Here is a 461,373-nt window from a genome sequence, read left to right as displayed (position 1 = left end):
CCTGCCCCGCTTCGACGTCCTGCTCGACCGGCTCGACCTCGACGCCCGGCTGGCCCGCGCCGATCTGGTGATCACCGCCGAGGGCGCACTCGACCACCAGACCGTACGCGGCAAGATCCCGGCCGAAGTGGCCCGCCGCGCCCACGCGTCCGGAGTGCCGGTCCTGGTTCTGGCCGGCACCATCGGGCAGGGCGCGCACGAGGTGCGGGCCGTGGGGGTCGACGCGTACAGCTCGATCCTGCCCGCGCCGGTGGCACTGCCCGAAGCCCTCGACCGCGGCGGCGAGTTCCTCGCCGACGCGACGGAACGCGCCCTGCGGATGGTCCTGCTGGGCACCCGCCTCGCGCCCGTCGCGGCCTGAATCAGCCGCGGTCGGGGACGCAGCGGCCGTCCTCCGTGCGGTAGTTCCACCGCGCGCCGTCGGTCACCAGCTCCCGCACGGCCCGCACGAACCGGTCCACATGCTCGTCCGGCGTCCCGGCCCCGAAGCTGACCCGGATCGCGTTGAGCGACCGCTCGCCCGGCTCGGCCTCCGGGGCGCCGCACTCCCCCGGGTCCTGCGGGTCGCTGCCCAGCAGCGTCCGTACCAGCGGGTGGGCGCAGAAGAGCCCGTCCCGTACGCCGATGCCGTACTCCGCGGAGAGCGCGGCGGCGAAGTGCGAGCTGTTCCACCCCTCGACCACGAACGAGAGCACCCCGACCCGCGGCGCGTCGTCACCGAACAGCGAGAGCACCTTCACCTCGGGCACCCCGGCCAGCCCCTCCCGCACCCGGGCCACGAGCCGCTGCTCGCGCGCCACCAGCGCGTCGAACCCGGCGTCGGTCAGCGCCTTGCAGGCCGAGGCGATGGCGTACACCCCGATGACATTGGGCGAACCGGCCTCATGACGGGCCGCCGTGGTGTGCCAGTCGACCTCCACCCCGCCATCGGCCCGGCGCGCCACCTTACGGCTGGCGCCGCCCCCGGCGAGATACGGCTCCGCGTCCTGGAGCCAGTCGGCCCGCCCCGCGAGCACCCCGGAACCGAACGGCGCGTACAGCTTGTGCCCGGAGAAGGCCACCCAGTCGACCTCCAGCTCGGCGATGTCCACGGGGTGGTGCGGCGCGAGCTGAGCGGCGTCCAGCACGATACGGGCACCCCCCGCGTGCGCGGCGGCGGCCAACTCCCGTACGGGCCACAGCTCGCCGGTCACATTGGACGCACCGGTCACACAGACCAGCGCCGGCCCCGCGGTCCCCCGCCCGGCGAGTGCCCGCTCCAGCGTGGCGACGGCCTCGCCCGGCGTCCTGGGAGCGTTCAGATACGTCACCTGCGCGTCCCGCCACGGCAGCAGGGACGCGTGATGCTCGGTCTCGAACACGAACACCTCGCACTCCGCGGGGAGCACGGCCGCCAGCAGATTGAGCGAGTCGGTGGTCGAGCGGGTGAAGACGACCTGGTCATCGGGGCGGCAGCCGAGGAACTCCGCGACCGTGCGGCGGCTGTTCTCGAACAGATCCGTGGAGAGCTGCGAGAGATAACCGGCGCCCCGGTGGACACTGCCGTAGTACGGAGCGTACGCGGCGACGTCGTCCCACACCCGCTGAAGGGCGGGAGCACTGGCGGCGTAGTCGAGCGCGGCGTAGGTGACCTCGCCACCGGTGACGAGCGGGACGCTCACCTCACGCCCGAGCACCGGCAGCGGGGCGGCGCAGGCGGGGTCGTCGGAGAGGGTCGTGGTGACGGCGTTCGGGCGTGCGGACATGGCGATATCTCCCGGCGGGACAAGTCGGAACGGCTTCAAGTCCCCGCGGTGCGCGGCTGCGCCGCGATGCTGGCGGGGGTGTGCCTCGACGCACGGGTCACCGTGCGGAGGTGTTGAAGAGGGGGCGCGATCGCCCTAACGCATTCGCTTGCTCACGAGACTGCTCCCTTGAGGACCAGGACCCCAAAGGTGGCAGGGGTCCGCGCTTGCCGCAGACCTCGCTGCCTACGGCCTGGTCTTCACCCGGGGCACCCCGCCACGGACGGAGGGTTGCCGGACAGCGAGCCGGGGCCTTAATCGCTGTCGCTCATGACCTTGCCGGAGATTATGCCATAGGGGTGGCGGGGGGGTGGGGGTGGGTGCGGTCGCCGGGTCGCGGTCTCGCTGTCGTGGGCCGGGGCCCGGGAACGGCGACAACCCGCACCCCGACCACCGGCCCCAGCCGAAACGCACCCGTACCCACACCCAGCAACCCGCACCCGGAAACCGGCAGCCGCCGAAACGCACCCTTACGCGCCCCGGACCACGCCCCCCGCCAGGGAGGCGCGGCGCTACGAATGCGACGACGCGATCCAGCGGGCGAGAGCCCGCCCCGCCTCGCCCGAGTCGATCGACTCCGCCGCCCTCTCCATCCCCGCCGACAGCTGCGCCTCCAGCGACTCCCCCGTCGGATCCAGCGCCACCAGCGCCGCCGCCGAGTTCAGCAGCACCGCGTCCCGCACCGGCCCCGTCTCCCCCGCCAGCAGCCGCCGCGCGACATCCGCGTTGTACGACGCGTCCGCGCCGCGCAGCGCCTCCACGGGCACCACGTCCAGGCCCACGTCCCGCGGGTCGAACGTCTCCTCGGACACCTTGCCGTCGCGGACGACCCATACCCGCGACGTCGCGGTGGTCGTCAGCTCGTCGAGGCCGTCGTCGCCGCGGAAGACCAGCGCGGAGGAGCCGCGCTCGGCCAGTACGCCCGCGACGATCGGTGCCATCCGGGCGTCGGCGACGCCCGTCGCCTGCGCGCGTACCTTCGCCGGGTTGGTGAGCGGGCCCAGGAAGTTGAAGGTGGTACGGATGCCCAACTCGCCTCGCGCGGCGGCCACATGGCGCAGCGCGGGGTGGAACTTCACGGCGAAGCAGAAGGTGATGCCCGCTTCCTCGGCGACCTCGGCGACCCGCTGGGGGGTCAGTTCCAGGTTGACGCCGAGCTTCTCCAGTACGTCGGAGGCTCCGCTCGCCGAGGACGCGGCGCGGTTGCCGTGCTTGACGACCTTCGCGCCGGTGCCGGCGACCACGATCGACGACATGGTCGAGATATTGACGGTCTTGGCGCCGTCGCCGCCGGTGCCGACGATGTCGACGGTCCTGCCGGGCACCTCGATCAGGTTGGCGTGCGCGTACATCGCGCGGACGAGCCCGCTGATCTCCGCGACCGTCTCCCCCTTGGCCCGCAGCGCGACGACGAAGCCGGCGATCTGGGCGTCGGTGGCCTCGCCGCGCATGATCCGGTCCATCGCCCAGGCGGTGGCGTCCGCGCTCTGGTCGGCGCCGCTCAGCAGCGCGTCCAGTACGCGGGGCCAGGTGCGGGCCGCCGTGGTGTCGCCTCCGACGGGGGTCACAGCGCTCATGCTCGCTCCTGGGTGTCCGGTTCCACTGCGTGGGCCTTGTGTGCGGCCTGTGGTCAGCCTATCGGCGCGTACCGGCGCGCAGGGCGGATGCCCGTACTCCGGAACAGGACGTACGCCGAGGGCCCCGGCCGGTTCCCTCGCGGGAGACCGGGCCGGGGCCCTCGGTGGTGGCGACCTGGTGAGGCCGGGTGGGATCAGTGGTGGCCGTGGCCGCTGGTGATCTCCTTGTATTCCTCGGCGGTGGGCTTGGGAATCTGGTTGCCCTCGCCGTAGTAGCCCTTGCTGAGCTTCGTCCGGAGCTTCTCGCCGGGGCTCACCTTGCGCTCCACGCCGTTCTCGTCGACCGTGGGGCCGATCTCGGCCGGCGTGTACTGCTCGTGCGCGGTGAGCTTGTGCAGGTCTCCCTGCTCCAGCGGGGTGTGGACCTCGATGAACTCACCGTGCGGCAGCCGCTTGATGACACCGGACTCGCGTCCGTGCAGCACCTTCTCGGCGTCGCGCCGCTGGAGACCCAGGCAGATCCGCTTGGTGACGATGAAGGCGATGACCGGTCCGGCGAAGAAGGCGATCCGGACGAACCAGGTGATCGCGTTGATCGACAGATGGAAGTGCGTCGCCCACAGGTCGTTACCGCCACCCACCAGCAGGATGAAGTACCAGGTCAGCCACGCCACACCGAAGGCCGTACGGGTCGGTGCGTTGCGCGGGCGGTCCAGGATGTGGTGCTCGCGGTTGTCACGGGTGACCCAGGACTCGATGAACGGATAGACCGCGATCGCGACCAGTACCAGCGGGAAGATCACCAGCGGGATGAAGACACCCAGGGCGAGGGTGTGTCCGGCGAAGTTGATCTCCCAGCCGGGCATCACACGGATGAGTCCCTCGGAGAAGCCCATGTACCAGTCGGGCTGGGCGCCGGTGGAGACCTGGTCGGGGCGGTACGGGCCGAGGGCCCAGATCGGGTTGATCGTGGCGATCGCGGAGACGATCGCGATCACACCGAAGACCAGGAAGAAGAAGCCTCCGGCCTTCGCCATGTAGACCGGCAGCAGCGGCATGCCCACGACGTTCTTGTTCGTACGGCCGGGGCCCGCGAACTGCGTGTGCTTGTGGTAGAAGACCAGGATCAGGTGGGCCACCACGAGGCCGAGCATGATGCCGGGCAGCAACAGGATGTGGACCGAGTAGAACCGGGCCACGAAGTCGCCGCCGGGGAACTCCCCGCCGAACAGGAACATCGACAGATACGTTCCGACGACCGGCACCGACAGGACCGCGCCCTGCATGAACCGGACACCGGTACCGGAGAGCAGGTCGTCCGGGAGCGAGTAACCGGTGAACCCGGTGAACATGCCCAGGACGAACAGCAGGAAGCCGAACAGCCAGTTGACCTCGCGCGGCTTGCGGAACGCGCCCGTGAAGAAGACGCGCATCATGTGGACCAGCATGGCCGCGAGGAAGATCAGCGCGGCCCAGTGGTGGATCTGCCGGATCAGCAGACCGCCGCGGACGTCGAAGCTGATGTCCATCGTGGAGGCGAACGCCTCCGACATCAGCACGCCCTGGAGCGGGACGTAGCTGCCGTGGTACTCCACCTCGTTCATCGACGGGTGGAAGAACAGCGTCAGGTACACACCCGTGAGGATGATGATGATGAAGCTGTAGAGGCAGATCTCACCGAGCATGAAGGACCAGTGGTCCGGGAAGATCTTCCGCATGTTGGCCTTGGCCAGGCCGTAGATGCCCAGCCGGCCGTCCGCCCAGTCGGCGACCCGCTCACCGGCGGGCGCCTTGCGGTTCTTGTCGTCTGCGGTACTCATCCGCGCTCCCAGAAGGCAGGGCCGACGGGCTCGTCGAAGTCGCCGAGCGCTTCGAGGTTGCCCTCGGCGTTCACACCGATACGCAGCTGCGGAAGGGCGTGACCGGCCGGGCCGAAGATGACGCGGGCGCCGTCGGAGAGGTCAAAGGTGGACTGGTGGCACGGGCACAGCACGTGGTGCGTCTGCTGCTCGTACAGGCTGATCGGGCAGCCGACATGGGTACAGATCTTCGAGTACGCCACGATCCCCTGGTGGGACCATTCGAGCTCGCGCTTGTCCTTGATCTCGTCCGGCTGGATCCGGACGATCATCAGGGCCGCCTTGGCGATCTGCTTCTGGAAGTCCTCGCTGTGCTCGTCGAGGCCCTCGGGCATGGCGAAGGTCAGCGAACCCACGACGATGTCCTCGGGGCGCAGCGGCTCATTCGTGTTCATGTTGATGAGCTCTTTGCCCTTGCGCCACAGCGTGGAGCGGAGCTTCTTCTCGGGCAGCGGGCCCAGGTCGCGCAGGAGCACCACGCCGGAGAGCGGCACCAGCGCCAGCGCGCCGAACATCGTGTTGCGGATCAGCTTGCGCCGGCCGAAGCCGGACTCCGCCGCACCCGCCGCGAAGTCCTCCAGGACCTTCGCCTTGACCTCGGGCGTCGCCTCGATCGGGTGACGGTCGTCGGCGATCTCCACGTCCGACATCAGCGTGCGGGCCCAGTGGACCGCGCCGGCGCCGATGCAGAAGAGCGCGATGCCCAGGGTCAGGCCCAGCGAGAAGTTCAGGATGCTGACGTGGCCGAACGGGAAGATGTAGACGATCTTGTTGACCGGGAACGCCACGTACGAGGCGATGAAGGCCACCGTCGCGATCATCGACAGCAGGAACAGGAAGGCGATCGCGCGCTCGGACCGCTTGGCCGCCCGCTCGTCGATGTCCTGCACCCGCGGCCGGTGGGCCGGCAGTCCCGGGTCGGCGAACGGGTCGTCCGTACGCTCCACCGCGGTGCCCGCGGCCCCCTGCTCACTCGGCAGGTTCTCTGAAATCTCTTCTTGGCTACTCATGACTTCTTGGCCTTAGCGGTGTGGGCCGCGACCCAGACGGCAACTGCGATCAAAGCACCCAGACCGAAGATCCAGGCGAAAAGCCCTTCGCTGACGGGGCCGAGGCCGCCCAGACTCAGACCGCCGGGACTCGCGGACTCCTCCCCGTTCACCGCCTTGATGTAGGCGATGACGTCCTTCTTCTCCTGCTCCGGCATCGTGGAGTCGGGGAAGGACGGCATGTTCTGCGGGCCGGTCTGCATGGCCTCGTAGATGTGCTTCGGGTCCACACCCTCAAGCGACGGCGCGGTCTTGCCGTGTGTCAGCGCCCCACCCTCACCGGTGAAGTTGTGGCACTGGGTGCAGTTGGTACGGAACAGCTCGCCACCGTTGGCGATGTCCGCACCTGCGGGGCTGTACTGCTTCGCGCCCGGGATGATCGGGCCGGCGCCGAGGGACGCGACATACGCGGCGAGCTGGTCGATCTCCTTCTGCGAGTAGATGACCTTCTTCTTCGGCACCTGCGCGCCGGGCGCCATGGCCGGCATACGGCCGGTGCCGACCTGGAAGTCCACGGCGGCGGAGCCGACGCCGACCAGGCTGGGGCCGTCAGAGGTTCCCTGACCGCCGGTTCCGTGGCAGCTGGCGCAGCCGACGGAGTAGAGCTTCTTGCCCTCCTCGATGGCGAGGGACTGGGCGGTTTCGTCAGCCTGCGCCTTGCCCGCGGGCGCGAACGCGGTGTACAGCCCCCCGGTGGCCGCCAGCGCGAGGAGTAGGACGACGACCGCCGCCAGCGGATGGCGTCGTCGTGCGGAGAGCTTTTTCACGGATTACCCCGGTGTCAGGATCTTCAGCGTCGGTGCTTCTGGACTGTGTGCGCTCGGGCGCGGAGCCCGGCTACTTGATCAAGTAGATCGTGGCGAAAAGGCCGATCCAGACGACATCGACGAAGTGCCAGTAATAGGACACGACGATGGCGGCGGTTGCCTGCTCGTGGGTGAATCTCTTGGCCGCGTACGTCCTGCCCAGGACGAACAGGAACGCGATCAGACCCCCCGTCACGTGCAGACCATGGAAGCCGGTGGTCAGATAGAACACCGAGCCGTACGGGTCCGAGGACAGCGAGATGCCGTCCTTCTTGACCAGCTCGGTGTACTCGAAGACCTGACCGCCGATGAAGATCGCACCCATCACGAAGGTCACCACGAACCACGTACGGAGCTTCTTCACGTCGCCCCGCTCGGCGGCGAAGACGCCGAGCTGGCAGGTGAGCGAGGAGAGCACCAGGATCGTGGTGTTGGCAGCCGAGAACGGGACGTTCAAGGCATGGGCCATTTCGCTCCAGTACTCCGCTCCCATCACCGATCGCAGGGTGAAGTACATCGCGAAGAGGGCCGCGAAGAACATCAGCTCGGAACTCAACCAAATGATGGTTCCGACGCTGGTGAGGTTCGGCCGATTGACCGACGGGTGCGCGTGCCCGGTTTCTACTGTCGTTGCTGTCGCCACGACCGACATTATGTCGGTCGCTTATCCCGCGCTGACCCCGGGGGGTGCCGTTCGGTGTGTCCATGCGATGTGCCCAGCTCGAACGGCCCGGCGAAGGGGCGTCATTACCCGTGCTGACATGGTGTCCGACGGAGTAGCATCCGCGGCATCGGTTCATGGCAATGACGCCCTGAAGCCCTCGCAGACACTGATGTCACGGAGGAACAATGCAGCCGACCGCCACGGTGCTGGTCTACAGCGACGACGCGAACACCCGCGAGCAGGTCCGGCTGGCAGCGGGACGCCGGCCGGCCTCCGACGTACCGCCGGTCGAGTTCCTGGAGTGCGCCACCCTGCCCGCGGTGCTCAAGCATCTGGACCGGGGCGGCATCGATGTCTGTGTGCTGGACGGAGAGACGGTCCCCGCGGGCGGCATGGGGGTCTGCCGGCAGATCAAGGACGAGATCTTCGACTGCCCGCCCGTGCTGCTGCTGATCGGCCGCCCGCAGGACGCCTGGCTGGCCACCTGGAGCCGCGCGGACGCCGCGGTGACCCTCCCGGTCGAACCGGTCGGCTTCGCGGAGGCTCTGGCCGCCCTGCTGCGCGCCAGGCTCTCCGTGGACGCCTAGGGTCTTTCGTTTGGATCAGGCCGGCTCAGGGAGCGGGGCCTGGTGGAGGGGGTCCCTCCCGTGCCGTTCAGGCTACGGGGGAGGATCGCAAGCCGGAGGGAGCCATGGCGGAGCCCTGGTGACCGACGACAACGCGGCGAGGCGCGGCCCGCCGCGGCAGCGGCTGATGTCACCGCGGGCACGCGAGCCCGGCATGATCCAAACGAGAGGCCCTAGGTCCTGCTCGGCCGGGCACACGGGCCCGGACAGAGGGCGAGGGCCGCGGGCGCCCGTACTCGGACGTCCACGGCCCTCCTCGGACCACGCGGTTCGGCTCCCGTTCCCGGGGCTCAGACGACGGGACGGAGCCTCGCCTTGTCGGCGGGGCTGCTGCCCTCCCTCGTCCCGGCCTGGAGGACGCTGCCCTCGCGCCAGTCCTCCCAGTCCACGTTCCAGTCCCCGTAGCCGTTGCCGAAGTCCTCCATGTAGTCCCCGGCGCTGTTGATGACCTGGACGATGTCGCCCTCCTGGACGGTCTCGAAGAACCAGGCGGCGTTGCCGGTGGACATGCCCACGCAGCCGTGGCTGACGTTCGCCACGCCCTGCGAGCCCACGGACCACGGCGCGGCGTGGACGTACTCCCCGCTCCAGGTGACGCGGGTGGCCCAGTAGACGGGCAGGTCGTAGCCCTCGCCACCGCCGATGCCGACGCTGGTGCCGCGCATCCGGACGAAGTACTCCTGGCCCAGGACGACCTTGATGCCGTTACGCGTCGAGAAGCCGGGCTTCCCGGTGGTCACCGGGATGCTGTTGATCTCTTCCCCGTTGACATAGACCGTCATGTAGTGCGCGCTGGCGTCGACGATGGCCTCGACCCGGTCGCCGGTCTTCATCTTGATCGGCTTGACCGCGCCGCCGTACAGCTTGTTGCTGATCTTCACACCTTCGAGCGTGCTCGACGCGGTGACGGTCCCGTTGGCGGGCCAGTAGTCCTTGGGGCGGTAGTGCAGCTCGGTCTCGTCCACCCAGTGCCAGGCGCCGCCCTCGGCGGCGGGCTGGGAGCGGACCTTGAGGGAGCGCTCGATGACGTCCCTGGCCTTCTTGGAGGTGACCGGCTCGCTGAGCGTGGCGGTGATGGGCTGGCCGACCCCGTACTCGCCGGAATCCGGTCCGAACTCGACCGTGAGCTTCTTCTTGGCGGGGCGGGTGTCGAAGGTGAGGGTCCGCAGACCGGGGGCGCCCTTCTTGCTCTCCGTGGACACCTTGACGGTGTAGCGGCTGCCGGCGGCCAGGGGCGCCGTGGAGTGCCAGCGTGTGCCGTCGGCGGCGAGCTCGCCTGCCAGGTAGTGGCCCGTCTTGTCGACGGCGGTGACGTCGGTGATCTTGCCGTCGGCCCCCGTCGAGGTGACTTCGAGGGGCTTGTCCGGGTCGGCCTTGGTCTTGCCTGCGGACATGCTGAAGGAGACCTTGCCCGTGGCGTCGGCCGGCTTCGCGGAGAGCGGGTGCTTCTCGTCACCGCTGCCGCACGCGGTCGCGCTCGCCCAGAGGGACACGACCAGCAGGGTGCAGCTCAGCACGGTGCGCAAGCGTGGCTTGTGGTTCATGATCACAAGATAGGAACGGCCGCGGCTTTTCCGCACGGCGAGAGAGGCAAACGGGGGGCCCGAGCACTCCGAATGGGAATGCTCGGGCCCCTGGTTCACTCAGCGTGCTACTGGTTCTGGTTCTCGCCCCGGTAGAACTCGAAGACCCAGCCCCAGAGACCGACCAGGATCAGGGGCAGCGAGAAGTACAGCAGCCACCAGCCGATCGCCACACCCAGGAAGGCCAGCGCGCCACCGATGGCGAGCGAGAACGGCTGCCAGCTGTGCGGGGCGAAGAACCCCACCTCGCCGGCCTCGTCCGCGACGTCGGCTTCCTTGTTGTCCTGGGCCAGGGCGTCCATCCGGCGAGCCGTGAAGGCCAGATAGAAGCCGATCATGACGCTCAGGCCGAAGGCGAGGAACAGCGCCGTCGTACCGACCGGCTCCTTCGACCAGACGCCGTAGACGACGGCGGTGGCCAGGATGAAGACGCTCAGCCAGATGAACAGCCTGCCTTGGATCTTCACTTGCCGACCTCCTTGCCGCCCACGAGGGCGGTGTCCTGCTGGCCGTCGAGCTCAAGGTGCTCCAGCGCGGCGATCTCGGGGTGGTGCAGATCGAACGCCGGCGATTCGGAACGGATCCGCGGAAGCGTGACGAAGTTATGCCGCGGCGGCGGGCAGGAAGTCGCCCATTCGAGTGAACGGCCGTAGCCCCACGGGTCGTCGACCTCGATCTTCTTGCCGTACTTGGCCGTCTTCCAGACGTTGTAGAAGAACGGCAGGACGGAGAGACCGAGGACGAACGAGCTGATCGTGGAGATGGTGTTCAGCGCGGTGAAACCGTCGGCGGCGAGATAGTCCGCGTAACGGCGCGGCATGCCCTCGGCGCCCAGCCAGTGCTGCACGAGGAAGGTGCCGTGGAAGCCGATGAACAGCGTCCAGAAGGTGATCTTCCCGAGCCGCTCGTCCAGCATCTTGCCCGTGAACTTCGGCCACCAGAAGTGGAATCCGGCGAACATCGCGAACACCACCGTGCCGAACACCACGTAGTGGAAGTGCGCCACCACGAAGTAGGAGTCGGACACGTGGAAGTCCATCGGCGGGGACGCCAGGATCACACCGGTCAGACCACCGAACACGAAGGTGATCAGGAATCCGATGGTCCACAGCATCGGCGTCTCGAAGGACAGTGAGCCCTTCCACATCGTGCCGATCCAGTTGAAGAACTTCACACCGGTGGGCACCGCGATCAGGAAGGTCATGAACGAGAAGAACGGCAACAACACACCGCCGGTCACGTACATATGGTGCGCCCACACCGTCACCGACAGGCCCGCGATCGCGATCGTCGCCGCCACCAGACCGATGTAACCGAACATCGGCTTGCGCGAGAAGACCGGAATCACTTCGGAGACGATGCCGAAGAACGGCAAGGCGATGATGTACACCTCTGGATGCCCGAAGAACCAGAACAGGTGCTGCCAGAGCAACGCTCCGCCGTTGGCGGAGTCGAAGATATGCGCACCGAACTTGCGGTCCGCCTCCAGCGCGAAGAGCGCGGCGGCCAGCACCGGGAAGGCCAGCAGGACCAGCACACCGGTCAGCAGCACGTTCCAGGTGAAGATCGGCATCCGGAACATCGTCATGCCAGGAGCGCGCATGCAGATGATCGTGGTGATGAAGTTGACCGAGCCGAGGATCGTACCGAAGCCGGAGAAGGCCAGACCCATGATCCACAGGTCCGCGCCGATACCCGGCGAACGCACCGCGTCCGACAGCGGCGAGTACGCGAACCAGCCGAAGTCCGCGGCACCCTGGGGGGTGATGAAACCGCTGACGGCGATGATCGAGCCGAAGAGGTAGAGCCAGTACGCGAACATGTTCAGCCGCGGGAACGCCACATCGGGCGCGCCGATCTGCAACGGCATGATCCAGTTCGCGAATCCGGCGAACAGCGGCGTCGCGAACATCAGCAGCATGATCGTGCCGTGCATCGTGAACGCCTGGTTGAACTGCTCGTTCGACATGATCTGCGTACCGGGACGGGCCAGTTCGGCGCGCATGAAGAGCGCCATCAGACCGCCGATGCAGAAGAACGCGAACGACGTGACCAGGTACATCGTGCCGATCGTCTTGTGATCTGTGGTGGTCAGCCACTTCACGACGACATTGCCCGGCTGCTTGCGCCGTACGGGCAGCTCGTTCTCATACGAGTCATCCGCTGCCGCGGCGGCACCCTGGGGTTCGTTGAGGATGCTCACAGTTGGTTCGTCTCCGCATTCCTGGCCGGATCCGTCTGCGCGATGCCCGACGGGATGTAGCCGTTCTGACCCTTCTTGGCCAGCTCTTCCAGGTGCTTCTGGTAGCGCTCCGGAGAGACCACCTTGACGTTGAAGAGCATCCGCGAGTGGTCGACGCCGCAGAGCTCGGCGCACTTGCCCATGAAGGTGCCCTCCCGGTTCGGGGTCACCTCGAAGGCGTTGGTGTGACCCGGGATGACGTCCTGCTTCATCAGGAACGGCACCACCCAGAAGTCGTGGATGACATCACGCGATGTCAGGATGAACCGGACCTTCTCGCCCTTGGGCAGCCACAGGGTCGGCCCCGGGTTGCCGTTCTGGGGATTGCGCTGGCCCGGGACACCGGCGTCGTAGACGCCCTCGGCACCCTTGGGGAACTGATCCGTGAACCGGCTCGGGATGGCGTCGAGCTCCGGGGGGAGCTCGTTGCCCGTGGAGGCGTCGCCGTCCACGTTCTCGATGTAGTTGAAGCCCCAGCTCCACTGGTAGCCGACCACGTTCACCGTGTGGGTCGGCTTCTCGGAGAGCGAGAGGAGCTTCGACTCGTCCCGGGCGGTGAAGTAGAACAGCACCGAGACGATGATGAGCGGGACCACGGTGTACAGCGCCTCGATGGGCATGTTGTACCGGGTCTGCGGAGGGACTTCCACCTTGGTGCGGCTGCGCCGGTGGAAGATGATGCTCCACAGGATCAGACCCCATACCAGGATGCCCGTGACGAGCGCTGCCGCCCACGAGCCCTGCCAGAGGGAGAGGATCCGGGGAGCCTCCTCCGTCACTGGGGTGGGCATTCCAAGGCGGGGGAAGTCCTTGTATGTGCAACCGGTGGCGGTCGCGAGGATCAGGCCCGCAGTCAGCACCTGCGGCAGCTTCCGCCGCATCGGGCGCCGCGACGAGCGGTCGGAGCCGTTGGGACTCACGTAGCGCCTTCCCGAGAGTCTCGCCCGCGCGGCCGGCTGCGGCCGTCTCCTGGTCGGTCGCCGACCCTGACGCGGGCAGGGGTTTGGATGTTTATGCGGACCAAACCCTACTGGACGCGATTTGGGGCCGTGCGGGGAGGGTGCCCAACGCGCCGCCCGACTCCCCGAAGGGGTGGGATCACTGGCCACGGGACCCTGGAAGCACCGCTTCCGGGGCGCTTCTGACGGCCCCTCCGGATGCACGGAACCGGCACGTCCGCGTACGCGGAACCGGCACGTCCGGGCACGCGGAAGCGGCACGTCCGCGTACGCGGAAGCAGCACGTCCGGGTACCCGCGTTAGCGTGGGGCGTGGCCTACTTCGACGTCGCTTCCTCCGCCCCGCTGCACCCCGTCGCCCGCCAGGCTCTCCAGGCTTCCCTGGACGAGGGCTGGGCCGACCCCGCCCGGCTCTACCGCGAGGGCCGGCGGGCCGCACTCCTGCTGGACGCGGCGCGCGAGGCCGCCGCCGAGGCCGTCGGCTGCCGCCCCGACGAACTGGTTTTCACTCCTTCGGGGACGTATGCGGTGCATTCCGGAATGTCGGGTGCGCTCGCGGGGCGCCGGCGTATCGGGCGGCACGCGGTGGTGTCCGCGGTGGAGCACTCCTCGGTGCTCCACGCGGCGGCGGCCCATGAGACGGCGACCGGCGGCCCGGTGACCGAGGTGCCGGTGGACCGGCTCGGCGCGGTGTCACCGGACGCGTACGCCGGGGCGCTGCGCGAGGACACGGCGCTGGCCTGCCTCCAGTCGGCCAACCACGAGGTGGGTACGGAGCAGCCGGTGGCGGCCGTCGCCGAGGCGTGCCGCAGCCGGGGCGTACCGCTGCTGGTGGACGCGGCGCAGTCGCTGGGCTGGGGCCCGGTGGAGGGCGCGTGGTCGCTGCTGACGGGGAGCGCGCACAAGTGGGGCGGCCCGCCGGGTGTCGGGCTGCTCGCCGTGCGCAAGGGTGTCCGGTTCGCTCCGCAAGGCCCGGCCGACGAGCGGGAGTCGGGGCGCGCTCCGGGGTTCCAGAACATTCCGGCCATCGTGGCCGCGGTGGCCTCCCTGCGGGCGGTACGCGCGGAGGCGGCGGACGAGGCGGTGCGGCTGCGCGCGCTGGTGGACCGGATCAGGGCGCGGGTGCCCGAGCTGGTGCCCGATGTGGAGGTGGTGGGCGATCCGGACCGCCGGCTCCCCCATCTCGTCACCTTCTCCTGTCTCTATGTCGACGGAGAGGCGCTGCTGCACGAGCTGGACCGGGCGGAGTTCTCCGTCTCCTCCGGATCGTCCTGTACGAGCAGCACACTCACCCCGAGCCATGTGCTGCGGGCGATGGGCGTGCTGTCGGAGGGGAATGTCCGGATCTCACTGCCTCTCGGGACTCCGGAGGCGGACGTGGACCGGTTCCTGGAGGTGCTGCCCTCGGTGGTGTCCGGTGTGCGCGAGCGGCTGGGCGCGCCGGGCTCCGCCGCCGGGTCCGCGGGCTCGGCGCCGTCGCTCGTGGTGGACGCGCTCGGCAAGCGGTGTCCGGTCCCGGTGATCGAGCTGGCGAAGGTGTTCGGCGGCGTACCGGTGGGCGGGACGGTGACGGTGCTCTCGGACGACGAGGCGGCGCGGCTGGACATCCCGGCGTGGTGCGAGATGCGCGGCCAGGAGTACGTGGGCGAGCGGCCGGCGGACCACGGTGTCGCCTATGTGGTCCGCCGGCTGTCGTAGCGCTCGGGCCGTACGTCAGGCCGCCAGGTGCGCCTGGACCTCGGCGGCGGCGTCATGGCCGTACGCCTTGGTGAAGCGCTCCATGAAGTGCGTCCGGCGCAGGGTGTACTCCTGGGTGCCGACGGTCTCGATGACGAGGGTCGCGAGCATGCAGCCGATCTGGGCCGCGCGCTCCAGGCCGACGCCCCAGGAGAGGCCCGAGAGGAACCCGGCGCGGAAGGCGTCGCCGACGCCCGTCGGGTCGGCCTTGGTCTCCTCCTCGGGGCAGCCGACGATGATCGGCTCCTCGCCCACGCGGTCGATACGGACGCCGTTCTTGCCCAGCGTCGTGACGCGGTGGCCGACGCGGGAGAGGATCTCGGCGTCGGACCAGCCGGTCTTGGACTCGATGAGCCCCTTCTCGTACTCGTTCGAGAAGAGGTACGTGGCGCCGTCGAGCAGGGTGCGGATCTCGTCCGAGCCCATGCGCGCGATCTGCTGCGAGAAGTCCGCGGCGAACGGGATCCCGCGCGTACGGCACTCCTCGGTGTGGCGGAGCATGCCCTCGGGGTCGTCCGCGCCGATCAGCACCAGGTCCAGGCCGCCGACGCGGTCGGCGACCTTCTTCAGCTCGATCAGCCGGGCCTCGCTCATCGCGCCCGTGTAGAAGGAGCCGATCTGGTTGTGGTCGGCGTCCGTCGTGCAGACGAAACGGGCCGTGTGGAGGACCTCGGAGATACGGACCGACGCGGTGTCGACCCCGTGGCGGTCCAGCCAGGCGCGGTACTCGTCGAAGTCCGATCCGGCCGCGCCGACCAGGATGGGAGCGGTGCCCAGCTGGCCCATGCCGAAGCAGATGTTCGCTCCGACACCACCCCTGCGCACATCGAGGTTGTCGACCAGGAAGGAGAGGGAGACCGTGTGGAGCTGCTCGGCGACCAGCTGGTCGGCGAAGCGGCCTGGGAAGGTCATCAGATGGTCGGTGGCGATGGAGCCGGTGACTGCGATTCGCACGGCGTGAACGCTCCTGATGAGGAGAACGGTTGACAGTTCACGCTATCGGGTCGGCGGCGGCCTTCCTAAGCTCATGAAATACCCGATAGTGGGGCTTTCTTCGCGAACCGGGCGGTCATACGGTGCGGTTGAGCCGAACCGGGCGGCCGGTTCCGGGCACCCGGTCGGCGTACTCCGTGGAACCGCGCGCTCCCCCGCTCCGTCCCACCGGCGGCAGGGAACGACCCGGGAACGATCCAGAGCCGAAGGAGCGCAGCGGTGACCAGTACGAAGCGGCCCCAGGAGAGCACAGCAGGCGGCGGCGACGCCGAACGCCCACGCCGGCGGCGTTCCCCGCTCGCCGTCACCACGGTGGCGGCGGCGGTACTGATCGCCGGGGGCGGTGGCGCGTACGTCGCCACGAGCGCCTCCGGCGACGGTACGGCGGGGAGCGGCGGGCCGCCGCCGCTGGCCCTCGACAACGCGGCGAACGCGTCCGGTCCTGGATCCGGACCCCGGACCGGCGCCTCCGATCCCCCCGGCATCGCGCCGGGCGAGCCGGATCCGAGCGGGGTCACCTACCGCGCGAAGGGCTCGCTGCCCGACGGCCCCGCGACGGCCCATGTCCACCGCACGAGCGGAGAGGTCGCGTCGGCGGATGTGGCCCGGCTGGCGGAGGCGCTGGGCGTGCCAGGCACGCCGCGCGCGGACGGGACGGTCTGGAAGGTCGGTACGGAGAAGGACGGTTCGGGTCCGCTGCTCCGTGTCGCCAAGCAGGCGCCGGGCACCTGGACGTTCGACCGGTACGGCCCTTCGGGCAGTGACAACTGTCTCAAGGGAAAGAGCTGCCCGAGCACAGGCGGCGGCCCCGGGGACGCGGCCGGGGGTGACGCCGTGAGCGAGGCGGCGGCGAAGCGGGCGGCGGCTCCGGTGCTGAAGGCGCTGGGCCAGGAGAAGGCCGCGCTGGACGCCCGCCAGCTGATGGGCGCGATCCGGGTGGTGAACGCGGACCCGGTGGTCGGCGGGCTGCCCACCTATGGCTGGTCCACCGGGATCCAGGTGGGCGCCGACGGGCAAGTGACGGGCGGCACCGGCCGGTTGAAGGCACCCGAGCAGAGCGACGCGTATCCGGTCATCAGCGCGGACGAGGCGCTGAAGGAGCTGAACGCGTCGGGCGACACCACCGGCCGTGGCCGCATCGGCGGCTGCGCGACCCCGGCGCCGCTGGAGGGCGGGACGTCGCCGGAGGGCGGGAAGCCCTCGGCTCCGTGCACGCCGGGGAACGCCCCCGAGGCGGAGCCGATGGTGGTCGAGAAGGCGGTCTTCGGGCTGGCGATGCTGTCCGTGGACGGGCGCGGGGCTCTCGTACCGTCCTGGCTGTTCGAGGTGGTACCGGGCGGGGACGCCATGCCGTACACGGTCACGCAGACCGCGGTCGCTCCGGAGTTCCTGACGAAGCCGGGGACGAAGCCCGGGACGAAGCCGGCGCCCGAGCGGCCGGAGGCACGGCCGGGCGAGAAGTCGCCGGGCAAGCAGGTCACCTCGTACAGCACCGAGGGGCGGTCGCTGGTGCTGCACTTCTGGGGCGGTGTGTGCGGTACGTACACGGCGTCGGCGGACGAGAGCGGTACGGCGGTGAAGGTGAGGCTGACCGAGTCGAGCCCGGAGCCGGGGACGGCCTGTGTGGCGATGGCCAAGGCCCAGACGGCGAAGGTGACGCTGGACAAGCCGCTGGGCGACCGGCGGGTGGTGGAGTCGACGACGGGCGACCCGCTGCCGTTGAAGTCCTGAGACGCGGTCCCGGGACGAGACCCCGGCACCCGACACCTGCGACACCCGAGACCTGCGACACCTGCGACATCTGACACGCGCGAACGAGAGGCGGCGGCCCCGGTGGATTCCGGGGGCGCCGCCTCTCGTTCGCGTGCTGTCCCAGCGGTCCAGCTGGTCCGAGCGGTCCAGCTGGTCCCAGCGGTCTAGCTGAAGGAGTCCCCGCAGGCGCAAGAGCCCGTCGCGTTCGGGTTGTCGATCGTGAAGCCCTGCTTCTCGATGGTGTCGACGAAGTCGATGGAGGCGCCGCCCAGGTACGGGGCGCTCATCCGGTCGGTGACGACCTTGACGCCGTCGAAGTCCTTGACGACATCGCCGTCGAGCGAGCGCTCGTCGAAGAACAGCTGGTAGCGGAGGCCGGAGCAGCCACCGGGCTGTACGGCGACGCGCAGTGCGAGGTCGTCCCGGCCTTCCTGGTCCAGCAGGGCCTTGACCTTGCCCGCGGCGGCGTCGGACAGGAGGATGCCGTCGCTCACGGTGGTGGTCTCGTCCGATACGGACATCTGCTTCTCTCCCGGGTTGTACGGACTGCTTGCCGACAGTGCAACCGGCTCGGCCGCGGATTCATTCCGGGCCCTGGCGCGTGTCGTTTCCCTTCTTCATGCTCGCACACCGGCCCGCGATGCGGCAGCGGGCGTTCCCCGGGGGCTGCGTCACGACCGCGACGGGGCTCCGACGGGGCACCGGCGGAGTTCCGTCAGAGTTCCGGCAGGGCTCCACCCGGGGAATGCGTCACATCGACACTATCGCCATCGTCAAAGTGACGTGAACCGGTTATGATAGATAGCGTCAATTAGACGAAAAGGCTCGTCTGCAGAGAAGAAAGGGTGCGTGACGTGACCACCGCCCAACCCCGTCAGGATCTCGCCGTCCAGCCGACGCCCCTCGCCCTGCTGCTGCTCGGCCGCGAGGCCGACCCGCGCAGCGAGCGAGGCGTGGAGTGTCCGGGCGACCTGCCCTCCCCGTCCGACCCGGACCTGGTGGAGCGCGCCCGCGCGGCGAAGGAGAAGCTCGGGGACAAGGTCTTCGTCCTCGGCCACCACTACCAGCGTGACGAGGTCATCCAGTTCGCGGATGTCACCGGCGACTCCTTCAAGCTGGCCAGGGACGCGGCGGCGCGGCCCGACGCCGAGTACATCGTCTTCTGCGGCGTGCACTTCATGGCGGAGTCCGCGGACATCCTGACCGGCGACGACCAGAAGGTCGTCCTGCCCGACCTGGCCGCGGGCTGCTCGATGGCCGACATGGCCACCGCCGAGCAGGTCGCGGAGTGCTGGGACGTACTGACCGAGGCCGGCATAGCCGAGCGGGTCGTCCCCGTCTCGTACATGAACTCCTCGGCCGACATCAAGGCCTTCACCGGCAAGCACGGCGGCACGATCTGTACATCCTCCAACGCCGAGCGCGCCCTGAACTGGGCGTTCGAGCAGGGCGACAAGGTGCTCTTCCTGCCCGACCAGCACCTGGGGCGCAACACCGCGGTGCGGGATCTGGGGATGTCGCTGGAGGACTGCGTCCTGTACAACCCGCACAAGCCGAACGGCGGCCTCACGGAACAGGAGCTGCGCGACGCGAAGATGATCCTGTGGCGCGGCCACTGCTCGGTGCACGGACGCTTCTCGCTGGACTCCGTCCGCGACGTACGGGAGCGGATCCCGGGCGTGAACGTGCTGGTGCACCCGGAGTGCAAGCACGAGGTCGTGGCGGCGGCGGACTACGTCGGCTCGACGGAGTACATCATCAAGGCGCTGGAGGCGGCCCCGGCCGGCTCGAAGTGGGCGATCGGCACGGAGCTGAACCTCGTACAGCGGCTGGCGAACCGTTTCGCCGCCGAGGACAAGGAGATCGTGTTCCTCGATCGCACGGTCTGCTTCTGCTCGACGATGAACCGGATCGATCTGCCGCACCTGGTGTGGACGCTGGAGTCACTGGCCGAGGGCAACGAGGTCAACCGCATCCAGGTCGACAAGGAGACGGCGGACTTCGCGCAGCTGGCGCTGGAACGGATGCTGGCACTGCCGTAGCCGCGCGGGGGCCGGGCCCCCGCGCAGGGGCCCGCTCCCGCGCCGGTACCGGCCGGTGCCGCCGAGGAGCGGTACCGGCCGGTCGGGGCGGTGGTGCGTCTGCCGGCCGCCCGACGGCCCGGCCTTACTTCAGATGCCGGCCGAAGAACCGGTTCCCGTCCTCCGCCTCGAACCACGGAGTGCCGGTGTGCCCGCCCAGATTGGCGTGCAGCGTCTTTTCCTTGGTGCCGAAGGCGTCGAACAGGTCCAGGGCCCGCTGCCGGGGGTTCCCTTCGTCGTCCCACTGCAGCAGGAACAGCAGCGGAATGGTGACCTGCCGGGCCTCCTCGCGTTGGGCGCGGGGCACGAAACCCCCGGCGAAGAGACCGGCGGCCGCGATGCGCGGCTCGGCCACCGCCAGCCGGATGCCGACGGCGGTCCACCCCGAGTACCCGACCGGGCCGCCGATCTCGGGCAGTGCGAGGAGGGCGTCCAGGGTGGTCCGCCATTCCGGGACCGCCCCTTCGACCAGCGGGCCGACGAGGGACTCGAAGATCTCATCGACCGGCTCACCGGCCCGCATCGCCCGGCGGAGGTCGGCGCGGGTCTGCTCGTCGGCGGGGGAACGGGGCCGGTCACCGCACCCGGCGGCGTCGATGGTCGCCACCGCGTAGCCGTACGCCGCGGATCGCCGGGCTCGGGCCACCAGCCGGGACTCCCCCTTGGGCAGGCCGTTGTTGTGGGCCATCAGGATCAGCGGGGCCGGTTCTGATCCGGGCGTCCACAGGGTGCCGGGGATCTCGCCGAGGATGAACTCGCGCTCGAGGACGCCGTCGTCGAGGCGCTGTTCGGAAGTGAATCGCATGGTCGTGCCTTTCGGGAGTGCTCAGAGCGGCGCTCCCGGACGACCTATCGCCCGGCCGTGACCCCGCAGGGGAGCACCCATGTCGATACAGCGTTCACGGGTACCACCTCCTCGTTCTCTCGCACGGCCTCCGGGAACGTAGCAGCGGCCACCGCGGTCCGCCAACGGGTTTTCACGGAGGCTCCGAGGCCGGACGCCGCCTCACCGCATAGGTCACGGTCCTGGGCGTTCCCGGCCGGACCGGTGTGACTGACGGTCTTGTCCCGGACGGGCATGGAGGCCGCCGCTCCCGGAGTCAGGTCGGGCGAAGTAGTCCTCCGCATCTTCCTGGTCGCCGGTCATCAGGCTGGAGAGGGCCTGGGACTCGTTCTTCCCGAGGAAATAGGCCCCGGTGTGGTGCAGATAGAAGAAACGCCCGGTCTCGTCCAGCAAAACGATCCCGTTCTCGGACGTTTCCCAGCCGACGGGGAAGAGCCGCTGCCCGAGATTTCCCGCGAGTGCGACGATCAACTCCGCGTCCCCGTCGTAACCGAATGTGGGGTCTGCCCGGAACTTCCTCTCGGGTGCCAAGGGAACGGGGAACTCCAGCCCGACGAAGGCCGAGACGAATCGGAAGACCTCTTCCCACGGTTGCAGCGGGAAGCCCTGCCCATGGGAGTTGCGGACGCGGATGGCGATGAGACGCCCGGCCTCGTCCACGTTCTCGCGCCCCGGGTACCAGCCGTTGGCCCGCAGCCACTCGTCCAGCTTCGCCTCAGGGAGCGGTGATTTCATCGTCGTCCCTCTCTGGCGGAAACAGTGCTCAACTGTGCACGTCGTTCCCCAGAGCTTCCACAGCGGGGTCGCACCTCCGGCAGGGCGGTAGAGACGAACCGTGCCCGTCGGGCGTGGTCCCCGCCAGGCTCGGGGGCGTCCCGCTCGATTGCGGGGCGTCCCCCATGTCGTCTACCGTCTCCTATGTTCGTCAGCCGCCCAGGCGTTTCGAGCACGGCCGTCGCGCCGTGTTCCGCCCGAGGGGCGGTTCCCGGAGCCGTGGTGCGTTCTTCTGTGCCGTTCCGCTCCAGCAATCCCCTTGTGTTCCCGGTCGATTCACCGTCTCCTCCGCACCGGAACGAAGAGGTTGCCGCCCCATGCCCCTTTCACACCGCCGCTCCCGCTCCCGGCTCACCGTCGCGCTCGTACTGCTCTGTTTCGTCGGTCCGTTGTCGACGGACATGTATCTGCCGGCCTTTCCCCTGATGACCGCGGAGCTGGGGACCGACGCGTCCGGGGTGCAGGTGACGCTGACCTCGTTCCTGGGCGGGATGACGGCCGGTCATCTCGTGTTCGGGCCGCTCTCCGACCGGTACGGGCGACGGGGGCCGCTGCTCGCGGGGGCGGCCGTGTGTGCCGTGGCCACCGCGTTGTGCGCGGTCGCGCCGGGGCTCGGCTGGCTGGTCGTGCTGCGCTTCGTGGCCGGGTTCAGCGGGGCCGCGGGGGTCGTGATCGGGCGGGCGGTCGTCACGGATGTCGCCCAAGGGGCCGCGGCGGCGCGGCTGTTCGGGATTTTGATGACCCTGTCCGGGACGGCGCCGGTGCTCGCGCCGCTCGCGGGCGGCGCCGTGCTCGGGGCGGCCGGCTGGCGGGGCGTGTTCTGGCTGCTCGCCGGGGTCGCGCTGCTGGTCACGGCGGCCGTGGTGGTCGCCGTACCGGAAAGCCTGCCGCCGTCGCGGCGGCGGACGGGCAGCGGCGGGGAGCTGTTCCGTACGGCACGGGAGGTCGCGGGCGACCGCCCGTACGCCGGCTACAGCCTCGCGTACGCCTTCGCCTTCGGGACGCTGTTCTGCTACGTCGCCGGGTCGCCGTTCCTGCTCCAGAACGTACTGGGGCTGGGCGTCGGCGTCTCGTCCGTGACGTTCGCGGGCGGCGCCGTGTGCACCGCGCTGGCCGGGGCGGTGAGCGCGCGGTCGGCGGGCCGGATCGGCCCGGAGCGGCTGTTGCGTACGGGGGTGCGCACCGTGCTCGCCGGCACCGTGTCGCTGCTCGCCGCCGCCGTGGCGGGCGGACTGACGGTGGCCGGCTGTCTGGTCTCGATGGCGGTGGTGTGCGGCGGCCTGGGCCTGGTCCTCACGAACGCGACGTCCTTGGCGCTCGCCCGGGTCCCGGCCGCGGCGGGCACGGGCTCGGCGCTGCTCGGTACGGCGCAGAGCGCGCTGGGGGCGGTGGTGGCGCCGCTGGCGGGGCTCGGCGGAGCGGACACGGCGGTGCCGCTGTTCACGGTGATGACGGCGTGCGGCGTGGGGGCGGTGACGGCGGCGGGATGGGCGGGGCGGGCGGGAGCGCGGGTCCCGGCCGCCGGGTAGCCACCGACGAGCCATCGGCCGCATCCGCACCTGCACCCGCACACAGCGATGCCCCGGGGCGGCCCGATCCTCGCGGCCACCCCGGGGCATCCCCCGGTCAGTCCCTCAGTACCTCAGTACCTCAGTACGTCGGAAGTACCTCCGTGCGTCGGAACTCAGACGTTCGCCGGTTCCGGTTCGCGCTGCGACTCCGGCGCCGGGGTGTCGTTCCGCTTGGCGTGCCGCTTCGCCGCCTTCTTCTTCGCCCGGCGTTCCTTCCGCAGCTCCACCATCGCGTACAGCGTCGGCACGAGCAGCAGCGTCAGCAGCGTCGACGACAGCAGGCCGCCGATCACCACGACCGCCAGCGGCTGCCCGATGAAGCCGCCCTCGCCGGTGACGCCCAGTGCCATCGGGAGCAGCGCGAAGATCGTCGCCAGCGCCGTCATCAGGATCGGGCGGAGCCGGTGACGGCCACCCTCGATGATGGCCTCCACCACGCCCAGACCCTGCGACCGGTACTGGTTGATCAGGTCGATCAGCACGATCGCGTTGGTCACCACGATGCCGATCAGCATCAGCATGCCGATCATCGCCGGGACGCCCATCGCCGTACCGGTCAGGACCAGCAGGCCGATCGCGCCGGTGGCCGCGAAGGGGACGGAAACCAGCAGGATCAGCGGCTGGATCAGCGAGCGGAAGGTCGCGACCAGGACCATGAAGACGATCGCGATGGCCGCCAGCATGGCGAGAGCCAGCTGTCCGAAGGCGTCGTCCTGGTCCTGCGAGACACCGCCGATGGTCGCGGTCGCGCCCGCCGGCAGATCCAGGGCGTCGATCTCCGACTGGAGCGAGACGCTGACCGCGCCGGTGTTGTCACCGATCGGCCGTGCCGTGATCGTCGCGGCCCGCGAGCCGTCGATGCGGGTCATCGAGACCGGGCCGGGGACCAGCTTCACGTCCGCGATCTGACCGAGCTTCACCGGGCCCAGGGGCAGGTTCTTCAGCTCGGAGATCGTCTTGGCCGGCTTGGCCGACGTGACGACGACATCGCGCTCGGTGTCGTCCAGGACCGCCTTGCCCGAGGTGGTGCCGCGTACCGCCTGGGAGACCGCGAGACCGAGCGTGGTGTCGTTGAACCCGGCCGCGGCGGCCTTGGAGTTGGCCTTGACCGAGATGCGCGGGACGGACTGCGAGAGGTCGCTCTGTACGTCGGTGACGTCGTCGAGCTTCGCTACGGCGGCCTGGACCTGGTCCGCGGCCTTGCGGAGGGTGTCCGCCTCGGACGCCTTGACGACGACGCTCAGGTCCTGGCTGCCGAAGCCGCCGCCCGCGCCGATCGTCGTCTCGCCGATGCCGTCGACCCCGGCCAGCTCCTTCTCGATGCGGTCCTGCGTCTTCTCGTAGGTCGCGGAGTCCTTCAGGGTCACCTGGTACGACGCCTGGTTGGCGCCCGTACCGCCGCCGAAGGCCGCCATGAAGCCGGAGGAGCCGACGGTGACCTGGTAGTCCTTGATCTCCTCGATGCCGGAGAGGACCTTCTCGACCTTCTTCGCGGAGGCGTCGGCCGACTCCAGGCTGGTGCCCGGGGCCAGCTCCTGCTTGATGGAGAGGACTTCCTGGTCGCCCTGGTCGAAGAAGTTGGTCTTGAGCAGCGGCGCCATGCCGAACGTACCGAGCAGGACGACGATCGCGATGACCACGCTGGTGATGCGGCGGCGGGTCGCGAAGCGCAGCACCGGTACGTACAGCCGCTGGAGCCTGCTGCGGTCCTCCTTCTCCTCGGCCAGGCGGCGGGCCTCCTCGGGGCTGACCCCGACGGCGGCCTTCGGCGCGCGCAGGAACCAGTACGAGAGCACCGGGACGACGGTCAGCGAGACGAGCAGGGACGCGAGCAGCGCCGCCGTCACCGTCAGCGAGAACGAGCCGAACAGCTCGCCGACCATGCCGCCGGTCAGACCGATCGGCAGGAACACCGCGACGGTGGTGAGCGTGGAGGCGGTGACCGCTCCCGCGACCTCCTTGACCGCGGTGAGGATGGCGCCCTCGCGCTCCTCGCCGTAGGCCAGGTGCCGCTTGATGTTCTCCAGGACGACGATCGAGTCGTCGACCACGCGGCCGATCGCGATGGTCAGCGCGCCGAGGGTGAGCACGTTGAGCGACAGGTCGCGCGTCCACAGCACGATCAGCGCCAGGACGATGGAGAGCGGGATGGAGACGGCGGTGACGATGGTGGAGCGGAGCGAGGCCAGGAAGACCAGGATCACGATCACGGCGAAGACGAGACCGAGCGCGCCCTCGGTGGTCAGTCCGGAGATCGACTTGGAGACGGCCGGGCCCTGGTCGCTGACGACGGTGAGGGTGGAGCCGGAGCCGAGGTCCTTGCGGAGGTCGGGCAGCTTGTCCTTGACGGCGTCCGAGACGGCGACGGCGCTGCCGTCCTTGTCCATGGTGGCCGAGACGGCGAGGCTGGGCTTGCCGTCCGTCCGGGTCAGCGAGGTCGCGGCGGCCGGCTTCTGCTCGACGGTGGCGATGTCACCGAGGCGTACCGGGGAGGGAGCGTCGGCGGAACCGCCCGCGCCGCCCGCGGCAGCCTGGGGCAGTACCCGCAGGTCCTCGATCTGCTTCAGCGAGGTGAACCCGCCGCCGACCTGGACCGTACGGCTCTTGCCGTCCTCGGAGAACGCACCGGCGGGGAAGGTGGCACCGCCGGCCTTCAGCGCCTCGGAGAGCGCCATGGTGTTGAGGCCCGCGGCGGCGAGCTTCTTGTCGTCGGGGGTGACGGCGACCTGGAGGTCGCGCACACCGTCGACGGTGACCTGCGCGACGCCGGAGATGTCCTCCAGGGCGGGGACGACCGTACGGTCCAGCTGATCGGCGAGCGCCTGCTGGTCCTTGTCGGAGGTGACGGCGAGGACGACGGTCGGGAGGTCGTCCGTCGAGCCGGCCACGACCTGCGGGTCGACGTCGGCGGGGAGCTGGGAGCGCACGCGGTTGACGGCCTGCTGGACGTCCGCGACGAGCTGCTTGGTGCCCGCGTCCCCGAAGTCGAAGCTGGCCATGACGACGGCGCTGCCCTCGCTGGCCGTGGAGGTGATGCCGCTGATGCCGTCGACCGTCTTGATGGAGTTCTCGAGCGGTTCGACGACCTGCTTCTCGACCACATCGGGGGAGGCACCCTGGTACGGGGCGATCACCGACACCATGGGGAGTTCGATGGAGGGCAGGAGCTGCTGCTTGAGCTGCGGTATCGCGATGGCTCCGAAGACGATCGCGATGATCGACATCAGCCCTATCAGGGCCCGTTGCGCGAGGCTGAATCTTGACAGCCAGGACATTGGGTGTCTCTCTTCTGTGGTGTGCGCGGCAGGTGGACACGGCGGCTCGGCCACGGAGGGGCGCTGCGGCGCCTCCGCGGATGGGCACGACGGCCCCTCTATACGATCGGCCATCGGCGGGGGCCGATGTGTAGACCGCAGGTCGAGTTCCTTATCCGGCCTGTACCGCGCTTGGAGTACACGCGAGAGGTGTGCTACTCCACCCTTGGGCGTACCAGGCCCGATTCGTAGGCGATTACCACCAATTGGGCCCTGTCACGAGCCCCTAGTTTGGCCATCGCGCGGTTCACATGGGTCTTGACCGTCAGCGGACTGACCTGAAGACGCTCCGCGATCTCGTCATTGGAGTGGCCGCCCGCGACCAGCACCAGCACCTCGCGCTCGCGCACCGTGAGCGCGTCCAGCCGCTCAGGACTGACCGCCGGGTCCGCGCTCTCGCCCGAACCCGCGCCCTGCGCGAGGAAGGTGGCGATCAGGCCCTTCGTCGCGACGGGCGAGAGCAGCGCCTCGCCCGCCGCCGCGATCCGGATGGCGTTGAGCAGTTCCTCCGGCTCCGCGCCCTTGCCGAGGAAGCCGGAGGCCCCGGCGCGCAGCGACTGCACCACGTACTCGTCGACCTCGAAGGTGGTCAGCATGACGACGTGCACCGCGGCCAGGTCCGGCTCCGCGCTGATCATGCGGGTCGCGGCGAGACCGTCCGTGCCGGGCATCCTGATGTCCATCAGGACGACATCGGGCCGGGTGGAGCGGGCGAAGGCCACGGCCTGCGCGCCGTCGGCGGCCTCCGCGACGACCTCCATGTCCGGCTCGGAGTCCACCAGGACCCGGAACGCGCTGCGCAGCAGCGTCTGGTCGTCGGCCAGCAGGACCCGGATCGTCATACGTTCTCCCCCGTGCGGTTCATGACCGGCAGTATCGCCTGGGTGCGGAAGCCGCCGCCGTAGCGGGGCCCCGCGGTGAGGGCGCCGCCGAGTGCGTTGACGCGCTCGCGCATGCCGATGAGACCGTGGCCGCCGCCGTCCGCGGGCTCGCCCGTGCCCCGCCCGTCGTCCAGCACGGTGATCTCGATGGTGGCGCCCACGCGCACGACGCTGACCTCGGCCTTCGCCGCCTGCCCGGCGTGCTTGCGCACGTTGGTCAGGGCCTCCTGGATGATCCGGTACGCGGCGAGGTCGACGGCGGCGGGGAGGGGGCTTTCCGGGGCGCCCGCGCCGTTCGCCGCGAACTCCACGGGCAGGCCCGCGTTGCGGAAGGTGTCGAGGAGCCCGTCGATGTGGGCGAGGCCGGGGGCCGGTTCCGTGGGGGCCGCCGGGTCGCCGGACTGGCGCAGCAGCCCGACGGTGGCGCGCAGTTCGTTGAGCGCGGAGCGGCTGGCCTGCCGTACGTGGGCGAGGGCTTCCTTGGCCTGGTCGGGACGCTTGTCCATGACGTGCGAGGCGACGCCGGCCTGCACATTGACCAGGGCGATGTGGTGGGCGACGACATCGTGCAGATCGCGGGCGATGCGCAGCCGCTCCTCGGCGACCCGGCGGCGCGCCTCTTCCTCGCGGGTGCGTTCGGCGCGTTCCGCGCGTTCGCGCATGGCGTCGATGAAGCCACGGCGGCTGCGTACGGCGTCTCCCGCGGCGCTCGCCATACCGGTCCAGGCGAATATCGACAGATTCTGCTGGGCGTACCAGGGGTCGGGACTCAGCAGCATCGCGACGGCGGTGAGCACGGCCATGGTCACGAGGCCGACGCGCCAGGTGGTGGGCCGGTCGGTGTGGGCGCCGACGGTGTAGAGCGCGATGACGGCGCTGAACACGACGGGGGCGGGCTGATGGCCCGCGAGGATGTCGACGAGGGTCAGCCCGCCGGTGCACAGCAGTACGGGCATGGGCGCGCGGCGCCGGAAGACGAGCGCTCCCGCGCCGAGCACCATGAGCAGGACGGTGAGCGGCTCCGGGGTGCGGGTACCGAAGGTGGGGCCGCCGGGGCCGGCGTGCTTCTCGGCGAACGATCCGAGCACCATGCCGGCGAGGACGGCCGCGGCCAGCACGCCGTCGGACGCGAGCGGATGCGCGCGCACCCAGCACCGCGCACGGACGAGCGGGGTTCCGAGGGAGGTCACGTCGGGCATCCGGAAGGGGTCACGCTGCAACGGTACGGGGTACGGGCGGCGGTACTCACGCGCGTGGGCGCCGCACCCCGGACGCGGGCCGCACGGCGGGCCCGCCCCGGCGCGTGCCCGGCGCCGTACGACAGGCCGCCCCGGCGCGTGCCACCGCGCCGCCCCACGGACGTGCCCCGCGCCGCCGGACAGCCGTGCCCCCGCGGCCCCGGACACACGCGTGCCCCGCGCCGCCGGACGGAGCCGGGGACACGGGGCACGCAGAGTGCTGGAGTGCGGGAGAAGCCGGTCAGGCCGAGGGGATCAGGCCGTCGTCGTTCAGCATCTCGCGGACCTCTTCCAGGGTCGCGCCAGGAGCGGGAAGGATCAGTTCGGACGGCTCCAGGGAGTCGACGGGCAGCGGCTCGCCGAGTTCGCGCACCTTGTCCAGGAGGGCGTGGAACGTACGGCGGAAGCCGTCCTCGTCGCCGTTCCTGATCTCGGCCAGCAGCTCGTCGTCCAGCGTGTCGAGTTCGGTGAAGTGGCTGTCCGCCAGCTTCACCTGGCCCTCCCCCATGATCCGTACGATCATGACGAATCCCTACTGCTTGTCGAATTTGTTCGAGGTCGGCGGGGCGTCCTGGGTGCCGCCCTCGATCGCCTGCTTCGGGGCCGAGCCGCCCGCGAGCTCCGCCTTCATGCGCTGGAGCTCCAGCTCGACGTCCGTACCGCCGGAGATGCGGTCCAGCTCGGCGGCGATGTCGTCCTTCGCCATCCCGGACTGGTCGTCCAGGGCGCCGGAGGCCAACAGCTCGTCGATCGCGCCGGCCCGCGCCTGCAGCTGCGCGGTCTTGTCCTCCGCGCGCTGGATCGCCATGCCGACGTCACCCATCTCCTCGGAGATGCCCGAGAAGGCCTCTCCGATCCGGGTCTGCGCCTGTGCCGCGGTGTAGGTGGCCTTGATGGTCTCCTTCTTCGTACGGAAGGCGTCGACCTTGGCCTGGAGGCGCTGCGCGGCGAGCGTGAGCTTCTCCTCCTCGCCTTGCAGCGTCTGGTGCTGCGTCTCCAGGTCGGTGACCTGCTGCTGGAGCGAGGCACGGCGGGAGAGCGCCTCACGCGCCAGGTCCTCCCGGCCGAGCGCCAGCGCCTTGCGGCCCTGGTCCTCCAGCTTCGACGACTGGCCTTGCAACTGGTTCAGCTGCAACTCCAGCCGCTTGCGCGACGTCGCCACATCGGCGACCCCGCGGCGTACCTTCTGCAGCAGTTCCAGCTGCTTCTGGTACGAGTAGTCGAGGGTCTCGCGCGGATCCTCGGCCCGGTCAAGGGCCTTGTTGGCTTTCGCGCGGAAGATCATCCCCATACGCTTCATGACACCGCTCATGGGCTTCGCGCGCCCCCTTCTGACGGACTACAGCTCCAGCACTCCAACAGAACCCACAGTACGGGCCCTGCCTCTATTACCGCACTGTTCGAGCGCGGATGCGCTCCTCCCCAAGGACGACTGCTCCGCGCCCCAGTCAGGCGCAGGGAGTAGACGGAAGTCGGGGACAGGGGAGACAAAGTCCCCCTCTGTCCACATACAGACGCTCGCTGTTGCGGGATCGTTCCCCACGGGGGTGGGGTCCAACCACGACACCCCGTACCCTTGGGTTTTGTGTTCCGAAGCCGTTCCAAGGAAGAGAAGGCCCCCGCCACCCAGGTGACACCGGGCCTCTCCACGCAGCCCCGCGACCCGCAGGCCCCCAAGGGCCGCCCGACTCCCAAGCGCAGTGAGGCGCAGACGCAGCGACGTCGCGCCTCCACGACGCCGACCGACCGCAAGACGGCCATGAAGCGCCAGCGCGAGGCACGCCGCGCGGATCTGGCGAAGCAGCGCGAGGCGCTGGCGAGTGGTGACGAGCGCTATCTGCCCGCCCGTGACAAGGGGCCGGTACGCCGCTTCGTCCGCGACTTCGTCGACTCACGCTTCTGCATGGCCGAGTTCTTCCTGCCGCTCGCGGTGGTGATCCTCGTCCTGAGCATGGTCAGGGTCGGCGCCCTCCAGAACATCGCGCTGCTGCTCTGGCTCGGCGTGATCGTGCTGATCGTCATCGACTCGATCGGGCTCTGGTTCCGGCTCAAGAAGCAGCTCGACGAGCGCTTCCCGGACACCCCGAAGCGTGGCGCGGTGGCCTACGGCCTGATGCGTACGCTCCAGATGCGCCGACTGCGGCTGCCGAAGCCGCAGGTCAAGCGCGGAGAGCGGCCCTGAGCACGGACGTCTCCGGCTGCGCGGAAAGATCGGCCGAGCGGTCGGCCGGCCACGGCGCGCTGCGCCATGTCATCCGGCGGGAACTCGTCGCGCGCCAGCTCGACGAGCAGATCGCCGGCCGCTTCCCGGTGGGGCAGCGGCTGCGCGTGCTGGACGTCGGCATGGGACAGGGCACCCAGGCCCTGCGCCTGGCGCGCGCCGGACACACGGTCACCGGGCTGGAGTCGGACGCCGCGCACCTCACCACGGCGCGCGCGGCGCTGGCCGAGGAGCCCGCGGGCATACGTGAGCGGGTCAGGCTGATCGAGGGCGACGGCCTGGAGACCGGGGTGCACTTCCTGCCCGGCAGCTTCGACGTGGTCCTCTGCCATGGCGTGCTGATGTACACCGACGAGCGGGACGCGCTGCTCGCGGGGCTGGCCAGAATGCTGGCGCCGGGCGGTCTGCTGTCGCTGCTCGTACGCAACGGGGACACCCTGGCCCTGCGGCCCGGCCTGGCCGGGGACTGGGCGGGAGCACTGGACTCCTTCGACACGGACACCTACGTCAACCGGCTGGGGCTGCTCGTACGCGCGGACCGGCTGGAAGCGCTCACCGCCACGCTGGCGGGGATCGCCGCGCCGCTGCACGCCTGGTACGGCGTACGCGTCTTCACGGACGGCGCGGCCGGGGACACGGAGCCGTCCGCCGGGGAGGAACTCGAACGGCTGCTGGCCCTGGAGGACCGGGCGGGGCGCACCGAGCCGTACCGCAGGGTCGCCGGGCTGCTGCACCTGTGCGGCGTGCGCGGCTGAGAGAGACGGAAACGGGATATGACCGGGCTGTGGAGTCGGTCAGGTGACGGGCCCCCGGACGCGTCCTCACGGTCGTGAGCAGCATAGAGAGCGGCGGCGGAGCCGGCGCACCCAAGACGGCCCGGCTCTCCGCCGGGGAGACCTGGCGGGCCCTGTACCGGCACTTCCGGCCGCATCGCCGGATCGTCGCCCTCGGCGCGTTCCTGGCGCTGATCGGCGCGGCGAGCGGGCTGGCCCAGCCGCTCGCCGCGAAGGCCCTGGTCGAACGGCTCGGTGAGGACGGTTCGGTCACCGGCATTCTGCTGGTGCTCACGGGGCTGGTGGTGTTCGGTACGGCGATCGAGGCGCTCGCCTCGTATCTCCTGGAGCGGACCGCGGAGTCCGTCGTCCTCGCGGCCCGCCGCACCCTGATCGGACGGCTGCTGCGGCTGCGGCTGCCCGAGGTGGAGCGGACCCAGCCGGGCGATCTGATGTCCCGGGTCACCTCCGACACCACTCTGCTGCGCGCGGTGACGACCCAGTCGATCGTCTCGGCGGGCACCGGCGGGCTCGCATTCGTGGCGACCATCGCGCTGATGGGCGTGATGGACATGGTGCTGCTCGGTGTGACGCTGGGGGTGATCGTGGTGATCGGCTGCGCCGTGGCGCTGGTCATGCCCAGGATCTCGCGGGCCACGCGGCGCTCGCAGGAGGCGGTCGGCCACATATCCACCGTGCTGGAGCGGGCCTTCGGCGCGTTCCGTACGGTCAAGGCGTCGGGCGCGGAGGAGCGCGAGGCCGCCGTGGTGGAGGCGGCGGCCCAGGAGGCGTGGCGGCACGGCGTGCGGGCCGCGAAGTGGCAGTCGCTGGCGGGGACCTCGGTCGGACTGGCCGTACAGGTGTCGTTCCTGGCGGTGCTGGGGATCGGCGGGGCGCGGGTGGCCTCGGGGGCCATCTCCATCTCGACGCTGATCGCGTTCCTGCTGTTCCTCTTCTATCTGATGGACCCGGTGTCGAAGCTGGTGCAGGCGGTGACGCAGTACCAGGTGGGGTCGGCGGCCGTCGCCAGGATCGCGGAGGCGGAGCGGCTGGAGACGGAGGTCCTGGAACCGGCGGCCGTCGGGACGGGGACGGCCGGGAAGCCCGGCGCACGTCCGGCCACCGTGGCCTTCGAGGACGTCACCTTCCGCTACCGCGAGGAGCTTCCGTACGTCCATCACGGCGTCTCCTTCGAGATCCCCGGCCCCGGGATGACGGCCTTCGTCGGCCCCTCGGGCGCCGGCAAGACGACCGTCTTCGGACTGATCGAACGGTTCTACGAGGCCACCGGCGGCCGGGTCCTGGTCGACGGCAGGGACGTACGCGACTGGGCGCTCCCCGAACTGCGCGCCACGATCGGCTATGTCGAGCAGGACGCGCCGGTGCTGGCCGGGACGCTGCGCGAGAATCTGGTCTTCGCCGCCCCCGACGCCACCGACGAACGGATCCGGGAGGTGCTCGTACGGGCCAGGCTGAACGAGCTCGTGGAGCGGCTGCCGGACGGCCTGGAGACGCTCGTCGGCCACCGCGGCTCCAAGCTGTCGGGCGGCGAGCGCCAGCGCGTGGCGATCGCGCGGGCGCTGCTGCGCGGCCCCCGGCTGCTGCTCCTGGACGAGGCGACGTCCCAGCTGGACGCGGTCAACGAGCTGGCGCTGCGGGACGCGGTGGCGGAGGCGGCCCGGGAGGTGACGGTGCTGGTGGTGGCGCACCGGCTGTCGACGGTGACGCTCGCGGACCGGATCGTGGTGATGGACGCGGGCAAGGTGCGGGCGGTGGGCACGCACGACGAGCTGGTGGCGAACGATCCGCTGTACGGGGAGCTGGCCGCCACCCAGTTCCTGGCGGCGGCGCGCTGACCCCGTGTCACCGCGAGCCCGCGACGGCCCCGGCGGCCGCGGTGGCGCCTGATCGGTGGTGACCTCTGACCAGCCGGGTTCCAGATCTGCCGGGTCCCAGATCGGCCGGGCCCCTGATCAGCCGGGGTCCTGATCAGCCGGGCCCCTGATCAGCCGGGGTCCTGATCGGCCGGGCCCCTGATCGGCGGTGTACCGCAGGCCACACCGATAGGACAAACGGGATACTCCGGGCATGGATGCTTCCCTTCGCCGCCGTCGCGCCCGCCGGCCGCTGCTGCCTCTGACCGCCGCGCTCAGTGCGGCGGCGCTGGCCGGCGGCTGTGCCGGCGCCGCCACCCCGGGCTCGCGCATGTCGAACCCCGACACCACGACCCAGGCGGCGGCCATGCGGCGCGCCGGCAACGATCTGCAGACCGCCTACGAGACGGCGATCAGGAATGTGCTGCCCTCGGTCGTCCAGATCCAGGCCGGCGACAATCTGGGGTCGGGCGTCGCCTACGACGGACAGGGCCACATCGTCACCAACGCCCATGTCGTCGGCAAACAGCGGGCCTTCTCGGTCACCGTGGCCAACAGCGAGCGGCTCCTGCGGGCCCGGCTCGTCTCCAGCTTCCCCCAGCAGGATCTGGCCGTCATCAAGCTCGACAAGGTCCCGGCCGGGCTGAAGGCCGCCAAGTTCGGTGACAGCTCAACGGTCGCGGTCGGGCAGATCGTGCTGGCCATGGGGTCGCCGCTGGGGCTGTCGGGCAGCGTCACCCAGGGCATCGTCTCGGCGGTCGGACGGACCGTCAGCGAGGGCTCGTCGGGCGGCGGTACGGGCGCCACCATCGCCAACATGGTGCAGACGTCGGCCGCCATCAACCCGGGCAACAGCGGGGGCGCGCTGGTCAATCTGAACAGCGAGGTGATCGGCATCCCGACGCTGGCCGCGACCGATCAGCAGCTGGGCAACAGCGCCGCGCCCGGCATCGGCTTCGCGATCCCGGCGTCGATGGTGAAGACCGTCGCCGACCAGATCATCAAGAACGGCCGGGTCATCGACTCGGGCCGGGCGGCCCTGGGCATCAGCGGCCGTACCGTACTCGGCTCCGACTTCCAGCCGGTCGGCGTCGCGGTCGTCACGGCCCCGAGGGGCGGCGCCGCGGCCAAGGCGGGGATCGAGCCCGGGGACATCATCACCAAGATCGACGGCACTCCGGTCACGACGATCACCTCGCTGTCCGAGGAACTCGCCTCGGACAAGCCGGGACAGAAGATCAAGGTGACCTACACGCGCGGCGGTGCGGCGAAGACCGCGGAGGTGACGCTCGGCGAGATGTAGACGCCCGGCGAGATGCGGCGGCGAGATGCGGCGGACAGGCGCCGGGACACAGCGAGGGGCGCCCGCGGAGCGGTCCGCGGGCGCCCGGACGCGTACGGTCAGCTCCCGTCGGCCCGCAGGCTCATCGGACCGTAGATCTTGGCACCGTCCTCGAACAGCGTGACCTGGTCCGCGCCCCCGTCGAGGAGCTCCTTCCACGCCTCGCCGACCCACGACTCGGCATCCCCCTGCGTCGTGAACTCCTCCGGCTCCACAGCCGGCGGGACCTCCGTCCCGTCGGCCTTCTCGAACCGCCACGTCCACGCCATGTGCGCCTCCCGGGTCCCGCGGAACTGATCGATTTCCTGCCCGCAGCGTAGCCGGGCGCGCACCGTGAGCGGTGACACGGGAGGATCAACCCCGTGGAACTGACTCTGCTCGGCACCGGAGCCCCCGCGGGACTCCCCCGCCCCCACTGCACCTGCGCCGCCTGCGCGACCGCCCGCGGCGAGCGCGCCCGCGCCGCGACCGCCCTGCTGGTGGACGGCGTCCTGCTGCTCGACCTCACCCCGGGGGCCGCGCTCGCCGCGGCCCGCGCCGGGCACTCTCTCGCGGGCATACGGCAGGTCCTGCTCAGCCATCCGCACGACGGTCCCGCGGTGGAACTGCCCGCCGGACTGCCGACGGCGGGCCGGGTGGCGGACGGCCGGGTGCTGACGCTGCTCGGCGGACACCGGGTACGGGCGGTGCCGATGGACGCGCCGGGTACGGGGTACGAGGTGACGGCGTCCGGCGGCGAGCGGCTGCTGTACCTGCCGCCCGGCGGGGCGCCCGCGGGCCTGTCGCCCGAGAACGGCCGGGCCGTGGCCCCGTACGACATGGTCGCCGCCGACGTGGTGGGGCGGCCCGACGCGGTGGCGCGGCTGCGGGCGGCCGGCGCCATCGGGCCCGACACCGATGTCGTCGCCGTCCACCTCGACCACAATGTGCCGCCCGGCGCGGAACTGGACCGGCGGCTGGCGGCGGCGGGCGCGCGGGCCGTGCCCGACGGGACGACGCTGACGGTCGGCGCGTACCACCCCGTGCCCGAGGTGCCACGGCGCACGCTGGTGACGGGCGGGGCGCGCTCGGGCAAGTCCTGGGAGGCGGAGCGGCGGCTCGCGGCGTTCCCCGGGGTGCTGTACGTGGCGACCGGCGGCCGGCGCGACGGCGACCCGGAGTGGGACGCCCGCGTCCGCGCGCACCGTGACCGCCGGCCGGGGTCCTGGCGCACGGAGGAGACCTGCGACCTCGTACCGCTGCTCGCGGCGGAGGGGCCGCCGCTGCTCATCGACTGCCTGTCGCTCTGGCTGACGGACGCGATGGACCGGGTGAACGCGTGGGACGACGCGGCGTGGGCGGCGGGTGGCGAGAAGGCGCTGCGGGAGCGGACGGCGGCGCTGGTGGCGGCGGTACGGGGGACGCGGCGCACGGTGGTGGCGGTGACGAACGAGGTGGGGGCGGGGGTGGTGCCGGCGACGGTGTCGGGGAGGCGGTTCCGGGACGAGCTGGGGAGGCTGAACGCGGGGGTGGCGGGGGAGTGTGAGCATGTGCTGCTGGTGGTGGCGGGCCAGGCGGTGACGCTGCGCTGAGCGGGTGCGGGGTGCGGGTGCGCGGGGTGCGGGGTGCGGGTGCGCGGGGTGCCGTCGTCGCCGGGGTGCGGCCCTGGGGCCCCGGCCAATCGTCGTCCCGGCGGGGGTGAGTGGGCCGGATGCGGTTCGCTTGCCGAGACCCCGGCACCCGCCACCGCCGCGAACCCGCACAGGAAACCGGCCCGAGCCGAAGACCACCCCGCCGCACCGGCTACTGTCGCCGGATGAGCTCGCTTAATCTCGATGACTTCTCCGATCTGATCGAGCGTCCCGACAGCGGTACGCGGCGGGACGCCGAGGAACGGCGTGAGCGGCTGGCCGTGCCGAGCGGGGCGCTGGGGCGCCTGGACGAGCTCGGTGAGTGGCTCTCCGCCGCGCAGGGATCCGTACCGGTCAAGGCCGTCCGGCAGCCCCGCGTCGTGCTGTTCGCGGGTGATCACGGCGTCGCCGCGCTCGACGTCTCGGGGCGGCCCGCCGGCAGCGCGGGGTCGCTGGTGCGCGCGGTGCTGGAGGGCGGGAGCCCCGTCGCCGTGCTGGCCCGGCTGGCCGAGGTGCCGGTGCGGATCGTGGACGCCGGGCTCGACTGCGATCCGGCGCTGCTGCCCGACGAGGTCGTACGGCACCGGGTGCGGCGGGGCAGCGGGCGGATCGACATCGAGGACGCGCTGACCGTCGAGGAGGCCGAGCGTGCCGTGCGGCTCGGCATGGCGATCGCGGACGAGGAGGCGGACTCGGGCACCGATCTGGTGGTCCTGGGCGATCTGAGCGTCGGTGGCACCACGCCCGCGGCCACCCTGATCGCCGCGCTGTGCGGTACAGACGCGTCCGTGGTGACCGGGCGCGGCGGCGCCGGGATCGATGATCTGGCGTGGATGCGCAAGTGCGCGGCGGTGCGGGACGCGCTGCGCCGGGCGCGGCCGGTGCTGGGGGATCAGCTGGAGCTGCTGGCGACGGTGGGTGGCGCGGATCTGGCGGCGATGACCGGGTTCCTGTTGCAGAGCGCCGTGCGGCGGATGCCGGTGATCCTGGACGGTGTGGTCTCGGCGGCCTGCGCGCTGGTCGGCCAGCGGGCGGCGTTCCGCGCTCCCGACTGGTGGCTCGCGGGGCAGTTGAGCGGGGAGCCCGCGCAGGCGAAGGCGCTGGACAGGATGGCGCTCAACCCGCTGCTGGACCAGGGCGTCACGGTGGGGGAGGGAACCGGGGCGCTGCTGGCGCTCCCGCTCGTCCGGGCCGCGGCCGCTCTCGCGGCGGAGCTGCCGGAGCGGGCCGGGGCGGAGCCGGTGGAGGACGCCGCGGAGTACGTCACCGAGTGAGGCGATGGTGCGGTCGCCACCACGGGCGGCCGTATCAGTCTGCATGAAGCACGATGCCCCATATGATCGTGTTTTATGGGAGAAGTCCGCATGGCCGTCCATCCATTGGGCCGGGCTGCCGGGGCGAGCCGGGCCACCGAACGTTCGCGGCGCGGCGCGGCGTTCGCGGTCTGGTATCTGCGCGCCGTCACCTTCGTCAACTTCCTGAGCGCCGTATGGGTCTCGCTCGGACAGGATCTGCGTCGGCACAACGTCGACGACTACTTCACCCCGTACCTGCTCACCGCGGGCTTCGCGTCCGGTGTCTTCACGCTCTTCCTCGCGATCACCATGCGCCGCCGCAAGCGCGCCGCCTGGATTCTCAATGTCGTTCTCGCCGGGTCCTTCCTGCTGCTGTTCTCGTTCGTGATGGTCTTTCCGGAGATCAGGCGCTATCCGCAGAACTGGATCTCGCTGGGGCTGACCGGTGTCTTCGTCTGCGCGCTGCTGCTGGGGCGGCGGGAGTTCTACGCGAAGGGCGACCGCTCCAACCCTCGGCTGGCGGCGGTCGTGGCGGCCGGCGGGCTGCTGGCCGCCTCGCTGCTGGCCGCGCTGCTCGTCACCGTCACCAACACCGCCGCGGGGACCTCGTCGTTCACGGAGCGCTGGCGGTACGGCACGGCCCGGCTCGTCTCACTGATGGCCGACGACTCGCGGTTCCCGGGGATCGTCACGCCCGGCTGGGTCAATGTCACGATCAACGTCCTGTCCACGCTGCTGCTGCTCGCCGTGCTGTACGCGGCCTTCCGCTCGCGCCGTGCCGTCGACCCGATCACCGAGGACGACGAGGCGGGGCTGCGGGTGCTGCTCGACAGGTACGGGGAGCGCGACTCGCTCGGCTACTTCGCGCTGCGCCGCGAGAAGAGCGTGATGTGGTCCCCGACCCGCAAGGCCGCGATCACGTACCGCGTGGTGGGCGGGGTGTCGCTGGCCTCCGGCGATCCGATCGGTGATCCGGAGGCATGGCCGGGCGCGATCGAACCGTGGCTGGCCGAGGCGCGGGAGCACGGCTGGCTGCCCGCCGTGATGGGCGCGAGCGAGGAGGCCGGGACGATCTACGCCCGGCACGGTCTGGACGCGCTGGAGCTGGGCGACGAGGCGCTGGTCGAGACCGCCGACTTCACCCTGGAGGGGCGGGCGATGCGGACCGTGCGCCAGGCGTACAACCGGGTCGCGCGGGCCGGCTACCGCGTCACGGTCAGGCGCCACGAGGACATCCCGGCCGACGAGATGGCCGGGCTGCTGCGCCGTGCGGACGACTGGCGCGACGGCGCGACCGAGCGCGGTTTCTCGATGGCGCTCGGACGGCTGGGCGACCCGGGCGACGGCCGGTGCGTGATGCTCGAATGCCATGACGGGAAGGGCGAGCTGAGGGCGGTGCTGAGCTTTGTGCCCTGGGGGCCCAAGGGGCTCTCGCTCGATCTGATGCGCCGTGACCGGGACAGCGAGAACGGCCTGATGGAGTTCATGGTCATCGAACTCCTCCGGCGCGCGGGGGAGATCGGGATCACGCAGGTCTCGCTGAACTTCGCGATGTTCCGGTCGGTGTTCGAGCGGGGCGCGAAGCTGGGCGCGGGTCCCGTGCTCCGGGTGTGGCGCTCGCTGCTCAGCTTCTTCTCGCGCTGGTGGCAGATCGAGTCGCTGTACCGCGCCAACGCCAAGTACCGGCCGATCTGGGAGCCGCGCTTCATGCTCTTCGAGAAGAGCGCGGATCTGCTGCGCATCGGGATCGCGGCGGGCCGCGCCGAGGGCTTCCTGGAGGCGCCGGGTCTGCCGGTGTGGCTGCACCGCAGGAGGCTGGGGACGCGTCGCTGAGCGTGCCGCCAACGTCCCGCCGGATGTCGCTCCCGCCTGTCTGTTTCCGGGCGGACGACGCTCCTCCGGACGTACTCGTCTAGTCTCGCGCGATGACCTCCATGGACGGCGAAGGCGCGGACGCCGCGCGCGCCCCGGTGGCCGACGGCATACGGTTCGCCTTCGGCACCCTCACCGTGCTCCCGGTCCGGCTGACGCGCTGGGACCGCGGCGCCGCGCGCAGCGGAATGCTGACCGCGCCGGCCGCCGGGCTGGTCGTGGGCACGACCGCGGCGGGCGCCGGCGCGCTGCTGCTCCTCGGGGGCGCGCCGGCGCCGCTCGCGGCGGTGGCGGCGGTGGCCGTACCCGCCGTCCTCACCCGCGCGCTCCATCTCGACGGTCTCGCCGACACCGCGGACGGCCTCGGCAGCGGCAAACCGGCCGAGGACGCGCTGCGGATCATGAAGCGGTCGGACATCGGCCCGTTCGGGGTGGTCACGCTGGTGCTGGTGCTGCTCGGGCAGGTCGCGGCGGTGGCCGGTCTGTACGCGGGGAGCGCGGCGCGCGGCGCGGTGGCGGTGGTCGTCGCCGGGGTGACGGCGCGGCTCGCGCTCACCCTGGCCTGCCGTACGGGGGTGCCGCCTGCCCGGCCGGACGGTCTGGGCGCGGCGGTCGCGGGGGTGGTGCCCGTACGGTCGGCCGCGGTCGCCGCGCTGCTGGTCACGGCGGTCTGCGGGGCGGCGGGCGCGCTGCTCGGTCCCGCCGACGCCGTGCGGCACGCGCTGGCGGCCGTGGCCGGGCTGGTCGCCGCGCAGCTGCTGCTGCGGCACTGCGTACGGCGCTTCGGCGGGGTCACCGGCGATGTCTTCGGCGCCCTGGCGGAGACGGCCGCGACCGTCGCGCTGGTCGTGCTGACGCTGGGCTGGTGATACCCGCTGTCCGGGGCACACTCCGGCGGGCCGCAAAGGTGGGAAAGCCGCCCACAGCCGAAGGAACCGCCGCCCCCGTCGGCGGCGGATATCACTGAGCGTAGGCTCGTTGCCGCCGCGCAGAGCGCCCGCTTACGATGCGGCGGGCTCGGTCGGCCCACCCCTCGACCGCCAACGAACCTAACGAAAGCGAGATTTCACCACCGTGACTGCTCTCACTCTCAGCACTTCCGGGGCGGCGACGCTGCGCGCCGACGCGATTGTCGTCGGCGTGGCGAAGGGCGCCAAAGGGCCGGTTGTGGCGCCGGGCGCCGAGGCCGTGGACAAGGCGTTCGACGGAAAGCTCGCCTCCGTCCTGGAGACCCTCGGCGCCTCGGGTGCCGAGGGTGAGGTGACCAAGCTGCCCGTGCTGTCGGGCCTGAAGGCACCGGTCGTCCTCGCGGTCGGGCTCGGCCCGGTCCCGAAGAAGGACGCGACGTACGGCGCCGAGCCGCTGCGCCGTGCCGCCGGGGTCGCCGCGCGCGCTCTGTCCGGCGTGAAGAAGGCCGCGTTCGCGCTGCCCGTCGAGGCGTCCGAGGACGTCGAGGCGATCGCCGAGGGCGCGCTGCTCGGCGCGTACGCCTTCACCGCCTACCAGGGCGGCGAGAAGAACGCCAAGAAGGGCGACGGCCCGAAGCAGCCGCTCGGCGAGGTGGCGCTGCTGGGCGCCAAGCCGCGCGACAAGGCGCACAAGGCCGCCGCCGAGCGCGCGATCGCGCTGACCGAGGAGGTCAACCGCGCCCGCGATCTGGTGAACACCCCGCCGAACGACCTCACCCCGGAGTCCTTCGCCGCCGTGGCCACCGCCGCCGGCAAGGAGAACGGCATCAAGGTGCAGGTCCTCGACGAGAAGGCGCTCGCCAAGGGCGGCTACGGCGGCATCCTCGGGGTCGGCCAGGGCTCGGCCAACCCGCCGCGGCTGGTGAAGCTCGCCTACACGCACCCCGACGCGGAGAAGACCCTCGCCCTCGTCGGCAAGGGCATCACCTACGACTCGGGCGGCATCTCGCTGAAGCCGGCCGGTCACAACGAGACGATGAAGTGCGACATGAGCGGCGCCGCCGCGGTGTTCGCCGCCGTCGTCGCCGCCGCCCGGCTCGGTCTCGCCGTCAACGTCACCGGCTGGCTCGCCCTCGCGGAGAACATGCCGTCCGGCACCGCCACCCGCCCGGGTGATGTGCTGCGCATGTACAGCGGCAAGACCGTCGAGGTGCTCAACACCGACGCCGAGGGCCGGCTCGTCCTGGCGGACGCGCTGACCCGGGCCTCCGAGGAGAACCCGGACGCGATCGTCGACGTGGCGACCCTGACCGGCGCGATGGTGCTGGCGCTGGGCAACCGCACGTTCGGCATCATGGCGAACGACGAGGCGTTCCGTACCTCGATCCACGAGATCGCGGAGGAGGCCGGCGAGGCGTCCTGGCCGATGCCGCTCCCCGCCGACCTGCGCAAGGGCATGGACTCCCCCACCGCCGACATCGCGAACATGGGCGAGCGGATGGGCGGCGGCCTGGTCGCCGGGCTCTTCCTGAAGGAGTTCGTCGGCGAGGGCATCACCTGGGCCCACCTGGACATCGCGGGCCCGGCCTTCCACGAGGGGGCGCCGTACGGTTACACGCCGAAGGGCGGTACGGGCGCCTCGATCCGTACGCTCGTGAAGCTGGCGGAGCGCACCGCCGCGGGCGACCTGGGCTGACCGCGGTCCGCGCGGCGGCCGGCGGACGGGCTCCGGCCGGCCGCGGGACCGGGGCTCCGGAGGTGGGCGAGGGCGGGAGAAGTATGTGGCCCGTCTCACCTCCGGGGCCCCGCGTCCCGTCTTGCTTCGACAAGTGCGAAGATGGGTTCTCGGCAGGACAGGGCCCCCACCACAGGGCCGAAGACATAGCGGCCGAAGACCAGCCGCCGCCCGGTCACCGGACCGCGCCCGGCGCACATGCATGGAGGACGTGACGTGGCGAACGACGCCAGCACCGTTTTCGACCTAGTGATCCTCGGCGGCGGTAGCGGCGGTTACGCCGCGGCGCTGCGCGGAGCGCAGCTGGGCCTGGACGTCGCACTGATCGAGAAGAACAAGCTGGGCGGCACCTGCCTGCACAACGGCTGCATCCCCACGAAGGCCCTGCTGCACGCCGGCGAGATCGCCGACCAGGCACGCGAGAGCGCGCAGTTCGGTATCAAGACCACCTTCGACGGTGTCGACATCGCGGGTGTCCACAAGTACAAGGACGAGGTCATCTCGGGCCTGTACAAGGGCCTCCAGGGTCTGGTCGCCTCCCGCAAGGTGACCTACATCGAGGGCGCGGGCCGGCTCTCCTCCCCCACCTCCGTCGATGTGAACGGGCAGCGCGTCCAGGGCCGTCACGTCCTCCTCGCGACCGGTTCCGTACCGAAGTCGCTGCCGGGTCTGGTGATCGACGGCGACCGTGTCATCTCCTCGGACCACGCGCTGACCCTGGACCGGGTCCCGCAGTCCGCGATCATCCTGGGCGGCGGTGTCATCGGCGTCGAGTTCGCCTCCGCGTGGAAGTCGTTCGGCACGGACGTCACGGTCGTCGAGGGCCTCAAGCACCTCGTCCCGGCCGAGGACGAGAACAGCTCCAAGCTGCTGGAGCGCGCCTTCCGCAAGCGCGGCATCAAGTTCAACCTCGGTACGTTCTTCGAGAAGGCCGAGTACACCCCGGACGGTGTCCGCGTGACGCTGGCCGACGGCAAGACCTTCGAGGCGGAGATACTGCTCGTCGCGATCGGTCGCGGTCCGGTCTCCGAGGGTCTCGGGTACGAGGAGCAGGGCGTCGCGACCGACCGCGGCTATGTCGTCGTCGACGAGTACATGCGCACGAACGTGGAGACCGTCTCGGCGGTCGGTGACCTCGTCCCGACCCTCCAGCTCGCGCATGTCGGCTTCGCCGAGGGCATCCTGGTGGCCGAGCGGCTGGCCGGTCTGAAGACCGTTCCGATCGACTACGACGGCGTGCCGCGGGTGACGTACTGCCACCCCGAGGTCGCCTCCGTCGGTATCACCGAGGCCAAGGCCAAGGAGATCTACGGCGCGGACAAGGTCGTCGCCCTCAAGTACAACCTCGCGGGCAACGGAAAGAGCAAGATCCTCAAGACCGCGGGCGAGATCAAGCTCGTCCAGGTCAAGGACGGCGCCGTGGTCGGCGTCCACATGGTCGGTGACCGTATGGGCGAGCAGGTCGGCGAAGCTCAGCTGATCTACAACTGGGAGGCTCTGCCGGCCGAGGTCGCGCAACTCATCCACGCGCACCCGACCCAGAACGAGGCTCTCGGCGAGGCCCACCTGGCCCTGGCCGGCAAGCCCCTCCACTCCCACGACTGATGCTTCAGTCCGGGCGCGACGACCACTACCGCACTTCCCCTCGCTCGGCGCTCCGCGCGAGCTGGGGAGACCCCATCGTTAGGAGCAACTGAAACCATGGCGGTTTCCGTAACCCTGCCGGCGCTCGGCGAGAGCGTCACCGAGGGCACTGTCACCCGCTGGCTGAAGGCCGAGGGTGAGCGCGTCGAGGCCGACGAGCCTTTGCTCGAGGTCTCCACCGACAAGGTCGACACCGAGATCCCCGCCCCGGTGGCCGGTGTGCTGGCCTCCATCAAGGTGGCCGAGGACGAGACCGTGGAGGTCGGCGCCGAGCTGGCCATCATCGACGACGGAACGGGCGGCGTCGAGGCGGCCCAGCCGACGGAGGCCGCTCCGGCGCCCGCCGCCGAGCCCGCTCCGGCCCCCGCCGCCCCGGCCCCGGTGGCCGAGGCTCCCGCGGCTCCGGCCGCACAGCCCGAGCCCGCCGCCGCTCCGGCCGGTGGCGCCTCCGGCACCGACGTCACGCTGCCCGCGCTGGGCGAGTCGGTCACCGAGGGCACCGTCACCCGCTGGCTGAAGGAGGTCGGCGAGGAGGTCGCGGAGGACGAGCCGCTGCTCGAGGTCTCCACCGACAAGGTCGACACCGAGATCCCCGCCCCGGTCGCCGGTGTGCTGCTGGAGATCGTGGTCGGCGAGGACGAGACCGCCGAGGTCGGCGCCAAGCTCGCCGTCATCGGTGCTCCGGGGGCGGCCCCGGCCGCCGCTCCGGCTCCGGCCGCTCCGGCGCCCGCGCCGGTCCAGGAGGCTCCGGCCCCCGCCCCGGCACCCGCCGCCGCTCCGGCTCCGGCTCCGGCCGCTGCCCCGGCTCCGGCGCCCGCGCCGGTCCAGGCCGCGCCCGCGGCTCCGGCTCCGGCCGCTCCGGCTCCGGCACCCGCGGCTCCGGCCCCGGTCACCCCGGCGCCCGCCGCGACCACCGGCGACGACGGCGCGTACGTCACCCCGCTGGTGCGCAAGCTCGCCGCCGAGAACAGCGTCGACCTGGGCGCGGTCAAGGGCACCGGTGTCGGTGGCCGTATCCGCAAGCAGGACGTCATCGCCGCCGCGGAGGCCGCCAAGGCCGCCGCCAAGGCCGCCGCACAGGCCCCCGCCCCGGCAGCCGCTCCCGCCGCGTCGAAGGCGCCCACGCTGGAGGCGTCCCCGCTGCGCGGTCAGACCGTCAAGATGACCCGCATGCGCAAGGTCATCGGCGACAACATGCTGAAGGCGCTCCAGACGCAGGCCCAGCTGACCTCCGTGGTCGAGGTGGACATCACCAAGCTGATGCGGCTGCGCGCCCAGGCCAAGGAGTCTTTCGCCGCCCGTGAGGGCGTCAAGCTCTCCCCGATGCCGTTCTTCGTCAAGGCGGCGGCCCAGGCGCTGAAGGCCCACCCGGTCATCAACGCCCGGATCAACGAGGGCGAAGGCACGATCACGTACTTCGACTCGGAGAACATCGGCATCGCCGTGGACTCCGAGAAGGGTCTGATGACCCCGGTCATCAAGGGTGCGGGCGATCTGAACATCGCCGGTATCTCCAAGAAGACCGCGGAGCTGGCGGCGGCGGTCCGGGCGAGCAAGATCACCCCGGACGACCTGGCCGGCGCGACCTTCACCATCAGCAACACCGGTTCGCGCGGTGCGCTGTTCGACACGATCATCGTGCCGCCGAACCAGGTCGCCATCCTGGGCATCGGTGCCACCGTCCGGCGTCCCGTGGTCATCAACCACCCGGACCTCGGCGAGACGATCGCGGTGCGCGACATGACGTACGTCGCGCTCTCCTACGACCACCGGCTGGTGGACGGCGCCGACGCCGCCCGCTACCTGACGGCGGTCAAGGCGATTCTGGAGGCCGGCGAGTTCGAGGTCGAGCTCGGTCTCTAGACCCGAGGCGAACAAGCCAAAAACACATACGGCAACGGCGCCCCCGCCCGGATCTATCTCCGGGCGGGGGCGCCGCCGTATGGTGCACGCCGCCGTATCGTTCATCCATCGACCGCTGTCCCCAGGAGCGCTTCATGACCCCGCCCGTCATCCACTCGCTGCGCGAACAGATCCGCGAGCACATCGTGGAGGGGATCGTCAGCGGCCGCTGGAAGCCGGGTGAGCGGATCGTGGAGCGGCGCATCGCGACCGAACTGCAGGTCAGCCAGACGCCCGTACGCGAGGCGCTGCGCGAGCTGGAGAGTCTGCGGCTGATCGAGTCGGCGCCCAACAAGGGCGTACGGGTGCGGAACCTGACCGCGGCCGATCTGGAGGAGAGCTACCCGGTACGGGCGGGCCTGGAGCAGATCGCCGCGGAGCTGGCCGCCGAGCGTCTCGCGCGGGACTGCTCGGCCCTGGAGCCGCACGTACTGGCGCTGTACGAGGCGGACCGAAGAGCGGACGGGACCGGCCAGGTGCGGCACACCGTGGGCTTCCACCGGGAGCTGGTGCGCGCCGCCGGTAACAGTGTGTTGCTGCACACCTGGGAAGGGCTCGGCATCGAGGTCTTCACCGCGCTGTCGATCCGCTGGCTGGGAACGGTGCAGAAGTCGTACGCCGAGGAGCACGAGGAGCTGGTCGAGGCGTTCCGCAGAAGGGATCCCGGCATTGGCGCACTGGTGAAGGACCATGTGCTCGGATGTGCACCGCGCGCCTGAATCACCCCTTCTGTCATGACTCACTCTCCGTCACTCGGTGCCCCCTTCTATGGCACGGAATGCCAATTCCTCCAGATCGAGAAGTTTTGCCTTTCAACCCTTTGATCGATCATCGATCAGCGACTTACAGTCTTAGACGGACTGCACCCAGTCCTCCGCCCTGTCCTGCCAGACAAGGCTCTTTCTCCACCCCCCTCCTGTCCGGAAGGCGGCGACCATGCCCGACCCCGTAGGCAAGCTTCCGAGCGAGCTCGACCAGCTCCCGGACCGTGATGCCGAGGAGACCGCCGAGTGGGCGGCCTCGCTCGACGCCGTGACCGAGCACGCCGGCCCGCACCGCGCCGCCTATCTGATGCGGCGCACCCTCCACCACGCGGGAACGGCCGGGGTCCCGGTGCCCGCGCTGCTGGAGACCGACTATGTGAACACCATCCCCACCGCCTCCGAGCCCGCCTTCGACGGCGACGAGGCGATGGAGTCCCGGATCACGGCCTGGAACCGCTGGAACGCGGCCGCCATGGTCACCCGCGGCGCCCGGTACGGCGTCGGCGGCCACATCGCCACCTTCGCGTCCGCGGCCTGGCTCTACGAGACCGGCTTCAACCACTTCTTCCGCGGCAAGGAGGGGGACGGATCCGGCGACCAGCTCTACATCCAGGGTCACGCCTCCCCCGGCATATACGCCCGCGCCTTCCTCGACGGCCGGCTGACCGAGTCGGACCTCGACCACTTCCGCCAGGAGGCGGGCGGCAAGGGCCTGCCCTCGTACCCGCATCCGCGCCGGCTGCCCTGGCTGTGGGAGTTCCCCACCGTCTCGATGGGGCTCGGCCCGCTCTCCGCGATCTACCAGGCGCGCTTCAACCGCTATCTGACCAACCGCGGTATCAAGGACACCTCCGCCTCGCACGTCTGGGCGTTCCTCGGCGACGGCGAGATGGACGAGCCCGAGTCGACGGCGGCCCTGGCGCTCGCGTCCCGTGAGCAGCTGGACAATCTGACCTTCGTCATCAACTGCAACCTCCAGCGGCTCGACGGTCCCGTCCGCGCGAACTTCAAGATCGTGCAGGAGCTGGAGGCCCAGTTCCGCGGCGCCGGCTGGAATGTCATCAAGTCGCTGTGGGGCTCGGCCTGGGACGAGCTGTTCGCCCTGGACACGACGGGCGCGCTGGTACGCCGGCTGCGCCAGGTGCCCGACGCGCAGTTCCAGACCTACGCGACCCGCGACGTGGCGTACATCCGCGAGCACTTCTTCGGCGTGGACCCGGCGCTCATCGAGCTGTCGAAGCTGGTGTCCGACGCGAAGATCGCCGAGTGTTTCTACACCTCGCGCGGCGGCCACGAGGCCCGCAAGGTGTACGCGGCCTACCGCGCGGCCCTGGCGCACAAGGGCGCCCCGACCGTGATCCTGGCGCAGACGGTGAAGGGCTACACGCTCGGCTCCGGCTTCGAGTCGCGCAACGCCAACCACCAGATGAAGAAGCTCTCGGGCGACCAGTTCCGCGCCATGCGCGATCTGCTGGAGCTGCCCATCCCGGACGCGAAGCTGGACGACAGCCTCGTACCGTACGGCCACCCCGGCGCCGACTCCCCCGAGGTGCGCTACCTCCAGGAGCGCCGCGCGGAGCTGGGCGGCCCCGCCCCGGCCCGCCGGGTGCACGCCGTGGCCCTTCCCGAGCCGTCCGAGAAGCCGTTCCAGGCGGTCTACAAGGGTTCGGGCAAGCAGTCGGTGGCGACCACCATGGCGTTCGTCCGGCTGATGAAGGACCTGATGCGGGACAAGGAGACCGGCAGGCGCTGGGTCCCGATCGTCCCGGACGAGGCCCGCACCTTCGGTATGGAGGCGCTGTTCCCGTCGGCCGGCATCTACTCGCCGCTCGGCCAGACGTACGACCCGGTCGACCGCGACCAGATCATGTACTACAAGGAAGCCAAGGACGGCCAGATCCTCAACGAGGGGATCACCGAGGCCGGTTCGATGGCGGACTTCATCGCCGCGGCGACGTCGTACGCGACGCACGGCGAGACGATGATCCCCTTCTACATCTTCTACTCGATGTTCGGCTGGCAGCGCACGGGCGACCAGATGTGGCAGCTCGCCGACCAGCTGGGCAAGGGCTTCATCGTCGGCGCCACCGCGGGCCGTACGACCCTGACGGGCGAGGGGCTCCAGCACGCCGACGGCCACTCCCATCTGATCGCGTCCACCAACCCGGCCGCGCTCAACTACGACCCGGCGTTCGCGTACGAGATCGCCGTGATCGTCAAGGAGGGCCTGCGGCGGATGTACGGCCCCGAGGCCGAGGACGTCTTCTACTACCTGACGGTCTACAACGAGCCGATGCCGCAGCCCGCGATGCCGGAAGGCGTCGAGGAGGGCATCGTCAAGGGCCTGTACCGCTTCAAGGAGGGCACCCCGGCCGCGGCCGACGCCCCCCGTACCCAGCTGCTGGCGTCCGGTACGGCGATCCACTGGGCCCTGGAGGCACAGGAACTGCTCGCCGACGACTGGGGCGTCACCGCCGATGTCTGGTCCGCCACGTCCTGGGGCGAGCTGCGCCGGGACGCGATGGAGGCCGACGAGGCGCTGCTGCACGGCGAGGAGCGGGTGCCGTATGTGACGCGCGCGCTGGCCGGCGCGCCGGGTCCGGTCCTCGCGGTCAGCGACTGGATGCGTCAGGTCCCCGACCAGATCAGCCAGTGGGTCGAGCAGGACTACACCTCGCTCGGTACGGACGGCTTCGGGCTCTCCGACACCCGGGAGGCGGCCCGCCGTCACTTCGGCGTGGACGCCCGGTCGATCGTGGTGGCGGCGCTGGCGCAGCTGGCCCGCCGGGGCGAGGTCAAGCCGGAGCGGGTCGTGGAGGCCCGCGAGCGCTACGGCCTCTGAGTCCTACGGGCCTCTCAGCGCTACGGCCTTTGAGTCCTACGGCCTCTGAACGCTGCGGCCTTTGAACGCTGCGGCAGCCGAGGCCGGGCCTGATGTCCGGTCCTGCCCCGGGAACCCCCGTCACGCTGTGGCGGGGGTTCCCTGCATCATGGATCCATGCGTGCTGCTCGGCTGATCAAGATGGTGCTCCTGCTCCAGTCCAGGCCCTCCATGACCGCGGGCGAACTGGCCCGGGAGCTCGAAGTGTCCGAGCGGACCATCACCCGGGACGCCCAGGCGCTCTCCGAGGCCGGGGTCCCGGTCTACGCGGACCGGGGCAGGAGCGGCGGCTACCGGCTGGTCGGCGGCTACCGCACCCGGCTGACCGGGCTGGCGCGCGGCGAGGCCGAGGCGCTGTTCCTCTCCGGAGTGCCGGGCGCGCTGCGGGAGATGGGCCTCGACGATGTCTCGTCGGCGGCCCGGCTGAAGGTGTCCGCGGCGCTGCTGCCGTCGCTGCGGGACGCCCCGGACTCGGCGGCGCAGCGCTTCCATCTGGACGCGCCGGGCTGGTACCAGGAGCCGGAGACGCCCGAGCTGCTGCCGGTCCTCGCCGAGGCGGTCTGGGGCGACCGGCTGGTCGCGGCGCGCTATCTGCGCCGGGACACCGAGGTGGAGCGGGAGCTCGCCCCGTACGGTCTCGTACTCAAGGCCGGTGTCTGGTACGTCTGCGCCTGTTCCCAGGGGTCTTTCCGTGTCTACCGAGTGGACCGGTTCATCTCGGCGGAGATCTCGCAGGAACGTTTTTCCAGGGATGAGACCTTCGATCTGCCCGGGTTCTGGGAGGAGCGCGCCGCGGAGTTCGCGCGCTCGCTGCTGCGTACGGAGGTCCTGATCCGGCTCTCGGCGGACGGCGCCCTGCGGCTGCCGTACACCGTCGACCGCGAGGCCGCGCGCGAGGCGCTCGCCATGGCGGACCCGCCGGACGACCGCGGCCTGATCACGCTCACGCTGCCGGTGGAGTCGGAGGACGTCGCGTACTCCCAGCTGCTCACGCTCGGCCCCGACGTGGAGGTCCTGAGCCCGGCCACCCTGCGCGACCGCTTCGCCGAGGCCGCGCGGCGGATGCGGACGCTCTACGGATGACCGGGGCGCCCCTCCGCGGCGACGGACCCGAACACCCGGCAACGAAACGGCTCACAATCCGTGGCTCGGCATGCGCCGCCCTCCCGTAAGCACGATGCTGGACCCGTGATGGACGAGACGGAGTTCTGGGAGATCGTCGACAGCACCCGCGAGATCGCCGAGGGCGACCCCGAGGAGCAGGCCGATCAGCTGGTCGAGCGGCTGCTACAGCTCGACCCCGACTCCGTACTGGACTTCTCGCGCCACTTCGAGTCGCGTTACAACCGCGCGTACCGCTGGGACCTGTGGGGCGCCGCCGCCGTACTGCTCGGCGGCGTCAGCGACGACGCCTTCGACTTCTTCCGCTGCTGGCTCATCGGCCAGGGCCGCGAGATCTTCGAGGGCGCGCTGCACGATCCGGACGCGCTCGCCGAACTGCTGGACGACTTCGACCCGGACATCGACGGGGACGGCGAGGAGCTGGGGTACGCGGCGGACGAGGCGTACGAACAGCTGACCGGAGTGGTGGCACCCGCCCTGGGCATCGCCTCGCAGCCCGCCGAGCCGGAGGGCACGCCGCTGGACTTCGAGGACGAGGCGGCACTCGCCGACCGCTTCCCCCGGCTCTCGGAGCGCTTCGGCGGCGCGTAGCCGCGCGCCGCTCCCCTCGCGCTCAGTCCGTCAGCGAGATCCCCATCAGCACATCGTCCACGTACACGCCGTCGAGACAGAACTCCCCGGGCAGCACCCCCTCGACGGCATAGCCCTCCTTCTCGTACAGCGTGCGGGCCGGCGCGTTGTGACCCAGCACGCGCAGCGTGAGCCGCCGTGCGCCCTGGTTGCGCGCGTGCAGCGCCGCCGCGCGCAACAGCGCGCGGGCCACCCCGCGCCCGCGCGCCCACTCGTGGACCGCGAGCCCCTGGATCTGCCGTACATGCGCGTTGCTGGCGAGCGGCGTGGGCCGCACCACCCGGATGTAGCCGGCGATCCGCTCGTCGTCGACCTCGGCGACCAGGAACTCCTCGGGCCGGTGCCGCGCGTCGAAGAACGGACCGTACGGCGGCTCCGGCCGCGGCGACACCGCGTGCAGCGACGACCAGGTCGCCCGGTCGAGCTCGCCCAGGCTGCCATCGTCGGAGGGGACTGCGGGACGTATCTGTGCGTCAGACATGGCGCAACTGTGCCATGGGGCGTTCCACGGGCAGGATGGGCCCATGAGGATCGCGATCACCGGTTCCACCGGGCTCATCGGTACGGCACTCGTACGCTCCCTTCGCGCCGACGGCCACGAGGTGGTCCGCCTGGTACGGCACCCCGCCCGGACGGCCGACGAGGTCGAGTGGGACCCACTGCGGCAGCGTCTCGACGGCCACCGCCTCAACGGCTGCGAGGCCGTGGTCCATCTCGCCGGAGCCGGCATCGGTGACCGCCGCTGGACCGAGGCGTACAAGAAGGAACTCCGCGACAGCCGAATCCTCGGCACCGCCACGATCGCGGAGGTCGTCGCCACCCTGGACCAGCCGCCACGGGTGCTGGTGTGCGGGTCCGCCATCGGCTTCTACGGCGAGACCGGAGACCGGAAGGTGGACGAGAGCGCGCCTCCGGGCGACGGGTTCCTCCCCTCGCTCTGCGTCGAGTGGGAGGAGGCGGCCCTGGCGGCGGAAGAGGCGGGCGTACGCACGGTGTTCGCGCGCACGGGCCTCGTCGTCGCGCGCGGGGGCGGGTCCTGGGGCCGGCTCTTCCCGCTGTTCCGCGCGGGCCTGGGCGGACGGCTCGGCTCGGGGCGCCAGTACTGGAGCTTCGTCGCGCTCCACGACGAGGTGGCCGCGCTGCGGCACCTGATCGACACGGAAACCCTGGAGGGCCCGGTGAACCTCACCGCACCGGAACCGGCCACGAACCGCGAGATCACGGCGGCGATGGGGCGAGTCCTGAACCGCCCGACACCGTTCCCGGTCCCGGCGGTGGCGCTGCGGGTGGCACTGGGCGAGCTGTCGGCGGAGGTCCTGGGGAGCCAACGGGTGGTGCCGACGCGGCTGCTGGAGTCGGGCTTCAGGTTCGCGTTCCCGACGATTGAGGAGGCGATTCGTGTGGCGTAGGGATGCGCTGTCCGGCGGGGGGACGGTTTCCGCGGGTGAGTTTCGGCTCGGGCCGGTTTTCGTGTGCGGGTTGTCGCCGGGGTGCGCGGTACGCCTCCGGCGGGCCGTGGGTACGGGTGCGTTTCGGCTCGGGCCGGTGGTTCGGTGCGGGTTGTGGCCGGGGTGCGCTCCGGGCCTCGCGCCCGGGACTGCATGCTGTGCTTTTCCGGGGGACACCCCCGGACCCCCGTACGGCGCGCAGCTGCCCAGACGATGGTTCGGGCGTTCGCGCGCCACACATCACGCTCTACATCCCGGACACGACCCCTGCGCGCCCCCCTTCACCGCCCGTCACGGACTGGCGCGTCCGTGCGCCGGGGCCGCCGAGTCGCACTCGACCCCACACCCCCCACCAGGTCGGCGGGTTGTGGGGGACCACCGGCGGGAGGGGGTCGGGGGCGTAGGAGGTGCGTGTTCGGACACTAAAGCGTGATTTGTGGCGCACGGACGCCCGAACCATCGTCAGGGCAGGGTCGCGCCGTAAATCATGCCGTCCGGACATGTACCTCCGGAGGCCCCGGCCCCCGGCCCACGACAACGCAACCGCAACCGCACCCCCCGCCGGAGGCGCACCGCACCGCCGACCGCCCCCCATGCATCGGTGACCCCCACCGCGCGCGGACGCCACCGCCCCCCTCCCCTCCCTACTCTCGTCCCAACCGCGCCGACCTCGGGGAGGGGCACGTGCTCAGCACCGCACTCAGCACCGCGCACCACGCAGACGTCGTCATCATCGGAGCCGGTCTCGCCGGCCTCGCCGCGGCTCATCATCTGACCAGTGCCGGGGTGAGAGTCAGCGTCCTGGAGGCCGCCCCCCATGTCGGCGGTCGTATGGCCACCGACCGGGTCGACGGCTTCCGGCTCGACCGGGGTGGGCGGCTGCTCACCACCTCGTATCCGGAGCTGCTCCGCACACCGGGTCTGGAGGGCGCCGCCCTGCGGATGTTCTCGCCGGGTGTGGTCGTGCACAGCGACGGACGGAACTATCGGACCGGTGCCGTAGGGAGCGCGCGGAGCGCACTGACAGTGGCACGCGCCCTGGCGAGCGCCCCCCGCCCACCGCTCGGCGGCGCGGTCGACCAGGCCCGGCTGGGCGCGGCCCTGGCGCGCCTCGCGGCGACGCCGACCACCCGGCTGCTGGCCCGTCCCGAACGCACCGCGCTGGAGGCCCTGTCGGTCCGGGGTCTGCCCGTACGTACCGTCAACGCCTTCGTCCGCCCGCTGCTGTCCGCGCTGCTCTGTGATCCGGAGCTGACCACGTCGAGCCGGTGCGCGGACCTCGCGCTGCGCGCGTTCGCCCGGGGCCGGCTGTGTGTCACCGCGGGCGGCGCCTCCGTACTGCCCGACCTGCTGGCACGGACGCTCCCGGAGGGGACGGTCCGTACGGATGTGTGTGTCACGGACGCGTCGATCTCCGGCGTCACCACCAAGGAGCACGGTGAGATCACCTGCCGCTCGCTCGTGGTGGCGACCGGCGCGCGGGCCGCGGCCGAGCTGCTGCCGGGGCTGCGGGTGCCGGACTTCCACGCGGTGACGGTGCTTCACCACACCGCTCCGGCCGCCCCGTTGGCGGATCCGGCGCTGCTGCTGGACGCGGACCGGAGCGGACCGGTGGCGCATACGGCGGTGATGAGCGCGGTCGACCCCTCGCGCGCACCGGAGGGCCGGGTGCTGATCTCGTCATCGGTGCTGGGGCCTCCTCCCCCGGCCGCGGTTCTCGACCGTACGGTCCGCGCGCAGCTCGCGCGGCTCTACGGGACGCCGACCGACGACTGGGAGCTGCTGGCCGTCCACCACGACCCGGAGGCGGTGCCCGCGATGCCCCCGCCGCACGATCTGCGGCGCCCGGTCCGGCTGTTGTCGGGGCTGTACGTGTGCGGGGATCACCGGGACACGAACACGGTCCAGGGCGCGCTGTTCTCGGGCCGGCGCGCCGCCCACGCGGTCCTGCGCGACCTGGGCGTGCGCCCGGCGTACGGACCGGCGCGGCTGCCGGCGGTGGCGTAGCCGGCCCGGCGCGCACCCGTGCACCGCGCACGCGTGCCCCGCGCACCGCGAAGGCTCCGGTCCCGTCCGGGCGCCGACTCACCTCGGACGGGACCGGCTCAACTCCCGTCGGGCGCTGCCCTGTTCAGCCCAGCGCCGCGACGCGGTCGCGGTAGTTCCGTACGGCCGCCGCGTCCCGGTACGGCTCCAGCCGCCGTTCGAAGTCCCGTACGTACTCCACGGCGCGCGCCGAGCGCATCTCGGTGGCCGCCTGCGCCGCCTCCGCGCCCAGCAGGCACGCCTGGTCGAGTTCGCCAAGGCCCAGACGGCCGCAGGCGAGCACGACGCGGCAGAAGAGACGGCTGCGCGCGAACGCCGGGGAGCGCAGCTGGAGCGAGCGTTCGGCGTGCTGCACGGCGGCGCGGTACTGCTGGAGATCGCGGTGGCAGTGCCCGAACTCGTCGGCGAGCTGCGCCTCGTCGAAGAACCGGGCCCAGTGCGGTACGTCGTCGCCGGGGCGTGCCGCCTCCAGGGCGCGTTCCGCCCGTACGAGCGAGGCCGTACAGGCCCGTACCTCGTTGAGGACGCCGTGTCCCCGGGCCTCGGCGGAGTGCAGGAGCGCCTGTACGACCGGGGGTGCGGAGGCGCCGATGCCCTGCTGGGCGACGCGGGCGAGCTGGACGGCTTCCCGGCCGTGGCCGAGGTAGACCGCCTGGCGGCTCATGGTGGTCAGGACGTACGAACCGTACGCGCGGTCGCCCGCCGCCTGGGAGAGCCGCAGGGCCTGGACGAAGTAGCGCTGGGCGAGGCCGTGGGCGGCGATGTCGTACGAGGTCCAGCCCGCCAGCCGGGTCAGATCGGCCGCGGCGGCGAAGAGTCTGCGCCCGGTGGTCTCCCCGTACAGGCCGCGCAGCATCGGCTCGGCCTCGTGCTCCAGATAGCGGACGAGCGCCTGCCGGGCGTGGCCGCCGCCGTAGGCGTGGTCGAGGGTGCGGAAGAGGTCGCCGACCGAGCGCAGGGCCTCGACGTCCCCCGCGGTGACCCGCTGGCCGGCCGCGCGTTCGGTGCGCTGCCGGGGGACGGCCGGGGACGCGGGCCTTCCCTGGACGGGCACGCGGGTGCCGTTCTGCGGGACGGCGGGCGGGTGGGCCACCCGCTCGTCGGGGCGCCCGATCAGCCAGTCGCGGCTGGGGACGACCAGCCCGGCCGGGGTGAACGCGATCTTGCGCAGTTCGCTGTGGCTGCCGGAGTCCTTGCGCCAGAGTCCGCCGACGATGTCGACGGCTTCCTCGGGGGTGGACGCGAATTCGAGGCCCGCGTAGACGGGCGCGCAGGCGTCCAGGCCGAGATCCTGGGCGGAGAGCCGGCGGCCGAGGCGGCGGGTGAAGACCTCGGCGATCAGTGCGGGGGTGGTGCCGCGTGGTTGCTGTCCGCGCAGCCAGCGCGTCACCGACGTCTTGTCGTACCGCAGATCGAGGCCGTGCTCCAGACCAAGCTGATCCACCCGGCGGGCGAGACCTGCGTGGGAGAAACCGGCTTCTGAGATGAGCGCGGCGAGCTGGCGGTTGGGGATGCGCTGCGGAGGTCGTTCCGACATCAGCTGTACGGTCTCCTGCCTTCCGGGCCCGGGGAGCAGCCCTCATGGAACGGCGCGAATTTAGTAGCAGTGACCGGTTTCACCGGCAGGTTCGCCCTATATTCATCCGTTCGTGTGAGGATCGATGGCGTTGCTGACCAGTGGGCGGCGGCGGGGTGGCAGGGGCCGCGCGGGCGACCCGGGTGGAAGCCCGGCGGAGGCCGGGTGGAAGCCGGGCGGAGGCCAGGCGGAGGCCAGGCGGAGGCCAGGCGGAGGCCAGGCGGATACCGGGGAGAAGGTGCCCGGAAGCACCTGCCCGGCTCACCGCCGAGGGCCCGCCGTACAGTGGCGAGGGCGCGATACGTGCACGGTGAAGGTTCTGAAGGAGGCACTGCCGTGAGTGAGCTGCGGTACATCCGCCTGGGATTCGGCGCGGAATCCGTCGAGTACCAGGAGGCATGGCAGGAGCAGCGCCGGGTACACGCGGCCCGCTTCGCGGACGAGATCCCCGACACCTGTCTGCTGCTCGAGCACCCGCCGGTCTATACGGCCGGACGGCGTACGGCGGACAGCGAACGCCCGCTGGACGGCACCCCCGTCGTCGATGTGGACCGCGGCGGGAGGATCACCTGGCACGGCCCCGGCCAGCTGGTGGGCTACCCGATCCTGAAGCTGCCGCGCCCGGTGGACGTCGTGGCGCATGTCCGCCGGCTCGAGGAGGCGCTGATCCGTACGGCCGCCGAGTTCGGCCTGGAGACGTCCCGGGTCGAGGGCCGCAGCGGGGTGTGGGTGCTCGGGGATCCGCTGGCGGAGCGGCCGGCCGTGGGCGGGCTCTCGCTGGACTTCGATCCCCGGGTGGCGGACGAGGAGTTCGACCCGCGGCTGAACGGCCCGGAGTACGCGCCGTCCAACGCGGGCCAGCGCCGGGAGGACCGCAAGCTGGCGGCGATCGGTATCCGGGTCGCCAAGGGCGTGACCATGCACGGCTTCTCGTTCAATGTGAACCCGGACAACACCTGGTTCGACCGGATCGTGCCGTGCGGGATCCGGGACGCGGGCGTCACCTCGCTGGCGTACGAACTGGGCCGGGACATCACGGTGGAGGAGGTCGTCCCGGTGGTGGAGAGGCATCTGCGGGAGGTCCTGGACCACGCGGAGCCGAAGCCGCGCGAGATCGAGCGGATCGAGCGGGAGAGCGAGCGCGCGAGCGCCTAGGTTCCGAGGCGCGCGAGCGCCTGGGTTCGGAGGCGCGCGAGCGCCTGGGTCCCCGAGGCGCGCGAGCGCCTGGGTTCCGATCCCTTCCCCGGGCCGATCGGGGGAATGTGTCCCTCTGGCCACGGGTTGGCCAGACGTAATGCCGCACAAATATCGGGCGTAACCTGGTGTTCGCCGAAGAATCGAATGCCGCGCCAGCAGAGAGAGGTGCCGGACGTGTCCGCTGTCGCACCCGACGGACGCAAGATGCTGCGCCTGGAGGTCCGGAACAGCCAGACCCCCATCGAGCGCAAGCCCGAGTGGATCAAGACCCGGGCGAAAATGGGTCCCGAGTACAAGCAGCTGCAGAACCTCGTGAAGAGCGAGGGGCTGCACACGGTCTGCCAGGAGGCGGGCTGTCCGAACATCTTCGAGTGCTGGGAGGACCGCGAGGCGACCTTCCTCATCGGCGGTGACCAGTGCACCCGGCGTTGTGACTTCTGCCAGATCGACACGGGCAAGCCCGAGGCGCTGGACCGGGACGAGCCGCGCCGTGTGGGTGAGTCCGTCGTCACGATGGACCTGAACTACGCCACGATCACCGGCGTCGCGCGCGACGACCTGGAGGACGGCGGCGCCTGGCTGTACGCCGAGACCGTGCGCCAGATCCACGCGCAGACGGCGGGCCGCGAGAGCGGCGCCACCAAGGTCGAGCTGCTCGTGCCGGACTTCAACGCCGTACCGGAGCAGCTGGCCGAGGTCTTCTCCTCCCGGCCCGAGGTGCTCGCGCACAACGTCGAGACGGTGCCGCGGATCTTCAAGCGGATCCGCCCCGGATTCCGGTACGAGCGCTCCCTCGAAGTGATCACGCGTGCCCGTGAGGCGGGCCTGATCACCAAGTCCAATCTGATCCTGGGGATGGGCGAGGAGCGCGCCGAGGTCAGTGAGGCGCTGCGGCAGCTGCACGAGGCGGGCTGCGAGCTGATCACGATCACGCAGTATCTGCGTCCGTCCGTACGACACCATCCGGTCGAACGCTGGGTGAAGCCGCACGAGTTCGTGGAACTGAAGGACGAGGCCGAGGAGATCGGCTTCTCGGGTGTGATGTCGGGGCCGCTGGTGCGGTCGTCGTACCGCGCGGGCCGGCTGTACCAGCAGGCGATGGAGCGGCGCGGCGCGACGGTCACCACCCAGGCCGTATAAGGGCTCCGGGCCTCCGCCGGGGAGGCGCGGTGGCTGTGTGAATCCGAGCACAAGCGGCTACCCAGCGGTATATGCGAAGCGTCGCGCGGTCCGTACTCCCCCGCAGGTCATGGGGTGTACGGGCCGCGTCGGTGTGTCCGGGGGCGGTTCGAGGGGCGCGTCAGGGTTTCATTCGCGTTTGACCGGTCGGTCACGCACTGGTAACACCAGTGAGTGACCCTGAATGCACGTTCCGCGTACAGGTGTCCGCGTCTTCGCCTCTACGTTCACGTTCACCTTCACCGCTCCTGAAGGGACCGCCGCCATGCAGGTCGCGCCGGTACGACCCGTCTCCGAAGTGGTGGCGGCAGCCACCCCACGCACCCGCATGGTGCTGCCCTCCGTCTCCACCGCGCTGCGCGCCGTGGAGTCCCTGCTCCTGAGCGGCGGCCAGCGCACGGCCCGCCGCAACGCCTGGACGGCCGTGCTGGAGGACCGCCGCAGGGCCAAGGACCGGGTCGAGGCGGAGCACGTACTGGAGGCGGTGTCGGAGGCCACTTCCCACGCCACGTAAACTTCTGGGCATGGCGAGGAAGGAAAACGCAGACACTGCTGCGAACCCGGGGCGACTGAAGCAGATCGCCCTTACCTACAAGATGACCCGGCGGGCCGACTCGAAGGTCGGTCTTGTCGTCGCTGGTGTGGGAATCGTCACCTTCGGTGTCTTCCTCGCGGTCGGCTTCTTGATCAACCACCCCATCTACCTGGGCATCCTGGGCTTCATCCTGGCGTTCCTCGCGATGGCGATCATCTTCGGCCGCCGCGCCGAACGAGCCGCCTTCGGGCAGATGGAGGGCCAGCCCGGAGCGGCGGCGGCCGTCCTGGAGAACGTCGGACGCGGCTGGACCACGACGCCCGCGGTGGCGATGAACCGCAACCAGGACGTCGTCCACCGTGCCGTCGGCAAGGCGGGCATCGTGCTGGTGGGCGAGGGCAACCCGAACCGGGTGAAGGGGCTGCTGGCGGCCGAGAAGAAGCGGATGGCGCGCATCGTGGTGGACGTGCCGGTGCACGACATCATCGTCGGTGACGGCGAGGGCCAGGTGCCGCTGAAGAAGGTCCGTACGACGATGCTGAAGCTGCCCCGGGTGCTGGCGGGCCCGCAGGTGACGGCGGCCAACGACCGGCTGCGGGCGATGGGCGACCTGATGAGCAATATGCCGCTGCCGAAGGGTCCGATGCCGAAGGGCATGCGGATGCCGAAGGGCGGCGGAAAGCCGCGCTGATCTCCGCGGGCACGAGGGTCGGCAGACGTTCATCGGCAGACATTCAAGAGGGCGGTCCGGAACGCGAGTTCCGGGCCGCCCTCTCTCTTTTTGCTCTTTTTGTCGCTCTCTCTTTTTGTCGCTGTCCCCGGAGGCCTACATCGGAGGGCTACATCCGGGTGTCCCCGAGGGGCTACATCCGCACCTGCACGGCGCGGGCGAGGCGGTCGTGGAGCCCCCGCGCGTCGCGGTCCCAGATCAGCGCGGGGATGGCCAGGCAGAGCAGCACGCTGCGCACGAGCGCACGGCCGAACCCGATCCGCTCGCCGCTCTCGGTGATGACCCGCAGGCCGAACAGGCGCTTGCCGGGCGTGAAGCCGACCGTACCGAGGGTGAGCACGCTGAGTACGAGAAGGACGCCGAGGGCCCAGTTGCCCGATGCCTGCCAGTCACCCCGGGCGAGCAGCCCGTATGCGATCAGCATGCAGAGCGCCCAGTCGGTGAAGAGGGCGCCGAAGCGCCGGCCGAGCGGGGCGATGGAGCCCGGTCCGTGCTCCGGCAGACCGAGCCGCTCGCCCCGGTAGCCGAAGTCGACACCCATCTCCTCGGCTGCCGCGCGCGGTCCGGAAAGCCACGATCCGATTGCTTGCCTGTTGTCCACCCGTCCACGGTACTGCGACCTGTTTTCGGCCCCGGGAACGGGGGGTACGCGGGTGTCGACGGAGTCGCCGTACGCCCCGGCGCGCACCCGGGCTGGTTAACTTCGGCGAAACAAATGGGTCATGCTGGAGAAATCCCGGAAACCTATGGTCGGGTCCAGCGTGTGCCACCGCACTGGCCGCACGACCGATAACCCCCGCCCCTCCCCGGGTCGGGAGGAGGAGGAGCTGGATGTTCCAGAACGCCGACGAGGCCAAGAAGTTCATCGCGGACGAGGACGTCAAGTTCGTCGACGTCCGTTTCTGCGACCTTCCTGGCGTGATGCAGCACTTCACGATCCCGGCGAAGGCGTTCGACCCGGCCGAGGAGCTGGCCTTCGACGGCTCGTCGATCCGCGGCTTCCAGGCCATCCACGAGTCGGACATGGCACTGCGCGCGGACCTGTCGACGGCCCGTCTCGACCCCTTCCGCCGCGACAAGACGCTGAACATCAACTTCTTCATCCACGACCCGATCACGGGCGAGCAGTACAGCCGCGACCCGCGCAACATCGCCAAGAAGGCCGAGGCGTACCTCGCCTCCACCGGCGTCGCGGACACCGCGTACTTCGGCCCCGAGGCCGAGTTCTACGTCTTCGACAGCGTGCGTTTCAACACCACCGCGAACGAGGGCTTCTACCACATCGACTCCGAGGCCGGCGCCTGGAACACCGGTGCGATCGAGGACAACCGCGGCTACAAGGTCCGCTACAAGGGCGGCTACTTCCCGGCCCCGCCGGTCGACCACTTCGCCGACCTGCGCGCCGAGATCTCCCTGGAGCTGGAGGCGTCCGGCCTCCAGGTCGAGCGCCAGCACCACGAGGTCGGCACGGCCGGCCAGGCGGAGATCAACTACAAGTTCAACACGCTGCTCGCCGCGGCCGACGACCTGATGCTCTTCAAGTACATCGTGAAGAACGTCGCCTGGCGCAACGGCAAGACCGCGACCTTCATGCCCAAGCCGATCTTCGGTGACAACGGCTCCGGCATGCACGTCCACCAGTCCCTGTGGCAGGGCGGCACCCCGCTCTTCTACGACGAGCAGGGCTACGCGGGCCTCTCGGACACCGCCCGCTACTACATCGGCGGCATCCTCAAGCACGCCCCGTCGCTGCTGGCCTTCACGAACCCGACGGTGAACTCGTACCACCGCCTGGTCCCCGGCTTCGAGGCCCCGGTCAACCTGGTCTACTCGCAGCGCAACCGCTCGGCGGCCATGCGTATCCCGATCACGGGCTCGAACCCGAAGGCCAAGCGCGTCGAATTCCGCGCCCCGGACCCGTCCTCGAACCCGTACCTCGCCTTCTCGGCCCTCCTCCTCGCGGGCCTGGACGGCATCAAGAACAAGATCGAGCCGGCCGAGCCGATCGACAAGGACCTCTACGAGCTCGCCCCCGAGGAGCACGCGGGCGTCCCCCAGGTCCCGACGTCCCTCCCCGCGGTCCTGGAGGCCCTGGAGGCGGACAACGAGTACCTCCAGGCGGGCGGCGTCTTCACGTCGGACCTGATCGAGACGTGGATCGACTACAAGCGCACGAAGGAAATCGCCCCGATCCAGCTGCGCCCGCACCCGCACGAGTTCGAGCTGTACTTCGACATCTAGGAGGCGGGGTCGGGCGACTGGGCTGAAGCCTGGAAAACGGGCTGTGACCTGCGGGAACTCTTCTCAGCAACCCTCACTGTCACGGCTTGCTCTCCACCCCTTTGCGCACCGAGTGCGCACCGCCGGACCGATTCTCCGACCTGATGTCAGATCACCGCGAGGGCCGCTACCCCATTGCTGGGGCAGCGGCCCTCGCCGGTTGTCCGGGCTCCGAGTACGGCGGCAGCCTTCTTGATCTCCTAGTAGTGGACCAGGTCGGTGGACTGCGGGGATCTCCCTCGGGGGCGGCCGCTGGCCTGGCCTTTTGCTGTTGGCTAGCGGTGAGGTGAGACGGTTGTGATTGAGAGTCCTGCGGACTGGCCCGCGGCTGGCGGAGAGTAGCGCTAGCCCGCGGAAGTCGCCTGTCTGGGCTAGATGAGATGCAGTATTAGGAAGCTGAGGGGTGCTGTTTGATCAGGGCTCGCGACAGGATGCCAGCCACCTCCGCGGCGCCCGTGTCCAGCGCGGCCAGGCTGATGGACTCATCCGGCTCGGTTTGCAACGCGAATGAGCGGGTGTAGGCGCCGAGATCGGCACGAGTACGTGACTGATGTGGGTTAAATCTGTCGACTTGGGTCATTCTGGGGTCGGATATGCCGATCGCCACGACGAGGCGCTCGTTTTGGATCAGATCCAGTGCGCCATTGAATCTCAGCAGGGAGGTGACTTGCTCGGGCAGCGCGTCGTGATCGAGGATCGACCCCATATTGTCTCGGGGGAGCGTCGCCCGCAGGGAGACTTGGCCAGACTTATGCAAGCGAACCTCCACCAGTTCCCCATGCCGAGGAGTATCAAAGGTACGAGGTCGACCAACGGAGATGCCAACGATTGCGTGCTCTCGAGAACTCGAAGACGTCAGGGCGACGTTGTTCTTGACTGCCCCGGTCCGGCGGATCCGGTCCGCCAGCGAGGTGCCAAACTCCTCCAGTTCCCTTGCCGAGTAGCCCGGGAACCCCACCGGAAGAACATGTAGTTCCAGCAGAGGAAGACTGACACCACCGTCGACGCCAGCCTGGTCGAGGCTCCAACGCAGAGAAACGGGCTGCGCCAAGGGGGCAAAGGACAGCGGGGACCGGTCTGACTCCGCTTCCTTGATCTTGCCCACGACTTTGGTCATTAGCTCGGCGGTGTTGCGGAACGAGTCGCGGAACCCGCCGGTGGCGTAAGCCTCCACGGTTCGGGCGAAATCCTGTTGGGCGTCCTCGAAGGTGACGCCCAACTTCCGATAGACCCAGCGCGGCTTGCCCGCCATCTTGGCCGCGACCCACTCATCGTGTGTTGCTGATTGCCCTGTCTCGGGAAAAACGTGACCGTAGGACGGTCCCAGCAGGAAGAGGCAAACGTCCGCGGAGTCGAGAGCGGCCAGACACGTCTGCCTGCTGGGTGTGGTCTGCGCGGAGAAGTCCTCGAAAAGGACGGGGGTGTGTCCGGCCGCGCGAATGAGGCCAGGCAGCGCGTCGCGCTCCTCTTCCAGTCCCTTGCGGACGCTGCTGATGAAAATTCTCACGCTACGGTATCTCCATTGCTGAAGGGTTCGTTGAAGCGAACCGGACGGCCAATGAGTGCCTGCTACCTGCTATAGGGGGTCGCTTCATGGCTGGAGTCTCAGAAGAGGCGATACGTGCCTACTGGAAGGAGCACCGGGAGCAGCTAAGGCAGTGTGAGACCCAACGCTCGACACTGAGCAGCCTTCTTCTCGTTATCACGGCTGCCTTGAGTGCTCTCATTGTCCAGCAGAAGTTCTCGACGTACGTCATGCCTCTGTGTCTTTTCGTGGCAATGACTGGAGGATACGGGGCGGTGGCGGTCTCTAAGTACTTCGAACGGGCGTCCTATCACCTTTCTCAGGCGCGAGCCTTGACCAAGGATTTGGTGGAGCTGGGTGTACTGGGCTCCGACGAAGGACTGATACGTGCGAGAGCTGATCACTACCGTCAATTTCCGCGGCTGCATCGCCTTCGTCTTCATCGCCTGTGGGTGATTCTTCACCTCGCCATCGCCCTATACGGAGTTTGCCTCTTCAGCATATGTGTGGCCGTTGCCTGATGTCCGGTATCCGTGCGCTTCGCCGGTGCGGCTTCGAGTGACGTTTCGGTTCACCAAGGGCAACCGCCGCCCCTATCTCCAGCCGTCGAGGGAGACTTCCGGACCACAAACGAGGTAGCGGTGGAGGGCGCTTGAAGTGGTGTCCACGAACTGTTCGGGCACGGCATCGACGTCGACCCAGCGGACCTGGGCGTGCTTTCGTGGCTCGCGGTTCTCTGGCTCGCCGGTCCACTCATGGGCGGCGAAGACGACGGTGAGGAAGCCGTTGGGGGCTTCCACGCCCCAGGCTCCGTGGATGATGTGGGCGACCTTCAAGGTTTCCGGCTTCACCGTCAGGCCCGTCTCTTCGTACAGCTCGCGGACCGCCGTCTCCGTGATCGGTTCGCCGGGCTCGCTCTTGCCGACGGGGAGGTCCCACATGCCCTGGGCGAACTTGGCGTTCTCGCTGCGTTGGAGCAGGACGACGCGGTTGGTGGCTTTGTCGTGGACGATGACGGCGGCCACCAGCAGGGTCATCGATTCGAGCGCAGGCTTGAGGGCCTTCGGCTGGTCGTCGGTTGTCGGCTGAACCACGGTCATCCCTTCGTCGGGCGGGTTGTCGGGCATGTTAGGCGAGGGCTTCGCGGGCGCGGCGGGCGAGATCGGCGGCGCCGGGTACCTTGCGCCGCTGGTAGACCGCGAGGGTGGAGCGGATCGACGTGATCGCCTTGCGGGTGCGGTCGGAGGTCATGCCCTCCATGAGGGTCAATGCCTGGGACCAGGCCGCTACGGCCTCGTCGGCGCGGGCCTGGGCGGCGAGGCTGTCGCCGAGGTCGGCGTGGGTGAGAGCGTGGACGCGCTTGTACTTCTTGGGGTCCCAGCGGGTGAGGGCGTCACGGTGCTGCTGTTCGGTGCCGACGTGGTCGGCAAGGTCGGTCAGCGTGCGGGCGGTGTGGCTGGCCACGGTGCCGGCGGCGGGGCCGCTGACGCGGGAGTAGCTGGGCTGAGGGTCGTCCTCCCGCAGGAGAGCGTCTTCGGCCGCGAGGAGGGCACGCGCGGCCAGATGGTTCTCGTTGATGGCGGCGTAAGCGCGGGCGTGGGTGATATGGAGTAGCGCTTCAGTCTGGCCGTCGATGTGGCCGACGCCTTGGGCGAGGGCGGCTTCGGCGAGGTCGACGCAGTGGTGGGGTTGTTTGAGGCTCAGTGCCTGGTGGGCGAGGGCGCGCATCATCCAGGCGGCATGGCCGTGAGGGTCGGCTTCGCAGGCGAGCTGGTAGCCGACCTGGTAGTAGCGCTGGGCAGCGCCTTCGTGGCCAAGATCGTGGTGTTTCCAGCCTGCAAGGTAGGCGAGTTCGGCTACGGCGCCGAAGGCTGCTCGGCGTAAGGCTTCGCTGGGGAAGCGTCCGCGCAGCGTGGGTGCGGCGGTGTCGGCGAGGTACGCGGTGACTGTCGTCAGGCCGTGGCCGCCGCCGAGGCGTTCGTCGGCGGCGCTGAAGGCCGCGGTGATCTGGCGTACGACGTCCATGTCATCCGCCCCGACCACGGACGTGCCGGTGCGGGCGCGGAGCATGCGGGCGGTGGCTTCGTGGTCGTGGGCGAGAGGCATGGCGACGCCGGCGGTGGTGAAGGCCGCGATGGCGAGGAAGCGGCGGCGCTCGACGTCGGCGCGGCCGAGGTCGGTGACGGCGAGGACCGGATCGGGTTCCGCCTGCTGTTCGGCCTCGTCGGAACGGAGGCCGATCTCGGTCTGGGTGATCGCGCGTCCGGCTCGGCGGGACAGCGCTTCGGCGAGGTACTGGCCTGCCCGGCCCGAAGGGGTACGGGTGCCATTCGCCCAGTGCGAGATGGCCGACTTGTTGGTCTGGAGGATCTCGCCGTTCTCGGCGGCGATACGTCGCACATCTCTGGCGAGAGCCTCGTAGGTGCAGTCGGCCGTGTCGATTGCATCACGCAAGCGGGAGTTGGGTTCTCGCTGCGCCGCCACGATCGCCTCCACTCCGCAGCTGTAAACCGCGTATACCGCTTCAACTGCCCTCCACCGTACCCACTGAGCGTGACCACCGGTTCACTTATCAGCAGCCGCCCGGAACGGCGCGACCGTGATCCAGGCTCCCCTTGGTCCGGGCGGCACCTCGAAGTTCCGTACGCCCAAACCTGCTTCGGGCATTCCTGTGCTCGAATCCGGCCGAACAGAGACGGAGACACGGTGACCACCATCGACACCACGGCCATCACGGTCGAGCTGCCCAAGGCGTTCGATCCGCGCTGGAGCCGCCTGCCCGGCATCCAGGTCAACGGTCGGCGCATCACCATCGAACCGGCCGAGTACTTCTTCCGCTTCGAGTCGAACACCTGGCTCGTCGCCGACTGGGAGCTGGTCAAGTCCCAGCTCCTCAACGTGGACGAGACTACCGAGAGCGCGGTCGAGCAGCTCGCGCTCGACTTCATCAAGAACCACGGCGAGTCCACCTCGGACGCCGCTCGCGTGCTGACCACCGCGTACGAGGTGTACGCGTTCCTGTTCCGCGACGAGCACCTCGCCAGCCTCGGAGTTCCGCAGATCACCGCCGACCACCTGCGGATGCTCCGTGAGGCGGCCACGCTCATGGCGCTCAACAAAGTCGAGCTGGATGGGCATATCTCCAACGTCGGCCCGTGCTGGTTCTTCCCCGCCGCCACCTCTGTCGTCTTCGACCTGGACGACGAGAAGGGCGGGACGCTCGACGAGGTCTACCACGGCGGCTGGTTCAACGAGCATCGCCGCATCGAGTCGGTCCGGGCCCACGCCGCGCTCGGCGGGCGGCTCGTGCACGGTTGCCAGTCCGTGCCGGACCAGTCCGGCGGCGTCGTCGCGCCCTACGGTGCCTCGATGGCGAACTTCCGTGACGACCTCACCGCGTTCAAGGCGGGCTGGATCGAGCAGGTCTACGCCCACCGTGTGACCCCTGCCGCGTAACTCGCCTCCCGACCAGGCTCCGGGGCGAGCCGGTATCTCTCGCCCGCCCCGGACGCCTCCAACCGACCGGAGCCCCCATGAGCTCGAATCCCAGCGCCGAACTCCTCGACAACCTGCTCCCCGTGGCTGGCCAGTCCACCGCCGTACGGGAGGAGGTGCGCGTGTGGTCCATGTCCGGAGTCGAGCGTGTGACGTTCCCCGACGGCACCACGGCCATCTTCAAGTACGCCAAGAGGCCGTTCGACAGCGAGGACCAGGCCCTCCGCCTGGCCCACACCCTCGGCGTTCCCGTCCCCCAGGTCCACGCCTCCGCCGTTCTGGACGGCTGGCTCGGCTTGCTCATGGAGGACCTTGGGCCGTCTGTCCGCGAGGCCGATGACCTGGACGGTGTCGCCACGGCTGTGGTCCTGCACGGCACCCGTACGGCTCCTCCCTTGCCCGTCCTCGACCAGGAGCGGCTACGCATGCTGCCGGCCCGTACGCTGGAGCATCTCGAACGGCTGCGCAAGGCCGACCGGTGGCAGGACGCCGACGACATCGAGGACGCGCTCGACCGGATCGCCCAGGCCGCCGAGGCCCGCTCGGCCGGAGCGACGCTGGCACCGTTCGGCTGGGTGCACTCCGAGTTCCACCCCACCAGCCTCCACATCGGTGAGCACGGCTGGAGGCTGCTGGACTTCGCCCGCGCCTTCACTGGTCCCGGCCTGCTCGACCTCGCCAGCTGGCACGGCACCATCGAGCCTCCGCACCCCATGCGCCTGCGCGTCTTCCTGGAGCAGTACGTCACCGCCGGCGGCACCCCCGACGCCCTCGCCCCGCGCGGCGGGCTCACCGCCGAGAGCTGGGCCCTGGGCTGGCATCGCATGTGGGCCGTCGAGTGGTTCGTGGAGCAGTCCATCCGCTGGATCAACGATCCGGCCACCGATCCCGCCTACCTCAGGACCGTCCGCCGCCACCTCACCGACGTACTCCGCCTCCTGGAGATCTGACGTGATCGCCCAGGCTTCCCCGTGGCACGCCCATGCCTTCCAACGCACCGCCGCCCAACTCGCCGAACCTCTCGCCGTACCCGCCCGGATGGAGTGGACCACGAGACCCGGCCAAGGTCCCGGCGCCGACGTTCTCGGGCCCGATCTGCACGGCAAGCGACTCCTGGAACTCGGCTGCGGCCCCGGCCACAACGCCGCCCACCTCGCCACCCGCCACGACGTCCACGTCACCGGCGTCGACCTGGTCGGCCTGCAGGTCCGCCGCGCCCGTTCCCACTACGGACGGCTGAACAATCTCACCTTTGTGGCCGGCCACGCCCTGCACTACCTGCACGCCTCCGACGAGCAGTTCGACGCGGTCTACTCCGTCTTCGGCGCCGTAGGGCTCGTCGCCCCCGAGCTGCTGCTGGCGGCCATCGCCCAGCGCCTCACGCCCGGCAGGGTGCTCGCCTTCTCCGTCCCCCACCCGCAGCGTGGCGGCCGGAGCCCCTCCGGCGACGATCGACCCCGCCGCGACCACGTCACTCTTCCCGACCGCACCTGGCTCCCCATCACCCGCTGGGAGTTCTCCTCCAGCCGGTGGGAGAAACACCTCGACCATGCGGGTTTCCAGCTCACCTCGGCCCAGGAGTTCCACGACTCCCGCATGGGTCACTGGCCCACCACCCTGCTGATCCGCGCTCGCAAGCTCTGACGGCCATTCGCCCCGGCTTCCCCTGGAGGAACCGATGCGCCCGCCTTACCTGCTCCTTGATGTCGACGGCGTCCTCATCCCCTTCCCCGACGCGGACGGCTCGACGCCAGCCACCCACGCCCGCCACGACGTCGTCCCCACCGGCCGGTGCACCGACAACCCGGTCACCGTCTGGCTCGACCCCGCCCACGGCCCCATGCTCATGGACGTGATCAGTACGGGGCTGATCACGCCGGTCTGGTGCACCAGTTGGCGGCAGAACGCCACCACCCTGATCGGGCCCCTCCTCGGCCTCCCGCCCCTGCCGTACATCGACCTCCCGCGCCCCCAAATCACCACCAGCCACACCAACGGCTATCTGTGGAAACGCGACCACGTCGACGCCTGGCTGGACGACGCCCCAGCTGTGTGGATCGACGACGACTTCACCAGCCGCGACCACGCCTGGGCAGCAGAGCGCACCACCCGTGGCGCGGCGACCCTCCTGATCCAACCTGACCCCCGAGTCGGGCTCCAGGCTGAACACGTGGCCGAGGCCCGAGCGTGGGCGGGGCGGCTGCTCGCCGTGCGGACTGGTGCGACCGCTGCTCCGGGCGGAACCGAAGCAGCCTGACGCGAATCCGTGGCAGAAGAATCGATGCCCTCACCACGACTCATGGCGAGGGCATCTGATGGGATCAGCGGTGCCGACCGTGTTCTTCGGGCCGCCGTCTCCGGGCAGGGGATGGGGGGCCCTCTACGTGTGCGGCGCGCCGCCGCGGGCGGTGAAGGTGAGGGAAGGGCCTCGCCCGCGCCCTGACCCCCGGGCGGAATTCTCAGTATCCTCCTACCGGCCGCTCTGACCGGCTGCCGGGTTCATGACCGTCGAGGGGGACGCGTGATCGACCTGTCCGACATGATCCGTACGCTGCGCCAGGAGTTGAACGCCGCTATCACGGATGGCGAGGGCGATGCTGTTCGATTCGAGCTCGGGCAGGTGGAGATCGAGACGACCGTCGCCGTGGAGCGTGAGGCGGGGGCGGGCGGCAAGGTGCGGTTCTGGGTTGTCACGGCGGACGCCGAGGGCAGGCTCGCCGGCTCCCGGACGCAGCGGGTCACGCTCACCCTGCATCCCAAGGTCGTCGGGGACGATGGTGTGCGCACCACCGCTCTGATATCCGGCGCCGCGCTTCCCGGTGAGCGTTGACGGGCGGCTTGACGGGCGGCGTCGGGCTTCGGATTGAGCGGGTCGCCCAGATCATCGTCGAGGCGCCGGAGGCCGGGGCCAGTGGGGAGACGAGCGGGCCGTCCCGTGGATCGGGCTATCTCGTGGCGGCGGCGACGGTCCTGACCGCGGCGCATGTCGTCAGCCGTGGGGCGCGGGTGCGGGTGTGGTTTCTTTCCGACGAGCCCGGGGGACGCGAGTTCACGGCGACCGTGACCTGGCGGCACGACGGCATCGACGTCGCCGTTCTCACCCTCGTGACGCCCGACCGGGCGCGGATCGAGGTGGCGCCCACGCCGCTGGGCCGGGTCGGCGAACACGACCGGTCGCTGCCGTGCAGCGCGGTCGGCTTCCCGCTGTACAAGTTCCGCGACGACGCGGCCGCCATGTACCGCGAGGCCGCGCACCTGCACGACGCGACCTGCGCGCCGCTGTCCAACAGCCGGGGCGGGACCCTGGAGCTGACCGTTCCCACCCCGCCGGCCGGCCTCGGCCCCGCGCAGTCGCCCTGGGAGGGCATGTCCGGCGCCGCCGTGTTCAGCGGCGCCCGCATCGTCGGCGTCATCGGGAAGCACCATCACCGGGAGGGGACGGGCCGGCTGGACGCCGGGCACGTCGGCCGGTGGGCCGGTCTGCTCACCCGTGGCGAAGGCGGGGACAGGAGCGGCGACGAGGACGGTGAGGCCCTCCTCCGCCGTCTGGAGTCGCTGCTCCGCCAGGGCCTGCGCCCCGCCGACCTGCCGGACATGGTGCTGCGGGCCGCCGGTTCCCCGCGGCTCCCGCGGGGTGTCCGTCACCACGCCCAGATGGTCGCTCGCGGTGCCTACGGCAAGAAGTATCTGACGAAGGAGCATCTGCGCTTCGTGCGGCCTCGGGACGGGCGGCATCCGACCGATCCGTCCCGGCTGTGGGCCCGGTTGTCGGGGAGTCACCCGGAGGCCGTGCGTGGCGTCATGCTCGTCGGCGCGGCGGGTACCGGCAAGAGCCGTACTTGCTTCGAGGTGGCGGATCTGGCCGAACAAGCGGGCTGGCACGTGCTCCATGTCACCGCGCGCGCCGGGGTCTCGGCCGAGGACCTGGTCGACGTGGTGCGCGGTGTGCCCGGCGAGAACGTGCTGTTCGTCTTCGACTACTTCGACACCTACGCCGAGCTGAACCTGACGCACCTCGCCGCCGAGTTGGAGGATCTCGACGTGTCGGGGGCTCCGGGCACGCGCGTCGCGTGCGTCGCCTCCGTCCGTCCGGGCGCGCTCCCCGCCGTCGGGCGGCAGAATCCGGACTGGCGACGCGTCTTCTCCCGGCCGGAGGAGATGTGCCAGGACGCGGATCACCAACAGGCCGTCGCGGAACTGATCCTGGACCGTGTCGCGCGCGACGCGGTGGGCCGGTTCGGCAGGCCGAGCGTGGCGGCGTTGTGCGGGCGGCGGAGTGTGCCGGCCGTGGTGCTCATGCGGGGCCAGGAGATCGAGTCCGCCGTGCGCGCGGGCGCGACCCTGCGGCATCTTCAGAGCCGTGCCGGGCGTGACGAGTACGCACCGCTGACGCTGTGGACGCGGCAGCGCACGGGGGAGGATCTCGCCACCCTCTCCGGCGCGGCCGAGGTGACGCGGCTCGCTTCCGCCGTGGCGGCGGCGGCCTGCCCGCAGGACCGGCGGGCCGTGAAGAAGGCCGTCCAGTACCTCCTGGACCACCACGACGGGCCCGACCCCGGCACGGGTGCCGAGGGAGTGGTCGAGGGGTTGTTCGACCGGGGATGGCTGGTTCCATCCGGAGGCCAGACCGGTGAGCCCGGTGAGTCCGGTGAGTTCGGTAAGTCCGGTGAGATCGGTAAGTCCGGTGAGATCGACGAGACCGCCGAGATCAACGTCATGCACGATGTCGTCGCGGACGAGTACCTGTACCAAGTCTGCTTCCAGGAAGGCTGGTTCCGGGCCGACACGGTCAAGGAACTGCTCTCCGCGTTCCTCGTCAGCACGCGCACCCTGCGACTGGCCGCGGGCCATGTCCGCCGATGGGTGACCGACCTCGACGAGCGGCGGCGGGCGAAGCTCCAGCCGGTCTGTGACGGCTGGCTCCACGCGCACGCCGCCGCCCTCGGCGAGCGGCTGACCGCCACGGCGGAGCTGGCGGAGGGCGGCGCCACCCTCCTGACCCTGCTGACCGGTGCGCCGTGGCAGTCCGGTGCCGTCGCCGAGTGGGACCGGCTGATCGCGCCGTGGCTGCGCGTCGCCGAAGCCGAGGCGCCCGCCCTCGTACGACACCTGTTCGCCGCCGCGCTCCGCAACACCGCCGACGCCGTTCCCGAGCCGTTGGCCGCCGCGGTGGTGACGTGGCTGCGGCGCAACCGCGACGCGCCCGACGCCCACTCCGTCGTCGAGTCCCTGGCCCAGGCGGGCGGTCTGCCGGACCCGTGGCGCGCCGACGCCGTGGCCGAGGCGGTCGAGTGGCTCGCCACCCACGGCGTCGCGCCACGCCGCCGGCCCGCCTTCGCCGCCCTGCTCGGCCGGCGGGACCTCACCCCGGACGTGCGGGAGCGCGTCCTGGACCTGGGCATGGCCGGCGTCCGTCAGTACGTCCCCGCCGCGTCCGCGGCCCACGTCCTGCGGACGCTCCTCAGCCGGCCCGATCTCGACGACGACCGGCTCCACCAGGTCATCCGCCTGGCCCACCGGTGGCTCGTCGCCCACCCGCGTGAGCCGGAGGCGTCGTTCGTCCTGCGGTCGCTGCTCACCCGGACGGACCTGGACGCGCACTGGCTCGCGCGCACGGTCGAACGGGCGCTGGCCTGGATCGGTGCCCAGGGTGCGGACCCGGTCGCCAGTTATGTCCTCCGCAGGGTTCTCACCCACCCGGGCCTTACGGCGGGCGTCGCCGCTCGGGCCGCCGACCGCGCCCTGCGGTGGCTCCAGGACAACGTCACACGGAGCGAGGCGTCCTTCGTGCTGCCTCAACTGCTGTCGTTGCGCGGCCCGGAAAGGGGCCCGGAACCCACCTGGACGGCCGGCGCGGTGGACTACGCCCTCCGGTGGCTGGACCATGACGACCACGGCACGTCCGAGCAGGCCGTCTATGTACTCCGGTCGCTGCTCGACCAGGTCTCGCTGCCGCCCGAGACGGCCGAGTCCGTCAGCGAGTGGGCCCTCGCCTGGCTCGGTGTCCACGGCGAGAGCGAGGACGCCCGCTCCGTGCTGCCGGGGCTGCTCGGTCTGCCCAGCACGGCGCCGCACTCGCACGAACTCCTCGCCGGCGCCTTCGCCCTCGACTGGCTGGAGGACTACCACACCACCCCGGAGGCCTCGTTCGTCCTGCGCCCGCTGCTCGACCATCCCATGGTCCGCGGGGAGCGGGTCGAGGACGTCGCCCGGTACGCCCTGGCCTGGCTCGACCGCCACGCCACGGCCGGCAGCCCGTCCCTCGCGGTGAGCGATACGGCACCCGACGCGGTGTCGTTCGTGCTCAAGTCCCTGCTCACCAAGAGGGACCTCTCGGCGGAGGGGATCAGGACGGCCACGGACATCGCCCTGGCCTGGCTCGGCCCCCGCCACACCGACGAGGGGGCGCGGTTCGTCCTCGGCGCGGTCCTCCCGCACGCGGGCGAGCCCGGGGACGACCGGGCCGTGACCTTCGCCATGGAGTGGCTGGCCCAGGACCACGGCACCGCCGTCCCGGCGGCGTACGTCCTCGGTCCGCTGCTCACCCGCGGGGATCCGGACCCGGAACGGGCGGGCCGCGCCGTCGACCACGCGGCGCGGTGGCTGAGGACGCACCACGCCGCCAGGGAGGCTGATCTGGTCGTGTGGCCCCTGCTCGCGCGGCCCGGCCTCGACGCCGGCCAGAGTCGTCTGGCCGCCGAGGTCGCCCTGCGGCTGGTGGCGGTCCGCCCCGGGGAACTCACCAAGCGCCGCCTCCTGTGGCTCTGCCAACTGGGCCCGTTGCCCGGCGGGAGCGGCGCCGCCATCGCCGACCACGTACTCGACCGGATGGAGGACGGGAGTACGGGATCCACCCTGCTGCCGTCCGCCCTGCGGCGGCACGACATCCGCCCCGACCAGGTCGAACGGCTGGCGGACCATGCGCTGGAGTTGTGCGAGGTCAACCCCACCTCGGCCCGGCGGGGCGTCGTTCTGCGCGCCCTGCTGGGACGGACCGACCTGGACGCCGGCCGGGCCGGACAGGCCGCCGCGCGTACGCGGGCGTGGCTGGCGGTCCGCGGCGGCTCGGTCTTCGCCGGCCGGCTCCTGGAACCGCTCCTCGCACGCCCCGACTCCGACGCACGCCCAGACTCCGACGCGGAAGGCGACGCTCCCGGCCCCGAGGAAGGCGACTCTCCCGGCCCCACCGCGGTCTCGCTCGCACTCGGCTGGCTCGACGCCAACGCCACGCACGACTACGCCGGGGACGTCCTGCTGGCCGCGCTGAACCGTCCCGCTCTGACGCCCGGCCAGGCGGAGGCGTTCGCGACGCACGCCCGCACCTGGATCGCCGCGGCCGATCCGGCCGACGACCGCGTCTCCCGGCTTTCGCCGCCACCGCCGTACTGACGGTGCGTCAGACGGCCCCTGTGTGTCAGACGACGACCTGGTTGGCGTGCATCTTGGCGATGTCGTCGGCGTCGTAGCCGAGTTCGGTGAGGACTTCGTCGGTGTGTTCGCCGAGCAGCGGCGCCGCGGTGATCGTCGGGGCGAACGTGGAGAATTTGATCGGGCTGCCGACCGTGAGGTACGTGCCGCGCTCGGGCTGGTCGACCTCGACGATCGTGCCGCTGCGGCGCAGCGCCGGGTCGTAGGCGACCTCCTTCATGCTGAGCACCGGTGCGCAGGGGATGCCGAACGTGCGGAGGATGTCGACCGCCTCGTACTTGGTCTTGTCGGCCAGCCATTTCTCGATATCGGCGAAGATGTCGAAGAGGTGCGGCTGGCGGGCCTCGGCGGTCTTGTAGGCCGGGTCGTCGATCCACTCGGGCCGGCCGAGCGCCTGGCAGGTCTGCTCCCAGTCCTGTTCCTGGATGGTGAAGTAGATATAGGCGTTGGGGTCGGTCTTCCAGCCCTTGCACTTGAGCACCCAGCCGGGCTGGCCGCCGCCGCCCGCGTTGCCGCCGCGCGGCACCACGTCGGTGAACGTGCCGTTCGGGTACTGCGGGTACTCCTCGAGGTATCCGACCTTCTCGAGGCGCTGCTGGTCGCGCAGCTTGACCCGGCACAGGTTGAGTACGGCGTCCTGCATCGACACCGACACCTTCTGTCCCGTTCCGGTCCTCTCGCGGGCGATCAGCGCGGTGAGGATGCCGATCAGCAGGTGCATCCCGGTGTTGCTGTCGCCGAGGGCCGCGGCGCTGACCGTCGGCGGGCCGTCCCAGAATCCGGTGGTGGAGGCGGCGCCGCCGGCGGCCTGTGCCACGTTCTCGTAGACCTTGATGTCGGACCACGGCGAGTCGTCGTTGAAGCCCTTGACGGAGCCGTAGATCAGGCGTGGGTTCAGCTCCTGGATGTGTTCCCAGGGCAGGCCCATGCGGTCCATGGCGCCGGGTGCGAAGTTCTCGACCAGGACGTCGGCCTCGCCGATCAGTTTCTCCATGACCTCCTTGCCTTCCGGGGTCTTGGTGTTGATCGCGAGGGAGCGCTTGTTGCTGTTGAGCATGGTGAAGTACAGCGCGTCGGCGTCGGGGATGTCGCGCAGTTGGTGACGGGTGACGTCACCGCCGTTGACGCGCTCGACCTTCAGCAGGTCGGCCCCGAACCAGGCGAGCATCTGGGAGCACGCCGGGCCTGCCTGGACGCCGGAGAAGTCGATCACCTTGATCCCGCTGAGCGGCAGGTCGGTGGTCTGCGGCTGGTCAGTCATGGTGGGTCCCCTTCCGGGTGCTGGGCGGTACGAGCGGGCCGCCGCCGGGCGCGCTCACTTCTTCTTCGCCGGGGCGTCGGGGGCCGGGGCCGTGACGCCCTGCGGGTTGAGGTTGGTGAGGTGGCCGCTCTCGGTACCGGCGGTGGGGTCGATCACGCAGTCGATGAGGGCGGGACCGCCGGAGGCCAGCGCCTCGGTGAGGGCGGTGGTGAGCTCGGCGGGCGTGGTCGCGTGGTAGCCCTTGCCGCCGAACGCCTCGATCAGGCGGTCGTGGTGGGCGTGGAGCATCAGGGTGGTCGGGGACGGGTCGGCGGAGGCGGCGTTGGTCCCGTCGCCGCGGTAGACGCCGCCGTTGTTGAGGATGACGACGACCACGGGCAGCTGGTAGCGGCAGATCGTCTCCAGCTCCATGCCGTCGAAGCCGAAGGCGCTGTCGCCTTCGACCGCCACGACGGGGTCGCCGCTTTCGACGGCGGCGGCGATCGCGTATCCCATGCCGACCCCCATGACGCCCCAGGTACCGCTGTCCAGCCGGTGGCGCGGCTGCTGCATGTCGATCACGTTGCGGGCGAAGTCGAGCGCGTTCGCCCCTTCGTTGACGACGTAGGCACGGGGGTGCTCGTGCAGGACGTCGCGTATCGCCCGCAGTGCGCCGTAGAACTGCATCGGGTGCGGGTCGGCGTCGAGGTGGTCCGCCATCTTGGCGGCGTTGTGCGCGGAGCGCTCGCCGAGTTCTTGGCGCCACCGCGCGGCGACCTGGATCCGGCCGGGCTTGGCGCGCTCGACGAGTGCCTCCATCACCGATCCGATGTCTCCGACCAGCGGGGCGGCGATGGGCTGGTTGCTGTCCAGCTCGGTGGGTTCGATGTCGACCTGGATGAACTTCGCGTCGGGGTTCCAGTGCGGTGGTTCGCCGTGCGCCAGGAGCCAGTTCAGCCGCGCGCCGACGAGCATCACGACGTCGGCCCGGCGCAGCGCGAGCGAGCGGGCGGCGGCGGCCGACTGCGGGTGGTCGTCGGGCAGCAGGCCCTTGGCCATCGACATGGGCAGGAACGGCAGGCCGGTGGTCTCGATGAACTCCCTGATCCGCTGGTCCGCCCGCGCGTAGGCGGCGCCCTTGCCGAGTACCGCCAGCGGCCGTTCGGCGGCGGCCAGCAGCTCGATCGCCTGGTCCACCGCCTCGGGGGCGGGCAGTTGGCGTGGCGCCGGGTCGACGACGCGCCACAGCGTGGCCGCGCCCGTCGCGGCGTCCACGACGTCGCCGAGCACCGCGGCGGGGATGTCGAGATACACGCCGCCGGGGCGGCCGGAGACCGCGGTACGGATCGCCCGCGCGACGCCGCGGCCGATGTCCTCGACCCGGTCCACCCGGTAGGCGGCCTTGGCGAACGGCTTGGCCGCGGCCAGCTGGTCGAGTTCCTCGTAGTCGCCCTGCTTGAGGTCGACGATGTGCCGCTCGCTGGACCCGGAGATCTGGACCATCGGGAAGCAGTTCGTGGTGGCGTCCGCGAGGGCCACCAGCCCGTTGAGGAAGCCGGGGGCGGATACCGTCAGGGCGATGCCCGGCCGTTTGGTGAGGAAGCCGGCCGCCGCGGCGGCGTGGCCCGCGTCGCTCTCGTGCCGGAAGCCGATGTAGCGGATGCCCGATGCCTGCGCGACCCGGGCCAGGTCGGTGACGGGGATGCCGACCACTCCGTAGATGACCTGTACGTCGTTGAGCTTGAGCGCGTCGACGACCAGGTGGAATCCGTCGGTGAGGGGCTGGGCGTCGGCGGTCGCCGTGCCGCCGGGTGCGGAAACGGTTGCCATGATCCGATGTCCTCCCAATGTCGGAATTACTCCTTTTAGCCCTATCCTTCCACTGTTGGCGTAATGTCGCCCGGTCTTCCGCGGAGCCGTCCCGAAGGCGGTCCAGCGCCGACGCGGGTGGGCTCCGGGGCGGGCCCGGCGTGGGCCCGGCGTGGGCCCGGGAGTGGCGGAGGCACCAGTGGCCTGGTGCGTGGAGGTGGTGGTGGCCGTGTCCGAACCGACCACGGCGTCCGTGTCCGGCGCCGGACCGTACCGGCCCCCGGAGCTCACCGATCTGGCCGACCTGCTGGACGAGCAGCTGCGGGAGCGGCCCGGGGCCCCGGCCCTGGTCGTCGGCGAGGACCGGGTACCGCTGACGTACCGGGCCCTGGACGGCCTGATCGAGCGGGTGGCCGACCGGCTGGGCGCCGAGGGGCTGCGACGCGGGGACGCGGTCGCCCTGACGGGCGCCAACACCGTGGAGTTCGTCGTCGCGCTGTTCGCCGCCGCGCGGGCCGGGCTGGTCGTCGCGCCGCTCGATCCCGCGCTGCCCGAGCCCCAGATGTCCGCACGGCTGCGGGCGCTGGGGGCGCGGGCCGTCGTGGTCGGCGCTCCCGCGCTGGAAGCCGTGCCGGCCGCGTGGGGGGCGGTGCCGGGCTGGATCCTGCGGATCGGCACCCCGCGCGCCGGGCGCGTGAACGTCACCCTGGATACGAGGGGGCACGCCCTGGAAAGCGGGGGCCGCACCCCGGATGCCGGGAGCCGCGCGCCGCACAGCGCGTCATCGCACAGCAGCGCGCCGTCGCACAACGTGCCGTCACACAGCAGCACGCCGTCGCACAGCGAGCCGTCACACAGCGGCACGCCGTCGCACAGCGAGCCGGGCGCGGCATCACACAGCGTGCCGGGCGCGGCACCGGGCCTCGCCGCGGAGGACGCCCTGGTGCTCTTCACCGCCGGCACCACCGACCGGGCCAAGATGGTGCCGCTGACCCACGCCAATGTCGCGGCGTCGGTGCGGGGCATCTGCGCCGGCTACGAGCTGGGGCCCGCGGACGCGACGGTCGCCGTGATGCCCCTCTTCCACGGTCATGGGCTGCTCGCGGCGCTGCTGGCACCGCTGGCGGCCGGCGGGTGCGTGCTCCTCCCGGCGCAGGGACGGTTCTCGGCGCACACCTTCTGGGACGACGTGCGGGCGGCGGGCGCCACCTGGTTCACCGCCGTCCCGACCATCCACGAGATCCTCCTGGAGCGGGCGCCGCGCGAGTACCCCGGGCCGCGGGTGGCGCCGCTGCGCTTCGTCCGCAGTTGCAGCGCGCCGCTCGGCGCCGCGACCGGCCGGGCACTGGAGCGCACGCTCGGGGTGCCGGTCCTGTCCGCGTACGGGATGACCGAGTCCACGCACCAGGCGACCAGCCAGCGGCTGCCGGGCCGCGGGGCGCCGAGCAGCGGGTCCGGCGCGCCGGTAAGCGGGTCGGTCGGCCGGACCACCGGGGTGGACCTGAGGATCGTCGGCCCGGACGGGAAGGACCGTCCGCCCGGCGCGGTGGGGGAAGTGTGGGTACGCGGCCCCACGGTCACCCGCGGCTACCTCGGCGATCCGGCGGAGACGGCGCGCGGCTTCACCGACGGGTGGTTCCACACCGGCGACCTCGGCTCCCTGGACAGGGACGGTGAACTCGTTCTCACGGGCCGGATCAAAGACCTCATCAACCGCGGCGGCGAGAAGATCTCCCCCGAGCATGTCGAGGACGTGCTGAGCGGCGGCCCCGGCGTAGCCGAGGCGGCGGTCTACCCGGTGCCGGACGCCACGTACGGACAGCGCGTCGGCGCGGCCGTGGTCACCCGCGACGGCGCCGCCCCCGACGCCGATCGGATCCTGGCGTACTGCCGGGCCCGGCTGGCGCCGTACGAGGTGCCGGACCGGCTGGAGATCACCCGCGCGCTGCCGCACACCGTCAAGGGCGCGCTGGACCGTAAGGCGGTGGCGGAGCGGTACGCGCACTGAGCGCCTGTACGACGAGGTGAGCGGGCCGCCGGATCTGCCGCGCGAGCGGGCGCCCGTGGCCTTGCCCGCCCGCGACGTCGTCACTCCCGGAGCAGGGAACGGGCGGCCTCGTTGAGCGTTCGCCATCACACCGAACCCCGACACTCCCGTGCACATCATGCCAACTCATGGTGAATCGGTGGACACTCTTCTCACCGGTTGGCGGCCGAACCAGTTGTCGCGGCTCGCCCCAAACCCGCTTGAACTCACTTCGGTTCGTCGTGAAAGCACATCAGTCAGTCATGCTCGGCTCGTGCGGTCCCCGGCTTCGCGAGCATGGCACGCCCCCCAGAGAAAGACCGTCATGCGCTCATTTTCCAAGGTGACCGGGTTCTTCGTCGGCCTGGCACTCGCGGTGACCTGGCTGTCCGGCTGCGACGCGCCGCCGACCGAACAGGCGGCGTCCGGCGCTTTGTCGGCCGCGCGGGCGGCCAGAGGCGCGGATCTCCAGGACCCGCCGGAGGTGGTGAGCCACCATGGGGTGCTGCGGACCACCGTCGTGGTGGAGCGGCGCAAGGTGTGGGTGGGCGACCGCCGGCTGTGGGCGCTGACCTACAACGGCCGCTATATGCCGCCCACACTCCGCGCCCGGCCCGGCGACCGCATCGAACTCGCCATGGTGAACCGCGTCGAGGCGAAGTCGCAGGGTGTCGGGGCGGACACCAACCTGCATGTGCACGGGCTCCATGTCTCGCCGCGTCAGCCCGCCGACGACATCTTCATCTCCATCAAGCCCGGTACGACCTACCACTACGCGTACCGGCTGCCGCGGGACCTCACGCCGGGCACGTACTGGTACCACTCGCACATCGACATGTTCTCGGCCGGGCAGGTCGCGGGCGGCGAGTCGGGCGTCATCGTCATCGACGGGCTGCGGAAGTACCTGCCACCGTCCCTGCGCGATGTCACCGAGCATGTGATCGCCCTGAAGGACAATCAGATCCAGGGCGACGAGATCAAGATCAATCCACTGTCCATCCAGGCGAAGACCAACCGCACGGTCAACGGCCAGCAGAATCCGGTGATCCGCATCCGGCCGGGCGAGACCCAGCTGTGGCGGCTCGCCAATATCGGCGCCAACATCTACTACAAGCTGCACCTCAAGGGCTTCACCTTCCATGTGATCGCCCAGGACGGCTATCCCGTCCACAAGATCTACTCCACGAAGACGCTGATCGTCTCGGCCGCCGACCGGTACGACGTGCTGGTACAGGCCGACCGGGCGGGCACCGCCCAGTTGGAGACGCTGCCGTTCGACACCGGACCGGCCGGCAACACGTTCCCCCAGGTGAACCTGGCGACGGTCGTCACCGGCGGCGCACCCGTGGCCCGGACCGCCGTCCCGTCCCTCTTCGGACCCTTCGTCGACCTCACCGGCGCCAGGATCGCGGACCGCAAGACGATGGTGTACACGGAGCAGGCCAGCCCCGAGAAGTACTTCATCAACGGAAAGTACTTCGACCCGAACCGCGTCGACTTCGTCTCCCGGCTCAACACCGTCGAGGAGTGGACGGTTCGCAACGACACGGAGGAGGACCACTCCTTCCACCTCCACACCAACCATTTCCAGGTGATGTCCCTGAACGGGAAGCCCGCGGACCCCGCCAACGCCTGGCACGAGACGGTGAACATCCTCCGCAAGCAGAAGCTCGTCCTGCGGGTGCGCTTCACGAACTTCACCGGGCGGACCGTGCTGCACTGCCACATCCTCAACCACGAGGACATGGGCATGATGTCCGTGCTGAACATCGTCGACGGACACACGGGGCACGGGAAGGGCGCCGGACACTGACCGCGGCCACGTCGTCGGTGACCGCACCGCGACACCCGGCGCGCCGGCCCCTCCGATCCGCCGCGATGGCGGATCGGAGGGGCCGTTCCCTGCCCCGGACTCTCCCCCTTAGCCCCCCCTCAGTCCCCCTCAGTCCCCCTTAGTCCTCGATCACCAGCCCCTTCGCCGCGAGAAGCGGCTCCAGACCGCACATGTCGACGACCGTCCTGCCCGCCCGGTACGCGGCGATGTATCCCGCCTCGGCGTCGACCCGCCGCTGTGACGCGGCGGCCGCCTCGGCGACATCCTCGCGGCGGACGACGACCACCCCGTCGGCGTCGCCCCGCACCACATCACCGGGGCGGACGAGTACGCCGCCGATGGTGACCGGCTCGCACATCGGCCCGACGGTCTCCTTGACCGTGCCCTTGATGGACACACCGCGGGAGAAGACCGGGAATCCGAGGGCGCGCAGATCCTCGGTGTCCCGGACACCCGTGTCGGTGACCAGTCCGCCGAGGCCCTTGGCCCGGCAGGCGTTGGCGAGTACGTCCCCGAAGGAGCCCGCCTCCTCGTAGGCGCCCGCGGACACGACCACGACGTCCCCCGGGCGGGCGTAGGCGATGGCGGTCTGGAGCATCAGGTTGTCGCGTGGTGCGCACTGGACGGTGAAGGCGGGGCCGCACAGGGACATGCGGTGGTCGACCGGCTTGATGACCGAGTCCAGCGCTCCGAGCCGGCCCTGTGCCTCGTGGATGGTCGCCGAGGAGAAGATGCCCAGTCGCTCGACCGCGGCGGGTTCCGGCCGCTCGAACGTGGTGCTGACGCGGATCATGATGACCTTTCGGGTGACTTCAGACGTACGTGACGGAGGACAGTTCGGCGCAGGCCGCCGCGATGCGTTCGCACGCGTCGGTGAGGACGTCCGTGGAGGTGGCGAACGAGATGCGGAAGTAGCCGGGGGCGCCGTACGCGGCTCCGTGGATCACCGCCACCTGCCGGCTGTCGAGCAGGTGGCGGGCGAAGTCCTCGTCGTTCCGTATCCGGTCCCCGCCGGGTGTGAACCGCCCGATGGCGTCCTGGCAGTTCACCAGGAGGTAGAAGCCGCCGTCCGGGACGGTGCAGCTGAGCCGGGGAACATCGTCGAGGAACGTCACGGTCGCGTCGCGGCGCGCGCGGTAGACACGCACGGTTTCCCGGACGAAGTCCCGCGGTCCGGTGAGGGCGGCGACAGCGGCGGCCTGGCTCACGGAGGAGGGGCAGGAGGAGGTCTGGGACTGAAGCGTGTTGATCGCGGTCACCAGGTCCGCCGGGCCCACTCCGTACCCGATGCGCCATCCGGTCATCGCGTACGTCTTGGAGACGCCGTTGGTGAGGAACACCCGGTCGGCCAGGCGGGGTTCGACGGCCGCCAGGGACGGGGCGTCCTCCGCGCGGTACCAGATCTCGTCGTAGATCTCGTCGGTGAGGACGCGCACATGGGGGTGCGCCAGCAGCACCTGGGCGAGCGCGCGCAGTTCGCCGACGGTGTAGGCGGATCCGGTCGGGTTGCCCGGGGTGTTCAGGACGACCCAGCGCGTCCGCGCGGTGAGCGCGGCCCCCAGCCGCTCCGGGGTCAGCTTGAAGCCGTCCGTCTCGGGACAGTCGACGATGACGGGGGTGCCGTCGTTGGCGCGGACCATGTCGGGATAGGACACCCAGTACGGGGCGGGGACGATGACCTCGTCCCCTTCGTCCAGAGTGGCCATCAGGGCGAGGAAGATGACCTGCTTGGCGCCGCCGCCGACCGTGATCTGCGCGTCGGTGCACTCCAGCCCGTGGCGATCGCGGAGTTTCCCGGCGATCGCGGCACGCAGCTCCGGGGTGCCGTTCACGGGGGTGTACTTGGTCTCCCCCGCCTCGATGGCCCGGATCGCCGCGGCCTTGACGTGATCCGGGGTGTCGAAGTCGGGCTCGCCGACCGTCAGGTCGAGGATGGTGAGCCCCTGGCTCTTGAGTGTGCGCACGCGCTGCGCCGCCGCCGTGCTGGGCGAGGGGTTGATACGGCGCACGCGGGCCGCGGTGGTGCTGGGGAGGCTGGTCATCGTCTCAGCCCTCCCGGCGTTCGAAGTTCAGTCCGCCGGGGACCTGGAAGGTGGGCAGGATCTCGACGTGGCCGATGTTGACGTGCCGGGGCGAGTCGACGGCGAACTCGATGGCGTCCGCGATGTCCTCGGGCTTGAGGGACTCGTAGCCGTCGTAGAACTGCCGCTGGGCCTCCTCCATGTCGCCGAGCAGCCGGCCGAAGATCTCCGTCTCCACGCGCCCCGGGCAGATCTCGGTGACACGGATCCTGCGGCCGTAGCCGTCGACCCGCAGCTGGCGGGAGAGCGTGTGCACGGCGGACTTGGTGGCGTGGTAGATGGTGTTGCCGCCGAAGTTGTAGACGCCGGCGATGGAGCTGATGTTGACGATGTGGCCGAGGTCGCGCTCGGCCATGCCGGGCATGAGCAGGCGCACCAGGTGCAGGACCGCCTGGATGTTGACGGCGATCTGCTCGTCGACGGCGAACTCGTCGGCGGTCAGGATGTTGCCGGTGCGCGAGACTCCCGCGTTGTTGACGAGGACGTCGATCTCCAGGCCGTCCAGCAGGGATGTGAGCGCCTCGGTGTCGGTGATGTCGACGGCGTGCGGTATGCAGCCGGTGGCGAGGGCGAGGGCGTCGAGCCGTTCGACGTTGCGGGCCAGGGCATGGACCTCCAGGCCGCGCTTGGCGAGTCGCTCGACGACCACGGCCCCGATGCCGGTCGACGCTCCGGTGACGAGGGCCGTCCTGTAGTCGGAGATGGGCATGCTGATGTGCTCCTTGATGGGGGTGTGCGGGTGCGGATGTCCGTCAGGCGCTGTCTGCCGTCAGGCGCCATCCGGATGTTGGATGTCGGGCGGCGTCCGGATGTCAGGCGTTGTCCGGATGTCAGGCGTCGCGCAGGGGGAGGTGGGCACGGTCCCGCACCCGGGACACGGCGATGAGCGTGCCGAGGGCGGTGACGACGGCGTAGAAGGCCGGCATGTTGACGTTGTCCGTGCGGTCGATGAGGTAGGTCATCAGCAGGGGCGCCGTGCCGCCGAAGAGCGCGGAGGAGACGTTGTAGCCCAGGCCGTACGCGGAATAGCGCACCCGGGTGGGGAAGAGCTCGACGAGCAGGATGTGGATGACGCCGGTGTGCCCGGCGAACACGACGGCCATGACACAGGCGCCGAGGACGGCGAGCGCCACGTTGCCGGTGCCGATCAGGAGGTAACTGGGAACGCCGACGACGGCCATGGCGATCGCGGCGCCGGCGATGACCTTCTTGCGTCCGACCCGGTCGGAGAGGCGGCCCATGTACGGGATGGCGATACAGATCGCGACCAGGCTGGAGGCGGTGACGAGGAGCCCCTGTACCTTGCCGAAGTCCAGCTCGCTGCTCATGAAGGTGGGCATGTAGCCGAACAGGACGTAGTACCCGGAGCCGTTCATCAGGGGGATGAACAGGGCCAGCAGCATGGCGCGGCGGTGCTCGGCGGAGGTGAACGCTTCCTTGAGGGGGTTCTTGGACAGGCCGCCCTCTTCCTTCAGGCGTGTGAAGTTCGGTGTGTCACTGATGCGCTTGCGGATGTAGATGCCCGCGACGCCGAGCGGGACGGCGAGCAGGAACGGTATGCGCCAGCCCCAGGACTCCATGCGTTCGGCGCCGAGTCCGCTGGTCAGGGCGGCGGCGACCAGTGTGCCGGTGAGCAGGGAGAGGAACGACGCGATCTGCGCGTAGCTGGTGTAGAGGCCCCGCTTGCCCTCCGGGGCGTGCTCGGCGAGGAAGCTCATGGCGCCCGCGGCCTCACCGCCGACGGAGAAGCCCTGCGCGACGCGCAGCAGGATCAGCAGGACGGGCGCCGCGATGCCGATGCTCGCGTAGGTGGGCAGGACACCGATGGCCGCGGTGGCGACGCTGATGAGCAGGATGACGAAGACGAGCATCCGCTGACGTCCGATGCGGTCGCCGAGGTGGCCGCAGATGACGCCGCCGAGGGGGCGGAAGAAGAAGGACACGGCATAGCCGAGGAAGACGAGCTGGATGGCGTTTTCCGAGCCGGGGAAGAAGACGGCGGCGAGTGTTCCGGCCATGAAGCCGAAGATGCCGTTGTCGTAGAGCTCGGCGAAGATCCCGACGCACCCGGCGAGGGTGACCTTTCGGGCTGTCCTGGGGTCGACGGTGCTGGGTACCGAGTGGGCGGGGTCGGGTACCGGTTGAGCGGCCACGGTGCTCATGGCTCTCCTGTCTGGCGAGCAGGCTGGGGATGAGGGATCGTTCGGCTCCGTGCGGGCGGGCGAAGGGGGCTGCTGAGCGAGCTCGGGGAACTTGGTACTCAGAACTCAGCTGCCGACGGGAGCGCGAATGCGCAGGGTGGCGAAGGCCGTGCGGACCCGGGTTCTCAGGGCGTCGATGGCGGTGCGTCGCGCGCGGTGCGCGAGGACCGCCTCGTTGAGGGTGCGGTGGCGGAAGCGGATGGTCTGCCCGGGGCGTACCTGCCCCAGGTCGGACAGACCGGTGGCGGTGACGACGGCGAGGACGGGGTAGCCGGCCGTGACACCGCGGCCCCGGTGCAGCACGAGGAGTTCGTCCCCCGCCGGTACTTCGACGGCGCCGATGGGCACGCCGCGGGAGAGCACCTCGCCCTGGGTGACGCGGCGGGGCACCTCGCCCCGCAGCCGCAGGCCGATGTGATTGCTGCGCGGACTGACGGTGAAGGGGGCGTCGAACAGCCGGGCCCCCGTGGCCCCGAACTCGGCCCGGTCGGGGCCGTCGGTGACGTCGATGGTCCACGTGGTGGGGAACGGGGGGACGGGAGCGTGCAGACGGAACAGCGGGATCCGCGAGAACGGGTGGTCGAGGGGCGGGCAGACAGTGCGCAGTACGAGTTCGTCGCCGTTTCGCAGGGCGGGGCCGAAGCCCAGAATGGTGTCGGGTGCGCAGCTGCCCTGAAGGTAGTCCGCTTCGAACGAACCGAGTACGGCGAGATAGACGCGCAGCCCCCGCCGGATGCCGGTGATACGGATGGTCTCTCCGGCGCGTACGGGAACCGGTTCCCACTGCGGGCGGACCCCTCCTCCGACGGTCACGTCGGCGGGGGCGCCGGTCACGGCGACGAGGATGTCGCTGGAGGGAACGCACGCGAAGTCGAGAGCGGTGATCTCCAGCAGCGGGGCGCGCTCGTCGTTGTCGCACAGGACGTTGGCGACGCGCGCCGAGTGCTGGTCGGCGGCTCCGTTGGCGGGCAGACCGTAACGGGAGCGGCCGACGCGGCCGAGATCCTGCACGGTGACGATGCCCGCGGTCCTGATCGTGAGGGTGTCAGCCATGACATGCCGCCAGGGGCGTATCGGCGTGGCCGTCCCACTCGTCGGGCGTGATGGGGACGAAGCGGAAGGTGTCGCCGGGCCGGTAGGCGGTGATCGGGTCGTGGTGCGGGTCGAGGACGCGCACGGGGGTCCGGCCGAGGAGCGGCCAGCCGCCGGGCGAGGGCATGGGACAGATCACCGCCTGCCGTCCGGCGACGGCGACCGAGCCGGGATCGACACGGACGCGGGGCGACGCGAGCCGCGGCACCGGCGCCGGGAAGGGCGGCCCGTCCATCATCGGTGCGCCCGCGGGCGCACCGAGGCAGCGCACGGTGAGATCGGACCCGGAGTGAAGGGCGACGACCTCGCTCTCGGCCAGGCCGAGCTGGGCGGCCACCTCCGGCAGATCGGGCCCGTACTCGCCGCCGTAGACGACGGGGACGACGAAGCGCCGGGGCGGCGCCGTCCTCGCGGGGTGCGGCCCGAGGCGGGCCGCTTCGTGCGACAGGACCCGCCTGACGGTGTCGTGGTCGGTGTCGGCGCAGTCGAACTCCACGAGCAGGGCGTCGTAGGTGGGCACCACCTCGCGGACGCCGGTGAGCCGGACGGCGTCGAGGGCGTCGGCCAGGGCGTGGACGAGCCGCCAGCTGTCCTCGGCCTCCAGGCCCACGGCCTTGGCGACCAGGGCGGAGTCGCCGCAGTCCGTGATCGTCACTCCGCCCGCTTCGCTCGCCCCGTCTGCTTCTGCCTCGCTCGCTGGGCTCACTTGGCTTGCTCCGGTCACTTGGCCTGCCTGGCCTGCTCGGCTGTTCATGTCAGACGCCCTTACGGCTCAGCACAGCGTCGAGTGAGGTGATCGTGACTCCGGCGGCGAGGAGTCCTTCACGGACGCGGCCGGCCAGCGCGATGGCTCCGGGGCTGTCTCCGTGCAGCAGCACGGTGTCGCAGGTGACCGGGACGTCCGTGCCGTCGACGCTGCGGATGACGCCTTCGGTGACCATCCGGAGCGTCCGCCGGGAGACCTCGTCCAGGTCGTGGATCACGGCTCCCGGCTCGGAGCGGGGGACGAGCGTCCCGTCGGCGCGGTACGCGCGGTCGGCGATGCCGACGATGCCCACGCGCAGTCCGCGGGCGCGGGCGGCGTCGGCCAGCTCGCCGTCCTGCGCGAGGACGATCAGGGACGCGTCCAGGGAGGCGACGGCTTCCACGACGGCACGGGCGTAGTCGGGCCGGACGGCGACCAGATTGCCCAGACGCCCGTGCGGGGCGACATGGCGCACCCGGGTGCCGTGCGCGACGGCGAACGCCTGGAGGGCACCGATCTGGTACAGCACGTCCGTACGGACCTCCTCGGGCGTGAGGTCCATCGCGCGGCGGCCGAAGCCGACCAGGTCGGGAAAGCTCGGATGGGCCCCCACGGCCACCCGCTTCTCCACGCAGCGCCGGACGGTGGCGTCCATGATGCGCGGATCACCGGCATGGAACCCGCAGGCCACATTGGCGGACGTCAGCGTCTCCAGAAGGGCTTCGTCGTCGCCCATCGTGTAGGCGCCGAATCCCTCACCGAGATCGGCGACGAGATCAACCATGGGAGTCATGACGTCCTCCGGGAGGGAATGCGGGGAAGGGGAGACACCTGAAGAAAAAAATGATCACGTGAAGCGGAAAGTGATCATGTTGTCGTGATAGGGGGATGCCATCACGTCGTCGTGATATCCCGAAAAGGGTCCGCGTTTCCCGGACGTAAAAAGTGATCGCGAGCGGGCGGAATCCCTCGGCACCGACTCACTTCGACTCGGTCGGGCGGTTCCGGGTGGATGTTCCGCACAACTTAATCCGCTGCTCGCGTGACCGCCAATATGCATTCGATCTGGCGTTATCACAAACGGTTATGACCCACCTCACAGCCGGGCCCCGCCAGGGCTGTGCATCGGAGTCGCCCCTCCCTACGATGAGGCTCCGCTCCCCAGGGAAGGCCGCGCATGGACACCAGGCGTCTGTACTCGTTCATCAAGATCATCGACGCGGGGAGCATCACGCGGGCGGCCGACATCCTGCACATCGCACAGCCCGCGCTCAGCCAGCAACTGTCGGCGCTGGAGGCGCAGTTCGGGCAGCAACTGCTGATCCGCAGCAAACGTGGGGTCGCCCCGACGGAGGCGGGCCGGGCACTGTACCGGCACGCCCAGTTGATCCTCCGCCAGGTGGACCTCGCGCACGCCGCCGTCGGGGTCTCCGGCCGGGCCCCCGCCGGCAGCGTGTCGGTGGGGCTCGCGCCGTACAGCCTGGGCGCGGCGCTCGCGTTGCCGCTGCTCAAGAGCGTGCGCGAGCGCTACCCGGACATCCTGCTGCACATCAACGAGAACTTCGGCGGCGTGATCAGCGAAGCGATCATGACGGGCCGGATGGACATGGCGTTCATCTACGGGGCCGGGCCGCTGCGGGGTGTGCAGTTCGAGCCCGTACGTACGGAGGACCTGTTCCTGATCGGCGCACCCGGCGACACGGCCCCGTCGGGCCAGGGCGAGGTCAACCTGGCGGAACTCACGAGCGTGCCCCTGCTGCTCCCCAGCCGTATCCATACGATCCGGCAGGTCGTGGACGCCGCCTTCCATCAGGCGTCGCTCCAGCTGAACGTGGTGGGCGAGGTCGAATCCGCGCTGACGCTCGTCAACGCCGTGGACGCGGGCCTCGGCGCCACGGTCCTGCCCTGGTCGGCGGCGCGCGCCATCCTCGATGTCCGCTCCCTGTCCGTGCGCCGCATCGTGGATCCCGTCATCCAGGTCAAGCTGTCACTGGTCACCTCGGACAATCAGCCGCTCTCGGAACCCGCCCTGGCGGTGCACGATCTGTTCCTCGAACTGATCACCACCTTCGACGGGTCCCCCGGGGAAAACCGGGACCCCGGCGAGAATCCGGCCCCCGGCGGGAGCCTCGGCGGGAATCCGGGCCTCGGCGGGAATCCGCCCTCCGGCAGCAATCCGGCCCCCGGCGGGAATCCTGCCCCCGGCGGGAATAAGAATCGCCAATAGCGTCAGACGAATCCGCTATTTGTTTCCGGTGACCACCCCGGCTAGCTTTCTCGGAACCAGTCGCCGGTGGACAACGCTCGGTTCGTCACTGGAGACCTCGTCAGTGGAGGCATGGATGAAAAAGCGTGTCCTGACCACCCGTGAAATCCTGCCCGGCCGCGGCCTGGAGCGCTTGTCCGAGGCGGCGGACGTGGTGGCCTGGCCCGGGGCCGGGAAGCCGGGACCCGGGGACCTCGCCGCGCTCGCCTCCGGGGCGAGTGGCGTTCTGGCGCTGGGGAACGACCCGGTGGACGGTGCGCTGATGGACGCGGCGGGTCCCTCGCTGCGTGTCATCGCGCTGGCGAGCATGGGGTTCGACAACGTCGACCGGGCCGCCGCCGCCGAGCGCGGCATCGTCGTCACCCACACCCCCCGCGTGCTCGCGGAGACGACCGCCGACCTCACCTTCGCCCTGATCCTGGCCGCCCGCCGTCGGCTCGGCGCCGCCGGAGCGAGCCTCGCGAACGGCTCCTGGGAGCTGTTCCGGATGCACGACTATCTCGGCCTGGACGTTCACGCGGCCACCCTCGGCCTGATCGGCTACGGACAGATCGGCCGCGCCGTGGCCCGCCGGGCCCACGGGTTCGGTATGCGCGTGCTCCACCACGACCCCTACGCCCCCGATGACGACCTGTCGGCCTCGGTGGGGCTGGCCACGCTGCTGGCCGAGTCCGACATCGTGTCGCTGCACGTGCCGCTCACCGAGGAGACGCGGCACCTGATCTCGGCCCGCGAACTGGCCGCGATGAAGCCCACGGCCACACTCGTCAGCACCTCGCGCGGCGGTGTCGTCGACGAGGAGGCCCTGCTCCACGCCGTCCGGGAGGGACGGTTGCACTCCGCCGGGCTCGATGTCTTCGAACGCGAGCCGATGGGAACGGAGTTGTCGCCGCTCGTGACGGAGCCGCATGTCGTCGCGCTGCCCCACATCGGGTCGGCCACCGAGGCCACGCGGGCCACCATGGTCGACACGGCGGTCGACAACATCCTCGACGTACTCGCCGGACGCCCCGCCCGGACCCCTCTCCCCGGCGGCCCGGCGGTGCCGGGCACCACCGCCGACACCCCCACCAGCACCCACACCAGCTCCCCCACTCCCACTCCCACTCCCACCGGCACAACGGGCACCGCCGGAGCGCGCTCATGAGTCATCCGCTGTTCGACATCACCGGCAGGACAGCCCTGGTCACCGGCTCCAGCAGGGGCATCGGCAAGGCGCTGGCCAAGGGCCTGCTGGAGGCCGGCTGTACGGTCGTCCTCAACGGACGGAACACCACGGCCCTCCAAGCGACCGCCACGGAACTCGCGGCCTCCTTCGGGGACCGCGTACGGACCGCCGCCTTCGACGTGACGGACTCGGCGGCCGTCGCCGCCGCCGTCGCTCACATCGAGGAGGAGTGCGGCCCGATCGACATCCTGGTGAACAACACCGGGGTCCAGCAGCGCGCCTCCATCCTGGAGTTCACCGACGACGACTGGCACCGTCTCCTCGACACCAACCTCACCAGCGCCTTCCTGGTGGGACGCGAGGTCGCGCGGCGGATGGCGCCCCGACGCCACGGCAAGATCATCAACATCTGCTCGCTCCAGAGCGAAGTGGTCCGGCCCGGTATCGCCGCCTACTCCGCCACCAAGGGCGGCCTGAAGATGCTCACCAAGGGAATGTGCGCCGACCTGGGCCCGCTGGGCATCCAGGTCAACGGCATCGGCCCCGGCTACTTCGCCACCGAACTGACCTCGGCTCTGGTGGCCGACGAGGAGTTCAGCGCCTGGGTCCGCGCACGTACACCGGCGGGCCGCTGGGGCGCCGTCGAAGACCTCGTGGGCGCCCTCGTCTTTCTGTCCTCCCCCGCATCCGACTTCGTCAACGGGCAGGTGCTCTACGTCGACGGCGGCATGCTCTCCGTCCTGTAACGGACGCCGCTACGGAAGGAACTCCACCATGCGAGCCTGCGTCGTCCACGCGGCAGGAGACCTCCGGGTCGAAGACCGCTCCCCCGCCCCGCCCGGCCCCGGCCAGGCGACCGTCGCCGTCGCCCTCGGCGGAATCTGCGGATCGGATCTGCACTACTACCGCCACGGCAGGGTGGGCGACTTCACCGTCCGGGAGCCGATGGTGCTCGGACATGAGGTCGTCGGCCACGTCGCCGCCCTGGGGTCCGACGGCGCGGGGCCCGCCGTCGGAACCCCGGTGGCCGTCCACCCCGCCACACCGTGCGGCGACTGCCCCGAGTGCGCGGCGGACCGCCGCAACATCTGCGCCGGCACCCGCTACCTCGGCAGCGCCGCCCGTACGCCCCACGTCCAGGGCGGCTTCGCCCAGCGCGTCACCGTCCCCGCGGCACAGCTCCGCCCGTTGCCGCCGGAACTCGCTCTGCGCCGTGCCGTCCTGGCCGAACCCCTCTCGGTGGCCCTGCACGCCGTGCACCGGGCCGGTGACGTGACGGGCACACGCGTCCTGGTCACCGGGGCGGGCCCGATCGGCTGCCTGGTCACCGCCGTTCTGCGCCACATGGGCGCGGCCGAGGTCGTCGTGAGCGACCTCCTCGACACCCCCCTGCGCATCGCCGCCGCGTCCGGAGCCACCGCGACGCTACGGGTGGGCGATCCCGACGACGGCGCCTGGGCGGACCCGTTCGACATCGCCGTCGAGGCGTCCGGAGCGCCCGCGGGTCTGCGCGCCTGCGTCGAACGGGTGCGCCGCGGGGGCACCGTCGTACTCCTCGGCCTGCTGCCCCCCGGCGAGGTGCCCCTGCTGGGCAACATCGCCGTCACCCGCGAACTGGAGCTCCGGGGCGCCTTCCGCTTCGGCGCCGAGTTCGACGAGGCGATCGGTCTGCTGGCCCGGGGCCTGCCCGTCGACGCGGTCGTGACGCACACCTTTCCGCTCACCGAGGCCCGCGCCGCCTTCGACCTCGCCCACGACCGGGCCGTCGCCTCCAAGGTCCTCCTGGATCTGACCGGCACCTGACGAAGGGGCTCGGGGCCGCTGACCCGGCCGTTCTTGAGGCGCCCCCGGGTCAGAGGCCGGGCCGGGAGCCGGCGCGCATGCGGTGCTCCGCCGCCTCCCTTTCCCGCCGCGGGGAGAACGGGTCGCGGCGGGCGGCGACGGCCCGGCGGGTGTCCTCCGCCGTCAGGTCGCCGTTGATCGCCGCGGCGGCGCGTACACCCGCGGCGGCGGCACCCACGACCTGCTCCATCAGATCCGTGGCGTTGCCCGCCACCCACACCCCGGGCACGGCCGTCGCGCCGACCGGGTCGGAGGCGATGTACGAACCGATCACCTCGCCGGCCCTCTCCTGCGGGACAGGGGTCAGGCCCAGGCCCGCGAGGAGGTCCACGCGGGCGGTGAAGCGCGGTGCGACCACCAGGGCCCGGGTGGGGATCGTCCGTCCGCCGGCCAGAGTGACGCCGGTGAGCCGGTCGTCCGTCACCTCCAGGCCGGTCACCTCGCCGTCCACCATCGCGATGTCGCGGGCGGCGAGCTGCTCGTACTCCTCCTCGTCCGGCTCGGGCCCGGTGTGCAGGAACAACGTCACCTCACCGCTCCACTGCCGCCACATCAGTGCCTGGTGGGCGGCGAACGGACCGGTGGCGAGGATGCCGACCGGCTGGTCGCGTACCTCCCAGCCGTGGCAGTACGGGCAGTGCAGCACCTCGCGTCCCCACCGTTCGGCCACGCCCGGCACCGGCGGCAGTTCGTCGACCAGGCCGGTGGTCACCAGCAGCCGCCGCGCCAGGACGGCCGTCCCGTCCGCCAGCGCGACACGGAAGCCGCCGGTCTCCAGGCGCTCGGCCGCCACGGCGTCACCCGTGATGATCTCGCCGCCGTAACCGGTCACCTCCGCGCGGCCCGCGGCCAGCAGCTCCGAAGGGGGCGTGCCGTCACGCGTCAGGAAGTTGTGGACATGGGACGCCGGGGCGTTGCGCGGCCGACCCCCGTCGATCACCAGTACCGACCGCCGCGCCCGCGCCAGGGCCAGCGCCCCGCTCAGCCCGGCGGCTCCCCCGCCCACGACCACGACGTCATGGCGGCGCTCCCCGGCCCGGGGGGTGACGATGTCGTTATGCCTTGTCTGATGACTCATGCGCACTATTGCCTCCGTTCACTGGAGAGCGTCCGCCCACACCGCACCGTTTGACAAACCGCCTTGCCGATTCAGCAAAGAGGGACGGGGTCCCTGTGCCGGAGGTGTGTCCGGACGGAGGCGAGTGTCCGTTGTCAGTGCGCGCTGGCACCATGACCCCATGAAGACCTACAACTGGCGTCCTTTCCTTGAGCGGTGGAGTGCGGACTGGCTCGACTCACCCGGCGCGCGGGGGCGTGGGGACGTGGCCGAGACGGTCCTCCGGGACCGGTGGCTGGGGTTCCCGGCCGCCGGGGAGGACCGGATCGGCGAGCTGGAGGAGCGGTTGGGGGTGACGCTGCCGCCCACCTATCGCTCGTTCCTGGCGACCACCGACGGGTGGCAGGCCGCGGGGACGGCTGTCGGCCGGGTGGGCGCGGCGGAGGGCGTGCACTGGTACGGGGATCCGGACGGCCTTCAGGCGCTCCACGAGGGCGCGTTGGACGAACACGCCTCCGAGGAGGAGGTGCTGAGGGCCGGTATGTGGGGCAGGGCGCTGCGGTTGTCCGCCGCCCCGGACGGGGTCGAGGTCCTGCTGGACCCCGGCGATCCGGATGCCAACGGGGAGTGGGCCGCGTATCTCCACCGGGGCGGGGCGGGCGGCGAACGGCCCGAGCGTCACGGGTCGTTCATGGAACTCATGCAGGCCCTGTTCCGGGAGTTCCACCGCGCGCACGCGGACACGCCGGGGTTCGCGAACGAGACGACGCGCGAGCTCGACGCCGATGTCGAGGAGGCCCGGCTGGCGTGCCGGGACGGCGAGGACATCGACGGCGCGCTCGAACTGCTCACCGAGGCGGACGAGTGCGGCCGGCCCCGTGCCCGTGGGCTGCGGGTCCAGCTGGAGGCGATGCTGAACGGCGGGGGCGGGGGCGGGGCCAGGCTCGGGGGCGGGGGCGGGTTCGGGGTCGGCGCATCGCCGGCTTCCTGTGGCGTCGGGCGGCTGGACGATCCGTTGTACGCGCGCGAGCTTCTGCCGCTGGCCGCGCTGGAGCATCTGCGGACGGGCCGAGCGGGCCTGGCGGACGGGGCGGACCGGACGGATCAGGCGGGCCGGGCGGGACATGACGAGGCGGAATTCCTCCGGTCCTCCGACGGGCCGGATCACGACGGGGACGACCGGAAGCAGGCGCTGGCCCTGCTGCGGGAGATCGATGAGCGTACGTTCCGGTACGAGGCTCCCGGATCCTTCGGCGACGCGGTCGCCTCGGCGCGCGAACAGGCGCGGTGGGGCGATACGGACGGCGCGTGGCGCACGGTGGCGGCGGCCGTGACCGGCTGGGAGCCGTACGGCGAGGACCACATAGCTCCCGTCGGACTGCTCGCCGATCCGCTCCTCGGGCCGGTGATCACCCCGGAGCGCGGACGGTACCTCCTGGAGACTCCCCGTGGCGGTGCCGGTGGCGGCCGGGGCACGGCGGGCGGCGGCGGAGAGCGGGAGGCCGCCCGGGTGAGGGCGGACGGGCTCGGCTGGCTCGCCGAGGACACCGGGCCTTCGGCACCGGACGCCTACCGCTTCGTCCTCGTCCATGGTGTCGCGCCACAGGAGCTGGCCGAACGGATCGGGCGGGGGCCGCTGCTGGCGCCGTGCGACGCGTCGGAGGCAGGACAGGCGATACGCATCGGTTCGTGCGGCGACGGAGCCGGAGGCGGGGGCGCGAGCGGGGACGCGAGCGGAAATGGGGACGGGGGTGAAGGCCGGGGAACGGACGCGGGGCGCTGGAGCTTCGCCTTCGAGAGCGGGCGGAACGGTGTGGAACCGCCGACGAGTGAGGCGCTGTCGCGGGGCACGGAGTCGGTGACGGTGTGGTGCGAGCGCGGTGGCCGGTCCGCGGCGTTCCCCGGCATCTTCCACTTCTCCTACGCGGAGGACGGCGAGCGCGTGTACGGATTCACCGTGCGCGACGGCGAGATCGAGGAGTGGGGGGCGGTTCCCGACGCGCTCGACCCCGGGCATCTCTTCCCGGACGCGGGGCCCGGCTGGGACGAGGGCGCGCCCGACGACTCGGACGACTCCTCGAACCGTGGTGCTGAGGGCAGTTGGGCCCTGGATCCCGATGACGAGTACGAGAGTCTCGACGCCATCGCGGAGGTGTTCGGCGTCTCCCTGCCGCGCTTCGCGATCCGCCACGGACGGCTGCACGCGGTCGCGCCGTCATGACCTCGATCAGTACGGCAGTCGTCGGTGCCACGGTCATCGACACGGAGCGGCTGACGCTGCTGCCGCTCCGTGTCGCGTACGCCGAGGAGATGGCCGCCGTGCTCGCCGACCCGGCGCTGTACGCCCATACCGGCGGAACTCCGCCGACGGCCGAGGAGTTGCGCACGCGTTACGCCCGTCAGGCGGCGGGTTCACCCGACCCGGAGGTCGTCTGGGGCACCTGGATGATCGGCATCCGGGAGGAGGCACAGGAGGAAGGTCAGCGCTCGGCGGAGTCGTGCGCGGGCTCGTCGGCCGGTCATGGGCCGACCGGTCATGTGCTGGCCGGTTATGTGCTGGCCGGTTATGTACAGGCCACCATCGGCCCGGACGGTGACGGTCGTACCGCCGAGCTCGCGTGGGTCGTGGGGACGGCCTGGCAAGGGCGCGGTATCGCCACCGAAGCGGCGCGAGGGCTCGTACGGTGGCTGAAGGGGCAGGGCGTCCGAAGCCTTGTCGCCCATATCCATCCGGACCATGGAGCATCTGCCGCCGTCGCCAAGGCTGTTGGGCTGGCGCCGACCGGTGAACGGCACGACGGCGAGGTGCGGTGGTCGGGGCTTTGCGCTGACCACTGACCGCTGACGACCGACGATGCCCCGCCCGGCTGCTCCCCAGAGGCGGGGAGTGAAGCCGGGCGGGGCACAACGCCGGACTCGGACGGACTCCGATTCGGGTGGGGGTTCGGACGCGCACCCGCCCCCGGACCCGCCCCCGAACCCGAATCCGAATCCGGGCAGGCTCTAGTCGATCAGGGCTCGCACCATGCGGCAGGTGGTGTCCGACGGCGGGTGGATCCCGATCCGGGCCGCCGTCCTCCGTATCCTGCCGTTGTTCGCGTTCGCCGGGTGGTACACGCCCGAGTCGAGCAGGGCGATGGCGAGGCGCATGGCCTTGAGCCGGCGGTTATGGGTCTCGTACCACTCACGGGGCTGACCCGCGGGCAGTGGCTTGCGCTTGAGGGCTGGCTGACTCTCGAAGGGTTTCGTCGGCATGGTGGCAACGGCCATCGGCGACCTCCCGGCGCGGTGGTTGTTCCCTCACGAACTACCTCCATTTTACCGCCCCCCACTGACAATCGCCCCTGGCCAGAGGCTATTTGAGCGGGGAATCGGCCGGTCGGTCCGCACCGGCCCGCCGGGGCCGAAGCGGAGCCTCGAAGACACGCCCTAGACGTTCAGCTGCCGCTCCGCCTCCGCCAGGATCTCCGTCAGCCGGACCCCGAACCGTACGTCGCAGGCGTGCGGCCGGCCCGTACGGACCGACTCCAGCAGTGCGTCGGCCGCCGCCCCGAACGAGGTGACCGGGTCGCCCCACTTCTCCGGCAGCGTCGCCGTACCGTGCCGGCCCCGGAACTCGATCCCCGTACCCGCGCCCGCCTTCGGCGCGCTCAGGCTCACCGCCACCGAGCTGGCCGCCCCGGATACATGCCGCAGCACCAGGTGGGTGAGGTCCGGCTCGGTGCGTACCGCCGTCACCTCGGTCACCTCGCCGAGCACCGGGAGCAGCACGGACAGCGCGTGCGGCCCGACGTCCCAGAGGCCGCCCTTCTCGCGGCGCCAGGGGGAGGCGGCGTACGGGCTGGTCTCGCCCGACGAGTAGAGGGCGCCGAGCCAGTACGCGTGGGCGGTGAACCAGCCGCCCTTCGCGCTCTGCTCGCCGAGCCAGCCCACCGTGCCCGCCGCGAAGCGCAGCGTGCAGAAGACGACGGACGCGACCCCGGTGGCCGCCACCGCGTCCGCCACCTCGCGGGCGCCCGCCGCGGTCGTCGCGACCGGTTTGTCCAGGAGGAGATGGCAGCCCGCCGCGGCGGCGCGTGCCGCGAGCGGTGCCTGGATGTCGGGCGGCAGGGCGAACGCGACGGCGTCGCTCTCGGCGAAGAGCGCGTCGAGGCCGACCTCGCCCGAGTGGGCCGTGGTGTCGTGGGCGGCGGCGAGAGCCGCGGCGGCCTCGGGGCGCCGCCCCCAGACGCCGCTGAGTTCGAGTCCGGGATGGGCGGCGAGCGCGGGGGCGTGGGTGCGCTCCGCCCAGGGGCCGGTGCCGAGGAGTCCGATGCGTAGCTTGCTCATGACGGCCAGTGTGCCGTGTCGGCACGCCCGAGCCGGCGCCGATTTCCGTCGAAGGCGGGTCACCGGTTCCGTCCCGGCCGGTCGTCGCGGGCGGTGTCGAAAATTGGTGGCCGGGCGGGCAGGGGCCGGTGTTACGTTGCACAGGCCGGCCGCGGGCCTCCGGTGCGACTTCCGGGACATGCCTCTGAAGCAGTGATTTCGCTGTTCGCGCCTCCATTCCCCGGCCGGCATCCATCCCGGGGGGACAACCATGGCGGAGACCTTCGCCGATCTGATCGCGGCCGAGGACGTACTGCTCTTCGTGAACGCGGCCGTCACGGCGACCGGACAGCGTGAGTTCCGTTCCGACGCCCGCACGCAACGGCTCTCGCTCGGTTTTCTGCACGAGTACGTACGCGTCAACTACCGTCCGGTGTACGCCGCCGCGCTCGCGCTCGACATCAACGACCACAACGCCGCCCTGATCATCGAGCAGCTGCTGCGGACACCGGGCGAGGCGAGCCCGGAGGAGAAGCGCGCGGAGGGGCGGCTGATCGCCGCGCGGCTGACGCGGCTGCCGCCGCAGCGCGTGTACCGGCTGTTCCGCGGCCTGCGGGCCGCCGGGGTCGGCAACCGCCGTACGCGCGCGATCCTGCGTGACTGGCTGGCGGCCCGGCCGGATCTGGGACACGACGCGGTGAAGTACCGGGGCGCTCTCACCTCGGTGGCGCGCCACTTCCATCTGCCGCTCGGCCGGCTGCCGCTCGGCCGTCCGGCACTCGGAAGCCCGGCGGCGCACGGACGCCCGGCACACGGAAGCCCGGTACGCGGCCGTCGGGCACCCGGGCGTCGTTCGGACGAGATCGGTGACTTCCTCTTCTCGCCCGGCCGCCGCGACCGGTACGACCACCCTCTCCTCGACGCGTACCGCCGCGCCCACTTCGAGCAGGGCGCGCTCTACGAGCTGCCGTTCACCGTGGCCGAGGGGTTCGCGGTGAAGCACGGCATCGCCCGCGACGCGTTCCTGGAGCGGATCCGGCACCGGATGACCCGGCTGGAGCGGCTGCGGACGGAGCGCGCCGCGAAGGCCGTACGCCGGACCGATCTGACCGTCATGCCACTGACCCGGCTCGCGCTCTACGTCCTGTCACTGACGCGGGACGAGCGGGCGGCCCGCCGGGCCGAGCTGACGCGCGCGCTGCGTACGGCGGCGCTGCGCGTGGCCGGGCCGCACCGCCATACCTGGGGGCGCGTCGCCGCCGTACTGGACGACAGTTACTCCTCGTCCGGCTCGGGCGAGAAGCGACGCCGTCCGCTCGGGACCGCTCTGGCCTGCCACTTTCTGCTGGAGGCGCTGTCTGCGCCGGGGGCGTACGCCGCGTTCTGGACCTCGGGAGGCACCGATCCGCTTCTGGTGCGCCCCTACGGACCGACGCCGCTCGGCACCCGGATCATCGACGCGCTCGACCATGCGCCCGACCGGCTCGTCATCGTCTCGGACGGCTGGGACAACGCCCCTCCGGGGCTGGCGGGCGAGGTGCTGCGGGTCTGGCGTACCCGGCTCGACCCGGAGGGGAGGACGAGTGTGGTTCATCTGAACCCTGTATACGACGCGGACGGATTTGACGTACGCCGACTGGCCGCGAGCGTCCCGACGGCGGGGATACGGGACGCCGAGGATCTGCCGGCGCTGGTGGAGATCGCGCAGTTCGCGGAGGGCCGTACCGGACTGGCCGAGCTGCGGGCGTATCTGGACGGGCGCGTACGGCGGTTCGTGGACGACGATCTGTTCTGCCGCTTCCCCGGCGAGACGAGTGAGACGGTCGCTACGGGCGCGACGGGCGCGACGGGCGAGATGGACGCGACGGGCACGGCGGGCACGACGGACGAGATGGACGAGACCGCGCCGGAGGGGCGATCACGATGACCCGGCTCGATCTCACCGGCCTGACCACGCGCCCCGCCCAGGTCTGGGGCGGCATCCGTCTCGTACCCCTGGTGCGCGAGGAGCCGATGCCCGGTCTGCGGCTGCACCCCGAGATCTACGGTGCCTTCGGCGAGGTCCAAGTGGATCCGCGCACCCGTTATGTCTCGTACATCCCGCACGGATTCGTCGCCGACTGGTCGGGCGACGGCGGCCGGGAAGCCGCGTACGGCACCCAGCTCGACACCCGGGACGGCGACACCCGGGACGGCGACACCCGGAACCCGGCGGCCGGGGGGAACGGCGGCGCCAAGGAAGACTTCCGCCCCGAGACCGTGCCCGTACACCGTCACCACCGGATGGTGAAGCGCGCGAAGGCCCGGAAGAGCGGCGCCGGGAAGAGCGCCACCGCCACCCGCTGCCGGTTCCTCCCGCTCCATCTGGCGATGGAGGGCTATCTCTCGCTGCACTTCGGCGGGCCGTCCATCGCCTGGGACGAGTGGTCCCGGCAAGCGATACGGCAGGGGCTGTCGCCGCGCGCCGAGGACGCCTATCTCGGCCTGACCGTCCGGGGGCTCGCGGACGCGCTGCGCGTCTTCGAGATCCATCCCGGGCAGTGCGGGGTGATGGTGTACACGGCGGATTCGCTCGCCGCCGCCTTCGTCGTGCCGCACCCCGAGGACTATCGCCTGCTGCACCCGACCCTCTTGCAGGACATGTACGGGGAACTGGTGCACCAGTACGCGTTCTTCGGCGGCCCGGTGCCGGAGTTCGAGGCACGCGTCCGTGACGGCCGGTGGCTGGAGACGCTCGCCGATCTGCGGGCGGCGGCGCGGGCGCAGGAGCGGGCGTGGAGCGAGGCGCACGAGACGCTGCTCGCCCGTGAACTCCTCACCACCTCCTACTCCTTCGAGCGGGTGTACCGGATGGGCGCGTACGAACTGCACCGCTTCCTGCCGCCGTTCCACCGGCCCGGCGCCGGGCAGCCGGAGACGGAGCAGCACATCGGTGAACTCATCAGCGACCACAAGGGCCGTACGGCGTATCTCAAGACGTTCCGGCTGTCGGACGCGCAGATCAGACGCGGGCATCTGCTGAGCCGGCTGGCGGCCCACGACTGGCGACTGGACCGTACCGCCGAGGCGCTGGGCACCACCTCCGCCGAACTGGTGCGCAGGATGCACGCCGCCGGATTCGGCGCGCTGCTGAAACAGCGGACATGAAACACAGGAAACCTGAGTAACGCGTGGTTCACAGAAGGGCAACAGCCGGGAAATCACGGATTGCGAAGCTTCGGGGCATACCTGCTGCACCCGCAAAGGATGAGGCCCGTGACCTTCAAGGCTGAGTACATCTGGATCGACGGCACCGAGCCGACCGCCAAGCTGCGCTCGAAGACGAAGATCCTCAACGATGGCGCGGAGCTGCCCGTCTGGGGCTTCGACGGGTCGAGCACCAACCAGGCCGAGGGTCACGCCTCCGACCGGGTGCTCAAGCCGGTCTTCTCCTGCCCCGACCCGATCCGGGGCGGCGACGACGTCCTCGTCATGTGCGAGGTCCTGAACATCGACATGACGCCGCACGAGTCCAACACGCGTGCGGCGCTGACCGAGGTCGCGGAGCGGTTCGCGGGCCAGGAGCCGATCTTCGGCATCGAGCAGGAGTACACCTTCTTCAAGGGCGCCCGTCCGCTGGGCTTCCCCGAGGGCGGCTTCCCCGCAGCTCAGGGCGGCTACTACTGCGGCGTCGGCTCGGACGAGATCTTCGGCCGTGACATCGTCGAGGCGCACCTCGACAACTGCCTCAAGGCGGGTCTGGGCATCTCCGGCATCAACGCCGAGGTCATGCCGGGACAGTGGGAGTTCCAGGTCGGCCCGCTGGCGCCGCTGGAGGTGGCGGACCAGCTGTGGATCGCCCGCTGGCTGCTCTACCGCACCGCCGAGGACTTCGACGTGTCCGCGACGCTCGACCCGAAGCCGGTGAAGGGCGACTGGAACGGCGCGGGCGCGCACACCAACTTCTCGACCAAGGCGATGCGCGAGGGGTACGACGCGATCATCACCGCGTGCGAGTCGCTCGGCGAGGGCTCGAAGCCGCTCGACCACGTCAAGAACTACGGCGCGGGCATCGACGACCGGCTGACCGGTCTGCACGAGACCGCCCCGTGGAACGAGTACAGCTACGGCGTCTCCGACCGCGGCGCCTCGGTCCGTATCCCGTGGCAGGTCGAGCAGGAGGGCAAGGGGTACATCGAGGACCGCCGCCCGAACGCCAACGTCGACCCGTACGTGGTGACGCGGCTGATCGTCGACACCTGCTGCTCCGCGCTGGAGAAGGCCGGCCAGGTCTGACCCGTCGGCCCGCCCGTACGCAGCTCACCGCACTCCGCGAGGGGGCGGCCGCCACCCGGCGGTCGCCCCCTCGTCGCGTCCGCCCGGCCACGGCGCACGGTGCCGTCCGTCACGCGCACGGTGTCGACCGTCACGCGCCCGCTGTCACGCGCGCCTGCGCGCCGCGTCGCCCGCGCCCGCTGTTCGTGTCGCCCACGCCCGCTGCCACGCGCCCGCGGCCCGCCACTGTGTCGGCTGTCACGGGCCCGCGCCGTATCGACAGCCGAAAGGGACCTGCTGCGCCCGTCCGCTTTCTGCTTCAATGGGGGCATGGCCAGCTTCCAGCACCCCGCGACAGGTCGCTCCGACCTTGAGCCGTTCTGGCCGTCCCGGCAGCATCACGACTTCGACCGGGTGTGTTGCCGCGCGAGGAACGCGTCGGCCCTCTAAAGCCTTCTTTCCGGCCTTCGGCTGCCGCGCATGACGTACATCCCGTCCGTCCTGTCGATTCGACGAATCCTCCGCGCGAAAGAGCTGACCTCCCATGGCGAATCCCCGCCCCCTCTCCTCCGCGTCCGCGTCGGCGACCGCCACCGCGACCGCGGCCGCACTGAACCAGAAGCAGGCCGCGCCGGGCCGGCACCGGCTCCGAGCCGTCGACCGCGACGAGACCGCGCCGGTCGCCCGGCCCGCTCTCCCGACGCACCCGGCCCTCCCGGCGGGCGTCACGGCCGGACAGGTCGTGGACTTCCTGCCGCCCGGCGCGACCTGGCTGCCCGCGCCGCAGCACACCCTGCCCTCGCTGCCGGGACAGCCACCGATGGTCGGCTATCTCGTCCTCGTACCGGCCGATCAGCACGCGGCGGTGCTGGCGGCGGCCTCGGCGCCCTACCTCGCCGCCACGGAGACCGGAGCCGTAGTCGGCGCCGGCGGCCCCGGCGCGGGCACCGACGGCGACGGGCCCGGGTCCCGGCCCGTCGGCGGCGGCCCCGTATCGATCGACAGCGTCCGGCGGACCGCCGTCGTGGACGGCGAGCCGATGGACCTCACCTATCTCGAATTCGAGCTGCTCGCGCATCTGGTGGCCCACCCCCACCGGGTGCACACCCGCGACCAGTTGGTGACCACGGTCTGGGGCTACGGGCACGTGGGCGACGGACGCACCGTCGACGTCCATGTGGCGCGGCTGCGCCGCAAGCTGGGGGCGGCCCACCGCCACAGCATCCAGACGGTACGGCGCGTCGGGTACAAGTACACGCCCTGACACGGGCCGGGCGGGTCACGCGGGGGAACCCTGGCCGGGTGGCCGGCAGGGCTCCCCCGCGATCCCGTCAGGTACGAGCCGTACCGGCCGTACGAGCCGTACGGGCGCGGACGCGGGCCCGCAGGGCGAGCAAGGCGTCCAGGACGAGGAAGGCCAGCAGGCTGATGCCCAGCAGCGGCAGGAACCAGCCGATCAGCGCCACGGCCGCCGCGAGCGGCAGCAGCGCGGTCACGGGCACCTTGCGCCAGGCACCGCGCGGTATCGCCCTGCCCGCGCTCAGCTTCCGCTCCTTGGTGGGTCTGCGCAGCCACCACATCCGGTAGCCCCAGCAGATGAGGAGGATCAGCGAGAGGGCGAGCGCCGCGAGGGCCAGCTGGTTGGTGACCCCGAGGAAGAGGCCCATATGGGCGTCGATGCCGAAGCGGGTGAGCTGGGCGAGCAACGGATAGTCGGCGAAGCGCAGTTCGTCCATGAGGACGCCGGTGGCGGGGTCGATGGCGACCGAGTCGAGCCGCACGGGGAACTGGGTGTCGGTCTGCGCGACCACATAGCCGGTGCCCTCCGTCGGCAGGGTCACCGAGACCGGTCCGTCGAGCCCGGCCTGACGGGCGGCGACGACCACCAGATCGATACCGATGTCGCCGCCGGCCATGCCCTCCATGCCGGGCATGTTCTCCATCCCCGGCATGGACTCGTGCCCCTCGTGGCCGCCGCCGCCCGCGCCGCCGGTGCCCTCCGCGAGCGCGGCGGAGACGACGGGAGTGCCACCGCCCAGCTGGTCCTTGACCGAGCCGATGTTCTCGCCCGCGTACGTCGACCAGGTCAGCCCGGTGGCGGAGAGCAGCACCAGCCCGGTCGCGGCCCACAGTCCGAGGGAACCGTGCAGGGAGAGCGTTCTGCGCCGGCCGGTGGCCCCGCGCTCGGGGGTGAGCAGCGCGCGCTTCGAGGTGCGTGTGCGGGCGAGCCAGAGCAGCACGCCGCCGAGGGCCACCACCCACAGCCAGCTGGCGGCGAGTTCGCTGTAGACGCGTCCCGGCTCGCCGAGCAGCAGATGGCGGTGCAGCTCGGATATCCAGGTGCGCAGCGGGAGAGCGCCCGAACTGCCGTAGCTGGTCAGCTCTCCCCGTACCTCCGCGGTGTACGGATCGACGAAGACGGCGAGGGACTTGCTCTCCTCGGCGTCGGGCGTGCTCATCAGGACGCGGGTGGTCGCGCCGTCCTCGGACGGCAGGCGTACGGAGGTGACCGTGCCGTCGGGGCGGGCGGCGCGGGCGGCGTCGAGCTGTTCGGAGAGCGGGAGGGTGCGGTCGCCGACCGGGACCCGCAGCTCGTGCCGGTAGACGACCTTCTCCGCCTGGTAGGAGAGCGCGTAGAGGAAGCCGGTGGTGGCGGCGATCAGCAGCAGGGGGGCGATGAGCAGGCCCGCGTAGAAGTGGAGCCGCAGCACGAGGGGGCGCAGGGCGCTCCAGACGGAGGAGGTGCCGCCGCTGGTACCGATGCCGGTGCTGGTACCGGTGCTGGTACCAGCACCGGTGCCGCCGCTGGTGTCCGTGCTTGTCGCGGTCTCCGGCGCTTCACCGGCGGGGGTGGTCGGTCTGTCGTCGGTCTCGGGCCCCTGTACGGGGTCGTCAATGGCCATGACTGTCCTAGGTGTTGGCGTGGGCAGGGGGAAGCGGACCCCGGGCCCGCCCTGCCTGCCCGCCTAAGGTCGGACAGTGATGACGAGGGCCGTCGCCGGGGCCGTGGCGCGAGAGCCACGGGGCGCGGGCGGGCCTCGTCGCGACAGGGTGTGCGCGAGAACGACGCCCCGGAAGCGGTGCGCCGCGGGAGCGTCGGCGGCGGGTCGTACCGCCCCCGATCGCCGGGGCGCGGCGGGCGGCCGGGCCGCGGTCAGCAGCAGCCGGAGCGGGGAGAAGCCCAGGGCGCCGAGGGCGGTCGCGAGCCGGAAGAGCGCGGCCTCGCCCCGGGCCAGCCAGAGCGCGCAGACGGCCGCGGCGAGGAGATGGGCGACGAGCATTCCCACCGGACCGTCCAGGCCGAAGGGGACGACGGTGTCGAGAGGGAGGACGCCGGTTCCGGAGTCCTCCCCCATGGTCGCGCCCGTTCCCGTTCCCGCGCCCGCGCCGACGCCCATACCCATGCCGCTGCCTGTGCCGGTGCCCATGCCCGTACCGGTGGTGCCGCCGGTGCCATGAGGGGTGTGACCCGGTGACCCGGACCCGTACCCGTACCCGCCGAACGGCAGTGCTCCGGCGAAGATCAGATGCAGTCCGCCCTGGACGGTGAGCAGCCCGGCCCCGATCGAGCGGAACCCGCGCCGCCGGCCGCCCGCGAGCCAGGCCACGCCCGCGGTCACCCCGAACGCCGTCCACAGCGCGCCGAGCGGGATCTCATGCCCGGATGTGAACGAATGCCCCACCGCCGCCAGAGTCACGCATACCGCGGCGAACGCGGCGGCCCTCAGGGCGCGTATCGGTGATCCGGCGTCTGTCATGGTGCGCACATGCTGCCATCCTCACGGGTGCGTACGGCAGGTCCAGGGGCTCCACGATTCTTCTGGCAGCGAATTCGGCTGGCCCGTGAGCGGGCGCGCGGGCACAGTCGGTGCCATGAGACTCCTGATCCTGGGTGGTACGGAATTCGTCGGCCGCGCGGTCACGGAGGCGGCGCTCGCCCGTGGTTGGCGGGTGACCGTCTTCCACCGCGGCCATCACGAGGCGCCCGCCGGTGTGACCACCCTGCGCGGCGATCGCACCGCGCCCGGCGGTCTCGCGGCCCTCTCCGACGGAGCCGACACCTGGGACGCGGTCGTCGACACCTGGTCCGCCGCGCCGTCGGCGGTGCTCTCCTCGGCCCGGCTGCTGGCGGACCGCGTCGGACGGTACGCGTACGTCTCCAGCCGGTCCGTGTACGCGAGCCCCTCCCCGGCCGGACTCCCTGAGGACGGCCCCCTGGTGGAGGGCGCCTCCGCGGCGGCCGGGCGGACCGCGTACCCGCAGGACAAGCGGGGCGGCGAGCTGGCCGCCGAGGCGGTCTTCGGCGACCGCGCCCTGCTGGTCCGTGCCGGGCTGATCCTCGGGCCCGGCGAGAACATCGGCCGGCTCCCGTGGTGGCTGGGGCGGATCGCCCGCGGCGGCCCCGTGCTCGCGCCGGGGCCGCGCGACAACCCCTTGCAGTACATCGACGCGCGTGACCTCGCCGAATGGACCCTGGACGCCGTACGGGACGGCCTGGGCGGCCCGTTCAACCTGGTGAGCCCCGCCGGGCACGCGAGCATGGGCGAGCTGCTCGACGCCTGTGTGCGCGCCACCGGATCCGACGCCGAACTGCGCTGGACGGACCCCGGGACGATCCTCGCGGCGGGGATCGAGCCCTGGACCGACCTGCCGGTCTGGATCCCGCCGGGCGAGATGCACGACACCATGCACGGCAGTGACGTCTCCAAGGCCCTTGCCACGGGCCTGCGCTGCCGCCCGGTGGCCGAGACGGTCGCGGACACCTGGTCCTGGCTCGGCTCGATCGGCGGCCGGGCCCCCCAGCGCCCGGACCGCCCGCCGGTCGGGCTGGCACCGGAGCTGGAGGCCACGGTTCTCTCCCCACAGGGCGGCAGCTAGGCCGTGCGGGGAGAGGCCCGCCCGGCCCGCGACACCCCGCGGGCGGGCGGCGCTACTGTCCCGGCACGCCCTGGACCGCCCCCGGCCGCCCTTCCGTCGCCGCGGTCAGCGCGCGCCGCAGCTCGGCTATCCCGTGGTGCCACGCGCCGTCCTCGCCGTCCGCCCTGACCCAGCGATCGCGCACCTCGGACCCGGCCACGCTCACCCGGTCCAGGGCCAGGAGCGCCAGCGCTCTCAGCTCCTCGGGAAGCCGGGGCAACGGCTCCTCGGGGCCGTACACCGACTCCGTGGACGGCCCGCCGGGGCACTGCGCCGCGACCAGCGCCGCCGCGGCGACGGCCGCCGCCCCCACATCGCCGTCCAGCGGACCGCCCGCGCCATCGCCGCCGTCCCCACTGTCCCCACTGTCCGACGGACCCCCTGCTCCGTCCTCCTCACCCGTACCGATCGCGCGCAGCAGCGCCGCCCGCACGATCTCCGTCCGCTGCTCGACGGTCACTTCGTCCAGGTCGGCCGAGAAGTCCACCGCTGCGTCGTTGTCAAAATGGCCGGTGTCCCACGTGCCCATGGTCTGCCCCCTGGCTGTTCAATTTCGGTCGTTCCACCGCGGTCGTTCCACATCGGTCGATCCACATTCCGCACACCCCGTCGCACCGATCGTGCCAGGTGCCACTGACAATGCCGCAATGCCCGCGCGGGCCGGCCGGGGGTGTATCCAGCACCACCCCGGACAGGGGGCCGACCGGCTGCCGCCACCGGACCGCGCCGGTCAGACTGATGCCAGGTCCGGGGGTCGGGCCGCCGGAGGGCCGTCGGGCCGTCCGGGCCGCGAAGGGGAGAAGAACGCCATGGACAGCACGACGAAGAGGCCGGGCCCGCTGGTGTCGGCCGGGCGGGGACTGATGCTGTCGGTCGTCTCGCTCGCCGGATCGATCATCCTCTTCGTGCTGACGGTGCTCTCCCTCGCCTTCATCCTGCTGGGCTTCGGGGTCTTCACCACCCCCTGGGTACTGACGCTGGTGAGGGCGCATGCCAATCAGCGCCGGCTGCTGGCCGCGCGGTGGTCGGGCGTACGGGTCCCCGTCCCGTACCGGTCCTTCCCGGCGGATGCGCGCACCGGCGTCACCGGCCGGGTGGAGCGCTGCTCGCTGATGCTGAAGGACCCGGCCACCTGGCGCGATCTCCAGTGGCTGCTGGTCGACATGACGGCGGGCTTCTTCACCGCCCTGCTGTCCTGCGCCCTGCTCCTCTACGCGGTGGAGGGGTTCGTACTCGCGGCGGGCCTGTGGCGGGTGTTCGAGAACGACCGGTACTGGTACGCGTTCGTCCCGGTCAGCAGCCAGACGACCGGTCTCGCCGCGGCGGCCCTCGGCGCGGTCCTGTTCGGACTCGGGCTGCGCTACAACGCGGACCTGCTGCGCGGCCACTTCCTGCTGGCCAAGACGCTCCTCGCGCCCACCACGGACCAGGAGATGGCGCTGCGGATCGAGCGGCTCACCGAGTCCCGGCACGACGCGGTGGACACCTCCGCCGCCGAACTCCGCCGTATCGAGCGCGATCTGCACGACGGCGCGCAGGCCAGGCTGGTCGCCGTGGGCATGGATCTGGGCACCGTCGAGGCGCTCATCGAGAAGGACCCGGCCAGGGCGAAGGCGCTGATCGGCAAGGCCCGGCAGTCCTCCGCCGAGGCGCTCACCGAACTGCGCGATCTCGTACGGGGCATCCATCCGCCCGTACTGGCCGAGCGCGGTCTCGGGGACGCCGTGAAGGCGCTGGCGCTGCGGCTGCCGGTGGAGACCGAGGTGCGGGTGGAGCTGACGGGCCGGGTCCCCGCCCCGGTCGAGTCGGCCGCGTACTTCGCGGTGAGCGAGGCACTGACCAATGTGATCAAGCACGCGGGCGCCGACCGGGTATGGGTCGATGTCTCGCACATCAGGGGGATGCTGAAGATAGCCGTCACGGACAACGGCGGCGGGGGCGCGGTGATCGGAACCGGCTCGGGGCTGAGCGGGCTCGAACGCCGACTCGGTACATTCGACGGCGTCCTGGCCGTCAGCAGCCCAGCGGGCGGTCCCACCATGGTCACCATGGAGATCCCTTGCGAGTTGTCCTAGCCGAAGATCTCTTCCTGCTGCGCGACGGTCTGGTGCGGATGCTGGAGGCATTCGGCTTCGAGATCCTGGCGGCGGTGGAGAGCGGGCCCGAACTGACCCGGGCCCTGGCGGAGTTGGAGCCGGATGTCGCCGTGGTCGACGTCCGGCTTCCGCCGTCCCACACGGACGAGGGCCTTCAGTGCGCGCTCGCGGCGCGGCGCGCCAGGCCCGGCCTGCCGGTCCTCGTACTGTCCCAGCACGTCGAGCAGTTGTACGCGCGCGAGCTGCTGGCGGACGGCAACGGCGGCATCGGCTATCTGCTGAAGGACCGGGTCTTCGACGCGGACCAGTTCATCGACGCGGTACGCCGGGTCGCGGCGGGGGGTACGGCGATGGATCCTCAGGTGATCTCGCAGCTGCTCTCCCGGCGGGCGCAGGACAAACCGATCGGCGGGCTGACTCCGCGCGAGCGCGAGGTGATGGAGCTGGTGGCGCAGGGGCGGTCGAACGCCGCCATCGCCGCCCAACTCGTCGTCACGGAGCGGGCGGTGGCCAAGCACACCTCGAACATCTTCGCCAAGCTGGATCTGCCGGTGTCGGACGACGACAACCGCCGGGTACTGGCGGTTCTCGCCTATCTGGACCACGGCAGGTGATTGGAGGGCATCCGCCCGGTTTGGCGCTGGAGATTTCTATGAATTCCCCCGGCGGCTGAACACCCCTCGATCGAGGTCCGTATGGAACGGAGCGCTTCGATTCTCCCCTGCCGCGCTTTCCCGTAACCGGCGACGAAGCTTGAGGAGTTCCATGCCACGCACATCGAGAAAACGCTCCACACTGGCGAACCGGGCGATCGTCGCCTCGGCCGCCTTGCTCCTGGGCGGGGGTGGGCTGGTAGCGGTCAATGTCTACGCATCCGCGGGTGAGGGCGATTCCCACCGGTCCGCCCCACGGACCCAGAACGCCGGACAGTGGATGTCGACCATCGACTGCCCGGATGTGGCGACCCAGGATCAGCTGACGAATGTGCCGGATGCGGCGCGTCCCGAGGTCGACCGGAATCTTGCCCTCATCGACAGCCAGATCACCGAGGCGTACAAACGGTTCGCCGATGAGAAGGCCCAGATCCAGCGCGATCCGGGATTCGCCGACAATGCCATTCTCAATCCGCTGAAGGACAAGCGGGCGGCCACCCTTGAGCGGATCGCCCTCTCGATCGGCAGGGTGGCGGAGCGGCCGCAGGGACTGGAGGGTCTCGCGCCCTGCACCCTGCGCGCTCAGGACGGCCAGGGCCAGAACGGTGGTCAGCAAGGTCAGAACGGCGGTCAGCAGGGCCAGAACGGCGGCCAGGGCGACGGCCAGAACGGTGGCCAGGACCAAGGGCAGGACGGTGGCCAGAACGGCGGGCAGGACGGCGGCCAGGGCGACGGGCAGAACGGTGGCCAGGACGGCGGCCAGGACGGCGGTCAGAACGGTGGCGGCCAGGCCGGCAACGGCCCCGAGGCCTCCGACTTCGTCGACATCACCACCGTCCAGCCGAATGTCAAAAAGGCCAGAACCGCGCGCGGCGGCTCGAAGGGCACCTTCAGCACCAATTGCGGGGTCAACGAGGCCGGAAAGTTCAATTCGGACAATGTCATCGTCGCCCCAGGTGTGAGCAATGGCGCGCACCACATGCACGACTATGTCGGCAACCAGGCCAATGACGCGTTCGCGACCGACGACTCTCTCGCGGCCGGTGAGACCAGCTGCCGTAATCAGGGCGACAAGTCCACCTATTACTGGCCGGTGCTGCGTCTTCAGAATGGTCAGGACGAAGCCGACGCCAATGCGGACGGCGGCGGCAAGGAAGGAAATGTCGGCGAGATCCAGACGCCTTCCCAGGTGACCCTGACCTTCGCCGGCAGCCCGAAGTCCAAGGTCACCGCCATGCCGCGGTTCCTGCGGATCATCACCGGTGACGCCAAGGCGTTCACCAATGGTGACGCCAACGCGAATGCCTCATGGAGCTGCACCGGATTCGAGGACCGCCAGCTCAAGGACAAATACCCGATCTGCCCCGAGGGCAGCCAGGTGGTCCGCAGCTTCACGTTCCAGAGCTGCTGGGACGGCCAGAACGCCGACAGCGCCAACCACCGCACCCATGTGGCGTTCGCCGATCAGAACGGCCGCTGCCAGAACGGCTTCAAGGCGATCCCGCAGCTCAAGCAGCGTGTGGTGTACGACGTACCGCCGGGGCCCGGCTTCGCCGTGGACTCCTTCCCGGAGCAGCTGCACAAGCCCGTCACCGACCACGGCGACTTCATCAACGTCTTCGACGACAACCTGATGAAGAAGGTCGTGAACTGCATCAACGGCGGACGCAAGTGCAGGTGAGCCCACGGCCTACGGGCCGCTGACCCAGACCCGGGGGCCCCGGCTCCGTCCCTGTCCGGGGCCCCCGCCTTCCGCCTTCCGTACCGTTCCCGTCCCCCCTCATATCCGCGCTGCGCGGTCAGCCCGTGTGGTGACCGGAGTGCCCCTCGTCTCCCCCACCACCACCACTTCCCCCCGAGTGGTGCGACGAGCCGGCCTCCACGGTCCCGCCGAGCCGGCCGCGCAGCGCCGTCACGACCTTGTCGTCACCGACCGCGACCCACTTCCTGCCGACGAGATACGAACCGCCGTAGTCCTTGGCCTCGTTGATCCACTCGCGCAGACCGCGGTCGGTGGCGAAGGTGACCAGCACGTACTTCCCGTCGTCCGTCGTGCAGTTGCCCTGCCGCAACTCGTCGGCGTCGGTCTGGATGTTCGGCTCGCACTCCGCCTTGGAGGCGATCTGTTCGAGGCTCCCCGTCACCGTCTCCGGTGTCGTGGGAGCCTTCTTGCCGTTGCCGCCGTTGCCGCCATTGCCGTCGCCGCCGCAGCCCGCCGTCAGCGCCAGGGCCAGGGCCGCGAGCACCACCAGGGATCGTTCTGTACGCATGCGGCCATCGTCTCCCGGGACCCGGTCGCCGCGCGGCGGAACGGCCGGATTCCGGGGTGACCATCGGACCAATCGCTCGTTCTGCTCAACGTGCCCCCAGACAGCGCCGTCACCGCCTCGACCGCCACCTCCGCAGCCGTTTCCGCGGAGACGTCCGTACCCGGCGCGGCTCCCCTCGCCGCCCTCGGTGTCGAGCAGGCCGAGGCGGCACTCGTCGAGCACTACACCCGTCTCGTACGCCTCGCGTATCTCGTGCTGCCGCCGTCGCTCGGCCGCAACCGGCGCGTACTGACCGCGCACGCGCTCGTACAGCGCTCGCTGCCGCGCGGGCGCACGGCGGCGCGGTCCGCGATCCCGGCGCAGAGCCGCGCCGCCGGAACCGATGGCGGAACCGGCGCCGGAACCGGCGGCGGAACCAACGGGGGAACCGACGGCGGGACCGCGACCGGGGCGGGACGGAACCCCGGGTACGCGTACGTACGCGAGCGCGTGCTGCGCCAGGCGCTCGACGCCGGGCGGCCGTTGCGCCGGCTCGCCCGGCCCCGGCTCGCCCAACTGCCTCCGCCGCTGCCGCGCGTCTGGGGGCTGCGGCTGTTCCCGCGCTCGGGCGGCGCCGATGAACTCGCCCTGGACCAGCGGCTCTCCGGCCTGTCGGGACCGGCTCGCGCGGCGTTCGCGCTGCGCGGTCTGGAGCTGCTGACCGACAAGGAGGTGCGCCGGCTGCTCCACGCGGCCGGGGCCGTGGACACGGAGACCGCGCTCGCCGAGGCGGCGGACGCCGCGGAACGGCGGATCGGTACGGCGGATCCCGTCGAGCTGTTGCGCTCCCCCGAGTTCGATCCCTGCTCGCTCCAGGCCAGGCCCACCGATCTGATGCGCCGCCGCCAGTACGGCAGGGCCGCGCTCGCCGCCGCCGCGGCCCTGCTGGTCTGCGGGACGCTCCTCGGGCTGCCGGGCGGCTGGGGCCCGGACGACGACGCGGACGCCCCGTACGGCCACAACGCCGCGGTCGCGGCGGCCCTCGACCCGGCCAGGGTGCGGCGGATCGCGCCCGCCGCCTGGCAGACCTCCGCCCGAACCGACTTCTCCGTCTGGCCCGCGCGCGGGCCGCTGGCCGAGGACCACGCGCTGCTGCGCCGGGCCCTGACGGCCTGGGCCGCGCCCGGCGCGTCCGTGCACATCTCGGCGACGCCCGCCACGCCTTCGGGGCCGCCGATGGGATCGCCGCAGCTGCTGTACGCGGGGACGGTCGACGCGGCGCGGGTCGTCCTCTTCCACGACGGCCTGCGGGTGGTCCGGTACGCGGAGCCCGCCACCGGCGGCGAGGAGGTGGCCGCCCTCGACTTCGCGCGGGTCGACGGCGCGGGCACCGCCGTCGCGGGGGCGCTGGTCGTCGGCCGCTCGGACGGCGATGTGCGCTATCTGACCGCGCCATGGGTACGGAGTGCGTCGGTCCGCGATCTGCTCGACCCGGCGAAGCCCGCGCGGCCCCTGCGGCGTGACGCGGACGGCGTGACCGCTCCGCTGGCGAGTCCGGCGATGGCCCAGGACTGCCGCTCCTGGGACACGCTGTCCGTCCGCGACGGCAGCGACGGCGACGACAGCAGCGACAGCAGCGACAGCGAGAACGGCGCCACGGAACGGCTGCTCACCGATCTCGGCGAACTGACGCCCGCCCGGCTGACATCGGGGCCGCCGTCGGCCCCCGGCGACGTGACGTCCCCGGCCGACCGCGCCGCCTGGGCCAGGACCGCCTGTCTGCTGCCCGCGATGCGGTCCCACGGCGTACGGTCCGTGAACTCCTGGCCGTACGCGCGGCAGCCACTGCCGGAGTCCAACGGCACCGCGACCTGGCTCTGCACCCGCGCGGACACCTGGCGGGGCACGGGGAGCCGGGTGCTCGCGCAGTTCCAGGCGCCGGCCCGGACCGCGGCGCCCGGGGCCGTCGCCGCGCGCGCGGAGGACACACCGGCCTGCGGGGCACGGGAGTCACGGGTGCTGGCGGGCGTGCTGTGGAAGTCGCGGGGCGGCACGTGGTACGTACTGGCCGCCGGGAGCGGGCGGTTGGGCTCGGTCCAGGTGTCGGGCGGGGTACGGGGCAGCGCACCCGGGAGTCTGCTGGCGGTACGGGCGCGCGAGGGCGTACAGGCGGAGCTGTACGGCGAGACTCCCGACGGGACACGGGTGGACGCCCTGCGCTGACGGCCCCACGGGCGGCGGCCCCGGACGCGCCCCCTCGGGCACGGGCAGGGCCCCACGGACCCGGCTCCGGACGCGATCCCGTGGCACCGCGGCCCGCGCCCCCGGCGAACCTCAGGGCAGCAGCAGCCAGTCCGCTCCCAGCGCCGCCACCAGACCGGCGCCCAGCAGCCAGGTGCCCAGCCGCGTACGGCCGTGCCGGCTCAGTTCGATCACCACACCGCACAGGATCATCGCGAGCCCGTACACCCCGACCACCAGGACCGAGGTCCGTTCCGCGAGCCGCACCGCGAGCAGCGCGGCGAGACCGACCAGCAGCACCGACGCCAACGCGATCCGTACCGCGCGCGCCTGACGCGGCGTCAGTCCGCCGTCGTAGGGCTCCGGTACCGGCGTGTCCATGGCCTCGTCCTGGTCAGATGCGCTCATGGTCCGGAGCGTAACGGACACCCGCCGGGGCCTGCCCGTTAGGCTGTTCGTATGACGACCGGGGTGCGCCGCAGGATGGGCGTGGAAGAGCGGAAGCAGCAGCTGATCGGCGTAGCGCTGGAACTGTTCAGCCGCCGCTCCCCCGAGGACGTCTCGATCGACGAGATCGCGGCGGCGGCCGGCATCTCCCGTCCGCTCGTCTACCACTACTTCCCCGGCAAGCAGAGCCTGTACGAGGCCGCCGTGCGCCGGGCCGCCGACGATCTGGCGACCCGGTTCCTGGAACCGCGCGAAGGGCCCCTCGGCGCGCGGCTGCTGCGCGTCATGGGGCGCTTCTTCGACTTCGTCGACGAGCACGGCGCCGGTTTCTTCGCCCTGATGCGCAGCGGCCCCGCGGTGGGTTCCTCGACGGCCAACGCGATGATCGACGAGGTGCGGCAGGCCGCGTACGAACAGATCCTGGCCCATCTCGGGGTCGCGGACCCGCCCGCGCGGCTGGAGCTGGTCGTACGGTCCTGGGTGTCGCTGGCCGAGACGACGGCGCTGATCTGGCTGGACGGGCGGCGCGTGCCGCGCGGTGAGCTGGAGTTGCAGCTGGTGCACGACTTCGCCGCGCTGGCCGCCGTGAGCGCCGCGTACGACGAGGAGATGGCGACGATCCTGCTGCGGATCATCGCCGAAGAACCGGCCGACGGCGCGTTCGGCGATCTGCTCGGCCGGCTCACCACGCTGGGCACGGGCCTGCCGGCCCAGCGGGCGCGGGCGTGACCCGCCGTCCTCCCCAGGCGTGACCCGCCTGCCGGTTCAGGCGTAGACCACCTTCACCTCGGTGAAGCCGAGGGAACGCAGCAGGCCCTGGAGCATGCCGGTGGTGTTCTTCTCGGCGCGTACGGTGAGTTCGCTCTCCTTGGCCGCGTCCCCGATATGGCGGGCGGCGAGCTTGTTCACGGCGTGTTCGTCGGCCGGGTTGTCGGAGAAGAGGTCCCCGAGCCGGTCGAGCAGCCCCCGTTCCTTGGAGACGGCGTACGAGCGCTCCGGATCGAGCGCGGGCTCGCCGAGCCGGGCGTGGGGCAGCCGGATCGTGGCGGCGGTGCGCTCCTCGTTGACCTGGACGCTCTGCTCGCCGATGCCGCTGAAGTCGACATAGGAGGAGACGGTGCCCGCGCCCACGTAGAGGGTGCGGGTGCCGCGGATCGCGTCCGGCAGGAACTTGGCGTCCTTCTCCAGGTCGACGACGACCTGGAAGTTGCCGGAGGCCGCCTCGTACCGGTCCAGGTCCTGGATGGATTCGAGCAGGGTCGGTCCCGTGCGGTCGTTGGTCTCCTCGCCGAAGAGATCACCGAACCCGGGCAGCAGATCGAGCCGGCTGCCCGCGAAGAGCAGCGCGGCGACGACGACGAGTGCGAGCGGCAGTCTGCCCCACCGGGACAGCCGTGTACGGCTCCGAGGCTTCTCCGGGTGCGCTTCGGTGGACGTCATACCTAACGGATTGCCCGTACGGCCACGTTCACACCGGCGGGCTGACACACCGGCTGGCTGCCACACCGTCGGGCTCGCACACCGGCGGGCCCACGCCGTCATCCGGGTGCCCCCCGCGAACCGGTGCTCCCGGCCGCGTGCTCCGGCGGACAGCCCGGAGCACGCGGCCGAGGCCGTCACACGCCGCTCACGCTCCCTGTGCCGCGAAGACCGCCACGGTCCGCGCGGGCACGGTGAACGTCCCCGACCCCCGCTCGTAACGGGCCTCCTTGACCGTGCGGTCCGCTCCCCCGGCCTGGATCCGGTGCAGCGCGTACGGCCGCCCCGCCAGCTCCGTCACCCGCTGGTCCTGTGCCGTCGGGGTCGCGTTGAAGACCACGACGAGATCACCGAGCCGCATGGTGATCACCCCCGGGGTCTCGTCCGGCCCGGACAGCGGGAAGGTCAGCGCGGAGCGGACCGCGTCCGTGGACGTGAGGCTGAACTCCGGCTCCGTGGCGCGGATCCGCAGCAGATCCCGGTACGCGGCCGAGGCGCCGTCGATCTCCGCGCAGCCGGGCGTGAGCGCCGGAGCCGTCAGCAGGGGCTTGGCATACGGCCACTTGTCCTCGTTGTCGGCGGCGGGCGGCAGCCCCCGGCCGAAGCCGTTGCCGTCGCGGCAGTCCCAGTGGATCGCGTTGAACCAGTCACCGCTGTCGTACGAATTGCGGTCCAGCGACTTGGAGCGCAGCAGCTCCGTGCCCGCCTGGGAGAGTGCCGGGCCCTGGGAGAGCGTGGCGGTCGCCATCGCGAGGACCTGTGCCCTCGCCCGGCCGGCGGCCGTGACCGACGGCGGCAGCTTGAAGGCGAGCGTGTCGTAGAGGGATTCGTTGTCGTGGGCGTCCGCGTAGGCCAGCGCGTCGCCGGGGACGGCCGCGTAGCCGGCCGGCGCGCCGTTGTAGTCGACCTCGGAGCCGCGGACCGTACGGCCCGAGGTGTCGGTGAACGTGTAGTCGGCGAGGCTGCCGGTCAGCCCCACCTTGATCAGGTCCTGGTAGTGCAGCAGCCGCGCCTTCTGCTCGGCGGGGGTGCCGTTGGCCGGGGAGGAGTTGGGGTCGGTGTGGAGACCGGAGGCGAAGCCCTGGACGCCCGGGTCCTCGTCGAAGGGGCTGCCGCCGCGCACCGCGTCCCGGGCCCGGTCGGAGAAGGTCGCGATCCCGGTCCCGGCCATGTTCTTCTGGGTGGCCTGGACGAAGCGGGCGTCGTCGGCGATCTCGCCGAAGTTCCATCCCTCGCCGTAGAGGATGATCTTCTTGCCGTCGACTCCGTCCTTCGCCGGGGTCAGCGCGTCCAGCGCCTTCCGTACGGCGAGGATGTTGGCCTTCGGGTGGTGGCCCATCAGGTCGAAGCGGAAGCCGTCGACCTTGTACTCCCGGGCCCAGGTGACGATCGAGTCCACGACGAGCTTGCCCATCATGGCGTTCTCGGGCGCCGTGTTGGCGCAGCAGGTGGAGGTGGCGACGGAGCCGTCCGGCAGCAGCCGCTGGTAGTAGCCGGGCACGATCTTGTCGAGGACGGACTTGTCGGCCTGTCCGCTCGCGACGGTGTGGTTGTAGACGACGTCCATGACCGTGCGCAGCCCGGTGCCGTTCAGCGACTGCACCATCCGCCGGAACTCGACGGTACGGCGGGTCCCTTCCGGGTCCGAGGCGTACGAGCCCTCCGGCACGGTGTAGTGCAGCGGGTCGTAGCCCCAGTTGTACGCGTCCTTCGCGGCGGTCCGCGCCACGCACGCCTGCTGTTCCGGCGAGTCGGGCGCGTACACCTTCAGGTCACAGCCGGGCGTGGCCTGGTCGGAGGCGCGCTCCGGGATCGTGCCGATGTCGAAGGCCGGAAGCAGGTGGACGTACGACGTGCCGGAGTCCGCCAGCCGCGCCAGCCGCTTCATCCCGTCGGAGTCGCGGTCGGTGAAGGCCAGATACCGGCCCGGGTGGTCCGAGGTGCGGTCCGCGACCGAGAAGTCGCGGATGTGCAGCTCCTGGATCTGCGCGTCGCGCAGCGGGACGGCGGCGGGCTTCTTCAGCGTGGACCAGCCCTCGGGGGCCAGCTTCGGATCGGCCAGATCCACCACGAGGCTGCGCGCCGAGTCCGTGGTGAGCGCGGTCGAGTAGGGATCGGTCACCTTGTTGACGACGACCTTCTGGACGCTCGGCGCCCAGACCGTCACGGCGTACCGGTACGGTCTGCCCGCCCAGCTCCGCTCGCCCTTCACCGACCAGACGCCGGACGCGGCGTCGCGACTCATCGGGACCGTACGGCCGTCGAGTTCGAGGGCGACACGCTGCGCGGTCGGTGCCCAGAGGGAGAGGACGGGCCGCCCGCCGGTGAAGACCGGGCCGAGCGACGCCTTGACCGCCCGGTCGCCGTACAGGTCGTCGAGGATGCCCTGCGTCTGTACGCCGGTGGCCGCGAGCAGCGCGCCGTTGGCGGCCCGCTGGGTGGCGATCAGCTGTCCGGAGAGCGACTCGCGGACCCTGTCCCGGTCGCGTACGTCCACGGTGAAGGCCGGATAGTCCTTGAGGTGCGGGTACGCGGCCTTCTGGGCGTCGGTGAGGGAGGCCGGCGAGAGCCGCAGCCACCGGCCCTCGTCGGACAGCGCGCCGTCCTCGACGGTGATGCCGCCGTCGCGCGCGTACACCAGCTGCTGGCTGGTCGCGGCGGTCGCCTTCACCTTCCAGACGACGGTGTCGGTGTCGATCCACTGGGCCTCGGCCTTGGTGAGGTCGGGGTCCGGGCCCGAACCGGCCTGCGGCAGCAGGTACGCCGGCTGCCCGGCGAGCAGCCACACCTCGTTGCCGTGGGTCGCGAGGTCCAGGGACTGGTCGGTGGGGAGGTCCTTCTCGTCGCCCTTGTGGAGGATGTAGCTGAGCGAGGTGGCACCGGCCGCGAGCGGGACCTCGAAGGTCACGCCGTACGCGTCCTCCCGCACCGGCCGGAGCGGCTTCGACCAGTCGGTGGGCGAGGCCGCGCCCGTCCAGGTGTGCAGCCCCCAGCCGTCGTAGTCGCCGTCCGCGCGCCGGTAGTGGACGGTCGCCTTCGTGGTGTCCTGCGGCGGGTAGGCGCCGTCGGGGGCCTGCTCGGACTGGCCGTCCGCGCCCTGGGTGATCCATACCTGGCCGGTGCGCGCCAGCTCGACGGTCCGCTGCGGCCCGTCGTCCGGGGCGCCGTTCTTCTCCACGGTGTACGGGATGCTCGACGCGCCCTCGGGGACCTTGATCCAGGCGAAGGCGCCATAGGCGTCGCGGCCGGTGAACGCGGCGGTGGTGGAGCCGGACGTCAGCCGCCAGCCCTCGTAGTCGCCGTCGGGCCGCTGGTAGTGGACGACCGCGTAGTCCCGCTCGACCGCGCTCGGCTTCTCCGGCGCGGGCGTCTGTCCGGCCGTCGAGGCGGCGGTGGCGCTCGCGGTACGCCCCGTGCTGTCGACGACAACGGCCTTGTAGCGCAGGGGCGTTCCGGCGGCCGCGGCCACGTGGTCGGTGACCCGGTAGGGGGCGTGGTCCGCGGTGCCGAGGGTCCGCCACGCGCCGTTGCCGGTCTGGGCGGCGAAGACGACCCGGTTGAGCTGTCCGCCGGTGACCTCCGCGGTCAGTTCGACGGTGCCGGTGGCGCCGGGCGACGGGGCCTTGAGGGTGATCGCGGGCTTGGCCGCGGGGGCGGGCAGCGGCTTCGCCGCCCTCAGGACGAGCGAGGAGAGCGCGGGTACGGTCACCTTGAGGGTGGAGCCGTCCCCGGCGCGTACCGTACCGGCGCCCGAACCGCCGTACAGCGTACGGAAGTCGGTGCCCGTGGCCGAGCCGACGGGGATCTCGACGGTCCTGGCCTGCTCGGCGTTGTTCACGGCGACGACGTACTCGGTACGCGCCTTCGCGTCCGGACGAGCACCCGGACGAGCACCCGGACGGGCTTCAGTACGGGCATCGGTACCCGCATCGGTACGGGAGAAGGCGTAGACCGAGTCCTTCGCGTACCGCTCCGTCTGGACACCGTCCCGCAGCGCGGGGTGGGCCTTGGTGAGCTTCGAGAGCGCGGCGATCGACCGGTACAACGGGTGCGCCGGGTCGTAGGCGTCCGCGGCGTGGGTACGGTCCGTGCCCAGCTGGTCGTCGTCCAGATAGTCGGCGGTCTTCGAGGCGAAGAGCGTCTGGCGGGCGTCCTTGTCGCCGCCCGCGCCCGTGAAGCCCTGCTCGTCGCCGTAGTAGATCACCGGGTTGCCCCGGGACAGGAACATCAGCTCGTTGGCGAGCCGGGCCCGTCCGACCAGTTCGGCGTCCCCGGCCTCCGGGTTGTCCTGGGCGAGGAAGGTGCCGATCCTGCCCATGTCGTGGTTGCCGAGGAAGGTCACCTGCTCATAGGCGTTGGCCTTGTCGGTGGTGTAGCGGTAGTCGTCGGCGAAGACCTTCGCGAGCCGCTCGGCCGGCGCGCCCTGTGAGGCGTAGGCGCGCGCCGCGTCCTGGAAGGGGAAGTCGAGTGTGGCGTCCAGCCGCCCACGGGTCACATACGGCGAGGTGACCGCGGTGTCCGACGAGTAGACCTCGCCGAACATGAAGAAGTCGTCCCGGCCGCGCTGGGCCGCGTACGCGTCGAGCGCCGTCGCCCACTGGGTCCAGAAGTCCAGGTCGACGTGTTTGACGGTGTCGATGCGGAAGCCGTCGATGTCGAAGTCGCGGACCCACTTCTGGTAGATCTTCTCCATCCCCGAGACGACCTCGGGACGCTCGGTCCACAGATCGTCCAGCCCGGAGAAGTCGCCGTACTCACCGCTCTCGCCCGCGAAGGTCGAGTCGCCGCGGTTGTGGTACATCATCGGGTCGTTGAGCCAGGCCGGGACCTTCTTCTCGCCCGTACGCACGACGGGCGTGTACGGGAAGGAGTCCGCGTCGGCCTTCGCGATGTCCTTCGCCGCGCCGGTCCCGCGGTCGTCGAAGGGGCGGCCGTCCCGGTCGAGGTACGGATAGGCCCCCTTGGGCCGGTAGCCGTACTCCTTCTCCGCGTAGTCGACGGTGTCGGCGGTGTGGTTGGTGATGACGTCGAAGAAGACCTTCATGCCCTTGTCATGGGCCTTGGCGATCAGCTTCGTCAGCTCGGCGTTGGTGCCGAAGTGCGGGTCGACCTGCGTGAAGTCCGTGATCCAGTAGCCGTGGTAGCCGGCCGAGGCGTCCTTGCCCTCCCCCTGCACGGGCTTGTTCTTGAAGATCGGCGCGAGCCAGATCGCGGTGGTGCCGAGCCCCTTGATGTAGTCGAGCCGATCGGTCAGGCCCTTGAGGTCGCCGCCCTGGTAGAAGCCCTTGTCGGTGGGGTCGTATCCGGTGGACGTCCGCGAACCGGTCAGCCCGCCGCGGTCGTTGGCCGCGTCGCCGTTGGCGAACCGGTCGGGCAGGACGAAGTAGAACTGCTCACGGGTCAGATCGTGGCGCGCGGGCTCGGCGGCGAGCCGGGCGTCCGACGGCGGGGCGGGCGGCGCGGAGGCGGCGGGCCGCCCGGCCGCCGACGCGGCGGCGGGCAGGGCGGGCACCAGCGCCGCGCACAGGGCGGCGGCGAGGACGGCGGTGGCCGTTCTTCGCAGAGGCGGGCGTTTCACGGGGGATCTCCTCGGATGTGCGGGATCAAGGGATCGGGGGGTGGCTCAAGGGATCGGCAGGATCAAGGCAGCGACATGGGCAGGGCATTGGGCCGGGTCAGGGCATCGGGTGGGTCAGGGGATCGGGTGGGTCAGGGGATCGGGGAGTGACCGGGGTACGGGAAGGGGCCGTCCGGCGACGGAGGCGGGGAGGCGGTCGCCGGACGGCCGTTTCCTGTGCGTCGGCGGCGGTGTCAGCCGCTCAGCGCGGGGGCCCAGGACGGGCCCCGGGACCGGTGGTCAGCAGCCGCGGGCACCGGTGTGCAGCGCGACGGCGGTGTTCGAGCCGAGCGTCGCGGTGAACTGTCCCGATCCGTTCACCGTCACCGTCCTGCCGTTCTGCACATCGCAGTACGTACCGCCCGGCAGCGAGGTCTGGAAGGTACGGGTGAGCGCGGAGCCCTCGTGGTTGATGGCCACATAGCCCGCGGAGCCCCGGCCGAAGGCGATCTGGTCGCCGCCGTTGTCCCACCAGTTGGTGACGGCCTGGCCGCGTGTGGTGTTGCGGAAGGCGACCATCGAGGAGATCTCGCGCCAGGCGTGCTGGCACTTCCAGCCATTGCTGTAGCAGGCGTTGACCGTGCCGCCGTTGGGCGGTCCCGCGTCCTTGTCGCTCCACTCGTATCCGGAGTGCACATCGGGCGAGCCGTACGGCCAGGCCAGCATGAAGACATTGGCGAGCGTGTAGTTCGCGCCGTCCTTGTAGCTGAGGGTGTCGCCGCCGCGCTCGGTGTCGTGGTTGTCGACGAAGACGGCGGACCTGCCCGACTCCATGTAGCCCCAGCCCTCGCCGTAGTTCTTCAGATAGGCGAGGTTCTCGTTGGTGAAGACCCGCTTCAGGTCGCGGGCGTACCGGAACTCCTGGACGTCGCCGTTGCCGAGGTACTCGGTCGGCGAGACGGCCTCGCCCGCGCCGTAGATGACCTCCTGCTTCCAGTAGGCGCCCGGATTGCTCAGCCTGCTCTTGATGTTGGCGAGGTCACCGGCCGGCATGTGCTTGGCGCCGTCGATCCGGAAGCCGTCGACGCCGAGCGAGAGCAGGTCGTTGAGGTACGCCGCGATCCGGCCGCGTACGTACTCCTCGCCGGTGTCCAGATCGGCGAGCCCGACCAGTTCGCAGTTCTGTACGTTGCCGCGGTCGCCGTAGTTGTTGATCTGCGACCGGCAGTCGTCCATGTCGGCGCCCGAGTAGATGCCGGGGTAGTTGTACTTGGTGTACGAGGAGCCGCCGGTGCCGGTGCCGTCACCGGCCGACATGTGGTTGATGACGGAGTCGGCGACGACCTTGACGCCCGCCGCGTGGCAGGTGTTCACCATGTTCGAGAAGGCGGCACGGTCACCGAGCCGCCCGGCGATCTTGTAGCTGACGGGCTGGTACGAGGTCCACCACTGGCCGCCCTGGATGTGCTCCTGGGGCGGCGAGACCTGTACATAGCCGTAGCCGGCCGGGCCGAGGGTGTCCGTGCACGCCTTGGCTATGGAGTCGAAGCGCCACTCGAACAGTACGGCGGTGACGTCCTTGCCGCCGGGCGGCGCCGCCTGGGCGGTCCCGGCGGGGACCGTCAGCGCGGCTGCGGCGCCCGCCACGAGGGCGAGCGTGGCGGCCAGAGTTCTGCGAGCCATTCGGTTCCTCCAACAACACTGGTGGGGGGAGGTGCGGGTGACGGTGGTGCGCGTGGTGCGGGTGGTGCGGCTCTCGGTGACACCTGTGGTGCGTGTGGTGCGGGTGGTGCGGCTCTGGGTGTCACCTGTGGTGCGTGCGGTGCGGGTGGTGCGGCTCTGGGTGACACCTGTGGTGCGGCTCCGTGCACGTGCGGTGGTGCGGTGGCGCGGTGGTGCGGAAAAGGTCAGTGGTGCCCTGGTACGCGCGCTCCCGCGGTGGAGCCGCGTACCACCAGCTCGGGCTGGAACACGTACTCGGTGCGCTGCACGGGGCTGCCCGCCATCTCCTCCAGCAGCGCGGCGACGGCCGCCGCCGCCATCGCCCGTACCGGCTGTCTGACCGTGGTCAGCGGCGGGTCGGTGAAGGCGATCAGCTGCGAGTCGTCGTACCCCACGACCGAGACGTCGTACGGCACTCCGAGCCCGCGCTCCCTGGCCGCCCGCACCACCCCGAGCGCCATCAGATCGCTGCCGCAGACGATGCCGGTGCAGCCCAGGCCGAGCAGCGCGCCAGCCGCGACCTGCCCGCCCTCGACGCCGAACAGCGTGGAGCACACCAGTTCCTCGGCCTCGCTCCAGGCCAGGCCCAGCAGCCCGACGGACGCGTCGAGGAAGCCCTCGCGCTTGCGCCGGGACGGTACGTACCGCTGCGGTCCTGTCGCGAGCCCGATCCTGCGGTGTCCCAGCTCGGCGAGGTGGCCGACGGCCATCCGGACGGCCGCGTGGTCGTCCGCCGAGACGAAGGGCGCGCTGACCCGTTCGTTGTAGCCGTTGATCAGTACGTACGGCACACCGCGCGCGGCGAGCGCGGCGTAGCGCGCCGGGTCGGCCGAGGTGTCGGCGTGCAGTCCGGAGAGGAAGACGATGCCGCCGACGCCCCGCTCCACGAGCTGCTCGACCAGCTCGTCCTCGGTGGCGCCGCCGGGCAGCTGGGTGCAGAGCACCGGGGTGTGCCCGTGCCCGGCCAGGACCTGCTCGACGGCCTGGGCGAAGGCCGGGAAGACCGGGTTGGTGAGTTCGGGGGTCACCAGCCCGATCAGCCCGGCGCCGCGCTGCTTCGGGCCGCGCGCGGAGCGCTCCTCGTGCCGGGAGCGCTCGTCCCGCTCGTGCCCGAGGGTGTCGAGCGCCGCGAGCACGCGCTGACGCGTCGTCGCCGCGACGCCCGGCCTGCCGTTCAGGACCCGGCTGACGGTCGCCTCGCTCACCGACGCCCGGCCCGCTATGTCGGCGAGCCGCGGCGTACCGGCGGTGAGGCGTCCGTCGCCACCCGGCGGCAGGAGGTCGTTCACACTGTCCACCACACCGTGGTGTCGGCGGGCAGTTCGGCCTCTGCGCCGTCCACGGCCACCGGGCCGCTGGCCACCAGCACCCGGCCCTGCGCGGGGATCCGTACCGCCGTGTCCGTGGTGTTGACCGTGCAGACGAAGCCGGGCCTGGTGAAGGCCAGCACGCCTTCGGGCGCGTCCAGCCACTCCACCGAGTCGCCCGCGCCCAGCCCCGGGTGCTCCTTGCGGGCGGCCAGCGCCGCCCGGTACAGCTCCAGGGTGGAGCCGGGGTCGCCGGTCTGCGCCTCGACGCTGAGCGCGCCCCAGCCGTCCGGCTGCGGCAGCCAGCTGTCCCCGCCGCCGAAGCCGTACGAACTGCCCTCGCGTGTCCAGGGGATGGGCACGCGGCAGCCGTCGCGGAAGCCGTCCTGGCCGTCCGCGCGGAAGTACGACGGGTCCTGCCGGGCCTCGTCGGGCAGGTCGGTGACATCGGGGAGCCCGAGTTCCTCGCCCTGGTAGACATAGGCGGAGCCGGGCAGGGCCAGCATCAGCAGGGTCGCCGCGCGCGCCCGGCGCAGTCCGAGCGTACGGTCGCCGGCCTCGCGGGTCTGGGTGGCGCCGCCGGGCGGGCTCGCGAAGCGGGTGGCGTGCCGGGTGACGTCGTGGTTGGAGAGCACCCAGGTGGCGGGGGCGCCGACGGGGCGCATCGCGGCGAGCGAGACGTCGATGACCTCGCGCAGTTCGGCGCCCACCCATGAGGTGCTCAGGTACTGGAAGTTGAACGCCTGGTGCAGTTCGTCGGGGCGTACGTAGTTCGCGGTGCGCTCGACGGTCGGGGTCCATGCCTCGGCGACGGCGATCCGCTCGCCGGGGTACTCGTCGAGGATCCTGCGCCACTGCCGGTAGATCTCGTGCACGCCGTCCTGGTCGAAGAACGGTGTGCCGCCGTCGGCGCTGCCGAGCAGCCTGAGCTGGCCGGTGTCGCCGATGTCGGGCAGGCCCGCCGCCTTCACCAGACCGTGGGCGACGTCGACGCGGAAGCCGTCGACGCCCATGTCCAGCCAGAAGCGCAGGATCGAGCGGAACTCGTCGGCGACGGCGGGGTGGTCCCAGTTGAAGTCGGGCTGTTCGGGGGCGAAGAGATGCAGGTACCAGTCGCCGGGGGTGCCGTCCGGGTCGGTGGTCCTGGTCCAGGCGGGGCCGCCGAAGATGGACTCCCAGTCGTTGGGCGGGAGTTCGCCGTCCGCGCCCTTTCCGGGACGGAAGTGGTAGCGCTCGCGCAGCGCGGAGCCGGGGCCCTCGCGCAGGGCGCGCTTGAACCACTCGTGCGCGTCGGAGGAGTGGTTGGGGACGAGGTCGACGATGACGCGCAGATCCAGCTCGTGGGCGTCACGGATCAGCGCGTCGGCGTCCAGCAGGGTGCCGAACATCGGGTCGATGGCCCGGTAGTCGGCGACGTCGTAGCCCGCGTCGGCCTGCGGGGACGCGTAGAAGGGGCTGAGCCAGACGGCGTCGACGCCCAGGTCCCTGAGGTACGGCAGGCGGCGGCGTACTCCGTCGAGATCGCCCATTCCGTCGCCGTTGCCGTCGGCGAAACTGCGTGGATAGACCTGGTAGATCACCGCGTCCCGCCACCAGCCGTGGGGGTGGCCCGGGGCGTCGTCGGACGTGCCGGTCAGAGGGGCAGCGAGGTGCTGGGTCATGTCGTCCCTGTGGTGTCTGGGGGTGGGGAGCGGCGCGTGGCCCGGTAGGTCCCGCGCGCCGCCGTCGTCGTACGGACTCGGTGGTAAGGGCAAGGCCGCTCAGCCCTTGACGGCGCCGGCTGACATGCCGGTGACGAGATGGCGCTGTGCGAAGAGGAAGACCAGCGCGGCGGGGATGGCGATGAGGACGGACGCGGCGGTCATCGGGCCCCACTGGGCGCCGTACTGGTTGACGAACTTCTGGAGGCCGCCCGCGAGCGTGAGGTTCTCGTCGCCGACCATGAAGGCGGAGGCGTAGGCCACTTCGCCCCAGGCGGTGATGAACGAGTAGAACGCGGTGACCGCGAGCCCCGGCTTGGCGAGCGGCAGGATCAGCCGGTAGAAGGTGCCGAACGGGGTCAGCCCGTCCACCATGCCGGACTCGTCGATCTCCCGGGGGATGGTGTCGAAGAACCCCTTCATCATCCAGGCGCAGAAGGGGACGGCGATGGTGAGATACGTGATCACCAGGCCGGCGGACTGATTGAGCAGCCCGAGGCCCGCCATGATGTTGTAGATCGGCACGATCAGGACGGCGACCGGGAACATCTGGGTGACCAGCAGTGTCCACATCAGTCCGCGCTTGCCGGGGAAGCGGAAGCGGCTGACGGCGTAGCCGGTGGTGGCGGCGACGAACACCCCGAGCAGGGTGGTGAGTCCGGCGATGAGCAGCGAGTTGCCGAACCAGGTGAGGAACGGGGTGTCCCGCAGCAGGTTGGTGTAGTTCTCGAACGTCGTCTCTTTGAAGAAGTCCGTGGTCGTGGCGTAGCTCGCGGGCTTGAGCGAGGTCAGGAAGACCCACAGCACCGGGAAGACGGCGATCACGGACGCGACGATCAGGGTCGCGTGCAGCGCGACCGAGGCCAGCGGGGAACGGTGGCCGCGGCGCGGGACGCCGGCGGTCCGTTCAGCGGCGGGGGCGGTCCGCTCAGGGGCGGGGGCGGCGGTGGTGGTCACCACGTATCTCCCTGCTTACGGAGGACGCGCCGGTAGACGGCGGCGAAGAGCATCAGGAGGACGAGGATCAGGACGCCCCAGGTGGAGGACTGCGCGAAGTCGCGGGGGCTGATCTCGAAGGAGAACTTGTACGCCTGCGTGACCAGGATCTGGGTGGCCTCACCGGGTCCGCCGCGGGTCAGCAGGAAGATCACCGGGAACATGTTGAAGGTCCAGATGGTGGAGAGCAGGATCACGGTCGTACTGACCGAGCGCAGCCCCGGCAGCGTGATGTGGCGGAACCGCTGCCAGGCGTTGGCCCCGTCCATCTCGGCCGCCTCGTACATCTCCCCCGGGATGGACTGGAGTCCGCCGAGGAGCGCGACCATCATGAAGGGCACGCCGAGCCAGATGTTCACGGCGATGACCGAGAACTTCGCCCAGGTCGGGTCGTTGAGCCAGGGCACGGCGTCGATGCCGCCGCCCGCGAGCAGCTTGTTGAGGAAGCCACGGTCCTCGTTGTAGAGGAAGCGCCAGGCGAAGACCGAGACGAAGCCGGGGACGGCCCAGGGCAGGATCAGCAGCATCCGGTAGAAGGAGCGGCCCGCGATCCGGCGGTTGAGGATGTTGGCGAGGCCGAGGCCGAGCGCGAAGGTGACGCTGACGCAGGAGACCGTCCACACCAGGGTCCAGCCGAGGGTGCCCAGGAACTGATCGCCCGTCAGCGCGTCGGCGTAGTTGTCGAGGCCGACGAACTCGTAGGTGGCGGGTAGGTGGTTGACGCCGATGCTGCGCTCGACGTTGCGCTCGTTGGCGTCGGTGAGCGACAGATAGATACCCCGGACCAGCGGATATCCGATGATCACGCCGATCACGGCCACCACCGGGGCGACCATGGCCCAGGCGTACCAGTGAGTGGAGACACCGCGCCGGAGTCTTGTCGAGACCCCGGCCGCTCCGCCGGGTGCCTTGCCAGTGCCGCGGCCGCGGCCGCGAGCGAGGTCATCGCCCGCGGCCGACGCCACCGACTGGCTGGTGTGGACAGCCATCAGCCGGCCCGCCTTCCTTCCCGTTACCCGTTACTTCCAGCCCTTGAGCAGCTTGCGGTAGGCGTCGCCGGTGTCCTTGGCGCCCTTGGCGGGGGCGCTCTGGCCGGTGAGGACCTTGGTGTACTCGGTCACCAGCGGCGCGAAGAGGCTGCCGGTCTCCGGGATCCAGGGGCGCTCGACGGCCTTGTCCACGACGGGCTTGAAGAAGCCGACGATCTCGTTGTCCGCGACGCCCGGCCGCGCGTAGACGGACGTACGGGTCGGGAGCAGGCTCAGTTCCTCGGCGACCTTGGTCTGGCTCTCGGCGGAGGTCATGTACTCGGTGAACGCGTAGGAGGCGTCCAGGTTCTTGGAGCCCGCGTAGACGGCGAGGTTGTGGCCGCCCTGCGGCGAGCCCTGCGCGACGGAGCCGGCCGGTACGGGGGCGATGCCCAGGTTGGCCTTGTCCTTGAACTGCGCGCCGCCGTAGGTGTCGGCGACGGCCCAGGGACCGTTGATGATCATCGCGACATCGCCGTCCTTGAAGGCCGACTGCATGTTCTCCCAGCCGTCGGTGGCGTCGGTCTTGGCGGCGCCGGAGTCGACCAGGTCCTTGACGACGGTCATGGCCTTGACGCCGGCCGGGTTGTCGACGGTGACGGTCTTGCTCTTGGCGTCGACCATGTCGCCGCCCTCGCCGTAGAGGAAGGAGAGGAACCAGTAGGCGTCGTCGCCGCGCAGATAGAGGCCGGTCTTACCGGTCTTGTCCTTGATCGTCTTCGATACGGTCTTCAACTCGTCGACGGTCTTGGGGACTTCGACGCCGGCGTCCTTGAAGATCTTCTTGTTGTAGAAGATGCCCATGGAGTCGATGACCTGCGGCGCGGCATAGGTCTTGCCGTCGTACTGCGTGGAGGCGGCGGCCTGTGCGAGGAAGTCCTTCTCGTCCTTCAGCGCCGGGGTGCCGTCCAGCGGGGCGAGATAGCCGAGATCGGCGAACTCGGGGGTCCAGGCGACCTCGGAGCGGATCACGTCGGGCGCCCCGGAGCCGGACTGCGCGGCGTTCTTGAACTTGTTCTGGGCATCGCCGAAGGGCACGTTGACATATCTGACGTCGACCTTGGGGTGCTTCTTCTCGAAGCCCTCGGCGAGCTGCTTGAAGACCTTGTCCTCGCTGCCCACGGTCGAGGTGTCCCACCAGGTGACCGTTCCCGAGAGCTCGCCGCCCGAGCTCTTGCCGCTGCCTGCATCGCTGTCGCTGCCGCAGGCGGTCGCCGCGAGGGCCAGGGTCGCGGCCAGGGCGGTGGCCGTTATGCCACGTCGCATCCGAACTCCTTCAACTGCCGTACCGCTCCGTCGCGGCGCCGGGTCGGACGTGAACGTAACAGCCTTGCAAGATGGCCGAAAGACCTTGCGGAATATTTCTGCAAGGACGATTGATCGTTACCGGCACGTGTCCTGTCGATTGCAGGCCAACCTCTTGACGGGAACCCACATGTGCTGGCAGGGGTGGACTCCGCAGGTCAGTGCCGGTCCCGGCCGGATCACGCTCCTTCCCCGACAGCGCGGCGGGACGTCTTCGCAAGATCTTGCAAGGGCTTGCCGCGACCGCCCGCCCCCGGGCACGGTGGGCAATCCGACATACGCCCGGTACAGTCCACTGACATGACCGCACGGCTTGCCGATATCGCAACTCAGGCGGGGGTCAGCGAAGCGACGGTCAGCCGCGTACTGAACGGCAAACCCGGGGTTGCCGCGACCACCCGCGAGTCCGTACTCGCCGCGCTCGACGTCCTCGGTTACGAACGTCCCGTACGGCTGCGCCGGCGCAGCGCCGGGCTGGTCGGACTGATCACCCCCGAGCTGGAGAACCCGATCTTCCCGGCCCTGGCGCAGGTCATCGGCCAGGCGCTGACCAGGCAGGGCTACACGCCGGTGCTGGCGACCCAGACCCCCGGCGGCTCCACCGAGGACGAGCTGACGGAGATGCTCGTCGAACGGGACGTCTCCGGCATCATCTTCGTCTCAGGGCTGCACGCCGACACCTCCGCCGACATGCGGCGCTACGAGAAGCTGCGCGCCCAGGGCGTGCCGTTCGTCCTCGTGGACGGCTTCTCGCCGAAGGTCCAGGCGCCCTTCATCTCGCCCGACGACCGGGCGGCCATGCGGCTCGCGGTCACCCATCTCGTCTCGCTCGGCCACCAGCGGATCGGGCTCGCCGTCGGCCCCCGGCGCTTCGTGCCGGTCCTCCGCAAGATCGAGGGTTTCCGCGCCACGGTCCAGGAGTTGCTGGGGCTCTCCTCCGAAGAGGCGGACGAACTGATCCAGCAGTCGCTGTTCACTCTGGAGGGCGGCCAGGCGGCGGCCTCCGCGCTGATCGAACGCGGCTGTACGGCGGTGGTGTGCGCGAGCGACATGATGGCCCTCGGCGCGATCAGGGCGGCGCGGCGGCTCGGTCTCGACGTACCCCGGGACCTGTCGGTCGTGGGTTTCGACGACTCGCCCCTCATAGCCTTCACGGATCCGCCGCTGACGACGATCCGCAAGCCGGTGCCCTCGATGGGCCAGGCGGCGGTCCGTACGCTCCTGGAGGAGATCGGCGGTACGCCCGCCCCGCACAGCGAATTCGTCTTCATGCCGGAGCTGGTGGTACGCGGTTCAACCGCCTCCGGTCCGGCCCCCGGACCTCAGGGAATATCAGGGCCGCGGAGTCGTACTCGAGATGTGCCGGGGAGTCGTCCTTGAGGTGTAGCGAATGCGGCCCGAACCCGTCCGGGGGATGATCGGTCGGGAACGGGAATCTGGCAGACTCTCTCGCTATGGGTGAATCGACCGTGAAGACACAGGAAGGCCTGCGCGGCCGTACGGCGAACCCGTCACCCATCCCTGAAGAGGAGGCGGTCGCGGGCGCGAGCGGCGAGGCGACGGCGGCCACGGACACGGCAGGGGACCGCACCTGGCTCCAGCGCCTCAGAGCACCGCGTCGTCCGCGCATCTGGTTCGAAATCCTGCTGATCGCGGTGAGTTACTGGACGTACTCCCTGATCCGCAACGCGGTCCCGGAGCAGAAGGCCAAGGCCCTGCGGAACGCGGACTGGATCTGGGAGACGGAGAAGTCCCTCGGCATCGCGGTCGAGCAGACCGTCAACCACGCGATGAATTCGGTGACGTGGCTGATCGTCGCCATGAACTACTACTACGCGACGCTGCACTTCATCGTCACGATCGGGGTGCTCGTCTGGCTCTTCCGGCGCCATCCGGGCCGCTACGCCGCCGCCCGGCTGGTGCTGTTCGCCACCACGGCCGTCGCGCTGCTCGGTTACTACCTGTATCCGCTGGCGCCGCCGCGGCTGATGAACGGGCAGCACTTCATCGACACGGTGCTGCGCCACGAGACCTGGGGCTCGATGGCCTCCGGCGACCTCAAGCACATGTCGAACCAGTACGCGGCGATGCCGTCGATGCATATCGGCTGGTCGCTGTGGTGCGGGCTGACCATCTTCGCGCTCGCCTCGGCGCCCTGGGCGAAGATCCTCGGGCTGCTCTATCCGACGCTCACGCTGCTGGTGATCGTCGCCACCGCGAACCACTTCTGGCTGGACGCGGTGGGCGGCATGCTCTGCCTGGCGTTCGGCATCGCCGTCTCGTACGCCTGGTACGGCTCGCCGCCGTACCGGCTGCCCCGCCATGTCGGCGACGACCGGCCACCACGGCGACAGCGCCGCCGCCCCCGTACCGCCTGAAGCGGTACGGGCCCGGAAGAGCCCACGGGCCCACGGGCTCAGGTGGCCGCCCCGTAGAACAGCTCCTCCACCACCGCCCGCGCCCTGCGCGTCGTACGGCGGTAGTCGTCCAGCATGTCGCCCACGTGCCCCGGTCCGTACCCCAGATAGCGGCCCATCGCGCCCAGCTCCCGCCCGTCCGACGGGAACGTGTCGCCCGGCCTGCCCCTGACCAGCATCACGCCGTTGCGGACCCGGGTCGCGAGCACCCACGCCTCGTCCAGGATCCGCGCGTCCTCCACCGGGAGCAGGTCCGCCGCGCAGGCCGCCGCCAGGGCCTCCCGGGTACGGGTGGTGCGCAGACCGGGCTCCACCCAGCCGTGCCGCATCTGGAGCAGCTGGACCGTCCATTCGACATCGGAGAGCCCGCCCCTGCCCAGCTTGGTGTGGAGCGTCGGATCGGCGCCGCGCGGCAGCCGTTCCGTCTCCATCCGCGCCTTGAGCTTGCGGATCTCCCGTACGGCGTCCTCGCCCAGGCCCTCCGCCGGATACCGCAGCGGATCGATCAGTTCGATGAACCGGCGGCCCAGATCGGCGTCCCCCGCCATCGGCTCCGCGCGCAGCAGCGCCTGGCTCTCCCAGACCAGCGCCCAGCGCCGGTAGTACGCCGCGTAGGAGGCGAGCGTACGGACCATCGGGCCGCTCTTGCCCTCCGGCCGCAGATCCGCGTCGATCAGCAGCGGCGGGTCGGAGGTGGGGACTTGGAGCAGCCGCCGCATCTCGCCGACCACCTCGTTCGCGGCGCGCGCCGCGTCGTGCTCGCTGACGCCCTCGCGCGGCTCATGGACGAAGAGCACATCCGCGTCGGAGCCATAACTCAGCTCGTGGCCGCCGAACCGTCCCATGCCGATGACCGCGAAGCGGGTGGGCAGGGTGTCGCCCCACCGCTCGCGTACGACGGCGCGCAGGGCGCCCGCGAGGGTCGCCGCGTTCAGATCGGTGACCGCGTTGCCGACCCGGTCGACCAGCGCCCCCGGGTCCTCCTCGGCGGGGCTCTCCTCCGTGCCGTACGAGCCGATGATGTCCGCCGCGGTCGTACGGAACAGCTCACGCCTGCGCATCCCCCGGGCCGTCGCGACCGCGCCCTCCGCCGTCTCCGCGCGCCCGACCGCCGCCAGGACCTCCTGCTCCAGCGGTTCACGGCCGCGCGGGGCGAGCCCGTGGGGGTCGCCGAGGATGGCCACCGCCTCGGGCGCGCGGAGCAGCAGATCGGGCGCGAGCCGGCCGGCCGAGAGCACCCGCGCGAGATTCTCCGCCGCGGCCCCCTCGTCGCGCAGCAGCCGCAGATACCAGGGGGTCTTGCCGAGCGCGTCCGACACCTTGCGGAAGCCGAGCAGCCCGGCGTCGGGGTCGGCGGAGTCCGCGAACCAGCCGAGCAGCACCGGCAGCAGCGTCCGCTGGATCGCCGCCTTGCGGCTCACCCCGGACGACAGCGCCTCCAGATGCCGCAGCGCGGCGGCCGGGTCGGCGTAACCGAGCGCTTCGAGCCGCTGCCGGGCCGCCCGCGGACTGAGCCGGATCTCGCCGGGCGCGAGCTGGGCGACCGCGTCGAGCAGCGGCCGGTAGAACAGCTTCTCGTGCAGCCGCCGTACGACCGAGGCGTGCCGCCGCCAGGTCCGGTTCAGCTCGGCGACGGGATCGCCGCGCAGTCCGAGCGAGCGGCCGAGGCGGCGCAGATCCGCCTCGTCCTCGGGCACCAGATGGGTACGGCGCAGCCGGTAGAGCTGGATGCGGTGCTCCATGGCGCGCAGGAAGCGGTACGCCTCGTCCAGCTGCGCCGCGTCCGCCCGGCCCACATAGCCGCCCGCCGCCAGCGCGGCCAGCGCTTCGAGGGTCGAGCCGCTGTGCAGCGAGGAGTCGCTGCGGCCGTGGACCAGTTGGAGGAGCTGTACGGCGAACTCGACGTCCCGCAGCCCGCCGGGACCGAGCTTCAGCTCCCGCTCCACCTGGCCCGGCGGGATGTTGTCGACGACCCGGCGGCGCATCTTCTGCACGTCGGAGACGAAGTGTTCGCGCTCGGCCGCCTGCCACACCAGCGGGGAGACCGCCTCGATGTACTGGGCGCCGAGCATCGGGTCGCCCGCCACGGGACGGGCCTTCAGCAGCGCCTGGAACTCCCAGGTCTTGGCCCAGCGCTGGTAGTACGCGAGATGGCTGCTCAGCGTCCGTACAAGCGGCCCGTTGCGGCCTTCGGGGCGCAGATTCGCGTCGACCGGCCAGATGGAGCCCTCGACGGTCGACTCGGAGCAGATCCGCATCAGATGGGACGCCAGCCGGGTCGCCGCCTGGATGGCCTTGCCCTCGTCGATGCCCTCGGCGGCGCCGCCCACCCCGTCGGCCGGCTCGCCGACGAAGATCACGTCCACGTCCGAGACGTAGTTCAGCTCATGGCCGCCGCACTTGCCCATCGCGATCACCGCGAGCCGGCACAGCGCGGCGTCCTCGGGCGCGGACGCCTTGGCGATCGCGAGGGCGGCGCGCAGGGTCGCGGTCGCCAGATCGGCCAGTTCGGCGGCGGTCTGGGCGAAGTCCGCCGTCCCGCAGACGTCCCTGGCGGCTATGGCCAGCAGACAGCGGCGGTAGGCGACCCGCAGCGAGACCGGGTCGGTGGCCTCGGCGAGTCCGCGCTCGAACTCCTCGACGCCGGGGTGCAGATCGGCCAGTTCGTAGGTGACCAGCACGTGCCAGTCCCCGGGGTGTCTGACCAGATGGTCCCCGAGCGCCTCCGAGGAGCCGAGCACCCCGAGCAGCCGGTCCCGCAGCGGCTTCGCCGTCACCACGGTGTCCAGCAGCACCCGCAGTTCCTCGGGCCGCTGCGCCTCCGCCAGCCTGACGAGCCCGCGCAGCGCGAGATCGGGGTCCGCGGTGGCGCCGAGCGCGTCGAGGAGCATCGGATCGGACCGTACGAGTGACATCACGGGGGCGTCCAGCAGCCGTTCGGCCGCGGAGGGATCGGTGAAGCCGTGCCGCAGCAGGCGGGTGAAAGTACTGCTCCTGCGTCCCGGCAGCGCCATGTTCGCCGTCTCCTGTCCACGACCCCGTCCGACCAAAGCTCAGGAACGAGCCTAGACCCAGGTCGCGGCGGAGGACCGATGAGTCCCGCCCGCGCCGCCGGTCCCTTGTACAGCTGTCGTACGACACCGCGCGAGAGGACCGCACCATGGCGCTCAAGGAGCCCCGCACCGAGCTGGACACCCGTTACGGCGAGCCGGAGGCAGCCGCCACCGCCTGGACGGAGGCCGAGGGCCTGCTCGCCGAGGCCGAGCTGTTCTGGCTGTCGACCGTACGGCCCGACGGCCGTCCGCATGTCACCCCGCTGCTGGCCGTCTGGGCGGACGGCGCGCTGCACTTCTGCACCGGCGCGGCCGAGCGGAAGGCCATGAACCTGGCCCGGAACCCGGAGGTGGTGCTCACGACCGGTGTGAACGCCCTCCACGGCGGCTGTGACCTGGTGGTCGAGGGCACGGCGGTCCGGGTGACCGACACGTCCCGGCTGACGGTGCTCGCCGCGCTGTGGGAGGCGAAGTACGGCGCGGAGTGGCACTTCGACGTTCAGGACGGCGGGTTCACGGGCGGCCAGGGCAATGTGGCCCTGGTCTTCGAGGTCGCGCCCCGCACAGCCTTCGGCTTCGGGAAGGCCCCGTACAGCCAGACGCGCTGGCGGTTCTGACCGCCGCGGGGCCGGGGACGGGTCCGGGCCGGCGGTACGACAACCCCGCCGGCCCGGACCGGATCACGCCTGAGGCACTACCGCACCACGTACTACAGCACCGGCAGATTCTTCTTCAGCTCGAAGGCCGTCACCTCGGAGCGGTACTCCTCCCACTCCTGCTTCTTGTTGCGCAGAAAGAAGTCGAAGACATGCTCGCCGAGCGTCTCCGCGACCAGTTCGCTGCGCTCCATCAGGGAGATCGCCTCGCCCAGGTTCTGCGGCAGCGGCTCGATGCCCATCGCGCGGCGCTCCGCGTCCGAGAGGGCCCATACGTCGTCGTCGGCGCCCGCCGGGAGTTCGTAGCCCTCCTCGATGCCCTTGAGGCCCGCGGCGAGCAGCACCGCGTACGTCAGATAGGGGTTGGCTCCCGAGTCGATGGAGCGGACCTCGACCCGTGCCGAGCCGGTCTTGCCCGGCTTGTACATCGGGACGCGGATCAGCGCGGAGCGGTTGTTGTGGCCCCAGCAGATGTACGAGGGGGCCTCGCCGCCCGAGCCCGCGGTGCGGCTGGAGCCGCCCCAGATGCGCTTGTACGAGTTGACCCACTGGTTGGTGACGGCCGAGATCTCCGCCGCGTGCTTCAGCAGCCCTGCGATGAAGGAGCGGCCGACCTTGGAGAGCTGGTACTCGGCGCCCGACTCGTAGAAGGCGTTGCGGTCTCCCTCGAAGAGGGAGAGATGGGTGTGCATGCCCGAGCCCGGGTATTCGGAGAACGGCTTCGGCATGAAGGTCGCCTGCACGCCCTGCTCCAGCGCGACCTGCTTCATGACCAGGCGGAACGTCATGATGTTGTCGGCGGTGGAGAGCGCGTCCGCGTACCGCAGATCGATCTCCTGCTGGCCGGGGGCGCCCTCGTGGTGGCTGAACTCCACCGAGATGCCCATGGATTCGAGCATCGTGATCGCCTGGCGCCGGAAGTCCATGCCGACGTTCTGCGGGGTGTGGTCGAAGTAGCCGGAGCTGTCGGCGGGCGTCGGGCGCGTGCCGTCGACCGGCTTGTCCTTCAGCAGGAAGAACTCGATCTCGGGGTGGGTGTAGAAGGTGAAGCCCAGATCCGAGGTCCTGGCGAGGATCCGCTTGAGCACATAGCGCGGGTCCGCGAAGGACGGCGAACCGTCGGGCATCAGGATGTCGCAGAACATCCGGGCCGTGCCGGGGGCCTCCGCGCGCCAGGGCAGTATCTGGAACGTGCCCGGGTCGGGCTTGGCGATCATGTCGGATTCGTATACGCGGGCGAAGCCCTCGATCGCCGATCCGTCGAAGCCCATGCCCTCGTCGAAAGCCTGCTCCAGCTCGGCGGGCGCGACGGCGACCGACTTCAGGAAGCCGAGCACGTCGGTGAACCACAGGCGTACGAAGCGGATGTCGCGCTCTTCGAGCGTACGGAGCACGAATTCCTGCTGCTTGTCCATATTAGCCGTCCTACCCATCCTTGCTGGTCAGGCCACCTGCTCCCATGCCGCGGGGCACGCCGGGGCACCCGAGCATCCCACCACACGATTTCCGGCGCGTTGCGAACCCCCGTCCAACACATCGCGTCGTGCGTGTGTACGGGCTTGCCGCCCATAGTGCCTGTTCGTCCGATGCCCATGAAACAGGCGTCCGCAATCCATTGTGCGGGAGATCGGTGCGGAAGATCGACTTTGGCGCCTGTCAGCCACCGCTGTGCCGGGCGGGGGTGTCCGACCAGCCCAGGGGGTACGGCTCCGTGTCCTCGCCCGGGACCGCCGCCTCCCCGCCCGCCGCGGTGAACGCGGCGAGCCCGCCGACCAGGGCCGTGCGCTGCTCGGGGGTCAGCCGCTCGACGATCGCCGAGATCTCGCGGTGGCGTACGGCGGTGACCCGGTCGACGAGCGTGCGGCCCTCGGGGGTCAGCCGCAGCATCGTCTCGCGGCGGTTGCACGGATTGCTCTGCCGGGTCGCCAGGCCCGCGACGATCAGCCGGTCGAGCATCCGCATGGCCGTCGACGGATTCACCCCGAGCCGTTCGGCGATATCGACCAGTTTGGCGTCGCCGTGGGCGGCGAGGACAGCGAGCAGCCGGTACTGCGGCAGGGTGACCGGTTCCGCGACGGCCGCCAGGGACCGCGCCGACACCTTCACCAGGAGCCGGGAGGCGGTCAGCACGGCGTGCGTCACCGCGTCCACATCGGCCCGGCCCCCGGGGTCCCGCGCGGGCGGCTCCGGGCGGGGGCGGGGTTGTCGACGCGGCTGCGGGTCCTCGGCCATGCCTCTTTGTACCCTGGCGGCGCCCGGTTCGTACCGTCTGGGGTCCCGGGGGAGAACCGGAACCGGCTCCTCACTGCTGCCGGCGGGGGTGTACGCACTACGATCTGCGCCCATGGGGGGATCGCGGGCGGGCCACATACGCGTCACGCGTCCCACGGCGCTGCTGAGTGCCGTGGCGACGCTGCTCGCCGCGCTCTTCATCTGTCTGGGTCCTGAGCCGGACGGGACCGGGGTCCACCACCCGGACGCTCCGGCGGCGGTGGCGGACGGCACCGCGTACGGCCCGGCCACCGGGACCACGGTCCGCGACCGGGCCGAGGCCGAGGCCCGTTACACCTGCCCGTACGACAAGGGTGACTGCGGGCTCTTCCCGCGTCAGAGCCCGGCCGTGCTCACCGTCCCGCCGCCGGCCACCCCGCTCGCCGGCGATGTCCAGCCCTCGCACCTCGAACCGCCGTACCCCACCGGCCGGGTGCCCCGCTCCGGAGCGCTCGCCCGCGCCCCGGACCTCCACGTCCTTCAAGTACTGCGGACGTAGGGCCTGTCGTCCGGATCTCACCGGTCCGGCCCCCGCACCGGGTTCCGCATGTCCCGAACCACGTTCCGTGCTCACGCAGTTGTCCACGTTCCGTTCCGCAGTCATCAGTCATCGCAGAAGGACACACATCATGGCTTCCAAGTCCCAGTCCGCCGAGCGCAAGGCCCGAATAGAGGAGATGCGCCGCGCCGAGCGGGCCCGCGAGCGGCGCAGCCGCATCATCACGATCACGGCGAGCGCCGTCGTGGTGGTCTCCCTCATCGCCGGCGGCGCCTACCTCCTCAACAAGGAGTCGGACAAGAAGGAGCAGGAGCAGGCGGCGGCCAAGGCGCCCGTGAAGGACGAGAAGTCCTGGGACGCCAAGAAGCTCGGCCGTAACCATGTCGCCGAGGCGGTCACGTACCCGATGACCCCGCCCGTGGGCGGTGACCACAACCAGATCTGGGTGAACTGCGACGGGGACGTCTACAAGGAGCCGGTCCCGGACGTGAACGCGGTGCACTCGCTGGAGCACGGCGCGGTCTGGGTCACCTACAACGACAAGGCCGCCGACGCCGATGTGAAGGCGCTGAGCGAGAAGGTGGAGAACACCCCCTACACGCTGATGAGCCCGGTGAAGAACCAGGCGGGCGCCCTCATGCTGAGCGCGTGGGGCAAGCAGGTCACGGTGGACAGCGCCACGGACCCGCGCGTGGACCAGTTCTTCACGAAGTACGTGCAGGGCACGCAGACCCCTGAGCCGGGCGCCGCCTGCACGGGCGGAATGGGCGCGCAGTGACGGCGGAGAGCGCGCCCGACCCGACGGTCACAGCCGACGGTACGGCCCGTCCGGCGCGCAAGGTGACCCGCACACAGTGGGCGGCGATCACCGCCGTCGTCCTGGCGCTGGTCTTCGCCGGAACGGCGGCGGTGGCCTCGGCCGGGCGCGACGGCGGCTCCGCCGCGCCCCGTACCCCGGCCACGGACTCGGCGGACGCGGGCTTCGCCCGGGACATGGCGGTCCACCACCAGCAGGCGGTGGAGATGTCGTTCATCGTGCGGGACAGCACGGACGACGAGGAGGTGCGCCGGCTGGCGTACGACATCGCCAACACCCAGGCGAACCAGCGCGGGATGCTGCTGGGCTGGCTGGACATGTGGGGGCTGCCGAAGGTCGAGTCGGGCCGTGAGCCGATGGCCTGGATGTCCATGGACACGACCATGGACCACGGTGACGGCGGCATGGACATGGGCGCGATGGATCACGGTGCGGCGGGCCATCAGGCGCACGACGGCTCGCTGATGCCGGGCATGGCCACGAAGACGGAGCTGGACCGGCTCCGCGAGGCCCGTGGCAAGGCCGCCGAGATCCTCTATCTCCAGCTGATGACCGACCACCACAAGGGCGGGGTCGCGATGGCCCAGGGCTGCGTACAGCTGTGCGAGCCCGGTACGGAGAAGGACCTCGCCGAGGGGATGGTCGCGGCGCAGCAGTCCGAGATGAAGCTGATGGCGGACCTGCTCGCGGCGCGCGGCGCGAAGCCGCGCACCGGCGGCTGACGCGCGGGGCCGCCGGTTCCCCGGGACCCGGCGGCCCCGGCTCAGTCGCACGGCCTCCTGCGGGCCGCGGCGGTCTCTTGCGGGGCGCGGCGGTCGCGGCGGTTTCTCATGGGCCGCGCGGCGGTCGCGGCGGCTTCTTGCGGTCGCGCCACTCGAACGGGTGCACGATGATGGTTCTGGCTCGGGGTGGACGGCACTCAGGAGGGACGGAACCCATGACGACCGCCAAAGACATCATGCACCCCGGGGCCCAGTGGATCCCGGCCCACGAGACCCTGGACCGCGCCGCCCAGCTGATGCGTGAGCTGGATGTGGGCGCGCTCCCCATCGCCGACGCCGAGGACCGGCTGACCGGCATTCTCACCGACCGCGACATCGTCGTCGGATGTGTGGCGATGGGCCATGACCCGGCGCGGACGACGGCCGGTGAGATGGCGCACGGCACCCCCCGCTGGATCGACGCGGACGCGGACGTGGACGAGGTGCTGTACGAGATGCAGAGCAACCAGATACGCCGGCTGCCGGTGATCGAGGACAAGCGTCTCGTCGGGATGATCAGCGAGGCCGACCTGGCCCAGCACCTCACCGACGGACAGCTCGCCTCCTGGATGGAGCAGGTCTACGCGCACGGCTGAGCCCCGGCTCGCGCGCCTCCCCCACCACACGCGCCACACGGGCCGTGCGCGCCTCCTCCGCCGAGTGGGCTGCCCCACACGCGCACCCCAGGACATCGCGTCAGTCAGACGATTACACTGGGTCCCGTGCCTCAACTACGCCTCGCTCTGAATCAGATCGACTCGACCGTCGGCGATCTCGCCGCGAACGCCGAGGCGATCGTGCACTGGACCCGGCACGCCGCCGAACAGGGAGCGCACGTCATCGCGTTCCCCGAGATGGCGCTGACCGGCTACCCCGTCGAGGATCTCGCCCTGCGGTCGTCCTTCGTCGAGGCGTCCCGGGCCGCCGTGCGCGCGCTCGCGGTACGGCTCGACGAGGAGGGCTTCGGCGAGCTGCCCGTCGTCGTCGGCTATCTGGACCGCTCCGAGTCGGCCCAGCCGCGCTTCGGCCAGCCGGCGGGCGCCCCGCGCAACGCCGCCGCCGTACTGCACCGCGGCGCGGTCGTCCTCGACTTCGCCAAGCACCATCTGCCCAACTACGGCGTCTTCGACGAGTTCCGGTATTTCGTGCCGGGCGACACCATGCCCGTCATCCGGGTCCATGGCGTCGACATCGCGCTCGCGATCTGCGAGGACCTCTGGCAGGACGGCGGCCGGGTCCCGGCGGCCCGGTCCGCCGAGGCGGGGCTGCTGCTCTCGGTCAACGCCTCGCCGTACGAGCGCGAGAAGGACGACAGCCGTCTCGACCTGGTGCGCAAGCGCGCCCAGGAGGCCGGCTGCACCACCGCGTATCTGGCGATGATCGGCGGCCAGGACGAGCTGGTCTTCGACGGTGACTCGATCGTCGTGGACAAGAACGGCGACGTCGTGGCGCGCGCACCGCAGTTCGCCGAGGGCTGTGTGGTCCTGGACCTCGATCTGCCGGCCGCCTCGCCGGACGCGCCCACCGGGGTCGTGGACGACGGGCTGCGGATCGACCGGGTCATCCTCTCCGAGGACCCGGTGCCGGCCTACGAGCCCGAGCTGACCGGCGGCTACGCCGAGCGCCTGGACGACGACGAGGAGGTGTACTCGGCGCTGGTGGTGGGCCTGCGCGCGTACGCCGCCAAGAACGGCTTCCGGTCCGTGCTGATCGGGCTCTCCGGCGGTATCGACTCCGCGCTCGTCGCCGCCATCGCCTGTGACGCGGTCGGCGCGCGGAACGTGTACGGCGTCTCCATGCCGTCGAAGTACTCGTCCGGCCACTCCAGGGACGACGCGGCCGAGCTGGCCCGCCGTACCGGGCTCAACTTCCGTACGCAGCCGATCGAGCCGATGTTCGACGCGTACATGGGCGAGCTGGGGCTGACCGGGCTCGCGGAGGAGAACCTCCAGTCGAGGCTGCGCGGCACGATGCTGATGGCCCTCTCCAACCAGGAGGGCCACATCGTTCTCGCACCGGGCAACAAGTCCGAGCTGGCCGTGGGCTATTCGACGCTCTACGGCGACTCCGTCGGCGCGTACGGACCGATCAAGGACGTCTACAAGACCTCCGTCTTCCGGCTCGCCCGCTGGCGCAACCGCGCCGCCGAGGAGCGCGGCCAGACCCCGCCGATCCCGGAGACCTCGATCTCCAAGCCGCCGAGCGCCGAACTGCGCCCCGGCCAGGTCGACACGGACTCACTGCCCGACTACGACGTACTGGACCGGATCCTGGAGCTGTACGTCGACCGCGACCAGGGCGTGGACGCGATCATCGAGGCCGGTTTCGACGCGGAACTGGTCGCCAGGACGCTGCGGATGGTGGACACGGCGGAGTACAAGCGGCGCCAGTACCCGCCGGGCACCAAGATCTCGGCGAAGGGCTTCGGCAAGGACCGGCGGCTGCCGATCACGAACCGCTGGCGCGAGCACAGGCCGTAGCGGACAGACACGGGCGCCGGGGGCGGCGGGACCCGGGGCGCCCCGGACTTCGGGGCCCGCGGGAACCCGGGGCGCACCGGACGCAAGGCGGCAAGCACCGGGGCGCCCCGGACTCGGGAGCCGCGGGGGCTCAGCCCACCCGTTCCGTCGTCGCCCCGGTCCTCGTCGTGGCCGAGGCGACGACCCGCGACGCCTCCGGCACCCGGCCGCCCCTGTCGCCCCGGTCCAGCAGTCCGGCCGTCACCGCGATCGCCAGGCCGACGACCGCGAGCACCGCGCCGACCAGGGTCGGGGACAGCCAGCCCCAGCCCGCCGCGATCGCCGCGCCGCCGAGCCAGGCGCCGCCCGCGTTGGCCAGGTTGAAGGCCGAGTGGTTCGAGGCGGAGGCGATCGTGGGGGCGTGCCTGGCCTTCTGCATGACGAGCATCTGGAGCGGGGTGGTGGTCAGGAACCCGACCGCGCCCAGCACGACGACCGTCACCAGCGCCGCCCACTGGATGTGCGCCGTGAAGCGGAAGGCGAGCAGTACGACGGCGAGCGTGCCGAGCGAGATGTAGAGGGTGGGCCGCAGCGCCCGGTCGGTCAGCGGCCCGGCCGCCAGCGCGCCCAGCGTCATGCCGATGCCGAAGAGCGCGAGGACCAGCGTGACGGACGACTCGCCGAATCCCATCACCTCGGTCGTGATCGAGGCCAGGTACGAGTAGACGGCGAAGACCCCGGCGAAGCCGAAGACGGCGGTCGCGAGGCCGAGCAGCACCTGGCGGTCGCCGAGGGCCCGTATCTCGCGGCCCACGCTCTGGTGCGCCTCGACCGGCATGTGCGGGACGAGCCGGGCGAGCGCCGCGAGCGCGATCAGCCCGATCACGGTCACCACCAGGAAGGTGGCGCGCCAGCCGAGGTTCTGGCCGAGCAGGGTGGCCGCGGGCACGCCGACGATATTGGCGACGGTCAGGCCCAGGAACATGGTCGCGACGGCCCGCGCCTGCCGGCCCTCCCGCACCAGCCGGGCGGCGACGACCGCGCCGACGCCGAAGAACGCGCCGTGCGGCAGCCCGGCGAGGAAGCGGCCCGTCAGCAGCCAGCCGAAGCCGGGGGCGAGCGCGGAGCCGAGGTTGCCGATGACGAAGAGCCCCATGAGCAGGAGCAGCATCCGCTTGCGCGGGATACGGGAGCCGAGGGCGGTGAGCAGTGGGGCGCCGACGACGACACCGATCGCGTAGGCCGAGACCAGATATCCGGCGGTCGGCACGGACGTACCCAGGTCATCCGCGACATTGGGCAGCAGGCCCATCATCACGAACTCTGTCGTCCCGATGCCGAAAGCGCTGACGGCCAGGGCGAACAGGGCGAGGGGCATCAAGAGACCTTCCGTGGTGAGCTTCAGGGGTTCAGGGGTTAAGTACCCCCACGGAACAAAGTCTCTCAGGGTTTCTATTCCGGCGGATGAACTCCGGATTGCGCCCAGCGCTCCGTCCGGCGAGGCTCCGGCCGACGCGGCCTCGCGCTCAGGCTCAGCGCAGTTTCACCCGCGCCGCGATCGGCAGATGGTCGCTGTCCGTCTCGGGAAGGGTCCAGGACGAGGTCGGCTCGACGCCCTTCACCATGATCTGGTCGATCCGCGCCATCGGGAACGACGCCGGCCAGCTGAAGCCGTACCCATGCCCGGCCGCGCCCTGGGTCGAGCGCATCTGGGCGGTCACGGCGTTGAGCGACCGGTCGTTCATCGTGCCGTTCAGATCGCCGAGCAGGATCACCCGGCTCAGCGACTCGTGGGCGATGGCCTCGCCCAGCGCGTCGGCGCTCTTGTCGCGCTGGTTGGCGGTGAAGCCCGCGTTCAGCTTGACGCGCACGGAGGGGAGATGCGCCACATAGACGGCGACCCGGCCCTCGGGTGTGCTGACGGTGGCGCGCATGGCCCGGACCCAGCCCAGCCTGATGTCGACGGGCTCGGCCCCGGTCATCGGGTGCTTGCTCCACAGCCCGACCGTGCCCTGCACCGAGTGGTACTTGTACGTCCCGGCCAGCGCCTTGACATAGGTCTGCACGGCGCTGGCCTTCAGCTCCTCCAGCGCCACGACATCGGCTCCGGACTCCACCAGCTTGCGCGCGGTGCCCTCGGGGTCGGGGTTGTCCGCGTTGACGTTGTGGGTGGCGACCATGAGGTCACCGCCACCGCCCGACTTGTCGGTGAGGAGCCCGCCGAAGAGGTTGACCCACACCACGGCGGGCAGCAGCACGGCGATCAGCGCGGTGGCGGAGCGCCGTACCAGCGCCAGCAGGAGGATCAGGGGAACGAACACCCCGAACCAGGGCAGGAAGGTCTCGATGAGACTGCCCAGGTTGCCGATCTTGTTGGGCATCTGCGCATGGAAGATCATCAGCAGCGCGACCACCACGGCGAGCAGCGCGAGCACGATCCCCCGCCGCCAGATACCCGGATCGTCCCGCCATCGATTCAGCAGAGTTCTGACGCGGGAGCCGGTGCGAGGGTCCTCCTCCCCGCCGTCCGTCACCGAATGCGCCGTGTACTCCTGCGTCATATGCGCTGCCCTCACTGCCTTGCTGTGCACGCCCGCCCCCGACCCTAGGCGATGTACGGGCACTTTCTCCGCCGTCCGTGGACAGCCGTTCTGGCACGGAGACGAAAAGTACGCGTCCGGGAGTTCCGATCAAGGACGAAAGCAGGGCGGGTGTGACAGATCCCGCATCGCCGGGCCGGGCCTTTTCCGGTGCGCGTCGGCGTCGGTCCCCGGCGCGCACCGGCGTCAGTCGGGCGGGCGCAGCCCCTGGAGCACGGCGCTGATGATCCGGTCGGGGAGGTCCTCCTCCAGGGGTGCGCCGGGCCGGTGCAGGGTGCGCATGAGCATGGGGCCGATCAGCAGTTCGTGCATCAGCTCCACGCTCAGATCGTCCCGTAGCTCACCGGAGGCGACTCCGCGACGGATCAGGCCGGTCGTCATCTCGCGCCGGGGGCCGATGACCGTCCTGTGGTACTCCGCCCAGAGTTTGGGCTGGCTCTTCATCTCGACGACGACGTTGTGCAGCATGGCCGAGGACCGCTGGGCGAGCCCGCGCCGGCGCATCGCCTCCAGCACGACCCTGAGATCGTCGAGCGCCGAGGTGCCGGGCAGTTCGGGTTCCGGCGGCTCGATCTCCCGCAGGACGTCGAGGAAGAGCTCCTCCTTGCCGTGCCAGCGCCGGTAGATGGTCGCCTTGCCGACGCCCGCGGTACGGGCGATACGTTCGACGGAGAGCGCGCCGAGCGGCACACCGTCCTCCAGCAGGGCCACGACGGCCTCCAGGATCGCCCGCTCGACCGCCTCACTGCGTGGCCTGCCGCGCCGGTGTTCCTTCTCGTGACCCTGCTCCCGCACCTGTCTCCGCCTCTCGCCGCCCTCGGCCGCCGCGTACGGCGTGTACGCCGTGTACGCCGCGCTTCCGCCGCGCCAATTCTCGTACACGGCGTCTCACCCCACGGCGTCTCGTCCCCCCGGCGTCTCGTCCCCCGGCGTACACGACGTACACGACATACACGGCGTACACCGCGTCGCCGTCAGCCGCGGGCGGCGGTCACGGGTTCGGACGCCTCCTCGCTCCCCGCGAGCTTCCGCGGCTCCGGCCGGCCCGGCAGGAAGAGCGCGACCACCACGGCGCCGATCAGCGCGACGGCCGCCGAGCCGAGGGCGGTGACATGCATGGCGTCGAGGAACGCGTCGTAGGCCGAGCTGATCAGCGGCCGGCCCGCGGGGCCCATCTTCTCCGCGACGCCGAGGGTGGCCTCGATCGACTCCCCCGCCGCGTCCCGCGCGGCGGCCGGGACCGCGCCGAGGTGTCCCTCGATCCCGCCCCGGTAGGTCGCGGAGAGCACCGAGCCCAGTACGGCGATCCCGAGGGCGCCGCCGACCTGGCGGAAGGTGTTGTTGATGGCCGAGCCGGAACCGGCCTTCTCCCGGGGCAGCGCCTGCATGACCGCGACGGTCACCGGCGGCATGATGTGCGCCATTCCGGTGCCCTGGATGAAGAAGACGAGGCACAGCACCCAGACCGGGGTGTCCGTGCCGAAGAGGGCGAACGCGGCGAGTCCCGCCGCGACGAGCAGCATGCCGGCCGTGCAGACCGCGCGGGCCCCGAACCGGTCCACCACCAGCCGGGCCCGCGGCGCGAAGATCATCTGCGCCGCGGCGAGCGGCAGGATCAGCAGCCCGGACTGGAGCGCGCTGTAGCCGCGCACGCTCTGGAGGTAGAAGGCCGAGAAGAAGGTCACGCCCATCAGCGCGAAGAAGACCAGCGCGATGGCGGCGACGGCGGCGGCGAAGGCCGGCTTCCTGAAGTACGAGATGTCGATGGACGGGTGGCTGCTGCGCTTCTCGTGCCAGACGAAGAGCGCCAGCACGGCCACGCCGCCGAGAAGCGGGGCGAGCACGCTCGCACCGGTGAAGTCGGCCAGCTCGCCGCCGCGGATGATGCCGTACACCAGCAGGACGAGTCCGACGATGGAGAGGACGACGCCCAGCGGGTCGACCCGGCCGGGCCTGGGGTCCTTGGAGTCCGGGACCAGCAGCACCATCGCGACCAGCGCGACGACGGCCACCGGGACGTTGACCAGGAAGATGGATCCCCACCAGAAGTGTTCGAGCAGCAGACCGCCGGTGATCGGGCCGATCGCGATGCCGAGGCCCACGCTGCCCGCCCATATGCCGATGGCCTTGGGCTGCTCGTCGCGCTCGAAGACATTCATCAGCACGGCGAGGGTGGCGGGCATCACGAAGGCGGCGCCGAAGCCCATCAGGGCGCGGTAGCCGATGAGTTCGGCGGGCGATCCGGACAGGGCGGCGAGCGCCGAGCCGAGGCCGAAGACGGCGATGCCGAAGAGGAGCACCTTCTTGCGGCCGATGCGGTCACCGAGCAGCCCGGAGGTGAAGAGCAGTCCGGCGAAGACGAGCGTGTAGGAGTTGATCGCCCACTCCAGCTCGCTCTGGGTGGCGCCGATGCCGGTGGGCTCGGGGGCGGCGATCGTCTTGACCGCCACGTTCAGGATCGAGTTGTCCAGCACGACGATGAGCAGGCTGAACATCAGAACGCCGAGGATGGCCCAGCGGCGGCGGTGGACCGCCTCCGGGACACGGGACTCGGGTATGCGGGGTGCGGCGGCGCCGCCGGACGGTGTGGACATGACGCACACCCTAGACCACTTTCGATACGGGACCGTCTCGTATTGGAAAGTCTTTACGCAGGGCCCATGGGGCCCCGCACGCCCCCCACTTCCCGGCCCCTACTTCCCGTGACCGGTGCCGGGATGCCACCATGGAACCGGTCCGGGGACACCGTCAGGGTGCCTCGAGATGACGAAAGGGCCTTTGGCCATGACTGTTCAGACCGAGGCTGCGCGGACGTCACCCGCGGGACGCCCCGAAGCCGACCCCAAGGCGCTGTACGGCGGCACGAGTTCCCGGCGTATCACCGTCCATGCCATCACCGCCGCCAAGGAGCGCGGCGAGAAGTGGCCCATGCTCACCGCCTATGACGCGATGACGGCCTCCGTGTTCGACGAGGCCGGCATCCCGGTCATGCTCGTCGGCGACTCGATGGGGAACTGCCATCTGGGGTACGAGACGACCGTACCCGTCACGCTGGACGAGATGACGATGCTCGCCGCGGCCGTCGTACGGGGCACGAAGCGCGCCCTGATCGTCGGCGACCTGCCGTTCGGCTCGTACCAGGAAGGGCCGGTCCAGGCCCTGCGCAGCGCCACACGGCTGGTGAAGGACGCGGGGGTGGGCGCGGTCAAGCTGGAGGGCGGCGAGCGCTCACACACCCAGATCGAGCTGCTGGTACAGGCCGGCATCCCGGTGATGGGACACATCGGACTCACCCCGCAGTCCGTCAACACCCTCGGCTACCGGGTGCAGGGCCGCGGCGAGGAGGCCGCGCAGCAGCTGCTCCGCGACGCCAAGGCGGTGCAGGACGCGGGGGCGTTCGCGGTCGTGCTCGAACTGGTCCCCGCCGAGCTGGCCGCCGAGGTGACCCGCATCCTGCACATCCCGACCATCGGGATCGGCGCCGGGCCCGAGACGGACGCGCAGGTGCTCGTCCACACCGACATGGTCGGGCTCACCGGAGGGAAGGTGCCGCGCTTCACGAAGCAGTACGCGAATCTCCGGCAGACGCTCGGGGACGCGGCGCGGGAGTTTGCGGAAGAGGTCATCGGAGGAACGTTCCCTCAGGAGGAGCACACGTTCCACTAGGTCCTGTCCCGTCCCGTCTTCGCTCGGCTCGGCTCGGCACTGCTCGGCACTGCTCGGCTCCGCACGGCGGGGCCGCGGCGGTGCCGAGGTGGGGACGAGGTGGGGACGAGACGGGGACGAGCCCCGGGAGGCACGGCCCGGAAGGCGGGTCCCACCGCCCAGAAGCCACTGCCCGCACGGACGACAGCCCGCCGATCTTCCCCCGTCGGCGGGCTGTCGGCTGTCCGCGCGGCGCGACGACGGCCCGACAGCCTCCCGACGGCGGCCTGTCGGCGGCTTGTCGGTGGATTGTCGGTGGCGGCTGGTCCACTGGTGTCATGACTCGAATCGACAAGAACCCCAACGGCAGCCGCACGGGCAACGCCGTCGAGGTACGGGGGCTGGTCAAGCACTACGGCGGACCACAGGGCACCCGGGCTCTCGACGGAGTGGACCTCGATGTGCGCGAGGGCACCGTCCTCGGTGTGCTCGGGCCCAACGGCGCCGGCAAGACAACGCTCGTCCGTATTCTCTCCACGCTCGTCCAGCCGGACGCCGGGACCGCGAGGGTCGCCGGGTACGACGTACTGCGCCAGCCGCGCCAGCTGCGCCGCACCATCGGTCTCACCGGCCAGTACGCCTCGGTCGACGAGAAGCTCTCCGGCTGGGAGAACCTCTACATGATCGGCCGGCTGCTCGATCTGTCCCGCAAGGACGCCCGCCGCCGCGCCGACGAGCTGCTGGAACGCTTCTCCCTCACCGAGGCGGCGAAGCGGGCCGCGATGCAGTACTCCGGCGGTATGCGCCGCCGGCTCGACCTGGCGGCCTCGATGATCGGCCGGCCGTCCGTGCTCTATCTGGACGAGCCGACCACCGGGCTCGACCCCCGTACCCGCAACGAGGTCTGGGACGAGGTGCAGCGGATGGTCGCGGAGGGGTCCACCGTCCTGCTCACCACCCAGTACATGGAAGAGGCCGAGCAGCTGGCCAGCGAGCTGACGGTCATCGACCGCGGCCGGGTCATCGCCAACGGCAAGGTGGACGAACTGAAGGCGAAGGTCGGCGGCCGTACGCTCCAGATCCGGCCCGCGGACCCGGCGCAGCTCCCCGCGATGGCACGGGCGATCGCCGAGACCGGGCTCGACGGCCTGGCCGGCACGCAGGCCGTCCCGGACGAGGGCCTGCTGTACGTACCGATCCTGAGCGATGAGCAACTGACCGCGGTCGTCGGCCTGCTGGGCGAGCGCGGCTTCGGTATCGCCCATATCGGCACCCATCTCCCGAGCCTGGACGAAGTGTTCCTGGCCATCACCGGCCAGAAGACGGCCTCCGTGTCCGACACCACACCCGAGGAGGTCGCGGCATGAGCACGACCACACTGCCCACGTCCGCGCCCGAGAAGGCACCCGCGCCGTCGCCCGTCGCCGTCCCCGACGAGGGCCGGATCGGACTGCGCGCCAATCTGCGGCACATCGGCGCGCTGGTGCGCCGCAACGCCCTCCAGATCAAGCAGGACCCGGAGTCGATGTTCGACGTCCTGCTGATGCCGATCATCTTCACGCTGCTGTTCGTGTACGTCTTCGGCGGCTCCGTGGGCGCGAGCCTCGGTGGCAGCCGCGAGGAGTATGTGAACTATGTGATCCCCGGCCTGATGGCGATGATGGGCATGAACATCGCGATGGCCGTCGGCACGGGCGTGAACGACGACTTCCGCAAGGGGGTCATGGACCGGTTCCGTACGATGCCGATCGCCCGGTCCTCGGTGCTGATCGCCAAGATCGTCGTCGAGATCGGCCGGATGCTGGTCGCCACCGCGATCCTGCTCGGCATGGGCTTCCTGCTCGGCATGGAGATCAGGACGTCGGTGCTCGAACTGTTCGGAGCGGTCGGTCTGTCCCTGGTGTTCGGCGCCTCGCTAATGTGGATCTTCATACTGCTGGGGCTCACGATGAAGACGGCGCAGGCCGTCCAGGGCGTGGCCATGCTCGTTCTGATGCCCTTGCAGTTCGGCTCGTCGATCTTCGCCCCGCCGTCCACGATGCCGGGCTGGCTCCAGGCGTTCACCGACTACAACCCGCTGTCCAATCTCGCGGACGCGGCGCGGAGCCTGATCAACGGCGGTCCTGTCGCGGACTCGGCGTGGATGACGCTGGGGTGGGCGGCGGCGATCACGCTGGTGACGGCACCGCTCGCGGTGGCCAAGTTCCGGAAGAAGTCCTGACGTCAGGGCCCCGACGGGCCCAGGACCGGACGGATCCCGGAGGACGAGTCCCCGACGACGGGCCCCGGACGACAGATCCCGTACGACGAACCCCCGACGACGGGAAGCGGACGACCGGCCCCGACGACGGGCCGCGGACGACGGGCCCCCGACGACGGGTTCAGCATCCGGCGAGGGTGGTGGCCTCCTCCAGAGTGAGGCCGCCACCCTCGGCGCGTGCCTCCTCGAACGCGGCCTCACCGAGCACACCCATCACTGTCTCGCGCGCGCCCTTCCTGGTGTACCGCTCCGAGAACGCGGGGTGGTGCCCGGCGGGCGACAGCGCCTCGTACGCGCCGATCAGCCGGGCCGCGTCCCGGCCGCGCTCCCGGTCGCCCGCTTCGGCGGCCAGACCGCCCAGCGCCCAGGCGACCGTCACCAGATGGACCGCGGCCATCTCGGGGGCGATCATCAGCGACAGCGGGGTCAGCGCCGCCTCCACGGCCGCGCGGGCCGCCTCCAGCGCCGTGGCGTAGCGGCCGTCCGCGCAGTCCAGCCAGGCGAAGACGCCCTGGACGAACCCCTCGAAGGTGGCCAGCGTCTCGGAGCGGAACACGTCGAGCAGATGGTTGAGTTCTTCCCGCGCCTCGTCGCCGCGTCCGGTACGGCCCAGCCAGAGCGCGAGAAAGAGCCGGGCCGCGGGCTGCGCCTCGTGCCAGGTGTCGCGCCCCTCGGCCAGCACCTCGCGGAGGATGCGCTCGCCCTCCTCGCCCTGGCCGGTCTCGAACATGGTCGCCGCCAGCCGGGACCGCAACAGCGCGGCCTGACTCTGCGCGCCGAGCCTTTCGGCGTGGCCGATGGCGGCCCGGTAGTCGTCGGCGGCGAGGCGGTATTCCCCGGCCCTCTCCCTGGCCTCGCCCCGCGCGGACAGCGCCTCGGCGATGCCCCAGGCGTCGCCGAGCCGCTGAAAGATCTCCAGGCTGCGGTTGGTGTCCCGGGTCGCGTCCCCGGCCCGGTCGCCGCGGTTCGAGAAGATATTGGCCCGTATGTGCAGCGCGCTGGCCAGCTCCCAGTCGTATCCCAGCCCCTCGCAGGCCCGTACGGTCTCGTCCACGACCCGTCTCAGCCCCCGTGGATCCCCGCTGAGCATGTACGCGAAGACCCACAGCGAGCCGGGGAACCGGCAGGTCTGCGGAAGCCCCGGCCGGTAGGCGTCGGCGACCTTGCGCAGCCACGCGAGCCGTTCGGGCGTGGCCCAGTTCTCCGCGTCGTGATTCATGCTGACGATCCCGATCAGCCGCACCTGGCGCCTGGCCTCCTTGAGCAGTTCGGGGGCCATGGGCGGTGGTGCGTCCGTGCACCGCTCCGGGAGGGCGGGAGCCGGCTCCACGGGCGGGGCGAACGGGTCGGGTCCGAGAGCCGAGGCGGCCTCCGCCCAGTGACGGGCGTCGGCGCGCAGATCGAGCATCTGCCAGAGCCAGCCGAGGGAGAGGACGAGACAGAGCGCCTCCTGTTCGTCGCGGGCGGCGACGGCGCGGCGCAGCGCGGTACGCAGATTCTCGTACTCCAGCTGGAAGAGGGCGATCGCGGCGTGCTGGCCGGGGCCGCGCAGTACGGGGTCGGTGGTACGGGCCAGCTCCCGGTGGTACACGAGATGGCGGCGCTCGGCGGCGGCCCGGTCACCGGCCTGGTCGAGCCGCTCGGCGGTGTACTCGGCGACCGTTTCCAGCAGCCGGTAGCGCATGTCGCCGTCGGGCCCGGGGGCGGCGACGACGAGGGACTTGTCGATGAGGGAGCCGAGGAGGCGGGCGACGTCCTGGGAGGCGACGACGTGGGTGACCCCCGGGTCGGCCGGGGCTTCAGGGACGGCTGGGGCTTCAGGGGCGGCTGGGGCTTCAGGGGCGGCTGGGGCATCCGGGACGGCGGCCGGGGCTTCAGGGGCGCCGGGGGCGGCCGGGGCTCCAGAGGCGCCGGGGGTGGCCGGGGCTCCTGAGGTGCCGGGGGTGGCCGATGCGGCCATGCCGTCCTGTGCGGCCGTACCGGCCGTACCGGCCGAGTCGTCCAGGTCGTCCGGGTGGTCCGCGCAGACCGCCTCGGCGGCCGTCAGTCCGCAGCCGCCCGCGAAGACCGACAGCCGGCGCAGTACCGCGCGTTCGGACGCGTCGAGCAGGTCCCAGGACCAGTCGACGACCGCGCGCAGCGTCTGCTGGCGCGGCAGAACCGTCCGGCTCCCGCTGGTCAGCAGCCGGAAACGGTCATCGAGCCGGTCCGCGATCTGACGCGGAGTCAGCATCCGCAACCGCGCCGCCGCCAGCTCGATCGCCAGCGGCAGACCATCAAGACGACGACAGATCTCCGCCACCGCCGCCGGATCCCCCGCCCCGTCGAACCCCGGCCACACCGCACGCGCACGCTCCGCGAACAAACGATGCGCCGGATCCGGCGGCAACGGCTCCACCGGCCGCACCGACTCCCCCGGCACCCCCAACGGCTCACGACTGGTCGCCAGGATCGTCAGCCCGGGGCAGCGGGCGAGCAGCTCCTCGGCGAGGGCGGCGGCGGCGCCGATCACATGCTCGCAGTTGTCGAGGATCAGCAGCATGCGCCGGCGCGCGCAGTGCTCGGCCAGCCGTACGAGCGGCTCACCGGCGTGCCGGTCGGCGGCCCGCAGCTCCTCGGCCCCGGCGCCCCGCAGTACGGTCTCCCGCGCGCCGAGCGCGGTCAGTACGGCCTCGGGCACGGTGTCCGGGTCGTTCACGGGCGCCAGTTCCGCGAGCCATACGCCGTCGGGCCACCCCCCGGCCATCAGCTCCGCGGCCTCCTGCGAGAGCCGGGTCTTGCCCGCCCCGCCGGGGCCGAGCAGGGTGACGAGCCTGGCGCGGTCCAGATCACCGCGGAGGGCTTCGATGTCGCCCTCGCGCCCCACGAAGCTGGTCAGCCGTGCCCGGAGGTTGCCGGGCGGCGCGGCGGGGCGCGGGGCCCGGTCCGGCGGGCGGACGGGGCCGGGGGACGTGGCGGCCGTACGGTCGGACCGCCCGCCGCCCCCGGCCCGCTCCCGCTCATTGGCCCCGGCGGACGCGCCGGTCCCGCCGGGCCCACCGGTCCCGCCAGGCCCACCGGACGCGCCGGACCCGCCGGTGCCCCGGAGCAGTTCCTCGTGCAGGGCGCGCAGTTCCGGGCCCGGGTCGGCGCCCAGGCGGGCCGCCAGCGCGCGGCGCACCCTGTCGTACGCGGCCAGGGCCTCGGCCGGGCGTGCCGCGTCGCGCAGGGCGCGGATACGCAGCGCCTGGAGGGGCTCGTCGAGCGGGAACTCACCGCAGAGCGCGGCCAGTTCGGGCAGCGTCTCCTCCGCGCGGCCGAGGGCGAGCGCGGCCGTGAGCCGCGCCCTGCGGGCCTCCAGTCGGCGGGTCTCCCAGCGGGCGGCCTCGCTCGTACGGTCGGGGAGGTCGGCCAGCGCGGGACCGCGCCAGAGCGCCAGCGCCTCGTCGAGAAGGCCCGCCGCCTTGGTCGCGTCACCGTCCGCCAGGGCCCGCGCACCCTCGGTGGCGAGCCGGCCGAAGCGGTGGAGATCCACGTCCTCCTCGTCGGCGCACAGCTGGTAGCCGCCCTCCACCGAGAAGACGGCGGCGGGGCCGAGCGCCCGCCGCAACCGTCCGACCAGCGCCTGGAGCGCGCCCACCGCGTCGGCGGGCGGATCGCCGCCCCAGACCTCGATGACGAGCTGGGCGACCGGGACCGTACGGCCGGGCCGCAGGGCGAGCACCGTCAGCAGCGCACGCAGCCGCGCACCGCCGAGGGCGACGGGGGTGCCGTCGTCGTGCAGTGCCCGTGTGGTGCCGAGGAGCCGGTAGCGCATCCGCCCATTGTCCGCGAAGGCCGTCGGGAAGGCCGCCCCGGCCTATTCGGTCGTGAGTCCGACCAGCACACCGGTCGCCGAGCGCCGATGGTCGTCGCGACGGGTCGCCGGCGGCCGGGCGAGCGTGCGGTCCTGCCAGGTCGAGGTGTCCCGTGCGGGCGCGGGCAGCATCAGCGGCGGCAAGGAGACCTCGTCGCCGACAGAGACTCGTCGCCGACGGAGAAACGCTCTCCGCGGCGCTCCCACCGCAGCACTCCCTCTGCCGACTGTCGTACATGATCTTCCACAGTGCCATGCGCTCAGCCTTCCCGGAACCGGGATCCGTTGGCGAGACGTTATCGGGGTCCCGGACGTTCCCGTTCTGTCGGCTGTACGGTCGGGCGACCCCGACCACCGTCCCGCGCTGCTTACGGTAGGGCGGTCCGACCGCCGTCCCACGCCCCCGAGGAGACCCACCCATGACCACCGCCTCCTCCCGCCGCGGCGACCGGCGGATCTCTCCCGTCTTCCTGGGGATCGCCGCTGTCACGGCGGTCGCGGGCTGGGCCGTGTGGACGGATTTCGCGGCGAACATCCGGATCGCCGTCTTCCTGTTCGTCACCGGCGCCTGGATCGTCTCGCTCTGTCTGCACGAGTACGCGCACGCCCGTACAGCGCTGCACAGCGGGGACATCTCGGTCGGGGCGAAGGGCTATCTGACGCTCAACCCGCTCAAGTACACGCACGCGCTGCTGTCCGTCGTGCTGCCGGTGGTCTTCGTGATCCTGGGCGGTATCGGTCTGCCGGGCGGCGCGGTCTTCATCGAGCGTCAGCGCATCCAGGGGCGCTGGCGGCACAGCCTGATCTCCGCGGCCGGGCCGCTGACGAACGTCCTGTTCGCCATCGTCTGCACCGCGCCCTTCTGGCTGGACGCCCTGTCCGGTGTCCCGACGGGCTTCCGCTACGCCCTCGGCTTCCTCGCCCTGCTCCAGGTCACCGCGGCGATCCTCAACTTCCTGCCGGTCCCGGGCCTGGACGGGTACGGGGTGGTCGAGCCCTGGCTGTCCTATAAGTTCCGCCGCCAGGTGGAGCCGATCGCCCCGTACGGACTGCTCGCCGTCTTCGTCCTGCTCTTCTTCATCCCGCAGGTGAACGCGGCCTTCTTCGACCTGATCCACGCGATCCTGCGCGGGCTGGGGGTCTCGGAGCTGGACAGTTACTGCGGCCGTGATCTCTTCAGCTTCTGGAACACGAGGAACGAATACATCTGCGGCCCGACCGGCCAGTAGCGACCACCACGGCCGACCGGACAGGGTCCGCGGCGTGTCCCCCGGCGTCGGCAACGGGTCCGCGGCGTATCTCCCCGGCGTTGGCAACGGGTCCGCGGCGTATCTCCCGGCGTCGGCGCCTCATGACCGACCACCGCCGGCGGCCAGCACGGCCGCGAGGCCCTCTCGCAGATCCCTGACGAAATACCCGGGAACCTCCAGCGACGGGAAATGGCCCCCGGTTTCGGGCGACCGCCATCGGACGATCCGTCGGTACCGCTCCTGGGCCCAGGAGCGCGGGCACTTCTCGATGTCGCGGGGATACACACTGATCGCTGACGGGACGTCGACCCGTAGTCCGGGGTCGAGCGAGTTGTGGCTTTCGTAGTAGATGCGGGCCGCCGATGCGCCGGTCCGCGTCAGCCAGTACAGGGTGACGTCGTCGAGAAGGCTGTCTCTGGAGATCGTCTCGAACGGGCTGTCCTCGGTATCCGTCCACTCGGCGAACTTGTCGAGGATCCAGGCGAGAAGCCCGACTGGTGAGTCGACGAGCGAGTACCCGATGGTCTGCGGCCGGGTCGCCTGCTGCTTCGCGTACGCCGCGCGGAGACGCCAGAAGTCGCGGGTTTCCTCGGTCCATTCGCGCTCGGCCGCCGTCAGCCCGTCCGTTGTCAATCCGGGCGGTGCCTGCGCGGTCGTCGTGTGGATGCCGAGCACGTGCTCCGGGAACCTGCCGCCGAGGATGGTGGTGATCACACCTCCCCAGTCGCCGCCGTGGGCCACGAACTCGCCATAGCCGAGCCTTGCCATCAGCTCCACCCACGCGGCCGCGATCTTTTCGATTCCCCACCCTGTGGTGGCCGGCTTGTCGCTGTAACCAAAACCCGGCAGCGACGGGAGGACGACATGGAACGCCGGTGCGTCCGCGTTTTCCGGATCCGCCAGTTCGTCTATCACATGGGTGAACTCGGCGATGCTGCCCGGCCAGCCGTGCGTCACGATCAGCGGGGTGGCGTCCGCGCGGGTGGACCGGCGGTGCAGGAAATGGATTCCCAGACCGTCAATGGTCGTACGGAACTGGCCGATCTGGTTGAGGCGCGTTTCGAACGTCCGCCAGTTGTACCCGGTGCGCCAGTAGTTCACGACGTCCACGAGGTCGGCGAGAGGAACGCCCTGACCCCATCGGCGTGGGCCGGGCGCGGCGCGATGAACCGTCTCAGCTTCCGGCAGCCGTGCCGCGGCCAGTCGCGCGCGCAGGTCGTCGAGGTCGGTGTCGGACGCGTGGGCTTCGAATGCGTGCACGTCGCTGGTTCGACGCTTCACGAGACACCTCCGCCGGGGTGAGCCGACGTGATGACAACGCCACGATCGATGGCGGTCGCGGCGTCGGTGACGCACCAGTGCGTGGACATGAGACCTCCTGGCCATCGGGGGAACCGGCCTGGACTCGCCGGAACCGGCTAAGACGGTTCTAGCAGGCCGCGATGGCGGCGTGCAACCAGCTAAGGTGGTTCCATGAGCGCTCGGTTCCCCGACTTCCGCCTCGGCAAGGTGCTGGCGACCAGCTTCACGGGGACCCTGTCGGAGCGATGCGGCGACGCCGTGGAGCGCATCCCCACGCCGAACCGGCTCGTCGACTGGCTGGCGGTGAGCGGCCTCGCCGTGGAGTCCTGCACCCCCGCCCAGCTCGAACGCGCCCGGGAGCTGAGGGAATCAATTCACGCCGCCGCGACAGCCGCCGCACGCCGAGACCCTCTCCCCGCGTCCGCTGTCCAGGTCATCAACGACCGCAGCGCTCAAGGCCGGGCCGCGGCTGTCCTGACGCCCGAGGGCACTCGGCGATGGCGACTCGGCTCGGCTTCCTCCGTGGAGGATGCCCTGGGCGTGATCGCCGCCGACGCGATCAGCATCATCGCGGGCGAACGCGACGGAAAACTGGCCCTGTGCGCGTCGCCGACCTGCCAAGCGGCCTTCTTCGACACCAGCCAGAGCCGCACCCGCAAATGGTGCGACATGAACACGTGCGGGAATCGCCAGAAGAAGGCGCGCTTCCATGCCCACAAGCACGAAAACCCCGGATCAGCACCGTAGCCGCTGCTCTCGGTGCACCTGTCGCTTTCGGGGCAACGCCAACGGCACCACAAGAGCCGTCCATGGCTTTCGATCAACGTGCTCGGTCAGTACGACTGGACGAGCGCGTCGATCCAGTGGTCGCCCGGGGGCGGGACGAAGTAGTAGCCACCACCGGTGGTCAGCAGATACTTGGCCATGGCCTCACCCTCCAGCCGCTTCTGCACGGCCTCGAACCCCCTGGCCAGATCGCGCTGGAAACACGAGAAGACCAGCCCGGTATCGCCGTCACCCCGGTCGTAGCTGTAGCTGCGCCGTACGAGCGGCGGCGGCTCACGGCGGTCGGGCGCGGCCAGCCGTACGTGTGAGTCGAGCGGGGTGAGCCGGCCCTTGGGATCGGCCGCGAAGTTCGGCTCCTCGTCCGTGGGCGCCCCGTCGAGCCATCGCCCGTCGCGGCGGCGCCCGATGATCCGCTCCTGCTCGGGTACGGAGTCCTTGTCCCACAGATCGGTCGCGAACCGGATGATCCGTACGACCTGATAACTCCCGCCCACGGCCCAGTCCGGCTCGCCCTGACCTGCCTGTACGAGGGCGCGATCGGCGGTCTCCCGGTCGCCCGACGGATTCCCGAACCCCTCGGTGAAGTGGAAGGGATTACGGGCCAGCCCCCGGCCGCCCTCTTCCCGGTTCTCGGCCCGGAACCCCTCGATCCGCCACCGCTCCCGCCACCCCGGAACGGCGGGCAGCAGCCGCTCGACCGCCGCCCGCACATCGGCGACCCGGTCCCCCGCGACTTGCACGAGCACATCACCGTGCGACCGCGCCGGATCCAGCAGGTCGCCGGGGAAGGGCGGCATGCCGACGAGCTGACGAGGCCGCGTCCCACCGGCCTCGAACGCACCGGCCCCCAGCCCCACCCCCACGGCGAGACCGGCCCCTTCCAGAGCGCGCACACCGCTCACCAACTCCCGCAGGACGGCCGGTGACTCACCCCCACGCACTCCACGATCGAGCGCGACCATCGCCACCCGCCCCTCCGGCCGCACCCCCCTCAACTGCACGGGCATCCGCTCCCCCGGGCCCCCGCCCCGGCTCACGCCACCGCCATCACCACTCTCGGCCCCGGCCCGCACGCCATAGACGGCGGCACCCCCGACCGCGAGCCCGGCCGCCGAGGAAGCGAGCAGCAAAGATCTCCGTCTGACCACGCGTGTTTCCCCCTGAACTGGATTTCCCACACCGAACAACGGACCGGCCACGCGGCACCGAACCCCACACCGCCCCCGCCGAGATGGCCCTCAAGACCGGCCGCCCCGCACTCTACGATCCACCGCGCCCCAGGGCCGGCCGCATCCCGCTCCTGTGAGCAGGGCGTCGACCTCGTCGTGATCAAGGAACTCCTCGGCCACGCCCACATCGGCGTCACCGCCACCGTCTACGCCCACGTCCGACTCAGACTCCAGCGAGACGCCATCGACGCCCTCGGCACCGCGCTCGTCGCCCGGGAGACCACCGAGACGGCACGCTCCGACGGCGACGAACCGCCACCCTGCGCCTCACTCGTCCGCTGACGTTGCCGTCAACTACTGCCGTCACCTCATGCAGAAGCCCCGCCAGGACGCACCCGGCGGGGCTTCGCCATCACGAACGGCTTCAGCAAATGAAGCCTTCAGAAGTGGGTGGAGGCATAGCCTGCCAGTGATCAGTCCAGGCTCTCGGCAAGCGCAATCCAGCCTGCCACTTCCCTCTCCCAATGGGAAGGATCAACAGCCTCAAGGAAGCCTGCCGCCGACCATCGATCCCACAGCCCTTCGGACGCAAGTAGATCTTGCGAAATCCGTACGCCCAAACGCCTCTCGATATACAGCAGCGCACCAAGGCACCACGGCTGGTTTCCCCGATTTTTCAGCTCGCTCAGACTGTGCTCCAGATAACGCTTCAAGGCATACGCATCAGAGGGTTGACAGAACCGAGCCAGCGCGAATGCAACGCCTTTTTCCGTGTGCCTGGCGCCCCCCTCATCGATAAGCCTGTGCAGCTCATCTCGAAATTCAGATCTCTGCGCAAACCCGATTAGCCAACACGCCGTAAGAGCCTCCCGCCAGTCGCCGCCCAGGAGCTGCTCTAGCTCGCTCGCCGACGCCCGCCGACCGTCGTCCATCAAGGCTGCGCCAAACTCAAGGGCCTGCTCACGGCCAACCCTCATGAAGCTCCCGGAGAGGAGTTTCTTATACCTGTTCCCAGGCAAGCAATAGCGCGCAAACAGATCACCCGCACTGGTTCCAGACACTCAAACCCCTCTCCCGGACCCGGCTACTTCGATTCTGTCACCTAAACGGCCCCCATTCACAGCTCACCTGGCAGCCTGTGACGCGACCCTCAATGAGGACTTCCAGCTCTTCGAGTCCTCGCTGTCCGGCAACTCTCATGCGGCTTGGATCGATTGCACTACGCGGAATCCTGAGAACCAGAGCCCCCGAACTACCGAACTCCTCTGAAAATTCTCGCGCTGTCTCCAGGTCAGGTGACCAAGATGTGAAAACACTCTCCGTGTTGTCACCCGAGTGCGCAACAGGATCGCTGTGGCCGCCGCGAGGTTCCGCAATACCTGCCCTCGCTTCCGCGAGCTTGTAGTGATTGTTGGTAATCCCTCGGTAGAGGTATTCACCACTGGAGTCGCCGAGTTCAGCGGCCCGAGCAAACACATCGTCGACCGACGAGTTGCAGTTGTGAACGAGTACCGGTGTGACCCCCGCCAGCGCATAGTACGTGTGGAGGTCGTCGACCGTGAGGTTGTAGACCGTCATCGACTTCGTGCGGTGGCTGATCGCCGTGATCTGGGCCCAGGTGCCGGAGCTGGTGCGGAGCCACTGGCCCGGCTGGAGGTCGCCAGCGTCGGTCCATTCCTTCACGTCGGGGAGCCAGAAAGGGTGGCCGTCGGTGGCGGTGATCTTGGCGGGTTTGCCGTCCTCGGTGGTGGCGACGACGGTGATGTCCGTCAGGGACTTGTCGCCGGACCCCTGGATCAGGGTGGTGACCTCGCGCGGACCGCTCTCGCCGGTTTCGGGGTCCGTCGCGAGGACCTTGTCGCCGACCCGTACGTCCTTGATGGGTTTACGGGTGCCGTCCGCCATCAGGACCGGGGTGTCGCCGGTGAAGCTGTTCTTGCAGCCGACGCGGCCCGCGAGCTTGCCGCCGCTGCCCGCCCCGCCGAGCATTCCGGTCAGGCAGCCCAGTGCCGCCGACGAGCCGACCTGGCCCCAGTTGACCTTGCGGCCCGAGAGGCGCTGGGTGAGCCAGTCCAGGCCACCGTCGAACAGGGCACCGCCCGCGCAGCCGATCAGAAGAGGATTGTTGCCCGAGGGATCGGTGTACGTCGTGGGCGAACTCAGCGCGTACTGGTAGAGGTTGGCCCCGCCCGCGAACCCGATCGGGTCCTGGGAGATGAAGCGGCCGGTCTCCGGGTCGTAGTAGCGGTTGCGGTAGTAGAGCAGGCCCGTGCCGTCGCTCTCCCGGCCGGTGAAGGTGTACGGGTTCGAGGACGCGGCGCCGGACGCCGTGGGCTGACCGTACGGGTCGTACGTGTAGCGGGTGGCGATCGTGCCGTCCTGGTCGGCGAGGCCGACGACCGTGCCGAGGGCGTCGGTCAGGTAGACCTGGGTCCGGCCGCTCTCCGTGCGGGTGAGGAATTCGTCCAGTCCTGAGGTGGCCACCGTGGCCGTGGTCTCGCCCGAACCGGACTGTTCCGCCAGGGGGTTGGAGCCGTCCGTGAGGAATTTGCTGGTCGTGCCGCCCAGCGTCCTCGCGCCGCGCGTGCCCAGCGGGTCGTAGGCGAAGGTGCTGCTCCGGCCGCCCGTCTCGGTCAGGCCGGTGAGTTCGCCCCGGGCGTTCCAGTCGTACGTCCGCTTGCCGTCGGACGTCAGCTGCCCCTCGGCGTCGTACGTGAACGAGCGGCCGTTGAACGTCGTGAGCCGGTTGTCCTTGCCGAAGACCGCGCCCGTCTCGGCCGCCGGGAGGGCGATGCTCGCGAGGGTGCCGGCCAGGCCGGTCTGGAGGCCTCGTTCGTCGCGGGTGTAGGTGAGGTCTCCGACGGTGGCGCCAGCGCGGGTGTAGGAGATGCCCGTGATGGTGCCGGTCTTGTCGTAGCCGGTGGTGCGGGTGAAACCGCCGGGCAGCGCGGCCGTCTTCTCGCGGCCGACCGCGTCCAGTCCGAAGGTGACGGCCTGGCCGCCGGTGGTCACCGAGGTGAGGATGCCGGAGGTGTCGTAACCGTAGGCCGTGGTCGTCCCGGCCGCCGTCATCTCCTTGCGGCGGTCCGCGCCGTCGTAGTCGTAGCCGACGGTGCCGGTCGGGCCGGTGACGGTCTTGGTCCGGTCGTAGGCGTCGTACGTGAAGGACTGCGTGCCGGACACCGTGTCGGTGACGGTCTTGGGCAGGTCGACACCGTCGTAGGCGTACGTGGTGGCCGACTGCGCCTGGCCCGCCGCGTCCACGCCGTACCTGGCGTTCTTGGCCCGGCCCAGCAGGTCGTACTCCGCGGTGGCGATCTGGCCCGCGCGGCTGGTGACCTTGGTCAGCTGCCCCGCCGGGTCGTAGCCGAAGAGCGCCCGCGCCCCGAGCGGGTCGGTGGCCGACGTGGGACGGTCGGCGTTGTCGTACACCCAGGTGGTGGCGTTGTTCCTGGCGTCGGTCAGGGTGGTGAGGTTGCCGTTGTCGTCGTAGTCGAGGGCGGTGGTGTGGCCGAGCGGATCGGTGACCTTCCGCGCCTGGTTGAGCGCGTCGTAGGTGAGGGTCGTCCGCGCGCCGGACGCGTCCGTCGTGACCACCGGCCGGCCCGCGGCGTCCAGGAACTGGCGGCCCGTGCCGCCCTCGGCGTCCTTGACCTCCGTCAATTCGCCGTACTGGTAGGTGTATTCGGTGACGGCGCCGGAGGCATCGGTGACCGTCTTCAGCTGTCCGTCGGGGGTGTGGGTGACGGCGGTGGGCCGGCCCTCGGGGTCGGTCACCGTCCGGAGATCACCGGCGGAGTCGTAGTCGAGGGTGGTCGTCCTGCCCAGCGGGTCGGTGAGGGTGGTGGGCTGGTCGTAGGGGCCGTCGTACACCGCCGTGCCGGAGGTACGGGCCTGGGGTGTGCCCGCCAGTTCCTTCGCCGAGGTCACATGGCCGTTGGCGTCGTAGGCGAGTTCGGTGCGGCGGCCGTACGGGTCGGTGACCGCGTCGATCCGGTGGTAGGAGCCGCGTTCGTACACCGTCTTGCGGGCCAGCGTGCTGCCGTGCGCCCGGGTGTCCGACACGCCGTAGCCGTCCGCGTCGAACTCGACCCGCCGCACAGCGCCGCCGGGCTGCGTCACGGTCGCCGAAGTGATCTTGCCCGCGCCGGTCTGGGTGTACTCGAAGGCGTATTTCGCGCCCTCGGTGAGCGTCTGTTCCTTGACCCGGCCGGCCGCGTCGAAGGTGTTGGACATGTACGTGATGCCACGGGCGTCGACGGCGGTCCTGATCCGGTTCGTGGTGCCGTCGTACGTATAACGGCTGACCTTGCCCGCGGGGTCGGTCACCGTGTCCAGGCGTCCCGCGGTGTCGTAGGTGTACGCCGTGGTGCGGCCCGCGTTGTCCTTCGTCCCCGTGACACGGTGCTGGGCGTCGTACGCCAGCGAGATCCACCGGCCGCCGGGCGCGCTGATCCGGGTGATGTCGCCGCGCTTGCCGTCGAGCCGTGTGATCTTCACGGCGTTGCCGTGCCGGTCCCGGATCTCCTTCAGCGGCGCGTACTGCGGGAACACCCATACCGAGCCGTCGCGGAAGGTCAGGTCCCAGCCGCCGTCGTACCCCTTCCACACCAGCTTCGATCCGCGGAACCCCGAGGGGCTGTCGAGCGGTTCGAAGACGGCGTTGGTCCAGTCGGTGCCCGCCGACGTGCGCGTGAAGTGGGTCTTGCTGCCGCCCGGCAGATACAGATCCACTTCCTGCCACTGCTTCTTGGAGTGCAGGAAGGCGTTGTACGACAGGTCACGGCCGATGCCGAAGGCCCGCTTCTCCGGATCGCCCTGCCAGTAGGTACGGGTGATCTCGGCGGAGCCGAGGGCGCCGCCGACCGCCAGATCCGTACGGGAGTCGGTGAGCATTCCGGTGGTCAGCTCGACCGGGTCACCGGACAGCCAGTCGATGACGTCCTGGAGCCAGCCCATGTCCCAGGGCAGGATGTCGCCGGTGTTGAACATCGCGCCGTGGAAGGCCCAGACGCGGGTCTTCGCGTCCGGCACCACCTGCTTCCCGTCCGCCGACACCTGGCCGCGGCCGTAGACGTACCAGCCCTTCTTCTTCGGGTCGTAGTCCATGAACTCGACGCGGGTGCCAGGGGCTTCACGCGTGTAGTTCGGGTAGACGATCTGCGCGCCCTCGGGGAAGACATACGTACCGCCGGGCTGCACGGTGAAGAAGACCGGCACGACGCCGTTCTCGGGCAGCGGGAACGGTGGACGGTCGATCGGGATCGCCGTGATCCCCAGTTCGGTGACCGGGCGGCCCTTCTCGTCCCGTACCACCGAGCCCTTGGGGATGCGTACCTCAAGGCCCGGGATCTTCGGGGTCCTCAGTACGACGTCGGTCTTCGCGGGGGCCGCGAAGCGCACGGTGTTCTTCGTGTCCAGCGGCGTCATCCACACCGGGAAGCCGAGGTCGACCGAGGTGTCCGCCTCGGGACGGATCCGGATGTCGAACCTGCCGTACTGCCGCTGCTTCGTGTTGGCGCTCGCGCCGTCCACCACCAGGGTGGTCGCTTCCGGGCTGATCCCGGCCAGCAGGAACCTGCCCTCCGCGTCGGTCCGCCCTGTCTTCGCGCCCACGGAGACGGTGACCCCGGCCAGCGGCTTGCCGTCGAGCCTGAGCACATGCCCGGTCAGCGCCGTGGTCTTGGGCGGGGCGCGCAGTGTGGGCGGGGCCTTGGGGGCGTCGCCGCGGCGGGTGAGCCAGTCGTGGCCGGAGAGATTCCCCTTGTCCGGCTGCCAGGCGTCCGCGCCGGCCGGGGTGACACCGGCGGCCGGCGGCTTCGGAGTCGTCGGCTCATCAGCCCCGGCCGCCTTGTCGGCCCCGGCCACCTTGTCAGCCGCCGTGGCCGCCGTGGCCGCTCGGAGGGTGGCCGCGGCGGTCAGTCCGAGGTTCCATGTACCGGTCTTGAGCGAGTTGGGGTCGACCGACACCGTGTACGTGCCGTTGGCCGGGAGCGCCGGCAGGGCGTAGCTCACCGTCGTCGCGCTCATGTTCCGGCCGTCGACCAGCCACTTCCCGTCCGGACCATGGACCGACAGCGACCAGGCACCCGGCGGTGTGTCCAGACCGAGCGTGAGCTTCTGCCCCGCGGTACCGGTGAAGGTGTAGTGGGCGTTCTGGCCCGCCGTGGCGATCGCGACGGACTTCTTCGTGCCGGTGGTGGCCAGGGCGCCGCCGGTCACGTTGGGGACCAGTGTGGCCGTGGTCTTTCCGGTGGCCGAGCCGTTGGGACGTACGAACACCCGGTGGCCGCCGACCGCCAGGGGGGCCCGCAGATCGGCGTCCAGGGTCGCCTTGCTCAGCGAACCGACGTTGTCCTCCACACCACCAGGGGTCCGGTGGATGAGCGCGGACGTCTCGGTGAGCGTCGTGCCGCTGAAGACGACCGCGGCGCCGTAGCCCGTCACCGCGTTGACGCCGAATTCGAGTTGCGCGCCCGGCCGGGTGATCTCACCCGTGAGCGTCGGTGCGGTGGTCGAGAGTGTGCCGGCCTTGACCGGCTTGGACAGCCACAGGGTCATGGCTCCGGTCGTGGCCTTGGCCGGCTCGAACACCAGCTGGTACGCGGCTCCCGAGGTGAGGCCGGTCAGATAGAAGGTGTCGGACGCCTTGCTCGCGACGCGTCCGACGAGCGTGCCCGCACCGCCGTCGGGTCCGATGAGTCTGATCTCGGTGGATTCCGCGATGGTGTTCGCGGTGACGGCGAGCCCCAGGGCAGCGGTGTCCGGGGCCGTGAACGTGGCCCGTACCCGCTGGCCCGCGCGGGCGACCGTCGTCGGCTGCTGGGCTCCGTCGGCGGTGAGCGTGGCGCGCGCGACGGCGGAGAGGGTCAGTGAAGTCGCCCCCACGGCGCCCTTGTTCGGGTCGAGGACCACCTGGTACGTACCCGCTTCGGTCAACACGGGCAGCGGGATCGTCGTGGCCGCGCCCGCGGTGACGTTCACCCCGTCGATGACCTTCGCGCCGGACGGCGCGGTCACCGTCACATCGAGGTACTGCGGGAAGGTGTTGGCGGTGAAGCCGAGCGAGAGATCCGCGCCCGCTTGCGCCTGGAAGGACGATTCGGCGTTCTGCCCCGGCCGGGTGATGTTCACCGCCGACGCACTGGCGGTGGTGGTGAGCGCCGCGAGGGCGAGCGGGCGCGACAGGGTCAGTGTCATCTTGCCGGTGCCGAGCGGGCTGCCCGGTTTCACGACGACGGTGTACGTGCCCGATGTGGTGAGCGTGGCGCTGTCCCACTGGCCCGCGTCGGCGTCCGGGACGAGGAAGTAGTCGAGCAGGGCGCCGTCCGGCTGGTGGATCTCGACCCGGGTGGAGTTGCCGAAACCGGTCGCCGACCCACCGAGCGACACTCGCTGGCCGGCTTGCGCGGAGAACTGGGCGCGGCCCTGCTGCCCCTGCCGGATCAGCGATACGTCAAGGGCGGGGCCGGTCGCGGTGAGCGTGCCCGCGTCGGCGTAGTGCGAGCCGGTGACCTTGACGGTGCCCAGCGCGGCGGCGTCCGGGTCGAGCTGAAGCGTGTACGTGCCGGACTGGGTCAGGGCGTCCACGTCGAGGCCGCCGATCCGCGTCCCCGTGACGTACACCTTGTCGATCTCGGCCCCGTCGGGGCCGTACAGTCGTGCGTAGGTCGACTTGGCCAGGCCGGTCGCGTCGATACCAAGGCTGAGCGAGTCGCCCAACAGGGCCGGGAACGTGAGCAGATGGTCCTGTCCGGGCCGGGTGAACTGCGCGTCGGCCGCCGGTCCCGCGAGGTCGAGCACCGAGATCCGGGGGTTGGACACGGTCACCTTGACCGAGCCGATATTGCCCGTGCCGGGGTCGACGATCACCGAGTACTGGCCGCTCACCGGTACGTCCGTCATCTCCCAGTCGCCGGCCGTGCCGGTGTACGCGGCGGACTCCAGGCGCTTTCCCTGCGGGTCGAGCAGCCGGACGGTGACGGTCTGGTTGAAGGTCGACTCGGTGAAACCGATGCTGATGTCGTCGCCCGCATCGGCGTCGAAAACCACCTGCGCCTGGTTGCCCGGGGTGGTCACGGAGACCGTCGGCGGGGTCTCGTCCGTCACGGACGTCTCCACCGAGGTCTCGATCTCACCTCCGCCGTCACCGGCGACCAGCCGGAAAGCGGCGGCGGAGGTGGTCCGGCCGTCCGGGGTGGCCACCTCGACCGGTCCGGTGGCGGCGCCGGCCGGCACCAGCACCTTCAGGGCCGTGTCGGTCCGCTCGACGATCTCGGCCACGACTCCGCCGCCGAATCTCACCACGTTGTCGGCGGTGGCGGCGGCGAACCCGGACCCCGAGAGCACCACTGAGGTGCCCGCGTAGCCGGACGTCGGGTCCACCTTCGTGACCGAAGGCGCGGGCGCGGCGAGCGTGAACGATTCCGGCGACTGGGCCGTGGCGCCGCCCGTCGTCACCGACACCTTCCCGGTGACGGCCGCCGCGGGGACCTTGACCTTCAGCCGCGTCGCGGACGCGGACACGACCTCGGCCGCCCGCCCGCCGAACGAGACCGCGTTCGAGCCCGGCGTCGTGGAGAAGCCCGTTCCCGAAAGGGTGACGGTCGCCCCGACGGCGGCCCGGGTCGGCACCAGCGACAGAACCGACAGATCGGCGGACGCGAACCGGTCGATGCCCAGTCGGTTGCCGGCCTCGTCGTAGCGGTAGCGGGCCGTCTCGCCCGCCGGGTCCGTGATGCCGACGAGGCGGCCGGCCGCGTCGTACGCGTAGACGGCGTCGCTGACCGCCGGAGCGGCCTCGGCGGCGGCTGCCGCGCGGGTCTGCTCCGGGCCCGCCGGCCCGGCCGCGGACTCGGCCGCCCGCTTCGCCCCGGAAAGCGGTGCCGGAGGTGGTGCTGAAGGTGGTGCCGAAGACGGTGCTGATGACGGCGCTGATGACGGCGCGCCGGACGTGGGCGCGGGCGGCGGTGCCGCCTCGGCCGACACCAGGCCGGCCGACAGCGCCAGCACCAGCGCCCCGACGGTCAGCGACCGCCAGCGCGTGGACAGATGGACCCCGAAACGCTCGCCGTGCAGACGCACGTGCCCTCCCCAGAGCAACAAAAAGAGGCCATGGACGGCCCAAGATGCCCACACTCCCCATGCGGACGGTCACAACGTACACACATACGATCACCGTCGCACCACAAAATCAGCAAGTTCATGCCAACTCTGTGAAGACGACATCCAGCGGTCAGAAGGCGACATCCGGCAGGTCAGAGGTCCGGCGGGAAGGCGGCCGGGCGGCGGCGGGACGTTCCCGGGGCATGGGGGACACTGGAACGCGAACGACGACAGCACAAGACGCCCCCGACAGGAGCCGACCCGCATGCCCCGCCTCGCTCTGTACGCCCTCGCCATCTGCGCCCTCACCGTCGCCGCGGCCGTGGTCTCCTTCATCCAGGGGAACTGGCTCGGCATCGTGTGGGTGCTGCTGGCCGGGCTGTCGTCCAACATGGCCTGGTACTACGTGCGCAAGGCGAAGGCAGAACGCGCGGCCCGTACGGCGACGGCCACGGGCTGACGGCCCGGCCCGCGCCCGCACGGGCCGCGTGTCTCGTCTTACTTCTCTGTAGCGTCTCCTACACGTACATCTGCACGCGCTATACGTCCGTCACGCGCAGGCCCGCGTGTGCCTTGTAACGGCGGTTCGCCGAGACCAGGTTGGCCACCAGCGACTCCACCTGGTGGGCATTGCGCAGCCGGCCCGCGAACACCCCACGCATGCCCGGGATACGGGCCGCCAGCGCCTGGACGAGATCGGTGTCCGCGCGTACCTCGCCCAGCACCATCACATCCGTCTCGATCCGCTCGACCGCCGGGTCCTGGAGCAGCACCGCGGAGAGATGGTGGAAGGCGGCGGTCACCCGGGAGTCCGGCAGCAGGGCGGCGGCCTGCTCGGCGGCGCTGCCCTCCTCCGGCTTCAGCGCGTACGCGCCCCGCTTGTCGAAGCCGAGCGGGTTGACGCAGTCGACGACGAGCTTGCCCGTCAGCTCCTCCTTGAGGGACTCCAGGGTCTTGGCGTGTCCCTCCCACGGCACGGCGATGATGACCACGTCGCTGCGGCGCGCGCACTCCGCGTTGGCCAGGCCCTCGACGCCGTTGCCCAGTTCGGCCGCCGCCGTCTCGGCCCGCTCGGCGACCCGGGATCCGATGATCACTTTCTGTCCGGCCCTCGCCAGCCGGTACGCGAGCCCGCGCCCCTGATCGCCGGTGCCGCCGAGTACCCCGACGACAAGACCGGAGACGTCCGGGAGGTCCCAGGGGTCCTTGGCGGGGGGCTTGGGGGTGCTGCCACTGTCCGTTGAAGTCATGGTCACGACCCTACTCGCCGGTACTGGCGCACGTTCGGGTGAGCCGATTCCCGACCTCCCGCGCCGCGCGGCCGGCTGCGGCAGGATGCGGGCCCATGGATGCCGTACGCGTCGCACTGCTGCGTGAAGTACTCGCAGGAACGGAATGGCCGTCCGCGACCCGCCGGTTCGCGGGGGCGCTGCGTGCCTCTGTCGTGTCGCAGGGCGGCGGTCTGCTGCTCGTCGGGACGGAGGAGTACGAGCCGTGGCATCTCACCGCGCATCTCGTGGACGAGGCGGCATGGTCGGGACAGCCCGAGCTGACGCCGACGCTCGTACGGCACCGGGTGCGGTCCGGGGACCCGGCGCATCTGGCCGTCGGCCTGGGCCGCCTCGAAGCGGCCGGCCGGGGCGAGACGCTGCTCGTCGTGGCACCGGAGCGGCCGGGTGCCGGACTGCTGGAGCGGGTGCACGGCGCCCGTCGGGCCGGGGCGACGGTGCTGTCGCTGGACGGCGGGGACGCGGAGGTGCGCGGACTGGCGCATGACGCCCTGTCGGTGAACGCGGCGGAGGCGGCGCACGGCGTGGACCTGGACACCGTGCAGCATCTGGTGAGCGCGGCGGCCGGGGAGAACAGCCTGCCGGGGCCGCGCGGGCGGCGGCGGTTCCGGGACCGGCTGTCCCGGCTGGCCGACCAGCTGACGGCGCCACCGCCCGCCCGCTGGTAAGCCCGCCCGCTGGTAAGCCGGCGCGCCGGTAAGCCCGCGCGTTGGCAGGCCCGCTCGCCGGTGGGCCCGCTCCCCGGCCCCCGCGCTCGCCGGTGGGCCTACCCACCAGTGGCCCTGCTCCCCGGCCCCGCCCGCCTGCGGGCCCGTGCGCCCGCAGGCCCGTGCGCCCGCAGGCCCGTGCGCCCCTGCCCGTGCGCCCCGGCCCGTGCGCCCCGGCAATTCATTTGCCCAATTCACACATCCGCGCCAATCATGGCCTCTCGTGACCAAGAAGCTCGGCGCGATACTCCCCGATCTCTCCCCTCTGCGTTCCTCACGGGAATTCCGGCTGCTCTGGGTGCAGGGGCTGGTGACGAACTTCGGCAGCTTCATGGCGATGATCGCGCTGCCGCTCCAGATCAAGGACCTCACCGAATCACCGCTGGCCGTCGGCGCGATGGGCGCGGTGGAGCTGGTGCCCCTGGTGATCTTCGGGCTGTACGGCGGGGCCCTCGCCGACGCCGTCGACCGGCGCAAGGTCATCCTGCTCACCGAGGCGGGGCTCGGCGTGCTCGCCGCCGTCCTGCTGGTGAACTCGCTGCTTCCCCAGCCGCTGCTGTGGCCGCTGTACGTGGTGGCGGCCGGGGTGTCCGCGCTGGCGGGTCTGCAACGGCCCGCGCTGGACTCGCTGATGGCGCGGATCGTCCCGCACGCCCAGCTGACCGCTGCCGCCGCCCTCAACGCCGTGCGCTGGCAGCTCGGCGCGATCGCGGGGCCCTCGCTGGCCGGTCTGGTCGTCGCGTACGCCGGTCACGGCACGGCCTACGGGGTCACGATCCTGGGCTTCGCCGTCTCCGTACTGCTCTGTCTGCGGCTCTCGCCCGCGCCCGCCGCGCACGACGCGCAGGCGCCGTCCCTGCGGGGCATCGTGGAGGGGGCCCGCTACGCGTGGAGCAGACCGGTGTTGCTGGGGACGTACGCGATCGACATGGCCGCGATGTTCTTCGCCTTCCCGAACACGATCTTCCCGTTCCTCGCCGACGATCTGGACGCGGAGTGGGCGCTCGGTCTGATGTACGCGGCGGGGTCGGTCGGCTCGGTGGCGCTCAGTCTGACCAGCGGCTGGACCTCACGGGTGCGCAGACACGGCCTCTTCGTGGTGTTCGGCGCGGCGGGCTGGGGGCTGGCGATCACCGCCGCGGGATGGTTCTCGAACATCTGGGTGGTGCTGGTCTGTCTGGGGCTCGCGGGCGCGGGCGACATGCTCAGCGGTCTGGGCCGCTCGACCATCTGGAACCAGACGATCCCGGAGGAGCTGCGCGGCCGGCTCGCGGGCATCGAGGTGCTCTCGTACAGCGTCGGACCGCAGCTCGGACAGATCCGGGCGGGCGTGATGGCGGGCTGGACGGGCACCCGCCCCGCCATCTGGAGCGGCGGACTCGCCTGCGTGGCCTCGGTGGGGCTGCTCGCGGCGGTGCTGCCGAGGCTGGTGACGTACGACGCGGAGACGGACGAGGACGCGCTGCGCCGCCGCGCCCAGAAGGAAGCGGCGACGGCGCCGACGGCCTGAGCCCGTACCTCGAACCTCGAACCTCGTACCCCGTCCCTCGAACCCCGTCCCTCGTATCCCGTACCTATGCCGTATCCCGCATCCCGTACCCCTTGTCGCGTCAGGCGGGCGGGTTCGTGTCCTCCCCGGCCCCGGCGTCGCCCTTGGACGCGTCGTGCCAGCGCGGATCCGTCTCCCACTCCAGATTGCGCTCCCGGGCCGTCTGCATCGCGTGCTCCGCCTCCTGGCGGCTCGCGTACGGCCCGAAGCGGTCCTTGGCGGGGCATTCGGGCCCTTCCTCGACCTTCTGGTGCTTCAGGCAGTAGTACCACTCGCCGAGCTTGCCGACCGTGCGCTTCTTGAACAGGGCCATCTTCGGCTCCTTCCTCTGACGCCATGCTGCCCCACCGGCGCTCGTTAGACTCGCCGGCATGTCTGGCCAGTCACTGCTCGTACCAGGCGAGCTCTCTCCCGTCCGTTCCGTTCCCGGAAACATCCGGCGCCCCGAGTACGTCGGGAAACCCGCCCCCACCCCGTACACCGGGCCGGAAGTGCAGACCGCCGAAACCATCGAACTGATGCGGATCGCGGGCCGCGTCGCCGCGCAGGCGATGGAGGAGGCCGCGAAGCACATCGCACCCGGCGTCACCACGGACGAGCTGGACCGGGTCGCGCACGAGTTCATGTGCGACCACGGCGCCTATCCGTCCACGCTCGGCTACCGAGGCTTCCCCAAGTCGCTCTGTACGTCCGTCAACGAGGTCATCTGCCACGGAATCCCGGATTCCACGGTGCTCCGCGACGGCGACATCGTGAACCTGGACGTGACCGCGTACCTCAACGGGGTGCACGGCGACAACAACGCCACCTACTTCTGCGGGGACGTCGACGAGGAGTCGACGCTCCTGGTCGAGCGGACCCGCGAGGCGCTGAACCGTGCCATCAAGGCCGTACGCCCCGGCCGGCAGATCAATGTGATCGGGCGGGTCATCGAGTCGTACGCCAAGCGGTTCGGCTACGGCGTGGTCAGGGACTTCACGGGGCACGGCATCAATTCGTCCTTCCACTCCGGGCTGATCGTCCCGCACTACGACAGCCCGCACGCCACCACCGTCATCCAGCGGGGCATGACCTTCACCATCGAGCCGATGCTCACGCTCGGTACGTACGAGCACGACATGTGGGACGACGGCTGGACCGTCGTGACCAAGGACCGCAAGCGGACCGCGCAGTTCGAGCACACGCTGGTGGTGACGGAGACGGGGGCCGAGATTCTCACCCTTCCCTGAGACCCCGGGGCGTCCGAGGTCCCCGGGGCATCGGGGATTCATGAAGGCTTTGAGGTTGCCGGCCCGGGTGAGCGGGGTAGCGTTTTTACCGACAGGACGTCGGGAACCAGTTGACTTAGGTAAGCCTAAGTAAGAGTATCTGGTCATGGCGGCCACCCGTGCCGCCGGCGCCGGCACCCGCCTGCTCCCGTCCCCCTCGGTCCCCGGAGGCCCGCCTTGGACGCAACCGCCACCGCCACCCCGTTCTCCACGCTCATCCGTGTCGCCTCGCACGCGCAGCACACGGAGGCGGAGACCTCGTCGTTCATGAGCGATCTGCTGGGTGGCCGGCTCGGGGTGGACGCGTACGCGCGCTACACCGAGCAGCTGTGGTTCGTGTACCGCGCGCTGGAGGGCGCCTCGGAGACGCTGCGGGAGGACCCGGTCGCCGGGCCCTTCATCCAGCGCGAGCTGGAGCGCACGCCCGAGCTGGAGCGCGATCTGGCGCATCTGCGCGGGGCGGACTGGCGTACGGGCCTGGAGCCGCTGCCCGCGACCGCCGCGTACGCCGCGCGGGTCGAGGAGTGCGCGCGCACCTGGCCCGGCGGCTTCGTGGCGCACCACTACACCCGCTATCTCGGGGACCTCTCCGGCGGCCAGATCATCCGCGACAAGGCGGAGAAGACCTGGGGCTTCGCCCGCAAGGGAGACGGCGTCCGCTTCTACGTCTTCGAGGGGATCGCCAACCCGGCCGCGTTCAAGCGGAGTTACCGCGAGCTGCTCGACCAGGTGGCGGCGGACGATCTGGAGAAGCAGCGGATCATCGACGAGTGCAAGCGCGCGTTCGACTTCAACGGCGCGGTGTTCCGGGAGCTGGGCGCGCAGTTCCCGCTGAGCGCGTGAGCAGCTGAGCGAGCGCGAGGCGGGGCGGGGCGGGGCGGGGGCAGGGCGGGGCAGCGGGCCGATACGGCGTCAGTGGGCGGTGAGCAGACGCACCCGGCCGCCGATCTCGATCGATCCGTCGGGGCCGGGGGCCGTGATCAACTGCGACCCCCGGCCCTGAGTGATGTTCAGCGCGCGCCCCAGCTCCGCCGTGAGCAGCAGCGCCGCCGCGCCGGTCGCCTCGTCCTCGGCTATGCCGTCGTCGCGGCGCGGGAAGGCGCGGGCCCTGACCCGGCCCGCGGCCTCGTCCTCCCAGGCCCAGGCGTAGAGCCAGCCGTCGCCAGGCGGCGGGGCGGGCAGCGCGTCGACCTCGGCGGCCGAGGCGTACTGCCGGAGCGTACGCGGCGGGGCCCATTCGGGGCGGGCCGTGATCCAGGTGAACTCGCCGTCCTGGCGCACCCATACCTCGCCCGCGGGCGGGTTCACGGTCTCCAGGTCGAGCAGCCAGGCCGCGCCGACGAGCGGATGCCCGGCGAAGGGCAGCCGCAGTCCCGGCGTATAGATGTCGACCACACCGCGCTCGGGGTCGTCGACGAACACGGTCTCGCTGTAGCCGAGCCGGGCCGCGATGGCCTGCCGGGCCGCCCGGTCGGGGTGGTGACGCCCCTCCCGGACGACACCGAGCGTATTGCCGTGCCGGCCGTCGGCTCCGCAGAAGACGCTGAGTACGTCGATGAGCACGTCGATGTCAGTCACGCAGGCATTTAAGCACCGCCGTTGAGCGGCGCGGATTCCACCGTCACGGCGGGACGGCGGGGCACTACGAGGTGCCCCGCCGTCCCGCCGTGCCGTGGGGCGTGGTTACGCGGTCTCCTCCTGGCCGGTACGGCGCCGCTTGGCCGCGAGGACGACGGCCGCGCCGGCGGCGGCGATCGCACCGGCCGCGCCCATCAGTGCGCCGGCCGGGACCTCGGCGCCGGTGGAGGCGAGGGCCCCGCCCCCCGCGCCGCCGACGGTGCCGCCCACGCTGCCGCCGCCCGCCGTGCCGGAACCGCCCGTGGCGCCCGCGGTGCCCGTGCCGCCCGTGGTACCCGTGGTACCCGTGGTGCCCGGGAGGTCGGCGTCCTCGTCGAGCGCGACCGCGAGGGTCAGCCTGTCCAGCTCCGTGCCCGCCTGGTACATCCCGCCGAAGGCCCGCGTACCGTCGGCGGTGAGGGTCGCGGGTACGGCGTTCAGCGTGACGACGCCGTCCTTGGCGACCGGACCGGCGGCCGGGACGTCCAGCGTGGCGAAGGTCAGGTCCCGGTACGTGGAGACCTTGCCCGTCTCGCGGTCCTTGGTGCTCACATCGGCGACGAGCGTGCCCTTGCCGTCCTTCACCACGACCTGGAGACCGCTCAGCCGGAGGTCGAGAACGTACGCGCCCGCCTCCTTGTGGCCGAGGAAGCGGACCGTGCCGCCGAAGGACGCCGAGAGGGTCCGGGCGGACGCGTCGAAGTCGCCGGTGCCCTTGGGGAAGCGGTAGGCCGCCGCGCCCGACTTCGTCGCACCGTCGCCGAGTTCGACCGTGCCCTGGGCGATGGGGCCGACGACGTACGAGCGGAAGGACTCCTTGACGCCCCAGTCGAGAGTGCCGTCCACGATCGCGCCGTTCTCGGCCGCCGGAGGCGCCTCGGAGACGGTGGTGGACGGAGTGGTGGACGGGGTGGACGGGGTGGTGGTGGTCGTCGGCTTCGAGGGAGTCGGCTTCGACGGGGTCGGCTCCGGCTCGGACTCGGTGGGCGACGGCGACGGCGAGGGCGGCGGAGAGGACGTGCCGCCGCCCGTCTCGTAACCGACGGCGAGCGTGGCCTTGTCCAGCGCCGTGCCCTCCGCGTACATCCCGTTGAACGCCTTCGCGCCGTCGGCGGTCAGCGTGGCCGGGATGTCCTTGAAGACCATCCTGGTACCGGTGGTCTCCGGACGGATGCCGGTCAGATCGATCGAGGCCAGCTCGATGTCCTGCTGGGTCGCGCCGTTGAGGGTGACGTCCGCCTCGATGGCGCCATCCGTCCCGGCCGTGACCAGCTTGACGTCCGCGACCTTGATCTCGAAGCCGTGCGCCGTGGAGGAGAACAGCACGCTGCCGTCGAAGTCCGTGGCCACGTTGTGCGTGGCGGGGTCGTACGAGCCGGTGCCGTTGGTGAAGGTGAAGGGGCCGTTGCCGGTGGCCTGGGTGGCGCCGTCGGCGGGGGTGATCGTGCCCGCGGCGATGCCGGTCACGTACCTGCGGAACGACTCCTTGAGGCCCCAGTCCAGGGTGCCGTCCTTCAGAACCAGCTTCGGGGCGGCGCCGGGCGCGGCGAGCGGTCCCGCGGGCGCGCCCGCCGGGGCGCCGGACGCGAGCGCCGGGAGAGTGAAGGCGGTGGCGCCGAGGGCTGCCGCCGTCGCGATGGCGGCGGCGAGTGCGAGGGGGCCTATGGGGCGGCGGGTTGGTGCCATGGGTGGGTGTTCTCCTTGCCGGTGAGATGTGGAAGCGCGGATTCCGCGCGAAGGGATGGGGGGTGCGTGCGGCGTATCGACGCCGGGTCATGGCGTGCGGGGGCCGAGTTATGGCATGCGTGCGCCGAGTTACGGCGTGTCGGGGCCGAGCCGCGGCAGGTGCGGGCCGAGTTGAGGCAGGTGCGGGATGGGCTAGGGCAGGGTGCGGGATGGGCTAGGCAGGGTGCGGGCCGGGCTAGGGCAACTGCGGGCCGGGTTATGGCGTGTTGGTGCCACGGCGTTTGCGGACGGCGACGACCGTGAAGCCCGCCAGTCCCGCGACGACGAGCGCACCCGCGCCGATGGCCACGTACGTCCCCGAACCGGTGGACGACGAGGACGCGGAGGACGACGCGTCGTCCGGGGCCGTCCCCGTGGAGGCGGAGGCGGAGGCCGTGTCCTTCGGCGCGGCTGAGGGCGAGGCGTCGCTGCCCAGGTCGGGCAGCGCGGGCAACCGGGCCTTCTTGTCGACGGCGACGGCGAGCGAGACGGGGTCCATCGCCGTCCCGGCCGTGTAGAGGGAGCCGAAGGTCTCGGCGCCCGGTGACGTGAGCGTCGCGGGGACCTCGGTGAGCGAGGCGAGACCGTCCTTGGGCGTGAAGTCCTTGGCCGCGAAGGTGACGAGCGGCACGGCCTCACGGGGCGGGCTGCCCTCGGCCGCGTCGGTGACATCCGCCGAGAGCGTGCCCTTGCCGTCCTTCACCCGTACGACGATCTTGCTGAGCGTCAGATCCAGCTCGGTCCCGGTGAAGCGGACGCTGCCCGCGAAGGCGGCGTCGAGCGTGCCCTTTCCGGCGTCGTACGTCCCCTTGCCCCGTGGGAAGCGGAACAGCGCGCCGCCGTCCTGGGCGCCGCCGTTCAGCGTCCATTTCCCCTGGGCGATGGGGCCGGTGACGTACTCGCGGTAGGTGCGGCGCACGCCCCAGTCGACGGCCGCGTCCACGATCGTGTCCGTGGACTTCTGGCCGTCACCGGGCCCGGTCGCGGACGGCGTCGGGGACTTCTTCGCCGCGCCGGCCGCCTTCACATCCACGGACAGGCTGACCGGATCGAGCGCCGTACCGGCGGTGTAGTACCCGGCGAAGGCGGTGGCGCCCTGTGCCGTGAGCGTCGCCGGGACGCGGGTGAGGACGACGGGGCTGCCGCCGCCCTTCATCCCGATCCCGGAGAGATCGAGTGTGGCGAGCGGGACCTGCGAGGCGGAGGTGACCTTGCCGCTCCCCTTCGACTTGCTGGTCATGTCCGCGTGGAGCGTGCCGTTGCCGCCGGAGATCCGCACGGTGGGACGGCTGATCGTGAGATCGAGTTCATGGGTGCCGTCGGCCTTCAGATGACCGACGAACCGGACGCCGCCGGAGAAACCAGCTCTCAAGGCGCCGGTGTCCGGGTCGTACGAGCCGGTGGCCGAGTGGAACCGGAACTGGCTGCCGACGGTGGCCACGCCCCCGTTGAGAGCCCAACTCCCTTGCGCGATGGGTCCGGTGACATAGCCGAGGAAGGACGACTTGATTCCCCAGTCGAGCCGGCCGCCCTGCACCGTACGGTCGGCCGCCTGCGCGCCGGCGGCCGGCAGCAGGGCCACCGGCAGTGCCATGAGCAGCGCGACGACGAACGCGCGCACGGGTCTGAAGGACAGCATGCGAAGTCACTCCCACGTCTGACGAACAGGGATGCAGGACCCGGATACAGCACCACCCCGGGCCTAGCAAGCAAGGTAAGGCTAACCTAAGCTATCTCAAGCCTCTGTCGGAACCCCTTCCCCGCGGGAGCCCCGACGGAACGGCTCGACCCGACAACCCGACAACCCGATTCGGCGACTCGACGACTCGACGACTCGACGACTCGACGACTCGACAGAACGACAGGATGGTGCGCTCGGTGCGCAGATCACGCCTCACGGGCGCCCTTCTCTCCGCCATTGCCCTTGCCCTGGTCGCCACCGGCTGCGGCGGCGACAGTACGAAGGCGGCCGACGCGAAGCGGAACCCGTCGCCCACGGCCGCCGCCGACCGGGTGGAACCGCTGACCGGCCCGCCCGCGCCCCGGCTGCCCGTCACCGTCAACTCCGCCGACGGCAGGAAGGTCACGGTCGCCTCGGCCGACCGGATCGTGCCGCTGACCGGTTCGCTGAGCGAGATCGTCTTCACGCTCGGCCTCGGCGAGCGGGTCGTCGCCCGCGATATCACCGCCACCTTCGAACAGGCCGCGAACCTGCCGGTGGTGACCAGGGCGCACGATGTCTCGGCGGAGGGCGTGCTGTCGCTCAGGCCGACGCTCGTCCTCGCCGACACCACCACGGGCCCCGCCGAGGCCATCGGCCAGATCCGGGACGCGGGCATTCCACTGGTCGTCGTCGACCCGGCGAAGAGCCTCGCCGATGTCGGGACCCGGATCGACGCGGTGGCCGGCGCGCTGGGCGTGCCGACGGCGGGCGCCGAGCTGAGGAAACGTACGGAGGACCGGATCGACGCCGTACGCGAGGAGATCCCGGCGGGCGGGCAGGACGGCGGGAAGCCGCGCGTGGCCTTCCTCTATCTGCGCGGCTCCGCCTCCGTCTATCTGCTCGGCGGCCGTGATTCCGGGGCGAGTTCACTGCTGGAGGCGGCCGGCGCGGTCGACGCGGGCAAGGAGTCGGGGCTGACCAAGGACTTCACCGCGATCACGAGCGAGGCACTGGCGAAGGCCGCGCCCGACGCCATCCTCGTCATGACCAAGGGGCTCGACTCGGTGGGCGGGATGGACGGCCTGGTGACGATCCCCGGGGTCGCCGAGACACCGGCGGGAATGGACCGCAGGGTCGTCGCGGTCGACGACGGGGTGCTGCTGAACTACGGCCCGCGTACGGACGAGGTACTGCGGTCGATCATCACGCAGCTGTACGCGAACGGGAAGTGACGCGATGTCGGCGTTCACCGCGCACGAGCCGGCGCCCGCGGAAGAGGATCCGGGCGATCCCCCGTCCGGCGCCGGGACCCCCGCGCAGGGGCGACCGCGACCGCGACTGCGACGGCGACTGCGACGGCGACTGCCCGGGAGCACCACCGTGCTGACCGCCGGGCTGCTCGGCGCGCTCGTCGTCCTCTGTCTGCTCTCCGCCGGGATCGGCGCGTACCACATCCCTCTCGGGGACGTCCTCGCCTCCGTACAGCACAGGGCCGGGCTCGGCGGCGCGGCACTCGACCGGGTCGGCGAGAGCGTCCTGTGGAACGTACGGCTGCCCCGCGTCGTCCTCGCGCTCCTCGTCGGCGCCTCGCTCGGCTGCGCGGGGGCGCTGATGCAGGGCGTGTTCGGCAATCCGCTGGCGGAGCCCGGTGTCATCGGCATCTCGTCGGGCGCCGCGGTCGGCGCGGTCGCCTCGATCGCGCTGGGGCTGGGTTTCCTCGGCAACTGGACGGTGACGGTCTGCGCGTTCGTGGCCGGGCTCGCGACGGTGCTGCTGGTGTACGCGCTGTCCCGCTCGGGCGGCCGTACGGAAGTGGTCACGCTCATCCTCACCGGCATCGCGGTGAACGCGTTCGCCGGGGCGCTGATCGGGCTCTTCATCTTCTTCGCGGACAACGCGCAGATCACCCAGATCACCTTCTGGCAGCTCGGTTCGCTGGCCCAGGCGACCTGGCCCAAGGTGCTCGCGGTGCTGCCGTGCGCGCTGGCCGGTCTGGCCCTGGCGCCCTTCTACGCACGGCGGCTGGACCTCCTCGCGCTCGGTGAGCGGCCGGCCCGTCATCTGGGGGTGGACGTGGAACGGCTCCGTATGGTGCTGGTGCTGGTCGTCGCGCTGCTCACGGCGGCGGCGGTCGCGGTGGCCGGGATCATCACGTTCGTGGGTCTGCTGGTGCCGCATCTGCTGCGGATGGTGAACGGCCCCGGCCACCGCTTCCTGGTCCCGGGCAGCGCGCTCGGCGGCGCGCTGGTCCTCCTCGCGGGCGACCTGGCGGCCCGTACGGTCGCGGCCCCGGCGGAACTCCCGCTGGGCGTGCTGACCGCGCTCTTCGGCAGCCCGTTCTTCTTCTTGCTGCTGCGCAGGACTCGTCGCAAGCAAGGCGGTTGGGCATGAGCATCCGGAGTCTGTTCGCCGCGCGCGGGCGCGCGCTCCCCGCGCCCGCCGCCCCCGGCACCCCCCTCGCCGAGGTCCGCGGCCTCCATGTCCGGCTCGGACAGCGCGAGGTGCTCCGGGGGGTCGGTCTCGACGCCCGCGCCGGTGAGGTGCTCGCGCTCGTCGGGCCCAACGGGGCCGGGAAGTCGACCCTGCTCGCCGCGCTCGCCGCGGATCTGCGGCCCGACCGCGGTGAGGTACGGATCGCCGGGCGCCCCGCGCACGACTGGTCCGCGTCCGAACTGGCCCTGCGCCGCGCCGTACTCCCCCAGGCCGCCACCCTCTCCTTCCCCTTCCCGGTGGCGGAGGTCGTACGGATGGGCCGGGCGCCCTGGGCCGGCACGGCGCTGGAGGACGAGGACGCGGCCGCCGTCGCCGGGGCGATGGCGGCCACCGAGACCACCGAGTTCGCGCCGCGCCCCTTCTCCGCGCTCTCCGGCGGCGAGCGGGCCCGGGTCGCGCTCGCCCGCGTCCTCGCCCAGCGCGCCCCGCTGCTCCTGCTCGACGAGCCCACCGCCGCGCTCGATCTGCGCCATCAGGAACTGGTCCTGCGGGTCTGCCGGGAGCGCGCGGCGGCGGGCGACGCCGTCGTGGTCGTCCTGCACGATCTGGGGCTCGCCGCCGCCCACGCGGACCGTACGGCCGTACTGCACGACGGGGCCGTCGCCGCCGTGGGGCCGCCCGCCGGTGTCTTCCGCGACGAGTTGCTGAGCCACGTCTACCGCCAGCCCGTCGAGGTCTTCCCGCATCCCCGCACCGGCGTTCCGCTGGTGGTCCCGAAGCGCGCGCGTGACCGGAAGGCGACCTGAAGCCGACCGAGCGTCCGCCGGAAGCCCGCTTCTTGACCCGTGCTTGACCCGGCCTTGGGACGCTCCGGGGACCGCCGTGACCTGCCCGTATCCAGAGCCGGGAGGGAGAGGTGAGTGAGAGGTGAATCACTGCACGACCGGTCACGGCACAGGTAAGCCTCAGCTAAGTTAGGGCCGCCTCACCCCCGCCCGATCCCAGCCCTCGTGGAGCCCGCATGCGACCTGTCCGTCTCTCCGTCGTCACCGCCGCCGCGGCGGTGGCCGCCCTGACCGCCGTGACGGGCTGCGCCGAGAAGAGCGACGCCGCGAAGTCCGGTGACGACGCCGTCCAGGTCACCGCGGCGGACGACTCCTGCGAGGTGTCCAGGAAGGAGTTCCCGGCCGGCCATGTGGAGCTGGCCGTCGAGAACAAGGGCTCCAAGGTCACCGAGGTCTATCTGCTCTTCCCGGACGACCGGATCGTCACCGAGCGCGAGAACATCGGCCCCGGCACGAAGGCCAGGATCACCGCCGAGGTGAAGGCCGGTGCGTACGAGATCGCGTGCAAGCCCGGTATGAAGGGCGACGGCATCCGCCAGAAGGTCACGGTCACCGGCGGCACTGCCGCCGCCGAGCGCAGCCCGGAGATGGACGCCGCGGTCGCCGCGTACCGCACGTACGTCCAGACGCAGGCCGACGAGACGCTGCCGAAGGTCAAGGTCTTCACCGACGCCGTGCGCGCCGGTGATCTCGAAGCCGCGAAGAAGGCGTACGCGCCCTCGCGCATCGGCTGGGAGCGCACCGAGCCGGTCGCCGAGTCCTTCGGTGACATCGACCCGAAGGTCGACGTACGCGCGGACGGCCTGGAGACCGGCCAGAAGTGGACCGGCTGGCACCGGCTGGAGAAGGAACTCTGGCAGGACAAGAAGCTCGGCCCGGACGCCACGGCGCTCGCGGACGCTCTCGACAAGGACCTCGCCGACTGGCAGCGGCGCGTCGGCAGGGCCGAGATCACCCCGACCTCGATGGCCAACGGCGCCAAGGAACTCCTCGACGAGGTCGCCGCGGGCAAGGTCACCGGCGAGGAGGAGCGCTACAGCCACACCGACCTGGTCGACTTCAAGGCCAACGTCGAGGGCGCGTTCCACGCGTACGAACTGCTCAAGCCGGTCGCCTCGAAGAACGACCCGGCGCTGGTGACGGAGCTGGACAAGCGGTTCGCCGCGCTCGACAAGCTGCTCGACACGTACCGCGACGGCCCGGACTCGTACACCTTCACCTCGTACGAGAAGGTCGGCAAGGCGGAGCGCAAGGAGCTCTCGGACGGCGTGAACGCGCTGGCCGAGCCGCTCTCCAAGCTCGCCGCCGCCGTCGTCAAGTAGGCCCGCGCCATGCCCTCCGACGACAGCACACCGGACGGACCGCGCGACGCGGAGACGCCGCCCCCGCCGTCCCGCCGTGCCCTGCTCGGCTGGGGCGGTGCCGGGCTCGCGCTCGGCGCCGCCGCGGCCGGTGGCGCCATGGCGGCCGTACGGGACGGTGACACCGCCGCGCCCGCCGCCGAGTCCGGCGCGGCCGTCCCCTTCCACGGCCGCCACCAGGCCGGGATCGCCACCGACGTCCAGGACCGGCTGCACTTCGCCGCGTTCGACGTGACGACCGGGGACCGCGCGGAACTGGTCCAGCTGCTCAAGGACTGGACCCGCGCCGCCGCGCGGATGACGGCGGGACACGCGGTCGGCGAGGGCGCGTACGGCGGTCTCCCCGAGGCCCCGCCCGACGACACCGGCGAGGCGCTCGGCCTCAAGCCGTCCCGGCTCACGCTCACCGTCGGCTTCGGTCCCGGTCTCTTCGCCAAGGACCGGTTCGGGCTGGCGGAGCGGCGCCCGGCCGCGCTGGTCGAGCTGCCCAGGTTCCCCGGTGACAATCTCGATCCGGCGCGCGGCGGCGGCGATCTCTGTGTCCAGGCCTGCGCGGACGATCCGCAGGTCGCCGTGCACGCGATCCGCAATCTGGCCAGGATCGGCTTCGGGAAGGTCGCGGTGCGCTGGTCGCAGCTCGGCTTCGGCAAGACGTCGTCGACCACGCCCGGCGCCCAGACCCCCCGTAACCTCTTCGGCTTCAAGGACGGCACCAGCAATATCGCGGGCACGGACACCGCCGCGCTGGACCGGCATGTCTGGGTGCCGGACGCGGACGGCCACGGTTGGCTGGCGGGCGGCTCGTATCTGGTGGCCCGCCGGATCTCGATGCGGATCGAGACCTGGGACCGTACCTCCCTCCAGGAGCAGGAGGACGTCTTCGGCCGGGACAAGGGCGAGGGCGCGGCGGTCGGCAAGGCCCGCGAGCACGACAAGCCCAACCTGAAGGCGATGCTGCCGACCTCGCATGTGCGGCTGGCGCATCCGGACTCCCACCACGGGGCGCGGATGCTGCGCCGCGGCTACTCCTTCACGGACGGTACGGACGGCCTCGGCCGGCTCGACGCGGGGCTGTTCTTCCTGGCGTACCAGCGCGACGTACGGGACGCGTTCATCCCCGTACAGCGCTCCCTGGCGCGCTCCGACGCGCTCAACGAATACATCCAGCACGTGGGTTCAGCGGTCTTCGCGATCCCGCCGGGCGTCCGGGACACGGACGACTGGTGGGGCCGGGCCCTGTTCTCCTGACATCGGGAAGGGAGTTCCGGCGTGTTCGGAAACTATCTGATCGGTCTGCGCGAGGGCCTTGAGGCCAGTCTCGTGGTCTGCATCCTCGTCGCGTATCTGGTCAAGACGGAGCGGCGCGACGCGCTGCGCCCCGTCTGGCTCGGGATCGGGGTCGCCGTCGTCATCGCGCTCGCTTTCGGCTTCGGGCTCGAATTCGGCTCGCAGGAGCTGACGTTCGAGGCGCAGGAGGCGCTGGGCGGTTCGCTGTCGGTCCTCGCGGTGGCGCTGGTGACCTGGATGGTCTTCTGGATGCGGCGTACGGCACGGCATCTGAGGACGGAACTGCACGGCCGGCTGGACGCGGCGCTCCGGATGGGTACGGGCGCGCTGGTCGCGACGGCGTTCCTGGCCGTGGGCCGGGAGGGCCTGGAGACGGCGCTGTTCGTCTGGGCGTCCGTACGCGCCTCTTCGGACGGCAGCCACGCGCCGCTGATCGGCGTGCTGCTCGGTATCGCCAGCGCGGTGGTGCTCGGCTGGCTCTTCTACCGGGGCGCGCTGCGCATCAATCTGGCCACGTTCTTCACCTGGACCGGCGGGATGCTGGTGATCGTCGCGGCCGGTGTGCTCGCGTACAGCGTCCATGACCTCCAGGAGGCGCGCTTCCTGGGCGGCCTGTCCAGCAAGGCGTTCGACATCAGTACGACGATCCCGCCGGACAGCTGGTACGGCACGCTGCTCAAGGGCGTCTTCAACTTCCAGCCGGACCCGACGGTCCTTCAGGTCACCGTCTGGTGCCTGTATCTGGTCCCGACGCTCGCGCTGTTCCTGGCGCCGGTAGGGTTGGGGCCGGTCAGTCGGGGTCAAGGAGCAGAGGCGGCCGATGAGCAGGCGGGGAAGGCCGATTCGGGCAGCGGCGGGGCTCGCGACGGCGATGGTGCTGTCGCTGACGGCGAGCGGATGCGTGACGGTGCACGGGGAGCTGGCGGTACTGCCGTCGGCGGACCGGAATGAGGCCGCGCGCGCACTGAAGGATTTCACCGACGCGTACAACGCGGCGGACAAGGCGTACGATCCGGCGCTCGACGCGGCCCGGGTGACCGGCGCGCTGGGCGCGATCAACCAGGCCGGTCTCAAGGCGCGCAGCATCACGAACCCGGACGGCAACCCGGCGCATCAGCCGCTGGAGCTGACCGACGCGCGGTTCACGATCCCCAAGAAGGCGGGCTGGCCGCGCTGGTTCGTCGCGGACACCGACAGCAACCGCGACGCGGACGACAGCGGCCCGCAGGACACGCGCTGGGTGCTGGTCTTCGTACGCAACGGGCCCGACGACCGGTGGAAGGTGCCGTATCTGACGATCCTGGCCGCCGACGAGGTCCCGGAGTTCGCGACCGACAAGGACGGCTGGGGCGAACCGGTGGCCCCGGACAGCGAGGCGCTGGCGGTGGCACCGGGGAAGCTGAGCGAGGCGTACGCCTCGTATCTGCGTGACGGTACGGCGAAGACCTTCGCGGACGGGCCGCACACGGACGGCTGGCGGGAGACGCGCGAGAAGAACGCGCGGCTGCCCGGCCTGGTCACGCAGTACGTCGACCAGCCGCTCGACAAGGGCGACTTCGCCCCGCTGGGGCTGACGACGAAGGACGGCGGCGCTCTGGTCTTCTTCGCCACGCGGTATTTCGAGCGGCAGACGGGCGCGAAGGGTGTCACGCCCGGGGCGAACGCGGACGTGAGGGCGCTGATGACGGGCCAGATACGGAACACGCTCACGAAGGAGTGGGTCTCCAGCCAGGTGGCGCTGGTCCCGCGCGCCGGGACGGACACGCCGACGGTGGAGGTGGCGAGCCGCCTTCAGGGGGTCACGGCGGCGAAGGGGTCGTAGGAACCTGTAAGGGGTCGCAGGAACCTGTAAGCGTAGGACCTTAAGGGGTCGTAAGGGGCGGTCACGCGGGCAGGGCGACGAGAGGGCCGGGCCGCCTCGTGCCGTCGGCCGGTCAGCCGGTCAGGCCGTAAGCCGGTCAGGCCGTGAGCCGCCCAGCGGTCCTCGACTGGTCAGCGGTCCGGTCCGGCGGTCCTCGGCCGGTCACCTGTCAGCGGCCAACGGCGGCTGTTAACGGCTACCAGCGGCCCGCGGTCGCAACGGCTACCAGCGACCCAGCCGTCGTAACGGCTGTCAGCGGCCCAGCGGCCAGGCCACCGCGTGCGGGTCCAGCTCACCGTTCTCGCCCGCGTACCGGGCACAGGCGTCGGTCAGGGTCTCCAGCAGCGTCAGCGGATCCGGCAGCGGGTGCTCGGGGCCGCGCAGCCACCGCACCGACAGCTCGCCGGGCAACTGGGCCGGGGGTACGAGCACATAGCTGCCCCGGCAGTGCCAGCGCAGCCCCGGGTGCTCGTCCATCGTCTCGGGGTGGCAGTCCAGCTCGCAGGGCCACCACTCGTCCTCGTCCTCGGGGGTGCCCCGGGTCGCGGTGAAGAAGAGCATCCGGTCGCCGCCGGAGTCCGCCACCGGCCCGACGTCGATGCCCTGTTCGAGCAGCCGCTCCAGCGCCCGGCTGCCCGCTTCGAGCGGTACGTCGAGAACGTCGTGGATCATGCCGGTCGCGGTGATGAAGTTGGCCTCGGGCTGGTTGCGCGCCCATCGCTCGATCTGCGCGCGATCGGTCGTGGACTGGGTCTGCCAGGCGAAGGACAGGGGGTGTCTGGCCGGGGTGGGACAGCCGATCCGTTCACAGGAACATCGGTAGCCGACGGGGTGGGCGGCGGGCGAGACGGGCATACCGGCAGCCGCGACAGCGAGCAGCAGCGCCTCCCGGCCGGCCACGTCCCCGTCGAACGCGGAGCCGCCGGCGCTCTTCTTGGGGCGCCTGCGCAGCCACTGGGGAATCCTGCTCTCCGTGCCGCGGTAGCGGCCGAAATCGTCGCCCATCGATCCCCTCACACCTCATGCTCGTCCCTGCGGACTCTCCCCATGGTCCCACCATCCTGCTCCCCGGGTGGCCGCGAGCCCTCACCGGGGTCTGGGGAGTGGTCCGCCACCGCGGAGTGAATCGCGGCCTATGCGGCGATATATGGCCCCGTACGGGGGCTCCGGGACCGGTGGTTTTCACCACACCCGCCCCGGATGCATCGACGCGCCCCCGCGCGCCCCCCGGCGCCCGGACGGTCCGGGACGCCCGGACAGCGTCCCGGGGACCCCCGGCGGCGCCCTGGCACTCAGTGCCGTTCGGACGGCCTCGGGGCCAGCCCGTACAGCGCGTACTCGACGATCGTGTCGGCGTACGCGTGCGTCAGCGGAAGCGTGCGCAGCAGCCAGCGATGGGCGACGGGACCGACCAGCAGCTCCAGGGCGATACGGGGATCGAGGTCCTGCCGCGCCTCCCCGGCCTCCTGGGCGGCTCGCAGCCGCCTCACATAGAGCTGGAGCTGCGGTTCGAGCATCGTCTTCGCGAATTCGACGCCCAGTTCGGCGTTGATGATCCCCTCGGCGGCGAGCGCGCGGGAGGGCACCTCGTACTTCGGGTCGTTCATCTCGTCGACCGTGGCGCGCAGGACCAGCTTGAGATCGGCCTCCAGGTCGCCCGTGTCGGGGATCTCGTGGATCCCCTCCCCGCCGTCCGCCTCGCGTGCCGCCTGTTCGGTGAGGTCGAGGAAAGCTTCCAGCAGCACGGCGCCCTTGGAGGGCCACCAGCGGTAGATCGTCTGCTTGCCGACTCCGGCGCGGGCCGCGATGCCCTCGATCGTCGTCCTGCCGTAGCCGACCTCGCCCACCAGGGCGAGGGCCGCGTCATAGATCGCCCGGCGTGAACGCTCACTGCGCCGGGTGGAGTCGGGTGCACCGCTGTCAGTCATGGCATCAATCTACAACCGGGGAGGCGATACGTATCGTCTCGCATACGGTCGCGTACGTCGTGCGCGGAACCACCCGAACGGTTGACAGCGCGCGGGCCCCGGGAAGCGGACCATGGCTTCACGCACACCACGCTTCCCCCTACACGCACAACGCACACACACCACATGTGCCCCGCAGCCTCGCAGTCCCGCAAGCCCCGCAGCCTCGCAGTCCCCGCACCAACGCAGCAACGCAGCTCGTGAGGAGCCCCCCTTGCCTCGTGACGCCTCGCCCCGCCGCTATCTCATGTGCCCGCCGCACCACTTCGCGGTGACGTACTCGATCAATCCCTGGATGAACCCGGCGAAGCCGGTGGACCTGCCGCTGGCCCTGGCCCAGTGGGAGGACCTCCGCGACCGCTACACGGCGCTCGGCCACACCGTCGCGCTGCTGGACCCCGACCCCGACCTGCCGGACATGGTCTTCGCCGCGAACGGCGCCACGGTCATCGACGGCCGCGTCCTCGGCGCCCGCTTCGCCCACCCGGAGCGGCACCACGAGGCGGAGGCGCACCTGAACTGGTTCCGCGCCCACGGCTACGCCGACATCCGCGAGCCGGTGCACATCAACGAGGGCGAGGGCGACTTCGCCGTCACCGCCACATATCTGCTGGCCGGACGCGGCTTCCGGTCCAGCCCGCTCTCGCACGACGAGGCACAGGAGTTCTTCGGCCGGCCGGTGATCGGCCTCGATCTGGTCGACCCGCGCTACTACCACCTGGACACGGCCCTCTGCGTACTGGACGACGCGGCCGACGAGATCATGTACTACCCCGACGCCTTCTCCCCCGGCAGCCGTGCCGTACTCGCCCGCCTCTTCCCCGACGCCCTCATCGCCGAAGAACCGGACGCGGCGGCACTCGGACTGAACGCGGTGAGCGACGGCCGCCACGTACTGCTCCCCCAGAGCGCCGCCGGCCTCTTCGCCCCGCTGCGCGACCGGGGGTTCGAGCCGCTGGGCATCGACCTCGGGGAACTGCTCAAGGGCGGCGGCAGCGTGAAGTGCTGCACACAGGAGCTACGGGCCTGACGTCGACGAGACGAAGTGCGCACGCAGACCCGGTCGCCGCCGCGACCGGGCGCGCGCTCCTGCCGCGGACGGATCACGGCACTGCCGGGCGCATTACACCTGGTGTTCCGGCGCGCGGAGCAATCGTCAATCCTTTCGCACGGCAGCGCCGCCAGTCGAACCCCCACCTCGGGGTTGAGCCGCGCCGAGTGCGGTTGGGGGGCTGCGTCTTTCGGCTCGCGCCGCGGGTCTTGGCCGAACGGAAGAAGCGGCCCGTCGACATCCAGGAACAGCAACGGGCGTTTCACCTGATCGGTCATGCTGCACTGACCTCCTCGCGCTCGATCTCGATGAGGACGCCCCGCTCCGAGCGGTCCCCGGCACACACGCGGGTGACCAAGTGTGGCGCGTGGACCGCCTCGGGGAACTTCGCGCTGTAGAGCCTGCCGAACATCTTGACAGCCGCCTCGGCGTGGCCGCGGTGGTGACCTGCCGGGGCTGGTGATAGCCGTTACGGACCACCGCGCGGCGCGAGGAACTCGCACATCCAACGAGATCAGACTCGAATCACTCCCCGAAGTAGTGCGGGAATATATGAGCGACCTGCGTGCGTGATCGGACCATGGAGGCCACCCAGGGCGGCCGACACAGTGCCCCGTCGAATAGACTTTGGGGATCCCCGGCGCCGAGGAACATTACTGCCATGACCCATCCATGGATTGACCTGGTAAGAAATTCAGATCCGCTCACCGCCCTCTATTCAACAGTTCCCCCTCTCAGCTCCGTCAGGCTGCGGTCGATCCACCTCAATTGGCGTGGCCCCACCCTGACACTTCGGATCGACCTCCCCTCCTTTCCGGATAACGCACCGGCCGACTGGGCGGAGTCAGGAAACGACACGTTCCAGTGTCACCTTCAGTTCTTGGCGGTCGATCATTTCAAAATGTGCGCATGGGCACCTCCCGCTGTTGTCGGTATCTCCACTTCGCCAGCCGATGACCACAGGATCTCCGTTACCGCCACGGGAGAAAGGACGACATTTTCTTTCGACAGCAGCGACTCGATCCTCGTCGGCCATATGAGCGCCTTCGCTGCTGGTGAAAACGGGCAGGACACCGGCCCGCGTCACTTCCTGGGGCGAGTCGACTCACGACGTTTCAGGTCCCTTCCCGATACTTACGAGAAGACCTTCTATGAGCACCTCTGACTGGCCGTCCTTCCTGGACAATCCACAGGACATCCGCAACCTGTACGACCAGGAACCGGATCTCAACTCATGCGACCTGTTCTCTTTCCTTATGGATGAGCGCGGGACCAGTATCACCTTGGGATTCGAGACCTCTTACATGCCGCAACACAGGCACCACGAAGAGGAGCCCCCGCGAGCCAATTCCTTCGAGTTCTACCTCACGTTCCGCGATGTGCGGCAGGTGAACATCAAGGGATGGAACGGCCCCGCCGGCAAGGACATTACATTCACGCACGACCTCAATGGCGCCATCCTGGCGACAATCGAATCGAGAGAAACCTCTGTAGCCTTTCAGGCCACATCACTTTCACTCACCACATCACGCGTGAGCCTTACATCAAGAAACGACTAGGGACAGGGGCCCATGGCCACGGCCACACATGACAGCGGCAGTCCACGGTGGGCGGAAACCCTTGAAGCATGCGGCCTGACCGTCCTCGGCAACGAAGTTCCCGCAACGGCCCCATCAGTCCTCGCCGCCATCCACGCGGTAGCAGGAATCAACGTCGAGCCGGCCGTTTCGGTACGGGCGAGGGGGGAATTGGATCGTCAATGGTATGCACTGATCTCCGGATCACTTCGGACTCCAAGCAATGACGAATTTTTCATCCTGCCGCCCGTAAAGGGAGGCAGCAAAATCGGATGGGTCCGCGTCAAGAATTCCGGGGGAACCGATCTTCCCTCCCGCATCGCCGACGCGACGGGCTCGCCGGAATTCCTGACGCTCTCCGCGGACGGCCGTAATTTGTTCGCGATTTCGGTCGAAGATGACGAGTACTGGATTGTCGTCCACACATTCGAGTGACGTGCGAGCCAGCGGACAGATGCCACAGCAAGTAGTCCAGTCGCAGATCGCGATCCGGCGGCCCGCGCCTCCCCCTGCGGCGCCAACCGGCTGAAACGCCGGCGCCCTCAGACCTCCGGAAGGGAAGGATCGGGCGTCCAGGGAGATGGCGCGGCGATGGCCCACCGTTCGTGGTCGCGCCAGGCACCGTCGATGTAGAGATAGGCGGGCGACAGGCCCTCGTAGCGAAAGCCCAGGCGCTGAGCCAAGGCCAAAGACGCCTTGTTCTCCGGCTGGATGTTCGCCTCCAGCCGGTGGAGCCGCAGGTCGTTGAAGGCGTGGTGCAGGGCGGCGGTGAGACCTTCTGTCATGTAACCCCGCCCCGCGGACGGGGCGAAGGCCGCGTAGCCGAGGGACGCGCCCTGGTAACGGCCTCGGATGATCGAGTTGATGTTGACCATGCCGGCGGCCGCACCGGTCTCCTGAACGCGGATCACGAAGCCCCGGTTGGTGCCGTCCTCGAAGCGGCGCATCCAGCTCTGGAACTCCTCCGCGGTCGCGGGCAGTTGCATCCACGGCCCGTGGAGTTCGGCGCTGGCCCTCACGAGCGAGCAGAACTCGTCCTGGTCGGCGAGGGTGAGCGGGCACAGTTCGACCCGTGACGGCGTAGTGGACATGGCCCCATGTTAGGACCGCTTCCGGACAGACAAGTGGTCAAGGGCTGGGTGTGGTCCAGGCTCCACGGCCCGGCCTTCGACCACTGAGCGGACCGCCGGCGGGACGTGGTTCCCCGCGCCAGCCCTACCTGGCCCGGTAGGCCCGGAGAAACGTCCGCACTCCCTCGACGATGAGCGGCGGGACGCGGGCGTCCTCCACCGCGTTCGCCGAACCGAACCTGTTGAGCGCGACCCCGAAGGTCAGCGCGATGAACTGGTCGGCCGCGAGCCGGGCGTCGGGGACGTCGAGCAGCCCGGCCGCGGCGAAGGCGGCGAAGCGCTCGGCAAGTGCCTCGTCGGGGGTGTCGGCCATGGAGTTCTCGCCCCGGTGGCCGGCTTCCGCCCGGACCAGTCGTTGCAGCGTCGCGTACTCCGCCGAGCCGAGCATGTCGGTCGCGATGCGCATCGAGAACGTGACCAGGACGTCCTCGAGGTCGGCGGCTTCGATCGGGTGGGTGAGGGTGTCGTCGAGAATGCCCCGGATCGTGGTGATCAGTGACTGGCCGACGGCGTCGACGACTGCTTGCAGCAGCGTCTGCTTGTCGCCGTAGTAGTCGTAGACCGTCCGCTTGGACACCTCGGCCCGTGCGGCGACCGCGTCGACGCTGGTCCGGTCGAAGCCGTCGGCGAGGAACAGTTCCCGGGCCGCGGAGAGGATGGCGGCCCGCTTCCGCGTGGACCCCTCGCGCAGCGTCTTCGTGGTCGGCATGGCCGTATCCTAACCCGACTTTACTGCACGGTGTAGTGTAATTTCTGTTGAGGAGCGGCCGTCCCGGGTTCACCCGCCGGACGGCCTCGGACCTGTCCACCACACCACGTGCACACCGAGCCCCGCGTGAATGACCACTGGGTCCGCGCCGGGCCCGGCAGGGCGGCAGCGTCAGGAGAGCCGCCGACCCCTTGCTCACCCGGCGACGAAGTGGCCACGTAACAAAGGACGTTCATGACTACAACCCTGTCTCCCCCGGTCCGCGTCGGGAAAGCCGCTGTCGGGGCGCTCGGCATGCTGGCAGCCGCCACCGGGGCACTGGAGTCGGTGGTGACACCGACACTCCCGCTGCTGCAACGCGAGTTATCGATGAGCCCTGCCCAAGGGGCGTTACTCAGCATCACGATGCTCATCACCGGTGCTCTCATCACGCCCATCGCGGGCAGCCTCGGTGACCGCTACGGCGGGAAACGGGTCATGCTCCGGCTGATGGCGGTGGTCTCGGCCGGTGGTCTGGTGTCCTCGCTGGCACCGAACCTGCCGGTGCTGCTGCTCGGTCAGGTACTGGAGGGCGCGATGGTGGGCGCGATGCCGCTCTCGTTCATCCTGGTACGCAAGCACCTCCCGGCGGGGCAGTCCCAGGTGGCCATCGGGACGGTCAGCGGGTTGTTCGTGGGCGGCGGCATGCTGGGAACACTGATGGCCGGGCCCCTCGCGGAAGGGCTGTCCCGGCACTGGATGTTCGCGATACCGACGCTCGCGGTCGTCGTGGCGACCCTGTGCGTCCACAGGCTGATGCCGAACGATCCGCCGGCCCGGTCGGACGCCAGGATCGACTGGCCCGGTCTGGTTCTCCTGAGCGGCGTTCTGCTGACGCTCATGCTCGGGCTCTCGATGGCGCCCGAGTTCGGCGGCCGGCCACTCACGCTCGGCGCCCTCGTCGTGCTCCTGGCCCTCCTCGTGACCGGCTGGGTCTTCGTCGAACGCCGGTCCCCCTGGCCGATGGTCGATCTGCGCCTGGTGGCGAAGCCCGCGATATGGAGCTCCTATGTGGTCACATTCGCCGTCTGCGTAGGCACCTCGGTGTCGATGTATCTCGTTCCGCAGCTGTTCGCGGTGTCCGCCGACGGGTACGGGTTCGGGGCCGATGCCACCGACATCGGGCGGTACCTGTTGCCCGGCGCCGTCACGGCGGCGATCAGCGGGCCGCTCGGCGGGGCAGCGGCGCGGCGTTTCGGCTCACGTGCCGTGGTCACTGCCGGAATCGGCGTCATGACGGCCACGTTGGTCTCCCTGGCGTTCCTGCACAGCGAGGTCTGGCACCTGATGGCCGGCAAGGCACTGATCGCCCTGGCCAGTGGTGTCTGCATCACGGCGATGGTCGTCAAGACCGCCACCTCCGTCGATCACGACAGCACCGGCACCGCCACCAGCCTGGTGCTGGTGACCCGCGTGATCGGCTTCGCCGCGGGCGCGCAGATCAGCGGTGCCTTCCTCACCGCCGGGACCCTCCCCGGGATGGACGTCCCGGCCGAATCGGCCTTCGTCACCGGCTTCGTCATCGCCGGCGTCGTCACGGCGCTGTCCCTGCTTGTCGTCCGCACCATGGGCAAAGGAGTCAAGGCATGACCCGTACCGGTCAGTTGACGGACATCCGTACCGCGCCGAGGCGCGAGGTCCTGATATCGGGGGCCGGCATCGCGGGTCCCGCCCTCGCGTTCTGGCTGAACCGCTACGGATACGCGGTCACGGTGGTGGAGAAGGCGGACACACCACGGAGCGGCGGATACCCCATCGACGTGCGCGGCACCGCACTGGAGGTCGTCCGGAGGATGGGGATCCTGCCACAGCTGCGGGACGCGCACATCGACTCGCGTCGGTTCACCTTCCTCGACGGGGACGGTGGCGAGGTCGCCTCGGTCAACCCGCATACCGTCGGCGGCAGTGCCGAGGGACGGGACCTCGATGTGCGGGACCTCGAAGTGCGGCGAGGGGATCTGACCGACGCTCTGTACACAGCGGTACGTGACGACGTGGAGTTCCTGTTCAACGACTCCATCGAGACCCTCGACCAGTCCGACCAGTCCGGCCGGTCCAGCCAGTCCAGCCGGTCCAGCCGGTCCGGCCGGTCCAGCCGGTCCAGCCGGTCCGGCCACGGGGTCGACGTCACCTTCCGCGGAGGCGGCAGGCGTACGTTCGACATGGTGTTCGGTGCGGACGGTCTGCACTCACGGACCCGGCAGTCCCTGTTCGGCCCCGAGGAGCAGTTCCACCGGTACCTCGGGTACTGCTTCGCCGTGTTCACCATGCCCAACACCTTCGCCCTCTCCCACGAGATCATGATGTGGAACACCCCGGGCAGAGCCGCCGCTCTCTACGCCGTAGGGGACGACGACGAAGTGCACGCCTTCCTGAACTTCGCCCGGCCCGCACCACCATCCGGCGCGTTCCGCGATCCAGAAGCCCAACGGGACCTGGTCGCCGCGGTCTTCGCCGACGCGGGATGGGAAGTCCCCAACATGATCGCCGCCATGCGCGACGCGGATGATCTGTTCATCGACGTCGTCAGCCAGATCCGCATGCCTCGCTGGTCCCGCGGCAGGGTCGCGCTGGTGGGCGACGCCGCGTACGCACCCTCGTTCCTCACCGGTCAGGGCACCAGCCTCGCGCTCGTCGGCGCGTACATGCTCGCCGGTTCCCTGGCCGGCCGGGACGCCGCCGAGGGCTTCGCCGCCTACGAACACCACACCCGTGAGTTCGTGACCGTGAACCAGGAGCAGATCGGCGAGGGCGATGCCGCGCTCTTCCCCACCACCGCTCGGGCCCTGGAGCGGCGCAACGACATGCTGCGCACACTCGGCACCATGCCCCCCGCGGAGGGACGGCCGGCCCACTCGGCCCTCACCCTGCCCGAGTTCACGCCCCCGAGGTAGCTCCGGGCACGCGGTCCCCCCGGCGGTCTCGACGCGGTCGGCCGGCCGGCCTCCGCGCGGGCCCGGCAGGCGGCACGCGGCCGGGGAAAAGCAGACGCACATGGGACGCCGACGGGGATGGGACGCCGACGGGCGGCGTACGCCGACGTGGTGTCGGGGTACGCCGCCCTGCGGGGGGGAAGGGGGACGAGGTACGGGTCGCGGCCCCTCGGAGGAGCCGCTGACCAGCCCATCGCCCGCTACTTCGGTTCGCGGTTGAACAGCGACGTGGACCAGAAGTAGCCGAGCACGACCAGCCCCAGGCACCAGGCCACGGCCAGCCACCCGTTGTGGCCGATCTCGCTGCCCTGCAACAGCCCGCGCAGCGTCTCGATGGCCGGGGTGAACGGCTGGTACTCGGCGATCGGCCGGAACCAGCCCGGCATCGCGTCGAGCGGTACGAAGGCGCTGGAGAGGAGCGGCAGGATCACCAGCGGCAGGGCGTTGTTGCTGGCCGCCTCGACGTTCGGGCTGGAGAGGCCCATCCCGACCGCGATCCAGGTGAGCGCCAGGGCGAACAGCACGAGCAGGCCGAACGCCGCGAGCCACTCCAGGGCCGTGGCGTCGGTGGAACGGAAGCCGATGGCCACCGCGACGGCACCGACGAGGGCCACGCTGGCCACCGCTTGCAGCACGCTGCCGACGACATGCCCGATGAGCGCGGACCCGCGGTGGATCGCCATCGTGCGGAAGCGGGCCATGATGCCCTCGGTCATGTCATTGGAGACGGACACCGCGGTCCCGATCGTCGTGCTCCCGATCGTCATCAGCAGGAGGCCCGGGACGAGGTACGCGAGGTACGCGGAGCGGTCGGCTCCAGCGCCGATGCCCGCGCTCATCGCGTCGCCGAAGATATAGACGAAGAGCAGCAGCAGCATGATCGGCGTCAGTAGCAGGTTCAGCGTCAGCGACGGGTAGCGCCGCGCGTGCAGGAGGTTGCGGCGCAGCATCGTGGACGAGTCGCGCACGGCGAGGGAGAGGGCGCTCATCGGACGTTCTCCTTGGGCTGGTTGGGGATAGTGGCCGGGCCGGTGAGGGCGAAGAACACATCGTCGAGGTCGGGCGTGTGCACGGTCAGCTCGTCGGCCTCGATGCCGGCCGCGTCCAGCCCGTCGAGGATGGAGCGCAGCTCGCGCTGGCTGCCGTCGCTGGGGATCCGCAGCGTCAGCGCCTCGTCGTCCCGGGTGATCTCGCGCAGGGTGGCGGCGGCGCTCCGGTACGTGGACGGGTCGGAGAAGCGGAGTCGTATGTGTCCGCCGGGGATGAGCCGTTTCAGCTGGTCGGCGGTGCCTTCGGCGGCGATCTTGCCGTTGTTGAGGACGGCGATGCGGTCGGCGAGTTCGTCGGCCTCGTCCAGGTACTGGGTGGTGAGGAAGACGGTGACGCCGTCGGAGACCAGTTCGCGGATGATCTGCCACATGGTGTGGCGGGAGCGGGGGTCGAGGCCGGTGGTCGGTTCGTCGAGGAAGAGGATCCGCGGGTTGCCGACGAGGGTCATGGCGATGTCGAGGCGGCGCTTCATGCCGCCGGAGTAGCTCTGGGCGGGCTTCTTGGCGGCGTCGACGAGGTCGAACCGCTCCAGGAGTTCGGCGGCGACCCGGCGCCCCTCGCGCTTGGAGAGGTGGTGCAGGTCGGCCATGAGGAGCATGTTCTCCTCGCCGGTGATCAGCCCGTCGACGGCGGAGAACTGTCCGGTGACGCCGATCGCGGCGCGCACTCCGTCCGGTGAGGTGGCGAGGTCGTGCCCCGCGACCTGGGCCTGTCCGCCGTCGGCGGCGATGAGTGTGGACAGGATCTTCACGGCGGTGGTCTTGCCGGCGCCGTTGGGGCCGAGCAGCGCGAACACGGACCCGGCCGGGATGCGCAGATCGAGGCCGTCGAGAACGGTCTTGTCACCGTACGACTTGCGCAGACCGACGGCGGAGACGGCGGCCGGTGACGGGTGACCGTCACCCTGATGAGGCATGGACATGGACATGACAGAAGAAGGCATGGAGCCCTCCCATTCGAGAGCGTGGTGAGCGATGAAGTGGACGTGCCCGTCAGGAGATCGGGGGGTGCGGAGACGGGGCGGATCAGGGCCGGGCGCGGCGGATGTCGATGTTGCCCCAGTTGGTCCGGGCGCGGATCTTGACGGTGTCCTCGGTCTGCTCCGGGGCCTCGGACGCGGCGAGCGCGTTGCGTACCTGCCCACGGTTGGAGCTGACGTCGAGCCAGGCGGCGGTGCCCTCGCGGACACCGATTTCGATGGAGCCGTTCGAGGTCTCCAACTGGACGGTGCCACGGGCGACTTCGGCGACGCGGAGGACGCCGTTGGTGGTGGTGCCGGTGACCGACGCCTCGGCGCGTGCGATGTCGATGGCGCCGTTGGCGCCCTTCACCCGCAGCTCGCCGGTCACGGCGCCGATGGTCGTGGTGCCGTGCGAGTTCTTCAGGACGGCGGGGCCGTCGACGAGGCCGACGCGCACATTGCCGGTGTTGCTGGTGATCTCGGCCATGCCCTCGACCCGGTCGACGGTGGTTGAGCCGTGCGACGCCTTCAGGTGCAGCGGGCCCGTCGAGTCGAGTCGGACGTCACCCGCCGAAGTCGTCACACGGACTTCGCCGAGCCGGCCCTCACCGAGCACCCTGGCCCCGGCGCCGGTCACGTCGATGTGCGAGCCCGCAGGCAGTTCCACCGTCACGTCGACGGTGCCACCGCGCCCGAGCAGATTGGCCTTGGGCGTGGTGACGGTCAGGATGCCGCTCGCGTAGGAGACCTCGGTCTGGTCGGCCGTCCGTACGTCCAGGTCCTTCTTCGCGTCGCGGGGCCGCACCTCGACGACGGTGTCGAGGCGGTCGCCCGCGGTGAACTGGAGGGAACCGGAGTACACGTAGGCGGTGACCGAAATCGGTTCGGGAGTGTCGAAAGAAGGCATGGCTGTCCCGTTCTGTTGGGTCTTCGAGGCGTCCCCGCTGGTGGGACGTGGTGTGGGATGAAGTCGTGCGGGCGGGGGCGCGCGGCTAGCGCACCCAGCCCGTGATGCTCTGTCCGACGGTCTGGGTCTTCTCCGTCGTACGCGGCCGGGTGCCGCCGTCGACCGCGGCCGATACGGTGCGCACCAGCCACGCGTTGACCGACAGGCCCTCGCGGCTCGCCGCCTCCTCGGCGCGCGCCTTGAGGTGGGCCGGCAGACGCAGATTGACGCGGGCGGTGCCGCCCTCGTCGATGTCCGCCGGAGCCGGGGCGACGAGGTGTTCGACGGTCGCGGCCGGTTCCGTGGAAGCACCGCCGTACGTGGGCGGCGGTGTCACCACGAAGCTGGGGTCGAGCCCGCGCAGCCGTACGTCGACCGAGCCGGGGGCGATGTCACGGGTGACCTCGTCCATCGCGGCGGAGAGCACACTGAGCATGGTCAGCCGGGTCGCCGACTCCAGGGGAGCGGTGAGCCTCTCGGCCAGCTCGCGTGCTTCGTCGCCGCCGGCTTCGGCGGCCACCGCGAGTTCGCGGCGGAGGGTCTCGACATACGGGGTGAGGTCCATGACGCCATCATGGCACCACTATGGCTCCACACGCAAGCCATGAGGTGACACCACCCGGTCACCAACCGACCGAACAGCCCTGACCTGCGCAAACACGCTGGCGCCTGCCTGGGCGGCTGTGGCGCCACGCGCAGTCGTGCACCTGTGGGTTCATGGAGTGGCACCACATGGCACCAGATAGCACCAAGCCGCGCCATCCAGCGCCATCCGGCACCGCGTGGCGCCGTGTGGCGCCATGCGAGGGCACACGGGGGGTGGCCTGCCCCCGCCTCGCGGTCCGCCACTGGGCCGAGCCCACCTCGGGCGGGAGAGATTCCGGATCGGGCTTGACCCTCACGTCGCGTGAGGCTGGAGCGTGGGGCGCATGAGCGACTACTACAACGCGTTCGAGACCAGTCCCGTGCCCGCTCCCGGCCCGGACGCGGTTCCGCCGGAGCCGTTCCGTGGCATCTATGGAATGCCCGCGTTCGCGACGATCCCCACGAGCGATGTGGCGGCGTCGGTGGACTTCTGGCTGCGCGGGCTCGGGTTCATCGAACTGTTCAGCATCCCCGGCGGGGTTGTGCATCTGCGCCGGTGGGCGTTCCAGGACGTACTCCTCGTCCCGGCGGCCAGCGTTCCGGAGCAGGCACCAGCGATGAGCCTCAGCTTCGCGTGCGTGCTCGGCCAGGTCGACTCCCTTGTCGAGGCGTGTCGTGCGCTGCGCCCGGACTCGGTCGATGGCCCACGGGACACCCCCTGGAACACCCGCGACGTGGAGGTGATCACCCCCGAGAACGCACGGATCGTCTTCACCGCGGCGAAGCCCTTCGATCCGGCCAGTCAGGAGGCACGGAACCTCGCGGCCATCGGGATCACCCCACCGGGCGCCGGACGCGGCGACAATGAGGAGCATGCCTGACGCCGCCGACGCCACTGACACCGCCGACGCCACTGACGTCGGCGACGCCACTGACACCGCCGGCCTGACCGTCGGTCAGGTCTCGGCGCGTCTGGGCGTGACGGTCCGCGCGCTGCACCACTGGGACGAGATCGGTCTGGCGCGACCGTCGCTGCGCACGGCTGCCGGATACCGGCTCTACACCGCCGGTGATCTGGAACGCCTGCACCGCGTCATCGTCTACCGCGAGACCGGTCTCGGCCTGGACAGGATCCGGACCGTCCTGGACGACTCGACCGCGGACGTGCCCGGCGCGTTGCGCGCGCAGCGCGCCCAGGTCGCTGAACGGATCGGCCGTCTCCGGCAGATCAGCGCCGGACTGGACCGGATGATCGACGCCCACGAGCGCGGCCTGCTGCTGACCGTCGAGCAGCAGGCCGCGATCTTCGGCCCCCAGTGGAACCCGGACGGGCCCGCCCAGGCCCGTCAACGCTACGGAGACACGACGCAATGGCGGCAGTACGCGGAACGCGCGGCCTCTCGCGGTCCGGAGGAGTGGCAGACCATCGCCGACGCCAACGCCGGACTCGACCGCGCCCTCGCGGACGCGATGGACGCCGGGGTCACCCCTGGCAGCCCGGAAGCGAATCAACTCGTCGAGCGGCACCGCGAAGTGTTCGCCTCGTACTTCCCCCTCACCAGGCAGATGCAGGTCTGTCTCGGCCGCATGTACGAGGCCGATCCGGCGTTCGCCGCCCACTACGACGGCATCCGCGCCGGCCTCGCCACATGGTTCCGTCACATCGTCGACGCCGCCGCACGCGCCCACGGCATCGACCCCGACACCGCGACCTGGCGGTAGAGCACGGGTCCGGAAGCCCGCGCTGTGGGGGCGCCCGACGCTCTCTCAAGCCCGCGGCCGGGAGATGCGATCGACCGCACGCCATGGATCGTCGCACCAGCTCGGCAAGGCAGTCGCTCACCGGCCGTCACCTGCCAGCCGGCGAGGGCAGGCCAGTTCAGGAACCGAACGGTTCGGGGAGCACGTCACCAGCGCCAGGGACAGGAACGAGGGACGTTCGAGATAGACGCCCAAGGACACGTCCCCACCCCACCCGAGTCGTTCGACGGCGGAGTCGACGAGCATGCTCACGTGTGGGGTCTCCCGGACCGCGTCGGAGTCGAAGCGGGGCGCGTACTCGGCCAGTCGGTCGCCGAGCCAGGCCGCCGCTTCCTTGGGCTCATCCCAAGTGCCCAGGACGGAAGACCCGGACTTCATCAGCCAGTGCGCCGTCTCAATAGGCGGCAGATTGGATCGCGGGAACTCGGCCACGACCTCTCGGTATCGCTCCTGTAGCCGCAACCGTTCCCCGTCGCCCGATGCCGCTGCCGACGGCGGCGGCTCGGGATGCGGCGGCCTCCGCAGACCTTCCTCGTCGAAACGTTGTTTCGGGCCGGTCCACAGGTAGCCATGGTGGTGCAACGGTCGTTCCGTTCCGTTCGGCTCGGATGAGGGTGAAGGACCCACCGGTCCCGGTGCTCGGAGGGAGCCGGGACCGGCAGGGGCGAGGCCGTGAGGCCTCAGGCCGGGACACCGAATCGCGCGGGGTCGATACCGGCCGTGCTCAACTCCTCCGTCGAGAACCGCAGCGGCTCCACGCCCGGTCGCTTACTGTCGCCCAGCGCCCAAGCGTCCTCGCCGATCCGGGCGAGGGTTACGCATGACTCCCCGTCCGGGTGTGTGTTTCCGCCGCACGCCTTGGCGAACGTGGCTCCGTCGATGTCGAGCGCGTACAGGTCGGTTCCATTCAGCATCGATACGCCTTCCTGGTCAGGGGAAATACCGGTGGTTGAATCCATCATCGCGCCTGACCAGGCATATATGGAACGCTAGTCGCGTTGATGCATAAATCTGGCTGCCGCCTCTTCCAAGTAGGCGGAAGCATCGCCACCCGTTAGCGCGTGCGACCAAAATAGATCGAACAGATTCAGATGCTGGGTTATATCTCTCGGATCGCGCAGCACCACTTCACCGGAGAACAATTCGACAGTCACCAAGCGGTCGTCATAGACAACGAAGATGTTCATCGGGGTGCCCGGAACCTGGGCCGCTTCGGGAATGATCCCAATCTCCACGTTGGGCTTCCCGTTGACCTCGGCCATATGCGCGCACTGGGCCGCCATGGTCTCAGCACGTGCACGCCGCCACCTGACAGCCTGTTCGGTCATCAGAAACCAGAAGGATCGTGATGCGTCGTCCAGGATGGCCTGACGATCCATGCGCGCCTGTACCGCTCGCGCGATATCCCTCCTCGGATCACCGACGACGGTCGGCGACAGTGTCTCTGTCGCATACTCACGGACATGCAGCAAGCCCGTGGGAACAGCCGGCAGGAAATGCCGTATCACACGGGCCGAGCACTCAAGGGCTTCGAGTTCCGCCTGCTTGTGGTAGAGACCGACACGCGCGTGCGCACGCCAGGACACGTAGTCGACGTTTGCCCGACGGGCCAGACCAAGAATCTCTTCGCCGACTTCATCAGGCACGGCCAGCGACTTGAGGATACGTTCGACATCCAGAACAGTCGGTAGCGCTCTGCCTGTTTCAATGCGGCTGATCTTCGTTTGGCTCATATTGCAACGAAGCGCCAACCGCTCGCCACTCAGGCCGGAAGCACGTCGAAGGCCCCGAAGGGCCTCCGCCAGATCTCTGCGCTCGCGTGCTTGTTTTTCAGGTTCTATGGGCACTGAACGGTACTGCACTTTCCAGGGCGAGATCCCGCCACGCGAGATACGTGTCAATATCCGGGTCCTGGATCAGTTCCCGATTGATCTGCGTCCCGTCGGGGCGATAGTTGAGATGAACCACGACCGCCTCGTCGAACAACCAGAAGTCCTGCTCAGGCAATCCGGGGTTCGGTTGGTCCGTCACATCGACTATGTGGTAATTCTCCCCGGCTGCCACATTCCCCGGGATGCACCACTCAAACAGGTAGCGGCTGTAGGGCGTGAGCGGTCGGCGGACGATCTTGGCGCGGGTCATCGTCCGTCCGGCCGCCGCATGATCCCGGATGGTCCGGTGCCACGGCGCGTTGAAGCCGTCCGGCTTCGGGGCTCCGGCCAGGAAATCGCGGACTGTGGCGTCCTCCGCAGGCATGGTGTACGTCTGGTGGACCTCCAGACGGAACGCGGAGCGCTTGAAGTCGCGGAAGTGCGCCTGCCATTCGTCGCCGTCCAGCAGCAGGGGGCTAGAGCCATCCACGGGCACGGGCTGCCTCCTTGAGGATGTCCTCGGGCATCAACACAATCGACTCGCCATCCGGAGTCGGGTGAGCCACGTCGTAGCCCTGGACAGCCAGCATGCCGGGTTCTGGTGTGGCGTACACGGTCGGGCAGTCGCCGTTCCCGCACTTGTCATCGTCATCGCCGCCCTTACTGCACGGCCCTCCCGCAATCACCCTCAGTTCATCCACTGAGACCTCCTCCGGTCTATGTGCTCAGAAAGTTACGGACAGTCGCACCCGCGCCACAAGGCGGGCGCGCTCTCAAGTCACGAAGTCGCATAGAACCGCGTCAGCGGCCCTTCAGGCGGGTTCGGTGGAGCTGGGCGAGAGCGAGCAGTTGGCGTTTCTCGTACGGCGTGGCGGGGCGGAGCGAGATGTGGTGGACCTGCCAGCGGAGGCCGGTAGGGCGCGTCAGGAGGACCATCGGGCCGACAAAGCCGCTGATCTCCGCCGGCATGTCGTAGTGACGGTCGAACACCGCCATGCCGATACGGAGTTCGCCCGGCTCCGGCCGCGACACAGGCCGCGGTCGCGGTCGCGGTCGCGGTCGCGGTCGCGGTCGCATGAGAGTGCTCACTTCCAGTCCCCCGAGCGGCGGGGCGGGTGATTGCGGAGTTCGTCGTTCCAGTCCCGCACCATCGGGCCATTGCCGACGGCCCGCGCCTCCTCACGCTGGCGGCAGAGCGCCGCGCACACGTCGCACCCGGTCGCGGGCGCCGGCTCAAGTGCCGGTACCGACACGGTCATCGCTCGTCCTCCCCTGGACGGGGTGCCGAGTCGGGGCACGACGGGTGACCGCAGACACACGGCGGCCACTTGAGCGCGTCACCGGGAGCGACGTCCGCGCCCTCGGCGCCGGGGTCGTACGCGTAGGTCGGTACGACGAGCGAACCGTCCACCCCGTACGCGGCGATCATCAGCGACAGACGCCTGCGCGCCTCACTTCGCCTCATCGGCCAGCCTCCGCAGTCCGCGCTCCACGCGCCGTGCCAACTCCGTTGTCGGCTCGGCGAATTCCCCTGGCAGCCAATCGGGGATCAGCGTGATCACCTCGTAGTCCTCGGTGGCCGAGGCCGGTGCTTCCCTCTCTGCCATTGGTGCGCCCCTCCGTCGTCGTGGCATTACTGTGTGTGTTCAAGATTCGGCATGCGTGGCTTCGCCGAACAGGGTTGAACGCACGTCAACGGGCCTGGGGTGAAGGAGGAAGAGGTATGGCGGACGAACTGAGAGAGCCGGTGGGACCGGTCAGCGGAGCTGCCTACTTCGGCAACGAGGTGCGGGAGTGGCGGCTGGCCAGAGGACTGAGCCAGCGGGAGGTGGGCGCTCCGGCGCGGTACGCGCAGCAGTACGTGGCGAAGGTGGAGGCCGGTGACCGGATGGCGAGCCCGGAGTTCGCCGCGGGCTGCGATCAAGTCTTCGGCACGCCACGGACGTTCGCCCGGCTACGGGATCGGTGTGCCGAGAAGGGTGGGTATCCGGACTGGTTCGAGCCGTACGTCTTGCTCGAACGGCAGGCGTCCGCGACCCTGAACTTCAGCAACGGGCTGGTCGCGGGTCTGTTGCAGACCGAGGCGTACGCTCAGGCAGTCTTCAGGAAGGCGAATCCGACCGACACTCCGGAAGATACCGCTGCCAGGGTGGGGCGAAGGCTGAAGCGCCGTCAGGTACTGGACCGCGAGAAGCCTCCTCTGGTCTGGGTCGTCCTGGATGAGTCCTGCCTACGGCGCATGGTCGGCAGTCCGACGGTGATGGCCGACCAGATGGCACACCTGATCACGGAAGGGGAGTCCCCTCGCTTCACCCTTCAAGTGCTCCCGTTCAGTTCAGGAGCCATGTCCTGGCATCTGGGCTTTACGCTGCTGAAGTTCACTGAGGACGAGCCCGACATGCTCTACCAGGAAACGCTGGGGGCGGGCCATGTGACCGACTCCCGGAAGACCGTGACAGATGCGAGCGTGCTCTACGATCGATTGCGCGCCGACGCGCTCTCTCCGGAGACGTCGGTCGACATGTTGCGCAAGGTGAAGGAGGACTGGACCCGATGAGCAGAATTGACCTCTCCGGCGCACGGTGGGAGAAATCCAGCTACAGCAGCGGCCTGGGAGGCGAGTGCGTCGAGTTCAGCCGGTCATTCCTCCCGGTCATCGGCGCGCAGTGGGAGAAGTCCAGCCACAGCAGCGGCCAGGAAGGCGAGTGCGTCGAGTTCGCCCGCAACCTCGCCCCCTCCGGCATCGTCCCCGTACGCGACAGCAAGTCCCCCGCCGGCCCCGTGCTCCTGCTCTCCCCCGCCGCCTGGAGCGACTTCGTCGTCTTCGCCGCCAGCGACAACTAGCCTTCGGGCGGCGGCCAGGTGTCGCCCCAGGCCACATCCCTCGCCGCGCGGTACAGCGCGCCGTGGCGCTTGGTGACCGTGTCGCGGCGCAGTCCGTCGTCCCTCGTGCACAGATCCAGAAGCACCTGGCCCTTGCGGATCTGCGGCTTCCGCGTCACCCGGGCTCCCGCCGGATGCGCGTCGGACCGTACCGCCGCCACATAGCTGAACTTCTCGTCCTCGTACGGCAGCGAGCCGCCCTTGACCTGGCGGTGCAGGGAGGACCGGCTGACCCGGGCCGCGAAGTGGCACCAGTCCGTGCCCCGTTCGATCGGGCAGGCGCCGTCGTGCGGGCAGGGGGCGGCGATACGGTAGCCCGCCGCGATGAGCTGATCGCGCGCCTCGATGATCCGCAGATAGCCGTCGGGCGTACCGGGCTCCACGATCACCACGGCCTGGCCGGTCCGCGCGGCCTCGGTCACGAGTGCGGTGCGGTCGCGTTCGGTGAGTTCCTTCAGTACGTACGAGACCGTCACGAGATCGCTCTCCGGGAGCTTCAGCGCCGCGTCGATCCTGGTCTGTCGCCAGTCCGCCGCGCGGAGCGCGGGCGCTCCCGAGGCGGCGGCCAGTTCGCGGCCGAGGGCGAGTGCGGGCTCCGCCCAGTCGAGGACCGTGGTGGTACGGGGCTCCGCCCACGTCGCGTCCGCCGCCCAGACCGCCGCTCCCGTACCGCCGCCCACGTCGACATGGCTGCCGGGTGCCCAGCCGGGCGTGGCGTCGGCGAGGGCTTCCAGCGCGGCCCGTACCGCCTCGAAGGTGGCCGGCATCCGGTACGCGGCGTACGCGGCGACGTCGGAACGGTCACGGAGTACGGGCGCGTCGGTCGGAGTGGTGCCCCGGTAGTTGGCGATCAGCCGGTCGACGGCCTGTGCGGCCTGTTTGGGCGGCAGCCCGTCGAGCACTCCGGCGAGCGCGGCGCGCAGCGCTTCGGCGGTGGGAAGGGCAGACTCGGCGGGGTTCACCGTGGAATTCTGACATGCGGCCCGATCCCGGGCGTGCCCGCCGAAGCGGGCCGTCACAACGGTGACACAAACTGCGGCGGGCACAGGCTCAGTTGCTACGCTGGCGCTTCTTGTCCGGCAGCCGCTCTCACGGGGGAAACTTGAGTCGGCTCGTAAGACAGCCGTGAGACAGCAGGGGAACCATGAAACTGAGGTTCGTGCGTGGGCCCCGACGGGTCGGCGTACCCGGCGGAGGCCGTTTCTCCCGCGTAGGCCGCTTCTCCCGTGGGGGCGGATTCTCGCGTGGGGGCGGTTTCTCGCGCGGGGGCGGTGAGGGGACCGTACGGCAGCGCGTCGTACGGCTGACCCTCGTCGTGGGAGTGATCGTGCTGGCGCTGCTGCTCCTGCTCGCCACCTGCGGCGGGAACAAGCCCGCCAGGACCAAGGAGGACAACGCGCCCAAGAGGCCCGTGGCGAACGTCGCGGACCGGGCGCCGCGGCTCAGTGTGCCGGCCGGATACGACACCGCGCACGGCTGGGAGATCGTCGACGGCTCCCCCGACTTCGCGATCGCCCATGACACGAACCGGCTCGCGTATCTGGAGCGGGCCGGCGCGGACCGGTTCCGGCTGCGGACGCTCGACCCCGAGACCGGCGAGCGCGGCTGGGACGGCGAGCCCTGGCGGCCCCTGTTCACCCCCGACCGGTTCCCCCGGCTGCTGTCCGTCAGCAAGGACGACCAGGAGTACTTCGTCACCTGGTCGTACGGGAGGCTCAACCCGGACGCGCTGCGCCCGGCCGACTCCATCATCTCGCTCGACATCTACAACGCGGCCGACGGCTCCCGCCAGCGGGTCGAGACCCCCTGGGCGGACGCGCCGAAGGTGAGCGCCGCGGGCCCCGCCATTCTGATCAGCGACGGCAAGGCCACCAGCGCGGTGATCGATCCGGCGACCGGCGATGTGGTCAAGGTCCCGCCGGGCTCGCTCGGCTACCCCAAGGGCTGCAAGGAGTGCCGCAAGCTGACCGAGGTGCACGGGGTCACCACGAAGGGGCTGCTGGTCGGCGGGGCCAAGGAGTTCTGGGTACGCGGCGGCTGGTTCAGCAGGCAGGGCGCGCCGAAGGACACCGAGACCGCCTCGGGCGTGCCCGCCTCGATGGCGAGCGGCTACGTCCTCGCCAAGTGGCAGAAGAAGAAGGGCGCCAAGGACGCCGGTACGCATGAGGTCTGGGCGGTGCACGACGCGTCGACCGGCAAGGCGGTGGCGCAGGTGCGGTGCCGTAAGCCGGCGATCAAACCGGCCGAGGACCCACGCCTCGTCGCCTCCCCCGACGGCCGTTTCCTGATCGCCGGGAGGCTCGCCTTCGACCTGGACGCGAAGAAGGCGTACTGCTTCGAGGAGTCGGACGGCACCCAGCCGCTGACCCTGACCACCGTGTCGGACGACGGCACGGCCTACGGCGCGGTGAGCGCCCGCAACACGGCGGACGCGCTGGCGGGCGGCGGCAACCCGGTCAGGGTGGATCTCACGACCGCCACGCCCGAGGCCCTGGAGACCAATGTCCGGCTGCCCAGCGCGGAGGCGGCGGGTGTCGGACTCTTCCGCTGGACGGACTCCAAGGACCAGCCGCATCTGATCGGCTATCCGCGCCAGGACTGACTGAGAGCTGAGGGCCCGGGGGCTGAGGCTGAGGGCCCGGGGACTGGGGCTGGGGGCTCGGGGGCTGAGGCTGGGGGCTCGCGGGCTGAGCCCCGGCGCGGTCCCCCCGGCCCCCTCGCCCGGCCCCCGGGGACCGGGAGGCCCGGGACCGGGGGACGGATCAGGGGGCCACGGGACGGATCAGGCGTCGGCGGCCGGGCGCTCCATCGGCCGCTGATGCTCCCACGGCCGTACGAAACCGAGGAAGCAGCCGAGCGAGCCGACCGCGCAGACCAGTTGCACGACCGCCATCGGTACGGCCGTGTCCTCGCCCGCGATCCCCACCAGCGGCGAGGCGATGGCACCGATCAGGAACGACGACGTACCGATCAGCGCGGACGCCGAGCCCGCCGCGTGCGGGGTCCGCATCAGCGCCGAGGCGTTGGTGTTGGGCATCGCGAGCCCCATCGCGGACATCAGCACGAACAGCGCCGCCGCGACCGGGAAGAGCCCCACGGATCCGAACACCCCGGAGGTCATCAGCAGCAGGGCCAGCGCGGCGACGGTGATGATCATGAGCCCGAAGCCCAGCACCCGGTCCATGCTGACCCGGCCGACGAGCACCTTGCCGTTGATCTGGCCGACGGTGATCAGACCGATGGAGTTGACGCCGAAGAGCAGGCTGAAGGTCTGCGGCGAGGCGCCGTAGATCTCCTGCACCACGAACGGCGAGGCCGCGACGTACGCGAACAGCGCCGCGAAGGCCAGACCGCCCGCCAGCATGTAGCCGGTGAAGATCCGGTCCGCGATCAGCCCGCGCATCGTGCGCAGCGCCGCGACGGTGCCGCCGCTGTGCCGTTTCTCCGGCGGCAGCGTCTCGTGCAGCCACTTCCAGACGACGAGGGTGAGGAGGACGCCGACCACCGTGAGGACGGCGAAGATGCCGCGCCAGTCGGTGAGGCGCAGTACCTGTCCGCCGATCACGGGCGCGATGACCGGCGCGACGCCGGAGATCAGCATCAGTGTGGAGAAGAAGCGCGCCATCTCCACGCCGTCGTAGAGATCACGCACCACCGCGCGGGCGATCACGATGCCCGCCGCGCCGGCCAGCCCCTGGAGGAGGCGGAAGCCGATGAGGAGTTCGGTGGTGGGCGCGAGGGCGCAGATCGCGGTGGCGAGTACGTAGACGATCATGCCGAGCAGCAGCGGACGGCGCCGTCCCCACTTGTCGCTCATCGGTCCGACCACGATCTGGCCGAGCGCCATGCCCGCCAGGCAGGCGGTGAGGGTGATCTGAACCGTCGCCGCGGGTGAGTTCAGCGCGCGGGTGACCTCCGGCAGGGCCGGGAGGTACATGTCCATGGACAGCGGCGGCAGCGCGGTGAGCCCGCCGAGTACGAGGGTGACCAGCAGCCCGGCACGGCGCGCGGTGGCGGCGCGCTCCCGCGGAGGTGTGTGCGAGGCCGTGTGCGGGATCGTGTGCGAGGCCGTGTGCGACGCCGCCGGCGGGGCTGCTGGGGGCGCTTGCGGGGGTGCCTGCCGCTGTTCCGGAATCGGTGCCGAGCGACGCTGCTCGGGCGTTATATGTCCTTTACTTCCTTCGGTGGTTCGGCCGCCGTCCGGCATTCCTGTCTCCATGTCGTTGAATCCGTACCTATGCTCTCAGCTCAGCGGGAGCGGTCGAGACCTTTATTTGGGGCAGCCATGGCAACAGGACAGATGTCACCGCGGATGTCACCGGGGACGTCACCGCAGATGTCACCGCGGACGTCACCGCGGGTGCCGGACGGGCGGCCCGTCCGGTGGGGTGTGCTGGCGACGGGCGGGATCGCCGCGCGGTTCACCGCGGATGTCCGGGAGCTGCCGGGCGCCGAGGTCGTGGCGGTGGCCTCGCGCAGCGACGCGTCCGCGAAGGGGTTCGCGGGCCGGTTCGGGATCCCCCGGGCGTACGGCGACTGGGCCGGGCTCCTCGCCGACGAGGAGGTGGACGTCGTCTACGTGGCGACTCCGCACTCCGCGCACCGGTCCGCCGCGGGACTGGCCCTGGCCGCCGGGAAACCGGTGCTGTGCGAGAAGGCGTTCACACTCAACGCGCGCGAGGCCGGCGAGCTGGTGTCGCTCGCCCGCGAGCGCGGTCTCTTCCTGATGGAAGCCATGTGGATGTACTGCAATCCCGTCATCCTGCGGCTGGCCGAGCTGGTCCGGGACGGCGCGATCGGGAGCATCCGTACCGTCCAGGCCGACTTCGGTCTCCAGGGCCCGTTCGACGCCGGCCACCGGCTGCGCGACCCGGCGCTCGGCGGTGGCGCGGTGCTCGATCTCGGGGTCTATCCGGTCTCCTTCGCACACTTGCTGCTCGGCGAGCCCGACCGCGTCCAGGCCGACGCGCTGCTCTCGCCCGAGGGCGTCGACCTCAACACCGGGATGCTGCTGGGCTGGGACTCCGGGGCGACCGCGCTGCTGACCTGCTCGGTGACGGCCGGGACTCCGGTGACGGCGACGGTGACGGGCACGAGGGGCCGGATCGAGGTGCCGTCCGGGTTCTTCGCGGCGGAACGGTTCGTACTGCACCGGGACGGCGCGGATCCCGAGGAGTTCACCGGCGACGGCGCGCTGCACGGCCTCCAGTACGAGGCGGCCGAGGTGATGCGCTGTCTGCGGGCCGGCGCGACCGAATCCCCGCTGGTGCCGCTGGACGGCACGCTCGCGGTGATGCGGACGCTCGACGCGGTACGGGACCGTATCGGCGTCCGCTTCCCCGCCGACGACGTCGGACCGGCCTGAGCCGCGCCGGGACCGGCCTGAGCCGCGTCGGGACAGGGCTGAGCCCGTCGGGACCGGGCTTGCCCCGTCAGGACCGGCCTCAGCCCGTCGGGACAAGCCGGACACAGGGCCTGGCGCCGGACCGCGCGCGGTCCGAACGCCCCGTCGCCGGACCCCTCAGACCGGCTTGAGCCCCGGGTTGCCCGCCTCCGTCACGAAGGACGCCGCCGTCGTGACCGGGGCGCCGGGCGTCGTGATGACCTTGACCGTCTTGAAGTCCGCCCGCGCCTGCCGCTCGCCGAGCGTCACCGTGACGTAGCCGCGCCGCCCGTTGTAGAACTTCATGTGCGGGTTGGCCTCCATGAACGTGGCCCAGTTGGCCGGCCGGTCCGTGCCGTCCTTGCCGCTGGAGATCGAGGTGGCCACGATCTCGGTGCCGAGCGTGCGCGACCCCGGGTTGTCCCAGTCCTTCTTGAGGTCGTACGCGTAGCCGGTGTGCACGTCTCCGGTCAGCACCATGAAGTTCTTGAGACCGGCCGCCTCAACCCCGTTCAACAGCCGCTGCCGGGAGGCCGGGTAGCCGTCCCACGAGTCCATCGACAGCTTGTACCCGGCCGTCGGCAGATCGCGGCGCCGGGCGAACGTCACCTGCTGGGGTACGACGTTCCAGGTCGCCGTGGACTTCTTCCAGCCGTCCAGCAGCCACCGCTCCTGGACCGGTCCCGTCACCGTGCGCCCGGGGTCGTCGGACTGCGGGCCGGGCACCTGCCAGCCGTCGCCGTACGCCTGGTCGTCGCGGTACTGGCGGGTGTCGAGGATGTCGAACTGCGCGAGCCGTCCGAAGCGCAGCCTGCGGTAGAGCCGCATGTCGGGGCCGTTGGGCCGCTGCGGCGCGCGCAGCGGCTGGTTCTCCCAGTACGCGCGGTACGCGGACGCCCGGCGCAGCAGGAACTCCTGCGGCGGTACGTCGTTCTCGGGGACGTCCCCCGCGTAGTTGTTCTCGGTCTCGTGGTCGTCCCAGGTGACGACGAAGGGGTGCGCGGCGTGCGCGGCCCGCAGATCCGGGTCGGACTTGTAGAGGCCGTAGCGCATCCGGTAGTCGTCCAGCGTGACGGTCTCGCGGTTGAAGTGCGCGGGCAGCACGCGGTCCTGGTAGTTGCGGGCGCCGCCGACGGAGTTGACGGCGTACTCGTAGAGGTAGTCGCCGAGGTGGAAGACCACATCGAGATCCTCGGCCGCGAGGTGCTTGTAGGCGGTGAAGTAGCCGTCGTGGTACGCCTGGCAGGAGACGGCGGCGAAACTCAGCGCACTCGTCCGCGCGTTCACGGCGGGCGCGGTACGGGTGCGGCCGACCGCGCTGATCCAACTGCCCGTGCGGAAGCGGAAGTAGTACACCCGGCCGGATTCCAGACCGGGGACCTCGACATGCACGCTGTGGGCGAACTCCGGGTGCGCGTCGGTCTCGCCGCGCTTGACGATCCGGGCGAAGGCCGCGTCGTGGGCCAGCTCCCAGCGTACGGAGACCCGGTTGGCGGGCAGGCCGCCGTCGGGCTCGTACGGGCGGGGCGCGAGCCGGGTCCAGAGCAGCACGCTGTCGGGGCCCGGGTCCCCGGAGGCGACGCCGAGCGTGAACGGATCCTCGGCGATCTTCCTGGCGTCCAGCTCGGCGGCGCTCGCGACGCCCGTGCCGGGGAGGTTGACGGCGAAGGCGAGCGCGGCGGCGGCAGCGGTGCCGGTGAGGAGGCGACGGCGGCCGAGCTGTGCGGCGGCGGCTCTGAACTCGGCGGAATGGCTGCTGCCCGGTGTACGGGTGGCCGGTGTACGGGTGGCCGGTGTACGGGTGGCCGGTGTACGGGTGGCCGGTGCGTGACGAAGTACAGGTGTCATGTGCCCCTCCCCTGACGGCGGCTGTCACTCGCATTGCAGTCGGGGGCGAAGACGCCCTGTTGTCGTGCGCACAACATACGCATGGCGACTGGATGAGGACCGCGTGCTGCGCCAAGTTGTACCCCACGTAACGCGCGTACCCTCCCTGACCATGGACGCCATGCGGAACATCAACACCAAGGGGCGAATCGCCGTGGTGACGGGTGCCGGCTCCGGCATCGGGCGCGCGGTCGCGAAGGCACTGAGCGGTGCGGGCTGGTCGGTGGTACTGGCGGGCCGCAAGCCCGAGAAGCTGGCGGAGACGGCCCGCGCGCTGGAGGGCGACGCGCTGTCCGTACGGACCGATGTGTCGGAACCCGGCGACGTGGACGCGCTGTTCGCGGCGGTGGACGAGCGGTACGGACGTCTCGATCTGCTCTTCAACAACGCGGGCACGTTCGGCCCCGGTGGTGTGCCTCTGGAGGATCTGCCGTACTCGGCCTGGCGGAAGGTGGTGGACACGAATCTGACCGGTACGTTCCTGTGCGCGCAGGCGGCCTTCCGGCTGATGAAGGCGCAGGACCCGCAGGGCGGCCGGATCATCAACAACGGCTCGGTCTCGGCACACGCGCCCCGGCCGGACTCGGTCGCCTACACCGCCACCAAACACGGCATGACCGGGCTCACCAAGTCCCTGTCGCTGGACGGCCGTCCGTACCGGATCGCCTGCGGCCAGATCGACATCGGGAACGCGGCCACGGACATGACGGAGCGGATGCGGCGGGGTGTGCCGCAGGCCAACGGCGAGTTGGCGGTGGAGCCGGTGATGGATGTGGCGGATGTGGCCACGACGGTGCTGCACATGGCGGAGCTTCCGTTGGAGGCGAATGTGCAGTTCGCGACGGTGCTGGCGACGGGGATGCCGTTCGTGGGGCGGGGCTGAGGGGGGGCGGGGCCGAGGGGGGCGGGGCCGAGGGAGGCGGGGCCGAGGGGAGCGGGACCGCTGCGAATCCGCCGCGTACCGGCCGAGTCGGTGCCCACCCCGATCCGGGTAGCCGACACGGCCGACGCGAACGGGGTGGACGGGGCGGACGGGGTGGACAGGCAGGTGCTGCGGCCCCGTCCAGCGGCAGCGTTACGCGGCCAGCAGGTCGCGGATCTCCTTCATCTGGTCGTCGCGCAGCGGCCCGTACGCGAGAGCGCCGGCGTTCTCCTCGGCCTGGGCGACCGAGCGGAAGCCCGGGATCGGCACCGTACGCGGGCTGCGCGCCCACAGCCAGGCCAGCGCGCCCTGCGCGAGCGTGCGGCCGTCGCTGGTGAGGACGTCCCGTACGGACTCGACGCGCGCCGCCCACTCGGGCACCGGCACCCCGCCCTCCCCGAACCACCGCAGCCAGGCGGGCGGTACGGCGCGGATGTCCCGCCCGCCGCCGGTCACACCACGGCCACCGCTCCCGGTCCCTGACCTCCCGGCCAGGAGCCCCATCGCGAGCGGACCGCGGTTGACGCTGGCGAGGTCGCGCTCCGCGCACAGCGCGAGCATCTCCGGCGCGTCCTGGAGCACATTGCACGCGTGCTGCACGGCCGCGCAGTGCGCCCCCTCCGCGAAGAGCGCGGCGCGCTCCGGGTCGTCGGTGCTCCAGGCGTAGGCGCGGATCAGCCCCTCGCGTACGAACTCCTCGCAGAGATCGCGGAGTTCGGCCGCCCGCTCGGGCGCCGCGTCGGACAGATGCAGTTGGTAGAGGTCGATGTGATCGGTGTCGAGCCGGCGCAGCGACGCGGTGAGCGCGCGCCGCGCGTACGCGGGCGTGTCATCGGCGCCCGTCAGGGTCTTGGTCGCCTCGTCGCACACGTTCCCCCACTTGGTGGCGATGACGACCTCGTCCCGCCGCCCCCGCACCGCGCGCCCGAGCACGCGCTCGCTGTGGCCCGCGCCGTACGCGTCGGCCGTGTCGAAGAAGGTGACCCCCAGCTCGACGGCCCGCCGGATCGCGGCCACGGACTCCTCGTCGTCGACCGTGCCCCAGCCGAGCGGGCGACCGGCGGTGTCCTGCCACTCACCGCCGATCGCCCAGCACCCGAAGTCGAGCGCGCCGACGGTGATCCCGCTGCGCCCCAGTGTCCTGCTCTCCAGTGTTCTGCTCTCCATGGAATCCATGGGGGAACGCTAGGAGTTGGAGCGCACACGAGGACAAGCGGTGCCGCACGACGGGCCGACACCCTCCCCCGCCCCCCGGCGGCACCCGGCGGCACCCGCGGCATCATCCGAAGAACCGGCGCAGCAGCCAGTCCGGCATCACGTCCGCCTCCCGGATCGGCGGACCGAACTCGAACCCGTGCCGTCCCGCGTGCCCCTCAGGAAGACAGCAGCTCTCCTCCGACACGTTCCCGGCCAGGAACTTCTCCGGGCACGACTCCAGCCGCAGCAACTCCCGCTCCGGCCCGTACTCCTCCGTGTCCGGCCATCGCGCCCACATGACCCACGGAGGCACCGTCTCCGTGCCGCGCACGCACTGCGCGATCACATGATGCAACCCCTCGTGCCCCGCCTCCAGCGCACACCAGAGCAGACGCTCCGACCGGAACCCGCCCTCAAGCCTGTCGAGCGCGGCCATCTCCTCGTCGAGGAAGAGAACCCGCCCGGGACACGACACCTGATGAATCGACACAGCCGACCACCTCCGGTCCGCCAGTGTGCCGCCGCCCCCGGCCCTCGTCAGCGAATCGCCCCCACGTCACCCGTGAGCGCGGTCCATCGACCATGTATCCGTGCCGACGCCGGGCCTCGCGGCGGACCGGTCCGGCTCAGGCGGCGCGCCCGAGCAGAATCGGGGCCGGTTCCGGACCAGCCTCTCGCAGCGGGAAGCCGTGCACCTCCAGGATCGTGCGGAGAGCCCGGTAGATGGCGCTTTGCTGGGTGGTCCGCACATCGCGGGGCACGGCCTGATCGACCGCGGGATGCTGCATCCACAGCACGGCCACGGTCCCGTCCGGCCGGGCCGACAGAGCCGCACCCGCGTGCCCGACGCCGTGATTGTTCCGGTCCCAGGTCGACAGACCGGCCAGCAGGAGAGCCCTGATCACATCCCGCGCGAGACACCGCCGGGCGGCGGGGAAGCGCGTGTGGTCGACGACGCACCGCTCCATCGCGTACTCCACCTCGGCCTCGGACACATCCTGAATCTGGTCGCTCATCACTTCGCTCATGACGTCTGTACTACGACGCCGGAGACGGCCTGTCCTCCGCCGGAGGGCTTCCGCCTGCCAGTCGGGTGACACGGTCCTACGCCGGCAGTAGTCCCGGCCGGTTACCCGGCACCGCCGGCCTGCTCACCCGACACCGCCGGCCTGCGGGACAACCGCCATGGCTTCGACCTCGATGAGGTATTCCGGCTGTGCGAGGACAAAAGGGCCCCTGACCTGCAATTTCGCTGGTCAGGAGTCCTTGGCGGCAGACGAGTCGGGCTGTACGCCGGGTTCTGTCGCTCGGTCGCCTCGCGGCGGCCGGGGAGACGGCCATCCATCTAGGACCGGCGTTGCCGCCGGTCTCGTGCGGTCTACCCGCGGACTCGGGCGGGCAGCCCTCGGTCGTCCGCGCAGGGTCATCAGCCGATGGCCCCTCTTGACCTTGCTCCGGGTGGGGTTTACCTAGCCGCCTGAGTCGCCTCAGGCGCTGGTGGTCTCTTACACCACCGTTTCACCCTTACCCGGCGCCGAAGCGCCGGGCGGTCTGTTTTCTGTGGCACTGTCCCGCGAGTCACCCCGGGTGGCCGTTAGCCACCACCCTGCCCTGTGGAGCCCGGACGTTCCTCGGCAAGATCGAAGATCTTGACGCGGCCGCCCGCCCGGCTCGTCTGCCGTATCGGCCATGTTACCCGGCGGGAGGGGGGCCCGGCGCCGGAGGACGGGGCTTGACCTTGCCGCTACGTCAGGGTTTCTACTGGGGCCATGCGGATCGCGGAGATCGCCGCCCTCGTCGGAGTCACCACACGGGCGGTACGGCACTACCACCACCTGGGCCTGCTGCCCGAACCGGCCCGGCGGACCAATGGCTACCGTGACTATGCGGTGCGGGACGCCGTGCTGCTCGCCCGGATCAGGCGGCTGACCGAGCTGGGGCTCGCCCTGGACGAGGTGCGGGACGTGATCTCCGACGACGCCGGGCGCGAACTCACCGAGGTGCTCGGTGAGCTGGACGCCGATCTCGCGCGGCAGGAGGCCGAGATCCGGGTGCGGCGCGCCAGGCTCGCCGAGCTGATGGAGAGCCCGCCGTCCGCCGAGGGGCCGGTGTCGCCCGCGCTGGCGCGGCTGCTGAGCACCGCCCCCGCGACCGACTCCCCCACCGGCGCCAAGGACCGCGAACTGCTGGTCCTGTACGACAGCGCCGTGGGCAGCGAGCGGTTCTACGAGGCGCTGCGCCCTCTCGCGGAGAGCCCGGAGCTGCTCGGTCTCTACCGTCAGCTGGACGAACTCGCCGACGCGGCGCCCGACGACCCCCGGATCGCGCCCCTCGCCGACGCCTTCGTCGCCACCATCCCGGACGAGGTGCTGGCCGCGATCCCGCAGACGACGGGGCAGCCCGCCGTCGCCGGGTTCGGGGAAGCCCTGCTCGCCGACTTCCCGCCGGCCCAGGCCGCGTGCGCCCGTCTGGTCATGGAGGCGCTGGTGGCGCGGACGCCGGCAGCGGAAGGGGGAGCGTCGTGAAGTGGCTCGTACCGCTCGCCCCGGCGGTCCGTACCGGTGTACCCGAGCCCGTACGCCGGCTGTTCGCGCACGAGATGCGGGCCTTCGGCAGCCTCGGGCGGTGGGTCGCGCGCCGTACGCACGGCGTGCGGGAGGGCGATCACGCCGCTCCGTACACCGGCCCGCAGACGGCGATGATGTACGGCCTGCTCTTCGTCGCCGTCGTCGAGACGGTGGCACTGGCCGTGCTGATCCCCTGGCCGGTGGTGCACCGGATCGCGCTGGTGCTGGACGTCTACGCGGTGGTGATGGTGCTGGCGTTGCACGCGGGCTGTGTGACACGGCCTCATGTGGTGGGCGCGGACGGGTCGTTGAGGATCCGGTACGGCTCGCTCTTCGACCTGTCCGTCGAGGCGGAGCGGATCGCTTCCGTCCATGTCGACCGGCGCTACCCGCAGAGCGGCGGGCTGATCACCTTCGACCCGGCGGACGACGGAGTCCTCGATCTCGCCGTGGGCGGCCAGACGACCGTACGGGTGGAGCTGACCGCGCCCGTCACGTTCGTACGGCCCCTCGGGCGGCGCGGGCGGGCCCGGGTGCTCCGTTTTCACGCCGACGGTCCCGCCGAGCTGGTCAGGGCGCTCGATCAGGCGCTCACGCGGGCGCGAACCGCACCTTCGCCAGCCCCGGATCAGCTTGGGTGAGCCGTACCCGCAGCCGCTCCCCCAGCGGGAGCGGTGCGGCGCCGCCCTCGATACGGGCGATCACGGCGGGGTCTTCCAGATGGACCGTGCCGACGGCCGGATCGCGCTCCCGCACATCGATCACGTACCCGTCGAAGATCTCACCGACCCGCCCCCTGAGCAGCGCCGCCTCGACGATGTCGACGCACTCGCGCTCCACCGTATTGGCCCGTTCCGCACCCGCGGCCATCTCCTTGGGCAGCCCGTCCAGGGCCGCGAGCACCCATTCCGGCGGGTCCTGGCCCGCCACCGCGCTCAGACAGATCTCCCCCGCGTACCGGTCGACGAGCCGCCGCAGCGGGGCCGTGCAGTGGGTGTACGGGGCGGCGACCGCCGCGTGGACGGCGGGCTGAGGGATCCGGCCCCCGGTGAACACGGTGTAGCCCGCGCCGCGCAGCAGCGCCGTGCACTCCTGGAGGAAGGCGGCGTGGCGGGCGTTGTGGGGGTCGAGGGAACGGAGGGTCTCGGCGTACGCGACGTGGTGCGGCCAGTCGATGCCCAGCGCCTTCGCCGAGCGGCGGAGCCGGCCGACCGCGCCGTCCGGGGCGCTGGGCAGTGTACGGAGGATGCCGATGCCGGCCGTCATCATCAGCTGGGCGGCGACCATGCCGGTGAGCAGGGAGATCTGGGCGTTCCAGCCCTCGACGGGGAGCGGGGCGCGGTACGCGACGGTGTACGAGACGCCGCGGGACCGGCCGCCGGGCGCACCGCCGGACGGGCCGCCCGGCGCATCGCCGGACACACTGCCCGGTTGCGGGGGGCACTCCACGATCTCCTGTTCGGGGACGCTGAGGGAGATACCACCGCGCTCCCGTTCCAGCCGTTCGCGCAGCAGCCCGATCTCCTTCAGCAGCGCGAGGGATTCCGGGGCCGTCCCCGCGTCGATCTCCCGCTGCGCGCCCGCGTAGTCGAGCCTCGCCGTGCTCCGTACGAGCGCCCTGCGGACCTCGGCCGAGACGGTCCGGCCCTCCGCGTCCAGGTCGATCCGCCAGAGCAGGGCCGGCCTGGTCCGGTCCGGCAGCAGACTGGCCGCGTCCTCGGAGAGGACGGCGGGGTACAGCGGCACCCTGCCGTCGGGGAAGTAGAGGGTCTGTACGCGACGGTGGGCCTCGGCGTCGAGCGTGCCGCCCGGGGTCACGAACGCGGCGACATCGGCGATCGCGTACTGGACCCGGTAGCCGCCGCCCGCGCGCCGGGCCAGTCCCATCGCCTGGTCGAGGTCGGGGACGGCGGGCGGGTCGATGGTGAACAGCTCGACGGCGGTGGCGTCGTGGCCCGCGAGCCAGCCGTCGTCCGGCGGCCGTGGGGCCCGTACGACCCGCTCCGTCTCGGCGCGGACGGCAGCCGAGAACGCCCCGGGCACGTCGAGTGCCGTACGCAGCTCGCCCAGGGCGGCCCGCAGCGGGGCGTCGGCCGCGCCGGCCGTGTGCAGATGACAGCGGGGCATGAATCGAGCCTATGGCGGACGGAAGCGGGCGGCGCGGCGAGCGAAAGCCCCCCTGCGCCCCATGCGCCCCCTGCACCCCCGGTGCGGCTCGGGCAGCGACCCGGCGGCGGCGACCGGGCGGCGGCTCGGGCAGCGACCCGGCGGCGGCGCCCCGGGCAGCGACCCGACAGCGGCGATCCCGGGCAGCGGCCGCCAGCAGGCCCGCAGCCGCTCGGGCGGCGGCTCGGCGTGGGCCGCCCGTCGCCTACGCTGGCGCGGGGGCCGCGGCCCTTGCCCCACGCCCCTTTGTCCCGTACGTCGTCCGAGGAGAACCACCGTGCTCGTGCTGTTGCCGCCGTCGGAAGGAAAGGCCGCTTCCGGGCGCGGCGCTCCGCTGAAGCCGGAGTCCCTCTCCCTGCCGGGACTGACCGCGGCCAGGGCCGCCGTATTGGACGAACTCGTCGGGCTGTGCGCCGCCGACGAGGAGAAGGCGCGCGACGTGCTCGGTCTCAGCGAGGGGCTGCGCGGCGAGATCGCGAAGAACGTGGAGCTGCGTACGGCGGGCACGCGCCCGGCCGGGGAGATCTACACCGGCGTGCTGTACGACGCGCTGGGTCTGGCCACGCTCGACACCGCGGCCCGGCGGCGGGCGGCGAAGTCGCTGCTGGTCTTCTCGGGGCTGTGGGGCGCGGTACGGATGGGCGACCGGATCCCCTCGTACCGCTGCTCGATGGGCGTCAAGCTGCCGGGGCTCGGCGCGCTGGGCGCGTACTGGCGCGGGCCGATGGAGTCCGTCCTGCCGGAGGTGGCGGGCGGCGGGACCGTGCTCGATCTGCGGTCGTCGGCGTATGCCGCCGCGTGGCGGCCGAAGGGCGAACTGGCCAGGCGTACGGCGACGGTGCGGGTGCTGCACGCGCAGCTCGATCCGGTCACCGGGGCGGAGAAGCGGTCCGTGGTCAGCCACTTCAACAAGGCGACGAAGGGCCGGCTGGTACGGGATCTGCTGACGGCGGGCGCCCGGCCGAAGGGGCCCGCCGAGCTGGTGGAGACGCTGCGGGAGCTGGGGTACGTGGTGGAGGCGACCGCACCGGAGAAGGCGGGGCGTACGTGGGCGCTGGACGTGGTGGTCACGGAGATCCACTGAGCCCCGGCACCGGCCCGCACTCCTGACGCGTTGCACCCTGCGCAACGGTCATTGCGTGGAATGGTACGGGCGCGGCAGGATGTGGCCATGACCTCCGCGCCCGTGGCTTCCGTGCTGGACCTCGCCCCCGTCATCCCTGTCGTCGTCCTCGACGATGCCGCCGACGCCGTACCCCTCGCCCGCGCCCTCGTCGCGGGCGGACTGCCCGCGATCGAGGTGACGCTGCGGACACCGGCCGCGTTGGCGGCGATCCGCGCGATCGCGGCGGAGGTGCCGGACGCGGTGGTCGGCGCGGGTACGGTCATCACGGCCGAGGCCGTGGCCGGTTCGGTGCGGGCGGGCGCGCGCTTCCTGGTCAGTCCGGGGTGGACGGACACGCTGCTGGCCGCGATGCGGGACTCGGGTGTGCCGTTCCTGCCGGGGGTGTCGACCACCTCCGAGGTCGTGGCGCTGCTGGAGCGCGGGGTGACGGAGATGAAGTTCTTCCCGGCGGAGGCCGCGGGCGGCACGGCCTACCTCACGTCCCTGGCCGGTCCGCTCCCGGGGGCCCGGTTCTGCCCCACGGGCGGTATCACGGCGGAGAAGGCACCGTCGTATCTCGCCCTGCGGAACGTCGGCTGCGTCGGCGGCACATGGATGCTCCCGGCGGACGCGCTGGCGGCCAAGGACTGGGACCGGGTCGAGTCACTGGCGCGCGAGGCGTCGACACTGCGCGAGACGCGCCGCTCCTGAGCCGCCCGGACCGGGGAGACGGCCTGCCGGCCGGCCTGCCGGTGCGCGCCCGGTCGGCCGGTGTCGCGCACGCTCGGGCCGGTGCCGCGCCCGGTCGGCCGGGTGCCGCGCACGCTCGGGCCGGGTGCCGCGCACGCTCGGGCCGGGTGCCGCGCACGCTCGGGCCGGGTGCCGCGCACGCTCGGGCCGGGTGCCGCGCCCGCTCGCACGGTGACCAGGGCGAATACGGCGACCGCGGCGACCACCGCGACCGACGCGGCATGGCCGCCGTCCCTGCGGCGGACAGGGCCTACGCCCGGCCGAGACGGGAGAGCAGTCCCCGGTGCGCCCATCCCGTCCGGCGCAGCCCCGTCCACACGCAGCACGCGGCCAGGCCGAGCGCGAGCGCGGTCGCACCGAGCGCGGACGGGACGGCGTCCAGCACGGCGACGCCGATCACCACGACGACGATTCCGTCGAACTGCCACGCCACGATGCGCAGCCCGGAGAGGTCGCCGAGCGGCGTGATGACCGGGAGAAGCAGTTCGAGCGGCAGGTGCAGCTTCATCTCACGCAGGAACCTGGCACCGAGCACCAGCACCACCGACCCCGCGAGGAGCAGGACCGTGTCCACCGGGCGTCCGCCGTGCGGCGGCCACCGGGTGATGATCGCGAGGCCGCCTCCCAGGCACGCTCCGACCGTTACGGCGACGACGGGCCAGGCCAGCGTGCGGGCGAGTGTCCCGCCCCACCACTCACCGAACAGCGGGGCCAGGGTCAGCTCGTCGCGCAGACCGCGCCACGACTCGCTCACCCACCCGGATCCCAGGTACACACAGACCGACCCGGCCACCCACCAGAACAACGCCGGACCGCCTTCCGGCCCGGCCGCCCCGAGCGACAGCACGGCGCCGCCGATCAGCAGGAGCGTCACGGCCGCGATCACGCGGCCGGGCGTGCGGAGCGCTCGAATCGCCCCCTGGGCGAGATATCCGCGAAGGCGTCCGTCCGGACGGATCAGAGCCGAGGTGAGCCCGCGCGGCTCCGGCCGGTACAGGTCGAGCGCGTGGTGGAGCGTCCCCGTCCACGCGTACGCGTGGGCCTGGGAGGCGCGTGCCGACTCGCGCGCGAGTCCGGCGAGGTCGACCGTACGGATCGACCGGAAGGCCGCCCGTCCGAGGACCGCGGCCGTGGCCGCCAGTACGCCCGCGACGAGCCACAGGCCGCCCCCGCCGGCCGGAGCCGTTCCGCTCACCGCTGTCACGGTGAGCGCCACGGCGCCCGCGGCGGAGGCGAGCACGAGATTGGCGGGCACCGCCCGGACCTGGCCCCACAGCCAGGCCATCGCGGCGACTGCACTGAGACCCGCCACGACCCCGAGACCCTGGAGGGCGGTGTCGAGGTGATCGAACAGGTCGGTCGTGAGATACGCCGCCGCGCACGCCGACAGCAGCATGGCCGTGCCCGCGTACGCCAGTCGGCGCCGGGCGATCGGGCCGAGGTAGCTCGCCGGGGGGAGGTCCGTCGACATGAACACGTACAGCGGGAAGGGCTGGATCACCAGCGGTCCCCAGAACCGGCCGGCGAGTTGGGCACCCCAGCACACCGCCACCGCGAGCGCGCAGGCCGCGGGCGTCGCCCCGGCGGGAGACCCCACGGAGACGAGCGCCGGCGAGGTGCTCGCGGCGTGGAAGGCCGGCACCAGATAGAAGGCGGCGAACAGCACGACGAGATACGCGGCGTACGCGCGGCCACGCACCGTGGCACGGTCGCCGCGGCGGGCGTACCGCTGCCGTACGGCGTGGACGCGGGTTCCGGCACCGGAGCCGGATGCCGCGATGCCCTGCGCCGTCATCCCAACTCCACGCGGCCGTCGCACACGTCGACCAGAGCGGCCTCGTGGGTGGCGACCAGGAACGCCGTGCCCTCCTTCGCCCGCTCGGTGAGCAGTGTGGCCACCAGATCGACGCGGCGGCTGTCGAGGTGCCGTTCGGGTTCGTCGAGCAGGACGACGTCCGCGGGACGCACGAGGGTCAGCGCGAGGCCGAAGAGCTGCGACTGTCCGGACGAGACCTGATGGGGAAACCGTTCACCGAGTGAGGACAATCCCAGCCGCTCGATGACCTGTTCGGCGCGCTCGGCGGTTTCCGGGGCATTGCCGTACCAGGAGGCGGCGACCAGTGTCACCTGCTCGCGCAGCGTCATGTCACGGGCGACGGGGATCTGTTCGACGAGCGACGCCACGAGGCGTCGGTGCAGCGGCCTCGCCATGTCGGCGGGTTCGCCCCTCACCGCACACGAACCGGCCGTCAGACTCCGACTGCCCAGGAAGGCGCGCAGGAGCGTGGTCTTCCCCGAGCCGTTGCCGCCGGTGACACACCAGAACTCGCCCGGCATGACCGCGAACGTCGTGGGCGCGAGCAGCGTGGTGCCGCCCAGGGCGACCGTCGCGCCGTCCGCCGCGATGACAGGAACTCCGGTCACGTCCGCTCCCGTTCCACAGGTAACTCCCCTGAGCGTGCGCCCCGGTCCTCGCCCACGGCGTCAGCGCAGATGCGACGTGTCGTTCAGGAGCCGCACCGACGCGTTGCCGTCGGCGTAGTACGCCACCGCCGACAGCGACGCCGCCGACAGCTCCATCCGGAACAGGGACTCCGGCGGTGCGCCGAGAGCCAGCCGTACCAGGGTCTTCACCGGGGTGACATGCGTGACCACCAGCACCGTTCTGCCCCGGTACCGCTCCAGCAGCCGGTCGCGGACGGCCGCCACGCGCCGTCCCACGGCCGCGAAGCTCTCGCCACCGCCGGTCGGCGCGACCTCGGGTGAGGCGAGCCAGGCGCTCAGATCGTCGGCGTACCGCTCCCGTACCTCCGCGAACGTCAGCCCCTCCCAGGCGCCGAAGTCCGTCTCGCGCAGGCCCTCTTCGACGGTGACCTCGAGACCGAGCCGGGACGCCACGGCCCCCGCCGTCTCGCGGCAGCGCCTGAGCGGTGAGGAGACGATCTCCTGGATGGTGCCGCGCGCGGCCAGCGACGCGGCGGCGGCCTCGGCCTGTCGGCGGCCGGCCGCCGACAGCTCCGGGTCGCTGCCGCCGCTGCCCGAGAAGCGCTTCTCGGGGGTGAGCGCGGTCTCGCCGTGCCGCAGCAGGACGAGGGTGACGGGGGCGCCGAGGTCGGCGGAGGACCCCCAGCCCACGGACGCGGTCCCCGAAGGCGCGGAGGAACCGGAAGGCGCGTTGGAACCGGAAGGCGCGGAGGAGGGCTCGTTCGCTCCCGCCTCCGTCGTCGCCGCCGCCCGCGCCGCGCTCGCGTCCAGCGCCGCCGTGGACGCCGACGCGTCCCACTGGCCGCCGTCCCTGCCCGCGTCCATCGCCTCGTTGGCCAGCCGGTCCGCGTGCTTGTTGCGCTCGCGCGGGATCCACTCGAAGGTGACCTGTCCCGCCGGGAAGATCCGCGCCGCCTCGGCCGCCAGCGGCTTCATGTCCGGGTGCTTGATCTGCCAGCGCCCCGACATCTGCTCGACGACGAGCTTGGAGTCCATCCGGACCCGGACGGCGGCGGCCGGGTCCAGCGCCCTGGCGGCCTTGAGTCCGGCGATCAGGCCCTTGTACTCGGCGACGTTGTTCGTCGCGACACCGATGTACTCGGCGGCCTCGGCGAGCGGCTCACCGGTCGGGCCGTCGAGGACGACCGCGCCGTACCCGGCGGGCCCCGGGTTGCCCCGGGAGCCGCCGTCCGCCTCGACGATCAACTGCCGCATTACAGACCCGAATCGGCGGTACGCACCAGAATGCGGCGGCAGTTCTCACACCGCAGCACGGCGTCGGCGGCGGCTGCCTTGACCTCGTTGACCTCGGTGATGTTCAGCTCCAGCCGGCAGCCCTCGCAGCGGCGCTGGAACAGCCGCGCCGCGCCGACCCCGCCCTGCTGGACGCGCAGCTTCTCGTACAGCTTGAGCAGGTCGGCCGGTACGGAGGCGGCGACGACCTCGCGCTCCTTCGTCACCGTCGCGGTCTCGCGGTCGAACTCCGCGAGGGCGGCGTCCCGGCGCGCGGCGGCGTCCTCGGCCTTGGCCTCCACGGAGGAGACACGTTCCGTCAGTTCGGCGACCCGCTCCTGCGCGGACTCGCGGCGCTCCATGACCTCGAGGACGACGTCCTCCAGATCCCCCTGCCGCTTGGCGAGGGAGACGATCTCGCGCTGGAGGCTCTCCAGGTCCTTGGGCGAGGTGATCGCACCGGAGTCCAGGCGCTGCTGGTCGCGCACGGCGCGCTGGCGCACCTGGTCGACGTCCTGCTCGGCCTTGGTCTGCTCGCGGGCGGTGTCGCTCTCCTCGGTCGTCGAGGCGACGAGCAGGTCGCGCAGTTGGGCGAGGTCCTTGGTGAGCGACTCGATCTCGGCGTGCTCGGACAGCGCGGTGCGCTTGTGGGCGAGCTGCGACAGTCGTACGTCGAGGGCCTGGACGTCGAGGAGTCGGATCTGGTCGGCGGGCGCGGCGTTCAGTTGGGGGCTCCTGAGGAGTCGGAGGAGTGGTGGGCTGACCAGGGGTCGGTGACCGTCTTCGAGACATGGACCCGCAGGTCCCAGCCATGGCGGTCGGAGATCTCGTCGAGCTGGGCGGCGGCCTGCTCGCACCAGGGCCATTCGGTGGCCCAGTGCGCGGCGTCGACCAGCCCGAGCGCGCTGTGCTGGGTGGCCTCGGAGACCGGGTGGTGGCGCAGGTCGGCGGTGAGGAACGCGTCCACACCCGCCGCTCTGACCTGGTCGAAGAGGCTGTCGCCCGAGCCGCCGCTGACGGCGACCGTACGGACGGGCGCGTCCGGGTCTCCGGCGATCCGGATGCCCTGGGCGGTGCCGGGCAGCCGGTGCGCGACGCGTGCGGCGAAGTCGCGGAGGGTCGCGGGGCGGTCCAGCTCGCAGATCCTGCCGAGGCCGCGCCGTCCGGCGGGGTCCGTGGGATCGGGTACGAGGGGCCGTACGACCCGCAGGTCGAGCGCGCCGGCGAGGGCGTCGGAGACACCGGGGTCGGCGGTGTCGGCGTTGGTGTGCGCGACATGCAGCGCGATGTCGTGCTTGATGAGGGTGTGCACGACGCGCCCCTTGAACGTGGAGGCCGCGACCGTCGTCGTACCGCGCAGATAGAGCGGGTGGTGGGTGACGATCAGTTCGGCGCCGAGCCGTACCGCTTCGTCGGCGATCTCCTGGACGGGGTCGACCGCGAACAGGACCCGGGTGACCGTGGCGCCGGGGTCACCGCAGACGGTGCCGACGGCGTCCCACTGCTCGGCCCGCTCGGGCGGCCAGAGGGCGTCGAGCGCGGCGAGGACATCCGCCAGACGGGGCGCGGAGGGAGCGTCTGCGGGGACGGCTGAGGGGACAGGGGGCACGGTGCAAAGGCTACCTGCCCCAGGTGTCCCACCCACCATGCCTGTGGATAACGCCGGACGGGCGCGGGGCGGGGGCGGCGCGGATGCCTGGCGAGGGCGGTGCGGGGGGCCAAGCGGGGGCGGCGCGGGGGCGGCGCGGGGTGCCTGGCGGGGGCGGTACGGGACCCGGACGGGGGCGGCGCGGGGGCCCTGGCGGGGGCGTCCCCGCCCGGCCCCCGCCCGGCGCGCGGCACCGGATCGCCGCGACAGGGCCCCTACTTGACGAGGTAGCCGCGCAGGTCGTCGAGGACCTGGCCGGCCGCCGTCACACCCAGGCCCAGGTACCAGGTCTCGTCCTTGACGTCCTTGGCCCGGCCCGCCTTGACCGCCTTCAGGTTCTTCCACAGCGGGTTGGAGCGCGCGGTGTCCCGCTGGGTCTTCTCCGGGTCGCCGTACACGCCCGTGAAGATCCAGTCGGCGTCCGCGTCGTCGATCTTCTCCGGGCTGATCTCGACGGCCAGGTCGTAGATCCGCTGGTTCTCCGGCCGCGGCAGACCGATGTCGTCGAGGATCGTGCCGATGAAGGACGCCTTCGCGTACAGCCGCAGCCGGTCCGGCATGTAGCGGACCATCGAGACGGTCGGCTTGTCGGGGCCGATCTCCGTGCCGAGGGCGGCCGCCTTCTTCTCGTACGCGGCGAGTGCGGTCTTCGCCTCCGCGGTGCGGTCCAGCGCCTGGGCGTTGAGGAGGTAGTTCTCCTTCCACGTGAAGCCGGGGCGGATGGAGAAGACCGTCGGGGCGATCTCCGCGAGCGCCTTGTACTTGTCGGCGGCGCGCAGCTGGCTGCCGAGGATGAGGTCGGGCTTCAGCCCGGCGATCGCCTCCAGGTTGAGGTTGTTGATCGTGCCGACGTTCGCGGGGCTGCCCGCGCCCTTCCGCAGATAGCTGGGGATGCCCTCGTCGCCCTCGGTCGGCGCGTACCCGACGGGCTCCAGGCCGAGGGAGACGACGTTGTCGAACTCGCCGACGTCCAGGACGACGACCCGCTCGGGGCGCTTCTTCAGCTCCGTCGTGCCCATGGCGTGGGTGATCGTGCGCGGGAACTGCCCCGGCTTCGCGTCGGTGCCGTAGCCGGCCGTCTTCTTGGCCGCGGCGGCGAAGTCCTTGCCGCCCGTGGCGACGGCGGCCTTCTTGTCGCCTCCGTCCGACGCGGCGGAGCCACTGTCGGAGGAGTCGCCGCTGCCGCAGGCCGCGAGGGAGAGCGCGGCGGCGAGAGCGACGACGGCGGCTGTGCCACGGCGTCTTATGGACATCTTGATGCTCCTGGGGGCGGTGCTCGGTGAGATACAGACGGGTTCGAGCGCGGTTGGTAAGGCGTGCCTTACTTTAAGCACCGCCGTCCCGGGCAGCACACCCACCCCCGCGCTTTCAGTGGAATCGCGCGATGGCCACCCTTATGTGTGAAGTGCGAGGTCTCGCATTGTTCGGCAGGAAGTACGAAAACTAGCTTCTTCGCCGGAGGTGACAGACCGATGACGGCCTGTGCTATCGAGACGGCTACTACGGCGACCGCGGCTCCTGCGGCTCCCGAGGGCGGGAGCGGAACGGATGGAACGGACGGAGCGGACGGGACGACGGGGCCGGGCGGCGGCCCGGAAGACCCGAGAGGTCCTGGCGGCCCGGGGGGTCCCGGCGGTCCCGGCGGTCCGGGTGGCCCGAGCGGAGGGGACGGCCCGGGAGGCCCGCGCCCGGCGGTACGTCGACAGGAGTTCGCGATCACGGCGGACGGCGCCTACGCGGCACGGCTGACGCTCGGCGCGCCCCGACCGGGCGGCCCGGCCGCTCAGGGCGACGCGTGGTTCCCGGAGCGGTGGACCCTCGACGGACCCGAGCCGTACGCCGTGCCCCTCCCCCTCGACCAGCCCGAGGAGCCCGGCACCGAGGTGCTGCCACTGGCCGACGGCAGGGTGCTCATCCGCCGGCTGGTCGCGGACCGGCACGACTTCTCGCTGCTCTATCCCACCGGCCCCGGCACGGGCCAGCTGCCGGTCGGCGCGGTCGACCGCACGGACGAGCACGCCGGGCCGACACTGCTCCCGCCGTCACCGGACGGCCGCTGCGCGTACGCCCTGTCGGCCGGCCCGCGCAGCACGACGGTCTGGCTCGTGGCGGGCGGCGCGTTCGGCCCCGAACGGGTCGCCGAGGTGCCCGGCCGCTGCTCGGGCGGTGTCTGGCTGGACCGTACGGGCCGGATACTGGCCCTCGACCGGGAGACCGACGGCGTGGTGAAGGCCGTCGCCGTCGATCTGGGGCGGGGCGGCGAGGTGACGCCGCTGCTCCAGATCACCGAGGAGAGCAATGACCGGCTGCTGCTGGCGGACGCCGACAGCGGACTGCTGCTGATCCGCTCGGACGCGGCGGGCCACGACCGGCTGGGGTGGGGCGTCCTGGGCAGCCGGCGGCCGGTGCGGTTCCCCGAGTGTCTGCGGCCGGCGGACTGCGCGGTGACGCCGTTCGCCGTACAGCCGGGGCAGGTGCTGATGCCGGAGAGCTGCGCGGTGGCGCTGCGGATCGACGGGGCGGCGGGCAGCTGGCTCGGGGTGTGGCGGCCGGCGGGCCGGCGGCTGCATCAACGCCGGGCGCCCGAGGGATGGTTGCCGGGATCCGGCGTGTGGACCAAGGACGCCGTACTCCAACTACCGTACGCCACAAGGGCGGTGCCGTGCGGGGTGGCGCGCCTCGCCGCCCCCGCCGATGTACTGCGCCCCGTACCGGACGGCCCCCAGGATCCGGATCCTGAAGTGATCACAGAACCGGCACAAGCGGAATCGCCGGACGGGGAACCGCCCAACGCCCCCCGCACTCCTGTGATGTGCAGGCCGGTGCCGCTCCAGCAGGCTCCCCTCACCGGCCGTGTGGCACCTGGATAGACTTCCGGCCGGGGCTTCGCGGCCGTACCGACCGGATGTGTCGGTGACGGTGATGCGGACGCGTGACCGTAACGCTGTCGTGGCGGTACGGGGCGGCCGGAGCCCCTGCGCCACACAAGAAGCGATCACGACGGGGTGACTTCCCACATGTCTGAAGCCCGAACCGACACGTCCCAGGAGCGTCCGCGGGGAACGGCGGCCGCCGACCGGGGCGACACCGGCGGTGTCGGAACACACGGAAAGCACCGGGGAGGTGCGGCATCGACGGAGGACTCGGCGTCTCCCGTCCACGGCCGTCACCGCCGCCCGGAACAGAGCAGCTACGCGGCCTGAAACGGTCCGGGCCTGAAACGGGTCCGAACGTCCGAACGTCCGCACCTGAGCAGAGGCCGCCACGGCACGTCCGTGGCGGCCTCTGCTCATGGCCTCTCCTCATTGGCCTCTCCTCATGAGCCCGGGACATTTGTACTGCGTGAGTTCGTACACACGCATCTGTCGGGCTCGGGGCCGGGTCCGTAGCGTCGTGGGCATGAGCCAGACAGCCGGTACTCCGGCGACAGACAGCCCGGACACGGACACACGCCCCGCGGCCCCGCCCCCCGCGCCCGCACACCTCACGACCACGGCCTCAGGGTCCGCGGGCCCGGCGGACGCCGTGAGCTTCACCGGTGTCGTCAAGACCTTCGGCACGGTCCGGGCCGTGGACGGTATCGATCTCGGTGTCCCGCGAGGCGAGGCCGTCGCGCTGCTCGGCCGCAACGGCGCGGGCAAGTCGACCGCCATCGGGCTGCTCCTCGGCCTCGACGAGCCGGACGCCGGGACGGTGCGGCTCTTCGGCGGGGCGCCCTCGCGCGCCGTCACGGCGGGACGGGTCGGGGCGATGCTCCAGGACGGCCGGCCGATCCGGCGGGTGACCGTGCGGGAGTTGCTCACGTTCGTCGCCAGCACCTATCCGCGCCCCCTGCCCCTCGCCGAGGCGCTCGGCCTGGCCGGGCTCACGGAACTCGCCGACCGCCGCGTCGACAAGCTCTCCGGCGGTCAGCTGCAACGGGTCAGGTTCGCGGTCGCGCTGGCCGGCGGCCCCGAGTTGCTCGTCCTCGACGAGCCCACCGCCGCCCTCGATGTGGAGGCCCGCCGCGCCTTCTGGGCGTCCATGCGCGCCTACGCGGACCGCGGCAACACCGTGCTCTTCTCCACGCACTATCTGGAGGAGGCCGACGACAACGCCGACCGGATCGTCGTCATCGACCACGGCCGGATCGTCGCCGACGGCACCAGCGAGCTGATCAAGTCCTCGGTCGGCGGCCATCTCGTCGCCTTCGACCTGCCGGAGGGCTTCACGGCGGAGCTGACACGGCTGCCCGGCGTCGTCTCGGCCGAGATACGCGCGGGCCGCGCCCGGCTCCGTACGGACGACTCGGACGCGACCGTCGTCGCGCTCGCCGGACTCGACGCGATCCGCCGCCTCGAAGTCGCCCCTGCCACCCTGGAGGACGCCTTCCTCGCGCTGACGCACACGACGGATGACACCGAGGACACCAAGGACACCGAGGACCACGTGAAGGACGGCCTGTGATGCCCGCCGTGCTGGAGTACATCAAGCTCGAAGTCCGCCGTACGCTGCGCGATCCCGGCTTCATCATCTTCGGCACCGGCATGCCGGTGCTCATGTATCTGCTCTTCACCAACGTCGGCGGCGGCACCGGCCCGGACGCCATGGAGTGGAAGACCGCCTCCATGGTCGGCATGGCCGCGTACGGCGCGCTCGGCGCGGCCGTCGGTACGGGCACGGGGATCGCCGAGGACAAGTCGCTCGGCTGGCTGCGCCAGCTGCGTGTCACCCCGATGCCGCCCCGCCGGGTGGTGCTGGGCCGGGCGATGGCCGGTTCGGTGACCGTCCTGCCCGCGCTGCTCTCCGTACTGGCCGCGGGCGGTCTGGTCAACGGCGTACGGCTCGCTCCGTGGGAATGGGCCGCCCTGGTCGTGCTGTTGTGGGCCGGCGCGCTCCCCTTCACCCTGCTCGGCATCGGAAACGGCTACCGGCTCACCGCGCAGACGACCGGTGTGGTGAACGTGGGCTGTCTGATGCTCCTGTCCGTGGTCGGCGGGCTCTGGTTCCCGATCGACGCCTTCCCCGGCTGGCTGCGGACGGTCGCGGAGTACACCCCCGCCAACCGCTTCGCCGATCTGGGCTGGTCCACCACGCGGGGCGCGGCCCCGGACGGGCTGACGGTCGCGGTGCTCGCGGGCTGGTTCCTCGTCTTCGGCTCGTACGCGGTGTACTCGTACCGCAGGTCGGCGAGGACCGCGTGAAGACGGCACGGGACCGGTGCGGGCAGCCGGGCCCACGGAGCCGAGGCAGGCGGCCGGGACCGCCCAGCGGCTACGCGCTGCTGCCGTGGCTGCTGCTGGGTCTGGGCTCCTTCTCCCATCTCGTCCAGGGCGAGACGCCCAACCCCTGGTTCGGCGCCATCGGCCTGCTGGTCTTCAACTCCCTCTATGTCTCGGTGGTGTTCCGGTCCTTCGACCGGGCGGCGCGGGACAGCCGCGCCACCCGCTGGACGCTCGTGGTGATGGGGCTGATGACCTTCGGGCTGGCCGGCGCGTACGGCGGCAGCTGGCTGCTCTTCCTGCCGCTGTTCGGACTCGCCTGCGGCAGTGTGCTGCGCGGCCGGGCTCTCGCGCTGGTGGGGATCCCGCTGACCGCCGCGGCCGGGGGCGTCGCCGCGTACCACGACGGGTGGGGCGCGGTCAGTGTGGCGTACGGGACGTTCATCTCGACGATGGTGACGGCCGCGATCCTCACCCTGTCCGAGACCGTCGTCGAGCTGCGCGACACCCGCCAGGAGCTGGCCCGTTCGGCGGTGGAGCGGGAACGGCTGCGCTTCTCGCGCGATCTGCACGATCTGCTCGGCCACACCCTCTCCGTGATCGTGGTCAAGGCGGAGGCCGCGCGCCGGGTGGCGCCGCGCGATCTGGACGCGGCCCTGGAGCAGGTCTCCGACATCGAGTCCGTCGGCCGGCAGGCGCTGACCGAGGTCAGGGAGGCCGTCACCGGCTATCGCGAGGGCAGTCTCGCCACGGATCTGGACCGGGCGCGCTCGGCGCTGGCCGCCGCCGGGATCGAGCCGGTCGTACGGCAGTCGGGGCCGCCGCTGGAGCCGTGGGCCGAGGTGCTGCTCGGCTGGGTCGTACGGGAGGCCGTCACCAACGCCGTACGGCACAGCGCGGCGACCCGGTGCCTGATCACGGTGGACGGCTCGCCGGAGCGGATACGGCTGACGGTCACGGACGACGGCGCGGGGGCGACGGTACGGACCGGGGCGGCCGTACGGACCGGGGCGGCCGAGGACTCCGTTCCGTACGGCGGTACGGGGCTGAAGGGGCTGACCGAGCGTCTCGCGGCGGCCGGCGGCTCACTCGAAGCGGGCCCGGTGGCGGGCCCGGCGGCCGACGCCGGGGCGGGGGCGGGGGCGGGGGCCGGGACGGGCGCGACGGACCCGGCGGTGCGGGGCTTCCGCGTGACGGCCGAACTCCCGGCCGGCACCGCGTCCGCCACCGGACACCCGCGTGACACGTCGTACCAGGGGCGGTGAGCATCCCGCCCCGGCGTCACGGCCGGTCCGGCCGCGCCGGAGCGGGTCCGCCGGGGACTCCCGGCTCCGGGGCCCGTGGCATCGTCCGCCCCGCCCTACGCTGTGCTCGTGACGGAGATGCCGCGGGACCACAGACCTGCCACGTGCGTACGCGTCCTCCTCGCCGAGGACCAGGGCATGATGCGTGGCGCCCTCGCCCTGCTGCTCGGCATGGAGGCGGACATCGAGGTGGTCGCGCAGGTCGGGCGGGGCGACGCCATCGTGGACGCCGCGCTCACCTCCCGGCCCGATGTGGCGCTGCTGGACATCGAACTGCCCGGACTCAGCGGTCTGGACGCTGCCGCGGCACTGCGCGACGAGGTGCCCGACTGCCGGGTTCTGATGCTGACCACCTTCGGCAGGCCCGGCTATCTGCGGCGGGCCATGGAGGCGGGGGCCGCGGGCTTCCTCGTCAAGGACGGGCCGGTGGAGGAGCTGGCCGCCGCGATCCGGCGGGTGCTGACCGGCGAGACCGTCATCGATCCCGCCCTGGCCGCCGCCGCGTTGAGCGCGGGGCCGAGTCCGCTCACGGCGCGGGAGCGGGATGTGCTGAACGCGGCCGTGGACGGGGCGACCGTCGCCGATATCGCGGACCGGCTGCGGCTGTCCGAGTCGACCGTACGGAACTATCTCTCGTCGGCCATCGGCAAGACCGGCACCCGCAACCGCATGGAGGCCGTCCGCACCGCCCGCGGGCAGGGCTGGCTGTAGGGCCGTTTCCCCTGTCCGGGTACGGGTGTTACGGGTTCGAGGACCGGCGCGGCAGCCACAGCACCATCAGGACGACCCCCGCCAGCAGCACCCCGCTGCCCGTCCTGAACGCCAGCGCGTACCCCTCGGTCAGCGCTTCCGGGCTCGTGCCGCCCGCCGTACGGGACGCCGCCACCGTGGAGAGGACCGCAAGACCGAGCGCGCCGCCCATCGTCCGGGAGGTGTTGATCAGGCCGGAGACAAGGCCCGCGTCGCCGGCCGCCGCGCCCGTCGTCGCCAGCGCGGCCAGGGGTGTGGAGGCCAGCCCCATGCCGGTCATCATCAGGAGGCCGGGGCCGAGGATCGACGAGAGATACGTTCCGTCGGCGGTCATCGTGGACTGCCAGCCGAACCCCGCCACCGCCATCAGCGTGCCGAGCACCGCCAGGTTCCGGGCACCGACCCGTGGCATCAGCCGGGGCGCCAGCTTCGAGCCGAGCACGATGCTCAGCGAGCTGGGGATGAGCGCGAGCCCGGCGTCCAACGGCGTGTATCCCAGCACGTTCTGGGCGTAGACCGTCATGAAGAACCACATGGCGAACGAGGCCGCGCCGCAGACGAACATCGCCGCGTTGGCGGCGGACACGGCCCGTACCCGGAAGAGCCCGAGCGGCATCAGGGGTGCCTTCGCCCGCGCCTCCACCGCCACGAACGCGCCGAGCAGCAGCGCGCCGCCGAGCAGCGGCAGCAGCGTCGCCGCCGCTCCCCAGCCCTGTTCCTCGGTCTGCACGATGCCGTACGCGACCGTGGCGAGCCCGGCCGTGACCAGCACCGCGCCGGGCAGATCGAGGCGCCGTACCCGCTCCGTACGGGACTCGGTCAGCCAGAGCGCCGCGCCCGCCAGGACCAGCACCCCGACCGGCACATTGATCAGCAGCACCCAGCGCCAGGACAGCAGGTCGGTGAGGACGCCGCCGACGAGCCCGCCGGCCGCGCCACCGCCCGCGCCGACCGCCGACCAGGTCCCTATGGCCCGGGTCCTGGCGGCGCCTTCCGGTACGGCGGACGTCAGGATGGTGAGCGTCGCGGGCGCCAGTACGGCCGCGCCGAGCCCCTGTACGGCGCGGGCGGCGAGCAACTGCCAGCCCTCCTGGGCGAGTCCGCCCGCGAGGGACGCCAGGGTGAACACCGTGAGCCCGGTCAGGAACATCGCCTTGCGGCCGAAGAGATCGGCGGCCCGTCCGCCGAGCAGCATGAATCCGGCGAACGCGATCGAGTAGGCGTTGAGCACCCACTGCAACCCGGTGCCGGAGAGCCCGAGGTCCGCGCGCATCGAGGGCAGGGCGACATTCACCACGGACACGTCGAGGACGACGAGGAACTGCCCGGCGCAGGCGGCGAGGAGCACGGCCCAGGTACGGGCCGGCCGCGCGGGCGCGGACAGATGGACGGCGTCGGTTTCTGCGGGGGCTCGGACCATGGCGGTCATGGTCGCAGGCGTCGAACGGTCCGTACATCGGGATTTCGGCGTAGGCCCCGGGCCCGCGCCCCCGGACGCCCCGGACGCCCCGGACGCTGCGGCCTCCGCGAATTCGCCGACGGCGGAACGCCGTTCTCTTCCCGTCGGGCGCGACGCTCCGCCACCCTGGGAAGGTGAGCAGCCACGCGACCGACCAAGCCCGCGTCATTCCCCTGCGCCCGGTGGCGGCGGCTGCCGCGCCGGCCCCGGACGCCGCCGCCTCGCCGCCCGCGGGGACCGGGGAACCCAGAGAGCCGCTGTGGCGGCACCTCGTGGGTGATGTGCTGCGGCGCGAGCGCCTCGCCCAGGAGCGCACGCTCAAGGATGTCGCCGAGGCGGCCAGGATCTCGATGCCGTACCTCTCCGAGCTGGAGCGTGGCCGCAAGGAGGCCTCGTCGGAAGTCCTCGCGGCCGCCGCCCGCGCCCTCGGCCTCGGGCTGGCCGATCTGCTCGCCCTGAGCCACGGCGAACTGACCCGTCTCGGCGGGACACACACGCGCCGGGCCCACCCCCGTCAGACCCGGATCAGTCCGTCCACTGTCGGCCAGGAGCGGCCGGGGCTGCCGGGGCGGCCCGGGACGCGGGGCGGCGGACGCGGCGGCCCGGGGTCGTACGAGGCACGCCTCCTCGCCGCCTGACGCTCCCCTACCTGCCCGGGACCGGCGCGGCCCGCCTGCTCAGGACCGCGTCGGCCAGCCCGTACGCCACCGCCTCGTGCGCGGTGAAGACCTTGTCGCGGTCCATGTCGGCGCGGAGGGTCGCGGGGTCGTGGCCCGTGTGCCGGGAGAGCACCTCCTCGATCTCGGAGCGGATCCTGAGCATCTCCTTCGCCTGGAGACTGAGGTCCGAGACCGTCCCCTGCCGGCCGCCGCTCGCCGGCTGTCCCAGCAGCACCCGGGCGTGCTCCAGGACGAACCGCCGCCCGGTGTCGCCGCCCGCCAGCAGCACCGCCGCGGTCGAGGCCGCCTGCCCGACGCAGAACGTCGAGATCGGCGCGCCGACGAAGGTCATCGTGTCGTAGATCGCCATGAGCGAGGTGACCGAGCCGCCCGGCGAGTTGATGTAGATCGCGATCTCGCGCTCCGGGCCCGCCGACTCCAGGTGGAGGAGCTGGGCGATGACCACGTTGGCGACGCCGTCGTCGATCTCGGTGCCGAGGAAGATGACCCGCTCGGACAGCAGCCGGCTGTAGATGTCGTACGCCCGCTCCCCCTGCGGGGTGCGCTCCACGACGGTCGGGATCGTGTACTGGCTCATCTCCACCGCGTACCGGCTCTCCACCGCGTGCCGGCTCTCCCTCGTGTACTGGCTCATCTCAGAGTCCGATCCGTCGCCGCGAACCGGCCGGGCGTACGTCGTCGAGCGACTCGACCACGCGGTCGACCATCCCGTACTCCCTCGCCTGCTCGGCCGTGAACCACCGGTCCCGGTCGCCGTCGCGGGAGATCGTCTCCTCGGTCTGGCCGGTGTGCTCCGCGGTGATCCGCTCGATGGCCTTCTTCGTGAATTCGAGGTTCTCGGCCTGGATGGCGATGTCGGCGGCCGTCCCGCCGATGCCGGACGACGGCTGGTGCATCATGATCCGCGCGTTCGGCAGCGCGAGACGCTTGCCCCGCTCCCCGACGCTCAGCAGGAACTGCCCCATGCTGGCGGCGAACCCCATGACGAGGGTCGAGACGTCGTTGGGGATCAGCCGCATCGTGTCGTAGATCGCCAGCCCCGCCGTCACGGAGCCGCCCGGACTGTTGATGCAGAGGGTGATGTCGGTACGCGGGTCCTCCGCCGACAGCAGGAGCAGCTGGGCGCAGACCCGGTTCGCGGAGACCTCGTCCACCTGGGTGCCGAGGAAGACGATCCGCTGCATCAGCAGCCGGGCCGCCAGCTGGTCGTCGAACCGGGTCGGGGGCGTGTCGTCGGCGGTGGCCCGCGGGTCGAGGGCGGGGTTCCCACCGGTGAGGAGTGAGGGCATCGGGTCCTCCGTAGGTCGTCGGGTGGCGCGGCCGGCTGGTGGCCGCGGTCGTGCCCACTCTCGGTCCCGCCGGGTGCCCGCCCAAGGGTTCTCGGCCCGTGGCAGATTCGCCGAGGGCAGAGCCGGGGGCGCGTGTCCCGTGTCTGACGGAGCGTCAGAAAAACGGGCGAAAGGACCGGAGTCGTCTTCCGGCGCCGTTCGCATCGCGTTCGCCGGAATATCGCGGCCGGATGGAAGGTTTCATCCTGCATCCACTTGCGGTCACGCACCCACAGCGCCTGTCACGCACGTCACAGCTGCCCTTACTTCCTGCCCGGAGGACGCACGTATGCCACCGACGACGACCGATCAGTACGCCGGGGAGCTCCCGGATCCGTCGCCCCGCCAGGCCGGCGGGATCGTTCCCGTCCTCGCCTTCGCGGGCATCACCGTCGCGGTGATGCAGACCCTGCTCGTGCCCGTCATCAAGGACCTGCCCGTCCTGCTCCACACGGCACCCGCCAACGCCACCTGGGTCATGACCGCGACGCTGCTCGCCGGCGCCGTCTCCACCCCGATCATGGGGCGGCTCGGCGATCTCTTCGGAAAGCGGCGGATGCTGCTCGCCAGCCTCGCCGTCATGGTGGTCGGCTCGCTGATCTGCGGATTCACCGACGACCTGGTCATCATGATCGTCGGCAGGGCGCTCCAGGGCTTCGCGATGGGCGCGATACCCCTCGGTATCGGCATCATGCGCGACGAGCTGCCGCGCGAGAAGCTCGGCTCGGCGATGGCGCTGATGAGCTCGTCCATAGGCGTCGGCGGCGGGCTCGCGCTGCCCGCCGCCGCCCTGGTCGCCCAGAACGCCGACTGGCACGCGCTGTTCTTCGGCGCGGCCGGACTCGGCGTGCTGTCGATGCTGCTGACCGTCCGGTACGTACCGGAGTCCTCGGTACGGGCCAACGGCACCTTCGACTGGCTCGGCGCGATCGGGCTGTCCGCCGGGCTCGTCTCGCTCCTGCTGCCGATCACCAAGGGCAGCGACTGGGGCTGGGGTTCACCGACCACGCTCGGGCTGTTCGGCCTGGCGGTGGCCATCCTGCTGCTGTGGGGCGTGATGGAGCTGCGCAGCGCCGCCCCGCTGGTCGATCTGCGCACCACCGCCCGGCGTGAGGTGCTGCTCACCAACCTCGCCTCGATCATGGTCGGTGTCGCCTTCTACGCGATCTCGCTCGTCCTTCCTCAGCTGCTCCAGCTGCCCGCCTCCACCGGCTACGGCCTGGGCCAGTCGATGGTGGTGGCCGGTCTGTGCGTGGCGCCCCTCGGTCTGACGATGATGTTCACCGCGCCCGTCTATGCCCGGATCTCCGCCCGGCGCGGCCCCAAGGTCTCGCTGATGCTCGGCATGCTGATCATCGGGATCGGGTACGGAGCGGGCCTCGGCCTGATGAACGCGGCCTGGCAGACCATCGTCATCTCGGTCGTCGTGGGCGCCGGAATCGGACTCGCGTACTCCTCGCTCCCCGCTCTGATCATCGGCGCCGTCGACCCGTCGGAGACCGGCGCGGCCAACGGTCTGAACACCCTGATGCGCTCCATCGGCACCTCGGTGTCGAGCGCGGTGATCGGCATGGTGCTGGCGCACACCTCGATCCGGACGGGGGGCGTCGCGGTCCCCAGCATGGACGGATTCCGTATCTCGTTCCTCATCGCGACGGGCGCGGTGATCGTCGGCCTGGTGCTGGCCGCGTTCCTGCCGTCGCGGCGCTCGGCGCTACGGCCCGCGCAACAGTCCCCGGGACAGGAGCCCCTGGCGGCCGGCGCCGACCGGACCGCACAGCCCACGCTGGTCGCCGGGTCGGGCGGGTTCCGCGGGCGGGTGGTGGACACGGACGGTACGCCGGTGGCGCGGGCGAACGTGACGCTCATCGACCCCCGGGGCCGGCAGGCGGGCCGGGCCACCGCCGACGAGAAGGGCCGCTACACGCTGCTGCCCCCGTCCGGCGGACGGTACGTACTGGCCGGAACGGCCACGGGGTACGCGCCGCACGCGCTCCCCGCGGAGTATCCCGGCGACGGCGTGCCGGTCGATGTCGATCTGGTCCTCGGACAGGGCGCGCGGGAGCGCCGTACCACCGTCGCCCCCTGACCCGCCCTCACCCCCGGCAGCCGGCCGGCCGGGGGTGTACGGCAGCATGGGCGACCACGTTCCGTACCACGGTTCGTGCCGCGCTCCGCACCACGGTTCGTACCACCCATCGCACCAGCACGAGGAGAGCCGATGCCCCCGGCACCCGCGCCGAAGATCCTCGCGGCCTTCGAGGCCGCCAAGGGGTTCATGCCCGTCCATGAAGGGCTCGCCCTCTACGCGGCGGCCACCGAGGCGGGCGCGCTCGGGCTGCCGCTGCTGGAGATCGGCACCTACTGCGGGCGCTCCACCCTGCTGCTGGCCGCCGCCGCGCGCGAGGCCGGTACGGTCGCCGTCACCGTCGACCACCATCGCGGCAGCGAGGAGCAGCAGGTCGGCTGGGAGTACCACGACCCGTCCGTCGTCGATCCGGACACCGGCCTGATGGACACGCTCCCGACGTTCCGCCGCACGCTCCGGGCGGCGGACCTGGAGGACGCGGTGATCGCGGTCGTCGGCCGTTCGCCGCAGGTCGCGAAGGTCTGGGGCGGTCCGCTCGGACTCGTCTTCATCGACGGCGGCCACACCGACGAACACGCCAACGGGGACTACGAGGGCTGGGCCCCGCGTCTCGTCGAGGGCGGGCTGCTCGTCATCCATGACGTGTTCCCCGACCCGGCGGCCGGCGGGCAGGCCCCGTACCGCGTCCACCTCCGGGCCCTGGCCTCCGGCGCCTTCACCGAGGTGTCCGTGACCGACTCGCTGCGCGTCCTGCGCCGTACGGCATCGGGAAGCCCCACTGCACCGGCAAGTCCTACGGCACCGGCCGGCTGACCGGCCGCGCTCCCCGGCCCACACCGCCCGACGGTCTACCATCGCGACGGTGTCGTACGACGAGAGTCAGCAGCCCACCCGCGGCCGTTCCGGCCGGAGCACCCTCACCCTCGCGGTCGCCGCACTGGTGCCGACCGCCGTGGCGGGGTGGCTCGTCTGGCAGGGGATGAGCGGCCCGGACGGCGGTCCGTCCGCCGCCTCGGTGGCCGGCGCCGCCGCCTCCTCCTCCGCCTCCGGTGACACTCGGGACGACGACGTTCCCGGTGGCACCACCCCGGCCGAGCCCTCCGCCCCCGCCCGACCACTCGCGGGCAAGGTCGTGGTCATCGACCCCGGTCATAATCCGCGCAATCGCGACCACACCGCCGAGATCAATGAGCCGGTGGATATCGGAACAACCACCAAAGAATGCGACACCACCGGCACCTCCACCAACGCCGGCTACCCCGAGGCCGAGTTCACCCTCGACGTCTCCCACCGCCTGCGCGCTCTGCTCGAAAAGGAGGGCGCGACGGTCACATTCACCCATGACGACGAACGCCCTTACGGCCCGTGCGTCGATGAGCGCGCCCGTATCGGAAACACCGCGAAGGCCGATGCCGCGATCTCCGTCCACGCGGACGGATCGGCTCCGGGCAATCGCGGATTCCATGTGATCCTCCCCGCCCGGGTCAAGGGCGGAGGAGCGGACACCACGGCCATCGTGGGCCCCTCGCGCGATCTCGGCGAACACATCGTGGGAAATTTCGTCCGCGAGACCGGCGGCTCCCCCGCCAACTATCTGGGCGAGGGCACGGGTCTCGACGTACGCGCGGACCTCGGCGGGCTGAATCTGTCGACCGTGCCCAAGGTCTTCATCGAATGCGGCAATATGCGCGATTCGTCGGATGCCGCGCTGCTCACCGACGCGAAATGGCGGCAGAAGGCGGCTCAGGGGCTGGCGGCCGGAATCCGCGGATTCCTCAAGAAGTGACAACAGTGACGACAGTGACGACAAGAAGTGGTGAGCGGGCGAGACGAACGGGAGCGGTGAAGCGGACGGTGCACGAGAGACAGGAGTGGTGAACTCCGCCCAGGGGCCCGCGTAACGGGCGTATACCGGCCCCCGATACCCGGCAGACGGCCGGAACGGGGAGACGATACATTCATCCGTACGATAGGGAGCCGCCCCCGAGCTTCGCACCGTGTACCGCCAGACCGGCGGCCGCGACGACCGCCCCGACGCAGACGACAGACGAAGGACTTTTCACGTGAACATCCGCTCCCTCACTCGAGGCGACGGCGTGGTGATCGGAGCAGCGGTGTTGCTCTTCATCGCCTCGTTCCTCAATTTCTACGAGTCCAGCTTCAGCACTGGCGTGAATGCCTGGGACTTGCTGGGCGTCGTGATGAGCATCCATCTGGCCGGGGTCATCGCCGCGGCACTGATCGTCACCGCCCGCGCGCTGCCCCAGCCGCGGAAGGTCGTGGGACTCGACCTCGGTCAGCTCGGTGTCGCCCTGTCGGTCTTCGCGGCCTGGACGGGCCTCTGGTACCTGCTCGGTGACGGCAGCGCGGGCAGCGGTCTGATCCTCGGCTTCATCGCCGCGCTGATCCTGGCGGGCGCCGCCGTCGCCACGCCGGTCGTCCCGGCCCTGAAGGCCGCCCTCATCGGCGCCCCGAAGCCGCAGACCCCGCAGCCGTACGGCGGTCAGCCGGGCATCCCCGGCCAGGGCTACGGCTACCCGGCCGGGCAGCAGCCGTACGGTACGCAGGGCCAGCCGCAGCCGTACGGCTCCCAGGCGGGCCAGCCCGCCGCCGCTGCCGCGGCGCGGCAGAGCGGCCCGGCCCAGGGCGGCCCGGCCCAGGGCGGCCCGTCGCAGGGCGGCGCCGCTCCCGCCGGAGACTTCTCGCCGTTCTGGTTCGCCGTACCGGTGGCCCGCCCGCTGTTCGGTGAGGACGGCTCGCCGTCCCCGATCGCCGAGCTGGCCCCCGGCACCTGGTACCTCGCGGTCGAGCAGCGTGGTCCCGGTCTGGTGGCCCAGACGCAGGACGGCCGGCGCGGAGTCCTCCAGGACACGTCCGGCATACAGCGCGGCTGATCACGCGCCGCGGTATCCCAGCGGTACGACGACGGCCCCCCGCCTTCCGGTGGGGGGCCGTCGTCGTGTGCCGTGTGACGTGCGCCGCCGCGACGTCCGGGGCGATTCGAACGGATCACCGATAACCCATGGGTTTCCGCCGGGCGCGACCGGTAACACGGTTGACATGGCCACACGACATCGCAGTGGAAGCGGCTCCGTGGCGACGATCATCATCGTCGTCGCGGACATCATGGCCTTCATTCTGGGCCTCTGGATCCTGATGTTCCTGCTGGACGCCAACCGCGCCAACGACCTGGTGGACTTCATCCAGGGCGCGGCCCGCTGGCTCGCCAGTTGGTCCTACGATCTGTTCACCTTCAACGAGGCCTGGGCGCGCGTCGTCTGCGGCTACGGTCTCGCCGCGGTCGTCTATCTGCTGGTCGGCCACGGCATCGCGGGCCGGCTGCGCCGGCTCTGATCAGTCACCGGTCGGCGACAGCCGATCAGCGGCAGCAGTCCGGCTCCAGGCCGAGCGGCAGCCGTTCGCCACCGAACACCGCGGTGGTCGCCTCGTCTCCTCCCAGGGCGGCCACCGCGAGCAGCAGCGACCCCGCCGTCCAGGTGGTGAGTTCCTCGGGCCAGAAGGCCCGATGGCCCTCGAACACGTACCCCGTCCAGTACATGCCGCCGTCGGCGCGCAGGTGCTGGATGGACTGGAGGACCTCCAGCGCCCGGTCGGACTCCCCCATCACCCAGAGCGCCAGGGCGAGTTCACAGCTCTCGCCGCCGGTCACCCAGGCGTTGGGCAGGACACAGCGCACCCCCAGGCCCGGTACGACGAAGCGGTCCCAGTCCGCCGCTATCCGAGCGGTGGCCCGCGCTCCCGTCACCGCGCCGCCGAGCACGGGGTAGTACCAGTCCATCGAGTAGGCACTCTTGTCGAGGAACCGCTCGGGGTGGTCGCGTATCGCGTGCCGCAGCGCGCCCGTCGCCAACTCCCAGTCCGGCTGCGGCTCCTCGCGTTCCTCGGCGATCGCGAGCGCGCAGCGCAGCGCCTGGTGCACGGAGGAACACCCGGTCAGCAGCGCGTCGCCGACGGCCGTGCCGTCCGCCTCGCGCTTCCAGCCGATCTGGCCGCCGGGCTGCTGGAGTGCGAGGACGAACTCGATCGCGGCGTGGACGACGGGCCACATCCGGTCGAGGAACGCGTCGTCGCCGGTGGCCAGATAGTGGTGCCAGATGCCGACGGCCACGTAGGCGCAGAAGTTGGTCTCGCGGCCCCGGTCGCCCGGCGGCATGGCCGCGGTGCCGGTGTACGGCGAGCCGTCGGCGTACGGCGTGCTGTCGGCGTACGCCGCGTACCAGGAGCCGTCCTCGTTCTGGTTCCTGGCCAGCCACTCGTACGCCCGCGCCGCCGCCTCGGGTTCGTCCGCGGCGTCCAGCGCCATGGCCGCCTCGGTGTGGTCCCAGGGATCGAGATGGTGTCCGCGGAACCACGGGATCGCCCCGTCCGGACGCTGCGCCGCCAGGATGCCCGCGACTGTCTCGGTGGCCTGCTCGGCGGTGAGGACTCCGGGCAGGACGAGGTGTTCCGTAGCACGGGGGCCACGGCCGGCCAAGGTCACTTGGCGGCCACCGCGGACGCGGCCGGCAGGTGCGGCTTGGTCGCGTAGGCCACGAAGCTCTTGCCCACGACGGGGTTGAGCAGTTGTTCGGTGAGCCGGGTCGCGAGGGGCTTCTTCATGATGTCCCAGACCAGCAGCTTGTGGTACGCGCGGACGGGCAGCGCCGTGTCGTTGTCGACCCCGAACGCGCACTTGAGCCACCAGTACGGCGCGTGCAGCGCGTGCGCGTGGTGGGTGCCGTACGGCTTGAGTCCGGCCTCCCGCATCCTGCCGAGCAGTTCATCGGCCTTGTAGATACGGATATGGCCGCCCTCGACCTCGTGGTACGCGTCCGAGAGCGCCCAGCACACCTTCTCCGGGCCGTACCGGGGCACGGTCACCGCGATCCGTCCGCCGGGACGCAGTACGCGCACCATCTCCGCCAGGACGCCCTTGTCGTCCGGGATGTGCTCCATGACCTCGGAGATGATGACGACGTCGAAGGAGGCGTCGGGGAACGGCAGGTTGAGCGCGTCGCCCTCCATCGCCGTGGCGGTGGCGCCCTCGGGGGCCTCCCCCGCCTCCTTCATCGCGGCGAACCACTTGGCGACCTCGCGGATCTCCTCGCCGTTCCGGTCGAGGGCCACGACCTGGGCGCCGCGCCGGTAGCACTCGAAGGCGTGCCGGCCCGCGCCGCACCCCAGGTCGAGCACACGGTCACCCGCGGCGAGCGGGAAGCGGGTGAAGTCCACGGTCAGCACTGGGTCGTCCTGCTTTCGCGGTCGGAGGGGCGGGCGGCCGAGGGGCCGGCTGCCGAGGAGCGGGCGTTCGGGGAGCCGGCTTTCGGGGAGTGCGCGATCGCCGCGCGGTACAGCTCGGCCGTGCCCTGTGCGGCCCGCGCCCACGTGAAGCGCCGCAGCACCCGCTCGCGGCCGGCCGCGCCCAGCCTGGCGCGCAGTTCCGGGTCGTCGAGCAGCCGGCCGAGGGCGTGGGCCAGCGCGCCCGCGTCGCCCGGGGGTACGGCCAGGCAGGTCTCCCCGTCCACGCCCGCGACCTCGGGGATCGCGCCGCCTGTGGTGGCGACGAGCGGGGTGCCGGTGGCCATCGCCTCGGCGGCGGGCAGCGAGAACCCCTCGTACAGGGACGGTACGCACGCGATCCGCGCGCCGCGGACCAGATCGACCAGCTCGGCGTCGGAGACGCCCTTGACGAACTCGACGGCGTCTTCGAGTCCGTACCGTTCGATGGCCTGCGCGACCGGGCCGTCCTCGGCCCGTCTGCCGACCACGACCAGATGGGCGCCGGGGTGTTCGGTGCGGAGCTTGGCGAGGGCCTCGACGAGATGGACGAGTCCCTTGAGGGGGACGTCCGCGCTGGAGGTGGTGACGATACGGCCCGGGATCTCGGGCACGGCCGGGTCCGGCGAGAACAGCTCCGTGTCCGCACCGATGTGCACGACCTCGATACGGTCGGCCCGTACTCCGAGATGGTCGGTGATCTCCTGCTTGGAGGAGCCGGAGACGGTGAGCACCGAGGGCAGCCGCCGCGCGACGCGCTTCTGCATACGAGTGAAGCCGTACCAGCGGCGTACGGAGGCCCGGCGCCGCCAGTTCTCCGCCGCCTCCAGATCCAGCCGCCGGTCCACGGTGATGGGGTGGTGGATGGTGGTGACGAGAGGGGCGCCGAGGTTTCCGAGGAGGCCGTATCCGAGCGTCTGGTTGTCATGGACGACATCGAACTGCCCCGCGCGGGCGGCCAGATGGCGCCTGGCCCGCAGCGAGAACGTCAGCGGCTCCGGGAAGCCGCCGGTCCACATCGTGGCGACCTCAAGGCCGTCGATCCAGTCGCGGAACTCGTCGCGCCCCGGGGTGCGGAACGGATCGGGCTGCCGGTAGAGATCGAGACTGGGCAGTTCCGTGAGCGGTATGCCCTCGTCGAGCACGGGGTACGGCTGGGCGCCGATGACCTCGACGCTGTGTCCGAGGCGGGCGAGTTCACGGGACAGGTGCCGGACGTAGACGCCCTGGCCGCCGCAGAACGGGTTTCCCTTGTAGCTGAGAAGGGCGATGCGCAGGGGCCGGTCGCCGCCGCTCTCCGACGGACGGTCACTTCCGCCCCGGGGCCCCGGTCCTGTGCCCGCCTCTATGGCCTCAGCGGTCACTCTCGGCCCCCTGTCTCACTGCGCTCTCCGCGTTTTCGCCGGAGCGTAACCGCTGTCCACAATCTAGAACAAGTTTCAGAGTTGTTCGTCCACGGCTTCGAATCTACCGGCAAGTAGCGTCGCGGCACCCGCCGGAGCAGGTGATTCGTGCCACGGCGGGTGTCTGCCATGCTGTGCGGTCCGGAGGCGGCGAAGCATGCGGACGCGTTCAGCGGACGCGTTCAATGGAGTGGGACAGATGGCTGCGGAAATCAGACCGGCGTCACCCCCGCTGACGCGCCGCCAGGAAGCCAGGCGCCGCAGGATCCTGGACGCCACCACCGTGCTGGCCTGCCGGGGCGGTTTCGACGCCGTGCAGATGCGCGAGGTCGCCGAGGAGGCCGGGGTCGCGCTCGGGACGCTCTACCGGTACTTCCCCTCGAAGGTCCATCTGCTGGTCGCGACGATGCAGGATCAGCTGGAACATCTGCACACCACCCTGCGCAGGAGGCCGCCCGCGAGCGACAGCCCGGCGGAGCGGGTGGCCGAGACGCTGCTGCGGGCCTTCCGCGCGCTCCAGCGGGATCCGTATCTCGCCGACGCGATGGTACGGGCGCTGACGTTCGCGGACCGTGGGGTGCGCGACGAGGTGGACCGGGTCATCGGACGGACGACGGCGATCATCCTCGACGCGATCGGCCCGTCCATCGGTCCGCAGGGCCCGACGCCCGAGCAGCTCTCCGCCGTACGCGTCGTCGAGCACACCTGGCACGCGGCCCTGATCACCTGGCTCTCGGGCCGGGCCACGATCGCACAGGTGAAGTCGGACATCGAGACGGTCTGCCGGCTGATCGACCTGACGGCCGCGGGACCCGGCGGGCCTGCCGTCTGACGGACCGCCGGCCGGGCGGCACCGCACGGCACCGGGCGACTCCGGGCGACACCGGCCGGCGCCCGGCGGCACCGGGCAGGTGTTCTTGCTCCATCCGGTGGTCATCGCTCAAGCGGCCCGTGTGTTGTGGACGAAGGACGGGTGTTCACACCTCGCGGGTCCCCTCCGGCCGCGAGCGGTTTTCCCGCCATCCAAGGAGCATCTATGCGTCTCAGCGCGCGCTGGGCATCCGCCGCCGTTCTGCTGCTCGCCCCCCTGATCAGCGGCACCAGCGGCGGTGACGCCACGGCCGTCCCCCGGGAGAGCCTCGTCCCGGTCGAGCGTTCCTCCAACGCGGTCCCCGGTCAGTACATCGTCACCCTCAAGCCCGGGTTCTCGCCGGCCACCGTCCTGCGGCAGTTCGGCCTCTCCCCCCTGTTCACCTACGACAAGGTCCTGCACGGATTCACCGCCGCCTTCTCCTCGGCCCAGCTGTCCCAGGTGCGCGCGCTCCCGGCCGTCCGGGCCATCGAGGAGAACAGCCGGGTCACCGTCAGCCCGACGTCGACCCGGCCGGGGCAGTGGCGGGCCGAGCAGGCGGGGGCGGAACAGACAGGGGCCGCGCGGGACCGGGTACCCGCGCTGAGCTGGGGGCTGGACCGGATCGACCAGCGGAGACTCCCGCTCGACGGAGAGTTCATGGTCAACGGCACCGGCAAGGGCGTCACGGCGTACATCGTCGACACCGGGATCGAGACCGCCCACAGCGAGTTCGGCGGGCGTGCCACCGTCGGCTTCGACGCCGTCGGCGACGGGCGTATGGGCCAGGACTGCAACGGTCATGGCACCCATGTGGCGGGCACCACCGGCGGCGCCACCTATGGCGTGGCCCGTGCCGCCTCCCTCGTCAGCGTCCGTACGCTCGGCTGCAAGGGCAACGGCACCTGGGCCGGGGTCATCGCGGGCCTCGACTGGGTGGCCAAGAACGCCAGGCAGCCCGCGGTCCTCAACGCCTCTCTCGGCGGCCCCGCGTCCAGCGCGGTCGACACGGCGGTCAACGCCATCGCGGCGCACGGCGTGCTGCCCGTCGTCGCGGCCGGCAACGACGCGGTGGACGCCTGCGGCGTCTCGCCCGCCCGCGCCTCGGACGTCTACACCGTCGGCGCGTCCGACAGTGAGGACCAGGAGGCCCGGTTCAGCAACCGCGGCACGTGTCTGGAGACCTACGCCCCCGGCGTCGCCATCGTCTCCGCCAGGCTCGGCGGCGGCTCCGTCGCGCTGAACGGCACCTCCATGGCCAGCCCCCATGTCGCCGGGGTCGCGGCCCTCTACAAGGAGAGCAACCCGTCGGCCGCCCCGGAGGATGTGGCCGACTGGCTCACCGAGCGGGCCGACAAGGACACCGTGTTCCCCATCAGCACCGGCTCCCCCAACCGTCTCCTCTACACCGACGGTCTCTGATGAGGAGATGACGCGACCGTGGCGTGTACGCGGGTCGCGTACACGCCACGGTCCGGACGGGGAGCCGGGTCACTCGGCCGGGCTCACCCGACGAGGCTCACCCGACGAAGGTCACTTCACGCGGCTCACTTGATGCGGACGACCTGCGGGTCGTGGTCGCTCGCCTGGTCGGCGAACTCCGCGTTGATGTGCACCACGTCGTACACGGGCTTCTTGATGGCGGGGCTGACCAGGATGTGGTCCAGGGTCTGCGAGTTGCCGTCGTAGACGTAGCTGTAGCGCTCGTTCTTCGGCAGCTTGTTCATCAGGTCGATGAGGACACCGCCCCGGGTGAGGGTGGTGAGCGGCTTCGAGAACTGGTAGTCGTTCAGGTCGCCGAGGACGACGACCTTGGCCTTCATGTCCTTGGTGAGCAGGCCGGAGACGAAGTCGTGGACCTCCTTCGCCTGGGACAGACGCTGGGTCTCGGAGCCGAGGGTCGGCGGCTGGAAGGCGCCGTGCGTCGGCTGGTCGCCGCCCTTGGAGTTGAAGTGGTTGCCGATCACGAAGACCTGCTCGCCGCGGAAGGTGAACTCGCCCACCAGCGGCTTGCGGCTGCTCTTCCAGGCGTCCGAGGTCGGGTTGATCCGGCCCGGGGACACGGACAGCGTGATGTCCTTGCCGTGCTTGCCGGTGGTCACGACCTTGGTGGCGGTGGTGGCGTCGCCGCCGGGCCGGTCCACGAAGCCGACCCGCTTCGGGTTGAAGAGGAAGACGTTACGGATGTTGCCGCCCGGCTCACCGCCGTCGGTCTTGTCCGCCGGGTCGACGGAGCGCCAGTCGTACGCCGGTCCGCCCGCCGCCTGGATCGCGGCGACGAACCGCGCGAGGGTCTCGCCCGCGGCGACCGTGCCGTCGTCCTTGGCTCCGTTGTCGTCCTGGATCTCCTCCAGGCTCACGATGTCCGGGGTGGCGAGGTTCTTGACGATGCCCTCGGCCAGCCGGTCGAACTTGGCCTGCGGGTCGGTCGGGTCGAGGTTCTCGACGTTGTACGTGGCGACCGACAGCTCGTCGGCCTTGCCCTTCTTGGCCACCTCCGGCTTGAGTCCGCCGGACTTGACGGTGCCCAGGGTGCTCGCCTGGAGGCCGTATCCGCCGTAGCCGGAGTAGTCCAGCGGACCGGCGGTCGTACCGGCGAGGGTGTCGCCCACATTGGCCCCGGGCTTGGCGCCGGTCAGCGAAGTGACCAGCAGACGGCCCGAGTTCACCTCGTTGTACGAGGGGTAGACGGTGCCACCGCGCGGGGTCGGGTTCTGCTTGGGCTTGGTGGTGACCCACGTCTCGCCGTAGGTGTTGGAGGCGCCCACGACCCGGCTGTCGCCGATCCGGATCAGCATGCCCTCACGGGACTCGAACCAGTCCAGCGCGTACCTGCCGGGCTTCAGCGCGAGCGGCTCGATGTTGAGCCCCTTCACCTTCGGCGCGTACGTCTCGGGCAGCGTCCTGGCGTCGATCAGCTCGGCCGCCGGCAGCGCGTTGCCCTGGGAGAGCACGACGGTCGTCGCGCCGGTCAGCTCGGTGAGCGACTGGGCGCCCGAACTCTGGCCGCCCGGGTAGTACTCGGTGACCTTGGCGGTGACCAGGACCGAGTCGCCCACCTTGACCTGCGGGGTGGCCGAGCCGGTGAAGACGAAGACGCCCTCGCTGGTGGCCGGGTCCTTGTCCGGCGCGCTGTCCTGGATCCAGAAGCCGCGCGAGGAGCCGGTCGCGCGGATCGCGGTGACCACGCCCGGCACGTTGGTGACGGTCTTCCCCGCCTGCGGGGAGATCCGGGTGGTGCCCTGGATGTCGTGGATCCGCAGCTCGCCCGGGGTGGTGTCGGTGGGCGAGGGGGTCGGAGTCGGCTCGCCGCCGCCGTCGCCCGCGCCCGCGCTGTTGCGCGGGGCCGGCGTCGCGCCGCTGAAGTCGGCGGAGTTGGTGTCCGTGTCGGTGAGCGCCGCGTTACGGGCCACCGAGTGGGTGTTGTCGGCGCCGGTGGCGGGCGAGCCCTCCCGGACGGTGGCGGTGCCGAAGCCGACCAGGTCCTTGACGTTCGTGTCGGCCGCGCAGTCGGCGGCGGTCAGGCAGGTCAGCGGGGTGGTGGAGCGGACGAGCGCGACGGTGCCGCTGCTCGCCGACAGGGCGATGGTGCCGGTCGCGTCGGCGGCGGGCAGCGCGGTGTCGCCGCCGGAACCCTTGGCCTCCTCGACGAGGTAGCTGCCACCCGCGGGGATGGCGCCCTTGATCTCGGTGACCTGCCACTTGGAGGTGGGGGTGGGCGAGCCGCTCAGGTACTGGACGGACCAGCCGGTGAGGTCGAAGGGACCGTCGCCCGCGTTGCCCAGCTCGATGAAGTCGTTGGTCAGGGTGGCACCGGAGTTCCCGCCGCCGCCGTAGACCTCGGAGATGACGGCGTCCGGGGACGGCGTCGCCTGCGCGGTGAACGGCAGCGCGATGAGCGATCCGGCCAGGCCGACGGGGAGTGCCACGGCGATCGCCTTGGCACGCCGGCCGCGCAGGGCCGGGGGTATGGATGGGGACACGGTCAGCTCTTCCTTGCGAACGTGATGTGTGGGAGACGTGCGAGGCGTACGAGACGTACGAGAAGCGCACGAAGTATGAGAACCCTGAAAGTCGGCTCAAGATACGCGCGTAGACCAAGCCACAACAAGACTCCGTGCCCGCCAAATGACAAGTGTTTCCCGACTGTTCGCCGGATTTAACCTGGTTGTCGGAGAACGGGTCGCGCGGCGGGCGTGCGACCGGGCGCGGCGCCGCCGACGCCGGGCGTCCGCGAGGGCCGCTCCCCGGGCATCCTGCCGGGGAAGGGGGAACGGGGGCCGGTAGAGTGGGCGAGTCGTCATCATGCCCGTATGGGGGGAAGCCGGTGCGAAACCGGCGCTGACCCGCAGCCGTGAGCCGCCTTCCCGGCGGCGAGCCGGAATGCCCCGTACGCGGTCGTGACCGGCTCGTGCCATCGGACGCCGCCGGTGGCCGGCACCGTCGAGGAATACGCTGCCGGGAGGGGCCGCTGGTGTGCCCGCGCCCGGCTCCCGCAGGAGAGGCCCCGCCCGCCATGACCACCGTTCGCCGCTGCGCAGCGGCGCTCGCCGCATCCGCCGTGCTCTGTGTGGCGCTCGCTCCGGCCGCCGTCGCGGGGGGCGATGTACCGGCCGCCCCCGGCGCGTCCCCGTCCGCCGATCCGGCCCCCGAGCCGTCTCCGGCCGAGCCGTCCCCCGCCGAGCCCGCGCCGGTGAAGATCCCGCCGGGCCTGTACGGCGACAAGGACCCGACGTACGACGGGGTCTGGCGGCAGTCGCTGGCGATGCTGGGCCAGTTCGCGGCGCATGTCCGGCCCGCGAACCAGGCGGTGGCCTGGCTGAAGGGCCAGCAGTGCGCCAACGGCGCGTTCCCCGCGTACCGCCCCGAGCCCGCCAGGCCGTGCGACGCGAAGACGGCGGTCGACTCCAACTCCACCTCGGCGGCCATCCAGGCGCTCTCCTCCCTCGGCGGGCAGCGGCCGGCCATGACCAGGGGGATCGCCTGGCTGCGGTCCGTGCAGAACAAGGACGGCGGCTGGAGCTACACCCCCGGCACCCCGAGCGACGCCAACTCCACCTCGCTGGCGATCGGCGCGATGACCGTCGCCGGGGTACGGCCCTCGTCGGTACGGTCCGCCGCGGGGAAGAACGCCTACGACGCGCTGGTGGGTCTCTCGATCCCGTGCGACACCGCGTCGGGCGCGGACGCCGGCGGCTTCGCCTACCAGCCGGACGCGGCCGGGAAGTTGTCCGCCAACGACGACGCCACCGCCGCGGCCGTGCTCGCCGGGGTCGGCAAGCGGCTGGTGAGCGGCCCCGTGAAGGCGGGCCCCGCGCCGTCCTGTGTCCCCGCGGCGGACCTCTCGCCGGAGCGCGCGGCCCGTAACGGCGCCGCCTATCTGGCGTCCGTGCTGGCGGCCACCGGCCATCTCGACCAGCCGCCGATGCCCGGCGCCGAGGACAGCGCGCCGCTGCCCGACTTCGGGAACACGGCGGAAGCGGTCGTGTCCCTGACGGCCACCGGTTACGGGGACCAGGCCAACCGGGCGCTGGAGTGGCTGAAGCAGAACAGCGGCGCGTGGGCGCAGGAGAACGGCCCCGCCGCCTACGCGCAGTTGATCCTGGCCGCCCACGCCACGGACACGGACCCGCGCAACTTCGGCGGTATCGACCTCGTGCAGCGGCTGAACGCGACCGGCCCCGCGCCGAAGACCATCGCCGTACCGGCCTCGCCGGCCGCGGCGGCGAGCACGAGCGTCGACGAGGGCGGGCGCGCCGTCCTGTGGCTCATCGTGATCGGGCTGGTCGTGGCGGGCTACATCGGCTTCCGGATCAGCATCCGCAGAAAGACCGCCCGGCCGTGATACGCGCCCGCGCCTCGGCCCCGGCCCCGGTCCCGGCCCCGGTACGTCTCCGTACCCTCGTCTGTCTGGTGGTTCTCGCCCTCGGCGCTGTCGTCGCCGGGGCGGGGACGTCCCGGGCGGCCGGTTACCGCTACTGGTCGTTCTGGGAGAGCGACGGCGCGCGGTGGACGTACGCCACCCAGGGACCGGCGACGGCGCGGCCCGCCGACGGCGCGGTCAACGGCTTCCGCTTCGCGGTGAGCGCGGACAGCGCGGACGCGGACCGGCCGCGCGGGACACCGGACTTCGCGGCGGTGTGCGGTGGCACCCCCGCGCGGGAAGGCCACAAGCGGATCGCCGTCGTCATCGACTCCGGTACGGGCGCCGACGCCCCGGCCGGGGAGAAGCCGCCCGCGCCCCGGGCGGAGTGCGCCCGGGTGGGCGAGGACGCGACGAGCGCGGAGGCGCTGGCGGCGGTGGCGAAGCCGCTGCGCTACAACAGCGAGGCCCTGCTCTGCGCCGTCTCCGGATATCCGGCGTCGGGGTGCGGCGAGCGGGTGGCGGGCGGCGGGGCGACACAGGATCCCTCCGGAGCGCCGGAGACCTCCGGAACGCCCTCGTCGGCCTCCGCACCGGCGGCGGGCGGTTCACGCGACGGCGCGAGCGACGGGGAAGGCGGCGGCGGTCCGTCGGCCGGACTCTTCGCCGGGGCCGCCGCCGTGGTCGTCCTCGCCGCGGCCGGTCTCTGGCAGGCCCGCCGTCGGCGCGGATGAGCGCCATGAGCGGTACGAGATGAGCCCCGCGCGATGAGCCGCACCCCACCTCGGAGCACACCCGTCTCCCGCCCTTCGCTCCGCGCGCCCGTGGCCGGGCGCTCCAACGCCCTGCCCGCCGGGGCCTGGTGGCTCTGGGCGCTCGGGCTGGCCGCCGCCGCGTCCCGTACGACCAACCCGCTGCTGCTCGGACTGCTGGTCGGGGTCGCGGGCTATGTGGTGGCGGCCCGCCGTACCGACGCGCCCTGGGCCCGTTCGTACGGCGCGTTCATCAAGCTGGGGCTGGCCGTGATCGTCATCAGGCTGCTGTTCTCGGTCGTCCTCGGCTCTCCCGTCCCCGGCGAACGCCTCCTGGTCACCCTGCCCGAAGTACCGCTCCCCGGCTGGGCGGCGGGGGTACGGATCGGTGGCCGGGTGACGGCCGAACAGCTGGTCTTCGCGCTGTACGACGGCGCGAAGCTGGCCACGCTGCTGATCTGCGTGGGCGCGGCGAACGCGCTCGCCAGTCCGGCCCGGCTGCTCAAGTCGCTGCCGGGCGCGCTGTACGAGGCCGGGGTCGCCGTCGTCGTCGCCATGACCTTCGCGCCGAACATGGTCGCCGATGTCGGGCGGCTGCGTACCGCCCGCAGGCTGCGTGGCCGGCCGACCGGCGGGGTACGGGCGGTGCTCCAGATCGGACTGCCGGTTCTGGAGGGCGCGTTGGAGCGTTCGGTGGCGGTCGCGGCCTCGATGGACGCCCGCGGCTACGGGCGCACGGCCGAGGTCCCGCGCGCCGTACGGCACACCACCACCGCGCTCACGCTCGGCGGGCTGCTGGGCGTCTGCGCCGGTTCGTACGCGCTGCTCGCCGCCGAGGGCGCGGGCTACGGGCTGCCGCTGCTGGGCGCCGGGCTGGCCGCCGCGCTGGCCGGGCTGCGGCTCGGCGGCCGGCGCTCGGTCCGTACCCGCTACCGCCCCGACCGCTGGGGCGTCCGCGCCTGGCTGGTGGCGGGGTCGGGCGCGGCCGTCGCGGCGCTGATGATCCGGGCGGGGGCCGTCGATCCCGCGGCGCTGCACCCCGGTGTCGTCCCGCTGGTGGCGCCGGTGCTGCCGCTCTGGCCCGCGGCGGGGGCGCTGCTCGGGCTGCTGCCCGCGTTCGTCGCGCCCGTACCCACCCCCTCCCCGGCGGAACTTCCCGCACAGAGAAAGACGGCACCGTGATCCGGTTCGAGCAGATGTCGGTGACGTATGGCGATGCCCCGGCGCCCGCGATCGCCGGGGTCGACCTCACCGTGCCCGAGGGCGAACTCGTCCTGCTCGTCGGCCCCTCCGGGGTCGGCAAGTCGACATTGCTGGGGACGGTGTCCGGTCTCGTCCCGCACTTCACCGGCGGTCTGCTGCGCGGCCGGGTGACCGTCGGCGGCCGGGACACCCGCACCCACAAGCCGCGCGAACTCGCCGATCTGGTCGGGACCGTGGGCCAGGACCCGCTGGCGCACTTCGTCACCGACACCGTCGAGGACGAGCTGGCGTACGGCATGGAGTCGCTGGGCCTGGCGCCCGATGTGATGCGGCGCCGCGTCGAGGAGACGCTCGACCTGCTGGGCCTGGCCGAACTGCGCGACCGGCCGATCGCCACGCTCTCGGGCGGGCAGCGGCAGCGGGTCGCGATCGGCTCCGTGCTGACCCCGCACCCCAGGGTGCTGGTGCTCGACGAGCCGACCTCGGCGCTCGATCCGGCGGCGGCCGAGGAGGTCCTCGCCGTGCTGCAACGGCTGGTGCACGATCTCGGTACGACGGTCCTGCTCGCCGAACACCGGCTGGAGCGGGTGGTGCAGTACGCGGATCAGGTCATCCTGCTGCCGGGCCCGGGACAGCCCCCGGTCGTCGGCGACCCGGAGCGGATCATGGCGGTGTCGCCGGTGTATCCGCCGGTGGTGGCGCTGGGCCGGCTGGCCGGCTGGCAGCCGCTGCCCCTGTCCGTCCGGGACGCGCGGCGCGGGGCGGCGGGTCTGCGGGAGCGGCTGGCGGGCCGGGAACCGGACCCGGCGGAGGGTACGGGGACGGCCGCTCCCCCGGCGGCGCCCGCCGCCCGCACCCCGCTCGGCAGACTCCTGCGCCGCCGCGTGACGGCGGAGCGGGACGGCGCCCCCGACCGCACCGGGCCTCTCGCCGTCGTCACCGGACTCGCGGTGCGGCGCGGCCGGACCGAAGCGCTGCGCGCGGTGTCGCTGACCGTCGCGCCGGGCGAGACCGTCGCGCTGATGGGCCGTAACGGCGCGGGCAAGTCCACGCTCCTGTCCACCCTGGTCGGGATGGTCGCGCCGGCCGCCGGATCCGTCCTCGTCGGCGACCGCGCCCCGCACCGCACCCCGCCGGGCGAACTGATCCGGCACGTCGGTCTCGTACCGCAGGAACCGCGCGATCTGCTGTACGCCGACACGGTCGCGGCCGAGTGCGCGGCGGCGGACAGCGACGCGGGCGCGGAGCCCGGGAGGTGCCGCGCGCTCGTCCATGAACTGCTGCCCGAGGTCGCGGACGCGACGCATCCACGCGATCTGTCCGAGGGGCAGCGGCTGGCGCTGGCCCTCGCGGTCGTCCTGACCGGACGGCCGCCGCTGCTGCTCCTGGACGAGCCGACGCGCGGCCTGGACTACGCGGCGAAGGCCCGGCTCGTCGGGGTGCTGCGCGCGCTGGCGGCCGAGGGGCACGCGATCGTCCTGGCGACCCACGATGTGGAGCTGGCCGCGGAGCTGGCGCACCGGGTGGTGATCCTGGCCGACGGCGAGATCGTGGCGGACGGCCCGACGGCCCGGGTGGTGGTCTCGTCACCGGCCTTCGCGCCACAGGTGGCGAAGGTCATGGCGCCGCGGGAGTGGCTGACGGTGACCCAGATCCGTACGGCGCTGGCGGCGACGGCCGCGGAGGCGCCGGGGGCCACAGGGTCCCCTGACGCTCCAGGGGCCGCGCAGGGCCCGGCCTGGAAGCCGGAGGAGACGGAATGACGGCGCCGGCCCCCAGGCCCCCTCGGACCCGCACCCCACGGACCCGGACCTCCCGGACCCGGACCCCCTGGCCCCGCATCCCCTGGCCCCGGACCCCCCGGGCGGGCACCTCCCAGGCACGTACCTCCCAGGCGCGCATCCCTGGGGCGCGCGCCGTACGGCTCGGCCCTCGCGCGGTCTGCGCCCTCGCTCTCATCGGCGCGATCGGGGTGGTCGCCTTCGGCTGGCCGCTGCTCGCCGACCGCGCGTCCGGACTCGCGCACTCCCAGGACGCGCCCTGGCTCTTCGCCGCGCTGCTCCCGCTCCTCGTCGGCGTCGTCGTCGCGACGATCGCCGATTCCGGGCTGGACGCGAAGGCCGTGGCGATGCTCGGGGTGCTGGCCGCCGTCGGGGCGGCGCTGCGGCCACTGGGGGCCGGTACGGCGGGACTTGAGCCGATGTTCTTCCTGATGGTGCTGAGCGGCCGGGTCCTCGGACCGGGGTTCGGTTTCGTACTCGGCTCGGTCACGATGTTCGCGTCCGCGCTGCTCACGGGCGGTGTCGGGCCGTGGATGCCGTTCCAGATGCTGGCGATGGGCTGGTTCACGATGGGCGCCGGGCTGCTGCCGGGCCCCGACCGGCTGCGGGGCCGCGCCGAGTCGCTGATGCTGGCGCTGTACGGGGCGTGCGCGGCGTTCGCGTACGGCACGGTCATGAACCTCCAGGGGTGGACGTATCTCGGCGGGCTCTCCTCCGGCGTCTCCTTCCATCCGGGCGATCCGGTCCACGACAATCTGGCGCGCTTCCTGGCGTACTGCGCGGCGACCTCGTTCGGCTGGGACCTGGGCCGGGCGGCGCTGACGGTCGTCCTGACCCTGACGGTCGGCACGACCGTGCTCAAGGCGCTGCGGAGGGCGACGCGCAGGGCCGCGTTCGAGGCGGAGGCGAGCTTCGAGGACCCGTCGGCCGGGGCCTGAGCCCGGTCCACACGCTCGGCACGGTCCACACGCTCGGTACGGTCCACGCGCTCGGCACGGTCCCGCGGCCGGGGCCTCAGCCGGCCGGGGCCCGCCGCTCCGCGCTGTCGTCCGCACCACGCGTACCGGCACGTCCGGCGCGTCCGTCCCCCTCGGGGAACGGGTCCGCCTTCACGAGCGCCGCCGCCCGTGGCAGCAGCTTCCGCGGGCCCGCCAGCAGATACGTCAGCCCGAAGCCGGCCCCCACCACCGCCGCGCCGCCCACCGCGTCGAGCACCCAGTGGTTGGCGGTGGCGACGATCGCGCACACCGTGAAGAGCGGGTGGAGCACCCCGAGCAGTTTCATCCACCCCTTGGGTGCCAGGACGACGATCACCACGCCGCACCACAGCGACCAGCCGAAGTGCAGCGACGGCATCGCCGCGTACTGGTTGGTGAGCGAGGTCAGCGCCCCGTAGTCCGGGTTGGTCAGATCCTGCGGGCCGTGCGCGGTGTCGATGAAGCCGAGGCCGGGCATCAGCCGCGGCGGCGCCAGCGGGTAGAGCCAGAAGCCGACCAGCGCGAGCACCGTGGCGAAGGCGAGCGAGGAGCGCGCCCAGCGGTAGTCCGCCGGGCGGCGTACGTAGAGCACACCGAGGATCGCCAGCGGCACCAGGAAGTGGAACGACGAGTAGTAGAAGTTGAAGAAGCTCTCGGCCCACTTCACCTCCACGACCGTGTGGTTGACCCAGCGCTCGATGTCGATGCCGAGCGCCCGCTCGATCGAGTGGATCTGCCGGCCGTGTTCCTCGGCGGTCTCGCGACCGCCCGTCGCGGCGAGCCGGATCTGGGTGTAGACGGAGAAACCGACCCGGATGGCGAGCACTTCGAGCAGCAGGTTCGGCCGGCTGAACAGCCGCCGCCAGAACGGCAGCAGCGGTATCCGGCCCCAGCGCGCGGGCACGGGGCGCGCGTACTCGTTCGGGACGGGCTTCTCGGAGGACGGCGCGGTACGCGTCAGGAACGGCACCGCGCAGGCCGCCGCGAGCGCCGCGACCAGGGGGGCGTTCTCCCGCAGGGGTACGAGCACGCCCACGTTCGGCAGGAGCATCTTCCCCGGCAGCGTCATCACCAGCACCACGACCGCGGGCCACACCAGCCGGTCCCTGGCCCGTACGCCGACCCGGCCGACCAGCGCCAGAAGCACCCACAGCAGCTGGTGCTGCCAGGCGGTCGGCGAGACGGCGATCGCGACACAGCCGGTCAGCGCGACGGCCAGCAGCAGCTGCCCGTCCCGCGCGTAACGGACCGCGCGCCGCAGCCCCAGGAAGACGACGACCGCGGCCAGCACGACGAACAGCACCACTTCCAGGGGCCCTTCCAGGCCGATCCTGAGCAACGCGCCGTGCAGGGACTGGTTGGCGAGACTGTCGGGGCGCTCACCGAGGCCCGCGCCGGCCACATGGTGCATCCAGTACGCCCAGGAGTCGCCCGGCATCGCGAGCCACGCCACCGCCGTACCGGCGGCGAAGACCCCGGTCGTCGTCACGGCGGCCTTCTTGCGGCCGGTCAGCCAGAGCAGCGGTACGAAGAGCAGGATGGCGGGCTGGAACGCCGCGCCGATGCCCGTCAGCACGCCGGAGACACGCTCGCCGCGGGCGACGAAGCAGCCGAGCAGCACCAGCAGGACGGGAATGATGCTGGTCTGCCCGAGCGAGAAGCTGTTGCGCACGGGCAGCGACAGCATCAGCAGACTGATCGCGACCGGCGCGGCCAGCAGTCCGGTACGGCGCGACACCCGGCCGGGGAGCGCACGGGCCGCGACGAGGCCGAGGGCGACGACCAGGAGGAGCGTCCCGAAGGTCCACGCGATCCCGAGGCTCTGTTCGGCCGAGCGCGCCAGCGGTTTGAGTACGAGGCCGGCGAACGGTGTTCCGGTGAACTTCCCGGTGTCGTACAGCGAACCCGTCACATGCAGCACGCCGTTCTCACCGATCCAGGTCTCCAGATCGGTCAGCCGTTCACCGGGCGGATGCCGGAGCACCGCCGCCGCCTGTCTGACCGCCAGTACGGCGACGACCAGCCAGAGAACCGCGCGGGCCGCGCCGAAACCGTTCCCCGTCGTACCCGCCGCCGCACCGCCGTGCACGCTGTGCTCCGCATTCACCACGCCGCGCCGACCCTCCGTCCGATTAACGCCGTCCCTGAGGCACAGAGCCTCGCACTGCCCTGTCGGGAAGACTCAGGCAACCCCCTCTTCGCCTGACTGTCATCCATGTTTTGTCCTGATGCCCATGATTTCCGGACTTGCGAGGACAACAGGACGGGCCGGCGACGGACAATGAGTCCGGTATCCCTGTCACCACTCAGCCACCTCCCGTACCGACGACCTCCCGTACGACGAAAGGCCCTCATGTCCCAGGAGCAGTGGAACGCGGTCGAGCACTACTTCACCGATCGGCTCGTACCCGCCGACGAGGCGCTCTCCGCCGCGCTCGCCGCGAGCGACGCGGCCGGTCTGCCCGCCATCAGCGTCGCCCCGAACGAGGGCAAGTTGCTGCACCTGCTGGCCCGAGTCCAGGGCGCGCGCAGGATCCTCGAAATCGGCACGCTCGGCGGCTACAGCACCATCTGGCTGGCCCGCGCGCTGCCGGAGGACGGCAGGCTGATCTCGCTGGAGTACGACCCCGCCCACGCGGAGGTGGCCCGCGCCAATCTCGCGCACGCGGGCCTCGACAAGATCACCGAGGTCAGGACGGGGCCCGCGCTGGAGTCGCTGCCCGTTCTCGCGGCCGAGGACGCGGGCCCCTTCGATCTCGTCTTCATCGACGCGGACAAGAAGAACAATCCGCACTATGTGGAGTGGGCGCTGAAGCTCACGCGTCCCGGCAGCGTGATCATCGTCGACAACGTCGTGCGGAACGGGGCGGTCGCCGACGCGGACAGCACCGACGCCGCCGTGCTGGGCACGCGGCGCGCGATCGAACTGATGGCGGAGCACCCGCGGCTGTCGGCGACCGCGGTCCAGACGGTGGGGTCCAAGGGGTACGACGGCTTCGCCCTCGCCCGCGTACTCGACTGACCCGGCCGGGCGACCGGACCCGGCCCCGGCCCCGGCCCCGGGAACACGAGGACGGAGGCGGCGGGCCGTCCCTTGCCCGCCGCCTCCGAGTCTGCTGCCGCCGGCCTCCGCGTCAGCTCCGCAGGAGGTCGCGGTTGCGGCCGACGCGACGGGGGCGGCTCACCGCGGCGTCCTCGGCGTGGGCGAGGATCAGCCGCTCGAACAGCTCACGCGCGCCGACGATCGCCTCGCGCAGCTCCTCCGTACTCGCGGCGCGCCCCTCCTCCGCGGCCATGTGACGCAGTACGCGGTATCCGTTCACCTGGTGCGGAAGATGGACGGAGAGGGCGTCGAACTGGTCGTCGCGGTGGTCGGCCGCGGGGTAGCCGCGCTCCTCCGCCAGCCGGACCACCAACTCGTCGGCCGCCGTGACCGCTTCGCGCGGGGAGTCGACGAAGCGCTCCTGGAGACCGGCCCAGTGGGCCACGTACTGTTCGCGCCGTTCCCCGGCGAGGGTGCGCGGACGCAGGCCGCCGTGGCGCTCGACCCGCGCGGCCAGTTCACGTTCGGCGGCCTTGGGGTCGCCGTCGTGCCGGGCGAGGACGTGCTCGTACTCGGGGCCGAACCGGCGCTTCAGTCCTCCGCGTCCGATCCTCCCGCCGCGCCCGCCTCCCCTGCCGAGTCCCGCGTACAGGACCGCGGCCACCACACTCACAAGGGCCACGGTCAGGGCTGCGACGATCAGTACGGTGGACATGACTGCCTTCCTGTTCCGGCTCGGCTGGGCCAGGGCCCGTCGTGCACGACACGGCACCGAGGGTGACGGATCGCTCTTCCCCTCGGGTTGCCCCGATTCCGGTCCTCAAACAGCCGGGTTCGGACGCGGCGCGTGACGGCCGCCGGGCGGAGGGCCGGACGGGCGGTCGGACGTACGGCCTGACAGGCCGTCAGACGGGCGGCCCGGCGGCGTGGTCCGACGGGCGGCCGGGCGGCCGGGCGACGTGGTCCCCGGGCGGTCCCGGGACGCGTGGACGCTCGCTGTCCGAGCCGCACATCTCGCTGGTCAGCTCGTGCACCAGCGCCACCAGATCGGTCGGCCGGTCGGGCCCCCACCAGTCGCCCAGCAACTCCGACAGGGAATCCTCGCGCGCCTTCGCCAGAACCTCCGCCGCCCGCGCGCCCCGGTCGCTGAGCGTCAGCCCCAGCCCCTCGCGCCGCGCCAGCCCCCGGATCTCCAGCTGCCGGGACGCGTCGGTGATGGTCCTGAGCGGTACGGGCGTGACGTCCGCGAGCAGGGCGGGTTCGACCGAGCCATGGCGTCTGATGCGCAGCAGCAGCCAACTGGCCGCCGGGAGCAGGTCGTACCCCGTCTTCGCGGAGATCGTCTCGTAGATCCGCCGGTGTCCCTCGCGGGTGCCGAGGAGCGACAGGGCGCGGGCGCACTCGTCGCGCGAGGAGCGCTCGACGGGGTTGGACGCCAGGGTCTCGGTGATCTCCGGAGCGGTCACCGAGCCGCGCAGCGTGTCCTCCTTGAGGAACCACGCGACGAGGAAAGCGAGGAGCACGACCGGCACGGCGTACAGGAAGACGTCGGTGATGGAGGTCGCGAACGCGTGCAGTACGGGGGGCCGCAGCGCGGCCGGCAGCCGGCCGATGGCGTGCGGGTCGGACGAGATGTCGGCCGGTGCCACGCCGGGCGGCAGCGTCTGGCCGGCCAGCGCGGTGCTGATCTTGCCGCTGAGCAGATTGCTGAAGATCGTGCCGAAGATGGCGACGCCGAAGGAGGCGCCGATGGAGCGGAAGAACGTCGCGCCCGAGGTGGCGACGCCCAGGTCCTCGTAGCTGACGGAGTTCTGGACGGCCAGCACGAGGATCTGCATGACCAGGCCGAGCCCGGCGCCGAAGACGAAGAGATAGACGCTCATCACCCAGGTGCCGGTGAACTCGGTGAGCTGGTGGAGCAGCAGCAGTCCGACGGCGGTGATGCCGGTGCCGAGGACGGGGAAGACCTTCCAGCGGCCGGTACGGCTGACGATCTGCCCGGAGAGGGTCGAGGTGATCAGCAGTCCGAGCACCATGGGCAGCAGGTGCACCCCGGACAGGGTGGGGCTCACGCCCTGCGCCACCTGGAGGAACGTCGGCAGATAGGTCATCGCGCCGAACATCGAGAAGCCGACGATGAAGCTGATGAGCGCGACCAGCGTGAAGGTCCTGAGCCGGAAGAGCCGCAGCGGCAGTACGGGTTCGGCCGCGCGCCGCTCGACCCGTACGAAGACGGCGAGGAGCAGCAGCCCGAGGAGCGCGAGCCCGATGGTCTCCGGCGAGCCCCAGGCCCAGGTGGTGCCGCCGAGCGAGGCGACGAGCACGAGGCAGATGGCGACGGACGCGATCAGGAAGGTGCCGAGGTAGTCGATGGTGTGCGCGGTCCTGCGCACCGGGATGCGCAGCACGGCCGCGATGACGAGGAGGGCGACGATGCCTATGGGCAGATTGATGTAGAAGACCCAGCGCCAGCTGAGCGACTGGGTGAAGAAGCCGCCGAGCAGCGGGCCGAGCACGCTGGTCGCGCCGAACACGGCCCCGAACAGGCCCTGGTACTTGCCGCGTTCGCGCGGCGGGACGATGTCCCCGACTATCGCCATCGACAGCACGATCAGCCCGCCGCCGCCGAGCCCCTGGAGTGCGCGGAAGCCGATGAGCTGGGGCATGTTCCGGGCGATGCCGCAGAGCGCGGATCCGATGAGGAAGATGACGATCGCGATCTGGAAGAGCTTCTTGCGGCCGTACTGGTCACCGAGCTTGCCCCAGAGGGGCGTGGCGGCGGTGGAGGCCAGCAGATAGGCGGTGACCACCCAGGACAGATGCTCCAGGCCGCCGAGGTCGCTGACGATGGTCGGCAGCGCGGTGGAGACGATGGTCTGGTCGAGCGAGGCGAGCAGCAGGCCGAGCAGCAGAGCGCCGATGGCGACGAGGACCCCGCGCGGGTTCCGGCCCTCGCCGGGGACCGGACTCAGGGCCGGGGTACTCACTTCCTGGGCCATGGGGGTATCTCCTTCTGAGCCATGGGGCATCTCCTCGGGTTCGCCGAATCTCCATCCTGGCCGCTTCGGACCGTTCTGTCCCGTTATGTCGTACGAGGCGACGGCCTCTCACGCGCCCCGCGCGCGCCGGGGCCCCACCGGGACCCCCGTGCGTCGCACTCCGTTCGGATACGGGCTGCATAATCGGCGGCAGTTCAAGGGGAGGGGACCCACGTTGACCGGACAGCTCTGTCCCGATTGCGGTACGCCGCGCGCCGCGGACGACAGACCCGGCTGCGACTGCGGGAACGCGCGAGAGACGGCGGCGGGAAGCGCGGCGGGGCGGGCGGCGGAGATCGCGGCGGCCGAGGATTTCGATCCGCTGCGAATACGGCCGTACGTGACGTTCGACGCGGAGTCCGAGGCGCCGCGGTCGTTCCGTACGGCGGGCCCGCTGCCGCCGCTCGCACCGACGGGCGGCCCCGCCGCACCGCCGCCGCCACCGGCCGGAGCCGGCGAGGATCACCCGGCGCCGCCGCCCGTCCGGCGCAAGCCGTACCGAGCGGTGGCGATCGGCGCCGCGGCGGTGGCGGTGATCGGCACCGTGGCGTTCGCCGGGAAGGTCCTCTCGCGGGACGCCGGAGAGGAACGGGCGCGGCCCGACGCGGCGCACACCTGGCTGCCGTCGATGAGCCCGGCCGACGCCTCGCCGTCGGTGACGCCCACACCGACCCCGACCCCGACCCCGTCGGCGACACCCCCGGCCGCCGCGCCCCCGCCGCCCGCCCCGGCCCCGAGCGCGTCACGGCCGGCCGGCACGAAGACGGCCTCGCCCTCCGCCCCGAAGCCCGTGAACGAGCCGTCGCGGGAGCCCGGCCGGACACCGGCGGGCACCTCACTGGGGCCGGGCGACTCCGGGCCGGAGGTCGTGAGGCTCCAGCGGCGCCTGGCGGAGATCCGGCTCTTCCACGGCGACCCCGACGGCCGGTACGACGACCGCGTTGCGGGTGCCGTCACGCTCTATCAGTCGTACAAACGGATTGACGGTGACCCTCGGGGCGTCTACGGACCGGACACCAGACGGGCCCTGGAGGCCGACACCCGGGGTGCCGGTCGCCGCCACTGAGCCGCTTTGTATAATGACGAAACAAAGTGGTTCCGCCCGTTCACCCTGACCGGCGGGCGGAGCCACTTGTCCTGCCCACACCGCTCGCCCCGCCGGCCCCGCTTGTCTCTGCTTCCGCGCTCTGGAGTCCGCCGATGACGGCCACCGCTTCCACCACGACGTCCGTCCTGACCGCCCGTGCCCTCCTGCTCGACATGGACGGCACACTCGTCAACTCCGACGCCTCCGTGGAGCGCTGCTGGCGTCTCTGGTCGCGCGAGCACGGCCTGGACCCCGAGGAGGTCCTCAAGGTCGTCCACGGCCGCCAGGGGTACGCCACGATGGCCGTGCTGCTCCCGGACCGCCCCATGGAGCAGAACTACGCGGACAACCGCCTCATGCTCGCCCAGGAGACCGCCGACACGGAGGGGGTCGTCCCGATCCCCGGCGCCCCGGCCTTCATGTCCGCCATCGCCGAACTCCCGCACGCCCTGGTCACCTCGGCGAACGTCGCCCTGTCCGACGCACGTATGACGGCGGCGGCCCTCCCCATGCCCAGGATCCGCGTCACGGCCGAGAACGTCAGCGCCAGCAAGCCGCACCCCGAGGGCTTCCTCCTCGGCGCGGCCACCCTCGGCTTCGCGCCGGAGGACTGCGTGGTCTTCGAGGACTCCGAGGCCGGCATCGAGGCGGCACGAGCGGCGGGCATGCGCGTGGTGGGCGTGGGCCCGCGCGCGAAGGCGATGTCGCCGGACGCGCATGTCGAGGACCTCACCCGACTCCGCGTGGAAGCGCTGCCGTCGGGCGAGATCGCGCTGCGCTTCGGCTGATCCCCCGGTCCGGGTCCCACCCGGGTCCGGAGCCCGGCATCGCGCGAGGTGCGGGGCGGGATGGGGAGCGGGGCACCGAGCCGGGCGCGGCGCACGGGACTCATTCGTCCCGGTGCAGCCGCCCCCGTGCCACCAGTTCGAGCACCACGCCGACCGCCACCGCCTGCACCGCCATCAGCGCCACCAGCACGAACAGCTGGACGGCCCCCGCCAGCACCGGTGACGCGCCGCCCAGCAGCATGCCCACGAACGCGCCGGGCAGCGTCACGAGCCCCACCGTCCGCGTCTGATCGAGCCCCGGCAGCAGCGCGTCCGCCGCGGCCGGTCTCGCCACCTCCATACGCGCGTCACGGTCCAGCAGCCCGAGGGCGAGCCCCGCCTCCACCTCCCCCCGCCGCGCGCGCAGTTCGTCGAGCGCCCGCCGGCCGCCCAGCACCGTCGCGGTGAGCGCGCCGCCGATGAGGATGCCGGTGATGGGGATGATCGCGATGCCCTTGGCCGGCACGACCCCCGTGAGCAGCACCGCGGTCATGACGGGCGCCACCCCCGCCCCGATCGGCACGGCCGCCCACCACCAGGTCCTGTTGCCGGTGACCCGGCGGCCCGCGGTCCGTACGGCGACGGCGTACATGAGCGCGACGAAGCCGAGCAACGGCGGTACGGCGCCGACCACCCACCCGATCACCAGGGAGACCACGCCGAGTTGGACCGCGGCCCTGATCCCGGCGACGGCGATTTCGCGGGCCCGGCCCAGCTGGGCGAACGCGGCCACCGCCACGGCCACGATCAGCAGCGCGCCGAGCACGACCCCGAACGTGATATCGACCCGCAGAAGCACGGCCCCACCCTATGCCGCGCCCGGCCGCGGCACGGCGCACCGGCCACGCCCCACGGCGTATCGGCCCGTACGGCCCGGCCGTCCCCGTACCGCCCGCACGCCCCGCGCGCCCGGCCGCGCCCCGGCGCACCGCCCCGCGCCGATCTCACCAACCTCGCCCGGATAGAACACAATTGCCCACCCCTCAGGAAGAGCGGATTCCCCCGACCCCCTTGATGTGACGTGCTCATGTCGTCACTCTGTTACCTGAAGCCCACCTTCCGGAAACCCACCGCGACCACGATGGCGGCCGGGCCCACGGCCCCGCACGGTCCCGTACGTACGGCCCAGGTACCACATGGCCCAGCCCCCCACGGCCCCACCCGTACCACCCCGCATGGTCCCGTCAGGTTCCCCCCACTTCAAGGGAGTTCACATGTCCGGTGTCTACGCGCGTCGAATGTCCCGTGCCGGCGTCCTCGCCGCCACGGCCGCTCTCGCCGGCGCCACCACCCTGCTCACCGCCCCCTCGGCGCAGGCCGCCATGCCCACCCCGGTCAGCGCCTCCACGGCGCGCAGCTACCTCGGCCAGCTGACCGTCCAGGCGGAAGGTTCCTCCAGCGGTTACAGCCGCGACCTGTTCCCGCACTGGATCACCCAGTCCGGCGCCTGCAACACCCGTGAGGTCGTGCTCAAGCGCGACGGTTCGAACGTCCAGCAGGACTCCAGCTGTGCCGCCGTCAGCGGCTCCTGGTACTCCGAGTACGACGGCGCCACCTGGACCGCCGCGTCCGACCTCGACATCGACCACATGGTGCCGCTCTCCGAGGCGTGGAAGTCGGGCGCGAACAGCTGGAGCACGGCGCAGCGGCAGGCCTTCGCCAACGACCTGACCCGCCCGCAGCTCATCGCCGTCACGGACAACGTGAACCAGTCCAAGGGCGACCAGGACCCGGCCAAGTGGATGCCGTCGCGCTCCGCGTACAAGTGCACCTACGTCCGCGCCTGGGTGCACGTGAAGTACTACTACAACCTGAAGATCGACTCCGCCGAGAAGAGCGCGCTCCAGAGCGCCCTGAACGGCTGCTGAGCAACCACCCCAGCGGTCCCGCGGTCCCTCCCGTCGACTCCGTACGGTCGTTCCGTACCGTACGGGGCGACGGAGGAGGCTTTTATGACCCGGCTGCGCCTGGGACCACTGCTGCGGTACGTCGACGGGGACGGCGGCGGCACCGCGACCGTATGGGTCGAGGCCGACCGGCCGTCCACGGCGGAGGTCCGCTGCGAGGACGGCGCGTACGGCACCGCGCGTACGTTCCACATCGCCGGCCACCACTACGCGCTGGTCCCGGTGACGGGTCTGGCCCCCGGCACCGACACCCCCTACGAGGTGCTGCTCGACGACCGCCGTGTCTGGCCGCCAGAGGACTCGCGGTTCCCGCCGAGCACGATCCGCACCCCGGCCGTACCGGCCGCCGGACTGCGGGTGTCCTTCGGCTCCTGCCGCTGGGCGTCACCGCCGCACGACGAGCCCGACCCGATCGGCCCGGACGCGCTCGACACCCTCGCCACGCGCATCGCGGGCGACCCGGCCGCCGCGCGCCCCGACGTCCTGCTGCTCCTGGGCGACCAGGTGTACGCGGACGAGACGTCGAAGGCCACGCGGCGGCGGCTGGCCGAGCGCCGCGATCTGAGCGAGCCGCCGGGCGCGGAGGTGGCGGACTACGAGGAGTACACCCACCTCTACGACGAGTCCTGGAGCGACCCCGCCGTGCGGTGGCTGCTCTCCACCGTCCCCAGCTGCATGATCTTCGACGACCATGATCTGATCGACGACTGGAACACCAGCGCCGCCTGGCTGGCCGACACGCGGGCGAAGCCCTGGTGGCAGGAGCGGGTCCTCGGCGGCCTGATGTCGTACTGGGTCTACCAGCACCTCGGCAACCTCTCCCCCGCCGAACTGGCGGCGGACACGCTGTACGCGGCGGTCCGCGCGGAGCCGGACGGCACGGAACTGCTGCGGCGCTTCGCCGCCGAGGCCGACCGCGATCCGGCGTGCGCGCGCTGGAGTTACCGGCGCGACTTCGGGCGTACGCGGCTCGTGATGGTCGACTCCCGCGCCGCCCGGGTGCTGGCGGAGCAGGACCGGGCGATGCTGGACGAGGCCGAGGCGCGCTGGGTACGCGACCAGGTGCTGGACGGCCGGAGCCCGAAGGGCCGGGGTACGGACGGCCCGGACCCGGACCCGGACAGCGGACGACGCCCCGACGGCGCGGTCACGCGCGGACCGTACGACCACCTTCTGATCGGCACCTCACTGCCCTGGCTGCTGCCGCCCTTCATCCATGACGTCGAGTCCTGGGACTCCGCCCTCTGCGGCGGCGAACGCGGCCCCCGCTGGGCGCGGTTCGGCGAGCGGCTGCGCAGAGCGGCCGACCTGGAGCACTGGGCCGCCTTCCCCGACTCCTTCGAAGAGCTGGCGGCGCTGATCGCGGAGGCGGGCAGCGGCCCCGACGCCCCGGCGACGGTGTGCGTCCTGTCCGGCGATGTGCACCACGCGTATGTGGCCGAGCCCACCTGGACGACGGACGGCGGCCCGGACGGCCCCGACGGCTCCTCCGACAGCCCCGGCGGCGCGCACGGACCGGACGCGCGGGTCGTGCAGCTGACCTGCTCACCCGTGCACAACTCCATCCCCGGCTATATGAAGCTGGGCTTCCGCTTCGGCTGGAGCGGGGCGGCCCGGCGGCTGGGGCATGTACTGGTCCGGCACGGGCGGGTCGCGCGGTCGTCCGTCAACTGGCGCAAAACGGGCGGCCCCTGGTTCGGAAACCAGCTGATGACCCTGACGCTGCGCGGCCGTTCCGCCGATCTGCGACTGGAACAGGCCCGCGCGCACGGGCGCGCCCCCGAAGCGGGCCGGATGCCCGGCGCGGAGCTGGTGACCGTACAGGAACGGTCCTTGACGCCCTGACCGGCCTCCGGACGGCCGTCGGACGCCGGGGGCCCGGCGGCGGTTCCCCGATCCGCCGACAACGTTGCCGTGATCATTCCCACACGGCGTGATGTTTCACCCAAGGGTTCGAACTCGCCACGCACGAACGGCATGATGAGCGGACTACTCGCTTCCAGCACCCCACCCGCCCCGGGAGTCACAGCTTTGTGCGATGTACGGCAGCCCCTGCCCCGCTCTCTCGCAGTCGTCGGCGCCGGTCCCCGTGGCACCTCGGTCCTCGAAAGACTCTGCGCGTCCGTGCCCGAACTGGCTCCGGACGTGCCCCTCACCGTGCATCTCATCGACCCCGCGCCCCCGGGCGCGGGGCTCGTCTGGCGCACCGACCAGTCCGCCGAGTTGCTGATGAACACCGTCGCCTCACAGGTGACCGTCTTCACCGACGACAGTGTCGAGTGCGACGGTCCGATACTCCCGGGTCCGAGCCTGTACGAGTGGGCCACGTCCCGGCCGGACGAACGGCTCGGCCCCGACGACTATCCGAGCCGTGCCGCCTATGGCCGATATCTGGAATGGGCCTTCCACAGAACGGTAGAGAACGCGCCGGAGAGCGTGACGGTCATCGTCCACCGGGCCCGTGCGATCCGGCTCGATGACGACAGCGACGGCGTGGCCCTGGACGCGTCAAACCCGTCCGCCTCACCTGTTTCACCCCAAACGCCCGGTAGCTCCACCGCGCACCGCCCCACACAAACGCTCTTTCTCGACGATGGCACGACGATTTCCGGCCTCAGCGCCGTTGTGCTCGCGCAGGGCCATCTGCCGGTGGTTTCCGGCCAGACCCAGGCGGCCCTCGCGGAGTACGCGGTCCGGCACCGGCTCCGCTATCTGCCGCCCGCCAACCCCGCGGATGTCGATCTCTCGGCGGTCGCCCCCGGCGAACCGGTGCTGCTGCGCGGACTCGGGCTGAACTTCTTCGACCACATGGCGCTGCTGACGGCGGGCCGGGGCGGCCTCTTCACGCGCGACGCCGACGGCGTTCTCGTATACCACCCGTCCGGGCGTGAACCGCAGTTGTACGCGGGCTCACGGCGCGGAGTCCCGTACCAGGCACGCGGGGACAACGCGAAGGGCCCCTCCGGCCGGCACCTGCCGCTGCTGCTGACCCCGGATGTGATCGCGGTGTTCCGCAAACGCGCGGACGAGGGCGACCCGCCGGACTTCCTCCGGGAGATATGGCCGCTGGTCGCCAAGGAGGTGGAGGCGGTCTTCTACGAGGCGACGCTCCGCGCGTCCGCCCGCCCGGCGGGCTCGTGGGAGCGCGTCCTCGACCGGTTCCTCGCCGCGCCCCACGGCAGCCCGCAGGAGACCGCCGTCCTCGACGAGGCGGGGATCGCCCCCGCCGACCGCTGGTCCTGGGACCGGATCTCGCGCCCCCATCACGGGGAGACCTTCCGCGATCCCGCCGATCACCGCGCCTGGCTCCTCGCCCGTCTCCGCGAGGACGCGGCCCAGGCGGCGCTCGGCAATGTCCTGGGCCCGGTCAAGGCGGCCCTGGACGTGCTGCGCGACCTCCGCAACGAGGTACGGCAGATCGTGGACCACGCCGGTCTCTCCGGCACCTCCCGGCGCGATCATCTCGACCGCTGGTACACGCCTTTGAACGCTTTCCTCTCCATCGGGCCCCCACGCCGCCGTATCGAGGAGATGGCGGCCCTGATCGAGGCGGGGGTGCTGGACGTGATCGGCCCGCGGACGACCGTACGGACGGGGGACGGCGAGTTCACCGCCGAGTCCCCCGACGTCCCGGGGTCGCTGATCCACGCCACGACGCTCGTGGAAGCCCGGCTTCCGGAACCGGATCTCAGGCGCAGCTGCGATCCGCTGCTCTCCCGGCTCCTGAAGACCGGTCAGTGCCGGCCGCACCGCATCGGCGGTTACGAAACCGGTGGGCTGGACGTAACGCGCCGTCCATACCGCCTGATAGACCGTCGGGGGGAAGCCCACCCACGGAGGTTCGCGCTCGGTGTGCCCACGGAAGGAGTCCACTGGGTGACGGCGGCGGGAGCGCGCCCCGGGGTCGACTCGGTGATGCTCTCGGACTCCGACGCGGTGGCACGTGCCACCTTGCAGACACCGGACATACCGCGCCCCGAATACGCGACGCGAATTGATCCTCAGCTGAATGTTGAACTTGCAAGCATTGATTAGGCGTCCCTAACGTGAGGAAGGAGTTTCTCATCGGTCCAGACCAATGATCGAAGGAGTACACCCCCCATGTACGCACGTCTCAATCGTGCCCAGCCCTATGCGCTCGGCCTGTTCCGCGTGGTCGTCGGGCTCCTCTTCGCCTGCCACGGCGCGGCTTCGCTCTTCGGGTACTTCGCCAAGGACACCGTCCCCGCCGGCGCCTGGCCAGGCTGGTACGCCGCCGTCATCCAACTCGTGGCCGGGGCCCTCGTACTGCTCGGCCTCGGCACCCGGGTGGCCGCGCTGCTGGCCTCCGGCTCCATGGCGTACGCGTACTTCAACGTGCACCAGGGCGACGGCCTCTTCCCGATAGAGAACAACGGCGAACCGGCGGCCATGTTCTGCTGGGCGTTCCTGCTCATCGTCTTCACAGGACCGGGGGCGTTCGCCCTGGACCAGCTGTTCGGAACGCGCGGCACCGGCGGCCGGTCCGGGGAGGAGAGGCGGGATCAGCGCGCGGCCGTGGCCGCCTGATCCGCACCGGACCCACCGGGTGCCCGGACCGCCCGCCGGGTCCGGGCACCGGCATGCGGGGTCCGGGCACTGACATACGGGGTCCCCGCCGGGTCCGGGCCAACCCGGTCGATCCGCCCCTCCCGCACACGCGTACGCTGGCTGATCCGCAGCCGCCACCGCCGCTCCCCCGCGACATCGAGGCGCTGTCATCGGGACCGGGCGGGAAGTGACGTAGGTGCTGGAGAGTCTGGGGTCGCTGGCGGGCAGCCCATGGATCTACGCCGTCGTGGCCCTCTCCGTGCTGTTGGACGTATTCCTTCCGGTGCTGCCCAGCGGCGTTCTGGTGATCACGGCCGCCACCGCGGCCGCGGCGGGTACCACCACGGCCGCGGCCGGTACGACCACGGCCGCGGGCGCGACCGGCACGGTGGCGCAGGTACCGGAGGAAGTCCCCTCGCTGCTTCTGCTGATGCTCTGCGCGTTCAGCGCGTCCGTACTCGGCGATCTGGCCGCCTTCCGGCTCGCCAGGCGCGGCGGTGAGCGGCTCGGCCGGGCGATCGCCCGCTCCCGCCGTCTGACCACCGCGCAGGAACGCCTCGGCGGGGCGCTCGGCGGGGGCCGCGGAATCCTCGTCGTCATCGCCCGGTTCGCACCGGCCGGACGCTCGGTGGTCTCCCTGGGCGCGGGCGCGGCCCACCGCAAGGTGAGGGAGTTCCTGCCCTGGTCGGCGCTGGCGGCCGTCGCGTGGACGGGCTACAGCGCGGGCCTTGGCTACTTCGGCGGCCAGTGGCTCGGCACGACCTGGATCGGCGCGGGCGTGTCCGTACTGGCGCTGTTCGCGGCGGGCGCGCTCGCCGCGTACGTCATACGACGCCCGGCACCGGCACCGGCGACCGTCTAGGACGCCTGGCCCGCGTGGGGCGCGTCGGCCGCGCCGACCGCCCGGGACGCGGTACGGGCCGCTCCGCCCCGGACCTCGATCCCCCGGAGCAGCTTCGCGGTCGACTCCGCGATCTCGGCGACGGCCTGTTCGAAGACCTCGCGATTGTGCGCGGCGGGCGCGCGGAAGCCGGACACCTTGCGTACGTACTGGAGGGCGGCGGCGCGGATGTCCTCCTCGGTGGCCTCTTCGGGGAGGACGGGCGGGCGGAGGGTCTTGATGCTGCGGCACATGGTTCCAGTGTGACCGATGCGGTGTGCGCCCGTCAGGCCCCCGAACAGGACGGTGCTGGCCTGCGACAGAGGGAGAGGCGGAGGCGGAGGCGGATCGTGACGGACGGTGGCGGGCAGGCGCGGACCGGCCCTGGACTCCGTCCCCGCATCAGAACGGAATCGTGCCGCTCCCCGACACCCTCAGCCGCCCGCTGCCGATGGCCGTATGCGTGGCCACGACGGCGCCTTCCTGGCCGTCGGGGAACCTGATGCGTACATCTCCGCTGTCCAGCGCCGCACGCAGGGCCTCCCCCGCCTCCCCGGTCTGTACGCTGCCGCCCCACTGGCGCACCTCACCCGACAGGCTCGCGCTCAGTGTGGCCTCGACCGCGATCTCGGAGTCACCGGCGACGAGAGTCGCGGGCCCCTGGTAGTTGCTCATGGCCCCAGTGTGCGCCCAAGGACGCCGGTCTCCCACCACGGCGGCGCCCGGCCGCGCGGGAGAGTCCGTCAGCCGGGGTAATGGCTCAGCTCGACGAGATTGCCGTCGGGGTCGCGCACATACACGCTGACGAACGGCCCCAGCGCACCGGTGCGCTCCACCGGGCCCTCCTCGACCGGGACTCCCTGCGCCGCCAGCTCGGCGATCACCCGTTCGAGTGGGTCCGCGACCACGAAACAGAGGTCCGCGCTGCCCGGAGTCGGCCGCGCGGCCTTGGGCTCGAACTCATGACCCGCCCGATGCAGGTTGATCTTGCTCTGCCCGAAGGCCAGCGCGCGCCGCCCGTCGCCGAACACGACCGGCTCCATACCGAGAAACCGGGTGTAGAAATCGACGGTCGCCTCGATATCGGCGACGGTGAGGACGAGGTGATCGAGACGCTCCACGCGCATGCCTGCCACGCGCCCAGCGTAGCCACGACCCCGGCTGTCCCGCTCGGCCCCCGCTCGTCCCCGGTCGCCCCCGGTCAGCCGACGACGGGGCTGCGGCGCTCGATGAGCTGTACGTCCCGCCAGACCCCGTGCCGACGGCCGACGCGCTCACGGGTGCCGATGACCCGGAAGCCCGCGCGCCGGTGCAGCGCCAGACTCGCGGTGTTCTCGGGGAAGACGCCGGCCTGAATGGTCCAGATCCCGGCGGCCTCGGTCGAGGCGATCAGCGCGTCGAGCAGCGAACGCGCGACCCCCTGGCCACGGGCCTCGGGACGGACATAGACGGAATGCTCGACCACCCCGGCGTACGCGGACCGTCCGGACACCTTGGCGACGGCGACCCAGCCCAGCACCTGTTCACCGTCCGGCGCCAGCGCGACGAAACGGTGCCCGGCCAGCTTCCCCGCGTCGAAGGCGTCCCAGGAGGGGGCGGCCGTTTCGAACGTCGCGTCGCCCTCCTCGATGCCGGCCTGGTAGATCGCCAGCACCTGAGCGGCGTGCGCGGCAGTCAGCGGCCGTACGAGAACCCCGGCCTTCGTACTCACGAGACGGACCGCTTCGGCGCCTGGCACATGGTGATCGAACCCTTCGTCCACGGTCGCCCGGACAGGCCGGGGCCGTGCTGTGTCGCACCGCTCACGCGATCCGGGCAGCTCCGGGATGCTCTGACCAGCGCGTTGATCCATTGTTCCGCACGCGACTACGTTCGGCAATGACCGTACGTGAAGCGCTGCGAGGCCAGGAAGGAGAGAGCGTCCGGACGGCGCTGCTTCGAAGACAGGCCCTAGGGCGTGTTGCGAAAGTCCCGCCTGGCCTGCGGGCGGACGGCGCTACTTTCGCAACACGCCCTAGGCGTGTGCCTCGACCTCTCCGGCCATGACCTGGGGAGCGTTGGGAAGCAGTGACGCGAGATTGTCCCGTACGAAGTCCGATGCCCTCGTGATCGACTCATCGGCACCGGCTTGGTCCCGGAAGACGCTGGTCGAGAGGACCACTCCGTCCCCGGGATTGATCCAGTAGAAGGCCACGAAGCCAGGGATCCGGCGAACGAGGGGAATGAATCCCTCGTTCACGAGACGGCCCACCTCGGCAGGATCGGTTACCCCTTCGTACCGGCGGACTGCTGCGTACATGGCGCTCCTTGCGGGTTCGGGGCGGATCCTTTGCTGAGACGCCATACCCGCGCGGCAGTTGTCCGCCGCGCGAGGCGCTGGGCAATCACCGGAAAGACTGCCTCCGGTGACGCCAATGGCGCCGCTTGGCCGGACTGCCGCGTACCCGTGTACTACTGCTCACGCAAAAGACCCCGGACGAGGAGTCCGGGGCCGCTGCCGAACCCCGAGAGGGTTCCGCTCCAGGTCGGAGACCTGGAGCTGTGGTGGGCGCGGACGGTTTCGAACCGCCGACATCTGCTTTGTAAGAGCAGCGCTCTACCCCTGAGCTACGCACCCGTGGATGAGGCAACAGCGTACATGGCCCACGGGGCGGAGCCGTAAACCGTATGCGGGCCGCGGTACCGGAGTGCGGGGTACGGGGGGTATCCCCACCACCGAGACGGTGGGCGGCCGGATCGGCTTCGGCCGTTTCCGTTCGTACGGTGGTGGGGCAGCCGGGACGACGCACCGACGCCGCACGGCCAGGACGCGCCGAGAGATATCGGCCCGGCCGTAGGCTCCGGCAGCGCTACAGGACTCTCTGGGGGGACGATCACCGTGGCCACACGCCATCACCGCTCTCGTACGCTTCTCGCCGCCGGCGGAGCCGTGCTCATCGCACTCGCCGTCAGCGGGTGCGGCGGCGCGAACGTCTCCGACGCCCCCGTCGAGACCAAGTCGTTCCCGTTCCAAGGGAAGACACTCACCGTCGACACCAGGAACGCGGCGGTCGAACTCGTCCCCGCCGATGTGCGGGACGTCGAGGTGACCCGGCAGGTCGACGGCTGGGTGTTCATGGGCAGCGGGCCCCATGCCAGTTGGAAGATGACGGGCGACACGCTCTCGCTCAAGGTGAGGTGCAAGGCCGTCGCGAGCAACTGCGAGTCGCTGCACAAGGTGAAGGTGCCGCGCGGGGTGGCGGTGACGCTGAAGGGCGACAACGGGCAGGTCACCGCCACCGGATTCACCACCGCGCTGAAGCTGACCTCGGACAACGGCGCGCTGACGGTACGGAACTCCAGCGGGCCGATCGACCTGAAGAGCGACAACGGCAAGATCACGGCGGAGAACGTCTCCGCCAGGACCGTGACCGCGAGGTCGGACAATGGAGCGATCCGGATCGGACTCGCCGTCGTACCGGACAGCGTGGACACCACCGCCGACAACGGCCGGATCGACATCCGTCTGCCCAGCTCGGGGACCACCTACGCGGTGACCACCTCGACCGACAACGGCTCGGTCGAGGTCGGCGTACCGACCAGCGAGAGCAGCGCCCACATCCTGAAGGCCCGCACCGACAACGGGAAGATCACCATCCAAACCGCGAACTAACCGGCCCGTGTGTTCGTCTCTACCTGGTGGGACAATGAACCAGGCAGGGTGAACTCGGCACGGGAGAGGGATGTGACGGCGACACACGCGCAGCCGCACGCAGGAGCGAAAGCGAAAGCGAGTGCCGTCCGTGATGTCCTCACGTTGATGCTGTTGCCGGTGCCCCTGGTGGTGGCGGCGCTGCCGCTGACCTTCGCCGGCGGGGGTACGCGGAGGTGGTTCGGCGGCAGGGGCGAGAGCCAGCGCGCGGACGCGCAGGCGGCGAAGGACGCCGCGGCGGCCGCCTTCTACGAGCTGGACACGGCCCAGCGCGATCTGCGGATCTCGATAGAGACGATCACGGCGGTGGACAGCTCGCCGGGAGCCCGCAGGGCCGTGGAGGGATTCGCGGCGCTGGGGCAGCGGATCGACGAGGTGAGCCACGGCTATATCGAGGCCGTCGACGCGCACGATCTGGACCGCGACGATCTGGAGCCGTCCGCCGCGTCCAGGGCGCGCAACGAGCTGACGAAGGCCAAGGACGAGCTGATCCGCGTCAAGGGCGATCTCGACCGGTTCGAGCAGGGGCTCGGGCCGCTGCTCGACAAGGCCGAGACACAGTTGGCGCGGCTGGCCCCCGCCGTGGAGCGGGCGCGGCAGGCGCTGCTCGGCGCGAGCAACGCTCTCGACGCGGTGCGCGCCTCCGGTCTGCGGGCGGACGATCTCGCCGCCCGGCTCGCCGCGCTCGGGCCCGATCTGACGAAGCTCAACCAGGGCGCGGGGCAGCACGGCGTGGCGGAGACGCTCCAGCGCGCCGACCGGGTCCTGCGCGACGCCGAGGCCGTACGGGCCGAGGCGGCACGGCTGCCCGAGCGGGCCCAGGAGATCGACCGCCGGCTGGTGTCGCTCCGTACCCGCGCGCAGGCCCTGACGACCCGGGCGGGGACGGTGGAGCCGGTCCTCAGCGAGCTGCGCCGCCGGTTCACCGCGGCGTGCTGGCAGGACCTTCAGCAGGTCCCCGACCACGCGGCGACCAGCGTTCACCAGGCCGAGGAGAAGCTCAAGGAAGCCGGCACGGCACGCGAGGAGCAGCGGTGGGCCGACGCGACCTCGCTGCTCAGCACCGCGCGGGCGCTGCTGAACGGTACGGACGAGGCGGTCTCCGCCGCCGGTGACCGGCTGCGGCGGCTGAACGCCGTGTCGAAGGACCCGCAGCAGGAGATCGACCGCACCCGCTTCGCGATCCGGGACGCCCAGCGGCTGGCCATGACCGGGCGGAACACGCCCGAGCCCCGTCACGCGCGTCCGCTGGACCAGTCCGTGGCCCGGCTGGACCGGGCGGTGGCCGCGCTGGAGGGCCGTCATCCCGATTACTGGCACTTCCTGACCGAGACCGAGGCGGTACGTCACGCCGTGGCCCAGGTGGTCTCGGAGATCCGCGAGGAGCGGGGCGCCGGGCACGGCAGCTGAGTTGTCGGCGGCTCGCGACGGGCGGATGCTGGAACGAAGGAACGCCACCGCCGAAGGACCGCCAACCGTCGAAGGAGGCCGCCCATGGCCACGCGAGTGCTCCATCCGCCGGCCCGGGGACACGTGAGGCTCGACGCGCAGCTCCCCGTCGACCACCGGCTCAATCAGGTCTATCGCGTCGGGGCCGGGCTGATGGGGCTCATCCTGATGGCCTTCGGCATCCTCGGGCTGATCGACAAGATCGGATTCTTCGACACCGGCGGTGCCACGGTCGCGGGCCTGAACACCAACGGCACGCTGAGCGTGCTGTCCATCTGCGTCGGGCTGATCCTCCTGATCGGCATGGTGATCGGCGGGAACACCGCGTCGACCCTGAACATGGTGCTCGGTGTCCTCTTCATCGCCAGCGGATTCGTCAATCTCGCTCTGTTGGACACCAGTTACAACTTCCTGGCCTTCCAGCTCCAGAACGTGCTCTTCAGCTTCGTGGTCGGTCTGCTGCTCATGTTCTTCGGGATGTACGGAAGGGTCAGCGGCGGGCTGCCGCACGACAATCCGTACTGGCGGGCCCGCCATCCGGAACAGGCGCGGCGCGAACAGCGCCTCAGGGCGAGGGGCCGCCAAGGCCGGGTGGGCGTCGGCTGAGGGCTGTCCCGCTCTCCCGTGACAGGCCCTACTCTGGGCGCATGCCTCGCTACGAGTACCGCTGCCGTTCCTGTGGTGACACCTTCGAACTCACCCGGCCGATGTCGGAGTCCGCGGCCCCCGCCGCGTGCCCCGAGGGACATGACGACACCGTGAAGCTCCTGTCCACCGTGGCGGTCGGCGGCACCGCGAAGGGCGGCGCTCCCGCCCCGGCGGCCGGCGGTGGCGGCGGGGGCTGCTGCGGTGGTGGCTGCTGCGGCTGATCCGCCGGAGCACCGGTCCCGGACGCACCGGCCCTGACGCTGGAGTCCAGCGCCGGGGCCGGTGCGTCGTGATCAGGACGGCTGTCAGGACAACCGGGTCAGCGCGCGCCGACCAGGGTGAACGTCGATCCGTCGGGCAGGGCGGTGATCGCCGCGCCGTTGGCGCCCAGCGGACGGCCGTACGCCCCGGGCACCTGCCCGAACGCGCTCCACTTCAGGTCCGTCCCACTGCTCGCGTGCCAGGTGTTGCCGTCCATGCCGACGGCCAGGAGCTGGGTGGAACCGTCCGGCAGGGCGGTCAGGGAGACGCCCAGGCCGCGCATGAGGTCATTGGGCTTCCACTCGAGTCCGTTCCAGGGGCCGTTGAGTCCCCCGCTCGGGGAACGGGTCGTCCAGTAGACGCCGTTGTCATTGCCGACGGCAGCGATCTGGATGACGTTGCCCGTCGTCACGGTCATGGCGAGGTCCTTGCCGGCGAAGGTGGGCGCGCCGCCCACTCCGGGCAGGGTCTGCCAGCCCTTGGTGGCGATGTCCCAGGATCCGTCGGCCAGGCGCTCCGCGATGCGCAGGGCGCCGTCCGCGCCGAACGCCGCCACCTTGACGGCGCCGGTCGGCAGTGCGGCGATGGCCATGTCCTTGGCCTTGAAGCGCCCGCTGTCGGGCCCGGCGATGGCCGCCCACCCGGTCCACGAACCGTCGGCGCGGCGGACGTTGTGGTTGAGGTAGCCGTCCTTGTCGATGGCGAGGAGCTGCGCGTCACCGTTGGGCGTGGACGTGATCGCGAGCGGTCCGCCGGGGAACCTCGCGTCGACCGCGTCGGTGTTGGGGCGCGCCCAGCCGGTCCACGAACCGTCGGCGCGGCGGACGTTGTGGTACAAGCGCTTGTCGGGGCCGTACGCGATGACCTGGAGGTCGCCGTTGGGCATGGCGGTCACGGCGCGCTCGCCGCCGCCGAATTCATGGACGCCGTATTCGAGTGAGGCATTGGTCCCGGGCAGCGGCTCCGCGGTGGTCCAGCTTCCGTCGGCCCTGCGCTCGGTGCCGACCAGCACGCCGGACTTCGTCGTCGGGGTGTTGTTGGCGATGATCGCCCGGCTCATGTCGCCGGAACCGATGATCGAGCCGTCGGCACGCCTGCCGCCCATGTTGACGTAGTCGATCTGAACGACGTTCGTGTTCCCGGCGATGTAGGAGTAGCGCCAGTCACCTTCCAGCAGCCGGAGCATGTTGGTGTTGTGCTCGCGGCCCAGCTGCACCATGTACGGCAGCTCGTCGGGGTTCCAGCTGAAGCCCTTGTTGGCGAAGTCGATCACCGCTTGGGGAAGCATGGAGTACGAGTCGACCCCGCCGGACAGGACGAAGAGCCTGTTCGGGTCGCCCTGCTGGGTTCTCAGCGACTTGTGGTTCTGGTTCAGCGCCTGGGCGCTGAGCTGGGTGGCCGCTGAGCCGTACGGCGAGGGGCTGCCGAGGAGGTTGTTGAGGAGGGCGACGGTGTCCTTGTTCTCCAGGTAGCTGTCCCGGGTCTCGACCCGGTCGTTCGGCCAGGCCCAGGCGTTGTTGGTGAGGCTCCGGGTGTCGATCAGGACGACGTTGGCGCCGGCCGCCATGAACTGGTTGTACGTGGACCGCGGCGACAGTCTGGTCTGGTCGGCCATGCGGGAGGTGCCGATCGCCTGGCCCAGCCGTTCCACGGCCTCACGGTAGTCCTCGACGGCGGTGTCCCGGTCCGGCGAAGGGTCGGAGTCCGCCGGGGCCGCGGTCCTCAGCTCGATCGTGACGATCTCCTCCGGGTGGTCGCGGAGCCACTCGGCTATCTCGTTGATCTCGCCCTTGCGGCCGGTGACGGTGTCGTCGAGGAACAGGGCGCCCCGCGGGCCGCCGTGGTACGTGTACCACTGCCCGTTCTGCTTGCACAGCCGCAGATCCAGATAGCGCGAGCCGCTGTTGAGCTGCTCGACGATGGGCGAGTACTGCGTCACCGAGAGGTTGGCGGCGACCCCCGGGTACCTCTTCGCCATGGCGGCTTCCGAACCGGCGTCGCAGACGCCCGACGAAGGCGTGATGCTCCAGGATCCCGCGTCGTGGCTGCCGGGCATCACGATCTTGTTGAGCGGCCGGTCACCGATGACGCTCTTGATCTGCGACATCCACAGACGGGTGTTGATGGCGGCGGGGTCGATCGCGCCCGCGGACGCCGAGGTCGCGGTGGTGGCGGTGGCAGAGGCGGCGGCTGCGGCGGCCGGAGCCGGGACACCGGCCAAGGCCAGGCCGGCGGCGAGGGGGGCCAGCAGCGCGAGCGCGCTACGGCGAGTTAAAAGGTGACGGATCACTGTCCGGGATATCCATTCTTGAGATCATGCCGTCCGCGCGACGCCCTTGCCCGGCCTGCGTGGCGACGGTGTCGTCGACAGGCCGACCGAGGGAAGTGAGCGCGCACTCTCAGGTCGGCAGGGAATCTACGCGCGCTCACAGAGCCATCACAGCCGCGACCATTCCCGGCTTTTTTCGTGCAGGAAGTGTGCACCCGCATCGCAGTCGGGGGACAACCGGCGACGGCTTGCTTCTTCCCCAGGTCAGGGGGAGTGTGCCGAGCTGTGGACGCCGCTCCCGGGCGGCGACGGCCGGCCGGTGGAGCACATCTGATCGCTCGTCAAAGCTGAGCGATACGGCGCTCTTGTCCGACTTCGTAGTCGGGTCGGGCGACCGCTCGCCGGGGCAGATCGGACCCGGGTCAGGCCGGGCCCGGGGCAGCGGCGCCCGGGGCAGCGGCGCGGGTGAGGCGTCGGAGGATCTCCTCTCCCGCCGCGACACCCGTCTGCGGGAGCACGTCGACATGCGGGGCGTTCCAGCCGCTGTCCGCGAGTTCTCCGTGGCCGGGGCGCCAGCCTCGGTCCGCGGCCAGCAGCAGGTCGGCGTCGAGCAGCGAGTCCCCCGCGGCGAGGGTGAGTTCGGCGCCGGTCCTGCGGGCCACCTCGCGCATCGCGGCGCTCTTGGTGAGCGGTCGCGGTACGGCATAGATCTTGCGGCCCTGGAGGGAGACGGTCCAGCCCCGGCCGTCGGCCCATCCGGCGAGTTCCTTCACCCAGCCCTCGGGAAGGAGGGCGCGGTCGACCACGAGATAGGCGAAGAGGTCTTCGGCGATCCGCTCCTTGAGGAGCCACGCGGGGTCGGCGGCGGCGAGCAGATGGGCGCGGACCTCGGCCAGGGGGGCGCACTCGTCGGCCAGCCGGTCGGCCACCCGGTCCCGCCAGACCGGGTCCGGCACTCCGTCCACCAGGAGGTGGCCGCCGTTGGCGCAGATCGCGAACCGCGGCGCGGGGCCCGGCAGATGGATACGGCCGTACTGCTCGCGGGTGCGGGTCGTCGTCGGTACGAAGACGGTGGCGCGGGCGAGCCGATCGAGCAGTCCGGCGGCCGTCTCGGTCAGATACGACAGCGGTCTGCTCTCGTACACCTCGACGCAGAGCAGCCGGGGAGCCTCGGCGTCCGGCATCGGGAGCTGGAGCGCGGCGGCCGAATAGATCAGGGTGCGGTCCAGATCGCTGGCGACCAGGACGGACGGCCGCGCGGGGGTGCCCGGGGTGTGGGAGAGGGTCACGGCGAGACGACCGCCTTGCCGTCCGCGCCGGTGGCGCCCCGGGTGTACCGCGGGTGGATGAGTCCCACGCAGGTGTACGGGAGGTCGTCGACCTCCTCGACGGGCACGCCGCGCTGCTCGGCCAGCAGCCGGACATGATCGAGGTCGGCGCCCGCGTCGCGCTGGGCGAGGATCTTCCAGGGGACGCGGCGCAGCAGGACGCGGGTGGTCTCGCCGACGCCGGGCTTGACGAGGTTCACATCGTGGATGCCGTACTCCTCGCTGATCCGCTCGACGGCCGCCCAGCCCTCCCAGGTGGGCGCGCGGTCCGCCGAGAGCAGTTCCTTGACCTCGGCGTCCACGGCGTGGGTGACCTCGTCGAAGCGGGCCGCGACGGTGTCCAGGAAATGGCCGGAGACATCGGCGCCGGCGAGTTCGCGATAGTGCTTCGCGCCGTGGAAGTCATGGGGGCCGACCAGATCGGACCGGAGGACGGTACGGGAGATCAGGCCGGAGACCGTCGAGTTGAGACAGGCGGAGGGGATGAGGAAGTCCTCCCGGGTGCCGTAGGTCCGCACGCAGCCGCCCGGATCGGCGAGGACCGCGATCTCGGGGTTGAATCCGCCGAACGCTTCGAGGGCCTGGGCGAGTTCGCGGGTGATCGCGCCCTTGCCGGTCCAGCCGTCGACGAAGACGACATCGGCGGGGTCGTGGTGGGCGGCGAGCCAGCGCAGGGCGTTGGCGTCGATGCCCCGGCCACGCACGATCGAGACGGCGTAGTGCGGCAGGTCCAGGCCGTGCCGGTGCTGGGCCCAGCGGCGCATCAGTACGCCGACCGGCGTGCCGGCGCGGGCCAGCGAGACCAGGACGGGGCGGGGGGACCGCTCGGCGAGCACCGTTTCCGTGACGGTGCCGACGGCCCGCGCGATCCGGGCCGCCGAGGTCTCCAGCGCGGCTTTGAACAGTTCCTGGTACTGGGCGCTCGGCTGGTATTCGACGGGAAGGGATTCGGCGTAGTGCGCGCCACCGCTCTGTATGGCCTCCTCGCGCTCCTCCGTCGGGGCCTCCAGCTCCACCTCGGACAGGTCCTGGAGGAGCCAGCCCACGTCGTCGGGTGCGTAGGAGGAGAAAGCGGGGCCGCGAAGGGGCTCGGGCAGCATGGAGGGTTCCTGCCGTTCGGGGTCGTGCGAAGAGCGCGGGAGGCGCGCGGAGGCGGGGAGGTACGAGGGGACCACGGCCAGGACCACCCGGGGTATGTGTGCGGCGAGCCGGGCCAGCAGACCGCCGGGGGCGTGCAGCTCGGGAGAGTCGGCCAGGGAGTCGACGACCGCCACGACGGCGTCGAAACCGGCGCCCGCGACGTTGTAGGCATAACGGTCTCCGGCGCCGTCGCCGTCGGGGAAGGCCGCGGTGTCATGGGCCGGGAAGACGAGGCGGCTGCGGATCGCGTACCCGGGATCGTCCACGGCCAGCACCGGCGACCGCGTGGTGGTGGAGAACCTCACCTCGGCGCCGCTGGAGCGCTCCAGCGCTTCGGCGAGCCGCAGAGGGGCGTACATCAGCTCCTCGAAGCCGAGCACGAGCACGCGCCGGGCGTCGCCCAGCCCGGCGGCCGTCTCGGCCGCCATGGCGGGCAGCGCGGCCTCCAGGGCGGCTCGGTGGGCGGGGGTGAAGCCGTGGCGGCCCCCGTCGGGGACTCCGGCCGGCCAGTCCAGGGCCACGCGGGCCACTCCGGTCGCGGGGACCTCGGGCGACCCGGGAACCTCGGGTGACGCATGGGCCTCGGGCGACCCGGGGACCTCGGGCGAACCGGTGGCCGGGGTGCCGTCCACCGGGCTCGGCGCGAGGGCCTCGGCCTCCTGCTCCGCCACCAGCGCCCGGCCCTTCTCCAGGACGCCGTCCGGGAGCCGGACCGTACCGGAGGCCAGGGTGATCAGATCGACGCGGGCCCCGATCTCCTCGGCGAACTCCGCCAGCCGCCCCTGGTCGGCCGCCGAGCGCATGTCGACCAGGGCGACGATGACGTACCAGCCGCGGGGATAGCGCTCGTGCAGGGCGCGGATGGTGTTGAGAACGGTGTTGCCGGTGGAGAACTCGTCGTCGACGAGGACCAGCGGACCGTCGGAGGCGAGCAGCTCCGGGTCCTCGGGGAGCAGCAGATGGGACGTGGCGTGCGAGTGCGACTCCTCGAAGCCGCCCGCCCTGGGGACACCCGGGACGGGCCGCCGGGTGGAGTGGAGATACGGGGCGTGGCGCACCCCGTCGGCGACCGAGTGGCCGAGTCCGGTCGCGGTCTCCGCGTAGCCGAGCACCACGGCCCGGTGCACGTCGGCGCCGAGCAGTCCGCGTACGCGCTCACCCAGCTCGACGCCGGTTCCGTGGACGACCCCGGGGCGCTGCGGAACGTGTTTGCCCAGCACGTTCGAGACGAGGAGGTGGGCCCGTTTGGGGTTGCGGCGCAGCGCGAGGCCCAGCAGATCCCGCAGACCCTCGCCGCCGGCGAGTTCGACGCCGAGCCGCTCGGCGACCCATGTGCCCGACCACACCATAGTGACGATCTCTTCCTTCGACGACGGTCCGGCCTGCCCGGTCCGGGTGGTCTGTTCCTGAACGTGCTGACCGCTCACGCGCCGAGTCCGGCGGTGAGCAGCTCCACGAAGCCGATGTCCTCCCGGGCGACGCCGAAGACCTCGGCCCGCAGGAGGGTGCGCTCGGCCCAGGCGCGGTGAGGCTTCACCTCGTTCATCTTGTTCGTGTACGCGGAGCGCAGCACCCCGCCCCCGTCACGCTCCGGCCGCAGGATGTCCTGGGCGTCACTGAACTCCTCATGGCTGACCACGGAGAGTGCGTGGACCGGCGGGACATGGGAGGGATGGATACAGGTCTTGCCGAGCAGCCCGTTGGCCCGGTCCAGCTCGATCTCGCGCAGCAGCCCGTCGAGGTCGTGCTCGATCAGGGCGGTACGCAGTTCCTCGGCCCGGCCCTCGAGGAACGGGCTGCGCCGCAGCTGGGGCTTGAACATGCGCTCCTGGAGCCGGAAGTACTCCCAGACCGGGCCGGTGATCGTGAAGCCCGATCCGTCGGCACGTCCGAGTACGTTCACCACGTCCGCGATGACCCCGGCCACGATGCGTACGTCGTACGCCGTCATGTCGGGCGAGCGGCGCAGACCGTACGCCGAGCAGAAGTCGGTCACACCGAGTCGCAGCGCGAGTACGCGGTCGCGGTACTTGTCGACGGCGGTCGCGATGCCGGTGAGCGTCCGGGTCCTGGTCTCCAGATGCAGCAGCTCGGGCGATTCGAGTACCGGCATCGCGTAGAGCGTGCGGCCACAGGCGCTCTCCGCCTCCGTGAGCGCCTCCAGGAAGGCCGTCCCACGCTCCTCGGTGAACTTGGGTAGTACGAATCCGGACAGCAGCCGGATCGAGTCCCCCAGGCGCCGGACCAGATCGGATATCTGTCCCGGCTCACGCACGCGGATGAAGAGCAGCGGGGTGGCGACGCCCCGCTCGGCGAGGTCGGCGAACTGCCGGACGAGATTGGTCTCGGCGTCCTCGACCTCGGCGTCCTGGATGGAATCCTCCAGGCAGAGCACCATGGAGACGACTCCGCGCCCGGTCTGCTTCAGCACGTCGTCGGCGAGCCGCGGCCGGGTGGCCGGGCTGTAGAGCGTGGCCCCGAGAGCGGCCGAGAGCAACCGCGCGGGCGAGTCCGCGGTGAACTCGCACGGCTCCTGATGGAACAGTGCCTGCCGAGCAGCGGTCGGGATATGCCCGAAATGACGCATCTGAATCCCCCGTACTGCCGTGATGGCCCGTCGGTCATGTGGCCGGTAATAGTACGTATGGGCGGGTGTCAAGAGTTCCCCCGGTACATGAAATCCTGGTTACTCGTCCGGTTCTCGTCCATGGCCCGGACCGAGCGGATCGGACTCTGCGCCCGCGTTGTCCCGGCGGGCGGCGGGAAGGCAGGATGGCGATATGACGCACGCGATGCTCAAGGGCTCGAACGTCCCCCTCGATGCCATGGCCGTACGAGCCGTGCTGCGCTGGTCCCCTGGTACCGGGGTTCCCGTTGTGGACGCCTCCGCCCTGCTGCTCGGGCACGACGGCCGGGTCCGTTCCGATGAGGACTTCGTCTTCTACAACCAGCCGCGCCATCCTTCCGGGCTGGTGCGGCGGCTGCCCAAGAAACAGGTCGGGGACGAGCTGACCGATGCCGTCGAGGCCAATCTCGCGGCGCTCGACCCCTCGGTCGACCAGGTGGTACTCGCGGCCTCCTCCGATGGTGCGAGCTTCCATCATGTGACCGATCTGCGGATCCTGCTCTATGACGCGGCGGCGGCCGACGGTGAGCCGCTGGCCGTCTTCGAGATCCGGCCGGAGACCGGCGAGGAGACCGCGATCATCTGCGGCGAGCTGTACCGGCGCGGTGGCGGCTGGAAATTCCGCGCGGTGGGCCAGGGATATCCGACCGGTCTGGACGGTCTGGCGACCGCGTTCGGCATTCTGGTGGACGAGACGGAAGAGGCCGCCGCGGACGCGGCGCCCGGTGCCTCCGAGGAGGCCACCGTGGCCGTGGCCCCGGAGAGGCCGCTGCCGCCTCCGCCGCCGCTGCCGCCCACCGAGCCGGTCGCACAGCCCGCGTACGGGTACCCGCAGCCTCCCCTGCCGTCGGCCCAGCCGCCGTACGGCTATCCCCAGCCCGTGTCGTCCCCGCGCCCGGCGTACGGCTATCCGCAGCCCGCCGCGGCCGCCGCGCCCGCCCCCGATCCGAACTTCCGGCTGCCCCCCATGGGGCCGCAGTTCATCCGCCCGTAGACGCCGGCGCGGGCACCCGGACCGGGGCCCGCACCAAAACCGGGACAGATACGGGCACCCGGACCGGTTCAGGTCTTCGTCTTGTAGCCACGCCCCCACTGGAGCCCCCAGCCGTACAGCCGGTCAAGCTCCGCCTGGAAGCCGTAGACGAACTTCACCTCGCGGCGCACCACCAGGTCGCCCTTGACGTTCTCCACCGAGAACACGGCGCAGGAGCGGGCCTGCGGCGCGTGCTCGTCGAGATCGATCTCGATGCGCGGGCCATTGCTCGGGTACAGCGTCACATGTGCGCGCGTGCGGTCGAAGGCGGGCGTCTGGTCGTAGATGTAGACGAAGAACAGCAGCCGTTTAATCGACTCCCGGTGGTCGAGATTGACGTAGAGGGTCTCGCCCGAGGCGGCGCCGAACCGGTCGTCACCGCTGAGTTTGACGTACGGCGGATCGTTCAGGTCCCCGAGGAAGTTGCCCAGCGGCTGGACCACGCCCTTGCTGCCGTCGGTCAGCTCGTACATGCAGCCGAGGTCGAGGTCCACATTGACCATGCCCTGCGTATGGGCCTGCACCACCTCGGGTTTGAACAGCTTGAGGGGGTTCGACAGCAGCCGCCCGCTCTGCCTGGAGCGTCCCTCGATATCGGAGGTGCGCATCTGCCAGGAGAGGTTCACCCGCAGATTTCCGGTGGCCGCGCCCTGTTTGGTGAGCGAGACCGTCGGCCTCCGCTTGGTCAGCTCGATGGAGTTGGACGCGGCGTTGCCCGAATCGAATTGCGTTGCCCTTTGTCCCTGCCACAGGTTGTCCCAGAAGGCCATGCCCACCCCACTCCTGTCGTCAACTCTCAACTCGCCACGATCACATGGAAGAACGGGGCGGCCGGCAGGCTCACGCCTCTCGGCCGCCCCGTTCAGAGCGTTCCCTGATTGTCCTCCGCGTCACCCTCAGGAGGACCGGCTCACCAAAGGCTCACCGGAGCACCGGCTCAGACCTGGACCGCCGCCTTGTCGTCGTCGGCGTCCTTGTCGCCCTCCCCGGCCGCGAGCGCCTTGTTACGGCGGATCGAGGACCAGAAGGAGGCGCCGATGAGAAGCACGCCGATCAGACCGGTGATGATCTCGTTGATCGAGTGCTCGATGGTGATCAGCAGGATCGCGGCGAGCGCGCCGATCGCGTAGTGCGCGCCGTGCTCCAGGTAGACGTAGTCGTCCAGGGTGCCCTGGCGGACCAGGTAGACCGTGAGCGAACGTACGTACATCGCGCCGATACCGAGACCCAGCGCCATCCAGAAGATCTGGTTCGTGATGGCGAAGGCGCCGATGACACCGTCGAAGGAGAACGACGCGTCCAGGACCTCCAGGTAGAGGAAGAGGAAGAACGCGGCCTTGCCGGCGAGACCGATCGCGGAGACCTGCTTGCCCTCGGCCTTGGCCTTCTCCTCCGCTTCGTGCTCCTGCTCCTCCTGCTCCTCCAGCCGGTTCTCGAAGAAGCCCGAGAGACCGCCGACGACGAGATACGTGACCAGACCGGCGACGCCGGCGAGCAGCACGGTGGCCGACTTGTCCTGGTATCCGGTGCTGGTGTGCGCGTTGGTGGCGAAGGTCAGCGCCGTGACGAGCAGCACGATCAGCGCGACGCAGACCGAGAGCATGTCGACCTTGCCGAGCTTGGCCAGCGGGCGCTCCAGCCAGCCCAGCCACTTGATGTCCCGCTCCTCGAAGATGAAGTCGAGGAAGATCATCAGCAGGAACATGCCACCGAAGGCGGCGATGCCCGGGTGGGCGTCGGTGACCAGGGCCTCGTACCGCTCGGGGTTGTCCAGCGCGATCTGGACGGCCTCGATGGGCCCGACCTTGGCACTGATGGCGACGATCACGACGGGGAAGACCAGTCGCATACCGAACACCGCGATGAGGATGCCGATGGTGAGGAAGATCTTCTGCCAGAAGGCATTCATCTTCTTCAGGACCCCGGCGTTGACAACCGCGTTGTCGAAGGACAGCGAGATCTCAAGGATGGACAGGATCAGTACGATCCCGAACGCCTCCCACCCCCACTGCCAGGCCGCGAAGGCGAGGCCGAGCGCCGTGATGGCGAACGACCAGCCGAAGGTTTTCAGGATCACTGGCTACCCCATCTGGTGATTAACGGGTTTTCCCCCGCGCAGCGCACTGCTTTACGAAACGTTGACCCCGAAGTCTAGAGCGATGCCCCGCAGCCCCGACGCGTACCCCTGTCCCACGGCCCTGAACTTCCACTCGGCGCCATAGCGGTACAGCTCGCCGAAGATCATCGCGGTTTCGGTGGAGGCGTCCTCGCTGAGGTCGTAGCGAGCGAGCTCCTGGCCGTCGGCCTGGTTGGCCACGCGGATGAAGGCGTTGCTGACCTGCCCGAACGTCTGACCGCGGTTGTCCGCGTCGTGGATCGAGACAGGAAAGACGATCTTGTCGCAGTGAGCAGGCACCTTGGAGAGGTCGACCAGCAGGGATTCGTCGTCGCCGTCGCCCTCACCGGTCAGATTGTCACCGGTGTGCTCCACGGATCCATCCGGACTGGTCAGATTGTTGTAGAAAATGAACCATTCATCGCCGAGCACCCGGCCCGACTGGCAGAGAAGCGCGCTGGCGTCGAGGTCGAAGTCGGCTCCGGTGGTGGAGCGCGCGTCCCAGCCGAGCCCTACCAACACCTGGGTGAGGTTGGGTGCGGCTTTGGAGAGGGAGACATTGCCTCCCTTGGCGAGTGTGACGCCCATGATGGTGAGTCCTCCCCGAAATGATGTGCTGCCGTCCTGCGGGCAGGACGCGCCTGACGTCCTGCCCGTTCAAACCCTGTTCATGCGGCTCGTGCCCGTACCGATGCGAGACGCGTACCACCCCGCATGCGAGACGCGTACGGCGCCGCACTGAAGCGTGCGGCGCCGTGCTCGAAGATACCCAGGCGTGTCCGGTGGGGACAGGCCCGGCGGTTCAGACGTTGACGCCGAAGTCCTGTGCGATACCGCGCAGACCCGAGGCGTACCCCTGGCCGATGGCGCGGAACTTCCACTCCGCGCCGTTGCGGTACAGCTCGCCGAAGACCATGGCGGTCTCCGTCGAGGCGTCCTCGCTCAGGTCGTACCGGGCGAGTTCGTTGTTGTCGGCCTGGTTGACCACGCGGATGAACGCGTTGCGCACCTGGCCGAAGGACTGCTGGCGGCTCTCCGCCTCGTAGATCGAGACGGGGAACACGATCTTGTCCACATCGGCGGGGACCGCGGCCAGATTGACCTTGATCGCCTCGTCGTCGCCCTCGCCCTCACCGGTGAGGTTGTCACCGGTGTGCTCGACGGATCCGTCGGGGCTCTTGAGGTTGTTGAAGAAGATGAAGTTCCCGTCGACGGCGACCTTGCCCTCGGCGTTCGTCAGCAGGGCGCTGGCGTCGAGGTCGAAGTCACTGCCGGTGGTCGTACGGACGTCCCAGCCCAGACCCACGGTGACCGCGGTCAGGTTGGGCGCGGCCTTGGTCAGCGAGACGTTTCCGCCCTTGCTGAGGCTGACTCCCACGAGTCCTCCCTTTGGTTTCTCGGGGCCGGCGGCCCGGCTCGGCGGCTGCTGCCGCGGGTCGCGCGTCCCCTGAGGCGTTGGCATCGGATCAACGACTGGATCCTAGTGACCGGTTCCCCGTTGCTGTGCGATTTCGGGGTGCCGGTCCGGACGGGACGGACCGGCCGTCCGGATGGGACGGACCGGCCGGGGCCGGTCAGAGCGCGGCGAGCGCCTTGACGTACTCGTCGAGATCCCTGGCGTCCGGCAGACCGTTGACGACCGTCCAGCGCACGATGCCGTCCTTGTCGATGATGAAGGTCCCGCGCACCGCGCATCCCTTCTCCTCGTCGAAGACGCCGTACGCGCGCGAGACCTCGCCGTGCGGCCAGAAGTCCGACAGGAGCGGGTACTCCAGGCCCTCCTGCTCGCCGAAGACGCGCAGGGTGTGGATGGAGTCGTTCGAGACGGCGAGCAGCTGGGTGTCCTCGTTGACGAACGAGGGCAGCTCGTCGCGCAGGGCGCACAGCTCACCGGTGCACACACCGGTGAAGGCGAAGGGGTAGAAGAGCAGCACCACGTTCTTGCCGCCGTCCGCACCGTCCCCGGAGCGGCGGAAGTCGGACAGTCGCACGGTCCGCCCGTGGTTGTCCTTCAGTTCGAAGTCCGGGGCGGGGGCGCCGACCTCGATCGCCATGGATGCACGTCCTTTCGAAGGCTGTGGCTCTGTCTGTCTCCCGACCACCCTACGCACAGGGCCCCCGCCGACCGGAGTCGGCGGGGGCCCTCAAGGCTGCTCGCAGTCCAGGGCTGCTCGCTGTCGGCTGCTGCGTCTTGCGCGCTCGGCGCTCGGAGTCAGCGCTTGGTCTTCGCCGCCTTGGGGGTGACGAGACGGCCGCCGGTCCAGTCCTTGCCGGCGCTCACGCTCTTGGTCTGGGACAGGCCCGAGGTCTGGGCCGCCTCGCTGATGTCGCTCGGTTCGACGTAGCCGTCACGGCCGGTCTTGGGCGTCAGCAGCCAGACCACTCCGCCGTCTTCGATCAAACCGATGGCGTCCACCAGCGCGTCCGTAAGGTCGCCGTCCTCGTCACGGAACCACAGGACGACGGCGTCGGCCACGTCGTCGTAGTCCTCGTCGACAAGGTCCTGGCCGATGACGGCCTCGATGGACTCGCGGAGCTCCTGGTCGACGTCGTCGTCGTAGCCGAGCTCCTGGACCACCTGTCCGGGTTCGAACCCAAGCCGAGCGGCGAGGTTGGTTCGTTCCTCCGCGTGGTCCGCGGTCGCGCTCACGGATTGCCTCCTGATCATGTTTCGGATAAATGCTTCGGCCGCGCGTACGCGGGGCATTGGCCATTGTCCACACGGGCGGGGCGGATCGCGCAAGTACCCGGCCGCCGAGACCGCCGAAACGGTGACGTTCCGGGCTCCTTCGTCGCATCTCCTGTCACTTCGACCTCGCACCCTGTGACACAGGCCGTACGTTTTCTCATCCTCTGCCATGTTATGCCGCTTCGGTACGTCAATCAGGTCCGAACGACCGAACGAAACGCATGGCCGGAGTGGGCGTAAGGTTGCGATTTGACCGCCGTGGAAACCGTGCTCGGGCGCGGTATTTTCCCGCCGAGCACGGGTTACCACTCGGTAGAGATGACGTTTCCGCCGCCGCGGTACACGATGGAGGGCGGCGTACGTGCCCGTGCCCCGGGGGCTCCGGTGAGACACCCAGGTCCCGGGCCCGCGTAGCAGCAGTAACCCGACGGCGTGCACCGCAGCGATCGCGTGCAGGGCACGATACGACCCAAACAGCGAAGGAAAAGCGTGGCTTCCGGATCCGATCGCAACCCGATCATCATTGGCGGCCTTCCCAGCCAGGTCCCGGACTTTGATCCCGAAGAGACCCAGGAGTGGCTCGACTCGCTCGACGCCGCTGTGGACGAGCGCGGCCGTGAGCGCGCCCGTTATCTGATGCTCCGACTGATCGAGCGGGCGCGCGAGAAGCGTGTGGCTGTGCCGGAGATGCGCAGCTCGGACTACGTCAACACCATCGCCACCAAGGACGAGCCGTTCTTCCCCGGCAACGAGGAGACCGAACGCAAGATCCTCAACGCGACCCGCTGGAACGCGGCCGTGATGGTGTCGCGCGCACAGCGCCCGGGGATCGGCGTCGGCGGCCATATCGCCACCTTCGCCTCCTCCGCCTCCCTCTACGACGTGGGCTTCAACCACTTCTTCCGGGGCAAGGACGGCGGTGACGGCGGCGACCAGATCTTCTTCCAGGGCCATGCCTCCCCCGGTATCTACGCCCGCGCCTTCCTCCTCGACCGGCTGAGCGAGACGCAGCTCGACGCGTTCCGCCAGGAGAAGTCGAAGGCTCCGTACGGGCTGTCCAGCTATCCGCACCCGCGGCTGATGCCGGACTTCTGGGAGTTCCCGACCGTCTCGATGGGCCTCGGCCCCCTCGGCGCGATCTACCAGGCCCGGATGAACCGCTATATGGAGGCGCGCGGCATCGCCGACACCTCCTCCTCGCATGTCTGGGCGTACCTCGGCGACGGCGAGATGGACGAGCCCGAGTCGCTGGGCCAGCTGTCCATCGCCGCCCGTGAGGGCCTGGACAATCTGACCTTCGTCGTGAACTGCAATCTCCAGCGTCTCGACGGTCCCGTGCGGGGCAACGGCAAGATCATCCAGGAGCTGGAGTCGCAGTTCCGCGGCGCCGGCTGGAACGTCATCAAGCTGGTCTGGGACCGCTCCTGGGACCCGCTGCTCGCGCAGGACAGGGACGGCGTACTGGTCAACCGGCTGAACACCACGCCGGACGGGCAGTTCCAGACGTACGCCACCGAGACCGGCGCGTACATCCGTGAACACTTCTTCGGCGACGACCAGCGGCTGCGCGCCATGGTCGAGAACATGACCGACGACCAGATCCTGCACCTGGGCCGCGGCGGTCACGACCACCGGAAGGTCTACGCGGCGTACGCGGCGGCCAAGGCCCACAAGGGCCAGCCGACGGTGATCCTGGCGCAGACCGTCAAGGGCTGGACGCTGGGGCCGAACTTCGAGGGCCGCAACGCGACCCACCAGATGAAGAAGCTGACGGTCTCCGACCTCAAGGGCTTCCGCGACCGGCTGCACCTGCCGATCTCGGACAAGGAGCTGGAGGACGGCGCGCCGCCGTACTACCACCCGGGCCGGGACTCGGAAGAGATCCAGTACATGCACGACCGCCGTAAGTCGCTGGGCGGATACGTACCGACGCGTGTGGTCCGGGCGAAGCCGCTGAACCTGCCCGGGGACAAGACCTACGCGGCGGTGAAGAAGGGCTCGGGCCAGCAGTCGATCGCCACCACCATGGCGTTCGTCCGGCTGCTCAAGGACCTGATGCGGGACAAGGAGATCGGCAGGCGCTTCGTACTGATCGCGCCGGACGAGTACCGCACGTTCGGTATGGACTCGTTCTTCCCGAGCGCCAAGATCTACAACCCGCTGGGCCAGCAGTACGAGTCCGTGGACCGTGAGCTGCTGCTCGCGTACAAGGAGTCGCCGACCGGGCAGATGCTGCACGACGGCATCTCCGAGGCGGGCTGTACGGCCTCGCTCATCGCGGCGGGCTCGGCGTACGCCACGCATGGCGAGCCGCTGATCCCGGTCTATGTCTTCTACTCGATGTTCGGTTTCCAGCGGACCGGCGACCAGTTCTGGCAGATGGCCGACCAGCTCGCGCGCGGGTTCGTACTGGGTGCGACCGCCGGACGTACGACCCTGACCGGTGAGGGGCTTCAGCACGCGGACGGCCATTCGCATCTGCTGGCCTCGACGAACCCGGGCTGCGTCGCGTACGACCCCGCCTACGGCTTCGAGATCGCGCATATCGTCCAGGACGGTCTGCGCCGGATGTACGGCCCGGACAGCGAGGACATCTTCTACTACCTCACCGTCTACAACGAGCCGATCCAGCACCCCGCCGAGCCCGCCGATGTGGACGTGGAGGGCATCCTCAAGGGGATTCACCGCTACAGGCGCGGCGAGCAGGGCTCGATCCCGGCGCAGATCATGGCGTCCGGCGTGGCGGTGCCGTGGGCGCTGGAGGCCCAGCGGATCCTCGCCGAGGAGTGGAACGTACGGGCCGATGTCTGGTCGGCGACGTCCTGGAACGAGCTGCGCCGTGAGGCCGTCGAGGTAGAGCGGCACAATCTGCTGCACCCGGAGGAAGACCAGCGCGTCCCGTATGTGACCCAGAAGCTCTCCGGCGCGGAGGGACCGTTCGTGGCGGTGTCCGACTGGATGCGATCGGTGCCGGATCAGATCGCGCGCTGGGTGCCGGGCACGTACCAGTCGCTGGGCGCGGACGGCTTCGGCTTCGCGGACACGCGCGGCGCGGCCCGTCGCTTCTTCCACATCGACGCGCAGTCGATCGTGCTCGGCGTGCTGACCGAGCTGGCCAAGGAGGGCAAGGTCGACCGTTCGGTGCTGAAGCAGGCGGTGGACCGCTACCAGCTGCTGGACGCCTCGGCCGCGGACCCGGGCGCGGCGGGCGGCGACGCCTGAGACGGCGCCTGAGACAGACAGGAGGAGGGCGGCGGGACCCATGGGTCCCGCCGCCCTCCTCCCTTGAGTGGCCGTCTCCGGTCCGGCCCGGGACCGGTCCGGTCAGCGCTCCCAGATCTTGAAGGCCCGTACCCGGTACGGCGACTGCGGCATCCAGCTGCCCTTGCCCGGATACGTCTCGAACTCCCCCGTCTCCGCGCACTCGGCGGACTGATAGGTGGTCACGTTCCGCCCCGTGCGGTTGGCCAGTGACTGCGCGCTGATGTCCGCCGGGAGCGGCACACAGCTGTCGATGTCGGTGGCCGACAGCTCGTACGTCTGCCGCGCGCCCCGGAAGTCCTCCTTCGGCCAGAGGCACAACTCGCCGGTGGCGCACTCGCCGAGGCGGGGCGGCGCCGCCTCCGCGACGGCCGCCGGCAGCAGAGCGGCGAAGGCCAGCGCCCCGACGGACATGGCTGTGCGTGTGGTCTTGTGCATAGGAATCGGTCCCCGTGTGTGGTGCGAAATCGGTCAACCGCACTCTGACCTGCGGCGCTTGGCCATGGGAAGGGGAAACGACGGCCTCCACCCGGATAGGCGACAGCCCCGCCGGAAGGTTACGGCGGGGCTGTCGTGGGCGCTGAGTTGACGTCGGGTCAGCCGGGAGCTGACGTCAGATGTGCACCCCCGCGCCCGCGGCGTCCGCGTTGCTGCCGCGCTTCGTCAGCAGGGCGACGAAGATCGCCACCACCGCGACACCGGCCGCGACGAGGGAGGCCAGACCCATGCCCGACATGAAGGTGTCGTGCGCCACGCCCGTGATCTTCTCGGCGACCGCGGCGGGCGTGCCCGGCGCCACCGGAGGCACCCCGACCTGGACCGCCTCGGCGGCCTGCTCGGCCTGCGCGGGACTGAGCGGCGGCAGACCTGCCCCGGCCCAGTTGCCGGGCAGGTCACTGGAGACCTTGGAGGCCATGACGGCGCCGAGCACGGCCGTACCGAGGCTGCCGCCGATCTGCATGGCGGACTGCTGGATCCCGCCGGCCACCCCGGACAGCTCCATCGGGGCGTTGCCCACGATGACCTCGGTCGCGCCGACCATGACCGGCGCCAGGCCGAGGCCGAGCAGCGCGAACCAGATCGACATGGTGAAGCTGCTGGTGCCGATCTCCAGGGTGGACATGCCGAACATGGCGACCGCGGTCAGCGCCATGCCGCCGGCCAGCGGGATCCGCGGGCCCGTCTTGGTGATCAGCATGCCCGCGAGGGGCGAGCCGACGATCATCATGCCGGTGAGCGGCAGGATATGGAGACCGCTGTCGACCGGGCTCATGCCGTGCACGTTCTGAAGGTAGAAGGTGACGAAGAAGAGGCCGCCCAGGAAGGCGATCGCCATCAGCGCCATCAGCACCACGCCGGCGGAGAGCGGTACGGAGCGGAAGAGCGCCAGCGGTACGAGCGGTTCCTTGACCTTCGTCTCCCAGACGGCGAAGAGCACGAAGGAGAGGATGGCGGCGCCCATGAAGAGCCAGGTCTTGCCGTCGCCCCAGCCCCAGACGGGCGCCTTGATGATCGCCCAGACCAGACAGAACATGGCGCCCGAGAGCAGCAGGATGCCGAGGATGTCGAAGGACTTCGGGGCGTTCTTCGCCCGGTGGTCCAGCAGGATCAGCCCGCCGATGATCAGGGCGATCACGCCGATCGGCACATTGATGAAGAAGACCGACTGCCAGCTGACGTGCTCGACCAGCACACCGCCCAGGATCGGGCCGCCCGCGGTGGAGGCACCGATGACCATGCCCCAGATACCGATGGCCATGTTGAGCTTCTCGGCGGGGAAGGTGGCGCGCAGCAGACCGAGCGCGGCCGGCATCAGCAGGGCGCCGAACAGCCCCTGGAGCACTCGGAAGATGATCACGAGGGAGATGCTGTCGGACAGCCCGATGGCCCCCGACGAGGCGGCGAACCCGATGACGCCGATGAGGAAGGTCTGCCGGTGACCGAACCGGTCACCGAGCTTGCCCGCGGTGATCAGCGCCACGGCGAGCGCGAGGAAGTAGCCGTTGGTTATCCACTGCACATCGGCGAAAGTGGCGCCGAGGTCCTTCTGGATGGCAGGGTTCGCGATCGCGACAATGGTGCCGTCGAGCGCCACCATCATGATGCCGATCGCCACGGAGAACAGCGTGAGCCAGGGGTGGCCGCGCAGCCCCTTGGACGGCGTCGGCCCCGGGGATTCCGGCGAAGGCGGCGCCTTGTCGACAGTGGTCTGACTAGTCATACCGCAAACGTTAATGTCAGCCACTGACAGTTGACAAACGATTTCTTAAGCAAGTAACTGTCACGTGGCTCACAGTGAGACCACATAGCATAAAGTAGTAAAAAAGCGGTGGAATGAGGATATTGCGTTGATCCCCGGGCAGAACACGATCGTCGGGTTGCGCGCCCGCAAGAAGCGGCGTACCAGGGAGGCCCTGCTGCGCGTGGCGCTCGAACTGTTCACCACCCAGGGGTACGAACAGACCACCGTCGACGAGATCACGGACGCCGTGGAAGTGTCCCAGCGCACCTTCTTCCGCTATTTCAGCAGCAAGGAGGAGGCGGCCTTCGCGGTCGTGGACCTGGTCGAGAACAAGTTCCTCGACTCGCTGCGCGCCCGGCCCGCCGAGGAGACCCCGTTCGAGGCGATGCGCAACGCCGTCGAGTCGGCCTGGGACTCCGTCAGCGAAGCGCTCGAAGCCATCGTCCCGGTCGAGCTGTATCTGCGCACCTGTCTGCTGATCGAGTCGACTCCCGCCCTGGTCGCCGTTCATCTCCGGCGCACCGCGGAGCTGGAGGAGGTGCTCTCCCAACTGATCGCGGACCGCGAGGGGCTCGACGTGAACACCGATCCGCGGCCACGGGTCGCCGTCGCCGCGTTCACCGGCGTCATGCGGATGACCGGCCGGCTCTGGGGGCAGGGCCAGGATGCCCGCGTCGAGGCGCTCCAGGGGATCACCAGGGCCTATCTCGACCACTTGAGCCCCGCGCTCACCGGGAACTGGCGGACGCCGGAGCGCGATACGGAACGCGGACCCGCCTGACGACAGCCGCGCGACGCGCCGGAGCGTAGCGCCGCCTACGCGTTCGGTGCGGTTACTCTCGGTTCAATCCTCCTTGGCGCGTGAGCTGACTCACCCTCGTCACGAGGGCCTCCGCGCTCGTCCTAGGCTGAGCGGTAGTGACTTCCTTCGACTCCTCACCCACCCTCAACGCATGGCGCGCTCTCCTCGCTCTCGCCGTCGTGTTCGTGATGCTGACATCCACCGGCTGGACAGCCGTGGCGAATCGGCGCGGTCCCGGCGAGCCCCTGAAGCTCGCCCTCAGCGCGTGGGAAAGGGGCCGGATAGGGGTCCGCCACCTGCCGAGTCCCGACGCGTCGCCGAAGCGGCTGGCCGCGTTCTTCGCCTCCCTCACCCGAGGCCAGCAGGAACGGCTGGCCGCCACGTACCCGCTGGTCGTCGGCAACCTCAACGGCGCTCCCGTCACCCTGCGGTATCGCGCCAACCGGATCGCCCTGATGCAGGCGCGCACGGTGGAGGAGCGCCGTATGCGCGACACCAGACTGTCCGACGACGGCCGCCGGCAAGCGGGGCGCCGGATGGACCGGTTCGAGTCGATGCTCGGCGACGACCGGCAGATCCTCGCGTTCGACCCGTCGGGCAAGGGCCGGGCGGCCGAGGTCCTCGGCGACCTCGACCGTGCCGAGCGCGTCTCCGTCATCGTGCCCGGAGTCGACACCAACGTGCTGACGTTCGAGCGGACCCACCGCTGGTACAGCGCGCCCGCGGGCATGGCCGAGTCCCTGTACTCCGCCGAGCGGAGCGCCGACGGGGACACCCGCACCGCCGTCATCGCCTGGGCCGACTACACCGCGCCCGCCGGTCTCGGCGTGGACGCGGCGATCGGCAAGCTGGCGGAGGACGGTGCCGTACGGCTCACCGCGCTGACCGCCGCGCTGCCGGGGACGTCACGGGTCTCGCTCTTCTGCCACAGCTACGGCTCCGTGCTGTGCGGCGTCGCCGCGCACGCCCTGCCGCGCAGGGTGACGGACGTGGCGGTCGCGGGCAGCCCCGGAATGCGGGTCGGCAACGCCGCGCAGCTGCGCACGAGGGCGCGTGTGTGGGCCACGCGGGACCGTGACGACTGGATCCAGGACGTCCCGTACATGGCGGTCGGCGGTCTCGGCCACGGCGCCGATCCGGTGGCCAGGGGCTTCGGGGCACGGGTCATCTCGGCGCGCGGGGCGATCGGGCACGCCGGCTACTTCCAGCCGGGCACGGAGAGCCTCGACAACTTCGCGGAGATCGGCGTGGGTTCCTACCCCGCGGTGACCTGCGCGGACGGCGCCGACACCTGCCGGAGCGGCATCCCGGACACCGACTGAGAACCGGGGGCCGGTGACGGCGCGAGAGCGGAGTCCCGGGCTGACGCGCGTAGATTTCCCCCGTTGGGGCAGGCGACGTGCGGGCGCCCGCCGCCTACGATGAAGCACATGGGTGATGTGCTTCAGGGGATTCATGCCACCTGGGAGTTCGAAAGCGACTCCGTGCTCATCCGCTTCGAACGGGGGATCCGGACGCCGAAGCTCTTTCAGGCGCTGGGCGAACGCCGCGTCCCCTACGAGGCGTTGTCATCGGTGACGCTCACTCCCGGCAGACGCGGGACGGTGGTGCTGCACGCTGTGCCGCGAGCCGGAGCCGACCCGCTCACGGAAGCGGCGGCCGGGCAGCTGAGGGCGAGCGGCGATCCGTACCGGCTGCTGCTGCCGGCCGAGCGCGAGACCCTCGCCCGGTACTACGCCGACGAGTTGCGGGCCGCGCTCGCCCGGGTCCGCGGGACCGGGACCGGGACCATGGGGGACGAACAGGAGCCCGCCGAACGCTATCTGGTGACCGCGCCGGAACCACCGCTCCAGTTCAAGGCGTACGACGCGAAGGCGTCCTTCGACGGGGACCGGGTGACCTTCCGCTGGTTCTGGACGGGCGCCTCCTCCGCCAAGTGGAAGGCGGGCGACCAGAGTCTTCCGGTCGGCGAGCTCCAGGGCGTCGAGTGGCGCTCCCCGGAACGCTTCGACGGCTATCTGCGGCTGCTGCGGCGCGACGACCCGTGCTCGGGGCAGCCGCGGCCCCGGCCCGCCCCGGCGGACCACGACCCGGCGACCGTCGTCTTCGGCCCGGGTTACGGACCGGTGCATGAGTCGCTGCCGTTCGCGGCGGCGGTTCTGGAGGCGGTCCAGGCGGCGGCGACGGGCCGTACCGCCGTTCCGGTCCACGCCGTGGCTCCCGCCCGCCGCGACCCGGCCGAGGTGGCGGATCGGATCCGGCATCTCGGCGAGCTGCACCGCGCGGGCCTGGTGACGGACGACGAGTTCAGCGCGAAGAAGGCGGAACTGCTGGCGGAGCTGTGACCTGGACCGGTACGTCCGGAGTAGCGCCCGCCCCGGGCCATGGCGTCATACCGCGGTATGACATCAGGACCGACTCCTCGGTATGACGCCGGGCCGTACGGTGCTGCCTAGGCTGAACGGGTCATGAGTACCCCCGCATCGCCGCCGCCCCGGCCGTCCGCCCCGCCGCGGCCCTCGTCGCCGCCCCGGCCGTCGTCGCCGCCCTCGCCACCGCGCCCCGCCCCGTGGCGTGACGCGGCGCGCGCGCTCCTCGGTGCGCTGCGTACGCCGGCGCCGTCCACCGAGCCGCTGTTCGCGCGGGCGCCCAGGCGATGGCAGCGGTTCGCGCCGTACGTGGTGCTCTTCGGCTTCGCCGTGAGCCTGCTGCCGACCACCACCACGGTCCTCGTGGGGGACTACCGGCTCGGCGGCGGCTGGTCCGGGGCACTGGCCACCGCGCAGACCGCGCCGCTGCTGCTCGCCGTGAGCCGGCCCCTCCAGGCCTGGTGGATCATCTTCACCGCCGATGTCGCCGGCGCGATCCTGCTCCAGAGCGCGGACGGTCTCGCGGGCCGCTCCTGGCCGTGGCCCCCCACGGTGATCGTGGGCTATCTGGTGCTGATGGCCTGTCTGGGGCTGCGCGAATCGCGCCGTACCCTGCTCGCGGTCTGGCTGGCGACCGGCGCGGCCGGGTTCTTCTTCGAGCTGATCTCGCAGGATCGCAGCGACGGCAGCCATCTGCTGCTGTTCGTCCTGAGCGGCGTCGTCCTCGTCGTGACGGCGGCGCTGCGCGAACGGGGCGACGCGCAGCGCAGGCTGGCGGAGCAGGAGACCATCAGCGAGGCCGAGCGCTCCCGGCGCACCCTGCTGGAGGAGCGCGCCCGTATCGCCCGTGAGCTGCACGATGTGGTGGCCCACCACATGTCGGTGATCACGGTCCAGGCGGACTCGGCGCCGTACCGGATCGACGGACTGCCGGACTCCGCGCGCGAGGAGTTCTCCACCATCGCGGCGAGCGCGCGGGAGTCCCTGACCGAGATGCGGCGGCTGCTCACGGTGCTCCGCAGCGACGGTACGGAGAGCGAGCGCACCCCGCAGCCCGGCCTCGACCGGGTGCAGCAGCTGGTCGAGGCGACGGTACGGGCGGGGGTGCCTGCCGAGGTGTCGCTCCCCGCCGAGCTGGGACCCGTCCCGCCGGCCGTGGACCTCTCCGCGTACCGGATCGTGCAGGAGGCGCTCGCCAATGTCGTGCGCCACGCGTCGGGCGCGCCGACCCGGGTCTCGGTGGCCTCCGACGGCGACTGGCTGACCGTCCTGATCGTCAACGGGCCCGGCGCCGAGCGCACTTCACCGCTGGAGACCAGCGGAACGGGCCACGGCCTGATCGGTATGCGCGAGCGCGTACGGTTGACCGGCGGCACGCTCGACACCGGACCGCTGCCGGACGGTGGTTTCCGGGTCGCCGCACGGCTCCCGCTGGCCGGCACCGGCTTCACCGACCTCACCGGCACAGCCGGTCCGGCCCCGAAGGACGCTCCTTGACCATCCGCGTGATCATCGTCGACGACCAGGCCATGGTGCGCGCGGGGTTCGCCGCTCTGCTGTCGGCGCAGGCCGACATCGATGTGGTGGGCGAGGCACCCGACGGCCGCCGGGGCGTCGAGGTGAGCCGCTCCGTCCACCCGGATGTGGTCCTGATGGACGTCCGGATGCCGGAGATGGACGGACTCGCCGCCGCCCGCGAACTGCTGAACCCGCCGACGGGGGTGACGCGTCTGCCGAAGGTGCTGATGCTGACCACCTTCGACGTCGACGACTATGTCTACGAGGCGCTGCGCGCCGGGGCGTCGGGCTTCCTGCTCAAGGACGCGCCGCCGGCCGATCTCATCGCGGCGGTACGGATCGTGGCGGCGGGCGAGGCGCTGCTCGCGCCGTCCGTGACCCGGCGGCTGATCGCGGACTTCGCCCAGCAGCGCCCGGCCCGTGGCCGCAAGGACCCCTCGCTGCGGCTGCGCGGCCTCACGCCCCGGGAGACCGAGGTGCTCGAACTGATCGCCCGGGGGCTGTCCAACCAGGAGATCGCCGAGCAGCTCGTGGTCGCCGAGCAGACGGTGAAGACCCATATCGGCCGGGTCCTGTCGAAGCTGTCGCTGCGTGACCGCGCGCAAGCGGTGATCTTCGCGTACGAGTCGGGTCTGGTCACCCCGGGCGACGCCTGACCCGTCCGGCCCGGGGACTTCCGTACAGCACCGCCGCGTACCGGTACGGACCGGGCACACCCCGTGCATCGCACGGATCGCCGGGCACCGCACGGATCGCCGGGCACCGCACGGATCGCCGGGCACCGCCGGGCACCGGCACACTCCTGGCGCCGGTACGGACCGGCACCCCCGCTACCCCGGTATGACATGTCGGTTGGCTCTCCGGTGTGACGTCCGGCCGCACACCCTCTTCCTACCTTCCTCCTCGCCACCTCACGGACGAGCGGGAAGAAGGAGACGGGAATGCGCCGCTACAGGAGGACCCTGGTCGCCGCCGCACTGGCGACGACCATGGTCGGGGGAACAGCGGGCTGGGCCTCCGGCAGCAGTCAACGGGCCGTCACGGGACCGCCCGTGGGAAGCGCCGCCTGGCGCGCGGACGACTCGCTCGGCCGGGCACTGCCCGACCCGGCGAGCGCCACACCCGGCCAAGTGGCCCGCTTCTTCGCCACACTGACACCCGGTCAGAGCGAGCGGCTCGTCCGCCGCCATCCGCTGGTCGTCGGCAATCTCGACGGGGCGCCGGTCGCCCTGCGGTACGAGGCCAACTCCCGCGCGGTACGGGCCGGGCACGACCCCCGGTACGAGCGGCTCGCGGAGCCCGGCCGGCAGATCCTCGCCTTCGACCCGCGCGGCCGTGGCCAGGTCGCCGAGGTGTACGGGGATCTGGCGACCGCCCGCCATGTGTCCGTCGTCGTCCCGGGATCGGACATCGACGCGGCGACCTTCGACCGTACGGACGATCCGTACGGCACCCCCGCCGGGATGGCCGGGTCGCTGCGGGCCGCGACGGGCGGCCGTACCGCCGTGATCGCGTGGGCCGGTTACACCACCCCCGTCGGGTTCGGTCTCGACGTGGCCACCGGCGGTCTCGCCGAGGCGGGGGCCGGCCGGCTGGCCCGGTTCACCCAGGGGCTCACGGCGGCCGGAGCCGGGAAGCCCGCGCTGTTCTGCCACAGCTACGGCGCCGTGGTGTGCGGGCTCGCCGCCTCCGAGGTGAACGCCACCGACATCGTGGTGCTCGGCGCCCCTGGAATGCGGGCCGGGCACAGGGCGGACCTCCATACCGACGCACGGGTGTGGGCCGCCAAGGACCCCTCCGACTGGATCTCCAAGGTCCCCCATGTCGCGATCGCCGGCCTGGGCCATGGCCAGGATCCGACCGACCCGTCCTTCGGCGCCCGCCGGGTGCCCGCCGAACTGGCCGAGGGCCACACCGGCTACTTCGCTCCCGGCACGGACTCGCTCCGCGCCTTCGCCGCCATCGCCCAGGGCCGGATCACGCGGGGAGAGGTCCGATGACGACACTCGCGACGACGATCGAGAAGATCGAGGCACGGACCCCCGCCCACCGCGACCGCGCGATCGACGGGCTGCGCGCCCTCGCGCTGCTCGCCGTACCCACCGGGCACTGGCTGCTCGGCGGCTTCACCCTGGACGCCGGCGGCGCCCTGCACAACGCCAGCCCGCTCGCCGCCTTCGGCGGCTTCGCACCGGTGAGCTGGGTGCTCCAGATGCTGGGCATCTTCTTCCTGGTCGGCGGATACGCCTCCGTGCTCTCGTACCGCAGGAGGACGTCCACGACCGCCGCCTGGCTCCGGCAGCGCGTGGTGCGGCTCGGCAGGCCCGTGCTCGGGGTGACCGCCGTCTGGGCGGCGGCGATGCCGCTGCTGTACGTGCTCGGCGTGCCCGAAACCACCCTGCGCACCGGATCGACGCTGGTGATCCAGCCCCTGTGGTTCGTCGGGGTCTATACGGTGGTCACCGCGCTGACCCCGTACTGTGTGCGCGCCGCACACACGATGGGCGCCTGGGCCGCCGCTCCCCTGCTGGTCTCGGTCGCCGTCGTCGACTTCCTGCGCTACGGCCCCTACGCCGACACCATGCCGTCCTGGCTGAGCATGGTGAACATCCTCCCCGGCTGGCTGTTCGCGTATCAGCTCGGCGTCTCCTGGGGCGAGGGCCGGATCGGCCGGCGCGGGGCGCGTGTCCTGCTCATCGGCGGCACGCTGCTCTTCGCCGCGCTGCTGGTCGTCTTCCACTACCCGGCGTCGATGGTCGGCGTGCCCGGTGAGGCCCGTACCAACTCGCATCCGCCGTCCCTGCTCGTGCTCGCCCTCGCCGCCGCGCAGAGCGGTGCGGCGATCCTGCTGCGCGACCGGATCGGGCGGCTGCTGAGCAGGCCCGCGCTGTGGGCGCCGGTCGTCGTCATCAACCTGTGCGCGATGACGATCCTGTGCTGGCACCAGACGGCGATGCTCGCCGCCGCCGTGCCCGCGTCCTTCCTCGGGCCGGTGGCCGGTCTGACGACCTCCCCCGACTCCCTCGGCTGGATCGTGGTGCGGCTGACCTGGATGCCGCTCTTCGCGACGCTGCTCGTCCTCATCGGGTGGTACGCGCGCCGTTTCGACGCCCCGTGGCAGACCGGGACGCGCGCGTCGAAGGCCCGCCGCGCGGCAGCGGGGCTGCTGGCGGCGGGCTTCGCGGTCTTCGCACTGGGCCTGGCGTGAGCGCGCTCGCGAGCGCCGGCGCTTGTCCGGTCCTGTCCCGCGCGGGGCGTCGGACCGCTCCGCTACTCGCGGCCGGCCGAGGTGAACGACATATCGGTGTACCGGCCGCCGGCCACCTGGCCCGCGATCGGCTCCAGCAGCCGCAGTTCGCTCTCGGTGAGGATGAGCCGCGTGGCGGCGGTGTTCTCCTCGATCCGGCTCCGCTTGCGGGTCCCCGGGATCGGTACGACGGCCAGCCCGTGCACCCCGGCCTGCTGCTGCACCCAGGCCAGCGCGACCTGCCCCAGGGTGGCGTTCCTGCCCTCGGCGATCTTGCGTACCGGTTCGAGCAGCGCGGCGTTCGCGGCGGCGTTGTCACCGGTGAAGCGGGGCTGCTGGCGACGGAAGTCGTCGGCGTCCAGCTCCTGGTCGGCGTGGACGAACGCGCCGGTCAGGAAGCCCCGGCCGAGCGGGGAGTACGGCACGAGCGCGACGCCCAGCTCGGCGGCGGCCGGTACGGCGTTCGCCTCGATGTCGCGGCTGAACAGCGACCACTCCGACTGGAGGGCGGTGATCGGGTGCACGGCCTGCGCGGCCCGCAGCTCGCCGCCGGTGACCTCGCTCAGCCCGAGGTGGGTGACCTTGCCCTCGCGCACCAGCTCGGCCATCGTGCCGACCGTCTCCTCGATGGGGACGTTCACATCGCGCCGGTGCATGTAGTAGAGGTCGATGTGGTCGACGCCGAGGCGCTTCAGGCTTCCCTCGACGCACTGGCGGATATAGGGCGCGTCGTTGCGGATCGTCCGCTTGGTGGGGGCGGCCGGGTCGATGCTCAGGCCGAACTTGGTGGCGAGGACGATCTCGTCCCGGTGCGCCCGGACGAACGGCGCGATGAACTTCTCGTTCTCCCCGGCCCCGTAGGCGTCCGCCGTGTCGTACAGCGTCACGCCCAGCTCCAGGGCGCGTTCCAGCGTGGCCCGCGCCTCGTCGGCGTCCGTCGGACCGTAGAACTGGCTCATACCCATGCAGCCGAGCCCCTGGCCACCGACCTCCGGTCCGCCGGTACCGAGCCGCACCTTCTCGATCTTGCTGTCACTCATCGGGGTTCAGACCCTCTCCGACGCCTTGCGGGCGCCCGCGTAAAAGCTGATCTTGTGGTCGAGTACGGCGACAGTGTCCTGTAGCTCCGCGATCCGCCGGTGGACATCACGGCGTGTCCGCTCCAGCAGCTCCTGCCGCTCCTCGAACGTCTCCTCGCCGACTCTGATCAGCTCGGCGTACCGGACCATGTCGGCCACGGGCATGCCCGTGAGCCGCAGCTTCCCCACGAAGGCGAGCCAGTCCAGGTCCTTGTTGCTGAAACGGCGCTGCCCTGTGTGCGAGCGGTCCACATGCGGCATCAGGCCGATGCGCTCGTACCAGCGCAGGGTGTGCGCCGAGAGTCCGGTGAAGGCGGCGACCTCGCTGATCGTGTAGCGCTCCGCCCCGTCGGGCCGCGGATGCGGGCGCGGCGCCGATGCGCAGTCGTCCACGCGGGCCGTCCGTACGGGGGTGCTCTCCGTCAGCGTCATACCCTCAACGCTAGATCCTTCGAGTGCACTCGAAGCAAGCGGAAAAGTCGGCGAGTTTCCCGTCGCGGCGGATTAGTCTCCGCCTCATGAGCCTCGCACGCCCCGCGGTCCCCGCCGACGCCGCCGAACTGGTCCGTCTGCGGAAGGTGATGCTCGACTCGCACCGGGGACCGGACCCGGACATCAGCTGGCAGCCCGACGCGGAGCAATCCCTGCGCGAGAGGCTCACGGGTCCCGGCGGCGATCTCATGGCCTGTGTCGTGGACCGGCCCGGCCGGGCGGGCGGTCTGGCCGCGTGCGCGGTCGGCACCATCGAGTACCGGCTCGGCAGCCCCGGCAACCCCACGGGCACCAGCGGCTACGTCTTCAGTGTCGCCACCGATCCGGACCTGCGCCGTCGCGGCTACTCGCGGGCCTGTGTGGAGGCGCTGCTCGACTGGTACCGGACCCGCGGCGTCCGGAGGGTCGATCTCCGCGCGTCCCGTGAGGGCGAACCGCTGTACGCCTCCCTCGGCTTCGTCCGTACCCCCGACCCCTCGATGCGGCTGACGCTCTCGCTAACCTCGTAGCCATGCAGAGCCTGGCGATGATCGAGAACTGGCCGGTGACGAACGCCTCGGCCGCCGTCGTACGTGCGGACGGCACCGTCGTCGGGTCGTACGGCCCCACGGCGCGGCGCTTTCCGCTCGCCTCCGTGACCAAACCGCTGGCCGCGTACGCGGCGCTGGTGGCGTACGAGGAGGGGGCCGTCGAGCTGGACGAGCCCGCCGGGCCCGAGGGGTCCACCGTCCGTCATCTGCTCGCGCACACCAGCGGTCTCGCCTTCGACGAGCACCGCGTGGCCAACGCGCCCGGCACCCGCCGGCTCTACTCCAACGCGGGCTTCGAACTGCTCGGCGAGCACATCGCCAAGGCCACCGGCATCGCGTTCGCCGACTACCTCCACGAGGCCGTGTTCGAGCCGCTCGGTATGACCGCGACCGCGCTCCCCGAGGGCGGGTCACCGGCCAGGGACGCGATCTCGACCGTCGACGATCTGACGCGGTTCGCCGCCGAACTCCAGGCGCCCCGGCTGCTGGACGCGCGCACCGTCCTGGAGGCGATGACGGTCGTCCATCCCGGGCTGTCCGGGGTGCTGCCGGGCTACGGCTTCCAGAAGAACAACGACTGGGGGCTCGGCCTGGAGATCCGGGACGCCAAGTCCCCGCACTGGACGGGCGCCTCGTCGTCACCGCGCACCTTCGGACACTTCGGGCAGTCCGGTACGTTCCTGTGGGTTGACCCGGACGCCGGGGCGGCCTGTGTGGCGCTGGCCGACCGGGACTTCGGGCCGTGGGCGGTCGCGGCCTGGCCGCCGTTCACCGACGCCGTCCTCGCGGAGCTGTCGGCCTGAGCCGCCGGCCGGGGCCGGGCGCGGGCGCTCAGCCCGCCATCTCCCAGAGCAGCACCTCCGCCGCCGGGCCCGAGATCAGTTCGAGCCCTTCCGCGTCCGTGATCCGCGCCGAGTCGCCGGGCCCCAGCACGGGCCCCGCCGCGCCGTCCGCGCCGCCGTCCGCCCCGCCCGCGCCACCGACGCGCACCTCACCGCGCACCACGTGGACGTACACATGGCGGGCGTCCGGCACGGCCGTGCGCTCGCCGTCCCGCAGGCGCCGTACGTGCAGCATGGCCCCGGCCCGCGGCAGCGCGTACGGCGTGGAGTCGGCGATGCCCCGTACGACCTCGTACGCGGGCTCGCCGCCCGGTTCCAGCGGCGCGAGCCACATCTGGACGAAGACCAGCGGCCGGTCGCCGTCATTGCGCTCCACATGCCGCACCCCGCCGGCCGAGCTGAGCCGCTGGACGTCCCCCGGCCGCACGACGGTGGCGTGTCCGGCCGAGTCGCGGTGCGTCAGCTCGCCCTCGACGACCCAGGTGACGATCTCGGTATGGCTGTGCGGGTGCTCGTCGAACCCCGCGCCGGGCGCGAGCCGCTCCTCGTTGCAGGCGAGGACCGCGCCGAAGCGCAGATTGTCCGGATCGTAGAAGCGCCCGAAGGACAGGGCGTGCAGGGATTCGATGCCCGCCGAGGGGTCGCCGCCGACAGAGCGCTGCGCTGCGTACCGTACGAGAATCACGGCTTCACGGTAGGCGCTCCACCGGGGACGGCACGAGACGCCCGCCGACCCCGGCCCCGCAGGCGGTGGCTCCGATAGGGCACTCTTGACCCCGTGGCCGAACCCTCGAACGAACCCCATCCGCACCCCGCGACGCTGCGTCGGCTGGAGCAGTCCTCGGGACGGCTCGCCGCGAACGCCATCGCCCGCATGGACGAGACGCTGCCGTGGTACCGCGCGATGCCGCCGGAGAACCGTTCCTGGATCGGGCTGGTCGCCCAGGCCGGTATCGCCGCGTTCACCGAGTGGTTCCGCCACCCCGAGACCCCGCAGGCGATCTCCACCGATGTCTTCGGCACGGCCCCGCGCGAGCTGACGCGGGCGATCACCCTGCGCCAGACCGTCGAGATGGTGCGGACCACGATCGAGGTCATGGAGACGGCGATCGAGGAGGTCGCCGCCCCGGGCGACGAGTCCGCGCTGCGCGAGGCGCTGCTCGTGTACGCGCGGGAGATCGCCTTCGCGACGGCCCAGGTGTACGCGCAGGCCGCCGAGGCGCGCGGCGCGTGGGACGCCCGGCTGGAGTCGCTCGTCGTGAACGCCGTCCTCTCCGGGGAGGCCGACGAGGGCGCCGTCTCCCGGGCGGCGGCCCTCGGCTGGAACTCCCCCGAGCATGTGTGTGTCCTGCTCGGCACCGCCCCGGACGGGGACAGCGAACTGACCGTGGAGGCGATCCGCCGGGCGGCCCGGCACGCCAAGCTCCAGGTCCTCACCGGAGTGCTCGGCGACCGGCTCGTGGTGATCGCGGGCGGCAGCGACAACCCGCTCCAGGTCGCCAAGGCGCTGATCGGCCCCTACGCGCCGGGCCCCGTCGTGGCGGGCCCCGTGATGCCCGATCTGCTGGCCGCCACCAAATCCGCGCAGGCCGCGGCGGCCGGCCTCAAGGCGTGTTTCGCCTGGCAGGACGCGCCGCGCCCGGTGCTCGCCGACGATCTGCTGCCGGAGCGCGCGATCGCCTCCGACCCCGCCGCGCGTGACCAGTTGGTGGAGGAGATCTACAGACCGCTCGAAGAAGCGGGGTCCGCGCTGCTGGAGACTCTGAGTGTCTATCTGGAGCAGGCGAGCAGTCTCGAAGGCGCGGCGAGGATGCTGTTCGTGCACCCCAACACCGTGCGCTACCGGCTTCGACGTGTGACTGACGTCACCGGATGGTCACCCTCCGATGTACGGTCCGCGTTCACGCTGCGGATTGCCCTGATCCTGGGGCGCTTGGCCGGCGGAGACACACAGATCTAGACTTTTGTGGTACTTCAACAATTCCCCCAGCGGTTCTTCGTTCCCCTCCCCACGGGCGACGGAGACCCATCGCAAGAGAGAGTGTGAGGGTGCTCGTACTCGTCGCTCCCGGCCAAGGCGCTCAGACGCCCGGCTTCCTGACTCCCTGGCTCGAACTGCCCGGCGCCGAAGACCGGCTGCGGGCCTGGTCGGCCGCCATCGACCTGGATCTGGTCCACTACGGCACGGACGCCGACGCGGACGAGATCAGGGACACGGCCGTGGCCCAGCCGCTGCTGGTCGCCGCCTCCCTGCTCTCCGCCCGCCAGCTCTTCCCCACCACGGAGGACGTGGCGCGCGACGTGGGTGTCACGGGCGGCCACAGTGTGGGTGAACTGGCCGCCACGGCGCTGGCCGGTGTGGTCTCCGACGACGTGGCCCTGACGCTCGTACGCGCCCGTGGCATCGCGATGGCCGAGGCCGCCGCGATCACGGAGACGGGGATGTCGGCGCTGCTCGGCGGCGACCCGGACACGACCCTCGCGCATCTCGACAAGCTCGGCCTGACGCCCGCCAACGTGAACGGCGCGGGCCAGATCGTCGCGGCCGGCACCCGTGAGCAGCTCGCGGCGCTGGAGGCGGACAAGCCGGAGGGCGTACGGCGCGTGGTGGCGCTCAAGGTCGCCGGCGCGTTCCACACGCACCACATGGCGCCCGCGGTCGAGAAGCTCGACACGGCCGCGCGTTCCGTCTCCGTCGCCGACCCGGTCGTACCGTACGTCTCGAACCGCGACGGGCGGACGGTCTCCACCGGCTCCGGGATCGTGACGGGCCTGGTCGGTCAGGTCGCCAACCCGGTCCGCTGGGACCTGTGCATGGAGACCTTCAAGGAGCGGGGCGTGACCGCGCTGATCGAGCTGTGCCCCGGCGGCACCCTGACCGGTATCGCCAAGCGCGCGCTGCCCGGGGTGAAGACCCTGGCGCTGAAGAAACCAGAAGATCTCGACGCGGCCCGCGCGCTGATCGCCGAGCACTCCTCCACGGCTGAATAGGAGTCAGAGAGCATGTCGAAGATCAAGCCCAGCAAGGGCGCCCCGTACGCGCGCATCATGGGCGTCGGCGGCTACCGCCCGACGCGCGTCGTGCCCAACGAGGTGATCCTCGAAACGATCGACTCGTCCGACGAGTGGATCCGCTCCCGCTCCGGCATCGCGACCCGCCACTGGGCCTCTCCGGAGGAGACGGTCGCCGCGATGTCCATCGAGGCGTCCGGCAAGGCGATCGCCGACGCCGGGATCACACCGGAGCAGATCGACGGTGTGATCGTCTCCACCGTCTCGCACTTCAAGCAGACCCCGGCCATCGCGACCGAGATCGCGGACAAGATCGGCGCCAGCAGGCCCGCCGCGTTCGACATCTCCGCGGGCTGCGCCGGCTTCGGCTACGGACTGACCCTGGCCAAGGGCATGGTCGTCGAGGGCTCGGCCGATTACGTCCTGGTCATCGGCGTGGAGCGGCTCTCGGACCTGACCGATCTGGAGGACCGCGCGACGGCCTTCCTGTTCGGCGACGGCGCGGGCGCCGTCGTCGTCGGCCCCGCCAAGGAGCCGATGATCGGCCCCACCGTCTGGGGCTCCGAGGGCGACAAGTCCGACACCATCAAGCAGACCGTGCCGTGGGACGCCTACCGCGACGGCACGGTGGAGAGGTTCCCCGCCATCACGCAGGAGGGCCAGGCGGTCTTCCGCTGGGCCGTCTTCGAGATGGCGAAGGTCGCCCAGCAGGCGCTGGACGCCGCCGGAATCAGCTCCGCCGACCTGGACGTCTTCATTCCGCACCAGGCCAATATGCGGATCATCGACTCGATGGTGAAGACTCTCAAACTGCCGGAGCACGTCACGGTCGCGCGTGACGTGGAAACCACCGGCAACACCTCGGCCGCCTCGATTCCGCTCGCGATGGAGCGGCTTCTGGCGACCGGACAGGCGAAGAGCGGCGACACCGCGCTCGTCATCGGTTTCGGGGCGGGTCTTGCCTACGCCGCGACGGTCGTTACCCTCCCCTAGGCACACCGGATCTTTCCGGAGCGTGTTCCGATATATCCCTCTGCTCAACATCGAAGGAGCGCCAACATGGCCGCCACCCAGGAAGAGATCGTCGACGGTCTCGCCGAGATCGTTAATGAGATCGCCGGTATCCCGGTCGAGGACGTCCAGCTGGACAAGTCCTTCACCGACGATCTGGATGTCGACTCGCTGTCCATGGTCGAGGTCGTCGTCGCCGCCGAAGAGCGCTTCGACGTGAAGATCCCGGACGACGACGTCAAGAACCTCAAGACGGTTGGCGACGCCGCCGACTACATCGCGAAGCACCAGGCCGCCTGACCGCCTGACCTCTCGCGCTGACCCATCGCGCGGCATCCGCCACCCGGTGGTGGCGCCGTAAAAATTCAGCACCCTCTACACGTGGAGAAAGAATTCCAGTGAACTCGACCAATCGCACCGTGGTCGTCACCGGTATCGGCGCAACCACACCACTGGGTGGCGACAGCGCAACGACCTGGGAAGGTCTGCTCGCGGGCCGCTCGGGAGTACGCCCCCTCGAAGGCGAACGCTTCGCCCAACTGCCGGTCCGTATCGCCGCGGTCGCCGCGGTCGACCCGGGCGATGTCCTGCCCCGCCCGCTCGCCCGCAAACTGGACCGCTCGGCGCAGTTCGCGCTGATCGCGGCCAGGGAGGCCTGGGCGGACGCGGGTTACACCGCCAGGGCCGGGGAGGACCCCTCGGTCGACGCCGACCGGCTCGGTACCGTGATCGCCTCCGGCATCGGCGGCGTGACCACCCTGCTCGACCAGTACGACGTGCTCAAGGAGCGGGGCGAACGCCGTGTCTCCCCGCACACCGTGCCGATGCTCATGCCCAACAGCCCCTCCGCCAACGTCAGCCTGGAAGTGGGCGCCCGCGCGGGCGTGCACACCCCGGTCTCCGCCTGCGCGTCGGGCGCCGAGGCCGTCGGCTACGCGGTGGAGATGATCCGTACCGGCCGCGCCGACGTGGTCGTCGCCGGTGGTACGGAAGCGGCCGTCCACCCCCTGCCCATCGCGGCGTTCGCCAACATGATGGCGATGTCCAAGAACAACGACGAACCCACGAAGGCCTCGCGCCCGTACGACAAGGGCCGCGACGGCTTCGTCCTCGGTGAGGGCGCGGGCGTGATCGTCCTGGAGTCGGCGGAGCACGCGGCCAAGCGCGGCGCGCGCGTCTACTGCGAGCTGCTGGGCCAGGGCCTGTCCTCGGACGCCCACCACATCGCCCAGCCCGAGCCCACCGGCCGCGGTATCGCCAAGGCCATGGAGAACCTGCTCGACCAGACGGACCTCAAGCCGGCCGAGGTCATGCACCTCAACGCGCACGCCACGTCGACGCCGCAGGGCGATGTCGCCGAGATCAAGGCGCTGCGCCGGGTGCTCGGCGACGATCTCGACCATGTCGCGGTCTCCGCGACGAAGTCGATGACGGGCCATCTGCTGGGCGGCGCGGGCGGTATCGAGACCGTGGCCACGGTCCTCGCGCTCTACCACCGCAAGGCCCCGCCGACGATCAACGTCGACGACCTGGACGAGGAGGTCGTCGCGGACATCGTCGTCGACGGCCCCCGCGACCTGCCCAGCGGCACGATCGCGGCGATCAACAACTCGTTCGGCTTCGGCGGCCACAACGTGGTGCTGGCGCTGCGTACGGTCTGACCGCGCGGCGGTTCCCGGCGAACCTTCGCGACGACGCCCGGCCCGGGATTCCCGGCCGGGCGTCTCCGGTTTCCGCACGGCACCGGATACGCCCTAGGACTGCGTCACGTACCGGAGCACGCCGTCGGTGCCGCGGACGAAGACGGAGATCCGGCCGTCGCGGTGGCACGCGGGGGCCGGGGCGCCCGCGAGAGCGCCGTTCAGGGAGGCGAGGTCCGTGAACTGGTCGCTGTTGACGGTCTTCTGTCCGGCGACCCACAGCGCGCGGTCGGGGCCGGTCGCGAAGATCCGCAGACGGCCGTCGAGCGGGGAGCGGAACGGGTACGGCGCGCCCGCCAGGCCGCCCTTGAGCAGCCCCTCCGGGTTCCACGCGGCGTAGTCCCCCTGCCGGCCCAGGAAGCGGCCCGCTCCCTCGCGGCCCTGCCAGAAGACCCGGATACGGCCGTCCGCGTCGAGCGCGGCCTTCGGGTCGGAGCGGGCCGGGGTCCCGGCGAACCGCTCGAAGGGGCTCCAGTCGCTGGTGGTGTCGGGGATCCGCTGCTCCGAGATCCACAGCTCGTCGTCACCGCCCCGGACGAACACCGCCACCCGCCCGTCGGCCGCCAGGACCGGGCACGGGACACCCTCGGCCGCTCCGCCGATCGTGGCGGCGGGGGCCCAGACGGCGTACGCCACCGAGGTGTGGCTGACCGACAGGACCGTGTGGTCCGTGCCCCGGCAGAACACCGAGATCCGCCCGTCGGCGTTGAGGACCGCGGCGGGATCCCCCGCGATGCCACCGGCCACCTTGACCGCGGAGGCACCGGACTCGCCCGGGATCCCCGGCGTCCCCGGGATCCGGCCGGCGAACAGCTCGCCGCCCGGCGTGCGCCAGAAGACCCGTATCAGTCGGTCACGGCCCAGGATCGCGGCGGGCACCCCGCTGATCCGGGCCCCGGGTAACTCCGTCCACGGGGACCAGCTCAGGTCTCTGTTCTGCCGGATGAACAGGAGCGTGTGGTTCCGGCCCTCGGCGAGGACGATCAGCCGGCCGTCCGGGCGGGCGACCACGGCCGGATCGTCGACAAGGGTGCCTCCCAGCGACTGGAAGGCACCCCAGTCCGTTCCGGGTGTGGTCACACCGCTTCCTCCCTGTCTCCTGTCCCCTGTTCACGAAGGCCGCCGCACACGGAGTCGCCGTATCCGAAGGGTCTCAGCCGGACACGACGACACGCCCGGACCGGCGGGACGAACACACCATCGGGGGAACGGGGTTTGGGCGGAAGGACGGAGCGGCGGCGCCTCAGCCGTCGAAGCTCGCGAAGTACGTCGCCGCCATGTCGTCGTCACCGTGCCCCTGGGCCTCCGCCCGGCGGAACCGCTCGGCGGACGCCGCCGCCACATCGAGCCGTACGCCCGCCGACTCCCCCGCCTCCACGATCAGCCGGGCGTCCTTGCCCGCCGTGGCGACCGAGAAGCTCGGGGTGTAGTCGCCGTCCATGATGACGGCGGACTTGGCATGGAGATATCCGCAGTCCAGCCCGCCGCCGGCGATGGCCTCCAGGAAGTACCGCGGGTCCACGTCGAGGCCCTTGGCCAGGGCGAGCGCCTCGGCCGTGCCGTTGGTGAGCGTGAGCACCCAGCTGTTGCAGACGAGCTTCAGACGGCTGGCGGCGCCGGTGGAACCGTCGTCGTCCAGCCAGACGGTACGGCTGCCGATGGCGTCGAGTACGGACGCGAGCGGGGCGCGCGCGTCCCCGGGGCCCGCGGCCAGGATCAGCAGCTCGCCGTTCTCGGCGGGCGCCTTGGTGCCGAGCACGGGCGCGTCGACGAAGACCAGTCCGTGATGCCGGGCCAGATCGGCGAGGGAGGCGATGGCGTCGACGCCCACGGTCGTCGTCTGGAGCCAGATGGCGCCGGGCCGCAGCCCCGGGCCGGCGGCCGTCACGGCCTCCACGACAGCGGGGCCGTCGTACACCATCGTGAGGACGACATCCGCGTCGGCGACGGCCTCGGCGGGGGTCGCGAAGGCCCGCGCGCCGTCGGGGACGAGCGCTTCGGCCTTGGCGGGGGTGCGGTTCCAGACGCGGACGTCATGTCCGGCGCGGCAGAGATTACGGGCCATCGCGGCGCCCATGATGCCGGTGCCGAGGACAGCTACTGCGAGGTGATCAGCCATGGGACCACGGTAGGACGCGAGGGCCCCGCCCGCTCACACGACCTGGTGCAACCAGCGGACCGGGGCGCCTTCGCCCGCGTACCGGAACGGTTCGAGCTCGTCGTCCCACGGTTTGCCGAGCAGTTTGGCGACCTCCGCCGCCAGCTGGGTCTCGCCCTGCTGGGAGCGCGCGAGCGCGGCGCGCAGCCGGTCCTCGGGGACCAGGATGTCGCCGTGCATACCGGTGACGGCGTGGAAGATGCCCAGATCGGGCGTGGCGCTGTAGCGCTCGCCCTCGGCGGTGGCGCAGGGTTCCGCCGTGACCTCGAAGCGGAGCATCTGCCAGCCGCGCAGGGCGGAGGCGAGTTCGGAGGCCGTGCCCGCCCGGCCCTTCCAGGAGACCTCGGCTCTCCAGGTGCCCGGCGACGCCGGCTGCCGGATCCAGTCGAGCTGGACCCGCAGACCGAGCACTCCTGCCACCGCCCATTCGATGTGCGGGCACATCGCGCGTGGTGCGGAGTGAATGTACAGAACTCCACGTGTCGTCACCGGGACCTCCAGTGTGGGACGAGGTTCGCCTTTCCCAGCGGCCTCAGTAAACAGCATCGGGAGTGAAACTCCGCAAAAGGGACAGCATGTGACGTGATGTAATTTACCGGAGCCAAGAGAACGGACACCTCTGGTTCGACGTGGAAAAACTACCGTGCGGCGGGGTGCCCGCGGTGACGTACGGTCGGTCCCGGGGGCGATATGCGCGAAGCTTTCACTCGGCAGGACGCCACCGGATGCCTGACGACGCCAGACTTCTCAAAAGGATGCCAAAGAGGACGCCAACGGGAGGGACCTTGATGCGGAAGAGCCTTCGGAGCCGGAGCGGGAGCGGCGGTCGGAGCGGGGATCGCGGCCCGGCCCGGAACGGCCGAGGGCGGCGGTCACGCGCCGGAACAGCCGCCGCGACCGTCACTTTACTGGCCGTGACCGGCCTGCTGACCGGTTGCGGCGTCTTCGGCGGATCCTCGTCCGACAAGGAGGCCGAGCGCTCCGCCCCCTCCGCGCGCCCGCCCCTGTGGAACCGCGCCCCGGCTTCGGTGGCGGCGGTCGGTGACTCCATCACCCGTGGCTTCGACGCGTGTGTGGTGCTCGCCGACTGCCCGGAGGTGTCCTGGTCGACGGGTACGGACAGCAAGGTGCGCAGCCTGGCCCTACGGCTGCTCGGCGCTCCGGCGGCCAAGGAGCGCAGCTGGAACCACGCCGCGACCGGCGCCAAGATGTCCGATCTCCCGGGCCAGCTGGCGCAGGCCGCGCAGAACAAACCCGAGCTGGTCACGATCATGGTGGGCGCCAATGACGCCTGCCAGGACACGGCGAAGCAGATGACACCGGTCGCCGACTTCCGTAAGTCGTTCGAGGCGTCGATGCGCCAGTTGCGCGCCGGGGCGCCCAAGGCGCAGGTGTATGTGTCGAGCGTGCCCGATCTGAAGCGGCTCTGGTCGACCGGCCGGGGCAATCCGCTGGGCCGGCAGATCTGGAAGCTGGGGATCTGCGCCACGATGCTCGGGGACTCGCAGAACATGAGCAAGCTGGCGCAGGACCGGCGGAACATGGTGTACGAGCGGGTCGTGGCGTACAACAACGTGCTGAAGGACGTGTGCGCGAAGGATCCGCGCTGCCGGTACGACGGCGGTGCGGTCTTCGACTTCCGGTTCACGGGCGACCAGTTGAGCCACTGGGACTGGTTCCATCCCAGCAAGGACGGGCAGAGCCGGCTGGCGGAGATCGCGTACCGCAATGTGACGGCCGTGAAGCCGCCCGTGTAGCACCGGCGGCCCGGCCATGCGCCTTCGAGAGCCCGGGGGCCCCGGCAGCGTTTTCCCGGGGCTCCCGGGCGTAGGGTTCTCGATCGTGACTGCCATGAACACGGAGCGCGTCGGTGCGACCGGTGAGGGTACGCCCGTCCACCGCTGGACCCTCGAACGGGCCGGTACCCGGCTACGTCTGCTGACGTACGGCGGCGTCGTGCAGTCGGTCGAGATACCCGACCGGAACGGCACGGTCGCCAATGTGGTGCTCGGCTTCCCGGATCTCCAGGGCTATCTGGGCGCCGGCGGACCGTACTTCGGGGCGCTGGTGGGCCGGTACGCGAACCGCATCGGGGGCGCGGCCTTCACCCTCGACGGGCGGACCTACCGGCTCGCGCCCAACGACGGGCCGAACAGTCTGCACGGCGGTGAGCGGGGCTTCGACCGGCGCGTGTGGGACGCGGAGCCGGCCGGGGACCACGGGGTGCGGCTGTCGCGGATCAGCCCCGACGGCGAGGAGGGTTTCCCCGGCCGGCTGGACATCTCGGCGACGTACACACTGGACGCGGACGGCGCGCTGCGGATCGACTACCGCGCGGTGACGGACGCCCCGACGCATGTGAACCCGACGAATCACACCTACTGGAATCTGGGCGGCGCGGGCAGCGGCCCCGCGACCGGCCACGAACTGCGCGTCGCGGCGGGGCACCTCACGCCGGTGGACGACACCGCCGTACCGACCGGGAAGCTGGATCCGGTCGACGGCACCCGCTTCGACTTCCGCGCGCCGCGCCCGGTGGGTTCGGGCTACGACCACAACTTCGTGCTGGACGGGACGGATCCGGCGGCCGAGCTGTACGACCCGGTGTCGGGCCGGGTGCTGACCGTGACCACCACGGAGCCGGGCATGCAGCTCTACACCGGCGACCACTTCGACGGGGAGCCGTACGGTCCCGGGGACGGAATCGCCCTGGAGACACAGCACTTCCCGGACTCCCCCAACCGGCCCGCGTTCCCGAGCACGGTGCTGCGGCCGGGTGAGGTGTTCGTCTCGACCACGACGTTCGGTTTCGGCGTCCGGTAGAAGAGGTACGGGTACGGCCCCGGGGCGGTGTGTCAGGTCCGCCCCGGGGCCGTCACCTCGCGTACGTGCCCCTGCGTCTCGTACGGTCCCCCGCGTCGCGTCCTTCTCGCCCGCTACGCCCGCTACGCCCGCTACGCCCGCGCGTCCACCAGGGAACTCAGCCGGCGGTCGGCGACGGACCGGCCCGCCTGGACCTCGTACGTACCGGGGACGAGCGACCAGGAGCCGGACTCCTCGTCCCAGATCTCGAAGGCCCTGCGCCGCAGCGGGATCCGTACCTCGACGGTCTCGCCCGGTCCGGCCTCGACCGAGGCGAAGCCGGCCAGCCAGCGGGCCGGGCGCTCCACGGTGTCGTCCACCGGGGCCAGATAGATCTGGACGACCTCGCGCCCCCTGCGGATACCGGTGTTGCGCAGCCGTACGCGTGCGTCGTCCGTGGTGGCCGCGATCGCCTCGTACTCCCAGCCGGTGTAGCCGAGGCCGTGGCCGAACGGGTAGGCGGGGGCCACGCCCGACCGCTCCCAGGCCCGGTAGCCGATGAACACGCCTTCGCTGTAGTGGAGTTCGCCGTCGGCCGGGGTGGTGGCCGAGACCGGTACGTCCGCCAGCGCGACCGGCCAGGTGGTGGGCAGCCGGCCGCCCGGCTCCACCGCGCCGAGCAGGACATCGGCGAGTGCGGCGCCGCCCTCCTGGCCGGGGAACCAGCTGAGCAGTACCGCCGCCACGTCCTCGCGCCACGGCATTTCGACCGGGGAGCCGGTGTTGACGACCACGACGGTGTTCGGGTTGACGGCGGCGACCGCGCGCACGAGATCGTCCTGGCGGCCCGGGAGCCTGAGGTTCTCGCGGTCGAAGCCCTCGGACTCGACGCGTTCCGTGGTGGCGACCACCACGACGGCCGTGCCCGCGGTACGGGCCGCCTCGGCGGCCTCGGCGATCAGTGCGTCCGGGTCGTGCCGTGGTCCGAGGTGGAGCAGCGAGAACGCGACGGCCCTGATCGGGGCGTCCGGGATCTTGTGGACGGTGTGCAGCAGCGAGACGGTGACGCGCTCGCCCGCGGTCAGCTCCGCGCGGGCGCGCTCCGCCCGGCGGCCGAAGAACGCCTCGAACGGGTCGGAGGCGGCGACGAGTTCCTCCGTACCGTCGAAGAGGACCCGGCCGCCGACGGTGAGGACGAAGCCGCCGAGACCGCGTGTGCCGAAGGTGTGCTCGCCGCTCTCGCGCGGGGTGAAGGTGCCCGTCATCTCGACGGTGTGCAGTTCCTCGTGGGTGACGCCGTCGGGCAGGTCGCTGCCCGCCCACTGCACCCGGCCGCCGGGGACGGTGGAGGTCCCGAGGATCCGTCCGTCCGCCGCGCGGCAGACGGCGGTCAGCTCGAAGCCGGTGCCCGCGTCGACGAGTTCGTCGTTGGGGTCGGCGCCGAGGGAGTAGGTCAGGGAGCCGTCGGGAAGGGCGGCGGTGAGGCCGTCGAGCGGGGAGACCACGTGGTCGGGGAAGACCACGGCGGAGCCGCCGCCGAGCACCCGGGCGTCGCGCGCCGGGGCGCCGCTGAGCGCGACGGTACCGGTCCTCGCCGGATCGATCGGAAGGGCCGGGTGGCCGGCGCCGTCGTCTCCTGCTCCGTCGCCGTGTGCCCGTGGCTCGTTGCGTACGAGGACGAAGGAGCGGCGCGCGATCTCGCGGGCGAGCGCGTCGCCGTCGACCGGCGCGGGAAGGGCGGTGACGGCGGCCGGGGCGCCGTCGAGGATGCCGACCCGGGCGGCGAGGAGCAGCACCCTGCGTACGGCGTCGTCGACCGCGGACTCCGTCACCTCACCGGCGCGGACGGCGGCGACGAGCGCCTCGCCGTAGACCGTGCGCGGTCCCGGCATCGCGACATCGAGGCCGCCGAGCAGGGCGCCGACGGTGGAGCGTGCCGCCAGCCAGTCGGAGACGACATAGCCGTCGAAGCCCCACTCACCGCGCAGGACCTCGTTCTGGAGATAGCGGTGTTCGGTCATCGTCGAGCCGTTGACCTGGTTGTACGCGGCCATGATGCCCCAGGGGTGGGCGTTGGCGACGATGGCCTCGAAGGGGGCGAGATACAGCTCGCGCAGCGGGCGCGGGGCGACGATGTTGTCGACGGTGAAGCGGTCGGTCTCGGCGTCGTTCGCGACGAAGTGCTTGACGGTGGTGCCGACGCCGCCGTCCTGGACGCCCCGCACATAGCCCGTGCCGATCTCGCCGGTGAGGTACGGGTCCTCGCTGTACGCCTCGAAGTGGCGGCCCCCGAGCGGTGAGCGGTGCAGATTCACGGTGGGCGCCAGCAGTACGTGCACGCCCTTGCGGCGGGCCTCCTGTGCGAGCAGTCGGCCGGCCCCGCGGGCCAGTTCCGGATCCCAGGAGGCGGCGAGAGCGGTCGGCGACGGCAGCGCGACGGACGGGTCGTCCGCCGTCCACCGCACCCCGCGGACCCCGATCGGACCGTCGGACATCACCAGGGACGCCAGCCCGATCTCCGGGAGCGCGGGCAGGGACCACATGTCCTGGCCTGCCAGCAGCCTCGCCTTGGCGTCCAGGTCCAGCTTGCCGAGCGCCGCCTCGACGGCCGCCTCGCGTGCGTGACCGGCCGGGGTGTCGGATGCGTCTGCCACTGCCGTACCTCCTCGTCGAAGTCTCTCCGTCTCTCCGCCGGATGGTCGCACAGCGATCCTGGCCGCGCGGAGTGGTCCCACCACGTGACCGCACGCCGGTCCTCGTGTGCGGGCGGTCATGTGTGGGCGGTCCTGGTGTGCGGGCGGTCCTCATGTGGGGGTGTCGCATGCCGGGTTCAGGGGACCCATGGTCATCCGCCCTGTCCGGAGGTGATACTTCCGCCACCCGACGGAAGGACTCCCCCGTGAGACTCATGAGGCCCCTGGGCCACATTCGTGTACGCCCCGAACTGCTCGGGCTCGTACTCCTCACCACCACCGCGCTCGCCCTCGGTGCCCCGCCGCCGCCCGCCGCCGCGCAGCCGCTCGCGGCTCAGCCGGCCCCCGCGCGGTCCGCCACCGCCGCTGCCACCGCCGACACCGCCGCGTTCACCGTCGAGGAGCAGCGGCTGGACCTCGCCGTACCTCAGGAGATCCTGCGGCGCAGCGGCTTCGACGCCGTGGCGCCCGACTTCATACGGTCGTTGCGCGGCGCGGACTCGTACGCCGAGGCCGAGCGGGCCGTCGTACGGAGCGGGGCGCGGCTGTGGCAGCGGGCGGTGGACCGGGCGCAGGGCCGCGGGCCCGCGCGCGGCGATCTGAGCCGGGACGACGACCGGCCGCTGTACTGGGCACGGCTCGCGCTCACCCGTGAACTGCGCCAGTGGCAGCCGGAGTCCGGCCTCTCCGAGACCGCGCGGACGGCGCTGCTCGGAAAGCTGGAGCGCTCCTCGCGCGGTCAGGACTCCATGGACTTCCCGGCACGCGGCGCCGCCAAGGGCGTCAAGCGGATCGTGCTGACCGGCTTCGATCCGTTCACCCTGGACCGCGACATCCGGATCAGCAACCCGTCCGGGGCGACGGCTCTGGCGCTGGACGGCACGGTGATCAGGACCGCCGACGGGCCCGCCCGTATCGAGACGGCCGTCTTCCCCGTCCGCTGGGGGGACTTCGCCGACGGCACCGTCGAACAGGCCCTGCGCGGGCCGCTGTCGCGGGCCGACCTCTTCACCACGGTCAGCCAGGGCCGCGTCGGACGGATCGATGTCGAGCGTTTCAACGGCGCCTGGCGCGGCGGGTTCGGGGACAACGAGAACGTCTCGGAGACCGGGCTCGTGCCGGTGAGCGATCCGGTCTCGCAGCCGCAGTGGACGACGACCAGCCTCCCGTACCGCTCGATCGTGGCGGCGGACACCGGCCGCTTCCCGGTGTACGACAACACGTCGGTCACCGAGGTCCCGGCGGGCGGGACCGCGCCGGTGGTACGGCCGGACGGGCCGACACCCGGTTCCGCGGCCCGCGCCGGGGGCGGTGGCGACTATCTGTCCAATGAGATCGCGTACCGCGCGACGCTGCTCCGCGACCGGCTGGGGCTGGAGATTCCGGGCGGCCATGTGCACACGCCGGTGCTCCAGTTCGGGGCGGGGAACACCGACCCGGCGACGGGGGCCGTGACGGACCCGGAGTTCGTACAGAACCGGCTGGACATCATCGCGCAGCTGCGGGCGATCGTCACGGTGGCCGCCGAAGCTTCCTGAGCCTCCTGGGTCACTCCCGTCACCTGAGGCACACAGGAGGCGGAACGCACGGCGCCGTCCGGTCCTGGCTCCTGCCGGATCGGACGGCGCCACGGCTGTCGGCCGCTACGCGTTCCTCACTTGTCCATGGCGAGCGGTACGCCCGGCCGCCGCGTGCCCTGGGCGCCGTTCGCGGCGTCGTCGTCCGCGGACGCGTCCTCGGGCTCGGGCTCGGCCGTCAGCTCGCGCACCATCAGGGTCGCCCCCGCCACCGCGCCCGGCATCAGGAAGACCGCCACGAACGGGACGAGGAAGGCGAGCGTGAGCGGGACGCCGAAGCCGAGGGTGAGCATCCGGCGGCCCCTGAGCAGCCGGAGGCGCTCCTTCAGCTCGACACCACGGCGCTGGAGCGCCACCGCCGTCAGCTCCTCCGCCAGGAAGAAGCCGGAGACGCAGAAGCCGAGCACGGGAATGACCGTCTGCCCGACGACCGGGATGAATCCGAGCGCGAAGAGCAGCACGCCGTACAGCGCCACCCGGACCAGGATCCGCAGACTGTCCCGGGCGGAGATCCACAGGTCGCGCCAGAGCGGCAGTTCCGACTGCGGGACCTCGCCGCCCTCCGCGCGGTCGACCTCCTCGGAGAGCGATTCGTAGAAGGGCTGGCCGACCAGCAGCGTCACGGCGGTGAAGGTGATCACCGCGAGGAACAGCCCGAGCGCGAAGAGCAGCACGGTCAGGGAGCCGCGGAAGAGACCGAGCCAGGGCGAGGACCAGTCGTCCGCGAAGGGGGTGGCCCAGGCCGTCAGATCGTCGGCGCCGTAGGCGAGGCCGACGAGCGCGCCCGCATACAGGACCAAGGTGACCAAACCGGGCAGCAGCCCGAATCCGAACCACCGGCCGTGGCCCGCGACCCAGCGCTGGCCTTTCATCAAGTAGCCGAAGCCGACGCCGAGATCATGCATGCGTGCAGCCTACCGGCTGTATATGGACCCCTCTTGATGTTCGCGTGAGTAACCGGTAGACCCTGCGTACCGATCAACGTCGATCGCCACCGATCATTTTTGATCGCACGGATGGGATCGCCTCGGTGGTGACCGCCTCCACGGTGGTCGCCTCCACGGCGGTCACTTCCGCTGTGATCGCCCGCCGCCCGCCTCTGACGTTGCCGTCACTTCCGAAGACCCGGAGGAACAGACGCATGGGGATACCCAGACCCGTCCTGCTCACCACCGCCGTCAGCGCCGTCGCCGGCGCCCTGCTGCTCACTCCGCTCCCCGCGACCGCCGCCCCCGGCCGGGACACGCAGCGGCCACATCCCGTCAGGGAGAGCGGCGGCCACGACACCGCCGCCACCGCGCTCCAGAAGACCACCGGCACCGTCGGCACACCCGCGCCTCCCGCGCTGCGCAAGGACGGCGGCTACCCCCGGCGTACGGTCCTCGACGCGCCGCCCGCGAACCCCGCCGACAAGTCGATCAAGCTGGGGCTGGCCCCGTACCACTCGCTCGCTCCCCGGCTCAACGCCCTCCAGAAGCTGAGCGATCGCGTCAGCGTGGAGGTCGCGGGCCGGTCCGCGGCCGGCCACGAGCTGTATCTCGTCACCGTCACCGCGCCCGAGAGCTCCCGCGAGTCCCGCGAGCAGGAGCGGATGCGCGAGCTGATCGAGGACTCCCCGGCGGCAGCCGCCAAGGACCGCCGGATCAAGTCCTCCTACAAGACCCCGGTCTTCATCAACAACAACATCCACGGCAATGAGTGGGAGGGCACCGACGCCGCCCTGAAGCTCATCGAGGAGCTGGCGAAGGCGAAGGACGGCAGAACGGCCGGTCTGCTCGCCAAGAACCGGATCTATCTCAATGTGACCGCCAACCCCGACGGCCGGATCGCCGGGACCCGCGCCAACGGCAACGGCTTCGACCTCAACCGCGACTTCATCACCGCCTCGCAGCCCGAGTCGCAGGCCATCCGGCAGATCGCGGTCGACAAGCAGCCCGCCGTCATGCTGGACCTGCACGGCTATGTCAACGGCACGCTGATCGAGCCGACGACGCCGCCGCACGGCGAGAACTACGAGTACGACCTCTTCCTGAAGAACAGCTACGCCAACGCCCTCGGCATGGAGAAGGCGGTGAACGATCTCGGCTACACCCCCGCCGCTGACGGCGTCCAGCCGCCCGTCATCCCCTTCCGCGACCAGCAGGAGGGCTGGGACGACTGGCCGCCGATCTTCACCCCGCAGTACATGGCGTTCCAGGGCGCGGTGGCCTCGCACACCGTCGAGTTCCCGATGCGCGTCAACAACAACGACTACAACACCCTGCCGGTGGAGGAGCTGCGCAGGCGCTCCGCGATCAACACGGACATCGCGGGCGCGGTGATGCGCGCGACCCTCGACTACACGCTCGACCACCGCACGTCGGTGATCGCCGACCAGATCGAGACGTTCCGGCGGGGCGCGGCGGGCGAGGCGCAGCGGCCGGTGTCCGAGGAGACCGTGCCGGGCGTGCCGGGCATCGGACCGGAGGACGTGTACACCACGTCCTTCCCGCGCGCGTATGTGATCCCGGCGGGCCAGGGGCAGCGCTCGGCGACCGCGGCGGCCCGGCTGGTGGACCATCTGGTCGCCAATGACGTACGGGTGGAGCGCGCCCGCGCCGGCTTCCGGCTGGCGGGACGCTCGTATCCGGCGGGCTCGTACGTCGTCGACATGCACCAGGCCAAGCGCGGTATCGCCAATGTGATCCTCGACGAGGGCCGTGACATCAGCGCGGACGTCTCCGCCATGTACGACATCTCGGGGTGGAGCCTCGGGCTGCTGTGGGGCGCGAGCGTCGACAAGATCCAGCAGGCCGGTGGCGGGCTGCACATCCCGGCGCGTCCGGTCCGGGCCGCGTCCCCGACCGGGGCGGTGACGGGTCAGGGCGATCTGCGGCTGCGCCTGGACGACCCGAAGGATCTGGCCGCCCTCAACTCCCTGCTCGGGCAGGGTGTGAAGGTACGCGGGGCGGCGGACGGTTCGGCGATCGTGCCGGCCTCGGCCCGTCGTCAGGCGGCCGTCCTGGCCGACCGTTACGGCGTCGTCTTCACCGCCACCAAGGAGAAGGGCTCCGGGACGGTGGCCCGTACGCGCGTCGCGGCGGCGGTGACACCCGGCGAGCAGTTCGCCCTGCGGGAGATGGGCTTCGAGGTGCTGCCGGTGTCGACCGCGACGCTGAACGCGGGCTTCGACTGGTCGAAGGCGGATGTCCTGTACGTCTCCTCCGGCCTCCAGTACGGCGCGCTCGCCCCGGCCGCGCGCTCGGCCCTGGACGGCTTCCTCTCCGGGGGCGGGCGCGTGGTCACGCTCGGTTCGACGGGTGCGGCCTTCAACACCGCCGCGGGGCTGCTCGCGGCCAAGCCGGTCGCGGGCAACGGCGACGCGAACGGTGTGGTGCGGGTGACCAACGCGGGTGGCCCGATCACCGGTGGCGCCCCGGCGCACACCTTCGTCTACTCGCCGCTGTGGTTCACCGACCTCGGCCCCGGGGTGCGGGCCGAGCAGTCGTACGGCACCGGCAGTCCGCTGGTGTCCGGCCACTGGCGCGCGAAGGAGGACGGTACGGGCGGTCCCTCGGCCGCGGCGGGCCGGGCCTCGGTCGTCAGCGGTACGTCCGCCGGGGGCGGGTCCGTGGTGCTGTTCGGTACGGAGCCGCTGTTCCGTGACCACCCGAAGGGGCTCTTCTCGCAGGTCGGCCGGGCCCTGCTGGGGGCGGCCGGCTGAGTCTCACGGCGGCCACGGCCACGGCCACGATGATGCCGTGACGCCGTGACGCCGTGACGGCCTGACGGCCGGGGGCCGTTCCCGCGTGGTGCGGGGACGGCCCCCGCGGCGTTGTTCAGACCGGGTGCAGCCGCCACTGCTGGCAGGTCGTGCCCAGCCAGGGCCACTGCTGTACGTCCGCTCCGTCCGCCGTCGAACAGCCCGCGACCTCCGCGACCTTGCCGCTGCGGGCGCCGACCAGCCGCACCCAGCCGCCCTGGTCGGTGACGACGAGACGGAAGGACTGGCAGATCGTGCCGAGCCAGGACCACTGGCGCAGACCGGCCCCGTCCGCGACCGAACAGGCCGCCGTGTCCAGCACTTTCCCGCCGGCGACGTTGACCAGCCGGCTGGTGCCATCGCCGACTCCCTCGACGCGCCAGCGCTGACGGGCGGCGCCGTGGCAGGCCCACTGGCGGACGTTCGCGCCATCGGCGCCCGAACCGTCCTCCACTTCAAGGCACTTGCCGCTGCGCCGGTTCACGAGTGTGTACGCCGTGGGGGTGGCCGCGCGCTCGCCGGAGGCCCCGGCGAGCGCGGCGCCCGGCGGAGAGAGGCCACCGTCCGGCGCCGGCGCGGTGGCGTCCGGCAGCCGGCCGTCATCGAGCTGATCCCGGTAGGCGTACGGGCCCATGGGGTCGGCGCCCGCGCTCTCCAGGACGTGCACGCGCTGGGTGCGGCGGTAGTCCGCGATGCCCTGGCCCGCGACGTAGTACAGATACCAGCGGCCGTCCCGGAAGTGGATCCGGGGCGCCCCCATGTTGCAGCAGCGCGAGGAGGTGGAATCCGTCCAGACCCGCACGCTCGGCGCGGTCGGAAGCCCGGCCGGGGTGGGCGAGGTGCGCATGGTCAGCTCCGACGTACGGGACGCCGTGAGCAGGTAGTAGTCGCCGTCGTAGTACTGGATCCAGGGATCGGCGGCCACGGCGGGCGGAGGGACGAACGCGGTGAAGGCGGCGAAGACGGCGAGCGACAGGGCCAGAAGGAGCGTGGTTCTGCGAGGGGTGCGGCTCACGCGGATTCTCCTTACGGCGTGCGAAGGGGTATGGGGCGCACGGGACGTGGAGCCGTTCGGCATGCCGGACCGCGGTCACGAGCGCGAACGGGAAGCTAGAGTCGAAGCGCTTCCGCGTCAACGGTCGGAAACGGACAGGGCGCGAACGGACGCGAACAGACGCGACGCGGACGGGCATGGCGCGAGCGGACATGGCGCGAGCGGACATGACTGAGGGCCGCACCCCGTCAGGGGTACGGCCCTCGGCCAACAGGCCGTCCGTCAGGCGACGGAGAGCTCGACCTTGATGTTGCCGCGCGTGGCGTTGGAGTAGGGGCACACCTGGTGCGCCTTCTCCAGCAGATCCTTGGCGGTGGCCTCGTCCACGTTCGGGATGGAGGCGATCAGCTCGACCTCAAGACCGAAACCGCCGGCCTCGAGCTTGCCGAAGCCGACCTTGGCCGTCACCGTCGAGCCGGAGATGTCTGCCTTCTCCTGACGGGCGACCACACCGAGCGCACCCTGGAAGCAGGCGCTGTACCCGGCGGCGAACAGCTGCTCCGGGTTGGTGCCGGCGCCGTTGCCGCCCATCGACTTGGGCGGGTTGACGATGACGTCGAGCTGACCGTCGTCACTGGAGACGCGGCCGTCACGGCCGTTCTCCGCGGTGGCGACGGCGGTGTAGAGGACATCGATCTTCTGGATGGTCATACGGTGCGTTCCTCCTGTTGTACGCCGCGACTCGCGCCCACGGACCGCGGCGGCCTCGTGATGAGCCTAGTGCGTCGGGCCGTTGAGCGTGACGATCATCTTCCCGGTGTTGTCACCGCGCAGCACGCCGAGGAAGGCGTCGAAGCCGTTCTCGATGCCCGCGACCGAGGTCTCGTGGTACTTCAGCTCACCGGAGGCGAGCCAGCCCGCGACGTCCTTCACGAACCTCGGCCGCAGACCGAAGTGGTCGGTGACGATCATGCCCTGGAGACGCAGCCGCTTCCCGATGGCCAGGGCCAGGTTGCGCGGGCCCGGCGCCGGATCGGTGGCGTTGTACTGCGCGATCGCACCGCACAGCGTGACGCGGCCATGGGTGTTGAGCGTGGAGAGCGCGGCTTCGAGGTGGTCGCCGCCGACGTTGTCGAAGTAGACGTCGATGCCGTCGGGCGCCGCCGCCTTGAGCTGGTCCCTGACGGGGCCCTTCTTGTAGTTGAAGGCCGCGTCGAAGCCGTACTCCTCGGTGAGGAGCCTGACCTTCTCGTCGGAGCCCGCCGAACCGATCACCCGCGAGGCGCCCTTGATCCTTGCCAGTTGGCCGGCCTGGCTGCCGACGGCTCCGGCCGCTCCGGAGACGAAGACGGCGTCGCCCTCCTTGAAGGAGGCGGTCTCGAACAGGCCCGCGTAGGCCGTGAGTCCGGTCGCGCCCAGCACACCGAGGTACGCGGAGAGCGGGGCGAGGGAGGCGTCGACCTTCGTGCCGTGCTCGGCCGGGAATTCGGCGTACTCGCGCCAGCCGAGACCGTGCACGACATGGTCGCCGACGGCGAACCCCTCGGCGCGGGAGGCGATGACCTCACCGACCGCGGCGCCGTCCATCGGCTTGTCCAGCTGGTACGGGGGTACGTACGACTTCACGTCGTTCATCCGTCCCCGCATGTACGGGTCGACCGAGAAGTGGAGGTTGCGGACCAGGATCCGGCCCTCACCCGGCTCGGTCACGGGTACCTCGCGCAGGGCGACATCGCCCGGTTCGGGCCAGCCATGGGGGCGGGCCACGAGAAACCAGGCGCGGCCGGACTCGGGAAGTGCGGTCATCGTGCGGAGCCTCCTCAGACAGTTCTGCGGCGGTGAGCCACGGGTACCAGGTCAGGGAACCCGAGAAAAGCTTCACCACATGAAACAACAATGCTCATGAATATTTCATGCTGTCAAGTAACGGAGTACCCTGGTGTCCATGGCCACTCCACGAAGAGACCCACTCACCCTTGAGGTCGTCGAACTCATCGGCACTGTCGTGGCCCGGTACTACGAGGAGTACGAGCAGGCCGCGGCACGGCACTCCCTCACCGGCGCGCAGGCGCGCGTCCTGGGGCTGCTGTCCCTGGAGCCGCTGCCCATGCGCGGCATCGCGCGGAAGCTGAAGTGCGAGCCGTCCAATGTCACCGGCATCGTGGACCGGCTCGAAGCGCGCGGCCTGGTGGAGCGCCGGCCCGACCCGGCCGACCGCCGGGTGAAGCTCGCCGCCCCCACGGAGGAGGGCAGCGCGACCGCGACCCGGCTGCGCGACTCACTGGACTTCGCGCGCGAGCCGCTCGCCGCGCTGTCCGACGACGAGCGCGGAGTGCTGCGCGACCTGCTCAAGCGGATGCTGGGCGAGACCGTGCTCTGAGAGCCGGAGAGCCGGAGAGCCGGAGAGCCTGTCAGACGCAGAAGAAGATGATCCAGCGACAGGTCTCGGACGGCGTGGGAGAGGGCGCGGGCGGCGGCGGTGGCGGCGGGTCCGCCGAGGTCGGGCCGTCCGAGGTGGGCTCGTCCGTCGGCTCCGCGGGACCGGTCGTACCGGACTCCGGGTCGTCGGCCCCCGGCGACTCGGGCCCGTCCGTGGCCGTCTCCCCGGTCTCGGGCGCACTGGAGGAGGCCGACGGCGATTCCTCGACCTCCTCCGGCGGGCTCGGAGCACCACTGCCGTCCGTGCGCGCCTTCCCGTCCGCACTCGCGCCCGAGGCCGGTCCCGAGGCCGTGGAGACACCCGGATCGTCGGGCGCGACCGGGCGCTCCGTGTCCCGCGGACCGCCGTCGAAGTCGACGGGCGTCTCCTCCTTCACGGCGGTGGCGTTGTCGTCGCGCGAGGACTCCCTCGCCAGTTCGGCCAGGCTCAGCGCGCCGGCCGCGAGGATCACGCCGAGCGTGGCGATCAGAAGCCTGCGGCCCCGCCTGCTGCGCGCCCGGCGCGGACCGGTACGGCGCGGGGCCTTGTCCCGCGCGCCCTTTCCTCGCCCGGCTCGACGGGAGGAGCCCTTGCGGCGCGAGGAGTCGGGGCGCGGCGCGGTGTCGTCCGGACGGTCGTGGCTGACGAGCCCGTAGTCACTCACGGGCGTGTCGCCGTACTCTCCGTGACTCTCGGTCTCCCTGTCGTATCCGCCCGGGAGGCGGCTGTGGTGCGACCCGGGGTGGACAGGGTGGTGCTGCCGCAGCTCCTCGGCGGGGGTCCCGCATCCTGCGCAGATCAGTGCGCCGTTGAGGTGCCGACGGCACTGTGGGCAGTAGTCCATGGCGCCCCGCAGATTATGCGTCCGGCGGCACGGCTGACGTGGCGAGGTTGTGAGGATCGTGTGTGAAGTGCCGAGTCCGGGGCGTGTCTGCCCACGTCTGCTCATGTCTGCCCGGTTGGGGACCGCCCCGCGGGCACGGGTAAGGATGGCGGTATGACGTCCACCGGGCCGTTCGGGCCGCTCGACTTCCAGCTCGTCCTGCTGCGCCGGATGGCCGATCACCAGCCGGAGCTGGTCGACGAGGCCCGCCACGAGCTGGGCGTGTCCCTGGCCGGCATGCGGGAGGCCAACCGCCGCTGGCAGGCGATGGTGCGCTCGCCCCGGGCGCGCGGCTCGCTGTCGCGCTACCGTTCCGTACTCGGCGCGCCGGAGCGGACCTCCCGGCGCGTGATCGGCGATCTGGAGTGCGACGCCCTGCTGTGGCCGGTGCCGCTCTGGCCCGATCTGCGCTTCGAGGTGATGGTGGCGCCCGGCGGCGCCGTCTGGAACGAATGGCTGGTCCGCGCCCCGGGGTCGGCGGGCCCCGCGTTGCGTACGGCGGACGATCTGCGCCCGTGGTGCTGCACGGTGGACGAGGTCGCACGGGCCTTCCCGCCCGCCCGGCCGATGGAGGGCACCGCCCCGACCAGGATGCGGCTGGCCTTCACACCGCCCGACGGCCGCGCCCGCGTCGCGGAGTTCACCTGGGGACTGCTGCAACGCTGGTCCGACTAGGGCGCGTATTGAGTCGTGATCACTGGCTGGCTCGGGTGAGGTCCTTGAGCTTGTTGATCAGGCGCTCGATGGTGTTGCGCTCTTTGTAGAGCCCGGCGTCGTGGGTGACGGGCCGGCCGCCCCGGCGGCCCTTCTTCTTCCGGTTGGCGGCCTGGTCCCTCTTCTCCGGGATCACAGCCTTGATGCGGCGTTTGCGCAGGTAGTCGCGGTTACCGCGGGACGAGTAAGCCTTGTCTCCGGCGACCGCGTCGGGCCGGGTGCGGGGACGGCCGACCGGCCCACGGGCCCGCACCTGCTCGAGCACGGGGATGAACTGAGGGCTGTCGGCGGCCTGCCCGGCGGTCAGCGTGAGCACGAGCGGGCGACACCTGCGATCACCCACAACGTGGATCTTGCTGGTCTGGCCGCCCCGCGAACGTCCGAGCCGGGCGGTCTTCAACCGGAGCTTGCCGCGTCGCCGGACGCGTCGCTGTTCGGCCTGCCGGGCGACGTCTTCAACGTCCTGTCCGGCTTGTTCCTCTTCGATGCCCCTTTTGAGCCGGCCTCCTCCTCGGCGGCTTCCTCCAGCGCGGCGAGGACCTCCGGATCGAGGTGCATCCCGGCCGCGTCGTGGTGGGCGCGGGCCGTGATGGAGTCCACACTGACCAGCGACAAGTCCGCCCTGCCACGCTTTGCCGCCTCGGCGATCAGGCCCTCCAGCAGGGCCTCGAAGACCCCGGCGTCCCGCCACTGCCGAAACCGGTTGTGCACGGTGGACCAGGCGCCGAACTCGGCCGGCATCTCCCGCCATTGCGCTCCTGCGCGAAACCGCCAGATCACGCCCTCGAACTGCTGCCGCAGCCGGGTGGGATACGGGCCGTACTCGCCGATTGGCAGGTACGGCGCGATGAACTCCCACTCCTCATCCGTCAGTTGCACGCGCGTCATGCACTCAGGACTAAAGGATCCGTCCCCGAAGCGGAGGCGCATCCCACAGATTGATCACAACTCGATACGCGCCCTAGTGTCCTGAGTCGTAAGTTCGCGGGCGCTCGTGGAATGGGCTGATGCCTGGTCCGAAGCCGCTGTTGCTGGAGTTGTCCGATCATGAACGCCGAGTGCGGAGACCGGACCTGTTCTGAGGTGCGGTTTCCGAAGCCCCGGCCGCCCCGGGCCGGCTAATACTCCAGTCTGGTTTCGCGATCTTGTGGCCGTACCTGGCTGGGAACGGGTACGGCCACCGCGTGATCATCGGTTGGTGTGTGGACAAACGAAGATCGTGCGGTGGCCGCGGGCCATAGCGCAGACCCTGCCCGCTGGCGGGAGATGTTCGACCAGGTCATGGCCCGGATCGCGGGCCGCTTCGGCCGGGTCGAGCCGAGGGCGAGTACCCGTGCTTATCTGCTTGGGCTGCTGTCGCAAGCAGAGTGGAAGAACTGCTGGCAGCTGGCCGAACAGGCCGGACACGTCCGGCCTGGGCCGATGCAGCGGCTGCTGCGCTACGCCCGCTGGGACGCCGATGCCGTCCGTGACGATGTCCGCGCCTACGCCGTCGATCACCTCGGCGCCGACAACGGTGTGCTAATCGTGGACGAGACCGGCTTCGTGAAGAAGGGCCGGGCTTCGGCGGGCGTGCAGCGGCAGTACACCGGCACCGCCGGGCGCATCGAGAACTCCCAGGTCGGCGTCTTCCTCGCCTACGCCACCAGCCGAGGACGGACACTGATCGACCGCCGGCTCTACCTGCCCGAGCAGTCTTGGTGCGTCGATCCCGAGCGCCGCCAGGCGGCCGGGATACCCGAGACTGTGCAGTTCGCGACCAAGCCCCGCCTGGCCTGGGAGATGATCGCCGCCGCGCTGGACGGAAGGCAGGGATCAGACCGGTCCGTCAGCAGGTGTGTGCCGGAGGCCGCGGAGGAAGAGCTGGAGCGCGCGGTCGGCGCGCGGCCGGTCTCCGGAAACGATCAGGTCGAGCTGGAGGCCGCGCACCTGCGCCAGCACCATGGTGGCCAGGGCGACGGTGTCGCTCTCGGGCCACCCCTCTCGTTCGAGCCCGGGAGTGATGAAGGGCAGCCAGTCAGTGACCAGCGAGCGGGTCAGGTCCTCGTCGGCGCCACCTGGGTGGCCGCTCGCCGCCACCATCTCGAAGAGCCGGAGGAACTGCCGCTGTTCCGCGGGTTCGCACAGGATCCGCCACACCGCCTCGATCTGCTCTGCCCCTGTCCGTGCCGCCAGGTGCGCGGCATCGGTCCTCAGTCGTTCGGTGAGATCGTCGCGGACCTTCTCCATGACCCGTGCGACGAGTTCCTCCTTGGAGGAAAAGTGGCGCAACAGTGTCGCGTGGGAGACGCCGATCGCCTCGGCCGCCGGCCGCAGGGACAGACCGATGAGGCCGTGGGCCATGACGTACTCGGTGGCCGCCGCGAGCAATTCCGGGCGGCGGTGCTGGAAGCGCAGTGTCCGTCCGTCGACTGCTGGAGGGGGCATGCGTACATCCTCTCGCTGTGAAAGTAAGCGTACCATCCGTTTTGCATAACCGATTGGTACTGCTACTTTGGAGGCTCCGCACTCCTGCGATCTATGCCAATCCGCCTGGAGACCCCACGGTGGGTGTCCCGGCGGTCCGTATCTACCGGAGGCCCGATCCCTGGTTGGGATCACCCTCCGCGGATGGGCGACGACGATGAACGAGGCTCCCTCGACGCTCGGCGACCTCGGTCTGTTCACCGGGGTCCCGCAGCACCAGCACTTCTGCCACATGGCGGAACTCATGCGCACCCGCGCCATGACGGCCGCCGGCCGGCAGTACGCCTGGCCCGTGAAAGGGTCCGACCCCCTTCCCCCGACCTTCGATTTCGGCGGATCCCGCCGTTCGACCGAGGAGTTCCTGGCCGTCACGGACACCGCGGCCCTGCTCGTGCTCACCGACGGAAGCATCCGTCACGAGCACTACGCGCTCACCGGCGGCCCGGACGTGCCCTGGCTGTCGATGTCCGTCGCGAAGAGCTTCGTTTCCGCCCTGGTCGGCATAGCACACGCTGAGGGAAGAATTCCCTCCCTCGACGCGGCCGTCAGCGACTTCGTGCCCGTACGGCCCGGATCCGCCTACGACGGAGTGGCCGTGCGCCACGTCTTGCAGATGTCGTCCGGCGCTCGGTGGAGCGAGGACTACAGCGATCCCGAGTCCGAGGTCTTCCGGCTGGCGCAGGCGACGCAACAGGGCGGCTCGATCCACGACTTCGTGGCTTCCATGACGCGGGAGTTCACACCCGGCACGGTCTGCCGCTACAACTCGGCCGACACGCAGGTGCTGGGCGAGCTGGTGGTCCGGGCAACCGGGCGGACTCTCGCGGACTACATGCAGGAGAAACTGTGCGAACCGCTCGGCATGACCTCCCCCGGGCAGTGGTTACTGGACGACAGCGACACCGAACTGGCCTTCAACGGACTGAATCTCACCGCCCGCGACTACGCGAGGCTCGGTGAGCTGTACCGCAACGGCGGCGTCTGGCAGGGCTGTCGCGTACTCCCGCAGGAGTGGGTGCGCGACTCCGTGACGGTCGCCGCCCCCCATCTCGCACCAGGACGCGTCGAGGGTCCCGGCCCTCTGGGCTACGGCTATCAGTGGTGGATCCCTGAGGGCGACCGGGGCGAGTTCAGCGCCATCGGCGTCTACAACCAGTACGTCTACGTCGACCCGCCCAGTGCCACGACGATCGTCAAGCTCTCGGCGAACCGGGCTTTCGGCACCTCGGCCCAGGAGAGCACCAACCACGACATGGAGACGCTCGCCCTGCTCAGGGCCATCGCACGCCAGAACGGTTGACCCGGACAACACACACGCGCCCCGCGCTACGGACAGTGCTATCCGTAGTTGTATCTCAGCCCAGGCCCAACACCTCCCCGACGGCAGATCTCCCATGTCCGTTTCTCCGAAGCCCCTCGGGTGCGATGGGCTACCAGTTGGTTGATGCGTACGGGCCGCGTCGGCCGTCTTTTGCCAGGCACCGGTCACTCCGGTTCAGTATCGATGGATGGGGGCCCGGAGCACCCTGCCCGAACAGCTCGGCTCTTCGGGAAACTGCGGGCCAGGCACGGCCGTTCTGGTGCCTGTGCCGGCGGGCTCGGCGCCGGGTGGCAGGGAGCGTGCGCACTGTGGTGTGGGTGCTTCGGGTGCCCTGGGTGCGTGCTCCTGCCCGTCGGCTGACTACGCGTCATCGGGCGGATCATGTGAAGCCAGGCACAGTATATGAGCCCTCTCCCAGGGCTCATTCTTTGGTTACTCCTGATCACTGCGGCGAGCGGGAAAGGCTGCCGACACCGCAGGTTGCGCGTGTGATTGAATGAAGTATGGAACGCAACAACATTTACAGTGCTGCCGCCAATTTGCCGGATGTATCCGAGTTGAAGGACCGGGCTCGGATCCTCGCCACCCTTGACATGATCACCACCGGTCTTGACTGTTATGAGGACACGGCTCGCTACAAATTTCTGCGGTCGGGCTGCCCGGGAAACGGTGGCCACGTCCTGAGGACCATGGATTACGGCGACCCCTGGGTGGAGGTGCACTTTCACGAGAGTGTTGGAACCATCGTGTTTGGCTGGGGCAGTGAGGCGCAACCTGACCCAGATCAGTACCCTGAAATTGAAGAGATCCGGGAAGAGGCCATCGCGCAGATCCCAGAGGGCCTGCGCCACTGCCTTTGGCATGGCGAATCAGAAACTCATGGACCCGGACTCTGTTCGGGGATTCCCGAGGATCAACCGTCTGTGGTGGCATGGCGGCTGCCGGAGGACACGGAGTGGCAGATCTTCGATTCCACCTTCCCGGAGCATCTAGACATTGACGATCACGATTTCGTAAAAGAGATGCTGGAAGATCTGACAGATTTCTCGGCCGAGAGTCTTTCGTATAAATCCCCTGAGGAATCGCAGGAGACTTCCCCCGAAAAGGTGGCGGCGATCGAGCACATCATGGCCGGGCGGCCGCTGACCGAGGACATCGTGCGAACGCTCGATCCCGAGTGTTCCCTGGCGGAGACAGCCGAAGCCGTCGCCGCCATCGGCACCGTCGAGGACCGCCGCATTCACTGCCTGTGGACGATCGACGATGCCGTGGCCGCTGTGCCCCCGGAGGCCCGCGAGGACTGGCTCAGCCGGCTACGGCCAGCAGCCCGCTTCCGCCCGCGGCAGGACAATGACGGACCGGCGGTGTGGCGGACGGGCGGGTTTCCCGAGCTGCCGGACGACGTGCCGTGGCCCGTGTGGCAGGGATACGGCGAGTTGACCCACCTCGCCACGCTCGACTGCGCGTTGCTGCCCCGGGAACTGGATATCGACCTTCCCGAGGACGGCACGCTGGTCTTCTTCATCTACACCGGGGACGATGGGTGGATTCCTGGCCAGCTTCCGCAGCAGTACCCGTCCGGCCCTGAAGGGGTGGATCCGCGAGGCGGATACAAAGTGATCTATTTCCCTGCCTCTACAGCCGTCAGCCAACGCCGCCCCACGTGCGCACCCGACCTTCCTGACAACGGATTGGATTCCACCGTCCTTCCAGCCCAAGAGATGGTCTTGAACGCCGTGGTGCCAACCTGGCCGCACGACGATGAGGTACTCCGTTCCTTCAAGGGCCTGGATTGTCTCTGCAACATCCTTTATGAACTCAATCATCAGCTCGGCAATTTTGGCCGCCAGATCGGCGGCCACCCCACATGGACGCAGGCCCCTCAATTTCCCGATGAAACGAAAGGTGCGCAGTACGCCGAGATCGAGACACAGGACTGGCAGCTCCTCGCCACCTTCCCCTGCGGTGAAGGCGGCGCACTGTACTGGCTGATTCACCGTGACGACCTGGCCAGACGACGTTTCGACAAAGTCGTGGTGCGTGCGGGTCGGCCATTGTCAGGGGTGCCTGCAAATAGGCAGTACCTGACGAACGGCTTCGAGAAGAGCCCATACCAGCCTGTCCTGGACGTCCTGGGTCCGGAGATGGGCGAGCACTGGCTGTCCAGGACCCGGCCCGCCTTTACCTTCACCGCCGGGGAGGGTGACGGGCCCGTCATCGGGCAGATCCACGGACGGCCCTCCCTGCCCGCGGACATGCCCTGGCTCGAGCGGGAGGGGTACGGGCCGATGACCCATCTGGCCACCATCGACCTCGCGGCGCTCCCTCAGGGAGTACTCGACTTCGACCTGCCCGAGGACGGCACCTTGCTCTTTTTCCGCTGGTCGCTTAATGATGCGGTCATTTACGAGGCCTCGAACGAAAGCGATGATGAAGAGACTTACTTCATCTCTGGCCGCAGCACGGACGCCGGGGCGGGGTGCAGGGTGGTGTACATTCCCGGCTCGACCGGGACCGCGCCCCGCCCCACCCCGCAAGCCGAGGTGGGTCACCACGAAGACTCCCGGTCGCTGCGTCTGTGCGGCAGCTTCGAAAGTTACCTGAGCTGGGATGTCACTGAAGCCGAATATCCGCTGCCCTCGCGGGATCTTGAAATCAGCCTGGCCCAGGCATTCGACGATATACACCAAGGTCCGGTAAATCAGATCGGCGGTCACCAGAATCCCGTACAGGGCATGTCGGTGGAAAACACCGCCCTCGGCGACCTGCGCGGCCCCCGCGCACCTCAACCTGGCGAAGACGTCATGATCATGCTCGCCGCCATCTACGACGACCACGACGACACCCACACCTACTGGTATATCCGGCCGGATGACCTGAAGCAGCACCGCTTCGACGACATCCACTACGATCACCAGCGCTGACCCATCGGCACGACGCACCGATGCCTTGAGCGCAGGCCACAGGCCATAAAAGTTGCCAGGCGTCGAGCTGGCTCTGGAGCTCGCGTGCTTGGTCGCGTCCTTGGCCACCTGTGCACGCAGGGGCTGGTGGTGTCGTCGCGGGCGCAGTCACCGGCGGGTTTTCGATCGGGTGGGGGCGTGGGCGTTCCATCCGGGCCCTTTGGGACGCCATGGTCCGCAGGACTTCACCGGCGTCATCGGCCGCGCCGATGGTTCAGATTTCGGTTTCACCGCGGACCAGCCACAGCCCGCCAGCTGGCCGCCGATCCAGCGCGGCTGCGTCTCGTCGATTCGGTCGATGGGGGACACCGAGGCCCGTGCTGACGGCCACGACCCCGCGCACGGGCGATGTCTGGTCCGCAGGGGGCGCAGTGCGCGGGCGTAGCCTCGCCGCACCGCGCTGGTCGTCGCCGTCCCTTCGGTTGCCGACGATGCGGTCGGCGACCGTGAGGGTGTGCTGGGCGGCGCATCCCTGGCCGGCCAGGTCGTCGTGCGGCTCCTGGCCGGCAACGGTGAGGGCGTACAGGACCACGTGCAGCGGCCCGCCGGGGCGCTGTTGGGCGGTCCAGTTGAGCTCGGCCCGTTGCCGGGCCAGCGGGCGATGCGGCCTGGGATCCCCCGGCGGGTAGCAGTACGCATCGGAATTGTCCGACTGTGCGGCGGATGATGCTGCCTGTGCGTCGAACGGCGGCTGTTGGTGCACGGTGGATATCGACGTCGCGATCGACGCGGCACGCACGGCCTTCGAGACCCCAGACGGGTGGGCGTCTTGGACACCCAGCCGCCGGGTGCCGAGTACTGTTGATCAGAAACTCATGGGGTTCTCGTCCAGGACGTAGCGGACGTGCGGGCCGCCGAAGTAGCCGCGGACGATGTGCGGCTGACGCTGGCGTCTGCGGAAGAAGCGGCGGGTCTCGGCGGCGAGTTCGGCCTGATCGCGAGCCCGGTGCTGCTTGGGCAGGCTGTGCTTGAGGTCCGCGTTGACCAACTCGTCGGGGTTCAGCTCGGGCGAGTACAGGGGCAGGAAGTGCAGTTCGATGTCGTCGGAATGGGCGGCGAGCCAGTCGCGGACCTTCTTGGAGCGGCGGGCGGAGTGCCCGTCGACCACGAGGTGGACCTTGTGGTCGAAGTGGCCGGCGAGCCGGTCCAGGAAGCGGCACATCACCTCGGCGGTGAAGCTCTCGGCGAAGACCATGAAGTGCATCCGGCCCTTGGTGCTGATCGCCGACATCGCGTTCACCGAGAACCGGTTCCCGCTCCGCCGCACCACAGGTGTCTTACCCTTCTCACCCCAGGTACGGCCGGTGACCTGGTCCGAGCGGATGCCGACCTGATCGGCGAAGAGGATCTCCCCAGCGTCGGCCTTCGCCTTCGCGCGGATCTCCGGCCAGGTCTCCTGATGCCAGCGCCGGACAGCATCCGGGTCCTGCTCAACGGCCCGCTTGTCCGGACGCTGGAAGGACAGCCCCCACCGCTTCAGGTACTTGCCCACCCCCACCTCGGTCAGCCGCACCCGGTACAGCTTCGCGATCAGCTCGCCCACCGACCGCCGCGTCCACAGCTGACCGGAAAGCCCCACGTCACAGGGCCGGTGATCGAGTACCGCCCGCCGCACCGCGGCCTGCTCGGCCTCCCCGAGCACCTGGTGCACCCCGACCGGCTTGCCACGCGGACGCATGACCAGCGCCTCCCGCCCGCCGGCCCGCCACTTCGCCCACCACGTGTCGACCGCCTTCAGCGACACCCCGAACACCGCCGCCACGTCCTCGCGATCCCGTCCCGTCACCAGCGCGGCCACCGCCCGCAGCCGCAGGGCTTCCCGCGCCGACGGCGACAGATGCCGCGCGTCCCCCACCAGATCGCTCACACCCGCGGGGGGTGCCCCCTTCTTGGGGTTTTTCCCGGGGGTTTCCGACAGTGTTGGCGGGTTTTCTGGGTTCAGGTTTCCCTCTAGGTGCTGTCCGGTCGGCCCGCGAGGACCGGCCGGACAGGACCTGGACGAGCACGTCCCGCCCGGCCCGATCGGCCACGACAGATGTGCGGGCCGCCCGACCCGTACGGCAGATCCCCGCCACGCTTCCTGGCGCGCCGTCAAATCCGGACGCCCGTCTGGCGCAGCCCAGCGCGCGGGGCGTGCCCCGGCGCCGCACTATGCGAACAGGGCCGGCGGCCGCCGGTGATCCACTCAGCGCTCTCGGGAGAACCTGCCGTGACCGTCAGTCTTGAGCAGTTGCGACGTTGCCATATCGCCGTCGACCTGGGGGCCGCCCGGACCCGGGTCTTTGTGAAGGGAGCCGGGCTCGTCGTCGATGAGCCGAGCGCCGCCGCCCTCAATACCCGTACCGGCGCGCTCATCGCCGTCGGCGCCCTCGCCGAACAGATGACCGGCCGTACCCCCGACTACATCCGCGTCGCCCGCCCCATCAGCGGCGGCACCGTCATCGACATCGAGATGGCGCAGCGCATGCTGCGGCATCTGCTGGGCGACAAGCTCCGCCGCCAGTTGCGCCGCAAGCCCTGGCTGCGTGCCGCCGCGTCCACCCCGCACGACAGCGATCCGCTCGCCCAGCGCGCCGCCGTCGAGACCCTGGTCGGGCTCGGCGCGCGCCGGGTGGAGCTGGTGGACACGCTGATCGCCGCGGCCGTCGGCTGCGGACTGCCCGTGGAACAGCCCACCGCCACCATGATCATGGTGTGCGGCGCGGCGACCACGCAGGTCGCGGTGTTGTCGCTCGGCTCGATCGTCACGGCCGTACGGATCCCGGTCGGCGGCAACGCCATCGACCACGCGGTGATCCAGCACCTGCGCCACCAGCATGAGCTGATGCTGCCCAGCCAGTCCGTACGCCCGCTGCAACTGGCTCTCAGCAACAACGGGCTCACCGAGGGCGGCCCCACCAAGACGGAGATCCACGGCCGGGACGTGGCGACCGGAGTGGCGCGTTCGGTGATGGTGGACACCGCCGCCGTGCGGGAAGCCATCTACACCCCGCTGACCGCCGTCCTCGACGGCATCGGCAAGGTGCTGCGCGAGTGCCCGCCCGATCTGGTGGCCGATCTCGGGGACCGGGGGATCATGATGGTCGGCGGCAGCGCGCTGCTTCCGGGGCTCGACCAGATGCTGCGTGACGCGACGGGCATGCCGGTCGCCATCGCGGAGCGCCCCGACATCTGCGCCGTGCTCGGACTCGGGGCGATGCTGGAGGGCAAGATCCAGCCGATGGTCCTGAACCCGATGGCCGACGCCGACGCCCACTGAAAGCGCGGCGGGGCCGGTACGACGGTGACGACGGCGCGACGGGGCGATGAGCGAAGAGAGCCACGACGGCGAGGGCCACGGCGACCGTGAAGGCCGCGGCGAGGACAAGAGCCGAGGCGACGAGAGCCGCGGCGAGGACGAGAGCCGCGGCGACGACGGCACGACGACGCCCCGGCTGCCCACGCTGCTGGAGGCGGTGCTCGGAATCGGCACCGACCTCGAACTGCGCGCCACGCTCCAGCACATCGTCGACACCGCCGCCGAACTCATCGGCGCGCGGTACGGCGCGCTCGGAGTCCTCGACCCCGAGCGCGGCGGACTCACGGAGCTGTTCACGGCGGGACTGAGCGACGCCGACCGGCGGCGCATCGGACGCCTCCCGGACGGAGACACCGGCATTCTCGGGCTCCTCATCAAGGACCCGAGGCCACTGCGGCTGCACGATCTGACGGCCGACCCCCGGTCCGCCGGGGTGCCGCCCGGCCACCCCCCGATGCGTTCCTTCCTCGGTGTGCCGCTCCAGCTGGACAGCACGGTCCTCGGCAATCTCTATCTGACGGAGAAGCGGACCGGCTCCTTCACCGAACAGGACCAGAACCAGCTGCGCGTCCTGGCCTCGCAGGCGGCGCTCGCCATCGGCAACGCCAGGCTCTACGGGACGGCCCGGCAGCGCGAACGCTGGATCGAGGGGGCGGCGGCCGTCACCACCGCGCTGCTGACCGGTGAGAACGCCTCCGACGCGCTGGTCACGGTGGCCGAGTCGGCCCGGGTGCTCGCCGACGCGTACGCGGGCGTGGTGCTCCAGCCGACCGAGGAGGGCGGGATGGAGATCGTCGCCGCGTCCACGGTCGGCGACCCGGCCGGCATCGTCGGCACCACCATCGAGCCCGGCTCCCCCGTACTCGTCCAACTCCTCGGCGGGGAACCGGTGTTCATCGAGGACTCGTCGACCGATCCCCGGATGACCACGCATGTGCGGGCACGCTTCGGGCCGAGCATGATGCTGCCGCTGGAGAGCGGCGGCAAGCTGATCGGCACCCTCGCGCTGCCGCGCAGGCGCGGTGGCCGTCCGTACCGCGCGGTGGACCGGCTGCTGGCCACCCAGTTCGCCTCGCAGGCCGCGCTCGCGCTGGTGCTCGCGGACTCGCAGCACGACCGGGAGCAGCTGGCCGTCTTCGAGGACCGCGACCGGATCGCCCGCGATCTGCACGATCTGGTCGTCCAGCGGCTCTTCGCCACCGAGATGATGCTGGAGTCGACCCGGCGGCGCGCGGCCTCCACGGATCTGGACGAGCTGCTCGGCCGGGCCGTGGACGAGCTGGACTCCACGATCCAGGAGGTCAGGACCACGATCTTCGCGCTCCAGCAGCCCCCTGCCGACGGTCCGGCGAGCGTGCGCGGGATGGTGCTGCGGGAGACGGGCGGCGCGGGGGCCGTGCTCGGTATCCGGCCGTCGGTGCGCTTCACCGGACCGGTGGACACGCTCGTGGGCGAACCGGCGGGCCGGCACCTGCTGGCCGAACTGCGCGGCGCGCTCGCCGCCGCGCACCGGCGCGGCGGCGTGACGGCGATCGGGGTGGAGGTCGACGCCATGGCGCGGCTGGCCGACGGACGGACCGGGGTGCGGCTGGTCGTCACGGACGACGCTCCGCGCGAGGACGGCGGCCGGGGGACGACGATGACCTGGGAGGCACCCCGCTGAGCCGCCCCGGGGATCCGGCCGGCCCGGATCAGCCGCCGGTCAGGCGCTCGCGGAGGAGCGCAGCATGTCCCGCAGCGAGCCCGTCAGCCGCGTGCCGAAGGCCTCCCGGGTCGCGTCGGCCACCGAGTCCAGGGACAGATACGGGTTGAGGTCCTCCAGCTCGACGAGCAGCAGCTCCCCGTCCGGGGCGCGGCAGGCGTCCACGCGCTGGATCCCGTGTTCCAGCCCGTTCCACTCGATGAACCGCCGCGCGAACGCCAGATCCGCGGGCCCGGCCTCGTACGGCGTGAGCGCCCAGCGCCGCTCGGGGTCCGGCGCGTACAGCGCGTACTGGAAGTCGTGGTCGATGAAGTAGAACGAGACCTCGTAGCGGAAGGGTATCCGCGGCTGTACCAGCACCTCGCCGAAGGAGACGTCCGCGAGCCGGTCCTCGCCGACGAACTCCATGCCGATCGAGTCCGCGCCCGCCTTCGGCTTGACGACATACGTTCCGGCGCCCGGCAGCCGCCCGAGGTCCTCGGCGCGGTCCACGGTCGGAATGACCGGATACCCGGCCGCGCTCAGCTCCACCAGATACTGCTTGCCCGCCATGTCGGCCCGCCCGGTCAGCGGGTTGTAGACCCGGACGCCGGCCGCCCGCGCCCGGTCGCGGAAGGCGTCGTACTGCTCCTGGTAGTGCAGTACGGGTCCGCTGTTGCGCACCACGACCGCGTCGAAGGACCCCATCAGCCGCGCGGCGTCGAGGGGATGGCTCAGCGCCACGGCGAAGTCCCGCCGCAGCCGGGACGACAGCTGTATGTCCTCGTCGCAGTATCTGCGTCCCCTGGCCTCGTAGGCGAGGTCGGTGACATAGAGGACGCGGGGTGTGGTGACGGGCACGGACACGGTGCTCCCTGGCTGGTCGGATCCGGGTCGGATGCTGGTCGGTATCGGTCCGGGGCCGCCCATACACCTGTGCGGTGCCCACGAGGTGGGCATCATACGAGTGTCCCGTTCGCGCCGTCTCCGGAGCGCCCGCGGGCTCTTCGCGGTGTGCCGCTTGTGGGCACGGGCCGCCCGGTGCGATCGTTGCGGCCATGCCGCTCACGCCAGTCCCGGACCATGCCTCAATTCTCGAGGAGATAAAGACAGTTCGGCGCGGCGGGATCGTACGGCTGCGCCGGCTGGAGGTGCCGTCACTGGCCCGGATCGCGTTCGCGCTCGCCCCCGCGGAGGACGGCCCGGCCGCGGTCCCCGCCCAGTCCCAGTCGCAGTCGGTGGAGTGGCTGCTGCGGCTGGCGGTGTCACGGCTCGGCGGCGGCACTCTCCAGGAGGCCGCCGAATACACCCTGGGTCTGACACCGGGCACCCGTGACTGGCCGGGCGCCGACCGCAGACGGCGCGCGGCCGAGCTGTACGGGGTGAGCATCGAGCGCTTCCGCAAGGAGCAGGAGGCGGTGGTGCTCGACCAGGTCGCCGAGCAGGTGGGCGGACTGGCGCGGGCGGCGCTCGCCGAGCGGCATCCCTCGGCCGGACGGGATCCGGCGACCGGCGGCCCGGCGGCCGATGACGATCCGGCGGTGACCGCCCGTACGCACCGCCTCCTCACCGTCCCGGCACACGGCAGGACCGTGCCGGTCACGCTCCATGTCCATCCGGTGGACCTGCTGCGGGACGTGGATGTGGTGGTGTCCCCGGTCAACACGTATCTGGCGCTGCCCGAGGCGTACAAGTCCTCCGTGGCGGCCTCCCTGCGCCGGGCCGGCGCGCTGCGCGGGCTGACGGGCGAGATGCTCGGCGACCCGATCCACGAGGAACTGCGCGAGTGGGCCGCCGCCCGGGGCACCTCGGGCCGTCCGGTGCTGCCCGGCACGGTGGCCGTCACCGGCTCGGGCGCCCTCGCCGGCCAGGGCGTGCGCCGCGTCTACCACGCGGCCGTCGCCGTCCCCCGGGCCGGGACCAACGACTACGACGTCCTGCCCGCCGATGTCACCCGCGCCGTGGCCCACGCCCTGGAGCTGCTCGCGGAGGAGCACGGGCGGTTCGATCCCCCGCTGCGGTCCGTGTGCTTCCCGCTGCTCGGCTCCGGCCGGGGCGGGCTGCCGTACGAGGAGAGCGTCCGCGCGGTGTGGGCGGCCGTCGACGCGGAGCTGGCGCGCGGCGCGCGCTGGGACATCCATCTGGTCGTACGGGGACTGGCCCCGGCCGGTCTCGTGGTCCGCATGCTGACGGAGTACGCGGGCGGAAGCGTGGACGGAACGGCCGGCGACGCGGACGGCGTGGAGGGCGTGGACCACGGCGCGAGCCGGAGCGGGGGCGGAAGCCGGGGCGCGGGGAGACGTCACCCCCTGCCGTGATCCGCCCCGTTCACGCCCTGTTGCTGCCCAGCCCGTCTGGTGAACTGGGCAGCAAGGCCGCTCAGAGACGCTCGGCGTGCGGCGGACGGATGGCACGGGGGTGCGACAGGAGTCCGCCGCGGCCCGTCGGGGGACCACCGCGGGCCCTCTGAGCGGCCCGTTCCCTGCCTTCGGTTACCGGATCCGCCGATCCTCGGGCCGTCGGCGGCCCTACGGCTTACGGCCCACGCCGCCGTACGCGTCGACCGCGGGCTCGGAGCCGTCCGGCCCGTCCGGTTCCGGACGCCACCGCGTGACCTGGACGATCCCGGGCTCCATCAGTTCCAGCCCTTCGAAGAAGCGCACCACGTCGTCGACAGCGCGCACGTGGTACGGGACGGCCCCGCTGGCGTTGTACGCCTCCGACGCCGCGATCATGCCCTCGCTCGTGGCGGTGCTGTCGCTGATCACCAGGTAACTGCCGGACGCCAGGCCCGCCATGAGACGGGACACGAGCGAACGGGCCACGTCGTGGTCGGCGACATGGCCGAGCGTGTTGAGGATGATCAGCACGACCGGCCGGGAGAGATCCAGCGTTCCGGCGGCGGCTTCGAGGATCGACTCGGGATCGAACAGATCGGCGTCGAGATAGTCGGTCCTGCCCTCGGGTGTGCTGGTGAGCAAGGCGCGGGCATGGGCCAGCACCAGCGGATCGTTGTCGACATAGACGATGCGCGCGTCCGGCGCCACGCGCTGGGCGACCTCATGTGTGTTGTCGGCGGTCGGCAGACCGGTGCCGATGTCCAGGAACTGACGGATCCCCCGCTCCGCCGCCAGCTCCCGGACCGCCCGCCCCAGGAAGTGGCGGCTCGTCAGGGCCACGTCGACGAGGCCGGGGAAGATCTCCTTGATCTGGTCCCCGACCTCCCGGTCGACCTCGTAGTGGTCTTTGCCGCCGACAAAGTAGTTCCAGAACCGCGCGGAGTGCGGCTTGCCGGTGTCGATCCGCGCCCGGATCGCTTCGGTGGACTCGGGGTCGGGTTCACGATCGGACACGGAAGCGCCTCCTTGGGACGGTCGGGAACTCACGCCATGGGCCGAGCCTCCAACCTACGGGAGCGGGCGCGGGGGAGAAACGCTCTGCCGACCCTCCGTCAGCTCGCCCCGCCCCCGGCCGGTTCGGGCACCGGCGGGCCCGGCGGCCACGGGATCTCGCTCAGGACGGGGAGCAGTTCCTCCTCCTCGTAGTCGAGATGCGCCACCAGTTCCGCCGACAGCCGGGCCAGCTCGGCACGGAAGCGTTCGGGGTCGGCGGTGGTGATGTCGGCAAGCAGCGCGAGCAGGGCGTCCTTGATACGCGCGAGCGTACGGTGCTCCTCGCCGAGCCGGTCGATGGCCTCACGCAGATGCGGGTGATGGTTCGCCAGCGCGGGGAAGGCGTGTGCGTCCTCGCTGGTGTGGTGGAACGTCAGGAACTGGCAGAACGCCAGACAGTGCTGCCTGATCTGGAGACCGATGCCCGGCGCCGGCGGTTCACCGGAGCCTCCGTCCGCCGCTCGCGCGGCGAAGTGCGCGTCGGTCTCGGTCTGTATGTGGCGCAGTTGCGCGCGCAGCCAGCCATGGACCTGCACCAGCTTGTCGGCGAGATTGCCGATCTCGGCCGGCCCCTCCGCCGCCTCGGCCCCCGAGGGTTCGAGCACCACGACGGGCAGGATCCTGGTGGTTCCGGACTGGTAGTCGGCGTATCCGGGTGCCACGGCCACGACCCGCTCGAACAACTGGTCGCGCCGCGTCCCCTCGGCGGGGACGGCGATCAGTTCGAGCGTCTCGGTGCCGATCTCCACCCGTACCTGGGGATGGGCCAGCACATTGTGGTACCAGGCGGGATGACGCGGAGCGCCTCCCGCGGATCCGACGATCAGCAGCAGGTCACCGTCGCGGACAAAACCGAGCGGAACGGTGTGCTGCGCCCCCGACTTGGCGCCGGTGGTGGTGAGCAGGAGGAGATCGCCGCCCTCGAAGGGGCCGCCGACCTTCCCTTCGTTGGCCCGGAACTCGTCGATGATCGCCTGGTTGAAGGATGCGGGCATACGGTGTCGTCTCTCCGGAGAAGTGTGCGGTCCGCGGTGAACGCGGTGATGGTGGATGACCGTGATGTGCGCGCTGATACGGCGCACGGCGCGCGGTGACCGCACGCGGACCCTCGTCCGGAGAAGAACATCGATGTCGTACGGCGGTGCCCGGCACCGCGAAGGACAAGGGACGACGCGCGGAAGCGCTGCGTCGGATGCGTCAGGCGCGGAGTGCTGAGTAAGAACTCATGGCATCGTCCCTCGGTGAAGGTGCCTCCATGGCGATCGGCCCGCCCACTGCTCTTCGGCCGGTACCACGCGACACGCGGACCATTACAGCCACGGGTCACAGGATCTGTCAACGCGTCCCGGCCGCCTGACGGTCCCTATCCGGTCCTCTGACCACTCCGCCGCCCACACGGCGAAAGCCCCCTGCCCTCCCGGAGGAGGAGCAGGGGGCCATCGGTTTTCACCGGCTCTCCGGCCGTCGAATCGCCGGAGGCACTTGCTCGCACCGCGAAATCAGGCGGCGGCACATGAAGCGCGCGGCGCGCCGTCCCGTTATTTACGGATGGTTCGAACAGGTGGGGAGATTCGGTTTGGGGGAGACTTTCGAGTCGGAAATGTAGACCGCCCCGGCGCCTACGTAGTCTTGCCCATTGAGGTGGTACCACCTACTGCGTTCGGCACCGCTTCCCGTACGGTACTGGCAGTCGATCCGCGCGGTCCGCTCCCCGGTGCCCTGGTAATGCGGCCCCCAGACCTCGCCCCATTCATTTTCCCCGCCCCTGAAGAGCAGAGCGTCGCCCTCAACGATCCTGACCTTCGAAACCGCCTTGGTTCCCGGGGCGTCGGACGTCGAGTTGACCGCCGTCGCGGAGGTTGCCGCCACGATCCCAACGCCGGCAATCGAGAGTGCTGCGAGTGCCGCTACAGCCTTCGCTCTAATGGACATGCTTTCCTCTTTCTTGAGTGCGGGTAGAGGAGCAGGAGAAGCTCCTTCACCTTTATGACACTCACGTCGCGAGGGTGGCTAGAGCAATGTAATTCTGTCACCCGTACGGGTCGGCGGCACAGAAAAATAGGGCGCTCACGCATCCCGATAACACCGGCGCACGCCGGGCTGGAATATTACAATTGGCGACACTCAGCCAAATCGACGACTTCGAGAATTCCACGATTCAATGACCGGCGAGAAAACACGGAAGTGGACGACATGGTAAAACGATAATTCAATTCAAGGCGGCGATCTGCTTTCCGCCCTCCGCCTGTGACCGCTCTCGTAGGCACACGAAAGCGCCTTCGCCCTTCCACGGGAGAGCGGCGGTGCGGTCGCCGACCGGACGGGTCAACTCCGTTGACGACGGGCACAGTTCGTCCGCCGGGCCGAGGACGGCGGACAGTACGGCGGACAGTGAGGCCCTCATGGCGCCCGGACCGGGAACGGGGCAGGTCCTGCCTGAGTACCCGTACGGGATCTGGACGAGCGTCAGGAACGGCTCGGGCGGAGGCTGCCACGGCGGCGGACGGGCAAGGTATTCGTACAGGAGGACGGGTCCCGGCCCCACCCTGAGAAGGCGTCATCCCGTCATCCCGTCAGCTCGTCCGCGAGGCGGTGTCCTGCCGCCGATCGGCGTCCGGAATCTGCGCCATGTGGCTGCAACCTTGATCCATGCGGGTGGAGGTGGCCTCCATACGATCAAGGAAACGCCGCGACACGGAACTATTGAGCTAGCGTCCGACACGTACACCAGACTTTTGCCCCAGGCCGACAAGCCGACAAGGAGGAGCGGGGAATGCCGAAGCCGTCGTCCCACGCGCCCGCCGTGCCCGGCCCTCCGGCACGCCCGCTCGCGCACCGCTCACGCACGACCCTGTAAACGACTGAGCGCCCCATGTGGTCCAGACCACGTGGGGCGCTCGGATGCCAGGTGGGAACGATTCATCAAACAGGTGTCCCTGTGGGGCGGGTGGGACTCGAACCCACGGCCGACGGATTATGAGTCCGCTGCTCTAACCGGCTGAGCTACCGCCCCTAACGGCGCGTCGCGCACATTTGTGCGCGCCGTCTGCCGCAGCATAGCCGCTCATACGATCTCCTGCCTCGGATGGTCGGCATCCTCTGACCATGAGGACTTCGCCATGCGCCGCTCGGTTCCATGAACCGCGGACCAGATCCGTTCGAGGTACCCAAAAGGGGCGCGAGGCCCAGTTGGCGGAGCCTCGGGGAGTGATCATGAACACACGAAAGAGGGCCCCGAGGGGCCCTCTTCGTACTACCGCTCCCCCGGCTGGACTCGAACCAGCAACCCTCCGGTTAACAGCCGAATGCTCTGCCAATTGAGCTACAGGGGATCGCGCTCCCCCGACTGGACTCGAACCAGTAACCTGCCGGTTAACAGCCGGCTGCTCTGCCAATTGAGCTACAGGGGATTGCTGCGTCTGCACCGAACGTACCCACCCCGGTCCTCCCGGGCGGCGCGCGTTCGCTGCGACACATACATTAGCGCAAGCAGGGGGGTGCTCTGCCAATCGGTATCGCCCCGGGGTACGCCGGGTGATCCCGCGCCCCCACGGGGTAGGCGGAGAGCACAGAACGACGGTCCGACGCTGACGCTGGGGACTGCGACGCCGAGAGGGAAGGGTGGCAGCCATGCGGTACCGCCTCACATTCATCGCGGGACTGGCTTGCGGGTACGTCCTGGGGACCCGCGCCGGCCGTGAGCGCTACGAGCAGCTCAAGAAGTCGGCCCGCCAGGTGTCGCAGAATCCGGCGGTGCGCAACGCGGCCGAGTCCGCCGCGCAGACCGGCCGCGAGTTCGCCGGCAAGGCGTACCACTCGGTGAACGGCGTGGTCGGCGACAAGCTGCCGGACTCCGTCGCCCAGCGCGTCCGCTCCCTGCGCGAGCGGAGCCAGAACGGCCAGGACGACTGGGGTACGAGCAATACCTGACCCGGATCCGGACACCCGGACGTCCCGGCAGCGCCCCTCGTGCCGCGCGTGCGGCAGAATCGGGTGTCATGGGAATAGTCGCCGGGTTGGACAGTTCGTCCGGGTTCACACGCGTCGTCGTCTGCGACGCGGACACAGGTGCCGTGCTGCGGCAGGGGTACGCGGCCCATCCGGTCGAGCCCAAAGCCACCGAGGTCGATCCGCAGGCCTGGCTGCTCTCCCTCGGGGAGGCCGCGTCCGGCGGGCTGCTCGAGGGCGTGCAGGCCATCGGGGTCGCGGCGCAGCAGCACGGCATGGTGGCGCTGGACCGGCAGGGCAACCCCGTACGGCCCGCGCTGGTCGGCAACGACAAACGCGCGCAGGTCGCCGCCGCCGATCTGGTCGACGCGCTGGGCGGCCGGCATGCCTGGGCCGAGGCCGTCGGGTCCGTACCGCAGTCGAGTCAGCTCGTGGCCAAGCTGCGCTGGCTGGCGCGGACCGAGCCCGAGGCGGCGCAGCGCACCGCGCTGGTGCTCCAGCCGCACGACTGGCTGGTCTGGCAGCTGCTGGGGCGGCCGGCGCGCAGGACGACCGACCGGGGCGGGGCCTCCGGGACCGGCTACTGGTCCGCGCGTACCGGTGCCTACCGGCCGGATCTGGTGGAACTGGCGCTCGGGCACCAGGCCGCGCTGCCGGAGGTGCTCGGCCCCGCTGACGCCGCCGGGACCACCCCTGAGGGGCTGCTGATCTCGGCGGGGACCGGTGAGACGATGGCCGCCGCGTTCGGGCTCGGCGTCGCGGTCGGCGACGCCGTGGTGTCGCTGGGGGCGTCGGGTTCGGTGATGGCCGTCCATCACGAGGCGGCGGCCGACCCGTCCGGAATGATCACTTCCTTCGCGGACGCCACCGGGATGCATCTGCCCGTCGTGCACACGCTGAACGCCGTCAGGGCGCTGCGCGGTACGGCGGAGCTGCTGGGTACGGCGGAGCTGACCGAGCTGTCGGAGCTGGCGCTCAAGTCCACGCCGGGCTCCTCGGGGCTGGTGTTCCTGCCGTATCTGGAGGGCGAGCGGACGCCGCAGCTGCCGCACACGGCGGGCACGCTGACCGGACTGCGGCGCGAGTCGATGAAGCCGGAGCATCTGGCGCGGGCCGCGTTCGAGGGGATGCTCTGCTCGCTCGCCGACGCGATGGACGTGCTGCGCGGACGCGGGGTGGAGGTGCGGCGGGTGTTCCTGCTGGGCGGCGCCGCCGAGCTGCCCGCCGTCCAGGCCCTGGCTCCGGCGATCTTCGGGGCGCAGGTCGTCGTGCCGCAGCCCGCCGACTACACCGCGATCGGCGCGGCGCGGCAGGCGGCCTGGGCGCTCGGGGTCTCGCAGGGGTCGCTCTCCCCGCACACCCCGCCGGCCTGGCAGGGCGCGGCGGCCCAGGTGTTCGAGCCGGGTGAGGACGCGGCCGTGGGCACGGCGGTACGGCAGCAGTACACGGCGACGCGGGAGCAGATCCACCCCGGGGCGTTCGGGCACGGGCACGGAAGCTGAACGGACGGGCTGGCGGGCCGGTGAGCGGGGCCGCGCGGACCGGCGGCCCCGGGTCGGCGCGGCGGAGCGCACGAGGGGGCGCAGCGCCGCGGTGAGACGTCGGTGAGACGTCCGCGCGCCTTCGGGGCGGCCCGAGCGCGCTCCCGTTCTTGACCCGTCCTTGGCCATAAAACCTTGGGGCTCGGCGGGGCCGGTACCGCAAAATGGGGGCTGATCCCCGTTCTCGCGATCTTCACCCCGAGCCGACCCCGAGAGACTGCGCGTGCTGCTGAGACTTCTGCGAGCCCATCTCGCCCCGTACAAGAGACCGATAGCCCTGCTGGTGGCGCTCCAGCTGTTGCAGACATGCGCCACCCTCTACCTGCCCACCCTCAACGCCGACATCATCGACAACGGTGTCGTGAAGGGGGACTCGGGCTACATCCTGGAGTTCGGCGGCATCATGATCGCCGTCAGTGTCGTCCAGGTGATCTGCAACATCGGCGCCGTGTACTACGGCGCGCGGACCGCCTCCGCCCTCGGCCGGGATGTGCGGGCCGCCATTTTCGGACGGGTGCAGAGCTTCTCCGCCCGTGAGGTGGGTCACTTCGGCGCACCCTCGCTGATCACCCGCACCACCAATGACGTCCAGCAGGTCCAGATGCTGGTCCTGATGTCGTTCACGCTGATGGTGTCCGCGCCGATCATGTGCGTCGGTGGCATCGTGCTGGCGCTCGGCCAGGACATCCCGCTGTCGTCGGTGCTGCTGGCCGTCGTACCGCTGCTCGGGATATCCGTGAGCCTCATCGTCAGGAAGATGCGGCCGCTGTTCCGTACGATGCAGACCCGGCTGGACACGGTGAACCGGGTGCTGCGCGAGCAGATCACCGGCAACCGCGTGATCAGGGCCTTCGTACGGGACGACTACGAGAAGGAGCGCTTCCGGGGCGCCAACACCGAGCTGACCGATGTCGCGCTGTCGACCGGCCGGCTCATGGCGCTGATGTTCCCGACCGTGATGACGGTCGTGAACCTGTCGTCGATCGCCGTCGTCTGGTTCGGCGCGCACCGGATCGACAGCGGCGGGATGGAGATCGGCGCGCTGACCGCGTTCCTCGCGTATCTGATGCAGATCGTGATGGCCGTGATGATGGCCACCTTCATGTTCATGATGGTGCCGCGCGCCGAAGTGTGTGCCGAGCGAATAGAAGAGGTGCTCGACACCCGTTCGAGCGTCGTGCCGCCGCGGAACCCGGTACGGGAGCTGCGCCGGCACGGGCATCTGGAGGTGCGGGGCGCGGAGTTCCGCTTCCCCGGTGCCGAGGAGCCCGTCCTGCGCGAGGTGTCGCTGGTGGCGCGGCCCGGTGAGACGACCGCGGTCATCGGGTCGACGGGCAGCGGGAAGTCGACGCTGCTCGGGCTCGTACCGCGGCTGTTCGACGCGACCGGCGGGGAGGTGCTCGTCGACGGGCAGGACGTGCGCGAGCTGGATCCGGTGCTGCTGGCCAAGACCGTGAGTCTCGTACCGCAGAAGCCGTATCTGTTCTCCGGGACGGTGGCGACGAATCTGCGGTACGGCAATCCGGACGCGACCGACGAGGAGCTGTGGCACGCGCTGGGGGTCGCCCAGGCCAGGGAGTTCGTCGCCGCCCTGGAGGGCGGGCTGAACGCGCCGATCGCGCAGGGCGGTACCAATGTCTCCGGCGGGCAGCGGCAGCGGCTCGCGATCGCGCGGACGCTGGTCCAGCGGCCGGAGATCTATCTGTTCGACGACTCGTTCTCGGCGCTGGACTACGCCACGGACGCGGCGCTGCGCGGCGCGCTGGCGCGGGAGACCGCGGAGGCGACCGTCGTGATCGTCGCCCAGCGGGTCTCCACCATCCGTGACGCCGACCGCATAGTGGTGCTCGACGAGGGCCGGATCGTGGGGTCGGGCCGCCATCACGAACTGATGGCGGAGAACGAGACATACCGGGAGATCGTGCTCTCCCAGCTGACCGAGGCGGAGGCTGCCTGATGAGCGGTCCTGGCGGACGCATGATGATGGCGGGCCCCACGCAGCGGTCCATGGACTTCAAGGGCTCGGGCAAGCGGCTGCTGAGGCTGCTGACCGTGGAGCGGACCACCCTCTGGTGGATGCTCGCCGCCGGGGTGGTGAGCGTCGCGCTGTCGGTCGTGGGTCCGAAGATCCTCGGACAGGCGACGGACCTCATCTTCGCGGGGGTCATCGGCCGGCAGACCCAGGGCGGTGTCTCCAAGGCGGAGACCATCGAGGGGCTGCGGGCCAGGGGCGACAACGGAGCGGCCGATCTCCTCTCCGGGGTGGACTTCACCCCGGGCCAGGGCATCGACTTCGGGGCCGTGGGCGAGGTCCTGCTGATCGTCCTGGTGGTCTATGTCGCCGCCGGGCTGCTGATGCTGGTGTCGACGCGGCTCTCCATCCGGGTCATCAACCAGACGGTGTACCGGATGCGGGAGGAGATCCAGGCGAAGCTGTCGCGGCTGCCGCTGTCGTACTTCGACCAGCAGCCGCGCGGTGAGGTGCTGAGCCGGGCGACGAACGACATCGACAACATCTCGCAGACCATGCAGCAGACGATGGGGCAGTTGATCAACTCCCTGCTGACGATCATCGGTGTGCTGGTGATGATGTTCTGGATCTCGCCGCTGCTGGCGCTGGTCGCGCTGGTGACGGTGCCGCTGTCGGTGCTGGTGGCGGCGAAGGTCGGCAAGCGGTCGCAGCCGCAGTTCGTCCAGCAGTGGAAGGTCACCGGCGCGCTGAACGCGCATATCGAGGAGATGTACACCGGGCACGCCCTGGTGAAGGTCTTCGGGCGGCAGGACGAGTCGGCCGAGGCGTTCCGCGAGCAGAACGACCAGCTCTACGAGGCGGGTTTCAAGGCGCAGTTCAACAGCGGGATCATGCAGCCGCTGATGCTCTTCGTCTCCAACCTGAACTATGTGCTGGTGGCGGTCGTCGGCGGGCTGCGGGTCGCCTCGGGGACGCTGTCGATCGGTGATGTGCAGGCGTTCATCCAGTACTCGCGGCAGTTCTCGATGCCGCTGACGCAGGTCGCGTCGATGGCCAACCTGGTCCAGTCGGGTGTCGCCTCCGCCGAGCGGATCTTCGAACTGCTGGACGCGGAGGAGCAGGAGGCCGACGCGCCCGCGGTGGAACGGCTGCACGAGCGGCGGGGCCGGGTCGCGCTGGAGCATGTGTCGTTCCGGTACGAGCCCGACAAGCCGCTGATCGACGATCTGTCGCTCTCGGTGGAGCCGGGGCAGACGGTCGCGATCGTCGGACCGACGGGCGCGGGCAAGACCACACTGGTCAATCTGCTGATGCGGTTCTACGAGGTCACGGGCGGCCGGATCACGCTGGACGGCACGGACGTGGCGCGGATGTCCCGTGCGGAACTGCGGTCCGGGATAGGCATGGTCCTCCAGGACACCTGGCTCTTCGGCGGCACGATCGCGGACAACATCGCGTACGGCGCGTCGCGCGAGGTCACCCGGGAGGAGATCGAGGAGGCGGCGCGGGCGGCCCACGCCGACCGGTTCGTCCGTACGCTCCCCGATGGGTACGACACCGTGATCGACGACGAAGGGTCGGGGGTCAGCGCCGGTGAGAAGCAACTGATCACCATCGCGCGGGCGTTCCTGTCCGATCCGGTGATCCTGGTGCTGGACGAGGCGACCAGTTCGGTGGACACCCGGACCGAGGTGCTGATCCAGAAGGCGATGGCGCGGCTGGCCCACGGCCGTACGAGCTTCGTGATCGCGCACCGGCTCTCCACGATCCGGGACGCGGACGTGATCCTGGTGATGGAGAACGGCGCGATCGTCGAACAGGGCTCGCACGACGAGCTGCTGGCGGCCGAGGGCGCGTACGCGCGGCTGTACGCGGCCCAGTTCGCGCAGGCGGTCGCCGAAGTGGACTGACCGGCGCGGCCGGTGGGTCCTGGGCATGCGTCGAACGTCCTGCGTTCCGCGTGATGCCTTTCGCGTCATGCGTTCGGCGTCATGCGTTCCGCGTCATGCGTTCCGCGTCATGCGTTCCGCGTCACGGGCACCGCGTCCGTTTCCGCCTTCGGGTGGGTACGGGCGCGGCGCCCGTTTCGGCTCTCGGCGCGCGGGGAACCGGGCTCGTCGCCCGCGGCTCAGTCCAGGTAGCCGCGGAGCTGGTCGGCGTAGGCGTGGTCACGGAGTTTGCCGAGCGTCTTGGACTCGATCTGGCGTATGCGCTCGCGGGTCACGCCGAAGAGCCGGCCGATCTCCTCCAGGGTGCGGGGCCGGCCGTCGGCCAGTCCGTACCGCAGCTGGATGACCTTGCGCTCACGCTCGCCGAGGGTGGAGAGCACGGCGTCCAGGTGCTGGCGCAGCAGCAGGAAGGCCGCCGATTCGACGGGGGACGCGGCGTCGCCGTCCTCGATCAGATCGCCGAGCGCGACATCTTCCTCCTCCCCCACCGGGGCGTGCAGGGAGACCGGCTCCAGGGAGAGCCTCAGCACCTCCCTGACCCGGTCGGGGGCCAGCTCCAGCTGGGCGCCCACCTCTTCGGGGGTCGGCTCGTAGCCGCGCTCCTGGAGCAGTCTGCGCTGGACGCGTACGACGCGGTTGATCAGCTCGACCACATGGACCGGGACGCGGATGGTGCGCGCCTGGTCGGCGAGCGCCCGGGACATCGCCTGGCGGATCCACCAGGTCGCGTACGTCGAGAACTTGTAGCCGCGGGCGTAGTCGAACTTCTCGACTGCCCTGATCAGGCCGAGGTTTCCCTCCTGGACGAGATCGAGCATGGTCAATCCGCGGCCGACATAGCGCTTGGCGACGGAGACGACCAGCCGCAGATTCGCCTCGATGAGGCGGCGTTTGGCCATCCGGCCCAGCACGACCAGCCGGTCGAGGTCCAGCGCCAGCTGGGAGTCCAGATCGGGGGTGGTGCTCAGCTTCTCCTCGGCGAAGAGGCCGGCTTCGACCCGGCGGGCGAGGTCCACTTCGTCGAAGGCGGTGAGCAGCGGTATCCGCCCGATCTCCCGCAGATACTGGCGGAAGAGATCGGAGGAGGGGCCACCGGTGTCGGCACGGCTGCCCGGCCGGCCCGTGGGCTCGGGCACGAGGGGTACCTCCACGGGATGCTCGGTGAGCGGCTCTTCCGCGGCCGTGGTCCCGGGAGGTCTCGCCTCCGCCCCCGCCTCCGCCGCGGGTACGGCCGTCTCGGGGTGGTGCGCCGCGCGGCTCTGCGAGGGGACGGCGGGCGCGAGGCCGGCCGGGGGCGCGGACGCCGGCGGAGGCGCTGAGGAAGGCGCTGGGGGAGGCGCGGCTAACGTCTCGGCGAGGGTCTGGGTCTGGGTCTGCACGGGGGGCGACCTCCAGGTGATCGCTGCCGGTTCGGGGCGGGGGCGTACGGCAGCGGGACGAGGACGGCCGGGCCGCCTTCCGTCCCGTACACGATGAGCGGATCCGCGGGGATGAGACGCCCACCGTCGGTAGGCCGGCCGCGCTCCGGTGAACTCAGGCACCGACCCCAGTGTGGGGTACGACATATCGCTGCCACGAGGGGCGTGCGGTGACTTTTTGCGCCCTGTACGTAACCGCGCCGTTACCGCGCGGAGCCCGGGAGGCCCTCTACAGGGCGGCCGCGCCGTCGTTGCGCAGGGACTGGCCGTACTGCTGAAGCACCCACAGTTCCCTCTGGACGGCCGCGTAATGGTCCGGATCGGACTGCGTGCCCAGCCGGGTGAGCGTGCCGGTCACATCGCGGACGCGGCGGTCGACGGCGCGCAGTCTGACCTGGACGAGCTGCTGGCCCGCGTAGACCTCGTCGATCGTCTTGCCGTGGAAGACCTCCACCGCCAGCTCGGTGACCATGGCGCGCACCGCGTCGTTCGGCGCGGCGTCGCGGACCCTGGCCAGATACTCGGGGGCGGACTCCAGGCCCTGCTCGGCGCCGCCCGCGTCTTCTATGGCGCGGCGTACGGCGGCGTACGGCGGGGCCGTGAACTCGTCCTCGCCGTAGGCGTCGAAGGCCGGGGAGACCAGCTCGGGCCGCTGGAGGGCGAGCTTCAGCAGCTCGCGCTCGGTGCGGTGGGCGGGGCTGCGGAGGTTGAGGGGCGGGCCGGATGAACCTGCAGAGGGAGACTCGGAGTACGACTGTGGAGTGGGTTGTGCCACGGTTCGCCCCGCCTCGTTCCCGACTTGATTGCGTCGCCGCCGGGTCAGCCGAGCGATGCGTTGCACCACGAATTGATTGTCGGTCACATAGCCCAGCAGGCCAGACAACATCACAGCGTACTTGTGCCGAATGGACTCGTCTTTGATGTGCGCCACGACCGGGGCAGCCTCTTCCAACGCCGCCGCCTGGCCCTCAGGGGTCTCAACGTCATGCCGGTCGACAATGGAGCGGAGCGCGAACTCGAATAGTGGCGTGCTGCCATCAATCATCGCTCGGACGGCCTCATCACCTTGAGCAAGGCGCAGCTCACACGGATCCATGCCACCCGGGCTGATGGCGATGTTTGTGCGTGCGGCAAACTTCTGATCATCCTCGAAAGCTCGCAACGCGGCCCTCTGGCCAGCAGCATCCCCATCGAAGGTGAAGATCACCTTCGAACGTGAGTTATCCATCAACAGGCGTCGCAAAATCTTGACGTGATCGCCGCCAAACGCGGTGCCACAAGTAGCGACCGCATTGGCGACACCAGCCACATGGCATGCCATCACATCGGTGTATCCCTCGACGACCACGGCGCGGCTGGCCTTGGCGATGTCCTTCTTGGCCAGGTCGACGCCGTACAGCACCTGGGACTTCTTGTAGATCGACGTCTCGGGGGTGTTGAGGTACTTCGGACCGTTGTCGTCCTCGCGCAGCTTGCGCGCGCCGAAGCCGACGACCTCGCCCGAGATGTCGCGGATGGGCCACATCAGCCGGCCGCGGAAGCGGTCGATGGGGCCGCGGCGGCCGTCCTGGGAGAGGCCCGAGAGCAGCAGCTCCTTGTCGGTGAAGCCCTTGCCGCGGAGAAAGCGGGTGAGGTGGTCCCAGCCGACGGGGCTGTAACCGACGCCGAAATGCTCGGCCGCGGCCTGGTCGAAACCACGCTCGGCGAGGAACTTCCGGCCGGTCTCCGCCTCGGGTCCCGAGAGCTGCTCGACATAGAACTCGGCGGCGATCTTGTGCGCCTCGACCAGGCGGGTGCGCTCGCCGCGCTGGCTCGCAGGGTTGTACCCGCCCTCTTCGTAGCGGAGGGTGATGCCCGCCTTGGCGGCGAGCCGCTCGACCGTCTCGGAGAAGGAGAGATGGTCGATCTTCATCACGAAGGCGATGGTGTCCCCGCCCTCCTGGCAGCCGAAGCAGTGGAAGAGACCCTTGCTCGGACTGACCTGGAAGGACGGGGACTTCTCGTCGTGGAACGGGCAGAGACCCTTGAGGTTGCCACCGCCCGCGCTGCGCAGCTGAAGGTAGTCGGACACGACGGCGTCGATCGGGACCGCGTCCCGAACCGCCTTCACGTCGTCATCGTTGATCCTGCCGGCCACGCGTGAATTCTACGGGGACGTACTGACACCCACGGACCGTCCGGTACGCGGCCGGGGCCACCGCGTCCGTCGGGACCTGGCCGGATGCGCTCGCGGGGTCGGTGCTCGGGCGCGGTGTCCAGGCGGGGGCAGCACTCCGGGGCGCTGCTCTTGCAGGGGCGGTGCTCAGGCGGGGTCGGTGCTCAGGCGGGGTCGGTGCTCAGCGAGCCGAGCGGGACACCCGGATCCGCGAGGGCGTCCAGGTCCTGCCGGGCGCCGGAACGGATGAGGCGCTGGATGTCCTCGGTGACGTCCCACACGTTGACGTTCATCCCGGCGAGCACCCTGCGGTCCTTCAGCCAGAACGCGCAGAACTCCCTCTTTCCGGCGTCGCCCCGCACCACCACCTGGTCGTACGAGCCGGGCGGGGCCCAGCCGGAGTACTCCAGGCCGAGGTCGTACTGATCGGAGAAGAAGTAGGGGACGCGGTCGTAGACGACGTCCTTGCCGAGCATGGCGCGGGCGGCGGCCGGGCCGCCGTTGAGGGCGTTGGCCCAGTGCTCGACACGTACCCGGTCGGTGGTGAGCGCGCCCCGGCCGGAGACCGGGAAGGAGGCCACGTCCCCGGCCGCGAAGATATCGGGGTCGGAGGTGCGCAGCGCGGTGTCCACGGCGATGCCGCCGCCGTCCGCGCGGTCGGCGAGAGTGAGACCGGCGGCTTCGGCGAGAGCCGTGCGCGGGGCGGCACCGATCGCGGCGAGCACATCGTGGGCGGGGTGTTCCTCGCCGTCGTCCGTACGGGCCGAGAGGACCATGCCGTCCTGTCCGGTGATCTCGGTGAGCCGGACACCGAAGTGGAACCGTACGCCGTGTTCCCGGTGAAGGTCGGTGAAGAGCTGGCCCAGCTCGGGGCCGATGACCCGCAGGAGCGGGGTCTCCTCGGGCTCGATGACGGTGACCTCGGCGCCGTAGCCACGGGCCGCCGCCGCGACCTCCAGACCGATCCAGCCCGCGCCCGCGATCACCAGATGACCGTTGTCGCGGCCGAGGGCGGCGAGGACCTGGCGCAGCCGGTCGGAGTGCGCGAGGCGGCGCAGGTGGTGGACGCCCGCCAGGTCCGTGCCGGGGATGTCGAGGCGGCGCGGTTCCGCGCCGGTGGCCAGCAGCAGCTTGTCGTACCGTACGGAGGCGCCGTCGCCGAGATGTACGCACCGGGTGTCCCGGTCGATGGAGGTGACGGTCTGGCCGAGATGCAGCTCCACCTGGGCCTGGGCGTACCAGGCGGGCTCGTGCACGAAGACGCTGTCCCGCTCCTCGGAACCGGTCAGATAGCCCTTGGACAACGGCGGGCGTTCATAAGGATGGTCGCGCTCGTCACCAATGAGGATCACCCGGCCGGTGAACCCTTCCGCGCGCAGGGTTTCAGCCGCCTTGGCCCCGGCGAGTCCACCACCGACGATGACAAATGTCCGATGTGCGTCGACCACTTGATGCCTCCTCTTCGCGCTGCCGCCATCTGCGAGCGTCCCGCACGGAGCGTGATGGCGAAAGAGGGAGCGCTCCACGGGCATGTCTCACTGCTGTGATCCGGCTACTCTCGTGCAACCGATGATCAGGAGCCGTGAGGCATGAGGGGCGCATGTCACCCATTCATTGCACCACCTTCATCGGAGCACCACTCATTGGACCACCCATGGGTCCGCGCGGGCCGCACGTGTGCGCGGTGATCGCGCAATGGTGTCAGGGCTGGGCGGTGTCAGGGCTCGGCGGGACCAGGGCTCAGCGGGACCAGGGCTCAGCGGGACCAGGGCTCAGCGGGACCAGGGCTCAGCGGGACCAGGGCTCAGTGCGTCAGAGCGATGCCGAGCGGCGGCCGGTGAGCCCCGCGTGCAGGGAAAGGGCCGCCGCGTCGGTGAGCGACGCGATCTGGTCGACGATGACGCGTTTGCGCGCCCGGTCGTCCCGGGCCGTGTCGAACAGCGCGCGGAACTGCGGATCCAGCCCCTCGGGGGCGCGGACCGTGAGCGCGTCCGCCAGCTCGGCGAGGATGATCCGCTGGTCGGCGCGGAGCACCTCCTGTTCGGCGCGCTGCATCACATAGCGGTCGGCGACGGCCTTGAGGACCGCGCACTCGTACCGGGCCTCGCGGGGGACGACCAGTTCGGCGGCGTACCGGGTGAGCGGTCCCGTACCGTACGCCCGGCGCGTGGCGCCCTCGGCGGCTTCGCAGAACCGGCCGATGAGCTGGCTGGTGGCGTCCTTCAGCCGGGACTGCGCGACGGCGGAACCGTCATAGGCGTGCGGCCACCACTCCTGCGCCATCAGCCGGTCGAGGGCGGCCGACAACTCCCCCGGGTCCGTGCCGGCCGGTACGTAGCGGCCGATGGCCACCTCCCAGATCGCGCTCCGTTCGGACGCGGAGGTGAGCGCGGCGGGGTCGACATGGCCCGCGTGCAGCCCGTCCTCGACGTCGTGGACGCAGTAGGCCACATCGTCGGACCAGTCCATGACCTGCGCCTCGAAGCAGATGCGGTCCGCCGGCGCGCCCTTGCGGGCCCAGGTGAAGACCGGCAGATCGTCCTCGTACACACCGAATTTCACCGAGCCGGGCTCGGTGGGGTGTGCGCCGCGCGGCCAGGGGTATTTGGTGGCGGCGTCCAGGGCGGCCCGGGTGAGGTTGAGACCGACACTGACCAGGCCGCCGTTGGACGGGCCGCCGGTCCGGGCTCCGGTGCCGACGCCGTCGGCCACCGACGCGTGTGCGCCCGGGGCCACCGCCTCGGACCGTACGAAACGTTTCGGCTCGATACGGGTCAGCAGCCTCAGCGACTGGGCGTTGCCCTCGAAGCCGCCGCAGTCGGCGGCGACGTCGTTGAGCGCCTGCTCGCCGTTGTGGCCGAAGGGCGGGTGGCCCATGTCGTGGGAGAGACACGCGGCCTCGACGAGATCCGGGTCGCAGCCGAGGGCCGCGCCCAGCTCACGGCCGACCTGGGCGCACTCCAGGGAGTGGGTCAGCCGGGTTCGGGGGCTGGCGTCCCACTCCTGGCCACGGGATCCGGGGGTCACCACCTGGGTCTTGCCCGCGAGCCTGCGCAGCGCGGAGGAGTGCAGTACGCGCGCGCGGTCGCGCTGGAACGCGGTGCGGCCCGGACGCTTGTCGGGTTCGGGTGCCCAGCGCTCGGTGGCCGCGTCGTCGTAGCCTCGTGCTGGTTCCGGGTGCGGTGTGGTGGTGCCGGTGGTGCCTGTCATGCACCGAAGGTAACCGGCGCGGGTGACGGGCGCGGATTCCCGGCATGGCTCCCGGTCCGTCCCGCGATCCGTCCCGCGGCGCGTCCCGCGATCCGTCCCGCGGCGCGTCTCCCGGCGCGTCTCCGGGACGGCGTCGTGAGACTCGCCGGAACCGCTGGGCGATTCGTCGCATCTTTACCAGGAAGATCGAATGTGTGACCACGTGCGCATGCGTGGAGACGACCGCGCGGGTGCGTGGGAGAGGAGAGAGAGCTCGATGAACAAGCCGCTGAGGCGTATCGCCATCTTCTGCGGGGTGCTCGTACTGGCCCTACTGGTGAGGGCCAACTGGCTTCAGTTCGTCCAGAGCGACAGTCTCGCCAACCACGAGAACAACCGCCGGGTGAAGATCGCCCAGTTCTCGCAGCCGCGCGGGGACATCATCGTGGGAGACCGGCCGGTCACCGGCTCGCGGGAGGTCACGGACGCGGAGTTCGCGTACCGGCGGACCTTCGCCGAGGGGCCGCTGTACGCCCCCGTCACCGGCTACGCCTCGCAGGCCCAGGGCATGTCCCTGCTGGAGAAGACGTACGACGAGGTGCTGAGCGGACAGGACGACCGGTTCGCCTTCGGGCGCGCCCTGGACGTCCTCACCGGCGAGAAGCCACGCGGCGGTGATGTGATCACCACCATCGACGCGAAGGCGCAGAAGGCCGCCTACAAGGGACTGACCGACCTCGGCGCCCGGGGCGCGGTCGTCGCCCTCGATCCGCGGACCGGCAAGGTCCTCTCGCTCGTCTCCACGCCCTCCTACGATCCTTCCGTCTTCGCGGGGCTGTCGTTCAAGGAGGGCGACAAGTTCAAGGCGCTCGACGCCGACAAGAGCAAGCCGATGGCCAACCGCGCGCTGCGGGAGACCTATCCGCCCGGCTCCACCTTCAAGATCCTGACGGCCGCCGCGGCCCTGGAGCACGGGGTCATCACGGACATCGACGCCCCTTCCGACGCCGTCTCCCCGTATCCCCTGCCGCTCTCCAGCAACAAGATCAGCAGTGAGGCGGGCGACGAGGTGTGCGACAGGGCCTCGCTGAAGACCGCCATGCAGTACTCCTGCAACAACGTCTTCCTCGACGCGGCGGCCAAGGTCGGCGCGGACAAGATGCGCGAGACGGCGGAGAAGTTCGGGTTCAACTCCGATGTCTACTCCGAGGACTTCGGGGACATGCTGGCCACGAAGAGCCTCTACCCCGAGAAGCTGGACCGGCCGGGGACCGCGCTGACGGGCATGGGCCAGGGCAGTCTCACCAGCACCCCGATGCAGATGGCCATGGTGACCGCGGCCCTCGCCAACGGCGGCAAGCTGATGCAGCCCTACATCGTGGACGAACTGCGCGGCCCCGATCTCTCCACCCTGGAGAAGCACGAGCCCGCGCTGAAGAGCCAGGCCGTCTCCGAGGACACCGCCGAACAGGTGCGGGAGATGATGGAGTTCACCGCCGAGGAGGGCAGCGCGAAGCGGGCGCTGATCGACGGCGTCACGGTCGGCGGGAAGACCGGCACCGCGCAGCGCGGGGTCGACGTCAGCAAGGAGGTGCCGTACGGCTGGTTCGTCTCCTACGGCCAGAAGGGCGACGCCTCCGTCGCGGTCGCGGTCTTCATCGACCCCACGGACATGGACATCTCCCGTGCGGACATCTCCGGCGGCAGGCTCGGCGCTCCGATCGCGAAGAGCGTCATGAAGGCCGTGCTCGAAGGGTGAGCACCGCTCGCCCCGGGGCTCGTGGGAGCGGGACCGGAGGTGGGCGCGGAAGTGGGCGCGGAAGTGGGCGCGGGAGCGGGACCTGGGCAGGTGGGCGTGTGGCCGCAGGTGTTTCTGCGGGTTCCGTCCCGTGCCACATGGCTGAGCTGGTGACCGAGTCGCTCGGTGATCCGGGCGAGGAGCTGCCCCGTGGTGTCGAAGGGGAACGGCTCCTCGTCGTCCCGTAACTCCCGCGCGGCCGGGGCGGGGGGCCGTGGGGGTATGGGGGGTTGTGGGGGTGACATGCGGTGGTGTGCCGGCTCCGTCATGAACCGATCGTGACGGTTCCTGATTGCCGTGGGGTTGCGCGGTGGTGACGGTGGCTCTCCACGACCTCGCCATCGGCGTGGGGGCGTTGTCAGACCCCTCACTTAGTGTGATGGCAGTTCGGAACCAGAAGGTCGGGGAGGGGTCCTGCCATGGGCTGGATCGAGACAACGGGCGGGTATGCCGTCGCGCTGGACGGCACGCGCGTGCTGTGCCGGAACGCCGCGGGGCGCACGCTGAAACAGGTGCCGCCGAAGCTCAAGGACGACGCGGAAGTCGTGCGGCTGCGGCAGTTGGCGGAGTGGCTGGAGCGGCACGAACGGGAGTGCAAGGAGCAGGTGGACACCTGGCTGGTGCGCTCGCTGCCGGTGCCGGTGGCGCTGCTGGCGCGGGTGTGGCCGGACGCGGCCTGGCAGTCGGCGCTGCGGGATCTCGTGGTGGCCCCGGTGGCGGCGGACGGCTCGGCGGATACCGAACACGCCGGATTTCTGCGGGACGCCGATCCGGCGCGGGGGCTGGGAATCGTCGATCTGGACGGTGACTCGGTGTGGCTGGACGCGGCGGCGGTGGAAACGGTGCTGATCCCGCATCCGGTGCTGCTCGAAGAGCTGGCGGAGCTGCGGGAGTTCGCGGCGGAGCTGGGGGTCGAGCAGGGCGCCGAGCAGCTGTTCCGCGAGGTGTGGCGGCGGCCGGAGCCGGCCGGGGACGCCGGTGCGGGCGGCACGGCCCAGGACTGGCGGGCGTACGCCGACGGGAAGTTCGCGCAGCTGCGGCATGCCACGGCCCGCGCGGTCTCGCTCGGGTACCGCGTGCGCGGCGGCCAGGCGGTGTGCCCGCTGGTGGAGGACGGCCGGCAGCTGGAGGCGGCGTACTGGCTGGGGGACGACTACCCGGACTCGGAGACGCTGACCGGCTCGCTGGAGTGGCGTGACACGGCGGGGCGGCGGCTGCCGCTCGCCGAAGTGGGGCCGGTCGCCTGGTCGGAGGGCGAGCGGATGGCCGCGCTGGTGTACGCGGGCCGTGTGGTCGAGAGCGACGAGGAGAAGGCGCTGTGAGCGACATGCGACCCCTGAGCGGGACACCGGCGGACGGGCAGCCGGTGGACGGAACACCGGCGGGTGGGACAACCACGGCGGACGGGGCCGCGGCCGGGAAGTCCGCGCGGGCGAGCCTCACGGAGCGGGAGCGGCTGGAGAGGGACCTGCTGGAGGCGGGCGCGGTGCTGCCGCTCGGCGGTGCCGGGGGCGATGTGCTGACGGCGCGTTCGTACGGCCATCCCGCGCTGGACGGGCGCGCGGTGGTCCGGCTGGTCCCCGGGGCGATCGGGGCGGCCGAGGATCTCGCCCTGGAGTATCTGGGGTTCGGCGAGGCCGAGGTCACCGAGGTCGGGCGGGTGAAGCGGCAGTCGCTGGGATTCCCGGCCTGGGCGCTGGTGAACGACCCCGCCAACGGCCATCACGCGCTGGCCGTCGTCAAGGAGATGGAGCGGCTCACGCGACTCGTCGCCACCAAGCCGGGGCTGGCGAAGGAGGGGTTCGACGAGATCGGCGAGCGCCTCGACCGGTCCGTCCCGCACTTCCTGCCGACCTACTACGAGCAGGTGGCACGGCTCTTCCTGGCCGTCGAATCCCGGCAGCAGGCCTCGGTGTTCTTCGGCAAGGCGCGGGCGGCCGAGCAGCGGCACGCGCTGGAGGTGGACGAGGAGCGGCTGCGCGAGGTCTTCCTGGAGTTCGCCGGAGCGGGCGCGCTGACCGGCAAGGCGCTGCGTGAGCACGCCAAGGCCCTGACGGTCCGGCTGTCGGCGGCCGAGGCGTACGGCCAGTTCAGGGCGGTGTCGCTGGAGCGGTGCGCGGCCGGGCTCGCCCCGTACGCGGGCATGCTGGAGGATCTGCGGCGCCTCGCGAAGGGCGCCGGTCTGGACGCGGACGCCGAGGAGCGGTCGCTGCTCGCCGAGATCGTCCACACCGGTCCGATGAACCGCGCGGCGGGGAGCTTCTGGAAGACCGCGCTGCCGGCCCTGGCCGCCATCGCGGCCGAGGACCGCTCCGTACGGGAGCGGCTGCTGACGCTGCTGCCCGCCACGGGCGGTGACAAGCCCGAGGAGTTCGACGCGTCCTGGCTGGCGCTGCTCGACCGGTGCGGGGCGGTCGAGCTGCTGGTGGACGGGACGGTTCCGGCCGCCGAGTGGCTGTCGTCCTGGGCCAGGCACCGGCAGCGCGGCTGGCGGACCACCGTACGCCTCGAAGCCGAACTGGCCCTGGTGGAACGGCTGGTGGAGCGGCTGGTGGCCGACGGCACGCCGGTACGGCTGCTCAGGGGCTACGGCCGGCGCATGACGGCGGACCTGGACCTGCTCGACGCGTGTCTCGCGTGGGGCGTACCGGTCGCCGGGCCCCCGGAGGGCGCGTCGAAGATCGATCTGTCCGACTGGCTGACGGACGAACGCGAGGGGCGCAGGGATCTGGTCGCGCTGACCGCGGATCCCCGGTTCACGCGGCTGCTGCGCGCGGGTGTGGAGGCGGTGGCCGACAGCGGTGACGCCACGGAGCTGCTCGGCGGGATCGCGGACCATCCCGCTCTGCGCGCCGTGCTCGTGGGCTGGCTGGCCGACCGCGCCGACGATCTGTCACAGCCCTTCGGACTGCCCGGTCTGGACGCCCTGCTGCGGCGGCTGAGCCGCTTCTCCTCGCCGTCCGTGCTGGCGACGGCGCCGGAGGCGGTGCGCCGCATCACGGCGGTCTCGCCCGCTCCCGCCCTGGCCAGGACCCTGCGGGCGGGCATTCTCGACGAGCTGGGCTGGCCCGCGCTTGAGGAGGCGCTGCCGGGGCTCGGCACGGTCGACGTGGAGGCGTCGGGACAGCGTTACGGCCACCGCGCCGACGCGTGGTACCAGATGCGGGACTCCTGGCCCGCCCTGCTCGTCCGGGTCGGTACGCAGGTGGCGGCGGTCGGGCCGACGGCCGTGCTCGACCAGCGCCCGCTGACTCCCCCGACGGCCTCGACGCGCTCCTGGGACGCGATGACGATCCGTTACGCCGGGGGCCAGTGGCTGATCGCCAACGGGTACGGCGACGACCGGCGGGCCGTGTGGTCGGGCCGTCCCGCCGAGGTGTTCACGCCCAAGGGCGAGCTGAACGACCACTGGACGGACGCCCAGACGCCATCGTTCGAGCTGCCCGACGGCGGGCGCTGCTACGGCGGGCGGCCGGTGTACGCGGGCGACACCTCGTTCGCGGCGGAGCGCCGCCCGGTCGCCTCGGACGGTATCTCCGTATGGGTGCTGCACGAGAACCAGTGGTGGGAGTACGACCCGGAATCGGCCCGCAGGGGCCGGGTCTCGGTGCCCGCGTTCTTCGACTCGGCCCTCGCCGGGGGCGGCGTGCGGCTGCTGGAGCGGGCCTGCCGGCTGCTGCCCGTACAGCCCGGTCTGGAGTCCTCCCCGTTCGGCACGAAGGACGGGCTGCTGGGCTGGTGGGTGACGTACGACCCCAAGGAGGGGACGCTCACGGCCTGTTCGGTGGACGGAAGCCGGAGCCCCGCCGTGCCGGTGCCGGCCGGCGCGCGCGTCGAGCATCTCTCCGACGGCATTCCCGTACCGCCGCTGCGGCTGCCCGGCGGCACCTCGCTGTATCCGCGCGAGAGCCGTGGATACGGCGCCTCGGTCTCCCTGTACGACGCCGACGGCGTCCAGGTCGCGCGCTTCGAGGACGGCGGCCGGGGTGGCGCGTACGCGGCGGGCACCGCGCTGGTGGCGCCGCTGGCGCACTGGCACGCGCTGCGGACACGTGACGAGCGGGGTTCGGCCGCGCTGCGCGCGGTGACGGAGGCGGACGCACGGGCGCTGCTGGCCTCGGTGGCCGAGGGGACGAAGGCGGAGGCGGCCGTGCGCCGGCTGCTGCCGGACATCACCCACCCCGGGCTGGTGGCGGGTGTGGCCGGACTGGTGGACGAGGCGGCGCGCCACAGCGGGCGTATCGCCACGCTCGCCGAACGCGCGGCGAGCAGGCCCGGCTCCGAGAGCGAGGAGGAGAAGGTCCTGCACGCCCACGACACCGTTCTGGGCAAGGCGTTCCAGGGCTTCGCCGTGTCGACGTACCCGTACTTCTACCACTACGTGTCCCACGAGACCGCGACGGTTCTCGAACAGCTCCGGCTGCTGCAAAATGCGCTGGCACCGGCCGCGGTCCCGGGGCACACGCCGGTCGAGCGGACGAGGCAGGGGTGGGTGACGCTGGCCGGAGCCGGGATGGCGGCGCTCGCGCTGCGCGCCGCCTCACCCGCCACCTCCGGCGAACACCGGGCCGCGCTCATGGAGTTCCTCGACGCGGCGCTGACCGTCGAGGCGGACGGTGACGCGCTGCTGATCGATCCGCGCGGACGGCTGCGCGCCGTGGAGCTGCGGATCCCCGGCAGCGACGAGAGCAAGCTCGCCGGTGACATACGGCACGCGGGGGCACGACGGCTGGTGATCCTCGGCCAACTGCGGTCCGAGGACAAGGACGCCTACTGGCACTGCGTGGAGTACGACCCGGCCGGGGCCTTCGGCGGCTGGGACGGGTGCGCGCTCATCGAGTCCGAGGTGCTGGGCGCGGCGGACGATCCGGTCCGGGCGCCGGTGGTGCGCCGGGTCCTGGAGCTGATACGGGAGCGCGGCCCGCTGCCGTACCGCCCCGAGCAGGCCGTGGAGTTCGCCGAGCGGGTCGGGATCGTCACGACCGCGGGCGCCCTGCTCCAGCTCGGCTCGCCGGGGATGAGCGGTTATCGGGGCAACGGCGTGCTGCCCGCTCCGTATCTGGAGGCGCTGGGCGCGAAGAACGCCGAGGTGGAGGTGGGGCTCGCCCTGCTCGACGCGCTGAGCGTCGGCGAGCGGCGGACCTTCAGCGGGCTGCTGCTGCCCGCCGCCGCTGAGCGGGTGGCGGAGCTGTGGACCACCGGGTTCGCGCTGGAACCGCTGATGGAGGCGTGGATCGCGGCGCGAGGCAGGCGACGGCCTCTGCCGCCCTCGCTGATCAGGCGGCTGGTGGCCGAGCTGGGCGGCGGCACCTCCGTGCTGGACGCGCTGAACCCCGAGTGGCGGGAGGAGCTGACCGGCCGCACCGAACAGCGCATGACCGACGGCGAGTTGGAGCCGGTGGAGCCGGGGCTGCTGCTGACCGGGGGCACGCTCGGCAGCACGGTCGACGCGCTGCGCTGGCTCGCGTACCGGCTGCCGTACGGCGACCCGCTGCGCGCCTTCCTGCCGGTCACCGCGCGCATGCTGCGGGAGCGGCTGGCGGACCCCGGTCTGCTGCTGCATCTGGGGGTCGACCGGGACTCCGCCTATGACCCCGTGTCCGGGCGGCTGCGCGAGGCCCATGGCCTGGCGCCGGAGCGTGGCGCCGGAGACAAGGACCTGTTCGAGCTGTCACCGGCGCTGGTGCTCACACCCTCGCGGTACGGAAACCGCTGGGAGACGGTGTGGGTGCGGCCCTCGGCCGTACTGCCCGCGGAGGGGGCGGACGGCCGGGACCGGGGCGAGGGTGGTCCCGACCATCCGGATCTGAGGCTGCTGGCGGCGACGGCGGGCGCGGCTCCGCAGTTGCGGGCGCTGCGGACGCTGCTCGGCGCGGAGTTCATGGAGCTGGTCACGGCGGACGGCCCGCCGGGTCACCCGCAGGATCCGCGGCTCGGCGCGCCGGAGCTGGTGGGCGAGGCGATGGAGCGCTTCGGGCTCTCCGAGGACGCCGCCGTGCTCTATCTGATGCTGCTCGCGCTGCCCGATCCCACCGACCGTCATCAGGCCGAGTGGACGGGGTGGAAGCCGGCCCGGCTGAAGAAGGCGCGGGCCGAACTGGCCGCCACGGACCTGGTGGTGGAGGCCAAGCGCGCGCGGGCGGGCCGCTCGCTGTTCCTGCCGGGCGGCTGGCTGGAGCAGAAGACGCCGCGGTTGCCGGCGGAGAGCTGGAAGACGGCGCTGCTGCCGTGGGACCAGCCGCTCTACGTGGTGCCCGACCGGCCGGTGCCGGAGCTGTACCGGGCCGCCTGGCGGCGGGTCGTCGAGGGCGATGTACCGGGGTTCGAGGAGTTCCAGGGCCGGAGCGGCCGGGGAGGCAGACGATGACGGTGACGGAGATGACGGCGGAAGAGCGGGAGCCGGGGCAGGAGCCGGGGCGGCAGCTGGAGCTGCCGGAGGACCGGTACGCGGCGGAGCTGGCGTTCCTCGCGTCGTACGACGAGGGCCCGCGCCCGCCGAGATGGCGGCTGACGCCGCGCGCGGTGGTGCTGTTCGTCTGTGGTTCCGACGGCGAGACGCTGCGGTCGGCCGGGGGTGAACAGCTGGTCGTGTCACGGAAGTTCGTGGGCGACCGGGCGCTGGTGGAGCGGTGTGTGGTGACGCTGGCGGGCGAGCGCGGACTGCTGCTCGTCGGTGAGCCGGGCACCGCCAAGTCGATGCTCTCCGAGCTGCTCTCCGCCGCGGTGTGCGGCAGCAGCACGCTCACGGTGCAGGGCACCGCGGGCACCACCGAGGACCAGCTCCGCTACGGCTGGAACTACGCGCTGCTGCTGGCCAAGGGGCCGAGCCGGGAGGCCCTGGTGCCCTCCCCCGTCCTCACGGCCATGACGCGTGGCGCGGTGGCCCGGGTCGAGGAGGTCACGCGCTGTCTGCCCGAGGTGCAGGACGCGCTGGTCTCAATCCTGTCGGAGCGCCGCATGTCCGTGCCCGAACTGGCGGGCGGGGAGGGCGGGGACAGCACGGTGCACGCCGTGCCCGGCTTCACGCTGATCGCCACCGCCAACCTCCGCGACAAGGGCGTCTCCGAGATGTCCGCCGCCCTGAAGCGCCGGTTCAACTTCGAGACGGTCGGCCCGATCGGCGATCTCGACGTGGAGACCGAGCTGGTGCGCGGGCAGGCGACGGCGGCGCTGGCGCGCGGCGGGGCGGCGTTCTCCGTGGACGACACGGTGCTGGAGGCGCTGGTCACCGCGTTCCGTGATCTGCGGACGGGACGGAGCGCGGAGGGCTGGGAGATCGAGCGCCCCTCGACGGTCATGTCGACGGCGGAGGCGGTGCATGTGGCGACGTCGATGGGGCTCGGCGCGGCGTACCTCGGCGACGGCCGCGATGTCCTGCGTACGCTGCCGGGCCATCTGCTCGGGACGGTGCGCAAGGACGATCCGGCGGACCACGCACGGCTGTTGGGGTACTGGGACGGCCCGGTGCGCCGCCGGGCGGAGGCGGGCGCTCCGCTGTGGCGGACGCTGTGGGGGCTGCGCGATGAGCTGGGATGAGCCGGGGGGCGTGGCGGATGGCACGCCGGCGAGTGGCACGCCGGCGAGTGGCACGCCGGCGAGTGGCACGCCGGCGGGTGGCGCGGGTGATGGACCGGCGGGCGGCGACGGGGGGCCTGCCGGGGCGCTGGCCGGGCTGGCCGGGTGCCGGGAGCCGTATCTGATCGGGGTGCGGCACCACTCCCCGGCGCTGGCGGCGGCCGTACCGGCGATGCTCGCGGAGGCGGCACCGGAGGTGCTGTTCGTCGAGTTGCCCGAGGAGTTCGCCCCCTGGCTGCCGTATCTCGCCGATCCGGCGACGGTGCCCCCGGTCGCCCTGGCGGGCGGCCGGGGCGAGGGGGCGGGCGGTGGGCTGGTGTTCCTGCCGTTCGCGGAGTTCTCGCCGGAGCTGGCGGCGATCCGCTGGGCGCGGGAGGCGGGGGTGGAGGTCGTTCCGTTCGACCTGCCGCTGACCGCGCGCGAGCCCGCCCCGGAGGCGGACGCCGGGGCGGACGGGACCGGTGAGTCCCATGGACCGGACGGTCCCGGTGAGTCCGGTGGACCGGCCCCGGCCGGTGAGTCCGGTGGACCGGCCTGGGCCGGTGGGGCGTTGGCCGCCGCGCTGCGGGCGCGGGCCGGGGGGCGGCCCGGGGACGATCTGTGGGACCGGCTTGTCGAGGCGGAGGCGCCCGGTTCCGGCCCCGAGGCGCTGCGGCGGGCCGCGCTGCTGGTCGGCTGGGCCCTGCGGTCGGACACCGGCGCGGTCGATCCGCACGATCTGCGGCGCGAGGCGAACATGCGGCGCCGGCTGGCCGAGCGCGGGGGCCGCCGGGCGGCGGCCGTGATCGGCGCCTTCCACGCGCCCGCGCTGCTGCCGGGCGCCGCCGGGTCCGGCCCCGGGGAGGTACCGCCGGACCCGGCAGCCGTGCCCGCCGCCAGGCCCGCTGCCGGGGCTGCCGTCGTCACCTCGCTCGTGCCGTACTCGTACGCGCTGCTGGACGAGCGGTCCGGTTATCCGGCCGGGATCCGCGACCCGGAGTGGCAGCGCGGTGTGCATCTCGCGGCGGGCGATCCCGCGTCGCTGGACGATCTGCTGACGTCGACGGCCGTACGGATCTGCGCGGCCGTACGGGACGCCGGGCATCCGAGCGGGCCCGCCGACGCCCGCGAACTGGTCCGGGTCGCGCGCGACCTGGCGGCGCTGCGCGGGCTGCCCGCCGCCGGGCGCGGTGAGCTGGCCGAGGCGGCACAGACCGTACTGACGCAGGGGCGGTTGTTCGGGCGGGGCCGCGTGGTGGCCGCCGCCATGGAACGGGTGCTGGTCGGCACGCGGCAGGGCAGGCTCGCGCCGGGCACGCCGCGTTCGGGGCTCGGGCCGGCCGTGGAGGCGTTGCTCGGCGGCCTGTCGCTGCCCACCCCGGCCGCGCCGGGCCGCCGGGAGCTGCGTCTCGACGCGCACCGCGGCGATCTGGACCGGCGCCGTGAGCTGTGTCTGCGCCGGCTCGCCGTCTGCCGTGTCCCGTACGGGGAGGAGGGCGAGGTGGCGGGTGTGGGTGACGCCGCCCCGCTGACCACCCGCTGGGCCGTGGCCTGGTCTCCGTCGACCGCCGCGATGCTCGATGTGGCGGGCGTGCACGGAGTGACGCTCGAACAGGCGGCGGCCGGGATGCTGCGCGGGCGGCGCGCGGCGGAGCGCGAGCGCGGCGGGCCGACCGCGGCCGAGGTGCTGTCCGGTCTGGAGGACGCGGCGCGGTGCGGACTGCCCGTGCTCGCCGCCGAGCGGCTCTCCGAGGCCGCCGGGCTGCTGCCCGCGTCCGGCACCCTGCCCGAACTGCTCACCGGTCTCGCCCTGTTGGACCGGATCGGATCGGGCCATCTGCCGGGGCTGCCCGCCGGGTGGGAACGGGACGCGCTCGGCGCGGCGTACGAGGAGCTGGCCACGGCCGGGGTCCGGGCGCTGGACGGGCTCGCCGGTTCCACCGACCCGGCCGACGCACGCGCCCTGGTCTCGCTGGCCGACCGGGCGGCGGCGCCGGGCGGGTTCCGGCTCGATGCCGCGCTGAAGCATCTCGACGCCGGGGCGACGCCGCTGATCCGGGGCGCGGCGGGGGCGGCCCGGGTGGTGCTGGGGCTGCGGGAGGCGGCGGAGTTCGGCACGCGTCTGGCGTCCCGCGTGGACAGCGCGACGACCCCCGAGCTCCGCACCGACCTGGCCGGATTCCTGCGCGGGACGCTGCTCGCGGCGGGCCCGCTGCTGGAGACCGGCCGCGCGCTCGATCCCTTGCTGGAGCGGATCGAGGCGCTGCCCGACCGGGGCTTCCTGGACCGGCTGCCCTCGCTGCGCGCCGGTTTCGACACGCTCTCCCCGGCGGCCCGCTCCCGGCTGCTCGCCACGGTGGAGGACCGCACGGGCCTCGCCGCGGGCGCCCTCCCCGGGGCGCTGTCGGATCCGGCGGCACTGGCGCTGCTGGCCGCGGCCGATCTGGCGGGCCGCGAGGCCCTGGCGGCGCGAGGGCTGGACGCCGCTGCTCCGGCGGACGCGCCTGACGCGGCGCGTGCGCGTGACGTCGCCCACGCGGCGGAGGCGGCGCCCGGAGGCTCCGGCGCGCCCGGCCACGACGCCGTCGGCCACGGCTCCCTCGGCGGGGGCTCCCTCGGTGGGGGCTCCCTCAGTGGGGGCGACGACGCGGCGGGAGCCCTCGCGCTCACCCCCGGTGAGCGGTGGCGGCTGCTGCTCGGGCGCGGGCGGCAGCTCACCGGTGGAGCCGCCCGGATCGCCGGTGCGCTCGATGAGCTGTACGGGTACGGGCGGGGCGAGGGCGAGCGCGGTGAGGAGCGTGACGCGGGCGGCTCGCGGGGCGGGGACGGCGCGTCGTACCCCGATGTCCGTTCCTGGTCCGAGGAGTTGTCCGCGCTGTTCGGGCCCGGCGTACGGGAGGAGGTGCTCGCCGCCGCGGCGGATACGGGACGGCTCGACGCCGCCCTGGAGCTGGACCCGGCGTCGGCACGGCCGTCGGTGGAGCTGCTGCGTACCGTCCTCTCGTACGCCGGCGGGCTTCCCGAGCATCAGCTCGCCCGGCTGCGGCCCCTGGTGGCCCGGCTGGTGGCCGAGTTGACCGAGGCGCTGGCCAACCGGCTGCGCCCCGCCCTCACCGGTCTCTCCCATCCGCGCCCGACCCGCCGCCCCGGCGGGCCGCTGGATCTCGCCCGTACGCTGCGCGCGAATCTGGCGACCGCGCGCCGTGATCCGGACACCGGCGCGGTGACGGTCCTGCCCGAACAGCCCGTCTTCCGCACGCGCGCCCGCAAGGCGGCCGACTGGCGGCTGGTGCTGGTCGTCGATGTCTCGGGCTCGATGGAGGCGTCGACGGTCTGGGCCGCGCTCACCGCCTCCGTACTGGCCGGTGTCCCGGCGGTGAGTACGCACTTCGTCGCGTTCTCCACCGAGGTGCTCGACCTCACCGACCAGGTCGACGATCCCCTGAGTCTGCTGCTGGAGGTCCGGGTCGGCGGCGGTACGAACATCGCGCGCGGGCTGCGCCACGCCCGTGAGCTGGTGACGGTGCCGTCCCGCACGCTGGTCGTGCTGATCAGCGACTTCGAGGAGGGCGGCCCGGTCTCCCCGTTGCTCACGGAGGTACGGGCGCTGGTCGACGCGGGCTGTCATGTCCTGGGCTGCGCCTCACTCGACGACGAGGGCCGGCCACGGTATTCGGCCGGTGTGGCGGGCCAGTTGGTGGGGGCGGGTATGCCGGTGGCGGCGCTCAGCCCTCTGGAGCTGGCCCGCTGGGTCGGCGAACGCGTAGGAGGTGCGCGCCGATGACGACGGATTCCGCGGCGAATTCCGCGACCGTACTGCCGCCGGTGACCGCCGAAGTGGCGGCCGGGGCGCTCGATCTGCTGCCCGCGCGGCTGCGCAAACGCGTGGACGGAGCGGTGGCGAAGGCAGCCGGCTGGCCGGTGGAGGCGGCGGAGGACGGCGTCCTGGTGCGGGTCGCCGAGGACACGGCCGTGACGTTGAGGGTCACGGCCGGGATCGTGGCCGCCCCGGAGGACGCGGTGTGCAGTTGTCTGCTGGCACCGGCCTGTCTGCACCGCGCGGCGGTCCTGTCCTTCGCCCCTCTCGCGGTCGAGCAGGAGGAAACGGAAGAGCAAGAAGAGAAAGAAGAGAAAGAGGAAACGGCAGGGGAGGAAGAGAAGGCAGGGGAGCGCGGAGAGCGACGGGAGACAGCGGGGGGACCGGGCGAAGCGGGAGCAGCCGCACCGGCGTCGACAGCCGGGGGCGCGGCCGAACCCGCCCTGAACCCGGCCCAGTCCAAGGCCCTCGACGCGCTCCGGGAGGCCGTGACCGCCGTCCTGGTCGCGGGCGTCTCCGGCTCCGGCGTGGTCCACCGCGCCGAGCTGCTCCATGCCGCCCACTCGGCGCGACTGGCCGGGCTGTACCGGCCCGCCGGTACGGCGGTCCGTATCGCCCGGCTGCTGGGCGAGGCCCGTTCCGACGACCCGGGGTTCCGGCTGTCCGGGCTGTCGGGCGAGCTGGCGGAGCTGCTGGATCTGGTGCGCCGCCCGGCCGCCGCCCTCTCCCCGGCCCGCCGCGACTACCGGCCGGAAGGGCCGCTCCGGTTGTACGGGCTGTTCACCGAGCCGGTGGTGACCGCGTCCGGATACGCGGGCGCCACGGTCTACGCGCTCGCCCCCGACGGCACGCTCCGTACGCTCTCGGACGTCGCTCCCGGCGGACCGGAGCGCGCGCTCCAGGCCTCGGGGTCACCGGTGCCCGGCGGCTGCGCGCTCGGGCTGCGGGAGCTGGGCGACGGCGGCGGGGTGATCCTCACGGCGCCCACGGTCTCGCCGGACGGCCGGATCGGCGGCGGCGGAGCGGTACGGTCCGTACGGGCCGCGGGCGCGGGCTGGCGGGAAGCGCCGCTCGCCGCCCTCTGGGAGCGGCCACCCGCCGAACAACTGGCGTCGGCACTCGCCTGGTTGTCCGAGCCCGCCGACGCCCGTGGGGCGGGCGGCGATCTGCTCTTCCTCGACGGCGTCGTCACCGGCACGGGCTTCGCCGTGGCCGCGGGTCCCACACTGCGGCTGGCGGCGCCGGACGAGCGGCCGGAACTCCCCTACGCCGAGAACCTCGCGTTGTTCGCGGGCCGCCGTGGGCTCGCGCTGCGGCTGATCGCCCGGGTCGTGCCGGACCGGCCCGACCGGGTGCGGGTGCTCGCGGCGTCCTGGACCGGCCACGACGGGGAGCCCGTGCGCGCGGATCTGGGGCTGCGCCTGCTCAACCGCTCGCACATCCCGGCGGAACGGGCGGGACGAGCGGCGGGACCGGCCGTACCGTCGGGACAGGCCGTAGCGTCAGGACCGGCTGTAGCGTCAGGACCGGCCGTACCGGCCGTGGCGTCAGGGCCGGCGGAGGGTGGGGCACCGCCCGCGCTCCCCGTCGAACTGGACCTGCTGCGCAGGACCGTGGACCGCGCGGTCGCGGGCGGTCGCGCGGTGACGGCCGCGTCCGCGGACGACGAACTGCCGCGTCGGCTGCGGGCGGTGGGCCTCACCACCGGCGCGCGGCGGGTCGAGGCGCTGACGGAAGCGGCGGCGGACCGCCGCCATGACGTGCTGGGGCGGCTGCTGCCCGCCGACCCCGGCGGCTTCGCCCTGGCCTGGCTGTCCGCGGCGGTCTACGCGTCGGCGGCGACCGAATCGCTGCTGGTGGCCGCCTGGACACCGGCGCCACCGGACATATCCGCGAACTGATCGGCGCCGTCGATCGTCGTACTGAGCAGAGAGCGGGCTGAACGAGGAGTCCAGGACCACCCAGGGGGGACCATGCCACTGCCGAAGCTGTCACGCCTGCGTATGCCGCGCCCGCGCAGGCCAAGGCCCGGTGCGTCACGGCTGCGTATGCCGCGCCCGCGTGTGCCGAGACTGCGCGCTCTGCGGCTGAAACGCCGGTCATGGCGGCCGGGAGAGGCCCGGCCGTGGCGTTTCCGGCTCACCCAGCGCCGCAGGAGACACCTCGTGCAGGCCGTCATGCTCGGGTGCGTGCTCGGGCTGGCGCCCGCGACATGGATGCACGCGGTCGCGGACAGCCGGATCCGTACGGTCGCGGAGGCGCCGGCGCGGGACGTGGCCGTGGTCTTCGGGGCCGGGCTGCGGTCCGGCCGGCCGGCCCCGTATCTCGCGCACCGCCTCGACGCGGCGGCGGAGCTGTACCACGCGGGCAAGGTGAAGGTCGTGCTGGTGACCGGGGACAACAGCCGGGAGGAGTACGACGAGCCGGACGCGATGCGGACGTATCTGGTCGGGCTCGGAGTGCCGGACGACCGGATCGTCAGCGACTACGCGGGGTTCGACACCTGGGACTCCTGCGTGCGGGCCAAGAAGATATTCGGCGTCGACCGGGCGGTGCTGGTGACACAGGGGTTCCATGTCCGGCGCGCGGTGGCGCTCTGCGGGGCGGCGGGCGTCGAGTCGTACGGCGTCGGTGTCGCGGAGCCGCGGAACGCGACCTGGTACTACGGCGGGATACGGGAGGTGTTCGCCTCGGGGAAGGCGGCGGCGGAGGCGGTGCTCCGGCCGGATCCCATGTTTCTCGGACCGGCCGAGACAGGGGTGACCGAGGCTCTGGCGGCCGGCGGCGGCGCCCGCTGACGTCCGCCGCGCCGACCACCGGCCGGTCCCGGCCACCACCCGGGCCCGGTCAGCGCGGGCGGACGTGGGCGAGCCAGTCGCCGTCCGCGATCAGGCGTCCGCGTGCCCGTAGCGCGCGGGCGACGCGTGGCGCCGCGAAGTACACCCATGCCCTGGCCGGGGTGCCGTCCGCCCGCAGGACGTCGCGGGCCACCCGTACGTACAGGTTGCGCGGATCTTCGGGGGCCGCGTACTCCTCCAACTCGTCCAGTACGGCGAGCAGTCCGGCGTACTCCCCCGGCTTCGCCGTGACGAGCTCGCCGACGACCGCACCGGCGGCGACCGCTCCGGAGGCGGCCGTACCGGGGCCGACCGTACCGGGGCCGACCGTGCCAGGGGCGGCCGTACCGGCGGCCTCGATCGCGTACGGATAACCGGGGCCGTCGTACAGCAGCGCTCCCGCCAGCCTGGCGGGTTCCTCCGCCGCCACGCGCCCGCGCAGGTACAGGTCGTGATTGTGCTCGCCGGGCCGCAGCGTGCCGTAGACGAAGAACGGAAGCCTCATGGTGCGACGGTCTCCTCGGCGATCCACGCCAGATACTCCGCGCTCCCCCGTACCACCGGCGTGGCGATGATCTCCGGTGTCTCGTAGTCGTGGGCCGCCTTCAGATGGGCCTCCAGCGCGTCATATCGGGCCGCGGTGGTCTTGAAGAGGACCTGCCACTCCTCGCCGGTCTCGATCGCGCTCCGCCAGCGGTACACGGAGGTGACCGGCGCCGAGATCTGGGCGCAGGCGGCGAGCCCTGCCTCGATCACGCCCCGGGCGAGCCGCTCCGCCTTGTCGGCACTGTCGGTCGTGGTCAGCACGGTCAGACACTCGGGGAGCGACACGAGGGGACTCCTTCTCGTTCCGGATGATCGGTGGAGGGCCGGGGGACCTTACACCGCGAGGGCGGCGAACTGCGAGGCGTACAGCCGCGCGTACGCGCCCTCGGCCGCCAGCAGCTCGTCGTGCGAGCCCTGTTCGACGATCGCGCCGTTCTCCATCACCAGGATCACGTCCGCGTCCCGGATCGTGGAGAGCCGGTGCGCGATCACAAAGCTCGTACGGCCGGCCCGCAGGGACGACATGGCCCGCTGGATGAGGACTTCGGTGCGGGTGTCCACCGAGCTGGTCGCCTCGTCCAGGATCAGGATGGCGGGTTCGGCCAGGAACGCCCGCGCGATGGTGAGGAGTTGCTTCTCGCCCGCGCTGAGTCCCGCGCCCTCCTCGTCCACGACCGTGTCGTAGCCGTCGGGGAGCGTACGGATGAACCGGTCCGCGTGCGTGGCGCGGGCCGCCTCGACGACGCGTTCGCGCGGGACGTCGCCGGGGACGCCGTACGCGATGTTGTCCGCGATCGTCCCGCCGAAGAGCCAGGTGTCCTGGAGGACCATGCCGATCCCCGACCGCAGCTCCTCCCTCGGGATCCGCGCGATGTCGACGCCGCCGAGCGTGATCCGGCCGCCCGTGACCTCGTAGAACCGCATCAGCAGATTGACCAGCGTCGTCTTGCCCGCGCCCGTCGGCCCGACGATCGCGACCGTCTGGCCCGGCTCCACGACGAGCGACACGTCCTCGATGAGCGGCTTCGCCGGCTCGTACCGGAACGACACCTTCTCGAACGAGACCGTCCCAGGACCTGTGCCCGCCCCCGCACCCGCGCCTGCGCCTGTTCCTGTGCTCGCGTCTGTGCCTGCGCCCGCGTCTGTGCCTGTGCCTGGGTCTGTGTCTTTGTCCGCGTCCGCGTCCGCGTCCGCGTCGGCTGCCGGGGACGCCGCCTCCTCCTCCGCGTCCAGCAGTTCGAAGACCCGCTCGGCGGAGGCGATGCCCGACTGGAGGAGGTTGGCCATGGAGGCGAGCTGGGTGACCGGTCCGTTGAATTCGTACGAGTACTGGACGAAGGCCTGGACATCGCCGATGGACAGCGTCCCCGAGGCGACCCGCAGCCCGCCGGCCACCGCGATCAGCACATAGGTCAGATTGCCGACGAAGCTCAGCGCGGGCTGGATCACCCCCGAGATGAACTGCGCCCGGAAACTCGCCTCGTACAGCTCCTCGTTGTGCTCCTCGAAGGTGCGGACGGCCTCCCGCTTCCGGCCGAAGACCAGCACCTCGGCGTGACCGCTGTACATCTCCTCGACATGGCCGTTGAGCCGGCCGGTGACGGCCCACTGCGCGACGAACCGCGGCTGGGCGCGCTTCCCGATCCGCACCGCCGCCAGGACCGACACCGGCACGGTGGCCAGGACGATCAGCGCCAGAGGCGGTGAGATCCAGAACATCATCGCCAGCACGCCGACGAGCGTCAGCACTCCGCGCACCATCTGGCCGAGCGCCTGCTGCATGGTCTGGACGATGTTGTCGATGTCATTGGTGGTGCGGGAGAGGATCTCGCCGCGCGGCTGCTCGTCGACGTACGTGAGCGGCACCCGGGACAGTTTCGTCTGCGCCTCCTCGCGCAGCCGGTAACCGGCCCGCTGGACGACCTCCATCGTGAGCCGCGTCTGCGCCCAGCTGAGAGCGGCGGAGACGGCGTTCAGGGAGAGGACGACGACGAGGACCCGTGCCACCGCCGGATAGTCGACACCGTACGGACCACCGGCACCGGAGACCACCAGATCGGTGGCGTGGCCGAGGATCTTCGGGAGGGCGACGGCGAGCGCGACGGCGGCCGTCCCGGCGGCGAGCACGCCCAGCAGCAGCCCCCGTTCGGGCGCCATCGTCCGCAGCAGACGGACGGCGGACCGGCGGAAGTCCAGGGAGCGTTCGAGGGACGGTCCCGCGACCGGACCGGGGCCACGCTGCGGCGCGGGCCCCCGGCGTTCCGGAGCGCTCATGCGGCTTCCTCCTCACTGAGCTGGGAGAGGACGATCTCCCGGTAGGTGTCGTTGTCCCGCATGAGCTGTTCGTGGGTACCGGTGCCGACGACCCGGCCCTCGTCGAGGACCACGATCCGGTCGGCGCCGCGGATGGTGGAGACGCGCTGGGCGACGATCACCACGGTCGCTCCCGAGGTCGCTCCGGCCAGTGCCGCCCGGAGCGCCGCGTCGGTGGCGTAGTCCAGCGCCGAGAACGAGTCGTCGAAGAGATAGATCTCGGGGCCGGCCACCAGTACCCGTGCGATGGCGAGGCGTTGGCGCTGTCCGCCGGAGAGATTGCCGCCGCCCTGGGCGACCGGCGCGTCGAGCCCCTCCGGCAGCGCGGCCACGAAACCGGCCGCCTGCGCGGTCTCCAGTGCCCGCCACAGCTCGTCGTCGGTCGCGTCCGGTTTCCCGTACCGAAGGTTGGAGGCGACCGTTCCGGAGAAGAGGTACGGCTTCTGCGGTACGAATCCGACCGTACGGGCGAGCAGGGCCGGGTCCATGGCCCGGATGTCGGTGCCCCCGATCCGTACCTCGCCCTCGGTCGTGTCGAGCAGTCTCGGCACCAGATTGAGCAGGGTGGTCTTGCCGCTGCCCGTGGAGCCGATGACGGCGGTCGTACGGCCGGGCCGCGCGGTCAGGTCGACCGCGCGCAGCACGGGCTCCTCGGCTCCGGGGTAACGGAATCCGGCGCCCCGGATCTCCAGCCCGCCCCGGATCTCCAGCCCGCCCCGGATGCCCAGCCCGGCCCGGGACGGCTGAACCCCGGACGGCCGGACCCCGGACGGCTGAACCCCCGACATCTGAACCCCCGACGCCTGAACCCCCGACGCCTGAACCCCCGACGCCTGAACCCCGGACAACTGAGCCCCCGCCACCTGGGCCCCGGACGGCTCCGTCTCCAGGACCTCCCGGATGCGCTCGGCGCTCACCGCCGCACGCGGCAGCTGCATCAGCAGAAAGACCGTCATCATCACGGCCATCAGGATCTGCATCAGATAGCTGAGGAAGGCGATCAGCGAACCGGCCTGCAACGCCCCCGAGTCGAGGCGATGGGCGCCGGCCCAGATGATCGTGACGGTCGCCAGCTCCCACACCAGCATGACCGTCGGCAGCATCACGGACGTGAGCCGGCCGGTCCGCAGGGCGACGGCCATCAGCTCCTGGTTGGCCCCCGCGTACCGCCGCTGCTCGTGCGTGTCGCGCACGAAGGCCCGGATGACCCGTACCCCCGTGATCTGCTCCCGCGTCATCCGGTTGACCTGGTCGATACGGCGCTGCATGCCCTGGAAGAGCGGTGGCATCCGCCGGACGATCAGGCCGAGACAGCCGCCGAGCATCGGTACGAAGATCAGCAGCAGCAGCGAGAGCGGCACATCCTGCCTGACAGCCATGGCGATCCCGCCGACACAGGTCAGCGGGGCCGCGACCAGCACAGTCAGTCCGATGGCCGTCAGCGTCTGGATCTGCTGGACGTCATTGGTCGTCCGGGTGATCAGCGAGGCGGCGCCGAAACGGCCCATCTCCCGTACGGAGAAGTCCTGCACCCGGGAGAAGACGGCGGACCGCAGATCGCGGCCGGCGCCCATCGCGACCCGGGCCCCGAAGTAGACGGCCGCCCCGGCGGCGAGGATCTGGAGCAGGGTGACGGCGAGCATCACCCCGCCCGTCGACAGCACATGGCCGGTGTCGCCGGTCAGCACACCGTTGTTGATGATGTCGGCGTTGAGGGTGGGCAGATACAGCGTGGACAGCGTCTGGATCAGCTGGAGCAGGACGACCAGGGCGAGCGTCCCCGCGTAGGGGCGCAGCCGGTGGCCCAGCAGGCGTGTCAGGACAGGCATCTCTTGTGTCCCCCGTGTTCGACGTGGATGGGCGGGGCGGACGGGCCGCCGTCAACCGGCGTACGGGCGGGTTGACTTGGCCTCGCGCAGCGCCAGCGCCCACCAGGCGAGCCGGTCGAGCAGCGTCCGCGCGGCGGCGTCGCACTCGGCCGGGTCCCGGTGCCGGCCCTCGGTGTCGAAGTGCGCGTGGGCGTTGTGGAAGGAGACCGTGTCCCGGACGGTGACGGCGTGCATCTCGGCGAAGATCTGGCGCAGTTGCTCGACGGCGCGCAGTCCGCCGGACATCCCGCCGTAGGAGACGAAGCCGACGGGCTTGGCCTGCCATTCGACGAAGTGCCAGTCGATCAGCGCCTTGATGGCGGCGGGGAAGGAGTGGTTGTACTCGGGGGTGAGGACGACGAAGGCGTCGGCGGCGGCCAGCACCGGCGTGACCTTGTCGAGTTCGGCCTGTACGGCGGGGCCCGGCCGGGAGGAGAGGGGGGCCGACAGATCCGTGTCGGCGAGGTCGATGAACGTGGTGGTGAAGTCCTGGCGCTCGGCGGCGCGGGACAGGAACCAGTCGGAGACGACGGGGCCGAAGCGGCCCTCGCGGTTGCTGCCCAGGATGACGGCGAGCCGGAGCCTGCCCTCGTTCTCGGTGTGTCCGGGCACGGCGGTGATCGCGGATTCCCGCGTGGTGAGGTCCATAGGAGGAGCGTCATACTTCAACCATGGTTCAGGTCAAGCTAGGCTGGCCGTCATGACGCATCTCGCCTGGAACGCCAAGGAAGCCACCGTCGGTGAACTGGCCGAACGCAGCGGCGTCGCCCCCTCCGCGCTGCGCTTCTACGAACGCGAGGGGCTGATCAGCAGCCGCCGTACGACCGGGAACCAGCGCCGCTACAGCCGGGACACGCTCCGCCGGGTCGCCTTCATCCGTACCTCGCAACGCCTCGGTATCCCGCTCGCCACGATCCGCGACGTGCTGGCGCTGCTGCCGGAGGACCGTACGCCCACCCCCGAGGACTGGGCGCGGATCTCCGAATGCTGGCGGGACGACCTCGACCAGCGCATCCGTACGCTGCGACGGCTGCGCGACAACCTCGCGGAGTGCATCGGCTGCGGCTGTCTGTCGCTGGACCGGTGCGTGCTCTCCAACCCGGGCGACGAACTGGCCGCGCACGGGCCGGGACCGCGCCGGCTCATGGAGGACTGACTGATCGGATCGCGGCGAGCGGCATACGGTAAGGCGCATGACGTCTTCCGCCACCGCACCACAGCTGCTGATCGAGGTCGACGGCCGGCCCGCCACCGAGGCCGACCTGCGGCTCCGCGCGCTCGACACGTACGGGCACTTCACCGCCTTGCAGATCAGGGACGGCCGGGTACGCGGTCTGGACCTCCATCTCGCCCGGCTGGACGCCTCGACCCGGGAGCTGTTCGGCTCGGGTCTGGACGGCGAGCGCGTACGTGCCCTGCTGCGGCACGCGCTCGGTGACGTACGGGACGCCGCCGGGCGGGTCTATGTGCACTGGCCCGACGGGGCCGCCGAGGCGAGCGTGATGGTGACGATACGGCCGCCCGCGACCCAGGACGGCCGGGCGCAGAGCCTGATGTCCGTCCCGTATGTGCGCCCGGTCGCGCACGTCAAGCATCTGGGCGGCTTCGCCCAGACCCACTACGGGCGGGTGGCCAGGAGGGCGGGGTTCGACGACGCGCTGCTGACCGGCGAGGGCGGGGTGGTGGCCGAGGCCGCGATCGCCAACATCGCTTTCTGGGACGGCCGTTCGGTGGTCTGGCCGGACGCGCCGTTCCTGACGGGTATCACCATGGCGCTGGTGGAGCCCCGCCTTCCGGCCGCCGGTCTGCCGTCGGTACGGCGTGAGGTCACCCTGGCGGACCTGCCCCGGTACCGGGCGGCCCTGGTCACCAACTCACGCGGGATCGCCCCGGTGGGCCGGATCGACGACACGGTCTTCCGCGGGGACGCGGAGCTGGTGACGAGGGTGACCGCGCTGTACGACGAGGTGGAGTGGGACCGGATCTGAGCGACGGACGGCCCCCGGCGCGGCGGAGACGACTGCCGGCGGCCTCGTACCGCCTGCCGCCTGCCGCCTGCCGCGTACCGCGACTTCGTGCCGCGTACCGGGACCGGAGCAAGGCACCTGCGGGCACAGCCGCCCGCCGCGCCGGGTCACCCGTTCAGCGCGGCACGGGCCGCGCCGCCGACGTACCTCCGCCGCTCCGCCGTGACCTGCGAGGACACCGGCGCGCGGGTCCGGCACACAGCCCCCGCCGGGCGAATCTGATCGCCCATCAGCAGGCGTGCGCGCCCCGGGGCGCCTTATCTCGGAGGAAGACGCGTACCGCGCTGCCGCCGGCCTCGGAGGATGCCATCATGCCGACCACTGCCCGCCTGCTGACCGGAACCGCGCTGGCAGCCGCCTCGATAGCACTGACCGTCGCGGGCACCACGGCGGCCGTCGCCGTGGACCGCGACGGTAGCTGGGACGGTGTGAGTGACGGGGCCGGTGACGGGGCCCGTGACGACGGCCGGGAGCGCAGTGGGGACAGCGGGCGCGACGGAGGCCGGTCCGTCGGGCGCGACCAGGGGAAGCCGGGCCGGCTGGAGCTGTCCCCCCGGTATGTGCGCCCCGGCACCGCCGTCATCGCCCGGACCACCGCCTGCGGGCGCGAAGGCCGCGGCCGGGGCTTCGCCGAGTCCGTCGGCGCCGGGGAGTTCCGGCTCAATCGCGTCTCCGGCAAGGAGATCGTGACCGGAGGGTTCCGGGTGGCGCACCACGCCAGGACCGGAACGCACACCATCCGCGTGCGGTGTGACAACGGCAGAGAGGCCCACGGCGCGCTCTTCGTGGAGCACGGCGGGCCGCGCGGCCATGTGAGAACCGGGGTCGGCGGCAGCGTCACCCCCGACACCACCCAGATCGCGGCGGGCGTGGCCATTCTGGCCGTGACCGCCGCCGGCGGGACCTGGCTCCTGCGTCGCCGGGCGAGCGGCACGCAGGCGAGCTGACGGGCAGGCCTCCACCGCCCCGGTCCCGCCCCGCGTCCCCGTCCCCGTCACGCTCATCGCTGACGGGGGCGGGGAACTCTCCCCACGCAGGAACTCTCCCCTCGCAGAACCTCTCCCCACGCAGGACCCCTTTCCTCGCAGGACCTCTTCCCCCGCGGGACCTCTCCCTTCGCGGGAAACGACGAGAAGCACGGGACACGACAACAGGAGAACAGGACTGATGACCGCCAGGGCCAGGCGCAGAGGCAGAGGCATGTACGGAGCCGGGTGCGGCGCCATATGCGGAGCGGGCAGAAGCGCGTGCGCCTGCGGAGCCGGCGGCGGCCGGGCCAGAGGCGGAGGCTCGGGCTGGCTGATAGCCATTCCCGTCTGTGTCGGGATCTGGCTCGTCCAGAACGGCTCCGAGCCCGTGACCCCGCCCCAGCCGACCGCCGCGGAGGCCTTCGCCGCGGGCCCCGGCAGCCACACCGAGGCCGCCGCCGCCCCGATGGGGTCCTCGGCCCCGGTCCGTCTGAGCATCCCCGAGATCACGGTGGACGCGCAGGTCCTCGGGCTGGGGCTGGGACGCGACGGCAGTCTCGACGTACCGCCCTCCGGCATCCGGAACATCGTGGGCTGGTACAAGGACGGCGCCACCCCGGGCGCCAAGGGAACCGCGATCATCGCCGGTCATGTCGACAACGCGCAAGGACCCGCCGTCTTCTACGAGCTGGGCACGCTCAAGAAGGGCCATCACATCGAGGTGACCCGCGCGGACGGCAGTACCGCCGTCTTCACCGTCGACGCGCTGGAGGTCTACGACAACGCCGAGTTCCCCGACCGCAGGGTGTACGGGGCCACGGACCGGGCGGAGCTACGGGTGATCACCTGCGGGGGCGGCTTCGCCAAGAAGGGCGGCTACCAGGGCAATGTCGTGGCGTACGCGCATCTCGTCGGCACGAGATAGCGCCAGGGCGAAGGCACAGGCCGTCAACGCGCTCAGGCCGTCCGCGCACTCAGGCCATCCGCGCACTCAAGCCATCCGTGCACTCAGGTCGTCTGCGCACTCAGGCCGTCCGTGCACTCGGGCCGTCCGCGCACTCGAACCGTCCGTGCACTCGGGCCGTCCGCGCGCTCAGGCCGTCCACTGGTCGAACGCGAGCTTCGCGACCAGCGAGAACACCACCACCAGCAGCACCCCGCGCACGAACTCGCTCCCCTTCCGGAGCGCCATCCGCGCGCCCATCATCCCGCCCGCCAGATTGAACACCGCCATCAGCGCGGCCAGTTGCCACAGCACGGTGCCCTGGTAGGCGAACATCGCAAGCGCGCCGCCGTTGGTGCAGACGTTCACGATCTTCGCGGTGGCGGAGGCGGTCACCAGATCGAGATGGAGCACGGCGGTGAGCGCGAGCACGAGAAACGTGCCCGTACCGGGTCCGAACAGCCCGTCGTAGAAGCCGATCCCGCCGCCGACCAGCACGATCGCGGTGACCGTACGCGCCCGGGTGACCGGGCCGCCCGCCCGCGTCCCGCCGAAGGACGGCCGCAGCAGGACGAAGGCCGCCACGCCGAGCAGCACCACCATGATCACGGGCCGGAGCACATCGCTGCTGATCCCCGCCGCGAAGAAGGCGCCGGCCATCGAGCCGACGAGGGCCGCGAGCCCGATCCGTACGGCTGTCTTCACCTCGACCGGCGCCTTGCGCAGATAGGTCACCGCCGCGCCCGAGGTGCCGACGATGGCGACCGCCTTGTTGGTGCCGAGGATGTGCGCGGCGGGTACGTGCGGCAGTCCGAGGAGCATCGCGGGCAGGAGCAGCAGTCCGCCCCCGCCCACCACGGCATCGATCCAGCCCGCCGCCCCGGCGGCGAGACAGAGCACAATGAGCATGGTCAGCGATATGTCGGGCATGATCATGACCCTATGGACGGAATGTGTGCCCCGTCCATGGATCCAGGGAGAGTGTGAGCTAGACGGCTGGCGGGACGTACAGCCGAAATGACGACTTCTCACCGGACGTTCAGACGGCGGCCATGCCTGTCCCCTAGGCTCCTGCGACGCGCGACCCCGCGACGTCGGCCGGCGCCGTGGGGCGGTCACGACACCCCCATGGAGCGACCAGTGGAACGTCGCAGTTTCCTGCGCGGAGCGGTCATCGGCACCTCGGCCGCGGCTTTCGGCGGCACCCTGTGGCGCGGCGCCGCCTACGCCGCGCCCGCCCAGCCCGGCGCGGGCCCCTACGGAGCACTCGGCACGGCGGATTCCAATAACATCCGCCTCCCCGCCGGGTTCACCAGCCGGGTCATCGCCCGGTCGGGGCAGCAGGTCACCGGCACGTCGTACAGCTGGCACAGCGCCCCGGACGGTGGCGCCTGCTACGCCGACGGCACCGGCTGGATCTATGTCTCCAACTCGGAGATCGACCCGTCGGGCGGCGCGAGCGCGGTCCGCTTCTCCTCGACGGGCGCGATCACCGCCGCGTACCGGATCCTCTCCGGGACCCGGCAGAACTGCGCGGGCGGCAAGACGCCGTGGAACACCTGGCTCTCGTGCGAGGAGGTGGACCGCGGCTACGTCTACGAGACCGACCCGTGGGGCGTGAAGACGCCGGTACGACGGGACGCGATCGGCCGCTTCAAGCACGAGGCCGCCGCCGCGGACCCCGTGCGCAGGACCATCTATCTCACCGAGGACACCACCGACGGCTGCTTCTACCGCTTCACGCCCACCACCTGGGGCGATCTGTCGGCGGGCCGTCTCGAGGTGCTCGTCGCCGGTACGGGCACGAGCGGCCCGGTGAGCTGGGCGACGGTCCCCGACCCGAGCGGTGCCTCGACGGCCACCCGTAACCAGGTGCCGGGCGCCAAGCGTTTCAACGGCGGCGAGGGCTGCTACTACGCCGGCGACACCTGCTGGTTCACCACCAAGGGCGACAACCGCGTCTGGCAGTACAACGCGGCCGCGGCGACCATCGAGCTGGCCTACGACGACTCGCTCGTCTCCGGTACGGCGCCGCTGACCGGTGTCGACAATGTCACCGGCTCCTCCTCCGGCGATCTCTTCGTCGCGGAGGACGGCGGGAACATGGAGATCTGTGTGATCACCCCTGACGATGTCGTCGCGCCGTTCCTGCGGATCGGCGGCCAGTCCGGCTCGGAGATCACCGGACCGGCCTTCTCCCCCGACGGCAGGCGGCTCTACTTCTCCAGCCAGCGCGGTACCAGCGGGAGTTCGTCGGGCGGTATCACCTACGAGGTCACCGGGCCGTTCCGGGCGTAGAGCCCTTCCGAGGGTCTGCCGCCCCGCAGCAGGGCGGCGCCCAGCGGGGTGAGGGTGTGCAGGACGGCGTTGCCGTGCCGAAGGGTGACGACGAGCCCCGCCTCGCGCAGGACGCAGGCGTGCTGGCTGGCAGAGGCGAGCGACACACCGGTTCTGCGGGCCAGCTCGCTCGTCGTCGAGCCGTGCTCGATGGCGCGCAGAACGGCCGAACGCGTATGCCCGACGAGCCGGCCGAGCGTGGGTCCCCCACGCTCCGTGACGGCGGGCGCGTCGGAGTGGGTGACGGGATAGACCAGGACGGGCGGCAGCGTGGGGTCGCGGTGCACGACCGGCGTGGAGCGGCAGAAGAACGACGGCTGGAGCAGCAGCCCCCGCCCGTCCAGGCGCAGTTCGCGGTGGACCGGGTAGTCGGCCTCCAGCACCGGGGAGCGCCAGCGCAGCATCGGCGGCAGCGTGGAGAGCAGTTCGTCCGCGCCGCCGTCGAGCAGCGCCCGGCCGCGCAGCGCGCGGTCCGCCTCGGCCCTGGCCCGGATATGGGGCCAGTACGGCTCCACGGCGGCCCGGTGGTAGACGCGCAGCGCCTCGACGAGCCGGCCGAGGCGGTCGGAGCCGCCGTCCGCGAGCGAGGCCAGCTTTCCGCCCGGGTCTCTGCCGCGCTCATTGCCCATGACGAGCAGGGCGAGTTCGGCGCGTATTCTTTCGTGCGGCGTGGCGCGCAGTGCTTCGAGGCCCGCTTCCAGGCCCGCGTCAAAGCCGAGTCTTCCCTGAGCCGGCGTCAGGAAATCCGGGAAATAGCCGCGCTGTGGAACGAGCGCGGAGAGCAGACTTGTTTCACCGTTCAACCGGGTCCGTGTTTCCCTGCGCCATTCCCCGTAGGCGAGCGGACCACGCCGGTCTCTTATTCGATGAAAGCTGAGAATCGTTTCCCACAGCGGGTCGGGCCCGGCGGCCATCCGAACCCCGCCGAGGTCCTTCCCGGTGAAATGAATACGCAGCATCAAATCTCCACCTGTTGCGTCCACTATCTCCCCAGCAGCCCCCAGCACTGAGTATGCAGGCCATCACGGGCTGTTACCACGGTGTTTCGGCCACAGTTGAAACGCTTCGCGGTGGCGCCCGCGAAGCGAAAAGCTGTACCTCGTCGGGCATGAAACCTGGACGACCGAATAGGCGTGGCGAGGGCCGTGGGGGGCTTCGCCCGCTCGGCGGCGGTCAGTCGAGGTTGCGGCTCCATGTCCGGCCCGCGTAAAAGGAGCGCGACCGGTGGGTGGGGATCCACCGGTCGCGCTCCACCCGCTGCCCGCCGTTACCCGCCGGGCAATTCAACACAGCACTCACCATCCGCACATGACGAAGGGGCGGGCACCTCCGCACAAGGCGCCCGCCCCCTCTCTGTGCCCCGGAGCCACCTCGCCGGTCCGGCGAGGGTCAGGGATCAACCGGCAATGCGGCTCCGGTGTTCAGAGGAAATCCCCCATTTTCTGTCGGGAGTCACCAAAACCCCTCGGAAGCAATCGAACTGCGTTGCGAACTCGCTCGCGAACCTGATCGGGAATCACCGTGAATCGCTGCCGGCCGACGACGCCGCCGCGCGGCCCGCCTCCAGTCGCGCCACCGGGATCCGGAACGGCGAGCAGGAGACGTAGTCCAGACCCACCTCGTGGAAGAAGTGCACCGACTCCGGGTCGCCGCCGTGCTCACCGCAGACGCCGAGCTTGAGCCCCGGCCGGGTGGCCCGGCCCGCCTCGGCCGCGCTCCGCACGAGCGCGCCGACGCCGTCCCGGTCGATCGTCTCGAACGGGGAGACCCCGAAGATGCCCTTCTCCAGGTACGCCGTGAAGAAGCTCGCCTCCACGTCGTCGCGGGAGAAGCCCCAGACGGTCTGGGTGAGGTCGTTCGTACCGAAGGAGAAGAACTCCGCCGCCTCCGCGATCTGCCCGGCGGTCAGCGCGGCGCGCGGCAGCTCGATCATCGTGCCGAGCGCCAGGGTGAGTTCGACCCCGGTGGCCCGCTCGACCTCGGCGATGACCTGCTCGGCCTCGTCCCTGACGATCTCCAGCTCCTGGACCGTGCCGACGAGCGGGATCATGATCTCCGGGCGGGGGTCGCCCTTGGCGTTCTTGCGCTCGGCCGCCGCCTCCGCGATGGCGCGTACCTGCATGGCGAACAGCCCGGGGATGACCAGGCCGAGCCGTACCCCGCGCAGACCGAGCATCGGGTTCTGCTCATGGAGCTTGTGCACGGCCTGGAGAAGGCGCAGATCGTTCTCGTTGTGGTCCTTGCGGGCCTCGGCGAGGGCGACCCGTACCGACAGTTCGGTGATGTCGGGCAGGAACTCGTGCAGCGGCGGGTCGAGCAGCCGGACCGTCACCGGCAGGCCGTCCATCGCCTCGAACAGCTCGATGAAGTCCTTCTTCTGGAAGGGCAGCAGCGCCCCCAGCGCCTCTTCCCGCTCGTCGTCCGTGTCGGCGAGGATCAGCTTCTCGACCATCCCCCGGCGCTCGCCCAGGAACATGTGCTCCGTACGGCACAGTCCGATGCCCTGGGCCCCGAAGCGGCGGGCGCGCAGCGCGTCCTCGGCGTTGTCGGCGTTGGCGCGCACCCGCAGCCTGCGGCGGCGGTCCGCGTACGCCATGATCCGGTGGACGGCCTCCACCAGTTCGTCGGCGTCGTCGGCGCCCGCGTGCATCCGTCCCTCGAAGTACTCGACGACGGGCGACGGTACGACCGGGACCTCACCGAGGTAGACCTTGCCGGTCGAGCCGTCGATGGAGACGACGTCGCCCTCCTCGATGACGGTCCCGCCGGCCGTCAGCCGGCGGGACTTGGTGTCGACCTCCAGCTCCTCGGCGCCGCAGACACAGGTCTTGCCCATGCCCCGGGCGACGACGGCGGCGTGCGAGGTCTTGCCGCCGCGCGAGGTGAGGATGCCCTCGGCGGCGATCATGCCGTCCAGGTCGTCGGGGTTGGTCTCGCGGCGGATGAGGATGACCTTCTCGCCGGACCGCGACCACTTGATGGCGGTGTACGAGTCGAAGACCGCCTTGCCGACGGCCGCGCCGGGCGACGCGGCGATCCCCCGCCCGAGCAGCTGCCGCTTCGCGTTCTCGTCGAAGCGCGGGAACATCAGCTGGGCGAGCTGGGCGCCGTTGACGCGCTGGAGCGCCTCCGCCTCGTCGATCAGTCCCTGGTCGACGAGTTGGGTGGCGATCCGGAAGGCGGCGCCGGCGGTGCGCTTGCCGACCCGCGTCTGGAGCATCCACAACTGGCCGCGCTCGATGGTGAATTCGATGTCGCACAGATCCCGGTAGTGCGTCTCCAGGGTCTCCATGATGCCCATGAGCTGGTCGTACGACGTCTTGTCGATGTGCTCCAGCTCGGCGAGCGCCACCGTGTTGCGGATGCCCGCGACGACATCCTCGCCCTGCGCGTTCTGGAGGTAGTCGCCGTACACGCCCTGGTGGCCGCTGGCGGGGTCGCGGGTGAAGGCGACGCCCGTGCCCGAGTCGGGGCCGAGGTTGCCGAAGACCATGGAGCAGATCGTGACGGCGGTGCCGAGGTCGCCGGGGATGCGCTCCTGACGGCGGTAGAGCTTGGCCCGGTCGGTGTTCCAGGACTCGAAGACCGCGCGGATCGCCAGATCCATCTGCTCGCGCGGGTCCTGCGGGAAGTCGCGGCCCGCCTCCCGGGAGACGATCTTCTTGAACCGCGCGACCAGCTCCTTGAGATCGGCGGTCTCCAGATCCACGTCCGTGGCGGCGTTCTTGGCCCGCTTGGCCTCCTCCAGCGCCTCCTCGAAGAGGTCGCCGTCGACGCCGAGCACGGTCTTGCCGAACATCTGGACCAGCCGGCGGTACGAGTCCCAGGCGAAGCGCTCGTCGCCCGCCTGGGCGGCGAGTCCGGCGACGGAGGCGTCGGAGAGCCCGACGTTCAGGACGGTGTCCATCATGCCGGGCATGGAGAACTTGGCGCCGGAGCGTACGGAGACGAGCAGCGGGTCGTCGGCCTGGCCGAGCCTCTTCGCCATCTTCTGTTCGAGGGCGTCGAGATGCGCGCTCACCTCGTCGCGCAGAGCGGCCGGTTCGGCACCGCTGTCGAGATAGATGTTGCACGCCTCGGTGGTGATGGTGAAGCCCGGCGGGACAGGCAGCCCGAGGTTGGTCATCTCGGCGAGATTGGCACCTTTGCCGCCGAGGAGGTGCTTCAGATCCTTGTTGCCCTCGGTGAAGTCATAGACGAACTTCTCGCCCTGGAGCGTGGGGGTGGCTACATGGGGATCGCTGTTTTCCGACACGGGTCCGACTCCTCAAGGACGCGGTGGCTGCCCTGACGGCGAGGAACATACCCAGATCGAAGGTGCCTGGGTACGGCCACTTGCCTGTCATACGGCCTTAACCACCCGTCCGCCAGCGGATCGAAAGTGGCCGTGGCGCGGCGGGACGGGCCCGCCTCCTTCACGCCTCGAAGCGGCCATGACCCGCGCATGACCGGATGCGCTCATATGAGTGATGACATCGACGTCTGAGTTCATGTAATGAACACAGAAAGGGTGGCACCGCGTGCCACCCTTTCTGTTTCGCACTCACTCAAGATCCGCTCATCTGAGCCTTGCCCACATCAAACGTGGCGAGAATCACGCTCTCGGATGGCCTATCCGAGACCCTCGGAGGCCCCGGGTCCGCAGCCGCGCAGCACCGCCAGGTCGACGTCCTCCAGACTCCGGGCGAAGTACCGCCCCACCGCCGGCTCCACCGGCAGCAACGAGGGCACCACCAGCACCGCGCACCCCGCCGCCTGGGCCGAGGCGCTGCCGTCCGGCGAGTCCTCCACGGCGACACACACCGCGGGCCCGACACCGAGCCGCTCGGCCGCCGCCCGGTAGGGGTCGGGGTACGGCTTGGTCCGTACGGTGTCGTCGGCGGAGAGCGTGAAGGCGAACGGCACATCGGCCAGCGACCCCCCGACCACCGAGTCCACGACGGCCCGCGGCGACGCGCTGACCAGCGCGAAGGGCACCTCGGCCCGCTCCAGTTCGGCCAGCAGCCGCCGGGCGCCAGGACGCAGCGGCGCGCCCGCCTCCACCCGCCGGAAGAAGGACCCGGTCAGCTCCGCGGCGACCGTGTCGGCGCACCCGCCGCCCGTGACCCGCACCAGATGAGCGGCCGTGTCGGCGACCGCCCTGCCGACCACTTCGGGGGCGTCCGCGCCGGTGAGCCGGTGGCCGAGGCCCCCGGCGATCTCGTCCGCCGTCTCCCACCACAGCACCTCGGTGTCCACGAGAGTGCCGTCCATGTCGAAGAGCACCGCCGCGGGCGTCGTCCCCGTACTCCCGCGCGGCCCCGCCGTGCTCACGCGCCGCCGCCCGGGGCCGGCACCACGAGGACCGGGCGCCGCGCGGGCTCGACCGTCGCCCGTACCCCGGGGACCAGTTCGCCCGCGTCCCGGGACGGCACATCGGACTTCACCGAACCGCCGCCGGGGAGATCGAGCAGCACGCGCGTGACCGAGCCGAAGAAGGACGCGGAGACGACCGTCGCCGTGCCGGCCGGATCGGCGGTGGCGGTGATGTTCTCGGGACGGATCAGCACCTCCACCTCGCGGCTCGCCGGCGTTTCGCCGTCCACGGGCAGCGTGACACCCGCGACCTCGACCTGCCCGCCGTCCGTGAGTCTCCCGGGCAGCCGGTTCATCGTGCCGACGAACTCGGCGACGAACGCCGTGGCGGGCCGCTCGTACAGCTCCGCGGGCGGCGCGCACTGCTCCAGCCGGCCCGCGTTGAGCACCGCCACCCGGTCGGCCATGGAGAGCGCCTCCTCCTGGTCGTGGGTGACGAAGATGGTGGTGATGCCCAGCGACAGCTGGAGCCGCCGGATCTCCTCGCGCAGCGTCAGCCGGACCTTGGCATCGAGTGCCGAGAGCGGTTCGTCCAGCAGCAGGACGCGCGGGCGCAGCGCCAGGGCGCGGGCGAGCGCCACGCGCTGCTGCTGACCGCCGGACATCTGGTGCGGGAAGCGGTCGCCGTGCTCGGGAAGGCCGACCAGATCGAGGAGCTCGGCCGCGCGGGCGCGCCGCTCGACGGCGGACACCTTGCGCACCCGCAGTCCGAACGCCACGTTGTCACGGGCGTTGAGATGCGGGAAGAGGCTGTACGACTGGAAGACCATGCCCGCGTCGCGCCGGTTGGCCGGTACGCGGGTGATGTCCTCGCCGTCCACCAGCACCTCGCCCGAGTCCGGCTGCTCGAAGCCGGCGAGGACCCGCAGCGCCGTGGTCTTGCCGCAGCCCGAAGGGCCGAGCAGGGCGAGGAGTTCACCGGGCCGCGCCGTCAGGTCGAGCCCGTCGAGGGCGACGGTCGGGCCGAACGCCCGGCGCAGACCGCGGAATTCGACCAGGGCGCCGGTCGCGCCCGTGGTCTCCGCCGCCGGACGGTCCTCCTCCGGACGGTCTTCGGTTGCTGTCGAGGTGAGGGACATGGGAGGTCTACTCCTTGCCGGGGGCGGGAGAGGTGGGAGAGCCGGAAGAGGCCGAGGGGGCGGGCGGTGCGGGAGTCGCCGAGGCGGCCCGGGTTCCCGCGCGCGACAGGAGCAGCAGCAGCGCCCAGGTGATCAGCAGGCTGAGCAGCGAGACGGCCACCGACATCCGCGCCTGCGCGCCGGAGACGGAGACGATCCACACCGCGAACGGCCGGAAGCCGAGCAGCGAGGCGATCGTGTACTCGCCGAGCACCAGCGCCAGGGTGAGGAAGGAGGCACCGGCCAGCGAGGAGCGGAGGTTGGGCAGGATGACCCGCAGGATCACATACGGCCTGCTCGCCCCGCAGTTGCGCGCGGCCTCCACCAGCGTCGGCACGTCCACGGCGCGCAGCCCGGCGTCCAGCGAGCGGTAGACGAACGGCAGCGCGAGCACGGTGTAGGCGAGTACCAGCACCACCGGGAACGACTCGTTCTGCACCGCCAGGAAGGTCTGGTAGAGCGGCGTACGGGAGAGATGGTCCGGTCCCCAGCGCAGCACGGTCGTGACGCCGGTGACCAGCGCGATCGGCGGCACCACCAGCGGCAGCATGCAGACGATCTCGACGAGCGGCCGCAGCCGCGGCGCGCCCAGCCGTACGGCGATCAGCGCCGGCACGGCCAGCAGCAGCGCCAGCGCGATGGTGGCGGCGGCCAGCCCGAGGGAGAGCAGCAGGCTCTGGGTGAAGCCCTCGGCCGAGAGGATCCCGGTGTACGCGGCGAAGGAGACGCCCTGCCCCGGCGTGTGCACCGTGAAGACGAACGAGGACAGCAGCGGTACGAGGAAGTAGAGCCCGGCGAGCGCCAGCACCGCGCCACGCCAGACGCGGGGGCGGCGGCGCGCCCGTACCCGTACGGCCTTGCCGTCCCGCGCCCGCCGAGGGGTCTGTCCGGGGGCGGGGGCGGCGGTCGGTGTCAGTGCAGCCATCGGGTGCTCCGTCGCTGGAGGGGCAGATAGACCGCCATGACCAGACCGGCGATCACGATCATGTCGAGGCTCAGCGCGAGCGCCACGTTCTCCTGTCCGACCAGGACGTTGCCGGAGAGCGCGTCCGCGATCTTCAGCGTGACCAGCGGGACGGAACCGCCCACCAGCGCGGCGGCGGTGGCGTGCGCGGCGAAGGCGCTGCCGAAGAGCAGCACGAACCCGCCGAGCAGTGAGGGCGCGAGGACCGGCAGCCCGACATGGCGCCAGAACTGCCAGGTGGTGGCCCCGGCGTTCTGCGCGGCCTCGCGCCACCGCGGGCGCAGACCGTCCAGCGCCGGGACGCTGACGAGCACCATCAACGGCACCAGGAAGTACAGGTAGATGACGGCGAGTCCGGTGAAGGAGTACAAGTTCCAGCCGACGCTGTCGAGATGGCCGAGCCGGGTGACCACACCGGAGATGCCGAGGGTGGCGACGAACGCGAACGCCAGCGGGATCCCGCCGAAGTTGGCGAGCACACCGGAGGCGGTGAGGACGGCGTTGCGGAGCGCGCCGCCGCGCGAGGTGACGACGGCCTGGGCGATCAGCGTGCCGAGCAGGGTGGCGATCACGGCGGTCAGCGCGGAGAGTTCGACGCTGCCGGCCAGCGAGGTCAGATACGGGCCCTGGAGCGAACGCTGAAGGTGTTCACCGGTCAGGGCGGTGGCGCCGGTGACCGGGTCGTCGCGGGTGACGGCCCCGTACAGCAGCGCGCCGACCGGCAGGCCGAAGCAGAGCGCGGCGAAGACGAGCAGCGGGAGGGCGCCGAGCCAGGCGCGCGGCGCCCGCCGCCGACGGCGTGTTCCGTCGGCGGCGCCCGGTGCGGACGAGGAGGGGGTGGGCATCAGGAGACGGCCTTGTCCCAGTTCTCGGCGAGGGTGGCGTTGGCCTTGTCCAGCTCGGCGGACTCGGGGAAGCTCGGGGTGCCCTCGACCTTGGGGAGCTTGGCGACGAAGGTCTTGTCGGCGGTGCCTTCCGTGGTCATCGAGGGCAGCAGCACGGGGCGCGCGTACCCCTTCAGCCACAGGTTCTGGCCCTCGGTGCCGTACAGGAACTCCATCCACAGCCGCGCGGCGGCGGGGTGGGGCGCGTCCTTGTTGATGGCCTGCGAGTAGTACTGCGCGTACACGCCGTCGGCCGGGATGACGACCTTCCAGTCGACGCCCTTGCCGCGGAACTGGTCGGCGTAACCGGCGTTGAGGTAGTCCCAGTCGATGCTGATGGGCGTCTCGCCCTTCTCGACCGTGGCCGGGGTGGACTCGACGGGGATGAAGTTGCCGTTCTTCTTCAGCTTGCCGAAGAAGTCGATACCGGGCTGGATGTCGCCGAAGGAGCCCTTGTTGGCGAGCGACGCCGCGTACACGCCGCCGAAGGCCGAACCGGACTTGGTGGGGTTGCCGTTGAGCGCCACCTTGCCCTTGTACTCGGGCTTGAGGAGATCGGCGAAGGTCTGGGGGCAGTTCTTGATCCGGGCCGCGTCGCAGCCGATCGAGACATAGCCGCCGTAGTCGTTGAACCAGCGGCCGTCCTTCTCCTTCTGGGCGTCCGGGATCTTGTCCCACGCCTCGACCTTGTACGGCGCGAAGAGGTTCTCGGCGGCGCCGCTGCGGGCGAAGGCGATGCCGAGGTCGAGGACGTCGGGCGCGCGCTTCTGGCCCTTGCGGGACTTGACGGCGGCGATCTCGTCGGAGCTGGAGGCGTCCGGGTTCTCGCTGCTGACCTTGATCTTGTACGTGGCCTCGAACGCCTTGATGACCTCGCCGTAGTTGGCCCAGTCCGGCGGAAGGGCGATCACATTGAGCGTGCCCTCCTTCTCGGCGGCCGTGACGAGGGCCTCCAGCCCGCCGAAGTCGGCGGCGGAGGCGGCGGTCGCGGCCTTGGCACCCGCGGCGGAGTCCGCGGAGTCGTCGGGCGCGGCGCCACAGGCGGTGAGCGCGGTGAACGCGGCGGTGCTGAGCGCCACGGCGGCGACGAGCCGGCCGTTGGCGCGGACACGGAGTCTGGTCACGCGGTGTCTCCAGGAGCGAGAAGTGAGGGTGTCGGGGTGAGGGTGTCGGGGGGTGTCACTTGTTCAGACAAGATGGCATCAGTTCGCCCGGCTCAGGTATCGCGGACATGAACGGACGATGACCATGGCGACAGGAACCGAGGAAGACCAAATCCGTACAACTGGCTGGCGATGCCAGTGAAGGGGGACGGAAACACCCGCGGAAACGTACGGTTAGAGTGAAGGTCAGGTTCGCGACCGTTGGACGTACCTGTGCACAGTTGGGTTTTCCGAGGGGGCAGGCGTGGCATCAGGCACGAGCGGATCGCGCTATCTGGAGATCGCCGAGGCGCTGCGGCAGTCGATCCTGAGCGGCGAGCACCCCGTCGGCGCCCGGCTGCCCTCGGAGAGCGATCTGGCGGCCCGCTGGTCGGTCTCGCGCGGCACGGTACGGCAGGCCGTCGGACTGCTCGCCTCGGAAGGGCTGATCGGCTCCCGGCAGGGCGCGCGCCGTGTCGTCCTGCGCCAGGAGCGCCGGCACAGTTTCCAGCAGCTCAACAGCTTCGCGCAGTGGGCACAGGCCATGGGCTGCGAGGTCTCCAGCCGGATCCTCAGCCGTACCACCCGGCCCGCGACCGCCGAGGAGGCGTCCCGGCTGGGCGTCGGGCCGGGAAGCGAGGTGCTGTACGTCGTGCGCGTGCGGCGGCTGGACGGGGAACCGGTGATGGTCGAGCGCACGGCCTACACGGACTGGGTCGCGCCAGTCGTCCGCGCGCTGCCCGACGACGTCGTCTCGATCATGAACAGCATCGCGGAGAACGCCGGCATCGTCGCCCACTACGGCGAACACCTCATCGACGCCGTCGCGGCGGGCAGCGAGGACGCCCGGCTGCTCCGGGTCCGCCGGGCCAGCCCGCTGCTGCGGCAGCGCCATCTGACGAACACGGCGGCCGGCCGGCCCATCGAGTGGACCGACGACCGCTACCGCGCGGGCAGCGTGGCGTTCAGCGTCAGCAACTCGGCCGCGGCGGCGCCGCTGGAGCGGCAGGCCGGCCCCGAGGTGACCAGAAGCCCGTCCGCGGACTGACCCTCCGGGCGCCCCCGGGACGGGGCCGGTCTCAGCCGCCCGACGTGTCCAGCTCCGCGTCCGCGCCGATCCCCGCGCAGTCGTACGGGTCCTTCAGCCAGCCGTCCGGCAGGACGACCCGGTTGTTCCCCGACGTACGCCCGCGCGGCCCGTCCGCGCCGTCCGGCCACGGCTGGTCCAGATCGAGCCCGGCCATCAGCTCGTCGAGTTCGGCGAGCGACGAGGTGACCGCCAGCCGCTTGCGCAGCTGCGAGCCGACCGAGAAGCCCTTCAGATACCAGGCCACATGCTTGCGGAAGTCGATCACCCCGCGGGCCTCGTCCCCGATCCACTCCCCCAGCAGCTCGGCGTGGCGCCGCATGACGCCCGCGACCTCGCGCAGCGTGGGCCGCGCCGTCTCGCCGTGCCCCTCGAAGGCCGCGACCAGGTCCCCGAAGAGCCACGGCCGGCCCAGGCAGCCGCGCCCCACGACCACACCGTCACAGCCGGTCTCGCGCACCATCCGCAGCGCGTCGTCCGCGGACCAGATGTCGCCGTTGCCGAGCACGGGGATCTCCGGCACATGCTCCTTGAGCCGCGCGATGGCGTCCCAGTCCGCGGTGCCGCCGTAGTGCTGGGCGGCGGTCCTGCCGTGCAGCGCGATCGCGGTCACGCCCGCCTCGACCGCGATCCGCCCCGCGTCGAGATAGGTGAGGTGGTCGTCGTCGATGCCCTTGCGCATCTTCATCGTGACCGGCAGCTCCCCGGCGTTGGACACGGCCTCGCGCAGGATCGCCCGCAGCAGGGGCCGCTTGTACGGGAGGGCCGAGCCGCCGCCCCTGCGGGTGACCTTGGGCACCGGGCAGCCGAAGTTGAGGTCGATGTGGTCGGCCAGACCCTCGTCCACGATCATCCGGACGGCCTTGCCGACGGTGACCGGATCCACTCCGTACAGCTGGATCGAGCGCGGCGTCTCGGTCGCGTCGAAGTGGATGAGCTGCATGGTCTTCTCGTTGCGCTCCACCAGCGCCCGGGTGGTGATCATCTCGCTGACGAACAGCCCCTTGCCGCCGCTGAACTCCCGGCACAGCGTCCGGAACGGGGCGTTGGTGATCCCGGCCATGGGGGCGAGCACCACCGGCGGCTGGACGGTATGGGGACCGATGGCCAGCGGGGCGGCCGGAGGCGCGGCGAGCGTGGAGAGTGGAGCGGTCATCCGCCCATTGTCGCGCACGCCCGACGCGCACGGCGCGCGTCATGAGGTGGCCGTACCATCGATGAATGCCAGAGCTGAGCCACCGACGGCAGATGCTGGTGCTGGCGATCTGCTGCATGAGTCTGCTGATCGTCAGCCTCGACAACACCATCCTCAATGTCGCGCTGCCCTCCATGCAGAAGGAACTGCATGCCACGGTCGCCGGGCTCCAGTGGACGATCGACGCCTACACCCTCGTCCTCGCCTCGCTGCTGATGCTCGCGGGCTCCACCGCCGACCGGATCGGCCGACGCCGGGTCTTCAAGACCGGGCTCGTCCTGTTCACCCTCGGCTCGCTGCTCTGCTCCCTGGCACCGACCCTCGAATCGCTGGTCGCGTTCCGTATGGTGCAGGCGGTCGGCGGCTCGATGCTCAACCCGGTGGCGATGTCGATCATCACCAACACCTTCACCGAGCCGCGCGAGCGCGCCCGCGCCATCGGTGCCTGGGGCGCCGTCGTCGGTATCGCGATGGCGGCGGGCCCGCTGATCGGCGGACTGCTGGTGGACTCGGTCGGCTGGCGGTCGATCTTCTGGATCAACATCCCCATCGGGATCGCCGCGTTCATCCTGACCTGGCGGTACGTCCCCGAGTCGCGCGCCCCGAAGCCGCGCCGCCCCGATCCCGTGGGACAGCTGCTGGTCATCGGCGTGCTCGGCGCCCTCACCTACGCGATCATCGAGGCGCCCCAGGCGGGTCTGACCTCACCGCTGATCCTGTCGTTCGCGGCCGTCGCGGTCCTCTCGTTCGCCGGGCTGCTGCTGTACGAGCCGAGACGCGCCGAACCACTGATCGACCTGCGGTTCTTCCGCAGCGCGCCGTTCAGCGGGGCGACGGTCATCGCCATCTCCGCCTTCGCCGCGCTCGGCGGGTTCCTCTTCCTCAACACGCTCTATCTCCAGAACGTACGAGGACTGTCCGCGCTGCACGCCGGGCTGTACATCCTGCCGATGGCCGCCATGACCTTCCTCTGCGCCCCGCTCTCCGGCCGGCTCGTCGGCAACCGGGGACCGCGGATCCCGCTGCTGATCTCGGGAACGGCGATGACGGTGAGCGGTGTGCTGTTCGCCGCGTTCGACGCGGAGGCGACCGACGCGCTGCTGTTCACCGGCTATGTGCTGTTCGGTCTCGGCTTCGGCATGGTGAACGCGCCGATCACCAACACCGCCGTCTCCGGTATGCCCCTCTCCCAGGCGGGCGTCGCCGCCGCCGTGGCCTCCACCAGCCGCCAGATCGGCCAGACGCTGGGCGTGGCCGTGATCGGCGCGGTGCTGGCGGCCGGCACGGTGGGCGCGGTGGCCTCCGCCTCGTACGACACGGGGTTCGTGAAGGCGAGCCACCCGGCCTGGTGGATCATCACGGCGTGCGGGGTCTGCGTCCTGGTGGTCGGCGCGCTCACCAGCGGCGCCTGGGCGCGGCGGACGGCCCGCCGTACGGCGGAGCGCCTGGAGCCGGGAGCCCCCGGCAGCGAGGCCGCCGTGGAGGGACCCGGCCGGTGACCGGCCCTCGTGCGTAAGCCGGTGACCGGCCCTCGGTACGTCGTCGGCCTCAGTGACCGGCGAGAGCCGGCGCGGATGCCCGAGCGGACGCCTGGAGCTTCTCCAGCCGGAGCCCGGTCTCGTCGTCCACCGGGACATAGCTGACCAGCCGGGGCCCCGCGGACGGCCCGAGCCAGAGGTTGGTGTGCTCCAGATTCAGCTGACCCACCTCGGCGTTGACGAACCTCTTGGTCCTGTCCCCGACCGGAGCGACCACTTCGTGCCGCTCCCAGATCTCGCGGAACTCGGGCGAGGCCGCCCGCAGCCGTCCGAGCAGCGTCTTCCAGGGAGGCTCCGAGAGATGCTCCGCCATGGCGGAGCGGAACTTGGCCGCCATGATCCGGGTCGTCTCCTCGCGATTGCCGAGGGCGGCGCGGAAGTCCTCGTTGGTGAAGGCGAGCCAGAGGCAGTTGAGGTCCTGCGGCGGCAGCGCGTCCAGGTCGCACATCATCACGCCGTACGTGCGGTTGTACGCGAGGATGTCGTACCGGCTGTTCTGCACACACGCCGGGAACGGCTCCAGCCGCTCCAGCATCTGCCGGATCGCGGGCGTGATGGTGGGGCACGGCGTCCCGGGCGCGGGATCCAGCGCCCCGGCCAGCGCGAAGAGATGCGCGCGTTCGCTGGGGTCGAGGAGAAGGGCGCGGGCGAGCGCGTCGAGGACCTGCGCGGAGACCTGAATGGCCCGCGCCTGCTCCAACCAGGTGTACCAGGTGACACCGACGGCGGAGAGCTGGGCGACCTCCTCGCGCCGCAGCCCGGGAGTACGCCGACGGCTCCCCCGGTCGAGCCCGACCTGCTCGGGCGTGATCCGCTCACGGCGACTGCGCAGGAACCCCGCCAGCTCATGGCGGCGGATATCGCTCTCTTGCCCGGCCTGCGTCGACTGCCCGGCCCGCGTCACGTGTCCGGCTCGCGCCGTGTGCCCGGCCTGCGCGCTGGTGAAGGTCATGATTCAAGGGTGCCGCATGTCCCAGCCCGTTGCCAGGCAGTCCTGGTAACGGGATAAGAGCCTCCCGCTACCAGGCATCACGGGGTGCTACCCGCGCTTCACTCGCTCTTCGAGTGCGGCTCCACGGCGGTGTCCGGGCCCGGCGACACGATCGATTCGTGACCGTTCTCGGCACGTACCTTGAACGGAGGCGAGCCGTTCGGCCCCAGCACCTCCACGACCTCCACGATCCGGTCGTGCTTGCCGACCACCCGGCCGTGCATCACCAGACGGTCGCCCTTGTTCGCTTTCATCATCACTCCCCTCTCACTTGGTGTAACCGAGAGTGTACGAAGCGCAGAGGTCGGTCGCCCTCGGTGAAAAAAGGGTGTCGCACGGCAGCCCATTGCCGGGTAGTCCGTGTACCAGGATAAAGACACTCTGGTACCAGGGTGAGTGTGGAGCGATCGTCGATGGAGTGAGTAGAGCATTCGCGTCCCTACAGAAGACATCCACCGCCAAGGCCCCATCCGGCGGACCGCCCGTCATCCATGACCACGGGTCCGTGCTCGGCGCTCTCGGCCTGTTCACCGTGCTCCTCGGTGCGGCGCTCCCTCTGATCGACTTCTTCATCGTCAATGTAGCTCTGCCGACCATCGATCACGATCTGGCCGCGGGCCCCGCGCTGCTGGAACTGGTGGTGGCCGGGTACGGGCTGTCGTACGCCGTGCTGCTCGTGCTCGGCGGGCGGCTCGGGGACATGTTCGGACGGAGGCGGCTCTTCCTCCTCGGCATGGCGGCCTTCGGCATCACCTCACTCGTCTGCGGCCTCGCGCCGAACGCCTGGACGCTGGTCGGGGCGCGGGTGGCGCAGGGCGCCGCGGCGGCGCTGATGCTGCCGCAGGTGCTGGCCACCATCCACTCCGCGACCGGCGGACAGCGGCGCGCGAAGGCGCTGAGCCTGTACGGCGCGACGGCCGGGCTCGCGATGGTGGCGGGCCAGATCCTGGGCGGGGTGCTGGTCGCGGCCGATATCGCGGGAAGCGGCTGGCGGGCGATCTTCCTGGTGAATGTGCCGGTGGCGCTGGTGGGCCTGCTCTTCGCGGTCCGCTCGGTGCCGGAGACCCGCTCGCAGCGGCCGGCGCCCATCGACACACCGGGGACGATCCTGCTGGCCGCCGCCCTGGTGACGCTCCTGGCGCCCCTCACGGAGGGCCGGGCCGCCGGATGGCCCTGGTGGACATGGGTCTCGCTCGCGGCCTTCCCGGTCGTGTCGTACGCCTTCGTACGGGTGGAACGGCGGGCCGACCGGCAGGGCAGGACGCCACTGGTGCCGCCGAGCCTGCTCGCGCTGGTCACGCTCCGGCGGGGGCTGGCGCTGATCGTGCCGTTCGGAATCGGCTTCGGCGGCTTCATGTTCGTGATCGCCGTCGCCCTTCAGCAGGGGCTGCGGATGGGCGCGATCGACGCCGGACTGACGCTGGTGCCCATGGCGGTGGCGTTCTTCGGGGCGTCACTGGCGGGTCCGCGGCTGATACGGCGGTACGGCAGCCTGGTGGTCACGGCCGGCGCGGTGTTCCAGGCCGCCGGGGTGGCGTTGCTGGCGCTCGCCGTATGGGGCGGCTGGCCCTCGGTCGGCGGGCTGGATCTGCTGCCGGGTGTCGCGCTGGCCGGTCTCGGCCAGGGCCTCCAACTGCCCGTCATCATCCGCATCGTGCTCTCCGACATACCGGCCGAGCGGTCCGGAGTGGGCAGCGGTGTGATGGTCACGGCACAGCAGTCCGCGCTGGCGCTGGGGGTGGCGACGCTGGGCTCGCTCTTCCTGACCCTCGCCGGCACGGCGGGGATGCGGGACGCCCTGGTCGTCACGCTGCTGGCGCAGCTGGGGCTGGTCGTCCTGACAGGGCTGCTGAGTCTGCGGCTGCCGCGGAGGATCGGCTGAGCGGCAGGGACACGGATACGGCACGTGGGCCCGGATCACCGAGGTGATCCGGGCCCACGGCGTATGACGTGTGAGGTACGGCCTGTGGCGTACGTACGGCCGGAGTGCGTCAGCCTGCGTCAGTCCTGCGAGGCGGCGCTCTCCGTCGTGTCGTTCCGCTGCGCGCCGTCGCCCTGGGCGCCGTTGCCCTCGCCCTGTCCCGCGGCGCGCTCACGCATCTTGCGCAGCAGCTCCTGCTTGTGGTCGGCGGAGGCCTTGCGGTTGGCGTCGCGCGCGGGGGCGCTGGCCTGCGGGTCGGTGCGGGACAGCTTCTTGCGCTGTCCGCCGACGCCGAGAAGGTTGTTGCGGCTCTTTGCCATGGGGTTCTCCCGAAGCGATGAGAAGTGATCTGCGGATTCGTCGGTGGGGGGCGGGTCGTCGCCGCCGCGCTCTCACTCGTAGATCTGGAAGAACATGCCCGTGACGCTACCACCGGGCGGGGCCCGGACGTAACGCGTTTTTGGCGGACACCGGACACGTGATGGCATGAGCGATGACAGATATTGAAATCTGTCATCGCTCATGCCATGGTTGTTCTGTCACTCAGCGATCCGCCTGGAGGAACCCTCATGAACGCCATCCCCACCCGCTCTCTCGGCGCCTCGGGCCCCCGTACCTCCGCGCTCGGCCTCGGCTGCATGGGCATGTCCGCCCTGTACGGAGGAGATGTGGACCGCGCGGAGTCCATCGCCACCATCCACGCCGCGCTGGACGCGGGCGTCACCCTGCTCGACACGGGCGACTTCTACGGCATGGGCCACAACGAGCTGCTGATCGGCGAGGCCCTGCGCACCGCCCCCGCGGCTGCCCGCGAGCGGGCCCTCACCAGCGTCAAGTTCGGTGCCCTGCGCGACCCGGACAACGGGTGGAGCGGTTACGACGGCCGCCCCGCCGCCGTGAAGAACTTCGCCGCGTACTCCCTCCAGCGCCTCGGCACCGACCACATCGACATCTACCGGATCGCCAGAGTCGACCCGGACGTCCCGATCGAGGAGACGGTCGGCGCCATCGCCGAGCTGATCCGGGCCGGACATGTGCGGCACGTAGGACTCTCCGAGGTCGGCGCCGGGACCATCCGCCGGGCAGCCGCCGTCACCCCCGTCGCGGACCTCCAGATCGAGTACTCCCTGATCTCGCGCGGCATCGAGGACGAGATCCTGCCGGCCGTCCGCGAGCTGGGCATCGGCGTCACGGCGTACGGAGTGCTCTCACGCGGACTGATCAGCGGCCACTTCACCCATGACCGCGAGCTGGCCCCCACCGACTTCCGCGCCGTGAGCCCCCGGTTCCAGGGCGACAACCTCCGGCACAACCTCGGGCTGGTCGAGTCGCTGCGGAAGATCGCCGGACAGAAGGGTGTCTCGGTCGCCCAGATCGCCATCGCGTGGGTGCTCTCCCGGGGCGAGGACATCGTGCCGCTCGTCGGTGCCCGCCGCCGTGACCGGCTGACCGAGGCCCTCGGCGCGCTGGACGTCACGCTGGACGCCGGTGATCTGGCCGCCATCGAGAGCGCCGTACCGTCCGGTGCCGCCGCCGGGGACCGGTATCCGGCCGGTCAGATGGAGCATCTCGACAGCGAGCGCTGACCGGCGCGGAGGACGCGGGGGAAGGGACCGCCCCCGTCGGCCGTCCTGTCGGGTCGCCGGGCCTGACAGGTAATGTCATCTGTCGCATCCGCCGTACGAACCACGAAAGGCCGGGCGCCCCCATGGCCACCGAGCCCCTGACCGCCGAGCGCATCCTCGAAGCCACCGAGGAGGTGCTGCGCCGCTACGGCCCGGCGAAGGCGACGGTGGTCGATGTGGCACGGGTGCTCGGCGTCAGCCATGGCAGTGTCTACCGGCACTTCGGCACGAAGGCGGCGCTGCGGGAGGCGGTCACCTCGCGCTGGCTGAGCCGTACGGAGACAGCGCTGGCCGCGATCATGGACGGGGAGGCCGAGCCGGGCCCGGAGAAGCTGCGCGGCTGGCTGCTGGCGCTGTTCGACACCAAGCGGCACAAGGCAGGGGACGACCCGGAGCTGTTCGCCACGTTCTCCGTGCTCATCGACGAGAGCAGCGATGTGGTCGACGCGCATCTGACGGAGCTGGCCCACCAACTCACCCGGATCGTCGAAGAGGGCGTGCGCGAGGGCGAGTTCGTGGCGGCGGACCCGGCGAGCACGGCCGGGGCGGTCTTCGCCGCCACGGCCCGCTTCCATGACCCGTCGTACGCGCCGGAGTGGCGGAAGCCCACGATCGACGCCGAGTTCACCGCCGTCTGCGATCTGCTGCTGCGCGGTCTGCGGGCCTGATACGGCCCCTGGGCCGGCCCAGGGCGTGCTGCGAAAGTCCCGCCCTGCCGGCCCGCCGCGCCCGCTCAGTCCGCCGCCGGGTCCACCGTCGCCTGGTGGGCCTCGGTGAGATGTTCCTCGGCCTTGAGCCAGGGCAGGAACTGCGCCCCCTTGCGCCAGCCGCAGGTGTCGCAGATCAACGACCGCTGCACACCCGCCTTCTGGACGCGTACGACATGCTCGCGCCCATGCTGATCCCATCTCCTGACCGTGCTGGTCGTCGTGGCCGGCATGATCCGTGCCTCCCTGGTAGGTCAGCGCCCAGTCTGCAACGAAGCCCCCGGTTCCGTGAGGGAACCGGGGGCTTCGAGCTACGAACGTAACCCGCCGTTCAATGTGGGCCGTTGTCAGGTGTCGTCGGCGGCCGTCAGCAGCCGAGGAGCCGGGCGCCGAGGTAGCTCTGGATCTGGTCGAGCGACACGCGCTCCTGCTGCATCGTGTCGCGCTCGCGCACCGTCACCGCGTTGTCGTCCAGGGTGTCGAAGTCGACGGTCACACAGAACGGCGTGCCGATCTCGTCCTGGCGGCGGTACCGGCGGCCGATGGCGCCCGCGTCATCGAACTCGATGTTCCAGTTGCGCCGCAGATCCGTCGCGAGGCCCTTGGCCTTCGGCGAGAGCTGCGGGTTGCGGGAGAGCGGCAGCACGGCCACCTTGACCGGCGCGAGGCGCGGGTCGAGACGCATCACGGTGCGCTTCTCCAGGACGCCCTTGGCGTTCGGCGCCTCGTCCTCGTTGTACGCGTCGAGGAGGAAGGCGAGCATCGAGCGGCCGACACCGGCGGCGGGCTCGATGACATACGGGGTCCAGCGCTCGCCGGCCTCCTGGTCGAAGTACGACAGGTCGTGGCCGGACGCCTTGGAGTGCGCGGAGAGGTCGTAGTCGGTGCGGTTGGCGACACCCTCCAGCTCGCCCCACTCGCTGCCGCCGAACTGGAAGCGGTACTCGATGTCGGCCGTGCGCTTGGAGTAGTGCGAGAGCTTCTCGGCCGGGTGCTCGTACCACCGCATGTTCTCCTCACGGAGACCCAGGTCGGTGTACCAGTTCCAGCGCTGCTCCATCCAGTATTCCTGCCACTGCTCGTCCTCGCCCGGCTTGACGAAGAACTCCATCTCCATCTGCTCGAACTCGCGCGTGCGGAAGATGAAGTTGCCCGGAGTGATCTCGTTCCGGAAGGACTTGCCCATCTGCGCGATGCCGAACGGCGGCTTCTTGCGCGACGTCTGCTGCACCTGGGCGAAGTTGGTGAAGATGCCCTGCGCGGTCTCGGGCCGCAGATAGGCGACGGAGCCGGAGTCCTGCGTCGGGCCGAGGTGGGTGGAGAGCAGGCCGGAGAACTGCTTGGGGTCGGTGAACGTGCCCTTGTTGCCGCAGTTCGGGCAGTTGATGTCGGCGAGGCCGTTCTCCGGCGCCTTGCCGTGCTTCGCCTCGTACGCCTCCTCCAGGTGGTCGGCGCGGAACCGCTTGTGACAGGAGGTGCACTCGGTGAGCGGGTCACTGAAGGTCGCGACGTGGCCGGACGCCTCCCAGACCTCCGTGGCGAGGATCACCGAGGAGTCGATACCGACAACGTCCTCGCGCGAGGTGACCATGTAACGCCACCACTGACGCTTGAGGTTTTCCTTCAGCTCGACTCCGAGCGGCCCGTAGTCCCAGGCGGCGCGCTGACCACCGTAGATCTCACTGCACGGGTAGACGAAGCCACGGCGCTTGCTCAGGTTGACGATGCTGTCGATCTTGTCGGCGGCCACGGTGCTCTCTTCATTACGACGACGACGAACGGCGAATGCTTCAGATTAGCGGCGGCCGCACCCCTTCGATCAAATCGGTGCGGGGTAAGAGGCGGCTGCGACCCTTGTTGACAATCGTTTCCACTTTTGTTGAAAATGACAGTCATGAACGCACGACGCCTGATACCCACCGCCACTCTCGCCGGAGCAGTCACCCTCGGCCTGGTCACGCTGTCCGCCTGCTCCTCCTCCGACGCCGCCGACACGAAGAGCGGTGACCGGCTCGCGGTGACCGCGTCGTTCTACCCCATGCAGTTCCTGGCCGAGCGAATAGGCGGCGACCACGTCTCCGTCAGCACGCTCACCAAGCCCGGCGTGGAGCCGCACGACCTGGAACTCGCCCCCCGGCAGGTCGCCCAGCTCGGCGAGGCCGATGTCATCCTCTATCTCAAGGGCGTCCAGCCCGCCGTGGACGAGGCCATCACGCAGTCCGGTGTGAAGAACACCGTCGACGCGACCTCCCTCACCACGCTGGAGAAGCACGGCACCGAGGTCGGCCACTCCCACGACGACGGCCACGAGGACGGCCACGCGGGCGAGGAGGGCCACGAGGAGGGCCACTCCGCCGGCGAAGAGGACGCCCTGGCCGGCAAGGACCCGCACATCTGGCTGGACCCGGTGAAGTACGCCGAGGTCGCCAAGGGGGTCGGCGCCTCCCTGGAGAAGGCCGACCCGGACAACTCCGCCGCGTACCGGAAGAACACCGACGCCCTGGTGAAGGAGCTCGGCGGCCTGGACACGGCGTTCGAGCAGGGCCTCACCGGCACCGCCACCAAGACCTTCATCACCACCCACGCCGCCTTCGGCTATCTCGCCGAGCGCTACGGTCTGACGCAGGAGGCCATCGCGGGCATCGACCCCGAGTCGGAGCCCAGCCCCGCCCGGGTGAAGGAACTGCGGACCATCGCGGAGCACGACAAGGTCAGCACCGTATTCTTCGAGACGCTCGCCAGCGACAAGACCGCCAAGACCCTCGCGGCGGACTCCGGACTGAAGACCGACGTCCTGGACCCGCTGGAGGGAATTACGGACAAGTCCAAGGGCGATGACTACATCGAGGTCATGCAGTCGAACCTCGCCGCGTTGCGGACAGCACTCGGCGCGAAATGAAACAGCCGGCAGCGGTATCGGAGGCGCCCGACATGGCGACGAGGGAGAGCGGTCAGACCGCCGAGGCGGCGCGGCGGACGCCGGAGCGGGGCCCGGCCCCGGTCGTGACCGTCCGCGGCGCCAGGGCCACACTCGGTTCGCGCCCGGTGCTGCGCGGCGTCGATCTGGCCGTGCACAGCGGTGAGGTCGTCGCGCTGCTCGGTGCCAACGGCTCCGGCAAGTCCACCGCCGTACGGTCGGTGATCGGACAGGTACCGCTGACCGACGGCGAGATCACACTCTTCTCGACCCCGCTGCGCCGCTTCCGCGACTGGGCGCGCGTCGGGTACGTACCGCAGCGCACCACCGCCGCGAGCGGGGTGCCCGCGACCGTCCGCGAGGTCGTGGCCTCCGGCCGGCTGTCCCGTACGAGGTTCGGCCTGCCCGGCAAGGCCGACCGGGCCGCCGTCGAGCGGGCCATCGACCTGGTCGGGCTCGCCGACCGCGCCAAGGACTCCGTGGACGCGCTCTCCGGCGGCCAGCACCAGCGCGTGCTGATAGCCAGGGCGCTCGCCGCCGGGCCCGAACTGCTGATCATGGACGAACCGATGGCGGGCGTCGACCTGGCCAGCCAGGACATCCTCGCGGCGACCCTGCGCGAACAGGTCGCGGCCGGTACGACCGTGCTGCTCGTCCTGCATGAACTGGGCCCGCTGGAGCCGCTGATCGACCGCGCGGTGGTCCTGCGCGACGGCTGTGTGGTCCACGACGGACCGCCGCCCCGGGCGGCCGGCCCACACGGCCTGTCCGGCCATGCCCCCGATCCTCTGACCCATCCCGGCTGCCATCCGCACGCGGCCGGCGAGCCGCTCCGCACAGGACTGCTGACCTGACCATGGAAATCCTCCAGACCGCCTTTATGCAGCGCGCGCTGATCGCGGCCGTACTGGTCGGCATCACGGCCCCCGCCGTCGGCATCTACCTCGTACAGCGCCGCCAGGCCCTGATGGGCGACGGCATCGGCCATGTCGCCATGACCGGGGTCGGCCTCGGTTTCCTGCTCTCCACCAGCCCGGTGTGGATGGCGACGCTCGTGGCCGTCGCGGGCGCCGTCACGATGGAGCTGATCCGCGCGTACGGCCGCACACGCGGCGACATCGCGCTGGCGATGCTCTTCTACGGCGGCATGTCGGGCGGCGTCCTGCTGATCAACCTCGCGCCCAACGGCTCCAACGGCAGCCTCAGTACGTATCTGTTCGGCTCCTTGTCGACGGTCTCGCCGGCGGACGTGACCGCGATCTCGCTGCTCGCCGCCTTCGTGATGCTGGTCACCGTGGGGCTGCGCCGGCAGCTCTTCGCGGTCAGCCAGGACGAGGAGTTCGCCCGCGTCACCGGACTGCCGGTGCGCACGCTGAACCTGCTGATCGCGGTCACGGCCGCGGTGACGGTCACCGTCGCCATGCGGGTGGTGGGGCTGCTGCTGGTCAGCGCGCTGATGGTGGTGCCGGTCGCGGCGGCCCAGCAGATCACCCGGTCCTTCGTGGTCACCTTCGTCCTCTCCGTGGTGATCGGTACGGCGGTGACACTGGCCGGCACGGTCACCTCGTACTACCAGGACGTGCCGCCCGGCGCGACGATCGTGCTGATCGCCATCGGTGTCTTCGTGGTGCTGACCGCGCTCGCCACCCCCCTCGCCAGACGCCGGGCCCGCGCGCTGCGGGCCGCCGAGGCCGCGGCCGTACCGGACGTGGAGGCGCCGGACGTGGACGTGCCCGCCGCACGCCGGACCGCGGGCGATGTCACGGTCTGACTGCCGGGCGGTCACGAACTGGCACAATGGCCCGTGGGAAGCGGGCAACGCCCGAGGGATACGGGCAGAGGCAAGGAGGCACCTGTGACGACTGCGCCCAGCGGTGGATCAAGCGCGGCCCCCGTGCGCGGCCGATCGACCCGCCAGCGTGCCGCGGTGGCGGCGGCGCTCGACGAGGTGGACGAGTTCCGGAGCGCGCAGGAGCTCCACGACATGCTCAAACACCGTGGTGACTCGGTCGGTCTGACCACGGTCTATCGCACCCTTCAGTCCCTCGCCGACGCGGGCGAGGTCGATGTACTGCGCACGAACGACGGCGAGTCGGTCTACCGGCGCTGCTCGACCGGCGACCACCACCACCATCTCGTCTGCCGGGTCTGCGGAAAGGCCGTGGAGGTCGAGGGGCCCGCGGTGGAGCAGTGGGCCGAGATGATCGCCGCGCAGCACGGCTATGTGGCCGTGGCGCACACGGTGGAGATCTTCGGTACGTGTGCGGAGTGCGCGGCGGCGGTCGCGAAGAACTAGCTTCCGCATCAAGCGCCCTCTGTATCAAGCGCCTTCTGTATCAAGCGCCTTGGGTCGCCGTGCGGGCTCATCGTCGAGCCCGTACGGCGACCGCGCGCGTTCCGGCCCCGCCGCCTACTCGGCCTGCTCGGCCTGCTCCGGCTGGTCCTCGTTGGGCAGCGCTCCGCCGAAGCGCCGGTCCCTGGACGCGTACTCCAGACAGGCCCGCCACAGATCACGGCGGTCGAAGTCCGGCCACAGCACGTCCTGGAAGACCATCTCGGCGTAACTGCTCTGCCAGATCAGGTAGTTCGACGTGCGCTGCTCCCCGCTGGGACGGAGGAAGAGATCCACGTCCGGCATGTCGGGGTAATACAGGTACTTGGCGAACGTCTTCTCGTTGACCTTGGACGGGTCGAGCTTGCCGGACGCGACATCGGCGGCGAGCGCCTGCGCGGCGTCCGCGATCTCCGCGCGGCCACCGTAGTTGACGCAGAAGTAGAGCGTCATGGCGTCGTTGTCCTTCGTCTGCTCCTGGGCGACCTGGAGCTCCTGGACGACCGACTTCCACATCTTGGGCATCCGGCCCACCCAGCGGATCCGGATCCCCAGCTCGTCCATCTCGTCGCGGCGGCGCCGGATGACATCGCGGTTGAAGTTCATCAGGAAGCGCACCTCGTCGGGGGTGCGCTTCCAGTTCTCGGTGGAGAAGGCGTACAGGGAGAGGTTCTTGACGCCCATCTCCAGACAGCCCTTGAGTACATCGAGTACGACGCCCTCGCCGACCTTGTGGCCCTCGGTGCGCGGCAGACCGCGCTCCTTGGCCCAGCGGCCGTTGCCGTCCATGACGCAGGCCACATGCTTCGGGACCAGCTCGCCGGGGATCTTCGGCGGACGCGCACCGGAGGGGTGCGGTTCCGGCGTCTTGTACTCGCGGCGGGAACGCCCCATGATTCCGCGTCGTGCCATGCGCTCTCGTCTCCTGGTTTCCTAGTTCTTCTCTACGTATCTGAGCGAGCGCAGCCCGCGCTCCAGGTGCCAGTGCAGATAGGCCGACACCAGTCCGCTGCCCTCCCTGACGTGCCGCGCCTCGCACGCGTCCGCCGTGTCCCAGTCGCCGGTCAGCAGCGCGCTGAGCAGTCCGACGGCCTCAGCCGAGGGTACGACGCTGCCGGGCACCCGGCAGTCGCCGCAGATGACTCCCCCCGCCGCGACCGAAAAGAAACGATTCGGTCCGTGGAGTCCGCACTTCGCGCAGTCGTCGAAGCTCGGCGCGTAGCCGTTGACGGCGAGGGAGCGCAGCAGGAAGGCGTCCAGGATCAGATGGGGTGCGTGCTCCCCGCGCGCGAGCGTGCGCAGCCCGCCGACCAGGAGCAGATACTGCTGGACGGCCGGCTCCCCCTCGTGGTCGGTGAACCGCTCGGCGGTCTCCAGCATGGCGGTGCCCGCGGTGTAGCGGGCGTAGTCGGTGACGATGCCGCCACCGTACGGAGCGATGGTCTCGCTCTGGGTGCACAGCGGCAGTCCGCGTCCGACGAGGTCGCTGCCGCGCGCGAAGAACTGCACATCGACATGCGAGAACGGCTCCAGCCGCGCCCCGAACTTCGATTTGGTCCGCCGTACCCCCCGGGCGACGGCGCGGACGCGGCCGTGGCCGCGGGTCAGAAGCGTGATGATGCGGTCGGCCTCACCGAGCTTCTGGGTGCGCAGCACAACGCCGTCGTCCCGGAACAGACTCATGGGGCCCATTCTCCCGCATGCGCGGGCGGCCCTTTGCCCGCCGCGGGCGGCCTCTCCGCGCTCCCCGGCCCCCTCCGTGCTCCCTGGCCCCTGCCGTGCTCCCCGGCCCCCGCCGCGCTCCCCTCGTCCGGTGAGCGTCCCGAGGGCCGCGCTCAGGAGGGCGTGCCGGACGCCGCCAGCAGCAGCCGCTCCGTATCGTCCGAGCAGAGCTGGAGCGCGCCGCCGACGATGCTCAGCACCTCGCGCTCCGGCAGGCTGTACGGTCCGTCCGCCACCGCGATCCGCGCGCCCTGGAGCACGATCGACTCCCGTCCCGCCGGGGCGAGATGCGGGGCCAGGGGCTCCAGCGCCTCGTGCAGCTCGATGGCGAGCGCCGCGCCGCACGGTCCCGGCTCGGCGAGGAACCGGCCGGTGTCCGCGGCGAGCGCGTCGACCAGATCCGTCAGCCGGTCCTCCGTACAGTCCTCGAACCCGGCCGCCCGGACGGTGAGGACCGCGGTCTCCCTGACCGTGCGCGAGGACGTGCCACCCGCCGCGAGGACCGCCAGCGCGACCGTGTGCACGGCGTCGCGCAGCATCGCGGAGAAGCGGACGGTGGTGGGGTGGTCGAGTACGTCCGTCCCGAAGTGGGCGTGGCAGGCGGCGCATTCGACGACGGGCCCGGCGCAGCCGCGCGGAAGCAGCGGGACCCCGAGCACCGTGAAACGGCGACGGCCGGTCCGGCGGCGGTAGTTGCGGTCGCCTCCGCAGTCGGGACAGAAGAACTCCCCGTCCCCGACGGTGTTCCAGGACGTACGAATGCCGCAGAAACGCACTTTTCGCCCACCGGGTCTCTGAGCTGGCAGCACGTCGCGCACCTCCGTAACACACCGGCAACGCTTCGTTGCGCTGCACTCCACTTCGCCTCTGCGCCCAGGGGGAATCCGGACGCGGAGCCGCCGCGTTGACGTGATGTTAGCCACATCACGTGGGCCCCGTCAGTACCGCGGCGTGAGATCGCCACGACATGGCTGAACCCCGACCACCGTGGCTGGTGATCGGGGTCCGCGAAACGCTCAGGTCAGCCCGGGTCGGGCGGAGTCGGGGCCGGAGTCGGCGGCCGGATCAGCGGGTCGCGCGGTTCACCGCGGAAATGACCGCCTTGAGTGAAGCGCGGGTGGTGTTCGCGTCGATCCCGATGCCCCACAGCACCTTTCCGTCGATCGCGCACTCGATGTACGAGGCGGCCTGCGCGCTCGCGCCCTCACTCAGGGTGTGCTCCTGGTAGTCCAGCAGCCGGGCGTCCACCCCGACCGCCGCCAGCGCCTCGAAGAAGGCCGAAATCGGACCGTTGCCGGTACCGGTCAGGACGGTCTCCGTACCGTCCACGACGGCCTGGACGGTCAGTGTGTCCTTGCCGTCGGTGTCGGTCGTGGTCTGGCCGGAGCGGAGCTGGAGCCGGCCCCACGCGTTCTCCGGGTTGGGCAGGTACTCGTCCTGGAAGACCGACCAGATCTGGCCGGGCGTGACCTCGCCGCCCTCGGCGTCGGTCTTGGCCTGGATGATCCGGGAGAACTCGATTTGCATCCGGCGCGGCAGGTCCAGCTTGTGGTCGTTCTTCAGTACGTACGCGATCCCGCCCTTGCCGGACTGCGAGTTGACCCGGATGACCGCCTCGTACGAACGGCCCACGTCCTTCGGGTCGATCGGCAGATACGGCACGGCCCACTCGATCTCGTCGACCGGCTTGCCCTGCGCGGCGGCGTCGGCCTCGCGCGCGTCGAAGCCCTTCTTGATGGCGTCCTGGTGGGAGCCGGAGAAGGACGTGTAGACCAGATCGCCCGCGTAGGGGTGGCGCGGGTGGATCTCCATCTGGTTGCAGTACTCGCTGGTGCGACGGATCTCGTCGATCTGCGAGAAGTCGATCTGCGGGTCGACGCCCTGGGAGAAGAGGTTCATGCCGAGCGTCACCAGGTCGACATTGCCGGTGCGCTCACCCTGCCCGAACAGACAGCCCTCGATACGGTCGGCCCCGGCCATGAGCGCCAGCTCGGCGGCGGCGACGGCCGTACCGCGGTCGTTGTGCGGATGCACGGACAGGCACACGTTCTCGCGGCGGGAGAGATGGCGCGACATCCACTCGAAGCGGTCCGCGTGCGTGGACGGGGTCGAACGCTCCACCGTGGCGGGCAGATTGAGGATGATCTCGCGGCCGGCCTCGGGCTGCCAGACATCCATGACGCCTTCGCAGACCTCCAGCGCGAAGTCCAGCTCGGTGTCGGTGAAGATCTCCGGGCTGTACTGGTAGCCGAAGGTCGTCTCGGGGCCCAGGATCTTCTCCGCGTACTCCATCACCAGCCGGGTGCCGTCCACGGCGATCTGCTTGACCTGCTCCTTCGTCCCGCGGAAGACGACCCGGCGGAACGTGGGGGCGGTGGCGTTGTACAGATGGACGGTCGCGCGGTGGGCGCCGCGCAGCGCCTCGACGGTGCGCTCGATCAGTTCCTCGCGGGACTGGGTCAGGACGGAGATCGTCACGTCCTCGGGGATCGCGCCCTCCTCGATGATCGACCGCACGAACGCGAAGTCGGTCTCACCGGAGGACGGGAAGCCGACCTCGATCTCCTTGTAGCCCATACGGACCAGCAGATCGAACATCTCGCGCTTGCGGGCCGGTGACATCGGGTCGATCAGCGCCTGGTTGCCGTCGCGCAGATCGGTGGAGAGCCAGCGGGGGGCGACGGTGATCCGGTTGTCCGGCCAGGTGCGGTCGGGGATCTCCACCGCCTCGTAGCGGCCGTACTTGTGGATCGGCATCCCGGACGGCCGCTGGGTGTGGGTCGCGCTGGTGATGGGCGTGGCACGACCGACGGAAGAATCAGACATTGCGCAGGGGCTCCTCGTGTGTCCGCTGGGACGGCCGACGGGCGTGAACACCGCAACACCGGACTCCGCGGGGAGGGGGTCGGCCTACGACTACAGACCCTCGCCGCGGCAGCTAAGGAGAAGCAGCCCGAAACGCATGATGTCAGGCAGCCTAGCCGAGCCGGGCCGGGTGCGCGGGTCCGTATCAGAATGCGGGATACGAGGAACGTCCCGCGAGACGGGCGGGGACGGTCGCCGGGACGGCGGATCCCGTCGCCGGGACGGCGGAGACGGTCACGGAACGGCGGAGACGGTCGCGGGACGCCGGAGACGGTCGCGGGACGGCGGAGTCAGCGGGCGCGCCGCGGGGGATGTAAAGACCCGGCCTCCGGGAATCACTCCATCTCAGCAATTCCTGTCGCGATGAGTGACAGAGCGATGACGCGCTGCCACCGTTCTCGTATGAACGACATCGCGCCCGTCTTCTGCACCATCGTGCCGCCCCATCTCCTCGACAAGCTCGCCCAGGCCGAGGATCCCCGGTTCTCCGGGCCCGCCCGCCGCACCCTGGAGGTGGACTCCGCCCATCGCACCCGGCGCCGCATCACCGGCCTGCGCGCCCTCACCGCCCCCACCGCCGCCGCCACCGGAAACCCGCACCGCACGATCCACGACTGCGAGCACGGCACCACGCTGCCGGGCAGGAAGGTGCGCGGCGAGGGTGACGAGCCCGGCCGCGACGCCACCGTCAACCGCGCGTACAGCGGTCTCGGCGCCACGTTCGAGCTGCTGCTGTCGGCGTACGGACGGGACTCGCTCGACGGCGCCGGGCTGCCGCTGGTCGCCAGCGTCCACTACGACGAGGGGTACGCGAACGCCTTCTGGGACGGCGAGCAGATGGTCTTCGGCGACGGTGACGGCGAGGTCTTCCTCGACTTCACGCTGCCCGTCGACGTGATCGGCCACGAGCTGGCCCACGGCCTCACCCAGTACACCGCCAACCTCGACTACCAGGGCCAGTCGGGCGCTCTCAACGAGTCCGTCTCGGATGTCTTCGGCTCGCTGGTCAAGCAGTACACCCTGGAGCAGACCGCCGACCGGGCCGACTGGCTGATCGGCGCGGGCCTGCTCGCGCCCGGGGTCACCGGGGAGGCGCTGCGCTCCATGAAGGCGCCGGGCACCGCGTACGACGACGATGTCCTCGGCAAGGACCCGCAGCCCGGCACCATGGACGACTTCGTCCGGACGACCCAGGACAACGGCGGGGTCCACATCAACTCCGGGATCCCCAACCACGCGTTCTATCTGCTGGCCGTGGCGCTCGGCGGAAAGGCGTGGGAGCGCGCGGGGCAGATCTGGTTCGACGTGCTGACCGGCGGCGAGCTGGCCGCCGACGCGCAGTTCGCGGACTTCGCCCGGCTGACGGTCGCGGCGGCGCGGGCCCGCTTCGGGGACGGCGCGGAGCTGGAGGCGGTGATCAAGGCGTGGTCCCAGGTCGGCGTCCCCACGGCGTGAAGCACCGGGGGCGGCAGGAGCGGCGGCTACCGTCGCCGCCCGTCACGTACTAGACAGGACCCATGCGTATCCAAGTACGGCGCACAGGCGGCTTCGCGGGCATCGAGCGCAGGGCCGAGATCGAGACCTCGGGCCTGCGCGATGCCGGTGACTGGCGGGAACTGGCCCAGCGGGCGATGGCGGACGGCGCGGAGACGCCGCCCGCCGGCGTACCGGACGGCTACCACTACGTGATCACCATCGACGACCGCGCGGTCCACTGCGCGGACCCGGGACTGACCGACGACCAGCGCGCGCTGATCTCGCGCGTACTGAAGGAGGGCGCCTAGTTCCTGCCCTCAATGTCCCGCTCGCCCGGTCAGAACCCGAGCTTGCGCAGCTGCTTCGGGTCGCGCTGCCAGTCCTTGGCGACCTTGACGTGCAGATCGAGGAAGACCGGGGTGCCGAGCAGCGCCTCGATGTGCTTGCGGGACTTCGTCCCGACCTCCTTGAGCCGCTTGCCCTTCGGGCCGATGATGATGCCCTTCTGGCTGGGGCGCTCGATGTAGACGTTCGCGTGGATGTCCAGCAGCGGCTTGTCCGCCGGGCGGTCCTCGCGCGGCAGCATCTCCTCGACGACGACCGCGATCGAGTGCGGCAGCTCGTCCCGTACGCCTTCCAGCGCGGCCTCGCGGATCAGCTCGGCGACCATGACCTGCTCGGGCTCGTCGGTGAGGTCGCCCTCCGGGTAGAGCGGCGGGCTCTCCGGGAGAAGCGGGACGAGCAGATCGGCCAGCAGACCGACCTGCTGGTCGCCGACCGCCGAGACCGGGACGATCTCCGCCCACTCCAGGCCGAGTTCCTTGCCGAGCTGGTCGATGGCGATGAGCTGTTCGGCGAGTGTCTTGGAGTCGACGAGGTCCGTCTTGGTGACGACGGCGACCTTCGGGGTCTTCTTGATCGCGGCCAGTTCCTTGGCGATGAACCGGTCGCCGGGGCCGAGCTTCTGGTCGGCGGGCAGACAGAAGCCGATCACGTCCACCTCGGCCCAGGTCGTGCGTACGACATCGTTGAGGCGCTCACCGAGCAGCGTGCGCGGCTTGTGGAGGCCGGGGGTGTCGACCAGGATCAGCTGCGCCTCGGGGCGGTGCACGATGCCGCGCACGGTGTGCCGGGTGGTCTGCGGCCGATTGGAGGTGATGGCCACCTTCTGACCGACCAGAGCGTTCGTGAGGGTGGACTTGCCCGCGTTGGGGCGGCCGACGAAGCAGGCGAAGCCGGCCCGGTGGGGGGCTTCGGTTGCCTCGGGTGAAGTCTCGGGCGAAGAGGTACGAGCGCTCATGGCGCCCATTGTCCCCGATCGTTTACCCTGCGCCGACCAGACAGCCCCGCACGGGCGCCGCGCCGCCACCTTCCGCGCACGGATCGGACCCGGTCAGCCCGCCGTGACGGTCACCCGGAGCGTGCCGTCGGGTCCCGCCACCAGCACCGGGGTCGCGGGCCCGCCGAGGTCGCGCACGGCCGCGCGGTCCTCGTCCGGCACGGTCTCCTCGGCCGTGACGACGGCCGCCGCCTCCAGCGAGGTCGCACCACTGGCCACGGCCATCGCGACAGCCGTACGCAGCGCGCTGAGCTTGAGCGAGTCCAGCCCCACGGTGCCGGCGACATACGTACGCCCGGTCTCGTCCCGCACCGCCGCGCCCTCAGGTACGCCATTACGCGCGCGGGCGCTGCGGGCCAGCGTGATGATCTTGCGGTCCTCGGGGGACACGCCGGTGCCGGGGTCGGTGCTCTCAGTCATAAGCCGAGCATAGGCACCACGACGGCCACGCCTTTCAACGGGCCGCACCAGGACGGTCTCCGTCCTCCGGGCCGGACAGGCCCTACGCGTCGAAGTCGTACTCGAGCACGTACGACGCGGAGTCGAGAACCATCTCGTTGACCTCGACCGGCCGCCCCTCCGCGGCGAACGCCGTACGGCAGATGAGCATGACGGGCGTGCCCGCGGAGAGGCTCAGCCGGTGCGCCTCGTCCTGGGACGGCATGCGGGAGCGGACCTCTTCCCTGAAGTGCACGGGCTTGAGGCCGAGTTCGTCGAGCCGTGCGTAGATCCCGCCCGGACCGGTGTCCTCCCGCGTGATGGCCGAACCCGCGACGAGGGCGGCGGGCAGGAAGCTGGTGGCCAGCAGAACCGGCTTGTCCTCCAGTACATAGCGTCGGCGGCGTACGCAGACGGCGTCGTCCGGGGCGATGTCCAGGACGTGCGCGATCCGTTCCTGGGCGGGCTCCTCGGCCACACCGACCTGGTCCACGACGAGCGTCCGGTCCTCGATGTCCGCCGACCAGACCGACCGCCCGGCGCCCCACCGTTCACCGGCCAGCCGCTGGACACCATGCCGCCGCAGCGGCCGGAACGACCGTACGAACACGCCCGCGCCCTTGCGGGACTCGGCGATCCCCTCGCTCTGCAGAACGCCCAGCGCCTGCCGCGCGGTCATCCGGGCGACGCCATGGGCGGCCATGAGGTCGTTCTCCCCCGGCAACCGCGCGCCCGGCCCGTACTCGCCCGCCCGAATCGCCTCCCGGAGTGTGTCGGCGATGCGCTGGTACTTCGGCTGACGGGCGCCGCCGCTTGTGGCCATACGTGAACGTCCTCCCTCTTCTCTAGACACCCTAGGGCACACGTGTGCCAGCGCACTTCGGGCCGTGCGCCCGCGCCGCCGACGGCACGCCACCCGGACACGATTGACATCTCTAGAGATGTTCGCTTCACTCAAGATGTCTAGAGATGTCAATCGCGCAGAAAGGACGAGGTGCGCCGATGGGGCGTCAAAGAGCAGCTGGGGTAAGCGGGCCGGAACATCTGGATCCCGTGCCCTACATCGCCGAGTGGAGCGCGGAGCGGGCCCCCGGCCCGCGCGTCGTCACAAAGGGCCGGGGCATCGGGTACGCGGACGAGCGGCCGTACGACCGTGACACGGACGGGGTGCTGTGGACACGCGTCCGCTCGCTGCCCGGCAGGGGACGGCCCCATTTCGGCAAGGTCCACGCCCTGCGGCAGCGGCGCGCCATGGGACAGCTCCTGTGCCAGATCTGTGCCCGGCCCGCCGACCGCGATGCGGACGGGGTGCTCTGGCTGCTGGGCGAGGATCCGGCCGCCCCGGACTCCTGGCCGCGTGATCTCATCACGGCCCATCCACCGCTCTGTCGGCCGTGCGCCGCGAGGTCTGTGCGGGTGTGCCCTCATCTCCGCACCCGGTGTGTGGCCCTGCGGGTCCGTTCCTTCGGCCTGGCCGGGGTGCGGGGAGCGCTCTACGCTCCGGGGAATCCGTCCCCTGTCCCGCTCGGTGCGGTGGGCGTGGCCTTCGATGATCCGCGCATCCACTGGGTCCGGGCCGGACAGCTCATCATGCGGCTGCGTGAGTTCACCGTCACCGGCCTGTGAGCCGACCGCGGGTCCTGGGCCGCCGGGCTCAGGGTCTGTCCAGTCTCAGGCGTTCCTGTTTCGGGAGGCCCGCCACCACCAGGTCGTACGAGTCCTCGATCAGCTCCCGCACCATCCTGGCGGGCAGGGGGCCGACCGTCACCGTGTTCCAGTGGCGCTTGTTGAGGTGCCAGCCCGGGACGATTTCCGGGTGGGTCTCGCGGAGGCGGATCGCTTCCTCCGGGGCGCACTTGAGAGAGACCTTCAGCGGGCGGTCCTCCAGGGCGCAGATCGCGAAGATCTTCGTGGCGACCCTGAAGACCGTGATGTCCGGGCTGCGCGGGAACGGGACGTCCGAGGACGTCCCGTTCAGGGCCAGGCAGCACGCCGTCAGCTCCGCCGGGGTCACGGGGCCGGGGCTTCCTCGCGGACCGGTTCCGCGAGGACGGTGACGATCTTGTTCCGGCGGCCGGCCGGGGATTCGGCCGTCAGCCGGAGCGTGCGGCCGTCCGGCAGGTCGACGTTGGCGGTGGCGCCGGCGATCGGGACGCGGCCCAGGGCCTTCGCCAGGAGGCCGCCGACGGTCTCCACGTCCTCGTCGTCGTACTCGTCGAGCCCGAACAGCTCCCCGAGGTCACCGATGTCCAGCCGCGCCGTGACGCGGTACGAGCCGTCGCCCAGCTCCTCGACCGGCGGCAGTTCGCGGTCGTACTCGTCGGTGATCTCGCCGACGATCTCCTCCAGGATGTCCTCGATCGTGACGATGCCGGCCGTGCCGCCGTACTCGTCGATCACGACCGCGACATGGCTGCGCTCCTGCTGCATCTCGCGCAGCAGATCGCCCGCGTTCTTCGTGTCGGGCACGAACGCGGCGGGCCGCATCGCCGTGGAGACCAGGTCGGCTTCGGAGTCCCGGTTGATGTGCGTCTTCCTGACCAGGTCCTTGAGGTAGACGATGCCGACGATGTCGTCCTCGTTCTCCCCCGTCACCGGGATACGGGAGAAGCCGGAGCGCAGCGCCAGCGTGAGCGCCTGACGGATCGTCTTGTACCGCTCGATGCAGACCAGGTCCGTGCGCGGGACCATGACCTCCCGTACGAGGGTGTCGCCCAGCTCGAAGACGGAGTGCACCATCCGGCGCTCGTCGTCCTCGATGAGCGACTCCGACTCGGCGAGGTCGACCATCGCCCGCAGCTCGGCCTCGCTGGCGAACGGTCCCTTGCGGAAGCCCTTGCCGGGGGTGAGCGCGTTGCCCAGCAGGATCAGCAGCTGCGGGACCGGGCCCATGATCCTGGCGAGCGGCAGCAGGACATACGCCGAGGCCGTCGCCGTGTTCAGCGGATGCTGGCGGCCGATCGTACGGGGCGAGACACCCACCGCGACGTACGAGACGAGCACCATCACGCCGATGGCGACGACCAGCGCCGCCCAGGTCTCCTCGAACTCCTTCAGGCACACGTACGTGACGAGCACCCCGGCCGCCATCTCGCAGGCGACCCGGACCAGCAGGGCCACGTTCAGATAGCGCGTCGGGTCGGAGGCGACCTGGGCCAGCTTGGCCGCGCCCCGCCGCCCCGACCGGACGGCCTCGGCCGCCCGGAAGCTGGAGACCCGGGCGAGACCCGCCTCGGCCGAGGCCGCCAGCCAGGCCACGACGACCAGGGCGACCGCTCCGACGATCAGTTGCGCGGTCATGAGACCGTCGGCGCGGGCGACGGCCCCGTGAGCCCCTGCTCGGACCGCCAGCCGTCGACGATGGCCGCCTGGAGGCCGAACATCTCGGCCCGCTCGTCCGGCACTTCGTGGTCGTACCCGAGGAGATGCAGCACACCGTGGACGGTGAGCAGCTGGAGCTCCTCGTCCATGGTGTGCTGCGTCGGGGCTTCCTCGCCCTGCTTCTTCGCCACCTCGGGGCAGAGCACGATGTCACCGAGGAGGCCCTGCGGGGGCTCCTCGTCGTCCTTGACCGGCGGACGCAGCTCGTCCATCGGGAAGGACATGACATCCGTGGGCCCCGGCAGATCCATCCACTGGATGTGCAGCTGTTCCATGGCGGCCTCGTCCACCACGATCACCGACAGTTCGGAGAGCGGGTGGATGCGCATCCTCGTGAGCGCGTAGCGGGCGACGTCGAGGATCGCCTGCTCGTCGACCTCGGTGCCTGACTCGTTGTTGACGTCGATCGACATGGTGCGCGGTCGCTCTACTTCCCGTTGTGGCTGTCGTACTGTTCGTACGCGTCGACGATACGGCCGACGAGCTTGTGCCGTACGACATCCTGGGATGTGAGCCGGGAGAAGTGGATGTCGTCGACGCCGTCCAGGATGTCCTGGACCTGGCGCAGACCGCTCTTCGTGCCGCCCGGCAGGTCGACCTGGGTGATGTCGCCGGTGATGACGATCTTCGAGTCGAAGCCGAGCCGCGTCAGGAACATCTTCATCTGCTCGGTGCTCGTGTTCTGCGCCTCGTCGAGGATGATGAACGCGTCGTTGAGCGTACGGCCGCGCATGTACGCCAGCGGCGCCACCTCGATCGTGCCCGCCGCCATCAGACGCGGGATCGAGTCGGGGTCGAGCATGTCGTGCAGCGCGTCGTAGAGCGGCCGCAGATACGGGTCGATCTTCTCGTAGAGCGTGCCGGGCAGGAAGCCGAGCCGCTCGCCCGCCTCGACGGCGGGCCTGGTCAGGATGATCCGCGTGACCTGCTTGGACAGCAGGGCCTGGACCGCCTTGGCCATGGCGAGATACGTCTTGCCCGTACCGGCGGGGCCGATGCCGAAGACGATCGTGTGCTTGTCGATCGCGTCGACATAGCGCTTCTGGTTGAGCGTCTTGGGGCGGATCGTCCGGCCGCGGCTGGACAGGATGTTCTGGGTGAGCACCTCGGCGGGAGTCTCGGGACCGTCCGCTCCGCCGTTCTCGCTCGCCCTGAGCATGGCGATCGAACGTTCCACTGCGTCCTCCGTCATCGGCTGACCGGTGCGGAGCACCAGCATCATTTCGTCGAACAGGCGCTGGATCATCGCGACATCCGCCGCGTCGCCGGTCGCGCTGATCTCGTTTCCCCGGACATGGATGTCTGCGGCCGGGAACGCCTTCTCGATCACCCGCAGGAGGGTGTCCCCGGAGCCCAGGACCGTCACCATGGGGTGCTTGGCGGGGACGGTCCACTGGGCACGTGCCTGCCCCGACGCGGGGGTCTGGACTGTAGGTGTCTGAGTCATGGGCCGGCGCTGTGGCCTGCACATACCTCCCGTTGCAGGGTTCTCGCTGCTCGACAACCTCTGGGGTACCAGCGTACGACCCCGCACGGACAAGGCCCTAGGGCTTTTCCATGTATCGTCGGCAAACCCCACCGGGTGCCGTGGGCGAACCCACCGGGTGCCGTGGGCGAACCCACCGGGTGCCGTGGGCGAACCCCACCCGGTGCCGTGGGCGCGTCCCACCCGGTGCCGTCGGCGAGGCGGAACCCGCTGTGCTCAGGCCTGTCCTCGGGCGCGCCCGTCTCTCAGGCCGAGCGGCCGAAGCCGATGGTCGGGACGGCCCTGCGCAGCGGCCACGGCCTGCTCGGCGCGGGCAGCAGCTCCTCCAGGAAGGCGTAGCGCCGCAGCGCCGCCGGGTCCTGGTCCGGGGAGGTCCGTACGTACTGCCACCAGGTCGCCACCTCCGACCAGCCGGGCGCGGAGAGCGAGCCGCCGAACTCCTGGACCGAGAGTGCCGCGGTCAGCCCGGCGAAGGCCAGCCGGTCCGCGAGCGGCCAGCCGGCGAGCGTGCCGGTGACGAATCCGGCCACGAAGACATCGCCCGCGCCCGTCGGGTCGAGCGCCTCCACCGCGATCGCCGGGACCTCGGCGGTCTCGCCGGTGGCGCCGTCCACCGCGTAGGCGCCGTCCCCGCCCAGCGTGACGACGGCCACCGGCACCCGCTCGGCGAGCACCCGCGCGGCGGCCCTGGGGCAGTCGGTGCGGGTGTAGCGCATCGCCTCCTCGGCGTTGGGCAGGAACGCCTCGCAGTGCTCCAGATCGGCCAGTCCCGTCAGATCCCAGCGGCCGGTGTCGTCCCAGCCGACATCGGCGAAGATCCGCGCCCCGTGGCGGGCGGCGCGGGCGATCCACTCGTCGCGGCGGCCGGGGGTGAGCGCGGCGACGGCGGCGCGGGCGCGCGGCGGGCACTCGGGGAGGGCTCCTTCGGGCGGCGGGGCCTCGTGGCCGTGCGAGATCATCGTGCGCTCGTCCTCGTACGCCATGGAGACGGTGACCGGCGAGTGCCAGCCGGGGACCGTTCGTGACCGGGACAGATCGATGCCCTCGCCCTGCTCCAGCGCGTCCCAGCAGTACTCGCCGTAGTGGTCGTCGCCGAAGGCCGCCGCGAGCGAGGTGTGCAGTCCGAGGCGGGCGAGGGCGGTGGCCATGTTGGCGATCCCGCCGGGGCTCGACCCCATCCCCCGCGCCCAGGACTCCGTGCCGCGTACGGGCGCGCTGTCCAGCCCGGTGAAGATGATGTCGAGGAAGACCGTGCCCGTCAGATACACATCGCAGTCGGGGTCGTCCGGGGCGCGCAGGGCGCGCAGCGGGTCGACATGGGCGGAGTGTTCCTGCGGGTCTCCGTTGGATGTGATCACGGCGGGCTCCCGGTCGCGTGCGGATCCGGACAGTCTGCCCGATCCGCCGGGCGCGGGAAGACGCTCCGGCCGCGCCGGAGCGGATCTCAGCGGGAACGCTTGGGCAGCGGTACCCGTACGAGGTCGGCGGCGACCGTCAGTTCGCCTTCGAAGCCCGCCGCGCGCGCCTGCCGTTCGAACTCGTCCGGGTCGCTGTAGCGCTGCGAGAAGTGCGTGAGCACCAGATGCTCCACGCCCGCGTCCCGGGCCGCCCGCCCGGCCTGGCCCGCGGTGAGATGGCCGTGGTCGGTGGCCAGCCGCTCGTCCCCGTCGAGGAACGTCGACTCGATGACCAGCAGATCGCACCCCTCGGCCAGCGCGTGCACGCCGTCGCAGAGCCGGGTGTCCATGACGAAGGCGAACCGCTGTCCCCGGCGCGTCTCGCTGACCTCCTCCAGCGTGACGCCGTTCAGCACGCCCTCGCGCCGGAGGCGGCCGACGTCCGGTCCTGAGATGCCGTGCGCGGCCAGCCGTGCCGGGTCCATGCGGCGCCCGTCGGGCTCGGTGAGGCGGTAGCCGTACGACTCGACGGGATGGGAGAGCTTCCGCGCCTCCAGGGTGTACGCGGGGGTACGGGCGAGCACGCCGTCGGCGGTGACCGGCGCTTCGGTCAGCTCGACGGACTCGCGGTAGGCCGTGGCGTACCGCAGCCGCTCGAAGAAGCGCTGCCCGCTCGCCGGATAGTGCGCGGTGATCTCGTGCGGAACCTGGTCGAGGTTGATCCGCTGGATGACCCCGGCCAGTCCGAGCGAGTGATCGCCGTGGAAGTGCGTGACACAGATGCGGTTGATGTCGTGCGCGGCGACCCCGGCGCGCAGCATCTGGCGCTGGGTGCCCTCGCCCGGGTCGAAGAGCAGACCCTCGCCGTCCCAGCGCAGCAGATAGCCGTTGTGGTTGCGATGGCGGGTGGGCACCTGGCTCGCGGTGCCCAGCACGACCAGTTCCCGTACGGACAAGACGCCTACCCGGGGGGCCAGTTGAAGCCGCGTCCGCCCAGGACATGGGCGTGCGCGTGGAAGACGGTCTGGCCCGCGCCCGCGCCCGTGTTGAAGACGATCCGGTAGCCGCCGCCGTCGGTCTTGTCGTCGGCGGCGACCGCTGCGGCCTCGCGCAGCACATCGGCGGCGACGGCGGGTTCGGCCGCGGCGAGGGTGCCCGCGTCCGGGTAGTGCGCCCGCGGGATGACCAGGACATGGGTCGGGGCCTGCGGGTTGATGTCGCGGAAGGCGAGGGTGGTCTCGGTCTCGCGGACGAGGGTGGCCGGCACTTCCCCCGCGACGATCTTGCAGAACAGGCAGTCCGCCTGCGGTTCTCCCGCCATGGTCCGGGCCTCCTGGGCGCCACTGGTGATCAGTTGAGTACGTCGCATGCTATCCGCTGCGGTCGGGGCGCGCGGCCGTCCCGGCCGATGGCCCGGCGGCCGTCAGGACCAGTGGCCGGTCAGGACCAGCAGCCGGTCAGGACCAGCAGACCGTCAGGACCAGTGACCGGTCAGGACCAGCGGCCCGTCAGGACCAGCGGCCGGTGCGGCCGAGCAGGAGCGCCGTGGCCGCCGTCCCCGCCGTGGAGGTGCGCAGCACGCTGCGGCCGAGCCGGTACGGCCGCGCGCCCGCCTCCGCGAAAGCCGTCAACTCCTGCGGGGACACGCCCCCTTCGGGCCCCACGACCAGCACGATCCGGCCCTCGGCGGGCAGCGGCGCGGTGGCCAGCGGCTCGCTGCCCTCCTCGTGCAGTACGGCGGCGAAGTCCGCGTCCGCGAGCAGCGCCGCGACCTGCCTGGCCGACAGCGCGTCCGTGACCTCGGGGAAGCGGAGCCTGCGCGACTGCTTGCCCGCCTCGCGCGCCGTGGCCCGCCACTTGGCGAGCGCCTTGGCGCCCCGGTCGCCCTTCCACTGCGTGATGCAGCGCGCCGCCTGCCACGGCACGATCGCGTCGACGCCGGTCTCGGTCATCGTCTCGACGGCCAGTTCCCCGCGGTCGCCCTTGGGCAGCGCCTGGACGACGGTGATGCGGGGCATGGGCTCCGGCTCGGTCCGTACCCCGGTGACGGCGACGTCCAGCCGGTCCTTGCCCTCGACCGCCGCGACCGTCCCGTACGCGCCGGTGCCCGCGCCGTCCGTCAGCACGATCTCCTCGCCGACGCGCAACCGCCGTACGGAGACGGCGTGCCGCCCCTCCGGGCCGTCCAGGGTGACCGTACCGATCCGCAGTCCGCCGCCCTCGGTGACGAAGACAGGGGCGGTCACGAGACGTTGCCCAGGCCCGGCATCAACGAGGCTCGGGTCGCTTCGAGTTCACCCTTCAGCACCTCGACCAGCTGTCCCGCGGGCAGCTCGCGGGCCATGCGGTGGCCCTGTCCCGCCCAGAGCGCCATGCCCTGCGGGTCGCCCACCTTGACGGCGGCCTTGCGCAGCCCGGAGGTGAGGTGATGGACCTCGGGATAGGCGGGCGGGGCGTACGGGCCGTGCTCGCGCATGAAGCGGTTCACGAGCCCGCGCGCGGGGCGCCCGGAGAACGCCCGGGTCAGCTCGGTCCGTACGAACAGCGGGTTGGTCATGGCCTGCTTGTGCAGCGCGTGCGCGCCGGACTCCGGGCACACCAGGAACGCCGTGCCGAGCTGCGCCGCGTCCGCGCCCGCCGCGAGCACCCCCGCGATCTGGCCCCCGCGCATCAGCCCGCCGGCGGCGATGACGGGCAGCTGTACGGCCTCCCTGACCTGGGTCACCAGCGAGAGCAGCCCGATGCCCGCGGCGTCGGTGGCCGGGTCGTCGCGGTGCGTGCCCTGGTGGCCGCCCGCCTCGACACCCTGGACGCAGACGGCGTCGGCGCCGGACCACTGCGCGGTCTGGGCCTCCTCGGGGGTGGTCACCGTGACCACGGTGTACGTCCCGGCCTGGGCGAGGGCGTCGAGCGTCGTCCTGGTCGGGCAGCCGAAGGTGAACGACACGACGGGCACCGGGTCGTCGAGCAGTATCGCCAGCTTCGCCTCGTAGCCGTCGTCCCGTCCGGCGTCGGGGTCGCCGAGCGGTGTCTCGTACCAGGTCGCCTCACCGGCGAGCTGGTTGCGGTACACCTCCACGGCCGCGTGGTCGGCGTAGCGGGGCTGCGGCATGAAGAGATTGATGCCGAAGGGCCGGGCGGTCAGCCCGCGCAACTGTTTGACCTCTTCGTACATGCCGTCCGCCGTTTTGTACCCGGCGGCGAGGAACCCGAGACCACCGGCCTCGGAGACGGCCGCGGCCAACTGCGGACAGGAGGCGCCGCCCGCCATGGGGGCCTGCACGATCGGATACCGGCAGAGATCGGTCAGTGCGGAGGACATGCAGGCATCGTGCCATGCCTTGTATGACAGCTACGAATCGGTGCCGCGTCGGGCATGTGACAGAGGAATGCGCGGCGGATCACGGGCGTCAGGCCGGGGGACCACGCGAATGGCCCGGGGAGCGGTCCCCGGGCCATTCGCCGAAACCCGTACCGTCAACGGCCGTTGAAGGCGTCCTTCAGCCGCGAGAACAGCCCCTGCTGGCCGGGCTGGAACTGGCCGGTGGGCCGCTCCTCGCCGCGCAGCTTCGCCAGCTCCCGCAGCAGGCGCTCCTGCTCCGGATCCAGCTTCGACGGGGTCATCACCTCGACGTGCACGATCAGATCGCCCCGGCCGCCGCCCCGCAGATGCGTGATGCCCCGGCCGTGGAGCGGGATCGACTGACCCGACTGCGTGCCGGGACGTACGTCGATCTCCTCCAGCCCGTCCAGCGTCTCCAGCGGGCATTTCGTGCCCAGCGACGCCGCGGTCATCGGGATGGTGACCGTGCAGTGCAGATCGTCTCCGCGCCGCTGGAACACCGCGTGCGGCAGCTCATGGATCTCGACGTACAGATCACCGGCGGGACCGCCGCCGGGCCCGACCTCGCCCTCGCCCGCGAGCTGGATACGCGTGCCGTTGTCGACCCCGGCCGGGATCTTGACGGTGAGCGTACGGCGGGACCGGATCCGGCCGTCACCCGCGCACTCGGGGCACGGCGTCGGCACGACCGTACCGAAGCCCTGGCACTGCGGGCACGGCCGCGAGGTCATGACCTGGCCCAGGAAGGACCGGGTGACCTGCGAGACCTCACCGCGGCCGCGGCACATGTCACAGGTCTGCGCCGAGGTGCCCGGCGCCGCGCCCTCGCCCGAACAGGTCGTACAGACCACGGCCGTGTCGACCTGGATGTCCTTGGTCGTACCGAAGGCCGACTCGTTGAGGTCGATCTCCAGCCGGATCATCGCGTCCTGGCCGCGCCGCGTCCGCGACCGCGGGCCGCGCTGCGACGCCGTACCGAAGAACGCGTCCATGATGTCGGAGAAGTTGCCGAAGCCACCGGCTCCGAATCCGCCCGCGCCCCCGCCTCCGCTCTGCGAGAGAGGGTCGCCGCCGAGGTCGTAGACCTGCTTCTTCTGCGGGTCCGACAACACCTCGTAGGCGGCGTTGATCTCCTTGAAGCGCTCTTGCGTCTTGGGATCGGGATTGACATCCGGATGCAGCTCGCGGGCGAGCCTGCGGAATGCCTTCTTGATCTCGTCCTGAGATGCGTCGCGGCGCACGCCGAGTACGGCGTAATAGTCCGTGGCCACTTACGACTCCGCCAGGATCTGTCCGACGTAACGTGCCACTGCGCGTACCGCTCCCATCGTTCCGGGGTAGTCCATGCGGGTCGGTCCGACCACGCCGAGTTTGGCGACTGCCTCGTCGCCCGAACCGTAGCCGACCGCGACGACGGACGTGGAGTTGAGTCCCTCGTGGGCGTTCTCGTGCCCAATACGTACGGTCATGCCCGGGTCCTTGGCCTCGCCGAGCAGCTTGAGGAGCACCACATGCTCCTCCAGCGCCTCCAGCACCGGCCGGATGGTCAACGGGAAATCGTGTCCGAAGCGGGTGATGTTGGCGGTACCGCCGATCATCAGCCGCTCCTCGGTCTCCTCGACCAGGGTTTCGAGCAGGGTCGCGAGCACCGTGGTGACGGTCCCCCGGTCCTCCTGCTCGAAGGAATCGGGCAGGTCCTGCACCAGCTGCGGGACGTCCGCGAAGCGACGCCCGACCACCCGGCTGTTGAGCCGGGCCCTCAGGTCCGCCAGCGAGGTCTCGCCGAAGGGCGCGGGACAGTCGATCATGCGCTGCTCGACCCGTCCGGTGTCCGTGATCAGGACGAGCATCAGCCGGGCGGGCGCCAGCGCCAGCAGCTCCACATGCCGCACCGTCGAGCGGGTCAGCGAGGGGTACTGGACGACGGCGACCTGCCGGGTGAGCTGCGCCAGCAGCCGTACCGTACGGCCCACGACATCGTCGAGGTCGACGGCTCCGTCCAGGAAGTTCTGGATGGCACGGCGCTCCGGCGAGGACAGGGGTTTGACCCCCGCCAGCTTGTCGACGAAGAGCCGGTATCCCTTGTCCGTCGGGATACGGCCCGCGCTGGTGTGCGGCTGGGCGATGAAGCCCTCGTCCTCCAGCACCGCCATGTCGTTGCGGACGGTCGCCGGGGAGACACCGAGCTTGTGCCGCTCGGTGAGCGCCTTGGAGCCGACCGGCTCCTCCGTCCCGACATAGTCCTGGACGATGGCGCGCAGCACCTCCAGCCTGCGTTCGCTGAGCATCGCGCACACCTCCAGCTCTCGTCCGTCGTTCCGGCTTTGGCACTCGCTCTGGAGGAGTGCCAGCACTCCCCCAGCCAGTGTACGGCCGTGGGGTACACCGCTAGCAAGAGCAGCCGACCACGCTACCCCGGCATCGCGCTGGTCGTTGCCGGTAGCGTCCCGTAGCGTCCCGGTATGAACGTGCCCACGAACATCCCCTGGGAAGAGTCCGGATGGGAACGTCTCGCCCCGAGGGTGGGGCGGCTGCGGCTGCCGGGGTGGGACGCGACGACCGGACTGGCCGTCGGCTCCGACGCGGCACTGCTGTACGACACGGGCTCCACGCTCCGCGAGGGCGCCGGGATCCGGGCCCGGATGCCCCTGGGCGGCCGGTGTGTGACCCATATCGCGCTGAGCCACCCGCACTTCGACCATGTGCTCGGGACGGCCGCGTTCGCCGGGGCCGAGGTATACGGGGCCGCGGGCGTGGCCGAGCTGCTGACCGGGGACGCGACGGGCCTGTACGAGGACGCCGTGCGCCACGGGGTCGCCGCCGGGGAAGCCGCCGAGGCGGTCGGTCTCCTGGTGGCGCCCCGGCACGCGGTCTCCGGGGACGTGACGCTGGACCTGGGCGGCCTCGGGGTCGTGCTCGTGAACGCCGGGCCCGGTCACACCGCCCACGATCTCGCGATGCTGGTGCCGGGCTCCCCTCCGGTGGTGTTCTGCGGCGACCTGGTGGAGGAGTCCGGCGAGCCGCAGGCGGGCCCCGACGCACTCCCCGCGCGCTGGCCGGCGGCCCTGGACCGGCTGCTGGCGCTGGGCGGCGAGGACGCGCTGTATGTGCCGGGGCACGGAGCGGTGGTGGACGCGGCGTTCGTCCGGGCGCAGCGGGACGCGCTGGCCGCGCGTGCAGGGGAGTCGTAGCGCCCGTGCCGCGCCCGGCCTATCGTCTTGCGAATGCGCAGCTACAGCCCTGATCTGACGCCCCCGTGGAAGAAGTCCGCACCCGCCCCGGAGGTGCCCGCCGAGCCGGATCTGGTGGTCGAGGAGGTGTCGACGGGCTTCTGCGGCGCGGTGATCCGCTGCGAGAAGACCGCCGAGGGTCCGACGGTCACCCTGGAGGACCGCTTCGGCAAACACCGGGTCTTCCCGCTGCTGCCCGCGGGCTTCCTGCTGGAGGGCCGGCCGGTCACCCTGGTCCGCCCGGCGACGGCGGCCCCGTCCCGCCCGGCCCGCACCGCCTCCGGCTCGGTGGCCGTCCCCGGGGTCCGCGCACGCGTGGCCAGGGCGGGCCGCATCTACGTGGAGGGCAGGCATGACGCCGAGCTGGTCGAGAAGGTGTGGGGCGACGATCTGCGCGTCGAGGGCGTGGTCGTCGAGTACCTGGGCGGCATCGACGACCTCCCCGCCATCGTCACCGAGTTCGCCCCGGCCCCGGACGCGCGGCTCGGCGTCCTGGTCGACCATCTGGTACCGGGCTCGAAGGAGTCCCGTATCGCGTCCGCGGTGACCGGCGCGGACGTCCTGGTGGTGGGGCACCCCTATATCGACGTCTGGGAGGCGGTGAAGCCGTCCTCGGTGGGCATCGCGGCGTGGCCGGCGGTGCCGCGGGGGGAGGACTGGAAGACGGGCGTGTGCCGCGCGCTGGGCTGGCCGGAGAACACGGGGGCGGCGTGGCAGCACATCCTCTCGCGGGTACGGACGTACAGAGACCTGGAGCCGGCGCTGCTGGGCCGGGTGGAGGAACTGATCGACTTCGTCACCGCCGGCGGTGACGTGTGACGGGACCGTGCCCGTCCCGGCCCGCCGCGTAGGCGACATCGTTCGCCGGTGCGGGCAGGCGGAGCCCGCCGGTTCGCGGACCGATTCGCGTCCGCTTCGGGGTCGCCGCCCGCACACGCCACGGGGTGCGGTGCGGGCACGCGCCGTGCCCGTACCCCGTGTCACGCGCGCCGCCGTCAGTCCACCAGGTCCCTGACCACCGCGTCCGCCAGCAACCGCCCCCGCAGCGTCAGCACCGCCCGCCCCTCCTCGTACGGCCCCCGCCGCAGCAGCCCGTCCCCGACCGCACGCCCCGCCGCCGCCAGCCCCGCGGGGGCCAGCAGAGACAGATCGCAGCCGTCGGACAGCCGCAGCTCCAGGAGGATGCGCTCCACCCTGCGGTCCTCCGCCGCCAGGATCTCCCGCCCCGCGCCCGGCGACCGTCCCGACGCCAGCGCCGCCGCGTACGCGCCCGGATGCTTCACGTTCCACCAGCGCACGCCCCCGACGTGACTGTGGGCGCCCGGACCCGCGCCCCACCAGTCCGCGCCGCGCCAGTACAGCTCGTTGTGCAGACAGCGGGCCGCTTCCGAGGTCGCCCAGTTGGACACCTCGTACCAGGAGAAGCCCGCCTCCGCCAGCATCTCGTCCGCGATCAGATACCGGTCCGCGTGCTCGTCGTCGTCCGTCATCGGGACCTCGCCGCGCCGGATGCGCCGGGCCAGCTGGGTGCCCTCCTCCACGATCAGCGCGTACGCGGAGACATGGTCGGGCCCGGCCCCCACCGCCGCCGCGAGCGACGCGCGCCAGTCGTCGTCGGTCTCCCCCGGCGTGCCGTAGATCAGATCGAGGTTCACGTGCTCGAAGCCCGCCGCGCGCGCCTCCGCGACGCACGCCTCGGGCCGTCCGGGGGTGTGCGTACGGTCCAGGACCTTCAGTACGTGCTGCTTCGCGCTCTGCATCCCGAAGGAGACGCGGTTGAACCCGCCCTCCCGCAGGGCCGCCAGATACGCCGGATCCACGGACTCCGGATTCGCCTCGGTGGTGATCTCGGCGTCGTCCGCGAGCCCGAACTCGTCGCGGATCACCCCCAGCATCCGTACGAGATCGGCCGCCGCGAGCAGGGTCGGCGTACCGCCGCCGACGAACACCGTGCGGACCTGCCTCGGATCGTCGCCCAGCACCTTCCTGGCCAGCCGGACCTCGTCGGCGAGCGTCTCCGCGTAGTTGTCACGGGAGGCCAGGACACCGCCCGAGCCGCGCAGCTCGGTCGCCGTGTACGTGTTGAAGTCGCAGTAGCCGCAGCGGGTCGCGCAGTACGGAACGTGCAGGTAGAAGCCGAGGGGCCGGTCCGCCGCGCCCGCGAGGGCGTGCGGGGGCAGCGCGCCGGTCTCGGGCATGGGGTCACCGTCGGGCAGTGCGGAAGGCATACCCCCAGTGTCCCGTACGCGACAGGTGGACCGGCCGGCGCCGGCCGACACCAGTCGGAACCGGTCGACAGGTGGACCGGCCGGCACCGGTCGGCACCGGTCGACGGGTGGACCGGTCGGCGCCGGTCCACCCGGGTCCCGGTCGCGTACGGGACGCGTCCCGCTCAGGTCGCCTGGAGCACCAGCAGCGCCACGTCGTCCTCCGGCGGTGTCTCGTCGAAGTCGTGCACGGTCTGCCGTATCCGCTCCGCGACGCCCTGCGCCGTCAGCCCCACGCACCCCGCGAGGGCCCGCGCCAGGCCGTCTCCGTCGTCGAGCATCCGCCGGCCGGAGCGGCGCTCCGTGACGCCGTCGGTGACGCAGAGCAGGGTGTCGCCGGGCTCCAGGTCGAAGGTGCTGCTCTCGTACGCGACCTTCTCCACGACCCCGAGCAGCAGCTGCGGCTCCGCCGCCGCGCGTACCGTCCCGTCCGGCCGCAGGAGCAGCGGCAGCGGATGGCCGGCGCTGGCGAGGGTGCACCGTACGGCGCCGCCCGCGCCCGGGAGCGGCATCAGTTCGCCGTACAGCAGGGACAGGAAGCGGGCCTGGCCGCCCTCGGACGGTGACGACGGCGTCGCGGACGGGGAGGACGCCACGGACGCCACGGACGCCACAGACGCCGCAGGCGGAGAGGACGGAGCCGACGGAGAGGACGCGGCGCCCCTCAGGGACGCGGACTCGGCCGCCTCCGTCGCGTCGTCCAGGAGCAGCCGGTTCAGCCGGTCGAGGACCGCGCCCACGCGGTAGCCCTCGCGGGCGAGCAGCCGCAGCCAGGGGCGGGCCAGGCCGGTGACGACGGCGGCCTCGGGACCGCTGCCCTGGACGTCGCCGAGCATGAAGCACCAGCGGTCGCCCGGCGGGCACGGGAAGACGTCGTAGAAGTCGCCGCCCGCCAGACCGTCGTCGCTCGGCTCGTACACCAGCGAGCTGGCGATGCCCGGGATGCGCGCCACCTGGCTGGGCAGCAGACCGCGTTGCAGGACCCGGCTGATGGTGACCTGACGGGTGTAGCGGCGGGCCGCGCCGATCGCGAGGCCGACGCGGCGCGCGAAGTCCTCGATGAGCGCGGTCACTTCGTCGGGGACCGGGTCCTGTCCCGGCCTGCCGAGCACCAGTGTGCCGAGCGCGCGCCCGTTCGCGACCAGTCGGCAGGCGAGCACCGCGCCGGGTCCGGCGCCGGAACCGGTCCCCGCCCCGGAGCCCTCGCCCGGCCACGGCATCCGCACCGGGCCGCCCCTCGGCGAGACCGGCAGCCGTGGCGGCTCCTTCTCCAGGATCCGGCGCAGCGGCTCGATCCCGGCCTCGTCCGCGTGCCAGACCCGCGCGAGCCGGGGCGCCGCGCCCTGCTGCCCGCCCTCGCCGTCCAGCCAGACCGCGCACCACTCCGCGAGCCGTGGCACCAGCAGCTGTCCGGCGAGCGCCGCGACGAGATCCTCGTCCAGCTGCCCGGCGAGCAGTTCGGACGCCTCGGCGAGGAACGAGAGGGCGCCCCGGCCGGTCCACTCGGGGTCGTCGCGCACCGTACGACGGGTCGCCGGCGCGAGGATCTCGGCGGCGCGCAGCCCGCGCCGCAGGGCGGGCTCGGTCCCCTGGTCCTGTCCCGGGTCCCGGCCCGCGAGCGGGAGGCGCGCCCAGACGGTCTTGAGCCCGGAGCGATAGGTGATGCCCCAGCGCTCGGCGAGCGCGGCGACCAGCTGGAGCCCGCGTCCGTATTCGGGGGTGCCGGCCGGTCCCTGCCCCGCCGGGTCGCTCTGTATGGCGCGCGCGGGGTGGTGGTCCGAGATCTCCAGGACCAGCGCCGCGGGTTCCTCGTCCTCTCCCGCCGGAGTCCCCGGGACGTCCTCGCCCGGGTCCTCGAGCCGGCAGAGCAGCTCGACGGTGGTGCCCGCGTGCACCACCGCGTTGGTGACGAGTTCGTCGACGATCAGCACCGCGTCGTCCGCGAGCAGATCGGTGCTGTGTTCCCCCGGGGAGCAGCCCTCGTCGCCCTGGCAGAAGGTACAGGTGGTGAGCAGCCCGAGGCTGGTCCAGTCCGCGAGCGCCGCGCGGGTGAAGCGGCGCGCGGCGGACGGGGCGAGCGGGTTGCCGGGCAGACTGGTACGTGATGTCGACCGCGTGTCCCTCCGTAATGGCACCTGGGATGCCGGGAGATGAAGGGTCTCGCGCGGGATCGGAATGCGCCCCACTGCGGCTCCTGATCCGGTTCTGACGTTGTGCCGCTTACGATCCCGACAGAGTGACAGACGGAGCCCGGTCATACGCGCCGAGTCATGGAAGTGGACAAGATTTGACCATGAACCGGAAGCTCGCCTGCCATATGTGCGGTGGTACGGGTGAGAAGCGCGGCCGGCTGGGCGGCGACACGAGGAAACCGCCGAAACGGCGTGCCAAAACGCTTCGCGCAGAGCATTCTTGCCTCCCTGGCCGGAACACGGGGGGCCGGACAAGGGGAGCGGGATGAGCAGGACAACAGCCACCACGGACCGCGCGAGCATCCTTCTCGTCGACGACCTGGAGGACAACCTCGTCGCGCTGGAAGCGGTCCTCGCCTCGCTGGACGAGCCGCTCGTACGGGCCCGTTCGGGCGAGGAGGCCGTCCAGGCGCTGCTGCGGGAGCCGTTCGCGCTGATCCTGCTGGATGTCCGGATGCCCGGCATGGACGGCTTCGAGACCGCCTACCGGATCAAGCGGCTCGACCGGGCCAAGGACATTCCGATCATCTTCCTCAACGGTCCGGAGTCCGACAGCGGTTATGCCTTCCGGGGCTACGCCACGGGGGCGGCGGACTTCCTGACCAAGCCCTTCGATCCGTGGATGCTCCGCGCCAAGGTCAGCGTGTTCCTCGATCTGCACCGCAAGAACCGCCAGCTGGAACGGCTGCTGGCCCGCGAGCAGGAGCACCTGGGGGAGATCACGGACCGGCTGGCGTCGATCGAGGACGAACTGCGCGGGGGCGACCCGGCCGTCCTCGACTCGGTGGGGAAGCAGCTGGCCCGCATCGGGGAGACGCTGGACGAACTGCGGCGCGGCCGGGGCCAGTAGACCGCTGGACCCCGGCCGGACGGCCGTCCTCAGGACTCCCGGGAGCCCGCGTACATCTCCTCGATCAGGTCCTTGTACGTCCGCTCCACCACCGGCCTCTTGAGCTTGAGGCTCGGCGTCAGCTCGCCGTGCTCGATGTCCAGATCGCGCGGCAGCAGCCGGAACTTCTTGATGGTCTGCCAGCGCTGGAGGCCCTCGTTGAGCCGCTTCACATAGCCGGCGATGAGCCGCTCGACCGCCGGGGAGGCGACGACCTCGGCGTATGTCCTGCCCGCCAGGCCGTTCTCGGCGGCCCAGCCGAGGATGGTGGGCTCGTCGAGCGCGATCAGCGCCGTACAGAAGTTACGGTCCGCGCCGTGCACCAGGATGTTGGAGACGAACGGGCACACCGCCTTGAACTGGCCCTCGACCTCGGCGGGGGCGATGTACTTGCCGCCCGACGTCTTGATGAGGTCCTTCTTGCGGTCGGTGATCCGCAGATAGCCGTCGGGGGACAGCTCGCCGATATCGCCGGTGTGGAACCAGCCGTCGGGCTCCAGGACCTCCGCGGTCTTCTCCGGCAGCCCGTGATATCCGGCCATGATCCCCGGGCCGCGCAGCAGGATCTCGCCGTCGTCGGCGATCCGTACCTCGGTGCCGGGCAGCGGCTTGCCGACCGTGCCGGTGCGGTACGCCTCCCCCGGGTTGACGAAGCTGGCGGCGCTGGACTCGGTCAGGCCGTAGCCCTCCAGGATGTGGATCCCGGCGCCGGAGAAGAAGTACCCGATGTCGGGCGCGAGCGCGGCGGAGCCGGAGACCGCGGCGCGCAGCCGGCCGCCGAACGCCTCGCGCAGCTTGGCGTAGACGAGCGCGTCCGCGGCCTTGTGCTTGGCGCCGAGCGCGAACGGTACGGAGGCCGTGCCCGTACGCCGGAAGTTGTCCTGGGAGACCTTGGCGTACTCGCGGGCGACCCCGGCCGCCCACTGGAAGATCTTGTACTTGGCGGCGCCGCCGGCCCGCGCCTTGGCCGCCACCCCGTTGTAGACCTTCTCGAAGATCCGCGGCACGGCCGCCATATACGTCGGCTGGACCACCGGCAGATTCTCGATGATCTTGTCGACGCGCCCGTCCACGGCGGTGACATGCCCGACCTCGATCTGCCCGGAGGTCAGCACCTTGCCGAAGACATGGGCGAGCGGCAGCCACAGGTACTGGACGTCGTCCTTGGTGATCAGTCCGGTGCCGGCGGTGGCCTTGGCCATGTACGACCAGTTGTCGTGCGGCAGCCGGACGCCCTTGGGCCGGCCGGTGGTGCCCGAGGTGTAGATCAGCGTGGCGAGCTGGGTGGCCGTGATGGCACCGACGCGTTCCTTGACCGCCTCCGGGTGGGTGACCAGATACTCCGTGCCGCGCGCCTCCAGATCGGCCAGGGAGAGCACCCAGCCCTCCGGGTCGCCCTCGGCGGGGAGCGCGTCGGCGGCGTCGATCACGACGACATGCGCGAGACGCGGCAGCTCGGAGCGGCGTTCGCGCGCCTTGGCGAGCTGGGCGGCGTCCTCGGCGATCAGGACCCGGCTCTCGGAGTCGGCGAGGATGTACCCGGACTCCTCGGTGTTGGTCGAGGGGTAGACCGTGGTGGTCGCGGCGCCCGCGCACATCACTCCGAGGTCGGCGAGGATCCACTCGACGCGGGTGGACGAGGCGAGCGCGACGCGCTCCTCGGGCCGTACGCCCAGCGCGATCAGACCGGCGGCGATGGCGTACACCCGCTCCGCGGCCTCGCTCCAGCTCAGGGAGCGCCACTCGTCGGGGCCCTGGCCGGCCGGCGCGGGTACGGGGAAGCGGTAGGCCTCCGCGTCCGGCGTGGCGCTCACGCGCTCAATGAAGAGGGTCGCCACGGAGGGCGGCCGGTTCTCGATCAAGTTCTGTGTGTCGCTCACGACATCCTCCGGGCCCGCGGCAGCGCTGCGTGACTGACCTGATTTGTGTGACTGGCGAGTAACTAACCGACGAGTAACTAGGATCAGTGATCAGACTAGAGGCCACCCGCCCGGTACGTAAGGGGCAACGGGGCGCCGCTTCAAAACGAGCCCGCCCCAGGGGGCGCGGGTGACGCGAACGGGCCCCTGCGCCACGGCGCGGGGCCCGTCCTGTCCGTGGATCAGCCTCATCCGTGGATCACGCTCGGCTGCTTCTGCCGCGTCCGCTGCTGCTTTCGCCGCTTTCGCCGCTGCTGCTGCTTCTGCCGCATCCGCTACTGCTTCTGCTACTGCTTCTACTTCTTCGCCTTGCCGCCGGACTCGTCGCTGGAGAGCACCGCGATGAAGGCCTCCTGCGGGACCTCCACACTGCCGACCATCTTCATCCGCTTCTTGCCCTCCTTCTGCTTCTCCAGCAGCTTGCGCTTCCGGGAGATGTCACCGCCGTAGCACTTGGCGAGGACGTCCTTGCGGATGGCGCGGATCGTCTCGCGGGCGATGACCCGGGAGCCGATGGCCGCCTGGATGGGCACCTCGAAGGCCTGCCGCGGGATCAGCTCGCGCAGCTTGGCGACCAGCCGCACGCCGTACGCGTACGCCTGGTCCCGGTGGGTGATGGCGGAGAAGGCGTCCACCTTGTCGCCGTGGAGCAGGATGTCGACCTTGACGAGCTGGGCGGTCTGCTCGCCGGTGGGCTCGTAGTCGAGCGAGGCGTAGCCCCGGGTCTTGGACTTCAGCTGGTCGAAGAAGTCGAAGACGATCTCGGCGAGGGGCAGTGTGTAGCGGATCTCGACGCGGTCCTCGGAGAGGTAGTCCATGCCGAGCAGGGTGCCGCGACGGGCCTGGCACAGCTCCATGATCGAGCCGATGAACTCGCTCGGGGCGAGGATCGTGGCCCGTACGACCGGCTCGTGCACCGAGTCGATCTTGCCCTCGGGGAACTCGCTCGGGTTGGTGACCGTGTGCTCCTTGCCGTCCTCCATCAGCACGCGGTAGACCACGTTGGGGGCGGTGGCGATCAGATCGAGGCCGAACTCGCGCTCCAGCCGCTCCCGGATCACATCGAGGTGCAGCAGCCCCAGGAAGCCGACACGGAAGCCGAAGCCGAGGGCCGCGGAGGTCTCCGGCTCGTAGACCAGGGCCGCGTCGTTGAGCTGGAGCTTGTCGAGGGCGTCGCGCAGCTCGGGGTAGTCCGAGCCGTCCAGCGGATAGAGGCCGGAGAACACCATCGGCTTGGGGTCCTTGTAGCCGCCGAGCGCCTCGGTCGCCCCCTTGTTGAGGGTGGTGATCGTGTCACCGACCTTGGACTGCCGTACGTCCTTCACGCCGGTGATGATGTAGCCCACCTCACCGACACCCAGGCCGTCGGCCGGGGTCATCTCCGGCGACGAGACCCCGATCTCCAGCAGCTCGTGGGTGGCGCCGGTGGACATCATCCGGATCCGCTCACGCTTGTTGAGCTGGCCGTCGATGACACGTACGTAGGTGACGACACCGCGGTAGGAGTCATAGACGGAGTCGAAGATCATCGCGCGGGCGGGCGCGTCCGCGACCCCGACCGGCGGCGGGACGTCCTTGACCACACGGTCGAGCAGTACGTCCACGCCGATGCCGGTCTTCGCCGAGACCTTGAGCACGTCCTCCGGCTGGCAGCCGATGAGGTTCGCCAGCTCCTCGGAGAACTTCTCCGGCTGGGCGGCCGGCAGATCGATCTTGTTGAGCACCGGGACGATGGTGAGGTCGTTCTCCATCGCCAGATAGAGGTTGGCGAGGGTCTGTGCCTCGATGCCCTGGGCGGCGTCCACCAGGAGGATCGTGCCCTCGCAGGCCGCCAGCGAACGGGACACCTCATAGGTGAAGTCCACGTGGCCCGGCGTGTCGATCATATTGAGGACATGCGTCGTGCCCTCGCCCTCACCCGTACGAGGAGCCCAGGGCAGCCGGACCGCCTGGGACTTGATCGTGATGCCGCGCTCGCGCTCGATGTCCATGCGGTCGAGGTACTGAGCGCGCATCTGCCGCTGGTCGACCACTCCGGTCAGCTGGAGCATCCGGTCGGCGAGCGTCGACTTGCCGTGGTCGATGTGCGCGATGATGCAGAAGTTGCGGAGCAGCGCCGGGTCCGTACGGCTCGGCTCGGGCACGTGGAGAGGGGTCGCGGGCACGCAGGGTCCTGATTCTTGAGACGCGCGGCGTCTCGTCTCGGGTCGACTCGGATCGATACGTAGGCTCCATCGTCCCACGGGTACGGGACTGCGCCCGGTTTGGGCCGGTCGGAGGGTGACTGGTAGCCTGGACAGCTGTGTCTCGTGCCGTCTCGGCGCGGGACGGCTCAGTCAAGATTCACCGAACCTGAAAAGGCTCTTTCGTGGCGAACATCAAGTCCCAGATCAAGCGGAACAAGACCAACGAGAAGGCACGCCTGCGCAACAAGGCTGTCAAGTCGTCGCTCAAGACCGCGATCCGCAAGGCCCGTGAGGCCGCTGCCGCGGGCGACGTCGAGAAGGCCTCGCTGGCCGCTCGTGAGGCGTCCCGCAAGCTCGACAAGGCTGCCTCGAAGGGTGTCATCCACAAGAACGCCGCCGCCAACAAGAAGTCGGCGCTGGCTGCCAAGGTTGCCACCCTCCAGGGCTGAGCGCTCTCTTGATTTGACCGCCGGACGGGACTCAGCGGGCCCTCTCTACCGCTCCTGACCGGCGTCCCCGAGCTCGCACGCGACTGCGTTCGCCACGCGGGTGCGAGTTCACCAGGTTTGACGTCGAGGCCCCGGCCCCGTCCTCCCCAGGACGGGTCACCGGGGCCTTCGCCGTACCTACCGCTCTCTCGCGGCTGCGGCTGCGGCTGCGGCTGCGGCTGCGGCTGCGGCTAACGGTGGGAGCGGGCGGCGCGGGCGATCGCGACGACCGCCTTCTCCAGCGCGTACTCCGGGTCGTCACCGCCGCCCTTGACGCCCGCGTCGGCGATGGCGACCGCCCGCAGCGCCGTCGCCACACCGTCCGGGGTCCAGCCGCGCATCTGCTGGCGCACCCGGTCGATCTTCCACGGCGGCATCCCCAGCTCCCGCGCGAGATCGGCGGGCCGGCCGCCGCGCGCGGAGGAGAGCTTGCCGATGGCCCGTACCCCCTGGGCGAGGGCGCTGGTGATCAGCACGGGCGCCACACCGGTCGACAGCGACCAGCGCAGCGCTTCGAGGGCCTCGGCGGTCCTGCCCTCCACGGCGCGGTCGGCGACATTGAAGCTGGACGCCTCGGCGCGGCCCGTGTAGTAGCGGCCGACGACCGCGTCATCGATCGTGCCCTCGACATCCGCCGCGAGCTGCGAGACGGCGCTCGCCAGCTCCCGCAGATCGCTGCCGATCGAGTCGACCAGCGCCTGGCAGGCTTCGGGCGTGGCCGAGCGGCCCAGCGCGCGGAACTCCGAACGTACGAAGGTGAGCCGCTCCGCGGGCTTGGTCGTCTTGGGGCAGGCGACCTCACGGGCCCCCGCCTTGCGCGCGGCGTCCAGCAGGCCCTTGCCCTTGGCGCCTCCCGCGTGCAGCAGGACGAGCGTGATCTCCTCGGCCGGGGCGTCGAGATACGCCTTGACGTCCTTGATCGTGTCGGCGGAGAGGTCCTGCGCGTTCCGTACGACGACGACCTTGCGCTCGGCGAAGAGCGACGGGCTGGTCAGCTCGGCGAGGGTGCCGGGCTGGAGCTGATCGGAGGTGAGGTCGCGTACGTCCGTGTCTGCGTCGGAGGCGCGGGCCGCCGCCACCACCTGCTGCACGGCGCGGTCGAGCAGCAGGTCCTCCTGGCCCACGGCGAGCGTGAGCGGGGCGAGCGGATCGTCGGAAGAAGTCTTTCTGGTGGCCATCGCGGTCCAGCATCCCATGGGCCACTGACAGCCGGGGCGGCCGGTGACAGCGCGCGGACGCCGTGTGCCGACGCTGTGTGCCGACGCCGTGTGCCCGACGTCATGTGCCCGACGGGGACCGGGGCCTACGGGGCTTCCCGCCAGCCGTCCCAGTCCGCCACGAACGCGTCCAGGTCCTCGGCGCCCAGCCGGGCCTCGGGGTCCTCCACGACGACCAGCCACTGGGCGTCCTCGGCGTCGTCCTCACCGGCCAGGGCGTCCCGTACCAGCCGCGGCTCCTCGACGACGCCGAACCGCTCGCCGAGCGCCAGCGCCACCTCCTCCGCGGCGTCGCGGTCGGGCAGCACCAGCACATGTCTCACATCGCTCACGGACACATTCTTCCAGCCCGCCCCCGGGACGGGCGGGACCGGTCGTCAGCTCTTGGGGATGATCTGGATATCCATCTCGATCTTGATGCTGGAGCCGACGACCGCGATGCCGCGCGCCAGCATCGACTGCCAGTTGACGGTGTAGTCCTCGCGGTGCAGTTCGGTGGTGGCGCGGACGGCGGCGCGGGTCTCGCCCTCCATGCCGTTGCCGATGCCGAGGTACTGGGCGTCGAGCGTGACCGTGCGCGTGACGCCGTGGAGCGTGAGCGCTCCGGTGATCCCCCAGTTGTTGCCGCCGCGGTGGACGAAGCGGTCGCTGTAGAACTCCAGCGTCGGGAAGTTCTCCACGTCGAGGAAGTCGGCGGAGCGCAGATGGTCGTCGCGCATCCGCACACTGGTGTCGATCGACGCGGCGCCGATGACGACATGCATCGCCGACCGGTCCATCGTCTCGCCGATCCTGATCGCCCCGGCGAAGTTGTCGAAGCGGCCGTGGACACGGGCGAGTCCGATATGACGGGCGATGAACCCGATCCGGGAATGGGCCGGTTCGATCTCCCATTCGCCGGGGACGGGCAGCGGGAGCGACGGGGCCACCTGGAGCGTGATGTCCCCGAGGCCGCTGGGCTCCGCGCCGTCGGCGATCGACACATTGCCCCGGTACGGGGAGAAGCTCTCGGCCGAGATGGCGAGCCGGTACTCCCCGAAGGGCACCATCGCCACGATCATCCCGAAGGGGTCGGTCTCACCACTCACGACCTTGCGGCCGCCGCTGTCGCTCACCGTGAACTCGGCCTGTCCGACGGGCTCGTTGACGGGGTCGAGGACCCGGCAGGTGAGCAGCCCCGCGCCGGAGGGCACGGAGAGCCCGGCGAGCGGGTTGCTTCGCTGATGAGCGGCCGACCGTCGGCCGAGAAGGCGACTGATCATGGTGTACACGTACCCCTGTGCTTTCGGGCTTCTGCGGGGCCGCACACGGGAGACGTCATCGTCGAGGGCGGCGGCCCATGACGAATAGGCATTCGATCACTCTTGCGTTGTTCGAGGCAAACGTACCGACTGGTACAGGACGTCGTGGAGTCGATTGTCATCCGCTGTTAAACCGTCGCTTCCGCGTCACCGCGCCTGGGACGAGGCCCGCCCCCGGGGCACGGCCCGTAGCCCGGCCCCGGCTCCGACCACCGCGATCGCTCCGTCCGTGTCCGTACGGAGCACCGCCGCTCCTCCGGCGCGGAGCGCGTCGACGGTACGGGGCGAGGGGTGTCCGTAGGTGTTGTCCCGGCCCACCGAGATGAGGGCCAGCCGGGGGCGGACACCGCGCAGGAGCCCCGGGTGCTGGAACGGCGAGCCGTGGTGGGCCACCTTGAGGACATCCGCCGGTGGCAGCCTCGGATAGTCACGCAGGAGGCCGCGCTGGGCGGGCGGTTCGAGATCGCCGAGGAGCAGCAGCGTCGGGCCCCGCGCGACCCGTACGAACAGCGTGACGCTGGAATCGTTCGGCCCCCCGGCCGCCGTGGCCGTCCCGGCCCGTGGCCACAGCACCCGCCATGTCAGCGGTCCGATCCGGCGCTGCTCGCCGGGCCGCGCGCGGACGACGGGCACCCGCGCCGCGGCCGCCGTTCTCCGTACGAACGCGGCCTGCTCCGGGGGGACTTCGGAGGCCGTCGCCTGGATCGCGCCGATCGCACGGCCCCGCAGGACGCCGGGCAGCCCCGCGACGTGATCGGCGTGGAAGTGGGTGAGCACCAGCAGCGGGACGCGCGTGACACCAAGGTCCCGCAGACAGCGGTCGGCGGGCACGGGGTCGGGTCCCGCGTCCACGACCACGGCCGTGGAGTCGCCCGCCGCGAGCACGGCCGCGTCACCCTGACCGACATCGCACAGCGCGAACGTCCATCCCGGTGGCGGCCATCCGGTGACGATCCGGGTGAGCGGCGGCGGGCGCAGGACCGCGAGCAGCAGCAGTACGGCGCAGACGGCGGCCGTCCAGGGATGGCGCGGAACACGGCGCAGGGCGAGCAGGACGAGGGCCGTCACGCCGGCGAGCAGCAGCCCGCCCCGCCAGCCGCCGGGCCAGGCGGCCTCCGCGCCCGGCAGGGACGCGCCGACGCGGGCGACGGACGCGATCCACCCCGCCGGCCACCCCGCGCAGCGGGCGAGCACCTCGGCCACCGGCATCGCCACGGGCGCCACGGCGAGCGCGGCGAAGCCGAGGACCGTGGCCGGGGCCACCGCCAGTTCGGCGAAGAGGTTGCAGGGGATCGCCACCAGCCCGACCCTGGCCGCGAACACGGCCACCACGGGCGCGCACACCGCCTGCGCCGCGCCGGCCGCGGCCAGCACCTCGGCAAGCCGTGGCGGCACCCCGCGCCGCACCAGCGCCGCGCTCCACCGCGGCCCGATGGTGAGCAGGGCGCCGGTGGCCAGTACGGAGAGGAGGAAGCCGTAACTCCGCGCCAGCCAGGGGTCGTAGAGCACCAGCAGCAGAACGGCGGCGGCCAGCGCCGGGAGCAGGGTTCTGCGGCGGCCCGTGCCGATGGCGAGGAGCGTGATCGCCCCGCAGGCGGCGGCCCGCAGCACGCTCGGCTCCGGACGGCAGACGATCACGAAGGCGAGCGTGAGCCCCCCGCCGAGCAGTGCCGTCCATCGCAGTGAGATCCCCAGCCGCGCGGCGAGCCCGCGCCGTTCGGCCCTGATGGCCAGCCCGGCCGGCCCGATCAGCAGAGCGAGCACAATCGTCAGATTGCTTCCGGAGACCGCCATCAGATGCAGCAGATCGGTCGCCGCGAAGGCGTCGTGCAGCTCGGGCGGAACACGTGTGGTGTCACCGACGACCAGCCCCGGCAGCAGGGCACGGGCATCGGGCGGCAGCCCGTCGGCCGCCTCACGCAGCCCGGCACGCAGCTCTCCGGCCGTGCGCTGGACGCGGGTCGGCGCTCCGGTGACCAGCGGCGGGCCCGTCCCCTCCACCCGTAACGCCGCGGCGTAGCGGTCGTCCTCACGCAGGGGAGGCGCGAGCTTCCCGGTCAGCCGCAGCCCCGTGGAGGGCAGCAGCCGCTGCCACCGGCCAGGGTGCTCACCGGGCGCGACGATCACCAGGACGGGCGTCCGGCCGGTGGTGGTCCCGCCCCTGGGCGTCGTCAGCCGGACGAGGTCGGCGTCCAGGACGAACCCGCCACCCGCGATCCGGTCACCGCGGACCCTGGGACGTGTGGGCCGGGGGTCGGAGGTGACCGTCAACTCCGCGGTGACACGGGCGTATCGCTCCGCCAGGCCCGGTACGGGACCCCGCCGCACATCGGCGCCGTGCAGCCCGGCGGACGCCGCCCCGGCGGCGCCGCACAGCAGCATCCCCGCGACGGCCACACCATTGAGCCGCCGCCCGAGCGGTCGCCCGCGCCGCGGGCCGGGCCGTCGTCCGGGCCGCCGCCCCGGCCCGCCGCCTGACCACACCAGCAGCAGCGCGGCGGCCGACAGACAGGCCACCACGCCAATAGCGGTCCAGTGCCCCGGGGTTCCCAGCGCCAGGGCCGCCGCCCCCCATGCCGCGAGGGCGAGCGGGACCAGCCGGAGATCGGCCGGGGCCTCCTGACGGGGGTTGGCGGACCCCAGGCGGTGGCCGGCCGTCGCGTGAACCACCGTGCGCGTCATGGCCGTACAAGGGACTGGAGGTCCGCGAACCGGCGCTCCCCGATGCCGTTGACCTCGCGCAGTTCATCGACCGACCGGAAACCGCCGTGCCTGCCGCGGTAGTCGATGATGTGCTGGGCGAGCACCGGACCGACCCCGGGGAGCGTGTCGAGCTGTTCCGGTGTGGCGGCGTTGAGACTCACCGGCCCGACAGCGGCCCCGGCGCCGGCCCCGGTGCCGCTGGCCGGGCCGGCGCCGACGCCCGACGCCGGTGGAGCGGGGCCGCCCACCAGCACCTGTTCCCCGTCCATCAGCACCCGCGCGCGGTTGAGCCCGGTCAGGTCCGCACCCGGCTTCGCTCCCCCGGCGGCGCGCAGCGCGTCGGCGACCCGTGACCCGGCCGCCAGCCGCAGGACTCCGGGCCGCCGCACCTTTCCGCTCACATCGACGACGACACGGGCGGAGGGCGACGGCGAGGACGCGGGCGCGGGCAAGGTCCCCGGCGACGCCTCGGGGACGACGGCCGCCGCGCCCACATTCTCCGGAGCCCTGACCATCCCCGGCCGACCACTCCAGAAGTGGTGTCCCGCCAGGATCACGCCCACCACCAGGACCACCGCGAGCGCCGCGAGTGTCCGCGGCTCCAGCCCGCATCTGAGCTGCACCCACAGGGGCAGCCGCTCACGCAGAGCGGACCCCGCCCACGCGCGCACGCGCCCCGCCCGAGTCGTGTCCGGCGCCACGACCGCGTCCGCCACGCGCGGCGCGGCGCCGCTCCCACCCGTCCCCGACACCCCATCGCCGAAGAGCGCTTCCGCGCGGCGCCGCGCATCCGTCCGGACGGTGGACGGAGCGGTGTGCGAGGGCGGCGTGCTGATCGGAGGCGGGTCGGTGACAGCCGGCGCGCTGACCGGGGGCGGGTCGGTGATCGGAGGGTGAGGGGTGATCGAAAGATGGGAGGGGATCGGAGGCGGAGTCGTACCGTCCGCGTCGCCCACGCGCGACAGCGCCGTCCGCGGGCGGGTCCGCGGGCGGCCCGGACGGCCATGACGCCCATGCCGGGCCCGGCCGTCGGAGCCCGGGGCACGGCCGGGGCCACTGGTGACGGAGATTACGGAGCGTGTTCGGAGAGCCATGCCACAAGACGGTAGGCACATCTGCCCGACCCCGCCGAGCAGGCCGAATTCCCGTGGACAACAAGCGAGTTGTGGATAACTCGGTCACCCTTACGAGTGACCCGCCCCAGCCGGTCAGCGCGGTCAGGCCAGTCGGCGCGATCAGCCGGTCAGCCGGTCAGCGCGGTGAGATCACGGCCCCCAGCAGCCCCGGCCCCGTATGCGCCCCGATCACCGCGCCCACCTCGCTGACATGCAGATCCACCAGACCCGGCACCCGCTCACGCAGACGCTCGGCCAGCGTCACGGCCCGTTCGGGCGCGGCCAGATGGTGCACGGCGATGTCCACCTCGCTCGTGCCCGCCCGTTCGGTGACGATCTCCTCCAGCCGCGCGATCGCCTTCGACGCCGTACGCACCTTCTCCAGCAGCTCGATACGCCCGCCGTCCAGCTGGAGCAGGGGCTTCACCGCGAGCGCGGAGCCCAGCAGCGCCTGTGCGGCGCCGATACGGCCGCCCCGGCGCAGGTAGTCCAGCGTGTCCACGTAGAAGTACGCGGAGGTCCCGGCGGCCCGCTTCTCGGCGGCGGCCACCGCCTCGTCGAGCGTGCCGCCCCCTTCCGCCGCCTCGGCCGCCGCCAGCGCGCAGAACCCGAGCGCCATCGCCACCATCCCGGTGTCCACCACCCGTACCGGCACGGCCGCGTCCTTCGCCGCGAGCACGGCGGCGTCGTATGTCCCGGAGAACTCGGCCGACAGATGCAGGGAGACGATCCCGGCCGCACCGGCCTCGACGGCCTTCCGGTACGCGGCGGCGAAGACGTCCGGACTCGGCCGTGAGGTGGTCACGGAGCGTCGCTTCTGAAGCGCCAGGGCGAGCGAACGGGCCGAGATCTCCGTCCCCTCCTCCAGCGCGCGGTCACCGAGGACGACGGTCAGCGGCACCGCGGTGATGCCGTGGCGCTCCATCGTCTGCGGCGGCAGGTAGGCCGTGGAATCGGTGACGATCGCGACATGGCGGGACATGAGCGGGAGGTTACCCGTCGTCGCCCTCGGTCGGCAGCCCGCCCCCGCGTCAGTGATCGTTTCCGCCCTCGCGTACGCCGTGATCCCCCGTCGGATCGTGGTCCCGAACCGTCAAGGCCGTAAGGCCGTAAGGCCGTAAAGCCACAGGGTCGTGGAGCCGTGGAGCAGTAGCCCGGGAACGACCGTCACGTCGTGGTCTCGGGCCTGGTCTTCCCCGGCGCCTTCTGCCAGGGGTACGTCTGCTGCCGCCGCGGATCCGGCGGCTCGATCGCCTCGGGCCTGCCCTGGTCGCCGCCCGCGGGGCCCGCGTGCTCCGCGCCGGCGGCCCCGGCTCCGGAACCCTCCGGCTCCGGCCATACGGTCGGCTCCCTCTCCGGCTGTCCCTCCGGCCGTCCCTCCGCCGGCGACCAGTGGCGCAGCGCCCCGGCCTCCATGTCGATCTGCGCGCTCAGCGACGACAGATCGTCCTCCGCGAACTTCTGCGCCCGGTCCCGCGCCGCCCAGCGCAGTGAGTCCGCCGCGTGCGTGACCCGTTCCGTACGCTCACGCACATCCTGGAGCCGCTCCGTGACCCTCGCCCGGTCCGGGTCCCGCTCCAGCTGCCGCAGTTCGTCGTCCAGTTCGAGGCCGTGGGCGCTCAGCCGCTGGAAGAGCTGCACCGACTCCGCCAGCGAGGCGTCCTCCGCCGCGCCTGCCTGGAGCGCGTCCTGCGTGGCCCGCATCGAGGTCCGCAGCCTCAGCCGCAGCTGCGCCAGCTCTCCCGCCGCACCCGTCTGCCCGATGCTCCTGGCGCGCAGCGTGGTGTCCTCGACTGTCCGGCGCGCCTGCGAGATCGTACGGTCGACGCCCCGCTTGGCCGCGCGCACCGCCTTCACGCTCACAAACACCCCCAGCGCGACGAAGGCGACGAAGAGCAGCGCCACGACAAGGATCACGACGTCCATGGGCGCCCCTTCGCATTCGGCCGTGTTCGGGAGCGGCTTCCCGCTCACCGCTTCTTCCACGGTAAACGGAACAGGCAGGCCGAGGGTTCCTCAGGAACCCCCAACCTGCCCGTAGGGGAAAGCCCTGTGCCCCGCGACGCGGTGCCGTACCGGGGCGGGCACCACACGAAGCGCTACTACACCGTGCGGGTACCACACAGGGCCGCACCACACCGTGCGCGCACCACACGGGCCCCGCACTACACCACGCGAGTACTACGCCCGGCGGTACGACACGGCGCGGCACCACACCGCACGGCCCTGCACGGCGCGGCACCACACCGCACGGCCCTGCACGGCGCGGCACCACGCGGCACGACCCAGCGCTGCGCGCTACCACACGGCACGGTCCTACGCGGGAACGATGTTCACCAGCTTCGGCGCCCGCACGATCACCTTCCGGATGCCCGCGCCGCCCAGCGCCGCGACCACCGCCGCGTCACCCAGCGCCAGCGCCTCCAGCTCCTCGTCCGAGATCGACGGGGAGACCTCCAGCCGCGCCTTGACCTTGCCCTTGATCTGCACCACACAGGTCACGGCCTCGTCGACCACATACGCCGGGTCCGCGACCGGGAAGTCCTGGTGCACGACCGAGTCGGAGTGGCCCAGCCGGCGCCACAGCTCCTCGGCGATATGCGGGGCCAGCGGCGCGATCAGCAGCACCAGCCGCTCGGCGACCGACCGCGAGACGGGGCCGCCCGTCTTCGTCAGCTGGTTGTTCAGCTCGGTCACCTTCGCGATGGCCGTGTTGAACCGCAGCCCCGCCATGTCCTGCGAGACCCCGTCGATCGCCTTGTGCAGCGCGCGCAGCGTGTCCACGTCGGGCTCGGTGTCCACGACGGTGACCTCACCGGTCGCCTCGTCCACCACATTGCGCCACAGCCGCTGCAACAGCCGGTACTGGCCGACGACCGCGCGCGTGTCCCACGGCCGCGAGACGTCCAGCGGGCCCATGGCCATCTCGTACAGCCGCAGCGTGTCCGCGCCGTACTCGGCGCAGATCTCGTCCGGAGTGACCGCGTTCTTCAGGGACTTGCCCATCTTGCCCAGGACGCGGCTGACCTTCGCGCCCTCGTACCAGTAGGCGCCGTCCCGCTCCTCGACGTCGACGGCCGGCACCGCGATGCCGCGGCTGTCCCGGTAGACGAACGCCTGGATCATGCCCTGGTTGTACAGCTTGTGGAACGGCTCGGCCGAGGAGATGTACCCCAGGTCGAACAGCACCTTCGACCAGAAGCGCGCGTACAGCAGGTGCAGTACGGCGTGCTCGGCGCCGCCGACATACAGATCCACACCGCCGTGCGGCTGCCCCTCGCGGGGGCCCATCCAGTACTGCTCGACGGCCGGGTCGACCAGCTTCTCGCTGTTGTGCGGGTCCAGGTAGCGCAGCTCGTACCAGCACGAACCGGCCCAGTTCGGCATGGTGTTGGTCTCCCGGCGGTAGCGCTTGACGCCCTCGCCCCCGCCCAGGTCCAGCTCGACATCGACCCAGTCCGCGTTCCGCGACAGGGGCGTCTCCGGCTTTGTGTCCGCGTCGTCCGGGTCGAACGTGCGCGGCGAGTAGTCGTCGACCTCCGGCAGCTCCAGCGGCAGCATCGACTCGGGCAGCGCGTGCGCCGTACCGTCCTCGTCGTAGACGATCGGGAACGGCTCGCCCCAGTACCGCTGACGGCTGAACAGCCAGTCCCGCAGCCGGAAGTTGACCGTCCCCTCACCGATACCGCGTGCGGCCAGCCACTCCGTGATCCGCGCCTTGGCCTCGGTGACACCCAGACCGTCCAGCGAGATGTCCTCGCCGGCCGAGTTGACGAGACGCGCGTCGTACGAGGCGAACGCGTCGTCCCACTCCGCGGGGTCGGTGGAGCGGCCGTCCGAGGGCTCGACCACACAGCGCATCGGCAGCTCGAAGGCGCGCGCGAACGCGAAGTCGCGGCTGTCGTGCGCCGGTACGGCCATGATCGCGCCCGTGCCGTACCCCATCAGCACATAGTCGGCGATGAAGACGGGTACGCGGTCGCCGCTGACCGGGTTGGTGGCGTACGCGCCGGTGAAGACACCGGTCTTGTCCTTCGCCTCGGCCTGCCGCTCGACGTCGGACTTCGACGCGGCCTGCTTGCGGTACGCGTCGACGGCCTCGACGGGGGACGCGTGGCCGCCCGTCCACACGTCGTGCGTGCCCTCGGGCCAGGCGGCCGGGACGATCTTCTCGACCAGGTCGTGCTCCGGCGCCAGCACCATGTACGTGGCGCCGAACAGCGTGTCCTGACGCGTGGTGAAGACGGTGATGGCGTCCGCGTGACCGTCGTCACCGACATGGACCGGGAAGTCCACGCGCGCGCCCTCGCTGCGCCCGATCCAGTTGCGCTGCTGGAGCTTGATGGCCTCGGGCCAGTCCAGCTCGTCCAGATCGCTCAGCAGCCGGTCCGCGTAGGCGGTGATCCGCATGTTCCACTGGCGCAGCTTCGCCTTGAACACCGGGAAGTTGCCGCGCTCGGAGCGGCCGTCCGCGGTGACTTCCTCGTTGGCCAGGACGGTGCCCAGACCGGGCGCCCAGTTGACGGGCGCGTCGGAGGCGTACGCCAGCCGGTACTCACCCAGGACGTCGGCGCGCTCGGCGGCGTTCAGCGCACTCCACGGGCGCCCGTCGGGCGTCGCGCGCTCCCCGCTCTCGAACTGCGCCACCAGCGTCTCGATCGGACGCGCCTTGTCCGCGTCCTTGTCGTACCAGGAGTTGAAGATCTGTACGAAGATCCACTGGGTCCACTTGTAGTAGTCCGGGTCGATCGTCGCGATGGACCGGCGCTTGTCGTGGCCCAGCCCCAGCCGGCGCAGCTGGACCTTCATGTTGTCCATGGCGGCCTCGGTCGACACCCGGGGGTGTGTGCCGGTGGCGACCGCGTGCTGCTCGGCCGGCAGGCCGAAGGCGTCGAAGCCCAGCGTGTGCAGCACGTTGTGCCCGGTCATGCGCTGGTGGCGGGCGAACACATCGGTGGCGATATAGCCCAGGGGATGGCCCACATGCAGACCCGTGCCCGACGGGTACGGGAACATGTCCATGATGAACTTCTTGGGCTTCGCGACCAGCTCCGGGTCGCCGGCCAGATCGCCCGTGGGGTTCGGTGCCTCGTACGTGCCCTCGGCGTCCCAGAAGTCCTGCCAGCGTGCCTCGATGTCGGCGGCCAGGGCCGCCGTGTAGCGGTGCGGCGCCACCGGCTCGGCAGCAGCGGAATTCGTCTCGCTCATGATTCTCTGAAGCTCCATCGATCGTCTCTGCCAGCGGATTCGGCCGTGCCATTCGACGAATGGCGGCGCCGGCCGGTGAACGAAAAAGGCCCCTCACACAGGAGGGGACGCCGCGCCGATTCCGACCGGATCTCTGTCATCCGTCTCCGTCGGGACTGATCAGCGCGGCCCGCTAAGCAGAAGGCGTACGGCACGCATGGCGCCAGGGTACCGCAGCGCCCGGAGGGCCCGCACCGGCGTATCACGCGGTGCGACATCGCCTGTGATCACGTCCTCCGTCCCCCGCGTGAACACGCCCGTGAACCCGCCCGTAATCACACCCGAGGCCACCCCGAGGCCACACCGAGGCCACACCCCCGGTCACGCCCGGGGTCGCCCGGAAGGGGAGAGTCCGGGGAGACCGCGAGGAGGAGACCGGGAGACCCCGGGGAGAGTACGCGCAGGAATGGGTGAGAGCGAGCGAAAAGGTTGACAGAAGACCTTGACAGGGAGGCGGCATTGGGCGTGTCGGAGGCCCCCGGGGGAGCTCCGAAGGAAGCACCGCACCCGCCTTACTCCGCGTATCAGCCCCTATCCGGGCAACCGCGGAGTCGGATAACTCACCTTGCCCCGGCTAAACCTGCAAACCGGGTACTGCCCGGTATGGCGCCACCTAGCATGCGGCAACGGGACCGCTTTCCCGAGCCATTCGGAGTTGCCCCCCATGAACCCTCAACGCAAGACCAGTTCACCGCTCAGCCTGGATCCCGCCAAGAGCCGGCAGATACAGGGCGGAGTATCCGTCGCCGCGCTGGTGCTGGTACCGCTCCTCGCCGTCGCGGGAGGCGACGATTTCCGCGCCTTCCTCGATTTCGGCGCCGGCGTGCTGTCGCTGCTGTCCCTGTCCGGGGCCGTCGTCTGGGGCCTGATAGCCACCGACCGGTTGCTGCTGTCCCCGCGGCACCGGCTGCTGGCTCAAGGCGTCCACCGGGCGACGGCGGTGGCCTCGCTCGGCTTTCTGCTGCTGCACGTCACCGTCAAGGTCTCGCTCGGCCATGTGGCGCTGATCGGCGCCCTGGTGCCGTTCGGCCTCGGGATCGACGGCGCCAACGGCCTCATCGGCTTCGGTTCGCTCGCCGGACTGCTGATGATCGTCGCCGCCACGACCGGTGCGATGCGCAGCGCCTTCGCCCTCCCCGGCCGGTTCGCGGGGCGCTGGCGGGCGGTGCACATGCTGGCCTACCCGGCCTGGTGCTTCGCTCTCGTGCACGGCCTCTTCGCGGGCCGTCCCGCGGCCACGTACGTCACCACGCTGTACTGCCTGACCCTGGCCGGGGTGGCCGCCGCCGTGTCCGTACGGCTCTTCCCCCGCCCGCTCAAGCGCCGGATCGCCGACAGGATCGTGACGCTGACCGGCGCGGACGGGGCGAACGGGACGAACGCGGCCGGAGCCGCCCGCGAGACGGCGGAGAGCGAGCCGTCCCGGCGCGATCTCGCCTCGGACCCGCTCCCCGGCGCCGTCGGCGTTCCGCCGCAGCCGCGGTACGCGGGGCGCCTCCAGCGCGAGCCCGCCATGCCCGGCCCGTCGCCGGGATCGCCGCTCGACCCGCCCCGTTCGCCGCCGCGGCTCGCCGCCCCCTCCCCTCCGCTGTACGAGGCGCCCCGGCCGTCGGCCGATCCCTCCCCGGCCGTCGACCCGCTGGCCGACACCTTCATCGCCCCCCGCGCCGACGCGTACCAGGGCCTCGGCGCCGACCCGCTGGCGGACACCGGCACGGGCCTCTCCGCCGGCTACCGCGCGGTCTCGCTCGGGACGGAGGCCACCACCCGGATGCCGGCGCCGCCCCCGCCCCCCGGGCCGCCCCCGGGCGGGATACCGCTCGCCGAGCGCATACCGATGACCGAGGAGATCCCGGTCATCCCCGAGGAGCCCACGGGCAGGCAGGGCGGCTGGCCCGCTCCCTCCCCGCCCCGGCCGGGGCAGGCCTCCGCCCCGCCCACGTCGACCCCCTACGACTCCGGCGCGATCCCCACGTACGGGACCTCACCGCGGTACGCCCCGGCCCCGGACACACCGCCCCCGTACGACGCGGGCCCCGCCTCGGCCTACGGCCCGTCGGGAGCGTCCCCGTACGGCACCGGCACCTACGACACCGGATCGGTCCCCGCGTACGGGACGGGCGCCGTTCCCCCGTACGACACGGACTCCACCCCCGCCTACGAGGGCGGGTCATACGCGGGCGGGTCGTACGCGGGGCAGGCGTCGGCCTTCCCCGGCCCGGCCTTCCCCGGCCCGGCCTTTCCCGGCCCGGCCTTTCCCGGCCCGGCCTTTCCCGGTACGGCCGCGCCCGGCCCGGCGTCCCCGGGGCAGGCCACGCCGCCACAGGCCGCGCCCGATCCCGCCGATCCCCCGCCCGGCCCCCTCTATCCGCCCCCGGCCGGGGAACCCTGGCACGCACCCGCAGGAGACCGACCGTGAACACCCCGCTCCCCGACGTCCCCGAAGTCCGTGTCGTCGGCCTCCCCCAGCTGACCCAGGGATTCGACCTGGTCGAGCGCCTGGACCTGCCCATGCATCTCAAGGTGCACGGGCCGCTGGAGCCGATGACCGGCGAGCGGCTGGCGCAGCTCGCCGAGAACATCTCCCTGACCGGCCGCGGCGGCGCCGGATTCCCCTTCGGCAAGAAGCTGCGGGCGGTCGCCAAGGCCGCGATCCGCCGCGGCGTACGGCCGGTCGTCGTGATCAACGGCAGCGAGGGCGAGCCCCCGTGCCGCAAGGACACCGTCCTGATCAACCGCGCCCCGCACCTCATACTCGACGGCGCGCTGCTGGCCGCCGAGGCGCTAGGCGCCCGCACCCTGGTCGTCGCCGTCACCCGCAACTCCACCGAGGTCTCGATCCGCGCGGCCCTCGCCGAACGCGGCCTGTCCGACCGGCGCGGCCAGGCGCTGCGCGCCCGGGTGATCCGTACCCCCGAGCGCATGGTCTCGGGCGAGGCGTCGTCCGTAATCCGCGCCATCGGCGGCGGGCCCGCCCTGCCGCCGGGCCGCCGCGAGCGCGCCGCCGAGTCCGGGGTGGCCGGCCTCCCGACACTGCTGTCCAACGCCGAGACCTTCGCCCAGCTGGCCGTCGCCGCGCGTATCGGCGCGCGCCGATACGGCCACACCGGGCTCGACAGCGAGCCGGGCACGGTCCTGCTCACCATCTCCGGCGCGGTCGCCCGTCCCATGGTGGTCGAGGCGCCGTCGGGGGTGCCGCTGCGGTACATCCTCCAGATGGCCGGCGCCCCGCCGATGCCCCAGGGCGTGCTGACCGGCGGTTACCACGGCAACTGGATCGACGCGATGGCCGCGCACGAGGCCGTCATCTCCAAGGAGTCCTTCGCCTCCTTCGGCGGCGCGCTGGGCGCGGGCGCGATCCTGCCGATCGGCCCCGAGACCTGCCCGCTGGGTGAGGCGCTACGGGTCGCCAACTGGCTCGCGGCCGAGACGGCGGGGCAGTGCGGCCCCTGCAAGCTCGGGCTGCCCGCGGCGGCGGGCGGCCTCTCCGATGTCATCAACGGCGGCGGCCAGGCCGCGCTGGAGGCGCTGCGCGCGGTGACCCAGGCGGTCAAGGGCCGGGGGGCCTGCAAGCACCCCGACGGCTCCGCGCGGTTCTTCGCCTCCACCCTGTCGGCGTTCACCGACGACCTCGCCGCGCATGTGCTGGACGGCGGCTGCGGGCGCGAGACGACGGGTGTGCTGCCGCTGCCGGGACCCGGCTACCAGGAGGCGGAGGAGTCCATTCCGAGCGGGGAGAAGCTCGCCGTGGACTGGACGCTGTGCCAGGGCCACGGTCTGTGCGCGGACATCGTCCCCGAGCTGATCCGGATGGGGCCCGACGGCTATCCGGCGCTCGCGGACGCGTCGGTTCCGATGCATCTGCGCGGGCGTGCGCAGCGCGCGGTGCGCCGCTGCCCCGCGCTCGCGCTCCGTATCGAGCAGCCCGCGCCGGTGCGCCCCGAACGGTCCCCACGCGCCGCGCTGCCGCCCAGCGGTGGCCGCAAGGCCCTTGGACCCGGGCGCGGTTGAGATGTCCGGGCCGGCGAGCGTCCACCGCGGGCGCCCGCCGGCCCGCGGGCACCGATGACACACGACCCGCGGACACCCATGACAGAAGAAGCAACGACACAAGAAGCCACGACACGAGAAGCGGGGGGCCCCCCCCCCGGGGGGCGCGGGGCGGGGGGGGGGGGGGGGGGGGGGTGTGGATTTTAAAAAAGAACGCCAGCAAGGGCAGCAGCGGCGCTA

At 71.2% G+C, this 461,373-nt stretch carries 381 protein-coding genes, 4 tRNA genes, 1 other RNA gene, 5 pseudogenes and 2 riboswitches (1 of these 393 cut by a window edge); of the genes and pseudogenes, 187 read left to right on the top strand and 204 right to left on the bottom strand.

All coding sequences use genetic code 11. The features are described 5' to 3' along the window. Window positions 1–361: the end of a glycerate kinase gene (locus ACIOGX_RS09080; protein WP_401911534.1), read on the top strand. It extends 815 nt beyond the left edge of the window; only the last 361 of its 1,176 coding nucleotides appear in the window; its start codon lies beyond the left edge, outside the window; its stop codon occupies window positions 359–361. A 1-nt stretch (window position 362) separates the two neighbouring features. Here the strand turns inward: ACIOGX_RS09080 and ACIOGX_RS09075 are convergent, their stop codons facing one another. The 6 genes from ACIOGX_RS09075 to ACIOGX_RS09050 all read right to left on the bottom strand — a co-directional run bounded on the left by ACIOGX_RS09075 (window position 363) and on the right by ACIOGX_RS09050 (window position 7,727). Next, complete coding sequence (locus ACIOGX_RS09075; protein WP_401911531.1) at window positions 363–1,745, bottom strand: aminotransferase class V-fold PLP-dependent enzyme; 1,383 nt, start codon at window positions 1,743–1,745, stop codon at window positions 363–365. A 197-nt stretch (window positions 1,746–1,942) separates the two neighbouring features. Beyond that, a riboswitch (SAM riboswitch) is annotated at window positions 1,943–2,060 on the bottom strand. A 236-nt stretch (window positions 2,061–2,296) separates the two neighbouring features. Beyond that, window positions 2,297–3,361 (bottom strand): anthranilate phosphoribosyltransferase, encoded by a 1,065-nt coding sequence (trpD, locus tag ACIOGX_RS09070; protein WP_356507149.1) that lies wholly within the window; start codon window positions 3,359–3,361, stop codon window positions 2,297–2,299. Window positions 3,362–3,555: 194 nt separating this feature from the next. Continuing rightward, entirely contained in the window at window positions 3,556–5,181 is a 1,626-nt protein-coding gene (locus tag ACIOGX_RS09065) for a ubiquinol-cytochrome c reductase cytochrome b subunit (protein ID WP_356507147.1), read from the bottom strand. After that, window positions 5,178–6,230, bottom strand: coding sequence for a ubiquinol-cytochrome c reductase iron-sulfur subunit (locus ACIOGX_RS09060; RefSeq protein ID WP_129769786.1), 1,053 nt, complete (start codon window positions 6,228–6,230; stop codon window positions 5,178–5,180). The genes ACIOGX_RS09065 and ACIOGX_RS09060 overlap by 4 nt, the downstream gene beginning before the upstream one ends. Beyond that, on the bottom strand, window positions 6,227–7,036 hold the full coding sequence (locus ACIOGX_RS09055; protein ID WP_356507145.1) for a c-type cytochrome: 810 nt from the start codon (window positions 7,034–7,036) through the stop codon (window positions 6,227–6,229). Before ACIOGX_RS09055 ends, ACIOGX_RS09060 begins: the two co-directional genes overlap by 4 nt. Before the next feature lie 70 nt (window positions 7,037–7,106). Next, window positions 7,107–7,727 (bottom strand): heme-copper oxidase subunit III, encoded by a 621-nt coding sequence (locus ACIOGX_RS09050; protein WP_129769788.1) that lies wholly within the window; start codon window positions 7,725–7,727, stop codon window positions 7,107–7,109. Between the two features lie 197 nt (window positions 7,728–7,924). On the opposite strand from ACIOGX_RS09050, the gene ACIOGX_RS09045 reads away from it, so the two are divergent. Then, window positions 7,925–8,326 carry a hypothetical protein gene (locus ACIOGX_RS09045; protein WP_356507143.1) on the top strand — a complete coding sequence of 134 codons (402 nt, stop codon included), beginning with the start codon at window positions 7,925–7,927 and terminating at the stop codon, window positions 8,324–8,326. A gap of 329 nt (window positions 8,327–8,655) precedes the next feature. Here ACIOGX_RS09045 and ACIOGX_RS09040 read toward each other — a convergent pair whose 3' ends face one another. The 4 genes from ACIOGX_RS09040 to coxB all read right to left on the bottom strand — a co-directional run bounded on the left by ACIOGX_RS09040 (window position 8,656) and on the right by coxB (window position 13,110). Then, complete coding sequence (locus ACIOGX_RS09040; RefSeq protein ID WP_382528630.1) at window positions 8,656–9,909, bottom strand: Ig-like domain-containing protein; 1,254 nt, start codon at window positions 9,907–9,909, stop codon at window positions 8,656–8,658. 107 nt (window positions 9,910–10,016) lie between these two features. Then, the gene (locus ACIOGX_RS09035; RefSeq protein WP_129769791.1) at window positions 10,017–10,415 is read right to left on the bottom strand and encodes a cytochrome c oxidase subunit 4; all 399 of its coding nucleotides are present in this window, start codon (window positions 10,413–10,415) and stop codon (window positions 10,017–10,019) included. Continuing rightward, complete coding sequence (gene ctaD / locus ACIOGX_RS09030; RefSeq protein WP_356507139.1) at window positions 10,412–12,151, bottom strand: cytochrome c oxidase subunit I; 1,740 nt, start codon at window positions 12,149–12,151, stop codon at window positions 10,412–10,414. Before ctaD ends, ACIOGX_RS09035 begins: the two co-directional genes overlap by 4 nt. Further along, window positions 12,148–13,110 carry a cytochrome c oxidase subunit II gene (coxB, locus tag ACIOGX_RS09025; protein WP_356507137.1) on the bottom strand — a complete coding sequence of 321 codons (963 nt, stop codon included), beginning with the start codon at window positions 13,108–13,110 and terminating at the stop codon, window positions 12,148–12,150. Before coxB ends, ctaD begins: the two co-directional genes overlap by 4 nt. A 350-nt stretch (window positions 13,111–13,460) precedes the next feature. On the opposite strand from coxB, the gene ACIOGX_RS09020 reads away from it, so the two are divergent. Beyond that, window positions 13,461–14,846 carry a cysteine desulfurase/sulfurtransferase TusA family protein gene (locus ACIOGX_RS09020; RefSeq protein WP_401763037.1) on the top strand — a complete coding sequence of 462 codons (1,386 nt, stop codon included), beginning with the start codon at window positions 13,461–13,463 and terminating at the stop codon, window positions 14,844–14,846. Between the two features lie 15 nt (window positions 14,847–14,861). On the opposite strand, the gene ACIOGX_RS09015 is transcribed toward ACIOGX_RS09020, so the two are convergent. Next, window positions 14,862–15,839, bottom strand: a complete 978-nt coding sequence (locus ACIOGX_RS09015; protein ID WP_356507133.1) for a carbohydrate kinase family protein — start codon at window positions 15,837–15,839, stop codon at window positions 14,862–14,864. Between the two features lie 258 nt (window positions 15,840–16,097). Here ACIOGX_RS09015 and ACIOGX_RS09010 point away from each other — a divergent pair, with 258 nt between their 5' ends. Next, entirely contained in the window at window positions 16,098–17,609 is a 1,512-nt protein-coding gene (locus tag ACIOGX_RS09010; RefSeq protein ID WP_401911521.1) for a hypothetical protein, read from the top strand. A 185-nt stretch (window positions 17,610–17,794) separates the two neighbouring features. Here ACIOGX_RS09010 and ACIOGX_RS09005 read toward each other — a convergent pair whose 3' ends face one another. Next, complete coding sequence (locus tag ACIOGX_RS09005; RefSeq protein WP_329826308.1) at window positions 17,795–18,151, bottom strand: iron-sulfur cluster assembly accessory protein; 357 nt, start codon at window positions 18,149–18,151, stop codon at window positions 17,795–17,797. A 333-nt stretch (window positions 18,152–18,484) separates the two neighbouring features. Here ACIOGX_RS09005 and nadA point away from each other — a divergent pair, with 333 nt between their 5' ends. Continuing rightward, entirely contained in the window at window positions 18,485–19,672 is a 1,188-nt protein-coding gene (gene nadA, locus ACIOGX_RS09000) for a quinolinate synthase NadA (protein ID WP_129769797.1), read from the top strand. Window positions 19,673–19,796: 124 nt separating this feature from the next. Here nadA and ACIOGX_RS08995 read toward each other — a convergent pair whose 3' ends face one another. Next, window positions 19,797–20,516 carry a dienelactone hydrolase family protein gene (locus ACIOGX_RS08995; RefSeq protein WP_401911517.1) on the bottom strand — a complete coding sequence of 240 codons (720 nt, stop codon included), beginning with the start codon at window positions 20,514–20,516 and terminating at the stop codon, window positions 19,797–19,799. Window positions 20,517–20,729: 213 nt separating this feature from the next. Further along, window positions 20,730–21,290, bottom strand: a complete 561-nt coding sequence (locus ACIOGX_RS08990; RefSeq protein ID WP_401911514.1) for an SUKH-3 domain-containing protein — start codon at window positions 21,288–21,290, stop codon at window positions 20,730–20,732. 356 nt (window positions 21,291–21,646) lie between these two features. Here ACIOGX_RS08990 and ACIOGX_RS08985 point away from each other — a divergent pair, with 356 nt between their 5' ends. Further along, window positions 21,647–22,858, top strand: coding sequence for a multidrug effflux MFS transporter (locus ACIOGX_RS08985; protein ID WP_401911511.1), 1,212 nt, complete (start codon window positions 21,647–21,649; stop codon window positions 22,856–22,858). Between the two features lie 155 nt (window positions 22,859–23,013). On the opposite strand, the gene ACIOGX_RS08980 is transcribed toward ACIOGX_RS08985, so the two are convergent. From ACIOGX_RS08980 to ACIOGX_RS08960, 5 genes are all read right to left on the bottom strand, one after another. Further along, on the bottom strand, window positions 23,014–26,175 hold the full coding sequence (locus ACIOGX_RS08980; protein ID WP_401911508.1) for an efflux RND transporter permease subunit: 3,162 nt from the start codon (window positions 26,173–26,175) through the stop codon (window positions 23,014–23,016). Between the two features lie 194 nt (window positions 26,176–26,369). After that, window positions 26,370–27,056 (bottom strand): response regulator, encoded by a 687-nt coding sequence (locus tag ACIOGX_RS08975; RefSeq protein ID WP_401911505.1) that lies wholly within the window; start codon window positions 27,054–27,056, stop codon window positions 26,370–26,372. After that, on the bottom strand, window positions 27,053–28,294 hold the full coding sequence (locus ACIOGX_RS08970; protein WP_356507119.1) for a sensor histidine kinase: 1,242 nt from the start codon (window positions 28,292–28,294) through the stop codon (window positions 27,053–27,055). The genes ACIOGX_RS08975 and ACIOGX_RS08970 overlap by 4 nt, the downstream gene beginning before the upstream one ends. A 280-nt stretch (window positions 28,295–28,574) precedes the next feature. Next, a complete protein-coding gene (locus tag ACIOGX_RS08965; RefSeq protein ID WP_129769805.1) occupies window positions 28,575–28,856 on the bottom strand; it encodes a hypothetical protein in 282 nt (93 codons plus the stop codon). A 9-nt stretch (window positions 28,857–28,865) separates the two neighbouring features. Next, a complete protein-coding gene (locus ACIOGX_RS08960) occupies window positions 28,866–29,633 on the bottom strand; it encodes a PspA/IM30 family protein (RefSeq protein ID WP_129769806.1) in 768 nt (255 codons plus the stop codon). Window positions 29,634–29,918: 285 nt separating this feature from the next. Between ACIOGX_RS08960 and ACIOGX_RS08955 the strand changes: the two genes are divergently transcribed. The 4 genes from ACIOGX_RS08955 (at window position 29,919) to ACIOGX_RS08940 (ending at window position 34,504) form a co-directional block, all read left to right on the top strand. Then, window positions 29,919–30,515, top strand: a complete 597-nt coding sequence (locus tag ACIOGX_RS08955; protein WP_356507117.1) for a DUF3043 domain-containing protein — start codon at window positions 29,919–29,921, stop codon at window positions 30,513–30,515. A gap of 71 nt (window positions 30,516–30,586) precedes the next feature. Continuing rightward, on the top strand, window positions 30,587–31,309 hold the full coding sequence (locus ACIOGX_RS08950; RefSeq protein WP_401912047.1) for a class I SAM-dependent methyltransferase: 723 nt from the start codon (window positions 30,587–30,589) through the stop codon (window positions 31,307–31,309). A 74-nt stretch (window positions 31,310–31,383) separates the two neighbouring features. Further along, complete coding sequence (locus ACIOGX_RS08945) at window positions 31,384–33,183, top strand: ABC transporter ATP-binding protein (protein ID WP_401763015.1); 1,800 nt, start codon at window positions 31,384–31,386, stop codon at window positions 33,181–33,183. A gap of 232 nt (window positions 33,184–33,415) precedes the next feature. Beyond that, complete coding sequence (locus tag ACIOGX_RS08940; RefSeq protein WP_401911498.1) at window positions 33,416–34,504, top strand: S1C family serine protease; 1,089 nt, start codon at window positions 33,416–33,418, stop codon at window positions 34,502–34,504. Window positions 34,505–34,602: 98 nt separating this feature from the next. On the opposite strand, the gene ACIOGX_RS08935 is transcribed toward ACIOGX_RS08940, so the two are convergent. After that, window positions 34,603–34,812, bottom strand: a complete 210-nt coding sequence (locus ACIOGX_RS08935; RefSeq protein ID WP_129769810.1) for a hypothetical protein — start codon at window positions 34,810–34,812, stop codon at window positions 34,603–34,605. A gap of 93 nt (window positions 34,813–34,905) precedes the next feature. Here ACIOGX_RS08935 and ACIOGX_RS08930 point away from each other — a divergent pair, with 93 nt between their 5' ends. The 11 genes from ACIOGX_RS08930 (at window position 34,906) to ACIOGX_RS08880 (ending at window position 50,867) form a co-directional block, all read left to right on the top strand. After that, a complete protein-coding gene (locus ACIOGX_RS08930; RefSeq protein ID WP_401911495.1) occupies window positions 34,906–36,114 on the top strand; it encodes a bifunctional adenosylcobinamide kinase/adenosylcobinamide-phosphate guanylyltransferase in 1,209 nt (402 codons plus the stop codon). 224 nt (window positions 36,115–36,338) lie between these two features. Then, on the top strand, window positions 36,339–37,427 hold the full coding sequence (gene cobT / locus ACIOGX_RS08925) for a nicotinate-nucleotide--dimethylbenzimidazole phosphoribosyltransferase (protein ID WP_356507112.1): 1,089 nt from the start codon (window positions 36,339–36,341) through the stop codon (window positions 37,425–37,427). 75 nt (window positions 37,428–37,502) lie between these two features. After that, window positions 37,503–39,281, top strand: a complete 1,779-nt coding sequence (locus ACIOGX_RS08920) for a phosphatidylglycerol lysyltransferase domain-containing protein (protein ID WP_356507110.1) — start codon at window positions 37,503–37,505, stop codon at window positions 39,279–39,281. Between the two features lie 92 nt (window positions 39,282–39,373). After that, window positions 39,374–40,189, top strand: a complete 816-nt coding sequence (locus tag ACIOGX_RS08915) for an adenosylcobinamide-GDP ribazoletransferase (protein ID WP_401911491.1) — start codon at window positions 39,374–39,376, stop codon at window positions 40,187–40,189. 205 nt (window positions 40,190–40,394) lie between these two features. Continuing rightward, the gene (locus ACIOGX_RS08910) at window positions 40,395–41,924 is read left to right on the top strand and encodes a leucyl aminopeptidase (protein WP_129769814.1); all 1,530 of its coding nucleotides are present in this window, start codon (window positions 40,395–40,397) and stop codon (window positions 41,922–41,924) included. A gap of 255 nt (window positions 41,925–42,179) precedes the next feature. Beyond that, window positions 42,180–43,568 carry a dihydrolipoyl dehydrogenase gene (gene lpdA, locus ACIOGX_RS08905; protein ID WP_129769816.1) on the top strand — a complete coding sequence of 463 codons (1,389 nt, stop codon included), beginning with the start codon at window positions 42,180–42,182 and terminating at the stop codon, window positions 43,566–43,568. A 96-nt stretch (window positions 43,569–43,664) separates the two neighbouring features. Further along, the gene (gene sucB / locus ACIOGX_RS08900) at window positions 43,665–45,470 is read left to right on the top strand and encodes a 2-oxoglutarate dehydrogenase, E2 component, dihydrolipoamide succinyltransferase (RefSeq protein ID WP_401911488.1); all 1,806 of its coding nucleotides are present in this window, start codon (window positions 43,665–43,667) and stop codon (window positions 45,468–45,470) included. Between the two features lie 134 nt (window positions 45,471–45,604). Beyond that, entirely contained in the window at window positions 45,605–46,228 is a 624-nt protein-coding gene (locus ACIOGX_RS08895) for a GntR family transcriptional regulator (protein ID WP_129769818.1), read from the top strand. 217 nt (window positions 46,229–46,445) lie between these two features. Further along, window positions 46,446–49,115, top strand: coding sequence for a pyruvate dehydrogenase (acetyl-transferring), homodimeric type (gene aceE, locus ACIOGX_RS08890; RefSeq protein ID WP_129769819.1), 2,670 nt, complete (start codon window positions 46,446–46,448; stop codon window positions 49,113–49,115). 156 nt (window positions 49,116–49,271) lie between these two features. Further along, window positions 49,272–50,237 carry a helix-turn-helix transcriptional regulator gene (locus ACIOGX_RS08885; protein ID WP_401763003.1) on the top strand — a complete coding sequence of 322 codons (966 nt, stop codon included), beginning with the start codon at window positions 49,272–49,274 and terminating at the stop codon, window positions 50,235–50,237. Window positions 50,238–50,345: 108 nt separating this feature from the next. Next, window positions 50,346–50,867 carry a DUF4240 domain-containing protein gene (locus tag ACIOGX_RS08880; RefSeq protein WP_401763556.1) on the top strand — a complete coding sequence of 174 codons (522 nt, stop codon included), beginning with the start codon at window positions 50,346–50,348 and terminating at the stop codon, window positions 50,865–50,867. A gap of 22 nt (window positions 50,868–50,889) precedes the next feature. On the opposite strand, the gene ACIOGX_RS08875 is transcribed toward ACIOGX_RS08880, so the two are convergent. Further along, a complete protein-coding gene (locus ACIOGX_RS08875) occupies window positions 50,890–51,387 on the bottom strand; it encodes a GNAT family N-acetyltransferase (protein ID WP_129769821.1) in 498 nt (165 codons plus the stop codon). A gap of 43 nt (window positions 51,388–51,430) precedes the next feature. Between ACIOGX_RS08875 and ACIOGX_RS08870 the strand changes: the two genes are divergently transcribed. Together ACIOGX_RS08870 and ACIOGX_RS08865 are read left to right on the top strand one after the other, a co-directional pair. Then, the gene (locus ACIOGX_RS08870; protein ID WP_383966187.1) at window positions 51,431–52,315 is read left to right on the top strand and encodes a TIGR01777 family oxidoreductase; all 885 of its coding nucleotides are present in this window, start codon (window positions 51,431–51,433) and stop codon (window positions 52,313–52,315) included. A 723-nt stretch (window positions 52,316–53,038) separates the two neighbouring features. Next, entirely contained in the window at window positions 53,039–54,361 is a 1,323-nt protein-coding gene (locus ACIOGX_RS08865) for an NAD(P)/FAD-dependent oxidoreductase (RefSeq protein WP_401911482.1), read from the top strand. Between the two features lie 124 nt (window positions 54,362–54,485). On the opposite strand, the gene ACIOGX_RS08860 is transcribed toward ACIOGX_RS08865, so the two are convergent. Further along, entirely contained in the window at window positions 54,486–55,937 is a 1,452-nt protein-coding gene (locus ACIOGX_RS08860; RefSeq protein WP_356507093.1) for a regulator, read from the bottom strand. Window positions 55,938–56,312: 375 nt separating this feature from the next. Here ACIOGX_RS08860 and lipB point away from each other — a divergent pair, with 375 nt between their 5' ends. The 4 genes from lipB (at window position 56,313) to ACIOGX_RS08840 (ending at window position 59,578) form a co-directional block, all read left to right on the top strand. Further along, complete coding sequence (gene lipB, locus ACIOGX_RS08855) at window positions 56,313–57,131, top strand: lipoyl(octanoyl) transferase LipB (protein ID WP_356507091.1); 819 nt, start codon at window positions 56,313–56,315, stop codon at window positions 57,129–57,131. A gap of 216 nt (window positions 57,132–57,347) precedes the next feature. Next, the gene (gene lipA, locus ACIOGX_RS08850; RefSeq protein ID WP_129773077.1) at window positions 57,348–58,313 is read left to right on the top strand and encodes a lipoyl synthase; all 966 of its coding nucleotides are present in this window, start codon (window positions 57,348–57,350) and stop codon (window positions 58,311–58,313) included. A gap of 367 nt (window positions 58,314–58,680) precedes the next feature. Next, on the top strand, window positions 58,681–58,866 hold the full coding sequence (locus ACIOGX_RS08845; RefSeq protein ID WP_030352759.1) for a hypothetical protein: 186 nt from the start codon (window positions 58,681–58,683) through the stop codon (window positions 58,864–58,866). A 10-nt stretch (window positions 58,867–58,876) separates the two neighbouring features. Beyond that, entirely contained in the window at window positions 58,877–59,578 is a 702-nt protein-coding gene (locus ACIOGX_RS08840; RefSeq protein ID WP_356507087.1) for a DUF4191 domain-containing protein, read from the top strand. A gap of 172 nt (window positions 59,579–59,750) precedes the next feature. On the opposite strand, the gene ACIOGX_RS08835 is transcribed toward ACIOGX_RS08840, so the two are convergent. After that, window positions 59,751–60,218, bottom strand: coding sequence for an RDD family protein (locus ACIOGX_RS08835; RefSeq protein ID WP_356507085.1), 468 nt, complete (start codon window positions 60,216–60,218; stop codon window positions 59,751–59,753). A gap of 230 nt (window positions 60,219–60,448) precedes the next feature. Here ACIOGX_RS08835 and glnA (ACIOGX_RS08830) point away from each other — a divergent pair, with 230 nt between their 5' ends. Beyond that, window positions 60,449–61,858 (top strand): type I glutamate--ammonia ligase, encoded by a 1,410-nt coding sequence (glnA, locus tag ACIOGX_RS08830; RefSeq protein ID WP_030352756.1) that lies wholly within the window; start codon window positions 60,449–60,451, stop codon window positions 61,856–61,858. A 427-nt stretch (window positions 61,859–62,285) separates the two neighbouring features. Here the strand turns inward: glnA (ACIOGX_RS08830) and ACIOGX_RS08825 are convergent, their stop codons facing one another. From ACIOGX_RS08825 to ACIOGX_RS08815, 3 genes are all read right to left on the bottom strand, one after another. Next, a complete protein-coding gene (locus ACIOGX_RS08825; RefSeq protein WP_401911476.1) occupies window positions 62,286–63,404 on the bottom strand; it encodes a DUF4062 domain-containing protein in 1,119 nt (372 codons plus the stop codon). A gap of 611 nt (window positions 63,405–64,015) precedes the next feature. After that, complete coding sequence (locus ACIOGX_RS08820; protein WP_401911473.1) at window positions 64,016–64,549, bottom strand: NUDIX domain-containing protein; 534 nt, start codon at window positions 64,547–64,549, stop codon at window positions 64,016–64,018. A gap of 1 nt (window position 64,550) precedes the next feature. Then, window positions 64,551–65,906, bottom strand: coding sequence for a tetratricopeptide repeat protein (locus ACIOGX_RS08815; protein ID WP_401912044.1), 1,356 nt, complete (start codon window positions 65,904–65,906; stop codon window positions 64,551–64,553). A gap of 222 nt (window positions 65,907–66,128) precedes the next feature. Here ACIOGX_RS08815 and ACIOGX_RS08810 point away from each other — a divergent pair, with 222 nt between their 5' ends. From ACIOGX_RS08810 to ACIOGX_RS08785, 6 genes are all read left to right on the top strand, one after another. Then, a complete protein-coding gene (locus ACIOGX_RS08810) occupies window positions 66,129–66,878 on the top strand; it encodes a hypothetical protein (protein ID WP_401911470.1) in 750 nt (249 codons plus the stop codon). 77 nt (window positions 66,879–66,955) lie between these two features. Next, on the top strand, window positions 66,956–67,867 hold the full coding sequence (locus tag ACIOGX_RS08805; protein WP_401911468.1) for a phosphotransferase family protein: 912 nt from the start codon (window positions 66,956–66,958) through the stop codon (window positions 67,865–67,867). A gap of 1 nt (window position 67,868) precedes the next feature. After that, entirely contained in the window at window positions 67,869–68,561 is a 693-nt protein-coding gene (locus ACIOGX_RS08800) for a class I SAM-dependent methyltransferase (protein WP_401911465.1), read from the top strand. A 34-nt stretch (window positions 68,562–68,595) separates the two neighbouring features. Beyond that, complete coding sequence (locus ACIOGX_RS08795) at window positions 68,596–69,174, top strand: HAD domain-containing protein (protein ID WP_401911462.1); 579 nt, start codon at window positions 68,596–68,598, stop codon at window positions 69,172–69,174. A gap of 264 nt (window positions 69,175–69,438) precedes the next feature. Continuing rightward, the gene (locus tag ACIOGX_RS08790; RefSeq protein WP_384766683.1) at window positions 69,439–69,747 is read left to right on the top strand and encodes a trypco2 family protein; all 309 of its coding nucleotides are present in this window, start codon (window positions 69,439–69,441) and stop codon (window positions 69,745–69,747) included. Window positions 69,748–69,755: 8 nt separating this feature from the next. Next, window positions 69,756–74,306, top strand: coding sequence for a trypsin-like peptidase domain-containing protein (locus ACIOGX_RS08785; RefSeq protein ID WP_401911458.1), 4,551 nt, complete (start codon window positions 69,756–69,758; stop codon window positions 74,304–74,306). Window positions 74,307–74,331: 25 nt separating this feature from the next. Here the strand turns inward: ACIOGX_RS08785 and frc are convergent, their stop codons facing one another. Both frc and oxc read right to left on the bottom strand, forming a co-directional pair. Further along, window positions 74,332–75,606 carry a formyl-CoA transferase gene (frc, locus tag ACIOGX_RS08780; protein WP_356507075.1) on the bottom strand — a complete coding sequence of 425 codons (1,275 nt, stop codon included), beginning with the start codon at window positions 75,604–75,606 and terminating at the stop codon, window positions 74,332–74,334. 54 nt (window positions 75,607–75,660) lie between these two features. Then, window positions 75,661–77,415 (bottom strand): oxalyl-CoA decarboxylase, encoded by a 1,755-nt coding sequence (gene oxc / locus ACIOGX_RS08775; protein ID WP_384766676.1) that lies wholly within the window; start codon window positions 77,413–77,415, stop codon window positions 75,661–75,663. Between the two features lie 208 nt (window positions 77,416–77,623). Between oxc and ACIOGX_RS08770 the strand changes: the two genes are divergently transcribed. Beyond that, window positions 77,624–79,402 (top strand): AMP-binding protein, encoded by a 1,779-nt coding sequence (locus ACIOGX_RS08770; RefSeq protein ID WP_401911455.1) that lies wholly within the window; start codon window positions 77,624–77,626, stop codon window positions 79,400–79,402. A 343-nt stretch (window positions 79,403–79,745) separates the two neighbouring features. Beyond that, window positions 79,746–81,233, top strand: coding sequence for a multicopper oxidase family protein (locus tag ACIOGX_RS08765; protein WP_401911452.1), 1,488 nt, complete (start codon window positions 79,746–79,748; stop codon window positions 81,231–81,233). A gap of 139 nt (window positions 81,234–81,372) precedes the next feature. Here ACIOGX_RS08765 and ACIOGX_RS08760 read toward each other — a convergent pair whose 3' ends face one another. From ACIOGX_RS08760 to ACIOGX_RS08730, 7 genes are all read right to left on the bottom strand, one after another. Then, window positions 81,373–82,047: a 4-carboxy-4-hydroxy-2-oxoadipate aldolase/oxaloacetate decarboxylase gene (locus ACIOGX_RS08760; RefSeq protein WP_401911449.1), complete on the bottom strand. Its 675-nt coding sequence runs from the start codon at window positions 82,045–82,047 to the stop codon at window positions 81,373–81,375. 19 nt (window positions 82,048–82,066) lie between these two features. After that, a complete protein-coding gene (locus tag ACIOGX_RS08755) occupies window positions 82,067–83,296 on the bottom strand; it encodes an aspartate transaminase (protein WP_401911446.1) in 1,230 nt (409 codons plus the stop codon). A gap of 4 nt (window positions 83,297–83,300) precedes the next feature. Further along, the gene (locus tag ACIOGX_RS08750) at window positions 83,301–84,044 is read right to left on the bottom strand and encodes an SDR family oxidoreductase (protein WP_356507064.1); all 744 of its coding nucleotides are present in this window, start codon (window positions 84,042–84,044) and stop codon (window positions 83,301–83,303) included. Window positions 84,045–84,165: 121 nt separating this feature from the next. Next, window positions 84,166–85,497: an MFS transporter gene (locus tag ACIOGX_RS08745; RefSeq protein ID WP_383966233.1), complete on the bottom strand. Its 1,332-nt coding sequence runs from the start codon at window positions 85,495–85,497 to the stop codon at window positions 84,166–84,168. A gap of 105 nt (window positions 85,498–85,602) precedes the next feature. After that, window positions 85,603–86,589, bottom strand: coding sequence for a biotin-dependent carboxyltransferase family protein (locus ACIOGX_RS08740; protein ID WP_401911443.1), 987 nt, complete (start codon window positions 86,587–86,589; stop codon window positions 85,603–85,605). Next, window positions 86,582–87,334, bottom strand: coding sequence for an allophanate hydrolase subunit 1 (locus tag ACIOGX_RS08735; protein ID WP_401911440.1), 753 nt, complete (start codon window positions 87,332–87,334; stop codon window positions 86,582–86,584). The genes ACIOGX_RS08740 and ACIOGX_RS08735 overlap by 8 nt, the downstream gene beginning before the upstream one ends. 49 nt (window positions 87,335–87,383) lie before the next feature. Continuing rightward, window positions 87,384–88,166 carry a LamB/YcsF family protein gene (locus tag ACIOGX_RS08730; RefSeq protein WP_401911437.1) on the bottom strand — a complete coding sequence of 261 codons (783 nt, stop codon included), beginning with the start codon at window positions 88,164–88,166 and terminating at the stop codon, window positions 87,384–87,386. A gap of 384 nt (window positions 88,167–88,550) precedes the next feature. On the opposite strand from ACIOGX_RS08730, the gene nac reads away from it, so the two are divergent. The 4 genes from nac (at window position 88,551) to ACIOGX_RS08710 (ending at window position 92,610) form a co-directional block, all read left to right on the top strand. Next, the gene (gene nac / locus ACIOGX_RS08725) at window positions 88,551–89,600 is read left to right on the top strand and encodes a nitrogen assimilation transcriptional regulator NAC (RefSeq protein WP_401911434.1); all 1,050 of its coding nucleotides are present in this window, start codon (window positions 88,551–88,553) and stop codon (window positions 89,598–89,600) included. Window positions 89,601–89,715: 115 nt separating this feature from the next. After that, window positions 89,716–90,786 carry a 2-hydroxyacid dehydrogenase gene (locus ACIOGX_RS08720; protein WP_401911431.1) on the top strand — a complete coding sequence of 357 codons (1,071 nt, stop codon included), beginning with the start codon at window positions 89,716–89,718 and terminating at the stop codon, window positions 90,784–90,786. After that, window positions 90,783–91,553 carry an SDR family oxidoreductase gene (locus tag ACIOGX_RS08715; RefSeq protein ID WP_383966252.1) on the top strand — a complete coding sequence of 257 codons (771 nt, stop codon included), beginning with the start codon at window positions 90,783–90,785 and terminating at the stop codon, window positions 91,551–91,553. Before ACIOGX_RS08720 ends, ACIOGX_RS08715 begins: the two co-directional genes overlap by 4 nt. A 28-nt stretch (window positions 91,554–91,581) precedes the next feature. Beyond that, on the top strand, window positions 91,582–92,610 hold the full coding sequence (locus tag ACIOGX_RS08710) for an L-idonate 5-dehydrogenase (RefSeq protein WP_401911428.1): 1,029 nt from the start codon (window positions 91,582–91,584) through the stop codon (window positions 92,608–92,610). A gap of 49 nt (window positions 92,611–92,659) precedes the next feature. Here the strand turns inward: ACIOGX_RS08710 and ACIOGX_RS08705 are convergent, their stop codons facing one another. Beyond that, window positions 92,660–93,727, bottom strand: coding sequence for an NAD(P)/FAD-dependent oxidoreductase (locus ACIOGX_RS08705; RefSeq protein WP_401911425.1), 1,068 nt, complete (start codon window positions 93,725–93,727; stop codon window positions 92,660–92,662). Between the two features lie 160 nt (window positions 93,728–93,887). Between ACIOGX_RS08705 and ACIOGX_RS08700 the strand changes: the two genes are divergently transcribed. Both ACIOGX_RS08700 and ACIOGX_RS08695 read left to right on the top strand, forming a co-directional pair. Next, window positions 93,888–95,927 (top strand): SMI1/KNR4 family protein, encoded by a 2,040-nt coding sequence (locus tag ACIOGX_RS08700; protein ID WP_401911422.1) that lies wholly within the window; start codon window positions 93,888–93,890, stop codon window positions 95,925–95,927. Beyond that, the gene (locus ACIOGX_RS08695) at window positions 95,924–96,544 is read left to right on the top strand and encodes a GNAT family N-acetyltransferase (protein WP_401911419.1); all 621 of its coding nucleotides are present in this window, start codon (window positions 95,924–95,926) and stop codon (window positions 96,542–96,544) included. The genes ACIOGX_RS08700 and ACIOGX_RS08695 overlap by 4 nt, the downstream gene beginning before the upstream one ends. Window positions 96,545–96,709: 165 nt before the next feature. Here ACIOGX_RS08695 and ACIOGX_RS08690 read toward each other — a convergent pair whose 3' ends face one another. After that, complete coding sequence (locus ACIOGX_RS08690) at window positions 96,710–96,976, bottom strand: hypothetical protein (RefSeq protein ID WP_356507040.1); 267 nt, start codon at window positions 96,974–96,976, stop codon at window positions 96,710–96,712. A gap of 159 nt (window positions 96,977–97,135) precedes the next feature. Beyond that, a complete protein-coding gene (locus tag ACIOGX_RS08685) occupies window positions 97,136–98,035 on the bottom strand; it encodes a Gfo/Idh/MocA family protein (RefSeq protein WP_401911416.1) in 900 nt (299 codons plus the stop codon). 250 nt (window positions 98,036–98,285) lie between these two features. On the opposite strand from ACIOGX_RS08685, the gene ACIOGX_RS08680 reads away from it, so the two are divergent. From ACIOGX_RS08680 to ACIOGX_RS08665, 4 genes are all read left to right on the top strand, one after another. Then, window positions 98,286–99,941, top strand: coding sequence for a hypothetical protein (locus ACIOGX_RS08680; RefSeq protein ID WP_401911413.1), 1,656 nt, complete (start codon window positions 98,286–98,288; stop codon window positions 99,939–99,941). Continuing rightward, the gene (locus ACIOGX_RS08675) at window positions 99,938–101,161 is read left to right on the top strand and encodes an ARPP-2 domain-containing protein (RefSeq protein ID WP_401911410.1); all 1,224 of its coding nucleotides are present in this window, start codon (window positions 99,938–99,940) and stop codon (window positions 101,159–101,161) included. Before ACIOGX_RS08680 ends, ACIOGX_RS08675 begins: the two co-directional genes overlap by 4 nt. Before the next feature lie 108 nt (window positions 101,162–101,269). Further along, window positions 101,270–102,289, top strand: a complete 1,020-nt coding sequence (glnII, locus tag ACIOGX_RS08670; protein WP_129773052.1) for a glutamine synthetase — start codon at window positions 101,270–101,272, stop codon at window positions 102,287–102,289. A 523-nt stretch (window positions 102,290–102,812) separates the two neighbouring features. Beyond that, entirely contained in the window at window positions 102,813–103,532 is a 720-nt protein-coding gene (locus ACIOGX_RS08665) for a winged helix-turn-helix domain-containing protein (RefSeq protein ID WP_401911407.1), read from the top strand. A gap of 67 nt (window positions 103,533–103,599) precedes the next feature. Here ACIOGX_RS08665 and ACIOGX_RS08660 read toward each other — a convergent pair whose 3' ends face one another. Beyond that, window positions 103,600–105,171, bottom strand: coding sequence for a PepSY-associated TM helix domain-containing protein (locus tag ACIOGX_RS08660; protein ID WP_401911404.1), 1,572 nt, complete (start codon window positions 105,169–105,171; stop codon window positions 103,600–103,602). A gap of 63 nt (window positions 105,172–105,234) precedes the next feature. After that, window positions 105,235–106,026, bottom strand: a complete 792-nt coding sequence (locus tag ACIOGX_RS08655; RefSeq protein WP_401912042.1) for a hypothetical protein — start codon at window positions 106,024–106,026, stop codon at window positions 105,235–105,237. A 115-nt stretch (window positions 106,027–106,141) separates the two neighbouring features. Here ACIOGX_RS08655 and ACIOGX_RS08650 point away from each other — a divergent pair, with 115 nt between their 5' ends. Next, the gene (locus ACIOGX_RS08650) at window positions 106,142–107,146 is read left to right on the top strand and encodes an NAD-dependent epimerase/dehydratase family protein (protein ID WP_401762918.1); all 1,005 of its coding nucleotides are present in this window, start codon (window positions 106,142–106,144) and stop codon (window positions 107,144–107,146) included. Between the two features lie 52 nt (window positions 107,147–107,198). Here ACIOGX_RS08650 and ACIOGX_RS08645 read toward each other — a convergent pair whose 3' ends face one another. After that, complete coding sequence (locus tag ACIOGX_RS08645) at window positions 107,199–107,714, bottom strand: DUF4259 domain-containing protein (protein WP_401911401.1); 516 nt, start codon at window positions 107,712–107,714, stop codon at window positions 107,199–107,201. A 280-nt stretch (window positions 107,715–107,994) separates the two neighbouring features. Between ACIOGX_RS08645 and ACIOGX_RS08640 the strand changes: the two genes are divergently transcribed. The 3 genes from ACIOGX_RS08640 (at window position 107,995) to ACIOGX_RS08630 (ending at window position 111,615) form a co-directional block, all read left to right on the top strand. Next, complete coding sequence (locus ACIOGX_RS08640; protein ID WP_401911398.1) at window positions 107,995–109,260, top strand: sensor histidine kinase; 1,266 nt, start codon at window positions 107,995–107,997, stop codon at window positions 109,258–109,260. Beyond that, window positions 109,245–109,895 (top strand): response regulator transcription factor, encoded by a 651-nt coding sequence (locus ACIOGX_RS08635; RefSeq protein ID WP_356507022.1) that lies wholly within the window; start codon window positions 109,245–109,247, stop codon window positions 109,893–109,895. Before ACIOGX_RS08640 ends, ACIOGX_RS08635 begins: the two co-directional genes overlap by 16 nt. 151 nt (window positions 109,896–110,046) lie before the next feature. Beyond that, window positions 110,047–111,615, top strand: coding sequence for a DUF1996 domain-containing protein (locus ACIOGX_RS08630; RefSeq protein ID WP_401911395.1), 1,569 nt, complete (start codon window positions 110,047–110,049; stop codon window positions 111,613–111,615). Between the two features lie 118 nt (window positions 111,616–111,733). On the opposite strand, the gene ACIOGX_RS08625 is transcribed toward ACIOGX_RS08630, so the two are convergent. Next, on the bottom strand, window positions 111,734–112,204 hold the full coding sequence (locus ACIOGX_RS08625) for a hypothetical protein (protein ID WP_401911392.1): 471 nt from the start codon (window positions 112,202–112,204) through the stop codon (window positions 111,734–111,736). A gap of 90 nt (window positions 112,205–112,294) precedes the next feature. Between ACIOGX_RS08625 and ACIOGX_RS08620 the strand changes: the two genes are divergently transcribed. Next, window positions 112,295–114,406, top strand: a complete 2,112-nt coding sequence (locus tag ACIOGX_RS08620; protein WP_401911389.1) for a hypothetical protein — start codon at window positions 112,295–112,297, stop codon at window positions 114,404–114,406. 111 nt (window positions 114,407–114,517) lie between these two features. Here the strand turns inward: ACIOGX_RS08620 and ACIOGX_RS08615 are convergent, their stop codons facing one another. Then, window positions 114,518–114,832, bottom strand: a complete 315-nt coding sequence (locus ACIOGX_RS08615; RefSeq protein WP_129773037.1) for a hypothetical protein — start codon at window positions 114,830–114,832, stop codon at window positions 114,518–114,520. 51 nt (window positions 114,833–114,883) lie between these two features. On the opposite strand from ACIOGX_RS08615, the gene ACIOGX_RS08610 reads away from it, so the two are divergent. Further along, on the top strand, window positions 114,884–115,600 hold the full coding sequence (locus tag ACIOGX_RS08610) for a TetR/AcrR family transcriptional regulator (protein WP_356507015.1): 717 nt from the start codon (window positions 114,884–114,886) through the stop codon (window positions 115,598–115,600). Window positions 115,601–115,636: 36 nt separating this feature from the next. Here the strand turns inward: ACIOGX_RS08610 and ACIOGX_RS08605 are convergent, their stop codons facing one another. From ACIOGX_RS08605 to ACIOGX_RS08570, 8 genes and pseudogenes are all read right to left on the bottom strand, one after another. After that, the gene (locus tag ACIOGX_RS08605; RefSeq protein WP_356507013.1) at window positions 115,637–116,311 is read right to left on the bottom strand and encodes a DUF4230 domain-containing protein; all 675 of its coding nucleotides are present in this window, start codon (window positions 116,309–116,311) and stop codon (window positions 115,637–115,639) included. Window positions 116,312–116,498: 187 nt separating this feature from the next. After that, window positions 116,499–121,928: a pullulanase-type alpha-1,6-glucosidase gene (pulA, locus tag ACIOGX_RS08600; protein WP_401911384.1), complete on the bottom strand. Its 5,430-nt coding sequence runs from the start codon at window positions 121,926–121,928 to the stop codon at window positions 116,499–116,501. Window positions 121,929–122,210: 282 nt separating this feature from the next. Then, a pseudogene (locus tag ACIOGX_RS08595) lies at window positions 122,211–123,590 on the bottom strand (alpha-amylase family protein); the annotation flags it as partial. A gap of 224 nt (window positions 123,591–123,814) precedes the next feature. Then, on the bottom strand, window positions 123,815–124,918 hold the full coding sequence (locus tag ACIOGX_RS08590) for a LacI family DNA-binding transcriptional regulator (protein WP_356507009.1): 1,104 nt from the start codon (window positions 124,916–124,918) through the stop codon (window positions 123,815–123,817). Further along, window positions 124,915–126,597: a glycoside hydrolase family 13 protein gene (locus ACIOGX_RS08585; protein WP_356507007.1), complete on the bottom strand. Its 1,683-nt coding sequence runs from the start codon at window positions 126,595–126,597 to the stop codon at window positions 124,915–124,917. The genes ACIOGX_RS08590 and ACIOGX_RS08585 overlap by 4 nt, the downstream gene beginning before the upstream one ends. Window positions 126,598–126,696: 99 nt before the next feature. Then, window positions 126,697–127,593, bottom strand: coding sequence for a sugar ABC transporter permease (locus ACIOGX_RS08580; protein ID WP_384764892.1), 897 nt, complete (start codon window positions 127,591–127,593; stop codon window positions 126,697–126,699). Beyond that, window positions 127,590–128,621, bottom strand: a complete 1,032-nt coding sequence (locus tag ACIOGX_RS08575) for a sugar ABC transporter permease (RefSeq protein WP_356507005.1) — start codon at window positions 128,619–128,621, stop codon at window positions 127,590–127,592. Before ACIOGX_RS08575 ends, ACIOGX_RS08580 begins: the two co-directional genes overlap by 4 nt. A 30-nt stretch (window positions 128,622–128,651) precedes the next feature. Then, a complete protein-coding gene (locus ACIOGX_RS08570) occupies window positions 128,652–129,926 on the bottom strand; it encodes an extracellular solute-binding protein (protein WP_356507003.1) in 1,275 nt (424 codons plus the stop codon). Between the two features lie 339 nt (window positions 129,927–130,265). Here ACIOGX_RS08570 and ACIOGX_RS08565 point away from each other — a divergent pair, with 339 nt between their 5' ends. Then, on the top strand, window positions 130,266–131,345 hold the full coding sequence (locus tag ACIOGX_RS08565; RefSeq protein WP_356507001.1) for a LacI family DNA-binding transcriptional regulator: 1,080 nt from the start codon (window positions 130,266–130,268) through the stop codon (window positions 131,343–131,345). A gap of 74 nt (window positions 131,346–131,419) precedes the next feature. Continuing rightward, complete coding sequence (locus ACIOGX_RS08560) at window positions 131,420–132,343, top strand: phosphatase PAP2 family protein (RefSeq protein ID WP_356506999.1); 924 nt, start codon at window positions 131,420–131,422, stop codon at window positions 132,341–132,343. A 38-nt stretch (window positions 132,344–132,381) separates the two neighbouring features. On the opposite strand, the gene ACIOGX_RS08555 is transcribed toward ACIOGX_RS08560, so the two are convergent. After that, entirely contained in the window at window positions 132,382–135,396 is a 3,015-nt protein-coding gene (locus ACIOGX_RS08555; protein ID WP_356506997.1) for a bifunctional [glutamine synthetase] adenylyltransferase/[glutamine synthetase]-adenylyl-L-tyrosine phosphorylase, read from the bottom strand. A gap of 146 nt (window positions 135,397–135,542) precedes the next feature. Here ACIOGX_RS08555 and ACIOGX_RS08550 point away from each other — a divergent pair, with 146 nt between their 5' ends. After that, a complete protein-coding gene (locus tag ACIOGX_RS08550; protein ID WP_384764881.1) occupies window positions 135,543–136,052 on the top strand; it encodes a pyridoxamine 5'-phosphate oxidase family protein in 510 nt (169 codons plus the stop codon). A gap of 92 nt (window positions 136,053–136,144) precedes the next feature. On the opposite strand, the gene glnA (ACIOGX_RS08545) is transcribed toward ACIOGX_RS08550, so the two are convergent. Together glnA (ACIOGX_RS08545) and ACIOGX_RS08540 are read right to left on the bottom strand one after the other, a co-directional pair. Next, complete coding sequence (gene glnA, locus ACIOGX_RS08545) at window positions 136,145–137,506, bottom strand: type I glutamate--ammonia ligase (protein ID WP_129773011.1); 1,362 nt, start codon at window positions 137,504–137,506, stop codon at window positions 136,145–136,147. 241 nt (window positions 137,507–137,747) lie between these two features. After that, complete coding sequence (locus ACIOGX_RS08540) at window positions 137,748–138,323, bottom strand: MarR family winged helix-turn-helix transcriptional regulator (RefSeq protein ID WP_401911376.1); 576 nt, start codon at window positions 138,321–138,323, stop codon at window positions 137,748–137,750. Between the two features lie 112 nt (window positions 138,324–138,435). Between ACIOGX_RS08540 and ACIOGX_RS08535 the strand changes: the two genes are divergently transcribed. The 5 genes from ACIOGX_RS08535 to ACIOGX_RS08515 all read left to right on the top strand — a co-directional run bounded on the left by ACIOGX_RS08535 (window position 138,436) and on the right by ACIOGX_RS08515 (window position 142,919). After that, a complete protein-coding gene (locus ACIOGX_RS08535; protein WP_356506991.1) occupies window positions 138,436–138,861 on the top strand; it encodes a hypothetical protein in 426 nt (141 codons plus the stop codon). A 130-nt stretch (window positions 138,862–138,991) separates the two neighbouring features. Next, on the top strand, window positions 138,992–139,639 hold the full coding sequence (locus tag ACIOGX_RS08530) for a DUF3105 domain-containing protein (RefSeq protein WP_356506989.1): 648 nt from the start codon (window positions 138,992–138,994) through the stop codon (window positions 139,637–139,639). 62 nt (window positions 139,640–139,701) lie between these two features. Then, window positions 139,702–140,400, top strand: a complete 699-nt coding sequence (locus ACIOGX_RS08525) for a DUF305 domain-containing protein (RefSeq protein WP_384765101.1) — start codon at window positions 139,702–139,704, stop codon at window positions 140,398–140,400. 215 nt (window positions 140,401–140,615) lie between these two features. Further along, window positions 140,616–141,035, top strand: a complete 420-nt coding sequence (locus ACIOGX_RS08520) for a CBS domain-containing protein (RefSeq protein WP_129773005.1) — start codon at window positions 140,616–140,618, stop codon at window positions 141,033–141,035. Window positions 141,036–141,161: 126 nt separating this feature from the next. Continuing rightward, complete coding sequence (locus ACIOGX_RS08515) at window positions 141,162–142,919, top strand: NAD+ synthase (RefSeq protein WP_401762878.1); 1,758 nt, start codon at window positions 141,162–141,164, stop codon at window positions 142,917–142,919. Window positions 142,920–143,049: 130 nt separating this feature from the next. On the opposite strand, the gene ACIOGX_RS08510 is transcribed toward ACIOGX_RS08515, so the two are convergent. The 4 genes from ACIOGX_RS08510 to ACIOGX_RS08495 form a co-directional block, all read right to left on the bottom strand. Beyond that, the gene (locus tag ACIOGX_RS08510; protein WP_356506984.1) at window positions 143,050–144,276 is read right to left on the bottom strand and encodes an MFS transporter; all 1,227 of its coding nucleotides are present in this window, start codon (window positions 144,274–144,276) and stop codon (window positions 143,050–143,052) included. A 154-nt stretch (window positions 144,277–144,430) separates the two neighbouring features. Then, window positions 144,431–145,459, bottom strand: coding sequence for an endonuclease/exonuclease/phosphatase family protein (locus ACIOGX_RS08505; protein ID WP_356506982.1), 1,029 nt, complete (start codon window positions 145,457–145,459; stop codon window positions 144,431–144,433). A gap of 225 nt (window positions 145,460–145,684) precedes the next feature. Then, window positions 145,685–146,293, bottom strand: coding sequence for a TetR/AcrR family transcriptional regulator (locus ACIOGX_RS08500; protein ID WP_384765099.1), 609 nt, complete (start codon window positions 146,291–146,293; stop codon window positions 145,685–145,687). A 179-nt stretch (window positions 146,294–146,472) separates the two neighbouring features. Further along, complete coding sequence (locus ACIOGX_RS08495; RefSeq protein ID WP_401911369.1) at window positions 146,473–148,092, bottom strand: MFS transporter; 1,620 nt, start codon at window positions 148,090–148,092, stop codon at window positions 146,473–146,475. Between the two features lie 190 nt (window positions 148,093–148,282). Here ACIOGX_RS08495 and panB point away from each other — a divergent pair, with 190 nt between their 5' ends. The 3 genes from panB (at window position 148,283) to ACIOGX_RS08480 (ending at window position 151,364) form a co-directional block, all read left to right on the top strand. Continuing rightward, window positions 148,283–149,164, top strand: coding sequence for a 3-methyl-2-oxobutanoate hydroxymethyltransferase (gene panB, locus ACIOGX_RS08490; protein ID WP_129772996.1), 882 nt, complete (start codon window positions 148,283–148,285; stop codon window positions 149,162–149,164). Window positions 149,165–149,481: 317 nt separating this feature from the next. After that, window positions 149,482–150,510: an ATP-binding cassette domain-containing protein gene (locus tag ACIOGX_RS08485; RefSeq protein ID WP_129772994.1), complete on the top strand. Its 1,029-nt coding sequence runs from the start codon at window positions 149,482–149,484 to the stop codon at window positions 150,508–150,510. Continuing rightward, window positions 150,507–151,364, top strand: coding sequence for an ABC transporter permease (locus ACIOGX_RS08480; RefSeq protein WP_356506977.1), 858 nt, complete (start codon window positions 150,507–150,509; stop codon window positions 151,362–151,364). Before ACIOGX_RS08485 ends, ACIOGX_RS08480 begins: the two co-directional genes overlap by 4 nt. Window positions 151,365–151,524: 160 nt before the next feature. Here the strand turns inward: ACIOGX_RS08480 and ACIOGX_RS08475 are convergent, their stop codons facing one another. Then, window positions 151,525–155,199 (bottom strand): AfsR/SARP family transcriptional regulator, encoded by a 3,675-nt coding sequence (locus tag ACIOGX_RS08475; RefSeq protein WP_401911365.1) that lies wholly within the window; start codon window positions 155,197–155,199, stop codon window positions 151,525–151,527. Between the two features lie 42 nt (window positions 155,200–155,241). After that, window positions 155,242–155,382, bottom strand: a complete 141-nt coding sequence (locus ACIOGX_RS08470) for a hypothetical protein (RefSeq protein WP_401911363.1) — start codon at window positions 155,380–155,382, stop codon at window positions 155,242–155,244. 275 nt (window positions 155,383–155,657) lie between these two features. Between ACIOGX_RS08470 and ACIOGX_RS08465 the strand changes: the two genes are divergently transcribed. Further along, window positions 155,658–156,467, top strand: coding sequence for a site-2 protease family protein (locus ACIOGX_RS08465; protein ID WP_356506971.1), 810 nt, complete (start codon window positions 155,658–155,660; stop codon window positions 156,465–156,467). Window positions 156,468–156,587: 120 nt separating this feature from the next. Here ACIOGX_RS08465 and ACIOGX_RS08460 read toward each other — a convergent pair whose 3' ends face one another. Further along, the gene (locus ACIOGX_RS08460) at window positions 156,588–157,769 is read right to left on the bottom strand and encodes an epoxide hydrolase (RefSeq protein WP_401911361.1); all 1,182 of its coding nucleotides are present in this window, start codon (window positions 157,767–157,769) and stop codon (window positions 156,588–156,590) included. A gap of 192 nt (window positions 157,770–157,961) precedes the next feature. On the opposite strand from ACIOGX_RS08460, the gene ACIOGX_RS08455 reads away from it, so the two are divergent. Further along, window positions 157,962–158,537: a CGNR zinc finger domain-containing protein gene (locus ACIOGX_RS08455; RefSeq protein WP_401911359.1), complete on the top strand. Its 576-nt coding sequence runs from the start codon at window positions 157,962–157,964 to the stop codon at window positions 158,535–158,537. An 86-nt stretch (window positions 158,538–158,623) separates the two neighbouring features. On the opposite strand, the gene ACIOGX_RS08450 is transcribed toward ACIOGX_RS08455, so the two are convergent. After that, the gene (locus tag ACIOGX_RS08450) at window positions 158,624–159,583 is read right to left on the bottom strand and encodes a Dyp-type peroxidase (protein ID WP_401911357.1); all 960 of its coding nucleotides are present in this window, start codon (window positions 159,581–159,583) and stop codon (window positions 158,624–158,626) included. A 318-nt stretch (window positions 159,584–159,901) separates the two neighbouring features. On the opposite strand from ACIOGX_RS08450, the gene ACIOGX_RS08445 reads away from it, so the two are divergent. After that, complete coding sequence (locus tag ACIOGX_RS08445) at window positions 159,902–160,087, top strand: hypothetical protein (protein WP_401911355.1); 186 nt, start codon at window positions 159,902–159,904, stop codon at window positions 160,085–160,087. A gap of 131 nt (window positions 160,088–160,218) precedes the next feature. On the opposite strand, the gene ACIOGX_RS08440 is transcribed toward ACIOGX_RS08445, so the two are convergent. Both ACIOGX_RS08440 and ACIOGX_RS08435 read right to left on the bottom strand, forming a co-directional pair. After that, window positions 160,219–160,806: a DUF6000 family protein gene (locus ACIOGX_RS08440; protein ID WP_401911353.1), complete on the bottom strand. Its 588-nt coding sequence runs from the start codon at window positions 160,804–160,806 to the stop codon at window positions 160,219–160,221. A 37-nt stretch (window positions 160,807–160,843) separates the two neighbouring features. Beyond that, window positions 160,844–168,829: an RHS repeat-associated core domain-containing protein gene (locus ACIOGX_RS08435; RefSeq protein ID WP_401911350.1), complete on the bottom strand. Its 7,986-nt coding sequence runs from the start codon at window positions 168,827–168,829 to the stop codon at window positions 160,844–160,846. A gap of 286 nt (window positions 168,830–169,115) precedes the next feature. Between ACIOGX_RS08435 and ACIOGX_RS08430 the strand changes: the two genes are divergently transcribed. After that, window positions 169,116–169,310 carry a hypothetical protein gene (locus tag ACIOGX_RS08430; RefSeq protein WP_356506963.1) on the top strand — a complete coding sequence of 65 codons (195 nt, stop codon included), beginning with the start codon at window positions 169,116–169,118 and terminating at the stop codon, window positions 169,308–169,310. 79 nt (window positions 169,311–169,389) lie between these two features. On the opposite strand, the gene npdG is transcribed toward ACIOGX_RS08430, so the two are convergent. Next, on the bottom strand, window positions 169,390–170,100 hold the full coding sequence (npdG, locus tag ACIOGX_RS08425) for an NADPH-dependent F420 reductase (protein ID WP_401762854.1): 711 nt from the start codon (window positions 170,098–170,100) through the stop codon (window positions 169,390–169,392). Window positions 170,101–170,195: 95 nt separating this feature from the next. On the opposite strand from npdG, the gene ACIOGX_RS08420 reads away from it, so the two are divergent. Next, complete coding sequence (locus ACIOGX_RS08420) at window positions 170,196–170,807, top strand: hypothetical protein (protein WP_356506959.1); 612 nt, start codon at window positions 170,196–170,198, stop codon at window positions 170,805–170,807. 262 nt (window positions 170,808–171,069) lie between these two features. Further along, the gene (locus ACIOGX_RS08415) at window positions 171,070–172,356 is read left to right on the top strand and encodes an MFS transporter (protein WP_383967893.1); all 1,287 of its coding nucleotides are present in this window, start codon (window positions 171,070–171,072) and stop codon (window positions 172,354–172,356) included. Between the two features lie 100 nt (window positions 172,357–172,456). Here the strand turns inward: ACIOGX_RS08415 and ACIOGX_RS08410 are convergent, their stop codons facing one another. Continuing rightward, the gene (locus tag ACIOGX_RS08410; protein WP_401911345.1) at window positions 172,457–172,708 is read right to left on the bottom strand and encodes a hypothetical protein; all 252 of its coding nucleotides are present in this window, start codon (window positions 172,706–172,708) and stop codon (window positions 172,457–172,459) included. Between the two features lie 58 nt (window positions 172,709–172,766). Between ACIOGX_RS08410 and map the strand changes: the two genes are divergently transcribed. Both map and ACIOGX_RS08400 read left to right on the top strand, forming a co-directional pair. Continuing rightward, window positions 172,767–173,624, top strand: a complete 858-nt coding sequence (gene map / locus ACIOGX_RS08405) for a type I methionyl aminopeptidase (protein WP_356506953.1) — start codon at window positions 172,767–172,769, stop codon at window positions 173,622–173,624. 216 nt (window positions 173,625–173,840) lie between these two features. Beyond that, on the top strand, window positions 173,841–174,506 hold the full coding sequence (locus ACIOGX_RS08400) for a biliverdin-producing heme oxygenase (protein ID WP_356506951.1): 666 nt from the start codon (window positions 173,841–173,843) through the stop codon (window positions 174,504–174,506). 69 nt (window positions 174,507–174,575) lie between these two features. On the opposite strand, the gene ACIOGX_RS08395 is transcribed toward ACIOGX_RS08400, so the two are convergent. From ACIOGX_RS08395 to ACIOGX_RS08385, 3 genes are all read right to left on the bottom strand, one after another. Further along, complete coding sequence (locus ACIOGX_RS08395) at window positions 174,576–175,241, bottom strand: PhzF family phenazine biosynthesis protein (RefSeq protein ID WP_383967885.1); 666 nt, start codon at window positions 175,239–175,241, stop codon at window positions 174,576–174,578. Between the two features lie 105 nt (window positions 175,242–175,346). Further along, window positions 175,347–176,966: an HtaA domain-containing protein gene (locus ACIOGX_RS08390; RefSeq protein WP_401911340.1), complete on the bottom strand. Its 1,620-nt coding sequence runs from the start codon at window positions 176,964–176,966 to the stop codon at window positions 175,347–175,349. Between the two features lie 256 nt (window positions 176,967–177,222). Next, the gene (locus ACIOGX_RS08385) at window positions 177,223–178,644 is read right to left on the bottom strand and encodes an HtaA domain-containing protein (RefSeq protein ID WP_401911337.1); all 1,422 of its coding nucleotides are present in this window, start codon (window positions 178,642–178,644) and stop codon (window positions 177,223–177,225) included. A gap of 227 nt (window positions 178,645–178,871) precedes the next feature. Between ACIOGX_RS08385 and ACIOGX_RS08380 the strand changes: the two genes are divergently transcribed. The 7 genes from ACIOGX_RS08380 to ACIOGX_RS08350 all read left to right on the top strand — a co-directional run bounded on the left by ACIOGX_RS08380 (window position 178,872) and on the right by ACIOGX_RS08350 (window position 186,416). Continuing rightward, on the top strand, window positions 178,872–179,900 hold the full coding sequence (locus ACIOGX_RS08380) for a hemin ABC transporter substrate-binding protein (RefSeq protein WP_401911334.1): 1,029 nt from the start codon (window positions 178,872–178,874) through the stop codon (window positions 179,898–179,900). A gap of 4 nt (window positions 179,901–179,904) precedes the next feature. Then, window positions 179,905–181,059 carry a FecCD family ABC transporter permease gene (locus tag ACIOGX_RS08375; protein ID WP_401911331.1) on the top strand — a complete coding sequence of 385 codons (1,155 nt, stop codon included), beginning with the start codon at window positions 179,905–179,907 and terminating at the stop codon, window positions 181,057–181,059. Next, complete coding sequence (locus tag ACIOGX_RS08370; protein ID WP_401911328.1) at window positions 181,056–181,907, top strand: heme ABC transporter ATP-binding protein; 852 nt, start codon at window positions 181,056–181,058, stop codon at window positions 181,905–181,907. The genes ACIOGX_RS08375 and ACIOGX_RS08370 overlap by 4 nt, the downstream gene beginning before the upstream one ends. A gap of 215 nt (window positions 181,908–182,122) precedes the next feature. Next, window positions 182,123–183,268: an iron uptake system protein EfeO gene (gene efeO / locus ACIOGX_RS08365; RefSeq protein ID WP_356506937.1), complete on the top strand. Its 1,146-nt coding sequence runs from the start codon at window positions 182,123–182,125 to the stop codon at window positions 183,266–183,268. A 9-nt stretch (window positions 183,269–183,277) separates the two neighbouring features. Next, entirely contained in the window at window positions 183,278–184,555 is a 1,278-nt protein-coding gene (gene efeB / locus ACIOGX_RS08360) for an iron uptake transporter deferrochelatase/peroxidase subunit (RefSeq protein WP_401911324.1), read from the top strand. Window positions 184,556–184,576: 21 nt separating this feature from the next. Continuing rightward, complete coding sequence (gene efeU / locus ACIOGX_RS08355) at window positions 184,577–185,545, top strand: iron uptake transporter permease EfeU (protein WP_401911322.1); 969 nt, start codon at window positions 184,577–184,579, stop codon at window positions 185,543–185,545. Next, window positions 185,466–186,416 carry a hypothetical protein gene (locus tag ACIOGX_RS08350; RefSeq protein ID WP_356507493.1) on the top strand — a complete coding sequence of 317 codons (951 nt, stop codon included), beginning with the start codon at window positions 185,466–185,468 and terminating at the stop codon, window positions 186,414–186,416. Before efeU ends, ACIOGX_RS08350 begins: the two co-directional genes overlap by 80 nt. Before the next feature lie 291 nt (window positions 186,417–186,707). On the opposite strand, the gene ACIOGX_RS08345 is transcribed toward ACIOGX_RS08350, so the two are convergent. Next, on the bottom strand, window positions 186,708–187,460 hold the full coding sequence (locus ACIOGX_RS08345; protein ID WP_129771894.1) for a bifunctional DNA primase/polymerase: 753 nt from the start codon (window positions 187,458–187,460) through the stop codon (window positions 186,708–186,710). Between the two features lie 287 nt (window positions 187,461–187,747). Then, complete coding sequence (locus ACIOGX_RS08340) at window positions 187,748–188,383, bottom strand: TetR/AcrR family transcriptional regulator (RefSeq protein ID WP_401762820.1); 636 nt, start codon at window positions 188,381–188,383, stop codon at window positions 187,748–187,750. Between the two features lie 232 nt (window positions 188,384–188,615). Between ACIOGX_RS08340 and ddaH the strand changes: the two are divergent. Then, window positions 188,616–189,452, top strand: a pseudogene (gene ddaH / locus ACIOGX_RS08335) (dimethylargininase); the annotation flags it as partial. A 295-nt stretch (window positions 189,453–189,747) separates the two neighbouring features. Here ddaH and ACIOGX_RS08330 read toward each other — a convergent pair. Next, window positions 189,748–189,885: a hypothetical protein gene (locus tag ACIOGX_RS08330; protein ID WP_401911317.1), complete on the bottom strand. Its 138-nt coding sequence runs from the start codon at window positions 189,883–189,885 to the stop codon at window positions 189,748–189,750. Between the two features lie 249 nt (window positions 189,886–190,134). On the opposite strand from ACIOGX_RS08330, the gene ACIOGX_RS08325 reads away from it, so the two are divergent. From ACIOGX_RS08325 to ACIOGX_RS08315, 3 genes are read left to right on the top strand one after another with little or no spacing between them, the layout of a single operon-like run. Further along, complete coding sequence (locus ACIOGX_RS08325) at window positions 190,135–190,638, top strand: Imm50 family immunity protein (protein WP_401911314.1); 504 nt, start codon at window positions 190,135–190,137, stop codon at window positions 190,636–190,638. Next, on the top strand, window positions 190,625–191,032 hold the full coding sequence (locus ACIOGX_RS08320) for an Imm50 family immunity protein (protein ID WP_401911311.1): 408 nt from the start codon (window positions 190,625–190,627) through the stop codon (window positions 191,030–191,032). The genes ACIOGX_RS08325 and ACIOGX_RS08320 overlap by 14 nt, the downstream gene beginning before the upstream one ends. Before the next feature lie 12 nt (window positions 191,033–191,044). Next, window positions 191,045–191,485, top strand: a complete 441-nt coding sequence (locus ACIOGX_RS08315) for a hypothetical protein (protein WP_401911308.1) — start codon at window positions 191,045–191,047, stop codon at window positions 191,483–191,485. 107 nt (window positions 191,486–191,592) lie between these two features. Here ACIOGX_RS08315 and ACIOGX_RS08310 read toward each other — a convergent pair whose 3' ends face one another. Both ACIOGX_RS08310 and ACIOGX_RS08305 read right to left on the bottom strand, forming a co-directional pair. Then, the gene (locus ACIOGX_RS08310) at window positions 191,593–192,141 is read right to left on the bottom strand and encodes a GNAT family N-acetyltransferase (protein ID WP_401762808.1); all 549 of its coding nucleotides are present in this window, start codon (window positions 192,139–192,141) and stop codon (window positions 191,593–191,595) included. Window positions 192,142–192,265: 124 nt separating this feature from the next. Next, window positions 192,266–192,889, bottom strand: a complete 624-nt coding sequence (locus ACIOGX_RS08305; RefSeq protein WP_356506923.1) for a TetR/AcrR family transcriptional regulator — start codon at window positions 192,887–192,889, stop codon at window positions 192,266–192,268. A gap of 234 nt (window positions 192,890–193,123) precedes the next feature. Between ACIOGX_RS08305 and ACIOGX_RS08300 the strand changes: the two genes are divergently transcribed. Beyond that, window positions 193,124–194,518, top strand: a complete 1,395-nt coding sequence (locus tag ACIOGX_RS08300; RefSeq protein WP_401911304.1) for an MFS transporter — start codon at window positions 193,124–193,126, stop codon at window positions 194,516–194,518. Then, entirely contained in the window at window positions 194,515–195,822 is a 1,308-nt protein-coding gene (locus ACIOGX_RS08295; RefSeq protein WP_401911301.1) for an FAD-dependent monooxygenase, read from the top strand. Before ACIOGX_RS08300 ends, ACIOGX_RS08295 begins: the two co-directional genes overlap by 4 nt. A gap of 239 nt (window positions 195,823–196,061) precedes the next feature. Here ACIOGX_RS08295 and ACIOGX_RS08290 read toward each other — a convergent pair whose 3' ends face one another. From ACIOGX_RS08290 to ACIOGX_RS08275, 4 genes are all read right to left on the bottom strand, one after another. Then, the gene (locus ACIOGX_RS08290; protein WP_356506917.1) at window positions 196,062–196,850 is read right to left on the bottom strand and encodes an ABC transporter permease; all 789 of its coding nucleotides are present in this window, start codon (window positions 196,848–196,850) and stop codon (window positions 196,062–196,064) included. Continuing rightward, a complete protein-coding gene (locus ACIOGX_RS08285) occupies window positions 196,847–197,854 on the bottom strand; it encodes an ATP-binding cassette domain-containing protein (RefSeq protein ID WP_401911298.1) in 1,008 nt (335 codons plus the stop codon). Before ACIOGX_RS08285 ends, ACIOGX_RS08290 begins: the two co-directional genes overlap by 4 nt. A gap of 82 nt (window positions 197,855–197,936) precedes the next feature. Next, the gene (locus tag ACIOGX_RS08280; protein WP_401762790.1) at window positions 197,937–198,779 is read right to left on the bottom strand and encodes a DUF4097 family beta strand repeat-containing protein; all 843 of its coding nucleotides are present in this window, start codon (window positions 198,777–198,779) and stop codon (window positions 197,937–197,939) included. Window positions 198,780–198,864: 85 nt separating this feature from the next. Further along, window positions 198,865–199,383, bottom strand: coding sequence for a hypothetical protein (locus ACIOGX_RS08275; protein WP_356506911.1), 519 nt, complete (start codon window positions 199,381–199,383; stop codon window positions 198,865–198,867). A gap of 364 nt (window positions 199,384–199,747) precedes the next feature. On the opposite strand from ACIOGX_RS08275, the gene ACIOGX_RS08270 reads away from it, so the two are divergent. Both ACIOGX_RS08270 and ACIOGX_RS08265 read left to right on the top strand, forming a co-directional pair. Further along, window positions 199,748–200,284 (top strand): VOC family protein, encoded by a 537-nt coding sequence (locus tag ACIOGX_RS08270; protein ID WP_401911294.1) that lies wholly within the window; start codon window positions 199,748–199,750, stop codon window positions 200,282–200,284. Then, window positions 200,277–201,125: a MerR family transcriptional regulator gene (locus ACIOGX_RS08265; protein WP_401911291.1), complete on the top strand. Its 849-nt coding sequence runs from the start codon at window positions 200,277–200,279 to the stop codon at window positions 201,123–201,125. The genes ACIOGX_RS08270 and ACIOGX_RS08265 overlap by 8 nt, the downstream gene beginning before the upstream one ends. A 117-nt stretch (window positions 201,126–201,242) precedes the next feature. Here the strand turns inward: ACIOGX_RS08265 and ACIOGX_RS08260 are convergent, their stop codons facing one another. The 8 genes from ACIOGX_RS08260 to ACIOGX_RS08225 all read right to left on the bottom strand — a co-directional run bounded on the left by ACIOGX_RS08260 (window position 201,243) and on the right by ACIOGX_RS08225 (window position 204,642). Then, a complete protein-coding gene (locus ACIOGX_RS08260) occupies window positions 201,243–201,746 on the bottom strand; it encodes a hypothetical protein (RefSeq protein ID WP_401911288.1) in 504 nt (167 codons plus the stop codon). 98 nt (window positions 201,747–201,844) lie between these two features. Then, window positions 201,845–202,078 carry a DUF397 domain-containing protein gene (locus ACIOGX_RS08255; RefSeq protein ID WP_401911286.1) on the bottom strand — a complete coding sequence of 78 codons (234 nt, stop codon included), beginning with the start codon at window positions 202,076–202,078 and terminating at the stop codon, window positions 201,845–201,847. Window positions 202,079–202,153: 75 nt separating this feature from the next. Beyond that, window positions 202,154–203,011, bottom strand: a complete 858-nt coding sequence (locus ACIOGX_RS08250; protein ID WP_401911283.1) for a helix-turn-helix domain-containing protein — start codon at window positions 203,009–203,011, stop codon at window positions 202,154–202,156. Beyond that, window positions 202,995–203,531, bottom strand: coding sequence for a DUF6879 family protein (locus ACIOGX_RS08245; RefSeq protein ID WP_401911281.1), 537 nt, complete (start codon window positions 203,529–203,531; stop codon window positions 202,995–202,997). The genes ACIOGX_RS08250 and ACIOGX_RS08245 overlap by 17 nt, the downstream gene beginning before the upstream one ends. A gap of 305 nt (window positions 203,532–203,836) precedes the next feature. Further along, window positions 203,837–204,031: a hypothetical protein gene (locus ACIOGX_RS08240; RefSeq protein ID WP_401762770.1), complete on the bottom strand. Its 195-nt coding sequence runs from the start codon at window positions 204,029–204,031 to the stop codon at window positions 203,837–203,839. An 89-nt stretch (window positions 204,032–204,120) separates the two neighbouring features. Continuing rightward, the gene (locus ACIOGX_RS08235) at window positions 204,121–204,294 is read right to left on the bottom strand and encodes a hypothetical protein (protein ID WP_401911278.1); all 174 of its coding nucleotides are present in this window, start codon (window positions 204,292–204,294) and stop codon (window positions 204,121–204,123) included. Further along, entirely contained in the window at window positions 204,291–204,500 is a 210-nt protein-coding gene (locus tag ACIOGX_RS08230; RefSeq protein ID WP_356506891.1) for a hypothetical protein, read from the bottom strand. The genes ACIOGX_RS08235 and ACIOGX_RS08230 overlap by 4 nt, the downstream gene beginning before the upstream one ends. Continuing rightward, complete coding sequence (locus ACIOGX_RS08225; protein WP_401762764.1) at window positions 204,487–204,642, bottom strand: hypothetical protein; 156 nt, start codon at window positions 204,640–204,642, stop codon at window positions 204,487–204,489. Before ACIOGX_RS08225 ends, ACIOGX_RS08230 begins: the two co-directional genes overlap by 14 nt. Before the next feature lie 116 nt (window positions 204,643–204,758). Between ACIOGX_RS08225 and ACIOGX_RS08220 the strand changes: the two genes are divergently transcribed. Both ACIOGX_RS08220 and ACIOGX_RS08215 read left to right on the top strand, forming a co-directional pair. Beyond that, window positions 204,759–205,592 (top strand): helix-turn-helix transcriptional regulator, encoded by an 834-nt coding sequence (locus ACIOGX_RS08220; protein WP_401911274.1) that lies wholly within the window; start codon window positions 204,759–204,761, stop codon window positions 205,590–205,592. Continuing rightward, complete coding sequence (locus ACIOGX_RS08215) at window positions 205,589–205,879, top strand: DUF397 domain-containing protein (protein WP_401911271.1); 291 nt, start codon at window positions 205,589–205,591, stop codon at window positions 205,877–205,879. Before ACIOGX_RS08220 ends, ACIOGX_RS08215 begins: the two co-directional genes overlap by 4 nt. On the opposite strand, the gene ACIOGX_RS08210 is transcribed toward ACIOGX_RS08215, so the two are convergent. After that, a complete protein-coding gene (locus ACIOGX_RS08210) occupies window positions 205,876–206,880 on the bottom strand; it encodes a small ribosomal subunit Rsm22 family protein (protein WP_401911268.1) in 1,005 nt (334 codons plus the stop codon). The two genes, ACIOGX_RS08215 and ACIOGX_RS08210, sit on opposite strands and share 4 nt — an antisense overlap. A gap of 341 nt (window positions 206,881–207,221) precedes the next feature. Between ACIOGX_RS08210 and ACIOGX_RS08205 the strand changes: the two genes are divergently transcribed. Further along, on the top strand, window positions 207,222–208,520 hold the full coding sequence (locus ACIOGX_RS08205) for a hypothetical protein (RefSeq protein ID WP_401912037.1): 1,299 nt from the start codon (window positions 207,222–207,224) through the stop codon (window positions 208,518–208,520). A gap of 180 nt (window positions 208,521–208,700) precedes the next feature. On the opposite strand, the gene ACIOGX_RS08200 is transcribed toward ACIOGX_RS08205, so the two are convergent. Beyond that, window positions 208,701–210,125: a Bcr/CflA family multidrug efflux MFS transporter gene (locus tag ACIOGX_RS08200; protein WP_401912034.1), complete on the bottom strand. Its 1,425-nt coding sequence runs from the start codon at window positions 210,123–210,125 to the stop codon at window positions 208,701–208,703. Between the two features lie 129 nt (window positions 210,126–210,254). On the opposite strand from ACIOGX_RS08200, the gene ACIOGX_RS08195 reads away from it, so the two are divergent. Then, window positions 210,255–211,283: a Gfo/Idh/MocA family protein gene (locus ACIOGX_RS08195; protein WP_401911265.1), complete on the top strand. Its 1,029-nt coding sequence runs from the start codon at window positions 210,255–210,257 to the stop codon at window positions 211,281–211,283. Window positions 211,284–211,439: 156 nt separating this feature from the next. Here the strand turns inward: ACIOGX_RS08195 and ACIOGX_RS08190 are convergent, their stop codons facing one another. Continuing rightward, the gene (locus ACIOGX_RS08190) at window positions 211,440–213,149 is read right to left on the bottom strand and encodes an alkaline phosphatase D family protein (RefSeq protein ID WP_401911262.1); all 1,710 of its coding nucleotides are present in this window, start codon (window positions 213,147–213,149) and stop codon (window positions 211,440–211,442) included. A gap of 151 nt (window positions 213,150–213,300) precedes the next feature. Between ACIOGX_RS08190 and ACIOGX_RS08185 the strand changes: the two genes are divergently transcribed. Continuing rightward, a complete protein-coding gene (locus ACIOGX_RS08185) occupies window positions 213,301–214,071 on the top strand; it encodes an SDR family oxidoreductase (RefSeq protein WP_356506875.1) in 771 nt (256 codons plus the stop codon). Window positions 214,072–214,263: 192 nt separating this feature from the next. Here the strand turns inward: ACIOGX_RS08185 and ACIOGX_RS08180 are convergent, their stop codons facing one another. The 4 genes from ACIOGX_RS08180 to rnpB all read right to left on the bottom strand — a co-directional run bounded on the left by ACIOGX_RS08180 (window position 214,264) and on the right by rnpB (window position 216,981). Continuing rightward, window positions 214,264–215,286 carry an aldo/keto reductase gene (locus tag ACIOGX_RS08180; protein WP_401911259.1) on the bottom strand — a complete coding sequence of 341 codons (1,023 nt, stop codon included), beginning with the start codon at window positions 215,284–215,286 and terminating at the stop codon, window positions 214,264–214,266. A gap of 103 nt (window positions 215,287–215,389) precedes the next feature. Then, window positions 215,390–215,797 carry a hypothetical protein gene (locus tag ACIOGX_RS08175; protein WP_356506873.1) on the bottom strand — a complete coding sequence of 136 codons (408 nt, stop codon included), beginning with the start codon at window positions 215,795–215,797 and terminating at the stop codon, window positions 215,390–215,392. 136 nt (window positions 215,798–215,933) lie between these two features. Then, window positions 215,934–216,323, bottom strand: a complete 390-nt coding sequence (locus tag ACIOGX_RS08170; protein WP_129768765.1) for a hypothetical protein — start codon at window positions 216,321–216,323, stop codon at window positions 215,934–215,936. Between the two features lie 257 nt (window positions 216,324–216,580). After that, window positions 216,581–216,981, bottom strand: an RNA gene (rnpB, locus tag ACIOGX_RS08165) — RNase P RNA component class A. Between the two features lie 95 nt (window positions 216,982–217,076). Between rnpB and ACIOGX_RS08160 the strand changes: the two genes are divergently transcribed. Together ACIOGX_RS08160 and ACIOGX_RS08155 are read left to right on the top strand one after the other, a co-directional pair. Continuing rightward, window positions 217,077–217,832, top strand: a complete 756-nt coding sequence (locus ACIOGX_RS08160) for a MerR family transcriptional regulator (RefSeq protein ID WP_401911255.1) — start codon at window positions 217,077–217,079, stop codon at window positions 217,830–217,832. Next, a complete protein-coding gene (locus ACIOGX_RS08155) occupies window positions 217,829–218,515 on the top strand; it encodes a hypothetical protein (RefSeq protein WP_383967766.1) in 687 nt (228 codons plus the stop codon). Before ACIOGX_RS08160 ends, ACIOGX_RS08155 begins: the two co-directional genes overlap by 4 nt. Here ACIOGX_RS08155 and ACIOGX_RS08150 read toward each other — a convergent pair. Next, the gene (locus ACIOGX_RS08150) at window positions 218,466–220,001 is read right to left on the bottom strand and encodes an RNB domain-containing ribonuclease (RefSeq protein WP_401911252.1); all 1,536 of its coding nucleotides are present in this window, start codon (window positions 219,999–220,001) and stop codon (window positions 218,466–218,468) included. The two genes, ACIOGX_RS08155 and ACIOGX_RS08150, sit on opposite strands and share 50 nt — an antisense overlap. Before the next feature lie 316 nt (window positions 220,002–220,317). Between ACIOGX_RS08150 and yaaA the strand changes: the two genes are divergently transcribed. Together yaaA and eda are read left to right on the top strand one after the other, a co-directional pair. After that, a complete protein-coding gene (gene yaaA / locus ACIOGX_RS08145) occupies window positions 220,318–221,124 on the top strand; it encodes a peroxide stress protein YaaA (RefSeq protein ID WP_401911250.1) in 807 nt (268 codons plus the stop codon). Between the two features lie 87 nt (window positions 221,125–221,211). Further along, window positions 221,212–221,856 carry a bifunctional 4-hydroxy-2-oxoglutarate aldolase/2-dehydro-3-deoxy-phosphogluconate aldolase gene (eda, locus tag ACIOGX_RS08140; protein ID WP_401911247.1) on the top strand — a complete coding sequence of 215 codons (645 nt, stop codon included), beginning with the start codon at window positions 221,212–221,214 and terminating at the stop codon, window positions 221,854–221,856. Window positions 221,857–222,145: 289 nt separating this feature from the next. On the opposite strand, the gene ACIOGX_RS08135 is transcribed toward eda, so the two are convergent. The 6 genes from ACIOGX_RS08135 to ACIOGX_RS08110 form a co-directional block, all read right to left on the bottom strand. Beyond that, on the bottom strand, window positions 222,146–223,690 hold the full coding sequence (locus ACIOGX_RS08135) for a hypothetical protein (RefSeq protein ID WP_401911245.1): 1,545 nt from the start codon (window positions 223,688–223,690) through the stop codon (window positions 222,146–222,148). Continuing rightward, the gene (locus ACIOGX_RS08130; protein WP_401911242.1) at window positions 223,687–224,319 is read right to left on the bottom strand and encodes an ATP-binding cassette domain-containing protein; all 633 of its coding nucleotides are present in this window, start codon (window positions 224,317–224,319) and stop codon (window positions 223,687–223,689) included. The genes ACIOGX_RS08135 and ACIOGX_RS08130 overlap by 4 nt, the downstream gene beginning before the upstream one ends. A gap of 60 nt (window positions 224,320–224,379) precedes the next feature. Continuing rightward, window positions 224,380–225,594 carry a bifunctional RNase H/acid phosphatase gene (locus ACIOGX_RS08125; protein WP_401911239.1) on the bottom strand — a complete coding sequence of 405 codons (1,215 nt, stop codon included), beginning with the start codon at window positions 225,592–225,594 and terminating at the stop codon, window positions 224,380–224,382. Beyond that, window positions 225,594–226,337, bottom strand: coding sequence for a C4-type zinc ribbon domain-containing protein (locus ACIOGX_RS08120; protein WP_356507485.1), 744 nt, complete (start codon window positions 226,335–226,337; stop codon window positions 225,594–225,596). Before ACIOGX_RS08120 ends, ACIOGX_RS08125 begins: the two co-directional genes overlap by 1 nt. Further along, window positions 226,334–227,221 (bottom strand): Nif3-like dinuclear metal center hexameric protein, encoded by an 888-nt coding sequence (locus ACIOGX_RS08115; protein ID WP_240045551.1) that lies wholly within the window; start codon window positions 227,219–227,221, stop codon window positions 226,334–226,336. The genes ACIOGX_RS08120 and ACIOGX_RS08115 overlap by 4 nt, the downstream gene beginning before the upstream one ends. A 254-nt stretch (window positions 227,222–227,475) precedes the next feature. Then, a complete protein-coding gene (locus ACIOGX_RS08110; protein WP_356506799.1) occupies window positions 227,476–228,513 on the bottom strand; it encodes an iron-siderophore ABC transporter substrate-binding protein in 1,038 nt (345 codons plus the stop codon). A 219-nt stretch (window positions 228,514–228,732) separates the two neighbouring features. Between ACIOGX_RS08110 and ACIOGX_RS08105 the strand changes: the two genes are divergently transcribed. The 5 genes from ACIOGX_RS08105 (at window position 228,733) to ACIOGX_RS08085 (ending at window position 234,476) form a co-directional block, all read left to right on the top strand. After that, complete coding sequence (locus ACIOGX_RS08105; RefSeq protein ID WP_401765534.1) at window positions 228,733–230,130, top strand: hypothetical protein; 1,398 nt, start codon at window positions 228,733–228,735, stop codon at window positions 230,128–230,130. A gap of 655 nt (window positions 230,131–230,785) precedes the next feature. Continuing rightward, entirely contained in the window at window positions 230,786–231,706 is a 921-nt protein-coding gene (locus tag ACIOGX_RS08100) for an ATP-binding cassette domain-containing protein (RefSeq protein WP_401912031.1), read from the top strand. A gap of 8 nt (window positions 231,707–231,714) precedes the next feature. After that, complete coding sequence (locus tag ACIOGX_RS08095; RefSeq protein ID WP_401912028.1) at window positions 231,715–232,443, top strand: ABC transporter permease; 729 nt, start codon at window positions 231,715–231,717, stop codon at window positions 232,441–232,443. Next, window positions 232,440–233,726 carry a sensor histidine kinase gene (locus ACIOGX_RS08090; RefSeq protein WP_401911235.1) on the top strand — a complete coding sequence of 429 codons (1,287 nt, stop codon included), beginning with the start codon at window positions 232,440–232,442 and terminating at the stop codon, window positions 233,724–233,726. Before ACIOGX_RS08095 ends, ACIOGX_RS08090 begins: the two co-directional genes overlap by 4 nt. A 117-nt stretch (window positions 233,727–233,843) precedes the next feature. Then, on the top strand, window positions 233,844–234,476 hold the full coding sequence (locus ACIOGX_RS08085) for a response regulator transcription factor (RefSeq protein ID WP_356507477.1): 633 nt from the start codon (window positions 233,844–233,846) through the stop codon (window positions 234,474–234,476). 28 nt (window positions 234,477–234,504) lie between these two features. Here ACIOGX_RS08085 and ACIOGX_RS08080 read toward each other — a convergent pair whose 3' ends face one another. After that, window positions 234,505–235,944, bottom strand: a complete 1,440-nt coding sequence (locus ACIOGX_RS08080) for an MFS transporter (protein WP_383967740.1) — start codon at window positions 235,942–235,944, stop codon at window positions 234,505–234,507. Between the two features lie 164 nt (window positions 235,945–236,108). On the opposite strand from ACIOGX_RS08080, the gene ACIOGX_RS08075 reads away from it, so the two are divergent. Further along, window positions 236,109–236,612, top strand: a complete 504-nt coding sequence (locus ACIOGX_RS08075; RefSeq protein ID WP_401911232.1) for a helix-turn-helix domain-containing protein — start codon at window positions 236,109–236,111, stop codon at window positions 236,610–236,612. Between the two features lie 7 nt (window positions 236,613–236,619). Here the strand turns inward: ACIOGX_RS08075 and ACIOGX_RS08070 are convergent, their stop codons facing one another. Beyond that, window positions 236,620–237,231, bottom strand: coding sequence for a ClpP family protease (locus tag ACIOGX_RS08070; RefSeq protein ID WP_401912025.1), 612 nt, complete (start codon window positions 237,229–237,231; stop codon window positions 236,620–236,622). A 58-nt stretch (window positions 237,232–237,289) separates the two neighbouring features. Then, the gene (locus ACIOGX_RS08065) at window positions 237,290–237,943 is read right to left on the bottom strand and encodes a ClpP family protease (RefSeq protein ID WP_401911229.1); all 654 of its coding nucleotides are present in this window, start codon (window positions 237,941–237,943) and stop codon (window positions 237,290–237,292) included. A gap of 328 nt (window positions 237,944–238,271) precedes the next feature. On the opposite strand from ACIOGX_RS08065, the gene ACIOGX_RS08060 reads away from it, so the two are divergent. The 5 genes from ACIOGX_RS08060 to ACIOGX_RS08040 all read left to right on the top strand — a co-directional run bounded on the left by ACIOGX_RS08060 (window position 238,272) and on the right by ACIOGX_RS08040 (window position 243,425). Beyond that, complete coding sequence (locus tag ACIOGX_RS08060; RefSeq protein WP_401911226.1) at window positions 238,272–240,071, top strand: MFS transporter; 1,800 nt, start codon at window positions 238,272–238,274, stop codon at window positions 240,069–240,071. A 132-nt stretch (window positions 240,072–240,203) separates the two neighbouring features. Next, window positions 240,204–240,884 carry a class I SAM-dependent methyltransferase gene (locus ACIOGX_RS08055; protein WP_401911223.1) on the top strand — a complete coding sequence of 227 codons (681 nt, stop codon included), beginning with the start codon at window positions 240,204–240,206 and terminating at the stop codon, window positions 240,882–240,884. A gap of 49 nt (window positions 240,885–240,933) precedes the next feature. Continuing rightward, a complete protein-coding gene (locus tag ACIOGX_RS08050) occupies window positions 240,934–241,857 on the top strand; it encodes an N-acetylmuramoyl-L-alanine amidase (protein WP_401911220.1) in 924 nt (307 codons plus the stop codon). Between the two features lie 277 nt (window positions 241,858–242,134). After that, on the top strand, window positions 242,135–242,965 hold the full coding sequence (locus ACIOGX_RS08045) for a hypothetical protein (protein WP_401911217.1): 831 nt from the start codon (window positions 242,135–242,137) through the stop codon (window positions 242,963–242,965). Between the two features lie 166 nt (window positions 242,966–243,131). Continuing rightward, window positions 243,132–243,425: a hypothetical protein gene (locus ACIOGX_RS08040; protein WP_129768747.1), complete on the top strand. Its 294-nt coding sequence runs from the start codon at window positions 243,132–243,134 to the stop codon at window positions 243,423–243,425. Between the two features lie 25 nt (window positions 243,426–243,450). Here the strand turns inward: ACIOGX_RS08040 and ACIOGX_RS08035 are convergent, their stop codons facing one another. Genes ACIOGX_RS08035 through ACIOGX_RS08025 form a run of 3 tightly spaced genes read right to left on the bottom strand, consistent with a single transcriptional unit; the run spans window position 243,451 to window position 246,712 of the window. Next, complete coding sequence (locus tag ACIOGX_RS08035; protein WP_401912022.1) at window positions 243,451–244,566, bottom strand: prenyltransferase; 1,116 nt, start codon at window positions 244,564–244,566, stop codon at window positions 243,451–243,453. Between the two features lie 2 nt (window positions 244,567–244,568). Then, window positions 244,569–245,312, bottom strand: coding sequence for a methyltransferase domain-containing protein (locus ACIOGX_RS08030; protein WP_401911214.1), 744 nt, complete (start codon window positions 245,310–245,312; stop codon window positions 244,569–244,571). Next, entirely contained in the window at window positions 245,306–246,712 is a 1,407-nt protein-coding gene (locus ACIOGX_RS08025) for a glycosyltransferase family 4 protein (RefSeq protein ID WP_401911212.1), read from the bottom strand. Before ACIOGX_RS08025 ends, ACIOGX_RS08030 begins: the two co-directional genes overlap by 7 nt. Window positions 246,713–246,950: 238 nt before the next feature. On the opposite strand from ACIOGX_RS08025, the gene ACIOGX_RS08020 reads away from it, so the two are divergent. Beyond that, on the top strand, window positions 246,951–247,583 hold the full coding sequence (locus ACIOGX_RS08020) for a TetR family transcriptional regulator (protein WP_401911210.1): 633 nt from the start codon (window positions 246,951–246,953) through the stop codon (window positions 247,581–247,583). Window positions 247,584–247,787: 204 nt separating this feature from the next. Continuing rightward, window positions 247,788–249,023 (top strand): S8 family serine peptidase, encoded by a 1,236-nt coding sequence (locus ACIOGX_RS08015; protein WP_401911207.1) that lies wholly within the window; start codon window positions 247,788–247,790, stop codon window positions 249,021–249,023. A 125-nt stretch (window positions 249,024–249,148) separates the two neighbouring features. On the opposite strand, the gene ACIOGX_RS08010 is transcribed toward ACIOGX_RS08015, so the two are convergent. Then, entirely contained in the window at window positions 249,149–251,584 is a 2,436-nt protein-coding gene (locus ACIOGX_RS08010; RefSeq protein ID WP_401911204.1) for a lamin tail domain-containing protein, read from the bottom strand. A 334-nt stretch (window positions 251,585–251,918) separates the two neighbouring features. After that, a riboswitch (cobalamin riboswitch) is annotated at window positions 251,919–251,990 on the top strand. Between the two features lie 127 nt (window positions 251,991–252,117). Between ACIOGX_RS08010 and ACIOGX_RS08005 the strand changes: the two genes are divergently transcribed. Genes ACIOGX_RS08005 through ACIOGX_RS07985 form a run of 5 tightly spaced genes read left to right on the top strand, consistent with a single transcriptional unit; the run spans window position 252,118 to window position 258,138 of the window. After that, window positions 252,118–253,446: a prenyltransferase/squalene oxidase repeat-containing protein gene (locus ACIOGX_RS08005; protein ID WP_401911201.1), complete on the top strand. Its 1,329-nt coding sequence runs from the start codon at window positions 252,118–252,120 to the stop codon at window positions 253,444–253,446. Beyond that, window positions 253,443–254,198, top strand: coding sequence for an SCO2322 family protein (locus ACIOGX_RS08000; protein WP_401911198.1), 756 nt, complete (start codon window positions 253,443–253,445; stop codon window positions 254,196–254,198). The genes ACIOGX_RS08005 and ACIOGX_RS08000 overlap by 4 nt, the downstream gene beginning before the upstream one ends. Before the next feature lie 33 nt (window positions 254,199–254,231). After that, window positions 254,232–255,398, top strand: a complete 1,167-nt coding sequence (locus tag ACIOGX_RS07995) for an energy-coupling factor transporter transmembrane component T (protein WP_401911196.1) — start codon at window positions 254,232–254,234, stop codon at window positions 255,396–255,398. Continuing rightward, window positions 255,395–257,182 carry an ABC transporter ATP-binding protein gene (locus ACIOGX_RS07990; RefSeq protein WP_401911193.1) on the top strand — a complete coding sequence of 596 codons (1,788 nt, stop codon included), beginning with the start codon at window positions 255,395–255,397 and terminating at the stop codon, window positions 257,180–257,182. The genes ACIOGX_RS07995 and ACIOGX_RS07990 overlap by 4 nt, the downstream gene beginning before the upstream one ends. Beyond that, complete coding sequence (locus ACIOGX_RS07985; RefSeq protein ID WP_401911191.1) at window positions 257,179–258,138, top strand: ECF transporter S component; 960 nt, start codon at window positions 257,179–257,181, stop codon at window positions 258,136–258,138. Before ACIOGX_RS07990 ends, ACIOGX_RS07985 begins: the two co-directional genes overlap by 4 nt. Before the next feature lie 76 nt (window positions 258,139–258,214). On the opposite strand, the gene ACIOGX_RS07980 is transcribed toward ACIOGX_RS07985, so the two are convergent. Then, window positions 258,215–260,287 (bottom strand): bifunctional glycosyltransferase 87/phosphatase PAP2 family protein, encoded by a 2,073-nt coding sequence (locus ACIOGX_RS07980; RefSeq protein ID WP_401911188.1) that lies wholly within the window; start codon window positions 260,285–260,287, stop codon window positions 258,215–258,217. Between the two features lie 243 nt (window positions 260,288–260,530). On the opposite strand from ACIOGX_RS07980, the gene ACIOGX_RS07975 reads away from it, so the two are divergent. Further along, window positions 260,531–261,199, top strand: a complete 669-nt coding sequence (locus ACIOGX_RS07975) for an O-methyltransferase (protein ID WP_356506761.1) — start codon at window positions 260,531–260,533, stop codon at window positions 261,197–261,199. Window positions 261,200–261,311: 112 nt separating this feature from the next. Here ACIOGX_RS07975 and ACIOGX_RS07970 read toward each other — a convergent pair whose 3' ends face one another. Further along, window positions 261,312–261,935 (bottom strand): hypothetical protein, encoded by a 624-nt coding sequence (locus ACIOGX_RS07970; RefSeq protein WP_356506759.1) that lies wholly within the window; start codon window positions 261,933–261,935, stop codon window positions 261,312–261,314. A 190-nt stretch (window positions 261,936–262,125) separates the two neighbouring features. Then, window positions 262,126–264,219: an MDR family MFS transporter gene (locus ACIOGX_RS07965; protein ID WP_356506757.1), complete on the bottom strand. Its 2,094-nt coding sequence runs from the start codon at window positions 264,217–264,219 to the stop codon at window positions 262,126–262,128. A gap of 214 nt (window positions 264,220–264,433) precedes the next feature. On the opposite strand from ACIOGX_RS07965, the gene ACIOGX_RS07960 reads away from it, so the two are divergent. Both ACIOGX_RS07960 and ACIOGX_RS07955 read left to right on the top strand, forming a co-directional pair. Further along, window positions 264,434–265,324, top strand: a complete 891-nt coding sequence (locus tag ACIOGX_RS07960) for a peptidoglycan-binding protein (protein ID WP_401911183.1) — start codon at window positions 264,434–264,436, stop codon at window positions 265,322–265,324. Window positions 265,325–265,458: 134 nt separating this feature from the next. Then, on the top strand, window positions 265,459–266,133 hold the full coding sequence (locus ACIOGX_RS07955) for an HAD family hydrolase (protein WP_356506753.1): 675 nt from the start codon (window positions 265,459–265,461) through the stop codon (window positions 266,131–266,133). Window positions 266,134–266,233: 100 nt separating this feature from the next. Here the strand turns inward: ACIOGX_RS07955 and ACIOGX_RS07950 are convergent, their stop codons facing one another. Continuing rightward, a complete protein-coding gene (locus tag ACIOGX_RS07950; RefSeq protein WP_383967684.1) occupies window positions 266,234–266,971 on the bottom strand; it encodes an ABC transporter permease in 738 nt (245 codons plus the stop codon). A 415-nt stretch (window positions 266,972–267,386) separates the two neighbouring features. Here ACIOGX_RS07950 and ACIOGX_RS07945 point away from each other — a divergent pair, with 415 nt between their 5' ends. From ACIOGX_RS07945 to ACIOGX_RS07925, 5 genes are all read left to right on the top strand, one after another. Beyond that, window positions 267,387–268,040 (top strand): HNH endonuclease family protein, encoded by a 654-nt coding sequence (locus ACIOGX_RS07945; RefSeq protein WP_401765476.1) that lies wholly within the window; start codon window positions 267,387–267,389, stop codon window positions 268,038–268,040. 84 nt (window positions 268,041–268,124) lie between these two features. Further along, entirely contained in the window at window positions 268,125–269,924 is a 1,800-nt protein-coding gene (locus tag ACIOGX_RS07940; protein ID WP_401911179.1) for an alkaline phosphatase D family protein, read from the top strand. A 135-nt stretch (window positions 269,925–270,059) separates the two neighbouring features. Beyond that, complete coding sequence (locus ACIOGX_RS07935) at window positions 270,060–272,114, top strand: FAD/NAD(P)-binding protein (protein ID WP_401911176.1); 2,055 nt, start codon at window positions 270,060–270,062, stop codon at window positions 272,112–272,114. A 66-nt stretch (window positions 272,115–272,180) separates the two neighbouring features. Further along, on the top strand, window positions 272,181–272,627 hold the full coding sequence (locus ACIOGX_RS07930) for a DoxX family protein (protein WP_356506743.1): 447 nt from the start codon (window positions 272,181–272,183) through the stop codon (window positions 272,625–272,627). Window positions 272,628–272,844: 217 nt separating this feature from the next. Beyond that, entirely contained in the window at window positions 272,845–273,510 is a 666-nt protein-coding gene (locus ACIOGX_RS07925) for a VTT domain-containing protein (protein ID WP_356506741.1), read from the top strand. Here ACIOGX_RS07925 and ACIOGX_RS07920 read toward each other — a convergent pair. The 6 genes from ACIOGX_RS07920 to ACIOGX_RS07895 form a co-directional block, all read right to left on the bottom strand. Beyond that, window positions 273,507–273,782 carry a DUF2277 domain-containing protein gene (locus tag ACIOGX_RS07920; protein ID WP_356506739.1) on the bottom strand — a complete coding sequence of 92 codons (276 nt, stop codon included), beginning with the start codon at window positions 273,780–273,782 and terminating at the stop codon, window positions 273,507–273,509. The genes ACIOGX_RS07925 and ACIOGX_RS07920 overlap by 4 nt on opposite strands. A 148-nt stretch (window positions 273,783–273,930) precedes the next feature. After that, window positions 273,931–274,203: a DUF4873 domain-containing protein gene (locus tag ACIOGX_RS07915; protein ID WP_129768724.1), complete on the bottom strand. Its 273-nt coding sequence runs from the start codon at window positions 274,201–274,203 to the stop codon at window positions 273,931–273,933. Window positions 274,204–274,271: 68 nt separating this feature from the next. After that, entirely contained in the window at window positions 274,272–274,655 is a 384-nt protein-coding gene (locus ACIOGX_RS07910; protein ID WP_401912020.1) for a VOC family protein, read from the bottom strand. 74 nt (window positions 274,656–274,729) lie between these two features. Further along, a complete protein-coding gene (locus tag ACIOGX_RS07905; protein ID WP_401911171.1) occupies window positions 274,730–275,266 on the bottom strand; it encodes a GNAT family N-acetyltransferase in 537 nt (178 codons plus the stop codon). A 276-nt stretch (window positions 275,267–275,542) separates the two neighbouring features. Continuing rightward, window positions 275,543–275,827, bottom strand: a complete 285-nt coding sequence (locus ACIOGX_RS07900; protein WP_401911168.1) for a hypothetical protein — start codon at window positions 275,825–275,827, stop codon at window positions 275,543–275,545. Between the two features lie 243 nt (window positions 275,828–276,070). Continuing rightward, a tRNA-Val gene (locus ACIOGX_RS07895) sits at window positions 276,071–276,145 on the bottom strand. Window positions 276,146–276,400: 255 nt separating this feature from the next. Between ACIOGX_RS07895 and ACIOGX_RS07890 the strand changes: the two genes are divergently transcribed. The 4 genes from ACIOGX_RS07890 (at window position 276,401) to ACIOGX_RS07875 (ending at window position 279,537) form a co-directional block, all read left to right on the top strand. Further along, window positions 276,401–277,180 carry a DUF4097 family beta strand repeat-containing protein gene (locus tag ACIOGX_RS07890; RefSeq protein WP_401765581.1) on the top strand — a complete coding sequence of 260 codons (780 nt, stop codon included), beginning with the start codon at window positions 276,401–276,403 and terminating at the stop codon, window positions 277,178–277,180. 72 nt (window positions 277,181–277,252) lie between these two features. Beyond that, entirely contained in the window at window positions 277,253–278,629 is a 1,377-nt protein-coding gene (locus tag ACIOGX_RS07885; RefSeq protein WP_383974964.1) for a hypothetical protein, read from the top strand. 84 nt (window positions 278,630–278,713) lie between these two features. Beyond that, window positions 278,714–279,274, top strand: a complete 561-nt coding sequence (locus ACIOGX_RS07880; protein WP_401911165.1) for a DUF4383 domain-containing protein — start codon at window positions 278,714–278,716, stop codon at window positions 279,272–279,274. 41 nt (window positions 279,275–279,315) lie between these two features. Further along, window positions 279,316–279,537 (top strand): zinc ribbon domain-containing protein, encoded by a 222-nt coding sequence (locus ACIOGX_RS07875; RefSeq protein ID WP_356506727.1) that lies wholly within the window; start codon window positions 279,316–279,318, stop codon window positions 279,535–279,537. 98 nt (window positions 279,538–279,635) lie between these two features. Here the strand turns inward: ACIOGX_RS07875 and ACIOGX_RS07870 are convergent, their stop codons facing one another. The 4 genes from ACIOGX_RS07870 to ACIOGX_RS07855 all read right to left on the bottom strand — a co-directional run bounded on the left by ACIOGX_RS07870 (window position 279,636) and on the right by ACIOGX_RS07855 (window position 286,901). Continuing rightward, window positions 279,636–281,867, bottom strand: coding sequence for a hypothetical protein (locus ACIOGX_RS07870; protein WP_401911162.1), 2,232 nt, complete (start codon window positions 281,865–281,867; stop codon window positions 279,636–279,638). 401 nt (window positions 281,868–282,268) lie between these two features. After that, on the bottom strand, window positions 282,269–283,135 hold the full coding sequence (locus ACIOGX_RS07865; RefSeq protein WP_356506723.1) for an HAD family hydrolase: 867 nt from the start codon (window positions 283,133–283,135) through the stop codon (window positions 282,269–282,271). Continuing rightward, entirely contained in the window at window positions 283,132–285,663 is a 2,532-nt protein-coding gene (locus tag ACIOGX_RS07860; RefSeq protein WP_401912017.1) for a phosphoribosyltransferase, read from the bottom strand. Before ACIOGX_RS07860 ends, ACIOGX_RS07865 begins: the two co-directional genes overlap by 4 nt. A 74-nt stretch (window positions 285,664–285,737) precedes the next feature. Continuing rightward, window positions 285,738–286,901 carry an HpcH/HpaI aldolase/citrate lyase family protein gene (locus ACIOGX_RS07855; RefSeq protein WP_356506721.1) on the bottom strand — a complete coding sequence of 388 codons (1,164 nt, stop codon included), beginning with the start codon at window positions 286,899–286,901 and terminating at the stop codon, window positions 285,738–285,740. Window positions 286,902–287,094: 193 nt separating this feature from the next. On the opposite strand from ACIOGX_RS07855, the gene ACIOGX_RS07850 reads away from it, so the two are divergent. Further along, on the top strand, window positions 287,095–287,934 hold the full coding sequence (locus ACIOGX_RS07850) for a TerD family protein (RefSeq protein ID WP_387015462.1): 840 nt from the start codon (window positions 287,095–287,097) through the stop codon (window positions 287,932–287,934). A gap of 68 nt (window positions 287,935–288,002) precedes the next feature. On the opposite strand, the gene ACIOGX_RS07845 is transcribed toward ACIOGX_RS07850, so the two are convergent. From ACIOGX_RS07845 to ACIOGX_RS07820, 6 genes are all read right to left on the bottom strand, one after another. After that, a complete protein-coding gene (locus ACIOGX_RS07845) occupies window positions 288,003–288,743 on the bottom strand; it encodes a Tellurium resistance (protein ID WP_129768713.1) in 741 nt (246 codons plus the stop codon). Between the two features lie 167 nt (window positions 288,744–288,910). Further along, complete coding sequence (locus tag ACIOGX_RS07840) at window positions 288,911–290,050, bottom strand: DUF475 domain-containing protein (RefSeq protein ID WP_129768712.1); 1,140 nt, start codon at window positions 290,048–290,050, stop codon at window positions 288,911–288,913. A gap of 51 nt (window positions 290,051–290,101) precedes the next feature. Next, the gene (locus ACIOGX_RS07835) at window positions 290,102–290,677 is read right to left on the bottom strand and encodes a TerD family protein (RefSeq protein WP_129768711.1); all 576 of its coding nucleotides are present in this window, start codon (window positions 290,675–290,677) and stop codon (window positions 290,102–290,104) included. A 214-nt stretch (window positions 290,678–290,891) separates the two neighbouring features. Next, window positions 290,892–291,467, bottom strand: a complete 576-nt coding sequence (locus ACIOGX_RS07830; protein WP_129768710.1) for a TerD family protein — start codon at window positions 291,465–291,467, stop codon at window positions 290,892–290,894. Window positions 291,468–291,663: 196 nt separating this feature from the next. Further along, window positions 291,664–292,143 (bottom strand): peroxiredoxin, encoded by a 480-nt coding sequence (locus tag ACIOGX_RS07825; RefSeq protein WP_401911156.1) that lies wholly within the window; start codon window positions 292,141–292,143, stop codon window positions 291,664–291,666. 158 nt (window positions 292,144–292,301) lie between these two features. Then, window positions 292,302–292,739, bottom strand: coding sequence for a DUF3052 domain-containing protein (locus ACIOGX_RS07820; protein ID WP_030352588.1), 438 nt, complete (start codon window positions 292,737–292,739; stop codon window positions 292,302–292,304). A 528-nt stretch (window positions 292,740–293,267) separates the two neighbouring features. On the opposite strand from ACIOGX_RS07820, the gene aceE (ACIOGX_RS07815) reads away from it, so the two are divergent. After that, window positions 293,268–296,000, top strand: a complete 2,733-nt coding sequence (gene aceE, locus ACIOGX_RS07815) for a pyruvate dehydrogenase (acetyl-transferring), homodimeric type (RefSeq protein WP_356506715.1) — start codon at window positions 293,268–293,270, stop codon at window positions 295,998–296,000. A gap of 102 nt (window positions 296,001–296,102) precedes the next feature. On the opposite strand, the gene ACIOGX_RS07810 is transcribed toward aceE (ACIOGX_RS07815), so the two are convergent. Continuing rightward, a complete protein-coding gene (locus ACIOGX_RS07810; RefSeq protein WP_401911152.1) occupies window positions 296,103–296,477 on the bottom strand; it encodes a peptidase inhibitor family I36 protein in 375 nt (124 codons plus the stop codon). A 175-nt stretch (window positions 296,478–296,652) separates the two neighbouring features. Further along, entirely contained in the window at window positions 296,653–298,260 is a 1,608-nt protein-coding gene (locus ACIOGX_RS07805) for an MFS transporter (RefSeq protein ID WP_356506712.1), read from the bottom strand. A gap of 127 nt (window positions 298,261–298,387) precedes the next feature. On the opposite strand from ACIOGX_RS07805, the gene ACIOGX_RS07800 reads away from it, so the two are divergent. The 7 genes from ACIOGX_RS07800 (at window position 298,388) to ACIOGX_RS07770 (ending at window position 306,178) form a co-directional block, all read left to right on the top strand. Then, on the top strand, window positions 298,388–299,062 hold the full coding sequence (locus ACIOGX_RS07800) for a TetR/AcrR family transcriptional regulator (RefSeq protein ID WP_383973803.1): 675 nt from the start codon (window positions 298,388–298,390) through the stop codon (window positions 299,060–299,062). 137 nt (window positions 299,063–299,199) lie between these two features. Further along, entirely contained in the window at window positions 299,200–300,405 is a 1,206-nt protein-coding gene (locus tag ACIOGX_RS07795; protein ID WP_356506708.1) for an alpha/beta hydrolase, read from the top strand. Between the two features lie 108 nt (window positions 300,406–300,513). Continuing rightward, window positions 300,514–301,428: a DUF4429 domain-containing protein gene (locus ACIOGX_RS07790; RefSeq protein WP_401911148.1), complete on the top strand. Its 915-nt coding sequence runs from the start codon at window positions 300,514–300,516 to the stop codon at window positions 301,426–301,428. Window positions 301,429–301,551: 123 nt separating this feature from the next. Beyond that, window positions 301,552–302,949, top strand: a complete 1,398-nt coding sequence (locus ACIOGX_RS07785; protein WP_401911146.1) for a sensor histidine kinase — start codon at window positions 301,552–301,554, stop codon at window positions 302,947–302,949. Continuing rightward, a complete protein-coding gene (locus tag ACIOGX_RS07780) occupies window positions 302,946–303,626 on the top strand; it encodes a response regulator transcription factor (RefSeq protein WP_356506702.1) in 681 nt (226 codons plus the stop codon). Before ACIOGX_RS07785 ends, ACIOGX_RS07780 begins: the two co-directional genes overlap by 4 nt. A gap of 285 nt (window positions 303,627–303,911) precedes the next feature. Then, the gene (locus tag ACIOGX_RS07775; protein ID WP_401911144.1) at window positions 303,912–304,970 is read left to right on the top strand and encodes an alpha/beta hydrolase; all 1,059 of its coding nucleotides are present in this window, start codon (window positions 303,912–303,914) and stop codon (window positions 304,968–304,970) included. Beyond that, the gene (locus ACIOGX_RS07770) at window positions 304,967–306,178 is read left to right on the top strand and encodes an acyltransferase (RefSeq protein ID WP_383973813.1); all 1,212 of its coding nucleotides are present in this window, start codon (window positions 304,967–304,969) and stop codon (window positions 306,176–306,178) included. Before ACIOGX_RS07775 ends, ACIOGX_RS07770 begins: the two co-directional genes overlap by 4 nt. 62 nt (window positions 306,179–306,240) lie before the next feature. Here ACIOGX_RS07770 and ACIOGX_RS07765 read toward each other — a convergent pair whose 3' ends face one another. Continuing rightward, the gene (locus ACIOGX_RS07765) at window positions 306,241–307,257 is read right to left on the bottom strand and encodes an aldo/keto reductase (protein WP_356506696.1); all 1,017 of its coding nucleotides are present in this window, start codon (window positions 307,255–307,257) and stop codon (window positions 306,241–306,243) included. A 6-nt stretch (window positions 307,258–307,263) separates the two neighbouring features. Further along, complete coding sequence (locus ACIOGX_RS07760) at window positions 307,264–307,728, bottom strand: MerR family transcriptional regulator (RefSeq protein ID WP_383973817.1); 465 nt, start codon at window positions 307,726–307,728, stop codon at window positions 307,264–307,266. 86 nt (window positions 307,729–307,814) lie between these two features. Between ACIOGX_RS07760 and ACIOGX_RS07755 the strand changes: the two genes are divergently transcribed. Beyond that, complete coding sequence (locus tag ACIOGX_RS07755) at window positions 307,815–308,297, top strand: GNAT family N-acetyltransferase (protein WP_401911140.1); 483 nt, start codon at window positions 307,815–307,817, stop codon at window positions 308,295–308,297. A gap of 2 nt (window positions 308,298–308,299) precedes the next feature. Further along, a complete protein-coding gene (locus tag ACIOGX_RS07750; protein WP_356506690.1) occupies window positions 308,300–309,121 on the top strand; it encodes a serine hydrolase domain-containing protein in 822 nt (273 codons plus the stop codon). 28 nt (window positions 309,122–309,149) lie between these two features. Here ACIOGX_RS07750 and ACIOGX_RS07745 read toward each other — a convergent pair whose 3' ends face one another. Continuing rightward, entirely contained in the window at window positions 309,150–309,845 is a 696-nt protein-coding gene (locus ACIOGX_RS07745) for a pirin family protein (protein ID WP_401911137.1), read from the bottom strand. Between the two features lie 93 nt (window positions 309,846–309,938). Between ACIOGX_RS07745 and ACIOGX_RS07740 the strand changes: the two genes are divergently transcribed. The 5 genes from ACIOGX_RS07740 to fabF all read left to right on the top strand — a co-directional run bounded on the left by ACIOGX_RS07740 (window position 309,939) and on the right by fabF (window position 314,844). Then, on the top strand, window positions 309,939–311,120 hold the full coding sequence (locus ACIOGX_RS07740) for a CdaR family transcriptional regulator (RefSeq protein ID WP_129768694.1): 1,182 nt from the start codon (window positions 309,939–309,941) through the stop codon (window positions 311,118–311,120). An 89-nt stretch (window positions 311,121–311,209) separates the two neighbouring features. Beyond that, window positions 311,210–312,151 (top strand): ACP S-malonyltransferase, encoded by a 942-nt coding sequence (locus tag ACIOGX_RS07735; protein WP_356506686.1) that lies wholly within the window; start codon window positions 311,210–311,212, stop codon window positions 312,149–312,151. A 12-nt stretch (window positions 312,152–312,163) separates the two neighbouring features. Continuing rightward, the gene (locus ACIOGX_RS07730) at window positions 312,164–313,165 is read left to right on the top strand and encodes a ketoacyl-ACP synthase III (RefSeq protein WP_129768693.1); all 1,002 of its coding nucleotides are present in this window, start codon (window positions 312,164–312,166) and stop codon (window positions 313,163–313,165) included. Between the two features lie 66 nt (window positions 313,166–313,231). Further along, on the top strand, window positions 313,232–313,483 hold the full coding sequence (locus ACIOGX_RS07725; protein WP_129768692.1) for an acyl carrier protein: 252 nt from the start codon (window positions 313,232–313,234) through the stop codon (window positions 313,481–313,483). A gap of 98 nt (window positions 313,484–313,581) precedes the next feature. Continuing rightward, the gene (gene fabF / locus ACIOGX_RS07720; protein WP_129768691.1) at window positions 313,582–314,844 is read left to right on the top strand and encodes a beta-ketoacyl-ACP synthase II; all 1,263 of its coding nucleotides are present in this window, start codon (window positions 313,582–313,584) and stop codon (window positions 314,842–314,844) included. 93 nt (window positions 314,845–314,937) lie between these two features. On the opposite strand, the gene ACIOGX_RS07715 is transcribed toward fabF, so the two are convergent. From ACIOGX_RS07715 to ACIOGX_RS07705, 3 genes are all read right to left on the bottom strand, one after another. Further along, window positions 314,938–315,963 carry a hypothetical protein gene (locus ACIOGX_RS07715; RefSeq protein ID WP_401911131.1) on the bottom strand — a complete coding sequence of 342 codons (1,026 nt, stop codon included), beginning with the start codon at window positions 315,961–315,963 and terminating at the stop codon, window positions 314,938–314,940. A 163-nt stretch (window positions 315,964–316,126) separates the two neighbouring features. After that, complete coding sequence (locus ACIOGX_RS07710; RefSeq protein WP_401765420.1) at window positions 316,127–317,002, bottom strand: NAD(P)-dependent oxidoreductase; 876 nt, start codon at window positions 317,000–317,002, stop codon at window positions 316,127–316,129. 33 nt (window positions 317,003–317,035) lie between these two features. After that, the gene (locus tag ACIOGX_RS07705; RefSeq protein ID WP_129768688.1) at window positions 317,036–317,530 is read right to left on the bottom strand and encodes a DUF3145 domain-containing protein; all 495 of its coding nucleotides are present in this window, start codon (window positions 317,528–317,530) and stop codon (window positions 317,036–317,038) included. Between the two features lie 299 nt (window positions 317,531–317,829). On the opposite strand from ACIOGX_RS07705, the gene ACIOGX_RS07700 reads away from it, so the two are divergent. After that, window positions 317,830–318,798: an SGNH/GDSL hydrolase family protein gene (locus tag ACIOGX_RS07700; protein WP_401911128.1), complete on the top strand. Its 969-nt coding sequence runs from the start codon at window positions 317,830–317,832 to the stop codon at window positions 318,796–318,798. Between the two features lie 94 nt (window positions 318,799–318,892). Next, entirely contained in the window at window positions 318,893–319,864 is a 972-nt protein-coding gene (locus ACIOGX_RS07695; RefSeq protein WP_356506676.1) for an aldose epimerase family protein, read from the top strand. Window positions 319,865–319,995: 131 nt separating this feature from the next. Here the strand turns inward: ACIOGX_RS07695 and ACIOGX_RS07690 are convergent, their stop codons facing one another. Next, the gene (locus tag ACIOGX_RS07690) at window positions 319,996–322,497 is read right to left on the bottom strand and encodes a glycoside hydrolase family 3 protein (RefSeq protein WP_401911125.1); all 2,502 of its coding nucleotides are present in this window, start codon (window positions 322,495–322,497) and stop codon (window positions 319,996–319,998) included. 254 nt (window positions 322,498–322,751) lie between these two features. Between ACIOGX_RS07690 and ACIOGX_RS07685 the strand changes: the two genes are divergently transcribed. Further along, the gene (locus ACIOGX_RS07685) at window positions 322,752–324,074 is read left to right on the top strand and encodes a pyroglutamyl peptidase (RefSeq protein WP_401912014.1); all 1,323 of its coding nucleotides are present in this window, start codon (window positions 322,752–322,754) and stop codon (window positions 324,072–324,074) included. Between the two features lie 116 nt (window positions 324,075–324,190). Here the strand turns inward: ACIOGX_RS07685 and ACIOGX_RS07680 are convergent, their stop codons facing one another. Further along, window positions 324,191–325,018 carry an EI24 domain-containing protein gene (locus ACIOGX_RS07680; protein WP_401911122.1) on the bottom strand — a complete coding sequence of 276 codons (828 nt, stop codon included), beginning with the start codon at window positions 325,016–325,018 and terminating at the stop codon, window positions 324,191–324,193. Window positions 325,019–325,254: 236 nt separating this feature from the next. Here ACIOGX_RS07680 and ACIOGX_RS07675 point away from each other — a divergent pair, with 236 nt between their 5' ends. After that, window positions 325,255–327,816, top strand: coding sequence for a M14 family zinc carboxypeptidase (locus ACIOGX_RS07675; protein WP_401911119.1), 2,562 nt, complete (start codon window positions 325,255–325,257; stop codon window positions 327,814–327,816). A gap of 115 nt (window positions 327,817–327,931) precedes the next feature. On the opposite strand, the gene ACIOGX_RS07670 is transcribed toward ACIOGX_RS07675, so the two are convergent. The 3 genes from ACIOGX_RS07670 to ACIOGX_RS07660 all read right to left on the bottom strand — a co-directional run bounded on the left by ACIOGX_RS07670 (window position 327,932) and on the right by ACIOGX_RS07660 (window position 330,655). Then, window positions 327,932–328,870: an RICIN domain-containing protein gene (locus tag ACIOGX_RS07670; protein WP_401911116.1), complete on the bottom strand. Its 939-nt coding sequence runs from the start codon at window positions 328,868–328,870 to the stop codon at window positions 327,932–327,934. A gap of 261 nt (window positions 328,871–329,131) precedes the next feature. Then, the gene (locus tag ACIOGX_RS07665) at window positions 329,132–329,560 is read right to left on the bottom strand and encodes an organic hydroperoxide resistance protein (protein WP_356506662.1); all 429 of its coding nucleotides are present in this window, start codon (window positions 329,558–329,560) and stop codon (window positions 329,132–329,134) included. A gap of 66 nt (window positions 329,561–329,626) precedes the next feature. Then, a complete protein-coding gene (locus tag ACIOGX_RS07660) occupies window positions 329,627–330,655 on the bottom strand; it encodes an NADP-dependent oxidoreductase (protein WP_356506660.1) in 1,029 nt (342 codons plus the stop codon). A 139-nt stretch (window positions 330,656–330,794) separates the two neighbouring features. Here ACIOGX_RS07660 and ACIOGX_RS07655 point away from each other — a divergent pair, with 139 nt between their 5' ends. Next, entirely contained in the window at window positions 330,795–331,229 is a 435-nt protein-coding gene (locus tag ACIOGX_RS07655; protein ID WP_356506657.1) for a MarR family transcriptional regulator, read from the top strand. Window positions 331,230–331,260: 31 nt separating this feature from the next. Here ACIOGX_RS07655 and ACIOGX_RS07650 read toward each other — a convergent pair whose 3' ends face one another. Then, on the bottom strand, window positions 331,261–331,932 hold the full coding sequence (locus tag ACIOGX_RS07650) for a hypothetical protein (protein WP_387015509.1): 672 nt from the start codon (window positions 331,930–331,932) through the stop codon (window positions 331,261–331,263). A gap of 333 nt (window positions 331,933–332,265) precedes the next feature. On the opposite strand from ACIOGX_RS07650, the gene ACIOGX_RS07645 reads away from it, so the two are divergent. Further along, window positions 332,266–332,826 carry a hypothetical protein gene (locus ACIOGX_RS07645; protein WP_383973850.1) on the top strand — a complete coding sequence of 187 codons (561 nt, stop codon included), beginning with the start codon at window positions 332,266–332,268 and terminating at the stop codon, window positions 332,824–332,826. A 43-nt stretch (window positions 332,827–332,869) separates the two neighbouring features. On the opposite strand, the pseudogene ACIOGX_RS07640 reads toward ACIOGX_RS07645, so the two are convergent. Continuing rightward, window positions 332,870–333,753, bottom strand: a pseudogene (locus tag ACIOGX_RS07640) (transposase); the annotation flags it as partial. 378 nt (window positions 333,754–334,131) lie between these two features. Here ACIOGX_RS07640 and ACIOGX_RS07635 point away from each other — a divergent pair. Next, window positions 334,132–334,674: pseudogene (locus ACIOGX_RS07635) on the top strand (IS701 family transposase); the annotation flags it as partial. Window positions 334,675–334,680: 6 nt separating this feature from the next. On the opposite strand, the gene ACIOGX_RS07630 reads toward ACIOGX_RS07635, so the two are convergent. Continuing rightward, on the bottom strand, window positions 334,681–335,208 hold the full coding sequence (locus tag ACIOGX_RS07630) for a TetR/AcrR family transcriptional regulator (RefSeq protein WP_401912012.1): 528 nt from the start codon (window positions 335,206–335,208) through the stop codon (window positions 334,681–334,683). Between the two features lie 280 nt (window positions 335,209–335,488). Here ACIOGX_RS07630 and ACIOGX_RS07625 point away from each other — a divergent pair, with 280 nt between their 5' ends. Together ACIOGX_RS07625 and ACIOGX_RS07620 are read left to right on the top strand one after the other, a co-directional pair. Beyond that, the gene (locus tag ACIOGX_RS07625) at window positions 335,489–336,631 is read left to right on the top strand and encodes a serine hydrolase domain-containing protein (protein WP_401911111.1); all 1,143 of its coding nucleotides are present in this window, start codon (window positions 335,489–335,491) and stop codon (window positions 336,629–336,631) included. 524 nt (window positions 336,632–337,155) lie between these two features. Then, window positions 337,156–339,576, top strand: coding sequence for a DUF1963 domain-containing protein (locus ACIOGX_RS07620; protein WP_401911109.1), 2,421 nt, complete (start codon window positions 337,156–337,158; stop codon window positions 339,574–339,576). Window positions 339,577–339,829: 253 nt separating this feature from the next. Here the strand turns inward: ACIOGX_RS07620 and ACIOGX_RS07615 are convergent, their stop codons facing one another. Together ACIOGX_RS07615 and ACIOGX_RS07610 are read right to left on the bottom strand one after the other, a co-directional pair. Next, a complete protein-coding gene (locus tag ACIOGX_RS07615) occupies window positions 339,830–340,354 on the bottom strand; it encodes a hypothetical protein (RefSeq protein WP_401911106.1) in 525 nt (174 codons plus the stop codon). Window positions 340,355–340,420: 66 nt separating this feature from the next. After that, window positions 340,421–341,422, bottom strand: a complete 1,002-nt coding sequence (locus ACIOGX_RS07610; RefSeq protein WP_401912009.1) for an IS630 family transposase — start codon at window positions 341,420–341,422, stop codon at window positions 340,421–340,423. A gap of 402 nt (window positions 341,423–341,824) precedes the next feature. Here ACIOGX_RS07610 and ACIOGX_RS07605 point away from each other — a divergent pair, with 402 nt between their 5' ends. Next, window positions 341,825–342,874, top strand: a complete 1,050-nt coding sequence (locus ACIOGX_RS07605; RefSeq protein ID WP_356506651.1) for a rod shape-determining protein — start codon at window positions 341,825–341,827, stop codon at window positions 342,872–342,874. A gap of 46 nt (window positions 342,875–342,920) precedes the next feature. After that, the gene (locus tag ACIOGX_RS07600; RefSeq protein WP_401911103.1) at window positions 342,921–344,576 is read left to right on the top strand and encodes a GAF domain-containing protein; all 1,656 of its coding nucleotides are present in this window, start codon (window positions 342,921–342,923) and stop codon (window positions 344,574–344,576) included. Between the two features lie 39 nt (window positions 344,577–344,615). On the opposite strand, the gene ACIOGX_RS07595 is transcribed toward ACIOGX_RS07600, so the two are convergent. Continuing rightward, a complete protein-coding gene (locus tag ACIOGX_RS07595) occupies window positions 344,616–345,455 on the bottom strand; it encodes a hypothetical protein (RefSeq protein WP_356506645.1) in 840 nt (279 codons plus the stop codon). Window positions 345,456–345,652: 197 nt separating this feature from the next. Between ACIOGX_RS07595 and ACIOGX_RS07590 the strand changes: the two genes are divergently transcribed. Next, on the top strand, window positions 345,653–346,912 hold the full coding sequence (locus ACIOGX_RS07590) for a macro domain-containing protein (protein WP_401911099.1): 1,260 nt from the start codon (window positions 345,653–345,655) through the stop codon (window positions 346,910–346,912). Between the two features lie 210 nt (window positions 346,913–347,122). Here ACIOGX_RS07590 and ACIOGX_RS07585 read toward each other — a convergent pair whose 3' ends face one another. The 5 genes from ACIOGX_RS07585 to ACIOGX_RS07565 form a co-directional block, all read right to left on the bottom strand. Then, window positions 347,123–347,947 (bottom strand): SAM-dependent methyltransferase, encoded by an 825-nt coding sequence (locus tag ACIOGX_RS07585; RefSeq protein WP_401911096.1) that lies wholly within the window; start codon window positions 347,945–347,947, stop codon window positions 347,123–347,125. A gap of 98 nt (window positions 347,948–348,045) precedes the next feature. Next, the gene (locus tag ACIOGX_RS07580; RefSeq protein WP_401911093.1) at window positions 348,046–348,981 is read right to left on the bottom strand and encodes a nitroreductase/quinone reductase family protein; all 936 of its coding nucleotides are present in this window, start codon (window positions 348,979–348,981) and stop codon (window positions 348,046–348,048) included. Between the two features lie 1,944 nt (window positions 348,982–350,925). Next, window positions 350,926–350,999, bottom strand: a tRNA-Ile gene (locus ACIOGX_RS07575). Window positions 351,000–351,245: 246 nt separating this feature from the next. Beyond that, a tRNA-Asn gene (locus ACIOGX_RS07570) sits at window positions 351,246–351,318 on the bottom strand. 5 nt (window positions 351,319–351,323) lie between these two features. After that, window positions 351,324–351,396: transfer RNA gene (locus ACIOGX_RS07565), tRNA-Asn, on the bottom strand. Window positions 351,397–351,616: 220 nt separating this feature from the next. On the opposite strand from ACIOGX_RS07565, the gene ACIOGX_RS07560 reads away from it, so the two are divergent. From ACIOGX_RS07560 to ACIOGX_RS07545, 4 genes are all read left to right on the top strand, one after another. After that, on the top strand, window positions 351,617–351,916 hold the full coding sequence (locus ACIOGX_RS07560; RefSeq protein WP_356506637.1) for a YtxH domain-containing protein: 300 nt from the start codon (window positions 351,617–351,619) through the stop codon (window positions 351,914–351,916). Window positions 351,917–351,984: 68 nt separating this feature from the next. Then, entirely contained in the window at window positions 351,985–353,436 is a 1,452-nt protein-coding gene (locus ACIOGX_RS07555; RefSeq protein WP_356506635.1) for an FGGY family carbohydrate kinase, read from the top strand. Window positions 353,437–353,698: 262 nt separating this feature from the next. Beyond that, window positions 353,699–355,432, top strand: a complete 1,734-nt coding sequence (locus tag ACIOGX_RS07550) for an ABC transporter ATP-binding protein (protein ID WP_356506633.1) — start codon at window positions 353,699–353,701, stop codon at window positions 355,430–355,432. Continuing rightward, a complete protein-coding gene (locus ACIOGX_RS07545; protein WP_356506631.1) occupies window positions 355,432–357,357 on the top strand; it encodes an ABC transporter ATP-binding protein in 1,926 nt (641 codons plus the stop codon). Before ACIOGX_RS07550 ends, ACIOGX_RS07545 begins: the two co-directional genes overlap by 1 nt. Window positions 357,358–357,575: 218 nt before the next feature. Here the strand turns inward: ACIOGX_RS07545 and ACIOGX_RS07540 are convergent. The 4 genes and pseudogenes from ACIOGX_RS07540 to ACIOGX_RS07525 all read right to left on the bottom strand — a co-directional run. After that, window positions 357,576–358,676 (bottom strand): annotated as a pseudogene (locus ACIOGX_RS07540) (RNA polymerase sigma factor); the annotation flags it as partial. A 367-nt stretch (window positions 358,677–359,043) separates the two neighbouring features. Continuing rightward, the gene (gene dnaG, locus ACIOGX_RS07535; RefSeq protein WP_401911089.1) at window positions 359,044–360,951 is read right to left on the bottom strand and encodes a DNA primase; all 1,908 of its coding nucleotides are present in this window, start codon (window positions 360,949–360,951) and stop codon (window positions 359,044–359,046) included. A gap of 182 nt (window positions 360,952–361,133) precedes the next feature. Beyond that, window positions 361,134–362,417 (bottom strand): NAD(P)/FAD-dependent oxidoreductase, encoded by a 1,284-nt coding sequence (locus ACIOGX_RS07530; RefSeq protein ID WP_401911086.1) that lies wholly within the window; start codon window positions 362,415–362,417, stop codon window positions 361,134–361,136. A gap of 364 nt (window positions 362,418–362,781) precedes the next feature. After that, window positions 362,782–364,179: a deoxyguanosinetriphosphate triphosphohydrolase gene (locus tag ACIOGX_RS07525; RefSeq protein ID WP_401911083.1), complete on the bottom strand. Its 1,398-nt coding sequence runs from the start codon at window positions 364,177–364,179 to the stop codon at window positions 362,782–362,784. 256 nt (window positions 364,180–364,435) lie between these two features. Here ACIOGX_RS07525 and ACIOGX_RS07520 point away from each other — a divergent pair, with 256 nt between their 5' ends. The 7 genes from ACIOGX_RS07520 (at window position 364,436) to ACIOGX_RS07490 (ending at window position 380,125) form a co-directional block, all read left to right on the top strand. Continuing rightward, window positions 364,436–365,917: a penicillin-binding protein 2 gene (locus tag ACIOGX_RS07520; RefSeq protein ID WP_356506623.1), complete on the top strand. Its 1,482-nt coding sequence runs from the start codon at window positions 364,436–364,438 to the stop codon at window positions 365,915–365,917. 458 nt (window positions 365,918–366,375) lie between these two features. Continuing rightward, window positions 366,376–367,278, top strand: a complete 903-nt coding sequence (locus tag ACIOGX_RS07515) for a DUF4132 domain-containing protein (protein ID WP_356506622.1) — start codon at window positions 366,376–366,378, stop codon at window positions 367,276–367,278. Next, window positions 367,275–372,323: a hypothetical protein gene (locus tag ACIOGX_RS07510; protein ID WP_401911080.1), complete on the top strand. Its 5,049-nt coding sequence runs from the start codon at window positions 367,275–367,277 to the stop codon at window positions 372,321–372,323. The genes ACIOGX_RS07515 and ACIOGX_RS07510 overlap by 4 nt, the downstream gene beginning before the upstream one ends. Further along, on the top strand, window positions 372,320–373,492 hold the full coding sequence (locus ACIOGX_RS07505; protein ID WP_401911077.1) for an AAA family ATPase: 1,173 nt from the start codon (window positions 372,320–372,322) through the stop codon (window positions 373,490–373,492). The genes ACIOGX_RS07510 and ACIOGX_RS07505 overlap by 4 nt, the downstream gene beginning before the upstream one ends. A gap of 10 nt (window positions 373,493–373,502) precedes the next feature. After that, window positions 373,503–377,294 carry a DUF5682 family protein gene (locus tag ACIOGX_RS07500; protein WP_401911074.1) on the top strand — a complete coding sequence of 1,264 codons (3,792 nt, stop codon included), beginning with the start codon at window positions 373,503–373,505 and terminating at the stop codon, window positions 377,292–377,294. Continuing rightward, complete coding sequence (locus ACIOGX_RS07495) at window positions 377,291–379,228, top strand: hypothetical protein (RefSeq protein WP_401911072.1); 1,938 nt, start codon at window positions 377,291–377,293, stop codon at window positions 379,226–379,228. Before ACIOGX_RS07500 ends, ACIOGX_RS07495 begins: the two co-directional genes overlap by 4 nt. 102 nt (window positions 379,229–379,330) lie before the next feature. Next, entirely contained in the window at window positions 379,331–380,125 is a 795-nt protein-coding gene (locus ACIOGX_RS07490) for a vancomycin high temperature exclusion protein (protein WP_401912007.1), read from the top strand. Window positions 380,126–380,174: 49 nt separating this feature from the next. Here ACIOGX_RS07490 and ACIOGX_RS07485 read toward each other — a convergent pair whose 3' ends face one another. Genes ACIOGX_RS07485 through ACIOGX_RS07465 form a run of 5 tightly spaced genes read right to left on the bottom strand, consistent with a single transcriptional unit; the run spans window position 380,175 to window position 385,539 of the window. Next, complete coding sequence (locus ACIOGX_RS07485) at window positions 380,175–380,669, bottom strand: gamma-glutamylcyclotransferase family protein (RefSeq protein ID WP_401911069.1); 495 nt, start codon at window positions 380,667–380,669, stop codon at window positions 380,175–380,177. Beyond that, the gene (gene cutA, locus ACIOGX_RS07480; protein ID WP_401911066.1) at window positions 380,666–380,995 is read right to left on the bottom strand and encodes a divalent-cation tolerance protein CutA; all 330 of its coding nucleotides are present in this window, start codon (window positions 380,993–380,995) and stop codon (window positions 380,666–380,668) included. The genes ACIOGX_RS07485 and cutA overlap by 4 nt, the downstream gene beginning before the upstream one ends. A 48-nt stretch (window positions 380,996–381,043) precedes the next feature. After that, window positions 381,044–382,984 (bottom strand): ABC transporter ATP-binding protein, encoded by a 1,941-nt coding sequence (locus ACIOGX_RS07475; RefSeq protein ID WP_401911063.1) that lies wholly within the window; start codon window positions 382,982–382,984, stop codon window positions 381,044–381,046. Continuing rightward, window positions 382,981–384,852, bottom strand: coding sequence for an ABC transporter ATP-binding protein (locus tag ACIOGX_RS07470; RefSeq protein ID WP_401911060.1), 1,872 nt, complete (start codon window positions 384,850–384,852; stop codon window positions 382,981–382,983). Before ACIOGX_RS07470 ends, ACIOGX_RS07475 begins: the two co-directional genes overlap by 4 nt. A gap of 51 nt (window positions 384,853–384,903) precedes the next feature. Beyond that, the gene (locus ACIOGX_RS07465) at window positions 384,904–385,539 is read right to left on the bottom strand and encodes an NAD(P)H-dependent oxidoreductase (RefSeq protein ID WP_356506606.1); all 636 of its coding nucleotides are present in this window, start codon (window positions 385,537–385,539) and stop codon (window positions 384,904–384,906) included. Window positions 385,540–385,591: 52 nt separating this feature from the next. On the opposite strand from ACIOGX_RS07465, the gene soxR reads away from it, so the two are divergent. From soxR to ACIOGX_RS07445, 4 genes are all read left to right on the top strand, one after another. Next, a complete protein-coding gene (gene soxR / locus ACIOGX_RS07460) occupies window positions 385,592–386,047 on the top strand; it encodes a redox-sensitive transcriptional activator SoxR (protein WP_356506604.1) in 456 nt (151 codons plus the stop codon). Between the two features lie 37 nt (window positions 386,048–386,084). Next, window positions 386,085–386,879, top strand: a complete 795-nt coding sequence (locus ACIOGX_RS07455; protein WP_401911057.1) for an aminotransferase class IV — start codon at window positions 386,085–386,087, stop codon at window positions 386,877–386,879. A 350-nt stretch (window positions 386,880–387,229) separates the two neighbouring features. After that, complete coding sequence (locus ACIOGX_RS07450; RefSeq protein ID WP_356506600.1) at window positions 387,230–387,865, top strand: hypothetical protein; 636 nt, start codon at window positions 387,230–387,232, stop codon at window positions 387,863–387,865. Window positions 387,866–388,085: 220 nt separating this feature from the next. After that, window positions 388,086–388,811 (top strand): class F sortase, encoded by a 726-nt coding sequence (locus ACIOGX_RS07445; protein ID WP_356506598.1) that lies wholly within the window; start codon window positions 388,086–388,088, stop codon window positions 388,809–388,811. Window positions 388,812–388,979: 168 nt separating this feature from the next. Here ACIOGX_RS07445 and ACIOGX_RS07440 read toward each other — a convergent pair whose 3' ends face one another. Further along, window positions 388,980–389,759 (bottom strand): sulfite exporter TauE/SafE family protein, encoded by a 780-nt coding sequence (locus ACIOGX_RS07440; protein WP_401911054.1) that lies wholly within the window; start codon window positions 389,757–389,759, stop codon window positions 388,980–388,982. 210 nt (window positions 389,760–389,969) lie between these two features. Between ACIOGX_RS07440 and ACIOGX_RS07435 the strand changes: the two genes are divergently transcribed. Then, a complete protein-coding gene (locus ACIOGX_RS07435) occupies window positions 389,970–391,127 on the top strand; it encodes an alkaline phosphatase PhoX (protein ID WP_401911051.1) in 1,158 nt (385 codons plus the stop codon). On the opposite strand, the gene ACIOGX_RS07430 is transcribed toward ACIOGX_RS07435, so the two are convergent. The 7 genes from ACIOGX_RS07430 to ACIOGX_RS07400 form a co-directional block, all read right to left on the bottom strand. Next, window positions 391,097–392,125, bottom strand: a complete 1,029-nt coding sequence (locus ACIOGX_RS07430) for a winged helix-turn-helix domain-containing protein (protein WP_356506592.1) — start codon at window positions 392,123–392,125, stop codon at window positions 391,097–391,099. The genes ACIOGX_RS07435 and ACIOGX_RS07430 overlap by 31 nt on opposite strands. A 557-nt stretch (window positions 392,126–392,682) precedes the next feature. Then, on the bottom strand, window positions 392,683–395,421 hold the full coding sequence (gene ppdK / locus ACIOGX_RS07425; protein ID WP_387015571.1) for a pyruvate, phosphate dikinase: 2,739 nt from the start codon (window positions 395,419–395,421) through the stop codon (window positions 392,683–392,685). Window positions 395,422–395,777: 356 nt separating this feature from the next. Further along, the gene (locus tag ACIOGX_RS07420) at window positions 395,778–396,419 is read right to left on the bottom strand and encodes an HAD family hydrolase (protein WP_401912005.1); all 642 of its coding nucleotides are present in this window, start codon (window positions 396,417–396,419) and stop codon (window positions 395,778–395,780) included. A gap of 56 nt (window positions 396,420–396,475) precedes the next feature. Beyond that, the gene (locus tag ACIOGX_RS07415; RefSeq protein WP_401911047.1) at window positions 396,476–397,600 is read right to left on the bottom strand and encodes an ABC transporter ATP-binding protein; all 1,125 of its coding nucleotides are present in this window, start codon (window positions 397,598–397,600) and stop codon (window positions 396,476–396,478) included. Between the two features lie 7 nt (window positions 397,601–397,607). Continuing rightward, window positions 397,608–398,564, bottom strand: coding sequence for an ABC transporter permease subunit (locus ACIOGX_RS07410; protein ID WP_356506585.1), 957 nt, complete (start codon window positions 398,562–398,564; stop codon window positions 397,608–397,610). Then, window positions 398,552–399,448, bottom strand: a complete 897-nt coding sequence (locus ACIOGX_RS07405) for an ABC transporter permease (RefSeq protein ID WP_401911044.1) — start codon at window positions 399,446–399,448, stop codon at window positions 398,552–398,554. The genes ACIOGX_RS07410 and ACIOGX_RS07405 overlap by 13 nt, the downstream gene beginning before the upstream one ends. Next, on the bottom strand, window positions 399,448–400,566 hold the full coding sequence (locus ACIOGX_RS07400; RefSeq protein ID WP_401765566.1) for an ABC transporter substrate-binding protein: 1,119 nt from the start codon (window positions 400,564–400,566) through the stop codon (window positions 399,448–399,450). Before ACIOGX_RS07400 ends, ACIOGX_RS07405 begins: the two co-directional genes overlap by 1 nt. 328 nt (window positions 400,567–400,894) lie before the next feature. Between ACIOGX_RS07400 and ACIOGX_RS07395 the strand changes: the two genes are divergently transcribed. Then, a complete protein-coding gene (locus ACIOGX_RS07395; protein ID WP_356506579.1) occupies window positions 400,895–401,677 on the top strand; it encodes a GntR family transcriptional regulator in 783 nt (260 codons plus the stop codon). A 31-nt stretch (window positions 401,678–401,708) separates the two neighbouring features. Here ACIOGX_RS07395 and dusB read toward each other — a convergent pair whose 3' ends face one another. Next, complete coding sequence (dusB, locus tag ACIOGX_RS07390) at window positions 401,709–402,872, bottom strand: tRNA dihydrouridine synthase DusB (RefSeq protein WP_401765316.1); 1,164 nt, start codon at window positions 402,870–402,872, stop codon at window positions 401,709–401,711. Window positions 402,873–402,937: 65 nt separating this feature from the next. On the opposite strand from dusB, the gene ACIOGX_RS07385 reads away from it, so the two are divergent. Then, window positions 402,938–404,410 (top strand): MFS transporter, encoded by a 1,473-nt coding sequence (locus ACIOGX_RS07385; protein ID WP_356506575.1) that lies wholly within the window; start codon window positions 402,938–402,940, stop codon window positions 404,408–404,410. Window positions 404,411–404,459: 49 nt separating this feature from the next. Here the strand turns inward: ACIOGX_RS07385 and ACIOGX_RS07380 are convergent, their stop codons facing one another. Both ACIOGX_RS07380 and ACIOGX_RS07375 read right to left on the bottom strand, forming a co-directional pair. Next, on the bottom strand, window positions 404,460–405,401 hold the full coding sequence (locus ACIOGX_RS07380) for a helix-turn-helix transcriptional regulator (RefSeq protein ID WP_401911039.1): 942 nt from the start codon (window positions 405,399–405,401) through the stop codon (window positions 404,460–404,462). A 98-nt stretch (window positions 405,402–405,499) separates the two neighbouring features. Beyond that, the gene (locus tag ACIOGX_RS07375) at window positions 405,500–405,694 is read right to left on the bottom strand and encodes a DUF1918 domain-containing protein (RefSeq protein WP_129771170.1); all 195 of its coding nucleotides are present in this window, start codon (window positions 405,692–405,694) and stop codon (window positions 405,500–405,502) included. 251 nt (window positions 405,695–405,945) lie between these two features. Here ACIOGX_RS07375 and ACIOGX_RS07370 point away from each other — a divergent pair, with 251 nt between their 5' ends. Next, window positions 405,946–407,322, top strand: a complete 1,377-nt coding sequence (locus tag ACIOGX_RS07370; protein ID WP_401765563.1) for an MFS transporter — start codon at window positions 405,946–405,948, stop codon at window positions 407,320–407,322. Between the two features lie 119 nt (window positions 407,323–407,441). On the opposite strand, the gene ACIOGX_RS07365 is transcribed toward ACIOGX_RS07370, so the two are convergent. Next, window positions 407,442–407,681, bottom strand: coding sequence for a DUF6243 family protein (locus ACIOGX_RS07365; RefSeq protein ID WP_401911036.1), 240 nt, complete (start codon window positions 407,679–407,681; stop codon window positions 407,442–407,444). Between the two features lie 249 nt (window positions 407,682–407,930). Between ACIOGX_RS07365 and ACIOGX_RS07360 the strand changes: the two genes are divergently transcribed. After that, the gene (locus ACIOGX_RS07360) at window positions 407,931–408,947 is read left to right on the top strand and encodes an aldo/keto reductase (RefSeq protein WP_383968927.1); all 1,017 of its coding nucleotides are present in this window, start codon (window positions 407,931–407,933) and stop codon (window positions 408,945–408,947) included. A gap of 122 nt (window positions 408,948–409,069) precedes the next feature. Beyond that, the gene (locus ACIOGX_RS07355) at window positions 409,070–409,654 is read left to right on the top strand and encodes a TetR family transcriptional regulator (RefSeq protein ID WP_356506567.1); all 585 of its coding nucleotides are present in this window, start codon (window positions 409,070–409,072) and stop codon (window positions 409,652–409,654) included. A 65-nt stretch (window positions 409,655–409,719) separates the two neighbouring features. Here ACIOGX_RS07355 and ACIOGX_RS07350 read toward each other — a convergent pair whose 3' ends face one another. Continuing rightward, window positions 409,720–409,926, bottom strand: coding sequence for a hypothetical protein (locus tag ACIOGX_RS07350; protein ID WP_129771042.1), 207 nt, complete (start codon window positions 409,924–409,926; stop codon window positions 409,720–409,722). Window positions 409,927–410,060: 134 nt separating this feature from the next. Further along, complete coding sequence (locus tag ACIOGX_RS07345; protein ID WP_129771043.1) at window positions 410,061–411,443, bottom strand: glycine--tRNA ligase; 1,383 nt, start codon at window positions 411,441–411,443, stop codon at window positions 410,061–410,063. Window positions 411,444–411,587: 144 nt separating this feature from the next. Between ACIOGX_RS07345 and ACIOGX_RS07340 the strand changes: the two genes are divergently transcribed. The 4 genes from ACIOGX_RS07340 (at window position 411,588) to ACIOGX_RS07325 (ending at window position 414,906) form a co-directional block, all read left to right on the top strand. Next, a complete protein-coding gene (locus ACIOGX_RS07340) occupies window positions 411,588–412,592 on the top strand; it encodes a metal ABC transporter solute-binding protein, Zn/Mn family (protein ID WP_401911031.1) in 1,005 nt (334 codons plus the stop codon). 32 nt (window positions 412,593–412,624) lie between these two features. Beyond that, on the top strand, window positions 412,625–413,464 hold the full coding sequence (locus ACIOGX_RS07335) for a metal ABC transporter ATP-binding protein (RefSeq protein WP_356506562.1): 840 nt from the start codon (window positions 412,625–412,627) through the stop codon (window positions 413,462–413,464). 2 nt (window positions 413,465–413,466) lie between these two features. Then, window positions 413,467–414,381: a metal ABC transporter permease gene (locus tag ACIOGX_RS07330; protein WP_356506560.1), complete on the top strand. Its 915-nt coding sequence runs from the start codon at window positions 413,467–413,469 to the stop codon at window positions 414,379–414,381. Between the two features lie 84 nt (window positions 414,382–414,465). Continuing rightward, window positions 414,466–414,906, top strand: a complete 441-nt coding sequence (locus tag ACIOGX_RS07325) for a Fur family transcriptional regulator (protein ID WP_129771046.1) — start codon at window positions 414,466–414,468, stop codon at window positions 414,904–414,906. A 114-nt stretch (window positions 414,907–415,020) separates the two neighbouring features. Here ACIOGX_RS07325 and ACIOGX_RS07320 read toward each other — a convergent pair whose 3' ends face one another. The 4 genes from ACIOGX_RS07320 to leuA all read right to left on the bottom strand — a co-directional run bounded on the left by ACIOGX_RS07320 (window position 415,021) and on the right by leuA (window position 419,490). Next, a complete protein-coding gene (locus ACIOGX_RS07320; RefSeq protein ID WP_356506557.1) occupies window positions 415,021–415,854 on the bottom strand; it encodes an isoprenyl transferase in 834 nt (277 codons plus the stop codon). Between the two features lie 21 nt (window positions 415,855–415,875). Then, window positions 415,876–416,625 carry a DNA repair protein RecO gene (recO, locus tag ACIOGX_RS07315; protein ID WP_129771048.1) on the bottom strand — a complete coding sequence of 250 codons (750 nt, stop codon included), beginning with the start codon at window positions 416,623–416,625 and terminating at the stop codon, window positions 415,876–415,878. A gap of 152 nt (window positions 416,626–416,777) precedes the next feature. After that, window positions 416,778–417,473 carry a TerB family tellurite resistance protein gene (locus tag ACIOGX_RS07310; RefSeq protein WP_383968946.1) on the bottom strand — a complete coding sequence of 232 codons (696 nt, stop codon included), beginning with the start codon at window positions 417,471–417,473 and terminating at the stop codon, window positions 416,778–416,780. 256 nt (window positions 417,474–417,729) lie between these two features. Then, window positions 417,730–419,490, bottom strand: a complete 1,761-nt coding sequence (leuA, locus tag ACIOGX_RS07305; RefSeq protein WP_356506553.1) for a 2-isopropylmalate synthase — start codon at window positions 419,488–419,490, stop codon at window positions 417,730–417,732. Window positions 419,491–419,931: 441 nt separating this feature from the next. On the opposite strand from leuA, the gene ACIOGX_RS07300 reads away from it, so the two are divergent. Continuing rightward, on the top strand, window positions 419,932–420,984 hold the full coding sequence (locus ACIOGX_RS07300) for a M4 family metallopeptidase (protein ID WP_401911024.1): 1,053 nt from the start codon (window positions 419,932–419,934) through the stop codon (window positions 420,982–420,984). 62 nt (window positions 420,985–421,046) lie between these two features. Then, window positions 421,047–421,313 (top strand): protealysin inhibitor emfourin, encoded by a 267-nt coding sequence (locus ACIOGX_RS07295; RefSeq protein ID WP_129771052.1) that lies wholly within the window; start codon window positions 421,047–421,049, stop codon window positions 421,311–421,313. A 29-nt stretch (window positions 421,314–421,342) separates the two neighbouring features. On the opposite strand, the gene era is transcribed toward ACIOGX_RS07295, so the two are convergent. The 3 genes from era to ACIOGX_RS07280 all read right to left on the bottom strand — a co-directional run bounded on the left by era (window position 421,343) and on the right by ACIOGX_RS07280 (window position 423,605). Further along, window positions 421,343–422,314, bottom strand: coding sequence for a GTPase Era (gene era / locus ACIOGX_RS07290; protein WP_129771053.1), 972 nt, complete (start codon window positions 422,312–422,314; stop codon window positions 421,343–421,345). An 84-nt stretch (window positions 422,315–422,398) separates the two neighbouring features. Continuing rightward, entirely contained in the window at window positions 422,399–422,764 is a 366-nt protein-coding gene (locus tag ACIOGX_RS07285) for a cytidine deaminase (protein ID WP_129771054.1), read from the bottom strand. Window positions 422,765–422,846: 82 nt separating this feature from the next. Then, window positions 422,847–423,605, bottom strand: a complete 759-nt coding sequence (locus ACIOGX_RS07280; protein WP_356506548.1) for a GntR family transcriptional regulator — start codon at window positions 423,603–423,605, stop codon at window positions 422,847–422,849. A 230-nt stretch (window positions 423,606–423,835) separates the two neighbouring features. Between ACIOGX_RS07280 and ACIOGX_RS07275 the strand changes: the two genes are divergently transcribed. Next, window positions 423,836–424,408 (top strand): hypothetical protein, encoded by a 573-nt coding sequence (locus ACIOGX_RS07275; RefSeq protein WP_401911019.1) that lies wholly within the window; start codon window positions 423,836–423,838, stop codon window positions 424,406–424,408. A 28-nt stretch (window positions 424,409–424,436) separates the two neighbouring features. On the opposite strand, the gene ACIOGX_RS07270 is transcribed toward ACIOGX_RS07275, so the two are convergent. From ACIOGX_RS07270 to hrcA, 11 genes are all read right to left on the bottom strand, one after another. Beyond that, entirely contained in the window at window positions 424,437–424,796 is a 360-nt protein-coding gene (locus ACIOGX_RS07270) for an MmcQ/YjbR family DNA-binding protein (protein ID WP_129771057.1), read from the bottom strand. After that, window positions 424,793–426,082 (bottom strand): hemolysin family protein, encoded by a 1,290-nt coding sequence (locus ACIOGX_RS07265; protein ID WP_356506546.1) that lies wholly within the window; start codon window positions 426,080–426,082, stop codon window positions 424,793–424,795. Before ACIOGX_RS07265 ends, ACIOGX_RS07270 begins: the two co-directional genes overlap by 4 nt. Beyond that, the gene (gene ybeY / locus ACIOGX_RS07260) at window positions 426,079–426,576 is read right to left on the bottom strand and encodes an rRNA maturation RNase YbeY (protein ID WP_249949301.1); all 498 of its coding nucleotides are present in this window, start codon (window positions 426,574–426,576) and stop codon (window positions 426,079–426,081) included. The genes ACIOGX_RS07265 and ybeY overlap by 4 nt, the downstream gene beginning before the upstream one ends. A gap of 14 nt (window positions 426,577–426,590) precedes the next feature. Further along, complete coding sequence (locus tag ACIOGX_RS07255) at window positions 426,591–427,610, bottom strand: PhoH family protein (protein WP_356506543.1); 1,020 nt, start codon at window positions 427,608–427,610, stop codon at window positions 426,591–426,593. Between the two features lie 284 nt (window positions 427,611–427,894). Further along, window positions 427,895–429,007: a PfkB family carbohydrate kinase gene (locus ACIOGX_RS07250; RefSeq protein ID WP_356506541.1), complete on the bottom strand. Its 1,113-nt coding sequence runs from the start codon at window positions 429,005–429,007 to the stop codon at window positions 427,895–427,897. 86 nt (window positions 429,008–429,093) lie between these two features. Beyond that, window positions 429,094–430,002 (bottom strand): ribonuclease Z, encoded by a 909-nt coding sequence (locus ACIOGX_RS07245; protein ID WP_401765287.1) that lies wholly within the window; start codon window positions 430,000–430,002, stop codon window positions 429,094–429,096. A 5-nt stretch (window positions 430,003–430,007) separates the two neighbouring features. Then, entirely contained in the window at window positions 430,008–430,367 is a 360-nt protein-coding gene (locus tag ACIOGX_RS07240; RefSeq protein ID WP_356507457.1) for a histidine triad nucleotide-binding protein, read from the bottom strand. Between the two features lie 187 nt (window positions 430,368–430,554). Further along, on the bottom strand, window positions 430,555–431,292 hold the full coding sequence (locus tag ACIOGX_RS07235) for a 16S rRNA (uracil(1498)-N(3))-methyltransferase (RefSeq protein WP_401765285.1): 738 nt from the start codon (window positions 431,290–431,292) through the stop codon (window positions 430,555–430,557). Then, window positions 431,289–432,368 carry a nitronate monooxygenase gene (locus tag ACIOGX_RS07230; RefSeq protein ID WP_401911012.1) on the bottom strand — a complete coding sequence of 360 codons (1,080 nt, stop codon included), beginning with the start codon at window positions 432,366–432,368 and terminating at the stop codon, window positions 431,289–431,291. The genes ACIOGX_RS07235 and ACIOGX_RS07230 overlap by 4 nt, the downstream gene beginning before the upstream one ends. Window positions 432,369–432,523: 155 nt before the next feature. After that, window positions 432,524–433,660, bottom strand: coding sequence for a molecular chaperone DnaJ (gene dnaJ, locus ACIOGX_RS07225; protein ID WP_030354199.1), 1,137 nt, complete (start codon window positions 433,658–433,660; stop codon window positions 432,524–432,526). Further along, window positions 433,661–434,677: a heat-inducible transcriptional repressor HrcA gene (hrcA, locus tag ACIOGX_RS07220; RefSeq protein WP_249949309.1), complete on the bottom strand. Its 1,017-nt coding sequence runs from the start codon at window positions 434,675–434,677 to the stop codon at window positions 433,661–433,663. Between the two features lie 174 nt (window positions 434,678–434,851). Between hrcA and ACIOGX_RS07215 the strand changes: the two genes are divergently transcribed. Together ACIOGX_RS07215 and ACIOGX_RS07210 are read left to right on the top strand one after the other, a co-directional pair. Beyond that, the gene (locus tag ACIOGX_RS07215) at window positions 434,852–435,580 is read left to right on the top strand and encodes an MBL fold metallo-hydrolase (protein ID WP_401911008.1); all 729 of its coding nucleotides are present in this window, start codon (window positions 434,852–434,854) and stop codon (window positions 435,578–435,580) included. Between the two features lie 33 nt (window positions 435,581–435,613). Continuing rightward, window positions 435,614–436,438, top strand: a complete 825-nt coding sequence (locus tag ACIOGX_RS07210; protein ID WP_356506532.1) for a DUF3097 domain-containing protein — start codon at window positions 435,614–435,616, stop codon at window positions 436,436–436,438. A 176-nt stretch (window positions 436,439–436,614) separates the two neighbouring features. Here ACIOGX_RS07210 and hemW read toward each other — a convergent pair whose 3' ends face one another. Together hemW and ACIOGX_RS07200 are read right to left on the bottom strand one after the other, a co-directional pair. Continuing rightward, complete coding sequence (gene hemW / locus ACIOGX_RS07205; RefSeq protein WP_383968983.1) at window positions 436,615–437,847, bottom strand: radical SAM family heme chaperone HemW; 1,233 nt, start codon at window positions 437,845–437,847, stop codon at window positions 436,615–436,617. Between the two features lie 164 nt (window positions 437,848–438,011). Further along, entirely contained in the window at window positions 438,012–440,072 is a 2,061-nt protein-coding gene (locus ACIOGX_RS07200) for a SpoIIE family protein phosphatase (RefSeq protein WP_401765274.1), read from the bottom strand. A gap of 271 nt (window positions 440,073–440,343) precedes the next feature. Between ACIOGX_RS07200 and ACIOGX_RS07195 the strand changes: the two genes are divergently transcribed. Then, window positions 440,344–440,928, top strand: a complete 585-nt coding sequence (locus tag ACIOGX_RS07195) for a two-component system response regulator (RefSeq protein ID WP_383968989.1) — start codon at window positions 440,344–440,346, stop codon at window positions 440,926–440,928. Between the two features lie 29 nt (window positions 440,929–440,957). On the opposite strand, the gene ACIOGX_RS07190 is transcribed toward ACIOGX_RS07195, so the two are convergent. Together ACIOGX_RS07190 and lepA are read right to left on the bottom strand one after the other, a co-directional pair. Continuing rightward, a complete protein-coding gene (locus tag ACIOGX_RS07190; protein ID WP_356506524.1) occupies window positions 440,958–442,847 on the bottom strand; it encodes an AMP-binding protein in 1,890 nt (629 codons plus the stop codon). Window positions 442,848–443,182: 335 nt separating this feature from the next. After that, the gene (gene lepA / locus ACIOGX_RS07185; protein ID WP_356506522.1) at window positions 443,183–445,051 is read right to left on the bottom strand and encodes a translation elongation factor 4; all 1,869 of its coding nucleotides are present in this window, start codon (window positions 445,049–445,051) and stop codon (window positions 443,183–443,185) included. Window positions 445,052–445,254: 203 nt separating this feature from the next. Between lepA and rpsT the strand changes: the two genes are divergently transcribed. After that, the gene (gene rpsT / locus ACIOGX_RS07180; protein WP_356506520.1) at window positions 445,255–445,521 is read left to right on the top strand and encodes a 30S ribosomal protein S20; all 267 of its coding nucleotides are present in this window, start codon (window positions 445,255–445,257) and stop codon (window positions 445,519–445,521) included. Between the two features lie 230 nt (window positions 445,522–445,751). Here rpsT and holA read toward each other — a convergent pair whose 3' ends face one another. The 8 genes from holA to leuS all read right to left on the bottom strand — a co-directional run bounded on the left by holA (window position 445,752) and on the right by leuS (window position 457,104). Continuing rightward, on the bottom strand, window positions 445,752–446,738 hold the full coding sequence (holA, locus tag ACIOGX_RS07175) for a DNA polymerase III subunit delta (protein ID WP_356506518.1): 987 nt from the start codon (window positions 446,736–446,738) through the stop codon (window positions 445,752–445,754). Between the two features lie 125 nt (window positions 446,739–446,863). After that, window positions 446,864–447,109 carry a hypothetical protein gene (locus tag ACIOGX_RS07170; RefSeq protein ID WP_356506516.1) on the bottom strand — a complete coding sequence of 82 codons (246 nt, stop codon included), beginning with the start codon at window positions 447,107–447,109 and terminating at the stop codon, window positions 446,864–446,866. Between the two features lie 45 nt (window positions 447,110–447,154). After that, window positions 447,155–448,039 (bottom strand): YceI family protein, encoded by an 885-nt coding sequence (locus ACIOGX_RS07165; RefSeq protein ID WP_383968999.1) that lies wholly within the window; start codon window positions 448,037–448,039, stop codon window positions 447,155–447,157. 186 nt (window positions 448,040–448,225) lie between these two features. Beyond that, entirely contained in the window at window positions 448,226–450,760 is a 2,535-nt protein-coding gene (locus tag ACIOGX_RS07160; protein ID WP_401911000.1) for a ComEC/Rec2 family competence protein, read from the bottom strand. Beyond that, window positions 450,757–451,452, bottom strand: a complete 696-nt coding sequence (locus ACIOGX_RS07155; RefSeq protein ID WP_401910997.1) for a helix-hairpin-helix domain-containing protein — start codon at window positions 451,450–451,452, stop codon at window positions 450,757–450,759. Before ACIOGX_RS07155 ends, ACIOGX_RS07160 begins: the two co-directional genes overlap by 4 nt. Window positions 451,453–452,032: 580 nt before the next feature. Further along, window positions 452,033–452,878, bottom strand: a complete 846-nt coding sequence (locus ACIOGX_RS07150) for a DegV family protein (protein ID WP_356506508.1) — start codon at window positions 452,876–452,878, stop codon at window positions 452,033–452,035. 185 nt (window positions 452,879–453,063) lie between these two features. After that, window positions 453,064–453,822 (bottom strand): hypothetical protein, encoded by a 759-nt coding sequence (locus ACIOGX_RS07145; RefSeq protein ID WP_356506506.1) that lies wholly within the window; start codon window positions 453,820–453,822, stop codon window positions 453,064–453,066. A 390-nt stretch (window positions 453,823–454,212) separates the two neighbouring features. After that, window positions 454,213–457,104, bottom strand: coding sequence for a leucine--tRNA ligase (leuS, locus tag ACIOGX_RS07140; RefSeq protein WP_356506504.1), 2,892 nt, complete (start codon window positions 457,102–457,104; stop codon window positions 454,213–454,215). Between the two features lie 703 nt (window positions 457,105–457,807). On the opposite strand from leuS, the gene ACIOGX_RS07135 reads away from it, so the two are divergent. After that, window positions 457,808–459,562, top strand: a complete 1,755-nt coding sequence (locus ACIOGX_RS07135) for a hypothetical protein (RefSeq protein WP_401910992.1) — start codon at window positions 457,808–457,810, stop codon at window positions 459,560–459,562. Next, a complete protein-coding gene (locus tag ACIOGX_RS07130) occupies window positions 459,559–461,154 on the top strand; it encodes an NADH-ubiquinone oxidoreductase-F iron-sulfur binding region domain-containing protein (RefSeq protein WP_382517969.1) in 1,596 nt (531 codons plus the stop codon). The genes ACIOGX_RS07135 and ACIOGX_RS07130 overlap by 4 nt, the downstream gene beginning before the upstream one ends. Window positions 461,155–461,373: the final 219 nt, after the last annotated feature.

The sequence above is a fragment of the Streptomyces sp. NPDC088147 genome, from assembly GCF_044741565.1.
Taxonomy (GTDB): Bacteria; Actinomycetota; Actinomycetes; order Streptomycetales; family Streptomycetaceae; genus Streptomyces.
This window is presented reverse-complemented; position numbering and strand designations above follow the sequence as displayed.

Coding starts and splice junctions, on each gene's coding strand:
- ACIOGX_RS09075 (WP_401911531.1), bottom strand. CDS start 1,745: ATGTCCGCACGCCCGAACGCCGTCACCACGACCCTCTCCGACGACCCC.
- trpD (WP_356507149.1), bottom strand. CDS start 3,361: ATGAGCGCTGTGACCCCCGTCGGAGGCGACACCACGGCGGCCCGCACC.
- ACIOGX_RS09065 (WP_356507147.1), bottom strand. CDS start 5,181: ATGAGTACCGCAGACGACAAGAACCGCAAGGCGCCCGCCGGTGAGCGG.
- ACIOGX_RS09060 (WP_129769786.1), bottom strand. CDS start 6,230: ATGAGTAGCCAAGAAGAGATTTCAGAGAACCTGCCGAGTGAGCAGGGG.
- ACIOGX_RS09050 (WP_129769788.1), bottom strand. CDS start 7,727: ATGTCGGTCGTGGCGACAGCAACGACAGTAGAAACCGGGCACGCGCAC.
- ACIOGX_RS09045 (WP_356507143.1), top strand. CDS start 7,925: ATGCAGCCGACCGCCACGGTGCTGGTCTACAGCGACGACGCGAACACC.
- ACIOGX_RS09040 (WP_382528630.1), bottom strand. CDS start 9,909: ATGAACCACAAGCCACGCTTGCGCACCGTGCTGAGCTGCACCCTGCTG.
- ACIOGX_RS09005 (WP_329826308.1), bottom strand. CDS start 18,151: ATGTCCGTATCGGACGAGACCACCACCGTGAGCGACGGCATCCTCCTG.
- ACIOGX_RS08995 (WP_401911517.1), bottom strand. CDS start 20,516: ATGCGATTCACTTCCGAACAGCGCCTCGACGACGGCGTCCTCGAGCGC.
- ACIOGX_RS08990 (WP_401911514.1), bottom strand. CDS start 21,290: ATGAAATCACCGCTCCCTGAGGCGAAGCTGGACGAGTGGCTGCGGGCC.
- ACIOGX_RS08985 (WP_401911511.1), top strand. CDS start 21,647: ATGCCCCTTTCACACCGCCGCTCCCGCTCCCGGCTCACCGTCGCGCTC.
- ACIOGX_RS08980 (WP_401911508.1), bottom strand. CDS start 26,175: ATGTCCTGGCTGTCAAGATTCAGCCTCGCGCAACGGGCCCTGATAGGG.
- ACIOGX_RS08975 (WP_401911505.1), bottom strand. CDS start 27,056: ATGACGATCCGGGTCCTGCTGGCCGACGACCAGACGCTGCTGCGCAGC.
- ACIOGX_RS08970 (WP_356507119.1), bottom strand. CDS start 28,294: ATGCCCGACGTGACCTCCCTCGGAACCCCGCTCGTCCGTGCGCGGTGC.
- ACIOGX_RS08965 (WP_129769805.1), bottom strand. CDS start 28,856: ATGATCGTACGGATCATGGGGGAGGGCCAGGTGAAGCTGGCGGACAGC.
- ACIOGX_RS08960 (WP_129769806.1), bottom strand. CDS start 29,633: ATGAAGCGTATGGGGATGATCTTCCGCGCGAAAGCCAACAAGGCCCTT.
- ACIOGX_RS08940 (WP_401911498.1), top strand. CDS start 33,416: ATGGATGCTTCCCTTCGCCGCCGTCGCGCCCGCCGGCCGCTGCTGCCT.
- ACIOGX_RS08935 (WP_129769810.1), bottom strand. CDS start 34,812: ATGGCGTGGACGTGGCGGTTCGAGAAGGCCGACGGGACGGAGGTCCCG.
- cobT (WP_356507112.1), top strand. CDS start 36,339: ATGAGCTCGCTTAATCTCGATGACTTCTCCGATCTGATCGAGCGTCCC.
- ACIOGX_RS08920 (WP_356507110.1), top strand. CDS start 37,503: ATGGGAGAAGTCCGCATGGCCGTCCATCCATTGGGCCGGGCTGCCGGG.
- ACIOGX_RS08915 (WP_401911491.1), top strand. CDS start 39,374: ATGACCTCCATGGACGGCGAAGGCGCGGACGCCGCGCGCGCCCCGGTG.
- sucB (WP_401911488.1), top strand. CDS start 43,665: ATGGCGGTTTCCGTAACCCTGCCGGCGCTCGGCGAGAGCGTCACCGAG.
- ACIOGX_RS08895 (WP_129769818.1), top strand. CDS start 45,605: ATGACCCCGCCCGTCATCCACTCGCTGCGCGAACAGATCCGCGAGCAC.
- aceE (WP_129769819.1), top strand. CDS start 46,446: ATGCCCGACCCCGTAGGCAAGCTTCCGAGCGAGCTCGACCAGCTCCCG.
- ACIOGX_RS08885 (WP_401763003.1), top strand. CDS start 49,272: ATGCGTGCTGCTCGGCTGATCAAGATGGTGCTCCTGCTCCAGTCCAGG.
- ACIOGX_RS08880 (WP_401763556.1), top strand. CDS start 50,346: ATGGACGAGACGGAGTTCTGGGAGATCGTCGACAGCACCCGCGAGATC.
- ACIOGX_RS08875 (WP_129769821.1), bottom strand. CDS start 51,387: ATGTCTGACGCACAGATACGTCCCGCAGTCCCCTCCGACGATGGCAGC.
- ACIOGX_RS08870 (WP_383966187.1), top strand. CDS start 51,431: ATGAGGATCGCGATCACCGGTTCCACCGGGCTCATCGGTACGGCACTC.
- ACIOGX_RS08860 (WP_356507093.1), bottom strand. CDS start 55,937: ATGTCGGAACGACCTCCGCAGCGCATCCCCAACCGCCAGCTCGCCGCG.
- ACIOGX_RS08845 (WP_030352759.1), top strand. CDS start 58,681: ATGGTGCTGCCCTCCGTCTCCACCGCGCTGCGCGCCGTGGAGTCCCTG.
- ACIOGX_RS08840 (WP_356507087.1), top strand. CDS start 58,877: ATGGCGAGGAAGGAAAACGCAGACACTGCTGCGAACCCGGGGCGACTG.
- glnA (WP_030352756.1), top strand. CDS start 60,449: ATGTTCCAGAACGCCGACGAGGCCAAGAAGTTCATCGCGGACGAGGAC.
- ACIOGX_RS08820 (WP_401911473.1), bottom strand. CDS start 64,549: ATGCCCGACAACCCGCCCGACGAAGGGATGACCGTGGTTCAGCCGACA.
- ACIOGX_RS08805 (WP_401911468.1), top strand. CDS start 66,956: ATGAGCTCGAATCCCAGCGCCGAACTCCTCGACAACCTGCTCCCCGTG.
- ACIOGX_RS08795 (WP_401911462.1), top strand. CDS start 68,596: ATGCGCCCGCCTTACCTGCTCCTTGATGTCGACGGCGTCCTCATCCCC.
- frc (WP_356507075.1), bottom strand. CDS start 75,606: ATGACTGACCAGCCGCAGACCACCGACCTGCCGCTCAGCGGGATCAAG.
- oxc (WP_384766676.1), bottom strand. CDS start 77,415: ATGGCAACCGTTTCCGCACCCGGCGGCACGGCGACCGCCGACGCCCAG.
- ACIOGX_RS08765 (WP_401911452.1), top strand. CDS start 79,746: ATGCGCTCATTTTCCAAGGTGACCGGGTTCTTCGTCGGCCTGGCACTC.
- ACIOGX_RS08760 (WP_401911449.1), bottom strand. CDS start 82,047: ATGATCCGCGTCAGCACCACGTTCGAGCGGCCGGAACCCGCCGCGGTC.
- ACIOGX_RS08755 (WP_401911446.1), bottom strand. CDS start 83,296: ATGACCAGCCTCCCCAGCACCACCGCGGCCCGCGTGCGCCGTATCAAC.
- ACIOGX_RS08750 (WP_356507064.1), bottom strand. CDS start 84,044: ATGCCCATCTCCGACTACAGGACGGCCCTCGTCACCGGAGCGTCGACC.
- ACIOGX_RS08745 (WP_383966233.1), bottom strand. CDS start 85,497: ATGAGCACCGTGGCCGCTCAACCGGTACCCGACCCCGCCCACTCGGTA.
- ACIOGX_RS08740 (WP_401911443.1), bottom strand. CDS start 86,589: ATGGCTGACACCCTCACGATCAGGACCGCGGGCATCGTCACCGTGCAG.
- ACIOGX_RS08730 (WP_401911437.1), bottom strand. CDS start 88,166: ATGACTCCCATGGTTGATCTCGTCGCCGATCTCGGTGAGGGATTCGGC.
- nac (WP_401911434.1), top strand. CDS start 88,551: ATGGACACCAGGCGTCTGTACTCGTTCATCAAGATCATCGACGCGGGG.
- ACIOGX_RS08720 (WP_401911431.1), top strand. CDS start 89,716: ATGAAAAAGCGTGTCCTGACCACCCGTGAAATCCTGCCCGGCCGCGGC.
- ACIOGX_RS08715 (WP_383966252.1), top strand. CDS start 90,783: ATGAGTCATCCGCTGTTCGACATCACCGGCAGGACAGCCCTGGTCACC.
- ACIOGX_RS08710 (WP_401911428.1), top strand. CDS start 91,582: ATGCGAGCCTGCGTCGTCCACGCGGCAGGAGACCTCCGGGTCGAAGAC.
- ACIOGX_RS08705 (WP_401911425.1), bottom strand. CDS start 93,727: ATGAGTCATCAGACAAGGCATAACGACATCGTCACCCCCCGGGCCGGG.
- ACIOGX_RS08700 (WP_401911422.1), top strand. CDS start 93,888: ATGAAGACCTACAACTGGCGTCCTTTCCTTGAGCGGTGGAGTGCGGAC.
- ACIOGX_RS08695 (WP_401911419.1), top strand. CDS start 95,924: ATGACCTCGATCAGTACGGCAGTCGTCGGTGCCACGGTCATCGACACG.
- ACIOGX_RS08690 (WP_356507040.1), bottom strand. CDS start 96,976: ATGGCCGTTGCCACCATGCCGACGAAACCCTTCGAGAGTCAGCCAGCC.
- ACIOGX_RS08685 (WP_401911416.1), bottom strand. CDS start 98,035: ATGAGCAAGCTACGCATCGGACTCCTCGGCACCGGCCCCTGGGCGGAG.
- ACIOGX_RS08680 (WP_401911413.1), top strand. CDS start 98,286: ATGGCGGAGACCTTCGCCGATCTGATCGCGGCCGAGGACGTACTGCTC.
- ACIOGX_RS08675 (WP_401911410.1), top strand. CDS start 99,938: ATGACCCGGCTCGATCTCACCGGCCTGACCACGCGCCCCGCCCAGGTC.
- ACIOGX_RS08665 (WP_401911407.1), top strand. CDS start 102,813: ATGGCGAATCCCCGCCCCCTCTCCTCCGCGTCCGCGTCGGCGACCGCC.
- ACIOGX_RS08660 (WP_401911404.1), bottom strand. CDS start 105,171: ATGGCCATTGACGACCCCGTACAGGGGCCCGAGACCGACGACAGACCG.
- ACIOGX_RS08655 (WP_401912042.1), bottom strand. CDS start 106,026: ATGACAGACGCCGGATCACCGATACGCGCCCTGAGGGCCGCCGCGTTC.
- ACIOGX_RS08650 (WP_401762918.1), top strand. CDS start 106,142: ATGAGACTCCTGATCCTGGGTGGTACGGAATTCGTCGGCCGCGCGGTC.
- ACIOGX_RS08645 (WP_401911401.1), bottom strand. CDS start 107,714: ATGGGCACGTGGGACACCGGCCATTTTGACAACGACGCAGCGGTGGAC.
- ACIOGX_RS08640 (WP_401911398.1), top strand. CDS start 107,995: ATGGACAGCACGACGAAGAGGCCGGGCCCGCTGGTGTCGGCCGGGCGG.
- ACIOGX_RS08630 (WP_401911395.1), top strand. CDS start 110,047: ATGCCACGCACATCGAGAAAACGCTCCACACTGGCGAACCGGGCGATC.
- ACIOGX_RS08625 (WP_401911392.1), bottom strand. CDS start 112,204: ATGCGTACAGAACGATCCCTGGTGGTGCTCGCGGCCCTGGCCCTGGCG.
- ACIOGX_RS08615 (WP_129773037.1), bottom strand. CDS start 114,832: ATGAGCGCATCTGACCAGGACGAGGCCATGGACACGCCGGTACCGGAG.
- ACIOGX_RS08610 (WP_356507015.1), top strand. CDS start 114,884: ATGACGACCGGGGTGCGCCGCAGGATGGGCGTGGAAGAGCGGAAGCAG.
- ACIOGX_RS08605 (WP_356507013.1), bottom strand. CDS start 116,311: ATGACGTCCACCGAAGCGCACCCGGAGAAGCCTCGGAGCCGTACACGG.
- ACIOGX_RS08585 (WP_356507007.1), bottom strand. CDS start 126,597: ATGACCCAGCACCTCGCTGCCCCTCTGACCGGCACGTCCGACGACGCC.
- ACIOGX_RS08575 (WP_356507005.1), bottom strand. CDS start 128,621: ATGGCTGTCCACACCAGCCAGTCGGTGGCGTCGGCCGCGGGCGATGAC.
- ACIOGX_RS08570 (WP_356507003.1), bottom strand. CDS start 129,926: ATGCGACGTGGCATAACGGCCACCGCCCTGGCCGCGACCCTGGCCCTC.
- ACIOGX_RS08565 (WP_356507001.1), top strand. CDS start 130,266: ATGACCGCACGGCTTGCCGATATCGCAACTCAGGCGGGGGTCAGCGAA.
- ACIOGX_RS08560 (WP_356506999.1), top strand. CDS start 131,420: ATGGGTGAATCGACCGTGAAGACACAGGAAGGCCTGCGCGGCCGTACG.
- ACIOGX_RS08555 (WP_356506997.1), bottom strand. CDS start 135,396: ATGGCGCTGCCGGGACGCAGGAGCAGTACTTTCACCCGCCTGCTGCGG.
- ACIOGX_RS08550 (WP_384764881.1), top strand. CDS start 135,543: ATGGCGCTCAAGGAGCCCCGCACCGAGCTGGACACCCGTTACGGCGAG.
- glnA (WP_129773011.1), bottom strand. CDS start 137,506: ATGGACAAGCAGCAGGAATTCGTGCTCCGTACGCTCGAAGAGCGCGAC.
- ACIOGX_RS08540 (WP_401911376.1), bottom strand. CDS start 138,323: ATGGCCGAGGACCCGCAGCCGCGTCGACAACCCCGCCCCCGCCCGGAG.
- ACIOGX_RS08535 (WP_356506991.1), top strand. CDS start 138,436: ATGGGGGGATCGCGGGCGGGCCACATACGCGTCACGCGTCCCACGGCG.
- ACIOGX_RS08530 (WP_356506989.1), top strand. CDS start 138,992: ATGGCTTCCAAGTCCCAGTCCGCCGAGCGCAAGGCCCGAATAGAGGAG.
- ACIOGX_RS08520 (WP_129773005.1), top strand. CDS start 140,616: ATGACGACCGCCAAAGACATCATGCACCCCGGGGCCCAGTGGATCCCG.
- ACIOGX_RS08510 (WP_356506984.1), bottom strand. CDS start 144,276: ATGCCCCTCGCCCTGTTCGCCCTGGCCGTCAGCGCTTTCGGCATCGGG.
- ACIOGX_RS08505 (WP_356506982.1), bottom strand. CDS start 145,459: ATGACGCAGGAGTACACGGCGCATTCGGTGACGGACGGCGGGGAGGAG.
- ACIOGX_RS08495 (WP_401911369.1), bottom strand. CDS start 148,092: ATGTCCACACCGTCCGGCGGCGCCGCCGCACCCCGCATACCCGAGTCC.
- panB (WP_129772996.1), top strand. CDS start 148,283: ATGACTGTTCAGACCGAGGCTGCGCGGACGTCACCCGCGGGACGCCCC.
- ACIOGX_RS08485 (WP_129772994.1), top strand. CDS start 149,482: ATGACTCGAATCGACAAGAACCCCAACGGCAGCCGCACGGGCAACGCC.
- ACIOGX_RS08480 (WP_356506977.1), top strand. CDS start 150,507: ATGAGCACGACCACACTGCCCACGTCCGCGCCCGAGAAGGCACCCGCG.
- ACIOGX_RS08475 (WP_401911365.1), bottom strand. CDS start 155,199: ATGCGCTACCGGCTCCTCGGCACCACACGGGCACTGCACGACGACGGC.
- ACIOGX_RS08465 (WP_356506971.1), top strand. CDS start 155,658: ATGACCACCGCCTCCTCCCGCCGCGGCGACCGGCGGATCTCTCCCGTC.
- ACIOGX_RS08455 (WP_401911359.1), top strand. CDS start 157,962: ATGAGCGCTCGGTTCCCCGACTTCCGCCTCGGCAAGGTGCTGGCGACC.
- ACIOGX_RS08450 (WP_401911357.1), bottom strand. CDS start 159,583: ATGCCCGTGCAGTTGAGGGGGGTGCGGCCGGAGGGGCGGGTGGCGATG.
- ACIOGX_RS08430 (WP_356506963.1), top strand. CDS start 169,116: ATGCCCCGCCTCGCTCTGTACGCCCTCGCCATCTGCGCCCTCACCGTC.
- npdG (WP_401762854.1), bottom strand. CDS start 170,100: ATGACTTCAACGGACAGTGGCAGCACCCCCAAGCCCCCCGCCAAGGAC.
- ACIOGX_RS08420 (WP_356506959.1), top strand. CDS start 170,196: ATGGATGCCGTACGCGTCGCACTGCTGCGTGAAGTACTCGCAGGAACG.
- ACIOGX_RS08410 (WP_401911345.1), bottom strand. CDS start 172,708: ATGGCCCTGTTCAAGAAGCGCACGGTCGGCAAGCTCGGCGAGTGGTAC.
- map (WP_356506953.1), top strand. CDS start 172,767: ATGTCTGGCCAGTCACTGCTCGTACCAGGCGAGCTCTCTCCCGTCCGT.
- ACIOGX_RS08390 (WP_401911340.1), bottom strand. CDS start 176,966: ATGGCACCAACCCGCCGCCCCATAGGCCCCCTCGCACTCGCCGCCGCC.
- ACIOGX_RS08385 (WP_401911337.1), bottom strand. CDS start 178,644: ATGCTGTCCTTCAGACCCGTGCGCGCGTTCGTCGTCGCGCTGCTCATG.
- ACIOGX_RS08380 (WP_401911334.1), top strand. CDS start 178,872: ATGGTGCGCTCGGTGCGCAGATCACGCCTCACGGGCGCCCTTCTCTCC.
- ACIOGX_RS08375 (WP_401911331.1), top strand. CDS start 179,905: ATGTCGGCGTTCACCGCGCACGAGCCGGCGCCCGCGGAAGAGGATCCG.
- ACIOGX_RS08370 (WP_401911328.1), top strand. CDS start 181,056: ATGAGCATCCGGAGTCTGTTCGCCGCGCGCGGGCGCGCGCTCCCCGCG.
- efeO (WP_356506937.1), top strand. CDS start 182,123: ATGCGACCTGTCCGTCTCTCCGTCGTCACCGCCGCCGCGGCGGTGGCC.
- efeB (WP_401911324.1), top strand. CDS start 183,278: ATGCCCTCCGACGACAGCACACCGGACGGACCGCGCGACGCGGAGACG.
- ACIOGX_RS08350 (WP_356507493.1), top strand. CDS start 185,466: ATGGTGCTGTCGCTGACGGCGAGCGGATGCGTGACGGTGCACGGGGAG.
- ACIOGX_RS08345 (WP_129771894.1), bottom strand. CDS start 187,460: ATGGGCGACGATTTCGGCCGCTACCGCGGCACGGAGAGCAGGATTCCC.
- ACIOGX_RS08340 (WP_401762820.1), bottom strand. CDS start 188,383: ATGACTGACAGCGGTGCACCCGACTCCACCCGGCGCAGTGAGCGTTCA.
- ACIOGX_RS08330 (WP_401911317.1), bottom strand. CDS start 189,885: ATGTTCGGCAGGCTCTACAGCGCGAAGTTCCCCGAGGCGGTCCACGCG.
- ACIOGX_RS08325 (WP_401911314.1), top strand. CDS start 190,135: ATGACCCATCCATGGATTGACCTGGTAAGAAATTCAGATCCGCTCACC.
- ACIOGX_RS08320 (WP_401911311.1), top strand. CDS start 190,625: ATGAGCACCTCTGACTGGCCGTCCTTCCTGGACAATCCACAGGACATC.
- ACIOGX_RS08315 (WP_401911308.1), top strand. CDS start 191,045: ATGGCCACGGCCACACATGACAGCGGCAGTCCACGGTGGGCGGAAACC.
- ACIOGX_RS08310 (WP_401762808.1), bottom strand. CDS start 192,141: ATGTCCACTACGCCGTCACGGGTCGAACTGTGCCCGCTCACCCTCGCC.
- ACIOGX_RS08305 (WP_356506923.1), bottom strand. CDS start 192,889: ATGCCGACCACGAAGACGCTGCGCGAGGGGTCCACGCGGAAGCGGGCC.
- ACIOGX_RS08300 (WP_401911304.1), top strand. CDS start 193,124: ATGACTACAACCCTGTCTCCCCCGGTCCGCGTCGGGAAAGCCGCTGTC.
- ACIOGX_RS08295 (WP_401911301.1), top strand. CDS start 194,515: ATGACCCGTACCGGTCAGTTGACGGACATCCGTACCGCGCCGAGGCGC.
- ACIOGX_RS08290 (WP_356506917.1), bottom strand. CDS start 196,850: ATGAGCGCCCTCTCCCTCGCCGTGCGCGACTCGTCCACGATGCTGCGC.
- ACIOGX_RS08285 (WP_401911298.1), bottom strand. CDS start 197,854: ATGCCTTCTTCTGTCATGTCCATGTCCATGCCTCATCAGGGTGACGGT.
- ACIOGX_RS08280 (WP_401762790.1), bottom strand. CDS start 198,779: ATGCCTTCTTTCGACACTCCCGAACCGATTTCGGTCACCGCCTACGTG.
- ACIOGX_RS08275 (WP_356506911.1), bottom strand. CDS start 199,383: ATGGACCTCACCCCGTATGTCGAGACCCTCCGCCGCGAACTCGCGGTG.
- ACIOGX_RS08270 (WP_401911294.1), top strand. CDS start 199,748: ATGAGCGACTACTACAACGCGTTCGAGACCAGTCCCGTGCCCGCTCCC.
- ACIOGX_RS08265 (WP_401911291.1), top strand. CDS start 200,277: ATGCCTGACGCCGCCGACGCCACTGACACCGCCGACGCCACTGACGTC.
- ACIOGX_RS08255 (WP_401911286.1), bottom strand. CDS start 202,078: ATGCTGAATGGAACCGACCTGTACGCGCTCGACATCGACGGAGCCACG.
- ACIOGX_RS08240 (WP_401762770.1), bottom strand. CDS start 204,031: ATGGCGGTGTTCGACCGTCACTACGACATGCCGGCGGAGATCAGCGGC.
- ACIOGX_RS08235 (WP_401911278.1), bottom strand. CDS start 204,294: ATGACCGTGTCGGTACCGGCACTTGAGCCGGCGCCCGCGACCGGGTGC.
- ACIOGX_RS08230 (WP_356506891.1), bottom strand. CDS start 204,500: ATGAGGCGAAGTGAGGCGCGCAGGCGTCTGTCGCTGATGATCGCCGCG.
- ACIOGX_RS08225 (WP_401762764.1), bottom strand. CDS start 204,642: ATGGCAGAGAGGGAAGCACCGGCCTCGGCCACCGAGGACTACGAGGTG.
- ACIOGX_RS08220 (WP_401911274.1), top strand. CDS start 204,759: ATGGCGGACGAACTGAGAGAGCCGGTGGGACCGGTCAGCGGAGCTGCC.
- ACIOGX_RS08215 (WP_401911271.1), top strand. CDS start 205,589: ATGAGCAGAATTGACCTCTCCGGCGCACGGTGGGAGAAATCCAGCTAC.
- ACIOGX_RS08200 (WP_401912034.1), bottom strand. CDS start 210,125: ATGCCGGACGGCGGCCGAACCACCGAAGGAAGTAAAGGACATATAACG.
- ACIOGX_RS08195 (WP_401911265.1), top strand. CDS start 210,255: ATGTCACCGCGGACGTCACCGCGGGTGCCGGACGGGCGGCCCGTCCGG.
- ACIOGX_RS08190 (WP_401911262.1), bottom strand. CDS start 213,149: ATGACACCTGTACTTCGTCACGCACCGGCCACCCGTACACCGGCCACC.
- ACIOGX_RS08185 (WP_356506875.1), top strand. CDS start 213,301: ATGGACGCCATGCGGAACATCAACACCAAGGGGCGAATCGCCGTGGTG.
- ACIOGX_RS08180 (WP_401911259.1), bottom strand. CDS start 215,286: ATGGATTCCATGGAGAGCAGAACACTGGAGAGCAGGACACTGGGGCGC.
- ACIOGX_RS08170 (WP_129768765.1), bottom strand. CDS start 216,323: ATGAGCGACCAGATTCAGGATGTGTCCGAGGCCGAGGTGGAGTACGCG.
- ACIOGX_RS08160 (WP_401911255.1), top strand. CDS start 217,077: ATGCGGATCGCGGAGATCGCCGCCCTCGTCGGAGTCACCACACGGGCG.
- ACIOGX_RS08150 (WP_401911252.1), bottom strand. CDS start 220,001: ATGCCCCGCTGTCATCTGCACACGGCCGGCGCGGCCGACGCCCCGCTG.
- eda (WP_401911247.1), top strand. CDS start 221,212: ATGACCTCCGCGCCCGTGGCTTCCGTGCTGGACCTCGCCCCCGTCATC.
- ACIOGX_RS08135 (WP_401911245.1), bottom strand. CDS start 223,690: ATGACGGCGCAGGGCATCGCGGCATCCGGCTCCGGTGCCGGAACCCGC.
- ACIOGX_RS08125 (WP_401911239.1), bottom strand. CDS start 225,594: ATGCGGCAGTTGATCGTCGAGGCGGACGGCGGCTCCCGGGGCAACCCG.
- ACIOGX_RS08110 (WP_356506799.1), bottom strand. CDS start 228,513: ATGTCCATAAGACGCCGTGGCACAGCCGCCGTCGTCGCTCTCGCCGCC.
- ACIOGX_RS08105 (WP_401765534.1), top strand. CDS start 228,733: ATGACGGCCTGTGCTATCGAGACGGCTACTACGGCGACCGCGGCTCCT.
- ACIOGX_RS08085 (WP_356507477.1), top strand. CDS start 233,844: ATGCCGCGGGACCACAGACCTGCCACGTGCGTACGCGTCCTCCTCGCC.
- ACIOGX_RS08080 (WP_383967740.1), bottom strand. CDS start 235,944: ATGACCGCCATGGTCCGAGCCCCCGCAGAAACCGACGCCGTCCATCTG.
- ACIOGX_RS08070 (WP_401912025.1), bottom strand. CDS start 237,231: ATGAGCCAGTACACGATCCCGACCGTCGTGGAGCGCACCCCGCAGGGG.
- ACIOGX_RS08065 (WP_401911229.1), bottom strand. CDS start 237,943: ATGCCCTCACTCCTCACCGGTGGGAACCCCGCCCTCGACCCGCGGGCC.
- ACIOGX_RS08060 (WP_401911226.1), top strand. CDS start 238,272: ATGCCACCGACGACGACCGATCAGTACGCCGGGGAGCTCCCGGATCCG.
- ACIOGX_RS08055 (WP_401911223.1), top strand. CDS start 240,204: ATGCCCCCGGCACCCGCGCCGAAGATCCTCGCGGCCTTCGAGGCCGCC.
- ACIOGX_RS08040 (WP_129768747.1), top strand. CDS start 243,132: ATGGCCACACGACATCGCAGTGGAAGCGGCTCCGTGGCGACGATCATC.
- ACIOGX_RS08020 (WP_401911210.1), top strand. CDS start 246,951: ATGGCTGCGGAAATCAGACCGGCGTCACCCCCGCTGACGCGCCGCCAG.
- ACIOGX_RS08015 (WP_401911207.1), top strand. CDS start 247,788: ATGCGTCTCAGCGCGCGCTGGGCATCCGCCGCCGTTCTGCTGCTCGCC.
- ACIOGX_RS08005 (WP_401911201.1), top strand. CDS start 252,118: ATGACCACCGTTCGCCGCTGCGCAGCGGCGCTCGCCGCATCCGCCGTG.
- ACIOGX_RS07995 (WP_401911196.1), top strand. CDS start 254,232: ATGAGCCGCACCCCACCTCGGAGCACACCCGTCTCCCGCCCTTCGCTC.
- ACIOGX_RS07985 (WP_401911191.1), top strand. CDS start 257,179: ATGACGGCGCCGGCCCCCAGGCCCCCTCGGACCCGCACCCCACGGACC.
- ACIOGX_RS07975 (WP_356506761.1), top strand. CDS start 260,531: ATGTCCCAGGAGCAGTGGAACGCGGTCGAGCACTACTTCACCGATCGG.
- ACIOGX_RS07970 (WP_356506759.1), bottom strand. CDS start 261,935: ATGTCCACCGTACTGATCGTCGCAGCCCTGACCGTGGCCCTTGTGAGT.
- ACIOGX_RS07965 (WP_356506757.1), bottom strand. CDS start 264,219: ATGGCCCAGGAAGTGAGTACCCCGGCCCTGAGTCCGGTCCCCGGCGAG.
- ACIOGX_RS07955 (WP_356506753.1), top strand. CDS start 265,459: ATGACGGCCACCGCTTCCACCACGACGTCCGTCCTGACCGCCCGTGCC.
- ACIOGX_RS07945 (WP_401765476.1), top strand. CDS start 267,387: ATGTCCGGTGTCTACGCGCGTCGAATGTCCCGTGCCGGCGTCCTCGCC.
- ACIOGX_RS07940 (WP_401911179.1), top strand. CDS start 268,125: ATGACCCGGCTGCGCCTGGGACCACTGCTGCGGTACGTCGACGGGGAC.
- ACIOGX_RS07935 (WP_401911176.1), top strand. CDS start 270,060: ATGAGCGGACTACTCGCTTCCAGCACCCCACCCGCCCCGGGAGTCACA.
- ACIOGX_RS07930 (WP_356506743.1), top strand. CDS start 272,181: ATGTACGCACGTCTCAATCGTGCCCAGCCCTATGCGCTCGGCCTGTTC.
- ACIOGX_RS07920 (WP_356506739.1), bottom strand. CDS start 273,782: ATGTGCCGCAGCATCAAGACCCTCCGCCCGCCCGTCCTCCCCGAAGAG.
- ACIOGX_RS07915 (WP_129768724.1), bottom strand. CDS start 274,203: ATGAGCAACTACCAGGGGCCCGCGACTCTCGTCGCCGGTGACTCCGAG.
- ACIOGX_RS07910 (WP_401912020.1), bottom strand. CDS start 274,655: ATGCGCGTGGAGCGTCTCGATCACCTCGTCCTCACCGTCGCCGATATC.
- ACIOGX_RS07900 (WP_401911168.1), bottom strand. CDS start 275,827: ATGTACGCAGCAGTCCGCCGGTACGAAGGGGTAACCGATCCTGCCGAG.
- ACIOGX_RS07880 (WP_401911165.1), top strand. CDS start 278,714: ATGGCCACGCGAGTGCTCCATCCGCCGGCCCGGGGACACGTGAGGCTC.
- ACIOGX_RS07875 (WP_356506727.1), top strand. CDS start 279,316: ATGCCTCGCTACGAGTACCGCTGCCGTTCCTGTGGTGACACCTTCGAA.
- ACIOGX_RS07860 (WP_401912017.1), bottom strand. CDS start 285,663: ATGGTGTGGTCGGGCACATGGGTCGCCGAGCGGCTCGGCGTCGAACTC.
- ACIOGX_RS07855 (WP_356506721.1), bottom strand. CDS start 286,901: ATGCGTCATTTCGGGCATATCCCGACCGCTGCTCGGCAGGCACTGTTC.
- ACIOGX_RS07850 (WP_387015462.1), top strand. CDS start 287,095: ATGACGCACGCGATGCTCAAGGGCTCGAACGTCCCCCTCGATGCCATG.
- ACIOGX_RS07845 (WP_129768713.1), bottom strand. CDS start 288,743: ATGGCCTTCTGGGACAACCTGTGGCAGGGACAAAGGGCAACGCAATTC.
- ACIOGX_RS07835 (WP_129768711.1), bottom strand. CDS start 290,677: ATGGGCGTCACACTCGCCAAGGGAGGCAATGTCTCCCTCTCCAAAGCC.
- ACIOGX_RS07825 (WP_401911156.1), bottom strand. CDS start 292,143: ATGGCGATCGAGGTCGGCGCCCCCGCCCCGGACTTCGAACTGAAGGAC.
- ACIOGX_RS07810 (WP_401911152.1), bottom strand. CDS start 296,477: ATGCACAAGACCACACGCACAGCCATGTCCGTCGGGGCGCTGGCCTTC.
- ACIOGX_RS07805 (WP_356506712.1), bottom strand. CDS start 298,260: ATGACTAGTCAGACCACTGTCGACAAGGCGCCGCCTTCGCCGGAATCC.
- ACIOGX_RS07790 (WP_401911148.1), top strand. CDS start 300,514: ATGGGTGATGTGCTTCAGGGGATTCATGCCACCTGGGAGTTCGAAAGC.
- ACIOGX_RS07785 (WP_401911146.1), top strand. CDS start 301,552: ATGAGTACCCCCGCATCGCCGCCGCCCCGGCCGTCCGCCCCGCCGCGG.
- ACIOGX_RS07775 (WP_401911144.1), top strand. CDS start 303,912: ATGCGCCGCTACAGGAGGACCCTGGTCGCCGCCGCACTGGCGACGACC.
- ACIOGX_RS07770 (WP_383973813.1), top strand. CDS start 304,967: ATGACGACACTCGCGACGACGATCGAGAAGATCGAGGCACGGACCCCC.
- ACIOGX_RS07765 (WP_356506696.1), bottom strand. CDS start 307,257: ATGAGTGACAGCAAGATCGAGAAGGTGCGGCTCGGTACCGGCGGACCG.
- ACIOGX_RS07760 (WP_383973817.1), bottom strand. CDS start 307,728: ATGACGCTGACGGAGAGCACCCCCGTACGGACGGCCCGCGTGGACGAC.
- ACIOGX_RS07755 (WP_401911140.1), top strand. CDS start 307,815: ATGAGCCTCGCACGCCCCGCGGTCCCCGCCGACGCCGCCGAACTGGTC.
- ACIOGX_RS07750 (WP_356506690.1), top strand. CDS start 308,300: ATGCAGAGCCTGGCGATGATCGAGAACTGGCCGGTGACGAACGCCTCG.
- ACIOGX_RS07730 (WP_129768693.1), top strand. CDS start 312,164: ATGTCGAAGATCAAGCCCAGCAAGGGCGCCCCGTACGCGCGCATCATG.
- ACIOGX_RS07725 (WP_129768692.1), top strand. CDS start 313,232: ATGGCCGCCACCCAGGAAGAGATCGTCGACGGTCTCGCCGAGATCGTT.
- ACIOGX_RS07710 (WP_401765420.1), bottom strand. CDS start 317,002: ATGGCTGATCACCTCGCAGTAGCTGTCCTCGGCACCGGCATCATGGGC.
- ACIOGX_RS07700 (WP_401911128.1), top strand. CDS start 317,830: ATGCGGAAGAGCCTTCGGAGCCGGAGCGGGAGCGGCGGTCGGAGCGGG.
- ACIOGX_RS07695 (WP_356506676.1), top strand. CDS start 318,893: ATGAACACGGAGCGCGTCGGTGCGACCGGTGAGGGTACGCCCGTCCAC.
- ACIOGX_RS07685 (WP_401912014.1), top strand. CDS start 322,752: ATGAGGCCCCTGGGCCACATTCGTGTACGCCCCGAACTGCTCGGGCTC.
- ACIOGX_RS07680 (WP_401911122.1), bottom strand. CDS start 325,018: ATGCATGATCTCGGCGTCGGCTTCGGCTACTTGATGAAAGGCCAGCGC.
- ACIOGX_RS07675 (WP_401911119.1), top strand. CDS start 325,255: ATGGGGATACCCAGACCCGTCCTGCTCACCACCGCCGTCAGCGCCGTC.
- ACIOGX_RS07665 (WP_356506662.1), bottom strand. CDS start 329,560: ATGACCATCCAGAAGATCGATGTCCTCTACACCGCCGTCGCCACCGCG.
- ACIOGX_RS07660 (WP_356506660.1), bottom strand. CDS start 330,655: ATGACCGCACTTCCCGAGTCCGGCCGCGCCTGGTTTCTCGTGGCCCGC.
- ACIOGX_RS07655 (WP_356506657.1), top strand. CDS start 330,795: ATGGCCACTCCACGAAGAGACCCACTCACCCTTGAGGTCGTCGAACTC.
- ACIOGX_RS07645 (WP_383973850.1), top strand. CDS start 332,266: ATGACGTCCACCGGGCCGTTCGGGCCGCTCGACTTCCAGCTCGTCCTG.
- ACIOGX_RS07630 (WP_401912012.1), bottom strand. CDS start 335,208: ATGGCCCACGGCCTCATCGGTCTGTCCCTGCGGCCGGCGGCCGAGGCG.
- ACIOGX_RS07625 (WP_401911111.1), top strand. CDS start 335,489: ATGAACGAGGCTCCCTCGACGCTCGGCGACCTCGGTCTGTTCACCGGG.
- ACIOGX_RS07620 (WP_401911109.1), top strand. CDS start 337,156: ATGGAACGCAACAACATTTACAGTGCTGCCGCCAATTTGCCGGATGTA.
- ACIOGX_RS07600 (WP_401911103.1), top strand. CDS start 342,921: ATGAGCGAAGAGAGCCACGACGGCGAGGGCCACGGCGACCGTGAAGGC.
- ACIOGX_RS07590 (WP_401911099.1), top strand. CDS start 345,653: ATGCCGCTCACGCCAGTCCCGGACCATGCCTCAATTCTCGAGGAGATA.
- ACIOGX_RS07580 (WP_401911093.1), bottom strand. CDS start 348,981: ATGCCCGCATCCTTCAACCAGGCGATCATCGACGAGTTCCGGGCCAAC.
- ACIOGX_RS07560 (WP_356506637.1), top strand. CDS start 351,617: ATGCGGTACCGCCTCACATTCATCGCGGGACTGGCTTGCGGGTACGTC.
- ACIOGX_RS07555 (WP_356506635.1), top strand. CDS start 351,985: ATGGGAATAGTCGCCGGGTTGGACAGTTCGTCCGGGTTCACACGCGTC.
- ACIOGX_RS07545 (WP_356506631.1), top strand. CDS start 355,432: ATGAGCGGTCCTGGCGGACGCATGATGATGGCGGGCCCCACGCAGCGG.
- ACIOGX_RS07525 (WP_401911083.1), bottom strand. CDS start 364,179: ATGACAGGCACCACCGGCACCACCACACCGCACCCGGAACCAGCACGA.
- ACIOGX_RS07520 (WP_356506623.1), top strand. CDS start 364,436: ATGAACAAGCCGCTGAGGCGTATCGCCATCTTCTGCGGGGTGCTCGTA.
- ACIOGX_RS07515 (WP_356506622.1), top strand. CDS start 366,376: ATGGGCTGGATCGAGACAACGGGCGGGTATGCCGTCGCGCTGGACGGC.
- ACIOGX_RS07505 (WP_401911077.1), top strand. CDS start 372,320: ATGACGGTGACGGAGATGACGGCGGAAGAGCGGGAGCCGGGGCAGGAG.
- ACIOGX_RS07495 (WP_401911072.1), top strand. CDS start 377,291: ATGACGACGGATTCCGCGGCGAATTCCGCGACCGTACTGCCGCCGGTG.
- ACIOGX_RS07490 (WP_401912007.1), top strand. CDS start 379,331: ATGCCGCGCCCGCGCAGGCCAAGGCCCGGTGCGTCACGGCTGCGTATG.
- ACIOGX_RS07485 (WP_401911069.1), bottom strand. CDS start 380,669: ATGAGGCTTCCGTTCTTCGTCTACGGCACGCTGCGGCCCGGCGAGCAC.
- ACIOGX_RS07475 (WP_401911063.1), bottom strand. CDS start 382,984: ATGAGCGCTCCGGAACGCCGGGGGCCCGCGCCGCAGCGTGGCCCCGGT.
- ACIOGX_RS07470 (WP_401911060.1), bottom strand. CDS start 384,852: ATGCCTGTCCTGACACGCCTGCTGGGCCACCGGCTGCGCCCCTACGCG.
- ACIOGX_RS07465 (WP_356506606.1), bottom strand. CDS start 385,539: ATGGACCTCACCACGCGGGAATCCGCGATCACCGCCGTGCCCGGACAC.
- soxR (WP_356506604.1), top strand. CDS start 385,592: ATGACGCATCTCGCCTGGAACGCCAAGGAAGCCACCGTCGGTGAACTG.
- ACIOGX_RS07455 (WP_401911057.1), top strand. CDS start 386,085: ATGACGTCTTCCGCCACCGCACCACAGCTGCTGATCGAGGTCGACGGC.
- ACIOGX_RS07450 (WP_356506600.1), top strand. CDS start 387,230: ATGCCGACCACTGCCCGCCTGCTGACCGGAACCGCGCTGGCAGCCGCC.
- ACIOGX_RS07445 (WP_356506598.1), top strand. CDS start 388,086: ATGACCGCCAGGGCCAGGCGCAGAGGCAGAGGCATGTACGGAGCCGGG.
- ACIOGX_RS07440 (WP_401911054.1), bottom strand. CDS start 389,759: ATGCCCGACATATCGCTGACCATGCTCATTGTGCTCTGTCTCGCCGCC.
- ACIOGX_RS07430 (WP_356506592.1), bottom strand. CDS start 392,125: ATGCTGCGTATTCATTTCACCGGGAAGGACCTCGGCGGGGTTCGGATG.
- ACIOGX_RS07420 (WP_401912005.1), bottom strand. CDS start 396,419: ATGGACGGCACTCTCGTGGACACCGAGGTGCTGTGGTGGGAGACGGCG.
- ACIOGX_RS07415 (WP_401911047.1), bottom strand. CDS start 397,600: ATGTCCCTCACCTCGACAGCAACCGAAGACCGTCCGGAGGAGGACCGT.
- ACIOGX_RS07410 (WP_356506585.1), bottom strand. CDS start 398,564: ATGGCTGCACTGACACCGACCGCCGCCCCCGCCCCCGGACAGACCCCT.
- ACIOGX_RS07405 (WP_401911044.1), bottom strand. CDS start 399,448: ATGCCCACCCCCTCCTCGTCCGCACCGGGCGCCGCCGACGGAACACGC.
- dusB (WP_401765316.1), bottom strand. CDS start 402,872: ATGACCGCTCCACTCTCCACGCTCGCCGCGCCTCCGGCCGCCCCGCTG.
- ACIOGX_RS07385 (WP_356506575.1), top strand. CDS start 402,938: ATGCCAGAGCTGAGCCACCGACGGCAGATGCTGGTGCTGGCGATCTGC.
- ACIOGX_RS07380 (WP_401911039.1), bottom strand. CDS start 405,401: ATGACCTTCACCAGCGCGCAGGCCGGGCACACGGCGCGAGCCGGACAC.
- ACIOGX_RS07375 (WP_129771170.1), bottom strand. CDS start 405,694: ATGAAAGCGAACAAGGGCGACCGTCTGGTGATGCACGGCCGGGTGGTC.
- ACIOGX_RS07365 (WP_401911036.1), bottom strand. CDS start 407,681: ATGGCAAAGAGCCGCAACAACCTTCTCGGCGTCGGCGGACAGCGCAAG.
- ACIOGX_RS07360 (WP_383968927.1), top strand. CDS start 407,931: ATGAACGCCATCCCCACCCGCTCTCTCGGCGCCTCGGGCCCCCGTACC.
- ACIOGX_RS07355 (WP_356506567.1), top strand. CDS start 409,070: ATGGCCACCGAGCCCCTGACCGCCGAGCGCATCCTCGAAGCCACCGAG.
- ACIOGX_RS07350 (WP_129771042.1), bottom strand. CDS start 409,926: ATGCCGGCCACGACGACCAGCACGGTCAGGAGATGGGATCAGCATGGG.
- ACIOGX_RS07340 (WP_401911031.1), top strand. CDS start 411,588: ATGAACGCACGACGCCTGATACCCACCGCCACTCTCGCCGGAGCAGTC.
- ACIOGX_RS07335 (WP_356506562.1), top strand. CDS start 412,625: ATGGCGACGAGGGAGAGCGGTCAGACCGCCGAGGCGGCGCGGCGGACG.
- ACIOGX_RS07330 (WP_356506560.1), top strand. CDS start 413,467: ATGGAAATCCTCCAGACCGCCTTTATGCAGCGCGCGCTGATCGCGGCC.
- ACIOGX_RS07320 (WP_356506557.1), bottom strand. CDS start 415,854: ATGGCACGACGCGGAATCATGGGGCGTTCCCGCCGCGAGTACAAGACG.
- recO (WP_129771048.1), bottom strand. CDS start 416,625: ATGAGTCTGTTCCGGGACGACGGCGTTGTGCTGCGCACCCAGAAGCTC.
- leuA (WP_356506553.1), bottom strand. CDS start 419,490: ATGTCTGATTCTTCCGTCGGTCGTGCCACGCCCATCACCAGCGCGACC.
- ACIOGX_RS07300 (WP_401911024.1), top strand. CDS start 419,932: ATGAACGACATCGCGCCCGTCTTCTGCACCATCGTGCCGCCCCATCTC.
- ACIOGX_RS07295 (WP_129771052.1), top strand. CDS start 421,047: ATGCGTATCCAAGTACGGCGCACAGGCGGCTTCGCGGGCATCGAGCGC.
- era (WP_129771053.1), bottom strand. CDS start 422,314: ATGGGCGCCATGAGCGCTCGTACCTCTTCGCCCGAGACTTCACCCGAG.
- ACIOGX_RS07285 (WP_129771054.1), bottom strand. CDS start 422,764: ATGACTGAGAGCACCGACCCCGGCACCGGCGTGTCCCCCGAGGACCGC.
- ACIOGX_RS07280 (WP_356506548.1), bottom strand. CDS start 423,605: ATGGCCACAAGCGGCGGCGCCCGTCAGCCGAAGTACCAGCGCATCGCC.
- ACIOGX_RS07265 (WP_356506546.1), bottom strand. CDS start 426,082: ATGACCGCGCAACTGATCGTCGGAGCGGTCGCCCTGGTCGTCGTGGCC.
- ybeY (WP_249949301.1), bottom strand. CDS start 426,576: ATGTCGATCGACGTCAACAACGAGTCAGGCACCGAGGTCGACGAGCAG.
- ACIOGX_RS07255 (WP_356506543.1), bottom strand. CDS start 427,610: ATGACTCAGACACCTACAGTCCAGACCCCCGCGTCGGGGCAGGCACGT.
- ACIOGX_RS07240 (WP_356507457.1), bottom strand. CDS start 430,367: ATGGCGGGAGAACCGCAGGCGGACTGCCTGTTCTGCAAGATCGTCGCG.
- ACIOGX_RS07230 (WP_401911012.1), bottom strand. CDS start 432,368: ATGTCCTCCGCACTGACCGATCTCTGCCGGTATCCGATCGTGCAGGCC.
- hrcA (WP_249949309.1), bottom strand. CDS start 434,677: ATGCTCAGCGAACGCAGGCTGGAGGTGCTGCGCGCCATCGTCCAGGAC.
- ACIOGX_RS07215 (WP_401911008.1), top strand. CDS start 434,852: ATGAACGTGCCCACGAACATCCCCTGGGAAGAGTCCGGATGGGAACGT.
- ACIOGX_RS07210 (WP_356506532.1), top strand. CDS start 435,614: ATGCGCAGCTACAGCCCTGATCTGACGCCCCCGTGGAAGAAGTCCGCA.
- hemW (WP_383968983.1), bottom strand. CDS start 437,847: ATGCCTTCCGCACTGCCCGACGGTGACCCCATGCCCGAGACCGGCGCG.
- ACIOGX_RS07195 (WP_383968989.1), top strand. CDS start 440,344: ATGAGCAGGACAACAGCCACCACGGACCGCGCGAGCATCCTTCTCGTC.
- holA (WP_356506518.1), bottom strand. CDS start 446,738: ATGGCCACCAGAAAGACTTCTTCCGACGATCCGCTCGCCCCGCTCACG.
- ACIOGX_RS07165 (WP_383968999.1), bottom strand. CDS start 448,039: ATGATCAGTCGCCTTCTCGGCCGACGGTCGGCCGCTCATCAGCGAAGC.
- ACIOGX_RS07160 (WP_401911000.1), bottom strand. CDS start 450,760: ATGACGCGCACGGTGGTTCACGCGACGGCCGGCCACCGCCTGGGGTCC.
- ACIOGX_RS07150 (WP_356506508.1), bottom strand. CDS start 452,878: ATGTCCCGCCATGTCGCGATCGTCACCGATTCCACGGCCTACCTGCCG.
- ACIOGX_RS07145 (WP_356506506.1), bottom strand. CDS start 453,822: ATGGACGTCGTGATCCTTGTCGTGGCGCTGCTCTTCGTCGCCTTCGTC.
- leuS (WP_356506504.1), bottom strand. CDS start 457,104: ATGAGCGAGACGAATTCCGCTGCTGCCGAGCCGGTGGCGCCGCACCGC.
- ACIOGX_RS07135 (WP_401910992.1), top strand. CDS start 457,808: ATGAACCCTCAACGCAAGACCAGTTCACCGCTCAGCCTGGATCCCGCC.